General features: G+C 59.4%; 396 protein-coding genes, 13 tRNA genes and 8 pseudogenes (1 of these 417 only partly in view). 264 read left to right on the plus strand and 153 right to left on the minus strand.

The features are described from left to right. From AC05K6_RS00005 to AC05K6_RS00040, 8 genes and pseudogenes are all read right to left on the minus strand, one after another. Window positions 1–949 (minus strand): annotated as a pseudogene (locus AC05K6_RS00005) (hypothetical protein); the annotation flags it as partial. Window positions 950–1,060: 111 nt separating this feature from the next. Next, a complete protein-coding gene (pth, locus tag AC05K6_RS00010; protein WP_448308207.1) occupies window positions 1,061–1,681 on the minus strand; it encodes an aminoacyl-tRNA hydrolase in 621 nt (206 codons plus the stop codon). A 92-nt stretch (window positions 1,682–1,773) separates the two neighbouring features. Further along, a complete protein-coding gene (pth, locus tag AC05K6_RS00015; RefSeq protein WP_293790999.1) occupies window positions 1,774–2,310 on the minus strand; it encodes an aminoacyl-tRNA hydrolase in 537 nt (178 codons plus the stop codon). Between the two features lie 190 nt (window positions 2,311–2,500). Further along, the gene (locus tag AC05K6_RS00020; protein WP_448308132.1) at window positions 2,501–3,151 is read right to left on the minus strand and encodes a 50S ribosomal protein L25/general stress protein Ctc; all 651 of its coding nucleotides are present in this window, start codon (window positions 3,149–3,151) and stop codon (window positions 2,501–2,503) included. 285 nt (window positions 3,152–3,436) lie between these two features. After that, on the minus strand, window positions 3,437–4,408 hold the full coding sequence (locus tag AC05K6_RS00025) for a ribose-phosphate diphosphokinase (protein ID WP_293791001.1): 972 nt from the start codon (window positions 4,406–4,408) through the stop codon (window positions 3,437–3,439). Between the two features lie 111 nt (window positions 4,409–4,519). After that, a complete protein-coding gene (glmU, locus tag AC05K6_RS00030) occupies window positions 4,520–5,983 on the minus strand; it encodes a bifunctional UDP-N-acetylglucosamine diphosphorylase/glucosamine-1-phosphate N-acetyltransferase GlmU (RefSeq protein WP_473963778.1) in 1,464 nt (487 codons plus the stop codon). A 168-nt stretch (window positions 5,984–6,151) separates the two neighbouring features. Next, a complete protein-coding gene (locus AC05K6_RS00035; RefSeq protein ID WP_476727407.1) occupies window positions 6,152–7,546 on the minus strand; it encodes an MFS transporter in 1,395 nt (464 codons plus the stop codon). Window positions 7,547–7,575: 29 nt separating this feature from the next. Continuing rightward, window positions 7,576–7,647: transfer RNA gene (locus tag AC05K6_RS00040), tRNA-Gln, on the minus strand. Between the two features lie 90 nt (window positions 7,648–7,737). Between AC05K6_RS00040 and mfd the strand changes: the two genes are divergently transcribed. Both mfd and AC05K6_RS00050 read left to right on the plus strand, forming a co-directional pair. Next, window positions 7,738–11,475 (plus strand): transcription-repair coupling factor, encoded by a 3,738-nt coding sequence (gene mfd / locus AC05K6_RS00045; protein ID WP_476727408.1) that lies wholly within the window; start codon window positions 7,738–7,740, stop codon window positions 11,473–11,475. A gap of 37 nt (window positions 11,476–11,512) precedes the next feature. Then, entirely contained in the window at window positions 11,513–12,829 is a 1,317-nt protein-coding gene (locus AC05K6_RS00050; RefSeq protein ID WP_476727409.1) for a MazG nucleotide pyrophosphohydrolase domain-containing protein, read from the plus strand. 36 nt (window positions 12,830–12,865) lie between these two features. Here the strand turns inward: AC05K6_RS00050 and AC05K6_RS00055 are convergent, their stop codons facing one another. The 3 genes from AC05K6_RS00055 to AC05K6_RS00065 are packed head-to-tail and all read right to left on the minus strand — an operon-like array spanning window position 12,866 to window position 15,453. Continuing rightward, window positions 12,866–13,726: a metal ABC transporter permease gene (locus AC05K6_RS00055; RefSeq protein ID WP_293791005.1), complete on the minus strand. Its 861-nt coding sequence runs from the start codon at window positions 13,724–13,726 to the stop codon at window positions 12,866–12,868. Continuing rightward, the gene (locus tag AC05K6_RS00060) at window positions 13,723–14,535 is read right to left on the minus strand and encodes a metal ABC transporter ATP-binding protein (RefSeq protein ID WP_293791006.1); all 813 of its coding nucleotides are present in this window, start codon (window positions 14,533–14,535) and stop codon (window positions 13,723–13,725) included. The genes AC05K6_RS00055 and AC05K6_RS00060 overlap by 4 nt, the downstream gene beginning before the upstream one ends. Further along, window positions 14,536–15,453: a metal ABC transporter substrate-binding protein gene (locus AC05K6_RS00065; RefSeq protein WP_293791007.1), complete on the minus strand. Its 918-nt coding sequence runs from the start codon at window positions 15,451–15,453 to the stop codon at window positions 14,536–14,538. It abuts the gene before it with no gap. 122 nt (window positions 15,454–15,575) lie between these two features. On the opposite strand from AC05K6_RS00065, the gene AC05K6_RS00070 reads away from it, so the two are divergent. From AC05K6_RS00070 to AC05K6_RS00120, 11 genes are all read left to right on the plus strand, one after another. Next, a complete protein-coding gene (locus AC05K6_RS00070; protein ID WP_448308135.1) occupies window positions 15,576–16,292 on the plus strand; it encodes a metal-dependent transcriptional regulator in 717 nt (238 codons plus the stop codon). 11 nt (window positions 16,293–16,303) lie between these two features. Continuing rightward, a complete protein-coding gene (locus AC05K6_RS00075; RefSeq protein WP_476727410.1) occupies window positions 16,304–17,176 on the plus strand; it encodes a lytic transglycosylase domain-containing protein in 873 nt (290 codons plus the stop codon). 209 nt (window positions 17,177–17,385) lie between these two features. Next, the gene (gene eno / locus AC05K6_RS00080) at window positions 17,386–18,663 is read left to right on the plus strand and encodes a phosphopyruvate hydratase (protein ID WP_448308137.1); all 1,278 of its coding nucleotides are present in this window, start codon (window positions 17,386–17,388) and stop codon (window positions 18,661–18,663) included. Window positions 18,664–18,753: 90 nt separating this feature from the next. Then, the gene (locus AC05K6_RS00085; protein ID WP_476727411.1) at window positions 18,754–19,485 is read left to right on the plus strand and encodes an FtsB family cell division protein; all 732 of its coding nucleotides are present in this window, start codon (window positions 18,754–18,756) and stop codon (window positions 19,483–19,485) included. Window positions 19,486–19,568: 83 nt separating this feature from the next. Further along, window positions 19,569–20,135 (plus strand): DUF501 domain-containing protein, encoded by a 567-nt coding sequence (locus tag AC05K6_RS00090; RefSeq protein WP_476727412.1) that lies wholly within the window; start codon window positions 19,569–19,571, stop codon window positions 20,133–20,135. A 42-nt stretch (window positions 20,136–20,177) separates the two neighbouring features. Then, window positions 20,178–21,161, plus strand: coding sequence for a Ppx/GppA phosphatase family protein (locus AC05K6_RS00095; protein ID WP_476727413.1), 984 nt, complete (start codon window positions 20,178–20,180; stop codon window positions 21,159–21,161). After that, window positions 21,152–21,225 (plus strand) — tRNA-Leu (locus tag AC05K6_RS00100). Before AC05K6_RS00095 ends, AC05K6_RS00100 begins: the two co-directional genes overlap by 10 nt. A 137-nt stretch (window positions 21,226–21,362) precedes the next feature. Further along, window positions 21,363–22,526 carry an acyl-CoA dehydrogenase family protein gene (locus AC05K6_RS00105; protein WP_448308141.1) on the plus strand — a complete coding sequence of 388 codons (1,164 nt, stop codon included), beginning with the start codon at window positions 21,363–21,365 and terminating at the stop codon, window positions 22,524–22,526. Between the two features lie 209 nt (window positions 22,527–22,735). Continuing rightward, the gene (locus tag AC05K6_RS00110) at window positions 22,736–24,373 is read left to right on the plus strand and encodes a bifunctional ADP-dependent NAD(P)H-hydrate dehydratase/NAD(P)H-hydrate epimerase (RefSeq protein WP_448308142.1); all 1,638 of its coding nucleotides are present in this window, start codon (window positions 22,736–22,738) and stop codon (window positions 24,371–24,373) included. Between the two features lie 80 nt (window positions 24,374–24,453). Next, window positions 24,454–25,152 (plus strand): SDR family oxidoreductase, encoded by a 699-nt coding sequence (locus AC05K6_RS00115; protein WP_476727414.1) that lies wholly within the window; start codon window positions 24,454–24,456, stop codon window positions 25,150–25,152. A 6-nt stretch (window positions 25,153–25,158) separates the two neighbouring features. Beyond that, window positions 25,159–26,217, plus strand: coding sequence for an NAD(P)-binding domain-containing protein (locus AC05K6_RS00120; protein ID WP_476727415.1), 1,059 nt, complete (start codon window positions 25,159–25,161; stop codon window positions 26,215–26,217). A gap of 7 nt (window positions 26,218–26,224) precedes the next feature. Here AC05K6_RS00120 and AC05K6_RS00125 read toward each other — a convergent pair whose 3' ends face one another. Further along, complete coding sequence (locus AC05K6_RS00125; protein WP_448308144.1) at window positions 26,225–27,826, minus strand: succinic semialdehyde dehydrogenase; 1,602 nt, start codon at window positions 27,824–27,826, stop codon at window positions 26,225–26,227. A 206-nt stretch (window positions 27,827–28,032) separates the two neighbouring features. Here AC05K6_RS00125 and AC05K6_RS00130 point away from each other — a divergent pair, with 206 nt between their 5' ends. Beyond that, a complete protein-coding gene (locus AC05K6_RS00130; protein ID WP_476727416.1) occupies window positions 28,033–28,923 on the plus strand; it encodes a Bax inhibitor-1/YccA family protein in 891 nt (296 codons plus the stop codon). Between the two features lie 593 nt (window positions 28,924–29,516). Here the strand turns inward: AC05K6_RS00130 and greA are convergent. Together greA and AC05K6_RS00140 are read right to left on the minus strand one after the other, a co-directional pair. Next, window positions 29,517–30,038, minus strand: coding sequence for a transcription elongation factor GreA (greA, locus tag AC05K6_RS00135; protein ID WP_476727417.1), 522 nt, complete (start codon window positions 30,036–30,038; stop codon window positions 29,517–29,519). A 124-nt stretch (window positions 30,039–30,162) separates the two neighbouring features. Further along, window positions 30,163–30,597: a DUF4307 domain-containing protein gene (locus AC05K6_RS00140; RefSeq protein ID WP_293791020.1), complete on the minus strand. Its 435-nt coding sequence runs from the start codon at window positions 30,595–30,597 to the stop codon at window positions 30,163–30,165. Between the two features lie 109 nt (window positions 30,598–30,706). Here AC05K6_RS00140 and mca point away from each other — a divergent pair, with 109 nt between their 5' ends. The 3 genes from mca to AC05K6_RS00155 all read left to right on the plus strand — a co-directional run bounded on the left by mca (window position 30,707) and on the right by AC05K6_RS00155 (window position 32,934). Then, window positions 30,707–31,606: a mycothiol conjugate amidase Mca gene (gene mca, locus AC05K6_RS00145; RefSeq protein ID WP_476727418.1), complete on the plus strand. Its 900-nt coding sequence runs from the start codon at window positions 30,707–30,709 to the stop codon at window positions 31,604–31,606. Window positions 31,607–31,709: 103 nt separating this feature from the next. Beyond that, the gene (locus tag AC05K6_RS00150; RefSeq protein WP_293791022.1) at window positions 31,710–32,153 is read left to right on the plus strand and encodes a hypothetical protein; all 444 of its coding nucleotides are present in this window, start codon (window positions 31,710–31,712) and stop codon (window positions 32,151–32,153) included. A gap of 10 nt (window positions 32,154–32,163) precedes the next feature. Further along, a complete protein-coding gene (locus AC05K6_RS00155; RefSeq protein ID WP_473964236.1) occupies window positions 32,164–32,934 on the plus strand; it encodes an isoprenyl transferase in 771 nt (256 codons plus the stop codon). Between the two features lie 14 nt (window positions 32,935–32,948). Here AC05K6_RS00155 and coaA read toward each other — a convergent pair whose 3' ends face one another. Continuing rightward, a complete protein-coding gene (coaA, locus tag AC05K6_RS00160; RefSeq protein ID WP_476727419.1) occupies window positions 32,949–33,866 on the minus strand; it encodes a type I pantothenate kinase in 918 nt (305 codons plus the stop codon). Window positions 33,867–34,071: 205 nt separating this feature from the next. On the opposite strand from coaA, the gene glyA reads away from it, so the two are divergent. Together glyA and AC05K6_RS00170 are read left to right on the plus strand one after the other, a co-directional pair. After that, on the plus strand, window positions 34,072–35,382 hold the full coding sequence (glyA, locus tag AC05K6_RS00165) for a serine hydroxymethyltransferase (RefSeq protein ID WP_476727420.1): 1,311 nt from the start codon (window positions 34,072–34,074) through the stop codon (window positions 35,380–35,382). A 36-nt stretch (window positions 35,383–35,418) separates the two neighbouring features. Beyond that, the gene (locus AC05K6_RS00170) at window positions 35,419–36,051 is read left to right on the plus strand and encodes an isochorismatase family protein (RefSeq protein ID WP_476727421.1); all 633 of its coding nucleotides are present in this window, start codon (window positions 35,419–35,421) and stop codon (window positions 36,049–36,051) included. Between the two features lie 26 nt (window positions 36,052–36,077). Here the strand turns inward: AC05K6_RS00170 and AC05K6_RS00175 are convergent, their stop codons facing one another. Further along, the gene (locus AC05K6_RS00175) at window positions 36,078–37,082 is read right to left on the minus strand and encodes an SLAC1 family transporter (protein WP_476727422.1); all 1,005 of its coding nucleotides are present in this window, start codon (window positions 37,080–37,082) and stop codon (window positions 36,078–36,080) included. A gap of 70 nt (window positions 37,083–37,152) precedes the next feature. On the opposite strand from AC05K6_RS00175, the gene AC05K6_RS00180 reads away from it, so the two are divergent. After that, window positions 37,153–38,157, plus strand: a complete 1,005-nt coding sequence (locus AC05K6_RS00180; RefSeq protein ID WP_476727423.1) for a LysR family transcriptional regulator — start codon at window positions 37,153–37,155, stop codon at window positions 38,155–38,157. A 10-nt stretch (window positions 38,158–38,167) separates the two neighbouring features. Then, window positions 38,168–39,046 (plus strand): enoyl-CoA hydratase/isomerase family protein, encoded by an 879-nt coding sequence (locus AC05K6_RS00185; protein WP_476727424.1) that lies wholly within the window; start codon window positions 38,168–38,170, stop codon window positions 39,044–39,046. A gap of 24 nt (window positions 39,047–39,070) precedes the next feature. Here the strand turns inward: AC05K6_RS00185 and AC05K6_RS00190 are convergent, their stop codons facing one another. Both AC05K6_RS00190 and AC05K6_RS00195 read right to left on the minus strand, forming a co-directional pair. After that, the gene (locus AC05K6_RS00190; RefSeq protein WP_293791030.1) at window positions 39,071–40,246 is read right to left on the minus strand and encodes an acyl-CoA dehydrogenase family protein; all 1,176 of its coding nucleotides are present in this window, start codon (window positions 40,244–40,246) and stop codon (window positions 39,071–39,073) included. A 743-nt stretch (window positions 40,247–40,989) separates the two neighbouring features. Further along, complete coding sequence (locus AC05K6_RS00195) at window positions 40,990–41,358, minus strand: DUF5997 family protein (protein WP_476727425.1); 369 nt, start codon at window positions 41,356–41,358, stop codon at window positions 40,990–40,992. Between the two features lie 36 nt (window positions 41,359–41,394). Between AC05K6_RS00195 and AC05K6_RS00200 the strand changes: the two genes are divergently transcribed. From AC05K6_RS00200 to AC05K6_RS00215, 4 genes are all read left to right on the plus strand, one after another. Further along, the gene (locus tag AC05K6_RS00200; protein WP_476727426.1) at window positions 41,395–42,135 is read left to right on the plus strand and encodes a substrate-binding domain-containing protein; all 741 of its coding nucleotides are present in this window, start codon (window positions 41,395–41,397) and stop codon (window positions 42,133–42,135) included. 149 nt (window positions 42,136–42,284) lie between these two features. Beyond that, window positions 42,285–42,935, plus strand: coding sequence for an LGFP repeat-containing protein (locus AC05K6_RS00205; protein ID WP_476727427.1), 651 nt, complete (start codon window positions 42,285–42,287; stop codon window positions 42,933–42,935). A 262-nt stretch (window positions 42,936–43,197) separates the two neighbouring features. Beyond that, complete coding sequence (locus tag AC05K6_RS00210) at window positions 43,198–44,589, plus strand: PhoH family protein (RefSeq protein ID WP_476727428.1); 1,392 nt, start codon at window positions 43,198–43,200, stop codon at window positions 44,587–44,589. 73 nt (window positions 44,590–44,662) lie between these two features. Beyond that, a complete protein-coding gene (locus AC05K6_RS00215) occupies window positions 44,663–45,331 on the plus strand; it encodes an N-acetyltransferase family protein (RefSeq protein WP_476727429.1) in 669 nt (222 codons plus the stop codon). A 51-nt stretch (window positions 45,332–45,382) separates the two neighbouring features. On the opposite strand, the gene AC05K6_RS00220 is transcribed toward AC05K6_RS00215, so the two are convergent. The 4 genes from AC05K6_RS00220 to glpX all read right to left on the minus strand — a co-directional run bounded on the left by AC05K6_RS00220 (window position 45,383) and on the right by glpX (window position 50,709). After that, a complete protein-coding gene (locus AC05K6_RS00220; RefSeq protein ID WP_476727430.1) occupies window positions 45,383–46,972 on the minus strand; it encodes an MDR family MFS transporter in 1,590 nt (529 codons plus the stop codon). Continuing rightward, window positions 46,969–47,694 carry a TetR/AcrR family transcriptional regulator gene (locus tag AC05K6_RS00225; RefSeq protein WP_476727717.1) on the minus strand — a complete coding sequence of 242 codons (726 nt, stop codon included), beginning with the start codon at window positions 47,692–47,694 and terminating at the stop codon, window positions 46,969–46,971. Before AC05K6_RS00225 ends, AC05K6_RS00220 begins: the two co-directional genes overlap by 4 nt. Window positions 47,695–48,097: 403 nt before the next feature. Then, window positions 48,098–49,501, minus strand: a complete 1,404-nt coding sequence (locus tag AC05K6_RS00230) for a class II fumarate hydratase (protein WP_293792326.1) — start codon at window positions 49,499–49,501, stop codon at window positions 48,098–48,100. A gap of 173 nt (window positions 49,502–49,674) precedes the next feature. Further along, on the minus strand, window positions 49,675–50,709 hold the full coding sequence (gene glpX / locus AC05K6_RS00235; RefSeq protein ID WP_293792324.1) for a class II fructose-bisphosphatase: 1,035 nt from the start codon (window positions 50,707–50,709) through the stop codon (window positions 49,675–49,677). A gap of 146 nt (window positions 50,710–50,855) precedes the next feature. Here glpX and AC05K6_RS00240 point away from each other — a divergent pair, with 146 nt between their 5' ends. Then, window positions 50,856–51,455 (plus strand): DUF4245 domain-containing protein, encoded by a 600-nt coding sequence (locus tag AC05K6_RS00240; protein WP_448308163.1) that lies wholly within the window; start codon window positions 50,856–50,858, stop codon window positions 51,453–51,455. A 10-nt stretch (window positions 51,456–51,465) separates the two neighbouring features. Here the strand turns inward: AC05K6_RS00240 and AC05K6_RS00245 are convergent, their stop codons facing one another. Next, window positions 51,466–51,762, minus strand: coding sequence for an exodeoxyribonuclease VII small subunit (locus AC05K6_RS00245; RefSeq protein WP_476727431.1), 297 nt, complete (start codon window positions 51,760–51,762; stop codon window positions 51,466–51,468). Between the two features lie 4 nt (window positions 51,763–51,766). Continuing rightward, the gene (gene xseA / locus AC05K6_RS00250) at window positions 51,767–53,104 is read right to left on the minus strand and encodes an exodeoxyribonuclease VII large subunit (RefSeq protein ID WP_293792321.1); all 1,338 of its coding nucleotides are present in this window, start codon (window positions 53,102–53,104) and stop codon (window positions 51,767–51,769) included. Between the two features lie 109 nt (window positions 53,105–53,213). Here xseA and AC05K6_RS00255 point away from each other — a divergent pair, with 109 nt between their 5' ends. Further along, the gene (locus AC05K6_RS00255) at window positions 53,214–54,200 is read left to right on the plus strand and encodes a 4-hydroxy-3-methylbut-2-enyl diphosphate reductase (protein ID WP_293792328.1); all 987 of its coding nucleotides are present in this window, start codon (window positions 53,214–53,216) and stop codon (window positions 54,198–54,200) included. Between the two features lie 3 nt (window positions 54,201–54,203). On the opposite strand, the gene AC05K6_RS00260 is transcribed toward AC05K6_RS00255, so the two are convergent. The 4 genes from AC05K6_RS00260 to AC05K6_RS00275 all read right to left on the minus strand — a co-directional run bounded on the left by AC05K6_RS00260 (window position 54,204) and on the right by AC05K6_RS00275 (window position 58,864). After that, a complete protein-coding gene (locus AC05K6_RS00260; protein ID WP_476727432.1) occupies window positions 54,204–55,025 on the minus strand; it encodes a DUF6542 domain-containing protein in 822 nt (273 codons plus the stop codon). 27 nt (window positions 55,026–55,052) lie between these two features. Next, window positions 55,053–56,945 carry an AI-2E family transporter gene (locus AC05K6_RS00265; RefSeq protein WP_476727433.1) on the minus strand — a complete coding sequence of 631 codons (1,893 nt, stop codon included), beginning with the start codon at window positions 56,943–56,945 and terminating at the stop codon, window positions 55,053–55,055. Between the two features lie 93 nt (window positions 56,946–57,038). After that, window positions 57,039–57,221 (minus strand): methionine/alanine import NSS transporter subunit MetS, encoded by a 183-nt coding sequence (gene metS / locus AC05K6_RS00270; RefSeq protein WP_448308168.1) that lies wholly within the window; start codon window positions 57,219–57,221, stop codon window positions 57,039–57,041. Further along, entirely contained in the window at window positions 57,221–58,864 is a 1,644-nt protein-coding gene (locus AC05K6_RS00275; protein WP_476727434.1) for a sodium-dependent transporter, read from the minus strand. The genes metS and AC05K6_RS00275 overlap by 1 nt, the downstream gene beginning before the upstream one ends. 285 nt (window positions 58,865–59,149) lie before the next feature. Here AC05K6_RS00275 and ychF point away from each other — a divergent pair, with 285 nt between their 5' ends. From ychF to AC05K6_RS00290, 3 genes are read left to right on the plus strand one after another with little or no spacing between them, the layout of a single operon-like run. After that, complete coding sequence (ychF, locus tag AC05K6_RS00280; protein WP_476727435.1) at window positions 59,150–60,235, plus strand: redox-regulated ATPase YchF; 1,086 nt, start codon at window positions 59,150–59,152, stop codon at window positions 60,233–60,235. 39 nt (window positions 60,236–60,274) lie between these two features. Further along, window positions 60,275–60,556, plus strand: coding sequence for a type II toxin-antitoxin system RelE/ParE family toxin (locus AC05K6_RS00285; protein ID WP_005290974.1), 282 nt, complete (start codon window positions 60,275–60,277; stop codon window positions 60,554–60,556). A 34-nt stretch (window positions 60,557–60,590) separates the two neighbouring features. Further along, a complete protein-coding gene (locus AC05K6_RS00290) occupies window positions 60,591–60,851 on the plus strand; it encodes a HigA family addiction module antitoxin (RefSeq protein WP_040424570.1) in 261 nt (86 codons plus the stop codon). 54 nt (window positions 60,852–60,905) lie between these two features. Here AC05K6_RS00290 and arfB read toward each other — a convergent pair. From arfB to AC05K6_RS00325, 7 genes and pseudogenes are all read right to left on the minus strand, one after another. Then, window positions 60,906–61,350: pseudogene (arfB, locus tag AC05K6_RS00295) on the minus strand (alternative ribosome rescue aminoacyl-tRNA hydrolase ArfB). A 31-nt stretch (window positions 61,351–61,381) separates the two neighbouring features. Beyond that, complete coding sequence (locus AC05K6_RS00300) at window positions 61,382–61,891, minus strand: putative glycolipid-binding domain-containing protein (RefSeq protein ID WP_476727436.1); 510 nt, start codon at window positions 61,889–61,891, stop codon at window positions 61,382–61,384. Window positions 61,892–62,129: 238 nt separating this feature from the next. Then, on the minus strand, window positions 62,130–62,294 hold the full coding sequence (locus AC05K6_RS00305; RefSeq protein WP_476727437.1) for a hypothetical protein: 165 nt from the start codon (window positions 62,292–62,294) through the stop codon (window positions 62,130–62,132). 203 nt (window positions 62,295–62,497) lie between these two features. Then, a complete protein-coding gene (locus tag AC05K6_RS00310) occupies window positions 62,498–64,390 on the minus strand; it encodes a heavy metal translocating P-type ATPase (RefSeq protein ID WP_476727438.1) in 1,893 nt (630 codons plus the stop codon). After that, window positions 64,387–64,746, minus strand: a complete 360-nt coding sequence (gene cmtR, locus AC05K6_RS00315; protein ID WP_012359887.1) for a Cd(II)/Pb(II)-sensing metalloregulatory transcriptional regulator CmtR — start codon at window positions 64,744–64,746, stop codon at window positions 64,387–64,389. Before cmtR ends, AC05K6_RS00310 begins: the two co-directional genes overlap by 4 nt. Window positions 64,747–64,858: 112 nt before the next feature. Then, window positions 64,859–65,596: pseudogene (locus AC05K6_RS00320) on the minus strand (LLM class flavin-dependent oxidoreductase); the annotation flags it as partial. A 359-nt stretch (window positions 65,597–65,955) separates the two neighbouring features. Continuing rightward, window positions 65,956–66,498, minus strand: coding sequence for a DUF488 domain-containing protein (locus AC05K6_RS00325; protein WP_476727439.1), 543 nt, complete (start codon window positions 66,496–66,498; stop codon window positions 65,956–65,958). A gap of 585 nt (window positions 66,499–67,083) precedes the next feature. On the opposite strand from AC05K6_RS00325, the gene AC05K6_RS00330 reads away from it, so the two are divergent. The 4 genes and pseudogenes from AC05K6_RS00330 (at window position 67,084) to AC05K6_RS00345 (ending at window position 72,095) form a co-directional block, all read left to right on the plus strand. Further along, window positions 67,084–68,610 (plus strand): SWIM zinc finger family protein, encoded by a 1,527-nt coding sequence (locus AC05K6_RS00330; protein WP_476727440.1) that lies wholly within the window; start codon window positions 67,084–67,086, stop codon window positions 68,608–68,610. A 15-nt stretch (window positions 68,611–68,625) separates the two neighbouring features. After that, window positions 68,626–70,902 (plus strand): hypothetical protein, encoded by a 2,277-nt coding sequence (locus AC05K6_RS00335; protein WP_476727441.1) that lies wholly within the window; start codon window positions 68,626–68,628, stop codon window positions 70,900–70,902. A gap of 332 nt (window positions 70,903–71,234) precedes the next feature. After that, window positions 71,235–71,488: pseudogene (locus AC05K6_RS00340) on the plus strand (HigA family addiction module antitoxin). A gap of 7 nt (window positions 71,489–71,495) precedes the next feature. After that, window positions 71,496–72,095, plus strand: a complete 600-nt coding sequence (locus AC05K6_RS00345) for a class I SAM-dependent methyltransferase (protein WP_476727442.1) — start codon at window positions 71,496–71,498, stop codon at window positions 72,093–72,095. A 67-nt stretch (window positions 72,096–72,162) separates the two neighbouring features. On the opposite strand, the gene AC05K6_RS00350 is transcribed toward AC05K6_RS00345, so the two are convergent. The 4 genes from AC05K6_RS00350 to AC05K6_RS00365 form a co-directional block, all read right to left on the minus strand. Next, entirely contained in the window at window positions 72,163–72,513 is a 351-nt protein-coding gene (locus AC05K6_RS00350; protein ID WP_476727443.1) for a VOC family protein, read from the minus strand. A 154-nt stretch (window positions 72,514–72,667) separates the two neighbouring features. Next, the gene (locus AC05K6_RS00355) at window positions 72,668–73,441 is read right to left on the minus strand and encodes a class I SAM-dependent methyltransferase (protein WP_476727444.1); all 774 of its coding nucleotides are present in this window, start codon (window positions 73,439–73,441) and stop codon (window positions 72,668–72,670) included. 52 nt (window positions 73,442–73,493) lie between these two features. Further along, complete coding sequence (locus AC05K6_RS00360) at window positions 73,494–74,756, minus strand: FtsX-like permease family protein (RefSeq protein WP_476727445.1); 1,263 nt, start codon at window positions 74,754–74,756, stop codon at window positions 73,494–73,496. After that, window positions 74,740–75,471, minus strand: a complete 732-nt coding sequence (locus tag AC05K6_RS00365) for an ABC transporter ATP-binding protein (protein ID WP_434819692.1) — start codon at window positions 75,469–75,471, stop codon at window positions 74,740–74,742. The genes AC05K6_RS00360 and AC05K6_RS00365 overlap by 17 nt, the downstream gene beginning before the upstream one ends. A gap of 62 nt (window positions 75,472–75,533) precedes the next feature. Between AC05K6_RS00365 and AC05K6_RS00370 the strand changes: the two genes are divergently transcribed. Together AC05K6_RS00370 and AC05K6_RS00375 are read left to right on the plus strand one after the other, a co-directional pair. Next, the gene (locus AC05K6_RS00370) at window positions 75,534–76,703 is read left to right on the plus strand and encodes a sensor histidine kinase (protein ID WP_434819693.1); all 1,170 of its coding nucleotides are present in this window, start codon (window positions 75,534–75,536) and stop codon (window positions 76,701–76,703) included. Window positions 76,704–76,714: 11 nt separating this feature from the next. After that, window positions 76,715–77,365 (plus strand): response regulator transcription factor, encoded by a 651-nt coding sequence (locus tag AC05K6_RS00375; RefSeq protein ID WP_476727446.1) that lies wholly within the window; start codon window positions 76,715–76,717, stop codon window positions 77,363–77,365. Window positions 77,366–77,378: 13 nt separating this feature from the next. Here the strand turns inward: AC05K6_RS00375 and AC05K6_RS00380 are convergent, their stop codons facing one another. From AC05K6_RS00380 to AC05K6_RS00390, 3 genes and pseudogenes are all read right to left on the minus strand, one after another. Further along, window positions 77,379–78,011 carry a hypothetical protein gene (locus tag AC05K6_RS00380; RefSeq protein ID WP_473964137.1) on the minus strand — a complete coding sequence of 211 codons (633 nt, stop codon included), beginning with the start codon at window positions 78,009–78,011 and terminating at the stop codon, window positions 77,379–77,381. A 71-nt stretch (window positions 78,012–78,082) separates the two neighbouring features. Beyond that, the gene (locus tag AC05K6_RS00385; RefSeq protein WP_473964136.1) at window positions 78,083–78,352 is read right to left on the minus strand and encodes a hypothetical protein; all 270 of its coding nucleotides are present in this window, start codon (window positions 78,350–78,352) and stop codon (window positions 78,083–78,085) included. A gap of 302 nt (window positions 78,353–78,654) precedes the next feature. Beyond that, a pseudogene (locus tag AC05K6_RS00390) lies at window positions 78,655–79,173 on the minus strand (ABC transporter ATP-binding protein); the annotation flags it as partial. On the opposite strand from AC05K6_RS00390, the gene AC05K6_RS00395 reads away from it, so the two are divergent. Continuing rightward, window positions 79,172–79,684, plus strand: coding sequence for a recombinase family protein (locus tag AC05K6_RS00395; RefSeq protein WP_434819697.1), 513 nt, complete (start codon window positions 79,172–79,174; stop codon window positions 79,682–79,684). The pseudogene AC05K6_RS00390 and the gene AC05K6_RS00395 sit on opposite strands and share 2 nt — an antisense overlap. Before the next feature lie 205 nt (window positions 79,685–79,889). Here AC05K6_RS00395 and AC05K6_RS00400 read toward each other — a convergent pair whose 3' ends face one another. From AC05K6_RS00400 to AC05K6_RS00415, 4 genes and pseudogenes are all read right to left on the minus strand, one after another. Then, window positions 79,890–80,279, minus strand: a complete 390-nt coding sequence (locus tag AC05K6_RS00400) for a hypothetical protein (protein WP_476727447.1) — start codon at window positions 80,277–80,279, stop codon at window positions 79,890–79,892. Window positions 80,280–80,291: 12 nt separating this feature from the next. Continuing rightward, window positions 80,292–81,836 carry a hypothetical protein gene (locus tag AC05K6_RS00405; RefSeq protein WP_476727448.1) on the minus strand — a complete coding sequence of 515 codons (1,545 nt, stop codon included), beginning with the start codon at window positions 81,834–81,836 and terminating at the stop codon, window positions 80,292–80,294. A gap of 359 nt (window positions 81,837–82,195) precedes the next feature. Continuing rightward, complete coding sequence (locus tag AC05K6_RS00410; RefSeq protein ID WP_434819699.1) at window positions 82,196–82,495, minus strand: hypothetical protein; 300 nt, start codon at window positions 82,493–82,495, stop codon at window positions 82,196–82,198. Between the two features lie 144 nt (window positions 82,496–82,639). Beyond that, window positions 82,640–83,152, minus strand: a pseudogene (locus AC05K6_RS00415) (hypothetical protein). 172 nt (window positions 83,153–83,324) lie between these two features. Between AC05K6_RS00415 and AC05K6_RS00420 the strand changes: the two are divergent. Together AC05K6_RS00420 and AC05K6_RS00425 are read left to right on the plus strand one after the other, a co-directional pair. Then, the gene (locus AC05K6_RS00420) at window positions 83,325–83,564 is read left to right on the plus strand and encodes a type II toxin-antitoxin system Phd/YefM family antitoxin (protein WP_284804622.1); all 240 of its coding nucleotides are present in this window, start codon (window positions 83,325–83,327) and stop codon (window positions 83,562–83,564) included. Beyond that, a complete protein-coding gene (locus AC05K6_RS00425; RefSeq protein WP_473964134.1) occupies window positions 83,561–83,980 on the plus strand; it encodes a PIN domain-containing protein in 420 nt (139 codons plus the stop codon). The genes AC05K6_RS00420 and AC05K6_RS00425 overlap by 4 nt, the downstream gene beginning before the upstream one ends. A gap of 10 nt (window positions 83,981–83,990) precedes the next feature. On the opposite strand, the gene AC05K6_RS00430 is transcribed toward AC05K6_RS00425, so the two are convergent. Both AC05K6_RS00430 and AC05K6_RS00435 read right to left on the minus strand, forming a co-directional pair. Beyond that, on the minus strand, window positions 83,991–84,668 hold the full coding sequence (locus AC05K6_RS00430) for a YoaK family protein (RefSeq protein ID WP_476727449.1): 678 nt from the start codon (window positions 84,666–84,668) through the stop codon (window positions 83,991–83,993). Window positions 84,669–84,705: 37 nt separating this feature from the next. Further along, entirely contained in the window at window positions 84,706–85,482 is a 777-nt protein-coding gene (locus tag AC05K6_RS00435; protein WP_476727450.1) for a MerR family transcriptional regulator, read from the minus strand. 241 nt (window positions 85,483–85,723) lie between these two features. On the opposite strand from AC05K6_RS00435, the gene AC05K6_RS00440 reads away from it, so the two are divergent. The 4 genes from AC05K6_RS00440 to AC05K6_RS00455 all read left to right on the plus strand — a co-directional run bounded on the left by AC05K6_RS00440 (window position 85,724) and on the right by AC05K6_RS00455 (window position 89,592). Then, complete coding sequence (locus AC05K6_RS00440; protein ID WP_476727451.1) at window positions 85,724–86,995, plus strand: metallophosphoesterase family protein; 1,272 nt, start codon at window positions 85,724–85,726, stop codon at window positions 86,993–86,995. Between the two features lie 60 nt (window positions 86,996–87,055). Beyond that, a complete protein-coding gene (locus AC05K6_RS00445; RefSeq protein WP_476727452.1) occupies window positions 87,056–87,559 on the plus strand; it encodes a 2'-5' RNA ligase family protein in 504 nt (167 codons plus the stop codon). Window positions 87,560–87,678: 119 nt separating this feature from the next. Further along, window positions 87,679–88,860, plus strand: coding sequence for an MFS transporter (locus AC05K6_RS00450; RefSeq protein WP_293789632.1), 1,182 nt, complete (start codon window positions 87,679–87,681; stop codon window positions 88,858–88,860). Between the two features lie 75 nt (window positions 88,861–88,935). Beyond that, window positions 88,936–89,592, plus strand: a complete 657-nt coding sequence (locus AC05K6_RS00455) for a hypothetical protein (protein WP_293789634.1) — start codon at window positions 88,936–88,938, stop codon at window positions 89,590–89,592. Here the strand turns inward: AC05K6_RS00455 and AC05K6_RS00460 are convergent. From AC05K6_RS00460 to AC05K6_RS00480, 5 genes are all read right to left on the minus strand, one after another. After that, entirely contained in the window at window positions 89,589–90,464 is an 876-nt protein-coding gene (locus tag AC05K6_RS00460) for a patatin-like phospholipase family protein (protein ID WP_476727453.1), read from the minus strand. The two genes, AC05K6_RS00455 and AC05K6_RS00460, sit on opposite strands and share 4 nt — an antisense overlap. Window positions 90,465–90,515: 51 nt before the next feature. Then, window positions 90,516–91,472: a DUF808 domain-containing protein gene (locus tag AC05K6_RS00465; RefSeq protein WP_476727454.1), complete on the minus strand. Its 957-nt coding sequence runs from the start codon at window positions 91,470–91,472 to the stop codon at window positions 90,516–90,518. Window positions 91,473–91,544: 72 nt separating this feature from the next. Beyond that, on the minus strand, window positions 91,545–92,237 hold the full coding sequence (locus tag AC05K6_RS00470; RefSeq protein ID WP_293789643.1) for an NAD(P)H-binding protein: 693 nt from the start codon (window positions 92,235–92,237) through the stop codon (window positions 91,545–91,547). A gap of 81 nt (window positions 92,238–92,318) precedes the next feature. Then, window positions 92,319–94,076, minus strand: coding sequence for a hypothetical protein (locus tag AC05K6_RS00475; protein ID WP_476727455.1), 1,758 nt, complete (start codon window positions 94,074–94,076; stop codon window positions 92,319–92,321). Between the two features lie 159 nt (window positions 94,077–94,235). Then, window positions 94,236–94,940: a DUF4232 domain-containing protein gene (locus AC05K6_RS00480; RefSeq protein ID WP_476727456.1), complete on the minus strand. Its 705-nt coding sequence runs from the start codon at window positions 94,938–94,940 to the stop codon at window positions 94,236–94,238. 222 nt (window positions 94,941–95,162) lie between these two features. On the opposite strand from AC05K6_RS00480, the gene AC05K6_RS00485 reads away from it, so the two are divergent. Continuing rightward, window positions 95,163–96,332 (plus strand): acyl-CoA dehydrogenase family protein, encoded by a 1,170-nt coding sequence (locus tag AC05K6_RS00485; protein WP_293789650.1) that lies wholly within the window; start codon window positions 95,163–95,165, stop codon window positions 96,330–96,332. Here AC05K6_RS00485 and AC05K6_RS00490 read toward each other — a convergent pair. After that, window positions 96,329–96,898 carry a DUF402 domain-containing protein gene (locus AC05K6_RS00490; RefSeq protein WP_476727457.1) on the minus strand — a complete coding sequence of 190 codons (570 nt, stop codon included), beginning with the start codon at window positions 96,896–96,898 and terminating at the stop codon, window positions 96,329–96,331. The genes AC05K6_RS00485 and AC05K6_RS00490 overlap by 4 nt on opposite strands. 93 nt (window positions 96,899–96,991) lie before the next feature. Then, window positions 96,992–97,678 carry an Rv1157c family protein gene (locus AC05K6_RS00495; RefSeq protein ID WP_476727458.1) on the minus strand — a complete coding sequence of 229 codons (687 nt, stop codon included), beginning with the start codon at window positions 97,676–97,678 and terminating at the stop codon, window positions 96,992–96,994. Window positions 97,679–97,992: 314 nt separating this feature from the next. On the opposite strand from AC05K6_RS00495, the gene typA reads away from it, so the two are divergent. The 7 genes from typA (at window position 97,993) to AC05K6_RS00530 (ending at window position 105,811) form a co-directional block, all read left to right on the plus strand. Then, window positions 97,993–99,909 carry a translational GTPase TypA gene (gene typA, locus AC05K6_RS00500; protein WP_293789656.1) on the plus strand — a complete coding sequence of 639 codons (1,917 nt, stop codon included), beginning with the start codon at window positions 97,993–97,995 and terminating at the stop codon, window positions 99,907–99,909. 107 nt (window positions 99,910–100,016) lie between these two features. Then, the gene (locus tag AC05K6_RS00505; RefSeq protein ID WP_476727459.1) at window positions 100,017–101,762 is read left to right on the plus strand and encodes an ABC transporter family substrate-binding protein; all 1,746 of its coding nucleotides are present in this window, start codon (window positions 100,017–100,019) and stop codon (window positions 101,760–101,762) included. Window positions 101,763–101,765: 3 nt separating this feature from the next. Then, window positions 101,766–102,776, plus strand: a complete 1,011-nt coding sequence (mshB, locus tag AC05K6_RS00510) for an N-acetyl-1-D-myo-inositol-2-amino-2-deoxy-alpha-D-glucopyranoside deacetylase (protein ID WP_473964168.1) — start codon at window positions 101,766–101,768, stop codon at window positions 102,774–102,776. 11 nt (window positions 102,777–102,787) lie between these two features. Next, window positions 102,788–103,258, plus strand: coding sequence for a hypothetical protein (locus tag AC05K6_RS00515; RefSeq protein WP_043015055.1), 471 nt, complete (start codon window positions 102,788–102,790; stop codon window positions 103,256–103,258). Window positions 103,259–103,328: 70 nt separating this feature from the next. Next, complete coding sequence (fdxA, locus tag AC05K6_RS00520; protein WP_043015056.1) at window positions 103,329–103,646, plus strand: ferredoxin; 318 nt, start codon at window positions 103,329–103,331, stop codon at window positions 103,644–103,646. A 74-nt stretch (window positions 103,647–103,720) separates the two neighbouring features. Then, window positions 103,721–104,842 (plus strand): succinyldiaminopimelate transaminase, encoded by a 1,122-nt coding sequence (dapC, locus tag AC05K6_RS00525; RefSeq protein ID WP_476727460.1) that lies wholly within the window; start codon window positions 103,721–103,723, stop codon window positions 104,840–104,842. 93 nt (window positions 104,843–104,935) lie between these two features. Continuing rightward, entirely contained in the window at window positions 104,936–105,811 is an 876-nt protein-coding gene (locus AC05K6_RS00530; protein ID WP_476727461.1) for a pseudouridine synthase, read from the plus strand. Here AC05K6_RS00530 and dapD read toward each other — a convergent pair. After that, window positions 105,808–106,824 carry a 2,3,4,5-tetrahydropyridine-2,6-dicarboxylate N-succinyltransferase gene (gene dapD / locus AC05K6_RS00535; protein ID WP_476727462.1) on the minus strand — a complete coding sequence of 339 codons (1,017 nt, stop codon included), beginning with the start codon at window positions 106,822–106,824 and terminating at the stop codon, window positions 105,808–105,810. The two genes, AC05K6_RS00530 and dapD, sit on opposite strands and share 4 nt — an antisense overlap. Window positions 106,825–106,839: 15 nt before the next feature. Further along, window positions 106,840–108,258 (minus strand): amino acid permease, encoded by a 1,419-nt coding sequence (locus AC05K6_RS00540; RefSeq protein ID WP_473964172.1) that lies wholly within the window; start codon window positions 108,256–108,258, stop codon window positions 106,840–106,842. Window positions 108,259–108,426: 168 nt separating this feature from the next. Between AC05K6_RS00540 and dapE the strand changes: the two genes are divergently transcribed. The 5 genes from dapE to AC05K6_RS00565 all read left to right on the plus strand — a co-directional run bounded on the left by dapE (window position 108,427) and on the right by AC05K6_RS00565 (window position 113,480). Beyond that, window positions 108,427–109,554, plus strand: coding sequence for a succinyl-diaminopimelate desuccinylase (dapE, locus tag AC05K6_RS00545; protein WP_293789677.1), 1,128 nt, complete (start codon window positions 108,427–108,429; stop codon window positions 109,552–109,554). A gap of 180 nt (window positions 109,555–109,734) precedes the next feature. Further along, window positions 109,735–110,589 (plus strand): LOG family protein, encoded by an 855-nt coding sequence (locus tag AC05K6_RS00550; protein ID WP_293789679.1) that lies wholly within the window; start codon window positions 109,735–109,737, stop codon window positions 110,587–110,589. A gap of 66 nt (window positions 110,590–110,655) precedes the next feature. Beyond that, a complete protein-coding gene (locus AC05K6_RS00555; protein WP_293789681.1) occupies window positions 110,656–111,003 on the plus strand; it encodes a DivIVA domain-containing protein in 348 nt (115 codons plus the stop codon). 42 nt (window positions 111,004–111,045) lie between these two features. Next, a complete protein-coding gene (locus AC05K6_RS00560; RefSeq protein ID WP_476727463.1) occupies window positions 111,046–112,485 on the plus strand; it encodes a leucyl aminopeptidase family protein in 1,440 nt (479 codons plus the stop codon). Window positions 112,486–112,604: 119 nt separating this feature from the next. Continuing rightward, window positions 112,605–113,480 carry a methyltransferase domain-containing protein gene (locus AC05K6_RS00565; RefSeq protein ID WP_293789686.1) on the plus strand — a complete coding sequence of 292 codons (876 nt, stop codon included), beginning with the start codon at window positions 112,605–112,607 and terminating at the stop codon, window positions 113,478–113,480. On the opposite strand, the gene AC05K6_RS00570 is transcribed toward AC05K6_RS00565, so the two are convergent. Then, complete coding sequence (locus AC05K6_RS00570; protein ID WP_476727464.1) at window positions 113,477–115,033, minus strand: GH32 C-terminal domain-containing protein; 1,557 nt, start codon at window positions 115,031–115,033, stop codon at window positions 113,477–113,479. The two genes, AC05K6_RS00565 and AC05K6_RS00570, sit on opposite strands and share 4 nt — an antisense overlap. Before the next feature lie 27 nt (window positions 115,034–115,060). Further along, on the minus strand, window positions 115,061–116,245 hold the full coding sequence (glgA, locus tag AC05K6_RS00575) for a glycogen synthase (RefSeq protein ID WP_473964178.1): 1,185 nt from the start codon (window positions 116,243–116,245) through the stop codon (window positions 115,061–115,063). A 144-nt stretch (window positions 116,246–116,389) separates the two neighbouring features. Here glgA and glgC point away from each other — a divergent pair, with 144 nt between their 5' ends. Continuing rightward, window positions 116,390–117,607, plus strand: coding sequence for a glucose-1-phosphate adenylyltransferase (gene glgC / locus AC05K6_RS00580; protein ID WP_293789692.1), 1,218 nt, complete (start codon window positions 116,390–116,392; stop codon window positions 117,605–117,607). A gap of 13 nt (window positions 117,608–117,620) precedes the next feature. Here the strand turns inward: glgC and AC05K6_RS00585 are convergent, their stop codons facing one another. Then, window positions 117,621–118,301, minus strand: a complete 681-nt coding sequence (locus AC05K6_RS00585) for an O-methyltransferase (protein ID WP_293789694.1) — start codon at window positions 118,299–118,301, stop codon at window positions 117,621–117,623. A gap of 198 nt (window positions 118,302–118,499) precedes the next feature. On the opposite strand from AC05K6_RS00585, the gene sigE reads away from it, so the two are divergent. The 3 genes from sigE (at window position 118,500) to tatB (ending at window position 120,136) form a co-directional block, all read left to right on the plus strand. Next, window positions 118,500–119,090, plus strand: coding sequence for an RNA polymerase sigma factor SigE (gene sigE, locus AC05K6_RS00590; protein WP_293790324.1), 591 nt, complete (start codon window positions 118,500–118,502; stop codon window positions 119,088–119,090). 86 nt (window positions 119,091–119,176) lie between these two features. Then, window positions 119,177–119,545 carry an anti-sigma factor family protein gene (locus AC05K6_RS00595; RefSeq protein ID WP_293789696.1) on the plus strand — a complete coding sequence of 123 codons (369 nt, stop codon included), beginning with the start codon at window positions 119,177–119,179 and terminating at the stop codon, window positions 119,543–119,545. 36 nt (window positions 119,546–119,581) lie between these two features. After that, window positions 119,582–120,136: a Sec-independent protein translocase subunit TatB gene (tatB, locus tag AC05K6_RS00600; protein ID WP_476727465.1), complete on the plus strand. Its 555-nt coding sequence runs from the start codon at window positions 119,582–119,584 to the stop codon at window positions 120,134–120,136. A gap of 13 nt (window positions 120,137–120,149) precedes the next feature. Here tatB and AC05K6_RS00605 read toward each other — a convergent pair whose 3' ends face one another. Genes AC05K6_RS00605 through AC05K6_RS00615 form a run of 3 tightly spaced genes read right to left on the minus strand, consistent with a single transcriptional unit; the run spans window position 120,150 to window position 123,198 of the window. Then, complete coding sequence (locus AC05K6_RS00605) at window positions 120,150–121,280, minus strand: Mrp/NBP35 family ATP-binding protein (RefSeq protein WP_473964180.1); 1,131 nt, start codon at window positions 121,278–121,280, stop codon at window positions 120,150–120,152. Window positions 121,281–121,329: 49 nt separating this feature from the next. Further along, on the minus strand, window positions 121,330–121,866 hold the full coding sequence (locus AC05K6_RS00610) for a DUF1003 domain-containing protein (protein WP_476727466.1): 537 nt from the start codon (window positions 121,864–121,866) through the stop codon (window positions 121,330–121,332). A 6-nt stretch (window positions 121,867–121,872) separates the two neighbouring features. After that, window positions 121,873–123,198 (minus strand): magnesium transporter MgtE N-terminal domain-containing protein, encoded by a 1,326-nt coding sequence (locus AC05K6_RS00615; RefSeq protein WP_293789705.1) that lies wholly within the window; start codon window positions 123,196–123,198, stop codon window positions 121,873–121,875. Window positions 123,199–123,429: 231 nt separating this feature from the next. Here AC05K6_RS00615 and AC05K6_RS00620 point away from each other — a divergent pair, with 231 nt between their 5' ends. Next, window positions 123,430–123,912, plus strand: a complete 483-nt coding sequence (locus AC05K6_RS00620) for a hypothetical protein (RefSeq protein ID WP_293789707.1) — start codon at window positions 123,430–123,432, stop codon at window positions 123,910–123,912. A gap of 85 nt (window positions 123,913–123,997) precedes the next feature. On the opposite strand, the gene AC05K6_RS00625 is transcribed toward AC05K6_RS00620, so the two are convergent. The 3 genes from AC05K6_RS00625 to AC05K6_RS00635 form a co-directional block, all read right to left on the minus strand. Next, the gene (locus AC05K6_RS00625; protein ID WP_476727467.1) at window positions 123,998–127,693 is read right to left on the minus strand and encodes a multifunctional oxoglutarate decarboxylase/oxoglutarate dehydrogenase thiamine pyrophosphate-binding subunit/dihydrolipoyllysine-residue succinyltransferase subunit; all 3,696 of its coding nucleotides are present in this window, start codon (window positions 127,691–127,693) and stop codon (window positions 123,998–124,000) included. 53 nt (window positions 127,694–127,746) lie between these two features. Beyond that, complete coding sequence (locus AC05K6_RS00630; protein ID WP_476727468.1) at window positions 127,747–131,220, minus strand: ABC transporter transmembrane domain-containing protein; 3,474 nt, start codon at window positions 131,218–131,220, stop codon at window positions 127,747–127,749. Window positions 131,221–131,289: 69 nt separating this feature from the next. Continuing rightward, a complete protein-coding gene (locus AC05K6_RS00635; RefSeq protein ID WP_476727469.1) occupies window positions 131,290–132,057 on the minus strand; it encodes a hypothetical protein in 768 nt (255 codons plus the stop codon). Window positions 132,058–132,200: 143 nt separating this feature from the next. Between AC05K6_RS00635 and AC05K6_RS00640 the strand changes: the two genes are divergently transcribed. Both AC05K6_RS00640 and AC05K6_RS00645 read left to right on the plus strand, forming a co-directional pair. Then, entirely contained in the window at window positions 132,201–133,715 is a 1,515-nt protein-coding gene (locus tag AC05K6_RS00640) for a carboxylesterase/lipase family protein (protein WP_476727470.1), read from the plus strand. A 126-nt stretch (window positions 133,716–133,841) separates the two neighbouring features. Next, window positions 133,842–134,720 carry a hypothetical protein gene (locus tag AC05K6_RS00645; RefSeq protein WP_476727471.1) on the plus strand — a complete coding sequence of 293 codons (879 nt, stop codon included), beginning with the start codon at window positions 133,842–133,844 and terminating at the stop codon, window positions 134,718–134,720. Between the two features lie 13 nt (window positions 134,721–134,733). Here AC05K6_RS00645 and AC05K6_RS00650 read toward each other — a convergent pair whose 3' ends face one another. After that, complete coding sequence (locus AC05K6_RS00650; protein ID WP_476727472.1) at window positions 134,734–135,222, minus strand: hypothetical protein; 489 nt, start codon at window positions 135,220–135,222, stop codon at window positions 134,734–134,736. A gap of 142 nt (window positions 135,223–135,364) precedes the next feature. Here AC05K6_RS00650 and AC05K6_RS00655 point away from each other — a divergent pair, with 142 nt between their 5' ends. Together AC05K6_RS00655 and AC05K6_RS00660 are read left to right on the plus strand one after the other, a co-directional pair. After that, on the plus strand, window positions 135,365–136,879 hold the full coding sequence (locus AC05K6_RS00655) for an FAD-dependent oxidoreductase (RefSeq protein WP_476727473.1): 1,515 nt from the start codon (window positions 135,365–135,367) through the stop codon (window positions 136,877–136,879). Between the two features lie 110 nt (window positions 136,880–136,989). Continuing rightward, window positions 136,990–139,143, plus strand: coding sequence for a DEAD/DEAH box helicase (locus AC05K6_RS00660; RefSeq protein WP_476727474.1), 2,154 nt, complete (start codon window positions 136,990–136,992; stop codon window positions 139,141–139,143). Between the two features lie 287 nt (window positions 139,144–139,430). On the opposite strand, the gene AC05K6_RS00665 is transcribed toward AC05K6_RS00660, so the two are convergent. From AC05K6_RS00665 to putP, 3 genes are all read right to left on the minus strand, one after another. Beyond that, entirely contained in the window at window positions 139,431–139,916 is a 486-nt protein-coding gene (locus AC05K6_RS00665; protein WP_473963688.1) for a hypothetical protein, read from the minus strand. Between the two features lie 92 nt (window positions 139,917–140,008). Beyond that, window positions 140,009–140,584, minus strand: a complete 576-nt coding sequence (locus AC05K6_RS00670; protein WP_476727475.1) for an HNH endonuclease family protein — start codon at window positions 140,582–140,584, stop codon at window positions 140,009–140,011. A 155-nt stretch (window positions 140,585–140,739) separates the two neighbouring features. Further along, window positions 140,740–142,320, minus strand: a complete 1,581-nt coding sequence (putP, locus tag AC05K6_RS00675) for a sodium/proline symporter PutP (RefSeq protein ID WP_476727476.1) — start codon at window positions 142,318–142,320, stop codon at window positions 140,740–140,742. Between the two features lie 173 nt (window positions 142,321–142,493). Here putP and AC05K6_RS00680 point away from each other — a divergent pair, with 173 nt between their 5' ends. From AC05K6_RS00680 to AC05K6_RS00695, 4 genes are all read left to right on the plus strand, one after another. Beyond that, window positions 142,494–145,610 (plus strand): DEAD/DEAH box helicase, encoded by a 3,117-nt coding sequence (locus tag AC05K6_RS00680; RefSeq protein ID WP_476727477.1) that lies wholly within the window; start codon window positions 142,494–142,496, stop codon window positions 145,608–145,610. A 157-nt stretch (window positions 145,611–145,767) separates the two neighbouring features. Next, the gene (locus tag AC05K6_RS00685) at window positions 145,768–146,646 is read left to right on the plus strand and encodes an SWIM zinc finger family protein (RefSeq protein ID WP_476727478.1); all 879 of its coding nucleotides are present in this window, start codon (window positions 145,768–145,770) and stop codon (window positions 146,644–146,646) included. 8 nt (window positions 146,647–146,654) lie between these two features. Next, the gene (locus tag AC05K6_RS00690; RefSeq protein WP_476727479.1) at window positions 146,655–147,923 is read left to right on the plus strand and encodes a metallophosphoesterase family protein; all 1,269 of its coding nucleotides are present in this window, start codon (window positions 146,655–146,657) and stop codon (window positions 147,921–147,923) included. 22 nt (window positions 147,924–147,945) lie between these two features. Continuing rightward, a complete protein-coding gene (locus AC05K6_RS00695; protein ID WP_476727480.1) occupies window positions 147,946–150,723 on the plus strand; it encodes an ATP-binding protein in 2,778 nt (925 codons plus the stop codon). A gap of 5 nt (window positions 150,724–150,728) precedes the next feature. Here the strand turns inward: AC05K6_RS00695 and AC05K6_RS00700 are convergent, their stop codons facing one another. Further along, window positions 150,729–150,953 carry a hypothetical protein gene (locus tag AC05K6_RS00700; protein WP_476727481.1) on the minus strand — a complete coding sequence of 75 codons (225 nt, stop codon included), beginning with the start codon at window positions 150,951–150,953 and terminating at the stop codon, window positions 150,729–150,731. A gap of 461 nt (window positions 150,954–151,414) precedes the next feature. Then, window positions 151,415–151,487 (minus strand) — tRNA-Arg (locus tag AC05K6_RS00705). A gap of 128 nt (window positions 151,488–151,615) precedes the next feature. Between AC05K6_RS00705 and argS the strand changes: the two genes are divergently transcribed. The 5 genes from argS (at window position 151,616) to thrB (ending at window position 158,433) form a co-directional block, all read left to right on the plus strand. After that, on the plus strand, window positions 151,616–153,286 hold the full coding sequence (gene argS, locus AC05K6_RS00710) for an arginine--tRNA ligase (protein WP_476727482.1): 1,671 nt from the start codon (window positions 151,616–151,618) through the stop codon (window positions 153,284–153,286). 131 nt (window positions 153,287–153,417) lie between these two features. Next, window positions 153,418–154,833, plus strand: coding sequence for a diaminopimelate decarboxylase (gene lysA / locus AC05K6_RS00715; protein WP_476727718.1), 1,416 nt, complete (start codon window positions 153,418–153,420; stop codon window positions 154,831–154,833). A gap of 123 nt (window positions 154,834–154,956) precedes the next feature. Further along, complete coding sequence (locus tag AC05K6_RS00720; RefSeq protein ID WP_476727483.1) at window positions 154,957–156,282, plus strand: homoserine dehydrogenase; 1,326 nt, start codon at window positions 154,957–154,959, stop codon at window positions 156,280–156,282. A 151-nt stretch (window positions 156,283–156,433) separates the two neighbouring features. Beyond that, entirely contained in the window at window positions 156,434–157,507 is a 1,074-nt protein-coding gene (thrC, locus tag AC05K6_RS00725; protein WP_448307500.1) for a threonine synthase, read from the plus strand. Next, window positions 157,507–158,433: a homoserine kinase gene (gene thrB, locus AC05K6_RS00730; protein ID WP_293789754.1), complete on the plus strand. Its 927-nt coding sequence runs from the start codon at window positions 157,507–157,509 to the stop codon at window positions 158,431–158,433. The genes thrC and thrB overlap by 1 nt, the downstream gene beginning before the upstream one ends. Here the strand turns inward: thrB and AC05K6_RS00735 are convergent. Both AC05K6_RS00735 and AC05K6_RS00740 read right to left on the minus strand, forming a co-directional pair. After that, a complete protein-coding gene (locus AC05K6_RS00735) occupies window positions 158,430–159,113 on the minus strand; it encodes a DedA family protein (RefSeq protein WP_476727484.1) in 684 nt (227 codons plus the stop codon). The genes thrB and AC05K6_RS00735 overlap by 4 nt on opposite strands. Before the next feature lie 66 nt (window positions 159,114–159,179). Next, window positions 159,180–160,850 carry a long-chain fatty-acid--CoA ligase gene (locus AC05K6_RS00740; protein ID WP_476727485.1) on the minus strand — a complete coding sequence of 557 codons (1,671 nt, stop codon included), beginning with the start codon at window positions 160,848–160,850 and terminating at the stop codon, window positions 159,180–159,182. Window positions 160,851–161,137: 287 nt separating this feature from the next. Between AC05K6_RS00740 and rho the strand changes: the two genes are divergently transcribed. The 17 genes from rho (at window position 161,138) to AC05K6_RS00825 (ending at window position 177,239) form a co-directional block, all read left to right on the plus strand. Then, window positions 161,138–162,898 carry a transcription termination factor Rho gene (rho, locus tag AC05K6_RS00745; protein ID WP_476727486.1) on the plus strand — a complete coding sequence of 587 codons (1,761 nt, stop codon included), beginning with the start codon at window positions 161,138–161,140 and terminating at the stop codon, window positions 162,896–162,898. Window positions 162,899–162,901: 3 nt separating this feature from the next. Further along, window positions 162,902–163,978, plus strand: coding sequence for a peptide chain release factor 1 (gene prfA / locus AC05K6_RS00750; protein ID WP_293789765.1), 1,077 nt, complete (start codon window positions 162,902–162,904; stop codon window positions 163,976–163,978). A 25-nt stretch (window positions 163,979–164,003) separates the two neighbouring features. Further along, on the plus strand, window positions 164,004–164,918 hold the full coding sequence (locus AC05K6_RS00755; protein ID WP_476727487.1) for a N5-glutamine methyltransferase family protein: 915 nt from the start codon (window positions 164,004–164,006) through the stop codon (window positions 164,916–164,918). A 55-nt stretch (window positions 164,919–164,973) separates the two neighbouring features. Further along, window positions 164,974–165,633, plus strand: a complete 660-nt coding sequence (locus AC05K6_RS00760) for an L-threonylcarbamoyladenylate synthase (protein ID WP_293789771.1) — start codon at window positions 164,974–164,976, stop codon at window positions 165,631–165,633. Then, window positions 165,633–166,805, plus strand: a complete 1,173-nt coding sequence (locus AC05K6_RS00765) for an MraY family glycosyltransferase (protein WP_476727488.1) — start codon at window positions 165,633–165,635, stop codon at window positions 166,803–166,805. Before AC05K6_RS00760 ends, AC05K6_RS00765 begins: the two co-directional genes overlap by 1 nt. Before the next feature lie 5 nt (window positions 166,806–166,810). Continuing rightward, complete coding sequence (locus AC05K6_RS00770) at window positions 166,811–167,317, plus strand: hypothetical protein (RefSeq protein WP_476727489.1); 507 nt, start codon at window positions 166,811–166,813, stop codon at window positions 167,315–167,317. A gap of 358 nt (window positions 167,318–167,675) precedes the next feature. Next, on the plus strand, window positions 167,676–168,476 hold the full coding sequence (gene atpB, locus AC05K6_RS00775) for a F0F1 ATP synthase subunit A (RefSeq protein WP_293789779.1): 801 nt from the start codon (window positions 167,676–167,678) through the stop codon (window positions 168,474–168,476). 93 nt (window positions 168,477–168,569) lie between these two features. Then, entirely contained in the window at window positions 168,570–168,812 is a 243-nt protein-coding gene (locus AC05K6_RS00780; RefSeq protein ID WP_005292984.1) for an ATP synthase F0 subunit C, read from the plus strand. A gap of 69 nt (window positions 168,813–168,881) precedes the next feature. Next, a complete protein-coding gene (locus AC05K6_RS00785; protein WP_005292982.1) occupies window positions 168,882–169,442 on the plus strand; it encodes a F0F1 ATP synthase subunit B in 561 nt (186 codons plus the stop codon). A 5-nt stretch (window positions 169,443–169,447) separates the two neighbouring features. Then, window positions 169,448–170,266, plus strand: a complete 819-nt coding sequence (locus AC05K6_RS00790) for a F0F1 ATP synthase subunit delta (RefSeq protein ID WP_293789793.1) — start codon at window positions 169,448–169,450, stop codon at window positions 170,264–170,266. Between the two features lie 92 nt (window positions 170,267–170,358). After that, entirely contained in the window at window positions 170,359–171,996 is a 1,638-nt protein-coding gene (gene atpA, locus AC05K6_RS00795; protein WP_434819986.1) for a F0F1 ATP synthase subunit alpha, read from the plus strand. Between the two features lie 66 nt (window positions 171,997–172,062). After that, window positions 172,063–173,043, plus strand: a complete 981-nt coding sequence (locus tag AC05K6_RS00800) for a F0F1 ATP synthase subunit gamma (protein ID WP_434819959.1) — start codon at window positions 172,063–172,065, stop codon at window positions 173,041–173,043. Between the two features lie 2 nt (window positions 173,044–173,045). Continuing rightward, complete coding sequence (gene atpD / locus AC05K6_RS00805; RefSeq protein WP_293789799.1) at window positions 173,046–174,491, plus strand: F0F1 ATP synthase subunit beta; 1,446 nt, start codon at window positions 173,046–173,048, stop codon at window positions 174,489–174,491. 12 nt (window positions 174,492–174,503) lie between these two features. After that, a complete protein-coding gene (locus AC05K6_RS00810) occupies window positions 174,504–174,878 on the plus strand; it encodes a F0F1 ATP synthase subunit epsilon (RefSeq protein ID WP_293789802.1) in 375 nt (124 codons plus the stop codon). 101 nt (window positions 174,879–174,979) lie between these two features. Then, window positions 174,980–175,399 carry a DUF2550 domain-containing protein gene (locus AC05K6_RS00815; RefSeq protein WP_293789804.1) on the plus strand — a complete coding sequence of 140 codons (420 nt, stop codon included), beginning with the start codon at window positions 174,980–174,982 and terminating at the stop codon, window positions 175,397–175,399. A gap of 59 nt (window positions 175,400–175,458) precedes the next feature. Continuing rightward, on the plus strand, window positions 175,459–176,184 hold the full coding sequence (gene nucS / locus AC05K6_RS00820; RefSeq protein WP_448307507.1) for an endonuclease NucS: 726 nt from the start codon (window positions 175,459–175,461) through the stop codon (window positions 176,182–176,184). A gap of 44 nt (window positions 176,185–176,228) precedes the next feature. Beyond that, window positions 176,229–177,239 carry a tetratricopeptide repeat protein gene (locus AC05K6_RS00825; RefSeq protein ID WP_476727490.1) on the plus strand — a complete coding sequence of 337 codons (1,011 nt, stop codon included), beginning with the start codon at window positions 176,229–176,231 and terminating at the stop codon, window positions 177,237–177,239. Window positions 177,240–177,288: 49 nt separating this feature from the next. Here the strand turns inward: AC05K6_RS00825 and glgB are convergent, their stop codons facing one another. Next, on the minus strand, window positions 177,289–179,424 hold the full coding sequence (glgB, locus tag AC05K6_RS00830; protein ID WP_476727491.1) for a 1,4-alpha-glucan branching protein GlgB: 2,136 nt from the start codon (window positions 179,422–179,424) through the stop codon (window positions 177,289–177,291). Window positions 179,425–179,435: 11 nt separating this feature from the next. Then, window positions 179,436–181,460, minus strand: coding sequence for an alpha-1,4-glucan--maltose-1-phosphate maltosyltransferase (locus tag AC05K6_RS00835; protein ID WP_476727492.1), 2,025 nt, complete (start codon window positions 181,458–181,460; stop codon window positions 179,436–179,438). Between the two features lie 51 nt (window positions 181,461–181,511). Between AC05K6_RS00835 and AC05K6_RS00840 the strand changes: the two genes are divergently transcribed. The 5 genes from AC05K6_RS00840 to AC05K6_RS00860 all read left to right on the plus strand — a co-directional run bounded on the left by AC05K6_RS00840 (window position 181,512) and on the right by AC05K6_RS00860 (window position 186,399). Beyond that, window positions 181,512–182,435 (plus strand): ABC transporter ATP-binding protein, encoded by a 924-nt coding sequence (locus AC05K6_RS00840; protein ID WP_476727719.1) that lies wholly within the window; start codon window positions 181,512–181,514, stop codon window positions 182,433–182,435. 10 nt (window positions 182,436–182,445) lie between these two features. After that, complete coding sequence (locus tag AC05K6_RS00845) at window positions 182,446–183,357, plus strand: NUDIX hydrolase (protein WP_448307511.1); 912 nt, start codon at window positions 182,446–182,448, stop codon at window positions 183,355–183,357. A 13-nt stretch (window positions 183,358–183,370) separates the two neighbouring features. Then, window positions 183,371–184,543, plus strand: a complete 1,173-nt coding sequence (locus AC05K6_RS00850) for a THUMP-like domain-containing protein (protein ID WP_476727493.1) — start codon at window positions 183,371–183,373, stop codon at window positions 184,541–184,543. A 92-nt stretch (window positions 184,544–184,635) separates the two neighbouring features. Beyond that, entirely contained in the window at window positions 184,636–185,424 is a 789-nt protein-coding gene (locus AC05K6_RS00855) for an electron transfer flavoprotein subunit beta/FixA family protein (protein ID WP_293789825.1), read from the plus strand. A gap of 21 nt (window positions 185,425–185,445) precedes the next feature. Beyond that, on the plus strand, window positions 185,446–186,399 hold the full coding sequence (locus AC05K6_RS00860; protein WP_448307513.1) for an electron transfer flavoprotein subunit alpha/FixB family protein: 954 nt from the start codon (window positions 185,446–185,448) through the stop codon (window positions 186,397–186,399). Window positions 186,400–186,511: 112 nt separating this feature from the next. Here AC05K6_RS00860 and AC05K6_RS00865 read toward each other — a convergent pair whose 3' ends face one another. Further along, window positions 186,512–187,666, minus strand: coding sequence for an ATP-binding protein (locus AC05K6_RS00865; RefSeq protein ID WP_476727494.1), 1,155 nt, complete (start codon window positions 187,664–187,666; stop codon window positions 186,512–186,514). Between the two features lie 176 nt (window positions 187,667–187,842). On the opposite strand from AC05K6_RS00865, the gene AC05K6_RS00870 reads away from it, so the two are divergent. The 3 genes from AC05K6_RS00870 to AC05K6_RS00880 are packed head-to-tail and all read left to right on the plus strand — an operon-like array spanning window position 187,843 to window position 191,325. Continuing rightward, window positions 187,843–189,051: a cysteine desulfurase family protein gene (locus tag AC05K6_RS00870; RefSeq protein WP_448307515.1), complete on the plus strand. Its 1,209-nt coding sequence runs from the start codon at window positions 187,843–187,845 to the stop codon at window positions 189,049–189,051. 43 nt (window positions 189,052–189,094) lie between these two features. Then, entirely contained in the window at window positions 189,095–190,288 is a 1,194-nt protein-coding gene (mnmA, locus tag AC05K6_RS00875; RefSeq protein WP_476727495.1) for a tRNA 2-thiouridine(34) synthase MnmA, read from the plus strand. Between the two features lie 8 nt (window positions 190,289–190,296). Next, window positions 190,297–191,325, plus strand: a complete 1,029-nt coding sequence (locus tag AC05K6_RS00880; protein ID WP_476727496.1) for a uroporphyrinogen decarboxylase/cobalamine-independent methonine synthase family protein — start codon at window positions 190,297–190,299, stop codon at window positions 191,323–191,325. 48 nt (window positions 191,326–191,373) lie between these two features. Here the strand turns inward: AC05K6_RS00880 and AC05K6_RS00885 are convergent, their stop codons facing one another. Next, window positions 191,374–192,288, minus strand: coding sequence for a LysR family transcriptional regulator (locus tag AC05K6_RS00885; RefSeq protein ID WP_293789837.1), 915 nt, complete (start codon window positions 192,286–192,288; stop codon window positions 191,374–191,376). 16 nt (window positions 192,289–192,304) lie between these two features. Between AC05K6_RS00885 and AC05K6_RS00890 the strand changes: the two genes are divergently transcribed. The 3 genes from AC05K6_RS00890 (at window position 192,305) to AC05K6_RS00900 (ending at window position 194,969) form a co-directional block, all read left to right on the plus strand. After that, window positions 192,305–193,246 (plus strand): EamA family transporter, encoded by a 942-nt coding sequence (locus tag AC05K6_RS00890; RefSeq protein ID WP_448307603.1) that lies wholly within the window; start codon window positions 192,305–192,307, stop codon window positions 193,244–193,246. Further along, window positions 193,243–193,896, plus strand: a complete 654-nt coding sequence (locus AC05K6_RS00895) for an NAD(P)-dependent oxidoreductase (RefSeq protein WP_296215146.1) — start codon at window positions 193,243–193,245, stop codon at window positions 193,894–193,896. The genes AC05K6_RS00890 and AC05K6_RS00895 overlap by 4 nt, the downstream gene beginning before the upstream one ends. A gap of 86 nt (window positions 193,897–193,982) precedes the next feature. Next, on the plus strand, window positions 193,983–194,969 hold the full coding sequence (locus AC05K6_RS00900) for an IS481 family transposase (protein ID WP_476727497.1): 987 nt from the start codon (window positions 193,983–193,985) through the stop codon (window positions 194,967–194,969). Here the strand turns inward: AC05K6_RS00900 and AC05K6_RS00905 are convergent. From AC05K6_RS00905 to AC05K6_RS00915, 3 genes are all read right to left on the minus strand, one after another. Next, a complete protein-coding gene (locus AC05K6_RS00905; RefSeq protein WP_476727498.1) occupies window positions 194,966–195,808 on the minus strand; it encodes an aldo/keto reductase in 843 nt (280 codons plus the stop codon). The two genes, AC05K6_RS00900 and AC05K6_RS00905, sit on opposite strands and share 4 nt — an antisense overlap. Before the next feature lie 65 nt (window positions 195,809–195,873). After that, complete coding sequence (gene ligA, locus AC05K6_RS00910; protein ID WP_476727499.1) at window positions 195,874–197,931, minus strand: NAD-dependent DNA ligase LigA; 2,058 nt, start codon at window positions 197,929–197,931, stop codon at window positions 195,874–195,876. A 25-nt stretch (window positions 197,932–197,956) separates the two neighbouring features. Next, the gene (locus AC05K6_RS00915) at window positions 197,957–199,912 is read right to left on the minus strand and encodes a vWA domain-containing protein (RefSeq protein ID WP_476727500.1); all 1,956 of its coding nucleotides are present in this window, start codon (window positions 199,910–199,912) and stop codon (window positions 197,957–197,959) included. 276 nt (window positions 199,913–200,188) lie between these two features. On the opposite strand from AC05K6_RS00915, the gene AC05K6_RS00920 reads away from it, so the two are divergent. Beyond that, window positions 200,189–200,863 carry an exonuclease domain-containing protein gene (locus tag AC05K6_RS00920; RefSeq protein ID WP_476727501.1) on the plus strand — a complete coding sequence of 225 codons (675 nt, stop codon included), beginning with the start codon at window positions 200,189–200,191 and terminating at the stop codon, window positions 200,861–200,863. A gap of 36 nt (window positions 200,864–200,899) precedes the next feature. Here the strand turns inward: AC05K6_RS00920 and AC05K6_RS00925 are convergent, their stop codons facing one another. Beyond that, window positions 200,900–202,237 (minus strand): hypothetical protein, encoded by a 1,338-nt coding sequence (locus AC05K6_RS00925; protein WP_293789851.1) that lies wholly within the window; start codon window positions 202,235–202,237, stop codon window positions 200,900–200,902. Between the two features lie 563 nt (window positions 202,238–202,800). On the opposite strand from AC05K6_RS00925, the gene AC05K6_RS00930 reads away from it, so the two are divergent. Then, window positions 202,801–204,318 carry a cation:dicarboxylate symporter family transporter gene (locus tag AC05K6_RS00930; RefSeq protein ID WP_473963666.1) on the plus strand — a complete coding sequence of 506 codons (1,518 nt, stop codon included), beginning with the start codon at window positions 202,801–202,803 and terminating at the stop codon, window positions 204,316–204,318. A gap of 90 nt (window positions 204,319–204,408) precedes the next feature. Continuing rightward, window positions 204,409–205,980 carry a threonine ammonia-lyase, biosynthetic gene (gene ilvA / locus AC05K6_RS00935; protein WP_476727502.1) on the plus strand — a complete coding sequence of 524 codons (1,572 nt, stop codon included), beginning with the start codon at window positions 204,409–204,411 and terminating at the stop codon, window positions 205,978–205,980. Window positions 205,981–206,026: 46 nt separating this feature from the next. Here the strand turns inward: ilvA and AC05K6_RS00940 are convergent, their stop codons facing one another. Beyond that, window positions 206,027–206,695 carry an ACT domain-containing protein gene (locus AC05K6_RS00940; RefSeq protein ID WP_293789855.1) on the minus strand — a complete coding sequence of 223 codons (669 nt, stop codon included), beginning with the start codon at window positions 206,693–206,695 and terminating at the stop codon, window positions 206,027–206,029. Window positions 206,696–206,758: 63 nt separating this feature from the next. Between AC05K6_RS00940 and gatC the strand changes: the two genes are divergently transcribed. From gatC to AC05K6_RS00980, 8 genes are all read left to right on the plus strand, one after another. Beyond that, window positions 206,759–207,064 carry an Asp-tRNA(Asn)/Glu-tRNA(Gln) amidotransferase subunit GatC gene (gene gatC, locus AC05K6_RS00945; protein ID WP_293789857.1) on the plus strand — a complete coding sequence of 102 codons (306 nt, stop codon included), beginning with the start codon at window positions 206,759–206,761 and terminating at the stop codon, window positions 207,062–207,064. Window positions 207,065–207,139: 75 nt separating this feature from the next. After that, window positions 207,140–208,642 (plus strand): Asp-tRNA(Asn)/Glu-tRNA(Gln) amidotransferase subunit GatA, encoded by a 1,503-nt coding sequence (gene gatA / locus AC05K6_RS00950; RefSeq protein WP_476727503.1) that lies wholly within the window; start codon window positions 207,140–207,142, stop codon window positions 208,640–208,642. A 135-nt stretch (window positions 208,643–208,777) separates the two neighbouring features. Continuing rightward, window positions 208,778–209,461, plus strand: coding sequence for an NUDIX domain-containing protein (locus AC05K6_RS00955; protein ID WP_476727504.1), 684 nt, complete (start codon window positions 208,778–208,780; stop codon window positions 209,459–209,461). Then, complete coding sequence (locus AC05K6_RS00960) at window positions 209,462–210,898, plus strand: DHA2 family efflux MFS transporter permease subunit (RefSeq protein ID WP_476727505.1); 1,437 nt, start codon at window positions 209,462–209,464, stop codon at window positions 210,896–210,898. Between the two features lie 66 nt (window positions 210,899–210,964). Beyond that, window positions 210,965–211,993 (plus strand): ATP-dependent 6-phosphofructokinase, encoded by a 1,029-nt coding sequence (locus tag AC05K6_RS00965; protein WP_293789865.1) that lies wholly within the window; start codon window positions 210,965–210,967, stop codon window positions 211,991–211,993. A 166-nt stretch (window positions 211,994–212,159) separates the two neighbouring features. Then, window positions 212,160–213,227: an HNH endonuclease signature motif containing protein gene (locus AC05K6_RS00970; protein ID WP_476727506.1), complete on the plus strand. Its 1,068-nt coding sequence runs from the start codon at window positions 212,160–212,162 to the stop codon at window positions 213,225–213,227. A gap of 46 nt (window positions 213,228–213,273) precedes the next feature. Continuing rightward, window positions 213,274–214,791, plus strand: coding sequence for an Asp-tRNA(Asn)/Glu-tRNA(Gln) amidotransferase subunit GatB (gene gatB / locus AC05K6_RS00975; protein WP_293789869.1), 1,518 nt, complete (start codon window positions 213,274–213,276; stop codon window positions 214,789–214,791). A gap of 95 nt (window positions 214,792–214,886) precedes the next feature. Then, window positions 214,887–216,143 (plus strand): DoxX family protein, encoded by a 1,257-nt coding sequence (locus AC05K6_RS00980; RefSeq protein ID WP_476727507.1) that lies wholly within the window; start codon window positions 214,887–214,889, stop codon window positions 216,141–216,143. A 26-nt stretch (window positions 216,144–216,169) separates the two neighbouring features. Here AC05K6_RS00980 and AC05K6_RS00985 read toward each other — a convergent pair whose 3' ends face one another. The 4 genes from AC05K6_RS00985 to AC05K6_RS01000 form a co-directional block, all read right to left on the minus strand. Then, complete coding sequence (locus tag AC05K6_RS00985; RefSeq protein ID WP_476727720.1) at window positions 216,170–218,623, minus strand: ATP-binding cassette domain-containing protein; 2,454 nt, start codon at window positions 218,621–218,623, stop codon at window positions 216,170–216,172. 105 nt (window positions 218,624–218,728) lie between these two features. Then, window positions 218,729–220,576, minus strand: coding sequence for a dihydroxy-acid dehydratase (gene ilvD / locus AC05K6_RS00990; protein WP_476727508.1), 1,848 nt, complete (start codon window positions 220,574–220,576; stop codon window positions 218,729–218,731). A 95-nt stretch (window positions 220,577–220,671) separates the two neighbouring features. Beyond that, window positions 220,672–221,253, minus strand: a complete 582-nt coding sequence (locus AC05K6_RS00995) for a PH domain-containing protein (protein ID WP_476727509.1) — start codon at window positions 221,251–221,253, stop codon at window positions 220,672–220,674. A 13-nt stretch (window positions 221,254–221,266) separates the two neighbouring features. Continuing rightward, window positions 221,267–223,033 carry a mechanosensitive ion channel family protein gene (locus AC05K6_RS01000; RefSeq protein WP_476727510.1) on the minus strand — a complete coding sequence of 589 codons (1,767 nt, stop codon included), beginning with the start codon at window positions 223,031–223,033 and terminating at the stop codon, window positions 221,267–221,269. A 512-nt stretch (window positions 223,034–223,545) separates the two neighbouring features. Between AC05K6_RS01000 and AC05K6_RS01005 the strand changes: the two genes are divergently transcribed. The 11 genes and pseudogenes from AC05K6_RS01005 (at window position 223,546) to serA (ending at window position 234,997) form a co-directional block, all read left to right on the plus strand. Continuing rightward, a complete protein-coding gene (locus tag AC05K6_RS01005) occupies window positions 223,546–225,408 on the plus strand; it encodes an acetolactate synthase large subunit (RefSeq protein WP_476727511.1) in 1,863 nt (620 codons plus the stop codon). Continuing rightward, complete coding sequence (gene ilvN / locus AC05K6_RS01010) at window positions 225,408–225,926, plus strand: acetolactate synthase small subunit (RefSeq protein WP_293789880.1); 519 nt, start codon at window positions 225,408–225,410, stop codon at window positions 225,924–225,926. Before AC05K6_RS01005 ends, ilvN begins: the two co-directional genes overlap by 1 nt. A 156-nt stretch (window positions 225,927–226,082) precedes the next feature. After that, window positions 226,083–227,099, plus strand: coding sequence for a ketol-acid reductoisomerase (gene ilvC, locus AC05K6_RS01015; protein WP_476727512.1), 1,017 nt, complete (start codon window positions 226,083–226,085; stop codon window positions 227,097–227,099). Window positions 227,100–227,196: 97 nt separating this feature from the next. After that, the gene (locus AC05K6_RS01020; protein ID WP_293789884.1) at window positions 227,197–228,162 is read left to right on the plus strand and encodes a cation diffusion facilitator family transporter; all 966 of its coding nucleotides are present in this window, start codon (window positions 227,197–227,199) and stop codon (window positions 228,160–228,162) included. Between the two features lie 88 nt (window positions 228,163–228,250). Beyond that, complete coding sequence (locus AC05K6_RS01025; protein WP_434819051.1) at window positions 228,251–229,144, plus strand: ABC transporter substrate-binding protein; 894 nt, start codon at window positions 228,251–228,253, stop codon at window positions 229,142–229,144. 126 nt (window positions 229,145–229,270) lie between these two features. Next, entirely contained in the window at window positions 229,271–230,182 is a 912-nt protein-coding gene (locus AC05K6_RS01030) for a FecCD family ABC transporter permease (RefSeq protein ID WP_476727721.1), read from the plus strand. Next, window positions 230,179–231,255 carry an iron ABC transporter permease gene (locus tag AC05K6_RS01035; protein WP_476727513.1) on the plus strand — a complete coding sequence of 359 codons (1,077 nt, stop codon included), beginning with the start codon at window positions 230,179–230,181 and terminating at the stop codon, window positions 231,253–231,255. Before AC05K6_RS01030 ends, AC05K6_RS01035 begins: the two co-directional genes overlap by 4 nt. Next, complete coding sequence (locus AC05K6_RS01040) at window positions 231,255–232,034, plus strand: ABC transporter ATP-binding protein (RefSeq protein WP_293789888.1); 780 nt, start codon at window positions 231,255–231,257, stop codon at window positions 232,032–232,034. Before AC05K6_RS01035 ends, AC05K6_RS01040 begins: the two co-directional genes overlap by 1 nt. 54 nt (window positions 232,035–232,088) lie before the next feature. Next, window positions 232,089–232,788 (plus strand): annotated as a pseudogene (locus AC05K6_RS01045) (GTP-binding protein); the annotation flags it as partial. Window positions 232,789–233,009: 221 nt separating this feature from the next. Then, window positions 233,010–233,309: a CobW C-terminal domain-containing protein gene (locus AC05K6_RS01050; RefSeq protein ID WP_476727722.1), complete on the plus strand. Its 300-nt coding sequence runs from the start codon at window positions 233,010–233,012 to the stop codon at window positions 233,307–233,309. A 98-nt stretch (window positions 233,310–233,407) separates the two neighbouring features. Further along, on the plus strand, window positions 233,408–234,997 hold the full coding sequence (gene serA, locus AC05K6_RS01055; protein ID WP_476727514.1) for a phosphoglycerate dehydrogenase: 1,590 nt from the start codon (window positions 233,408–233,410) through the stop codon (window positions 234,995–234,997). An 80-nt stretch (window positions 234,998–235,077) separates the two neighbouring features. Here serA and AC05K6_RS01060 read toward each other — a convergent pair whose 3' ends face one another. Further along, complete coding sequence (locus tag AC05K6_RS01060; protein WP_476727515.1) at window positions 235,078–236,709, minus strand: ABC transporter permease; 1,632 nt, start codon at window positions 236,707–236,709, stop codon at window positions 235,078–235,080. A gap of 5 nt (window positions 236,710–236,714) precedes the next feature. Further along, entirely contained in the window at window positions 236,715–237,596 is an 882-nt protein-coding gene (locus AC05K6_RS01065; RefSeq protein WP_476727516.1) for an ABC transporter ATP-binding protein, read from the minus strand. Between the two features lie 171 nt (window positions 237,597–237,767). Here AC05K6_RS01065 and AC05K6_RS01070 point away from each other — a divergent pair, with 171 nt between their 5' ends. Then, on the plus strand, window positions 237,768–238,784 hold the full coding sequence (locus AC05K6_RS01070) for a 3-isopropylmalate dehydrogenase (RefSeq protein WP_476727517.1): 1,017 nt from the start codon (window positions 237,768–237,770) through the stop codon (window positions 238,782–238,784). 67 nt (window positions 238,785–238,851) lie between these two features. On the opposite strand, the gene AC05K6_RS01075 is transcribed toward AC05K6_RS01070, so the two are convergent. Then, complete coding sequence (locus tag AC05K6_RS01075) at window positions 238,852–240,576, minus strand: alkaline phosphatase D family protein (RefSeq protein WP_476727518.1); 1,725 nt, start codon at window positions 240,574–240,576, stop codon at window positions 238,852–238,854. A gap of 133 nt (window positions 240,577–240,709) precedes the next feature. Here AC05K6_RS01075 and AC05K6_RS01080 point away from each other — a divergent pair, with 133 nt between their 5' ends. Continuing rightward, window positions 240,710–241,522 carry a fumarylacetoacetate hydrolase family protein gene (locus AC05K6_RS01080; protein WP_293789902.1) on the plus strand — a complete coding sequence of 271 codons (813 nt, stop codon included), beginning with the start codon at window positions 240,710–240,712 and terminating at the stop codon, window positions 241,520–241,522. A gap of 24 nt (window positions 241,523–241,546) precedes the next feature. Here the strand turns inward: AC05K6_RS01080 and AC05K6_RS01085 are convergent, their stop codons facing one another. Continuing rightward, window positions 241,547–242,689 carry an isochorismate synthase gene (locus AC05K6_RS01085; RefSeq protein ID WP_476727519.1) on the minus strand — a complete coding sequence of 381 codons (1,143 nt, stop codon included), beginning with the start codon at window positions 242,687–242,689 and terminating at the stop codon, window positions 241,547–241,549. Window positions 242,690–242,851: 162 nt separating this feature from the next. On the opposite strand from AC05K6_RS01085, the gene AC05K6_RS01090 reads away from it, so the two are divergent. From AC05K6_RS01090 to AC05K6_RS01115, 6 genes are all read left to right on the plus strand, one after another. Then, window positions 242,852–243,661 carry a TIM barrel protein gene (locus tag AC05K6_RS01090; protein ID WP_476727520.1) on the plus strand — a complete coding sequence of 270 codons (810 nt, stop codon included), beginning with the start codon at window positions 242,852–242,854 and terminating at the stop codon, window positions 243,659–243,661. A 154-nt stretch (window positions 243,662–243,815) separates the two neighbouring features. Continuing rightward, window positions 243,816–244,838, plus strand: a complete 1,023-nt coding sequence (locus AC05K6_RS01095; protein ID WP_476727521.1) for a CE1 family esterase — start codon at window positions 243,816–243,818, stop codon at window positions 244,836–244,838. A 155-nt stretch (window positions 244,839–244,993) separates the two neighbouring features. After that, the gene (locus AC05K6_RS01100) at window positions 244,994–246,049 is read left to right on the plus strand and encodes a CE1 family esterase (protein WP_476727522.1); all 1,056 of its coding nucleotides are present in this window, start codon (window positions 244,994–244,996) and stop codon (window positions 246,047–246,049) included. Window positions 246,050–246,222: 173 nt separating this feature from the next. After that, the gene (gltX, locus tag AC05K6_RS01105) at window positions 246,223–247,725 is read left to right on the plus strand and encodes a glutamate--tRNA ligase (protein WP_476727523.1); all 1,503 of its coding nucleotides are present in this window, start codon (window positions 246,223–246,225) and stop codon (window positions 247,723–247,725) included. A 239-nt stretch (window positions 247,726–247,964) separates the two neighbouring features. Beyond that, window positions 247,965–248,036: transfer RNA gene (locus tag AC05K6_RS01110), tRNA-Gln, on the plus strand. A gap of 1 nt (window position 248,037) precedes the next feature. Further along, a tRNA-Glu gene (locus AC05K6_RS01115) sits at window positions 248,038–248,110 on the plus strand. 281 nt (window positions 248,111–248,391) lie between these two features. Here AC05K6_RS01115 and AC05K6_RS01120 read toward each other — a convergent pair. The 10 genes from AC05K6_RS01120 to AC05K6_RS01165 all read right to left on the minus strand — a co-directional run bounded on the left by AC05K6_RS01120 (window position 248,392) and on the right by AC05K6_RS01165 (window position 263,633). After that, on the minus strand, window positions 248,392–248,985 hold the full coding sequence (locus tag AC05K6_RS01120) for a Type 1 glutamine amidotransferase-like domain-containing protein (protein WP_476727524.1): 594 nt from the start codon (window positions 248,983–248,985) through the stop codon (window positions 248,392–248,394). 43 nt (window positions 248,986–249,028) lie between these two features. Beyond that, window positions 249,029–251,572, minus strand: coding sequence for an esterase-like activity of phytase family protein (locus AC05K6_RS01125; RefSeq protein WP_476727525.1), 2,544 nt, complete (start codon window positions 251,570–251,572; stop codon window positions 249,029–249,031). Between the two features lie 104 nt (window positions 251,573–251,676). Beyond that, complete coding sequence (locus tag AC05K6_RS01130; RefSeq protein WP_296215818.1) at window positions 251,677–252,369, minus strand: response regulator; 693 nt, start codon at window positions 252,367–252,369, stop codon at window positions 251,677–251,679. Next, the gene (locus AC05K6_RS01135; RefSeq protein WP_476727526.1) at window positions 252,366–255,047 is read right to left on the minus strand and encodes a sensor histidine kinase; all 2,682 of its coding nucleotides are present in this window, start codon (window positions 255,045–255,047) and stop codon (window positions 252,366–252,368) included. The genes AC05K6_RS01130 and AC05K6_RS01135 overlap by 4 nt, the downstream gene beginning before the upstream one ends. Before the next feature lie 126 nt (window positions 255,048–255,173). Continuing rightward, entirely contained in the window at window positions 255,174–255,767 is a 594-nt protein-coding gene (gene kdpC / locus AC05K6_RS01140; RefSeq protein WP_293789922.1) for a K(+)-transporting ATPase subunit C, read from the minus strand. A 52-nt stretch (window positions 255,768–255,819) separates the two neighbouring features. Next, on the minus strand, window positions 255,820–258,033 hold the full coding sequence (gene kdpB / locus AC05K6_RS01145) for a potassium-transporting ATPase subunit KdpB (RefSeq protein ID WP_476727527.1): 2,214 nt from the start codon (window positions 258,031–258,033) through the stop codon (window positions 255,820–255,822). Beyond that, entirely contained in the window at window positions 258,030–259,682 is a 1,653-nt protein-coding gene (gene kdpA, locus AC05K6_RS01150; RefSeq protein ID WP_476727528.1) for a potassium-transporting ATPase subunit KdpA, read from the minus strand. Before kdpA ends, kdpB begins: the two co-directional genes overlap by 4 nt. Next, window positions 259,679–259,771 carry a K(+)-transporting ATPase subunit F gene (gene kdpF / locus AC05K6_RS01155; protein ID WP_034992682.1) on the minus strand — a complete coding sequence of 31 codons (93 nt, stop codon included), beginning with the start codon at window positions 259,769–259,771 and terminating at the stop codon, window positions 259,679–259,681. The genes kdpA and kdpF overlap by 4 nt, the downstream gene beginning before the upstream one ends. 196 nt (window positions 259,772–259,967) lie before the next feature. Continuing rightward, the gene (malP, locus tag AC05K6_RS01160) at window positions 259,968–262,349 is read right to left on the minus strand and encodes a maltodextrin phosphorylase MalP (RefSeq protein ID WP_476727529.1); all 2,382 of its coding nucleotides are present in this window, start codon (window positions 262,347–262,349) and stop codon (window positions 259,968–259,970) included. A 57-nt stretch (window positions 262,350–262,406) separates the two neighbouring features. Continuing rightward, entirely contained in the window at window positions 262,407–263,633 is a 1,227-nt protein-coding gene (locus AC05K6_RS01165) for a YihY/virulence factor BrkB family protein (protein ID WP_476727530.1), read from the minus strand. A gap of 110 nt (window positions 263,634–263,743) precedes the next feature. Between AC05K6_RS01165 and AC05K6_RS01170 the strand changes: the two genes are divergently transcribed. Further along, window positions 263,744–263,816: transfer RNA gene (locus AC05K6_RS01170), tRNA-Glu, on the plus strand. Window positions 263,817–263,957: 141 nt separating this feature from the next. Further along, window positions 263,958–265,487 carry a peptide MFS transporter gene (locus tag AC05K6_RS01175; protein WP_476727531.1) on the plus strand — a complete coding sequence of 510 codons (1,530 nt, stop codon included), beginning with the start codon at window positions 263,958–263,960 and terminating at the stop codon, window positions 265,485–265,487. A gap of 23 nt (window positions 265,488–265,510) precedes the next feature. Here the strand turns inward: AC05K6_RS01175 and AC05K6_RS01180 are convergent, their stop codons facing one another. Genes AC05K6_RS01180 through AC05K6_RS01190 form a run of 3 tightly spaced genes read right to left on the minus strand, consistent with a single transcriptional unit; the run spans window position 265,511 to window position 269,117 of the window. Next, a complete protein-coding gene (locus tag AC05K6_RS01180; protein ID WP_476727532.1) occupies window positions 265,511–266,602 on the minus strand; it encodes a M24 family metallopeptidase in 1,092 nt (363 codons plus the stop codon). Further along, the gene (locus tag AC05K6_RS01185; RefSeq protein WP_476727533.1) at window positions 266,595–268,427 is read right to left on the minus strand and encodes a DUF2075 domain-containing protein; all 1,833 of its coding nucleotides are present in this window, start codon (window positions 268,425–268,427) and stop codon (window positions 266,595–266,597) included. Before AC05K6_RS01185 ends, AC05K6_RS01180 begins: the two co-directional genes overlap by 8 nt. Before the next feature lie 9 nt (window positions 268,428–268,436). Next, entirely contained in the window at window positions 268,437–269,117 is a 681-nt protein-coding gene (locus AC05K6_RS01190) for a DUF1707 SHOCT-like domain-containing protein (RefSeq protein WP_476727534.1), read from the minus strand. A gap of 123 nt (window positions 269,118–269,240) precedes the next feature. On the opposite strand from AC05K6_RS01190, the gene AC05K6_RS01195 reads away from it, so the two are divergent. Continuing rightward, window positions 269,241–269,507, plus strand: coding sequence for a hypothetical protein (locus tag AC05K6_RS01195; RefSeq protein ID WP_476727535.1), 267 nt, complete (start codon window positions 269,241–269,243; stop codon window positions 269,505–269,507). A gap of 7 nt (window positions 269,508–269,514) precedes the next feature. Here AC05K6_RS01195 and AC05K6_RS01200 read toward each other — a convergent pair whose 3' ends face one another. Both AC05K6_RS01200 and AC05K6_RS01205 read right to left on the minus strand, forming a co-directional pair. Further along, window positions 269,515–269,952, minus strand: coding sequence for a carboxymuconolactone decarboxylase family protein (locus tag AC05K6_RS01200; RefSeq protein WP_476727536.1), 438 nt, complete (start codon window positions 269,950–269,952; stop codon window positions 269,515–269,517). Window positions 269,953–270,020: 68 nt separating this feature from the next. Continuing rightward, window positions 270,021–270,755, minus strand: a complete 735-nt coding sequence (locus tag AC05K6_RS01205; protein ID WP_476727537.1) for an IclR family transcriptional regulator — start codon at window positions 270,753–270,755, stop codon at window positions 270,021–270,023. Window positions 270,756–270,813: 58 nt separating this feature from the next. Here AC05K6_RS01205 and leuC point away from each other — a divergent pair, with 58 nt between their 5' ends. Both leuC and leuD read left to right on the plus strand, forming a co-directional pair. Next, window positions 270,814–272,235 carry a 3-isopropylmalate dehydratase large subunit gene (leuC, locus tag AC05K6_RS01210; RefSeq protein ID WP_476727538.1) on the plus strand — a complete coding sequence of 474 codons (1,422 nt, stop codon included), beginning with the start codon at window positions 270,814–270,816 and terminating at the stop codon, window positions 272,233–272,235. A gap of 105 nt (window positions 272,236–272,340) precedes the next feature. Next, complete coding sequence (gene leuD / locus AC05K6_RS01215; RefSeq protein ID WP_293789949.1) at window positions 272,341–272,937, plus strand: 3-isopropylmalate dehydratase small subunit; 597 nt, start codon at window positions 272,341–272,343, stop codon at window positions 272,935–272,937. Between the two features lie 3 nt (window positions 272,938–272,940). On the opposite strand, the gene AC05K6_RS01220 is transcribed toward leuD, so the two are convergent. Then, window positions 272,941–273,969 (minus strand): NUDIX hydrolase, encoded by a 1,029-nt coding sequence (locus AC05K6_RS01220; RefSeq protein ID WP_476727539.1) that lies wholly within the window; start codon window positions 273,967–273,969, stop codon window positions 272,941–272,943. Window positions 273,970–274,073: 104 nt separating this feature from the next. Here AC05K6_RS01220 and AC05K6_RS01225 point away from each other — a divergent pair, with 104 nt between their 5' ends. Both AC05K6_RS01225 and AC05K6_RS01230 read left to right on the plus strand, forming a co-directional pair. Beyond that, window positions 274,074–275,078, plus strand: coding sequence for an NAD(P)H-dependent glycerol-3-phosphate dehydrogenase (locus tag AC05K6_RS01225; protein WP_476727540.1), 1,005 nt, complete (start codon window positions 274,074–274,076; stop codon window positions 275,076–275,078). Between the two features lie 81 nt (window positions 275,079–275,159). After that, window positions 275,160–276,263, plus strand: coding sequence for a D-alanine--D-alanine ligase family protein (locus tag AC05K6_RS01230; RefSeq protein ID WP_476727541.1), 1,104 nt, complete (start codon window positions 275,160–275,162; stop codon window positions 276,261–276,263). A 225-nt stretch (window positions 276,264–276,488) separates the two neighbouring features. Here AC05K6_RS01230 and AC05K6_RS01235 read toward each other — a convergent pair whose 3' ends face one another. After that, on the minus strand, window positions 276,489–277,601 hold the full coding sequence (locus AC05K6_RS01235; RefSeq protein WP_476727542.1) for a DUF3515 domain-containing protein: 1,113 nt from the start codon (window positions 277,599–277,601) through the stop codon (window positions 276,489–276,491). 93 nt (window positions 277,602–277,694) lie between these two features. Between AC05K6_RS01235 and AC05K6_RS01240 the strand changes: the two genes are divergently transcribed. Both AC05K6_RS01240 and AC05K6_RS01245 read left to right on the plus strand, forming a co-directional pair. Then, window positions 277,695–278,693: a thiamine-phosphate kinase gene (locus AC05K6_RS01240; protein ID WP_408925558.1), complete on the plus strand. Its 999-nt coding sequence runs from the start codon at window positions 277,695–277,697 to the stop codon at window positions 278,691–278,693. Window positions 278,694–278,702: 9 nt separating this feature from the next. Continuing rightward, window positions 278,703–279,401 (plus strand): uracil-DNA glycosylase, encoded by a 699-nt coding sequence (locus AC05K6_RS01245; RefSeq protein ID WP_408925559.1) that lies wholly within the window; start codon window positions 278,703–278,705, stop codon window positions 279,399–279,401. On the opposite strand, the gene AC05K6_RS01250 is transcribed toward AC05K6_RS01245, so the two are convergent. Continuing rightward, entirely contained in the window at window positions 279,398–279,865 is a 468-nt protein-coding gene (locus tag AC05K6_RS01250) for a MarR family winged helix-turn-helix transcriptional regulator (protein ID WP_408925560.1), read from the minus strand. The two genes, AC05K6_RS01245 and AC05K6_RS01250, sit on opposite strands and share 4 nt — an antisense overlap. Window positions 279,866–279,878: 13 nt before the next feature. On the opposite strand from AC05K6_RS01250, the gene AC05K6_RS01255 reads away from it, so the two are divergent. The 15 genes and pseudogenes from AC05K6_RS01255 (at window position 279,879) to lysX (ending at window position 302,067) form a co-directional block, all read left to right on the plus strand. Further along, window positions 279,879–280,379, plus strand: coding sequence for a VOC family protein (locus AC05K6_RS01255; RefSeq protein WP_448307573.1), 501 nt, complete (start codon window positions 279,879–279,881; stop codon window positions 280,377–280,379). A 252-nt stretch (window positions 280,380–280,631) separates the two neighbouring features. Beyond that, window positions 280,632–281,845: pseudogene (locus tag AC05K6_RS01260) on the plus strand (IS110 family RNA-guided transposase). Between the two features lie 234 nt (window positions 281,846–282,079). Next, a complete protein-coding gene (locus AC05K6_RS01265; protein ID WP_448307574.1) occupies window positions 282,080–283,615 on the plus strand; it encodes a DAK2 domain-containing protein in 1,536 nt (511 codons plus the stop codon). 3 nt (window positions 283,616–283,618) lie between these two features. Next, window positions 283,619–285,784, plus strand: a complete 2,166-nt coding sequence (locus tag AC05K6_RS01270) for an ATP-dependent DNA helicase RecG (RefSeq protein ID WP_476727543.1) — start codon at window positions 283,619–283,621, stop codon at window positions 285,782–285,784. Between the two features lie 26 nt (window positions 285,785–285,810). Continuing rightward, complete coding sequence (locus tag AC05K6_RS01275) at window positions 285,811–286,044, plus strand: acyl-CoA carboxylase biotin carboxyl carrier protein subunit (protein ID WP_293789967.1); 234 nt, start codon at window positions 285,811–285,813, stop codon at window positions 286,042–286,044. A 19-nt stretch (window positions 286,045–286,063) separates the two neighbouring features. Beyond that, window positions 286,064–286,633: an RsmD family RNA methyltransferase gene (locus AC05K6_RS01280; protein ID WP_476727544.1), complete on the plus strand. Its 570-nt coding sequence runs from the start codon at window positions 286,064–286,066 to the stop codon at window positions 286,631–286,633. Window positions 286,634–286,643: 10 nt separating this feature from the next. Then, on the plus strand, window positions 286,644–287,129 hold the full coding sequence (gene coaD / locus AC05K6_RS01285) for a pantetheine-phosphate adenylyltransferase (protein ID WP_476727545.1): 486 nt from the start codon (window positions 286,644–286,646) through the stop codon (window positions 287,127–287,129). Between the two features lie 59 nt (window positions 287,130–287,188). Continuing rightward, window positions 287,189–287,923: a DivIVA domain-containing protein gene (locus tag AC05K6_RS01290; RefSeq protein WP_293789973.1), complete on the plus strand. Its 735-nt coding sequence runs from the start codon at window positions 287,189–287,191 to the stop codon at window positions 287,921–287,923. A gap of 18 nt (window positions 287,924–287,941) precedes the next feature. After that, on the plus strand, window positions 287,942–288,481 hold the full coding sequence (locus AC05K6_RS01295) for a YceD family protein (RefSeq protein WP_476727546.1): 540 nt from the start codon (window positions 287,942–287,944) through the stop codon (window positions 288,479–288,481). Window positions 288,482–288,509: 28 nt separating this feature from the next. After that, window positions 288,510–289,244 (plus strand): ribonuclease III, encoded by a 735-nt coding sequence (rnc, locus tag AC05K6_RS01300; RefSeq protein WP_476727547.1) that lies wholly within the window; start codon window positions 288,510–288,512, stop codon window positions 289,242–289,244. Next, on the plus strand, window positions 289,237–290,100 hold the full coding sequence (gene mutM, locus AC05K6_RS01305) for a bifunctional DNA-formamidopyrimidine glycosylase/DNA-(apurinic or apyrimidinic site) lyase (RefSeq protein WP_476727548.1): 864 nt from the start codon (window positions 289,237–289,239) through the stop codon (window positions 290,098–290,100). The genes rnc and mutM overlap by 8 nt, the downstream gene beginning before the upstream one ends. A gap of 99 nt (window positions 290,101–290,199) precedes the next feature. Beyond that, window positions 290,200–291,675 carry an alanine/glycine:cation symporter family protein gene (locus tag AC05K6_RS01310; RefSeq protein ID WP_476727549.1) on the plus strand — a complete coding sequence of 492 codons (1,476 nt, stop codon included), beginning with the start codon at window positions 290,200–290,202 and terminating at the stop codon, window positions 291,673–291,675. 20 nt (window positions 291,676–291,695) lie between these two features. Further along, window positions 291,696–295,184: a chromosome segregation protein SMC gene (smc, locus tag AC05K6_RS01315; protein WP_476727550.1), complete on the plus strand. Its 3,489-nt coding sequence runs from the start codon at window positions 291,696–291,698 to the stop codon at window positions 295,182–295,184. Between the two features lie 21 nt (window positions 295,185–295,205). Then, on the plus strand, window positions 295,206–298,793 hold the full coding sequence (locus AC05K6_RS01320) for a hypothetical protein (RefSeq protein ID WP_476727551.1): 3,588 nt from the start codon (window positions 295,206–295,208) through the stop codon (window positions 298,791–298,793). 22 nt (window positions 298,794–298,815) lie between these two features. Then, on the plus strand, window positions 298,816–302,067 hold the full coding sequence (gene lysX, locus AC05K6_RS01325; protein ID WP_476727552.1) for a bifunctional lysylphosphatidylglycerol synthetase/lysine--tRNA ligase LysX: 3,252 nt from the start codon (window positions 298,816–298,818) through the stop codon (window positions 302,065–302,067). Here lysX and AC05K6_RS01330 read toward each other — a convergent pair. After that, window positions 302,036–303,331, minus strand: a complete 1,296-nt coding sequence (locus AC05K6_RS01330) for an alpha/beta hydrolase (protein WP_476727553.1) — start codon at window positions 303,329–303,331, stop codon at window positions 302,036–302,038. The two genes, lysX and AC05K6_RS01330, sit on opposite strands and share 32 nt — an antisense overlap. A 79-nt stretch (window positions 303,332–303,410) precedes the next feature. Here AC05K6_RS01330 and ftsY point away from each other — a divergent pair, with 79 nt between their 5' ends. From ftsY to trmD, 7 genes are all read left to right on the plus strand, one after another. Further along, complete coding sequence (gene ftsY / locus AC05K6_RS01335; protein WP_476727554.1) at window positions 303,411–304,850, plus strand: signal recognition particle-docking protein FtsY; 1,440 nt, start codon at window positions 303,411–303,413, stop codon at window positions 304,848–304,850. Window positions 304,851–304,994: 144 nt separating this feature from the next. Continuing rightward, window positions 304,995–306,584, plus strand: a complete 1,590-nt coding sequence (ffh, locus tag AC05K6_RS01340) for a signal recognition particle protein (RefSeq protein ID WP_476727555.1) — start codon at window positions 304,995–304,997, stop codon at window positions 306,582–306,584. A 49-nt stretch (window positions 306,585–306,633) separates the two neighbouring features. Beyond that, window positions 306,634–310,746: a hypothetical protein gene (locus AC05K6_RS01345; RefSeq protein ID WP_476727556.1), complete on the plus strand. Its 4,113-nt coding sequence runs from the start codon at window positions 306,634–306,636 to the stop codon at window positions 310,744–310,746. Window positions 310,747–310,930: 184 nt separating this feature from the next. After that, on the plus strand, window positions 310,931–311,452 hold the full coding sequence (gene rpsP, locus AC05K6_RS01350; protein ID WP_293789998.1) for a 30S ribosomal protein S16: 522 nt from the start codon (window positions 310,931–310,933) through the stop codon (window positions 311,450–311,452). Window positions 311,453–311,684: 232 nt separating this feature from the next. After that, on the plus strand, window positions 311,685–313,028 hold the full coding sequence (gene gdhA, locus AC05K6_RS01355) for an NADP-specific glutamate dehydrogenase (protein WP_293790001.1): 1,344 nt from the start codon (window positions 311,685–311,687) through the stop codon (window positions 313,026–313,028). A 3-nt stretch (window positions 313,029–313,031) separates the two neighbouring features. Next, complete coding sequence (gene rimM, locus AC05K6_RS01360; protein WP_293790004.1) at window positions 313,032–313,595, plus strand: ribosome maturation factor RimM; 564 nt, start codon at window positions 313,032–313,034, stop codon at window positions 313,593–313,595. A gap of 2 nt (window positions 313,596–313,597) precedes the next feature. Further along, a complete protein-coding gene (trmD, locus tag AC05K6_RS01365; protein WP_473963171.1) occupies window positions 313,598–314,446 on the plus strand; it encodes a tRNA (guanosine(37)-N1)-methyltransferase TrmD in 849 nt (282 codons plus the stop codon). A gap of 6 nt (window positions 314,447–314,452) precedes the next feature. Here trmD and betA read toward each other — a convergent pair whose 3' ends face one another. Beyond that, entirely contained in the window at window positions 314,453–316,237 is a 1,785-nt protein-coding gene (betA, locus tag AC05K6_RS01370; RefSeq protein ID WP_473963172.1) for a choline dehydrogenase, read from the minus strand. Window positions 316,238–316,468: 231 nt separating this feature from the next. Here betA and betT point away from each other — a divergent pair, with 231 nt between their 5' ends. From betT to AC05K6_RS01425, 11 genes are all read left to right on the plus strand, one after another. Then, window positions 316,469–318,706, plus strand: a complete 2,238-nt coding sequence (gene betT / locus AC05K6_RS01375; RefSeq protein WP_476727557.1) for a choline BCCT transporter BetT — start codon at window positions 316,469–316,471, stop codon at window positions 318,704–318,706. A gap of 48 nt (window positions 318,707–318,754) precedes the next feature. Next, entirely contained in the window at window positions 318,755–320,326 is a 1,572-nt protein-coding gene (locus AC05K6_RS01380; RefSeq protein ID WP_448307592.1) for an aldehyde dehydrogenase family protein, read from the plus strand. A 91-nt stretch (window positions 320,327–320,417) separates the two neighbouring features. Continuing rightward, window positions 320,418–322,649, plus strand: coding sequence for a Tex family protein (locus AC05K6_RS01385; RefSeq protein WP_476727558.1), 2,232 nt, complete (start codon window positions 320,418–320,420; stop codon window positions 322,647–322,649). 113 nt (window positions 322,650–322,762) lie between these two features. Beyond that, window positions 322,763–323,104 carry a 50S ribosomal protein L19 gene (gene rplS, locus AC05K6_RS01390; RefSeq protein WP_293790022.1) on the plus strand — a complete coding sequence of 114 codons (342 nt, stop codon included), beginning with the start codon at window positions 322,763–322,765 and terminating at the stop codon, window positions 323,102–323,104. 85 nt (window positions 323,105–323,189) lie between these two features. Continuing rightward, window positions 323,190–324,056, plus strand: coding sequence for a signal peptidase I (gene lepB, locus AC05K6_RS01395; RefSeq protein ID WP_448307594.1), 867 nt, complete (start codon window positions 323,190–323,192; stop codon window positions 324,054–324,056). Between the two features lie 6 nt (window positions 324,057–324,062). Continuing rightward, window positions 324,063–324,689, plus strand: coding sequence for a ribonuclease HII (locus AC05K6_RS01400; RefSeq protein ID WP_473963175.1), 627 nt, complete (start codon window positions 324,063–324,065; stop codon window positions 324,687–324,689). Window positions 324,690–324,693: 4 nt separating this feature from the next. After that, entirely contained in the window at window positions 324,694–324,999 is a 306-nt protein-coding gene (locus AC05K6_RS01405) for a DUF2469 domain-containing protein (protein ID WP_005295294.1), read from the plus strand. A gap of 191 nt (window positions 325,000–325,190) precedes the next feature. Continuing rightward, on the plus strand, window positions 325,191–325,553 hold the full coding sequence (locus tag AC05K6_RS01410; protein ID WP_473963176.1) for a YraN family protein: 363 nt from the start codon (window positions 325,191–325,193) through the stop codon (window positions 325,551–325,553). A gap of 3 nt (window positions 325,554–325,556) precedes the next feature. Further along, window positions 325,557–327,086, plus strand: a complete 1,530-nt coding sequence (locus tag AC05K6_RS01415; RefSeq protein WP_448307596.1) for a YifB family Mg chelatase-like AAA ATPase — start codon at window positions 325,557–325,559, stop codon at window positions 327,084–327,086. Between the two features lie 3 nt (window positions 327,087–327,089). Next, on the plus strand, window positions 327,090–328,280 hold the full coding sequence (gene dprA / locus AC05K6_RS01420) for a DNA-processing protein DprA (RefSeq protein WP_476727559.1): 1,191 nt from the start codon (window positions 327,090–327,092) through the stop codon (window positions 328,278–328,280). 17 nt (window positions 328,281–328,297) lie between these two features. Further along, on the plus strand, window positions 328,298–329,206 hold the full coding sequence (locus AC05K6_RS01425; protein WP_476727560.1) for a tyrosine recombinase XerC: 909 nt from the start codon (window positions 328,298–328,300) through the stop codon (window positions 329,204–329,206). On the opposite strand, the gene AC05K6_RS01430 is transcribed toward AC05K6_RS01425, so the two are convergent. Continuing rightward, complete coding sequence (locus tag AC05K6_RS01430) at window positions 329,181–329,735, minus strand: peptidoglycan DD-metalloendopeptidase family protein (RefSeq protein ID WP_476727561.1); 555 nt, start codon at window positions 329,733–329,735, stop codon at window positions 329,181–329,183. The genes AC05K6_RS01425 and AC05K6_RS01430 overlap by 26 nt on opposite strands. Window positions 329,736–330,204: 469 nt before the next feature. Between AC05K6_RS01430 and rpsB the strand changes: the two genes are divergently transcribed. The 5 genes from rpsB to AC05K6_RS01455 all read left to right on the plus strand — a co-directional run bounded on the left by rpsB (window position 330,205) and on the right by AC05K6_RS01455 (window position 334,387). Continuing rightward, window positions 330,205–330,999 carry a 30S ribosomal protein S2 gene (rpsB, locus tag AC05K6_RS01435; protein WP_293790048.1) on the plus strand — a complete coding sequence of 265 codons (795 nt, stop codon included), beginning with the start codon at window positions 330,205–330,207 and terminating at the stop codon, window positions 330,997–330,999. A gap of 170 nt (window positions 331,000–331,169) precedes the next feature. Then, window positions 331,170–331,988 (plus strand): translation elongation factor Ts, encoded by an 819-nt coding sequence (tsf, locus tag AC05K6_RS01440; protein WP_293790051.1) that lies wholly within the window; start codon window positions 331,170–331,172, stop codon window positions 331,986–331,988. A 179-nt stretch (window positions 331,989–332,167) separates the two neighbouring features. Further along, window positions 332,168–332,869 (plus strand): UMP kinase, encoded by a 702-nt coding sequence (gene pyrH, locus AC05K6_RS01445; RefSeq protein ID WP_448308286.1) that lies wholly within the window; start codon window positions 332,168–332,170, stop codon window positions 332,867–332,869. 60 nt (window positions 332,870–332,929) lie between these two features. Then, complete coding sequence (gene frr / locus AC05K6_RS01450) at window positions 332,930–333,487, plus strand: ribosome recycling factor (RefSeq protein WP_293790054.1); 558 nt, start codon at window positions 332,930–332,932, stop codon at window positions 333,485–333,487. A 45-nt stretch (window positions 333,488–333,532) separates the two neighbouring features. Continuing rightward, on the plus strand, window positions 333,533–334,387 hold the full coding sequence (locus AC05K6_RS01455; protein ID WP_293790354.1) for a phosphatidate cytidylyltransferase: 855 nt from the start codon (window positions 333,533–333,535) through the stop codon (window positions 334,385–334,387). 15 nt (window positions 334,388–334,402) lie between these two features. Here the strand turns inward: AC05K6_RS01455 and AC05K6_RS01460 are convergent, their stop codons facing one another. Further along, on the minus strand, window positions 334,403–334,786 hold the full coding sequence (locus tag AC05K6_RS01460; RefSeq protein ID WP_476727562.1) for a LapA family protein: 384 nt from the start codon (window positions 334,784–334,786) through the stop codon (window positions 334,403–334,405). 87 nt (window positions 334,787–334,873) lie between these two features. Between AC05K6_RS01460 and rlmN the strand changes: the two genes are divergently transcribed. Beyond that, window positions 334,874–335,971, plus strand: coding sequence for a dual-specificity RNA methyltransferase RlmN (gene rlmN, locus AC05K6_RS01465; RefSeq protein ID WP_476727563.1), 1,098 nt, complete (start codon window positions 334,874–334,876; stop codon window positions 335,969–335,971). A 51-nt stretch (window positions 335,972–336,022) separates the two neighbouring features. Here rlmN and AC05K6_RS01470 read toward each other — a convergent pair whose 3' ends face one another. Continuing rightward, window positions 336,023–336,427, minus strand: coding sequence for a DUF2631 domain-containing protein (locus AC05K6_RS01470; RefSeq protein WP_293790063.1), 405 nt, complete (start codon window positions 336,425–336,427; stop codon window positions 336,023–336,025). 106 nt (window positions 336,428–336,533) lie between these two features. Here AC05K6_RS01470 and dxr point away from each other — a divergent pair, with 106 nt between their 5' ends. From dxr to ispG, 3 genes are all read left to right on the plus strand, one after another. Then, window positions 336,534–337,760, plus strand: a complete 1,227-nt coding sequence (dxr, locus tag AC05K6_RS01475) for a 1-deoxy-D-xylulose-5-phosphate reductoisomerase (protein ID WP_476727564.1) — start codon at window positions 336,534–336,536, stop codon at window positions 337,758–337,760. Continuing rightward, window positions 337,745–338,989: a M50 family metallopeptidase gene (locus AC05K6_RS01480; protein ID WP_476727565.1), complete on the plus strand. Its 1,245-nt coding sequence runs from the start codon at window positions 337,745–337,747 to the stop codon at window positions 338,987–338,989. Before dxr ends, AC05K6_RS01480 begins: the two co-directional genes overlap by 16 nt. A 63-nt stretch (window positions 338,990–339,052) precedes the next feature. Further along, window positions 339,053–340,213, plus strand: coding sequence for a flavodoxin-dependent (E)-4-hydroxy-3-methylbut-2-enyl-diphosphate synthase (gene ispG, locus AC05K6_RS01485; RefSeq protein ID WP_473963184.1), 1,161 nt, complete (start codon window positions 339,053–339,055; stop codon window positions 340,211–340,213). Here the strand turns inward: ispG and AC05K6_RS01490 are convergent. Together AC05K6_RS01490 and AC05K6_RS01495 are read right to left on the minus strand one after the other, a co-directional pair. Next, a complete protein-coding gene (locus AC05K6_RS01490) occupies window positions 340,206–340,928 on the minus strand; it encodes an ABC transporter ATP-binding protein (RefSeq protein WP_473963185.1) in 723 nt (240 codons plus the stop codon). The two genes, ispG and AC05K6_RS01490, sit on opposite strands and share 8 nt — an antisense overlap. Then, window positions 340,925–341,806, minus strand: coding sequence for an FtsX-like permease family protein (locus AC05K6_RS01495; protein WP_476727566.1), 882 nt, complete (start codon window positions 341,804–341,806; stop codon window positions 340,925–340,927). The genes AC05K6_RS01490 and AC05K6_RS01495 overlap by 4 nt, the downstream gene beginning before the upstream one ends. 154 nt (window positions 341,807–341,960) lie before the next feature. On the opposite strand from AC05K6_RS01495, the gene AC05K6_RS01500 reads away from it, so the two are divergent. Genes AC05K6_RS01500 through AC05K6_RS01520 form a run of 5 tightly spaced genes read left to right on the plus strand, consistent with a single transcriptional unit; the run spans window position 341,961 to window position 347,053 of the window. Next, window positions 341,961–343,043 carry a sensor histidine kinase gene (locus AC05K6_RS01500; RefSeq protein ID WP_476727567.1) on the plus strand — a complete coding sequence of 361 codons (1,083 nt, stop codon included), beginning with the start codon at window positions 341,961–341,963 and terminating at the stop codon, window positions 343,041–343,043. 9 nt (window positions 343,044–343,052) lie between these two features. Further along, the gene (locus tag AC05K6_RS01505) at window positions 343,053–343,703 is read left to right on the plus strand and encodes a response regulator (protein ID WP_448308221.1); all 651 of its coding nucleotides are present in this window, start codon (window positions 343,053–343,055) and stop codon (window positions 343,701–343,703) included. 20 nt (window positions 343,704–343,723) lie between these two features. Beyond that, window positions 343,724–345,595, plus strand: coding sequence for a penicillin-binding transpeptidase domain-containing protein (locus tag AC05K6_RS01510; protein WP_476727568.1), 1,872 nt, complete (start codon window positions 343,724–343,726; stop codon window positions 345,593–345,595). A gap of 11 nt (window positions 345,596–345,606) precedes the next feature. Next, a complete protein-coding gene (gene map / locus AC05K6_RS01515) occupies window positions 345,607–346,476 on the plus strand; it encodes a type I methionyl aminopeptidase (protein ID WP_448308223.1) in 870 nt (289 codons plus the stop codon). Window positions 346,477–346,501: 25 nt separating this feature from the next. Then, complete coding sequence (locus AC05K6_RS01520; protein ID WP_476727569.1) at window positions 346,502–347,053, plus strand: carboxymuconolactone decarboxylase family protein; 552 nt, start codon at window positions 346,502–346,504, stop codon at window positions 347,051–347,053. Here AC05K6_RS01520 and AC05K6_RS01525 read toward each other — a convergent pair. Beyond that, the gene (locus AC05K6_RS01525) at window positions 347,050–348,201 is read right to left on the minus strand and encodes an HNH endonuclease signature motif containing protein (RefSeq protein ID WP_476727570.1); all 1,152 of its coding nucleotides are present in this window, start codon (window positions 348,199–348,201) and stop codon (window positions 347,050–347,052) included. The two genes, AC05K6_RS01520 and AC05K6_RS01525, sit on opposite strands and share 4 nt — an antisense overlap. A gap of 216 nt (window positions 348,202–348,417) precedes the next feature. Between AC05K6_RS01525 and AC05K6_RS01530 the strand changes: the two genes are divergently transcribed. After that, window positions 348,418–348,789, plus strand: coding sequence for a GntR family transcriptional regulator (locus tag AC05K6_RS01530; protein WP_293790095.1), 372 nt, complete (start codon window positions 348,418–348,420; stop codon window positions 348,787–348,789). 10 nt (window positions 348,790–348,799) lie between these two features. After that, window positions 348,800–349,879, plus strand: coding sequence for a DUF5808 domain-containing protein (locus AC05K6_RS01535; RefSeq protein ID WP_476727571.1), 1,080 nt, complete (start codon window positions 348,800–348,802; stop codon window positions 349,877–349,879). Here AC05K6_RS01535 and AC05K6_RS01540 read toward each other — a convergent pair. Genes AC05K6_RS01540 through AC05K6_RS01550 form a run of 3 tightly spaced genes read right to left on the minus strand, consistent with a single transcriptional unit; the run spans window position 349,871 to window position 353,115 of the window. After that, the gene (locus AC05K6_RS01540) at window positions 349,871–350,692 is read right to left on the minus strand and encodes an SDR family oxidoreductase (RefSeq protein ID WP_476727572.1); all 822 of its coding nucleotides are present in this window, start codon (window positions 350,690–350,692) and stop codon (window positions 349,871–349,873) included. The two genes, AC05K6_RS01535 and AC05K6_RS01540, sit on opposite strands and share 9 nt — an antisense overlap. A gap of 16 nt (window positions 350,693–350,708) precedes the next feature. Beyond that, complete coding sequence (gene mtr / locus AC05K6_RS01545; RefSeq protein WP_476727573.1) at window positions 350,709–352,079, minus strand: mycothione reductase; 1,371 nt, start codon at window positions 352,077–352,079, stop codon at window positions 350,709–350,711. Beyond that, complete coding sequence (locus AC05K6_RS01550) at window positions 352,072–353,115, minus strand: alpha/beta hydrolase (RefSeq protein ID WP_476727574.1); 1,044 nt, start codon at window positions 353,113–353,115, stop codon at window positions 352,072–352,074. Before AC05K6_RS01550 ends, mtr begins: the two co-directional genes overlap by 8 nt. A 117-nt stretch (window positions 353,116–353,232) precedes the next feature. On the opposite strand from AC05K6_RS01550, the gene mqo reads away from it, so the two are divergent. Further along, window positions 353,233–354,705 carry a malate dehydrogenase (quinone) gene (mqo, locus tag AC05K6_RS01555; protein ID WP_293790108.1) on the plus strand — a complete coding sequence of 491 codons (1,473 nt, stop codon included), beginning with the start codon at window positions 353,233–353,235 and terminating at the stop codon, window positions 354,703–354,705. Here the strand turns inward: mqo and AC05K6_RS01560 are convergent. Continuing rightward, entirely contained in the window at window positions 354,702–356,069 is a 1,368-nt protein-coding gene (locus AC05K6_RS01560) for a protein adenylyltransferase SelO family protein (RefSeq protein WP_476727575.1), read from the minus strand. The two genes, mqo and AC05K6_RS01560, sit on opposite strands and share 4 nt — an antisense overlap. Between AC05K6_RS01560 and cobA the strand changes: the two genes are divergently transcribed. After that, window positions 356,053–356,784, plus strand: coding sequence for a uroporphyrinogen-III C-methyltransferase (gene cobA / locus AC05K6_RS01565; RefSeq protein ID WP_448308230.1), 732 nt, complete (start codon window positions 356,053–356,055; stop codon window positions 356,782–356,784). The genes AC05K6_RS01560 and cobA overlap by 17 nt on opposite strands. Here the strand turns inward: cobA and yaaA are convergent. Then, window positions 356,781–357,506 (minus strand): peroxide stress protein YaaA, encoded by a 726-nt coding sequence (yaaA, locus tag AC05K6_RS01570; RefSeq protein ID WP_476727576.1) that lies wholly within the window; start codon window positions 357,504–357,506, stop codon window positions 356,781–356,783. The two genes, cobA and yaaA, sit on opposite strands and share 4 nt — an antisense overlap. A 68-nt stretch (window positions 357,507–357,574) precedes the next feature. Between yaaA and AC05K6_RS01575 the strand changes: the two genes are divergently transcribed. Then, on the plus strand, window positions 357,575–359,356 hold the full coding sequence (locus tag AC05K6_RS01575) for a proline--tRNA ligase (protein ID WP_476727577.1): 1,782 nt from the start codon (window positions 357,575–357,577) through the stop codon (window positions 359,354–359,356). Here AC05K6_RS01575 and AC05K6_RS01580 read toward each other — a convergent pair. Next, on the minus strand, window positions 359,331–360,254 hold the full coding sequence (locus AC05K6_RS01580; protein WP_476727578.1) for a twin-arginine translocation signal domain-containing protein: 924 nt from the start codon (window positions 360,252–360,254) through the stop codon (window positions 359,331–359,333). The genes AC05K6_RS01575 and AC05K6_RS01580 overlap by 26 nt on opposite strands. A gap of 48 nt (window positions 360,255–360,302) precedes the next feature. Between AC05K6_RS01580 and rimP the strand changes: the two genes are divergently transcribed. The 8 genes from rimP (at window position 360,303) to AC05K6_RS01620 (ending at window position 368,543) form a co-directional block, all read left to right on the plus strand. Next, the gene (gene rimP, locus AC05K6_RS01585; protein ID WP_476727579.1) at window positions 360,303–360,872 is read left to right on the plus strand and encodes a ribosome maturation factor RimP; all 570 of its coding nucleotides are present in this window, start codon (window positions 360,303–360,305) and stop codon (window positions 360,870–360,872) included. 9 nt (window positions 360,873–360,881) lie between these two features. Next, the gene (nusA, locus tag AC05K6_RS01590; protein WP_293790127.1) at window positions 360,882–361,895 is read left to right on the plus strand and encodes a transcription termination factor NusA; all 1,014 of its coding nucleotides are present in this window, start codon (window positions 360,882–360,884) and stop codon (window positions 361,893–361,895) included. Between the two features lie 33 nt (window positions 361,896–361,928). Continuing rightward, on the plus strand, window positions 361,929–362,240 hold the full coding sequence (locus AC05K6_RS01595) for a YlxR family protein (RefSeq protein WP_448308235.1): 312 nt from the start codon (window positions 361,929–361,931) through the stop codon (window positions 362,238–362,240). Window positions 362,241–362,433: 193 nt separating this feature from the next. Next, on the plus strand, window positions 362,434–365,154 hold the full coding sequence (infB, locus tag AC05K6_RS01600; RefSeq protein ID WP_476727580.1) for a translation initiation factor IF-2: 2,721 nt from the start codon (window positions 362,434–362,436) through the stop codon (window positions 365,152–365,154). 27 nt (window positions 365,155–365,181) lie between these two features. After that, window positions 365,182–365,607: a 30S ribosome-binding factor RbfA gene (gene rbfA, locus AC05K6_RS01605; RefSeq protein WP_293790135.1), complete on the plus strand. Its 426-nt coding sequence runs from the start codon at window positions 365,182–365,184 to the stop codon at window positions 365,605–365,607. Next, a complete protein-coding gene (locus AC05K6_RS01610) occupies window positions 365,604–366,920 on the plus strand; it encodes an MATE family efflux transporter (RefSeq protein WP_476727581.1) in 1,317 nt (438 codons plus the stop codon). The genes rbfA and AC05K6_RS01610 overlap by 4 nt, the downstream gene beginning before the upstream one ends. Before the next feature lie 49 nt (window positions 366,921–366,969). Continuing rightward, window positions 366,970–367,791: a metallophosphoesterase family protein gene (locus AC05K6_RS01615; protein ID WP_473963205.1), complete on the plus strand. Its 822-nt coding sequence runs from the start codon at window positions 366,970–366,972 to the stop codon at window positions 367,789–367,791. Between the two features lie 20 nt (window positions 367,792–367,811). Next, complete coding sequence (locus tag AC05K6_RS01620) at window positions 367,812–368,543, plus strand: 4'-phosphopantetheinyl transferase family protein (protein WP_476727582.1); 732 nt, start codon at window positions 367,812–367,814, stop codon at window positions 368,541–368,543. On the opposite strand, the gene truB is transcribed toward AC05K6_RS01620, so the two are convergent. Next, window positions 368,540–369,466: a tRNA pseudouridine(55) synthase TruB gene (gene truB / locus AC05K6_RS01625; RefSeq protein WP_476727583.1), complete on the minus strand. Its 927-nt coding sequence runs from the start codon at window positions 369,464–369,466 to the stop codon at window positions 368,540–368,542. The two genes, AC05K6_RS01620 and truB, sit on opposite strands and share 4 nt — an antisense overlap. 30 nt (window positions 369,467–369,496) lie before the next feature. Here truB and AC05K6_RS01630 point away from each other — a divergent pair, with 30 nt between their 5' ends. From AC05K6_RS01630 to AC05K6_RS01695, 14 genes are all read left to right on the plus strand, one after another. Further along, window positions 369,497–370,477 (plus strand): bifunctional riboflavin kinase/FAD synthetase, encoded by a 981-nt coding sequence (locus tag AC05K6_RS01630; RefSeq protein ID WP_476727584.1) that lies wholly within the window; start codon window positions 369,497–369,499, stop codon window positions 370,475–370,477. Window positions 370,478–370,624: 147 nt separating this feature from the next. Then, entirely contained in the window at window positions 370,625–370,894 is a 270-nt protein-coding gene (rpsO, locus tag AC05K6_RS01635; RefSeq protein WP_005295163.1) for a 30S ribosomal protein S15, read from the plus strand. Between the two features lie 232 nt (window positions 370,895–371,126). After that, window positions 371,127–373,421 (plus strand): polyribonucleotide nucleotidyltransferase, encoded by a 2,295-nt coding sequence (locus tag AC05K6_RS01640; protein WP_476727585.1) that lies wholly within the window; start codon window positions 371,127–371,129, stop codon window positions 373,419–373,421. Between the two features lie 31 nt (window positions 373,422–373,452). Further along, a complete protein-coding gene (dapB, locus tag AC05K6_RS01645; protein ID WP_448308243.1) occupies window positions 373,453–374,214 on the plus strand; it encodes a 4-hydroxy-tetrahydrodipicolinate reductase in 762 nt (253 codons plus the stop codon). A gap of 3 nt (window positions 374,215–374,217) precedes the next feature. Continuing rightward, window positions 374,218–374,970, plus strand: coding sequence for an FAD-dependent thymidylate synthase (gene thyX, locus AC05K6_RS01650; protein WP_293790158.1), 753 nt, complete (start codon window positions 374,218–374,220; stop codon window positions 374,968–374,970). Window positions 374,971–375,052: 82 nt separating this feature from the next. Then, window positions 375,053–375,955 (plus strand): 4-hydroxy-tetrahydrodipicolinate synthase, encoded by a 903-nt coding sequence (dapA, locus tag AC05K6_RS01655; protein WP_293790161.1) that lies wholly within the window; start codon window positions 375,053–375,055, stop codon window positions 375,953–375,955. Window positions 375,956–375,962: 7 nt separating this feature from the next. Continuing rightward, window positions 375,963–378,077 (plus strand): ribonuclease J, encoded by a 2,115-nt coding sequence (locus AC05K6_RS01660; protein ID WP_293790164.1) that lies wholly within the window; start codon window positions 375,963–375,965, stop codon window positions 378,075–378,077. 22 nt (window positions 378,078–378,099) lie between these two features. Next, window positions 378,100–378,747, plus strand: a complete 648-nt coding sequence (locus AC05K6_RS01665; RefSeq protein WP_293790167.1) for a TIGR03085 family metal-binding protein — start codon at window positions 378,100–378,102, stop codon at window positions 378,745–378,747. Window positions 378,748–378,816: 69 nt separating this feature from the next. Next, window positions 378,817–381,885 carry an FtsK/SpoIIIE family DNA translocase gene (locus AC05K6_RS01670; protein ID WP_476727586.1) on the plus strand — a complete coding sequence of 1,023 codons (3,069 nt, stop codon included), beginning with the start codon at window positions 378,817–378,819 and terminating at the stop codon, window positions 381,883–381,885. A gap of 177 nt (window positions 381,886–382,062) precedes the next feature. Beyond that, window positions 382,063–383,079 carry a TerC family protein gene (locus tag AC05K6_RS01675; protein WP_476727587.1) on the plus strand — a complete coding sequence of 339 codons (1,017 nt, stop codon included), beginning with the start codon at window positions 382,063–382,065 and terminating at the stop codon, window positions 383,077–383,079. A 6-nt stretch (window positions 383,080–383,085) separates the two neighbouring features. After that, entirely contained in the window at window positions 383,086–383,688 is a 603-nt protein-coding gene (pgsA, locus tag AC05K6_RS01680) for a CDP-diacylglycerol--glycerol-3-phosphate 3-phosphatidyltransferase (RefSeq protein WP_293790174.1), read from the plus strand. Further along, window positions 383,689–384,204: a CinA family protein gene (locus tag AC05K6_RS01685; protein WP_476727588.1), complete on the plus strand. Its 516-nt coding sequence runs from the start codon at window positions 383,689–383,691 to the stop codon at window positions 384,202–384,204. A 58-nt stretch (window positions 384,205–384,262) separates the two neighbouring features. Further along, on the plus strand, window positions 384,263–384,610 hold the full coding sequence (locus AC05K6_RS01690; RefSeq protein WP_448308288.1) for a helix-turn-helix domain-containing protein: 348 nt from the start codon (window positions 384,263–384,265) through the stop codon (window positions 384,608–384,610). Between the two features lie 89 nt (window positions 384,611–384,699). After that, on the plus strand, window positions 384,700–385,521 hold the full coding sequence (locus tag AC05K6_RS01695; RefSeq protein ID WP_293790180.1) for a PspA/IM30 family protein: 822 nt from the start codon (window positions 384,700–384,702) through the stop codon (window positions 385,519–385,521). On the opposite strand, the gene AC05K6_RS01700 is transcribed toward AC05K6_RS01695, so the two are convergent. From AC05K6_RS01700 to AC05K6_RS01710, 3 genes are read right to left on the minus strand one after another with little or no spacing between them, the layout of a single operon-like run. Continuing rightward, entirely contained in the window at window positions 385,518–386,144 is a 627-nt protein-coding gene (locus AC05K6_RS01700; protein ID WP_293790183.1) for a CbiQ family ECF transporter T component, read from the minus strand. The genes AC05K6_RS01695 and AC05K6_RS01700 overlap by 4 nt on opposite strands. An 11-nt stretch (window positions 386,145–386,155) precedes the next feature. Then, complete coding sequence (locus AC05K6_RS01705) at window positions 386,156–386,851, minus strand: energy-coupling factor ABC transporter ATP-binding protein (protein ID WP_473963214.1); 696 nt, start codon at window positions 386,849–386,851, stop codon at window positions 386,156–386,158. A 1-nt stretch (window position 386,852) separates the two neighbouring features. Beyond that, a complete protein-coding gene (locus tag AC05K6_RS01710) occupies window positions 386,853–387,443 on the minus strand; it encodes a biotin transporter BioY (protein ID WP_293790189.1) in 591 nt (196 codons plus the stop codon). A gap of 74 nt (window positions 387,444–387,517) precedes the next feature. Between AC05K6_RS01710 and AC05K6_RS01715 the strand changes: the two genes are divergently transcribed. From AC05K6_RS01715 to AC05K6_RS01735, 5 genes are all read left to right on the plus strand, one after another. Then, window positions 387,518–387,724, plus strand: a complete 207-nt coding sequence (locus AC05K6_RS01715) for a DUF3046 domain-containing protein (RefSeq protein WP_293790192.1) — start codon at window positions 387,518–387,520, stop codon at window positions 387,722–387,724. Between the two features lie 266 nt (window positions 387,725–387,990). Next, window positions 387,991–389,118 (plus strand): recombinase RecA, encoded by a 1,128-nt coding sequence (gene recA, locus AC05K6_RS01720; protein WP_473963215.1) that lies wholly within the window; start codon window positions 387,991–387,993, stop codon window positions 389,116–389,118. After that, complete coding sequence (gene recX / locus AC05K6_RS01725; RefSeq protein WP_476727589.1) at window positions 389,102–389,698, plus strand: recombination regulator RecX; 597 nt, start codon at window positions 389,102–389,104, stop codon at window positions 389,696–389,698. Before recA ends, recX begins: the two co-directional genes overlap by 17 nt. Before the next feature lie 67 nt (window positions 389,699–389,765). Then, window positions 389,766–391,292 (plus strand): tRNA (N6-isopentenyl adenosine(37)-C2)-methylthiotransferase MiaB, encoded by a 1,527-nt coding sequence (gene miaB / locus AC05K6_RS01730; RefSeq protein WP_448308252.1) that lies wholly within the window; start codon window positions 389,766–389,768, stop codon window positions 391,290–391,292. Then, entirely contained in the window at window positions 391,285–391,995 is a 711-nt protein-coding gene (locus tag AC05K6_RS01735) for an Rv2732c family membrane protein (RefSeq protein ID WP_473963216.1), read from the plus strand. Before miaB ends, AC05K6_RS01735 begins: the two co-directional genes overlap by 8 nt. Here AC05K6_RS01735 and AC05K6_RS01740 read toward each other — a convergent pair. After that, window positions 391,992–393,311: a DUF349 domain-containing protein gene (locus AC05K6_RS01740; RefSeq protein ID WP_476727590.1), complete on the minus strand. Its 1,320-nt coding sequence runs from the start codon at window positions 393,309–393,311 to the stop codon at window positions 391,992–391,994. The two genes, AC05K6_RS01735 and AC05K6_RS01740, sit on opposite strands and share 4 nt — an antisense overlap. A 96-nt stretch (window positions 393,312–393,407) precedes the next feature. On the opposite strand from AC05K6_RS01740, the gene miaA reads away from it, so the two are divergent. Together miaA and dapF are read left to right on the plus strand one after the other, a co-directional pair. Beyond that, window positions 393,408–394,334, plus strand: coding sequence for a tRNA (adenosine(37)-N6)-dimethylallyltransferase MiaA (gene miaA / locus AC05K6_RS01745; RefSeq protein ID WP_476727591.1), 927 nt, complete (start codon window positions 393,408–393,410; stop codon window positions 394,332–394,334). A 15-nt stretch (window positions 394,335–394,349) separates the two neighbouring features. Beyond that, complete coding sequence (gene dapF, locus AC05K6_RS01750; RefSeq protein ID WP_476727592.1) at window positions 394,350–395,216, plus strand: diaminopimelate epimerase; 867 nt, start codon at window positions 394,350–394,352, stop codon at window positions 395,214–395,216. A 7-nt stretch (window positions 395,217–395,223) separates the two neighbouring features. On the opposite strand, the gene AC05K6_RS01755 is transcribed toward dapF, so the two are convergent. Beyond that, on the minus strand, window positions 395,224–396,003 hold the full coding sequence (locus AC05K6_RS01755; protein ID WP_476727593.1) for a hypothetical protein: 780 nt from the start codon (window positions 396,001–396,003) through the stop codon (window positions 395,224–395,226). Between the two features lie 68 nt (window positions 396,004–396,071). Between AC05K6_RS01755 and hflX the strand changes: the two genes are divergently transcribed. Continuing rightward, window positions 396,072–397,517 (plus strand): GTPase HflX, encoded by a 1,446-nt coding sequence (hflX, locus tag AC05K6_RS01760; RefSeq protein WP_473963221.1) that lies wholly within the window; start codon window positions 396,072–396,074, stop codon window positions 397,515–397,517. Here the strand turns inward: hflX and AC05K6_RS01765 are convergent. Further along, on the minus strand, window positions 397,514–398,314 hold the full coding sequence (locus AC05K6_RS01765) for a DeoR/GlpR family DNA-binding transcription regulator (RefSeq protein WP_293790222.1): 801 nt from the start codon (window positions 398,312–398,314) through the stop codon (window positions 397,514–397,516). The two genes, hflX and AC05K6_RS01765, sit on opposite strands and share 4 nt — an antisense overlap. A 60-nt stretch (window positions 398,315–398,374) precedes the next feature. Further along, window positions 398,375–399,160, minus strand: coding sequence for a transcriptional repressor LexA (gene lexA / locus AC05K6_RS01770; RefSeq protein ID WP_293790225.1), 786 nt, complete (start codon window positions 399,158–399,160; stop codon window positions 398,375–398,377). A gap of 713 nt (window positions 399,161–399,873) precedes the next feature. Here lexA and nrdR point away from each other — a divergent pair. Next, on the plus strand, window positions 399,874–400,365 hold the full coding sequence (nrdR, locus tag AC05K6_RS01775; RefSeq protein WP_473963224.1) for a transcriptional regulator NrdR: 492 nt from the start codon (window positions 399,874–399,876) through the stop codon (window positions 400,363–400,365). On the opposite strand, the gene hrpA is transcribed toward nrdR, so the two are convergent. Next, complete coding sequence (gene hrpA / locus AC05K6_RS01780) at window positions 400,362–404,297, minus strand: ATP-dependent RNA helicase HrpA (RefSeq protein ID WP_476727594.1); 3,936 nt, start codon at window positions 404,295–404,297, stop codon at window positions 400,362–400,364. The genes nrdR and hrpA overlap by 4 nt on opposite strands. 260 nt (window positions 404,298–404,557) lie before the next feature. Between hrpA and AC05K6_RS01785 the strand changes: the two genes are divergently transcribed. Together AC05K6_RS01785 and AC05K6_RS01790 are read left to right on the plus strand one after the other, a co-directional pair. Continuing rightward, the gene (locus AC05K6_RS01785; RefSeq protein ID WP_476727595.1) at window positions 404,558–406,636 is read left to right on the plus strand and encodes a neutral/alkaline non-lysosomal ceramidase N-terminal domain-containing protein; all 2,079 of its coding nucleotides are present in this window, start codon (window positions 404,558–404,560) and stop codon (window positions 406,634–406,636) included. 71 nt (window positions 406,637–406,707) lie between these two features. Further along, a complete protein-coding gene (locus AC05K6_RS01790; protein ID WP_476727596.1) occupies window positions 406,708–407,670 on the plus strand; it encodes a hydrogen peroxide-inducible genes activator in 963 nt (320 codons plus the stop codon). Window positions 407,671–407,680: 10 nt separating this feature from the next. Here the strand turns inward: AC05K6_RS01790 and AC05K6_RS01795 are convergent, their stop codons facing one another. After that, the gene (locus AC05K6_RS01795) at window positions 407,681–410,239 is read right to left on the minus strand and encodes a DEAD/DEAH box helicase (protein ID WP_476727597.1); all 2,559 of its coding nucleotides are present in this window, start codon (window positions 410,237–410,239) and stop codon (window positions 407,681–407,683) included. 6 nt (window positions 410,240–410,245) lie between these two features. Further along, complete coding sequence (locus AC05K6_RS01800; RefSeq protein WP_293790243.1) at window positions 410,246–411,319, minus strand: PAC2 family protein; 1,074 nt, start codon at window positions 411,317–411,319, stop codon at window positions 410,246–410,248. 208 nt (window positions 411,320–411,527) lie between these two features. Here AC05K6_RS01800 and AC05K6_RS01805 point away from each other — a divergent pair, with 208 nt between their 5' ends. Then, window positions 411,528–412,985, plus strand: coding sequence for a DUF4192 domain-containing protein (locus AC05K6_RS01805; RefSeq protein WP_476727598.1), 1,458 nt, complete (start codon window positions 411,528–411,530; stop codon window positions 412,983–412,985). Here AC05K6_RS01805 and galE read toward each other — a convergent pair. From galE to AC05K6_RS01835, 6 genes are all read right to left on the minus strand, one after another. Then, complete coding sequence (gene galE / locus AC05K6_RS01810) at window positions 412,942–413,976, minus strand: UDP-glucose 4-epimerase GalE (RefSeq protein ID WP_293790249.1); 1,035 nt, start codon at window positions 413,974–413,976, stop codon at window positions 412,942–412,944. The two genes, AC05K6_RS01805 and galE, sit on opposite strands and share 44 nt — an antisense overlap. Before the next feature lie 14 nt (window positions 413,977–413,990). Continuing rightward, window positions 413,991–414,713: a metal-dependent transcriptional regulator gene (locus AC05K6_RS01815; protein WP_293790252.1), complete on the minus strand. Its 723-nt coding sequence runs from the start codon at window positions 414,711–414,713 to the stop codon at window positions 413,991–413,993. Window positions 414,714–414,822: 109 nt separating this feature from the next. Next, window positions 414,823–415,857 carry a sigma-70 family RNA polymerase sigma factor gene (locus AC05K6_RS01820; RefSeq protein ID WP_293790254.1) on the minus strand — a complete coding sequence of 345 codons (1,035 nt, stop codon included), beginning with the start codon at window positions 415,855–415,857 and terminating at the stop codon, window positions 414,823–414,825. 231 nt (window positions 415,858–416,088) lie between these two features. Further along, entirely contained in the window at window positions 416,089–416,541 is a 453-nt protein-coding gene (gene dtd / locus AC05K6_RS01825) for a D-aminoacyl-tRNA deacylase (protein WP_448308268.1), read from the minus strand. A gap of 65 nt (window positions 416,542–416,606) precedes the next feature. After that, window positions 416,607–418,241 carry a DUF7782 domain-containing protein gene (locus tag AC05K6_RS01830; protein ID WP_476727599.1) on the minus strand — a complete coding sequence of 545 codons (1,635 nt, stop codon included), beginning with the start codon at window positions 418,239–418,241 and terminating at the stop codon, window positions 416,607–416,609. A gap of 12 nt (window positions 418,242–418,253) precedes the next feature. Then, window positions 418,254–418,724: a DUF3099 domain-containing protein gene (locus tag AC05K6_RS01835; RefSeq protein WP_476727600.1), complete on the minus strand. Its 471-nt coding sequence runs from the start codon at window positions 418,722–418,724 to the stop codon at window positions 418,254–418,256. Window positions 418,725–418,783: 59 nt separating this feature from the next. On the opposite strand from AC05K6_RS01835, the gene AC05K6_RS01840 reads away from it, so the two are divergent. From AC05K6_RS01840 to AC05K6_RS01850, 3 genes are all read left to right on the plus strand, one after another. Further along, the gene (locus tag AC05K6_RS01840; protein WP_005295046.1) at window positions 418,784–419,026 is read left to right on the plus strand and encodes a DUF3039 domain-containing protein; all 243 of its coding nucleotides are present in this window, start codon (window positions 418,784–418,786) and stop codon (window positions 419,024–419,026) included. Next, window positions 419,023–420,741 carry a DEAD/DEAH box helicase gene (locus AC05K6_RS01845; RefSeq protein ID WP_473963235.1) on the plus strand — a complete coding sequence of 573 codons (1,719 nt, stop codon included), beginning with the start codon at window positions 419,023–419,025 and terminating at the stop codon, window positions 420,739–420,741. The genes AC05K6_RS01840 and AC05K6_RS01845 overlap by 4 nt, the downstream gene beginning before the upstream one ends. A 92-nt stretch (window positions 420,742–420,833) precedes the next feature. Next, the gene (locus AC05K6_RS01850; protein ID WP_448308272.1) at window positions 420,834–421,208 is read left to right on the plus strand and encodes a DUF308 domain-containing protein; all 375 of its coding nucleotides are present in this window, start codon (window positions 420,834–420,836) and stop codon (window positions 421,206–421,208) included. Between the two features lie 42 nt (window positions 421,209–421,250). Here the strand turns inward: AC05K6_RS01850 and AC05K6_RS01855 are convergent, their stop codons facing one another. Together AC05K6_RS01855 and ppgK are read right to left on the minus strand one after the other, a co-directional pair. Further along, on the minus strand, window positions 421,251–422,957 hold the full coding sequence (locus tag AC05K6_RS01855; RefSeq protein WP_476727601.1) for an RNA polymerase sigma factor: 1,707 nt from the start codon (window positions 422,955–422,957) through the stop codon (window positions 421,251–421,253). A 191-nt stretch (window positions 422,958–423,148) separates the two neighbouring features. Then, window positions 423,149–423,922, minus strand: a complete 774-nt coding sequence (gene ppgK / locus AC05K6_RS01860; RefSeq protein ID WP_476727602.1) for a polyphosphate--glucose phosphotransferase — start codon at window positions 423,920–423,922, stop codon at window positions 423,149–423,151. A 62-nt stretch (window positions 423,923–423,984) separates the two neighbouring features. Between ppgK and AC05K6_RS01865 the strand changes: the two genes are divergently transcribed. Continuing rightward, window positions 423,985–425,004, plus strand: a complete 1,020-nt coding sequence (locus AC05K6_RS01865) for an inositol monophosphatase family protein (protein WP_293790278.1) — start codon at window positions 423,985–423,987, stop codon at window positions 425,002–425,004. 178 nt (window positions 425,005–425,182) lie between these two features. Further along, entirely contained in the window at window positions 425,183–425,482 is a 300-nt protein-coding gene (locus tag AC05K6_RS01870; RefSeq protein ID WP_293790281.1) for a DUF4193 domain-containing protein, read from the plus strand. A gap of 60 nt (window positions 425,483–425,542) precedes the next feature. On the opposite strand, the gene AC05K6_RS01875 is transcribed toward AC05K6_RS01870, so the two are convergent. Next, window positions 425,543–426,028, minus strand: coding sequence for a DUF3093 domain-containing protein (locus AC05K6_RS01875; protein ID WP_293790283.1), 486 nt, complete (start codon window positions 426,026–426,028; stop codon window positions 425,543–425,545). Window positions 426,029–426,134: 106 nt separating this feature from the next. Here AC05K6_RS01875 and dut point away from each other — a divergent pair, with 106 nt between their 5' ends. The 5 genes from dut to dxs all read left to right on the plus strand — a co-directional run bounded on the left by dut (window position 426,135) and on the right by dxs (window position 431,514). Next, window positions 426,135–426,626, plus strand: coding sequence for a dUTP diphosphatase (gene dut / locus AC05K6_RS01880; RefSeq protein WP_473963238.1), 492 nt, complete (start codon window positions 426,135–426,137; stop codon window positions 426,624–426,626). A 76-nt stretch (window positions 426,627–426,702) separates the two neighbouring features. Then, window positions 426,703–427,437: a DUF3710 domain-containing protein gene (locus AC05K6_RS01885; protein ID WP_476727603.1), complete on the plus strand. Its 735-nt coding sequence runs from the start codon at window positions 426,703–426,705 to the stop codon at window positions 427,435–427,437. A 3-nt stretch (window positions 427,438–427,440) separates the two neighbouring features. Next, on the plus strand, window positions 427,441–428,136 hold the full coding sequence (locus tag AC05K6_RS01890) for a DUF3159 domain-containing protein (protein ID WP_476727604.1): 696 nt from the start codon (window positions 427,441–427,443) through the stop codon (window positions 428,134–428,136). Then, window positions 428,123–429,466: a class I SAM-dependent RNA methyltransferase gene (locus AC05K6_RS01895; RefSeq protein ID WP_476727605.1), complete on the plus strand. Its 1,344-nt coding sequence runs from the start codon at window positions 428,123–428,125 to the stop codon at window positions 429,464–429,466. Before AC05K6_RS01890 ends, AC05K6_RS01895 begins: the two co-directional genes overlap by 14 nt. A gap of 137 nt (window positions 429,467–429,603) precedes the next feature. Further along, complete coding sequence (dxs, locus tag AC05K6_RS01900) at window positions 429,604–431,514, plus strand: 1-deoxy-D-xylulose-5-phosphate synthase (RefSeq protein ID WP_293790295.1); 1,911 nt, start codon at window positions 429,604–429,606, stop codon at window positions 431,512–431,514. Here dxs and AC05K6_RS01905 read toward each other — a convergent pair. Both AC05K6_RS01905 and AC05K6_RS01910 read right to left on the minus strand, forming a co-directional pair. Further along, window positions 431,496–432,785 carry a ribonuclease D gene (locus AC05K6_RS01905; protein ID WP_476727606.1) on the minus strand — a complete coding sequence of 430 codons (1,290 nt, stop codon included), beginning with the start codon at window positions 432,783–432,785 and terminating at the stop codon, window positions 431,496–431,498. The two genes, dxs and AC05K6_RS01905, sit on opposite strands and share 19 nt — an antisense overlap. Before the next feature lie 57 nt (window positions 432,786–432,842). After that, on the minus strand, window positions 432,843–433,469 hold the full coding sequence (locus tag AC05K6_RS01910; protein WP_293790300.1) for a DUF3000 domain-containing protein: 627 nt from the start codon (window positions 433,467–433,469) through the stop codon (window positions 432,843–432,845). 129 nt (window positions 433,470–433,598) lie between these two features. Between AC05K6_RS01910 and hemE the strand changes: the two genes are divergently transcribed. From hemE to hemQ, 3 genes are all read left to right on the plus strand, one after another. Next, complete coding sequence (gene hemE, locus AC05K6_RS01915; RefSeq protein ID WP_476727607.1) at window positions 433,599–434,756, plus strand: uroporphyrinogen decarboxylase; 1,158 nt, start codon at window positions 433,599–433,601, stop codon at window positions 434,754–434,756. Continuing rightward, the gene (gene hemG, locus AC05K6_RS01920) at window positions 434,753–436,207 is read left to right on the plus strand and encodes a protoporphyrinogen oxidase (RefSeq protein ID WP_448308282.1); all 1,455 of its coding nucleotides are present in this window, start codon (window positions 434,753–434,755) and stop codon (window positions 436,205–436,207) included. The genes hemE and hemG overlap by 4 nt, the downstream gene beginning before the upstream one ends. A 124-nt stretch (window positions 436,208–436,331) precedes the next feature. Beyond that, complete coding sequence (gene hemQ, locus AC05K6_RS01925; protein ID WP_448308283.1) at window positions 436,332–437,048, plus strand: hydrogen peroxide-dependent heme synthase; 717 nt, start codon at window positions 436,332–436,334, stop codon at window positions 437,046–437,048. An 81-nt stretch (window positions 437,049–437,129) separates the two neighbouring features. On the opposite strand, the gene msrB is transcribed toward hemQ, so the two are convergent. The 8 genes from msrB to AC05K6_RS01965 all read right to left on the minus strand — a co-directional run bounded on the left by msrB (window position 437,130) and on the right by AC05K6_RS01965 (window position 439,578). Then, entirely contained in the window at window positions 437,130–437,555 is a 426-nt protein-coding gene (gene msrB / locus AC05K6_RS01930; protein WP_448308284.1) for a peptide-methionine (R)-S-oxide reductase MsrB, read from the minus strand. After that, a complete protein-coding gene (locus tag AC05K6_RS01935; protein WP_476727608.1) occupies window positions 437,548–438,855 on the minus strand; it encodes a glycosyltransferase family 87 protein in 1,308 nt (435 codons plus the stop codon). Before AC05K6_RS01935 ends, msrB begins: the two co-directional genes overlap by 8 nt. A gap of 95 nt (window positions 438,856–438,950) precedes the next feature. Further along, window positions 438,951–439,026, minus strand: a tRNA-Gly gene (locus AC05K6_RS01940). Between the two features lie 36 nt (window positions 439,027–439,062). Next, window positions 439,063–439,134 (minus strand) — tRNA-Val (locus AC05K6_RS01945). A 28-nt stretch (window positions 439,135–439,162) separates the two neighbouring features. Continuing rightward, window positions 439,163–439,237 (minus strand) — tRNA-Cys (locus tag AC05K6_RS01950). Between the two features lie 43 nt (window positions 439,238–439,280). Continuing rightward, window positions 439,281–439,356 (minus strand) — tRNA-Gly (locus AC05K6_RS01955). A gap of 36 nt (window positions 439,357–439,392) precedes the next feature. Beyond that, window positions 439,393–439,464, minus strand: a tRNA-Val gene (locus AC05K6_RS01960). Window positions 439,465–439,502: 38 nt separating this feature from the next. After that, window positions 439,503–439,578: transfer RNA gene (locus AC05K6_RS01965), tRNA-Gly, on the minus strand. Between the two features lie 253 nt (window positions 439,579–439,831). On the opposite strand from AC05K6_RS01965, the gene AC05K6_RS01970 reads away from it, so the two are divergent. The 24 genes from AC05K6_RS01970 to AC05K6_RS02085 form a co-directional block, all read left to right on the plus strand. Further along, window positions 439,832–439,906: transfer RNA gene (locus AC05K6_RS01970), tRNA-Val, on the plus strand. 178 nt (window positions 439,907–440,084) lie between these two features. Then, window positions 440,085–440,678 (plus strand): copper resistance CopC family protein, encoded by a 594-nt coding sequence (locus AC05K6_RS01975; protein ID WP_476727609.1) that lies wholly within the window; start codon window positions 440,085–440,087, stop codon window positions 440,676–440,678. 51 nt (window positions 440,679–440,729) lie between these two features. Continuing rightward, complete coding sequence (locus AC05K6_RS01980; protein WP_476727610.1) at window positions 440,730–441,053, plus strand: hypothetical protein; 324 nt, start codon at window positions 440,730–440,732, stop codon at window positions 441,051–441,053. A 91-nt stretch (window positions 441,054–441,144) separates the two neighbouring features. Beyond that, the gene (locus AC05K6_RS01985) at window positions 441,145–441,798 is read left to right on the plus strand and encodes a copper chaperone PCu(A)C (protein WP_476727611.1); all 654 of its coding nucleotides are present in this window, start codon (window positions 441,145–441,147) and stop codon (window positions 441,796–441,798) included. 80 nt (window positions 441,799–441,878) lie between these two features. Further along, window positions 441,879–443,072 (plus strand): Dyp-type peroxidase, encoded by a 1,194-nt coding sequence (locus AC05K6_RS01990; protein ID WP_476727612.1) that lies wholly within the window; start codon window positions 441,879–441,881, stop codon window positions 443,070–443,072. A gap of 164 nt (window positions 443,073–443,236) precedes the next feature. Next, the gene (gene thrS / locus AC05K6_RS01995) at window positions 443,237–445,240 is read left to right on the plus strand and encodes a threonine--tRNA ligase (RefSeq protein ID WP_293791568.1); all 2,004 of its coding nucleotides are present in this window, start codon (window positions 443,237–443,239) and stop codon (window positions 445,238–445,240) included. A gap of 14 nt (window positions 445,241–445,254) precedes the next feature. Further along, entirely contained in the window at window positions 445,255–445,806 is a 552-nt protein-coding gene (locus AC05K6_RS02000; protein ID WP_476727613.1) for an HIT family protein, read from the plus strand. Window positions 445,807–445,841: 35 nt separating this feature from the next. Then, the gene (pgsA, locus tag AC05K6_RS02005; RefSeq protein WP_293791559.1) at window positions 445,842–446,510 is read left to right on the plus strand and encodes a phosphatidylinositol phosphate synthase; all 669 of its coding nucleotides are present in this window, start codon (window positions 445,842–445,844) and stop codon (window positions 446,508–446,510) included. Continuing rightward, window positions 446,507–447,466, plus strand: a complete 960-nt coding sequence (locus tag AC05K6_RS02010) for a phosphatidylinositol mannoside acyltransferase (protein ID WP_476727614.1) — start codon at window positions 446,507–446,509, stop codon at window positions 447,464–447,466. The genes pgsA (AC05K6_RS02005) and AC05K6_RS02010 overlap by 4 nt, the downstream gene beginning before the upstream one ends. Then, window positions 447,463–448,626 carry a glycosyltransferase family 4 protein gene (locus AC05K6_RS02015; RefSeq protein ID WP_293791557.1) on the plus strand — a complete coding sequence of 388 codons (1,164 nt, stop codon included), beginning with the start codon at window positions 447,463–447,465 and terminating at the stop codon, window positions 448,624–448,626. The genes AC05K6_RS02010 and AC05K6_RS02015 overlap by 4 nt, the downstream gene beginning before the upstream one ends. Then, window positions 448,623–449,195 (plus strand): hypothetical protein, encoded by a 573-nt coding sequence (locus tag AC05K6_RS02020; protein WP_476727615.1) that lies wholly within the window; start codon window positions 448,623–448,625, stop codon window positions 449,193–449,195. The genes AC05K6_RS02015 and AC05K6_RS02020 overlap by 4 nt, the downstream gene beginning before the upstream one ends. A gap of 85 nt (window positions 449,196–449,280) precedes the next feature. Then, window positions 449,281–450,183: a pyridoxal 5'-phosphate synthase lyase subunit PdxS gene (pdxS, locus tag AC05K6_RS02025; RefSeq protein ID WP_293791554.1), complete on the plus strand. Its 903-nt coding sequence runs from the start codon at window positions 449,281–449,283 to the stop codon at window positions 450,181–450,183. Continuing rightward, window positions 450,183–451,046 (plus strand): acyl-CoA thioesterase, encoded by an 864-nt coding sequence (locus AC05K6_RS02030; RefSeq protein WP_293791553.1) that lies wholly within the window; start codon window positions 450,183–450,185, stop codon window positions 451,044–451,046. The genes pdxS and AC05K6_RS02030 overlap by 1 nt, the downstream gene beginning before the upstream one ends. A 4-nt stretch (window positions 451,047–451,050) precedes the next feature. Further along, a complete protein-coding gene (gene pdxT, locus AC05K6_RS02035) occupies window positions 451,051–451,641 on the plus strand; it encodes a pyridoxal 5'-phosphate synthase glutaminase subunit PdxT (protein WP_476727616.1) in 591 nt (196 codons plus the stop codon). A gap of 116 nt (window positions 451,642–451,757) precedes the next feature. Then, window positions 451,758–452,510 carry a YebC/PmpR family DNA-binding transcriptional regulator gene (locus AC05K6_RS02040; protein ID WP_476727617.1) on the plus strand — a complete coding sequence of 251 codons (753 nt, stop codon included), beginning with the start codon at window positions 451,758–451,760 and terminating at the stop codon, window positions 452,508–452,510. Between the two features lie 33 nt (window positions 452,511–452,543). Continuing rightward, window positions 452,544–453,107, plus strand: coding sequence for a crossover junction endodeoxyribonuclease RuvC (gene ruvC, locus AC05K6_RS02045; protein WP_476727618.1), 564 nt, complete (start codon window positions 452,544–452,546; stop codon window positions 453,105–453,107). After that, window positions 453,104–453,739 carry a Holliday junction branch migration protein RuvA gene (ruvA, locus tag AC05K6_RS02050; protein ID WP_293791549.1) on the plus strand — a complete coding sequence of 212 codons (636 nt, stop codon included), beginning with the start codon at window positions 453,104–453,106 and terminating at the stop codon, window positions 453,737–453,739. Before ruvC ends, ruvA begins: the two co-directional genes overlap by 4 nt. Window positions 453,740–453,790: 51 nt before the next feature. Beyond that, complete coding sequence (ruvB, locus tag AC05K6_RS02055; RefSeq protein WP_476727619.1) at window positions 453,791–454,909, plus strand: Holliday junction branch migration DNA helicase RuvB; 1,119 nt, start codon at window positions 453,791–453,793, stop codon at window positions 454,907–454,909. A 35-nt stretch (window positions 454,910–454,944) separates the two neighbouring features. Next, a complete protein-coding gene (gene yajC / locus AC05K6_RS02060) occupies window positions 454,945–455,283 on the plus strand; it encodes a preprotein translocase subunit YajC (RefSeq protein WP_293791547.1) in 339 nt (112 codons plus the stop codon). A gap of 153 nt (window positions 455,284–455,436) precedes the next feature. Next, window positions 455,437–457,395: a protein translocase subunit SecD gene (gene secD, locus AC05K6_RS02065; protein WP_293791546.1), complete on the plus strand. Its 1,959-nt coding sequence runs from the start codon at window positions 455,437–455,439 to the stop codon at window positions 457,393–457,395. Continuing rightward, window positions 457,396–458,757 carry a protein translocase subunit SecF gene (secF, locus tag AC05K6_RS02070; protein ID WP_293791545.1) on the plus strand — a complete coding sequence of 454 codons (1,362 nt, stop codon included), beginning with the start codon at window positions 457,396–457,398 and terminating at the stop codon, window positions 458,755–458,757. It begins immediately after the preceding gene. Window positions 458,758–458,805: 48 nt separating this feature from the next. Then, entirely contained in the window at window positions 458,806–460,506 is a 1,701-nt protein-coding gene (locus AC05K6_RS02075; RefSeq protein ID WP_476727620.1) for an ABC transporter substrate-binding protein, read from the plus strand. 28 nt (window positions 460,507–460,534) lie between these two features. Continuing rightward, window positions 460,535–461,116 (plus strand): adenine phosphoribosyltransferase, encoded by a 582-nt coding sequence (locus AC05K6_RS02080; protein ID WP_476727621.1) that lies wholly within the window; start codon window positions 460,535–460,537, stop codon window positions 461,114–461,116. Between the two features lie 94 nt (window positions 461,117–461,210). Beyond that, window positions 461,211–461,373: the 5' end (the start) of a RelA/SpoT family protein gene (locus tag AC05K6_RS02085; RefSeq protein ID WP_476727622.1), read on the plus strand. It continues 2,105 nt past the right edge of the window; the window shows 163 of its 2,268 coding nt (coding positions 1–163); its start codon is at window positions 461,211–461,213; its stop codon lies off the right edge, out of view.

Below are 461,373 nucleotides of genomic sequence, written 5' to 3' on the forward strand. Positions count from 1 at the left end.
GTTGAGCAGCCTTTTGCGTTGGCTTTGGCTCAGCCTTTGGTGCTACTGCCTTTGTAGCAGGCTTAGCTGCTGGCTTTGGTGCAGCGTTTGCTACTGGTTTTGTTGCAGGCTTGGTTTCCGGTTTCGGTGCTGGCTTTTCAACAGCCTTTGGCGCAGGCTTTGCTGCTGGCTTTTGTCCCGTCTTGGGTAGCGTCTTGTGCTCCGGCTTTGGCGAAGGCGCTGCGGGCTTTTGTGCTGCCTTGGGTGGGGTTGGCTTCGGCGCGGGCTGTTGAGCAGCCTTTTGCGTTGGCTTTGGCTCAGCCTTTGGTGCTACTGCCTTTGTAGCAGGCTTAGCTGCTGGCTTTGGTGCAGCGTTTGCTACTGGTTTTGTTGCAGGCTTGGTTTCCGGTTTCGGGGCAGGCTTTTTAGCAGCCTCTTGACTTGGTTTTGCCACAGCCTTTGGGGCGGTCTTAGACGTGGATTTTGGGGCCTGTTTAGGCGCCGTTTTCTTCTGTGTCGTGGACGGTGCAGATCCGGGAGCTGGAGGCGCACCAGCGCTCGAGCTGATCTTGATCGCCGTACTATTTTCCGCAGCGACAGTCTTCTTCGCTGGAGTCTTTACGTCGCTGGCTAAGTCTCCGGGCTTAGGAGTTTGCCCGGACTTTGGATCCTGGGGCTTCTTCCGCGTAGGCGGCGCCTTGGGTGCAGCTTGCTTAGGCGCGGCGGGCGCAGCTTGCTTGGGTGCAGACTGCTTTGTTTTGTCGGGCGCAGCTTGCTTAGACGCAGCGGGCACCTCCGGCTTGGGTGCAGACTGCTTGGGTGCAGCCGGAGCAGGCGCTGGCTTTGCCGTCTGGGAGCGGTTGGGCGCAGAGGAACTAGAGGTTGGTTGTTTCTTCTGGTCGGGAGCAGAGTTCGTCGATTCTGCCCGCTTGTTTCGTATAGCGCGCAGTAGTCCAAAAACCTGCTTCACTAGCATCTCCCAAAAGCAAAAGTCGAGTGCATGAATTCACTAATACTAACGCCATGTCTCTCCGAAACGGACAAGAGTTCTCGTGTCGGCGAGCTGACTATGTCGTTACAGCTATGTGCGCTTCCGAGTGTGGATATCGTTTCGCGCAATGTCTGTGCCATTGTTCACGATGAGTGTCACTGCGTCTACCGAATCGCCAAGCGTGTTCTCGATCCATCCTGAATCGGAGTCGAAATCAGAGTCCTCGAAAGGGGCGAGAACGAAATCGATTACGGAAGTGCCCTTTGGCGGCCGACCGATGCCCATACGCACCCGCACGTACGCTTGAGTACCCAATTCAGCGGTCATTGAACGCAAGCCGTTGTGACCGCCCTCGCCACCCTTATCCTTGATGCGTACTTGGCCCTTGGCGATGTCAAGCTCGTCGTGACAAACGATCACCCGCTCCGCAGGAACGTTTAGCGCAGAAGCCAGGGGGCCGACTGCTTCACCGGAATTGTTCATAAACGTCGTGGATCGGACCAGCAGCACGGGAGTTTCTTCAACCCGGATTGTGGCAACCTTAGCTTTTTCGCCCACTACCGGCAGCCACTCCGCACCGTACTTTTCAACCAGTCGATCAATAGGCCAGTACCCGATGTTGTGCCGAGTCTCGGCATACTTCGCACCGGGATTTCCGAGGCCGATAACGATCCACTCTGGGGAGAATTCCTGCAGATCAGCTAAAGAAATCTTCTTGTCCCGCGAGGAGCTAGGGGCATCGTTAGTCGCGCCCTTACGGAAGAGAGAAAACAAAGATTGAAGGAAAGACACAGCTACTAGTTTTACACCTCTAGGTTGCGTTCAATTGCGTCAGCTGCGTCAGCGCACATGATCGCCACATCCGCAGCCTCTGACTTCGGGAAGGGCTTCAGTACATACGCAGCCGGATCCATCCTGCCCGGCGGTCGACCGATGCCACACGACAAGCGCCAGTAGTCCTTCGTACCCAGTGACTTCGTAATCGACTTCAAGCCGTTATGTCCCTTATCGCCACCGGATTGGCGCAGCTTTACTTCCCCTGGATCGCCTTCCAGATCGTCGTAGGCAACGATGATGTTCTCCGCGGGGATCTTAAAGAATGCCGCTAGTTGTTGCACCGGCCCGCCCGACACATTCATATAAGTCCGTGGTTGTGCCAGCACTACCTTGCGCCCAGAGATCGTCACTTCGGCGATATCCGTGTTCGTTTTCTTATGGGTGCTCAGGCGCGCCGCTGGCATTTGCCGATCCAGCAGCTCATCGATGACCATTCGCCCTACATTGTGGCGGGTTGTTGAGTACTTGCTACCGGGGTTGCCCAGCCCGACGATTAGCCACATGTCGCTGTTGGTGTGTTGCTTTGTTTTTGGTGACGCCACCTGTTTCCCGACCTCTCTTAAACTCACTGACGGTCATTGTACTGTCCAGTCCTGGCAAGAAACTGAGCCTAAAGGTGGCGTCAATAGAAAACGAGCCACACCGTGCAGCGCGTGCACATGGTGTGGCTCGATTCTGATGCAGGGGAGTGGTTTACTCCTCGGACTCGCCCTCTTCGGCCTTCTCCTCGGAAGCCTCCGCAGCCTCGCCCTCGGCACCCTCGGCGCCCTCTTCGTCAGTGTCCTCCGGCAGTTCCTCTTCCTCCGGCTCAACAACGTTGATGATCAAGGTGTCCTCTTCGGAAACCAGGGAAGCGTTACCCGGCATCTGCAGGTCGCCTGCCACGATCTGGTCGCCGATCTGCTTGCCCTCAACATCCACGGAGATTTCTTCCGGAATGTTCAGAACGTCAGCCAGGATGGTAATAACGTCAGCCTCCTGGGTAACCAGGGCGCCCGGAGCAGCTTCGCCGGTGAAGACAACCGGCACGTCGACCTCAACCTTCTCGCCGCGCTTAACGTTCAGCAGGTCAGCGTGGTCAACGTCCAGGGTCAGCACGTTCTGATCCACAGCCTTGATCATGACCAGGTGATCCTGGCCTTCAATCTCAAGCTCCAGAACAGCGTTGACACCCTCGTTACGCAGGATGGCCTGGAACTCCAGGATGTCGACGTGGACGTGCATCGGGTCCAGGCCGTTGCCGTAAACAACAGCGGGGACGCGGAAGTCGCGACGCAGACGACGGCTAGCGCCCTTACCAAACTCGGTACGCAGCTCGCCCTTCAGACGGGTGATATCAGCCATGATGTTCTCCTTCTAGTAATGCGCTCCAGATGTACTCGTTTGTACACTGTCGTGCTTAATGCGTTTCAACCGCGGACACAAAAAATGCCGCGATATCTCGCGGCGTGTATGCATCCCACAATTGATTGGTTGCGTACCCGCCGGGAGAGGGGGACGTCAAACAAAAGAAGGGGAGTGTGCTTTTCGCGCCGATAACGGCCAGATTCTATATAAGAATCCAGCCCTCGCCGAGATTCGGGAAAATTTTAGCACACCCCCGACGGGGGTTTAAAACTGTTTGCAGAGTTACTCAAACAAGGTGGTCACAGATCCATTCTCGAAGATCTCGTGAATGGTCTTAGCTACCAGCGGAGCGATCGACAGCACCGTCAGGTTGTCCCAGCCCTCGGTGGACTGCGGCAGAGTATCGGTGGTGATGATCTCGCGGGCGCCACAGTTGCTGAGGCGCTCTCGAGCTGGGTCGCTAAACACACCGTGGGTGGTGGCGATGATTACGTCGCCAGCGCCCGCCTCACGCAGCACACCGACGGCGCCCGCGATAGTTCCGCCGGTATCAATCATGTCATCCAGCAGCACACAGGTGCGGCCCTTCACGTCACCGACTACGCGGTTGGCGGTGACCTTGTTGGCCACATCTATGTCGCGAGTCTTGTGGATGAAAGCCAGCGGTGCGTCGCCCAGAACGTTGGCCCATTTCTCGGCAACCTTAACGCGACCAGCGTCGGGGGAAACCACGCAGATGTTGTCTAGGTTGTAGTTCTTCTTCACGTGATCGGTAAGGATCGGCATGGCGTGCATGTGATCGACCGGGCCGTCGAAGAAGCCCTGAATCTGGTCGGTGTGCAGGTCGACGGAGACGATGCGATCCGCGCCGGCGGCCTTCAGCAGGTCGGCGACCAGGCGGGCGGAGATCGGCTCGCGTCCGCGGTGCTTCTTGTCCTGACGGGCGTAGGGGTAGAAAGGCAGGATCGCGGTGATGCGCTTAGCGGAGCCGCGCTTCAGTGCGTCGATCATGATCAGCTGTTCCATCAGCCAGTTGTTCAGCGGCTGCGGATGCGACTGCAGTACGAAGGCATCGGAACCGCGGACGGACTCTTCGAAGCGGACGAAGATCTCGCCATTGGCGAAGTCGCGGGCGGTGGTCGGAGTGACCTCGATGCCCAGTTCACGGGCAACAGCCTCCCCCAATTCCGGATGAGCCCTGCCGCTAAACAGCATCAGGTTCTTTTGATTGTCGATCCAGTGGGTGGTGGACACTTGTGCTTTAACCTTCCGGTCGAAGAGCTGGACTATTCATCTTTTTAATAGGGCGTTCCCCATTTTAGGGCGCGCCCAAAGGTAACAACAAAACTGGCGCAGAGGAGCGCGCTACTGCTGGTCTGCCTGTGGGGTAGAGGTCGGTGAGCCGCCCTCGGCTACTCGCTTGGCGGCAGCTTCACCGGCTGCAGCGGCGGCAGTTCCGGGGCGTTTCTTAGCGACCCAGCCTTCGACGTTACGCTGCTTGCCGCCGGAGACAGCCAACGCTCCCGGCGGAACGTCTTCCCTGATGACGGTACCGGCACCAGAGTAAGCGCCGTCGCCCACGACTACTGGTGCGATAAACATGGAATCGGAGCCCGTGCGCACATGAGAGCCGACGGTGGTGTGGTGCTTGTTTACACCGTCGTAGTTGACGAAGACGCTGGACGCGCCGATGTTGGAGTACTCGCCGACCGTCGCATCGCCGATGTAGGTAAGGTGTGGCACCTTGGAACCTCGGCCGATGTTGGCCTTTTTCGCCTCGACGAAGCCTCCAAGCTTGCCTTCCTCACCCAGCACCGTGCCTGGTCGAATGTAGGTGAATGGCCCGACTTCAGCGCGCGGGCCAATGGTGGAATCAGAGCCGTGAGTGCGTATCACCCGTGCACCTTCGCCAACCTCGACGTTCTCCAGGGTGGTGTCGGGGCCGATCTGCGCATTATCCGCGATGGTCGTGGTACCGAGCAGCTGAGTGCCGGGCAGGATCGTTACGTCGCTGCCGATCTGGACATCCACGTCGATCCAGGTAGATGCCGGGTCGACGATTGTCGCTCCGCCACGCATGGCTGTGGTGACGGTGCGGCGGTTGAGCTCCGCTCCTGCAGCCGCTAGCTGTACACGGTCGTTGACGCCCGCCAGTTCCGCTGCGTCGGCGGCGATGTGGGCGCGCACGGGGTGACCCGCGCTGCGAGCGATGCTCAGTACATCCGTCAGGTACAACTCGCCCTGCGCGTTATCCGTGTTCAATTGCGCAAGACCATCACGCAGGATCGCCGCGTCAAAAGCGAAGACACCGGAGTTAACCTCATTGATCGCCTTTTGCTCTTCCGTCGCGTCCTTTTCCTCAACAATGGCGGTCACCATGCCGTCATTGGTGCGCAGGATGCGTCCATAGCCCGTGGGGTTGTCCTGGTGGACAGAAAGCACGGTCACGCTTGCGCCATTGTGGGTTGCGGAAAGCTCCTGCAGAGTTTCTGGGGAAAGGAGCGGGACGTCAGCATTGGTCACTACGACAGTGCCTTCGAATCCCTGCAATGCCTCCATTGCGCACTGGACGGCGTGCCCAGTACCCTTTTGCTCTTCCTGCACGGCGGTGTCAATGGTACGGCCGAGCTGCTCGGATATCTCCGCCACGGCGGGACCGACCTGCTCGCGACCGTGGCCGATCACTGCCACGATGCGTTCCGGGTTAATACCCGCTGCGGCGTGCAGGCTATGTGAAAGCAGGGTGCGCCCGCCAATGGAGTGCAGGGTCTTCTGCGTCGCGGACTTCATCCGCGTACCGGCTCCGGCAGCGAGCACGATCACTGCCACGGGCTGGCTTTGAGCCTTCGGGTGAGCTTCGGGGTTTTGTGCAGCATCAGTCACGTTGTTGGCATTCCTTACTTTCCCTGACTTATTTTCCCTGACTTTTGGTCAAAAGCGATATCCAGCATAGCGCCGTGTACTCGCTGCGTTGGGCAGGTCTCCCTCTCGGGCAAGTTAAGAAACGTTTTCTTTGCCCACCGAGACTTCCGGCAGGGTGTGGGACAGTCCCGCTCCCAGCAAACCGAACAACGCCAATGCGCCGAGAGCGACCTCGGGGGAGACCATTGCTAACGCACTGGTCAACGCACCCACGATCAGCAACAGCACACCCATCAACGTGTTCGCCACCGACACATACCGAGTACGCTGCGTTCCCTCCGCCATATCCACAATGTAAGTGGAGCGAGCGACCCTAATCGCAGCGTGGGCAAGCGAAATAATGAAAAACGCGATGGGGAGCCACCACACCAGGGCGGTGGTCCACGTGTGGGCGTCACTAATAGAGGAGGCATAGCCCAGAGCAACGGTGATGATCAGAACAACCGTTGCCAGCAGTGCGGCGCCACTGAGGGTGTTGCGTGAGCTGACATCGGAAAGCCATCCTGAAACCCTGCCTGCGAGCAGCGAGGCCACGCCAGCGGCGATGACGAAGGTACCCAAGCCAGTAAATATAGCGCTGGCCATTGAAGATTCCTCGGCTACGGACTGCTGGTTGGCCATCGTTACCAGGAACGTGGGCGACAGTGCCGAGGCGAGCAGCAGCGAACGAAGCAACACGAAGCGGCGGAAGTCCCCATCGCTGCGCACAAGATCTACGATGTCGGCGAATACGTCGCGCAGGTAACTGGTGCCCTGTGGAAGGTCTTTTTGTTCTTGTTTGGTGACGCCCTCACGGATTCCCTTGAAAAGCCATGCACTGGCCAACCAGGCCACAGCGGCGGTGGCAAAAAGAACGGCGAAGAGGGTAGGGGTGAGCTCCCCTCGGGCGGCCTGGATGGCCACACCTACAAAGATGGCCACGGCGCCGGACAGCGTAGTGGCAAAACCCGTGAGTCGGCCGCGGAACCCCTTCGGAACGGTGCGTCCAGCAATGTCCTTACTGGTTAGCGATACCAGGGAACGACAGGTTGAAAGCAGCGCCAGGGCTCCGAGAATAATCAGTCCGGCCAGCAGCCCATCGGTAAGTAGAGCCGCTGCGACCATGATCGCGCACGCTAAAGCTTGGCCGAGCGTACCGATCTGCATGAAGCCCAGGCGCGAGGTCTTAGTTTGCAGCCACGGGCGGAACAGGGCTTGGGGCAGCATGGAGCCCGACTCACGGATCGGCACCAACAGTGGAATGATCCACGCGGGAGCTGCGACGATGGATAGGAACCACGGCAGGATTGTTTTGGCCGACACGATCTGATCGCCAATGTTTTGGGTGCCGAAGCCCAGGGAATAACGACCTGCGTTTTCCTCGACATGCTTGAGATCGCTCTCTGGCGGGGTGCCGATGAATTTTGTGGTGAATGTGTGCCAAAAAGAGTTGGATTCAGCGCCGTGCGCTGGAGTGGCGTTGCCGGACATGGGTTGCCCTACCCTTCGCATTAAAAAAGCTCTCCCACCAGGACTCGAACCTAGAATGACGGTACCAAAAACCGTAGTGTTGCCAATTACACCATGGGAGAGTGGCACATAATAATGTGCAGCAGACACATTACAGTATGGCGAACCGGGCGCATAAACCGCAGGGTGGGCTGGAAGATAAACTGATGGCCATGAGTCAGACATCCACGTCGCAAGCCGAGTCCAATCAGCCGTCGAAAATGGCGCCCAGCCTGGCGGGGCTACTCAAAGCCACCGCTCAGGATGGAAAGTTGCGCGGGATGATGACGCATCTGGGGGAGCGGTCTCTGCATATGCAGGCTCCCGAAGGAGCCTGGCCGTTCATCGTTGGAACCTTGGCGCAACGTGCTCCATTGCTGGTGGTGACGGCGACGGGCCGCCAGGCTCAGGATCTCACCACGGTATTGCGGTACATGCTGGGCGATGGCGTCGAGCACTTCCCGTCCTGGGAGACCTTGCCACACGAGAAACTCTCCCCGGCGGTAGAGACCGTGGCAACCCGCATGCGGGTGCTACGGCGCCTTCAGCAAGGGGATGCAAATCTCAAGGTGGTGGTCACGCCGACACGAGCGGCAGTGCAGCCTGTGCAGTCCAATCTGGGCGACGTCATCCCGGTGCGGCTGAAGGTGGGAGAGGAAATCGACTTCGAGGCATTGACTCACCGCCTGCAGGAGCTTGGATATACGCACGTTGATGTCGTGGGCAAGCGGGGTCACTTCGCTATCCGCGGCGGCATTGTGGATATTTTCCCCGCGACCGAGGAAATGCCTGTACGCGTGGATTTCTGGGGCGATGAGATCACTGAGGTGCGCGCTTTTAGCGTCGGCGACCAGCGCACCATCCCCGGGGTAGAGCCAGACGAGGTGATGGTCTACGCCTGCCGGGAGTTGATCGTGACGGACGAGGTGGCGTCGAAGGCAAAGAACCTGGCTCAAGAACATGCCGGCAACGCAGAGCTGGCCGAGATTCTCGATAAGATCAGCCAGAAAATACAGGTGCAGGGCATGGAATCGCTGATTCCGGTGCTACACACAGCAGATCTGGTGGCGCTGCCGGAACTCATGCCAGAGGAGACGCACACGCTGGTGCTGGCTCCCGCTGCTGTCGAACGGCGCGCTCACGATCTGCGCGAAACCGGCCAGCAGTTCCTCGAAGCCAGCTGGGATGTCGCCGCGATGGGTGGTTCCGCTCCGATGGAGGGCGTGGCCTACCTGTCGGTGGCTGCGGTGCAGAAGGTGCAGCAGAAGCTGCGACGGCCGTGGTGGACCCTTTCTACGCCCGGAATGGCTGATTTTGAAGCAGATACCGACGCCGACGCCAACACCTCCGACGTCCTCGAACTCGACTACGCCCCGGCGCCCCGACCGCACGGAGAAATGGAAGCGATCGGTGCGTTAATGAGCGATATTCGGAAGCGGGTGGAATCTGGCGGTCGTGTGGCCTTTGCCGCACCGACCCCGGCCGTTGCGGCCCGTATGCTGCGACGGTTCCAAGAGGCCGGTATTGCAGCGGAGGCCATCGGCGTGGATCTGAGCGGCAGTCGGGGACTGGGGAGGATTAAGAAGTCGAAGCACACGACTGCCGATGAACCCGCTCCGCACCAGGTGTGTATCTATCATGCGGTTGCTTTTGAGGGTTTGGTGTTTCCTTTCGCTGGGGATGATAAGCGCTCCAGCTTGTTGTTCTTTACTGAAACGGATCTAACCGGTAACCGTGTGGACGCGAAAGCCACGGGCAAACGCAAGCCGGCGAAGAAGCGCAACAGGGTGGATCCGCTGGCCTTGGAGCCAGGCGACTTGGTGGTGCATGACTCCCATGGCATCGGCAAGTTTGTGAAGATGACGGAACGCACGGTGGGCAAGGGGTCGGATGCCTCCCGCCGTGAATACCTGGTTTTGGAGTATGCGCCCAGCAAGCGTGGTGGCCCTGGGGATCAGCTGTATGTGCCGATGGATCAGCTGGATATGCTCTCGCGTTATGTCGGTGGTGAGAAGCCGGCGCTGTCCAAAATGGGCGGAGCTGATTGGAAAAACACCAAGCGCAAGGCACGCGGCGCGGTGCGGGAGATTGCCGGCGAGCTGGTGCAGTTGTATGCCAGCCGCCAGGCCGCGCCGGGCTATGCGTTCGCAGCGGATACTCCGTGGCAGCGCGAGATGGAGGATGCCTTCCCCTACACGGAAACCGAGGATCAGTACAACGCCATTGAGGCCGTGAAAGCGGACATGGAAAAGCCAGTGCCGATGGATCGCGTGATTGTCGGCGATGTGGGCTATGGAAAAACGGAAGTTGCAGTGCGTGCAGCATTCAAAGCCGTGCAATCCGGCAAACAGGTGGCGGTTCTCGTGCCGACGACTTTGCTTGCGCAACAGCACTTCAATACTTTTAGCGAACGCATGCAGGACTTCCCCACGACCATTAGGGAACTGTCGCGCTTTACCACTCCGGCGGAATCCAAAAAGGTCATTGCCGGCATGGCCGATGGCACGGTGGATATTGTGATCGGTACCCATCGCCTGCTGCAGACGGGGGTCCACTGGAAGAACCTTGGGCTGATCATCGTGGATGAGGAGCAGCGCTTCGGTGTGGAGCACAAGGAGCACATCAAGTCTCTGCGCACTCACGTGGACGTACTTACTATGTCCGCCACCCCGATTCCTCGCACCCTGGAGATGTCGATGGCGGGTATCCGCGAAATGTCGACAATCCTTACTCCACCGGAGGATCGCCATCCGGTGCTGACGTATGTCGGTGCACAGGAAGACAAGCATGTGGCAGCTGCCATCCGCCGCGAGCTTCTGCGCGATGGCCAGGTGTTCTACGTGCATAACAAGGTGCGCACTATCGAGCAGACCGCTGCCGATATTCGCCGCCTGGTGCCGGAAGCTCGCGTGGTGGTTGCGCACGGTCAGATGAGCGAGGAGCAGCTTGAGACCACGGTCAAGGGCTTCTGGGACCGCGAATTCGACGTGCTGGTGTGTACCACCATCGTGGAAACGGGTCTGGACATTGCCAACGCAAACACCCTGATCGTCGAGAATGCGCATCACATGGGTCTTTCGCAGCTGCACCAGCTGCGTGGTCGTGTGGGTCGTTCCCACGAGCGCGGATACGCCTACTTCCTATACCCACGCGGTGAGGTACTCACTGAGACCTCTTACGACCGGCTAGCCACCATCGCCCAGAACAACGACCTCGGAGCGGGCATGGCGGTTGCCATGAAGGATCTGGAAATGCGCGGCGCCGGTAATGTGCTGGGCGCCGAGCAATCCGGTCACATCGCAGGGGTGGGCTTCGACCTTTACGTTCGCCTTGTGGGCGAAGCAGTGGAAGCGTTCCGAGCCATGGCCGATGGCAAGCCTGTTGACGGTCGTGAGGAGGAGAAGAAGGAGATCCGCATCGATCTGCCTATTGATGCGCATATCCCGGCCGAATACGTCGCTTCGGAGCGCCTTCGCCTGGAGGCCTACCGCAAGTTCGCGGAAGTGCAGGACGAGGAACAGATCGAGAAGGTCCTGGAGGAACTCAACGACCGCTATGGCGAGCCCCCGCAACAGATTCAAATGCTTGCGGTGCTTTCCCGTCTGCGGTTGCTGTGCCGAGACCTGCAGGTCACGGAAGTTGTAGCGACCGGCTCGAAGATCAGCTTCAGCCCGATTGAGTTGCAGGATTCCACCCAGGTGCGGCTGAAGCGCCTGTTCCCGGCGGCAAACTATCGGGCGACGACCAAGATTGTGCTGATCCCGGCGCCGAAGCGCGGTCAGGGGATGCGTGCGGTTCCGTTGCGCGATACCGAGCTGGTGCAGTGGTGTGCCGATGCGCTGACGCAATTGGCTGGTATTCCGATCCGCAGTATGTCCGGAGCGGCGGGCACGACCACTAGCAAGGACTAAAGCACGTCTTGAGCGGTGACACGCTAGAATAACCGCCATGTCAGTCGTATTGCTCGATCCCCGTTTCCCCGCGATGATTCCCGTGGACGCCGTCGATCTGCTCCGCGGCGATGTGTGTTACACGGAGGAGGTACCTATCCGCGTCCGCTGGGTCATCGCGGATTTGGGTGGCCACACGGTCGACGACTCCGAGATTCTCGTCACGACGGATCTGGACAATGAGACTGTTATTAGCCGCATTGAGGCTGGCGAAGAGCTCGTCACCGCGCCGAGTCTGAAGGTGCATTTGGAGCCTGCACGTGAGTTGGAGGCTGGTTCTTCTACCGCTGTTTCTGATGACGCCACCGCGGGGGAAAATGAGCACGAGATTACCCACTCGGGCGATGGAGTAGTGGACGGTGAAATCGTCGGAACCGATGAGCACACCGCTGCCGTCGCTGGTTTGCGTCGCACGACCCGTACAGAGGTTCCGGCCTCTGTGATGGATGAGATTGAGGATGCGGTTGCACTGATGGCGCGGGCGCTGCGCCAGGGGGAGTGGGAGCAGTCGATGACCCACACTAGCTTGGTGAAATACCTGCGGGAGGAGACCGAGGAATTGGCCCGCACCATCGCGTTGATGGAGCAGTGGGAGGCCGCAACCAATCCACGGGCGGGCGCAAAGGACCACGCTAAGGACGGCGCAAAGAACAACGCCCAGGACGGCACAGAAAAGAACGCAGAAAAGGGCGCACGTCCCGAGTGGCTTGAGCAGGATCTGTGTTCTGAGCTTTCCGATGTGTTGCTGCAGGTGCTCTTCCACGCTGAAATTGCTAACCGCCGAGGCTCCTTCGACATTGGGCATGTGGCGGGCGCTTTCTCTGCGAAATTGCGCTCTCGCGCGCCTTACCTTTTTGAAGAGGTAGAGCGTCAAGTGCCACGCCAGGAGCAGGATCGCCTGTGGGAGGCGGGCAAAAAGGAAGAGGAAGCTCAACGAGTTAGGGACTTCGGCGAGGATTACCTGCGTTACGCGGAGGCGAAGCAGCAGCCCGCTCGTCCTGAATCACACCCGGAACCCCACCGGGCACCCCACAATGCACCGCATGCAGCACCCCGCCCTGCCACGCGCCAGGAGCCGCATGCGCAGCAATTCCCCGCCGTGCACGGTGCCACCGGTACGAGTGCGCTATCGGCTGCGGAGGCCGTCATTGCCGAGGCTCGGAAACTGGGAATTCCGGATAAGGACATCCCGACTGATATTCGCTACCCGATGGTCGGCCTGGAGCTCGATAGTCCCGGCGAGGCAGAGCGTCGCTTGAATGACGCAGTTGCTGCCTTCCGCGAGAAGTTGCGCACCCAGCGGCCAGAAGCCTAGGAACGGGATTCCTAAGCAGTGGGGGGCAAAAGGCATTTAGTGGCGCGCCAGCATTGCCCGCACCAGCCCCTCACGCGGGGCGAACAAGTACGTCAGAGCGAAAATCGCCGATTGCACTAACACGATGGTGCCGCCGGCGGAGACATTCAAATTGAAGCTCAGCACAATGCCCGCGACACAGCTGACCCAGGCGACCAGCGGGGCAATCAGCAGCATACGGCGAAAACGGCGCGTCCACAGGTAAGCCGTCGCACCTGGGGTAATTAGCATCGCGACCACCAAAATCACGCCGACGGCTTGAGCGCTGGCGACCACCACACACGCGAGGCAAGCCAGCAGCGCCCAGCGAATGGCCTTCGTGTTGAAGCCCATGGTTCTGGAGTGCTCGGCGTCAAAAGCCCACAGGGTGAAGGTGCGCGCATTGGCGAGAAGCACGACACAGGCGATACCGCCGATAGTCAGAATCTGCCACAACGAGGACTGCGTGATGCCCAGCAGGTTGCCGAACAGGATTTCCTGAAGGTGCGTGCCGCTCGGGGTGACAGAGAGCAGCACCAAGCCGAGCGCGAAGAAGGTGGTGAAGATAATGCCGATGGAGGTGTCCTCCCGCAGTGTGGTTCGCTCTTTTACCGAGCCTACCAGTCCTACCGCGATCAGTGCCGCCACCATAGCCCCAACGGCGAAGGGCACGCCGGCGATATAGGCCAGCACCACGCCGGGTAGGACGGCGTGTGAAACTGCATCTCCCAAAAGAGACCAGCCGACGAGGATCAGCCAGCAGCTGAGTAAGCCTGCGACGATAGCCATCACACTGGCGGCAAGCAGCGCACGATGGACGAAGCTATAGCTAAAAGGCACAAGGATGGGATCGAGGAAAGTGCCGGAGAGAGCGCTCATGAGTGTGCCTCCTTGTCCGCGATCAGCGGCGTATCGGTGCTAAAAGTGCGAGTGAGGTTTTCCGCCGTCAGCACATCATGCAGCGCACCCTCGGCCACGATGCGTCGGTTGAGCATCGCCACGTTGTCGCATAGTTCCGGGAGTCGGTCGAGGTCATGTGTGGAGATCAAAAGCGCGGTGCCGTCTCCGGCGAGCTCGTGCAATAGTGCGGTGATCTGCGACTGTGACTGTGTATCGACCCCTGCAAAAGGTTCGTCGAGCAGCATAATCTTTGCCTCTTGGGCAATGCCGCGCGCCACGAAGACGCGTTTGCGTTGCCCGCCTGAAAGCGCCCCGACGGGACGGTCCTGCAGCTCCGTTAGCCCGGTCTGTCGCAGTGCTTCATCAACGATGCGTTCGTTGTTCTTCTTTTCTTGACGCCAACTCTTCAGTCCCCATAGTGGCGAGCCCTGCGGCAGGAGCCCCACCTTCGACCGTGCCTGGCGCCTTCCGCTGGCGACGATTTCGCGGACACTGATGGGGAAATTCCAGTCCACGTGATCGTGCTGAGGAACATAGGCCACAGCCCCACGTGCGCCGCTGGCGCCAACTGTGATGCGTCCTGACGATGGCTGCACCAACCCCATGATGGCCTTGAAAAGCGTGGACTTGCCAGCGCCATTCATGCCAATGAGTGCCGTGATCTGCCCGAACTCGAGGCGGAGGTTCACGCCGGTTAGCGCATCGACAGAACCGTAGTTAACGTGCACATCATCGACGACAAGAGCCGGGCTTGTAGAGGGTATGTCTGAAGACTGCGGTGGTGTCATTTACTTCTTGGTGTCCTTACCGGTGAGCCCGCTGACGATGGTGCGGGCGTCATAAGAAAGAAGATCGAGATAGGTCGGTACAGGGCCGTCGGTTTCGGAGAGGGAGTCAACGTAGAGCGTACCGCCGTCGCGTGCGCCAGAGTCACGCATCACCTGCTCTTTCGGGCCGGCTTCAACGGTGGATTCGCAGAACACGGCGGGGACATGGTTGTCCTTGACGAACTTGGTGGCCTGGGTGATCTGCTGTGGGGTGATCTCGCCTTCAGTGTTGACTGGCCAGATGTAGCCCTCCTTCATGCCTGCGTCGTGGGTGAGGTAGCTAAAGGCGCCCTCGCAAGTCATGAGCGCGCGTTGGCTACGAGGGAGTTTCTTTAGGCCGGTGTGCAATTCGGTCTGCACGTCGTCGAGCTTATCCTTGTATTTATCGCCGTTGTCCTCGTATGTTTGCGCGTTATCCGGGCGCAGATCGCTGAGGGCCTTGACGATGTTGTCGACATAGGTTTTGGCAATTGATGGGCTCATCCACGCGTGGGGGTTGGGCTGGTCAGTGCCCTTGATGTTGATAGGGGTGATGCCATCGCTTGCTGTAACGCGCTTGGCTTTGCTGTCGGCGGTCAGCTTATCCAGCCAATGTTCGAGGCCCAGGCCGTTGTTGATGATGAGTTCTGCGTTAGAGGCGGCGGCGATATCTGTGGGGGAGGGGTCGTAACCGTGGACTTCCGCGCCGGGCTGGGTTAGTGACCGCACTGTGAGGGTATCGCCGGCGATGTTGGCGGTGATGTCCTGCAAAATGGTGAAAGTAGTGAGAACCTCGGCCTTTTCGGCGCCGCCGGTGCCGTTGCTATTGCAGGCTGTCGTGCCAGCTATTGAAAGCGCACTGATACAGAGGGCTGCGACCATCCGCTTAGTGGTATTCATTTTCACTGTATAACTCTTTCTGTTAGTGAGGGGTGTAAAGTTCAACGCGTTGAACAATACAGTGTAGTCTAATCCATCCCCAGGAGTTCATAAAACCCCCTTACCCCCGTAAACTGAACTGTATGCATGTCACAGACCTTCCCGAGAGGTCCCAGGACTACCTGAAGAAGATCTTTGATCTACAGGAATGGTCCGGCAGCGGGGTTTCCCTCTCCGTTTTGGCCTCTCACATGGAACAACGCCCCTCCACGGCGTCGGAGGCCATTAAGCGCCTCGTCGCGCAGGGGCTCGTTGAGCACGCCCCCTATGGCGACATTGAACTCAGCGACGCCGGGCGCACCATCGCACTGGCCATGGTGCGTCGCCACCGATTGATCGAAACTTTCCTCTGCACCCATCTGGGATATGGGCTGGATGAAGTGCATGACGAAGCTGAGGTCCTGGAACATGCAGTGTCCGAGACCTTTGTTGAACGCATCGCCAACCTGCTCAATAACCCCACCCGAGACCCACACGGTGACCCCATTCCGGACGAGGGTGGCCGTATTCCCGCGAGTTCGGCCTTCCTGCTTTCTGACGCCCACACGGGTCAATACCTCGTAGTCGACCGAATCAGCGACAGGGACGCCGCGCTGGTGCGCTATCTCACCCAGCATGGAGTTCTCCCCGGAGTACACGTCACCGTGGGGGAGCGCGTCTTTGCTGACATGGCTGAGCTTCAAATAGCCGAGTCGGAAACACGGGTTCAATTGCCAGCTAGTAGCCTAAGCGCAGTGTTAGTAAGTGCGGCTCCGGCTAAGAAGAAACAAACTAAGTCGAGCGGACGCACCAAGAAATAGGAAGGACCTTCATGGCGTCGAACCGCTATCGCCGTCCCCAAAGGATCGAACCCAGGGATCTGACATGGGACGACGAGGCAGCAACCTCAAGCCGCCCCAATCGAGGGTTGCTGGGAGGCTGCGGATTCTTCGTCGTGGTTATCGCACTATTGGCGATCATTGGACTGGTTGGCTACCTCGTCGCGGGATTCGTGACGAGCAACAATAACGCGGAATCCGACCGCCAACCGGTGCCCACGGATGTGCCGCCAAAGGCAGCGAGTCCGGCCCCGGATATAGACGGAGACGATTTCGACAGCGCTTATCAGCGGCTACTGGATTGGGCCAAGCCCAAGTCCGAGGAACTAAACATTCCTCTGCCCGCGCTTATTGCCTACGGAAATGCAGAGGCAATCGCTCGCGCAGAGCACCCCACCTGCAATCTTTCCTGGAACACTCTGGCCGGACTCGGATACGTAGAAACCCGCCATGGAACGTACGACGGTGACCGCTTCGGGGCGTCAAAGCTAAACGATGATGGCATTGCCGAGCCGGACATCATTGGGCCGAAGCTCGATGGGCGACAGTTCGCCAAGGTGGAAGATACCGATGGTGGACGACTAGATGGAGATCGCGAGTACGACCGCGCGCTGGGGCCGATGCAGTTCATCCCTGAATCCTGGAAGACCTATGGGGTGGATGCTGACAAGGATGGAAAGAAAAACCCCCAGAGTGTGTTTGACGCAGCTGCTGCCGCAAGCGCCTTGTTGTGCCGTGAACAGCGCGACCTTGGTACTAAGTCCGGCTGGACTAACGCAATCAAGGGCTACAACCTTTCCGACGAGTACGTGATGCAGGTGCGCGATGCAGCGGCAAACTACGCGCTCGGACAGTCGCCTATGTAAAACCATCCCCCTTTAGGGAGGGGGAGTTTTCCCTCGGTTCTTCCGGGCGACGGCGAAAATTTTATGGCGGTGTCACAATGGGAGTAGACCGTTGCACTAGGTGCCGATCAGATGAATGCCTAGGCCACGGTGGAGACCTTTTTAGCTGTTAACCGAGAACAGATAATCAACAGTTGGCACTCGATGCCACATGCCAAGGAGGCAGACACATGGCCCTGATCCTCAACATTGATGCCCGTGAAATCATGGATTCCCGCGGTAACCCGACCGTAGAGGTTGACGTAGTACTGGACGACGGTTCCTTCGGCCGTGCGGCCGTACCTTCCGGCGCCTCCACCGGTGTGCACGAGGCACACGAGCTGCGCGATGGTGGCGACCGCTACCAGGGCAAGGGTGTTTTGAACGCCGTCAAGAACGTTATCGACGAGATCGACGAAGAGCTGATGGGCGTTGAGGCTGACGACCAGCGCGTCGTTGACCAGCTGATGAAGGATCTGGACGGCACCGAGAACAAGTCCAAGCTGGGCGCCAATGCGATCCTGGGTGTATCCATGGCTGTGGCTCACGCAGCTGCAGAGACCGCCGATCTGCCACTGTTCCGCTACGTCGGTGGCCCGAACGCTCACGTTCTGCCGGTGCCGATGATGAACATCCTCAACGGCGGTGCACACGCAGACTCCGGCGTTGATGTCCAGGAGTTCATGATCGCCCCGATCGGTGCCGAGAGCTTCTCCGAGGCACTGCGTGCCGGCGCAGAGGTTTACCACACCCTGAAGAAGGTTATTAAGGAAAAGGGGCTGTCCACCGGCCTGGGTGACGAGGGCGGCTTCGCCCCTTCCGTCGATTCCACTAAGGCTGCCCTGGACCTGATTGTCGAGGCAATCGAAAAGGCTGGCTTTAAGGTCGGCGAGGACGTGGCACTGGCTCTGGACGTCGCTTCCTCCGAGTTCTACAAGGACGGCAAGTACCACTTCGAGGGCGGCGAGCACACCGCCGAGGAGATGGCTAAGGTTTACGAGGAGCTCATCGAGTCCTACCCGATCGTCTCCATCGAGGATCCACTGCAGGAGGACGACTGGGAGGGCTACACTGCCCTGACCGCCAAGATCGGTGACAAGGTGCAGATCGTTGGCGATGACTTCTTTGTCACCAACCCGCAGCGCCTGGCCAAGGGCATCGAGGAGAAGGCCGCCAACGCCCTGTTGGTGAAGGTTAACCAGATCGGCACTCTGACCGAAACCTTCGAGGCCGTCGAGCTGGCTCACCGCAACGGCTACCGCACCATGATGTCCCACCGCTCCGGTGAGACCGAGGACACCACCATTGCCGACTTGGCTGTCGCTCTGAACTGCGGCCAGATCAAGACCGGTGCTCCGGCTCGTTCCGAGCGCGTTGCAAAGTACAACCGACTGCTGCGCATCGAGGAGATCCTGGGCGACGCTGCCGTATACGCAGGCCGCTCTGCCTTCCCGCGCTTCAAGAAGTAAACGCATAACAGATCAGTAGCCCACGGCCACCCGCGTAGGTGGCCGTGGGCTACTCGCATTTCAGCTTCGCTTCGCTAGACTCTGTAGACCATGAGCAAATCGACCAAGGGCGAACCGGCAAAGGAGCCGGAGGAGAAGCCGCGCGCAGACGTGGCGTCCGAAAACAACGGGCAGGAAAAAGACCGCCCCGCGTCCGCCCGCCTGCCTCGCGCACGGTCGATCGAGAGACGAGAAAAGCGACGGCAGCGCGCACAGACCGCGCCGAAGCGCATGGCCCGATCCTTTGTGGAGGTGCCGAAGAACATGAGCCCCGCGACGTGGCTCGTGTCGCTGCTTTTGCTGATCTTCCTGGCGGTTTCGATTACGAATCCGCTGCGTAACTATTTTGAACAACGCGCTGAGCTGGCGCAGCTCAACACGAAGATTGCGGGGCAGGAGAAGGAAAAAGCCGAATTGACCAGCGAGCTCAATCGCTACCGCGATGAGGATTACATCAAGGAGCAGGCTCGCACCCGCCTGGGACTGATTGAACCGGGAGAGTCGGCATTCCGCATCATTTCCCCGAAGATCCAGGCTGACAAGCTGGGCACCGAAGTGGAAGACGAGAAGAACGGTGACGAGGGGAACCGCGATTGGTACCAGCAGTTGTGGGACTCCATCTCTACTCCGGAGGAAATCTTGGAGGAACAGAACGACCCGGAGAATGAGGATCACAAGCTGCCGACAGTGCCGGAGGAAAAGACGGACGCGCCGGCGCCCGAGCAAGCCTCTGAAGGCGCCCCGGCTCCGGCGCAGGAACAAGCACCCGCGCCAGCTAACTAGTACTCGCAAGTTTCCTTTAAACAAAACGTCAAACAAAACGTCCACAAGTAAAACGCCCACCAAAAAAACCAGAAAGTCTAAAGATGACCAATGCCCGCCAGCCCGGCCCACCGACCGACGAAGACCTTGAGGTAATGCGCCAGCAGCTTGGCCGTCCGCTACGTGGTGTGGTGGAGGTCAGCTACTACACGCCTGACGGTGTGCCCGCAGTGGTGAAAACGCAGCCCAAGTTGCCTGATGGTACGCCTTTCCCCACTCTCTACTACCTGACTGACCCGCGCCTGACCGCGGAAGCCTCGCGCCTAGAGGTGACGGGCGTCATGAAGTCAATGCAAGCCCGATTGAGCGAGGACGAGGATCTAGCTGCGGACTACCGAGCAGCACACGAGCACTACCTGGCTGAACGCAACAAAATGGAAGACCTGGGTACCGACTTCTCTGGCGGGGGAATGCCAGATCGCGTGAAGTGCCTGCACGTCCTTATCGCCTATGCGCTGGCAGAAGGGCCGGATCGGGTACGCCTAGGAACCGAAGCTGTGGCGCTGGCAATCGAAAATAACCCAAAGCTTGAAGGTACGGCGCTGCCTAAGGACTGGCCGACCTCCGCCGCTCTGGGTACGTCAATGCAGACCGCGAGCGTTGAGAAATAGCCCTAAAAGGGGATCTAGCGCACTGGGGTAGCCTGGGGAACTATGAGTGCTCCCCACAATGAGGTTTCCAATCCCCGCTTTGCCGCCATTGACTGCGGCACAAACTCCATCCGTTTGCTGATCAGCGAGCGGACTCCAGATGGTCAGATTAACGAGCTGAACAGGGATAACATCATCGTTCGCTTGGGGCAGGGGGTAGATGCCACCGGGCGTTTTGCAGACGAGGCGCTGCAGCGCGTGGATGATGCACTGCAAATCTATGCCGACCGGATGGTCGACTACGGGGTGGTCGACGTGATGATGGGCGCGACCTCCGCTACCCGCGACGCGGCGAACCGTGAAGAATTCTTCGACATCACCCGCCGCCATTTGGGGCGCGTGCGCGAAGGCGCGGTGGCAAAGGTTATTTCTGGCGAACAAGAGGCTGAGCTCAGTTTCCGGGGAGCCGTCACCGACCTGCCGGGTGCTGCAGAGCGCACCGTGTGCGTAATTGATCTAGGTGGCGGATCTACGGAGTTCGTTGTTCATGGCCCAGGCCGCGAGCCGCAGGCTTTCTCAGCGAACATGGGCTGTGTGCGGTTGACGGAACGCTTCCTGCACGATCAACCGCCAACGCAGCAGCAGATCGACGATGCCCGTTCCTTCGTCGAGGAGTTGATGGAGCAGGTTCGCTCGCATGTGGATCTGCGCGCAGTCGATCAGGTTGTCGGGGTGGCGGGTACGATGACGACCCTCACCGCTCTTACTCTGGGGCTTTCGGAGTATGAGCCCGAGCGCATTCACATGGCCACCTTGCCGCTAGAGGACTTTCGCGCAACAGCACGTACGTTGCTGGGATTGACGCCCCAGCAGCGTTGCGAGTACGGGCCTATGCACCCGGGGCGTGCGGACGTCATCGGTGGTGGTTCAATTGTGGTGGATGCCTTCACAAGCCGGTTCCTAGATTGGGGGCTTAGTGAGATCACGATCAGCGAGAAGGATATATTAGACGGGATGCTGGCTGAGGTCATGGCACGCCCCCTATAGCCCAATTGGCAGAGGCAGCGGACTTAAAATCCGTTCAGTGTCGGTTCGAGTCCGACTGGGGGGACTTTTTGTTGCGCTTTTCCTGCCCATTTTCAAAAACCGAGGAAGCTGGTAGGCAGTCTGCTGTAGCGTTACTCCCCGAAAGTATTTGTCGGCAAAATAACATGTCGGCGCTTCTCTACCAACGAGGGAGCCTTGGCCATGATTCTGGATAACTACCGCGCCACTTGGGAAACTGAAGAAACTGACGCCCTACGCCTGCATGCCCGCGAGTTTATCGCTCGTGAGGTGACCCCCAACGAGCTGAAGTGGGAAGAAAACCATCAGGTAGAGCGTGAGTTCTGGAATAAGGCAGGCGACGCTGGACTGCTGTGTGCGTCCATTCCCGAAGAATATGGTGGCGGAGGCGGCACCTTCGCACACGAAGCCGTCATCCAACAGGAGCTGGGGCTTGCCGGGGATTCCGCCTGGCACAACGGTGTGCACTCCGTGATTGTGGCTCATTACATATACCAGCTTGGTACTGAGGAGCAGCGTAAGCGGTGGCTACCGGGGATGGCTAGTGGTGAGCTCGTCGGCGCTATTGCCATGACAGAGCCGGGCACGGGCTCGGATCTGCAGAGCATTAAGACCAAGGCGGAGCTCGATGGTGATGAATGGGTAATTAATGGTTCCAAGACCTTTATCACTAATGGCACTCACTGCGATGTTGTGGTGATTGTTGCCCGAACCAACGACCAGCCAGGTGGCAAGGGGTTGTCTCTTATAGTCGCAGAGACAAAGGATCTTGAAGGCTTCGAGCGGGGACGGGTGTTGGACAAGATCGGCCAGCGAGGCCAGGACACCCGAGAACTTTTCTTTACTGATATGCGCGTGCCGAAGGATAATCTGCTCGGCGGCATCGAGGGCAAAGGCTTCATCCAACTGATGCAGCAGCTGCCTCAGGAGCGCTTGATTCTCGCAATTGCAGGGGCGTCGGCATGTGAAGGGGCAGTGCGCCAAACCATCAAATACGTCAATGAGCGCGAAGCGTTTGGCCGACCAATTCTCGGATTCCAAAATACTCAGTTCGTGCTGGCCGAGTGCGCGAGTGAGACGCTGGCGGCGAAGACCCTGACTGATCACTGTACGGCTCTGCACATCGAGGGCAAGCTGACGACAGCCCAGGCCTCTGCAGCCAAATACCTGGCCTCGGATCTGCAGAGTTCTGTGGCGGACCGTTGCCTGCAGCTTTTCGGTGGCTATGGATTTATGCGGGAATACCCAATCTCGCGGATGTACACGGACGCCCGCGTGCAGCGGATCTACGGCGGCACCAACGAAATCATGAAGCTGCTGATTGCCCGCGAGTTTAAGCAGGATTAGTCCTGGAGGGGAATGGTCTTTTGGAAGCTTAGAATTACTCCTGAAGATCAAGGCACCACTCCAGGAGGTAGCGAATGGCGCTCGGGTCAAAAGAGACCTAAAGGAATCCCGCGCCGCAGCGCTGGAAGCCTATGAGTTGATGCGGGCGCAGAGGGGTAGGTCAGGATAAGTCCGGGTGGCGAGGCGTGGACGTCCCTATCATGGGCAGCATGCGCACTCTTTATTCCGTCGAGGACATCCGTTCCGCCGAGACTGCTCTATTCGCTCGCCAGCAGCGAGCAGACGAGCTGATGCAGTCCGCCGCGCACGCCGTAGCCACCGTGACTCAGAACATGCTGGCGACGCAGGAGGATCCCGTGCTTTTGCTGGTTGGTCCCGGAGGCAACGGAGGCGACGCACTATACGCCGGTGCGGTGCTTGCCATGCAGGGGAAAAGGGTGGAGGCATACGCCATAGCGGGAACAGATAATGTTCACGAACGCGCCTCCCAGACCTTCACAGCAGCAGGCGGAAGCTTCGTGGCGCTGGGCGAGGACAAGGCTACGACGACGAATGAACCGTCGGCAGAATCCTGCCGCTACGGTGTAATCGTCGACGGAATGTTTGGCCTTGGTGGGCGGGGCGAAATCCCTGATGAGGTCGACGAGGTTCTCCGTGCAGCCAAGGTATTGGCCATCGACATTCCAAGTGGCGTGGTCGCTGACACGGGTAAAGCACCCGGCAAGCACGTCCGCGCCGACGTGACCATCACTTTTGGCGGGCTACGCCGAGCCCATGGTCTCAGCGCTGCATGCGGAACGGTGCTCTGCGAGGATATTGGTCTGGACGATGGCTCCCTGCTCTCTGCTGAGCTGGCCAAGTTGGAAGGCACTACTGCTTTGTGGCACACACCGGTCGAACTACTTGCTCACCACAATCAGCCTCTCCAGCAAATGGCCTGCACCCCGCAGCCATTGCCCGGCACTCTACCTGGCGAACCAGGTGCCACAGATGACAAGTACTCAGGCGGAGTCGTCGGAATCTGCGCAGGTAGTAAAGACTATTTGGGCGCGGGTGTGTTGGCCACCCTCGCGGCGGTTAACACCACCAGTTCGATGGTGCGCTACATCGGCGAGCACCCCGAATACGTCCTGGCCACCACCCCAGAAGTGATCGTGCACCCTACTGTCCGCGACGCTGGACAGGTGCAAGCACGCATGGTCGGTTCGGGTCGAGGCACGGACCGCGACGCTCGCCAGGAGCTCCTCGCGGTCCTCGATATGGTGCAGCCTTTGGTTCTTGACGCCGACGCGATCACCGTCTTGGCGAAGAACCCGGATGTGCTGGACGTTCTTCGTGCCCGCAACGCCCCTGTCTTGCTCACCCCGCATGACGGTGAATTCGACCGGTTAGCAAAGGCAGCTGGTTTGCCTTTGGAATCGCCAGACCGGATCACCTCTACTGAACGTCTGGCCCGAGAACTGAACTGCACAGTGTTACTGAAGGGACGCTTCACCATCATCGCCAACCCACAGCGAGCCTTGGTTGTGGATACTGCGTCGTCATGGGCGGCCACCCCTGGATCCGGCGATGTGCTGGCCGGAATCCTCGGTGCGCTGATTGCACGCGATGCCGGCAGACGCGCCCGCGACGGTGGATATGCCGAGGCAGGGCAAGCCGAGTTTGAGACGCACGAGGCGGATTATGTGGTCGATACAGCTGCGGTCGGTGTCGCGGTGCACGCTGCGGCGTCATATATATCTGCCCTTACACCCTATGGTCTGGCGCCGACCTCCGCGCTGAAGATCGCGCAGCACATCCCTCACGCGACAGCATGGTTGAGGTCGGTTGTCGGCGGGCAAGGGTAGGACTAGTACAGACAGTAAATGCATGGAGAAAACAAATGCATAGGAAATCGCCTGTGGACAAAGGAAGGACGAAGCGAAACATGGATCGCAAGATTGCACTTATTACCGGCGGAACCCGAGGCATTGGTCTCGCGATTGCACACCAGCTGCAGGACGATCACCACCTGATTATCGGCGGTAGCTCAGACAAGGCACATGAGGTCGCACAGCAATTTCCTAGCGCGCAGGGATTTGTGGCGGATCTTGGCGATACTGATGCCATCGGCGCCGCGGTGGCCGACCTGGGGCTAGATAGCCTTGACGTATTGCTGCATTCCGCCGGTGTAGTGGCCCATGACCCAGTAACAGAAACCACGCCTCAGCAGTGGAAACATGCTTTCGACATTAATCTTTTCGCTGTTGCGGAACTCACCCGGCGCCTGCTTGGCGCGCTGCACACTGCTCACGGCATTGTGGTGACGATCAACTCTGGTGCGGGCTATCGATCCAGCGCCGGGTTTGGCCCATATGCCACGACGAAATTCGCGCTGCGCGCCTACACCGATGCTCTGCGAGAGGAACAGCGAGGCAAAATCCGTGTGAGCTCTATTCACCCCGGCAAGGTCGATTCCGACATGCAGCGTGAGATTCAAGCCCACCGCGGTGTCGCCGAGGGAGACTACGACGAAACGCAGTTCATGCGCCCCGAATCCGTGGCCAAAGCCGTGCGCCTGGCCGTTGATGCGACTGAAGATGCGATGGTTGAGTCGCTGACGATTCGCCCTGCTAACGGGCGCTAACCACGCATGGATACTCACGTTCTAGACTGCGCCATTGTCGGCGGTGGACAAGCGGCTCTGGCTACTGCGTTTTATCTTCGCCGGGAGGAGCGCCGCGGCCGCCGAACTGTAGATTTCGCAGTGTTCGACGAGCAACCCCAGCCAGGCGGTGCCTGGCAGCACATGTGGCCGGCGATGAGGCTTTTTTCCGCCACAACTTTCTCGAACCTGCCTGGCATGCCAATGCCGGGATATGAAGGTTTCCCGCCACCCGACCATGTGGTTTCCTACCTGCGCGAATACGAGCAGCGCTACAACTTGCCCGTGATCCGCCCAGCCCACATCGAGCGCGTGAACTTCGATGAGCTAACCGGCCTATTTCACCTGCACGGCCACTACGGCGGGACAGCGCGGACATGGCGTGCACGGACAGTGGTGGCGGCAACGGGCACGTGGTCGGCTCCGTTCGTGCCCTACTATCCGGGCACTTTCAAGGGCACACAGTGGCACACGGCCACTTATCCTGGTCCGGAGCGCTTCGCCGGCACTTCCGTAGCCGTCGTTGGTGCGGCTAATTCCGGTGCGCAGATTGCGGCCGATCTACTTGAGTTCGACGGCGAACAAGGAGGCCGGGGTAACGTCACCTGGTACGTCCGCCATGCACCCCGCTGGATGCCCGATGATATCGACGGTGCCGAGCTCTTTCGTCGCAACCGCGAGCGCTATCATGCCATTTCCGCTGGCCACACCGACCCTGGTGCGGATTCATCCTTGGGGGATATCGTTATGCTCCCCGCCGTCCGCCGTACGCGCGACGCAGGCCTACTACGCGCCACACCGATGTTCGACAACCTCGACGACGTTTCCGCCGATCACCTTATCTGGTGTACCGGCTTCCGCCCGGCCCTCGGCCCTTTCCGCGGGTTGCTTTCCTTTGCTGGTGACGCCCCCTCGCCCCAACCTCCCGGACTATTCCTCGTGGGCTATGGCGATTGGGTGGGACCAGGTTCTGCCACCATCACGGGCGTGGGCGTATACGCAAAACGGGTAGCCGCCGAGGTTGTGGCGACCACCCGTGGGCAATAGGGGCTAGCTACGGCAGTAGACGGAAGGTCTTGCCCGTCTTCAGCAGGTTCAGCATGACCGTGGAGAAGGTCTTGCGGCTCATGGATTCTGGGCCACGGAAGTACATGAAACGCTGTGAGGTGACGTTCTGCGTTGCCGTGTACTTCTGCAGCCCTTCCGCACCGTGGCGGTGGGACATACCAGATTCCTTCATGCCACCCATTGGGTTATCAATGGCCGCCCAGCTGGAGGTGTAGCCATCATTGAGTGCAACAGAGCCGGACTCAATCTTCGGGCCGATCTGCCAGGCGGTCTCATCAGCCGCGAAAACAGAAGCATTCAGGCCATAATCCGTGTCATTGGCTTGTTCAATTGCGTCGTACAGGTCTTCCACCGGCTCGATGTACACCACAGGGCCGAACACTTCTTCGGTGCGCAGCAGCGCATCCTCCGGTACGTCCGTCAGGACGGTCGGCTCGTAGAAGTATGGCCCCAAGTCCGGACGCTTGCGGCCACCGCACACAATGTTGGCGCCCTTTGCCCGGGCATCCTCAACATACTTCTCGACGGTCGACAGCTGGTCAGCGGAAGCCAGGGATCCCATCTGGGTCTCCCATTCAAACCCGGATCCAATGCTCATCGCCTGCACGCGCGAAGTAAAGGCGCCGACGAAATCTTCGTAGGACGCCCGCTCCACATAAATGCGTTCGATGGAAACGCAGAGCTGTCCGGAGTTGGAGAAACAAGCATCCACCGCGCCGCGCGCTGCGTAGCTGATGTCCGCGTCGTTGGCGATGATCAGCGGGTTCTTGCCACCCAGCTCGGCAGAGTAGCCGACCAGACGTCGACCCACCTGCTCGCCCAGGATCTTGCCCGTCGCGGTGGAGCCGGTGAACATCAAAAAGTCGCACTGGTCTGCGATAGCACTACCAACCACACGGCCTGAGCCAGTAACCAACTGCACCAGGTCGCGCGGCAGCCCGGCGTCGAAAAGCAGCTTAAAGATCAAAAGCGCGGTGAACGGTGTAGCGGAGTCGGGCTTGGCAACTACGGCGTTGCCGGCGATAAGTGCGGGAATCGCGTCGCCGATGCCCAGGGAGAGCGGGTAATTCCACGGGCTAATTTGGCCGACGACGCCGAGGGGGTGACGGTACTCAATCGACTTCGCCATGATCGACATCGCGGAAGCACGCTTGCGGGGCTTCATGAACTTCTCGACGTTGTTGGCGTAGTAGCGGGCGTTGTTGGCAACGTCCATGACCTCGTCGAACGAGCTAGCGCGGTTCTTGCCAGTTTCCAGCTGCACCATGTCACAGAGGAGGTCTGAGTTCTTCAGCACAAGATCATGGAAGCGGCGGAAGATGCGCTTACGCTCTGCAAAGGGGACATGAACCCACGACTGCTGGGCACGGCGGGCGAAACGGAAAGCTTCGGTGACATCTTCGGCAGAGCCGCTGGCGACCCAGCCGATGGTCTCACCCAGGAAAGGGGCTTCGATGTCGAGACGCTTGCCGTCGTAATCATTATCGAGGTTATGCAGGCGGGCATTGGTGGTGAGGTTACGCAGCTCTACTTCTAGATCAGCAGGAAGAGCGGCTACGGAAAGACGCTTGTAATTGGTTCGTTTCATGTTTGGGAGACTACCTAAAAGGCTGGGGAAGTGTGTTCGTTCTAAAAGTTTTTTAAGCAAACAAAGGTTGTAAATTGATGTGTGTTGGGAACATTTGAGGAGGCTTAGACGTTGGTAGGATGTACGCGAAAGGGTGGAAGTGCACTGGTCGGTTGATTGGTGGCTTCCAACTTCCACAATGACCAGCAGAAAATGGAGAGTAAGGAATGAAAAGCTCGAACCCGTTCATGGGGTCGCTGGCCAAGAACCAAGGCCGGCACCCCTTTGCTCAGCAAGGAAACCAGGGCGGTTACGGCCCGCAGCAGGGGATGAACCCCTACGCAACCTCCGCCCACAGTGGCGTACAGACCGCAGCTATGGGCTATGGCATGCAGGATGCTGCCAACTACGGTCAGGCCGGGACTGCCGACCGTCCGATGACTGTCGACGATGTTGTCACCAAAACCGGCATCACCCTGGCAGTGATCGTCGCACTTGCAGTGGTGAACTTCATCATTGGACTCAGCAGCCCGGACCTGGCAATGATGCTCACTTTCGTTGGCATGATCGGTGGCCTGATTGCTGTTCTGATTTCGGCTTTCGGCAAGAAGTACGATTCTGCTCCCGTTACTCTGACCTACGCGGCTTTTGAGGGCTTGTTCGTCGGTGGCTTTACCTTCTTGCTTTCCGGTGCTGCGGTCGGTGATTCTGACGCCGGCATGTTGATCGCCCAGGCGGTATTGGGCACCATTGGCGTGTTCATCGGCATGCTGTTTGTTTATAAGACGGGCGCTATTCGCGTAACGCCGAAGTTCACTCGTTTCATGGTAGGGGCAATGATCGGCGTGCTGGTTTTGGCGCTGGGCAACCTGGTGTTTGCGCTGGTCACGGGATCTGCAGGTATTCTGCGCGACGGTGGCCCGATCGCCATTGTCTTCTCCCTGGTCTGCATTGGTATTGCAGCGATGAGCTTCCTGCTGGACTTTGACCAGGCTGATCGCATGGTACGCGCTGGTGTTCCATCCAAGATGGCTTGGGGCGTGGCAATGGGTCTGGCTGTGACCCTGGTCTGGCTCTACACCGAGATCCTGCGCCTGCTCTCTTACTTAAGGGACTAGCAGGAAAGGTTAGTGCTAGTGCCTTGAGGTTCAGGCGCCTTGCATAATGGGGCGCCGGCAATGAGGTACCGACAACGGGGCGCCGAGCGTTAGTTGTCTAGGGAGCCTCCGGATTTTCCCGGGGGCTCCCTTTTGCTGTCCTGTGCCGACTGCTGCTTCCGCTGACCTGCTTGTGGACTGTGGCTGCGGCTTTCTGCTGGCTTGCTTGCGGGCTGTTGCTTCCGCTGGAATTGCTCATCAGCCGGTGGCTGTGGCATTTGCAAGGGGTGTGGTCGGTGGGGAATGTCGCTAGATCGGGAAAGTGAAAAAGTTTTCGTCTGGTGCGAATTTTGAGCATCTCTCTGACCTGTGGGTTCGTCGGAATGGGAATTGATATCAATAACAGATTCCCGATCTAGCGACATTTCGCAGCAAAAACCGGCTTGGGAGGACGGGGCAGACCCTTTCCAGAGGCTAGGAGACCCCAGATCGTCCCCTGGAACAAGAAAAAGGGCGCCCGCAGGCGCCCTTTTCATTCCTGGTTTACAAAAACATCGCCAGCCGCAGCAAATGTTATTGCCGCACCACAGCCAGCAACCATCGCCAGGCGGAAATTACTGCTCCTCGCGGGGAACGTCCAGGTCGGGGTCGTAAGGCTCAGCGGAAACGATCGTCACAGAGACGGTATCCCCGGCGGGGGTCTGGTACTCGCGGGTCTCGCCGACCTTAGCGCCGACAATGGCCGCGCCCAGCGGTGCATCGGTGGAGTAAGTCTCCAAATCAGGGTTGGAGGACTCCAGGCCACGGGTGCCGATCAGGAAGGTCTCCTTATCGTCCTCGTCACCGTCGTAGTAGACGTGGATCACGGAACCAACCAGTGCCACGCCGGACTCCTGCGGAGCCTCACCGATAGTGGCGCTATCCAGCAGCTCCTCCAGGTAGGTGATGCGTGCTTCCTCCTGCCCCTGCTGCTCGCGAGCCGCGTGGTAGCCACCGTTCTCCTTCAAGTCGCCTTCTTCACGGCGCTCGTTAATCTCAGCGGCCAGCACCGGACGGTTCTCCTTCAGAGCCGTCAGCTCCGCGTTCAGTCGGTCGTAAGATTCCTGAGTCAGCCAGCGAGTCTGGTTCTCGGCCATTGGGTTCTCCCGTCTTCGTTGAAGGTTCACGCGGTCTCCCACGTGGGCGTCAATAGATTAATCAATAGGCGTGCAAAGTCTAGCATTTAGCGTAGGAGCCGGAGACAGACTGCCAAGGTAGGCGCTAGTTTTGCGGATTTAGGTGAGGGGCAAGCGTGCTGGAGCAACCATAGGCAGTGGCCGCGTAGCCTCGTTCGCGGGTCGGAATGTCAACCTTGAATCGCTGCACGCTCTCGCCACCGGCGGGGATGACGAACTCACGGCGCCCGACTTCGTTTTTGTCATAATCCAGAGCTGTGACGATGCAATAGGCAGCCTTCTGGGGATCCTTGCGAGTCACGTCGATGCTCATTGTCATGCGCTCATCCGAAACGATCTCGCCACCGGATTCCTGGGCCGTTACGTCCGCATCCGACGTGCGCAAGTATTGATTCACCGCGTAGGTCAGCGCCGCGGCCAGCATGACCGCCAGGATCACCACAACGATTTTCCCGGAGAATTTCTGGTTGCGTGTTTCGCCGTAACGCTCTTCTTGGATGCTGTTCTTCGCCGCGTTCATGATGTCTCTAGTCTAGCCCACCCCTTTCTTTATGACGCCTTCATCCCCAGCCCACTCCAGGCGGCGATTTTATTGGGTAGGGGAGGGATGAATAGTAGATTGTGAAATCGTGAGTAATACGACATCTTCCGCCGCCGATTCGCGATACCGTCTGCTGGCTATCCATGCGCACCCGGACGATGAGTCCAGCAAGGGTGCGGCGACCATGGCACGTTATGTCGACGAAGGCCACCGGGTGAAGGTGCTGACCTGCACCGGCGGCGAGCGGGGGGACATTCTGAACCCGGAGATGCAGTCCGTGGCAGAACAGGGCATCGGCGAGATGATCGAGGTGCGCCGTGAGGAGATGGCCCAAGCCGCAAGCATTCTGGGAGTAGAGCACGAATGGCTGGGCTATGAGGATTCCGGCCTGCCGGAGGGGGATCCGAAGCCACCTCTGCCGGAGGGGTGCTTTGCGCTGCAGGATACGGAGGAAGTCACGAAGGATGTCGTGCGAGTGATCCGCGAGTTCCGCCCGCACGTGATCATCACGTACGACGAGCACGGGGGATACCCGCACCCGGATCACATCAAGGTACACGCGGTATCCATGCGCGCTTGGGAGGCTGCCGGTGATCCAGATTTCCACCCGGAGCTGGGGGAACCTTGGGAGCCTAAAAAGCTCTACTACACCCACGGCTTTATTCGCGAACGCTTCGAGGATCTAGCAACCGCACTGTATGAACAGGGCGTGCAGCTGCCCGAGAATGTCGTCCAGCACTTGCAGTTGTGGAAGCAACTGCCGGATATTCTGTCCCGGGTGACGACTCGTGTAAATGTTGCCGATTGGTTTGAGCGTCGCGACGATGCTCTTCGAGCTCACCGTACCCAGATCGATCCGAAGGGAGCGTTCTTCTTGGCAGATACAGAGCTGCAGCAGAAGATCTGGCCCACCGAGGAGTTCGAGCTGGCGCAGTCGCGCGTGCACAGCGAGATCCCGGAGACGGATCTGTTCGCAGGCTTGGACTAGTATCGACGCCGCCCGCTGAACTAGTTCTAGCTGCTCAGGTTTTCCCACACGCAGCCGACAAACTACAGTTGATGGCCAAAGAGGACTTAAGGAGTTTCCAGCGATGAACACCGCCAGCACTGCCACGTGGATCTTGGCCCAGGCAGAGCGCACTGGCCCAAAGGGTGCGGAGTTTGGCAAGGCTGCACCCATCGGCCTGTTCGTAATCCTCATTTTGCTTCTGGTCGTGTTGCTCATTGGCTTCGCTATGAACAAGCGCATCCGTCGCCTTGAGCGCCGTCAGGCCTTTGCTGAGGCACGTGGTATTAGCCTCTTCGACACGGAGAAGCTGGAAGCAGCGATGAAGGCTGAGGGCTTTGACGAGACTGCTAGCAAGCGATCCATGTTCGCCCGCACCGAGGTGCCACAGACCGACGATCGTTTCTTGCCCTCCTCCGGCACACTCACGGGGCCGGCTGCTATTGATGCTGAACGGGCGCGAGCTAAGGGCGTCGAAAACGCTGAGAAAGCCGAGAAGGCAGACCGCGAAGAACCGCCGAAGCAGTAAGATCAAGATTGTGAATCGTATCCCCCAACTGCTCTACCCGGCATATGAGGCGAGCTTAGCGCGTTCGCTGCGTGAAAAGCCTATGCCGAAGCACGTTGCCATCATGGCCGATGGCAATCGGCGCTGGGCGCGTGAGAATGGGTTCACGGATGTTTCGCATGGTCACCGCGTGGGGGCGAAGAAGATCGCGGAGATGTGCGGCTGGTGCGATGAGCTGGGAATTGAGACCGTAACCGTCTACTTGCTCAGCACCGAGAATTTGAAGCGCTCTGCGGAGGAGCTCTCGCTGTTGTGCAGCATCATCGGCGATGTTGCGGAAGAACTGGCGGATTCCGACGCCGGATTCCAGCTAAGGACCGTTGGCCACCTTGAACTTTTGCCGGAGCAGCTGCGCGTTCGTTTAGAGGAAAACCAGGCCAAGACGAAGGATCACACAGGTGTGCGTGTGAACGTGGCGGTGGGTTATGGAGGCCGCCAGGAGATCGTGGACGCTGTGCAGACCCTGGTGGCTGAACTGGCTGAGCAGGGAACCGCGCCGGAGGATATGGCAGAGGCCATTACGGCGGAGGCGTTGGGCAACCACATGTATACCTCTGGTCAGCCGGATCCGGATCTGGTGATTCGGACGTCAGGGGAGCAGCGATTGTCGGGGTTCCTCTTGTGGCAGTCGGCTTACTCCGAGATTTGGTTTACGGATACGTATTGGCCGGCCTTTAGGCGCGTAGATTTCCTACGTGCGTTGCGTGATTACTCGCAGCGGCATCGTCGCTTTGGGCTGTAGAGGATTTCTGGAGCCTAGATTTTCCGCATGCGCACCTTTTGCACTAGGTGATCGGGTCCCTTGCGAAGAACCAAGGAGGCGCGCACACGGGTGGGCAGAATGTTCTCCATCAGGTTGGGAAGGTTCACGGTCTGCCAGATCTCGCGGGCGACAAGGGTGGCTTCTTCATCGCTGAGGTCGGCGAAGTGGTGGAAGTGAGCCTCCGGATCCTTAAATGCGGTGTTCTTGAGGCGTAGGAAGCGGTCGATATACCAGTCTTCGATGTCCTCACGCCGGGCGTCGACGTAGACGGAGAAGTCAAAGAGGTCGGACACCATAAGGGTGGGGCCAGTCTGCAAGACATTCAATCCCTCGACGATAAGAATATCCGGGCGATCGACCGTGATCGCTTCGTCGGGGATTCTGTCGTAGGCCTCGTGTGAGTACACGGGCGCCTCGACCTTCTGGGTGCCGGATTTCACCTTGGTGACAAAGCTCAGCAATTCGGCCTGGTCATAGGATTCCGGGAAGCCCTTTCGGTGCATGAGTCTGCGACGTTCCAGCTCGGCGGTGGGCAGCAGGAAGCCGTCGGTGGTAACGAGATCCACCCGCGGGTTTGTTTCCCAGCGTTGCAGTAGAACCTGCAGCACGCGGGCAGTGGTGGATTTGCCGACGGCTACGGAACCACACACACCAATGATGTAGGGGATTGGTGGCAAAGGCTCGCCCAGGAAGGTTTCGGTGGCGGCGTTCAGCCGACGGTGTGCCTCAACGCGCAGGAAAATGAGGCGCGAAAGTGGCAGATAGACCTCGGAGACCTCTTCCAGGTCAATTTCGTCACCGATGCCGCGGAGTTGTTCCAGTTCATCTTCGGTGAGGACCTGGGGCATCGATTTTCTAAGCGTGCGCCACTGAGTACGGTCCAGCTCAATGTAAGGGCTGGGGGAATTCATAGCCCCATTGTGCCCCGAAAAAGGGGCAAGGTGAAATTGAAAGGGGGAAAGGAAGTATTGGAGAGTTCGAGCCGGTGAGCTGGGTTGCCTGGGGTGGTGCCCTAACCACTCGCTATGATGGTGGGGCAGATAAGCAAAAGTTCTATCTTTCGCCTTATTTCATTTCGTCCACATTTTCATCCACAAATGGAAGGCCCTCGTCGACGTGACTTCTCCGCAGAATTCGTCCACACAGAACTCCTTACAGCACAACACTCCTCTGGCGGAGCTGGATCCGCAGGTTGCGGAGGCTATCGCGGGTGAGCTGCGACGTCAGCGCACCACGCTGGAGATGATCGCCTCGGAGAACTTTGTTCCGCGTGCCGTATTGCAGGCACAGGGTTCGGTTCTGACTAACAAGTACGCCGAGGGCTACCCGGGGCGCCGCTACTACGGCGGTTGCGAGCACGTGGATATCATCGAGGATCTGGCTCGAGAGCGCGCTAAGCAGGTCTTTGGCGCGGAATTTGCCAATGTGCAGCCGCACGCCGGTGCACAGGCCAATGCCGCTGTGCTGATGTCGCTGGCTAATCCGGGTGACAAGATCATGGGTCTGTCCCTGGCACATGGCGGTCACCTGACGCACGGCATGCACCTGAACTTCTCGGGCAAGCTCTACGAGGTTGCCGCCTACGAGGTCGACCCGGAGACCTTCCGTCTGGATATGGACAAGATCCGCGAGCAGGCTCTCGCTGAGAAGCCACAGGTACTGATCGCCGGCTGGTCCGCATACCCACGCCACCAGGATTTCGCAGCGTTCAAGTCCATCGCGGAAGAGGTCGGTGCGAAGCTGTGGGTGGACATGGCGCACTTCGCTGGTCTGGTAGCGGCAGACCTGCACCCGTCGCCGGTTCCGCACGCCGACGTGGTTTCCACCACGGTGCACAAGACGCTGGGTGGCCCACGTTCCGGCATGATCTTGGCTAAGCAGGAGTACGCCAAGAAGCTGAACTCTTCTGTCTTCCCGGGCCAGCAGGGTGGCCCGCTGATGCACGCTGTTGCTGCGAAGGCTGTGGCCATGAAGGTTGCGCAAACCGATGAGTTCCGTGACCGCCAGAAGCGCACTCTGGAAGGCGCAAAGATCCTGGCTGAGCGTCTGAACGCACAGGATACGAAGGACGCTGGAGTGCAGGTTCTCACGGGTGGCACTGACGTGCACCTGGTGCTGGTGGATCTGCGCAACTCTCAGCTGGATGGCCAGCAGGGTGAGGATCTGCTGCACGAGGTTGGCATCACCGTTAACCGCAACGCTGTGCCTTTCGATCCACGTCCGCCGATGGTCACCTCCGGCCTGCGCATCGGTACCTCCGCCCTGGCGTCCCGTGGGCTCGATACGGAGGCCTTCACCGAGGTTGCCGATGTCATCGGTACCGCTCTGGCCGGTAACGCGGACGTTGCGGCTTTGCGTGCCCGTGTGGACAAGATCGCCGAGGATTTTCCGCTCTATGATGGGCTGGAAGACTGGAAGCTGGTCTAAGTAGCCCAGCGGCTTTAAGAGTAGGGGTTTAGCACTATGGGCAGCACGCAGGCGAAGGATGCAATCATCGTCGTTGACGTCCAAAACGACTTCGTCGATGGTTCCCTGGGAACTGACCGTGGCCTAGAAGTGGCGCGCGGGATCAACACCTGGCTGGGCGGCCTGGCGCACGCCGAGGGGGAGGAATCGGAAGCCGGCGTCGGCTCCCCGGCTGCCGCCCGCCCGCTCATCGTCGGCACAAAGGATTGGCACATCAAGCCCGAAGGCCACTTTGCGCCAGAGGGGGAGGAGCCGGATTACAAGGACACTTGGCCGGTTCACTGTGTAGCCGACACCCACGGCGCGCAGGTCTGTGCCGAGCTGGACCCTGAACTGGTGGACGTCTGGTTCCACAAGGGCGAATACACCGCCGCTTATTCCGGCTTCGAGGGCCATCTTGCGGGTGAGGAACAAACACTTCAGCAGTGGCTAAACTCCCACGAGGTCGAGAACGTGACGATCGTGGGCATCGCCACCGACTTCTGTGTCCGTGCCACGGCGCTGGATGCTTTGAATGCTGGGTTCCACGTGTGCGTCATCGAGCAACTGTGCTCGGCGGTGACTGAGCAGGGCGGCAAGTCCGCTATTCAGGAGCTGGAAGACGCAGGCGCGGAGATTATCCGCGACTAGGCCATCTCCCACGCAATGCTTTCGTGCTAGCCGGCAATTACGATGTCCGGTCGCCGCGATAGTTTGTGAGCCCCGAGTGCTGCCCAAACGACGTGGAGCAGAAGTAAAGCCAGTAGGGCGGCGCTGAGGGTGTCCATCCATCCCAGATCCCACACCAGAAGCGTGGAATTTATGGATTTCTCGGCCAGGGTATGGGTTCCAAGACAGCACGTACCCACGGGGAAAGTGCTGGCCCACCAGGTGGGGTTATAAGGCATGGGGGCACTGCCCAGGGCTGTTCCCCAGTGCTTGACTATGGCGTAGCCGGCGAGGGGAATGCCAACGCTCAGTATTACTAAGCCGTAGACCGTGGCACGGAAGTGCCACTGGTCACCCGCAAGCAACTGTGCGGCCACGGTGGACTGGCCGACGAGTCCCAGCGGAATCCACGCGGTGGTGGCGAACTGGGCGGGGATGATCGGGAAGGTGCGCGCGTAGACGAAGGCAAATGTCGGTACTGCCGTCACCCAGGCCAGGGCAAAGCATGCGACCCCGATTCCGTGCACAGTTGAGCCCCACTCACCCACATGGGGTGCCAGCTGAGCCGAGGCAGTAGCGGCAACCATAGGCGCTACTAGGGGCAGCCCCCAGGTAAAGGCGGGAGCTGGGCGGCTAACAAAGAGATAGCGGAAGAACTTCACGCACGTGATCGCGCCAAGGACGGTCCCGACGGCCCAGCAGAAGGTGTGAACTGACCAGCTGCTGAAGATGAGGGAGTAGGCACTTCCCAAGGCGAGGATGCCCATGGAAGCCATTCCCCATGCCGGCATGGCGCTCGAGTGGAAACCCGGGTTGCGATGTCTAAGGAACCCCACGGTGAGAGCCAAAGCGAGGAGTGTCGCCACGCCAAGCATTAGCTCGGCAGGGAGGTGCCCCAGCGTTGAGCTCAGGTGAATGTCAATGAGTGACGCCGTGATGCCCAGCCCCATCACCGCTCCGGCCCAACCGGGGCCTAGGGGCGGTAGGTCGGGCTTGCTGTGCTTCGTACTCATATTCTCGAGGCTAGGCAGTGCTCGGCAGTAGCGGGAGAGTGTATGTGCTGGACAGGGTTACAATGAATGCATGTACCCCCAAAGGAATCTTGATAACGAAGGGGATTCTTTCCCTGCTCAACGTGGCTTTGTTCCTGACGCCCTCACAGTAGATTCCGTCCTCGCTGTCGCTCGGTATGGAGGCATGAACCGGGCCGCAGAGCATCTGAACGTCTCGCAACAGACTGTCAGTATGCGCATTGCCAAGTTGGAAAAACACCTAGATGCGCGCATCTTCTGGCGCGGAGCCGCAGGGAGTTCCACCACGGAGGTAGGCCGCCAGGTCGTCCGCGTACTGGAGAGCCTAGAAGAAGCGCTCGACGAATGCGCTCGTGGCCTTGAAGAAGCACTGGGAGAAGGCGTTGTCGAAGAGGTTAAACTCGTGGCCTCGAACACCGTGGCGGAATTGGATTACCCACGTTGGGCAGCGAAGTATTTGCGCACCAGCCCACAGACTCATCTGCATATGCGGCAACTCAATAGCCAAGAGGCGCAGCGCCAGGTTGTCCAGGGCCAGGCGGAACTGGCGGTAGTAGAGGGAAACTGGGTCTCACACGAACTGCACCAGCGGGTGCTGGGGCACGATGAACTGGTGGTTGTCGCACCTGCAGAACACCCCTGGGCGCAGGCCAACGATCATGGTCATTCGGACACTAAGCCGGGGAAAACGGCGTCAAGAGAAAAAATAGTGACGAAAAACGAGTTGAAGTCCACGCCTTTGGTGCTACGCGAACCGGGAAGCGGCACCAGGGAAGTGGTGGAGGCAGTGTTGGGCGAGCTCGCTCCACCGGCGGGGGAATTTGGTTCCCTGGGGGCTCAACGTACGGCAATCGGTGCGATCGGGGCGCCAGGGGTGATCGCGCGAAGAGCCGTAGCGTCGCAACTAGCTACTGGGCAGTACGTGGAGGTTCCGGTGGCCGGAGTCAAGTTCGACCGGCCGCTGCGAGTGGTGTGGAGCTCGAAGAACCGCCTCTCCGAGCCGGCCCTCCGTTTCCTGAGCTTCCTTGCGAGCCAAGCTGACGGGCAGATGGCCTAGAGTTTGTTCTATGACTCAGGACACTCCAAACTCTGCTAACTCTGTTAACACTGCGAACACCGCTAACTCTCCAAGCACTGCCGCTGCGTCGACGACGGCGGGCGACATCGTGCAGGTCTCCACAGTTGGAGCCGTACGCTACATCACCATCAACCGCCCGGAGGCATACAACTCGCTGGATAAGGCGCTGCGGCTTGCGCTGATCGATGCATTCCGGGAGGCGCGAAAGGATTCGGAACAACTCGGCTCCGCCGTGCGCGCTGTGGTTCTGCGCGCCAACGGTAAGGCATTTTGTTCCGGACAGGATCTGCAGGAACAGCTGCAGGATACGCAAAACCGCACGGGGATGGAAAAAGTGGTGGAGGAGTACAACCCGATGGTCGAGCAGCTCACCGGCATCACCGTGCCGACCATTGCCGTGCTACAGGGACCAGCGGCAGGAGTTGGTTGGGGGTTTGTGATGGCCTGCGACTTCCGCGTGATGTCAACGGCTGCGTCGTTTAAAGGTGCGTTCACTGGTGTGGGACTAGCCGCGGACTCCGGACTGTCGAAGACACTGGTGGATTGTGTAGGGAGGGCGAAAGCCCTGCAGTTGCTGCTTCTGGATCGAAAAGTTCCCGCTGACGAGGCTTATGGGCTAGGACTGGTCGAGAACCTGGTGAAGCCAGAAGAGCTAGAGGCCACGGCAGAGAAGTTGGCGGTATCTTTCGCCAATGGGCCGACGGCGGCCTATAAGGAGATGAAGGCGCTGGTTAAGAATGCCGCGGCTATCAGTGAGGCAGCGGCGGCTGAGGCCGACGCGCAGTTGCGTCTGTTTAACACCGCTGACCATAGCGAAGCGGTGGCTGCTTTCGTAGGAAAGCGACCACCGCAGTTTAAGGGGGAGTAGGGCTAGAGCCCTACTTTTAGAGCCCTACTTCTCGCCCTTGGCCAGGCGGCGAGAGATGATCTCGATCATGATCTCGTTCGGGCCGCCGTAGATCGGCTGTACGCGGGAGTCCAGGTAGTGCGTGGAGATCGGGTACTCCAGCATGAAGCCGTAACCGCCGTGCAGCTGCAGTGCCTCGTTGACGACCTCAATCTGCAGCTCAGTGGTCTGGTACTTGGCCATTGCACCGGTGACCTCGTCCAGGGTGCCGTTGACCTTCTCCATGATGCAGGCATCAACGAAGGACTGGGAGGTCTGAATGTTGGTAGCCATCTTGGCCAGCTCCCAGCGGTATGCCTGGTGGTCGATCAGGCGCTGACCGAAGGTCTTGCGATCCTGAGAGTGCTTGTACACCAGATCGAATGCGCGGCGGGAGGTAGCGATGGAGCCGACGGCGATGGACAGGCGCTCCTGAGCCAGGTTGGTGCGCAGGTAGCCGAATGCAGCGCCCTCTTCGCCCAGCAGGTTCTCCTTCGGAACGCGGGTGTCCTCGAAGGACAGCTCAGCGGTGTCCTGGGACTTCAGGCCGACCTTCTTCAGCGGACCGGTCTTGGTGTAGCCCTCCATGCCGTCCTCGACGATCAGCATGGAAACGCCGGCGCGACCCTTCTCCGGGTTGGTCACAACGACCAGCAGGGTGAAGTCAGCCTGGACACCGTTGGAGATGAAGGTCTTGGCGCCGTTGACGATGTAGTCGCCGTTCTCGTCCTTCTTTGCGAAGGTACGGATGCCAGCCAGGTCAGCACCTGCGCCCGGCTCGGTCATAGCCAGAGCAGCGATCTTCTCACCAGCACAGAGCGGCTTCAGGAAGCGCTCCTTCTGCTCGTCGTTACCAAAGCGCTGCAGGTAGGGGATGACCAGGTCGTTGATGGTCTGGATGCCCACGATGACGGAGCCGGAGTCAGCCTTGGCCAGCTCCTCGGTCAGTACAGCGTTGAAGCGGTAGTCGTTCTCCATTCCACCGCCGCCGAACTCCTCCGGAGCCATCATGCCCAGCAGGCCCTGCTGGCCGGCCTTCTGGTACATCTCACGGTCGCAGTAGCCCTGCTCGTGCCAGCGGTCGACGTTCGGGGCGATCTCGGCCTTCACGAAGTCCGCGCAGGCCTCGCGGAACATGTTGTGCTCTTCTTCGAAAATGTTGCGTGGCAGGAAGTTCTTCATGGGTTCCTTTCAAAACCAAGACGTTGGTTGCTTGAATACTGAACCGGTTGAGACGTTGAGACTCTGTACGTCTCTGTATGTCTCTTGTGCACTCGTCATGCGTTCGGCCAGATTCTTAAACATCAGCGTCGGCTATAGAGAGTTATTGTGTTGCAGCTCGATAGCAAGCCCGCATTGTGACGTGCATCTCTGCGTTGCTTATGAGAATAGCATCTTCTTGTTCGAGAAGTACAAGAAAACCCCTCGATGTCGGGCGAAGGTACACCGACGAAATCCTCGCATGTGGGAATCTTTCCCCCCAAGGGGGAGGGTGAGTTGATTTCGTGCCACATAAGAGCAGGTCAACTATTTAATCAATATTTTTGTTGTTTAAATATTGACAACCGAAGTGAGGGTTGGCTAACCTCATGGATGTGTCGCAGGCTAGTCACCTGAGGCGCACTGCAGTTGTGGAATATGTTGCAGTACTAAGGAAGGTTCACATCGCTGGAGCGTTGAACATGCGTTGCGGGTTTCTCTCTTCTCCCTGCATACTCATGTGCTCTAGTCGTGGCTTCTTATGAAGTGCTGCGGTTGTTTATCCGGCTACTTCACGGCAGTCAGCTTCGTCACCTGGCAACCGTTTACCGGAACTGGCTTTTCGGTGGCTCGTCACCATCGGAACCAACTTTTTGCCGCAAGGCAAAAAGAAAGGGCGAGGAAGGGTCCGAACTATCGGGCTCATCCTCGCCTTTTTCTTTATCTCATTCAGCCTCGTTGTCCTCGCGCTCACTAGCCAACTTATGTCTTGCTTCTCGCAGCCAATCCGGCTGATTCTCAAGCAGTGCCTTGATATCGGCGGTGGTCAGAGGCTTGTCCATCTCATTGTTCTTCAAGGACGTGATGCTGATCCCCAGCTTGCGTGCCACCTCTGGACGCGGGTGCGGTCCCTCGCGACGCAACGCCTGCAGCCAGGCGGGAGGATTCTTTTGCAGCTCAACGAACTGCTCATGTGTAAGTGCGGAATCTTGGAACTCCTGCGGGGTTGCAGGAAGATAAATGCCCAACTTCTTGGCGGCAGTGGCGGGCTTCATGGGCGGGCCGGATCTGTAACTCGGGTTCGCATCAGTCATGACCATCATTCTAATGAAGCCCCTATTATTAGTCCCATGCCAGATGTTCCCGCTTCACAGAAGCAGCAGTCCGCCCGTCGCGTCTCTCAACCGAAGCGTCAGGCGCGTCACCTAAAGGTTGTTTTCAGTACTGGAGTGCAGCCCGATAAATGGTTTGGCCGATTCGACGAGCGCGTACCGGGCTGGAAGATCGCTAGTGCGGGAACTGAGGATCCATTGGCTTATATACGCTCTCACCAGGCAGATGTGGCTTTGGTGCGTTTGCCCGCCGCTGGCTATGAACGCCCTGCGGACATGCATGAGGTGGCTTTGTATGAGGAACAGGTAGGTGTTGCAGCGCCCAAGGAGCATCCCGTCAAGCTCATGGACGCTATCGACTACCAAGAGCTCACTGATGAAAAGCTGATGTACATTACTCCGTCGACAGGCTGGGACGATGTCGCTGCTCTTCGTGAAGCCCTCCAAGTGGTGGCTGCCAACGTGGGCATTGCTGTCGCGCCGCGCCCATTGTTGCGTGCTCTCAACCAGCGCGGTGTAGTGCACCGAGATCTTTTTGGAATTGACGCCACCACGTGTCCCCGCACTCGCGTGGCTCTCATGTGGCTGACCGAATCCGACAGTGACGTCATTCAGGACTTCGTAGGGATATGTAAAGGGCGCACTGCGGGCAGTTCTCGACAGACTGCTGTTAGGGGGAGAAGTGGCGTCAATAAAAAGGCTGCTAAAGGCAGTAAAACGGGAAAGAAGAAAAGGCAGAAGAGGCGCTCTGGAGCTTAGCGTAAAAATAAAGAATTCGTTGCAGTTGGGTTAAGTTATTGAACGACAGCTGCGTTAGGGGGAGCTTCCTATTAAAAATAGATCGGTAGGTCTTTTACATAAAGTAAAGATGAAAAGTCGGTTAAGCCGATAGAAAGGTAAAAAAAAGAATGAACTCTAACAAGCGTTTCCGTCGTTCCGCAGTCGCGTTGGCCGCCGGTGCATCCCTGGTTTTCGGTGTCTCTGCCTGCTCCGAGGAGGACAAGGACAAGGCTACCGACGCTGCTAACTCCGCAACCGACAAGGCAGGCGACGCTGCCGGCTCCGCTTCCGAAAAGGCTGGCGACAAGGCTGACGAAGCTAAGGACAAGATGTCCAGCTCTGAGGAATCCGAGGGTGCAGACGCTGAGGGCTCCGATGCCGAGGGTGCCGGTGCTGAGGGGGAGACCGTGAAGGTCAAGACCGCTAACGGTGAAGAGGTTGAACTCCCCAAGGATGTGAAGACCGCCTGGGACAACGAAGGTGGCGAGACCGGCGCTTTCGGCAAGTTGACCGAGTTTAAGGACGGCGAGAAGGGCTCCCTGGCCACCTTCGAGAAGGGATGGATCGCAAACTCGGAGGAGAACGGCGCAGTCCCGCTGATCGGCAAGATCGGCGAGACTTGGGCAAACGGTGGTGGCCTGGACAATGAAATCGGCCTGCCGACCGCTCCGGAGCAGGGCGATGCGGCTTCCGGCTGGACCCAGTCCTTCCAGAACGGCACTATTAAGTGGGCCAAAGACGCTTCCGGCAAGTTCGCGGAGACCATCGAGAAGCGCTAAACACATAAGTTCTAACCTTCAAGTAGAACTTGATAACCCCAGGTGAGGGGCACGAGATGCCTCAAACCCTGGGGCTTTTTTGTGTTTACCTAGAGTTCATCTGACAACAATGTAATTTCCATGCAGCGAGCATAGCGTCGGTGGTGTCCGAAGCAAGTAACAACTACCCACCTCATCCGTTTCCCGGATGTAAAGCGTAGCTTTTGCAACGCGGAATGTCCGGGTTGATTAACTCATGATCCCTGCAAGGAGCGCCATCTCCATGACTTCCGCCACGCCCACCGATCAAGCTCACCAGACTTTTCACGCCGATCAGGCTCTCAACGCTCACTCCGACGCAGAGCTTGGCCTGCGCACCTATGTTCTCGACACCTCGGTGCTGCTATCTGATCCTTGGGCACTCATCAAGTTTGCGGAGCACCGCATCATCCTCCCCGTCGTCGTCATCAGCGAGCTGGAGGGTAAGCGCCACCACCCCGAGCTCGGATGGTTTGCTCGCCAAGCCCTGCGCATGCTCGAAGATTTCCGCCAGGAACATGGCCGCTTGGATATGCCCAGCATCATCAACGACGAAGGCGGCACGATCCAAGTAGAGCTGAATCACGTTGATCAGTCCGTTCTTCCCACTGGTCTGCGCGGGGAGCAAAACGATCACCGCATTCTCGCGTGTGCTTTGAACCTGCGGGCAGAAGGGCACAGCGTAACGTTAGTTACGAAGGATGTCCCGCTGCGTGTGAAGGCCGGCGCGGTGGGCTTGGACGCCGACGAGTATCACGCTCAAGACGTTGTGCTGACTGGTTACAACGGCATGGCTCGCGCTGAGGTTCCATCCGGAATCATTGACGAGCTTTATGACGTCGGAGAAGCCGACATCTCCGGTGCCCTCACCGTAGATGGCGACGAGGTGGACGAGCTGCCGATCCACTGCGGTCTGCAGCTTACTGCTGGTAGCCAATCGGTGCTTGCACGCTCGCTGGGCGATGGCATGGTGCGCCAAGTGCCCACTGACCTGGAAGCCTTTGGCATTCGTGGTCGCAGTGCTCAACAGCGCGTAGCTCTGGATCTACTGCTCGATAACGAGGTTGGCATTGTGAGCCTTGGCGGATCCGCGGGTACAGGCAAATCTGCTCTCGCGCTGTGCGCCGGCCTGGAAGCAGTTTTGGAACGCGGCGAGCATAAGCGAATCGTTGTGTTCCGGCCGCTGTACGCGGTGGGTGGCCAGGATCTCGGTTACCTGCCAGGCAGTGAGACCGAGAAGATGAACCCCTGGGCGCAGGCGGTCTACGACACCCTGGAGGGCGTAGTAAGCGATAACGTGCTGGAGGAAATCGACGCTCGCGGCCTGCTAGAGGTTCTTCCGCTCACGCACATCCGCGGACGAAGCTTGAACGATAGCTTCGTCATCGTTGATGAAGCACAGTCCTTGGAACGCAACGTGCTATTGACTGTCCTCTCGCGTCTGGGCCGCAATTCCCGAGTGGTGCTTACTCACGATGTTGCACAACGCGATAACCTGCGCGTTGGCCGACACGACGGCATCCAGGCGGTTATCGAGAAGCTGAAGAATAATCCGCTGTTTGCGCACGTTACTCTCACCCGTTCCGAGCGCTCTGCGATTGCTGAACTAGTCACAAACCTCTTGGAGAAAGGCTAGTTCGCTGACAGCTGCCGGCTGTTAGCTGGCTGTGAGTGGCGAAACCAGTGGAACGTGAGGCAGAATTTCTTCCATGACTTCCGCGAATACCGCAGGGACCCCTTCACAGAACAGCGCCACTAGGAGCGCTGAGGGTAGTGCCAAGCAAGCAGTCTTTATCCGCCTCATGGTGGAGAAAGACTACCCCCAGGTTCAGAACATTCTGCAGACCGGGATGGACACAGGCGAGGCAACGTTTGAAGAAAACGCGCCGGAAGACTGGGAGACCTTTATGCGTCACCGTCTGCCTGAGCTTTCGTTTGTCGCCATTGACACAGATTCCGCAGCCGCCGCGGCCGCAGGCCTAGGCGAGGATGAGGAAAAGGTTCTGGGCTGGATCACCGCCACCTCCGCCAGCCACCGAGACGTCTTTGATGGAGTGCTGGAAGACTCCATCTACGTTCACAAGGACGCTGCGGGCAAGGGCGTGGCCGGCAATCTATTGGATCGGTTGCTCAAAGACGCAGCTGACCAGGGGCACTGGGCAATGCACTCCAGCATTTTTCCGGAGAACGAAGGATCAGTGCGCCTGCACCTTTCCCGCGGCTTCGAAAAGGTGGGAATCTTCCACTGCATGTCCCACATGAACTACGGCCCTAAACAAGGCACCTGGCGCCACAATATGGTGATGGAGAAGATCCTGGAGGGCGGCCCGGCATGGGAGTACTACCAGGAAAACCTGGAGCACAGCGAAGACGCCTAACCAGGGAAGGAGATTTGGCCTTCCCCGTAGCCGGGACTAACTTCTCCCGAGCTACTCGATGGTTTCCTTGAGATTGTCCTGGCGCACCAATACAAGAATCAAAGCAGCCACCACGGCCACCGGAGCCATTGCTCCGAGCACGGGAACGAGGGCGTCGTTATACGACGTAGTGATCGCCTCGTGCAGTGGGCCGGGCAGTGTATCGACGATCTCCGGAGTCAACCGCGAGCTACCGCCACCCTGAAGCTTTTCCGCAAACGGAAGCCCTTGCGGCCCCATCTCCTTTATCGCGCCAGGCACGCGCTGTCCCATCAAATCCGCTACACGGTGGGTAAACAGTGAACCAATGATGGCAGAGCCAGCCGTGCCGCCAATTTGGCGGAAGAAGTTATTCGAGGCCGTTGCCGTACCCACCATCGTGATTGGGAACGAGTTCTGGACAATCAGCACCAGGATCTGCATGGTAAGACCCAAGCCAACGCCCATGAGCGCTAGCACCAGGCCTAGGTGTACGAGGGAATCGTGGGCGTCAAAAAGCCCCATAAGGCCCACGGCAGTGGCAGCAACGCACAAACCTACAACGGGGAACCACTTGTAGCGACCAGTCCGGGACACGTACTGACCGGAACCGGTAGCAGTGATGATCATGCCCGCCATCATGGGGATCATCATCAAACCGGCCTTGGTGGGTGTCATGCCGTGAACCATCTGAATGTACGTCGGCATATAAGCCAGCACGCCGAACATGACCACGCCCGTGATCGTGCCCGCCAAGGTGGTGACCACGAAGTTGCGGACGGTGAATAGTTGCATGGGGATCAGCGGATCGCTTGCTTTGCGTTCTGTCACTACGAAGAGAGCGGCCAGCACTACGGAGGCGATGCCGAGGCCAATGATGACTGGGCTGGACCATGCATAATCGCGGCCGCCCCACGTGAGCAGCAGAATCAGGCAGCTCGTAGCGCCGGCCATGAGAACAGTGCCGATCACATCGAGATTTGCGCCCTTGCCACGCTTCGGCAGCTTCAGATTGAAGCCCACCATGAGCAGGGTCGCGATCGCCAGTGGAACGTTAAACCAGAGAGCCCAACGCCAGCCTGGGCCATCGGTGAAGAAGCCACCCAGGAGTGGTCCCAGCACCGAGCTCAGGCCGAATACGCCGCCCATGATTCCCATGTAGCGGCCGCGCTCCCGGGCCGAAACCACGTCGGCGATGATCGCCTGCGACCCGATCATCAAGCCACCCGCACCGAGGCCCTGTACGCCGCGGGCGGCGATCATCATGTCCATGCTCTGCGCTAGCGCTCCAATTACGGAGCCGGCCAGGAAGAGGGAAACAGCCACTAGGTACAGCGGTTTGCGGCCCATCTGGTCGCCTAGCTTGCCGTATACCGGCATACCGATGGTCATGGTGAGCAGGAAGATGGTGATGACCCAGCTCATTTTGTTCGCGCCGCCAAGCTCACCGACGAGGGTGGGCAGAGCGGTGGAGAAGATCATTTGCCCCAGCGAGGACATCAGCATGCCGAGCATTAGGCAGCTGAATATGAGTGGCACATTGTTGTTGTTTTTGAGGCGCTCTTTTTCTGCGGTCTCGAGCCGTGCCTTGGCAGCTGCGGCTTGTTTTCGGGTATCGCTCATAGGCGGTTCTCCTTTTGAGTTGTTTCTGCGATGTCGGTTGAGGGTTCGATGGCGGAGAAGATTTTCTGCAGTCCTGCCAGGGGAATGTCGAAGTCTTTTGTGCTGCTTAGCGTTCTTCCGTTGCGCGTTGCCGAAGTGGCAGCGGCCCATTGAACGGTGGTTGCAGCTGTGACGATGAGGTGTGCTTCCTCCATTGCTTCCAGGTCTGAAAGGCGATTGCCCGGGTGCTTGTCGAGGTTCCGGCATACAGCTTCAGCGAGGTCGCTGCGAAGCTTTTCGTAGCAGGCGATTTTCGCGAGTGCAAGGTTGGGGAATCTCTCAAGTATTTGGGATCGACGCCACCTTATCGACTCCGCTAATTCCGGATCGAGGTTGGCATTGTCCGACTTCCGAGCCTCTTCCAGGCGCTTCTGGGTTAGCATCTCGTAGAGGTGCTGGGGGAGGCTGCCCTGGTTGGGGGAGAAGTTCACTATTTCTGCGAAGTCTTCTTCAGTGAGAAGAGGAGGTTGCTTGCCGACCGCAACGTGCTCCTTTGAAGAAAAATAGTTGAAGAAAGTGCGGCGGCTGATGTCAGCAGCGATGCAGATTTCCTCCAGGGTGACTCCATCAAAGGAGCGGTCGAGGAAGAGCTGGGTAGCTTTGTCCTCAATCCGCAGCCTGGTCTCCAGGCGCTTGCGCTCGCGCAACCCCATGTTTGCGGGGGCTGAGCTATTTGAATTCATCACTTGCCCAAAAGTACACCGAGTGCAAAGTTATAGCCAGTGCAAAATGTGTGTGATTGTGCATCCATATTGCGGTGGTGTGGGGTGGTTCACGTTGGGTGTAGGGAAGGGGGATGGGGGGAATGTCGTTAAATCGGGAATCTGTTAAAGGGATCCGTTTGCATTAGCGCAAAAGGCCATTTCAGAGCGTTTTGTGTGGAGGGTACCTGCGGTGAGGCTGTCGCAGATTCCCGATCTAGCGACATTTCATCTCTCGCCGAGAGAACGGGTCCCAGGGCAGAGAAAAACCCGCTGGCGCCCCTCCGTAGACGGCAGTTAGCGTCTGGAGGGAAACCAGCGGGTGATCTAGTAAACTGACCCGCCCATCAGGCGGGGTCAGTCAGTCGCGCCAGCCTAAATTGGCCTACTTGTCGCGGTCGGTGTTTGCCATTGCCAGGACGTCGAGGCGCTTATCCAGCTCCTCCTCGGTCAGCTTCTCGCCGTCGACAAAGCCCAGGTCGATGACCGTCTGGCGGATGGTCTTGCCTTCCTTCAGAGCAGTCTTAGCAACCTTTGCCGCAGCCTCGTAGCCAATGGCAGAGTTCAGCGGGGTAACGATGGACGGGGAGGACTCAGCCAGAGTGCGCATACGCTCCTCGTTCGGCTCGATGCCGTCGACCAGCTTCTCTGCGAAGACGCGGGCGGTGTTAGCCAGCAGCTTCGCAGACTCCAGCACGTTGCGGGCCATCATCGGGATGAACACGTTCAACTCGAATGCACCCTGAGAACCGCCGAAGGCCACAGCAGCGTCGTTACCGATAACCTGTGCCGCAACCTGGGTAGCGGTCTCACACAGAACAGGGTTGACCTTGCCCGGCATGATGGAGGAGCCCGGCTGCAGATCGGGCAGGTGGATTTCGCCCAGGCCAGTCAGCGGGCCGGAGCCCATCCAGCGGATGTCGTTGGCGATCTTGTTCAGGGAAACGGCGATGGTGCGCATAGCGCCGGAGAACTCCACGAGGCCATCGCGGTTAGCCTGTGCCTCAAAGTGGTTCTCTGCCTCACGCAGCTCCTTTACGCCGGTCAGCTTGACCAGCTCAGCGGTCACATTTGCGCCGAAGTCAGCTGGAGTGTTCAGGCCGGTGCCTACTGCCGTACCGCCGATCGGCAGCTCGCCCAGGCGGGGAAGCGTAGCCTCAACGCGCTCGATGCCAGCAGCGATCTGACGTGCGTAGCCAGAGAACTCCTGGCCCAGCGTCACCGGAACTGCATCCATCAGGTGGGTACGGCCGGACTTCACAACCTTTTCCCACTCCTTGGCCTTCTTAGCCAGGGATTCCTGCAGGACCTTAAGACCCGGAATCAGGTCAGTTACTGCAGCCTGGGTAGCGGCAACGTGGGTGGCGGTTGGGAAGGTGTCGTTGGAAGACTGACCCATGTTCACGTGGTCATTCGGGTGGATCTCCACGCCGTTGTTCTTGGCGATGGAGGCGATGACCTCGTTGGTGTTCATGTTGGAAGACGTGCCGGAACCGGTCTGGAAAACATCGATCGGGAACTCAGCGTCGTGCTTGCCCTCAGCGATCTCCTTGGCAGCGGAGATGATGGCATCCGCCTGCTCATCGGTCAGCAGACCGCGATCCTTGTTTACCTGCGCACAAGCAGCCTTCAGCAGACCCATGGCACGGATCTGTGCGGATTCCAGCGGGCGATCGGAGATCGGGAAGTTCTCCACTGCACGCTGCGTCTGTGCACGCCACAGAGCCTTGGCGGGAACCTTAACCTCGCCCATCGTGTCGTGCTCAATGCGGAATTCTTGCTCGGTCATTCTTTCATCACCTTTATCTCGATTGCTTTATGACGCTTCCCGCTGTGAACTCGTCGACGTTCAAGCAGCAGGAACGTAAAGAAGCGGATTAGTCTTCGTGTCCCGCACGGACACTGCCCAACTTACCTAAAAGGATGTCGGACGGTTGAGGCGTGCGGGCGTCAATAAAAGGGCTAGTTACGGGTGTAATCCAGCACGGAGTAGGACTGCAGTTTCGCCAGCTGGTGCTGTGACTCGATGAAGCGGATTGTGCCGGAACGAGAACGCATAACCAGGGAACGGGTGGTAGCGGAGTTCTGGTGGTAGGAAACGCCACGCACCATGTCGCCGTTGGTTACACCGGTAGCTACGAAGTAGCAGTGCTCGGAGTTCACCAAGTCGTTGGTGGTCAGCACACGATCCAGGTCGTGGCCAGCGTCCAGAGCCTTTTGGCGCTCGGCTTCGTCCTTTGGCCACAGCTTGCCCTGGATCTCGCCACCCATGCACTTCATCGCTGCTGCGGCGATAACCCCCTCCGGAGTGCCGCCGATGCCCATCATGATGTCCACGGAATTCGTCGTATTATCCTGCGCGGTAGCCACGGCGCCGGCGACATCGCCATCACCGATGAGTCGAACCTTTGCGCCGGCCTCGCGGATTTCGCGAATGAGATCCTCGTGGCGCGGGCGATCCAAGACGACAACGGTGATGTCACCCGGAACGGTGCCCTTGGCCTTTGCCACTGCCTTGATGTTGTCGGCGACTGGAGCGTCAATGTCGACCTTGCCGACAGCCTCCGGGCCGACAGCGATCTTCTTCATGTAGAACACCGCAGAAGGGTCGTACATGGAGCCACGCTCGGCCGCGGCGATGACGGAGATGGCGTTCGGGCGACCCTCTGCCATCAGAGTGGTGCCATCCACCGGGTCGACGGCGATATCCACCGCCGGGCCATTACCGGTACCGACATGCTCGCCGTTGAACAGCATCGGGGCTTCGTCCTTCTCGCCCTCGCCAATGACCACCACACCGTCCATCTCTACGGAGTTGATCATCTGACGCATGGCGTCCACAGCGGCGCCGTCACCGGATTCCTTTTGCCCACGTCCGACCCACTTGCCGGAGGCCAGAGCAGCAGCCTCGGTCACGCGGACAAGCTCCATTGCCAGATTGCGATCTGGAGCATCTGGATTGGGGGAGACAGCAGGGGTGTGCGCTTCAGTCGACATGATCTTCCAGCTCTTTTCTATTGCTGATAGGTAATAGGTTCTATTCCACTTCCATTGTGCCCTATTTCCCACGGGCGATGCCTTTAGCAGTATCGGCCAGCCCTACCCAGGGTTAATTTGCCTAGTCGAGCAGAGGCAGTGCGATAATGGCGGACGTGCAGATTCAAAAACCCCGCGCATTTCAATCCGCCAAGGACATCGTGCTGTCCCTGGTGGTGTTGTTGGTCGCCATGTTCTTGACGGTCGGGTTCACGGGCCTGTGCTCCTTTGATCCGGGTGAGGCGGATCGGTCGGGTCCGGTGCAGGAGGTCGATGCTGATGCGGTGCTGAAGATGGATGCTCGTACGTTTGACTTCCCCATCCGCAACCCGGAAATGCCGGAAGGGTGGGTGCCCAATTCCGCTCGTCGTGTGATGGTCAACGGCGAACCGTCGAGCTTGGTTGGATGGGTCGTCAACGGAGAGAACTACATTTCTCTGACGCAGACCGGTGCCGACTTCAAGGCGGCAAGCCAGCCTGATGATTCGGTGCGGGAAGAGACCAATACCGAAACCACTGGAGACGTTGAGTGGCATGTCTTCACCGGTGAGGATGCGCGCCCATTGTGGGTTGCCGACCTGGGGGATGTGCGTTTGGTGATCGAGGCTATGGCTTCTGCTGAACAGACGCGCACCGCTGCAGAAAAGATTGCCGCGACCGACCCGATCGATGTCGGCGAAGCGGCGCAACCTTCAAAGGCTAAGTAGTCCTCTTCTGCTATTCCTCGCCGTTCGGCGCCACCTGCTCGGTTCCAGATGCTCCGGCGCTTCGAGCTTCGCGCTGTTGCAGTGCCTTTTCGATGCGCTGTGATGCGCCGTTGAGATAATCCTCGCAGTACGCTGCCAGCTCCTCGCCGCGCTCCCAGTAGTTCAGCGATTCGTCCAGGCTCATCTGTCCTAGCTCGAGGATCTTCACCACTTCCACCAGCTCGTCCCGCGCTTGCTCGTAGCTGAGTTGATCGAGCGGGCGAAACTTCTGTTGTTCGGTGTTCCCGGTGCCGTTGTTGTCTGCCATTGTCTTAAGCCTCTTCTGTGTTCGTATCTGCGTTGGTATCTGCGCGGTTGTTGTGGTCGTTGTTGTCACTGTCGCTGCGGTCGCGAGTCTTTTTTATGACGCCACCCGGTGCGGCTTGCACGCCCATCGCTGCGGCCGTGATGGATCCATCGGGAACCCGGATCCGCAGTTGTGAGCCGGGAGCAACCTGATCCACCGTGGTCACGACCTGCGCGCCCGATTTATCCCGTGGAATAACTTGCACGATTGAATAGCCACGGGCAAGAGTCTGCGATGGTCCCAGTGCATTAACCTGAGCCTTCAACGACTCGATGGAGCTCCGCAAGGAACGGACGTGCACCCCGAGTGCTCGGTCCTTTCGCTGCAGTGCTTCTGCGATGATCTCTCTTTGCCGGGTGACCGGCAGACTTGGATCCGCCATGACTGGTCTGGTGCGGATCTGCGCTAACCCACGCCTCTCGTGAGCCACCCAGTTGCGCAGCGCGCCCGCACCACGTTCACGTGCTTCGCCGATAATCCGCAGTTCCTGCACGACGTCCGGTACTACCGTCTTCGCTGCGTCAGTGGGAGTGGCCGCACGGACATCGGCAACATAGTCCAATAGCGGGTTGTCCGGTTCGTGGCCGATTGCGGAGACTACCGGCGTGCGCATTCGGGACACTGCGCGCACCAAAGGCTCCTCGGAAAATGGCAGAAGATCCTCTACAGAACCTCCACCGCGGGCGACGATGATCACGTCCACAGCCTGATCGCGTTCTAGCTCTTGGAGGGCATCAACTACTTGCGGAACCGTCTTGGGGCCTTGCACTGCCGTGTTGATAACCCGAAAGCGCACGGCGGGCCATCGTCGCTTAGCAACCTCCATCACGTCCCGTTCCGCTGCCGAACCACGCCCAGTGATGAGCCCGACAGTTGTGGGCAAGAAGGGGAGCGGAGCCTTCAGCCGGGGGTCGAAGAGACCCTCGGCGAACATTGCCTTCTTCAACTGTTCTATTTGAGCCAATAACTGGCCAATTCCCACCTGGCGAATATCCGTCACCCAGAGGGAAAAACTGCCACGTTTCGAATAAAACGAGGGCTTGCCGTGGACAATGATCCGGTCACCGTCCTTGACCGGAGTAGCCAAATTTTTCAGCGCGCTGGTCTCGACGGTCAAAGACACGGAGGCTTCGACGTTCACATCGCGCAGAGTGATATACGAAAAACGCCACGTGCTCTTCATGTTCACCTGGGTGACTTGGCCTTCGACCCAGATGAACCCAAGTTTCTGAATCCAGTTCTTTACTTGGTCGTTCAACTGCCCGACAGCCCAAGGGGACTCCGCAGAATTTGGAACGCTCATGGTTAAGTATTCTAAAAGACGGTGCGGACACCCTGGGCGCCTACGCCACATTGATGGTGAATGGTCTGACCCCGTCACGTGGTTTAACCGGCTTCGCTCTTCCATTACGATGGGGCACATGACTACCCCAACTACAGAGCCAAGTACCGATACTAAGAAGGTTTTCCTCGCTGCTCCGCGTGGCTATTGCGCAGGAGTTGACCGAGCAGTCGAGTCGGTGGAAAAGGCTTTGGAAAAGCATGGTGCGCCTCTGTACGTGCGCAAAGAAATCGTGCACAACAAGCATGTCGTGAAGACTTTCGAGGAACGCGGTGTGATCTTTGTGGATGAGACCACGGAGATTCCTCGCGGCTCCAACGTGGTTTTCTCTGCTCACGGCGTGTCGCCTGCTGTGCACAAGGAAGCCCGTCAGCTCGAGCTCAAGACTTTTGACGCCACGTGTCCGCTTGTCACAAAGGTCCACCACGAGGTCACGCGGTTTGCAAAGCAGGGCTACCAGATCATCCTCATCGGCCACCACGGGCACGAGGAGGTCGAAGGTACAGCGGGTGAAGCCCCAGATGTTGTACACCTCGTCGACGGCGAGGATGATGTCAACGCGCTGGAGTTCCCAGAGGGCACCAAGTTGGTTTGGCTGTCTCAAACGACGCTCAGCGTGGACGAGACCATGTCCACAGTGAAACTGCTCCGCGAAAAGTTCCCGGATATCCAGGATCCGCCGTCTGATGACATCTGCTACGCCACACAGAACCGCCAGGTAGCAGTGAAGGCGATTGCGCCGAAGGTGGAGCTCATGATCGTGGTTGGCTCCCAGAACTCTTCGAACTCCAAGCGACTGGTGGAGGTCGCTCTGCAGCACGGCGCAGAGAATGCGCACCTGGTGGATTACGCGGAGCAAGTTGATCCGGCATGGCTCGAGGGCGTTACGAACGTCGGCGTAACCTCAGGCGCTTCGGTGCCGGAGATTCTGGTTCGAGGGGTATTGGATCTTCTGGCGGACAAGGGCTTCGGTGAGGTCGAGGAGGTCACCACCGCGACGGAGGATCTGATCTTCTCCCTGCCTCGCGAGCTGCGCCCGCCGCGTACGCAGAAGTAGTTCTTAGTCGCGCTCGTCGTCTAGGTAGCGCTTGGGGGACAGTCGTCGCTCCGGGAGGGGAACCCGGCGGCGCTGTGCGTTATCTCGCAGTTCAGCCGAGCTGCGCGTCACGCGGGTAGCTTGACGGGGAGATGCCTCACGGCGGGAATATGCGACCCTGTCTGAACTCTTGACAGGTTCGGAACGCGAGGCGGCGTCGTCATCATAAAGAGACTCCCTACGCGCCCGGCTACGTTCCTTCGCGCGACCGTAGGCTTCGATGTTGCTGCGGTCAGATTCGCTGCGGCGGCGACGCTGCATCTCTAGCCTGGCGGCCTTGCGAGTGAGGGATTCGCGGTAGCTCCACCAGCGGAACACTGCGATTCCCACCGCAATGAGGAAAGGGATCAGCAACCATAGAAAGTGCTCGATGGCGGGGTAAATCGAGGTAATGACCTTTGTTTTCCTGCTGGCTATGGTCGCCGCCCCAGAGCTAAACCAGCCGATGACGAGTGATCCAAACAAGTAATACAGCGGGAATGAGGCCACAGTAAGGAATAGGCCGCGCGGTTCGACGAAGATCGTGGAGACGATCATTGCGATCACGAAGAGAACGAAGAAACTGGTGGGGATTGTGGTGTCACCCTTGGCTAGTACCAGTCCAGTGAAAATCACCGCCAGCATCACAAGCACCGGAGCCCAAACGGGGAACCAATGCGAGGGGGAATCCTCGTGCGCTATTTCAGCGTGGCCACGACTACGGCCGAGGCGCTGTGCAGAGCGACTTTCGCTGCGCTGCGTGGCGCTCGTGCGGTTACTGCTTGTAGTTCGGCTGCTTTCGGTCACGGGGTAATGCTACTTCTTTGGTTTGCTCTACTTGTTATTGCCACGGAGGGAGTTCAGGATTGACTGCACCTTCCCGCGGATCTGCGACTTTGCGTCGTGAAAGGAAGACGCCCCTTCGTGTTCAGCGCCTGCCGTTTCCGTGGAAACGCCACCATCAGTCGCTGCGGAGCTCATGTCCTGGGTGGCGGTTTGGGTAGCACGGGGAGCCTGAGCGGACTGACCGTTTTGGGCAGTGTCGCCGTGACGAGGCTCATTTAGCTGATTTGCTTCGGACTTCTTGGAGTTGGTGAGCATCATTGCCTTACGCAGCTCCTGCCAGCGCTGAGCTGCACGTTCCGACTGTTCTCCGGTGAGTGAACCTGCGGTGGTGGCGAACTCGATATCCCTAGAGGTCTTTTCGCCTGTGGCGAGGTCTGTTAGATCACCCATGTAGCGCAGAATGACCGCAATCATGGCGGCAGTGGGTACTGCCAGGAATGCACCAATGATGCCAAACAGAGTGGAGCCCAGGGTAACGGACAGCAGAATGATGACAGGGTGGACGTTCATCGCACGGGACTGCAGCACTGGCTGCAGGATGTTGCCTTCCAGCTGCTGCACGGCGATAACGAGCAGCAGCGCCATCACAGCGGTATTGAAATCCACAGCCACCAGTGCGATGAGGACCGACAGGGCGCCGGCGACGAATGCACCCACCATCGGGATGAAGCCACCGAAGAAGGTCAGGATCGCAAGCGGACCGGCTAGTGGCACGTTGAGGAGCACCAGGCCCAGGCCAATAAAGATCGCGTCGATGGCAGACACGATGGCCTGCGTGCGGATGAAGCCACCCAGAGTGTTCCAGCAACGGGTCAGAACCTCGGTGAGGTGCCAGCCGACACGGCGACCCGTCACGCGGCGCAACATCGGCAGGAAGTTCTCGCCATCCTTCAGGAAGAAGAACGTCAGAACCAGCATGACGAACATGGTCACCAGTAGGGAAGCGGTTTCAGTGCCGAAGGCCGCAAGGCTGGTGGCGATGTCGCCGGACTTGTTTTGCAGCCAGTCGGTAATCTGCTGCACGCCGTCGTTGAACTGGCTTTCCTGCAGGTTCATAGGCGGTCCCTGGAGCCAGTCCTGGATACGGCCGATACCGTCGCTAGCTTGGTTGACGATCGTTTTGCCCTGATCCACCGCGCTCGGGGCGATGGCCGCAAAAGTCCCGATGATTAGGGCGAAGAAGCCCAGAATGGCTATTAATACAGCCAGGCTGTTGGGAACTTTGGCCTTGCGCAATACACGCACGACCGGCCAGAGAACCGTACAGACAATAACCGACAGGCACACCGGAAGAATGCCCGCCCACAGCTTGCCGAAAACTTGGAAACCTAGGTAAAGCGCTGCGGCAATAATGATGAAGCGCAGGCACCAGCCCGCAAACCAACGACCCGTGGTGCCGATTACCTCGGCGCGGTCGCGCAGCTCAGGGTTGAGATCCTCGTCGATGGAAGATTTCTTGTTCTTCTTCTCGGACTTCTTCTTCACCTTGGCCGCATGTGACTGCACGCCGGGGCGCTCGTCGGTCTCGGTCTCTCCGTCTGGCTCATTATCCTCCGCGAGTGGCTTTTCATTGCCCGTGGTAGCGCGGGCGGAACTGCGTTCCTGTACGAATGCCTCGCCTTTTTCCTCAACGGTGGGAGCCGTCTCCGCGCGCTTGGCCTCAATCACTTCCGCCTCCGGAGATTCGGGACTGATTGTAGGGCGCTTTGCGGCTTCTGGTTCGTCTGCAAAAGAGCCGGAGCCTAAGCGTGCTTCATCTTTATCGTCGCCAGGGATCGGAATGTTCTCGGTATCCATCCGCTGTGAACCCGCGATAAAGTCTGCGAAGTCACGGCCGTCCTTGCCAAGAAAGGGCCTGTCGTGGGGGTTCTGGGAGTTCATTCTCCCTATTCTGCCTCACGACGGCCCGAAACGGGAGTTAGAAATGCCCTCCCGGAGCATGTTGATGTGACTGTGCTTGATTATTGGGTTTGATTATTGGCTGACACCGGTGGCGGTGTGAGCGGCCAGAAGCGAATCATTGTCCGTGCCAGGTGCGTCGCCTAGCTCACCAGTGGAGTTGTCGTCAGTCTTGGCTAGCATCAAGATAGCGGCGATGAGTCCGCCCCAGATCACCAGAATAAACAACACCATGAGGAGTATTGCGGGGCCGGTCATTAGAGTTCATTCCCTTCGGTCGGGGTGGAGGTAGGCGTCGTCGCCGAGGATGTGGCAGCGCCAGTGGACAGAGGGTTTGGTACGCCGCGCGGGCGGCCATTAGGTGGTACGCCGTAGTCGCTGCTAGGCAGTCCGTCGAGGATCTGGTTGCCGCGGAACGGGATGAAGGTCCACAGCACCGCCCCGAAGGCAATGAGGATGAGTGCCAGCCAGCCGTAGGCGAAAATGGTGCTCGATTCATAGCCTTCGTATCCCTCGGAGAGTAGGGTGCGGATCTCCTCAACCAGGAAGAACAACAGCACTGCAGGGGTGATAATGAACACGCAAGCCTGCCAGACAATACCGAGTCGCAGCTCGGATACAGCGTTGAGGTGCTGTGCGATTTCGTTGCGACGCCCCTGAATCCAGCCGATGGTCAAGACGGCGGCCACGGCGCAGATAACGATGCCCAGGTTATTCGTGAACTTATCCATGATGTCCAGCGTGATGAGGCCAGAAGTCGTCGAGAACAGCAGGCAGGATACAACGGCCATGATGCTTCCGACGCTGATCGATGCGATCTCGCGGGACAGGTTCAACTTGTCCTTCACTGCCGAGATCACAACTTCCATGATGGAGATCAGAGACGTGATGCCAGCTAGGAAAAGAGAACCGAAGAACAGGATTCCGAACAAGGAACCCATTGGCATCTGGTTGATGATGGTGGGGAATGCGACGAAGGCCAATCCGATACCGCCCGACACCGTCTCGTCTACTGCGGTGCCGGACTGTGCGGCCATGAAGCCCAGGGTTGCGAACACGCCGATTCCGGCCAGCACCTCGAAGGAGGAGTTAGCAAAAGCCGTAACCATGCCGGTGCCGGTAAGATTCGTGCGGGGCTTCAGGTAGGAAGCGTAGGTAATCATGATGCCGAAGCCGATCGACAGGGAGAAGAAGATCTGGCCGTAGGCGGCGATCCAGACCGAGGTGTCCGTCAGGACGCTCCAGTCAGGTGAGAAGAAGGCATCCAGGCCATCGGTAGCGCCCTCCAAGAAAAGGCTGCGTACTACCATCACTACGAACAGGATGATCAGTACCGGGACGAAGAACATCGTGATTCGGCCGATGCCCTCGTTAATGCCACGAGCGAGGGTGAAAATGCACACTACCCACACACCAATCATGACCAGCAAGATTGGTACAACGAAGTCACCGGTCCAGGCGGAGGAATCGTCGAGCTTAAGGAACTCTTCCTGGAAGTACGTTTCGGCGTTGTCGCCCCACGCCTTGGAAATGGAGTTCCAGGTGTAGATTCCGGCCCAGGCGATAATGGCGGCGTAATACACTGCGATGAAGAAGTTGACGCCTACCTTAAGCCAGCCAATAGGTTCAGCGAACTTGCCGGTACGGCGGAACGTAAGGGGAGTGGAACCGCGGAAGCGGTGCCCCATTGCGAGGTCGAACCAGAGTAGCGGAATACCAGCGCTGAGGAGAGCGACCATGTAGGGGATGAGGAACGCGCCACCGCCGTTTTCATAGGCGGCGTAGGGAAAACGCCAGATATTTCCCAGGCCGACTGCGGAGCCGATGGCGGCCATGAGGAAGACGAGTCGGGAGTTGAATGTTTCCCGTCGCTGACGGGGGTTGGCTTGAGACGTTGTCATTGCGAGGCAACTTTCTTGCAGGCATCTCGGGGTGTGAAGGGGGAGACGAGACTTTAGGGGTGGCAAAGCCTCAAGTTTTTCTAAGGTGCATTTACTATACGACCGTGCAAGAGGGCTAATAGTGGGTTTTCACAATTTTTTCCTGAGTTTGATTACTTACGGGGTGGGGGTGTTGGGGCTGCGGAGATTTGAAAGGACTTCAAAAACGGTTCAGGTGGCGAGCTGTGGGCGTCAATAGAAAGGGTGCGTTGTTGGCAGCAACGGCCGGGCGATAGGATGGGGCACGTGACTCTTACTCTAGGAATCGTCGGCCTGCCCAACGTGGGCAAGTCCACGCTGTTTAACGCCCTGACCCGCAACGATGTTCTGGCTGCGAACTACCCGTTCGCGACTATCGAGCCCAACGTGGGGCTGGTGGAGCTGCCGGACCCGCGCCTGACGCGCCTGGCTGAGATCTTCGAATCCGAGCGCATCCTGCCTGCGACCGTCTCCTTCGTGGACATCGCCGGCATTGTGAAGGGCGCCTCCGACGGTGAGGGCATGGGCAACGCCTTCTTGGCGAACATCCGCGAGGCGGATGCGATTTGCCAGGTAGTACGCGCGTTTTCCGATGACAACGTGATCCACGTAGATGGCCGCGTGGATCCCGCCGCCGACATTTCCGTTATTGAAACGGAGCTGATCCTGGCCGACCTGCAGACGGTGGAGAAGGCTCTGCCGCGCCTGGAGAAGGAAGCGCGGAAGAACAAGGATCTGGCTGAACAGGTCGAGGGGGCTAAGAAGGCACAGGCGATCCTAGAGGATAGCCGGACGTTGTCGAACGCCGCGGCGCAGGGGGAGATCGACCTGGCTACCGTGCGCGATTTGCACTTCCTGACGGCCAAGCCGTTTTTGTACGTGTTTAATTCTGACGAGTCTGTGCTGACCGATGACGCCAAGAAGGCGGAGCTGCGCGAGCTGGTGGCCCCGGCGGACTGCGTGTTCCTGGATGCCGCGACGGAGGCGGACCTGCTGGAGCTGGACGACGAGGAGGCGGCTGAACTGCTGGAATCCGTCGGGCAGACCGAACCGGGGTTGCAGACGCTGGCAAAGGCTGGCTTCGCGACGCTTGGCCTGCAGACCTACCTGACTGCTGGGCCGAAGGAGGCTCGCGCGTGGACGATCCACCAGGGTGACACTGCACCGCAGGCTGCGGGTGTGATCCACACGGACTTCGAGAAGGGCTTCATTAAGGCCGAGATCGTGGCCTTCGAGGATCTGGACGAGCTCGGTTCCATGGCGGAAGCCCGCGCCCACGGCAAGGTGCGCCAGGAAGGCAAGGACTACGTGATGGCCGACGGCGACGTGGTGGAGTTCAAGTTTAACGTCTAACGTTATTGACGCTTCGCGTTATGGGGGATAGGGTGAAGCATGATCCAGTCGTTCGCTGACAAGGACACTGAGCGTCTGTGGAACCGAGAGCGGGTTCGCTCGATCGATTCCCGCATTCACTCAGTAGCGCTGCGCAAGCTTCGCCAGCTTGGGTACGCGCAGACTCTTGATGAGTTACGGATTCCCCCGGGAAACCGGCTCGAGGCGTTGAAAGGTGATCGGCGGGGTCAGTTCAGTATTCGAATCAACGACCAGTGGCGGATCTGTTTTCGGTGGTCCGCCGCGGGGCCAGAGGAGGTTGAGATCGTTGACTACCACTGACAAGCTCCCTCCGGTTCACCCCGGTGAGATCCTCATGGAGGACTTTCTCAAGGAAATGGGGATCACCCAGCATAAGCTCGCCGTCTCCATCGGCGTTCCGCCCCGCCGGATCAACGAAATTGTTCACGGTAAGCGCGCTGTAACCGCTGACACGGCCCTTCGTCTAGCGAAGTTTTTCGAGATGAGCCCCCAGTTCTGGCTCGGGTTGCAGACCCAGTACGACCTGGATGTGGCAGAAGACAAAATCCTCGCCGAGATCGAGCGGATTCAGCCGGTTCACGCTGTCTCGGCGTAGCGGTTACCCGAACCAGGTCCGTCAGCGTGAGGATATGCACGCGGATGGTTCGAACTAGGGAATTTGGGGCCGCCGTCGCGTGGACTTGAGTTCCGAGCGCCGCTTTTTTCACTTCGAGACGGCGCCGCACCGAGCCGCGCGTCGGCTTCGTTTTCCGCCGCGGGGGAGGCGGTGGGGCGAGCGCCTCACGCAATAGGGAGGCCATGCGCTCTCGCGCCTCGGCGCGGTTACGGACCTGCGAGCGCTGCGTCGACGCGCTCACGGTGAGCACAGTGCCGTCCAGGCGGTGTTCGAGGTTGTGGAGGGCGCGGCGGCGTTGGGCGTCGGAAAGCGATGCGCACGCCGCGATGTCGATGGAGAGCTGCACCTTGCTGTCGGTGGTGTTGACGCCCTGGCCGCCGGGGCCCGACGCCTTCGCAAACCGCTCCGTCAGGTCGGCGGCGACGATGGCCAGACCCCCGGGGATCCCTGGGCCAGGCGCGATGGTCAGGTCGTTCATACCGCCCAGCTTAGTTAGAGTTGTTTCCGGATCAGACCCGCCGTGCGAGATCAGGGTAGTGTACGACCACTCCGTCACCGTCGACCTCCAACTCGACGTCGACTCCCCGTGTTCCGCTTCCGTATCGGACAGTTTCAGCATCGACGGAGCTGTAGTACTGGTCTGATGCGATCACCTGGAGGGACGGTATATCAATCCAAGCCATGATCAGCTGCGTTTTCGGAACCTGAGTCTCAAGCAGCGTCAAGCGACGAATAGGCATTGTGTTGGTGAGAGGGCACAGACCGAGATCGCAATCGAGTGCGGCTTTCAGGTCGGCTGACTGGACGATACCGGGGGAGGGCAGATCTTCAGGCTGGGCGCCCTCTTCATTGTTTTCCGCCGACCACACGCCTTGCTCGGACCTAAACAGCTCGAGGCTTCGCCCCCATCCGTCGCCTTCAACGTTCACCGACACACGTTCGGTCACCCAGTTCTCCGCGGTGCGCAGCTCCCACGTGGCCTCGTATCCATCGCCGTATTGCACTCCGGAAGCGGTCAAGCCGGCTCTTAAAAAATGAACTGCGGCCTCGTGCCGGATGAGGGGAGTCTCGACATGCTCCCACTTATACGTGCGCTCTATGGTGAGGATTTTACCACGCTTGATGGTGCGAAAAGGCAGGTAGCTTTCGACTGAAACTCGGTGGAGTTCAAGTTCAACGTGTAACGCGAGCAGCCGCCGCCGGATTCTCGGTGGCGATTCCGGCCCGAACCTCGGGGACATTGTCGCGCTTCCTCATTTACGTGAGCTCCGCGACTCCGGCCAGCTCGCCGCTACCCCCATCTTCGATAGCTTGAGCGAGCTCGACCACGACCATCTGATCTTGTGCACTGGTTTCCGTCCGGCCCTCAGTCCATTCCGCCACCTCATGCGCGGCCGCGAAACCGCGATGACGAATCTGCATCTGGTCGGTTACGGCAACTGGACCGGCGACGCCTCGGCAACACTGATGGGTGGGAGCCCTTTGCCAAACACACTGCCCAGGTAGTCGCGGACCGTGTCGATGAAGCTCGGCATCAAAAGTTTTGAGGCGACGCTTGGTCCCTGAGCAGCTCGATCCTTCCAAGATCCGCGCTGGAGAGCCAGCGCGCTGGGCGAAGGTGTGTCTCAGCGCTTCGCTCGTGCGGCCCGCAGGCCGTTCAAGATGACAATGACTTCAGCGACCTCGTGAACCAATACGACAGCGGCCAGTCCCAGCACGCCGCTGATCGCCAGTGGCATCAACACGATGATGATGGCCAGAGACAGCACGATGTTTTGGTTGATGATCCTGCTGCCTCGGCGGGCGTGCTGCAGCGCCTGCGGGATCAGCCGGAAATCGTGGCCAGTGAAGGCGACGTCAGCGGATTCGATCGCGGCGTCAGAGCCGGTTGCTCCCATCGCAATGCCCACCGTTGCGCCCGCCAGTGCCGGGGCGTCGTTGATGCCGTCGCCGATCATCGCCGTCGGCGTCTTGGAGGAGAGTTCGGCGACGATGCTTGCCTTGTCCTCCGGTCGCAGCTCGGCGCGCACGTCGTCGATTCCGGCGATTTCAGCCAGCGCCCGGGCGGTGCGGGTGTTGTCACCGGTGAGCATGCTCACTTCCACGTCGTTGTCGTGCAGGGTCTGCACGGCTTGGGGTACCTCGGGCCGCAGTTCGTCGCGGACCCCGATCGCCCCGGCGAGGGCGTCATCGACGGTGACTAGGACGCAGGTCTGGCCCTCGGACTCCATGCGCTCAACGTCTGCCTTTAGTGGCCCGGCGTCGATCCACCGGGGGCTGCCCACCAGCACCTGTCGACCTTCGACGGTGCCGCCGATGCCATGCCCGGCCTCTTCGCTGATGTCCAAGGCAGCGGGCGCTTCGGGCCCCGCTGCCGCGATCGCCGCGGCGAGGGGGTGCGTCGATTGCTGCTCAACCGCCGCCGCGAAGGAGAGCACCTGCGCCCGATCGAATCCGTCTGCCGGGACCACGTCGGTAACCTCAGGCTGGTTGCGGGTAAGGGTTCCGGTCTTGTCCACCGCCAGGTGACGGATTCCACCGAGCCGCTCGAACGCCGCGCCGGACTTGATGACCACGCCGAACTGGCTGGCCGCGCCGATGGCGGCCACGACCGTCAGCGGCACGGAGATTGCCAGCGCACACGGGGATGCTGCGACCAGGACCACCAACGCGCGGGTGATCCACGTCTCGGGGTCGCCCAGCAGCGAGCCGATCACGCCGACCAGCACCGCGAGGATCATCACACCGGGCACGAGGGGTTGGGCAATCCGGTCGGCGATCCGGGCGCGGTCGCCCTTTTCCGCCTGCGCCTGCTCGACCAGGTCCACGAGTGTGGTCAGCGAATTGTCCGTTCCAGCTGCGGTCGTCTCGACCTCCAGCGAACCGGCGGAGTTGATTGCTCCCGCGGGCACTTCGTCGCCGGGCGCAACCTCCTCCGGAATGGATTCTCCGGTGATCGCTGAGGTGTCAAGGCTGGAGCGCCCAGACCGAATGATGCCGTCCGTGGCGATTCGCTCTCCGGGGCGCACGAGCATCAGCTCGCCAGCCACGAGGTCCTTCGCTGCGACCTCGACCGCCGTACCGTCGCGCAGCACCGTCGCGGTCTGCGGCACCAATTTCAACAGTGCCCGCAGTCCGCCCTGGGCTCGGTCCATCGCCTTGTCTTCCAGTGCCTCGGCGATCGAGTACAGGAACGCTAACGCCGCGGCCTCCCCGACGTAACCGAGGATCACCGCGCCGACCGCGCTGATCGTCATCAGCAAACCAATGCCGAGCTTGCGCTTCGTGGCAAGGTTCCGGATAGCGCCGGGCGCGAACGTATACGCCCCTAGCAGCAGGCCGACCCAGAACAGTACTGTCGCGGGTGTCTCTAGCCCGGACCAGCCCAGTGCCAGTCCTATGCAGAGGGCTACGCCGGAGAAGATCGGCAGTAGCAACTCGGGGTCCTTCCACCAGGGCCGATCGAGATCTTCGATCTCCGTGGCTGGTTCGTGTTCGCATCCACATGCTGAACTCATGCGTCCGCTCCTTTTCCGTCGCAGCCGGGCACCGAGCACTCAGGGTCGATGCACGGGGCGTTTTCGTCGACAGCCAACGTCGCGTTCACTAGCGCGTTGAGCGCTGTCGCGAGGTGCGGATCGGCGATTTCGTAGCGTGTCTTGCGGCCCTCCGGCTCGGCGACGACGATGCCGCAGTCACGCAAGCAGGTCAGGTGGTTCGAGACGTTCGAGCGGGTCAGGTCCAGGTCGCGCGAAAGCACGGCCGGGTAGCTCGGGCCGTCGAGTAGGGTGATTAGGATTCTGGAGCGCGTCGGATCCGCCATGGCCCGGCCGAGCCGGTTCATGACGTCGAGGCGTGAAGCAATAGTCAGCATATGCTGAATCATACAGCAGTTACTGAACTATTCAACACGCACTGAACTGACGTTGAAACGAAGAGCTTGCGACCTGCAGGAATTAGTCGATGGGATAGCCGGTAACTGGGCCTTCGTGATTCGGCTTCTTCCACGCGGCGCGGTAGCGGCTGATCTGATCCGCCTGGATTTCGCCCAGGGTCTCGGCGGTGGTCTCGGAGACCAGGGTGGAGGACATCAGGTTGAGCCCGTCCTTGGCGGTTTGCTCGGCAGAAGCGTGGGTGCCGGAGCCGTAGAAAATGTGCTTACGCAGCTCGGGCACCATGGGGAAGATCGGCAGGGCGGAGCCGGGCTGGAACATGTTGGGGTATTGCCGATCCAGCGGTGCGGCGGTGGCGAATCCGTTGCCGTCCACTGCAGCCATGAACGCCTCGAGGTGGGCTTGTGCCACGTCCGCGCCGTTGGGCGCTTCGCCCTTGTAGCCGAGGGCCTCCCAGCCGCGGTCAGCCACCTCGGGGGCGCCGCGCGAGACGCCAAGGGCCACGCGGCCACCGGAAATTTGGTACAGCGACGCGGCCTCTTCGGCGAGGTAGAGCGGGTTTTCGAGGTAGAGCGGGTTTTCATAGTGCATGTCGATGACACCGGTGCCTACCTCGATGTGTTTGGTGGTGGCCGCGACAGCACCCAGCAGCGGCATCGGGGCAGAGGCCTGCGGCACGAAGTGGTGGACACGGAAGGACGCGTTGTTCACGCCGATTTCGTCCGCAGCCTGGGCGATCTCCAGATGAGTCTTGGCGATCTTTTCCGCAGATGGCCCACGCTGGCCACCGAAGGCGTAATGCCCGAAGCTTAAGAATCCAAACGCTTTCATTGGATAACACTCCTTTTCATGGTGTTAACGAGAGAGTAACTTTGCAACGAGATACCGTGGACTTCAAGCTCAACGTCTAGGGTCGTGGCAAGACGGTAGATCGCTTTTTCGATTCGACGCTTTTGGGGCACTACCGGGGTTCCCAGTGGTCTTCTTAGATTGAGCGGTTCAGATTTCCTAACCTAAAGCTCGTTTGAGCGTGCTATCCGCTGGTGTGCCCCCGATACTGCTGCTCATAAGGTGGCGGGCACCCAAGAACACAAGGCGTAGGTCGCGCCTTAGGTCAGGTCGAGGAGGATGCCGTGGCTGACTGAGTCGTAGTCCGAGTTTCTGCACCCCCCTGGCCTCTGGTGTACGCGCTAGCCCCGCTCGGGGTAGCGCACGAGGAGATCGTTGCCGATGACTGCGCCGTCGTTGAGCGTTGCCTCGCTCACCTTCGCCTCGGCTGCACCCAGGCCCATAATGTGGCCAACCTCGTCACCGTGGGCGATGAGGTGGTCGGCGATGATACGCCGGTGGCAGCGCCACCACACCGCCTCTGCACACATGATCGCGGTGGGGGTTTCGGCGGCGTTCGCCCGTAGCTGCGAGATCGCGTCCGAGAACTCCTCGCCCAGCGCATGGTCGGCGTAATTGTGGAAGCTGCGGTTACGCCAGTTGCCGTTAACCTCAAACGGCACCGAGTGGGACACGTTGCGTCGCCCGGTGAGGCCCTCGCTTCTGCTGTAAGTGATGCCACATGTGGGAAGGCGTTCGGTAAGGTGGTCGCTGTTGAACCACGGGTACTTCCTGGACCCGGGCAGCTTGCGCACATCCACGATGGATTCCACACCGGCAGCCTTGATCATTTCAGCGAACTCCTCGAACTCGAGGTTGGAGTGCCCCACGGTGAAAATGCGCATGTCATCAATGCTACGCGCCAAGCGGTTACACCCACATCGGCGTCCAGATATCGTGCACCGGCAGGTGCTCGGACCGGTAGAATGGGGGAGCAGGCAGGATGTTCAATGCATTCGCGCCCGCCTTTGCGTGGCATAAATCCTAATTACGGCCGAGCGTTCCGCGGACCGTTCGGTTAAGTTTCAACGGATCGTTTGGGCGACATCGGAAGCCTGAATTAACCGTATGTGGGGCGAATCCTATGTATGTCTTGTTAAAGGGCGCTGCTGCACGAGGAGCGGGGGCTGAGGCTACCGGGTGTGCACTCTATCTTTGCTGCACATAGCGGAGTGTGGTGGTTTTAGCTGCTATTCACGAATGAGAAGGTGACTTTGCAACGACACGTAGTGGACTTCAAGTTCAACGTGTAGCTAGTTGGGCTTGGTGACCTTAACGGGACTTGCTCTCTATGCCTGATGCCGGTCAGAGCCCGGTAACCGGGTGCACAGGATTCAGAGTAGGAGACGCAAACTGAGGTGCTAACAATCGAGCGTCTCACACGCATAGGTGCCTAGCAGCGGAAGGCTCCTGGCCTATAGGGTTGATGTATGCGATCCGATGTTGCATCAGAGATTAGTTATGAGCAGTTTGCCTCAGTCTCCGCAGTGGACGAGGACAGAATGCACCTAGGACTTGCCCCAGCACTCACACCAGAGGGGCTCGTGTCGGAACCGAGATTTTTCCACGGTTTTCTCACCCAGCCACAGGTCTACGCCCAGGCGCTGCTTACCCTCGCGGAGATTACCCGCACCCGGTACTACCAGTACACACCGTCGAATTTGCGTGATCCTGTTTTCACCGCTCACGGTGACTGCCTTCGCGCTGAAGTGTTTTCTGCCTGCAACGGCGTAACTGCCCGTCTCGACTTGGACGCCTCCGCGGTGGACGGTGGGGAGATCGGTTACGGCACCACTAACGTCGACCTTGGTGCGGCGATGATGGTCGCACTCGGGCAAATCCGCAACACGGATCTTATGCATTTGGATGTCGGGGGGAACACAGTGAAGGTATCGACACTCTCGACCACCGAAACAGAGCGGAAGGTTGAGATGCCAGCGCGCTGGATCCCGGCGCTCGGCAATGCCGTCACCATGCACCGGAACTTCTACTTGCTCTCCGCCTACGATGCGGCCACTGCCCGTCGCATCCTTGCACAGCTGCCGAACACCTACCGCTCTGTTCACGATGCACATTGGGTCCAGTTCAACGGCCGAATTCCGCGTGTGTTGGATCACCCTGTCGCCGGTGCCGTCCGCATCCCGGGGGCGCACCGTCTCGTGGCGGCCCGCAGATTGCTCGTACACCTGAGGGGTATGGAGATTTATGGAGACGAGGACGGAGGCCGCGGTGTCGTCGTCGAATTCCTGCTGCCGGGCGGACGACTTTCTATGGGCTTGACAGAGAAGACCTGGCGCGGGTTCTCAGGAGAGGGTGCGCTGCTCGTAAACCTCACCGCCCCGCGCTCCGCAGAAAATGCAGACCTGCTCTCGGCTTTGCTTGGGTTTGAATCAAGAATCGATGTGCCTCGCCTCGCTCGCTCCGCCAACCTCTCGGAACAGAGGGTGCTGGAAGCGCTTGCGGTGCTCGCCGCGGAAGGCAGAGTCGGCTGGGACCTTGCCAAGCAGTCGTACTTCCATCGAGAGCTGCCGCATGACCCGTCGCGAATAGAAAAAGATCACCCGCGGTTGCGCTCGGCCCGTTCGCTGGCCCGCCGCGGGGCAGTAGTCACTCTGGGGGAGGGGCGGTTCTGGGTTTTGGCTTCGGATCAGGAGGGGCACGCGGAGGGAACGACGGCGTTACCACCCAACTTTTGGCCCCCTGAACTGGGAGACGACGGCTCGGGTTCACCGGAACCGGGGGCCCTTGGCTACGAGCTTCAGCTGCGTGATCCTGGTGAGGATACATGCGCATGCACGTGGATCGCACGAGAGGGCACGCAACGTGGCCCATGCAAGCACATCCTGGCGGCTCGGCTGGTGAGCGGTCGGCTGGATCTGCCAGAGCGCGGAGCCAACGCGGTCGCCTCGAAGCAGAAGGGGAACAACACCGCTGGGCTGGGTGCCTTCGAAGAGTGACAGGAGGGGTCATTAATGAGTCAGAATCGGATTACAGAAGAGAAGGCGCAGCGTATCCGCGCGGAGATCGGAGCAAAACACGCCACGGACCTAGCCATTGTTGTGGAACTGTTCCATGACCTCGGTTTCGACACCGTGGCTCCTGCGGAGTTTGCCACACATCCATTGCGAGAAACCGACTCCGAGATCGCGCCTCGTATTACCGCTGCCCGAAAAGCCCTAAAGTCGGGCAAGGCAAAAGCAGCAGGCGAGTTTGCCGAGATTGAGGGTAGCGACCCTGTGGAATGGGTGGTGGTCAGACCAGGTACAGCCGCGCGGCTCGCCCTGGCACTGGATGCCGCCCGCCCCGGATTGCTCGCCCTAGGGTTGAATTTCCGCCATATCGGCCGGAAGTCTTCCGCAATGCGCAGCACACCGGATACTGGCGCTGAACAGCTGGAGCGCCTTCACCTCTTCGCTATCCGTCTCGGAGTCAGCCCCTACCAGGCCGTGCAATTGCTGTACCCGCGCGCCCGACCGCGCTGGTTCGACGCTCCAGCCTTGCATGGTTTGGCCAAGGCCTACGAAACTCCAACACAGGGGCTGCCCTACGCCGAACATGTTTCCAGCGTATTCGACGCTCGGGTCGCTGCGGACTGTCTGGTGCCGTTTGGATCCGATTACGCAGAGGCCTTCATTAGGGAGAACGACCAGACATTCGGCAACGCCGATGAGATCGGCATCCATCTAACCAACCTCTTGGAGCTTGACCCGCCGGCTACCCTGCACCGACCTTGGGCCCACCTGATAACCTGCGCGGAACGCGGTAGTACGTTACTGCGCGAGCTCGGAGCCCAGCGCCCGCTATCTTGGCTCACAGCTGGTGGCCGACCCTACGAAGGGTTGGATCCCTACTTGGCACTCATTGACGCAGAGGTCGTGGATCGAGCCGCGGCACTGGACATGTTTGTCCAGGGCCTCGAGCACACGACCCGCCCCGGAGTTCTGAAGCGAGTGGCCGAACAGATTTCAGAGGCCGAACAGAGCCTGCCACAGTCTGTTCTAGATCCGGCGCTTGTGGCCCGTCGTGCAGGCACGCTGGTGGCTGTTGTCGGCAGGAATCAGCCGAATATGGCCCGCGAACTTGGCACTAGATTGATCCGGTGGATGCCGGAGGAGGAGCTGCCGAATCTCTTGGCCACACTCGCTGCTGTTAAGGCACGTAACGTACGCACGGCGGTGTTGATGGCCGGATTCGACCGTGAGGATGTTCCATCGACGGAGGTGATCCCAGCATTAGAGCAAGCCTTCGCAGACCTAGTGGCCGCAGACGGGGATCCTCGTTTCGTTAAAGTGGTGCAGAGTCTTCGTGAGATATGGGTGGCCGAGGAGTCCGACACTACATCCGAAGACTTGGAGTCCTTAGCTTCCGAGGCTTACGCGACGGACGCAGCGATTCGCTCCTCACGTAGTGCCGAGCTGGCGGCTGCGCGTGCGGCTCGCGGTGAAAACCTAACGCTGAAGGACCACGAGTTCACTGAGGTATGGCGTGTACCGAACACAGCTTACGAGCTTCGGGAGGAACACGGTGTCCGCCTCGTCCTGAGGCACCATCCAAAGAAAAGAAATGACATGAGTTTTGGGCGCTTCCACTTTTGGGTGCTGGAGCGCACGCCGACGGCAGAACGGGACATTGTTCGCGAATTCGAACGCGCGAACAGCGAAAAGTACCGTGGTATGAAGAATCCACTCGACGTAGTACGCGGTCCTTTGTCGCCGTCGGAGATCGCGGCGCTCCTCGTCGACTTTCTCGCCTTCGCAAAGGCGAAGAAGGACTCAAGCGACGCCCCCATTGACGTCTTCCGCGCACACTTTCCGGGTCGAGAATGGCATCGATTGCTTTGGCACTTAGGTTGGGATGACCGTGCGATCGAAACGACTTTGCGACGGCTCGACTTCGCGGAGGGTACCTCACCGCAACCGTTGCTGTCGCTGATCGAACGGAACCCAAGGTCCCTGGGCGTGTTGTGGCCGTTGTGGCCGGTGTTGCTGGATCGGGCTGTTGTCGAGGCTGGCGAAGGCCCCTTGCCGCGTTGGACGGCCGCCGTAATGTCACAAATGCTCGACGGCGCCGGTCACCTCGCCGAGGCGGTTCGGCGGCGCCTAGTCTCGCCTGACCGGGCTATAGGCACAGGTCTGCGTCAGGTCGCTGCCCGCAAAGGCCGGGCAGTCACGCTTGTGCGTGCGCGTGAAATCCTCGAGCTGTTGAACTCATCTGCGACTGAAACGAACGCAGACCGGAAGATGTCTTGAAAATCGTCTCCTTTGGGGACAAGGACACTGAGTGCTTATTTCGACGGCAGCGTCCGAAACGTTTTGATTCTCGACTGCGCCTGCGGGCGTTGAACAAACTTCTGGTGCTGAATGCTGCAACTGAATTGGTCGAACTCAAAGTGGCGCCTAGTAACCAACTGGGAAAAACTCAGTGGCGACCGAGCAGGGCAGCGCAGTGTCAGAATTAGCAGCCAATGGCGCATTTGCTTCATCTGGGCCATTGCTGGGCCATGTGACGCGGAGATTGTCGACTGTCACTAGGAAGCGGAATGACAAGTTTTTACCCTCCGATTCATCCCGGGGAAATCCTTATGGAGGAATTCCTGGAACCAGTGGGTATTTCTCAGCATAAACTCGCAGTGTCTATCGGCGTTCCGCCTCGACGCATCAACGAGATTGTGCATGGCAAGCGCCGTATCACTGCGGACACTGCCTTGCGTCTCGGCCGTTTTTTGGCATGACGGCGCAGTTCTGGATCAACCTGCAGTCGCACTATGACTATGATGTAGAGAGTGAAACGATTGCTGATCAGCTTGAGTTGATCAAGCCGCACCAGGTTGCGTAAATCAGGAATGGAGAAGTTCATTCAGGACGGTTGGAACCATAATCGGCACTATCATAATCTGATTCTTGAGCAGTGCCAGCCGACAATGAATAGCGCCCTCGACGTGGGATGCGGTGAAGGTCTTTTGGCACAAGTATTGAGTGCCCGTGGTTTGACCGTGACAGGGATTGATGCCAATGATGATGTGCTAGCCACTGCGCGTCGGCGTGAGTGTGGAGTCAGATGGGTGCAAGGGGATGTGTTGACCCATGACTTTGGAGAACGGCAGTTTAATTTTGTTACTGCAGTAGCAACGGTTCATCACTTGCCGGAATTTGAAGCGGCCCTGGCCCGGCTGCGCAGTCTAGTTTCCCCGGGTGGCACGTTGGTAATCCTCGGTTTAGCCAGAAGTACGAACGCAGTCGACTTTGTCTACGATGTTGTCGGAGCAGTTCAGCACCGGTTCTATGCAAAGCTCCGTGATCACGTAGAAGATTCAGCACCCAAAAAGTTCGAGTTTCCCTTGACTTATCGGCAAGTTCGAACACAGGCACGCTCATGCTTGCCGGGGTGCTCTTTCCGGCGGCTCCCGTTGTTTCGCTACCTATTGGTGTGGAATCACTCCTGAGCGCGAGTAGAACGTTGCGCATGTTAACTACCAACGGGATTCGGTGGAGTTCAAACTCAACGTCTGGCTAGGCTTCGGGGCTGCCCACGCAAAACTCGTTGCCCTCCGGATCCTGCATTATGGTCCAAACCAGGCCTGGCGCCTCGTGGGAGCTAAGTTCGATAGCGCCCAAACTCTTAAGACGCTCCACAAGGAGTTCGCGGTCAACCCCACCGCCGTCGATATGTATGCGATTCTTGCCAGGCGTGGGATCTGAAACGCGCTGAAAACCTAACGCTGGGGTGGAATCGATCAAAACGAAGTCCCCATAATCTGCGGCGATCTCGCAGTTAGTTGCCGCCGACCAAAACTTGGCTAGCTTGGAAGGATCGTGGCAGTCGAAGGTGACCTGGCGGATAGCGAAAGCTGGGTTACGCATAATCCGCAGCGTACCTGTGTTTCGTTGTTTCCGCTTGTTATCTACAAGCGAGTAAGAAACCCTGCAACGACACTCCATCGAGTTCAAGTTCAACGTGTAGCTAAGCCGTATTTTCTGCAATTTTCCGGCGATCTCTCTGCAAGAATCCCGGCGATCAGCGACGGCGTGCTGTGATGAGCACGTAGCCGGTCGTGGAGTTGACGCGTCCGGACGTGTCGGCATGGGCTTCGAGGTGATCGCGCAATGCAGTCCACAACGCTTCTCGGTGAGAGCCGATGCATTCGGCCATCCATGCATGCGTTGGACTGCCTTCGCGGTATAGCCGCATACCGTCCTCAACGCTGTCGAAGGACCATTCCAGCTCGCGGTGCTCGATGTGGATGCTTTCGAACCAATGCGACAGACGCTCGTGTGCCACCTCGTCAATGCCCCAGGCCATGTGCGGTGGGGTCTGCTTGGAGGAACCTGGATTGACCGTCTCCATCATTGCGTCTGTCATTGTGGCGAGGAAACCCTTTTGATTCCAGGCGGTCATCACAAGCTCGCCGCCCGGACGCAAAATGCGAGCCCATTCTGTCGTTCCGGGAGTTGGATCGCAGAACATTGAGCCAAAAGTACTCGTGACGGCGTCAACGGACGAGTCATCCAAGCCGGTGGCTTCGCCCAGTGCGTCTATCCACGTGGCGTTTGGCGCGTTGCGCTGCCCGATCGCGCGGATTCGGGCGGTCGGCTCGATAGCGGTCACGGTGTAGCCTTCGGCGACGAGCGCTGCGACGCCATCGCCGTGCCCCGATCCGATGTCGACAACCGTTGCAGGGGTGGGCAAGCGCCGGGCCAATTCCGCGGCGACCAGTTTAGAGATCGGTCGTAGGCGTGCAGCTGTCGGGGCGTAATCGCTGGCGGACCAGACATCGCTGGGGGAACTCATGTTGCTCACCTTATATGAAAAGCGTTTTCTTTTGTCATGAAGCTGGTTTGGTTCACTCGATAGTGCGGCTGAACGTTAGTCGACGGCGGACGCATGCACCGGGCAAAGCGTCATCGACTGCTGTCCGGATTGTTGCTACCGCCAACTTGACACTACATAGAGCCAAAAACATTGCAGCGAAGGTGCTGGCAAAGGCTGTCCACCAAATCCCATGGAAAGAAACAAAGCCGGTGAGGTGGTCATTTACTATGCCAACGGTCAGAACCGTGAACACCAAAACCACCATTGCAGCCGTTCCGGTGAGTGCAAATGCTTCGCCTATTTGAATTAGAATCCAGGACCTACTGGGCGCGCCTGCAAGGCGAAGCCCATGGATATCCCTTTTGATTCGGGCATGCATAATGAGCGAAGTCATTACGGCGCCAACGATACTGGGGGCAAGGACTGGACCAAGGACAACCACAAAAACTTGCCATGCCGACATTGAGCTCCCAGGCTCTGCGTCCTTGATTAATCGAAGCCCTGAACCCACACTGATGATGAGGCCTCCGAACAATACCCATGGAACGATATGAGGCGAGGAGAAGTTACGTCGGACGCGAACGTTGGCTCCTGCAATGCCGAGTACACGTGTCCACTGGTCAAGAAGAGGCAGCAGCCAGGGCAATAGTAGCGGTATGAGGACTGACATTCCCATCGCCCAGGCGAGTACATCTTCTGTTTTCTCGATGCAGGCGCCTCCAATACTGCATCCGGTAATAGCGACCGTAGCAACCGCGCTTCGGACTGTGATCCACAACGGGTGAGAGTCGGTTTGTGGTCGAAAAATCTGTTTTAGCGGTAGCAGTGCGCCAGCTATAGCGGCCCCACCACAAACAAGTACGACCCACATCACCACAGAGGCATCAACCGATAGGTCAGGCATGGGGATACCATCACCACGAAGGGCCTCGACTGCTGGGCTCAGCGCTGGGCGAATGAGTTGTGCCCCGATTAAAGAGGTAGTAGCACTAACTACGGCAACTTGGCCGAGTATTAGGAGGTTGATCATCCACCCAGGCATGCCGACCATGCGCCAACTCTGATAAATCGGTTGGTGTTCTTCGATGGTCAAACGCATCTGACTAAACGTGACTAGAACGATGGCACAGATTGACATTCCAAGGATCGTTCCGCCAAGGGGAATTGCGTCTTTGCCATCTGCGGAGATCATCGAAATTGCCAGACTGCAGCTAGCGGAGGAAACGAGCATCGTGATTGAAATCGCCAGCCATGACAACCAATTCGACTTTAGGTCTTTAAGCCAAACAATCATGAGTTTTGCTCCCAGGAGTGGCCAGAGGTTCTTTAGCGAGATCAATTACGCGGTCCGCATATGCGGCTGCTCTTTGGGAGTGCGTAACCATTACCACTGTCGATCCTGATTGAGTTGCCGTTTTGAGATGCCTTAACACCACATCAGCAGTTTGATCGTCGAGAGCTCCCGTGGGCTCGTCAGCAAAGATGAATGGAACGTTAGCAAGCAACGCACGAGCTACGGCTACACGCTGCTGTTGACCTCCGGAGAGTTGATTTGGCAGATAGTTTTCAAATCCTTTGAGTCCCAATGAATTAAAGACTGTCTTGACTTGAGCCATGGAGCAGCGGCGCCCACTAAACCTGGCGGTAAGCATCGCATTGCGCCTTGCCGTGAGGGATTCCAGCAGGTTGTAATCCTGGAAGACGAAGGCGCGCTCTGTACGGTCCGGAGCATTCACTGTGCCTGATGAAGGCTTGTCTAAGCCGGATAGAATTTTGAGCAGTGTTGTTTTGCCGCTTCCAGATGGGCCCATTATGGCGACAAATTCACCAGCTTTAATGCTCAATTCGAGACCGTCTAGCACCTTGTGCTTACCGAATCGCTTCGTAAGGTTATGAGCTTGGAGCGCTTGCGGAGAGACTGGTGAGCTAGCTGATGCGGTGGTGGCATGACTGCTTGTTCTTGATTTCTGCATACTCTCATCCGACCAGCCACACAGTATGGAAGCCATGGAGCCAACTACCTACATAACGGTAGAGCTGGCTCTACCGTTTTTCTCAAAGGCGACCACTAATGTTGACATCGATGAAGACGTTGAAGAGTTTGGGTTGGAGTGCAGTGCTCGCGCTCCTTTTCGTACCTGGATTCGTTATCTCGTTGCTGATGCTGCCTTGGATTCCCCTTGTTGCACGTGGGGCAGATATTGTCTGCAGGCGTGGAGCGTTGTGGATGGGCGTAGAAGTCCCGTACCGCAAAGCGAGCCACTGGTTCGACTGGCCACAGTTCTTTCATCTGGTGATGCAACTTGTGCTTGCTGCAGCTGCCTTCTTTACATGGGTTTCTTTGGGCTTCTTTGCAGGAGTACTAATTGCCATCCCATTCCTACCTGTCGGCGAGCTTTCTCTGGGCGAATGGTCCACCTCAAATCCAATTCTTATTTTCGTGGTTTCTTGGGGTTTGGGCGCCATTGCTATTGGTCTTTTGATGATTTTCTCGCGACTGCTTTCCGCGGCGTCAATAGCTGTAGTTCGGTTTGCGCTGTCTCCTAGCGATAAGGAACTCGCTGCTTCTCGTGCCACTCTTATCGACGCTTTTTCTGGCGAACGCCGTCGCATCGAGCGTGAACTCCATGACGGGCCACAACAATATTTGACAGCGCTAAAACTCAACCTCGCTACAGCAAAATTGCATTACAAGAATCAGGCTTCCTCTGAAGTTATGGAGATAGCATTGGAGGATGCAGAACACAATGCCTCCCAGGCGCTACGCGCGTTACGTGCGACTGTGCGAGGAATCGCCCCGCAGGTGCTCTTTGACAGAGGGCTGGTTGCAGCCCTTGAAGAGCTAATCGCACACGCAGGGGTCGACGCTGTTTTGCAGGTCGAAGGTAGCTCTCCGGAGTTGGACGAAACAATGGCGCTACTGGCCTACCACTGCGTTGCCGAAGCTTTGACGAATGCAACGAAACACGGCGAAGCTCAGCACGTTGACGTGAAGGTCGCTTTTTCGAATCGGCTACGGGTATCTATTACAGATGATGGGGTGGGCTGTATTGAAACCCCTTCTAAGGATTTACGCCACTTGGGCGGTACGGGTATCGCAGGTTTGCGTGAGCGTGCTGCTGCACTTGGTGGAACGGTGAAACTCCAGAACATTAAGGATGGTGAAAGCTCGCTTGAAAATGATTCTGGTGCGCGGTTGATTCTTGAACTGCCTCTGTCGGAATCCCCCAAATCAACCTAGTGGAGAATAGATTGAAGATCTTGCTTGCAGAAGACTCTGCATTGCTTCGTGCCGGGCTAGAACAATTACTAATGGCGCTAGGGCATGAAGTCGTGACGGTGGTCGATGCGTCAGAATTGCGAAATGCCACGATGGCGAGTGATGAAAATGGGCAGAAATACGATGTGATTATCACCGATGTACGTATGCCTCCCACCATGACTGATGATGGTCTGCGCGCGGTATATGATCTGCGCAAACGGTATCCTTCCCAACCAGTTATGGTGCTAAGCCAATATGTTGCGGCGAGCTACCTCGATCGGCTGTTGGAGCACGGCGGCTTTGGCTATCTTTTGAAGGAACGCGTCTCTGACGTGGACGAATTCGTTCACTCTCTTAACGAGGTTGCTCGGGGAGGAACCGTCGTCGATCCAGAGGTTGTATCTGCCCTACTTTCGGCGCGACGAACCGGCCTGGCTGCGTTAACTCCTCGGGAAAAGGAAGTCCTTGCTTTAATGGCTCGTGGTCTGAGCAACTCGGAGATCATGGATGAATTGGTGCTGACCGCAGGAGCAGTGAGCAAGCACGTTGCCAGCGTCTTTATGAAGCTTGGGTTTGCACCCGAGGATGCTAATCGCCGTGTAAAGGCAGTGCTTGCTTGGTTGCGACATACGGAGCGATGAAGGCTAACGCCAACTAGTCGAGGATCTCCGGTTTATAGTCCGAGTTCTTGACCGTCACCGCCGTCGGGGGAGCGGATGGGTCCGTCGCGAAGGTCATGTTGTCCCGGTGCGCGATGACGCGGATTTTGTGCCCGACCATGGAGTCCCAGTTCATTTCGTTTGGCATACTGCTGCTACCAACGATGGCCCATTCGGGAGTTTGGGTGCCAATACCCGCTCCCAGTTTCGCCGTCACGGGCTTCTTCGGATCGAGTTTGATCGCGTAGTAGTCCACGCTATCGTCCACGATGTCCGCCACTCGTGCGAAGTCCTCCGGTGGGGTCATGTCGCTGAAGCGCACCTTCATCAGCTTGCCCTCTAAGGCTGTTTCATTCGGGGCAAGCTCGACCTTATCGGGCTTCGGAGTGCTGGGCGCTGAGGGGTTGGGGCGCTTTTTCGCTCTGTTGCCAGTGTTATCTGTGTTGCCAGAGGCCTCATCATTTTGCCCTTCTTCCGAGGTGCCTTCTTGTCCTGCGGCGGAAGTTTCGCCGGACTCCTTCGAATGCTGAGCAGCGCTCGGCTCAGGCGGAGTCTCGTTATCCGAACAAGCTGCAAGCGAGAGGGCCGTCAACGCGGCAACGGAGAGTGCAACAAGGCGATTTCGCATGAGGTTAAGCGTACAACGTCGCCAGCGTTTGTCCCTACAGAACTAAGTAATTAGGCGCTCGTGGCGACGGGCTAACCCGTCACAATGGCGCGCGCCATGCGATGCAGTGTTGCCGTTGCTTGTTCGAGGTCTTCGGGGGTTTTTGCCATTTCTGACGCCCTCACCACCGCCGCATTCAGTAATCCGATGTCAATGGAGGAAACACCGGGGCAGAAGCTATCCACGATCTCCTTAAAACCAGCGTGCGATTTCTGTACCTTTTCCTCGGCAAACGCTTCCGGGAAGAGCTGGGCGGCGGCCATCAGAGGGCCGTAGGAACCGTGAACGAAAAGATCGAGCATCGCCTCCACGTAGGCGCAGAAGCGCTCTTCGGGCGCTGGCGGGGCGGGCTAGGCCAACCTCGGCGGCCACCTCTGCCAGGGAGGGAACCTTGCCGCCGCCAGCAACGATCAGCCGCTCGGCGGCCTCCAGCACTGCGCGGTGCTGGACCGCGCGGTGCTCGGCTACTGTCGTCTCCGTGATCTTCGGCATAGTGCCCTAGTTTACTACCCGCTTTTCGGCCTGCGTAGCTGCCTATTTGGATGTCTAGTTACCCAGTTGCCTAGTTGTCTTATGCCTAGTTGGAGGTAGGGCTCAAGCGCCCATCGACCAGCAACACCTGTGGGGCGCCGACGAGAGCTCGGGCGATGCCCACCCGCTGACGTTCGCCACCCGACAGACTTCCTGGGCGGTGCTTAGCTCGGGGCGTCATACCAGCCTTCTCCAAAAGCTCCGCACCAGAGTAACGACCGTGTTTACCCATGACGCGCGCGGCGAGCTCCAGTTGTTCCTCGGCGGTGAGGGCGCCGGGCAGGCTGCCGGAGGATTGGAAGACGAAGCCGATGTAGTCCCGGCGAATGCGGGCTAGTTCCTTGTCATCGTATTTGGTGATGTCTTCGTCGCCGACTTTGACGCTGCCAGAGGCTGGGTTGGTCAGCGCTCCAGCAACGGCCAGCAGTGTGGACTTACCGGAACCGGAAGGGCCGACGACGGCGACGAACTCTCCGGGCTCGACGGTCAGGTTCACCTTGTCCAACGCGGTGATCTGGGAATCACCGTCGGTGTACCCCAAGCGAACACTTTGTGAATGACAAGATTTCCTGTTGGCTAGGGTTGGCTCCATGACTAACGGAACAGAACCGTCACTGCCTCTAGAGATCACGGAACAGTTGGGTGTGATCTCGGGGCAAAAGGTGGGTTATGCCCGGGTGAGCTCGAAGGATCAGAATCTTGATCGCCAGATTGAGCAACTCAAGGCGGAGAAGGTCTTCACCTATTACACAGATAGGGCTAGTGGTGGTTCACGAAAGCGGCCTAGTCTTGATGAAGCGATGCGGTATGTCCGTGCGGGGGATCAGCTTGTGGTCGCGTCGATGGATCGGTGCGCGCGGTCCTTAACGGATCTGTATGCCATTGTTGACGAGTTAGTCAGCAAAGAGGTGTCGGTGGAGTTCCTCAAGGAGGGACAGATCTACTCGAAGGACTCCACCCCGATCGCCAAGCTGATGCTCGGGCTGCTGGGTTCGGTGGCGGAATTTGAACGCTCAATCATTAGGGAGCGTCAAGCCGAGGGGATTGCTCGAGCGAGGGGTGTACAAAGGTCGTGCCCGCGCGCTTACTGCGGAGCAGGTTGATCAGGCGCATGCATGGGTGGATGCTGGTGTACCGAAAGCGGAAGTCGCACGACGTTTTGAAGGTAGGGCGAACAACGCTGTATAGCTGCTTTGGCAAGCCAACGCGAACTACGGATTTGGCTTAAGGAGACCATGGTCAGGTCGATCATATCGATAGCGGACTTGGATAATCTGACCTATTATAGCAGTAGTCAAACAGTATGGATTATCTTAATAGAGAGATCAAATAGAACCTAACGACCATGGAGAACCCTGCCAACAGGAGGACTTCGCTGACTAAAAATATGAGACCTCCGCCAATGTTAGGGCTATTGTCTGCCATGCTTTTAACAAGTACGACAGCCACCGCTCCAGCGGCAATGATCGCCCACCCTGTAGCGATTTTATTTGGGGCAATTACCGCAAGAAAAATGCCCAAAAGGGCAGAAATTGCCGAGATTATTACAAGAGATTGATTGAAGGAATCAAAAAACTGGCTCTCCGTACCGTAAGATGGGTCATAAAAAGGCATTATGATCCATCTTGATAAGCCAAACAAGGACAGAGAAATAAGAATAAGTTCAATGATCGGCAAGAAAAGAATGCGCTTTATCAAATTAATTATTCCTTAAAAATCATGAGGAGCATTCTTTACGACTTGATAGTAAACCTGGGCTACATTTCCGCACCGATACCTATCTACACTGTATTGTGAGTATACGCCTTCGCAGGTTAGCAATAGCTGCGAGTGGAACCTTTCATCACAAAATGATTGGGTCCTTTCTCCTCGAGAAACTGCCTGGTAGCACATATCATGAATAGCGCAAGGTCCTCTGAAATCTGCATTCTTTACTCCTCCAGAGTATTCATCAGGGCTAGATGTGCAGTAGTCGTTTAGATTTCCTCTATGCCAGTCATATACATAGTAGCTAGGGACTGGAATGATTGTCACTACCTCTTTTCCGCCCACTACACGAGAATCTCTAGTTTCTGCATTGGCGACAAGGTCATTTCGTGCGCCTATCTCCACATTCCCCCCACTAGCCAACTCAGGATAAAGAGCAACTAGTTTATCGTTAAGTAGCTTCTCTCCCACTCGTGTAGTGGCGGTGTTTCCTAGGTACACACTTAGATCCAGTCGACTTTTTGAGAAGTTTTGAACAACATTTCCTTTACTGTCCAAAAATTGTTCGGAAGTAGGGTATCCATAGATACCTTGCTCACGTCCGCTCGCTTCCCAGATCAACTGCTGTGCTCCCACAACGCTATGTGCTCCATATTGTGGGTGCCAGTAGATCTTCCCGCGGGTGAAGTTATGGAACCGTCCGATGCCGTCAGGGGTTTTTGTTTCATCACCTGTGGGGTAGCCAAGCGGGCCTTTTTCTGCCCCGGTTTGCACCCACTTGTCGTAGATCGCCCCGTGGATTGTGGCCAGTCCTGCCAATGAGCCGTAGATGTGGCCGTGCTCGAAGGATTGCTTACGCCCGATACTGCCAGACAGGCCAAATTCGTCAGTGGTGGGGTAACCTAGCGGTCCACGTTCCCATCCGATACGTGCCCAAGCGACAGAGAAGTGCGTGGTGATCGAATGAGCACCGGTATTAGGGTGCCAGTAGATGAATCCGTTGACGAACTCGTTGCGGCGCCCCACGCCATCGGGAACCTTCAGTTCGTCGGATTTTGGCCAGGTTAGGAAGCTTTGTGGTCCGCCGAGGGAGTCGTACTTTTCGCGGATCTTTCCGCAGACCTTGAACGGGCTGGGCCAGTACGTTCGGCACGTATCGACAACGGCAAAAGTCTGGATCCCAGAGCGTGCCTGTGTGGCCTGTTCTTTAGCTTCTTGGACCTCGGCGCGGTTGGCCTGTTCTTTGGTGAAACCACCAGGGATTTCTTCTTTATCGGAACGCATCTGTCCTGGGATGACTTTGCTTTTGGGGTTGGTGGTGGGGTGCCAGTTTTTGCCCGCTTGGTTATCGACGTTGTTGTCGTCGAAGCCTGGTTCTGCCGGTTCGAGATCTTCGCGCCCGGGTGCGACGTAATCGGCGTTGTTGTCGGCTGGTGTGCTGGCGGCTGCTGGTGGTTGTGTGGGCTGAGCTTGCACGGTGGGGGTGAAGCCGATGCCGAGGGTGAGGGCGAATAGGAGAGTGGTGATAGTGCGAGATGGTTTGGCCATGATGGGTCATCTTTCGCTGTGGTGAATGGTTAGAAATGAACTTAGCGCGAGATAGTTCCTTTGGGAATGAAAAATGGTTGAATAGTTGGGAAATCTTGTAAATATGCAGGAAGATTCCTGAAATTATTCTGCATGGCTGTTTGTCGACAGTCTATTCAGCGCTATATCTGTTCTTCTTATATATGGAATAGGCGAGCGGCCGGGAGAGGGGATGCGATGCGACGTGCCGTGAAAGAGATGCGAACTCCCCGGACTTTCCTCATATCCCGAGCCAGGCATACTCGGAGGCAATCGACGTGTGGCATTGTTCACCCCGATAGCCACGTATCCGGCAGCAGCCTCAAGTACTGCCCCCGCTTTCAAGCGGCGTCCGGTTTTCCCTTCCCTATCATCTGCACTACGTGTTCAGTGCCCAAGTCGATCAGTGCCGACAGATTATTAATCGCACTCGGGTTCGCGGAACGGAAGGCCTGCACGCGGTTCCTGACGCCTTTGCCAGGTGTAGCGGAGTCGTATTGGGCCTGGATTGAGAACACAGCATCGATAAGGGCTGTGCTGATCTCCTGGGGGTAACCACCGCGGTAGGCGGTGAAGTTTGATTCGGGGATGTGGCGGGTTGCGGCAATGACAGCGTCAAGCTGGGCCGAAGTTATGGTCATGCCTGTGAGATCTCCGTATCAGTGGTATTTGGTACGCCTACGTGGGCTGCATTGATCCCTAAAGCGAAGTAGTACTGTAGGTCACCGTGACGTCTTTAAGTTCCAGGGTCGGAACGTGCGGGGCGGGAAGATGCGAGGCGGGGCTCATCGGTTCTCTCCTAGGGCTGCAAGTGGGTTGGTGCGGGTGACGCGGACGACGGCAATCAACGCGCCGATCAGGCTAGATACGAAGAGGATCGCGCTGCCGCTGAGGACGGATCCGAGTTCGGTGGCGTAGGGCATGGCCGTGGTTTCCAGGAAGCTTTCGAGGCCGACGGCGATGAGTGCACCGACGATGACGGAGATTTCCTTGTACGCCTACGGGCTTATCTCTTCGCCCTTACATGCGCCAGCGTGGATTTCCTGCCAGACGTCGAGGGGCAGGTAGGCTGCGTCGACGTTGACGATGTAGCGGGTGAAAGCGGAGTCCGTCTGGGGGCCATCGGCGAAAGCGATGACGTCACTATCCATTGCCTTCAGGCCGGAAACACCGTCGTTAACCAATCCGGCTGTGAGGCCGGAGATGATGACGACCAGCAAGGACATGAGCGCCAACACGACGCTCATGAGAAGAAAGCGGGTGCGCGCAAAAAGCATTTCGCGCAAGGCTAGAAACATGATGAAAATCCCTGGGGTTGAGGTTGGGGGAGGTGAGCGGTTCATCAGTCGCTACACAGACTTGAGCAACAATGTGTTGCAAAGATAAAAACAGGGCGTTTCTAACAGCGGGTATTGAAAGTACCGTTGGTTAGTTAGAATGTAGGTACGTTGCTACAAAAGGAGGGTTCTCATGACTAGCGTGAGTGCGCGTGAGTTCAATCAGGATGTGAGTTACGCGAAAAGGAAGGCCAGTGAGGGGCCCGTTGTTATTACTGATCGGGGTGAGCCGGCCTTCGTATTGCTTTCCATTGATGACTACAGGAAGATCTCCGGCTCGAATGAAGGCTGGGCTTCGCGGTTGCAAATGGAAGAGGACATTGACCTCGAGGACGTAAGGATGGACTTCGAACCGCGGGTGCCCGAGCTATGAACTACCTGCTCGATACGAATGTGGTCAGCGAACTCCGGAAGCCGCCCGGGAAAGTAAATCCCAGGGTGTTTGAGTGGGTTAATGCGCAGATCTTGCACAGCCAATATCTCTCTGCGATCACTATCTATGAGCTGAAGTTAGGTATCTCCCGAAAGAATCACACCGATCCTGTGCAGGGGCAGCGGCTGCAGAAGTGGTTCACTCAGGATTTACTTCCGCTGTTCGAAGGTCGGGTTCTTCCTTTTGATGAGCGAGTGGCTATAGAGGCGGCCAATTTGAATGTTCCGGATCCCCGGCCCCAGGCTGATCTATTAATTGCTGCCACCGCGCGTGTGCATGGGCTGACAATCGTGACTCGAAATCAGAAGGATTTTGAGCCGATGGGTGTGCAATATTTGAACCCCTGGGAGCTCTAGCGCTCCAGTCCTAAACCGCGAGCCCACGGTTGCGCCGCCATTGGCGGTACACCAGCGCAGTCACGGTTCCCGCATACAGCATGCCCGTCACCACCAGTACCGCGTGCAGACCCGCCTGAACATACATCCAGCCGCCCAGCAGTGCCCCGCAAGCCAGCGCCACCCACAGCGCGAAGTAGCGTATCCAGTCGATGTGTGGCCCACCGAACAAAGCGGCCACGAATCGCTGCGACATCTTCACCAGCGTGCCGGTCATATATGTCAGCGAGATGCTTACCTCGCCATCGCGTTCGAACGTAGAGTTCATCGCACCCACGGTGAACGACAGACTGTACACCGCCAGCTGCTCGTGCCCCGTTAGTACCATCACCGATGCGAGAGTGGAGGTTGCACAAATAAACAACAGGATCGCCTCACGAGTGCGCGTGCGTGGCAAGTGCCGATGTCCCAGTTGGCTGATCAGAGCCCCAATTCCCACGCCGACCAAGAACAGCACCATCACGCCGCCCGCTGTCGCAGCAACCTCCCATTTCCCCGCGTTTACTGCCGCCGTCAGGCGCGTGGTGTTACCCGACATAAACGAAAGGAAGTACCCTCCCAAGTACAAAAACCCCAGCGTATCGACAAAGCCCGCGATAGAGGATAGATAGATCGCCAGTGCATGTTCGCCGATACGGTAGCCCTTCATGGCGCAATCGTAGCAATACCGATGCGTCCTCCGTGGACTAGTCGTCCCAGCTAGGGTTCGTGATTCCCTCTTGCTGTGCGCGGTATTCCACCAGGGACAGCAGGTATTCCTGAGCACCTTGGTAGGCATCGGCGAATCGCTCATCGCTGACGTACATCCGAGCCAGAATCAGCTGGCGCGACGTAGTGACGTCATACCACTGGTTGATCGTTGCGCGGTGCTGCTCAACCAGAGCCTGTGCCTTGTCGCTTTCGGGTGCGACGCCCGCATCTCGGGCGGCAACAAGTTCAGCCACGAAGCGGTCGTGGTCGTCCTTGATTTCCTGAAAATCTTCATCGCCCAGCGAATTCAGCTTCTCTTGAGCCTGCTGGTACTCGGGAGTGTCCCCCCAACGCTCGCGTGCTTCCTCCTGATAGGCAGGCATGTCTTCGCCGAAGTACTTCTTGATCCTGTTCATTTGTTCCATGGTGTATCCTTCCACCTTCGTTGTATCTATTAGGTCACTGACCGCACGCAATTGGCTCTTCACCTGGTCGAGCTTTTGTGTCAGCGCCGCTCGGTGGGCTCGGAGTGCACGATCCAGCGCTGCCTCGGAAGGGGTATCGATCAGGTCGGGAATGTCCGCCAGTTTGAAGCCCATGTTCCGGTACAGCACGATGGCCGCACCAATGCGCAGATCATCTTCGGTGTAGAGCCGGTAGTCGCCCAGTGTGCGCCACTGCGGGGTGAGAAGCCCGATGGAATCCCAGTGGCGCAGGGCTTTGGGCGTCACTCCCAAGAAATCTGCTGCATCGCCAATCGTGTATTCGGTCATGGGAAAGATCCTTCCGGTTGTCGCAGGGGCAAGGTCAAGCCGAGAGTGGAAAGGGGGGCGGCGACTGCGTGGTGAGATTGTTATGAATTCATCTTCAGGCAACCTCGCGCTTACCTATTGGCGATAACTTGTGGGAGTTCAATTCTCGCAGAAAAGGAGCACATCTATCGTGTCTACAAACTCGTCCAACAATTCGCCTAGCAACTCGCAGCAGCCGGAAAACCAGAAAGCGCCCAATAAAATGAGCGTAAACCGCCGTAACTTCCTGGCCGGGACGGGAGCGTTGGGCGTCACCGCGGCATTGGCGCCGGCAGCACAGGCGCAGGCGTGGAGTTCGTCGGCTGGCTCGCTGGCCGGTTCCAGCTTTGGTCCAGGCCGCGGAAACGGCAGCAACGGTAACGACGGCAGCGACAGTAGCGGTGGCGACAACAATGGCACCGGAGCAGACATGCCGCTGAAGTTCAATGGCAACGGCAAGTTCAAGATCGTGCAGTTCAACGACACCCAGGATGACCATCTAACGGACCGCCGCACCATTGAATTCATGGGCAAAGTCCTCGACCAGGAAAAACCGGACTTCGCGCTGATCAACGGTGATGTGATTTCGTCTGGGCCGAAGACCACCGAGCAGGCTTTCCAGGCCGTTAATAATGTGGTGCTGCCGATGGAGTCCCGCAAAATCCCGTGGGCCATTACTTTCGGCAATCACGACGAAGACTCCATGGAAGACGGCACCCAGGCCGACGAGATCGCACTGCTGAACTTTGTCCGCAAGTACAAGTACAACCTCAACGTTGCCGACGATCCGATTCATGGCGAATCCAACGTATCGCTGCTGGTTCAGAGCAACGCGAATCCGAACCCAGCATTTGCCATCTGGCTACTGGATTCCGGCAACTACATCGGCGAGGAGCTTGCGGGGCAGGAGACCAAGGAGATTCCGGGCTATGACTACATCCATAGTGACCAGATCCAGTGGTACCGCGATACCTCCCGTAGCTACGAAGAGCGTTTCGGCAAGAAAATCCCGGGCCTGATGTATTTCCACATTCCCACCTATGAGCACCGCGATATGTGGTTCGGCGGCCCCTACAATAACGACCCCATCAAGCACGGCCAGGCGAAGAAGCGCCATGGCATCGAAGGGGTAAAGAACGAGGATGTCTACGTCGGTGCCTTCAATCCTGGCATCTACTCCGCCGTCCGCGAGCGCGGCGACGTGCTGGGTATCTACTGCGGCCATGACCACATCAATTCATTCAACGGCAACTACTTCGGTGTAGAGCTGGGCTACTGCCCAGGCACCGGGTTCGGACCCTATGGTCTGCATGACGGCACCTGGGACATGCACACCTTGCGAGGTGCCCGTGTGTTCGAGCTGGACGAGGCCGACGAGCGTGTCTACAAGTCGACCCGCTTGGTTTTTGCCAAGGAGTTGGGCTTGGATATGAATCCGAAAAAACAGCCGCTGGACAAGCCTGCGGACCTGCCCGAGTACGTGTCCATTAAGTAGCTCTTCTCGTGGGCGAAAGCGCTCTCGGTGCACTGGTCATGGCCAGATAGGATGGGGACAATGTCCGTCAATTCACCTGAAAACATCCTTCTAAATCTGCCCGACGAGCAGTGCGCCATCATCCGCGGCGTCTTCGACGAACTCGCCAATCGTGGATTCCCTCTACAACGGCAGACTCCACACATCACAGTCACGTTCTCCCCGAACATGGCCCCGCATGTTGTGGAACGTGCCCGCGAAATCCTGCCTGGCGCCGTCCCCTCCGAGCTTGAACGTAGGGGAGTGGTCGTCTTCGGCACAGGCAAGAAGCAAACCGTTGCGTGGCTATTGGAAGCCACCGATGAGCTGGAAAATGCCGCCCGCGAGCTGAGCGCGCTCAACCCTGACGGACGAGGCCCACGCTGGGTGCCGCATCTAACGGTGGGGCTACGGCTGCCGAGGGATGTTGTTCCTTCTTATATTGACGCCCTGTCTCAGATCACCCCGCGGGAGCTCAAGTCGATCACTGCAGCTGAGGCAGCATATTGGAGACCAAGTGTGGGTGAACGGGTGCTACTTGCCTAAAACAAGGTGGGAGGCAGTCGCCCGAAGGGCTGCAGATGTTTGATAATCTGCCTTTCGTAAAAACACAGCTGAACTAATAGGAGCCATAGGGCGCAGCTAAGTCTACAAGTTAAAAGAGGGTGTTTCTCACGTCCACGTCAGCAAAAGAGCCGGTTGTAACACCGGCTTTTGTCTTTGCATGGTTGGTGAACTTTGCACAGTTCATGATCTTCTACGTTCTGGTTACGACCATGGCAGGGTATGCAGTCAAGGAATTTGCGGCCAACAACGCAAGCGCAGGCCTGGCCTCCAGTGCCTTCGTCATCGGCGCGACAGGCGCGCGTGTGTTTTCGGGATTTCTCGTCGACGCGGTGGGACGTCGACGTGTTCTGTTTACCTCCCTGGTTCTGGTGATCCTAACCTGCGCGTTCTACATTCCGGCACACTCGCTGGGGCTGCTGATTGCGGTGCGTGTCATCCACGGCATTGGCTACGCTTTCGCCAGCACCGCTGTGATGGCCGTTGCCCAGTCTGTGATTCCGAGTGCGCGCCGGGCGGAGGGCACGGGCTACTTTGCTCTAGGCACCACCTTGGCCACTGCTATTGGCCCGGCACTGGGTCTGTGGTTGGTAGGGTCGGTTGGCTACTCCACCATGTTCAAGGTCGTAATTGGGATGTCCGTTGTGGCGTTCCTGCTGTCGCTATTGGTTCGTTCGCCAGAGCCTAAGGACGGAGCTCATCATCACCGCCCCAGCTTCAACCTGTCGGCGATCGTGCATCCCAAGGTTGCCCCCATCGGTTTCTTCATGCTGCTAGTCGGTATTTGCTACGCCGGAGTGATCACCTACCTGAACAGCTTCTCCGAAGGAAACGATCTGGTCACCGGTGCCCAATACTTCTTCCTTGCCTATGCCCTGGTTACGTTGGTCATGCGTTTCGTTTTGGGCAAAGTGCAGGATGAAAAGGGCGACAATATCGTCGTCTATCTGGGATTGGTGACCTTCGCGATTGCTTTGGTGGTGCTGGCATCGTCTACACAGGATTGGATGGTCATCCTGGCCGGTGCTCTCACTGGCCTGGGCTATGGTTCGCTGATGCCAGCCGCACAGGCGATTGCTGTTAAGGCGGTGGAGCCGCACCAGATGGGCGCGGGTATTTCCACGCTTTTCTTGCTCCTGGATGTGGGTGTCGGCTTTGGTCCTATCCTGTTAGGCATGATTGTTTCTTCCACCAGCTACCAGGCCATGTATGCAATGTTGGCCGGGCTGGTCGTCGTGAGCGGCGCCGTGTACTTCCTTGTTCACGGTCGCAAGGTTGGCTAAAGTTCGCTAGAGTTCCAACCTTCTCCGCACACCAATTGAGGTATCGCGGAGAGCCCTCGAAAGGATCTTTGTCGCATGCTGCACGCCGTGAGTTTCGCGTTGGCTGATTCCGTCAACGTCCTATTAATCGGCGTGCTTTTCGCTATTGCAGTCATGCATCCGCAGCCGCGGCGTTACAGCCCTATTGCTGCCGTGCTGGTGGCGGGGGACTGGTGTGGCGTACTCCTGCTGTCTTTGTTGACGCTCCTGCTCTTTAATGGCATTGAGGATGTCGTGCAGACGGCTTTGGCGTCGCCGATTTTTGGCCTGGTGCTTATTGCAATCGGTCTTCTTAGTGCCTTTTTGACGCTACGAGGCGGCGACCCGAGCCCTATGATCAACCGTCTGGCTAAGCCCCTCCGTAGGGCATCGCTAAGTACCTTTCTTTCAGGCATGGTGCTGGGACTGGTGCAGTCCGCAACGTCGGCGCCGTTTTTCGCTGGCCTAGCCTATCTAAGCACGGTGGAGATCAGCACTTTCGCGAAATATCTGACGGTGGTTCTTTACGCCACGCTCGCACTCAGCCTGCCTGCGCTCTCTGCAATCGCACTGGGCATGGTTTTAAGGAAACCGAATAGTGGTTTGGCGAAGTTTATCGACGGGCTGCGCCATCGCAAGGAGCAGATGGTGGCGCTGGCAGGCTATGTGGTGGCAGCGATGTTGATTGTGTTGGGGCTGTTGAGCTTCCTCTAGGCCTCGCCGAGGAACTCCATCCACCTATCCCACTCGCGCTTGGTCTGCTCCATCCCGTCCTGCCAAGACTTTTCTAGCCGATCCAGACGGCGCTCAGTATTGCTGACCTGCATCTTTTCTGGATAAAAAACCAAAGCCTGCCCTTTTGATTCCAGCTCTGCGATCTTGTCGGAAGCTAGATTGTACTTCGGCGGACGATCAATCATTGCCTGGGCGACGGCGGGACGCTTGCGCAAAAGCGCGCGCACCAGCTGCGGGCTGCGAAGCGCGGGGCGAACGTATCCCTTGGGCTTGGTACGCAGAACCAGGAACTTCTCAAACCCATCTTCGATGGCAACGTCGAGGATCAGGCCACCGGACTCTCCAAGGGCACCATCGACATAATCCACGCCATCGATTGTCGGCACGGGCATAAGCCCCGGCAGCGTGGAGCTGGCTCGCACCTTGCGCATGAGGTCGGGGAGATCCTTGATGTCCTCGCGTCGCCAGTACACCGTCTCGCCGTTATCGGCACGGGTAGCTCCGATGCACATCTGGGAGGAGGAACGTTGGAAGGTTTCCCAATCGAAGGGGAGGTCGTTGCCTGGTGCGCCGGCAGTTTCATAAATGTACTCCGCATTGAAGTAGCCACTGCCCCGCAGGAGAGACTTAAACCCTCCAGACTTCGGGTGACCGCCGAATTCAACAAAGGACTCGCGGGCACGCTTCCGATCCCTGGATAGGAAGTTCACGGTGTGGGAGGCTCCGGCACTGATACCCCCGACCCAGCCGAACTCAATATTGTGTTCTAGCAGCTGGTCGATACAGGCCGCCGTGTAACTATTTCGCATCCCCCCGCCTTCGAGGACGAGGGCTACTTCCTTGGCGGACATGTCAGAGCCTCCTAGTATTTTTGGCTTTAAATACCTTTGTCGTGCGCCGGCCTATCGGGAACGCAGTTTCTTCACCCCAGCGACCACCGCCACGATAATTGCGCCGATGATCAGTCCGAAAATCAGGCTAAAGCCGGTCTCGGTAAACCAAGTTACTGCGCCACCGAGGTGTTCGACGCGCTCCACCACATGGTGAACCGTTTCATAGGGCCAGTGCAGGCCGAGTTCGTCTAGACCTACGAGCAAAATGTGCCCGCCGACCCACAACATAGCCAAAGTGCCAATGATGCCAATGGCGGTGAGCAGTTTCGGCATGCCCTGGACAAGCAGACGGCCGAATTTTTTCGTCCCCTCGCTTGCACCCTCCTTGCTCATCAACGCCAATCCCATGTCATCGATCTTGATGAGTAGACCGACAAGACCATAGACCGCAAAAGTGATGAGCAGGGCAACGATAATCAGAACCAGCGTGCGGTTCAGCAAGGGCTGGTCAGCAACCTCGTTGAGCGAAATCACCATAATCTCTGCGGACAGGATGAGGTCGGTGAATACCGCGCCACGGACCAACGCATCCTCTGATTGGGCTGCGTTGTCTGCGGTGTCTGCGTCTTCTGGGTTCTCTGTATCCGCTGTGTCTTCTTCATGCCCACCCAGACCAAGCTTATGGAGGACCTTCTCCGCGCCTTCATAGGACAGGTAGAAGCCACCGAGCATGAGGAGGGGAGTAAGGGCGCCAGGCAGCAACCAACTGAGCAAGAGGATGATCGGCAGGATGATAACCAGTTTGTTGACCAGGCTGCCCTTGGTGATCTTCCAAATGATGGGCAACTCACGCGCCGGGGTTACACCGGCAACGAACTTCGGGGTGACTGCGGCGTCATCAATAACAACCCCGGCTGCCTTCGTAGAAGTGCGTCCCGCCATAGCAGCGACGTCATCCGTCGTGGCCGCGGCCTTCTTGGCGATAAGAGCAATATCGTCTAACAGAGCCGCAAGGCCAGCTGCCATGGTGAAATCTCTTTCCTTTCAGAGCCGAGCAGTGAACGGGTGTGCTCGGCTATTTTTCGGCAAAAGCCCCGCTTAGTTCCCTGCGTGTGCGCCGAGAGCCTCATCGATGGGGGTATCGCCGTTATTAAATTCAATAAAGTGGCCGGCCAGCTCCGGGCGATCGACAACCTGCGCAATGACGGTTGCGACATCAGCACGAGAGACCTGGCTGGACTTCAGTGCATCGCCGTCGTTGGCGGTTCCATCCGCCTTAGGCGCACGAGTCTCGATTTTACCGGTCGGTTCCTCCAACGTCAGGGCAGACGGCCCGACGAGCGTCCATTGGGCTGCCGAATCACGCAGGTGATCGTCCGCGGCTGCCTTCGCCTCACAATAGGTGAACATGGAGTGATCCTCCGGCACACCGTGGTCGGCGCGGGAGTTGAAGTAGCTGACCATGATGTAGCGCTTTGAACCTGCCGCGTCGATGGAGCGGATTGCGGCGTCCCGGTCGACGCGCAGGGTGCGTGCATCGTCGCCACCGCCGACGCCCGCGGACCAGATGATGACATCCTGATCGGCGAAGAGCTTTTCGAAGCCGGCAACGTCTAGTTGCTCGATGTCCTGTACGACGGCTTTCGCGCCGGTAGCCTCCACATCTGCTACGTGATCGGGGTTGCGCACTACGGAGGTGACAGTGTGGCCGGCCTTGACGATCTGGGGCGACGCCTTCAATGCCACCTTGCCGTGGCCTCCGAGGATCATCACATTCTGAGCGTTAGACATTCTTGCAGTCCTCCTTTTGTGTTTGCTTCTTCGCTAGCCGTAAAACGGCTCCAGTTGCTTTCAACGGGATAGGACGGAGCTCTATTCCGCGCTGCGCTTTTCCGCCAGCGGGCCGATGCCTCCAGCACCAATACATACGAAGTCGTCTTCTCCGCCCCGACTGTGGCGATCCGCCACCTCTGCACGTACAAGCAGGATTCCGCCACCGCCCGAAACTCGTACCCAGCGGGGCTTGAGTTGTGTGTCCACCTGGGCTTGGGTGGCACGCTGTTCGGTTTGTTCGGCATCCTCCAGACCGTTGGGGGTGGTGATCGTCAATGTCATGTCGGTAGTTGCCGTCGCATTGAGCTGCCAGGTCCAGTCACCGAAAGGCAGGGATTTATCCAGCAAGATAGCGCGGGATTGCCCTGCGCGGATACGTACTCCACACTCGGGTTCTTTCCCAGGATCGCTTGTTGCCGACGCCACCACTTCCGCAGCTACCAGTTTTCCGGATTCGTCGATTATCTGTGGTTCGTGGTCTAACTGGGTGACAGCCGGCTGGCCAGTCAGGGTGGAAACTCGGTCATATGGATTCACTACAGGGGTGAGAATATCCAGTGGCACTGGTTGTTCCATGAGCTGCGGTGGCTCACCCGCCCCATCCAGCTTGGTGGCAGCGCGCAGGTTGGCTAGGTAATCCGCGGTCCGATCATTGTCCCAAGCGCGAACCCAGGTGAAGGTCGAAACAAGACTGATGCTGAAAGCAACGAGGATCACGCCTACCCCTACCCAGAGGCGTTGTCTCGTCCCCGTGTTGGTGGAGCGGCCGGTGGGGACGTGGGGGCGTCCAAAAGAAAGTGCACAACAACCGATTGCCAGTACGGCGAAGGTAAACCAGTCAGCGAAGTAGTGCATAGAGCACAACAGCAGGCCAGAGGTTCCGGTGCTGTTGCGTGCTCGGCTGAGCAGGGCATAGATGATGGCGAGGTATGCCAGGATCGTCAGCAGCCCCAAGCAGCGACGGCGAGTATCGCGACGTAGCCACAATGCGACGCTGAGGGCGATGAGTACCGCGCTGGTGATGCCCCACCACGGCGGAGCCGTGGCAAACGCGCTAGACGGGGACCAACGATCCCAAGACAATGGTCCTCCGAGCATTCCGGGCAGCACGGTGGTGAGGAGGCTATTGGGAAGCGCCGACCAGAGCGTCTGACGCGCCGGGGTTTCAGCAGGTAGTGGGGAAAGGGTTAGGAAGAGCAGCGACCAAGCGATGAAAAGTGCACCCGGGGCTGCGAAGAAGCGAAGCAGGTCGCGCCGGGGTAGGCCAGCTAGCAACGCTAGGGCGATCGCTGCAGGAACGATGGTGAGCGCTTTTTCCGTAAAGAGCAGTGCTAAAAGCAGTACGACGGTGGCAGCGAAGCTATAGGCGAAACTCCGATGGGCGGCAAACAAGCACAGGAGGAATCCAGCCATGCCGATCTGCCAGGCCAGGGCGTTGATGCCGGCGGACCACCATCCGGCGGCGTCCATGAGAAAAGGGCTGAAAAGTAGGGCGGCGTAGAGTCCTACGGTCGTGATGCTGCGACCGGTAAGACGGATACAGAACACAGCCCACAGTGCCGCAGCAAGGGCGCTAAAGAGCAACAAAAGCGAGGCCGGGAGCAGCCAGTTCAGTGGCGCTAGGTGATGGGCTAGTACTTGAATAAGTGCCGACGCGGGCATGAGGTGACCGTCGTAGTTAGTGAAGTAATCACCGAAGGATCCGCCGTCGAACGTGGCTGGGATGAGGAAGTCGTCCCAATAGAACGTGCGCTGGCTGAGTTGGAGAGCACGGACGACAAGCGAAACAACGGCCAACGCGCCTAACAGTGCAGTGAACTTGCGGTCGCGTGGCCGAGAGGACCGGGACGTGAAGGAGCGGGACGGGGGAGGGGTGGAAGGTGTGGTGTGCACAGTGTGTGGAGTGAGATGTGGGTGTGAGATATCGGTGAGTAATGAAGCCGTTTGCTAATGCAGCTAGTTTTGATCGCCCGCTTGGTTGTCTAGGCTGACGGGCTGCACGGAGAGGTACTCTACGTCGCCGGAGCAGCCTTCCAGCCCCTTCATGGGCACATATGCTGCCTTGGTTTGCTCCGGAGGATACACGCGGAGGCCATCTGCCTTTTGTGCCTTGCAGTCCTTAGGGTCAAGGGCGCCGGTCTGTGTGATTTTTACGCCAGCAATGGCGGATGTACCGGGATCGAGCTTTACAGTCTCGCTAGGAGCGCCCTTTTCACGTTGGGCGGGCTTACCTAGCTGGGTGCCATTGTGGTTGGTGACCATTGACACACCGGGGAAGCCACGCATCGAACAGGGTTCAGTGGAGGTGTTTTTAAACACCACATTCACGAGGGTAGAACCAGCTGCACCTTGTGAGTCTGCAGTAGTGATTTCCAGATCGTTGGTGGCGCACATGCCACCCTTGCCGACGGAGCCGTCGTCGGTCTTGCTGGCGGTGCTGCCAGTGCTGTTGGCTTTCTGATCCGCAAGGGTTTGAGCGGAGTTGTCGTTTGCGCTCTGGCTTTGAGTAGATGCGGCCTCGGAGGGGGTGGTGTCCTCGTCCTCGCAGGCTCCCAAAGTCAGTGCAGTACCGGCAAGTAGCAAGGCGGCAGCACCGGTGGTAAAAGCAGCCCGCGGGCTGCGAGTATGGAACGTGACCGGGCGACGGCGTAGGCTCTTCATATTTATCACTGTAAAGGGCTGGTGCGTATGTGGCCAATGAGGCTGCCCATTTTGTTATCGAAAGGTGAGGGGACGGTGATGTTGCAGCATTCAAAGGCCGATGCGCCGGCGTTAAAATCCATATGGAATTATCGCTTTCAAATCACCGACGCGCCGGAGCGCATTACACTCGGTGGGAAAGAACGTTCTCAACTTCACTGCTAGAGAGGCGAAGAATTAACCATGGGCTTCAACCCTGATTTCGAACCATTCCGTCTACCGGACGAGTACATTGCTCTGCGCGAGGCAATCCGTGATCTCGCTGAGCAGCAGATTGCACCGTATGCCAAGGACGTAGACGAAGAGGAACGCTTCCCACAGGAAGCGCTGGATGCCCTGAACGCCGCTGGTTTCAACGCCATCCACGTACCGGAGGAGTACGGCGGCCAGGGTGGCGACTCCCTCGCAGCCGTTATCGTCATCGAAGAAGTAGCACGCGTTTGTGCGTCCTCCTCCCTGATCCCGGCCGTGAACAAGCTGGGAACCATGGGGCTGATCCTCCAGGGCTCTGAAGAGCTGAAGAAGGAGGTTTTGCCGGATATCGCTAACGGTGCAATGGCTTCTTACGCTCTTACGGAGCGCGAGGCTGGTTCTGACGCCGCAGCGATGAAGACCCGCGCTGTCCGCGAAGGTGACGAGTGGGTAATCAACGGCTCCAAGTGCTTTATCACCAATGGTGGTAAGTCCACGTGGTACACCGTCATGGCTGTAACTGATCCGGAGGCTGGTGCACGCGGCATTTCTGCATTCATGGTGCACAAGGATGACCCGGGCTTCAGTGTTTCCGGTTACGAGCACAAGCTGGGCATTAAGGGGTCTCCAACGGCAGAACTACTGTTTGAGAACTGCCGCGTTCCAGCTTCCCGCATGATCGGCGAGGAAGGTACCGGTTTCAAGACCGCCCTGCAGACCCTGGACCACACCCGCCCGACCATCGGCGCGCAGGCTCTGGGTATCGCACAGGGTGCGTTCGACCAGGCAGTGGCTTATGTGAAGGAGCGTAAGCAGTTCGGCAAGGCAATCGCCGACTTCCAGAACACCCAGTTCATGCTGGCAGACATGAAGATGAAGATTGACGCTGCCCGTCTGATGATTTACACCGCCGCTTCCAATGCCGAGCGCGGTGTAGCCGAGGACGGCGCCAAGCTGGGTCTCATGGCTGCAGGCTCCAAGGCTTTTGCCTCTGACGTTGCCATGCAAGTCACTGTCGACGCCGTTCAGCTGCTCGGTGGCTACGGCTTCACTCGCGACTTCCCGCTGGAGCGCATGATGCGCGATGCGAAGATCACCCAGATCTACGAAGGCACCAACCAGATCTGCCGCATGGTGATGGGCCGCCAGATCTTGGGTTAGGAACGCCGGCTCTCGTTCCAGTTCACACCCTGGGTCGCAAGCCAATCGGCCACGCAGCCGTGTTTGTGTAGCCCATCAAGCAGGCGCTGGGTGGAATCTAATGCCCGGCGTGCCTCTTCGGCGGAGATATAACCCGCCAGGAGCGCTTCACCTAACTCGTCCAGGTCCAAGACCTGGACTTTTTCGTGCGTAGATGCCCCGGGGGTGTGCGTCACCACATCGACGTAAAGGTCGCGGGTGTGCCAGGTTGCTGGGGCGGTGGCGTCATTAATGTCAATAAAGGCGATGTCGATGTAGAGGTCCTGCGTCGGCTCGATGCCGTCGAAGAAATGAAACTTGTTGAGGCGAATATCGAGATGGGGGACAAGCCACGACTCGAGGTAGTGGAATCGTGGGTGGCCGGGGGTGGGGCGGCGCATGTAGAGCACCGGGTGGGGTGTTGTCGTGGAAGATTGCGCGGTAGATAGCTCGTAGGCATCGACGGAACGTTCGTATCCCTTTGGGTCGATGTTGATCCTCCGGGCGATGTCGAAGGTCTCTTGCTTAACTTTGTGTAGATCAGCCATGGCTTTGAAAAGGGCGTTATGGGGATATTAAAAAAGCCGCGCGGAGGGCGCGGCCATAAGGGGTGGGAACCCAGATTGTCTAGCTCGAAGCTCTTAGACGTGCAGCAGCGCTGCGGTCGGCAGGAAGCTGCAGTTGGAGTTGCCGGACTCCTTCTCGTGGGTGGTCACGCCACCTTCCAGCAGGGCGATGACGGTGCCGCGACCGGTCTTGGCAACACCGTTGACGGTGGCTGGTCCCTTCGGGTTGATACCGGTGTAGCGCAGTGGGGTGCGGCCCATCTTGCCAGTGTTGATGTTGATCCAGTGGACGTTCATAGCAGCAGTCTGCTTCTTTGCCACGGTCCCGGTGCCCATAGCGGTGAAGACGAAGTTGACTTCACCGGCGCCGATGCCCGGGAGTGGAAGCTTAGCGGGGCCGGGGACGCCCATGGCGGTGCCGACGGCCTTGTTCTTACCGCCGATGCACTTGCCCGAAACGGTCGGCCAGCCGAACTGGGTAAACGCAGGAGCGTTCTTAGGAACGTCAACGCCCGGCTTGCCGTCACCGCGGAAGAAGCCGACCAGCTTCTTGAGGGAAGCCTTCACATTCGGTGGCAGCTGTGGGTTGTTGGCGAAAGCCTCGATTTGATTCAGGACGTGGGGCGCGGGGCGGCCCAGGTGATCGATGGAGCCCTGTACCTGGGCGCCAGCGGTTGCGGGAGCCACCACGGTCGGGACTGCCAGTGCGCAGGCAGTGGTCAGTGCAGCAGCGGCACGGGTCAAGCGTCGAGAGAAAGCCACGGTGAACCTTTCGGGGTCTAAATCTGTTGTGTCTAGTGCGGTTTAGACAGGGATACCAACAACAATAGTCACACGAGTAACATTTGTCACGTGAGTAACATGGGTAACTAATGGTGGGGGCCAGTAGAAACCTTTTGTAAACAATAACACCGCCCAAGGGGCATTTCTCGCGGTTTTGGGAAAAACTTCTTTGCGTCCTATGCGTTATTCTAGGAAGCCAAAGGAGTAGGCTGTGAAGGGTTACCCTGGCCCCTGTCTCAGGAGCGCCTACTTCGTACATCAAACCTGACCCCAAAAAAGGAAAGTTCGGATCTGTGTCTTTGACTGAATTCCGTAATGTCGCCATCGTCGCGCACGTCGACCACGGCAAAACCACACTCGTGGACGCAATGCTGCACCAGTCCGGTGCCTTCTCTTCGCACGGCGAAGTAGAAGAGCGCGTGATGGACTCTGGCGACCTGGAAAAGGAAAAGGGCATTACGATCCTGGCGAAGAACACCGCCATTCACCGCAAGGGCCTGGGTAAAGACGGCAGCGACCTGATCATTAACGTGATCGACACCCCCGGCCACGCCGATTTCGGCGGTGAAGTCGAGCGCGCCCTGTCCATGGTCGACGGTGTGGTTTTGCTTGTTGACGCCTCTGAGGGTCCGCTTCCGCAGACCCGTTTCGTGCTGGGCAAGGCTCTGGCCGCAAAAATGCCGGTGATTATCTGTGTGAACAAGACCGACCGCCCGGATGCTCGTATTGATGAGGTCGTTGAGGAATCCCAGGATCTGCTCCTGGAACTGGCGTCTACTCTGGAGGACGAGGAAGCGGCAGAAGCTGCGGAACAGCTATTGGACCTGCCGGTTCTATACACCTCCGGTCGCGAGGGCAAGGCCTCTACCGAAAACCCTGGCAACGGCAACGTTCCGGACTCCGAGGATCTGCAGCCGCTATTCGACGTTCTCTACGATGTTTTGCCAGAGCCGTCCGCTGACGTTGACGGCCCACTGCAGGCACACGTTACTAACCTGGACTCCTCTTCCTTCCTCGGACGCATTGGCCTGGTTCGTATTCACTCCGGCCGCTTGCGCAAGGGGCAGCAGGTTGCCTGGATCCACTACGACGAGGATGGCAATGAGCACGTCAAGACTGCCAAGGTTGCAGAGCTGCTGCGCACGGAGGGCGTGACGCGCGTACCGGCTGAAGAGATGATCGCCGGCGACATTGCCGCTATCTCCGGTATCGAGGACATCATGATCGGCGATACGCTCGCCGACCCGGAGAACCCAGTCGCCCTGCCGCGCATTACCGTTGACGAGCCCGCGATCTCCATGACGATCGGTGTGAACACTTCCCCGATGGCAGGCCGTGGCGGTGGCGACAAGCTAACCGCCCGTATGGTCAAGGCTCGCCTGGATCAGGAGCTGATCGGTAACGTTTCCCTGCGCGTCCTGCCCACGGAGCGTCCGGATGCCTGGGAGGTACAGGGACGTGGCGAGATGGCCTTGTCCGTGCTCGTGGAGACCATGCGTCGCGAAGGTTTCGAGCTGACCGTCGGTAAGCCGCAGGTGGTTACCCGCACCATCGACGGCACCGTTCACGAGCCTTTCGAGAATCTGGTCATCGACGTTCCCGAAGAGCACCTGGGTGCTGTCACCCAGCTGTTGGCCGCCCGTAAGGGTCGCATGGAGTCGATGGACAACACCGGCACCGGCTGGGTTCGCATGAAGTTCGTTGTTCCAGCCCGCGGCCTGATTGGTTTCCGTACCGTATTCATGACCGAAACTCGCGGCACCGGTATCGCCAACAGCTACTCCGCTGGTTACGAGCCATGGGCAGGCGAAATCAAGGGACGCGCCTCCGGCTCCTTGGTTGCCGACCGCTCCGGCCAGATCACCGCCTACGCGCTGATCCAGCTGGCCGACCGCGGTACCTTCTTCGTCGAACCGGGCGCGGAAGCCTACGAGGGCATGGTCGTCGGCGCGAATAACCGCGACGAGGACATGGACATCAACATCACCAAGGAAAAGAAGCTGACGAACATGCGTTCGGCGACAGCTGACGCAACGGTGACCTTGGCAAAGGCTCGTACTCTGACTCTGGAAGAGGCCATGGAGTTCTGTGGTTTCGACGAGTGCGTCGAGGTCACCCCGGAGGTCGTTCGCGTGCGTAAGGTAATCCTCAACGCGACCGAGCGCGCCCGCGCCCGTTCCCGCGAAAAGCAGCGCAACAACAACTCCTAATCAGGCTCTTGTACCCGCTCTTTTCCTCTTTCTTTTCGTCCTCCTCCTCGTCTTTTACATCGAGGGGGAGTCGTCGTGCTGCGTCGCGTCGACGAGGTATGTGGGGTGTGACGCCCACTGTTGCAACCGCGCTAACTTCCGCGACCCTCACACTGTCGCTGGTAGCCTGCCAAGCTAATCCCGGCGAGGCACCGACGGTTGATGATCCGTCGTCGTCGACCAAGACTCAGCAGCCCCAGCCGGTGGATGAAAGCCTGCGCGAGATTGCGGTTGGAGTGGACCGCTTCACTAGCAACCTCAACCCGCATCTGGTTGGGAACCGGAACCCGGTGGTTGCCGCAGTGGCGGATCTAACCCTGCCTAGCGTGTACACCTTTGGATCGCTGGGGGAGAATCTCAACAATGATTTGATTCGCGAGATTACTCCGAACGATGAATCGCACCCCACAGAGGTCACCTACACCCTCCAGCCAGAGGCACAGTGGTCAGATGGCACGCCAATCACGGTTTCTGACTTCCAATACCTCCACGAGGCGATCATGAATGAACCTCTTGCAGAGGCGAAGGGCTTATACCAGCACGTCACTTCCATCGAGCCGGGGAAAAAAGAAAAGAGCTTCAAGGTCACTTTCGATCAACCTTTGACCGCCTGGAAGCGACTCTTTACCCATCTTCTCCCGAGCCATATCTACCGCGCGGAGGGGCGCAGTTTCGCCACAATGATGGACGGAGGCTCCGTCGCGTCGGCGGGGCAGTACTCCGTGAAATCCGTGGATGAAGGACGCGGCCTGCTGGAGCTGCAACGGAATGACCGCTACTGGGGCGCGAAGGCGGCGAAGACTGACATCATTCGTTTCACTGCGGTTCCGGACGAATCAACGGGTGTGCAGATGATGCGCACCCAGCAGTTGCAGTTGTACATGGCGCACAAGTCGGCGACGACTGAACTTGCCTTGGACCAGCTTCCCTTCACTCGAGTTCGTAATACGTCCCGTGGAGTACAGCTAAACCTGCAGCTCAATCAAACCAGTCCGATCTTTTCCGACCGAGAAACCCGACGTCGAGTGTTGGGGGCTATAAAGCCAGAGAAGATCGCTCAGATCATTTCAGGCGATCCGAAGATTGAAGCTCCCCCGTGGAATGTCGCCCCAAAGACTTCAGATAAACAACCGCCGAACATGGTTTCTGATAAGCGTCCCAACGGCATCGTTATCGGTGCGGTTACCGACGACCAGGTGGCGGTGGATGCCGCCCGTTCGGTGGTGGATCAACTGCTGCATTTGGGGATCCCCGCCACCGTGCGCACTGCAAAGGCAGCAGAAACACTGGGATCCGAGGTGGAGAACGGAATAGTCGATGGTGTGGTGACATGGCAGCGCAGCCCCCAGGCCGTATCCGACTATCTGGTGCAATACGGTTGTATTAAGCCACTAGACCAGGATGATTCCAGCACACCGCCCAGCGACACCGGCGCGTCAGACCCAGCTGAACGTGAAGAGGGTGGCAGCGAGGGGGCGTCGTCTCCACACAGAGCCACAGGCGGCAACCTGAGTGGTACCTGCGATCGTGACCTGCAAGAACGCCTTGTAAAGCTGAGCGAGGGGCGAGGTGAACTGTCGCTGGAGCGCACTCAACTGGACGATCGGATTGCCGAGATGTCGACTGTGCTCCCGATTATGTCTGACCGCTATACGGTAGTGGCTTCCGATCGGCTCGAAGGACCGACAGCAGGGCTAGAGGATTGGCCTTTAGACGACAGCAGCTCACTGCTAATCTCGGCCCCGCAATGGACCTTAAAGCCCATCGAGGAAGTCAATCGCAACGCCGCCGAAAATGCCCTTGAGGAGAATTAGCTCGTGACTCGTACTCCCGCATCCACGCAGAAAATCACCGTGATGGCGGTACACGCACACCCCGACGACGAAACTCTGTGGACGGGGCTGGCGCTGGCGAAGGCACGGCGGCTTGGACATGATGTGGCCGTCGTGACCTGTACCCTCGGCGAAGAAGGCGAGGTGATTGGGGAGAAGTACCAAGCCCTCGTCGACGCCCAGCAGAATGAAAACGGAACGGGAATGCTCGGAGGCTACCGCATCGCTGAGCTGCAGCGTGCCTTGACCGCGTTGGGGATTGAGCATGGCCCGAACCTTCTGGGTGGATGCGGAGCATGGCGAGATTCCGGAATGGAAGGCAGCGAGTCGATCCGCCGCCCGCGGGCGTTCGCACGTGTGCCGGAGGGCGCAAGCTCACCTTCCGATGCTGCCTTCGAAGCCCAGGTGGAACAGCTGATCGAGCAGATTCAGCACATTCGCCCCGACGTGATTTTGACCTACGCCGCCGATGGCGGATACGGCCACCCCGACCACAAGCGAGCACACCAGATTGTGCACGCAGCGGTACAACGGATGAGCCAAAACTCGAGCGACTGTGTTCCGAACCAGGTTCTCTGGTGTGTCACAGAAGAAGAGAAGTTCGCGGAGGGAATGCAGGGCCTAGAGGGTGACCCGGCGATGGTACCGGAGGGATGGCGTCTCCCCACAGCGGGGGAGATCGCCTCCGTTCCCTCTTCAAAGGTCGATCTGGTGGTACACGGCACTCCAGCAGACGTCGCCAGCAAGCAGGCCGCCATGCGCGCACACGCCACCCAGATTTGGGTAGCCGATGGCTCGTCCTCAGATGTTAACGACCAGACGCGGACCTCGAACCCACCGGCCGCTACAGCCACCACGCTGTTCTGCCTGTCCAACCTTATTGCGCAGCCACTGCTCAATAGCGAGAGCTATCGCGTGGGCTGGACGCGCCCCGGCACGCCAACGGATTTCTTCGCACAAGCACTAGGCGAAGAGGTCACTGCGGATGGACAGTAGGATAGATCGACGTGAACGCTAAGAAAAGCACGACCTCAAGCCTGAAAGACGAGCCGAACTGGGGCCACCCCACTAAAGCCCAAGCACGTCAGGATACAACGCGTGCCGAGCGTATCTCCGGAATAGTATGGCTCTCCATTGGCGCCCTGTTTGGGCTGTTCATCAGCGTTCTCTACATCGGTTCGCGCATTACGGTGGGGGACATGCTGGTGCCGTTGCCGTGGACGATCTTGTTTGCGTTGTTCTTCAACCGTGCGGTGACGAAGACCGCCCTTTTGTGGACGGATAACAAACTGATCGCCGGGATTCCCGCGCTTGTCTGGCTAGCCGGTTACCTGCTGGCGGTCATGTGGCCGGAGCTGCCTTTCGGCGAGGCGACGTTAATGCCACAGACCGTGTGGTCTATGCTGCTGCTTGTAGTCGGTATGGCAGCGGCTGCATGGCCGCTTCGCCCTCAGTTTTCTCTGGAACCGCTGAAGTGACAGAATAGAAGCCTAAAAGAGCTCTTGTGAGAGTATGACGAACTTTCCAGAAAGGGTAGGTAATTAGACGATGACCTACACGATCGCGCAGCCCTGTGTAGACGTGATGGATCGCGCTTGCGTAGAAGAGTGCCCCGTTGACTGCATCTACGAGGGCAAGCGTTCCCTGTACATTCACCCCGACGAGTGCGTCGACTGTGGCGCCTGCGAGCCGGTGTGCCCGGTTGAAGCCATCTTCTACGAAGACGATGTGCCAGACGAGTGGGAAGAGTACAACGATGCGAACGCCGCGTTCTTCGACGATCTGGGTTCCCCAGGCGGTGCCGCCAAGCTGGGGCCGCAGGACTTCGACGCGGAGCTGATCGCCGCTCTGCCGCCGCAGGCCTAGGCTTTTTCTTTGTGACGCCCACATTTCCACCGGGTAGCGCCGGGCGTAAGAGACATGCGGTATAGAGTACAAGCATGACCTTCAAGCGCACCCCAGTAGCCGACCGACTGCCCGACTTCCCCTGGGACTCACTTGCTGAGGCTAAGGCCAAGGCTTCGAGCCATCCCGATGGAATCGTGGATTTGTCGGTCGGCACTCCTGTCGATCCGGTTTCTCCGGCCATCCAGTTGGCGCTGACCGAATCCGCGGCGGAACCTGGTTATCCGCAAACAAAGGGCACACCCGCCCTGCGCGCTGCCATCGTGGGGGCGATGGAGCGCCGCTTCCACGTTGCTGGCTTGGACGCCGACACCAATGTGCTACCCGTCATCGGCACCAAGGAGGCCATCGCCTGGATGCCGACCCTTCTGGGCATTGGCGCAGGTCACACGGTAGTGATCCCAGAGTTGGCTTACCCGACCTACGAGGTATCCGCCCGCCTGGCTGGGGCGGAGGTGCTGCGCAGTGACTCTCTGTTGAAGCTGGGGCCGCAGACTCCAGCGTTGATCTATCTGAACTCTCCGGCCAATCCGCACGGTCAGGTGCTGGGCGCGGATCACCTGCGCAAGTTTGTAGAATTCGCCCGCCAGCGCGGCACCATCATCGTTTCCGATGAGTGCTACTTGGGGCTGGGGTGGGGCGAGGAGCGACCTTTGTCGATTCTGGATCCGGAGGTCTGTGGCGGTGACTTTACCAATCTCATCGCCGTGCATTCGCTGTCCAAGACCTCTAACTTGGCTTCCTATCGGGCGGGTTGGTTGGCTGGCGATGGCGAGCTTATCCAGGAGTTGCTGGGAATCCGCCGCCACGCAGGATTGATGAACCCCGGACCGATCCAGTCCGCCATGGTTGCTGCTTTGGAAGAGGATGGCCACGAGCTGCTGCAAAAGGAGCTTTACAAAAACCGCCGGGAGCTTCTGCGCGCAGCCCTGATCGAGGCCGGGTACGACATTGAGCACTCGGACGGTGGCCTGTACCTGTGGGCAACCCAGGGACGCGATGGCCGGGAGACTGTCGCGGAGCTAGCGGACAAGGGCATTTTGGTGGCGCCCGGCGATTTCTACGGCCCGAAGGGCAAGAACTTCGTCCGTGTAGGCCTGACCGCCACCGATGAAAGGATTGAGGCCGCCGCTCGTCGCTTAACCAGCGACGCGTAAACGCCAAGCTAGTTTGTAAGGGGGCTGTCTGCCATTCCCGCCCTGCAACGCTGGCGCCCGCCGCCACGCCATGGCGTACCCGCAGTAAAGAAGATGCTGCGAGGCCATGTGCCCGACGATGGACGCACATACTTCGTCGCCGCAGCCGGAGATTCGCCTTTTGAGCCGGGCACCCTCTTGGCCCCGGGGCTGAGGCTCCCCGTTGCGACGCCCGCATGGGTGTATCCCGACTTCCCAGAAGAGCCTGCCGAGCTTTTGGCTGCGGAGATACCAATTTTGTATTCCGGGCCGGATGCTGTGGTGGTAGACAAACCCCCTGGGCTGCCGTCTACGCCTAATGGTCGCCTGTTGCGCGCTACCGTGCAGTCTCTTTTGCGCGTGCGTATGGACGAGCCCGAGTTGGTGGCTGCTCACCGCTTGGATCGTGATACGCGTGGCCTGCTGGTGCTGTCCCGGAACCCGGCCACTCGCGGGTTCTTGCAGTCCCAGTTCCAGCGCCGGGAGGTATCAAAGACTTATCAGGCGTTGGCCGCGGATACTCCCTACGTCGATGCCCGGTGGCGTGAGCTGCGTCTGCCGATGCTCAAAATCAAAGACGATCCGCAGGTTCGCGTTGTGGACGCTGCCGGAGCACGGGCCACAGTGACTCGCATTCGGAAGTTGGCTACCCGCGCAGCAGGTGTGGCCGTCTATGAGCTGCAGCCGCTCACCGGCCATACTCATCAGCTGCGGGTGGTGATGAATCACCTCGGCGTGCCAATTCATGGTGATGACACTTACCCGCATTATTGTCCCGGGGCGGGTTCGTTGCACTTGCGCGCGGTCGCCATAGAACTGGCGCTGGTGGCGTCGACATACAACGGTACGAACGGCACGGCCAACTCGGGGCATTGCGAAACAAAAAGCAGGCAGCGCATCGAAATTGAGCGCTGCCTGCAGGATCCTTGGTCGCAGTGGGAGAGTTGCTAGTTGGCGTGGAGTGCCTCGTTGAGTTCCACGGTCGAGGCGTTAGCAACGGCCTCCACCGCACCGGAAACGGAATTGCGGCGGAAGAGGATACCGCTGGCGCCGGAAAGTTCGGCTGCCTTTACGGTTTCGCCTTCCTGCTTGCCCAGCTGGGACGCAACCTCGCCGGTCAGAGTGACCTTGGTGCCAAAGGTGACATAAAGCCCAGCCTCAACGGTGACGTCGTCTCCCAGTGAGATACCCACGCCGGAGTTAGCGCCCAGCAGGCAACGCTGACCGATGGAGATAACCTGCTTGCCACCACCGGAAAGGGTGCCCATGATAGAGGCTCCACCGCCGATATCGGAACCGTCACCGACTACTACGCCACCGGAGATACGGCCCTCGACCATGGAGGAGCCCAGAGTGCCGGCGTTGAAGTTGACGAAGCCTTCGTGCATGACGGTCGTTCCCTCCGCCAGGTGAGCGCCTAGGCGTACCCGGTCGGCATCGCCGATACGCACACCGGTGGGAACCACGTAGTCGACCATGCGCGGGAACTTATCCACGCTGTAGACCGTCACCGGGCCACGCTCAGCCTGCAGGCGGGCGCGAACGGACTCGAAACCGGGGACAGCGCAGGGGCCGTGGTTAGTCCACACAACATTGCTGAGCAGTCCAAACAGGCCATCTAGGTTGCAGCCATGCGGCTGGATCTTGCGGCCGGAGATGAGGTGTAGGCGCAGGTACGCGTCGTGCGCATCAACGGCTGGGGCGTCCAGATCGGTAATGGTGGTGGTCACCGCTATACGGCGGGTTCCGCGGATCTCGTCCGTGCCGGCCAACTGGGCTAGGGGACGGAAAACCTCGGGGGCGGAGCTGGTGGCGTCATCAAGATCGAGCAATTGCGTGCCAGCGGTGGCCGCAGCTTCGGCCTCAGCGTTTGCATTGCCCAGGTCGAACTCGAAGAACCAGGTGTCTAGCACATCGCCAGAATCGGTCAGAGTGGCAAATCCATATCCATAAGCAGCAGTCATGGTTGTCGATCCTACCTAAGCCTGTGCACCGCTGTTTGGGGTGTGTGGTGCTGTTCGTACTTGAGTCTTCTGCAGCACAAAACCAATCACGCTGAGCACTGCGAAGGCGATGGTGACGGTGAGAACCTGCAGGCGAGCACTGTCATCGAAGAGCATCAGGATGGTCAAAGCAATGAGCGCGACGAACGTCAACCAGGGAAGAACAGGGTATCCCCACATCCGTACGCTCAGGCTGCCGTCGCGCTCGAACACCGGACGCAACTTGATCTGAGCCAGCACAATAACCATCCAAATGACTAGCAGCGTTCCGCCGACGGCATTAAACAGGATGTTAATGAGATCCTTGGGGCCCCAGACCTGCAGCGCGACGGAAACGAAGGCGAAAAAGAGCGAGCACCAGACGGCGCGGTAAGGCACCTTCTGGTCATTCGTCTTGCCGAACCAACGCGGGACATTGCGCTGCTGGGAGAAGCTGTACATCAGGCGACTGGTGGCGTAGATCTGCGCATTGAAGGCGGACAGCAGAGCCAAGACGATGACGCCCTCCATGATCTCCACAATGCCGGGGATCTGTGCCAGAGCCAGGATGCGGGTGAACGGCGACTCTTCGGCGGACTCCGCCTCGCCGAGGGTGTCGAAGGGCAACAGAGCTGAGATGAGAAATACACTGCCCAGGTAGAAGATGGAGATACGCCAGATGACTGCCCGCACGGCGGCGGCGATGGAGTTTGCTGGATCCTTGGACTCGGCAGCGGCGATAGTGACGATCTCGATGCCTCCGAAGGCGAAAGCCACTGCCAGTAGGCCGACTGCCATACCCGAGATGCCGTTGGGGGCGAAGTCTGAGAAGTTGCTCAACCCGGGGGATTCGTAGTCGGGGAAAAAGCCCAGCAGCAGGCCGGTTCCGATGATAAGGAAGAGGATGATCACGGCGACCTTGATAAACGCGAACCAGTACTCAAACTCGCCGAAGCCTCGCACACCAGCCAGGTTCACGATCGTAAAGAGGACCACACATATGAGTCCGGGGATCCAGCCCTCTACACCAAACCAGGAGCCCATGATTGCGCCGGCACCGGTAATCTCGGCGCCCATCACCATGATGAGCATGAACCAGTACAACCAGCCGAGTGCGAAGCCATTCCAGCGGCCAAATGCCATCTGACCATAAGTAGCGAATGTACCGGAGGCCGGGCGGGCGGCGGCGAGTTCGCCAAGCATCTGCATGACAGCGATGACCACAACGCCGGCGACGATGTAGGACAGCAGCACGGACGGACCCGCCGCCTGAATGCCCACACCGGTGCCGAGGAACAGGCCTGCACCGATGGCGGAGCCAAGACCCATCATCGTGAGGTGGCGGGTTTCTAGGCTGTGGCCAAGCTGGTTTGAAGCGCCTTGATCGGCACCTGAATCGGATTCTCGAGACTTCATACCGAAATTAGAACACACCGGTCTGTAGCACAGGCCAGCATGGGCATATTTAACCCCGTTCACCTCCAATTAGCCCATGGGGAAGTACAGGTGATTGCGCTGGTTTTGCCCTGGGGTCAACAAGCAGCCGGCACGGGTTTTTCGAGGGGTAGTCTAGGATCGCAACCAATGAATACTGCAGAAACTTCCATAGACCTGTCCGCCGGCGCGGTGGCTCTCACACGCCAACTCGTCGATATCTACAGCGAGTCGCACCATGAACGGGAGATCGCCGACGCGGTCGAACCCGCACTCCGTGCCATCGAAAACGTGGAGGTTACGCGCCGAGGTAATACCCTCGTCGCGCGTACCCACCGCGACCTGCCGTTCCGCGTGGTACTCGCAGGTCACCTGGACACGGTTCCCCCGGCGGATAACTTGCCTTCGCGGCTTGGACCAGACCCGGAAACGGGCGAGGAAACCATCTTTGGCCTTGGCTCTGTAGATATGAAGTCCGGTGCAGCTTGTTATGCTCATGCCTTTGCGACTCTGGCGAACTCCGCAGAACTCGCCTGTGACCTGACCCTGGTGTTGTACGAAGGTGAAGAAGTGGCCACCAAATACAACGGTCTCAACCATCTTGTACAGTCCGACCCCGATCTACTGGCGGGCGATCTAGCCCTGCTCGGCGAGCCCTCCGGCGGAATCATCGAGGCAGGCTGTCAGGGAACCTTGCGTGTGAAGGTCACCGCCTTGGGAGCCCGCGCACACTCCGCACGCAGCTGGCTTGGCCATAACGCGCTGCATGAGTTGGCGCGGGTGCTCGTGCGTGTGGCGGACTACGAACCGCAGGATGTGGAGATCGATGGCCTGGTCTATAAAGAAGGGCTCAACGCTGTCATCGCCGAGTCCGGCGTGGCCACCAACACCATTCCCGACGAGGCCTGGGCTTTTATCAACTTCCGTTATGCCCCGCACCGCAGTGTTGACGAGGCGTTGGAGCATCTATACGAGGTGCTCCAGGTAGGCACGCCCGATGCACCGGTCGAGGATTTTTCTGTGGAATTGGATGACGCCGCAGCCGCGGCTGCTCCGGGCCTCCATCAACCTTTCGCGGCGAAATTGGTGGAGGCAACCGGAGGACGTGTGCGCCCAAAGTACGGATGGACCGACGTGGCCAGGTTCACGGAGTTGGGGATTCCAGCCGTGAATTTCGGGCCCGGCGACCCGGGGTTGTGCCACACGAAGGATGAGCGCTGCCCAGTGGCTCAGATCGAGGACGTGAGCCGGGAACTTATACAGTTCCTTTCCAACTAAATCCGTCGCGCCCACTCCCTTCTGGTTAGGGCACTGGGGGGGGAGACTGAGCTGGGTGGATGCGGGGTGGCGTCATTTAGAACGAGCGCGAGGGGGCACCAAGCAGTAGCGTGAAAAGCGCACAGAGAAAAAGAACAAAAAGACCGACAACTCAACAACACACCGAAAGCAATCCCACGCATGAACTCGAGCGACAATAACGGCGATTTCCGGCTTCGCGGCCCCGTCCTGCTGCGCGGAAAGCGGCACAACGAGAAGCAGAAATCAACGACGGACCAACGACTGCTGGCGCAACAGACCAATATCGATTGGCTGCATACGGATCCGTGGCGAGTGATGCGAATCCAATCCGAGTTCGTTGATGGTTTCGGTGCGCTGGCAAAGATCCCCAAGGCGATCACGGTGTTCGGGTCGGCACGCGTAAAGCCTGGCCACGCGTACTACGAAAAGGGTCGCGAACTCGGGCGACTGATCCATGAGGCCGGCTATGCGACGATCACTGGTGGAGGCCCCGGCCTGATGGAGGCCCCCAACCGCGGAGCACAGGAGTCCGGCGGATTGTCCATTGGACTTGGCATTGAGCTTCCCATGGAGCAGAGCCTGAACCGGTGGGTGGATCTGGGGCTGAACTTCCGCTACTTCTTCGTACGCAAGACCATGTTCCTTAAGTATTCACAGGCATTTGTGTGTCTACCGGGCGGTTACGGCACCTTGGATGAGCTCTTTGAAGCACTGGTCATGGTGCAGACCGAAAAGATCCGGAAGTTCCCGATTATTCTGATCGGCAAGGAATTCTGGGGTGGGCTCGTCGAATGGATCACCACCCGTCTGGTGGACGAGGGCATGATCTCGCCGGAGGACGTGGATCTGTTCCACGTCACTGACGATCCTGCCGAGGCCGTGCAGATTTGCGTCGATGCTCACGCCGACGCTGTAGAGAAGCTGAAGCGCCGCCAGGAGGAGCTGGCTGCGGAGCAGGATCGTATCTCCGAGCAGCTGGATCGTTTCGATTGTGAAGGAAAGCGCGGTAAGTAGCGAGGTATTCGAATAAAAGCCTCACTAAGCGCCAGCAGAAAGTGAAGAGACGGTACATTTGAAGACATGTTTTGGTTGTTGTCTCTCGTCGGAGCATTCCTTGTAGGCGCGCTCTTGGTCTATTTGCTCGGCACGGTCTTTGGCCGTGGAGAGGCATTGCCTCCCGTGGCTGCAGGAGAAGCAAAGAAGCAACACTGGCGGGATCTCGAGAGCAAGCCCTTGACCGCCGAGGGCATTCGCGACACCGGCTTTTCGCTGGAAATTCGTGGCTACAATCAAGCTGAAGTCGACTTCTATATCGATCGCCTCGCCGGGCGTATCGAAGAGCTTGAGCAGCAGGTTGGTGCGCAGCATACAGATCAAGACGAAGCCACCGTCGATAACCCCGCAGAACCCCGCGAACAGGAGCGTTAAACAATGGCACCGATTCCGAATATCCCCCAAAGAGTGACCAATGTGACGATCGGCCCGCGCGCAGAGGGATCCGAAATTATCGAAGCGCAGGTGAAGGTGGCCGCCGGTTCCTCCGCGCCGGGTGAGGTCGAGCTTGATTCCACCGGCCAGTGGGTTGTAAGGGTGCCTGCCGACCCGACCCGTCCTTTCGACCTCAGCGATGGACGTGAGTTCCTGGAGGACGGATGGCGCGGAGCAGGCGCAAAGCTGGTGCGCCGTATTGGCAAGGTCGTAGATGGCCACCCTGTGCGGGCGAAGAAGCACATTGTGCAGGTACACCTTCCAGAGGAGTTCACTCCCGACAACGTCCGTTCCTTGGTGATCGGCCTAATTGTTGGCAACCACAGCTTTGTTACCACCAATAAGCGTAAGCCCGCCCGAGTGCGCGACGTACACCTAGTACTGCCGCAGGATTTTGAATCTTCCGGATTCGACACTGCGGATTATGTAGCTGCTGTGAAGGAAGGCAAGGCCCTGGGCAAGGCAACCTGCTTGTCGCGAGATCTGGCCAATGCCCCGGCCAACGTGAAGTCCCCGGAATGGCTCGCAACCCAGGCCAAGAAGGCGGTATCGGACATTGAAGGCGTCAAGGTTCGCCTGCGCGATGCCGCATGGCTGAAGGATAAGGGCTTTGGCGGAGTACTGGCCGTCGGCAAGGGATCCTCCCGTCCGCCGATGTTGATCGAGTTGGTGTGGGATCCGGAGAAGGTCGACTTGCGCCGTCGTCGCCGCACCGTCGTGCTGGTTGGTAAGGGCGTGACCTTCGATACCGGTGGAATTAGCGTAAAGCCCGCTGCGGGAATGGATACCATGCGCACCGATATGACGGGCGGAGCCAGTGTCATTGCCGCGTTCCGCGCCCTGGCGGAGCAAAAGGTACCGCGAAAGATCGTGGCGCTGATTCCGACGGCGGAAAACATGATCGATGGAAATTCCTACCGCCCGGGCGATGTGGTGGAACACTATGGTGGCCTGACCTCCGAGGTGACGAACACCGACGCAGAGGGTCGCATGATTTTGGCCGATGCGATCAGTTATGGCGCGAAGAAATACAAGCCGGTAGCCGTGGTGACCGTCGCAACGCTGACGGGTGCAGCAAAGGTGGCCTTGGGGCTGCGCACCGGTGCGGTATTCGCCGACAACTGGGGTGCAGGCGTCAAACTTGCTCGTCGTGGTGCGACAGTAGGGGAGCACTGGTGGCCAATGCCGATGCAGGATTACTTGGAGGAGAACGTGAACTCCAAGATCGCAGATGTGCGTCAAACTCCCAAGGGGCCGGGTGCGACCACCGCGGCTATGTTCCTGCGTCGCTTTACCCGGGGTGTGCCGCTGATTCACCTGGACATTGCTGGACCCGGTCGCGCAGAATCTGCCTACGATGAGGTCACACCTGTAGGTACCGGTTTCGGCGCGCGCACTCTGGTGCAGTGGCTGATCCACTAACCCTTTGTTGAAATCGCTGCCCGATATATGTTTCGAGCTGTAGACGGTCTACCATAGGGTGGTCGTTTATTAGCTCCCCACAGCGTGCTTTGTAAGAGAAATCAGGAAGGAATCTGTTCGTGCTTGCAGATGTCATTGACCTCCTCGCCGATCCCGTAGACGGTTCCCGCTTGAGCGCTGGCGACGAAGAGTGGCGCACTCTAGTCTCTGAGTCCGGCCACAGCTACGACGTTGCAAGGCAGGGGTATGTGACCCTCGCGGGCGGCTCCGGACTGCGCTACTCCGGTGACGATGCGTCGATGATCGACGCCCGCGAAACCTTCCTGTCTGGCGGCCACTTCGCACCTTTCGTCGAGGCTGTGACCGCAAATGTTGAAAACGTTCTGGACGATGGCAATGTTGCCGCTGAGCACGCACCTTCCATCGTGGAGATCGGTGCCGGTACCGGCTACTACCTCGCCCACACGCTGGACACGGTCGAGCGTTCCCGCGGGGTGGGAATCGACGTTTCGACTGCTGCGGCTAAGCGGCTGGCCTCGTCGCATTCACGGGTAGGCGCCGTCGTCGCTGACGCCTGGTCGCGCCTGCCAATTCTTTCGGAAAGTGTTGACGCCATCATGGTTGTCTTCGCACCGCGTAATGCGGCAGAGTTCGCCCGTATCCTTACGCCGGAGGGACAGGTTGTAGTCCTCACCGCGGAGGTCGGCCACCTAGGTGAACTGCGTGAGCCGCTGGGCATTTTGGACGTTGAGGAGGGCAAGGTTGAGCGGATGATCAGCCAGGCTTCCGGTCACTTGGTTCCGGTAGGGGAGTCCGAGCATATCGAGTTCCCGATGGTTCTCGATCAGGCTTCCATCGCAGCACAGATCGGCATGAGCCCCTCGGCGCGTCACATCCACCCGGACGTTTTGAAGGAACGCATCGAAGCTCTGCCAGAGACCATGGAAGTTACCGCCCGTGCAGCGATTACACGCTTGGCAAAAGCCACCCGCTAGTCTTCTTCGTCGAAGATTCCTTCGGACACATCGCGATCTGCGATGAGAGCTTCTGCCATGTAGTGTTCCTGTTCTTCCGGGGTGGTCAGTCCTGCCTGCATGCGCATCAAATGGCGCCCCGCCGTTTGCATGGAGGAAATAACCTTCGCCCCGCCAGTGGCGCGTACGTCAATATCGGAAATCTGCGAGTGTGCCGGGATGGCGCTGGTCAAGGTGACAGCACCGCCGTCAGCGAATACTTCGCATACGGGGCCATCGAGAAATACCGTCAATGTATCCGAGTCCGCATCCTTTAGCGGAGCGGTGCGGGTGTCCACACCCAAGCGGGTAACGGAGACAGCGTCTTTGGTATAGCTGATAGTGGCAATCACCTGGCCGGAGTCATCAGTGACGTCGACGTCCACGCGACCTTCCTCGGCATCAAGCTGGGCCGACCAGATGAATGCGTAGTCCGAGAAAGTACGTACCGCCGTGGGCGCACCGACAACATCTTGGAAGAGCTCGCCGTTCACCAGCGTGAGATAACGCGGCGCGGAGAGACAATTTGCCCATTGTCCATCCAAGGACGGGTGAGCGCCGACCAGGCCAAACATCACCGGGGTGGTGTGGTCGATGACGCGCGGGCGGGTGAAGTCGTGTCCAAAGTCGATGACGGTATAGGGACTGATAACGCTAAACGAGGTGCCACTGAGGTTGCCAACCACGTAACCGGCAACCTCATCGGACTCTCCGGCACCGCCGGGGAAGGTGACGAAGAGGATATCGCGACGGGCGGAAGAGTCGGCGTCCACCATAGAAACAATGCGCGGGGCGAACGGGCGGCCGGGGCGCAAACCTGCCTCGCTCGGCAACTCGATTGGCCCCAGGACGCGCCAGTGCTGGCGGTCTGCGGAACGTAGAACAACAATCTGCGCGTCCTTGTCACCGGTCAACGAAAGAGCGACCATGAGCCAGCCTTCGTCGGGGAAAGCGGGATCCTCATGACGAATCACGCTGGGGGTCACCAGATTTTCTACAGGGAACGCCGAATCGTCGATGTCGATTGGGCCCAGGCGACGCACATGGGGATCCGGCAGGCTGGGATCGTCCGACACCTCAGTGGCCTCGAGCAGGTTCGGGATCTGCGCACGTTCAATGGTGAACGTACGTGGGCCGCGCTGGCCATGGGGAATCTCCGCGGCCAGAGCTTGCTCCACAGTGGCCTCGGAGGTGGCATGGGTGACGACGAAAAACAATTCGGCACCATGGTCGATAGGCACGGCGGCTCCGGCGAGCATATCGATTTCGGTGCCGTGGGAAGCAGCTTCCGCGCTGGCACTCTGTTCGCTTAGTCCCTGGTTCGGGACGATGACATCGTCACAGATGTCCCAGTCATAAGTTGCCTCAGAGGCTACCTGATGCGCCCAACGAGAGCCTTCGGAAGACCGCGGGCGGAACTGGTGGAACACATGCAGGGCGTTACCTGAGAACACGGCGCCTGCGGGTGCTTCCAGCACCCCCGTTTCTGCGGTGACGTGCAGTTCCGGGCGGTGCTTATGGGAGGAAGAATGCATGCCACCATTCATACCAGCGGATTGAATTTAAAGCAGGGACCTGTATACGTCGACGGTTTGCTCGGCGATTGTCGCCCAACTGAAGGTCGTCACGGCGCGCTGGCGCCCAGCCTCACCGAAGCTGCGTACCTTATCTCGATCTGCGACGAGAGCGTTTGTAGCATCGGCCAGGCCACGCTCAAAAGTCTCCGTATCGTTCTCGTCATAGTGGACTAGGGTTCCCGTCTCGCCGTCGACGACAACCTCCGGAATACCGCCAACGTCGGAGGCCACAACGGCGGTTCCACATGCCATGGCCTCTAGGTTCACAATGCCCAGTGGCTCGTAGATGGAAGGGCACAAAAACGCATCGGAGGCCGAGAGGATCTCCTGCAGATTCGGCTTTTCCATCATTTCCTTCACCCAGTACACGCCGTCGCGCTCAGCCTGCAGCTTTTCAACCAGTGCAGTGACCTCGGCTTCGATTTCCGGGGTATCAGGCGCGCCCGCGCACAGCACAACCTGGATCTCCGGATCGAGGTGCGCTACGGCCTTCAGCAGGTGAGGGACGCCCTTTTGACGCGTAATGCGTCCGACAAAGGAGACGATGGGGCGGTTGGGGTCGACGCCTAGTTCCGTGAGTACGGAACGGTTGCCAGCCTCCACTGCCGCTTCGAAGGTCGGGCGAGGCTGCCAAAGCTCGGAATCAATTCCATTCAGCACCACGTGGATGCGGTCTGGGTCGATAGCTGGGTAGGCGTCGAGGATGGATTCCTTCATCTTGGCAGACACGGCGATGACCGCATCTGCGTTTTCCATCGCATTCTTTTCCGACCAAGAGGAAACATCGTAACCGCCACCAAGTTGTTCGCGTTTCCACGGGCGATGTGGCTCCAGTGAGTGAGCCGTTGCCACGTGGGGAATACCGTGCAGAAGTCCACCAACGTGGCCGCCCAGTCCCGTGTACCAGGTGTGGGAGTGGACGACCTCGGCGTCGCCCAAAGAATCAGCCATACGCAAACCGGTGGAAAGAGTCTTGAGCGAACCATTGGCCTCAGCGAGCTCTGGGTCAACTCCGTGAACGTAGACATCCTGCTCTGTGCGTGGCCCACCCATGCAGTGCACATCGACGTGTTCGAGCTTCCGCATGTAACGAACCAACTCGGTGACGTGCACGCCGGCACCACCGTAAATCTCTGGGGGATATTCCTTTGTCAGCATGGCGATACGCATGCTTCCAGACTAACCGGGCTAGGCGCTGTGTGTCCTGGTAAGAACGTCGACGATCATCCGGTTTAACGCATTAGGGGGCACCGTTCCATATCAGATTGCCTGCTTGACAAGCAAAACTATTCCGAGGTCGCTAGGTTGGAAAGTGTGAAGAGCAGATCAAATGTCCTGTCCATTGTCCTTGCCGGTGGCGAGGGAAAGCGCTTGTATCCTTTCACCGCCGATCGCGCTAAGCCTGCCGTACCGTTCGGCGGCAACTATCGCCTGATCGACTTCGTGCTGTCTAACCTGGTCAACGCCGGTTACTACAAAATCTGTGTGCTGACCCAGTACAAGTCCCACTCCCTCGACCGCCACATCTCCCAGTCCTGGCAACTGTCCGGCCTGACAGGCCAGTACATCACTCCTGTTCCGGCTCAACAGCGCCTGGGTAAGCGTTGGTTCACCGGTTCTGCAGATGCCATTCTGCAGTCCCTAAACCTGGTGTACGACGAGCAGCCGGATTACATCATCGTTTTCGGTGCGGATCACGTCTACCGCATGGATCCGGAGCAGATGGTGCAGGAACACATCGCCAGTGGCGCCGGTGTGACGGTCGCTGGCCTACGTGTGCCACGCCACGAAGCTACCGCGTTCGGTGTGATCCAGGCGAGCGATGACAACAAGATCGAGCAGTTCCTCGAAAAGCCTGCCGAACCGCCGAGCGTTCCGGATGACCCAGAGGTTGCCTTTGCCTCCATGGGTAATTACGTGTTCACCGCACAGACCTTGATCGACGCGCTGAAGGAAGACTCCGAAGACGAGAACTCCAACCACGATATGGGCGGTGACATTATCCCGCGCCTGGTGGACCGTGGCGAGGCCTATGTATACGACTTCTCCAACAACTACGTTCCAGGAGAGACCGAGCGTGACAAGGGTTACTGGCGTGATGTCGGAACCGTTGATGCGTTCTACGAGGCGCACATGGATCTCATCAGCGTGCACCCGGTGTTTAACCTGTACAACCAGCAGTGGCCCATCCACACGGCTGAGACGGGCAACCTGCCGCCGGCGAAATTCGTCAAGGGCGGTATTGCTCAGTCTTCGATGGTCTCCGCGGGCTGCATCATCTCCGCGGGCACGGTGCGAAACTCCGTGCTGAGTGAGAACGTCGTCGTGGAGGAAGGTGCCTCTGTGGAAGGCTGCGTGATCATGCCAGGTGTGCGCATCGGTCGCGGTGCAGTGGTGCGTCACGCCATCCTGGACAAGAACGTTCAGGTTTCGGCTGGGGAGATTATCGGCGTGGATCGCGCCCGCGATCAGGATCGCTTTACGATCTCCAAGGGGGGCGTGGTCTGCATTGGCAAGAACGTAGTCGTCTAACAGACCTGCGTTCTTAGCTGATCTTCGTGATCAGCGTCGCACCCGCGCCCAAAGGAAGGCGAGAGACCTTGGCGTTTTCCAGCTCGCGGAAGAACTGATCTGCTTCGCGAGCCCGGGTGGTCTGGCGGTCGGTGCGGTTTTCATCACCCACCAGGCCGTCCATCAAAGAATCCAGAAGTACGAGGACACCACCAGTGCGAAGTGCCGGGAGCGTGGATTCCACAATCGCGGTGAACTCCTCTGTCGCGGCCTCTGCGACCGCCATGTCGTAACTATCGTTGGCTAGACGGCGGATTACATCCAGCGGAGCGCTGGGCAAGAAACGGAAGGTATTGGGGCGCTGACCGGCATTGGCGAAAGCCTGCTTGGCCAACTGTTGGTGTTGTACCTCCGGCTCGATGCACGTCAGGTGTCCTTCGGTCTGTGCGGCGTTAAGACCCTTGAAAAGGTGCAGGCCAATTACGCCACTGGCTGGCGAAACGATAATGCCGGTGGGGGTGTGTCCCTGGGCAGCGGCGTTGGCGCCTGCGCGGGTGGCGATGAATTCCAAAAACTCAGCAGTCATCGCATCGGGGGTGAGCAGACCAAACTCCTGTGCCGCCTCGACAGCGGTGGTGGTCACCTCGTCCGGCTCGCTGGTCGCCCGAACGTACTCACGGATGGCCTCAATGGGGGAAGATGATGCAGCATTCACGCTTCACGACGATAGGTCAGGAAAGCGTCAATGTTGTGCTTGTTCTCGGCATGTCAGGCGCCGGCGTCAAAAATAGAAAAGCAAGTGAACAAGAGTGACCCGAGTGACGAACTTTCGTTCCACCCCCACAGGGGGTAAAATCCTCACAGGAAACTGCCAGGCGTGCAGCACAAGATTTTGAGGACAATCAGCCACAATATGGGCATGAACGCAGATCAAACCCCCGCCCCACGAACCACAGCAGTGTTCGATGCAGGTACCGGCGAACTTCCGGGCTGGGGGGAATTGGTCGCCGAGCACGCAGACAGCGTCTACCGGCTGGCTTATCACCTCGCAGGAAACCAACAGGACGCAGAAGACCTCACGCAGGATACGTTCATGCGAGTCTTTCGCAGCCTCAAGACCTACCAGCCGGGAACCTTTGAAGGATGGCTGCACCGCATCACCACTAACTTATTCCTGGATATGGTGCGCCGGCGTGCGAAGATTCGCATGGAAGCGCTGCCCGAGGATTATGACCGCATCGAGGGCGGCATTGACGACCCCGAAGCCACCTTTGAACTGAACAATCTGGATCCTGCGCTGGTAAAGGCGCTGGATCAGCTAGCGCCGGAGTACCGCGTAGCCGTCGTGCTCTGTGACGGGCTGGGGATGAGCTACGACGAAATCTCCCAGACCCTTGGCGTGAAGATGGGAACCGTGCGCTCCCGCATCCACCGCGCCCGCGCGCAACTTCGCGGTAACCTGGAACGTAACCATGGCGAACTGGTCTACACCGGCCAGGCCTAAAGGCTGAGCGACTAGTGTCGGTCTGAGACGTTTGGAACGGCGCTAAAGAAACAGACACCGTTGAAGTGGAAAGGCAGGTAAAGCACGTGACATCTTTCGTTGAAAACCTCACGGGGGAACTGTCCGTCGACCACCTGTCCACCGAGGCCATCGCTGCGCTTGTTGACGGGGAACTTTCCCGCCGTGCGGAACACCGAGCGAAAATCCACCTCGTCCACTGTGAAACGTGCAGGGCGGAGGTGCGTGCCCAGCGAAGTGCGTCCAACCGAATGCGCGAGCACACTTCGGACGTACACACCCCGGGCGGATTGATGGAAAAATTACAGCGCATTCCGGAAGAGTGCCGCGAGGATGATGCGCCGCATCGTTTCTCCGTGGATGGCTGTCGCCGCCCCGAAACGTTGGTTGATCGGCTGGATCTTTTGCTGCGTAAAATGCAGTTCCGCGGCAAGTAAAGTGAAATGCCCTGCAGTTTGAGTTAGGTTAGACAGGTGTTTTCCAATGTAGGTTGGGGCGAAGTCCTCGTACTTTTGATCGTCGCGTTGTTCCTCATTGGCCCGGAGCGATTGCCGGGTCTTATCAAGGAGGTTCGCGCGGTCTTGCTGGCGGTACGCAAGGCAGTATCGCAGGCAAAGGATCAACTAGACGGTGAGCTGGGGGAGGACTTTCGCGAGTTCTCCAAGCCTTTGCAGGAGCTGAACTCTGTACGCCAAATGGGTGCGAAGGGGTTCATAACCAAGACTTTGCTGGATGACGATGATAGCTTCCTGACCTCCTTCAACGAGACGAAGCAGGACGTCAAAGACACCGTCGATACGGTGCGCAAGCCAAATCTGCGTGAGACCCTGAAGTCTGGAAATAAGCCAGGTCAACCCGCCCCGGCTAGCGGCAGTGCTGATAACGATGGCGTGAGCGTGTCACAGCAGTCCGCGGCGGGGGATTCCCGTTCTTCCCAATTGGACGATCCTGTGGCCAATGCTGCCCAGCAGCTGACTGGCAATGAAAAGCCCTCCGCACCCAGCAACGGGTGGGAGGACGTAACGTAGCCTGGCGCTCGGCCTATTTCTTTGTGACGCCGAGGTTCAGTGATTTACCGGCCAGCGAGCTACGACGCACAGCCAGCTGATCGGCGATTCCTCCGAATGCGATCGTGGCCGGAGAGTTCGGCTCCGAAAGCACAATGGGGTTACCGAGGTCGCCACCGATGCGCAGGTTAGGATCCAGTGGAATTTGCCCCATCAGGGGTACCTTCGCCCCGGTGATCTGGGACAGGCGATCCGCAACGAACTGGCCGCCTCCGGAGCCAAAGACCTCCATGCGAGTGCCATCCGGCATATCCATCCAGCTCATGTTCTCGATCACGCCACCAATTCGCTGGCGAGTTTGCTGAGAGATGGAGCCCGCACGCTCTGCAACCTCGGCTGCTGCAGCCTGCGGGGTGGTGACGATCAACAATTCGGCGTTTGGCACAAGCTGCGCCACGGAGATCGCCACGTCGCCGGTTCCCGGCGGCAGGTCCAACAGCAGAATGTCTAGGTCGCCCCAGAACACGTCTGCCAGGAACTGTTGGATAGCGCGGTGCAACATTGGGCCACGCCACACAACCGGCGAGTTGTCTCCAATAAAGTGACCAATGGAGATCAACTTCACGCCGTGTGCTTGCAGCGGCATGATCATCTCGTCCACCTGGTGCGGCTTGTCGGTGGAGCCCATCAAGCCGGGCACGGAGTGGCCATAAATATCGGCATCGATCACGCCGACCTTCAGCCCTCGCTTTTGCAGAGCAACGGCAAGGTTAACGGTGACGCTGGATTTGCCCACACCACCCTTGCCGGAGGCTACGGCGAAGACGCGGGTGGTCGAGTCGGACTGGGCAAAAGGAATCACCGGATCTGCCGCGTCACCACGAACCATCTGGCGAATGTTGCGACGCTGTTCATCGCTCATAACGTCAGTGGTAACCGTGACGTTCTCCACACCGTCGACGGAAGCCACGGCCTCGCGGGTCTTTTCCGTCAGGTGGTTTTTCATCGGGCAGCCGGCGATCGTCAGGTAGATCTCCACCGCGACATCACTTCCGTTGATGTCGATGGACTTCACCATGCCGAGATCCGTGATCGTGCGGTTTAGTTCAGGGTCCTCTACGCGGGATAGCGCGCTGCGTACAGCGGATTCAGTGACTTGGGACATGATGGGATTAAGTCTATCGAACGACCGGCGAGACGCTAATTCCGGGCGGTTAATCGTCGCGCGCGTCGCCGCGAGCTTCCTCGTCTCGGCGGGTGTCGTCGATCTTGTCGTCAATGCGTTGCAGAATGTCGTGCAGCTCCTCGAGCTCACGGCGGAGATAATCACGGGTAACCGTCTCACCCACGGCAATGCGCACGCTGGCGACCTCACGGGCTAGGAATTCCGTATCGGCCTTGGTTTCAGCGGCACGGCGGCGATCCTCATCCAGGCTGACGCGGTCGCGGTCGTCCTGGCGGTTCTGTGCCAACAGGATCAGGGGCGCGGCGTAGGCGGCCTGGGTAGAGAAAGCGAGGTTGAGCAAGATGAATGGGTATGGATCCCAGTTCCACCACATGCCGCCCAGGTTCAGCAGGATCCAGGCGACAACGATGATCGTCTGATAAAAGAGGTACTTGCCGGTGCCCAGGAAGCGAGCAATCTTCTCAGCTACGCGACCGACACCGTCCCCGTCGAGATTGAACTTCTTTTTCTGACGGGTGGCGTCGGTCGGAGTATCCAGATCCACGCGGGAGAAATTACGTGCCATATATGCCTAGACCTCCTTCAATTCCGAGGCTGCTTGGGATACCGGGGTAGACGGGGTTGCTGAAATGGCTGGAGATTCCACGCGCCAGTCTTCTTCGCGCCAATCCTCAGGCAACATGTGATCCAGCAGGTCATCCACGCTGACAGCGCCAAGGAGATGCTGATCGTGATCCAGCACCGGGCCACACACCAGGTTGTAGGTGGCAAAGTAGCGCGCCGCCGTTTCCTGGTTGTCATCTGCGAACAGCGCGGGTAACTCCAGATCTAAGATTCCACTGACAAGGGAGGACGGTGGTTCGCGGAGAAGCTTCTGTAGATGCACACAGCCTAGGTATTTGCCCGTCGGGGTCGCCTGGGGAGGTCGTACGACGAAGATCATGGAGGATAGGGACGTCGGCAGCTCTGGATTTCGCGCGTGGGCGAGAGCTTCTGCGACGGTGGCCTGGGGCGTCAAAATGATCGGTTCGGGCGTCATCAGTGCACCCACAGTTTCCGGCGAGAAATTCATGAGTCGCCGGACGGGCTCGGATTCCTCCGGATCCATCAGCTCCAGCAGCACGTCGGAAGTATCCCCCGGGAGTTCGGCCAGAATGTCGGCGGCATCGTCCGGATCCATTTCCTCCAGCACGTCGGCGGCACGCTCAATATTGAGATGCTCGAGGATTGCCGTTTGGTCGTCGTCGGGCATCTCCGCCAACACGTCCGCAAGGCGTTCGTCGTCGAGTTCTGCGGCGATTTTATTACGCCGAGCGTCATCCATGTCCACCAGGGCATTCGCCACGTCGGCGTTGCGCATCTGCTTGAAGGAGGCGATGAGCTCCGCATCCTGGTTGACCACACCCGTGCCAGAGGCGTGGAGTCCCTGGATGTGCTCGATCGGGATAATGTTAATGGACGTTTTACGCCCCAGACGGCTGCGCTGGGTGACCGCTAAGTTACGGATCTTCCATTCACGACGCCGACTACGGCTCAGCTCGACATCGGTAATCTCCACAACCTTCCCGTGAAGTTCCTCGTGCTCTGGATCGTCTGTGTGCACCTTTGAGCCGACGAGATCCTCGAAGATGGTGAGCTCGGCAGAGCGGGACTTAAAGGGGCGAAGGTTTACGGAACTGGAAGAAGTCGTGATGTCCGTCGCGGTGATCGCCGCAATGCGCAGCATGGGGAGGAAAATCTTGCGCTTATTCGCGATCTCCACCACGAGACCAAGTGCAGTCGCATTATCGCCGTGAATGGTGATGACAACATCGCGGACGCGGCCGACGGATTCGCCGTCTGGTCCCAGCACCACTAGGCCGGCCAATCGTCCTGCATACACGCGACTTGTACTCATGTTTACTTAGGGTACTTGATCGCCTCCACAAGGTAGAATGTGGCGAGTTGTATAGCTGCACGAAATGCAAAGGGACAAAATAAGATGCGAACGTTGGGGCGGCGAGACGTGGCGTCCATAATTGCGGCAATAACTTGCCTCGCTTCCTGTGGTGGCCTGACTGCTTGTGCTGAAGAAACCCCGGAGCCTTTTTTAGTGGGGATGCCCGAGCGAGCGGTGGGAAATTCGCCGATGCCCGAAAGGTACGCTGATGCTTTTGCTCGCTATCTGGTGCGGGAGCTCGATGATTTTGGGCGCAAGACCGAGCGCAAACCCATTCCCGCCGATCGTCGCATTCGACAGGTGAGATCTGGTGAAATCACCGTTTCCTACGGCTGTACGGGGGAGCTGCTGGAGCACTTAGATCGTAATCGAGCCATGGAGCTGCGACGCGAATACAAAAAGCAAAAGCAAAGCGCGCAGGCTGAGCTTTCGGAAGGCGCGACGGAAACTAAGAGTGCGGAAGAATGGAATAGCCTCGTCTACGATGAACTGCTCAGCGCATTGCCATCAGAGGTCGGGGCGACGCTGCCGGGACAGGCCACGCCGTGCCCAGGGGACTCATTGCCGCAAAATGCAGTCGTGATCTATTCGAAACACATTGCCGGTCGCAAAGTACGGGCGCAGCTCAATCACGTGGCAACAGCAACAACTATGGAGATGCTCGGAGGCTAAGCCGGAGGTTAAATAAGTAACAAAAAGCCCGCCGCTGTACTGCGGCGGGTTTTTCTAGCTAGCGCGGAAAAGTGCGGAAGAGAGCTTACTTGAAAGCCTCGTCCAGCAGCTGCTTCTGCTCCAGCTGGTGCACCTTCGCAACACCGGTAGCGGTGGAGGACTGTGCACGGCGGGAAACGCGCTTCATCTGCAGACCCGGGATGTGCTCCGGCAGCTGCAGAGCCAGGAACGGCCACGGACCCTGGTTGGCCGGCTCATCCTGTACCCAACGCACCTCGGCGTTCGGGTAATTGGCCAGCGCATCCTTGATGCGATTGAACGGAATCGGGTGCAGCATCTCCACACGGACGATGGCGACATCGTCGCGACCATCAGCCTGGCGCTTCTTCTCCAGATCCCAGTAGATCTTGCCCGAGCACATCAGAACGGTCTTGATATTTTCGTTCTTTCCATTTTGGTTCGGGTCGTCGATGACGGACTGGAACTTCTTAACCTCAGTGAAGTCCTCCACGGCGGAGACTGCCATCTTGTTGCGCAGCATCGACTTCGGGCTGAAGACAACCAGCGGACGCTTCAGGGAACCCAGTGCGTGGCGACGCAGCAGGTGGAAGTAGTTGGCCGGGGTGGAAGGCTGAGCAATGGTCCAGGAGCCCTCTGCGGACATCTGCAGGAAACGCTCGATACGTGCGGAGGAGTGGTCCGGGCCCTGACCCTCGTAGCCGTGCGGCAGCAGCAGAACCAGGGAGGAAATCTGGCCCCACTTAGCCTCACCGGAGGAAACGTACTCATCGAGAATGGTCTGGGCGCCGTTGGCGAAGTCGCCGAACTGTGCCTCCCAAGCCACCAGAGCATCCGGGTTGCCGACGGAGTAGCCGTACTCAAAGCCCATGCCCGCGTACTCGGTCAGGGCGGAGTTGTAGGCCTCGAAGCCACCGCCCTTGCCGGACTCGCGAGCCAGCTCTTCCAGCGGGCTGTAGCGGTCGTGGTCGGTGTGGTCGAACAGGATGGCGTGGCGCTGGGTGAAGGTACCGCGAAGGGTATCCTCACCGACCAGACGCACCAGCTTGCCGCCGTCAACCAGGGAGCCGAAAGCCAGCAGTTCGGCGAAGCCCCAGTCGATGTTGCCGTTACGGGACATTTCCTTGCGACGCTTGATCACCGGCTTCACACGCGGGTGCGGGGTGATGTGATCCGGCACGTCTGCAAATAGGTCTCCGATGTGCTCAATGAGCTCGCGATCCACGGAGGTATCTAGGCCATGCGGAAGATCCTGGGAACCAGTGATGCCACCCTGTTCCTTCGGCTTGGTGCCCTTCTCAGCTTCGCGTACCTGAGTGAATACGGTCTCTAGCTGATCGTGGAAGTCGCGCTGTACGCGCTCGATGTCCTCTTCGGTCAGGTCGCCGCGCCCCAGCAGGGTTTCGGTGTACTGATCGCGGGAAGACTTGGTCTCACCGATCAGCTTGTACATCAGCGGCTGGGTCATCGAAGGATCATCAGCCTCGTTGTGGCCGCGACGGCGGTAGGTCACCAGATCGATAAAGACGTCCTTGCCGAAGCGGTTGCGGTAATCAACGGCCAGCTGTGCAACCCAAACGACAGCCTCAGGGTCGTCGCCATTGACGTGGAAGACCGGGCAGTCGAAGCCCTTGGCCAGGTCCGTGGCGTAGTGGGTGGAACGGCCAGCGTCCGGAGTGGTGGTAAAGCCGATCTGGTTGTTCACCACAATGTGAACGGTACCGCCAACCTCGTAGGCTTCGAGGCGAGCTAGGTTGATGGTTTCCTGCACGATGCCCAGGCCGGTAAATGCGGCGTCGCCGTGCAGCAGCAGCGGCATGACGGTGTGCTTCTCGTGCAGTTGATCCTGCTTAGCGCGGGCGATGCCCTCCATGACCGGGTTAACGGCTTCCAGGTGGGAGGGGTTAGCTGCCAGGTAGACGTCGATGTCGTTGTCGCCGAACATCTGGTGGTAGTGGCCCTGCTGACCCAGGTGGTACTTCACATCGCCGGAACCGCCGGCGGCAGCTGGGTCGATGTTGCCCTCGAACTCGGTGAAGATCTGGGCATAAGGCTTGCCCACAATGTTGGCCAGAACATTCAGGCGACCACGGTGCGGCATGCCGATGACGACCTCGTCCAGGGCTGCGTCTGCAGCACGGTCGATAGCGGCATCCATCATCGGGATCAGGGTCTCGGCGCCCTCCAGGGAGAAGCGCTTCTGGCCGACGTACTTGGTTTGCAGGAAGTTCTCGAACGCCTCGGCGGAGTTCAGCTTCTGCAGAATGTACTTCTGCTGTGCTGGGGTGAACTCGGCCTGGCCAGCCTCGATACGATCCTGCAGCCAGTTGCGCTCTTCGGCGTCGAGAATGTGGGTGTACTCCGTGCCGACCTTCAGTGTGTAGGCCTTGCGCAGGGTGGAGAGCACCTCACGTAGGGTCATAGTCTCGCGACCGGCGAAGCCACCGACGTGGAAGGTGCGGTCGAAGTCCCACAGGGTCAGGCCGTGGGATTCGATGTTCAGGTCGGAGTGGTCCGGAATCGGCAGTCCCGGCTGGGTCCACTGCAGCGGGTTGATGTCTGCGATCAGGTGACCGCGGGAGCGGTAGGCCTCGATCAGCTGCATCACGCGGGTGGACTTGTCTACGCCGATATTTGGCAGATCCTGGCTCCAACGAGTAGGAGCGTAAGGCACGCGCATGGCGTGGAAGATCTCATCCCAGAACTCGTCGTTGATCAGCAGACGGCTCATGGTGCGCAGGAACTCGCCGGACTCTGCACCCTGGATGATGCGGTGGTCGTAGGTAGAGGTGATGGTCACCAGCTTGCCGATGCCCATTTCGCCCAGGCGATCCTCGGAGGCGCCGGCGAACTCGGCGGGGTAGTCCATGGAGCCCACGCCGATGATGGCGCCCTGCCCCTTGGTCAGGCGCGGCACGGAGTGGCGGGTGCCGATGCCACCGGGGTTGGTCAGGGAGATGGTCACACCAGTGAAGTCATCCATCGTCAGCTTGCCTTCGCGGCCACGGTGAACGACGTCCTCGTACTTTTCGACAAATTCGCCGAAGGTCATGTTCTCGGCTTCCTTGATGGCGGCGACCACCAGGGAGCGCTGGCCGTTCTTGCCAACCATGTCGATTGCGAGGCCGAGGTTGATGTGCTCCGGAGTGACGAGGGTCGGCTTGCCGTCGACCAGCTCGTAGGAGTTGTTCATGTCCGGGTGAGCCTTTACGGCCTGTACCAGGGCATAACCAATGATGTGAGTGAAGCTGATCTTGCCGCTACCGCGGGCTCGCAGGGTCTCGTTGACCATGGCGCGGTTTTCGAACATCAGCTTCGCCGGCATATCGCGTACGGACGTCGCGGTCGGAATCTCCAGGGAGATGTCCATGTTCTTAACTACGGCCTTGGCGGCACCCTTAATGGTGGTCTTGCCCGGCTCTGGAGCTTCCATCGGCTGCTTCGGAGCCGGCGGTGCAGTGCGCTTCGGGGTGGGCTTGACGTTGCTGTCCTGGTTCTGGGACGCAGATCCCTTCGGCTGCTTGCCACCTGCCGTCGTATCCCGAGTGGGGGTGACGGTGTTCTTGGTAGCGCCCTGGCTGCCCGTGGTCTTCTGTGCTCCGTTGCCCGCCGTAGCCTGGGTGTTGCCCGGCGCGTTTACGGGGGAGGAATTATTTTCAAAGTAATCGCGCCATTCAGCGTCGACAGACTTTGGGTCTTCCTTATACTGCTGGTACATCAAATCGACCAGCCATTCGTTTTGACCGAAATTTGCACTGCTCACAGCAGGTCCTCGCCTCTTTCCTTTATGGCTTTAAGTCTCGTCGTTCCACCCTACTACAAACCGGTTGTCGGCCTTGGCGCGGCATTCCACAAATCGGCATATGCTCCGCCTTTTTGTAGTAGCTTGTTATGCTCTCCAATTTCGACAATGCGGCCCTGATCCATCACCACGATGGTGTCGGCCCTTGCTGCGGTGCGGAGGCGGTGCGCGACGATAAGTGCGGTGCGGTCGCGGGTAACGCGGTTGATCGATTCGACAATCTGGGCTTCCTCGTCGTCATTGATGTTTGCCGTCGCTTCGTCGAGCAGCATAATCGACGGCCGGATGTACTCCGCCCGAGCAAGCGCGATCATATGTTTTTGTCCTGCCGAAAGGGTATGGGTGCCGGGTGAAATGGCAGCGTCGAGCCCACCGGGGATCGTTTGCAGGATCTTCTCTCCACCAATGCGTTCGACAGCGGTCCGTGCTCTTTGTTTGCGTAGTGCAGGATCGCAGTCATCATTTTTGTCGACATTCTTGTCGCCGTAGGCGATGTTTTCGGCCACTGTGCCCTCGAAGAGCTGTGGTTCCTGTGGCACGGTGCCAATGCAGCTCCGCCATCCACGCACGTTGAAGTCCCGAATGTCCGTATTATCCGCGCGGATCGTCCCCTCCGTCGGATCCATGAACCTATTGATGAGCCGCAGCAGCGTAGTTTTCCCCGCACCCGTCGCACCGACCACAGCCGTGGTGCCGCGGAAGGTGTGGGTGATGTCTAGGGTGGGCTCGCCCTCGCCGTACTTATATACGACGCCCTCACACTGAATTGCTGGCCCTTTCACAAACGCCGGATCTTTTGCGTCCGCGGAAACGGTAAGGGCTGGGCGTTCGTTGAGAAGTTCGCGGATGCGCGAGACGCTGACGCTTGCCTGTTGGAATTGGTCGAATACCTGGGAGAGCTGCTGAATCGGTCCAAAGAGCATCGTCAGGTAGAGGCTGAACGCCACCAGGGCGCCTTCTGTGGTCTGCTCGCTAGCGATCAGTGAGGTTCCTGCGCTGAGAACCGCGGCTTGGGCGAGTTGGGTGAGAAGGTTGATGCCAGGGAAATACAAACTCACAGCGGTCTGTGACTGGGTACGCAGTCGAAGGTACTTACGGGATTCTGCCTCGAGACGGCTTTGAAGGGCCGTCCCGTAGCTGAAGGCCTGGCCGGTGGGAAGGCCCATAAGGGTCTCCTGGAAGGTCGCGTTCACCTGACTGATCTGGCTTCTGGCTCGGGTATACAAGCGACGGGAGATCATCCGGAAGATGATCGTTGCCACCACAATGACAGGAAGGAAAAGCGCGACGATCCCTGCCAGGGTCAGATCAGTGGAAATCAGCATGCCGATGATGCCCAACGCCAACGTTGCCGACACGATCGTTTGGGAGAGACCTGATTGTAGGAAATTCGAAAGGGAGTCGATATCGGTCGTGAGGCGCGTCATGATCCTGCCACTGGACTGGCGGTGGAACCACAGTAGATCCATCCCAGTGATGTGGCGGAAGAGTCGGTTGCGCAGGGCGAAGATCAGCCTTTCGCCCGTGAGAGTGGTGAGCAAAGTATTGGCAATGCTGGCTACCCATGACAGTGCAACCACCGCCAATGCACACAGGCAGGTGAGCAGCAGGGAATTCATGTCATTGTTCGCGACACCGTGATCGATGGCGTGGCGAATAAAAGAAGGGAGCGCGATGTCAGCTGCCGAGGACAGCAGCAATGTGACAACCACTGCAGCGACGAGCCCCGGCACCATCGCAAACAGAGTGCGCAGCCGGAATCTCCCGGCCTCGTCCTGGATCTCAGCAATACGTGGGGTGTCCACTGTGTAGGTGGAGGGATCCGCACCTGCCTCGAGTGAAGAAAAAGCCACGTTCGCCGTAGAAGCAGTCGTCGACACAGCCTCGACGGGCTGCACAGTCTGATCTGGCTGTGCAGTGGGCAGGGTGATGATCTGTTCCGGATTCCGGAAACCACCATCGGCTCGGTGGCTGATGTAGATCACGGTAGGCCGGAAAATGCTGGCGCGCAGATTAGCCAAAATCTGCGCCTCGGTGGCCTGGTCTATGGCCGAGGTGGCATCGTCAAAGATGATGGAATGAGGTTCGCGAAGTAGCGCGCGGGCGATGGCGATGCGCTGTCTTTGCCCGCCGGATAGTGTGATTCCCCGTTCTCCGACGACGGTATCCAGACCACCAACCTCGCGGATGAATGCATCGGCACAGGCTAGGCGAGCTGCATCCCAGACCTCCTCATCCGTGGCTGAGTAGCCGAGCAGAATATTCTCTCGGATCGTTCCCGAATAGAGGAATGCCTCGTCCATGATTAGCGCGGGGCGATCGGATTCCTGCACATCCAGCAACGGAACTGAACCTGTTCTCCCGGAGAATGTGACCTCAATATTCCCCGCATCGGCAGTACTCAAACCCGCCAAAGCGTGTGCCAGACGGGTCTTTCCTGAGGCCACAGGCCCCTCCACGATAACGGTGCTGGACGGTGAAATATTCAGGTTGATCGGGGGCTGCCCGGCGGTGACGGGGACACTGCCCACAAACCCCATTGGTTCCCGAATGGCAGTCGTGCCGATGGGACGCGGCGGGGCGTCAATAATTTCAAAGATACGATCGGCACACGGTTGGGTGACGTGAACGTTCACGAGCATCCCCGCCGCCATGCGGGCGAGTCGGGCAAGCATCGTGATGAAAGTTGATACCGTGAGGAAATCGCCTACGCTGATTGCTCCGCGCATGGCCAGCCAACCACCGAGCCCGATTGCCGCTACCAAAGCGACGTTCGGCAGAGCAGACAGCGCAGGCTGAAAGATAGCGCTGAGCCTGCCCACCCGCATATTAATGCCGTACTGCCGTGCAGATTCCCACCTATAGCGCGCGACCTCACGTGGCTCCTGGGCGAAACTCTTCACTACCTGCACACCCGACACAGTGCGATCAACCTGCTCCGCAATAACCGCAGCTTGTCGCTGCGACGCCAGAGAAGGCCCATAAAGGCGCGTGCGTGAGGCATAAGCAACGGCGAAAAGGAGTGGGATCTGTACCGCCACGATGCCAGCAATTGACGGGGAAATCCACAGTATGATGGCGAAAATCAGCACCAACTCCAGCATGCTCGCCGCCATCATCGGCAGCATCGCTAGAGTGCCCTGCACCTTCGTGAGATCCGAAATCGTGCGCGAAATGACCTGCCCCGTGCCGAAGGAGCGCGCCGCTTGGGCATCCACGGACTGGATTGCCTCAAACATCCGGATACGCAGACTGTGCTGGGTGCGCACGCTAAAAGTCCCAGAGAGGAAACGGCGCAGAGCTTGCGCCACGAATCGCGCACAAGCGACAGCCACCAGCAGGCCAATCGCGCGAGTGTTGCCATCCACAGAAGCGCCTGCGAGTAACGGCAGAAGCAGTTCTATGGCCGGCAACGACACCGAGAACACGACCACGGCAGTAAACAGCCCAGGGTGGTGAGGGGCGGATTCTCGGATGACTCTGAACACGCCGATGATTTTAACGCGGGCTCGGGACAGCACCCTAGTGCAGAAGTGCTGAAGTCAGGGAAGAGTTAGCTAGAAAATCTCGTCTGCCTCGCGAATAAAAACATGAACGTTGTCGATCATCTGTTCTGCGATCTTGCGGTTAGCCTTCGCGCCCAGGTAGGCACCGACGCCGAACGGTAGAACCTTCTTAAACATCGCTCCGCCGAAGCGCTTGCGTACCTGGCGGAAGGCAAAGCGTCCTAGGACGTTGTTCGCTTGCTTCAACTCAACAGAGCTGCTGGTGCGCAGTTTGCGCGCACCGCGCAGATTATTGGCTGCCTTTAGGGATCCGAAGGTTCTGTCCTCGGCCAGTGCTTGCACCAGTTCCTTTGCCGTGGCGCCGGAGATCGCCAGGTACACAACAGCGCGGCGAGTCTCCTCCTTGGAGATGTCGATGCCGTTTAGTTCTGCGGAGGCCAGGGCATATAGTGCACAAACTTCGACGAGCAGTGCGGATTCCGCAGCGATTCCTGCCAGTGAAAGCAACGTACCGACTCCCGGTACGGCCGCTACGCCACCGGTGCCCGCTCCCGAACCCGTGGCGAGGTTCTTAAAGTGCGCGTCGAGGACTTCCTGACGGTGTTGAAGCGTGGCGTCACCATGCTTCTTTTCGATCTTGGCCACATACGACCGAATGAGCGGCTCTTGTACCGCAACCGTGCGATCGATCGCACCGAAAAAACGGCGCGCGATAGGGCCGGAGGGGTAAGGCGCCTGCCGAGCCTGGTGAAGGAGCTCTGACGTGGCGGTGGCTTCGTCGCGGTGACCGCTGGACTTGCCGAAATTGAAAATTCCCATGGCACCCAAGACTAGGGGAAAAATTCTCTGCTGGTTGAACTCCAATGGTTGAAAGGGAACCGGCATAGGAACCCGCATAGGATGGTGGGAAACCTTTTTTAAGGACAACAAAAGACAGCAGGGCAGACAAATGGCAACGGAAGATGACGACTAAAAACGACGTGCGGGTAGAAACCACCGGTGGAACCGTCCACGGCGTAAAGGTCGATGGGGTGCGGACCTGGAGAGGTATTCCCTTCGGTGTCGCAGAACGTTGGGCAGCGCCACAACCCGTGCGCTGGCAGGGGGAATGGTCTGCACACGAGTATGGAAACGTTGCGCCGCAGACGGGCTACAACTGGAAAGACGAGGTTGTAGGCGACGAGGACTGCCTGAACATGGACATCGTTCGGCCAGACACGAGCGACACGCTGCCGGTCGTCGTGTTCCTACACGGCGGTGGGTTCTTCGCAGGGGCTTCCCACACCGCGGTGCTGCGCGGGCATAACTTCGCTAAGGAATTGGACGTAGTTTATGTTGCATTGAACTTCCGGCTCGGTGCGTTGGGGTACGTGGACATGAGCTCCCTGGACGTGCCCGATGCTGCGACTTGCGAGGCTAATCCGGCAACCCGCGACCAGATTTTGGCGCTGCAGTGGGTGCAAACAAACATTGCGGCTTTTGGTGGCGATCCCAAAAACGTAGTGCTGATGGGAGAATCCGCTGGCGGTACGTCCGCAGCAGCTCTCATGGCAATTCCTGCTGCACGAGGGCTATTCCATCGGGTAATTTTGCAATCCGCTCCGGTGATGAGTGTGCACACAAACGCACAGTCGAACCTGTGGGCGCGCAAATTGGCGCAGTATTCCGGGTTGGTGCCACGCACTACCTCGATCGCTGAGCTACGCACATTGGCCTTTGCTGATGTGGTGCGCGCCGGGCAGCAGATGCTGTGGAAGGGGCGCGGGCTGCGAGAGCTCAATGCCGCATTCGGTATCGCCATTGATGGTGAGCTCTTGGTACGGCACCCTTTGGACATTTTTGAGCAAGCTGAACAGCAACAGCTTCCGCTACTGGTTGGAACGAATAACGATGAGTTGTCTGCCGCCCAGATCCTGTTCTTTTCAAAATCCGCGCGGCTGCGAGCCGCTCGGACGATGCTACGTGCACACGACCCTGCTTTAGCTGCGGAAATTGAAGCGGCTTATGGCGACGTAGGGCGACGCGGTGTTTTCGCGCAGATGCTTACTGACGCTGTGTTCTGGGCGCAGTCCGTTCGCCTTGCGGAGCTACACCACAGCGCTGGTGCGCCGGTGTGGATGTATCGCTTTGACTATGCGCCGGCAATGCTGCGGCGTTTGGGGGTTGGGGCGATGCATTCGATGGAACTATCGGCTCTTTTTGGTGACGCAAAGTCTTCGAAAGCCAGTTTCGTGCTGGGCGATGAGATGGCCGTGGTTTCAGCGCATATGCAAAGGGCTTGGAAGAAGTTTATTTGGGATGCAGATCCCGGGTGGGAACCTTATTCGTTGGAGTGCCGTGCAACCCAAGTATTTGAGCGGGAGATGCGGATGGAGGAGGACCCGCGGGCACAGTTCCGCCGAGTGTGGGAGAAATTCGATATGCGGGGGTGGGATGGCGACGAGAGTTCAGTGGCCATGCCGCGCCCGGGGCGCTAGGGGAGTGCGCACAGGTCACGCGGTAGAGCGGATCGGGTTACTATGGTGCCCAAGTCACGGAATGCACGTGTCGCTCTGGGCTAAAACACCTCTCAAACACCTCTAAAACACTAGGAGACGTTGGCTGTGGGTTTCTACGAGGATATTGCTAAAGCGCTGGATACTGAGGGCATAGAGTCGCGAGTAAATGACGGAATGTTGTTCGTGCCCATCGCCCCGGAACTGGAAATTCAGTTCCAGCAGATTGAGCAAACCGGCACGACGGCGGGGATTGACTCGGCGAATGTGTTTATGGCTAAGGGGGAGTTGGACGAGGAAGCGGGCATCGAGGAGTTCGAAGCTAGCCTTGTTGGCGTGGTGTTTTCTGTCGAGGCGGCGGTTGCGGTAGTCGCGCAGTATATTGCGACCGACCAGTGCATTACCGTGCTGCACGACCTTCTTGAGGGGACAGATGATCGGATCTCTGACCTGGAGTTTGAGCAGGATCTAATCGAACCAATGATGGTTCGTGCGGAAGTGGGCAATGGATCTCTGATCACGGTGCTATTGGGTTCCGGTACTGATGAGCCAGAGGCAACAGTCTCTTTTGTGACCTTCGGTGAGGATTACGACGAACTGGTTGATCAGGCGGTTGCGGAGCTGGAAGGCGATGAAAGCCTGACTGATTTCGAGCGTGAAGTCATGTACCGAAACGTGTTGGAAGATGCCGCTGAGATGACCCAGGAAGTCCTTGAACTGGGAACGTTCAAGGACTTCGATCAGCTATTCGATGCGTTGGCAGTGGCGCAGGTACAGGCAACTGAGTGGGAGGAACTGCTGGTTCCTTTCGACGACGAGATCGGAATGCGCCCCCTTTTCGAGGCGGACGACGAGGATTTCGCTGAGGACTTCCCTGAAGACCTCGAAGACGAGCTGGACGACGACTTCGATGATGACTACTTCGAAGACGACGAAGAAGACGAAGACACTGTCGCTGAAGAGGACGACGCTGAAGAAAAGCGTTAAAGGGTGAGTGCCGTTAGGCAGCTCGTGGGGTAGAGCCTTCCTTTGAAAGCAGATCCCGCTGAGTCATCAACCCATGCCACGTCAAGCTAACTTGCGCTTGATTGTGGCGATCACGGGTCTCCTGCGGATCTTCCCGCACGATCCATGCTCGGCCGAGCGTGAGCTCCAGTAGCCGAGTTGATTCGCTAGTCATCCACTTCGGACATTCCACGGAGACCGTGACCAGGAACAGATCCTCTCCTTCTGGCGGCTGCTGCTGACTCAGTCGGCGCCACATCAACGGCGACATTCTGCGCCGTGAAACATGGACCAGCGCAGTGGAGCCACCCGCTCGCAACGCAAAGCGGGGAGCGCGCCAACCAGGTGTAATGCGGATGAGACTGCGCGGATGCCGCAGCATTCCGCGAGCTTCGTTGGCGGCTCTATGAGGTTCGCTCAGGTTGAAGCGCCGAATATTGGAGGTGTTCATGGGGGCGCGCTGAGTGGTGATACGGGACTTCATGTTGACTCACTTCCTTGTAGTCGGGGACGGGTAGTGGGGGGACATTCGTGATGGATACCCGTCAGCGGTGGTCTTTGTTCATGGGTGCACTTTAGGTAGTGAGGTGGACAGGGTGGCGTCACCTAGAACAAGAATAGAACACATGTACCAAACTAGGAAGGTGTGGCACGCGATAGTCCGCGACGTTTTGTGCGATAGCATGGGCGAAGAATTAGCTGGCAACAGCGATAAAGAAACGACGGTTTTCGGGAGCAGCGACATGGCGGAGGCGACACACAGCGCACCGGGTAGCGTGGCGATCGTAGGCGGTGGGCTGGCTGGGCTAGCGGCTGCACGAACCCTGCATAAGGGTGGCGTGAAATGCACTGTCTTCGAGGCCAGTGATCGGCTCGGTGGGCGTGTACGTTCCGAAAAGATTGACGGGATAACCGTTGACCACGGCCTGCAAACCCTCAATTCTTGGTACCCCTCAATAAAAGAGATTCTGCAGCCGGGAGAGTACTCATCCTTGGGGATCCGCAATTTTCAACCGGCTATTCAAACTCTGACTGAGGACGGATTGGCCCTGATCTGCGATCCCATCCGCGCTCCCCACCTGATCCCCAGCCTGATGCGCTCCAATGTGCGTAGTGCGCTATCATTCCGCGACCTTGTGGCGCTGCGTCGATGGCTGAAGTCTGAGCTTTCGCATCGCTCCAGTCTGGAACTTAGAAAGATCAAACAGCGCCACATCGATGAAGATGTAAAAGTTTGTGAGTCCCTTGACCAGCGAGGCGTGCACCGACGCACTCGGTGTGTGGCGATTGATCCGCTGCTGCGGGCATTCCTCTTTGACCCCGAGGGTGAGTCCTCTGCAATCTTCGCTAAATGGATGATCGGCACGATGCTGCGAGGCAACCTAGCCGTATTGGAAAATGGGATGGGGGATCTGGCGACAACACTGGCCCGAGTGCCTAATGCGGATTTCCGCCTTAACTCGCCGGTGACAAGCATCGAAGAAACTGGCGATGGGGTGCTGATCACGGTCGGGGAATCCGCAGAAGATGGCACAAATGGGGCAGGGGGCAACCACCCTGCGACCTCCCGTACAGTGACTGATCGAGAGGCAACCGAGCACTTTCCCCATGTGATCGTCGCCGTCGATCCACGGCACGAAACTGCATTGTTGGGGTCGCCGAAGGTGCCCACCACCAGCGTGTCTTCTTGGTGGTTTATTTCCGAAGAACCCGTGATCGCCGAAGGACTAATGACTGTCGACGGCACGCGTAAGACACCCATTACCTCCGCTACGGAAGTTACAGCAGTTGCACCCGGTTATGCGCCGGGACAGCACTTGGTGGCCTGCAATCATGTGCATCCACAGGGCGGAAATCCCTCGCAGGTGCCGTCGGTTGCAGAAGTGCAGCGCGGTTTGGGTTCGCTATTCGGCGTCGATTCCTCCAGTTGGGAGCTAGTTGCCGAACAATCGTTTATCGACGCCATTCCGCTGATCAGACCAAAAGGTTTGCAACGCATAGGTAAGAATTTGGGCGACCGCGAGCTCCAGGGAAGTCGCATTGCTTTGGCGGGCGCTCAGCATGCCACGCCGAGCATCGACGGCGTATTGCGCAGCGGCCAGCGAGCTGCAAATTTCGTACTTTCCAAGCTAACGGAATAAGTACCGCGGGAGTGCTGCAGAACTGTGGGAAGACCTGCGATAAAGGCCAGGGGAGTGACTGTGCGCAGTGAATCGCTTTATCGCTCAAGTGGGCGTAGGCTTGGACAGCGATGAGTGATACTGAAAACGTCACCGGCGACGTAAACCAGCCGGTAAATGACGAGCGGGTATCTCAGAATGAACTGCAGGGTGGCATCTCGGAGAATCCTTCCCAGGATTCTGCCGTGGATAATCAAAAGCCACAAGAGCCACAAGGTGCGACTGATAAAGCAGTGGAGTCTGAGAACGCTGAAGTGAAAGTTCCAGAGGACAACCAAGAGCAGCAGCGCTCTTTCAACGGGCTGGGATTGCCCGATAACGTACTAGCTGCAGTCAAGAAGGTCGGCTTCGAAGTACCTTCCCCAATTCAGGCAGAAACGATTCCAGTGCTGATGGAAGGCCACGACGTGGTTGGCCTTGCGCAGACCGGCACCGGAAAGACCGCGGCATTCGCGCTGCCGATTCTGTCGCGCATTGACGTGTCGAAGCGTCATCCCCAGGCTCTAGTGCTGGCACCGACCCGCGAGCTTGCTCTGCAGGTCGCAGAGAGTTTCCAGTCTTTTGCTGAGCACCTGGGTGGTATTCACGTGCTGCCGATTTACGGTGGGCAAGCTTATGGAGTGCAGCTTTCTGGTCTGCGACGCGGTGCGCACATTGTGGTGGGCACCCCGGGTCGTGTGATTGATCACTTGGAGAAGGGCAGCTTGGATATTTCCGAGCTCCGCTTCATGGTGCTTGATGAGGCAGACGAGATGCTGAACATGGGCTTCCAGGAGGATGTTGAGCGCATCCTGGAAGATACCCCCAGCGAAAAGCAGGTGGCTTTGTTCTCCGCGACGATGCCTTCTGGCATCCGCCGTCTGTCGAAGCAGTACCTGAATGATCCGCAGGAAATCACGGTGAAGGCCGCCCAGCGGACGAGTGAAAACATCGAGCAGGATTACCTGTTGGTTAGCCACCGGGACAAGCTGGACGCGCTGACCCGGATTCTCGAAGTCACTGAGTTCGAGGCCATGATCATGTTCGTGCGCACCAAGAACGAGACCGAGGAGCTGGCCGAGCGTTTGCGTGCTCGCGGCTTTAACGCTGCGGCAATTAATGGTGATATTCCGCAGAATCTGCGCGAGCGCACTGTGGATCAGCTGAAGGACGGTCGTCTGGATATTCTCGTAGCGACGGACGTTGCTGCTCGTGGCCTGGACGTCGACCGCATCACACACGTGTTCAACTACGACATTCCGCACGACACGGAATCCTACGTGCACCGCATTGGCCGTACGGGACGTGCAGGCCGTAAGGGCCGCGCAATTTTGTTTGTGACGCCCCGTGAGCGTCGTTTGTTGAAGGCCATCGAACGGGCAACGAAGTCTCGGTTGAATGAGATTGAGCTGCCGACTGTGGACGCGGTGAATGAGGCTCGCAAGGAGAAGTTCCGCGATAGCCTGACTGAGTCGCTGGCCGACCCACAGATCAGTATTTTCCGTGATCTGGTGAAGGAATACTCGGAGTCTAACGAGGTGGAGTTGGCGGATATTGCCGCTGCTTTGGCTGCCCAGCTGCAGGATGGTGAGGACTTCTTAATGAAGGAGAAGCCGAAGGAGGAGCGTCCGCGTCGCCGTCGCGACGATCGCTACGGTGACGATTCCCGTAGCGGAGGCGGAGCATATAAGCCTTTCGATGAGCGCTTTAATAAGGATGCTCCGCGCATTAAGGATCGCAATGGTAAGGAGCTTGCTGTATACCGCCTGTCGGTGGGGCACCGGCAGCGTGTTCGCCCCGGTGCGATCGTTGGTGCACTGGCAAATGAGGGCGGCATGAGTTCCCGCGACTTCGGTCGAATTAGCATTTTTGCCGAGCACTCCCTGGTGGAGTTGCCGGCGGATCTACCGATGGAAGTGTTCCACGCACTGGACCAAACCCGCGTCTCTGGCCAGCTGATCAATATTGAGCCGGATCCCGGTGCTCCGACTGGTCGTCCGGGGAGCCACAAGCGTCAGCATCGCAATGACTTCGGCGATCGCGGTGGACGTGGCGGCCACCGTGGTGACCGTGATGATCGCGGTGGACGTGGAGGCCGTAATCGCAGGAATGATTGGAACGACCGAAACGAGCGGAACGGCCGTGGTGACCACCGTGGCAATGGCGGTCGTGGACGTAATGACCGTGATGATCGCGGCGGACGCGGTTTCAAGGGAGAGCGCGGCCACCGCGGCGGACGCCGCTAAGGCGGAGGTTGTAGCGTCAGGGCATCGGGGGTGTCCGGGGGCCGGGGCAGAAATGTCGTTATATCGTGAATCTGCCGAGCCTCTCGCGAAGAAGAGAATTTTGGCGACGCTCTGACCTGGACGTTTTCCGTAATGGGAATTATTGCTTTTAACAGATTCCTGATCCAGCGACATCGACGCGCGATTCGTGTCTGCGCAGTCTGTCTACAGCGCCGGATAGCTATACAAAAATCCCGCGCAGGTTGCCTGAAAGGCATCTGCGCGGGATTTTTTGAAACCCTTGGGGTTTAGAAGAACATCAGGATCGCTGTGATTAGCCACAGCAGGTTGAAGATGCCGGCGAACATAGCAGCCTGTCCTGGGATCTTAGAGGCGTCTGCCTTAGTTGCCTTGGCAGTCTCAGCCTCGGAGGCAGGGGCGTCGCCAGCCTCCACGGCGTTCAAGACCACCAAACCCTGGCGCTGGCGGGGGATAACCAGGGTAATCAGCACACCCCAGGCGATAATGGCCAAAAGTAGGGCGAAGTGCAGTGCATGGTTCTTCATCGCACCATCGACAGTGAAGAATGCGACCAAGCCCAGCACCGGGACCAGCAAGGAAACAAAGCCATAAGAGCGGGTGATGCGGTGCACCAGGCGCAGCGCGCCGACGGCCGCGGGATCACCGGATTGTGCCTTGCGGAACTGGGGCGCGTACATGGAGGAAGCAATCGCTACGGGGCCGATCAGCAGGATCGCTGTCAGAACGTGAAGTGCAACAATAAGGGTAGACATGCCTCCTACTCTGGCAGATTGATTGGTGACTTGTCACTTTGACGGGCCTTTTGAAAGTGCCTTAGCCTAAAATCTTTGTTCGCTGATGTGGACTACAAGTCACAGGCATCTCGGGCGGCTTGCAAATCCGCCACAGTCATCGCAAGACCGTATTCACCGATCACCCGAACAAAGCGTGCGCAGTAGCCACACTGATTCACCGGAGGCAGCCATTCACTCAAGGTCGAGTCTGACTTCTCCCGGTTGACCTCGGAAGCTGTGAGTACCAGGTTGCGCAACGTATCGTTCGCAAATTCTCGGCGACGTGCGTCCGGCCATGCATAAGCGCCCAGATCCCATGCAGCAGCCAGCGGAACGATATGGTCGACATCGACGTTATGGCGGTTCATCGTGCGGTGCGTATAGGGATCGACGCCCCCTTGCTCCATTGCCCTGTCTCTTCCGCGAGTACTCGCACACCCTCCAGTAGAGCCCCCGAATGCTTGCACCAGCAACAGGTGCCGCGTATCGCAAGTGCCAAGTTCGGTGACCTGCATCCCCCAGCCATCGCCGAAGCGATCGCGAGAATATCCCAGTACCCGCGGTCGGGCGGGGATCTGGTGAATGTGTTGTAGGTACTCTGCGACGGTGCGCTGATCCTGCGGGCGGGGAGAATGTGGCGTCACCACCCAATAAACCCCAAATAGCAGTACAACCAGAAATAAGCAGTAGGAGGTGAAAGGGGAAGGGTGGAGGGAGTAAAAGAAAAAGCGCCGCATGCAGCTTTATACTGCAGCGACGCTAGAAAGGTTCGCCCCTATTTTGGGCGGTTAGCCTGCGAAGGCTACTTGGCGGCAACCTCTGCGGCTTCCTCGAAGTCGATATCCTTCTTGGCAGCAACCTTGGACAGCTTGATTGCTTGGTCGAAGGTATCGGTGATTTCCTTGGACGGAGCCTTGGTCATCAGGGTTACGGCGACCATGACGATCACGTTCAGGATAACGCCCGGAATCATCTCGTACAGGTCGAATGGCTTGTCGATGACGCCGAACTGTGGCAGGCCACCCCAGAGGAAGGCGACGATTGCACCAGTGACCAGGCCAGCGGCTGCACCTGCGGCGTTCAGGCGACGCCAGAACAGTGCACCCAGGATGACCGGGCCGAAGGAAGCGCCGAAGCCAGCCCAGGCGAACTCGACGAGACCCAAAATTCCGGAGTCCGGGCTCAGTGCAATCAATGCAGCCAGCAGGGCAACAACCAGCACGGCGATGCGGGAGAGGTTCTTCAGGGACTGGTCGGAGGCGTTCTTGTTGATAAGGCCGTTGTAGATGTCCTCGATCAGAGCGGAGGACACAACCAGCAGCTGGGAGGAAATTGTGGACATGATCGCGGCCAGCACGGCGGTCAGGATCAGGCCTGCGAGCAGTGGGTGGAACAGGATGCGACCCATGTCCAGGAAGATCGTCTCGAAGTTCTCCTGGTCAGTGATTGCGATGGAAGGATCCATGCCGAAGAAAGCCGGGCCGATGATGGCAACCATGACGGTGCCGACCAGGCAGAGGAACATCCAGCCAACGCCGTAACGCATACCTGCGCGAGCATCGGACGGGCCACGCAGTGCCATGAAGCGCACGATGATGTGTGGCTGGCCGAAGTAGCCCAGGCCCCATGCCAGGTTGGAGATGATGGTGACGAAGGATACGCCGGTGAACAGGGAGAACCAGTCGGGGTTGGGTTCGATGGACTCGAGACCATATGCGTTCTCAAGCTGGTAAGTCCAGATAGCGCCCGGGTCATCCATGTGCAGCAGCGCCATAACGGGCACCAGCAGCAGAGAGACGAACATGATGCAGCCCTGGACGGTATCAGTGAAGGACACAGCCAGGAAGCCGCCGACGAAGGTGTAGCCAACGGTGACGGCGGCGATGATGATCATGCCGGTCAAGTAGTCGCCCTCAAAGGTGGACTCGAAGTAGCGGCCACCGGCAACCATGCCGGAGGACACGTAGAAGGTGAAGAACACCAGGATGATGATGCCCGCAGCGATACGCAGGAAGTGGCTGCGATCGTGGAAGCGGTTCTCCAAGAAGGAGGGGATAGTGATCGAGTTATTCGCCACTTCCGTGTAGGAGCGCAGGCGAGGTGCGGTAATGATCCAGTTGACCGCAGCGCCGACGAGGAGGCCGATGGCCATCCACATCTCGGAGAATCCGAGCATGTACAGCGCGCCAGGCAGGCCCATAAGGAGCCAGCCGGACATGTCGGAGGCGCCAGCGGACAAGGCGGCAACGAAGGGGTGTAGGTTTCGTCCGCCGAGCATGTAGTCCTCGTACTCGTCGGTCTGGTTGAAACTATAAAGTCCAATCAGCAGCATGACGATCAGATAGATCACCATGGCTATGACAAACCATGTTTGGTCAGCCACGAACAGTCATCTCCTCAAGTTGAATGTATAAGTTCTATACGTCAGCTTTCGGGCTCTCTGTGCTCCGAAGTGTAGAAGGCGCGCGCAAGTGTGACGCGCACAACTCGACATCCACGTTAGCGAACGTAGTCGCGCTTCGAGGGGTGTCCGGCGTACATGGTAAAACTTCCAGCATGGGATTCACGCATCAAATGCACGTAGTTGCACCAACTTCGGGCGGGCTGTGGTTGTGGGTGGAGCGTGTCGAGGGGCATGGGGTGGTAATGGATATTGACGAGCTGGAAACAGGGGATCTACCAGCGGTTTGTATGGATATTCTGGGGATGCATCCCTGGCGTAATAGGGGAGGAATCTGGCTTTCTACGCCACGGGGAAGGGTGAAGGAATTGCCGGTACCCGCGGTAGCTTTGACCCCCGAAGAATCGGTTGCTCTGATGGGGCAGTTATGTGAATATGCGCATAAAAATACAATCGAAGAAACTGCCTCTAAGGTCGGGCTGATTGATGGGTTTGCCCCGGAGCTTAAATTCCTTATGAACCTCTGTGCTTTCGTTGAAGAAGCAGTACTTGCCGGGCGTGTGATGATGCGCATGGAACGCGTAGACGATCAGTGGTTCCCGCGCTGGACTCTTTCGCCCGCCGGCGATCACATGCGCGTGTTGCAGCAGTTCCGCGAACGCGTGCCCGGGGTGTTGACGCGCAACGGGGGAGAAGATGTGGTGGAGCGCCTGGCCGATGAGTTCGCCCACTGGATTGCCGTGGCACATTTGCGCCGCGAGCCCATGGAGTTCACGTCGGATTTCGTGCGCGCCCTCGCTACGGGAACGGCAACTCGAAGAGGCGGAGCCAGCACCGTAGCCAGCCTGGGACAGTGGCGGCGGGAGGCGGAGGCGGAGGCTGGACAGTTGCTGTTCTTGTTGTCGACCCCCTCCGAAGTGGAACAAACCGACGAGCAAAAGGGTGCGGGTGAGGACGATGCGACCATAGCACCGTTGTGGTGGTTGCAAATAGCCCATTCGATGAATGGTGGCCCTGCTGAGCCAATCAACCCTGCCACTGTGGGCGAAGAGTTAAAGGTAAGGATCATCCGCGGTCTCAATCGTGCCGGAGATGTATGGCCGGATTTCGAACCGCATTTGCGCAGTCTCCTGGCATGGCTCAACATGGGCGCGAATCCGCAGGGGCGGAGATGGTGGCGTCCAGAAGAGCTGCCGAGCGAACAGCCGACCTTGGGGACGAGTCTGGAGATCTCCGAGCTGGCAAGCTTCCTGGATCACGGGGCGGCGGCGCTGCGTAAGGCTGGGTTCGGGGTGATGATTCCACGCGGGTGGGGCAAGGCGCGACCGCGGGTCAAGGCTAAAGCCACGCCGGTTGGCCAGGGGCCGGGTGCTGGCAAGCTAGGCATGGATCAGCTGATGAACTTCTCGTGGGAGGTCAGCCTGGGTAACGCTGATGGCGCTGACGGTGCCGGCGAGGGACTCGACGAGGTGACGCGCCAAGAGCTGCTGAACGCGGCTGAGGCGATTGTGCGCATCAACGGCGAGTACGTATTCCTAGATCAGGAATCCCTCTTGGCTGCGCGCAAGTGGTTTGCGCAGGTTACGAAACAGCAGGATAAGAAGGAAAAAACTGTTGGGGATGTCACTGTGCGCGTGCGCGACATCCTGGAAGCCGATCTGCTGAGCGCCGCTGAGATAGTGGATGCTGACCACGAGTTTCGCGTGGAAGCCGACGGATGGGTCGCAAGGCTGCTGGACGGAGAAGCGCAGTTGGATCCGCCTGAGCCCGTAGATGTGCCTGCCGCTGTACAGACAACACTGCGCGACCATCAACGACGGGGCTTGAACTGGTTGGCTTGGATGCACCGCCACCGCATCGGCGCGATTCTGGCCGATGATATGGGCTTGGGAAAGACTCTGCAGGTGCTGGCACTACTGGCATGGGAGCGCGAGGCTGGCGATTGTGAAGGCCCCACCTTAGTCGTGGCACCCACCACAGTTGTGGAAGCCTGGCGTGCGGAGGCTGCATTGCATGTGCCGGATCTGGAGGTCTTAGTCGATCACGGTTCGGGGTTGTTGGACGATAAAGAATTTGGTGACGCCACAATCCAAGGGCAGGAAAGCGGAATGAAGCGACCGGATCTGGTGGTGACAACTTACGGTCGAGTGGCGCGCAATACCGCCCGATACCAGCAGGTTCAGTGGGGCAGGGTGGTAGCCGACGAGGCACAATCGATCAAGAACCCGGCGACAAAACAGTCCCGGGCAGTGCGCTCCCTGCCAGCGGCCACACATATTGCGCTAACGGGTACACCGGTGGAGAACCGGTTGAGTGATCTGTACGCGATCATGGATTTCGCAAATCCCGGAATCTTCGGATCCGCAGCGGCATTTCAAAATCGCCTGGCTATACCCATCGAGCGCTATGGAGATGACGAAGCGAAGCGCAGGCTACGAGGCTTGGTTCAGCCGTTTATCTTGCGTCGGTTGAAGGACGATGCGGCGATTGGGCTGGATTTGCCGGAGAAGCAAGACATTGTGGAGCGCGTTCCCCTTTCCAGGGAGCAGGCTGCGCTATACGAGTCGTTCATTAAGGATATGGAGATGCGCCTGCAGCTACCCGGTGGCAAACGGCGCGCGAATATCCTGGGGGCGCTGGTGAAGATCAAACAGATTTGTAACCATCCGGCACACTACGCAGGCGACGGGTCGGGGATCCTGGCCGAGGGGAAACATCGCTCGGCGAAGATCGAGCGCATCTTTGAAATCACCGACAATGCCCTAGAAGAAGGCAAAAAGGTGCTGATGTTTACGCAGTTCCCGACGTTTGGAAAGATGCTAGCACCAGAGCTGGAGGCCACCTTTGGTGTGGAGGTACCCGTGCTGCACGGCGGGCTGTCGCGCACACAGCGCACGCGGATGGTTCACGATTTCCAGAGTGCGGACGGACCGCCGATTATGATCCTTTCGGTGCGGGCAGGCGGCACCGGCATCACGCTGACCGAGGCGTCGGTGGTGATCCATATCGATCGCTGGTGGAACCCAGCCGTTGAGGATCAGGCCACCGACCGTGCCTACCGAATTGGACAGAACAAGTCCGTGGAGGTTTATAAGCTCGTGGTACAGGGCACCATCGACGAGAGAATCCACGACATTATTATGAGCAAACGCGAGCTGGCGGGCGATATCGTCGGCGCAGGCGAGGGCTGGATCGCCAATCTTGGCGATGCCGAGCTGAGTGAACTCCTTCAGCTGCGCGAGTCCACCCAGCTGGAGGAAAACGATGGTTAGCAAACCACCGAGAAGGCGCTCACGCACAGACGCGACATGGGGCGAAAATGTGGTGCTCGCCGATTTTGGGGCTAGACGACGACAGGAAATGGACCGGCTGCGGGATGCCCATGGCACGCATATACGTGGGGAAGATAGCTGGGCAAGCTCGCAGTTAATGGAGGCCGTATCGAAAGCTACGGACTCGGGGCGCTTGGCGCGTGGCCGGGAATACTTCCGGGGCGGCAAGGTACTGAGCGTGGAGTTTGCCGAGAACGTGGTTGCCGGCCTTGTTGACGGTTCTCAGCTGGAGCCTTTTGAAACTTCGATTCACCTGCGCAAACTCACGGATCGGCAGCGTGACTTTGTATACGATGAGATGCTTTCCGATAGCTCGCATATTCGTTCCATCCTGGGCGGTGGCGCGCCGGGTATGGATGTGGCTTCAGTGCTATTGCATCCCGGGCATGTCAATCGGGTGAGCTGTACGTGCCCGGATAAGTCCGCGATCTGCAAGCATGTGGTGGCATTGGCTTATTCTGCTGCGGAGCGACTGGAAAAGGACCCCAGTATTCTGCTGCGATGGCGGGGGCTGAATGCGCAGGAGCTGCTGCGCCCGGTACAGGGCTGGAGCAACGGGGGTGTGGGGGCGTCGCCACGAAAGCAGCCTCAGGCGCGCAATGCCGGAACGGTGCGGGAACAACAGTCAGAACAGGTGGACTCGGCAGAGTTTTGGGGCACCGCGGCAGAGCCGGTCGATTGGGAGCCGTTGAGTTGGGAATCCGGGTTGGAACAGGGGGACCAGAAGGCGCTGAATGAGGCTATGCGTTCGGTCGCGTGGCATGCGGTGGATCAGCTCAAAGCGACGCATGAGCTGGAAGTTTGTTTTGAAACCCTCGAGAAATCCGAACCTATGTTCTATTATAAAACTAGGTTGTCCGACACAGTTGATAGAACTACGGGCGAGACAAGCGACAGGGCGACGGATCACGCAGCGGAACGAGCAAACGGCGAAATAGATCGCGATAAAAGCGACGAGATCGGGAAGAACAGGTAGCGGAAGATATGGCACAACCAATGACGGCAATGTCCGCGCACCGGGCGCGGATTATGCACACGTCGGACTGGCAACTGGGGATGCAGAGGCATTACTTAAGTGCTGAGGCGCAGTCGCGTTTTGATGAATCGCGGCTATCTACGATTGAGAAGCTGCTAGAGCTCGCACGGGAAAAGGGATGCGACGCAGTAGTGGTAGCAGGCGATGTTTTTGACAATAACTTGCTGAAACCAGAAATCTACGGTCGAGCCATCGACGTGTTGAAAGGCTCAGCGGTACCCGTTTTTCTACTGCCAGGTAACCACGATCCGCTGGACGCGGCGAGCGTGTACCACAGGGAAGAATTCGACGAGTTGACGAACGTTTTCGTCCTCAAGGACACGCAGCCAATTGCGGTGCCGAACTCCGATGGAGCCCGCGAGGGGAGTGCGACCTTAGAAATCGTGGGAGCGCCGCTGCGGGGGAAAAGCGCAGAACAGGATCTGGTTGCAGCCGCTCTGAGCGGGCTAGAGCCGATAGAGGGGGCAGGTATTCGAGTATTGGTCGGGCATGGTGGGGTGAGCTCTTTTGGTGAAAAAGACGATCTCGACTGCATCGACGTGGACAATGCAGCCCAGGCCTGCCGTGATCGCAAAGTGGATTATGTGGCGCTAGGAGATACGCACTCGACGATGCCGCTAGATGCAGACGGCACCCAGGCACGAGTGTGGTACTCCGGTGCGCACGAGGCCACGGCTTTCGTTGATGAGGACGGCCGAGGTGAATCGAACTCTGGCAACGTGCTGGTGGTGGACATTGCAGTGGATCCGGCGCGCCCCGAGCAGCAGGCACAGGTGCAGGTTGAAGAGATTCCGGTGGGAGGGTGGACGTTGAGGGCTGTGGCCGCGACAGTGAACTCAACGGAGGATATTGATGAATTCCTGGGGCGGTTGGAAGCTATCGAGGCCAAGCGCACCACCGTTATCAAATACTCGCTGGAGGGGATGCTATCCGTTCACGATGCTGCTTACTTGGATGAACGAGTAGCCAAACTTAAGCCGACCTTCGCAGCTCTATATGAACGCGATCGGTTAATGGATGTGCACGTTATTCCCGATGAGGATGAGCTATCTGAAGGGCTGCTGGGTCAGGGCTTTATTGGTGAGGCAGCACATGAACTCAAGGCAATAGCCGAAATCAAGAGTAAGGATCCAGAGCAGGTGCGGAAATCCCAGTGTGCACAGGATGCACTGCGCTTGCTGGTGCGGCTGGCCAAGCACGCGGAGAAGGGCAACTAGGGGAGAGGAACGGTTTAGGAAGATGACAACTTCTAACCAGGCCAGCTTTGTCTTGGAAAGCCTGGAAGTCTACAACTTTGCAGGTATCAGCTCTGCCCATTTCACTCCTAAAGCGACGGGAGTGACCGTTGTTTACGGCAGTAACGAGGCCGGCAAATCCAGTTTGATGAATGCCTTTGGGTTGCTGCTTTCCGATTGGAAGGTTTCGACAGGTTCCAGGAAGGTTAGTGTCTTTTTCCCCGTAGGTGGAGGCTCAAAACCGAAAATCACCGCCCGCATGCGCCTTGGCGAGTACCAGGTGGAGTACACCAAGGACTTCGAGAAAAAGAAAACGAAGCTGGATGTGCTGCGTCCTTCCGTACGTAACTACGACGGTGTCGCTGCGATGGAAAAGTTCAACGCGCTACTAAACGAGAACATAGATTCTGCGCTGCGCGAGGCGCTGTTCGTCAGTCAGGGCGAACGCTTGGATGCCCTAGATTTCACTGCAATTCCCGCCCTTTCTTCAGCTCTTCGAACTGCCGGTGATCGCGCTGTGGGGGAAGGGAGTGAGGCTCATGACGCCACAGTAGGCGCCGTTGGTGGCATCCGTGAAGACGATCAGGGAGCAGCAGAGAGACTGGTTCGCCTGATCGACGAAGAGGACAGGAAGTTACGGGATCGGCGAAGCAACCGAAACTCCAGGGGAGAACTGGCGAAGGCCGAGGCGGAACTTGCTAGTGCGGAAGAAGCTCTGGCAACTGCGGAGAGTGATTACAACAACGCTCAAGGGACAATTCGCAACATTGAATCCCTGCAGACCCAGCGGGCGGAGGCGGAGGCCGACCTACCGGATGCACAGAAGGAGTACGACGAGTGCGTCCAGCGGCTGGAAGCCGCGAAGAAGGTTGCGGAGACTCTCCGCACCTTGGAAAACGAGTTGGATCTGAAACACGATCAGGTCGGGCGTTGGGACGACGCCTTCGAAGCTCGGGAAAATCTGAAGTCAGCGCTGGAGAAGCAGGAGCAGTCACTGAAGACGGCGACCGAGGAACTTGGCGGCGTCCAAAAGAAAGCCGACGAACAACAGGCTGAGCGCAATGAAGCCCAGAAGGCCTTCGATAGTGCCCATGTTGCCTATGCATTGGCGGATAAGCGTGCCAAGCTGGCTGCTGCGCTGAAGAAAGAAGCGGAGGTGCAGGAGCAGCTGGATGGCGCTGCAGAGGAACGCGATGATGCCATCGAGCTGGACTCCAAGGTCACGGAGCTGGCACAGAAGGTAGATCGCGACCCCGCAACGCCCAAGGCGGAGCAGAGGATTCGTGAAGCGATCTCGGATCTAGAAGCACAGATCAAGATTCGCGATGTCGGAGCGACTGCCGTGCACATTACCGGGCCGATCGGAGGCACGGTCGTGGATGATGGGGTGGAAAGGGTACTGGGGGACGGTGGTCTGGAAAAGAAAGTCACCACCGAATGGACGGTGGGGCTGGGTGAATACCAAGTATGTGTGACTCCAGCGCAGGATTCCAGCAACCTCGACTTGAAGGTCACCGAGGCGCTACAGAAGGTCAATGCGGAGCTTTCATCAGTTGGGCGCGAGCACATCGATCTGGAGGACTCCCGCGCTGAAGTTTTGGAGGAATTCGGACGCGCTGTGCGAGCACGTAACGAGGAGGAGGAGAACCTGCGTGACCTGCGAGCCAGTCTCAAGGCCACTCTTGGCAAGCGCTCGATGTCTGACCTCAACAGTCTGGTAAGTAGCCTTACTGCCGAACTGGAAGACCTACGGAAGAGCTGCGGTAGCTTGCGAAGTGACGCCAATGCGGAGCCTGATGGGACTATCGACGATGCGGAAGCCACCGCTGCCTTGGAGGTAGCGACCCGGGATCGCGATGCGGCCAGTGAGCGGCTACTTTCACTGCAAAACAGTGACGCAATCGAGCGGAAAATCCAACATGAGGCGAAGGTTGAGAGCCTGCAGCAGCAGTTGGATGCGACATCGAAGAATCTGGAGGCGGCTCGTCAACGTCACTCCGATGAAGACCTACGCACGAAACGAACGCAGGCAATTGCGGCCGTGGAAGTGGCGCGCTCGGAATTGGAATCAAAGCGCCGAGAAGTGGGAGAGCTTGGGGACGTTACGGATGCGCAGGCAAGCCTCGACGGGGCACAAAGCCGGCTGAATATGCTCAGTCAGCAAATGCAGGAATGCTGTGTGAATATCGCTGCAATGAATGCGAAGCTTGGACAGGCTCGGGGCTCTGCAGATACGAAGGAGCGAGCAGAAACGGAGGTGAAGCGCCTTAAGGGTGTGGTTACTAGATTGCGCAGGCAAGCGGATGCTGCGGAGCTGTTGCACGAGGTGGTTCAGGCATCGCGGAAGCGGATGCAGGAGAAGTACTCCGAGCCTTATCGAAAGGCTCTGAATAAGCTTTCTGGGATGGTCTTCGGCAGCGATGTGGATCTGGATGTGGACGAGAAGTTCCAAGTTTCAAGCCGCGCAATCGGCAGTGTGCGTCTGGACAAAGAACAGCTCTCTGGAGGTGCACAGGAGCAGGTGGAGATTCTGCAGCTCCTCGCGATTGCCCGGCTGGTGGGTCACGATGGCAGCGGTGTGCCGATCTTCCTGGACGACGTTCTGGGGTTCAGCGATACTGATCGGTCGAAGAGTATGAACAAGGTGCTCGGTGCGCTGGGTAGGGACAATCAGATCATCGTGCTGACTTGTGACGAGGATCGATTCTCGCGGATTCCAAACGTGAATTTTCAGAGTATCGAGAGCGTAAAGAACTCAGGATCGGGAGCTTCTGAAGCTTAATTCTCTCAGTAGCCTTCCTCGTACCCGTAGTCGTAGTCCTGTGCGTCGCTATAGCCATCGTTGTAGCCCTCGTAATAGGAATCGCCTGGGGCGGGAGCCGGCTCGGCGGGACGAGCGGCCATCATTTTGTTGGCACAGGTCTGAGTCCAACCTGACGTCCCATCGGTAAAGAATGTTGTGCCAGTTTCGTGAAGTGAGGGATCGCCACAGGATGCGATTGTCTTGTTCATTACTGAAGGGGCAGCCTGACCTGGAGCTTCAGTGTGCCCAATGACAGCCTCACCGTTCGTGGTCGTCTTTTGCTGTGGACCGCCCGGAGTGGGGGTGGGGGATTTAGCTTCTGAGCTCTTCGTTTTGGACGTACTTGTCGTGGTTTCTGGGGACGCAGTTACGGTAGTGGTCTGCACATCCCCTGAGTCATCCCCGCCGGAACCACAACCACACAGGGCAAGGACGGATGTTAAAACCAGAGCGAAAGTACTCGCGCGGCGCATGGTCGATCTCCTTGAGAAATAAAAAGAATTTTCTTAAGAATACCCAGCATGCGGATCATCGTGGCCATATCCTCGCCGGAGTTAAAGCCATGACGCTGCCCCGGTTAAAGCGGAAAACGTAACTTCCTCCACTAGGGCAATCCAAAAGCAAAAGCCTCGGAACAAAATCAAAAGCGATGTCCCGAGGCTTTACAACGTGCCCTCGGCGAGATTCGAACTCACGACCCCTGGTACCGGAAACCAGTGCTCTATCCCCTGAGCTACGAAGGCGTCGTATTGGCGGTTCACTTTAAGTTCACGTCAATACGGGTTGAAAGTCTAGCACTGCAATAGGGCAGTAGTTTAATCACCTCCACCACTGCGTGAGCGGCTCGACTCCACTGCTAGTGTTTAATGCTGTGACTCCTGCTGAATTGTCTGAACTGATTACCGAAACTGCCCGCACGACCCTGGATGCCCACGGCCTGGATTCTTCCGTGGTGCCGGAAGGCGCTACCGTGGAACGCCCACGCAACCCGGAGCACGGCGACTACGCAACGAACATCGCTATGCAGGTCGCCAAAAAGGCCGGTACGAACCCTCGTGAGCTCGGTACCTGGCTCGCGGAATCCCTCGCCGGCCACGACGGTATCGACGAGGCCACCGTTGCAGGCCCAGGCTTTATCAACATTCGCCTGGCCGCTGCTGCACAAGGCAAGATTGTCGAGCAGATCCTCGCTAGCGGTGCAGATTTCGGCCACGGCGATGAGTTCGCCGGAACCGCCATCAACCTTGAATTCGTCTCTGCAAACCCAACTGGCCCCATCCACCTGGGTGGCACACGTTGGGCCGCCGTGGGCGATGCGCTGGGACGAGTGCTGACCGCCCGCGGCGCGAAAGTTACCCGCGAGTACTACTTCAACGACCACGGCGCACAGATCGACCGTTTTGCCCGCTCTCTGCTGGCTGCTGCGAAGGGCGAACCTACCCCGGAAGACGGCTACGGCGGCGACTACATTCAGGACATTGCCTCGCAGATCGTGGAAAAAACCCCCGACTGGCAGCAGCTCAGCGCAGACGATGCACAGGAGCTATTCCGCTCCCAGGGCGTGGACCTGATGTTTGCCCATATCAAGCGCACCCTGGCGGAGTTCGGTACGGAGTTCGACGTGTACTTCCACGAAAACTCCCTGTTCGAGTCCGGTGCCGTCGAAGCGGCGATCCAGAAGATCAAGGACAACGGCAACCTTTATGAAGCCGACGGTGCCTGGTGGCTGCGCTCCACCAACTTCGGCGACGACAAGGACCGCGTGGTCATCAAGTCCGACGGCAATGCGGCCTACATCGCCGGTGACATCGCTTACGTGGCCGACAAGTTCGACCGTGGCCATAATCTATGCATCTACATGCTCGGCGCCGACCACCACGGATACATCGCCCGTCTCCGCGCAGCAGCTGCAGCCATGGGCTACGACCCGGAGCAGGTCGAGGTGCTCATCGGTCAGCTGGTAAACCTCGTCAAGGATGGCAAGGCAGTGCGTATGTCGAAGCGCGCTGGCACGGTCATCACCCTGGACGACCTTGTTGAGGCCATCGGCGTGGATGCTGCCCGCTATGCGCTGATCCGTAGCTCCGTCGATTCCTCTTTGGATATCGATATGGATCTGTGGGCTTCGCAGTCCAACGACAACCCGGTGTTCTACGTCCAGTATGCACACGCTCGCTTGTGCTCCCTGGGACGCAAGGCAGCGGATCTCGGCGTCACCCGTGAAGGCGCCGATCTAGCCCTACTAACGCATGACCGCGAGGGCGACCTCATCCGTACCTTGGGTGAGTTCCCGGCCGTCGTGAAGACCGCTGCGGAGCTGCGCGAACCCCACCGTGTGGCCCGCTACGCGGAGGCGCTGGCCGGAGCATTCCACCGCTTCTACGACGCTTGCCAGATCTTGCCGAAACCCAGCGACGACGAGCAGACCGTTGCAGAGAACAAGGCGTTGTTCGCCGCTCGCCTCTCCCTGGCCTCTGCGGCTCGCCAGACTCTCGCCAACGCGCTGGAGCTGCTCGGTGTGTCTGCCCCGGAGCGCATGTAGACCAGAGCGCACTGAGGACGGCTGCCTCCTTTTTGACGCCCTCACGTCAGCACCCAACACACACTCAACTCACCTAGGAGAATCCTTTGGATCCGGAGACTCACCTGAACTCCACACGACTGCGCCGTCGCATCGCCAACACCGCGGAGTTCAACGCGATCCCAGCGCACGTCTACCCGCAGACCCTTCGCCGCGAGACGGCGGGGGAGCGGGCAGGCGAGGTCACCATCGGTGGCGTGCCGATTACCGATATCGCGGAAACCTTCGGTACTCCGGCTTTCGTGATGGACGAGGAAGACTTCCGCACCCGCTGTCGCCGCTTGGCCAAGGCATTCGGCGGAGGGCGCTTCGTCCACTACGCGTCCAAGGCGTTCCTGTCGAAGATGGTCGCCCGCTGGGTGATGGATGAGGGGCTGTCCCTCGACGTCGCCTCTTTAGGCGAGCTCCAGGTGGCACTGGCTGCGGGCTTCCCAGCTGAACGCATCACTGTCCACGGCAACAACAAGTCCCCGGAGTTTCTGCGACTTGCGGTTTCCGAAGGTGCGGAGCTGATCGTCGTAGACTCGCTACAAGAAATCGAGTCCTTGTCCGCCGTTGCAGGCGAACTGGGCAAGGCCCAGGACGTACTAGTACGCGTAACTCCGGGTGTGCACGTCGATACCCACGAGTTCATCGCCACTAGTCACGAGGATCAGAAGTTCGGGTTCTCTCTTGCCTCCGGCGCGGCTCACCATGCGGCCATGGCCTGCCATACCGCCGACGGCGTGCGCCTGCGCGGCCTGCACTGCCATGTAGGCTCTCAGGTTTTTGAAGCCGCTGGTTTCGCTCTGGCCGCCGAGCGCCTTTTGGGGCTGTGGAAGCAGCTTTTGGATTCCATTAAGACCTTGCACGACGATCATGCTGTCGACCCGTCGCGCGGTGTGGGGGTCGTGGGGTCGGACGCCCCAACGGTGCTGGATACCCTTGATCTCGGTGGTGGCTACGGTATCGCCTATATGCCGGATCATGAGGCTCTCGACGTTGAAGAGGTGGCGTCCGAGCTTAAGAGCAAGGTGCGCGAAGCGGCGAAGTCGGCCGGTGTGCCCGAACCGACCCTTAACGTGGAGCCGGGACGCGCGATCGCCGGACCGTCGATGATTACCCTTTACCGCGTGGGTACGGTGAAGGATGTTGAGGTGGCGGACGGGATTTCCCGTCGTTATATCTCCGTCGACGGTGGCATGAGCGATAACATCCGTCCGGCCCTGTACCAGGCCGAATATGATTGCCGCGTGGCGAACCGGGAGGTCGCGGGGGAGTTGTTGCCGACGCGTATCGTGGGCTCTCACTGTGAATCCGGTGATGTGTTGGTCAATGACGCTTTGGTGCCAGAGGACGTGCGCCCCGGTGACCTGCTGATGATCGGTGCAACGGGAGCTTATTGTTATGCGATGGCCTCCCGCTACAACATGATGACCCGGCCCCCGGTGGTACGGGTTGCAGACGGTGAAGCGCGTTTGATGATTCGTCGCGAAACCATTGATGACGTGCTGTCTTTGGAGGAGTAGACCCCCTCTAAGAGAGGTAAAATAGGGGTAATGGACAGCTTTGTCTAGTCGCGCGGTAGATTGGTGCGATAACCTAAGGAAAATTACCGACAGAACTCGACTGAGACCCCACAAAGGAGCGACATGACCGAGCAGAAATTCAAGCCAGGCAAGGGAATTGGCGAGACCGTTGGTGTGGCTCTGCTGGGCATGGGCACCGTCGGCGCCGAGGTACTACGTCTCTTGGAGGAGCGCGCTGATGAGTTCGCCGAACGCATTGGTGGAAAGCTGGAAGTACGTGGCATCGCTGTCAGCGACCTAGCCAAGCCGCGCCCGGGTGTAGATCCGGAAAAGCTAACCGATGATGCACTCTCCCTCGTTGACCGTGAGGACATCGATCTCGTCATCGAGGTAATCGGCGGCATTGAATATCCGCGCAAGGTAGTGCTAGCAGCGCTGCGCGCTGGTAAGTCCGTGGTCACCGCAAACAAAGCTCTCATCGCCGCTCACGCCGATGAGCTCTCTGCCGCCGCAGACGAGTCCGGTGTGGATCTGTTCTTTGAAGCTGCCGTCGCCGCGGCCATCCCGGTGGTCGGCCCGCTGCGCCGCTCCCTGGCTGGCGACAAGGTTAACCAGGTCATGGGCATCGTCAACGGCACCACCAACTTCATCTTGGACGCAATGTACAGCCGCGGCGCCAGCTACGACGAGATGCTGGCGGAAGCCACGGAGCTGGGATATGCAGAAGCCGACCCGACTGCGGATGTCGACGGCTTCGATGCCGCCAGCAAGGCCGCTATCCTGGCTTCCCTGGCGTTCCACACCCGCGTCTCCGGTGAGGACGTGCATACGGAAGGTATCCGCAACATCACCGTTGCCGACATCGAAGCCGCAAAGGCTGCGAACTCCACCATCAAACTACTCGCCATCTGTGAGCGCCTCGTGGACGATCAAAACCAGGAATCTGTTTCCGCGCGCGTGTACCCCGCGCTTATCCCCATTTCGCACCCACTGTCCAGCGTTGCTGAATCCTACAACGCAGTCTTCGTCGAGGCCGAGTCCGCTGGACGACTGATGTTCTACGGCAACGGTGCCGGCGGTGGTCCGACTGCCTCGGCTGTATTGGGTGACGTTGTGGCCGTGGCCCGCAACATCGTGCTCGGTGGTCGTGGCCCAGGGGAGTCCACCTATGCCTCCCTGCCCATCGCTGATTTCGGTGAAGTTCGCACCCGTTACCACGTTGATATGCAGGTCGATGATCGTCTGGGTGTGCTGGCTGAGGTGGCCTCCGTGTTCTCGGACAAGGGCGTATCGCTGAAGACGGTGCGTCAAGAAGGGCTCAACGATGGTGCGCGCCTCGTTGTGATCACCCACAGCGCAAAGGAGCGCGACCTGGAGGAGACCGTTGCCAAGCTGAAGAAACTGGAGGCGGTCAAGGCCATCGATTCTGTTATTCGCATGGAAGGCTAACCACAAGTCTGAAGCGCTAGCCCCTAGCGCTAACCCCAAACGCAGTGTCAAAAACCAAAGGTGTGCTTACGCACGCCTTTGTGGCACTACAGTGGCAATAAAGTAGAGCTTCTAAAAGTAGCAACAACTGGGAAGAGACGACAGGGAACTCATGACTAACAAGGTTCTGAACCATTGGACCGGCCTGATCAACATGTATCGCGATCGGATGCCTTTCGCGAAGGACTGGGAGCCGGTGACCCTCAACGAAGGCGGCACCCCGCTACTGCGGGCGAACCACCTGTCGGAACTGACCGGCTGTGAAGTGTACCTGAAGATCGAAGGTGCCAACCCAACGGGTTCTTTCAAGGATCGTGGCATGACCGTTGCCGTGACCGATGCTTATCACAAGGGGCAGAAGGTCCTGATGTGCGCCTCGACAGGCAACACTTCCGCCTCCGCAGCCGCATACGCTGCCCGCGCTGGCCTCAAGTCCGCCGTGCTGATCCCCGAGGGCAAGATTGCCCAGGGCAAGCTGGCACAGGCCGTGATGCACGGCGCGCAGATCATCCAGATCCGCGGCAACTTCGATGATTGCCTGGAGCTAGTTCGCAAGACGACCACCGAGTTCCCAGAGATCGCTCTGGTCAACTCTGTGAACCCGATGCGCATCGAGGGACAGAAGACCGCCTCGTTTGAAATCGTCGATTGCCTTGGTGACGCCCCCGATGTCCACTTCCTGCCGGTCGGCAACGCGGGCAACATCACCGCATATTGGAAGGGCTACACCGAGTATGCCGAGGACGGCGTTTCCACCCAACGCCCCGTGATGAAGGGCGTGCAGGCCGCAGGAGCCGCCCCGCTGGTGAAGGGCGAGCCAGTGCTGGAGCCGGAGACGATCGCAACCGCGATCCGCATCGGTAACCCGGCTTCCTGGCAGCAAGCAGTGGCAGCCAAGGAAGAATCGGGCGGTGATTTCCGCGCTCAGACCGATGAGCAGATTCTCGAGGCATATCGCCTGATCGCAGGCCGTGAGGGCATTTTCGTTGAGCCGGCTTCCGCTTCGTCCGTAGCGGGACTGTTGGACGCACATGCCAATGGTGAATTGACTGCTGGCCAGCGCATCGTGTGTACCGTCACCGGCCATGGCCTGAAGGATCCGACGACTGCTCTGTCCCAGATGCCGGATCCCACCGTCACCGACGTAGATCCGCATGCCGTTGCAGATGCGCTGGGGCTGAAGTAATGGGCGTCGAAATCCCAGTTGGCCGCAAGGCCACCGTTAAGGTTCCCGCCTCAACCGCGAATCTGGGGCCAGGCTTTGACACGCTGGGCTTAGCTCTTGGACTATACGACTATGTGACCGCCGAGGTCATTGAGTCCGGCCTGGTCGTTGAGGTTACCGGCGAAGGCGAAGGTGAGGTGCCTTTAGATGAGCGCCACCTGGTCGTTCGTGCGCTCAGGGCGGCTTTGAAGGAAGCGGACGTAACGGTTCCGGGGCTACGTGTGAGCTGCACTAACTCCATCCCACAGTCTCGCGGCTTGGGCTCCTCGGCCGCTGCCGCGACTGCTGGTGTGGCCGCAGCCAACGGTTTGGCTGGCTTTACCCTGGACGACAAAGCACAGGTGCAGATCGCTTCGACTTTTGAAGGGCACCCCGATAACGCGGGTGCTTCCGTGCTGGGTGCCGGTGTCGTCTCGTGGACGAATACTCCCATTGACGGGGTTTCTGCGCCGGAGTATCACGCCCGCCGAATCGACGTACACCCGGATATCAAGGCCACTGCGTTCATCCCGGATTTCCATGCGTCGACGGAGGCGATTCGTCGTGTCCTGCCGTCCGATATCAGCCACGTGGATGCTCGCTTCAATGTTTCTCGCACTGCAGTTATGACGGTCGCGCTGCGCGACGATCCGGAATTGCTGTGGGAGGGCACCCGTGACCGTATGCATCAGACGTACCGCGCCGAAGTGCTACCAGTGACCGCAGAGTGGGTGAACCGCCTGCGAAACCTGGGGTACCCGGCATTTCTTTCCGGTGCAGGCCCGACGATTCTGGTGCTCAGTACCGAGCGGGTGGATAACGCACTTGTGGAGGAAGCCCGGGGGCGTGGAATGAAGGTTCTAGAGCTAGATGTCGCTGGCCCAGTTGAGGTGGACGTTACCGGCTAGTCATTAGCCGGCGCCGGGGCGAGGGCAGCCTGCTTCTTGTCGCTACGGCTCTTTTGCACGACGCCAAACAGCGCCGGAACGATGGAGAACGCAACGATACCGAGGAAGATGGCCTCAATGTTGTTGCGCACGAACTCCACGCCGCCAAGCAGGGATCCCAGGTAGACGATGCCGCTGGCCCACAGCACACCGCCGATGATGTTGAAGACAATGAACGTCCGGTAGCGCATGCCCGACATTCCGGCCACCAACGGGGCATAGGTTCGCACAAAGGGGACAAAGCGGCACAGGATGATTGTGATCGAACCGTACTTGGCGAAGAATTCCTCGGAGCGGTGTAGGTGCTCCTGCTTAAAGAAGCGTCCATCCTTGCGCTTGCGAAGTGCAGGGTGGAAGCGGTGGCCGATCCAATAGCCCACCTGATCACCCAAAATGGCTGCAATTGGGGTGATAAGCAGCACCTGCCAAAGTGGTGCAAAACCATCGGGCTGGCTGGCCAGCAACCCAGCGGTGAAAAGCAGGGAATCGCCCGGCAGGAATGGGAAAAACAAGCCGGATTCGATGAAGATAGTCACAAAAATAGCGGGCAGGATTGCCGCGCCGAAGGGGCCAGAACCCGATAGCAAGTGCATCGGGTCGAGCCACTGTGGCCCTAGAGCCATCACAGTTACATCGGTCATGCAAAGAGACGCTACTCTATTTTTATCTGCAATAGTTAAAGGCGAGCTGTGAAGTTCGTGCTCCGCCTAAATCGTGATGACGTCGAACTTCCCTTCGCGGAAGTGGCGGCGCAAATCTTTTTTGTCGAACTTATCCACGCTGGTTTTATCGATGTGCTCAACAAAGGTCCAGTTCTCCGGCACCATCCAACCTGGAACACGTTGTCGCAGTTCGTCGGCTAGCTCTTGAGCAGTGTCAACGCTCCAGGGGGTGCCGTCGGCCAGTACCACCACCGCCAGCGGACGCTGCCCCCACTTTTCGGAGGGGATGCCAATGATCGCCGCCTCGATTACAGCGGCCGGTTCCATGAGGTAGGTTTCGAGTGCCGCAGAGTAGATCCACTCACCGCCGGAACGGATGATGTCGGTTTTGCGGTCGTGGATCGTCAGGTAACCATCCTTGTTTACCGTGGCGATGTCTCCGGTGCGGAGCCAGCCATCGGGAGTGAAACGCGGGCTATCGTCCTCATAGTAGGATCCCGTCACGGTGTTGCCACGCACCTGTAGCTCGCCGGAGTTACGGTCATGGGCTTCGAGCTCGTTGCCGTCATCGTCGACGATGCGATAGCGCATACCTGCATGGAAGCGACCCTGGCTTTCGCGATATTTGGCACGTGCGGCGCCGGCTACGCCTGCCGGAGGGTGGGCGACCGTGCCCACAGGGCCTGTTTCGGTCATGCCCCAGGCGTGGACGATGTCCACACCGAAGCGTTCCTCCCATGCGTCGATGAGAGCCGGGGGAACCTGCGACCCACCGACGTAGATCTCCTGCAGACTCATCTTCTTCGGCTGGTGTTTGGTGTAGTGCACCAGCAGGCCAGTCCAAACGGCGGGGGAACCGTGTGCCTGGCGTGGCATCGCGTCTTCAACAACGTGCGCGATGTGCTCCGGGTCGGCACGATGGCCGGTAAACACAATGGGGGCGCCTGCCATAAACGCAGCCAGCGGCACACCCCAGCTGAGCACATGGTAGATCGGTACGCCGCACAGGAAGCTGGTGCCGTTGCGGATACTGAAGCTATCGGCGGCGCGAAGTTGCATCGAATGCAGCCACAGTGCTCGGTGGGAGTACACCACACCTTTCGGCGGACCTTCAGTGCCGGTGGAGAAGCAGATCGCTGCGGGGTCGGTCTCTTCGATAGCTGGCCAGTCGAAGTCGGCGCTGCGTCCGTCCAAGGTGGCTTCCAGATTGAGGACGCGCAGATAGCGTTCGTTGCTCAGCCCCAGTTCCTCCACGAGTTGCTGCACTGTAGTGGTTGGGGCTTGGTTGGCGCCGATGACAAGTACAGCTTCCACACAAGGGCAGTCTGCGAGGAGGGGCACGATCTGTTCGCTGCAAGTGACGTCGATCACCAGGACGCGTGGAGCGGATTTATTGATGATGCTGGTGATCTGGCTGCCCATAAGATGCCGGTTAATGGGGCTAAAAACCGCTCCCATAGACGCGACCGACAGCATGATCTCAAGATGTTCGGTGCAATTGGGCAGGACGGTTCCCACACGTTCGCCTTGCTGGATGCCAAATTCGTCACGGAACATGTTGGCCATGGCAGCGGCGCGGATGCCGATATGCAGGAAGCTGGTTTGTTCCGCAGTTTCATCAAAATACGTGGTCACAGTCGTATTTCGGTGAACGCTGGCGCCGTACTCCAGAATCCTGGCTACGGAAAGCGGGATCTCCTGCATTGTCGACTTCATGCGTTTCAGCCTAGCCGTTAGGTGCAGGGCGTGGGGGAGGTGCTATTGTAAGCAACGGAAGCCGGATGCGAGGCTCGTTTTCTCCACTTTCTTTCTTTACGACGCCACCCCGCGCTACACCCGCCGCCAGTCACATCTTGGGACTTTGAGGTGGCAATCTTTCTAGAAGATTCCCGCAATCTTTGGGTTAAATTTAAAACTGTTGTCGAACACGCATGTCTGGCCGATCCTGGGGCTTCGCAGGCTTTTGAAGGGTTATGGAAGGCACCAGACGTGAAAGGACTTTTGTGAGCCTGTCCGATATTTTGGCTCGTGGCCAAGCCAATGGCCTCGCCTCGTTGAAGTTGCCGGAGCTGCGCCAGGTCGCGGCGGCACAGGGGCTGAAGGGTACCTCTGGTCTCCGCAAGGGCGATCTCATTGCCGCTATTGAATCCGCTGGCAGCGGTGGGGGAGCTGCGTCAGCATCTCGACCGACGAAGGTGCGCGAGCCCAAGGAAGAGCCGGTTGTGGAGGCGTCGGAGGGGCGTCACAAAGAAGACAACCAGGCCAACGAGAACGCCGAAGAGAAAACTAAGCAGAACGATCAGCAAAGTGATCAGCAGGGTTCGGAGCAGCGCGAAGCTCGTTCCCGCGACCGTGACGGTGGGCGCGACGGCAGCCGTGTCGGTGGGCGCGACGGAGGCCGTGAGGACAATCGCGGAAATCGCCGTAATCGCCGTAATCGCCGTAATCGCCGCAACCGTGGGCGGGATAACAACCGCAACGGTGATAACCGAGATAACCGGGATAACCGTGATAACCGTGATAACCGTGATAACGGTGGCGACGGTAACGGCAATAACAATGGGAACGGCGGCAACAACCGTGAGCAGAAGCCGGAAGAGCTGACGCCGGTCGCCGGCATCCTCGATTTCGTTGATGCTAATACCGCCTTTATCCGCACCACCGGCTACCACGCAGGCTCGACCGACGTGTACGTGCCGATTAACACGGTGCGTAAGTACGGAATGCGCCACGGTGATGCGATTACCGGCACTATTCGTCCGAAGAACAACAACAATAACGGTGGCGGCCGCGGTCGAAACCGTCAGAAGTACACGCCGATCTACCAGGTTGAGACCGTTAACGGACTCACCCCGGAGCAGGCGGCGGCACGCCCGCACTTCGCGAAGCTCACCCCGCTGTATCCGAACCAGCGACTGCGCTTGGAGACCGACCCGAAGATCCTGACGACTCGCGTGATTGACCTGATCATGCCGATCGGTAAGGGCCAGCGTGCATTGATCGTGTCCCCGCCGAAGGCTGGTAAGACGACGATCCTGCAGGACATCGCGAACGCGATCTCTACAAACAACCCTGAGTGCTACCTGATGGTTGTGCTGGTCGATGAGCGTCCCGAGGAAGTCACGGACATGCAGCGATCGGTCAAGGGCGAGGTCATCGCCTCGACGTTCGACCGCCCGCCGGGAGAGCACACCAACGTTGCGGAGCTAGCTGTTGAGCGCGCAAAGCGTCTCGTCGAGCAGGGCAAGGACGTTGTTCTTTTGCTGGATTCCATCACCCGTTTGGGTCGTGCGTACAATAACTCCTCGCCAGCTTCCGGACGCATCCTGTCCGGTGGTGTGGATTCCAATGCACTGTACCCACCGAAGCGCTTCCTGGGAGCGGCTCGAAACATCGAAAACGGCGGTTCCCTGACCATCATTGCCACGGCAATGGTGGAGACCGGCTCTGCTGGCGACACGGTGATCTTCGAGGAATTCAAGGGCACCGGCAATGCCGAGCTAAAGCTGGACCGCAAGATCGCCGAGCGTCGAGTTTTCCCGGCTGTGGATGTCAACCCGTCGGGTACCCGCAAGGACCAGTTGCTGCTCAGCCCGGAGGAGGCGCGCATTATGCACAAGCTGCGCCGCATTCTTTCGGCGCTGGATCCGCAGGCAGCCATCGACCTGCTGATCAAGCAGCTGCGTAAGAACAAGACCAACCGGGAGTTCATGCTGCAGGTTGCTAGCTCCGCGCCTCTGGCGGGCGAGGACGAGGAGGATTAAACCATGAGCCAATCACCATCAGTCATCGATGACATCCTGGCTGAGTACCAGGGGCTAGAGATGCAGCTGGGCGACCCCGAGCTGCACAACGATCCGGCGGCAGCGCGCAAGGTGGGCAAGCGTTTCTCCGAGCTGCAGCCGATCATCCAGACGCACCAAAAGCTCGAACAGGCACGAGAAGATCACGAAGCAGCCTCCGAGATGGCCTCCGAGGATAAGGAGTTCGCGGAGGAAGCTAAGCGCCTGGAACAGGAAATCGGACAGCTGGAGGAACAGCTGACCGACCTGCTGGCGCCGCGTGACCCACACGATGGCGACGACATCGTCATGGAAATCAAGTCCGGTGCCGGCGGCGAAGAGGCCGCACTCTTCGCCGGTGAGCTTGCGCGTATGTACCAGCGCTACGCAGAGCGCCATGGCTTTAGCACCGAGATTCTTGGACTCAATGAGACCGACCTGGGCGGTGTGAAGGATATGACCTTGTCGATCCGCTCCAAGCAGCCGTCCCGCGACGGTGCCTGGTCCGAGTTCAAGTTCGAAGGCGGCGTGCACCGCGTGCAGCGTATCCCCGTCACAGAATCGCAGGGTCGCATTCAGACCTCCGCTGCGGGCGTGTTGGTATACCCGGAGCCCGACGAGGTCGAGGACGTGGAGATCGACGAGAAGGACATCCGCGTAGACGTCTACCGCTCCTCCGGTAAGGGCGGCCAGGGTGTGAACACCACGGACTCCGCCGTGCGTATCACCCACTTGCCGACCAATATTGTGGTGACCTGTCAGAAGGAACGCTCTCAGATCCAGAACCGCGCTCGTGCGATGCAGGTGCTTGCTGCGCGTCTGCAGCAGATGAGGGAAGAAGAAGCTGAGGCAGAGGCAGCTGAGGGTCGCGCTGCACAGATCCGCACTATGGATCGTTCCGAGCGCATCCGCACCTACAACTTCCCAGAGTCGCGCGTGTCCGATCACCGGATTGGCTACAAAGCCAACAACCTGGACGCCGTTTTGGGCGGAGACCTGGAAGCACTGTTTGCGGCTTTGAAGGAAGCCGACCGCGCACGCCGCCTCGAGGCGGAAGACTAGCTTCCGTCCTCAACACAGGTAGCTTGTGAATATCAACCTTGTGAATATCAACGAGGCAATCCGCGAGGCCACCGCGCAGCTCCACGCCGCGGGGATCGATTCTGCCGTGGTCGACGCGCGCCTGTTGATGCGCTATCTGCTGGCCGAGCCCGCTACGGACAATAGCCCCCGCGCCGCAGTGGATCCGGGTGCCCTCTTCCTCCGCTCCGATGAACCAGCACCCGCCGCCTATGCGGGCTGGGTTGCTCGTCGCGCCTCCCGCGAGCCCTTGCAACACATCGTCGGCTCCGCTCCCTTTTGCGGGGTGGATCTTTTTGCCGAGCCGGGCTGCTTTATCCCCCGCCCCGAAACCGAGCTGCTAGCCGAATGGGCCGCGCACTCCCTTGCGAACCACCCCGCGCCGCGCGTGGTTGATCTTTGCTGCGGGCCTGGCACACTGGGGCTTGGGGCTTCTTTTCTTTATGACGCCCCTATCTCCCTTTTGGGCGTAGATATCTCGGATCGCGCTCTGCGCTTGGCTGAAAAGAATGCACGGTTGATCCCGCAGGTAAACGCTACTTTCGTTAAAGCAGATCTGGCGGCCGACGATCCCGAGGCGTTTGCAAAAGCCTGTGAGCTCGGGCGGGGTCCCAACGCACCTGCCGATGTTGTGGTGTGCAATCCGCCCTATGTGCCGGAATCTACACACGTCACTCCAGAAGTCGCTGCCGATCCGCACGCAGCCGTGTTCTCCGGACCAGACGGGCTGGACCTCATGCCCCGGGTGCTGTTGTGGGCTGAGGCGCTGGGACGGCGAGGTGGTGGCGTCGGCATCGAACACGATGACTCCAACGGCGAACAAGTAGCAGAGATGATGCAGCGCCGTGGGTGGCAAGAAGTTACTCAACACCGCGACTTGGCAGGTCGGCCACGCTTCGTAACCGCCCTGCTGCCGCAATAGTTCGGACGATGGGGCTAAGGTAGAGCACGTAATTCATAAGCAAGAAAGGGCTGCAATGTCGAGAACCGTAGACGCTACCGATCCGCAGAACCGAGAGGCCGCGATCGAAACCGCGGCGAATGCGGTCAAGGGTGGGCGGCTGGTCGTATTGCCGACCGACACTGTGTACGGAATTGGCTGCGACGCTTTCGACAACGAGGCTGTATCCGCACTCCTGCGAGCCAAAGGACGCGGCCCCGACATGCCAGTTCCCGTGCTGGTGCCCAGCTGGACCACCATCGAGGGGCTCGTGCGCGAATACACCTATAACATGCGCAAGCTGGTGGAGGCCTTCTGGCCGGGCGGGCTATCCATGGTTGTGCACCAGGCTCCGAGCCTGCCGTGGAACCTGGGCGACACACGCGGCACAGTCATGTTGCGCATGCCCAACCAGCCGATCGCGCTTGAACTATTGGAGCGAACTGGCCCCATGGCCGTCTCCAGTGCCAATATTTCGGGTCAGCCACCGGCTACGAATGTGCAGATGGCGGAAGATCAGCTGGGTGCGGACGTGACCACCTACATCGACGGTGGGGAAGCGCACCACGGTGTGGCATCTACTATTGTGGATCTTTCCTCTGGCCGACCGCGTATTCTGCGCGAAGGAGCTGCCACCACCGAGCGCGTAGCAGAGGTGCTGGGGATGAGCAGTATGGAGCTGCGGGGAGAGATTTAATGCAATTGCTCGCCCAGCCGGCCATCGGCGCAGGAATTCCCCTGCGCGAGTTGGTGCTGGTGCTTCTCGTTGCCTGCACAGTTACTTACTTAGTAACCGGTGCAGTGCGGTCGTTGATCTTGCGATATGGACGCATGGCCGCCCCGCGCCAGCGTGATGTGCACACAGTCCCCATGCCCCGGTTAGGTGGTGTGGCGATGTTTACGGGCCTGGTTGTGGCAGTGATTGTGGCCAATCAGCTACCTGCGTTGACGCGCGGATTTCCACCCGTGACACCCGATATGACGGCGGTGTTGATGGCCGCATTTGTGATCGTTGTGGTTGGTGTGGTCGATGACCTCTATGACATCTCTTGGGTCTTGAAGCTGGGCGGACAAATCGTGGGTGCCGTGGTGATGAGCTTGATGGGGCTCAGTTGGTACCTGTTCTACGTGCCCTTTGGCGACGGCACCACGCTGATTCTGGATCAAGTGCAGTCTACGATTCTGACGGCACTGTTGACCGTGACAATTGTGAACGCGATGAACTTCGTCGATGGGCTGGACGGATTAGCCGCCGGACTGGGAGCAATTGCAGCGGGAACTATTCTGATTTACTCGTTGACCATTCTGCATGACCAGAGTGGCACAGTGGCGGCATACCCACCGGCGATTATTTCTGCGGCGTTAGTCGGTATCTGCATGGGCTTTTTGCCACACAATTTCTCACCCGCTCGCATTTTTATGGGAGATAGCGGTGCAATGTTGATTGGTTTGTTGCTGTCCGCGGCCTGCACTTCCGCATCTGGGCGGATCAACGCTGCGCTCTATGGACCCGCGGATATGATGGCGCTACTCTCACCCATGATTGTGGTGCTGGCAGCACTATCCATTCCATTGCTGGACTTGGTAATGGCGGTGGTGCGCCGCGTGTCGAAGGGCAAGAGTCCTTTCTCCCCGGACAAGAAGCACCTACACCATCGACTCCTTAGTATTGGCCACACTCAAAAGCGTGTGGTGTTGGTTTTGTACACCTGGGTTGGGGTAGTGGCATTCGGTGCCGTGGGGTTGACCGTTCTACCTCTGCCTGTCATGGCGATTTCTTTTAGCCTGCTGGTGATTATCGCCATTTCGGCAACGGTCGTTCCACTGCGGCGAGCAAATCGGAAGTCAAACACTGCTCAGGTAAGCTAATCGCCATGAGTGATGCGACTGAGAACACTGGGAACGCTGGGAACACTGGGGACGCTGGGGACGCTGGGCACAATGGTGCCAAAGAGCTACCCGAACTAAATGATGTATCCCAAGTGGAAGACCACGTCGCGCCGCTGAAAGCTGCGATGCGTGCTGGAGTGCTGGTTCTCCTGGCGCTGGGTGTGGTGTCCCTCCTGGTGTGGGGGCTGATTAGCGGTACAGCCGGCTTGTGGGGAGCCGGCATCGGTTGGTTGGTCGGCGGCGGGTTTATGCTGATGACCGTTGTAATTGTGTTGGTGAGTTCCAATACGTCGCCCTCTGCCACGATGGGGTTGATCTTGGGAAGCTGGTTGGTTAAGGCCGCGGCACTGCTGGGAATCCTGTTCTTCCTTAAAGACAAGACTTTCTACGACACGCCAGCACTGGCCGTGACCGTTATGCTCAGTATGATTGCCGTGCTAGTCATTGAGACGTTGGCAGTCACCCGCACTCAAAAGCTGTACATTAGCTAGGGGGTAGGGCGCTCAATGCGCCCCTTCAGCTAAAAAGCTGGAGAGGGGGAGTGTGGAGTAGGCCGCAAATGATTCTTGCTCCAAAAACGTTGAAAAGCACGACCAAGTGGGGGGACCCGCGCTGCGTTTCACTTAGCGATTCGCGAAGCAATACTGATATTGTCTTAGCGGGCCTTTTATTGGCACACGTATGTGTGAACAGTAGATACGGCACCGGCTGATTCTGTAGGGACGTGCGACGGAGTCCCTTAATTATCGGCCTAACTCTTCGAAAAGAGACCTCCATCGCACCGCAGTGATTCCATGCAATCTTGCGGCCCAATCACGGGAGAGAACGCTGAGCGTAACAACCTTGGCCATGAAGGGCGAATTCCACCCGCCTTCATTGGAGCACGAATTCTTCCCGGGGCAAGTGGATAGCAACCACCTGTGGTTCAGTGAGTTTGCCGGTGGAGCGTTCGCGCTCGACCGCCTCATGGTCATCCGTATTGTGATGATTCTGCTGGTTTCTGCATTCTTCTTCTTTGCAATGCGGAAGCCGAAGCTGATTCCGAGTGGCGTTCAGAACGTTGCTGAGCTCTTCTTGGACTTCGTTCGAATTCACATCGCGGAGGATATCTTGGGCAAGAAGGAAGGGCGCCGGTTCCTGCCGATCATCGCCTCTATCTTCTTCACCGTTCTTGCCGTCAACATGTCGACGATCATCCCGTTCATGAATGTTTCAGCCAGCGCTCGCGTGGGTCTACCCCTGGTGCTGGCTGTTGTCGCATACATTGCCTTCATCTACGCGGGTGTGAAGCGCTACGGCTTCGGCAAGTACGTCAAGTCCTCGCTGATCATTCCTGGTTTGCCGACATGGCTCCACTTCATCGTGGCGCCGATTGAGGCATTCTCCACATTCGTCCTCCGTCCGGTAACGCTGACCATTCGTCTTATGGCGAATATGCTGGCTGGACACATCATCCTCGTCATGCTGTTCACTGCTACGAACTTCTTCTTCTGGCAGATGAGCGGCTGGAGCTTGGTTGCTGGCGGCACGATCCTCTTCGCGATCGCCTTCACCCTGTTCGAGCTCATGGTGATCTTCCTGCAGGCATACATCTTTGCCCTGCTGACCGCCGTGTATATCGAGCTGTCCCTCCATGCGGACGAGCACTAATTCGCCCCTTTTTAAGTACTAAAATGACCAGGCCGGACAACAAAAACAGAAAAGCTGCAACCGGCCGGTTCTCAGAAAGGTAATGGAAACCAAATGAACGACATCTTCCTCATCGCGCAGGACACCACCACCAAGTTCCAGGGCTTCGGCACCATCGGCTACGGCCTGGCTGCTATCGGCTCCGCTATCGGTGTGGGCAACGTTGCAGGTAAGACCGCAGAGGCTATGGCTCGCCAGCCTGAGATGGCCGGCCAGCTGCGCACCACCATGTTCCTGGGTATCGCTTTCGCCGAGGCACTGGCTCTGATCGGCTTCGTCGCCGGCTTCCTGTTCTAATTTCAGTGCGATTGGCCGCTCGTTAAGAGCACTTTCTAACCACCGCACCAGAATCGAAAGCTGGAGACTATGACGAACACCTTTTTGTTAGCAGCTGAGAAGCTGCCAATGGAGGAGTCGGTTAACCCGCTCATTCCTCCGCTGTACGACATCGTCTGGTCCATCATTCCTTTTGCAGTCATCCTGTTTGTCTTCTGGAAGTTCGTTCTTCCGAAGTTCCAGGAAGTGCTGAATCAGCGCGAGGATCAGATCGAGGGCGGCATTCGGCGTGCCGAGTCCGCTCAGGCAGAAGCTAAGGCTGCCTTGGAGAAGTACAACGCTCAGCTCGCTGAGGCACGCACTGAGGCTGCACAGATTCGTGATGACGCCCGTTCTCAGGGCCAGAAGATCATCGCGGACATGAAGGCTCAGGCAACCGAAGAGTCCAACCGTATCGTCGAGTCGGGCCACAAGCAGCTCGAAGCACAGCGTTCCGCCGTTGTTACCGACCTGCGCAAGGAGATGGGTGAGAACTCCATCAACTTGGCTGAGCGCCTGCTGGGCGAGCAGCTGTCGGACGACGTAAAGCGCTCGGGCACCATCGATAACTTCCTCGCCGGACTGGACAACGTCGGCGCATCCGGGAAGTGATCGGTATGCACGCAGCGAGCCGAGAGGCAATTGAGCGCCTCGAGAAGACCCTGGATCAGGGTCTGAACGAGACCTCCGACAAAGTGGGCACCGGTGTAACCACCGGCACCGAGCTGTTCGATGTTGTTGAACTGCTCGACAGTGACCGCGGCCTGCGTGTCGCGCTGATCGACCCGGCGAGGGATGCCAACACCCGCGTCGAGCTGGCCAAGCGCCTGCTCGGTGGAAAGGTATCCGCCTCGACGGAAGAAATCGTGTCTGCTGCTGTATCCCAGTCGTGGTCCAACACCCGTGACCTGCGCGACGGACTTGTGAAGCTGGGCCGCCTGGCCCTGCTGCGCGCCGCCGACGCCCAGGGACAACAGGATCGCGTTGAAGACGAACTGTTCCAGCTGGCTCGAATCATCGAGCGTGAGCCGGAGCTAGAGCTGAAGCTGGCCGACCGTGCTGCATCTTCGGATGCACGCCGGGATCTGCTGGCTAAGGTCCTGTACGGAAAGGTCACCTCCACGACGGAGGCTCTGGCACTGCAGGCGATCGGTCGCCTCCGCCAGCGTCCAGTCGAGGAGCTTGACTCGTTGACTGAGGAGGTAGCTGCTTTGGAAGGACGCACCGTTGCGCGTGTCCGCTCTGCAGCTGCCCTGGGTGAACAGCAGAAGTCGACTCTGTCGGACAAGCTGGAAAAGATTTACGGTCGCAAGATTGCGGTCCACTCCGAGGTTGATACCAGCCTCCTCGGCGGTGCCGTAATCCGCGTCGGTCACGAAGTTATCGACGGCAGCACTGCAGGACAGCTGCGGCGCCTGCGCCAGTCGATTGCTTAAGGGCGTCATAAAGAAGCGCTCCTTAGAAGTAACCGACACCGACCCAAGCAAGAGAATTAATGCTGGAAGACGAAACCGAGAGCAGGAAGAACATGGCGGAGCTGACGATCTCCTCCGATGAGATCCGTAGCGCGATTGCGAACTACACCTCGAGCTACTCCCCGGAGGCCTCCCGTGAGGAGGTCGGCGTGGTCACGGCGGCTGCAGACGGTATTGCCCAGGTAAGCGGCATGCCTTCTGTGATGGCTAACGAGCTACTCGAGTTCCCAGGCGGCGTTATTGGCGTTGCACAGAACCTCGACACCGACACCGTCGGCGTCGTAATCCTGGGTAACTTCGAGTCCCTCAAGGAGGGCGACGAGGTCAAGAGGACCGGCGAGGTCCTGTCCATCCCGGTCGGGGAGAAGTTCCTCGGCCGCGTTATCAACCCACTGGGTCAGGCCATCGACGGCCTGGGCGACATTGAGTCCGAGGAAGAACGCGCCCTCGAACTCCAGGCGCCCTCCGTTCTGATGCGTCAGCCCGTCGAGGAGCCGATGCAGACCGGCATCAAGGCTATCGACGCAATGACCCCGATTGGCCGTGGTCAGCGCCAGCTGATCATTGGTGACCGCAAGACCGGTAAGACCTCGGTCTGCATCGATACCATCCTGAACCAGCGCGACAACTGGGCATCCGGCGACCCGAAGAAGCAGGTTCGCTGCATCTACGTTGCCATCGGTCAGAAGGGCTCTACGATCGCTTCGATCCGTAAGACCCTGGAAGACCACGGCGCGCTGGAGTACACCACCATCGTGGCAGCACCGGCATCCGACTCCGCCGGCTTTAAGTGGCTGGCACCGTTCACCGGTGCAGCTCTGGGCCAGCACTGGATGTACCAGGGCAAGCACGTCCTGGTTATCTACGATGATCTGACCAAGCAGGCTGAGGCCTACCGTGCGATCTCCCTGCTACTGCGTCGCCCGCCGGGCCGCGAGGCATACCCCGGTGACGTTTTCTACCTGCACTCTCGTCTGCTGGAGCGTGCAGCGAAGCTCAACGACGAGCTGGGCGGCGGTTCGCTGACGGCACTGCCGATCATTGAGACGAAGGCAAACGACGTATCTGCCTTCATTCCGACCAACGTCATTTCCATTACCGACGGTCAGGTCTTCCTGGAGTCCGATCTGTTCAACCAGGGGGTCCGACCGGCTATTAACGTTGGTGTGTCCGTCTCCCGTGTGGGTGGTGCCGCACAAACCAAGGGCATGAAGAAGGTGTCCGGTTCCCTGCGTCTGGATCTGGCCGCTTACCGCGACCTGGAGGCCTTCGCGGCCTTCGCATCCGACCTGGACCCTGCTTCCAAGGCACAGCTGGAGCGCGGTAAGCGCCTGGTTGAGCTGCTGAAGCAGAAGGAGACTCAGCCGCAGTCCGTCGAGGATCAGATGGTTTCCATCTACCTGGCTGGCGAGGGCGAGTTCGACGACGTTCCGGTTGAGGACGTCCGTCGTTTCGAGTCCGAGCTGCTGGAGAACCTGCACGCTTCCCACGGTGGCGTGTTCGAGCAGATCAAGGGTGGCACCCCGTTCAACGACGAGTCGAAGGCCGAACTGGCCGGTGCCGTCCGCGACTTCAAGCAGGGCTTCCAGACCACCGACGGCACCCCCGTCATCAACGAGCCTGAGGCTCGCCCGCTCGGCGACGATGAGGTCTCGAAGTCTCAGATCACTGTCTCCCGCAAAGCAAAGTAACCGCGGAAGGTAAGTGAGCACAGTGACCACCAAGAACATTAATGAAACAGAAGGGAGGCGATAGTTATGGCTAGTCTTCGCGAGCTGAGGACACGCATCAAGTCCGTGAACTCAACGAAGAAGATCACGAAGGCCCAGGAGCTCATCGCCACCTCGAGGATCACCAAGGCTCAGGCGCGCGTTGAAGAGGCAGAGCCTTACGCGGAGGAAATCACCCGCGTCGTTCAGCGTCTGGCATCCGCAAGCTCCCTGGATCACAAGATCCTGCAGGAGCCTGTCGGGGCTTCCCGTGCCGCGATCCTCGTGGTTTCAAGTGACCGTGGCATGTGCGGTGGCTACAACAACAACGTCTTCAAGAAGACTGCAGAGCTGCGCAAGCGTCTGGAGAACGAAGGCAAGGACGTTGTTCTGTACGTCTCTGGTAACAAGGGCATCTCCTACTACAACTTCCGCGGTGAGGACATCGCAGGCGCCTGGTCGGGCTACTCCCAGGATCCCGACTACGCAGCCACCCACGATGTTCGTCGCCACCTGATTGACGGCTTCGTCGCCGGTTCCGAGGGAACCGCTAAGTGGCGTGAGGGCCTCAATGTGGAAGAAGGACAGGGCATTCAGGGATTCGACGAGGTGCACATTGTGTACACCCGTTTCGTTTCCATGCTGAGCCAGACCCCAGAGGCACACCGACTGTTGCCGATCGAGACTGTGGTTGAGGAAGAAAAGCTGGAACTCGGCGAGGACTTGGTCTCCGACAAGGCCGACCATGTCGCTGCCGACTACGACTTTGAACCCGACCCAGACACCCTGTTGAAGGCTTTGCTGCCGCAGTATGTCTCCCGAGGCATCTTCGCAGCAATGCTGGAGTCTGCGGCGTCGGAATCCGCAGCGCGTCGTACCGCGATGAGCGCCGCAACCGACAACGCGACCGACCTGGTCAAGCAGCTCTCGCGAGTGGCTAACCAGGCTCGTCAGGCCCAGATTACCCAGGAAATTACAGAGATCGTCGGTGGCGCATCCGCGCTCGCCGATAGCGGAGAAAGTGATTAAGTATGACTACAGCAAACAAGATTCAGCAGCCCGCTGAATCGGCTGTTGCGGGCCGCGTCGTGCGAGTTATCGGCCCGGTCGTCGACGTGGAGTTTCCGCGTGGCCAGCAGCCAGCACTGTTCAACGCCCTGACCGTCGAGGTTGACCTCGAGGCAGTGGCAAAGACCATCACCCTGGAGGTCGCACAGCACCTCGGGGACAACCTCGTTCGCGCCGTGTCCATGGCCCCGACCGACGGTCTGATCCGTGGCGCCGCGGTTACCGACACCGGTAAGCCGATTTCCGTGCCCGTCGGTGACGTCGTCAAGGGCCACGTCTTCAACGCGCTGGGCGACTGCCTGGACGAGCCAGGTCTGGGCCGCGACGGCGAGCAGTGGGGCATCCACCGCGAGCCGCCGGCATTCGACCAGCTCGAGGGTAAGACCGAGATCCTGGAGACCGGTATTAAGGTCATCGACCTGCTGACCCCGTACGTCAAGGGCGGCAAGATCGGCCTATTCGGTGGTGCAGGTGTGGGTAAGACGGTGCTCATCCAGGAGATGATTACCCGTATTGCTCGCGAGTTCTCCGGTACCTCCGTGTTCGCAGGCGTTGGTGAGCGTACCCGTGAGGGCACCGACCTCTTCCTGGAAATGGAAGAGATGGGCGTGCTGCAGGATACCGCGCTTGTGTTCGGCCAGATGGACGAGCCGCCGGGAGTCCGTATGCGCGTGGCTCTGTCCGGTCTGACCATGGCGGAGTACTTCCGCGATGTACAGAACCAGGACGTGCTGCTGTTCATCGACAACATCTTCCGTTTCACCCAGGCCGGCTCTGAGGTATCGACCCTGCTGGGTCGTATGCCTTCCGCCGTGGGCTACCAGCCCACCCTGGCTGACGAGATGGGTGTGCTGCAGGAGCGTATTACCTCGACCAAGGGTCGTTCCATTACCTCCCTGCAGGCCGTGTACGTGCCGGCCGATGACTACACCGACCCGGCACCGGCTACGACCTTCGCCCACCTGGATGCGACCACCGAGCTGGATCGTTCCATCGCCTCGAAGGGTATTTACCCTGCTGTGAACCCGCTGACCTCTACCTCTCGTATCCTCGAGCCGGGTATCGTCGGCGAGCGTCACTACGAGGTTGCTCAGCGCGTGATCCACATCCTGCAGAAGAACAAGGAACTGCAGGACATCATCGCCATCCTGGGTATGGACGAGCTCTCGGAAGAGGACAAGATCACCGTTCAGCGCGCACGTCGCCTGGAGCGCTTCCTGGGTCAGAACTTCTTCGTTGCGGAGAAGTTCACCGGCCTGCCGGGCTCCTACGTGCCACTGAAGGACACGATCGATGCCTTCGAGCGCATCTGCGATGGCGAATTCGACGCTTACCCGGAGCAGGCCTTCAACGGTCTGGGTGGTCTCGACGATGTCGAGGCTGCTTACAAGAAGATGACCGAAAAGTAAGGGGTTAAGCACATGGCTGAGATTGCCGCACAACTGGTTTCCGTGGAACGTCCGCTGTGGGTTGGTACCGCAACGTCCGTTACCGCGCAGACCACTGAGGGCGAGATCGGCGTGCTCCCTGGTCACGAGCCTCTGCTCGGCCAGCTGGTCGAGAACGGCGTCGTCACCATTCGGACTAACACCGGTGAGAAGCTGGTCGCTGCGGTGCAGGGCGGTTTCCTGTCCGTATCTTCCGAGAAGATCACCATTCTGGCGGATTCTGCGACGTGGGCCAACGAGGTCAACGTTGCGGACGCCGAGGCTCGCGCACAGTCCGCTGAGACTGAGCACGAGAAGGCCGTTGCCGAGTCCGAGCTGCGCGCTGCGAAGCGTATGACCGCTAACTAGTTTTAGCCCATACGTCCCTTTTTAAGCGGGCTCCACTCTATTTCTTAGGGTGGAGCCCGCTTTGCTTTTCGAAACTTCCTTCAGGGCTGTAAGTTAAATATATGGCGTGGTTGTGGTACTTAATCCTGGCGTTGGTGGCGCTCGTCATCGTTGCTATCGTGTGGCGATTTTTCGCTTTACGTTCCCAGGGCTATCCCGTGGTTTTGCGGCGCCTGCCTAACTCCGATGGCAGGCACTGGCGCCACGGGATTTTGAAGTATTCTGGCCTTTCCGCCCAATTCTATAAACTGCGCAGCCTCCGCCCTGCCTCCGATGTTGTGCTAACGCGCCTGGGCACTCATATCGTTTCTCGCCGCGAGATAACGCAGCGCGAGTCGGCTTTCCTGGAGGATCACGTTCACATTGTAGAGGTCTCTCACCGGGGCAGGCATTGGGAAATTGCCTTGGACAGTTCGGGTGATACCGCGCTCGTAGCATGGCTGGAGTCGGCTCCGTCGGAGCGCCGTATACCCCGCCATTAGTACAGCACTTCCGCGCCTTACTGGTTGGCCCGCGCGACCGTAGCGTAGGCTGAACAACCATGCGCTTAGTCATTGCCCGCTGCTGTGTCGATTATGTCGGCCGTCTTGAGGCCCATCTGCCACCCGCTGATCGCTTGATCCTGGTCAAAGCCGATGGTTCGGTTTCCATCCACGCGGACGATCGAGCTTACAAGCCCCTCAACTGGATGATGCCGCCCTGCACCTTGGAGGCCGTCGATGCTTCTTCTTTCGAGGGTGGTGACGCCCCCACCGAATATTCGGAGTTAGACAATGAGGGGGTCGAACAGTTGTGGATCGTAGCGAATCCAAAGGGAGAGCAGCTGCGAATCCAGATCTTCGAAATCTATTCAGATACCGAGCATGATCTGGGGGAGGATCCTGGCCTGGTAAAGGACGGTGTGGAAGCCCACCTGCAGGAATTGTTGGCCGAGCAGATCGAGATTCTGGGGGAGGGGTACACACTAGTGCGCCGCGAATATCCAACTGCCATCGGCCCGGTAGACATTTTGTCCAAGGACTCCACCGGGGCGACAGTCGCGGTGGAGATTAAACGCCGCGGCGGCATCGACGGCGTGGAGCAGCTGACGCGCTATGTGGAGCTACTGAACCGCGATGAGCTGCTGGCACCGGTGTCAGGCGTGTTAGCAGCGCAGGAGATCAAACCACAGGCGCGCACTCTGGCAGAGGATCGGGGATTCCGGTGCGTTACGCTGGACTACGAAGCAATGCGAGGAACCGATTCCTCGGAGTTCAGGCTCTTCTAAAACATTAAGAAGCTAGCAGAAGCAGAAGAAAGGATCTTTCTAAGGTGACGAATCCTTCCAATACTCCTCCGTCTCGGTTCGTTGCGGGTGCGGTGGATCTCGGTGCGGTGAAGCAGCAGGCGGAGCAACGCGCGCAAGCCCAAGCGGCACAGGCTCAGCGCGCTCAGGCTGGGCAGGGAGCACCGGGCACCCAGGGAGCTGCAGCCGGTGGTGTTGCCACCTTCGTATCTACGATCACTCCAGAAAATTTCGAGCTTGACCTGGTCGTGCGTTCGACTCAGGTGCCGGTGATCGCGCTGCTGGGCTCCGCTCGCTCGGAGGCCTCGGAGCAGATGCGCCAGGATTTCACCCAGATGGTGGAATCCCAGCAGGCACCAACGAAGTGGCTTTTCCGCTACGTGGATGTGGATGCCACCCCGGAAGTCGCGCAGGCCTTTGGCGTGCAGGCGATCCCCACTGTGATCGCTTTGGCAGCAGGTCGCCCTTTGACCAACTTTGAAGGCGGTCAGCCGGCAGCTCAGCTCAAGGGCTGGGTCGATGCTGTTGTACAGGCAGTGGACGGCAAGCTCCGCGGGCTGGCCGCGGAGGAGGATCCAGCTCATGGCGCTGCCGGTGCAGAGGGCGCAGATGGTGTTGGCGGCGCAGGAGACACCGATCCCAACGCCGGCGACCCGCGACTTCAGGCTGCCGCCGAGAAGCTGGAACAGGAAGACTACGCGGGTGCTGTGGCGGAGTATGACGCGATTCTTGCAGCGCCAGGACAGGCCGATGAGGAGACTGTGGCAGAAGCTCGGGCGGCACGCGCGAATGCGCTGCTTATGCAGCGCCTTGCCGACGGGGGAGACGAGTTTGCGGAATCCGACCGCCTATTGCTGGCCGGCGATAAACCTCAGGCTTTCGATTTGCTGATTGAACAGTTGCGACCTTCTGCCGAGGGAAGCGAGGAAAACAAAAAGCAGGCGAAGACTCGCCTGCTTGAGCTGTTCAGCCTATTCGACCCGGCAGACCCCGAGGTTATCGCGGGGCGCACCCGCATGGCCTCGGCACTGTTCTAAGCGCTTTCGCCTCTTTGACCCCGCTGGAGCCATACGACCCCGGCGGGGTCTAGCCCTCTAGGACGAACCAGCGCGCGCTGTGCGCCGGGATCTGCAGTACGGCAGAGGCATCCATGCCGTGCGAACCCGTTGGCTCGATGTGCAGATCACCACTGACACGCCCAGCACCCTCGTACTGCACGTCGTCGGTATTGAGCACCTCGCGCCATGTTCCGGCCTGCGGCAGGCCGATGCGGTAGTCCTCCTGCGTGATGCCCGAGAAGTTAATCACACACGCCAGCTCACGTCCGTGGTGGCGTCGAATAAAAGAGAGAACATTGTTCGACGAGTCATCGCTGGCGATCCATTGGAAGCCCTCGGGGGAGTGATCCTGGCCGAGTGCAGGCTCGGAGTGATAAAGCTCGTTGAGCTGGCTGGTCAGGGCGCTAATGCCACGGTGGAACTCGCCCTCCCATCCCTCTAGGTTCTGCCAATCGAGACCGCGGGATTCGTTCCACTCCTCGGTCTGACCCCATTCCTGACCCTGGAACAATAGCTTCTTGCCGGGGTGAGCCCACATAAAGGCCAGGTAACTCCGCACCATTGCGGCCCTGTCCCACGCAGAACCTGCAGGCATACGCGACCACAGCGTGCCCTTGCCGTGCACAACCTCATCGTGGCTGATCGGTAACACGTACTTCTCGGAGTACGCATAGACCATAGAGAACGTGATCTCGTTGTGGTGGTAGCTGCGGTAGGCCGGATCGCGCTGGATGTATTCGAGGCTGTCGTGCATCCAACCCATGTTCCATTTCAGGCTAAAGCCCAGCCCGCCCTCGCTGGTGGGGGCGGTCACGCCCGGCCAGGAGGTCGACTCTTCTGCAATGGTCAGCGAGCCCGGGCATTCGCGGTGCACCGTGGCATTCATTTCCTGCAGGAACCGGACGGCATCCAGGTTCTCCCGCCCTCCGTGCTCGTTGGGTAGCCAGTCATCGCGGGAGTAGTCCAGGTAGAGCATGGAAGCCACAGCATCCACGCGAAGACCGTCGATGTGGAATTCCTTGCACCAATACAGTGCATTGGCTACGAGGAAGTTGCGGACTTCGTTGCGTCCAAAGTCGAAGACGTACGTTCCCCAGTCCGGCTGCTCTCCACGGCGGGGATCCGGGTGCTCGTAGCAGGCCTCACCGTCGAAGCGCCCCAGGGCCCAACCGTCCTTAGGGAAGTGCCCGGGAACCCAGTCCATGATGACGCCGATGCCCGCGCGGTGAAGGGAATCGATCAGCAGGCGCAGATCGTCCGGAGTTCCATAGCGGTTATTCGGCGCGTAGTAGCCGGTGACCTGGTAACCCCACGAGGGCTCGAACGGGTGCTCGGAGACGCCCATGAGCTCCACGTGGGTGTAGCCCATCTTCTTGACATACTCCACGAGCTCCACGGCCAGCTGCTGGTAGCTCAATCCCTTGCGCCAGCTACCGAGGTGCATCTCGTAGATACTCATCGTCTCGTCAACGCCTACGGCGGCGCGGTGAGCCAACCATTCGTCGTCGCTCCACTGGAACTCGCTATCCGCGACAACAATCGAGGCGGTCGCAGGGGCAGGTTCGGCTAGGCGTGCCATGGGATCGGCCTTATCCAAACGCACGCCGTCGCCGGTGGTGATGGAGAACTTGTAGCGGGTGCCGGCCCCGATACCGGGGATCCACAGCTCCCAAATGCCACTGCTGCCCAGTGCACGCAAGGGGTGCTGGTTAGCATTCCAACCGTTGAAATCGCCGATCACGGACACGCCTGCCGCATGCGGAGCCCATACGGAGAAGGCCACACCACCGTCGACTAGATGCGCGCCGAGAACCTTCCACAGTTCCTCATGGCGGCCTTCGCCGATGAGGTAGCGATCCAAGTCGCCAACGGTTGGCAGATGGCTGTAGGGATCTTCCAGGGTGGTGGTGCCCCCACCCATCCACGTGACCTCGAAGATGTAGGTGTCAACGAAATAGTCCACGGTTGCGGTGAATAGCGCCGGGTATTCGTCGGCTGGCGTCATCGGAAGGAGATCACCACCGTTGATACGGACGGCGACGGACTCCGCCCCGCACTGGACCGTGCGGATTGTGGTGGTGTCGTCGCCGTTATCGTGCGCCCCTAGGACGTCGTGAGGGGCGTGGTGCCTGCGTTCTGCGAGCCGGTGGTAATCGTGGTTCATACCCGCCAATTCTACCTGCGGGGATCGTATTCTTCCTGACCTCGCATGCAGACCCGCTCGCGCTCACCCTCACCAAGGGTGGGCAGTGTGAAGATGTGCGCAACCTGGAAATCTGGATCCAAGCGCACATAGTTGTTGGCGCCCCATGCGTAGGTCTGGTTCGTCGGCAGGTCAGTCACCTCGAAGTGTGCATCGTGCGGGGCGCCCAGGCCGAGCGCCTCGGTATCGAGGTTCACCGAACCCTCGACGATCTGATTCGGGTTCAGGTTCACCACGACCAGCACCGTATTGCCAGTTACCCCGTCGACCTTCGAATAAGCCAGAAGGTCGTCGCTGGTTGTCTCGTGGAGGCGCAGGGTGCGTTGTTGCTGTAGCGCCGGGTTTTCTCGACGCCACTTGTTCAGATCCCGGATCCATTCAGAGCAATTGTCCGCCGTATAGTCGCGCGGGCGTAGCTCGTATTTCTCGGAATCTAGGTACTCCTCCGAACCGGCGTGCACCGGGGTGGATTCGTAGATCTCGAAGCCGGAGTACACACCCCACAGCGGAGACATCGTGGCAGCCAGCGCAGCGCGAATGGCGAACATGGCTTTGCCACCGGTCTGCAGGGACTCGTGCAGAATGTCCGGGGTATTGACGAAGAGATTCGGGCGGAAAACATCGGCGTAGTTCGCGATATCTCCCGCGAACTCCTCCAGTTCTGCCTTTGTGGTTTTCCACGTGAAGTAGCTGTAGGACTGAGTAAATCCAGCCTTCGCCAGGCCATAGAGGCGCGGCGGGCGGGTGAATGCCTCGGAGAGGAAGACTACATCCGGGTCGGTGGCGTGGATCTCCGCGATCAGCCACTCCCAGAAGTTCGCGGGTTTGGTGTGGGGGTTATCCACGCGGAAGATCCGCACGCCGCGGCCAATCCACAGGCGTACGACCCGCAGCACCTCGTGGTACAGGCCCTCCGGATCGTTGTCGAAGTTCAGCGGGTAGATGTCCTGGTACTTCTTCGGCGGGTTCTCGGCATAGGCGATGGTGCCATCTGGCAATACGGTGAACCACTCAGGATGCTGCTGCGCCCATGGATGGTCGGGGGCACATTGCAAAGCCAGATCCAGCGCGACCTTCAGGCCGAGGTCGCTGGCCGCGGCGACGAAAGCCTCAAAGTCCTCGACAGTGCCCAGGCGTGGGTGAACAGCCTCGTGGCCGCCGTCCTTAGAACCGATCGCCCACGGAGAGCCAACGTCCTCCGGGGTAGGGGTCAGCGTGTTGTTCTTGCCCTTTCGGTTGATTTCCCCGATCGGGTGGATCGGTGGCAGATAGACTACGTCGAATCCCATGTCCGCGATGCGAGGAAGATCCGCTGCGGCGGTGGCGAAGGTCCCGTGTACCGGGTTGCCCTCGGCATCCCAGCCGCCGGTGGAACGCGGGAACATCTCATACCAGGAACCCACACCAGCGGTCTTTTCCTCCACCAGTACGTGGAACTCCGGACCGCGCGTCAGCAGGTCGCGTAGTGGGCGCTTGTCCAGTGCCTCTTTGATCTCCGGAGAGAGTGCAGTGGCCAAGCGCTCGTCAATGCTCAGTGATTCATCGCGCAGCTGGCCAGGTACGGAGGAAACCAGCTCGCGGTGCTTGCGGGACGCCTTTTCCGACGCCCGCTCGAACAGCCGCGCGCCGATCTCGAAATCGTTGGCCAAGGCATGGGCATCCTGGCCTGCAGCTACCTTCTTGGTGATCGCGTTGAACCAGGTCGCGGCTGGATCCGACCAGGCGTCAACACGAAAGGTCCACATACCCGGCACATCCGGAACGAACACAGCGTGGCGACGGTCGACGTCCTCGGGGTCGGGAGTCATTGTGATCTTCGCACGCCCGCCCTCGGCGCCGGCAGGGCGGCGAACGACGAGCGTGGCGGAGATGGCGTCATGTCCCTCACGCCAGACGCTGGCGCTGACCGGGAACACCTGGCCGACAATGGCCTTGGCGGGGGTGGCTCCGTGGGAAATGACGGGGGAGATGCAGTCGATGCCGAGGCGGCCGGTCATGGTGGAAACTCCTTACACATGGCGTTTGTTGTGGCGTTACACCGTAAGCCTATGTTGTTGGCACACTTCGCGCGGATCTTGAGGCACCATGGGGGAGTGAGCGACAACGTGACGAACCTGATTTCTGCCCCAGCTACCGCCCAGGTCGACGAGGACGACCTGATTGTTAACATGCGCGGCGTATCCGTTGTGCGCGATGGCCGAGCCATTCTGGCGCCCATGGATTGGCAGGTGGAGCTGGACGAACGCTGGATTATCGTCGGCCCTAACGGGGCAGGCAAGACCACTTTGATGCGTCTGGCTTCGGCACAGATGTTTCCGACCACCGGCACCGTAAAGCTGGTTGGTGAGCAGGTGGGTAAAGTCGACCTGCGCGAGCTGCGCACTGCCATCGGTATGAGCTCCTCGGCATTGGCACAACGCGTGCCGGGTGAGGAGAAGGTCGCGGATATCGTCATCTCCGCCGGCTACGACGTACTCGGCCGCTGGCGCGAGGCTTATGACGAGTTGGACTATGACCGCGCTATCGAGATTTTGGAAAGCATCGGCGCCTATCACCTCGCCGAGCAAACCTGGTCCACGCTGAGTGAAGGTGAGCGCAAGCGCGTGCTCATTGCCCGGGCATTGATGAACGATCCGGAACTGCTGCTGCTGGACGAACCAGGTGCCGGCCTGGATCTGGGCGGTCGGGAGGATCTGGTGGCGCTTTTATCCGAACTAGCGGCGGACGCGGATTCCCCGGCAATCGTGATGATCACTCACCATGTGGAGGAAATCCCGCCGGGATTTACCCACGCGCTGCTGTTGGACGAGGGGGAAGTCGTCGCCCAGGGCATCCTGGAGGACGTGATGACCAGCGAGAACTTGACCCGCACCTTCCATCAACCCATTGAGGTCAAGTACGAACAAGGTCGCTGGTTTGCCCGCCGCAGTCGCCAACGCCGCGGCAGCCACCGCTTCCGGGAAGATCGGTAGACTCTGATTCATGTTGGAAAACCGTTTGGGTCCAGTGCAGCCACGCCACGCGTCAACGGTGATTCTGTTGCGCGATACGTTGTCAGGGATCGAGGTGTACGTCCAGGAACGTGCCTCGACCATGAAATTCTGCGCCGAGATGACGGTTTTCCCAGGCGGGGGCGTGGATTCCCGTGACATGCCAGGTGACGTAGACGGCGATGGTCACGAATCTCCAGCGATTAACTGGCAAGGTGCGGAGGTCAAGTGGTGGGCTAAGCGCCTGCAGAAGCCGGAATCCATGGCTCGCGCCCTCGTCTGTGCTGCAGTGCGCGAAACCTTCGAAGAGTCCGGCACTCTGCTGGCGACGCACCGCGATGGTTCCCCTGTGGTTGACACCACCCCATTTCAGGCGGAGCGCAAGCTGCTGGAGAACCACCAGCTGAGTTTCTCGGACTTCATGAGCAACAATAACCTTGTTCTCCGCTCCGACCTTTTACGCCCCTGGGCGAACTGGGTTACCCCGGTTGAGCAGCCCATTCGCTATGACACGGCCTTCTTTGTCGCTGCCATGCCGGAGGGACAGCAGACTCGCGATGACACTCCTGAGGCCACGTCTACGGGTTGGTTCCGCCCCTCCACGCTGTTGGACGGCTGGCGCTCCCGCAAAATTTCCCTGATGCCCCCGACATGGGCGCAGCTGAAATTGCTGGATACCTTCCGGACTGTCGAGGAAGTATTGGACTTCTCCTCGAATCTTTCCGTCGACCCCGTACTGGCTGAGCCTGTCGATGAGCCCTACATGGCCGAGTACTACCTGATGGAGCAGCAGATGTACGGCGCGCCCGCCCGCCAATTCGCACCGGGTATGAAGTTCGCCGTGGATCCTGCCGAGCTTCCCGCTAACCCCTTCGCTAGCCGCCCGGACTCCTACGAGCAGTAGGCTTCGCACAACTATGGCCTTTACTGCATCTGAACTGGACTTTTTACTTGCCGACTCTGCCGCTGGCTCGCTCTTTATTAATGACGCCACCACGTATCAGCTGACCAAGAGATCCCTCGTGCAGGACCTTTCCCACCTGCGCAAGACATATGGTGAGCACGCCCGCGCCCTCGTCGAACTCGTGCAGGCTCGCCGTGCCGACAAGCTGCCGCAAAGCTGGTTGATGGATAGTGAATCCACTCAGCAGGCCACCCCGCCCGTAGTGGCCGCGTGGCGCGCAGAGGTCTTGAAGAACGCCGGGGTGGGCAATGCCGTGGATGTCACTTGCAGTATCGGCACCGAGTTGCAAGCGCTTGCCCAAGCCGGGTTGCAGGTACTGGGTGGAGATCTGGACCACCAACGCCTCCGCATGGCTCGCTTCAATGTGCCAGAGGTTCCCGTGGTGCGAATGGATGCACTACGCCCAGCTTGTACGAGAGCCGTGACCTCCGGTGTAGTCGTAGCCGACCCGGCCCGACGCAATTCTTCGGGACGGGTGACGAAGTTGGAAGACCTACAGCCACCGCTGCCGGAGCTCACGGAGCGGTACGAAAATTTAGTGGTCAAATGCGCGCCCGGAATTGACTACTCTGAGTTCGACGGCCATGTGGAGGTCGTGTCAGTCGATGGAGGAGTAAAGGAAACGTGCCTTTATACTCCCGGCATAGTCGGGCGGGGACGCCGCGCGGTGGTGATGCGGGCGTCAACAGTTAAAGAGACAATTAGCTGTGACGAGCCTGAAACGGATTGTGTGAGTGGGGTGGGGCGCTACATTGTGGATCCCGATGGAGCCATAGTGCGCGCCGGGTTGGTGCGGCATTATGCTGCGCGGCACGGTCTATGGCAGCTTGACCCACATATCGCTTATCTCAGCGGGGATCATGTGCCTGCCGGGGAGCGCGGTTTTGAGGTTCTAGAGGAAGTTCCGCTGAAGAAGGCCCGCACTGCATTGGTGGGGCTGGGGGCAAAGAATGTGGAGATTCTTGTGCGGGGTGTGGACGTGGATCCGGATGAGCTGCGCAAGAAATGGAAGCTGAAAAAGGGGAGTAATGAAATGTATTCCGTCATCGTGACGCGACTGGGGGAGGGTGCCGCCGCGAAGGCTATGGCCTATGTGTGTCGCCCGTGTCAGGGGGCGCGGGGGTAGTTCTAAAACAATATAGGAAAGTTGTGGCGGTGATCACCTAGTGGTAGGTACTATGGTGCCAAATCACAATACCCAAGCAGGAAGGTCAACGAATGTCGAACATCGTTGTTCTGGTTAAGCAGGTGCCGGACACCTACTCCGAGCGCAAGCTCACCGACGATGACTTCACCCTCGACCGCGACAGCGCAGACGCTGTCCTGGACGAAATCAACGAAAACGCTGTTGAGGCTGCGCTGCAGCTGAAGGAAGCTGACAGCTCCCGCAACGTCATCGTCCTGTCTGTCGGCCCGGAGCGCGCAACCGAGGCGCTGCGTAAGGCTCTGTCCCTGGGCTGCGACGAGGCCAAGCTGGTTGTCGACGACAACCTGGCCGGCTCCGATGCACTGGGCACGGCATGGACCCTGTCCAACGCTCTGAACCAGATCGAGGACATCGAGCTGATCATCACCGGTAACGCCTCCACCGATGGCGGCGCTGGCTCCGTTCCGGGTCTGCTGGCTGAGTACCGCCAGATCCCGGCTCTGACTCACATGGAGGAGCTAAACGTAGAGGGTGGCAAGGTCACCGGTAAGCGCGTTACCGAAGAGGGCGTTTTCGGTCTGGAGGCTCCGACCCCGGCCATCGTCTCTGTGACTGAGAAGTCCAACACCCCGCGCTTCGCTGCCTTCAAGGGCATCATGGCTGCTAAGAAGAAGACCATCGAAGAGCTGTCTTTGGAAGAGATCGGCGTGGACGCTGCAAACGTTGGTCTGGCAAACGCCACCACCTCCGTTTCTGCTTCCACCCCGAAGCCGCCGAAGTCGGCTGGTGAGATCATCAACGACGAGGGCGACGGCGGCAAGAAGCTGGTCGAGTTCCTGGTCAAGGAAAAGCTGGTTTAAGGGAAGTAGGGATTTAAGGACATGACCAACGTACTAGTACTGGTTGAGCACGGTGAGGGTCAGCTGAAGAACTCCACCGTCGAGCTGATCACCGCTGCACGCGTGTTCGGCACCGTCGGCGCCGTCGTCGTGGGCGCTCCCGGAACCACCGAGAAGCTGCAGGGCGCACTGGCTGAGGCTGGCGCAGAGAACATCTACGCCGCTGAGTCCGATCAGGCAGAGTCGCTGCTGATCACCCCTGAGGTTGACGCACTGTCCGGCCTGGCAGCCCAGCTGCAGGTTCCGGTTCTTGTTTCCGCTACCGCTACCGGCAACGAGGTTGCTGGCCGCGTCGGCGCTCGCGTCGCTTCCGGTGTTCTGTACAACACCAACAACATCACCGCGGAGAAGACCGCTGAAATCAGCATCTTCGGTGGCGCTTACACCGTTACCGCTTCCGCCGCTGGCGCATCCCCGGTCTTCACCCTGGCTCCGGGCTCCCTGGATCCGGAGCCGCAGGCTGCCGCTGGCAACGTCCAGCAGGTAGAGCTGCCGGGCGCTGGCCCGACCGCTGTCACCATCACCTCCTTCGCTCCGGCAGAGCAGGGTGACCGCCCGGACCTGACCGAGGCCAACATCGTGGTCTCTGGTGGTCGTGGCGTGGGTGGCCCGGAGGGCTTCGCCGACGTTGTCGAGCCACTGGCCGACGTCATGGGCGCTGCTGTTGGTGCTTCCCGTGCAGCTGTGGACGCCGACTACTACCCGGGCAAGTTCCAGGTCGGCCAGACCGGTGTTACCGTCTCCCCGAACCTGTACATCGCACTGGGTATCTCCGGCGCTATCCAGCACAAGGCTGGTATGCAGACCTCCAAGACCATCGTTGCTGTGAACAAGGACGAAGAGGCTTCCATCTTCGAAATCGCAGACTTCGGTGTTGTGGGCGATCTGTTCAATGTTGCCCCGCAGGCTACCGAGGAGCTGAAGAACCGCAAGTAGTTCTTCGCCCTAGGCGTTGAAAGCCGCCCCCGGCGGCTGCCTCAAACCGGCGCCCTTCCGCCAAGCTTTCACGCTGGCGGGGAGGGCGCCGGTTTTTTGTTTGTCGTGCAGGCTAAATGTCCTGCTGCCGGATGTAGTCCTGCATATATGGCAGCGTGAAGCGTACGAGCCCAAAGCCGGCCGGTTCAATGAGATCGCGGGTAATGAGCCGGCTGCGCCAAGTGGAAAGTCCCCGCGGTTCCACGCCGAGGCGGGAGGCGATGTCGCCGGTCTTGACGCCCCTTTCGTCGGCACAAATCGCAGCCATCGCGCGGAGGAAGTTCATTTCGCCCTCCGGCAGGCGGCTCAGCGCGGGTCGGTGCACGTGGCTGGTCATGCGGTCGATCGCCCGCTGGGAGGCAGTTTCCACGTGTGCGGCCTCGATGGTGTTTGACCCGTCGATTCCCGCGGCAGCCCACGACAGTGCGCCCACCACCTGAATGAGGTAGGGGTATCCGCGGCAAATGTCAGTGGCGCGGCCTAGGGCGTCATCACTAAAAGGGCGACCAGAGTCCGCAGCGGTGATGGCGAGAGTCTTGGAAACCTCCTCGGTCGGCACAGCGTGGAGATCCACGCGGAAGGCGCGGCGCAAGAACGTGGTGCCCTCGTGCTGCAGCAGGGTGTCCACGCCGTGGGGGAGCCCCGCGCAGACGAAGGCGATATCGCGCTCGTCACGCATGAGGTCCTGGACTGCCGTGGCTAGGCGGTGGAGCTGGTCGAGGTCGGCGGACTGCAACTCGTCGAGGGTGATGAGGATGCCAGCGCCCGTGATGGCGCCGGAGAGCTCGCGTAGACGGGTGATGAGTGTGGGCACACTGCGGAGCTCCTCGGCTCGCGAGTGAACCTCCGTGCGAAAGCTGCCTACGCCGGTGAGGGAGGCGCCGGAGAGTTTGCGCTCTGGGGGTTGCTCGATGTTGGCGATAGCGGTGGGGATGGTTGTCTCGACCAACTCGGAGATCATGTCGCTGTTGGGGTAGGCGCGCAAGATGATCCAGCCTTGTGTGCGGGCTTTGTCCTCGATCTCGTTGAGTAGCACTGTCTTGCCCACGCCACGCAGACCGCTGGCCAGGATTGTGCGATGCGGGGAGCCGGGCCCTTCGGCTAGGCTGAGTTCGAAATCCTGTAGCAGCTCCGCCCTGCCTGCCAAGTAATATGGCGATGTGCCGAAACTGGGGCGGAAGGGGTTGCGCTGGCTGGGTGTGGGCGTCTGATGTGGGTGCTCGGACATGCCTCATAGCATAGCGCCACCCTGGTGGATTATGTTAGATCCGTTAGATCTTGGCGGTCTTGTTAGAAGTGTTAGATCCCGGTTTAATTGTTAGATCTTTGAAGTGAAAGAAAAACCAGGATCTAGCTCCCATGACCCTGAAGCATCCGAATTCGAGAAACAAGTAGGGTAGGGGCGTGAACGAGACAAACCACGCAGCGAGCGCGCAAGGGCGCCTGTATGTGGACAACGCAGCATCCCAGGCCTTGCGCCCCGAAGCGCAGGAGGCGATGGAGCGAGCCGCAAGTCTGCTGAACCCTGCAGGCCAGTACAAGACCGGCCGCGAAGCCCGCCGCAGCCTTGAGGAAGCCCGCGAACAGATCGCAGAACTCCTCGGCGCGGATGCAGCAGAGGTAATCTTCACCGGCTCCGGCACGGAGGCGGATAATATCGCCATCCAAGGGCTCGCGTTTGGCTCAAAGGCTCATCGGGGTGCGCACGTTATCGCCAGCTCCGACATCGAGCACCCCGCCGTAGTCGAGTCCGTCGACTGGCTTACCATGGGGCCGCTCGATCTGAGCTTTGACCGTGCCGTTCTTCCTGTGGACGCCACCGGTCGCGTCCGCGCCGAAGAGTGGATAGCCGGTCTAGAAGGCGGCGCGGACACACCTAGCGACCTGGCGCTGTTGACTTGCATGTGGGCCAACAATGAAACCGGCGCGATCCAGCCGGTGCAACAACTGGCGGAGTTCGCCCGGGAGCACAACGTTCCCTTCCACACCGACGCAGTGCAGGCAATCGGCCACCTGCCAGTCGACTTTCATGCCCTCGGTGCCACCACACTGGCCGCAAGCGCCCACAAGTTCGGCGGCCCAAAGAACACCGGTTTGCTGCTTGCCCGCCGAGATGCGGACATCCTGAGCCCCGTGCGTGGAGGCGGACAGGAGCGAAAGCTCCGTTCCGGCACTGTGAACGTCCAGGGTGCGGTGGGATGTGCGGCCGCGCTGGCGTCATCAATAAAGGAACTAGACCAAGCAACCGCCAGAATGCGCATCGCGCGCGAGACGCTCCGGGCGGCGGCGCAGGAGATCGACGGAGTACGGATCTGGACGCCTGAGGACGGCGCGCTGCCCGGGCACCTGCACATGAGCTTCCCTGGCGCCGAGGGCGACTCGCTGATCATGCTTTTGGACGCCGCCGGGGTGGACGCCTCGACGGGCTCGGCATGCAGCGCCGGGGTGAACCGCGCCAGCCACGTGCTCACTGCCATGGGAGTTCCCGTAGATGTGGCCCGAGGCGCGCTGCGACTCACCATCGGTGCGGACATCGCCGATGAGCAAGTCGAATACCTGGCAGGAATCTTGCCGCGCGTGGTCGAACAGGCGCGTGCCGCTGGAATGGCCTAACCGGAATGGCCTAATCCACCGGAACGCGAGTAGGGTGCCACTCATGCGAGTAGTAGCAGCAATGAGTGGCGGTGTAGATTCCGCCGTGGCAGCGTCCCGAGCGCTCGAAGCCGGGCACGAAGTGATCGGTGTGCACCTGGCGCTTTCCCAATCTCCGGAGGCCGTGCGGGCCGGTTCGCGCGGATGCTGCTCCCTGGAAGATTCCGCGGATGCGCGTCGCGTGGCAGACAAACTGGGGATTCCGTTCTACGTGTGGGACTTCTCCGACCGCTTCAAGGCGGACGTGATCGACGACTTCGTAGATTCCTACGCTATTGGCGAAACCCCGAACCCGTGCCTGCGCTGTAACGAGAAGATCAAGTTTGAGGCACTGCTGGATCGCTCCATCGCACTGGGCTTCGATGCCGTGGTAACCGGCCACTATGCCCGCTTGCACGATGGCGTGATGCGCCGCGGAGTGGATCCCAACAAAGACCAGTCCTACGTCCTAGGCGTGCTGACCGACGAGCAATTAGCGCATTGCATGTTCCCGGTTGGAGACACAATTAAGCCGGAGATCCGCGAGGAGGCGAAAAGCCATGGCTTCGGCGTGGCCTCCAAGCCAGATTCCCACGACATCTGCTTCATCCCCGACGGGCAAACGCAGGCCTACTTGGGCAAAAAGATCGGCCTGCGGCCGGGGCTAATGAAGGATCAGGACGGTTCCACCGTCGCCGAACACGAGGGCGTATACGGATTCACCATCGGCCAGCGCAAGGGGCTGGGGCTGCCACGCGAAGGTCTGGATGGAAAGCCGCGCTATGTAACGGATATTGACGCCGCCACGGGCACCGTAACCGTCGGTCAGCGTGACGACCTACGCATCGGCGGGATCACGGCAGATCGTCTGAAGCGCCTGGACCCTTCCGTACACGGTCGCGAGTTTGAGTGCGAGGTGCAGGTTCGTGCGCATGGAGGGGTAGTGCCCGCCACCGCACGACTGGTCGACGACCCGGAGGGGATCACGCCGGCAGGGCGCGTCAAGAAGGACGGCGAGAGCCCATGGCGCCTGGAGCTAGAACTGCATGAGCCACTGCAGGGCGTGGCGCGCGGGCAGGCGGCAGTGGTCTACCAGCCGGATGCAGATGGTGACATCCTATTGGGCAGCGGCACCATTCGTGCCACCACGCCGTGGAGCAGCGCAGGTGCGGCGGATACAGCTCCTGTTGAGTCTGCAGCGCCTGCAGCAGAGGCGTAGCGCGAACTATGGCAGATGACGCAACACAACCCGAGCCCATGGGGCGCCTGGGTTGGTGGGAAAACACCGTCACGGACCACGCGGATCTGCGCGCCGCCGCCCAATCCGCACTCACCCGCACGTGCGACGTGGATGAGGATACGGGCGTGCCGCCCACCCTGTCGCTTCCGCGGTGCGGACGGGCAGGGGATCTCACGGCGCTGTCTGCCAGCTTTGCTCAGCTGCCGATTCGCGCGAACCCGCGCGGCTGGGAGCTGACTGCCCACCCTAGCCTCGAGTCTCGCCGCATGGACGGCTGGGTGCGGGAGGCCTCGGACATTGCCGAGGAGTTGCTTGCGGGGAAAACCGAGCGGCTGATGCTGCACGTCACTGGTCCGTGGACGTTTGGCGCGGATGTGGAGTTCCACGGCCATCCAGTGCTGCGCGACCGCCCGGCGTTTAAAGACTGCGCGTTGCACCTGGGTTTTGGCGCAGAGCAGATCACCCGCGCACTGTCGGCCACGCTTGGCTGCGAGGTGATTGTTGCCCTGCACGAGCCGCGCGTCTGCGAAGTCATGGGTGGCTTGCCCGGAGCCACGCGTTTCGAGACCATTCCCGCCGTCGACCGCGAGTTCATCTATGGAGTGTGGCAGCGCTTCCAACAGCAGGTTGGGTGCCCCGTGGTGCTGGACACGGACTCTTTTATCGACGACGCCCTCTCGCACGCGCCCGGCTTCCACCGCATCGTGGTACCGGCGGATCAGTTGCTTACGACTGGGGGAAAGGATCTGGTCGGCGGGATGCTCGGGCGTGGTCAGGGGATCGGTTGGGCAGTGTCGCCGACGGGCACGCCGGGGACTGGCTCGGATGCGGCAGAGGAAGCCGCCGGGGCGATCGCCCGTGCCGTGTTGCGTCAGTGGGAGCAATGGACACTTCCCGCCGATCAACTGCCGAATTTGGTGGACATTGTGGTGCCCGAGGGGAAGCGTACAGCGGCGCAGGCCTCCGTGGCCGCCGCCCGCGCCCGCCACGCAGCGGCATTGCTCTGGCGTAACTGATGCCGCGCTAGATGTACGGACCGGAGACGTTGATCGATGGGACCGGCATCAGCCGACCATGTGCAGGGCGATTGATTCCTTGACCTGTTCGATGAACGCCCGAGACGCGGGGCTCGGATTGAAAGAGCCCCACGCGACGTACTCGGCCCGGCAGGGGCCATCGGCCACGGGAACTGCTCGCAGCGCTGGGTTAGCCGGCACACATTCGACGGGCAGCAGGCAGACGCCCAACCCACGTTCGACGAGGGCGAGCATGAACTCGGTCGACATCGCCTCGAAGCCCACGCGGCGCTGAAGGCCTGCGGCAGCGAATGCCCGATCGCCTTGGAGTCTGCCTGGTGACCCGGCCGGGAAGTCGATGAACGTCTCGTCGACCAAGTCAGCCAGGGCCAGGGTACCCGTGTGCGCTAGCCGGTGTTGTGACGCCATGACGGCGACGAGACGCCCTCGGGCGATCTCGTGCGCGGTGAGTCCGGACGCTGGGGCGACGTCGGCGTCCACGCCGAGAAAGGCCACGTCGAGTCTTCCGCTGCCGAGGTCGCGCATGAACTCATTGCTTCCCCCGCCCCGCACGGTGAGATCCACGTGGGGATGGCTGGCGTGGAAGGCCGCGATGATGTCGGGCACGCTGACGGCTGTGACCGTCGGGATGACACCTACCGATAGGCTTCCGCGGACCTGGCCCACGGCCTCGGCAGCGACCGCCACGGCACGGTCGGCGGCTGCGAGGCTGGCGCGTGCTTCCGTGAGGAAGGCTTCGCCGGCGGCGGTCAGCTCCACCCGACGGGATGAGCGCACGAACAGTGCCGTGCCGAGTTCCTGTTCGAGGGCCTTGATCTGGTGGCTCAGTGCTGATTGCACGACGAAGCAGCGTTCTGCTGCTCGCGTGAAGTTGCGCTCCTCGGCGATCGCCACGACGTACCTGAGCTGTTGGAGTTCCACTAAACCATGATTGTAGGTCATTGTTTGGGTGAGAACAATGTGTTGGACTCAACGCTGGTGGGCGACTGACAATGGATCTGTGAACACTTCTTCCCATGGGGCCCGCAGTTCGTTGCTGTGGACCTGTCTGACGGCGCTGGCTCCCGCTACGTGGGGGACAACGTACATCGTGACCACCCACCTCCTCCCAGCCGGACACCCCTTGTTCGCCGCGTTCATGAGGACGCTGCCGGCAGGGATCATCGCGGTGGGCCTGTCGAGGAAGCTGCCGCGCGGCTCGTGGTGGTGGAAGAGCTTCGTGTTGGGCGGTCTGAACATGGCCGCGTTCTTCCCCCTGCTGTTCTTGTCGGCGCAGCGTCTTCCGGGCGGGGTCGCGGCCACGCTGGGTGCGGTGCAGCCCATCATCGTTGTCCTGCTGGCCGTGGCTGTCCTCCACGAGCAACTCTCCGGCTGGCGCCTGGGGTGGGGTGTCGTGGGTGTCGTGGGGGTGGCTCTCGTGGTCCTTGGGCCGAGCGCCGCCCTGGACCCGGTGGGTGTGGCTGCAGGACTCGGTGGCACAGGGGCCATGGCCACGGGCGTGGTTCTGACCAAGAAGTGGAAGCTCCCCCAAGGTGTCTCGCCCATCGCATTGGCCGGTTGGCAGCTGACGGCCGCCGGCCTTCTGCTGGCGATCCCGGCGCTGCTGGTGGAGGGGCCACCGGCAGTGATTTCCGGTCGTGGCTGGCTTGGGTACGCCTGGCTCGGCCTGGTCGGGGCACTGGTCTCTTACAGCCTCTGGTTCACCGGCATCCGACGCCTGCCCGTCACGTCCACAGCCCTCCTGGGGCTTCTCTCGCCGTTGGTCGCCGCTCTGCTCGGCGTCCTGATCGCGCACGAACACCTCGGAGCCGAGCAGTACCTCGGCTTCGCGATCGCCCTGGCCGCCATGGTCTGTGGCCAGCTTCCCGCACCCACCCATCGTCGAAAGGACAATTCATGAACATCACGGTTCTCGGAGCTACCGGCATGGCCGGCGCAGCGATCGCGCAGGAGGCCACACGCCGCGGCCACCACGTCACTGCCGTATCGCGGAACCCACAGGAGACCAACGACCCGCATACCACCGTCACTCGTCTCGATCTGACAGACCTCGAGGCACCCCTGCAGCCCGTCCTGAACGACGCAGACGCCGTCGTGCTCGCCGTGCGCATGGCCCCCGGCGACGAAAGCCGTGTGGCTCCGCTGACCAGCCGTGTCCTCGACCACGCCGCCGTCGCGGGGGTCCGGGTCTTGGTCGTGGGAGGAGCAGCGCCCTTGCGTTCACCTCACGATCGAGAGTTGCTCGTCCTGGACGACCCCGCCTTCGTGCCGACCCAGTGGCGTGACGTCGCGTTGGCCAGCCTCGACCAGTTCAACGCGTGTACCGAACATCCGAACCAGAACTGGATCTACCTGAGTCCGTCGGCAGTCTTCGAGCCCGGACAGGGAACCGGCGCCTATCGCCGTAGCGGTGACACGCTCCTCATCAACCACGATGGCACGTCGCGGATCACCCCTGCGGACCTGGCCCTAGCGGTGCTCGACGAGCTCGAGCAGCCCAGCGCCGTACATCACTTCACCGTCATCGAGCTGGCAAAGGGTCTGGCTTAGGGCCAGCGGTCCACAGAGGAATCCACGCTAACAACCGTGAGGGGGTCGAGCTATCGGCCCCCTCCGTCTATTCCAAGGGGACGCTCTTGCTCCACGCCAACGCAGCACTGACCCCGCGCCACCGCTTGATCGTCGGCCAGCTCGTGGTCGACCAGGGCTGGCCGATCAGCGAGGTCGCCGCCCGGTTCCAGGTTTCCTGGCCCACTGTGAAGCGCTGGGCCGACCGCTATCGCGCCGGCCAGTCGATGCAGGACCGCTCGTCACGGCCGCATCACTCGCCGAACAAGACCAACGCGAAGACGACGAAGCGCTGCATCCAGCTCCGTCTCCGTCTTCGAGAAGGACCCGTGCAGCTCGCTTGCCGGCTGAGGATCGCTCCGTCGACGGTTCACCGGATCCTCGTCGACGCGCACCTGAACCGGCTTTCGCATGTCGACCGGGCAACCGGGGAGCCGGTCCGCCGCTACGAGCACGACCAACCCGGGGCGATGCTGCACGTCGACGTGAAGAAGCTCGGCAACATCCCGGACGGCGGCGGCTGGCGCTACGTCGGCCGCCAGCAGGGCGAGAAGAACCGCGCCGCCACCCCGGGCAAGCCCAAGAACAAGTACAGCGACCCGTTGATGGGCAAGGCCTACGTCCACACCGTCATCGACGGCCATTCCCGCGTCGCCTACGCCGAGATCCACGACGACGAAACCGCCCTCACCGCCACCGCGGTCCTCGTTCGGGCCGTCGAGTGGTTCAACGCACGCGGGGTGACCGTTGAGCGGGTCCTGTCCGACAACGGCGGCGCGTACCGCTCACACCTGTGGCGAGACACCTGCCACGAGCTCGGCATCCGGCACAAGCGCACCAGGCCCTATCGGCCGCAGACCAACGGGAAGATCGAACGCTTCCACCGCACCCTGGCCGACGGCTGGGCCTACGCCCGCTGCTACACCAGCGAGACCGAACGCCGCGGAGAACTCGACGGCTGGCTGCACTACTACAACCACCACCGGCCCCACACCGCTTGCGGGAACCAGCCGCCCTTCTCACGCTTGACCAACGTACCCGGTCAGTACAGCTAGAACTCTTCGTAGACTGCCGGATCCTGGTTCTTCCGGCGCCCATCAGGACGTCCCAGCGCGGTAATGGCCTCGATCTCCTCATCACTAAGGGAGATGTCCAACGAGTCGAGGTTCTCGCGTTGCCGATCCGCCGAGGAGGCTTTCGGGATTGCCAACACCCCGCGGCCACGGTGCCAGGCCAAAACGACCTGTCCGGGAGTTGCGGAGTGGGCGTCCGCAATATCGGCAATGACTGGCTCCTCCAAGACCGCGCCGCGCAGCAGTGGCGACCAGGCCTGCGTGACTATACCCAGCTCGCGGTGTACCGCAACGGCCTCGGCCTGCGGGAAGTGCGGGTGTAGTTCGATCTGGTTGACCACCGGGTATTCACCCGTGGCCGCGTGCACGGCCTCCAAGTGTTCGGGCAGGAAATTGCACACGCCGACGTGCCGGATAAGCCCGCGTTCGCGCAGCTCCAGCAGCGTTTCAAAGGCCTCGACGTAGTGCCCCTGGCGCGGGTTCGGCCAGTGGATCAGGTGCAGGTCGATGCGGTCTAGCCCCAAGCGAAACAGGGATTCCTCGACAGCGGCGACAGCGTCGTCATGCCGCTGGTAACGTCCAGGCAGCTTGGAGGTGACGATCACATCGTCGCGGGAGATAGCGGGCGCGGAGGCATCGGCGCCGGTCGCTGCGCGGATGCCCGCGCCAACTGCGCCTTCGTTCTCATAATTGTAGGCCGTGTCGATCAATCGATAGCCTGTGCGGATGCCCGCTGCCACGGAGTCCGCGCCGGCCTGGCCCTGCATCTTGTACGTACCCAGCCCGATTTCTGGAAGGGATAGTGCTGACTTCTTAGTCATCGTTTCCTCACTTTCAACTCTGTACACTCAACTCTTTTGATGCCCCGCTGATAGCTGATGGCCTGTTAGCTGTCCGCGTTACCCGGAGCGCCGCTGTCCAGAAGCTTCTTGAAACCATCCTCGTCCAGCACTGGTACCCCCAGATCCTGCGCCTTCGTCAGCTTCGAGCCGGCCTTTTCGCCCGCAACCAGGAAGTCAGTCTTCTTTGACACGCTGCCCGCCGCCTTGCCGCCGCGTGCCTCGATGGCCTCCTTCGCCGCCGTGCGATCGAAATCCTCCAGCGATCCGGTGACCACGATCGTCAGACCCTCCAGGAGCGCCGCATTCACGCCTTCGGCTGCGCCGGACGCATCCGCGGCCTCCTGGTGCATCCGCACACCCGCGGCGGCCCAGCGCTCCACAATGCGCTGGTGCCAATCCACGGAGAACCACGCGGAAATGGATTCAGCGATCGTCTCACCAACCCCGTCGATCCCGGCCATGTCCTCCACCGTGGCTGTGGAAATATCCTCCACGGAAGCGAACTGCTTAGCCAGCGCCTTGGCTGCGGTGGGGCCGACGTGCCGGATCGACAGCGCGACCAGCACCCGCCATAGATCTGCCTCCTTCGCGGCCTGAAGCTTCTCCAACAAAGTCTCGCCGGACTTATTCAACTTCCCGGCTTTCGTTGCATAGGAACTGGTCTTTTCCAGATCCTCCGGGCTCAAGTCGAACAGCTCCGACTCATCCGCCAGCACGCCGGAGTGGATCAGATCGTAGGCGCCCTTTTCCCCCAAAGCGTCGATATCAAACGCCTTGCGGGACGCCAGATACGTCAGCCGCGTATGCAACTGGCCAGGGCAGTATTGAGTGTTAGGGCAGCGCCAGTCGGCGTCACCTACCTTCGAGGGAGCCAACCGCGTGCCGCACTCGGGGCAGAACGTTGAGAACAGGAAAGGTCGCTCTGTACCCGTGCGCTTGTCCTCGACTGGGCCCAGCACCTCCGGGATGACTTCGCCGGCCTTGCGGATGGTGATGGTATCGCCGAGCATCACGCCCTTGCGGTGCGCTTCCGTCGGATTGTGCAGCGTAGCCATTGAGACCGTGGAGCCTGCAACGTACTTCGGCGCCATGACGGCATATGGCGTCGCGCGCCCTGTGCGGCCAATGCCAACGCGGATGTTATGCAAAGTGGTCATGGCCTCTTCTGGCGGGTATTTGTAGGCGATCGCCCACCGCGGGGCACGGCTGGTGTGGCCCAGTTCCAACTGCTCATCCAGGGAATCGACCTTGACGACCAACCCATCCATTTCGTGCGCCGCATCGTGCCGGTGGTTGCCCCAATACTCAACTTGCTGCTGGACCTCCTTAGCGGAGTGGACCTGCTTGGTATAAGGGCTCACCGGCAGCCCCCACGCAGCGATCGCGCGGTATGCATCGTGCTGTGAAGCAGGGGAGAAGCCTTCGCGTGCACCGATCCCGTGGCAGATCAACTTCAGGGGACGCTTGGCCGTGTCCGCGGAATTCTTCTGCCGCATGGCACCGGCGGCGGCATTACGGGGATTCGCGAACATCTTCAGGCCCTCGGCCTGGCGCTGTGCGTTCATCGTGGCGAAGTCCTCGACGTCGATGAACACCTCGCCGCGAATCTCTACCAGTTCGGGGACGGGGAATTCATCGGTGCCGTGGAGAGTGTCCGGGATATCGTCGAGGGTGCGTGCATTGTGAGTGATGTCCTCGCCCGTCGTACCATCGCCGCGGGTCAGCGCAAGCTCCAGCTTGCCCTTGATATACAGCAGATTTATCGACGCCCCGTCGATCTTCAACTCCGTCAGGTATGTCTTCGCGGGCGTGCGATCCAACCAGCCGGCGAGTTGCTCAGTGTCGAAAACATTGTCCAAGCTGAGCATCGGCTCGCGGTGGTTTACGTTTCGAAACGGGCTGCTGGTGGGTGGCGCCGGAGCGACCTCTTCGGTCGGGGACGGCCCGGTGACGACTTCAGGATGCGCCTGCTCCAGGTCTTTGAGTTCCTGCAGCAGGGCGTCGAAGTCCGCGTCCGAGATTTCCGGATCGCCGTAGTAGTAGAGCTGCCGGTGGTGGCGCACCTGGTCAGCGAGTTCTTGCCAGCGGGAATGAGTACTCACCCCCGCTAGTCTACTTGCGGAATATTTACTTGCGGCGGACGGCGGTGAAGTAGACCGCCACGGCAGCGATCAGGATGATCGCCAGGATTGCCAGGCCGACGTACAGCACGGTGTTGCTCTGCGAGGTGTTCTCGATGTCCTTCGCCTGTGCGTCGGACTTGTCCTCGTTACCGGCGTTGGCGCTTTCGACGCTTTCGCCACCGTTGTCGTTGTTTTCCTCGTTGCCGGCGGGCTCGAGGGTTGGTTCCGGTCCGGGCTCTAGGGGTTGACGCCATTCCGGTCCATCGACCTTGTCGCCTTCCAGGGCGGTGGACAGGCGGAACTCGATGTCCTTATCCTGCTTTCCGTTGTCGCTGTACCCCTCAAGGGTGACCATCACGTACCACTGGCCCGCATCCGAGGCTTCCTGATGGCTCACGTTTTCTTCGCGGTTGCGGTAGAAGACATAAGGCGTGGCTACGGCTCGTGCGGTGGTGGGGACATCTTTATCGAGCGTCTGCGTGGTCTCCTCCGATGTAACTTTTCGGCGGGGAGATGCCACGTAGATGTCTCCATTGCGGGAATCATCGGTCTGCTTCTTATCGAATTCCACTTCTGCGATGGGGCGCTGGCCCCAGTCGACGTTCATGCGATAGAACTTTGTTTCGCCTGGTACTAGGGTGTCGGATACAGTGCCCGGGGTGATTTCGGTGGCCTGGTTGTAGGACAGGCCGCCGGGGGTAGACTTCGGGTCAGTGTGTGGCACCTTGACCTTGTCCTTGTCGTCGCCCTCCGGGGTTTCGCGATCATTTTCCGGACCTGCCTCGGCGCCGTCGACCTGGGGCGGGAAACCAACCATGATCTCGACGGGCAGATCCCGATCAATGCCGGTGCCGGAATGGTTGAGTTTCACGCGATACTTCGTCGGATCACATCCGTCCTCCGGAGTGATGGTTACAGTTTCCGCCTCCGGTGGACCCGGCCAACTAGAGCCACTGTAGTAGCCAGAACCGCTGTCACTACAGGTTTCGTTCTTGTACTCGACGTCCACGTCGTAATAGATGTGGTCGCCACCCTCGAAGCCAATGGGCACCAGGTTTGCGGTGACCTGAGCTGTCTTTCCCTCCGGGATGCTCAGGCTGAACCACTTATCATCGCCGTCCTCGTTGCTGTCGCGTGCGGTGGGCAGGGTGCTTTGGTAGAGGCCTTCGCCTAGGTAGAAACCAGAGGTAGCGTCGTCGGATAGCTGGACGGGTGTGCCTGCGGACTCATATTCTCCGGCGACGCGTTGCGCGACGTCGCTGAGTGCTTCTTGGAGTGCATCCGTGTCGTCGGCAGAGGAATAGGTGCCGCCGGAGACCTCGGAGATACATTCGAGTTCCTTTTGCGCTTTGTTGTCGACTTTGAAGCCGACCGTGTGGATGGCTAGGTCGATGCCATCGCCAGCGATGTCTTTCGCTACTTCGCAGACTGGTGGTGGGGCACAAGTGTCGATGCCATCAGAGACGAGGATGATGTTGCGTGTTCCAGAGTCTCCGAGTTCGGCGGCTGCCTTCTTGATGGCGTTGCCGATGGGGGTGTAGCCCTTTGGAGCGAGTTCGTTGATCTTGCCTTCCAGATCCTCGGGCTTGTTCTTGCCTAGGGGCGCCAGGGTGGTGATGTCTTTGCAGCCCTTTTCGCGGTTGTCAGGAGCGTTGGATTCCTTGGAGCCGTAGGCGATGACGGTGGTTTCGGCTTTGTCGGCCAGAGTTTTCACCGTGTCGTTGGCAGCCTTCTTGGCTGCGTCCATGCGGGTTTCACCGTTGCCAGCATCTTTTTCGGCCATGGAGTCTGAGGCGTCGAGAACGACAGCGACCTTGCCATCGCCGTCGCCACCAGCGTTGCCGGAGTTTTCATTGTCTTCGGCGTTCGCGTTGACTGCGAGGATCGGCAGCAGCGCCATGATAGTGAGGAAAGCGAGCACCGCCGCAGCAAGCCGTCCTGTACCAGGCCTTTGTTTCACTTTTATCTGGTGAGCAGATTTAACTTCGTGCACGGGGAATCAGCGCCTTTCTGGTTTGGATATGCCGTTTAGTTGCTGGCTTAGCCTGAGAGAGTTTTTCCTTACGAGGGTGTGACGCTTCACGGCAACGCAATGTTCCCGATGCGTGGAAAGTTCCTGTGAGAAAGCTCCCAATCTGGGTAGAAATCTTAGGGAACATCGATAGATTCCGCAGGAAAAGGATTCTTTCCTTCGGGTGTTCAGGGGGTGTCCGGCGCTCGTTATAAAGTGGTCGACATGACTGCACCGCATTTTGATCCGGCACACATGTTGAGCTTTGACTTGGAAACCACCGGCGTAGATCCAAAGACAGCCCGCATCGTTACCAGCGCCCTGGTGACGATCAAAGGCAAGGAAAGAAAAGACCTAGAGATGCTGGCTGATCCGGGCGTGGAGATTCCGCAGCAGGCTTCTGATGTGCATGGCATCACTACCGAATACGCCCGTGAGCACGGCGAAGACCACGGTGAAGTGCTGGCAAAAACCATTGAAAGAATTCGGGAGGCATGGCGCGCCGGAGCCACATTGATCGTCTACAACGCCGCCTACGACCTCAGTGTGTTGCGGGCATTGGAGCCCAGCTTTACCGTCGACGGGCCAGTGTTCGACCCCTATGTTGTTGATAGGGCGAAGGACCAGTATCGCAAAGGCAAGCGCACCTTAGAGAGTGTGTGCGAACACTACGGTGTGAGTTTGGATAACGCTCACGAGGCGACGGCGGATGCGGTGGCCGCCGCCCGCGTGGCGTGGATGTTGGCACGGAAATACCCCGAGCTGACACAAATGGCAGCAGATGAACTGATGCTCTCCCAGGCCACCTGGTTCTACGAGTCCCAGAAGGGGCTGCAGGAATGGTTCCAGAAGAAGGGCAGGGACGTGCCCGTCAACACCGCCTGGCCACTAGCGGAGTAGTGCCACCGGCGGCATGTCGCTACTGGCGGAAGATTGCTACTGGCGGCGAACGGCGGTGAAGTAGACCGCCACAGCAGCGATCAGGATGATTGCCAGGATTCCGAGGCCAACGTACAGCACGGCGTTGCTCTGGGAACTGTTCTCGTTTCCGGAGCTGGCGTTATTGGCACTTTCGCCGCTATTGCTGTTGTTTTCGTTGCTTGTGGGCTCGAGGGTTGGCGCCGGACCGGGCTTTAGGGGTTGACGCCATTCCGGTCCATCGACCTTGTCGCCTTCCAGAGCGGTGGACAGGCGGAACTCGATTTCCTCGGACTGCATGCCGTTATCACTGCTTCCATCAAGCGAGACCATCACGTACCACTGGCCAGCTTCCTTGGCATCGCCTTGGGATGAGCTTCCTTCGCCATTGCGAAAGAAGACATAGGGCGTGCCTACTGCGCGGGCGGTAACTGGAAGATCCTCATCCAGTGATTCCGAAGACGAATATGACGTTTGAACACGTCGTGGAGAAGCGACGAAGATTTTTCCACTGCGGGAATCATCGGTCTGCTTCTTATCGAATTCCACCTCTGCGATGGGGCGCTGGCCCCAGTCGACGTTCATGCGGTAGAACTTTGTTTCGCCTGGAACCAGGGTGTCAGAAACGGTGCCTGGGGTGATCTCAGTCGCCTTGTCATAAGACAGGCCACCAGGGGTCGACTTCGGGTCGGTGTGTGGCACCTTGACCTTGTCCTTGTCATCGCCGTCCGGGGTTTCTCGGTCGTTTTCCGGACCGGCTTCGGCACCGTCGACTAGAGGTGGGAAGCCGACGACAATTTCCACCGGGAGTTCGCCGTCAAAGCTGCTACCCGCAGAACTGATATTCACACGGTATTTCGTCGGGTCGCAGTCTTCCTCCGGGACGATTGTTATAGCTTCCGCCTCTGGTGGATCGGGCCAGCTACTTGTAGAGGAAGAACCACTGACTTTGTCGCTGCAAGAGTCGTTTTTATATCCCACCCGGGTGCCGTATGAGGCCGAATCGTCCTTAGCGGATCCCAGGGGGACAGCATTGACGGAGATCACAGCTTTCCTCCCTTGAGGGATGCTGACGTTGAACCACTTATCGTCGCTATCATCTCCGCTGTTGCTGGAACCGGGCAAGGTGCTTTGGTACAAACCCTCGCCTAGGTAAAAAGCGTCGGTGGCATCGTCGGATAGCTGGACGGGTGTACCTGCAGCTTCATAAACTCCGGCGACTCTGCTTTCGTCGTCGGCGTTCGCGTTAACGGCGAAGATCGGCAGCAGAGCAATGCCGGTGAGAAACGCGAACACTGCAGCAGCGAATCGCCAGGTTTGTGGAAGCTGATGGGTCTTTGCTTGAGGAGCCCGCACGAGGAACTAGCGCCTTTCTGGGTTTGTTGGTGTTCTATAGGGATGGGATGAAGCGTGGCCACGCAATGTTCCCAACGCGAAAAAGTTCTCCACTGCAAAGAATCAATGCTGCAAAGAAACAATGCTGTGGAGAATCAATGCTAGGGAGAACACTAGGGAACGATTCACCTTTTCGCAGGAATAAGCTTCTGCTTCGTACCCTCAGGGGGTACTGCTCGCTATAAAGCGGCTGACTTAGCTGCGCTGCACTGTGGTGCTGCACAGTGCTCCAGCAGCTCCAGCAGCTCCAGCAACCATTTATTCGGACTTCCTTCTAAGAAAAGGCAGGTCAACACTGTCCGCCCGCTGGACGAAAATCCTCGGGGAAACCTATCGCTTTCTCTATTTGTTTCTTATCTTGGTGAAGTAGCACAATAAAGGTGTTGAGGTTAACTCCTGCGTGGTTTTTGTGACGCCCACACGGCTCCCACCGAGCCCCATGGCTGTTGCGGACTGACAAGGGGGAAAGATCAGCACTTTCAAGAGTCCATCTCATAGACATCGAAATGGGGCACTAGGGATCCATGAACGACAAGCACAATCCCCAGGGCGCAGACCACAATGCGGATCACGAAAACGCGCAGCAGCATGACGTTGATCACCACGTCACCGAGCAAAAGGCGCAGGAAGTAAAAGCTTCGTTGGGGGCTGCGGTAGCTAGCTCCCCGCAGATCGCGGAGCCGAAGAAAGAGAAGAAAGACAACACACACTGGCTATACATCGGCGTGATCGTCGCCGTGATCGCCGGCATCATTTTCGGCCTCGTGGCACCCGATGTCGCAAAGGGGTTCAAAGAGCTCGGAACCACCTACGTCACGCTGATCAAAATGATCATCCCGCCGGTGATCTTCTGCACGATCGTGCTGGGAATTGGCTCGGTGAGGTCTGCGGCGTCAGTAGGCAAAGCAGGAAGCATGGCACTGGCCTACTTCATCACGATGTCCACCTTCGCCCTCGCAGTAGGCCTAGTCGTGGGAAACCTGCTGCAGCCGGGCGAAGGGCTGAACATTGGAAATACCGGTGGCTTCGACGCCAAAAAAGGGCAAGAGACCGGGTTCGTGCAAAGCATCATTCCTGAAACCTTCTTCAGCGCCTTCACCTCAGGCAAGATTCTGCAGGTACTGCTAATCGCCCTGTTGGTCGGCTTCGCAACGCAATCCATGGGCAAGGCCGGCGAGCCGATCCTGGGCTTCGTGGCCGCTCTGCAGAAGCTGGTCTTCAAGATCCTGTCCTGGATCCTGTGGCTGGCCCCGATCGGCGCGTTTGGTGCGATGGCTGGCGTAGTCGGCGGCACTGGTATTAAGGCAGTGCTGCAGCTCGGTATCTTGATCCTAGGCTTCTACATCACCTGCATCATCTTCATCTTCGTGATTCTGGGAACCATCTTGCGAGTCTTCACTGGCTTCAATATTTTCAAGCTGGTGAAGTACCTGGGGCGCGAGTACCTGCTTATCTTCGCTACCAGCTCCTCTGAGTCCGCGCTGCCGAACCTGATGCGCAAGATGGAACACGTCGGCGTGGACAAGTCCACGGTCGGAATCGTCGTGCCGACGGGCTATTCCTTCAACCTGGACGGCACCGCGATTTACCTGACCATGTCAGCCATCTTTATTTCGGACGCCATGAACGTGCACCTGAGCATGGGGGATCAGATCAGCTTGCTGATCTTCATGATCATCGCCTCCAAGGGTGCCGCGGGTGTATCCGGCGCGGGTATCGCAACCCTGGCTGTCGGTCTGCAATCGCACCGTCCGGAGCTGTTGGACGGCGTGGACATCATCGCTGGCATCGACCGCTTCATGTCTGAGGCCCGCGCCCTGACCAACTTCTCCGGTAACGCAGTGGCCACTCTGCTGGTTGGCAAGTGGACTCACACCGTGGATAAGGAACAGGTCAAGCGCGTGCTCAACGGCGAGGATCCATATGTTGGAACCGCAGATGACCATGATGTCGACCTGAAGTACCCGTCGGTGAAGAACCCAGCTACGGATCACCTGCAGCCGACCCCGCAGGTAAACCTGGACGACTACCGTCAGCAGTAACTGCAGTCGTGCAAATCCGTCTGCCGCAGAGGTGCGGTGGACGGGCACTGCCGTGTAAGGGGGATCACCGGCAGGACTATACTGAAGCGCATGTCACATGAAGCTGCACAAGCCCCCGCTGCCACGGAATCTACTGCCACCGGCGCGGACTATCTGAAGAAAATCGTTTCCGCACCCGTGTATCGCGTGGCCAAAAACACCCCGCTTGAGTACATGGACACGCTGTCGAAGCGCAGTGGGAACGAAATTCTGGTCAAGCGCGAAGACTTGCAGCCCGTGCATAGCTTCAAGATCCGCGGTGCATTCAACCGCATGGCACAGCTCACGGAAGAAGAGCGCCGCCGCGGAGTCGTCGCCGCCTCCGCCGGAAACCATGCACAGGGCGTGGCACTATCCGGCACGGAACTGGGAATCCGCACTGTCATTGTGATGCCGGAGGTCACCCCCAGCATCAAAATCGACGCAGTGCGCAGCTTCGGTGGGGAAGTACTGTTACACGGCGCTAACTTCGACGAAGCCAAGGCCAAGGCCATGGAACTGTCCGACCAGGAGGGCATGGTCTGGGTCGCCCCGTTCGACGACGAGGCGGTCATCTCCGGGCAAGGGACCGCTGGCCTCGAAATCTTCCAATCCCGACCGGACGTTGACCGCGTGTTCGTACAGGTCGGCGGCGGTGGTTTGGCAGCGGGCGTAGCCGTGCTTCTCAAAGAACTGAACCCCAGAATTCAGGTCATCGGAGTTGAGCCGGAGGAATCCGCCTGCCTCACCCAAGCCCTCGCAGCAGACCAACCCGTTGCCCTCGACCACGTCAGCCTCTTCGCCGAAGGCGTAGCCGTCAAACAAATCGGCGCAGAGACATTCCGCCTCTGCCGCGACTACCTCGATGACGTGATCACCGTAAGCTCCGACGAGATCAGTGCTGCCATCAAGGACATCTTCGACGACACGCGAGCCATCGCCGAACCCGCCGGCGCCGTCGCACTGGCGGGGCTGAAGCGCTATGTTGCTACCCACAAAATTCAAGAGGAAACCCTGGCTCACGTCCTCTCCGGTGCGAATGTGAACTTCCACTCCCTGCGCTATGTCTCCGAGCGTGCGGAAATCGGTGAGGGTGGCGAGGGCATCTTCGGCGTGACAATTCCCGAGCGCGAAGGTGCGTTCCTCGAGTTCTGCAAGATCCTCGGCCAGCGTTCCGTCACAGAGTTCAGCTACCGAGTCGGCCAGCGTGGTGGGGAAGAACCAGCCCGAATCTTTGTGGGCGTCAAACTGAAAAACGGCGAGGAGGAGCGCAAGGGCATCGCCGTGGATCTCAGCAGCGCAGGTTATGGAGTGGTCGACCTCTCCGACGATGACGTCGCCAAGGAACACGTGCGCTACATGATCGGAGGCACACCCGGTCAGCGCGTTGACGAGACCGCGTATAGTTTTGAATTCCCCGAGCACCCCGGCGCACTACTGCGCTTCCTGGAAGTGCTGGGAACCCGTTGGAATATCACCGGCTTCCACTACCGCAGTTTCGGCATGGACTACGGTCGCGTGCTGGCGGCGTTTGAGGACGTATCCGGCGATATCGAGTTCCAAGCACACCTGCAGCAGCTGGGATACCACGCGACCGATGTGACGGATAGCCCGGCGTATAACTTCTTTATCCGCAGCCAATAGTGCCGGCGGGCTGCCGGCGGGCACAGTGGCTAACTAAAGACAGTGGCTAACTAAAGAACGCCCCAAAGATAGCGCCGAGCTGCCGCAGATGTTCCACCTCGCTAAGCAGAAAGTCCGGCCCGCCCGGGCGGCCGACTATGAGCAGTAAGTCAGTTCCCTTGATTGGCGTTCCCGCCAACGCGGACTCCATCACAACCCAGTTCTCGGGAATCCAATCCTCGCGCTCTGGGTTCAACACGCGGGCCTCGGTTAGTGGCGGGTGGTCGAGTTCCAGCCCGTTATCCTCCGGGGCAGCGGAGGAGGCAGCTACCCGGTGCGTTCGTGGCGACGTATCCAACACCAGCGCCCAGCCCGCCGTCATGGAGCGCGGCAGATCCTGCATCATGATCTCTAGCGCTTCTTGTAGTTGACGCCGCTTTTCCGCCACTCCAGACAGCATCTGAATCTGGCCACGTCGGTCGATCTTGCCGGAAAAAGGTCTGATCGAATCGACATAGAAGCCATCGAGCTCCTGTGTGGCGGTGATGAGACTATCCGGCAAATGTCCCGAAGGGATGGAAACGACAATGTCGTCGATGACGGAGTCCGGATCATCCTCCGCTGGTCCGACGATATCCACGCCGCGAATATCGCCGCCGACAGTCCCCAGTGCCATGGCTAGCAAGCCAAGGGATCCGGGGGAATCAGGCATACGGACACGCATGAGGAAAGACATGGAACCGATACTAGCGCCACCTGAAGTCCACGGGGGCAGGTTGGCTTGGCTAGAGTAGAACCCATGTCTGAGATTTCGCGCGAAGATGTTGCCCACCTGGCCCGCCTGGCTCGCCTGGACCTAGGGGAACAGGAGTTGGATGAATACGCAGCTCAGATCGATGGAATCGTCGATCACGTTGCAGCGATCAGGAAGGTGGACACCGAAGGCGTTGAGCCATTGAGCCACCCCACCCAAAACGTTGACGGCGACGTTGCCGTCATGCGTGAAGACGTGGTCGTTCCGAGCCTTACGCCCGAGCAGGCACTCGACCAGGCTCCGAAGCAGAGCGAGCAGCGCTTCGAGGTGCCGCAGATCCTCGCGGACTAGCCACAACGCCAACAGATCGTTTAGAACCCGTTAGAACAACGAACGTTAGAGAAATAAGGAACTGTAGGAACACTCATGGCTGAGAACAAGTACATCGTCGGTTCCCGGGATGACTCGGACTTCACCACCTGGACCGCCGCGGAATTGGCGGAAAAGATTCACGCGCGCGAGATCAGCTCCCAGGAGGTTACCCAGGCTCACCTGGACCGCATCGGTGAGATTGACGGGGAAATCAACGCGTTCCTGCACGTTGGTCCCGACGAGGCTATCGCCGCAGCCGCGAATGTCGACGAGGCGCTGGCCGCAGGCGATCAGCCGACCAGCAAGCTGGCGGGCGTGCCGCTGGCGCTGAAGGACGTGTTCACCACCATGGACGCGCCGACCACCTGTGCATCGAAGATGCTCGAGGGCTACATGAGCCCCTATGACGCGACCGTCACCATGCGCCTGCGCGCAGCGGGTATCCCGATCCTGGGCAAGACCAACATGGACGAGTTCGCCATGGGCTCCTCCACGGAAAACTCCGCATACGGTCCGACCAAGAACCCCTACGACCTGGAGCGCACTCCGGGCGGCTCCGGTGGTGGCTCGTCCGCAGCTCTGGCTGCAGGCATGGCTCCACTAGCTATCGGCACGGACACCGGTGGTTCGATCCGCCAACCCGCCGCACTGACCAACACCGTGGGCGTGAAGCCCACCTATGGCACCGTTTCCCGCTATGGCCTGGTGGCTTGCGCTTCCTCTCTGGATCAGGGCGGCCCGACGGCGCGTACGGTACTGGACACCGCGCTGCTGCACGAGGTTATTGCAGGGCATGACGCCAACGACTCCACCTCCTCCACCCACGCCGTCGCACCGGTCGTCGAGGCCGCAAAGCAGGGCGCTTCCGGAGACCTCAACGGGGTGAAGCTCGGTGTAGTTAAGCAGTTCGAGCGAGCTGAAGCTTTCCAGCCCGGCGTGCTGGAGGCATACCACGCCAACTTGGAACAGTTGAAGTCTCAGGGCGCTGAACTGGTGGAAGTTGATTGCCCGAACTTCGACCATGCCATGAACGCCTACTACCTGATCCTGCCTTGTGAGGTCAGCTCCAACCTGGCTCGTTTCGACGGCATGCGCTACGGCCAGCGCCGGGGAGACGACGGTACCCGCTCCGCCGACCAGGTGATGAGCCTGACCCGCGCCGAGGGCTTCGGCTCCGAGGTGAAGCGCCGCATCATGCTGGGAACCTACGCCCTGTCCGTTGGCTACTACGACGCGTACTACCTGCAGGCGCAGCGCGTACGTAACCTGATCTCTCAGGACTTCGCCAAGGCCTATGAGCAGGTCGACGCTATCGTCGCACCGGTTACCCCGTCCACCGCATTCAAGCTGGGGGAGAAGGTCGACGATCCGTTGGCAATGTACATGTTTGACCTGTTTACCCTGCCGCTGAACCTGGCGGGCGTATGCGGCATGTCCGTGCCCGGTGGCTTTGCAAGCGATTCCGGCCTGCCGACCGGTCTGCAGATCATGGGCCCGGCACATGGCGACGACCGTCTGTACCGCGTCGGCGCCGCTTTCGAAGCCGGCCGCGCCTAAGCGTGCCTAAGCACGCCGAAACTGGCCATTGACTGGTGGCTAGCCGTCTAGCTTTCGGCCAGCTTTCAACTAGCTTTTAGCTAGCTTTTTGGCGGGGCGGGATCCGCCCATAGCCGCACGCGTATGGTGGGAGTCATGGGTAAGCTTCCCGAACTTTACACAGGCGATGGTTTCGTCGAACACCCCGACGGCTCCCGCCGCTGGGGTGTGCTCGGCGCCGCGGGGCTGTTTCTCGTCACTGACGACCGCCACGTTCTGATGCAGCACCGCGCCAAGTGGACGAACCGTGGCGGAACCTGGGCTCTGCCCGGGGGAGCGATCGACGTCGGCGAGTCACCCACCGACGGCGCCCTACGAGAAACGTGGGAAGAAACAGGCGTGGGGGCGTCAGCAGTAAAAGTCCACCAAGAAATCGTGACCTCGACCGTGCCTGTCAAGAAGGCGTACTGCCGCCTTCCAGTTCGCGAAGAAGAACGGCACCTCTTTGCGGGAATTGAAAAGATCATCGAGCGCAACGGGGATCCCCGCCAAGCCCTGCAGGACTTTCCGGTTCGGCATCCTAGCCTCGACACCGACCTGGAGGCTCATGGCATCTTCGGACTCGGAGGCACGTTCTGGTGGGAGTACGTCAACCCGGAGATCACTGAGTGGACGTACACCACTGTCCTAGCCACCTGCGCCGAGCACCTGGAACTTCATCCGACCGCCGAATCGCTGGAGCTGCTGTGGCAACCCATTGACCGGTTGGAGGAGCTGCCGCTCATGCCGGAGTTTCAAGCAAGTTTGTCTGCTTTGAGGGCGGCAGTAGACTCACTGTAAGTGAACGCACAGCAGCTCCCACCCACACACCGCACTCGCTCTGCAGAAGAAACCTATCCTGCACTGCCTCTGCCGCTGCCACAGGCGTGGCGCGCCCTCGTGGCGTTGTGCATCGGCTTTTTCATGATCCTGCTGGACCAGACGATCGTGGCCGTCGCCACGCCAGCATTCCAAGCAGACCTGCATGCCGACTACGGGCAGGTGCTGTGGGTCACCAGCGCTTATCTGTTGACCTTCGCAGTGCCCCTGATGGTCACAGGCCGGCTAGGCGATCGCTTTGGACCAAAGAACCTATATATAGCGGGCATGACGATCTTCACCCTCTCGTCATTGGCCTGCGGCCTGGCGGGCAGCATCGAAATGCTGATTGCCGCCCGCGCCGTGCAGGGCATCGGCGGGTCACTTTTGACACCGCAGACCATGAGCGTGATCAACCGCATCTTCCCGCGCGACAAGCGCGGGGCCGCATTAGGTATCTGGGGTGCGACGGCAGGAATTTCCACGCTCGCCGGGCCGCTGCTCGGCGGCTTCATCACGGAGTACGCCACGTGGCACTGGGTGTTCTTTATCAATGTGCCGATTGGCGTGCTGTCCGTAGTAATGGTTGCCCGGTGGGTGCCGCGCTTCCGGCCGACGCGCGACCGCATTAATGTGCCGTCGATCCTGCTTTCCATGGTGGCGATGACGATGGTGATCTACGGCATCCAGGAAGGCGACCCCGCCGGCTGGGCTCCGTGGATTTGGGCGCTGCTGGTCGGCGGCGTGGCGATGATGATCGCCTTTGTCTGGCTGCAATCCCGCCTGTCCGCGGGCAGCGCGTTGGTACCCATCGCGCTGTTTACCCGTCGCCATTTTGCCTTCGGTAACGCTTCGATTTTCACTATGGGGTTCACCATCGCCGGCATGATGGTTCCGGTGATGTTGTTCCTGCAGGAAGTCCATCGCTTCGGTCCAATGAAAGCCTCCTTCGTTGTAACTCCCATGGCCATCATCGCGGGGGCGATGGCGCCATTCGTCGGCAGGCTTGTTGACCGCTACGATCCCCGGCGTTTCGCCGTGTTGGGGTTCTGCTTGATGGCCATTGGAGTGGCCGCGCTGGCGCTGTCCATGCGACCCGAGCGCCCGCTGTGGATGATCATCGGATCATTCGTGATCCTGGGCTTTGGCAATGCTTTTGTCTGGGCGCCGAACTCCACCGCCACACTGCGAGACCTGCCGCCGCAGTTCGCCGGCGCGGGCTCCGGAATGTACAACGCCACCAGGCAACTCGGTGCAGTCACCGGTGCAGCGGTAATCGCCGCGGTCGTGCAAGCACGCGTTAGCGTAGTCGGCCCCCAAGCCTTCGGAGAATCACTGCTACCCGCGGTAGTCATGCTCATCCTCGGCGCACTGGCTTCCAGCATGGCTCGGCAAGAGGCGAGCCACGGAGACGAGTAGGCGTCCATAGGCGTACATTCCCTTGCCGTCCGGCAGATCCGACGCCATATCGCTAAACTTTGAAGCATGCGTATTGCGACCTTGACCAGTGGTGGAGACTGCCCAGGATTGAACGCCGTCATCCGAGGCATTGTGCGTACGGCGGCAGGGGAAGGCCATACCGTCGTTGGCTTTGAAGACGGCTGGCAGGGACTGTTGGAAGATCGTCGTGTGCAGTTGTACGACGACGACTTCATCGATCGTATTCTGCGCCGCGGAGGCACCATCTTGGGTACCGGTCGCCTGCACCCGAAAGACTTTATGGCAGGCATCGACCGCGTGAAGGCTAATCTCGCTGACGCGGGCATCGACGCTCTGATCCCCATCGGTGGCGAGGGAACCCTAAAGGGTGCGCGCTTCCTGCATGACAACGGAGTCCCGGTGATCGGCGTGCCGAAAACCATTGACAACGATGTCAACGGCACGGATTACACCTTTGGTTTTGACACTGCCGTCGCCGTCGCGACCGACGCCATTGATCGCCTGCACACTACCGCTGAATCACACGATCGCGTGATGATCGTGGAGGTCATGGGCCGCCACGTTGGCTGGATTGCGTTGCACGCGGGCATGGCCGGCGGTGCGCACGAGATCCTCATTCCGGAGTTTCCATTCGACATTGATGACGTCTGCCGTCGCATGGCACGCCGCTTCCAGCTGGGGGAGAAGTACGGCATCATCGTTGTCGCCGAGGGAGCGCTGCCGAAGGAAGGCACCCTGGAGGTTGCGGAGCGTGAAGTGGATCAGTTCGGCCACGAGAAGTTCCAGAACATGTCGGCATTGATTGCCAAGGAGATCGAGAACCGGTTGGATACCGACGTGCGTTCCACCGTCCTCGGACACATCCAGCGCGGCGGTACGCCCACTGCGTTCGACCGCGTACTGGCAACGCGTTTTGCCGTGAACGCCACCAAGGCTGCAATCAACGGCGATTTCGGCAAGGTCGTGGCGCTTAAGGGCGGCGACATTGATCTGATTGACTTTGAAGAAGCCGTCGGAACGTTGAAGGAAGTTCCCGAGAAGCGCTACGAGACGGCACGTTCCCTGTTCGGGTAGTGACACACCGCGCCATCCACTAGAGCGGACGGCAAGGCATAGGAGTCGGGCGCCTGTCAAGGGAGAATTGTTTTCCCTGTGGAAAACCGTTTTTTCGGTGAGAGTTATCCACAGGGAGTTTCTTGCGGCGGGGCGAGAAAAGGCGCGATGTTTTAGCGTTGGCGCTATGGAAAAACTGCGGCAGCTCGGGGAGCTTCAGCGCCAAGTGGCAGCGGCCCAGCGCCACGGCGCTGATCTGCTGAGCGAAGCCTTTGGCGTTCCTGCCGAGCAGCTGCCCTTGGAAAAAGAACTCGCTAGGAGAGTGGCGCGGGCGGCGGAGCACTTCTCCGGGCCGGCGTATTCGCGTTACAAGAAGCGCGCGCTGGAAGCTGCGCGCCGCAATCGTCACAGCCTGGACGTGCTGATGCTCATTGCCGAGCGGGCGCGCACATTGGGTATCAAACATCGCTACGTCTTCACGGAGCAACTGTGCAACACAGCCGGAGACCTGACGGCGATCTCTCGCCGCGCCACACAGCTTCGACGCCGCATGCAAGGGCCACGAGTGCCAGACGATGGCGGACGTCGCATCCTCCACGGAACGAAGACCACCATCCAGTTCACCGGACCGGCACACGAAATGTCGGAGATCTGGGAGTCTGCACGCCTAGACCCATTGGCATGGTTAACCGAGAATCGAACCATTCAGCGCAGCACGCTGACCACCAATGTTGTCGTCGGACTAGACGAATACATGCAGGTGCTTAGCGGTCAGGGCGATGAAGTGGAATTACGTGCGACCAATGGAGCAGTCCTCACCGGAGCGGAATACGTCGCCCGACGCCTCGCAGAAGCCAGCGGGGTAGAGCCGCATGCCGTTGAAGTGAGCGCCGCCGAGTTGGGCGGCGTTGAATTGAGGAATGGGGATTACATAACTCTGATATCGGCGGAGCAAGGACCGGTGAACCTATATCGGGTGAGGCGGTTGGCGTCACAAAAGCAGCGCCGAATGCTGGAAGCCGAAACGACGCAATGTGCCTGGCCGGGGTGTGGGCGTCCTGCGAGTGAATGCCAAGTACACCACCTTCAGGAATTTGCACGAGGAGGGGAAACGAACCCCGAGAACATGTCGCTTTTATGCCCGTACCACAACGGAGTAAATGGACAGCCAAACCGAGGGAGGATGGCGCGGGTAAGCGGACGCGTCACCTGGTTGCCACCCGGGCGGGCAGCGCCCAAGGACGCCCAGCGGTAGCGACCCCAACGACACACAGCAGCGGGGACGTATTAAGATGGCTGGCATGACTGCGCCTGTCTACGATTACTCCGATGATGTGATGGACTTCGACGAAGTGCTGGAGCGCTTCGACCCGGTAATGGGCATGGAAGTCCACGTCGAACTCGCAACGAAGACGAAGATGTTCTCCACCTCTTCCGCAGAGTTCGGCGATGCACCTAACAGCAACGTTGACCCGTGCAGCCTTGGCCTGCCGGGTGCGCTGCCGGTAGTGAACAAGCTGGGCGTGGAATGGGCAATCAAGATTGGCCTGGCACTGAACTGCAAGATTGCTCCGAAGTCTCGCTTCGCGCGGAAGAACTACTTCTACCCGGACCAGCCGAAGAACTACCAGATTTCCCAGTATGACGAGCCGATCGCCTACGACGGGTACCTGGATGTTGTCCTGGAAGACGGATCCGAATGGCGCGTGGAGATTGAACGCGCTCACATGGAGGAGGACACCGGCAAGCTGACGCACCTCGGCGGTGCCGACGGTCGCATCCATGGCGCAACCGCCTCCCTCGTAGACTGCAACCGCGCCGGAGTGCCGCTGATTGAGATCGTGACCAAGCCGATCGAAGGCGCCGGCGAACGCGCTCCCGAGGTTGCGAAGGCATACGTCTCTGCGCTGCGCGATCTCGTGAAGGCCCTGGGTGTCTCCGATGCGCGCATGGATCAGGGCTCCATGCGCGTCGACTCGAACCTGTCGCTGCGTCCCGTGGGAACCACTGAATATGGCACGCGCACCGAGACGAAGAACATCAACTCCCTGAAGTCCGTTGAGCAGGCAGTGCGCTTTGAAATGCAGCGTCAGGCAGCATGCCTTGTCAACGACGTGGAGATCGTGCAGGAAACCCGCCACTACCAGGAAACCGACGGAACCACCTCCAAGGGGCGCCCGAAGGAGACCATGGCGGATTATCGTTACTTCAACGACCCGGATCTACCACCCGTACTGGCGCCCGCCGAATGGGTGGAGGAGATTCGCTCCACCTTGCCGGAAATGCCGTGGATTCGCCGTGCCCGCATTCAAAAGGAATGGGGACTGAAGGACGAAGAGATGCGAGACCTGGTCAACGCCGGTGCCCTCGATCTCGTCATCGACACCGTCGAAGCGGGAGCCAAGCCCGATGAGGCGCGTTCCTGGTGGGTCTCCTACCTCGCAGGAAAGGCAAACGAACAGGGCGTGGAACTGTCTGCGCTAGACATCACGCCAGCCCAGGTGGCGCGGGTGGCGTCATTGGTAAATGAGGGCAAGCTGACCACCAAGCTTGCGCGCCAGGCCGTGGACGGCGTACTAGCCGGTGAAGGCGACGTCGATGAGGTCGTAAACGCTCGTGGTTTGGAAGTTGTCCGCGATGACGGCGCCATCGAAGCTGCCGTCGATGAGGCACTTGCTGCCAACCCCGACATCGTGGAGAAATACCGCGCAGGCAACAAGAAGGTCACTGGTGCGATTGTCGGCGCCGTAATGAAAGCCACCAAGGGCAAGGCTGACCCTGCTCAGGTGAACCAACTTATTGCCAAGAAGCTCAGCTAAAAGGGCAGCAAAAGCGGGCTGCTGCTATTTAAGCGTCCGAGACATGCCGAGTGACCTCCCCCACAAGCCCTAAAGGTCGGAATAGTCTGGGTGGCGTGAATAACAACGCGAAGCCAAACAACCCTAGGCCCACTAGTCCAGATGACGATCTGGCGGATGACATGCACAATGACATCGACGTGCCGGTCTACCGTCGTGAAGCGAATGAGCCCGCCGCTGAGGAGCCTGCTGCAGACGAGCCCTCAGCCGGTTCGACGAAAATTGAGAAGCCGAGCGAAGTTGAGGACGAACCCGGAGCTGAGGCTGCGCCAGCTCCAGAATCAGCCGCGGAAGGTAAGCCTAAACCCGCGAAGCGGGATATCTACGCCTTGGCTGGTCGCGCCCGGCCCCAGCGAATTGAGAGCAGGGCAGCGGAACCTGCTCCCGCTGAGTCTAAGGATTCTGACGTAGATCTGACTAACCTTGACGCTCCCACCAAATCCACCGCAGCCGGCACAGCTGGCGCGGCAAGCGCCACTGGCGCCGCTAGTACGACTGCGGAGGATCGCTGGGACAAGATCGATGATTCCGACGTTGCGCAGTATCCAGATTCGGGAGCTAGCAACCAGTCCTTGCCTGAGGAGAAGCGCCCACTAGAGGCCGGCGTCGCACCCGAGGAAACGGAGAGATCCGCAGTTGCTGCGCCTGAGACCGCAGCTGCTCCAGAGAGCACTACTGCGCCTGAGACTGTTGTGGCGCCCGCAGCCGTTGGGGCACCGGCAGCGGCTGGAGCGCAGAACACCGCAGAGACAGGTGACACTGTGGGGACGCCCACGGAAGACGCTTCTGCAACCGCGAAGCGCGGAACCACAAGCTTTGGCCTCTTCGTGCTGCGGGCAGCGTTAGGCGCATACCTGCTAGTTCGTGGACTGCAGACGCTATTCTCCTTCGGCGGAGACCCCGGCGTGGATGTCTTCCAGACCCAGCTGGAGAACTACAACTTCGCGGACATCCTGGCTATCGGCATCCCAGTAGCGCAGGTTGTAGCCGGTGGACTGCTGCTGCTTGGTCTACTCACACCGTTCGGTGCGGCGATGGCCACAGTGGTTGCAGGTTTCATGGCGTTCCACAACCTCAACAACTTCCAAGGATCCCTCTGGCCATATGGAATGAGCCCTTATATCCAGCTATGGGTCGTTCTGACAGTGGTTTCGATCAGCCTTATTTTCGTCGGCCCTGGCCGTATCAGTCTTGATCGCAGCCGAGGATGGGCAACTCGTCCACTAGCCTCGGCGTGGATCTTCTTCGTGGTTGCAGTGGCGGCGACTGCTGGTCTCTGGCTCGCAGTCGGCGGAGGTAACCCGTTCAACTAGGGAACGTTCTTCTGTCGTCGTAGCATTCAACTGCGCTCGGCCAGTATCCGCCCCGTCGCGGTGTCCGTTTGGGCCACTGCGGCGGGGCTTCCATCTGCCACAACTTGCCCTCCGCGCGTGCCTGCACCTGGTCCCATTTCAATCACTCGGTCTGCCTGGGCGACAACGCGCATGTCGTGTTCCACAATCACCACCGTGTTCCCGTTGTCGACTAAGCGCTGCATCTCTGCCACCAGGAGGTCTACGTCCGCGGGGTGCAATCCAGTGGTCGGTTCGTCCATGAGATACACGGTGTGCCCACGCTGCGCACGCTGCAGCTCGGTCGCCAGCTTGATCCGTTGAGCTTCGCCACCGGATAGCTCCGTCGCCGGCTGGCCGAGCCGCAAATAATCCAAACCCACAGCAGATAGCGCTTGCAAAGCGCGAGCGATCGGCTCTTCGTTCGCGAAAACGTCTTTGGCTTCGGCGACCGTCAGCCCCAGTACATCCGCGATCGTCCTCCCGTTCCACGTCACTTCGAGTGTCTCCGCGTTGTATCGTGCACCGTGGCAGTCTGGACAAGGAGCATAGCTGCCGGGCAGGAAGACCAACTCGATCTCGATCTGCCCTTCGCCGCTGCAAGTCGGGCACCTCCCTTGGATGACATTGTAGGAGAATCGGGAGACGGTCCACCCGCGCTGCTTCGCCTCGCGGGTCTGGGAGAACAATTTCCGAACGCGGTCGAATAGCCCGGTATAGGTTGCAAGGCAAGAGCGAGGAGTCCTGCCGATGGGCTTCTGAGAGATTTGTACTAGCCGGTCGACACTATGGCTTTCACCGCCGCTGTTCTTCTCCTTCGATTCCACGTCTCCATCGTTCACGGCTGTCTTGACTTGTTCGCGTAGAGTACTGGCGAGAACCTGGAGGAGGGTGGATTTGCCGGAACCGGATACGCCCGTGAAAGCGGTGAACGTGCCGAGGCCGATAGTTACGGTGAGATTGTCCAGGGTGCGCTGGTTGATGTCCCGGAGTACCAGCGCCCCGGAAGGGGTGCGAGCCTTAGAGTCGCTGGTCAGCTCCAAAGGCCCGGCGGAGAGTGCTCGTCCGGTGGGGCAATCCATCTCGGCCAGTCCGCGCTGTCCCGTTGTAGGACTGACGGGGCCGGAGTAGAGCACCTCGCCGCCGAGTTCGCCCGCGCCAGGACCGACGTCGACAACCCAGTCGGCTTCTGCAACTAGGTGCATATCGTGCTCGACGAGAAGGACACTGTTGCCCGCGTCCAGGAACCTGCGGATAAGTTTCGACACTGCGCGACGTTCTTCGGGGTGCAGCCCCGCAGAGGGCTCATCCAGTACATAGGCCACGCCGAAGAGTCCCGAGCGCAATTGAGACGCCAATCGGAGTCGCTGCAGCTCGCCCGCTGACAGCGTCGCCGTCGCTCGATCCAGGCTGAGATGTCCGATCCCCAAATCCACCACCGACTGTAATGTGGGAATTGCCTGATCCAGCAGGATCCTCTCGGCTTCAGCGGCTGCGCCGTTGGGGGATTCGGATGTGTTTGGGAGGTCGGCTCGACGCTCTATGAAATGCTCTACCACCTCCTCTAAAGGAAGTGCTCCGAGGCTATCGATGGGGTAGTCGAGATAGTTAACGGAAAGCGCCTCGGTATTTAGCCGACGCCCTTTGCATGTGCCGCAGCGTGACGAGCGCATAAACGATAGCACCCGCCGGCGCGTGGAATCGGATCCTGTTTCGGCCAATGTCTTCCGCAGATAGGAGGCCACCGAACGCCAGGTTCCTTCATATGTTCGCTGAATCTGATCCGCCCCGCGATGTGGATGGATTGTTACGACGGGGCGCTCATCGGTGAAGAGAATCCAATCTCGGTCGGAACGCGGAATGTCACGCCAGGGAATATCCATCGGGAATCCAAGTTCCGCCACGATATCGTGGAAGTTCTTACCCAACCAGGCACCCGGCCAGGCTGCGATGGCGCCCTCGTCGATGCTGAGCGACGGATCCGGAACCATCGATTCCTCCGTCGGCTCATGCACCACTCCAGTGCCTTGGCACTCCGGACACATACCGACCGTGGTATTAGGAGAGAAGCAATCAGAATCCAGCCGGCCACGGCGCTTCCGCAACGTCGACGGATACTCCCCGCATCGGGAGTACAGCAGACGGATCGTATTCGACAGGTTCGATACCGTTCCTACCGTCGAGCGCGCCCCTCCCGCGGATGCGCCTTGTTGTAAAGCGACCGTCGGTGGTAGCCCCTCCACGGAACCGACCCGCGGGTCCACGGCTCCACCGATCAACCTCCGTGCGAACGGTGCGACCGACTCCAGATACCGGCGTTGTGCCTCCCCATGCAGCGTTCCAAACGCAAGTGAAGATTTCCCCGATCCAGAAACACCCGTCACTGCCACAAGCGCATTGCGCGGAAGCTCAACGTTCTGATGTTTGAGATTTCGCAGATGCGCGTCGCGGACGCGGATCATGCCATCCGTGCTGCCACCATCTGTTGTGTTGTGTGCGGGGGACTGGGAGGTGGAATTTTGCATGCTTGCCAGTCTACGGACGGTGCAATGGCTGCCGGCAGGGCACTACCTGACTTCGCGGACGGCTCCGCGGTCTGCGGAAGTTGCCATGGCGGCATACGCGCGCAGTGCCTTGGTGACCTTTCGCTGGCGGGTGGTGGGGGTCCAGGGCTTGTCGGAGGCCTCCATCTCGGCACGGCGCTGCTCGATCTCAGCATCGGAGATGTTCAACTCGAGGCGACGTTCGTGGACGTCGATCGTGATGGGATCGCCATCGCGGACCAGACCGATCAGTCCGCCGTGCGCAGCCTCGGGGGAGATGTGGCCGACGGACAGGCCAGACGTACCACCGGAGAAGCGTCCGTCGGTGATCAGTGCACATTCCTTGCCCAGGCCAGCGCCCTTGAGGAACGCAGTCGGGTGCAGCATCTCTTGCATTCCCGGCCCACCGGCAGGCCCCTCATAGCGGACGACTACCACGTGTCCGGGCTTGACCTTCTTGTCCAGGATCACACGTACGGCTTCTTCTTGAGATTCAACAACCAGCGCGGTGCCTTCAAAGTGCCAGATTGACGGGTCAACACCCGCGGACTTGATCACAGCACCGTCTTCGGCGAGGTTGCCGCGCAGGATAACCAATCCGCCGTCCGTGGTGTATGCGTGCTCTACATCGCGGATGACGCCACCTTCTGCGTCGGTATCCAGGCTGGACCAACGGTTCTCTGTGCTGAATGGCTCGGTAGTGCGGACCCCACCGGGGGCAGCATGGAACAACTCGATGGCTTCTTCTGTGGCGGCGCCAGAGCGGATATCCCAGGCCAGCAGCCACTCCTTCAGCGTGGCGGAGTGGACGGAGTGGACGCCTTCGTTCAGTTTGCCGGCGCGATAGAGCTCGCCCAGAATGGCGGGGATTCCGCCTCCGCGGTGGACGTCCTCCATGTGGTAATCGGAGTTCGGGGAAACTTTCGACAGGCAGGGAACCTCGCGGGAAAGCTGGTCGATGGAGTGGAGGTCGAAATCAACCTCGCCCTCCTGGGCAGCTGCCAAGATGTGCAGCACAGTGTTCGAAGATCCGCCCATTGCCATGTCCAGTGCCATGGCGTTTTCAAACGCTTCGCGAGTCGCAATGTTGCGCGGCAGGACGGAGGCGTCACCTTCGCCGTAGTAGCGGCGGCAGAGTTCGACGATGGTCGTGCCAGCCTTGGTGAACAGGTCACGGCGCTTGGCGTGGGTAGCCAGTGTGGAACCATTGCCCGGTAGCGAAAGCCCCAGTGCCTCGGTCAGGCAGTTCATCGAGTTGGCAGTGAACATGCCGGAGCAGGATCCACACGTCGGACAGGCGGCTGACTCAACTTCCAACAGAGACTGCGCATCAACCTCGTCAGAAGCAGAGGCCGAGATGGCGGTAATGAGGTCCGTCGGAGCTTGCACGACGCCATCGACAGCCACCGCCTTGCCTGCTTCCATCGGCCCACCGGAAACGAAAACCACCGGGATGTTCAGACGCATGGCAGCGTTCAGCATGCCGGGTGTGATCTTGTCGCAGTTGGAGATGCAAACTAACGCATCGGCTGCGTGGCCGTTGACCATGTACTCCACGGCATCAGAAATCACTTCGCGGCTTGGCAGCGAATAGAGCATGCCCGCGTGCCCCATGGCAATGCCATCGTCTACGGCAATGGTGTTGAACTCGCGGGGCACACCGCCTGCCTCGCGGATGGCGTCGGCGACGATTTCGCCAACGTCTTTCAGGTGCACGTGCCCCGGGACAAATTGTGTATAAGAGTTCGCGATGGCGATGATGGGCTTCTCGAAGTCCTTGTCTGTCATGCCTGTGGCACGCCATAGGGCGCGAGCGCCTGCGGCGTTACGGCCTTGGGTGGTGACGGTGGATCTCAAGGGGATGGCATTCATGCTGTTCTCGGTTCTCGTCTTCGTCGTTGAAGGTCTGTTCTGTTTTTAGCAGTTTTCGACTGGCCACCGTGCGCAACTGCTGATTTTGGTTTGCGCTATTCGCTAGTTTCAGTGTTGCGCTCGGCGTTTCCCCGCTCGGCGTTTCCTTGCTTGGAGCTGCCTTCCGGTACTTCAGCTTCTGTTTCCACTCCCGCTTCGCGGCGGCGCTGCTTTTCGTACTCCTTGTACTCGTCCTTGTCCATGAGAACGGCGTATCCGTCCTTGTTGACCACCTGAACCTTGTCCTCCGTCGCTTCGCGTGCTGGGGTGACAGGGTCGGGGATACGTCCGCCACTTACCTTGTGTAGGTCGATAAGGGAGTTGAAAGTAATGCCGGGAAGCCAGAAGCTATTTTCCTGCTTGTCCACTGTGTAGGCGCGTCCGGCTCGGTTAAAGCGCAGCGCCCGGAAGTCTTCCCACTGCATGGTTTTGCCTGCGCGGAAGAGGTAGCGCGTGGTGATGGCTTTGTCGGTGACGGTGGTGCGCACTCGCAAAGTCCACAGAATAAACACTAGCGGCACCAGTGGAACCCAGAAAAACCAGGCGACCTTATAGCCCGTGAAAAGTAGGCAGATCAGGAACATGACGATCCCGCCGAGGATGTGTTCACGGCTGGGGTGGAAAACCTTCGAGCTCATGTATGTCATTTAATCAGCCGCGGGCGGTGTCGGTCGCATTGGGCTCGTTCTGCGCATTAGGGTTTTGCGTTGCGCTTTGCCCGCCATTAGCAGGTGCACTCGTGCGCGCCTGTCCGTTTTGTCTATTGGGATTACCAGCGGATGTTTCGGCGGTGCTTCCGGAGGAGCCGCCGTCTACACTTTGACTGTTTCCGCCTGCTTCGGAGTTGTTTTCGTTGGCATTGCCGTCTGTCACATTGCGGTCTGTCACGCTGCTGTCCGCGACATTTCCGTCCGTGGCATTGCTTTCTGTTGCGTTATCGGCGGTTGCGCTCTCGCCCGTTGCATCGGAGTCGGACGTCTCATTTGCCTTTGGATCCACTGTCGATTCGCTCTTGGGTTGGCGATCGCGCCAATAATCCGGGGAAAGCCATCCGGTGTCGCCACCCTCCGGGTTGGACGACGCCAAGGCCAACCCGCCGACCAGAAGCAGGGCCAAGATCAGACCCGTCGTTGATGGGCGGGTACGGCCTCCGATGCTCATTAGCCTCTTGAACTTCGACTGGTACTCGGTGTTGCGCCAAATGCCCTCGAAGTCGGCCGACTCTTCGTCGCCTGTCTTATCATCGGTTGCCTCGGCGGCAATGTCCGCATCATGTGCGCTGCCTTTAGCGGCTGTATCAGCGACTGTTCCGTCCGAGGTGACCTGGCCAGCGTGTGCGCCTCGCGTACGGCCAAGGGTACCGTCGCTATCAAGCGGCTTGACTCCCGGACCGTCGTCCTTCGAAGCGGGATGAAGCGGGTTATTAACTGTGGATTGAGTAGATCCTTGCTCTGCCTTAGCCGCGTCGCTTGCGGCGGCGTGGGAGTGCTGAGCGGGCAAGACTTCCGTTGGAGCCAGCGCGTGCTCTGCCGCTACGGCCTTACGGGGGTCGGTGGAGGGAGCTTCAGCACCGCCGAGGAACGCCCGTGGCATGTCGTAGCGATCCCAGAACACGTTGACCAGCGCCGACCGCAGAACACGTTCCACTGCCCATTGGCGCGCTGGGTTCACAACGACCATCACACGAAAGTTCACCTGCCACGGCTGCCCAGCAGCGGTGGGGGCGACAATATCCGTGGCGGGCAAAACTTCTAATTCGCCCGTCACGTCGTCGGCAATCGATTCGTCTTCCAAAGCGCGACCTGCAGTCGTTTCGACGCGTTGCGTTAGCTTCGACATGGACTCACCCGGCTGCAGAGGAACGGCCAGGTCGACCACCGCGCGCGACCAGTCTTGGGAGTAATTGGTAATTACACCGGCTGAGCCGTTGGGAATGGTTACGACCTCGCCGGAAGCCGTGCGAACCTTTGTGGCACGCAATGTCAGCCCGACGACGGTGCCGGAAATGTTGCTGGATGTTCCGTCGAAGGCGACGAAGTCGCCCACACCGAATTGACGCTCGGAGATGATGAAGAAGCCTGCGAGGAAATCGCCAATCACGTTCTGTGCACCGAAACCAATAGCAGCCGACACCACCGTTGCTGGCAGTGCGGCGCCCATTGCGGGTACGCCGAGATTGGTTAGCCCGAGCATGATGATTGCGAAATACGCAATTGCCTGCAATACGTAGACCAGTGCGCCGACGAGAGCTAGGCGCGACTTGGTGGCCTCTTCGCCCTCGTCAAATCGACTGCTAACAATGCGAATCGCCAAACGACCCAAGCGCGGGATCAAAATTGCGATAATTATTAATGCGCTCAAAGGAATGCCGTGAACGACTAGCCATTCCCAGAGTTGGAAAGCATAGAACTTCAACATGGTATTCCACCGTAGTCAGGGAACCTGTTGGGAAGCTGGCAGTCGTCGGCAAAAGGCCGGTTTTTGGCTTGAGATCGGCCGGCCGCGTGGCGCCGGGAAACACAGGTCGGGGGCGGTTTAAGAGTGTTCAATATATGAGATCCGGGCGCCATACTTTGAGAAACATGTGGTCAAACGCTTGACTGTCTTGCTGGAAAGCGCTATATTTAGAGCCATGAAATCCACGCAACTAGTACGAGTACTCATTATCGAGGGGCGCCACTAGCTTCCTCGTCGAGCTCGACACGGCGCCCCCGACAACCGACTCACAGGGTCGGCTGCTTGGGGGCTTTTGTTGTTTGTTGTGTGGAGGACATACATCCAAACCGAACAAGCGATTCCACACCGAAGATTTTCGGCTTTTCGCTTCCTAGAGGCGGTAGGCGACCCAGAGTTGCGCCAACCGTTCCGGGAGCTAAGGGCAAAGAATTGAAGGCAGGACGGACTCAAGGACTCAAGGAGCGAAGGAAAACGTGACACACACATCACGCTCGCAACCCAGCCCCGCCACCTTGGCGAAGCACCCCCGCGGCAAGCAGCCGGAGCGAATTAACGGCGCACAGGCCGTGGTGCGCTCGCTAGAAGAGCTAGGCGCCGACGTAGTATTCGGCCTGCCTGGCGGCGCCGTGCTGCCGCTCTACGAGGCTCTTTACGACTCCGAAAAGCTGAACCACATCCTCGTTCGCCACGAGCAGGGTGCTGGCCACGCTGCCACCGGCTACGCGCAGGCTACCGGCCGGGTGGGCGTGTGCATCGCAACGTCCGGACCGGGTGCGACGAACCTGGTGACCCCCATCGCTGACGCCAACATGGACTCTGTTCCCCTGGTTGCGATCACTGGCCAGGTGGGTAAGGGGCTGCTGGGTACTGACGCCTTCCAGGAGGCAGACATTCGCGGCGTCACCATGCCGATCACCAAGCACAACTTCATGGTGACTCGCCCGGAGGACATCCCCGGCGCCATCGCGGAGGCCTTCCATGTAGCCTCCACTGGCCGCCCGGGTGCGGTGTTGGTGGATATCCCAAAGGATGTGCAGAATGCAGAATTAGCTTTCAGCTGGCCACCGACGTATGAGCTGCCTGGCTACCGGCCAGTCACCAGCCCGCACCCGCGGCAGATCGAGGAAGCTGTGCGGATGATCAGCGCTGCAAAGCGCCCGACGCTGTACATCGGCGGTGGCGTCATTAAGGCAGAGGCTCACGCGGAGCTGCTGGAATTTGCAGAGGCGAACGACATCCCAGTCGTCACGACTCTTATGGCACTGGGTAGCTTCCCGGCCTCGCACTCGCTGTACATGGGCATGCCGGGCATGCACGGAAGTGTTCCGGCGGTGGCAGCGCTGCAGCGTTCCGACCTGCTGATCACCATCGGCGCCCGCTTCGACGATCGCGTCACCGGTCACGTGGAGAGTTTCGCGCCCGATGCGAAAGTCATCCACGCCGACATCGACCCGGCAGAGATCGGCAAGATCCGCGAAGCTAATGTCCCGATTGTCGGAGACGCTAGGGAAGTACTTGCAGCTCTCCATCAGGCGATGCGTAACTTGGACCTGAAGAAGCCCGCTACCGCGGGCTGGCTGAACTACCTGCGCAAGCTGAAGCAGGACTTCCCCCGCGGCTATGATGAGCAGCCCAATGGCAAGCTCGCTCCGCAGTATGTTATCGAAACGCTGTCGAAGACCGTCGGGCCGGAAGCTATTTATGTTGCCGGCGTGGGGCAGCACCAGATGTGGGCTGCGCAGTTCGTCGACTACGAGAATCCTCGCACCTGGCTGAACTCCGGTGGTCTCGGCACAATGGGCTACTCCGTGCCCGCGGCCATGGGTGCGAAGGCCGGCAAGCCAGATACCTCCGTTTGGGCCATCGACGGTGATGGCTGCTTCCAGATGACCAACCAAGAGCTCGTTACCTGCGCGGTGGAGAAACTGCCCATCAAGGTTGCTCTTATAAACAACGGAAACCTCGGCATGGTGCGTCAGTGGCAGACGCTGTTCTACGACCAGCACTACTCCCACACCAACCTGAAGCCGGGGGAGACGTACCTGCCGGACTTCCTCATGCTGGCGGAGTCTATGGGCTGCGCGGCATTCCGCGTCACGAAGCCAGAAGACGTGGAGCCGACCATCCGTAAGGCGGAGGAAATCAACGACCGCCCGGTCGTCATCGACTTCATCGTTGGCGAGGACGCGCAGGTGTGGCCAATGGTCGCCGCCGGCACGTCCAACGAAGAAATCCAGTACGCACGCAACCTGCGACCGTTGTTCGACGAGGAATCCTCGGCGGCGGAAGAGCCCGCGGAGATCCACGAGATCACCCAGGAAGGTGAGGAAGACTAATGAGCACGAGTAAGGAACAGGTCCACACTCTGTCCGTCCTGTGTGAGGATGTTGACGGTATCGTCTCGCGAATCTCCGGCATGTTCACCCGCCGTGCGTTCAGCATCATCTCGATCAGCTCGGGGCGCACGGAAGTGGAGGGCATCAACCGCATCACCATCATTGTCGAAGGTGAGGATCATGTGGTCGAGCAGATCACGAAGCAACTGAACAAGCTGATCCCCGTCATTAAGGTCACCCGTCATGATCCGGAGGCAATCGTCTCCCGCGGCTTGATGATGGTGAAGGTTTCCGCAGATAACTCGAACCGCACCCAGGTTGTGGAGTCCGCCAAGCTATTCCGTGCCCATGTCGTGGACGTCGGCCCGGAGTCGGTCATCATTGAGTGCACCGGTACGCCGTCGAAGTTGCGGGCTTTGCTGGATGTTCTGGAACCGTTCGGCATTCGCGAGTTGGTTGAAGCCTCACCGACTGCGATTAGCCGTGGCCCTCGTGCCATGTATCCGGCGAATCTTTAGGTTCTTTGGTGACGCCTTCAGCTTGCAGCCGGGTGGGCGTCACTACCTACGAAAGAGGGCAAGAAGCCAACAGAGTTCACTATGTGGACGCAAAAGTCTCACTAAATGAAATAAAGTCTGCTATAAATGTAGATAGTCAACGAAAGGATGCTCCCCATGGCAATTGATGTTTTGTACGACGACGACGCTGATCTGTCGATCATCCAGGGTCGCAAGGTAGCCATCATCGGCTACGGCTCCCAGGGTCACGCACACGCGCAGAACCTGCGTGAGTCTGGCGTGGAGGTTGTTATCGGCCTACGTGAGGGCTCCAAGTCCCGTGCAAAGGCGGAAGAGGCTGGCTTCACTGTGAAGACCAACGCAGAGGCTGCAAAGTGGGCCGACGTGATCATGCTGCTGGCTCCGGACACCTCCCAGGCGAAGATCTTCACCGAGGACATCGAGCCGAACCTGAACGACGGTGATGCACTGTTCTTCGGGCACGGCCTGAATATTCACTTCAAGCTGATCGAACCGGCTGAGAACATCATCATCGGTATGGTTGCGCCGAAGGGTCCGGGCCACCTGGTTCGCCGCCAGTTCGTCGACGGCAAGGGCGTTCCGTGCCTGATCGCCGTTGAGCAGGACCCGAAGAACAACGGCCGCGACCTGGCGCTGTCCTACGCTGCTGCTATCGGCGGTGCGCGCGCCGGCGTGATCCCAACGACCTTCGAGGCTGAGACCGTTACCGACCTGTTCGGTGAGCAGGCCGTTCTGTGTGGTGGCACCGAAGAACTGATCAAGACCGGTTTCGAAGTTCTGGTCGAGGCTGGCTACGAGCCGGAGATGGCCTACTTCGAGTGCCTGCACGAGATGAAGCTGATCGTGGATCTGATGTTCGAGGGCGGCATCGGCAACATGAACTACTCCGTGTCTGACACGGCAGAGTTCGGTGGCTACCTGTCTGGCCCGCGTGTGATCGACGCGGACACCAAGAAGCGCATGAAGGACATTCTGTCCGACATTCAGGACGGAACTTTCACTAAGCGCCTGGTTGCCAACGTTGAGGGCGGCAACAAGGAGCTGGAGGAGCTGCGTGCTTCCTACAATGATCACCAGATCGAGCAGACTGGCGCTAAGCTTCGCGACCTGATGAGCTGGGTTAAGGTCGACGCTCGCGCCGAGACTGCGTAGAACAGCCTGTCCAAAGAGGATTCCCTAAAAGCTGCGCGCTCCCAGTCCCCATTTTCAATAAGTTGTCAATAAGGTTGAAGTTGCTTAAAGTGAGGGCATGAACGCTCCAACAAGTGCAGCTCAACAACAACCACAGAACCGTGGTGGTGTCGATGAACACCGCCACGGTTCTGCGCATTCGCACTATGTTCCGACGAATTCTCCGCTGCGCGCTTTGCTTATCGTTCTCGGAGTCACTGGCACAGTCTTCTTTGCAGAGTTGATTGGTGGCCTGATTACCGGCTCCGTCGCGCTGCTCGCCGATGCTATGCACATGCTGTCGGACGCTGCCGGGCTGATTATTGCCGTCGTAGCCATTTTCATCGGCCGTCGAGCTGCTACAGTGCAGGCGACATTCGGCTATCGACGGGTAGAAGTGGTCGCCGCACTCGTTAATGCGGTGACTGTGTTGGGGATTTCAATCTGGATTGTGGTTGAGGCGTTCCAGCGGCTCCACCAGCCGGTTGAGATTATGGCCGGTCCGATGATGATTATCGCCGTGATCGGTCTTCTGGCCAACGCGATCTCCGCGTGGGTTTTGAATCGCCAACGGGATCACTCTGTCAATGTGCAAGGTGCATTCCTGCATGTGTTGGCGGACATGTTGGGATCCGTCGCGGTGCTTGTGGCTGGCGGTGTGATTATCGTGACCGGCTGGCAATATGCCGACGTTATTGCTTCGCTGGTAATCGCTGCGCTGGTACTGCCGCGGGCTTGGCAGCTGATGATGCAGGCCCTACGCATTTTGCTCGAGCAAGCTCCTCCGGGGTATCAACCCGCTGAGATCGACGCTTTGCTGCGGCAGGTCGACAACGTGCTGGACGTGCACGACCTGCACTTGTGGTCGCTGGATGGCACAAGCGCTCTAGCCTCAGTGCACCTTGTGGTTCCGGACGGCTGTGACCCAGCTTCGGTGCTGTGCGCGGCACAGCAGGAATTACAGGAGTGGGGGATTGCGCACGCCACCATTCAGGTGGAGCGTGCCGCACACGCAGGCCATGAGGGGCCGCAAAATGTCTGCTAAGGGCTCGGAAAACTGTTCACAATAGCGGCAAGTCTAGGATATAGGCTTACCTTGTTTAGGTAACCCTAAATCGGGTAGTGTCTGGGGAATGATGAATTCTCGAAAATCCCTGCGCGGCTCCCTCCGACGCGCCCTTGCCCTCATAGTCGCGACGATTCTAGGAGCCACAACTTTGGTTGCATGCGGTTCCGGTGGCACCAACGATAACGGCGCAAAAGATGGCGAGTTGCGGGTCGTTGCTCTGGACTGGCGCTATGAGGAAATCCTCGAGGCTCTGGGCGTAAAACCGGTAGGAATTGTCGAGATCGGCAAGTCATCCGGGCCGAAAACCCTGGAGGGCAAGCTCGAGGGTATCGAATCGGTCGGCCAGGCTAAGCAGCCAAACCTGGAGGTTATTCAGTCTCTTGAGCCCGATTTGATCCTCGCTAGCCCAACGCGTCAGGAATCGATCATGCCCCAGCTGGAGGAAATTGCGGAGACAAAGTCCTACAGCGACGCCAGCTACACCGACGTCCTTGATGCCATGGATGACATCGCAATAAAGCTGGGCAAAGAAGACAAGGCAAAGGAGATCCGCGAGCGTATTGAAGGCAAAGTCTCAGAGGCAAAGAAGCTCGTTAAGCCGGACACTCGTGCTGCACTGGTTGGATGGTCGAAGGGCACTCTCTATGCGTGGATCAAGGATTCCTTCGCAGGATCCCTTCTTTCTGACGCCGGCTACGTCTACGGCTACGACGGTTCCCGCACCGCGATCGAATCCAAGACTGACGTTGCTGAAATGACAGGCGATAAGCTCCCGGCGATGAAGCTGGATCGAATGTACTTGTACAACGACATTGAAGGCTTTAAGTCCAGCCCATACAAGGACGTGGTCAAGGACATCGTGGACGTGGAGCAGGACACGTGGTCCCGATCTCGAGGCCCACTGGCCGCAGAAGCAATGCTGGATCAGATCATCGAAACGGAAAACGCTCGTAAATAAACGCACCTTCGAGCGTCAGCGACCGAGGGAAGTGAAGTGCAAAGAGAGCTACAACCACGCCGTACAACGCAGTGGATCCTGCTGGCGCTGGGGTTGGCCGTTATTCTCGCGACGTGGGTTTGGCGCATGAACAGTGTGGAAGTGCCTCCGAACGCGCCAGAACTGGCAGGGGAGGTGCACGCCGTCATGCGCGACCGGCTTTTGGCGGCGACAGTGATCGGCCTGGCCTTGGGTGCCGCGGGTGTGTTGCTGCGCACCGCTACTCGCAATCCACTAGCGGATCCGGAAATCACAGGCGTGAACGCTGGGGCTGCGTTTGGCGCGGTTCTGTGCACGACGATAACGGGATCGGTGTCCGGCGCCGCGGTGCTGCCGGGTGCACTGTGTGGCGCGGCGCTAGGAGCGCTGATAACGGTGGGCATTGGAATGCGTGTAACAGTAGGAGATCCGACCGGTGCTCAGTCGGTACAGAGGATGATTCTGCTGGGCATAGCTGTTTCTGCACTATTCTCAGCATGCACTGCGATCACTTTGGTGATCGATGAGGCCCAGCTTTCGACTGTCCTGTCGTGGCTTTCGGGCCGCTTGGGTGGGGTGCGTTTCGGGGACTCAATACCCAGCATGATTGCTGTTGCGGTGGTGTTGCCTCTCGCGATTGCTGTTGGTCGGGGGCTAGATACTCTCTTTGCTGGTGACGCCCTTTCGTCCTCCGTCGGAGCTAACCCCCACCGGCTACGAATATTTGCGGTCGTGGGTGCCGTGCTTCTGATCGCTCCGGCGGTTGCAGCTGCCGGACCGATCGGTTTTCTTGGCCTGATGGCAGCGGTTGTGGCGCATCGGGCGGCAGGTCCGCGACACCGGGCGGGGCTGGTAATTGCTCCCGTGGTGGGTGCAGCGGTTCTGTTGGTGGCGGATTCCGTGGCGCAGGCGCTGTGGGCTCCCGCGGAGACTCCGGTGGGCGTGGTAACTGCCATTGCCGGTGTGCCACTGCTGTTATGGGGGATTAATCGACTTCAACCGGGCGGTGCGCGCCGATGAACGACAGGAGGAATAGCAGGTTGAATCGCACGCTAATCTCTCGGCGTGGCTCCGGCTTCAAGGCGACTCGCGTTGTAGCGGTGTACATAGCTCTCCTGGGTCTGCTGGCGTTTGCAATAGTCTTGGGGCTCAGCGTCGGGGCTGTTATGAAGCCTCCAGCGGACACGATCCACGACCTTTTCACGGGCGGGAAACTTATTTGGCGCTATCGCATGCCCCGCGTGCTTGTAGGTATCCTCGCTGGCGCGGCCATGGCTGTCTCCGGTGCGCTATTACAGCTTGCATTGCGTAATCCGCTGGCAGCGCCGGATACTGTGGGCGTCACCGCGGGTGGCGGTCTTGCCGCCGTAGCGGCTCTGTTAAGTGTCGGAGCATTGCCGGCGCAGGCGCTTACTCCAGTGGCGTTCGTTGGTGCACTGGTAGGTGCAGGCCTGGTGTTACTGCTTGCCGGGCGGGGAGCAACTGATCCGGTACGGCTCACTCTCACAGGAGTGGCGGTCTCTGTTGGTTTGGGCGCGCTTACTCAGCTGCTACTGGTGAAAGCTGCCCCGGAAGCCGGTGCGGCAATGACATGGCTCAAAGGCTCGCTTTACGCCCGCACTCTCGCAGATGTGCAAGTCGTAGGGCCCGTGGTGCTGGTGGTCATCGCAGTAGCAGTCGTGCTCTCTAGGCATCTGGACATGCTGAACCTGGACTCTTCGGCAATGGCAGGAGTAGGCGTTAACGAGCGCACATGGCGTACGGTGACAGTGTTGTTTGCGATTCTGCTGGGGGCTGCCGCGGTAGCCGCGGCGGGGGTACTGGGGTTTGCAGGATTGATCGTTCCGCATGCTGCGCGCTTGCTTGTCGGCGGGGTGGGAAGGCGAGTGTTGCCTGTATCCGCTTTGGCAGGTGCGGGACTTGTCGTTCTGTGTGACGCTCTCGGCCGCTGGGTATTCGCTCCCACCGAAATCCCTGTGGGGGCGTTGATCTCCATTGTCGGCGCCCCATATTTCATTTATCTCTTGTTACGTATGTCGCGAAGTCCAGCGGGCGCTTCCGCAATGCCCACCACGGATGAAAGGAGTTCCTGATGAGCGAGACTGCCTTGCGTACTGAAAATATCACGGTGGGTTACGGTGGCCCCGATGTCTTGAAAGATGTTTCCCTCCAGGTTCCGGAGGGGAAGATTACCGCCCTTATTGGCCCGAACGGCTGCGGAAAATCTACGCTGCTGCGAGCGTTGGGGCGTCAACAACCAATCGCAAAGGGGCAGGTCTACCTTGGTGATCGCACTATCCAAGAGATGAGCGCCCGAGAGTTTGCCCGGCATGTATCCTTCCTGCCGCAGCAACCCATTACTCCTGAAGGAGTGAGCGTCCGGGAGGTTATTGCTTATGGTCGATACCCATACACCGGTGCTTTTGCCTCGTTGAAGGCGGAGGATCACCGCGCGGTAGAGGAAGCGGCAGAGCGTGCTGGGGTTACCGCTCTCCTTGATGTACCAGCAACGGATCTGTCGGGTGGGCAACGCCAACGTGTATGGGTGGCGATGACGGTGGCCCAGCAAACTCCCGTGCTGCTCCTCGACGAGCCGACGACCTATTTGGACCCCGCGCACCAGATTGCAATTCTGGACTTGGTACGGGATCTCAATGCCGCCGGCCGGACTGTCGTGATGGTTGTGCACGACATGACGCACGCGGCTCGCTTCGCTGATTCCATCGTCGCTATGTACGACGGCAAGGTACTCGCGGCGGGGGAGACGGAAGAAGTTATGTCTGCAGGGCTCGTTGAAAAACTCTTTGGGATTTCCTGTTTGGAAGTGCGGGATCCGGAAACGGGTCGAGTGTTGCCAATCCCGTATCGTTAACCGCGACACACCCCTAATGAAAACGGATTCCAATAACGTGTAGTATCCCTACGCATGAGACACCTGCATAGCCATATTCACGATCACCCGACCGCAAGCGACCCAGAGGTGAGCAGCACACCGGTTACGGTTCTGTCCGGATTCCTCGGCTCAGGTAAAACCACACTGCTGAACGACCTGCTGGCCAATCGCGGGGGTCGCCGGATTGCGGTGATCGTCAACGATTTCTCGGAAATCAACATCGACGCCGCCCTGATCGCTGGCGAAGGTCATCTGACCCGCGGCGAGGACCGCTTCGTCGAACTCACCAACGGCTGCATTTGCTGCACACTTCGTGAGGATCTGGTGGAATCCGTAGGCACACTCGCACGCAGCGGTGACTTCGACCATATAGTCATCGAATCCACCGGCATCTCTGAACCCATGCCCGTCGCAGCGACCTTCGAATGGCGTTGGGAGGACGGCACTCGTCTTGCAGACGTTGCGCCGATCGACACAATGGTCACTCTTGTCGACGCCGCCCAGTTCCTGCAGCAAATAGGGCAGAAGAAGCTGCTCACAGAGGCGGATTTGCAGGCGACTGAGGAAGATGAGCGGACGATTGCGGATCTATTGGTCGATCAGGTCGAGTTCGCGGACATTATCTACGTCACCAAGGCGGACCTAGTTAGCGAGGAACACTATCGCGCTACCGTCGCCCTGTTGCGCAGGATGAACCCGCGGGCGCGTATCGAAAAGCTCATTCACGGCCGTATCGTCACCGCTGGATTGCTGGGCGGGAACGGGACCCCTGGTGGCTTGTCAGGCAGCGCGGCTGAGGTGACGGATACTGCGGACGGCGCCGGGCGGTCGGCCGTCGACGATATCCTCGGCGCGCATCTCTACGACGAGGCCACAGCCCGCGCCTACGAGGGCTACCTCGACGAGCTTGAAAACCCCCACACCCCAGAAACTGAGGAATACGGCATCAGTTCCGTGGTCTTCCGCGGGGATCGCCCCTTCGATCGGGGTAGGTTGATCGAGGCTCTTCGCTCCACGACCGGATTGGTGCGCTCCAAGGGCTACTGCTGGATTGCCGACCGTCCCGAGCTAGCCCAGGTCTGGCATCAAGCTGGTCCCGACCTGCGGATTCAGCCCGCCGGTGGATGGCGGCGGGTCGGGCTTACCCCCTCCAGCGAAGTGGTGCTTATCGGCGTCAATTTTGATGCAGACAGAGCAGTACAGCGTTTCCGGAAGGCAATGCTGAGTGACGCAGAGGTAAAGGATATGCTGTAAGGGTCGCACGTCACATTTGGATGGCGTGGTCCCTTCCCGCGTCGGCGCGGTCGTTTCGGCGCGGGCGAGGCAACGCACGCACCTCAGGAGAAACATTCGTGAGTAACAACCGTCCGGTAGTCCTCATCGCCGATAAGCTGTCCCAGTCCACCGTCGACGCCCTTGGTGATTCCGTCGAGGTTCGCTGGGTCGATGGCCCGAACCGCCCAGAACTGCTAAAGGCAGTCGCAGACGCAGACGCGCTGCTGGTCCGCTCCGCAACCACCGTTGACGCCGAGGTGCTCGAGGCAGCGCCGAAGCTGCAGATCGTCGGCCGTGCAGGCGTGGGCCTGGACAACGTCGACATCGAGACCGCTACCTCCCGTGGCGTGATGGTTGCCAACGCTCCGACCTCCAACATCCACTCCGCCTGCGAGCACGCCATCAGCCTGCTGCTATCCACCGCCCGTCAGATCCCGGCGGCGGACAAGACCCTGCGCGACGGAGAGTGGAAGCGCTCCTCCTTCAAGGGCGTGGAGATTCTGGGCAAGACCATCGGCATCGTCGGTTTCGGCCACATTGGCCAGCTGTTTGCGCAGCGCCTGGCCGCCTTCGAGACCGAAATCATCGCCTACGACCCGTACGCGAACCCCGCCCGCGCCGCACAGCTGGGCGTGGAGCTGGTGGAGCTGGAAGAGCTGATGGGCCGCTCCGACTTCGTGACGATCCACCTGCCGAAGACCAAGGAAACCGCGGGTATGTTCAACGCGGACCTGCTGGCTAAGTCCAAGAAGGGGCAGATCATCATCAACGCCGCCCGTGGCGGCCTGGTGGACGAGGCCGCCCTGGCAGAGGCCATCAAGTCCGGCCACATCCGCGGCGCCGGCTTCGACGTATACGCTTCTGAGCCTTGCACCGACTCTCCGCTGTTCGAGCTGGAAGAAGTCGTTGTTACGCCGCACCTGGGCGCTTCCACTGTAGAGGCTCAGGACCGCGCCGGCACCGACGTTGCCGCATCCGTCTTGAAGGCTCTGTCCGGCGACTTCGTGCCTGACGCTGTGAATGTTTCCGGTGGCAAGGTCTCCGAAGAGGTTGCCCTGTGGCTGAACCTGGCCACCAACCTGGGTCGCGTGGCCGGCGAGCTGCTGAACGGCGCTCCGAGCACCGTGACTGTCACCGCCCGAGGTGAGCTGTCCACCGAGTCCGTTGACGCACTGGGCCTGGCTGCTCTGCGTGGCGTGTTCTCCGGCGTGATCGACGAGCAGGTCACCTTTGTTAACGCTCCGCAGATCGCCGAAGAGCGCGGCGTGGAGCTGGATGTACAGACCCACGACGAGTCCGTCAGCCACCGCTCCGTCCTGGAAGTTAAGGTTGTCGGCACCGATGGCGCTACCGCCTCCGTCGCAGGTGCGCTGACCGGCCTGCAGCACGTGGAGAAGATCGTTCGCATCAACGACCGCGGCCTGGATCTGCGCGCCACAGGCACCAACCTATTCCTGGTTTACCCGGACCAGCCGGGTGCGCTGGGCAAGGTCGGTACGCTGCTGGGCGGCAAGGGCATCAACATCGACGCCGCCGCACTGTCCCCGACCAACGATGAGTCGCAGGCTACGCTGGTTCTGCGTGTCGCCCAGGATCTGGATCAAGAGCTGGTCGACGAGGTCAAGGCAGAGCTGAGCGCCTCCAACGCGTTCGTGCTGAACTTCTAATGGTTTAAGCGATAGTTGTTATCGCGTCAGGCCGGGCAGGATCTGCCCGGCCTTTTCTATTGACGCCCCACGCCGCGCAGCTACAGGTAGTGCTGTACCTTCTGCGCGATGTCCGGCCAGTGTAGATCGAGCTGACGGGAGGCGCGGCGGTTTAAGATCCAGGCGACGCCGATGATGATGACCCCGTGGAGCAGTACGCCTGCCCAGCTCAGAAGTGGGATGTCGGCAATGCTGTCGCTGTTGCCAGCGGAGGTCTCCAGTGGGATGAGCGTTAGAAGCGCACCCGGCAGGATGGATAGGCTCAAGGTCAGCATGATCACGAATGCGGAGATGATAGCGCTGGAACCACCGTTACGCTGCTTAAAGGCGTTGGTTCCCGGTGCAGTGGTCTGGGAGGGGAAGTAGGCGGCGCTGAAGTTCGCCATGGCGGAGGCGATAAAGACGGTCCCCAGCGTCAAGGCGCTGGCTAGAAGCCAGGCGGCGCTGAAGCTCTTGAAAGCTCCCGCGGCGATGCAAATAATCAGCCATATTGGGAGCAATACCGTCACGGTGGAAAGGGTGCGGCTGGTGACGATCTGCTTGCCGCGCACACCGGCGACCATGTGCACCCAGTTGGACGGCCCGTCCATGCCCAGGGAGTTGCCCGCCACCTGTTGGGGGCCAAGGGATACAAAGAACATCGCGAACCACAGCATCCAGCCACTGTCGCTATTGGTCATTCCCATCAGCATGTAAAAAGCGCAGAAGACGACCACGAACGTCAGGCTCATCACGAAGCGGTTATCGCGGCGCCAATAGCGAATCTCGCGGGAGTACAGTGCGCCAACGGGGGATGCGGGGACTCGCGGCAGTAGTAGGCTGTCTCCCTTCGCTGCCCGGGTGGCATGCTGAGGAGGGAGGGGATTGTTCAGGTCGTGCTTGACGGCCACGCGCAGCACAACAGTGACTGCAAGGATTGAAACGAGGCAGATCACACCCTTGGCGATGCCCGTATTGACGCCACCATTTCCGATGTCGGTCAAGTCAGCGGCAGCGCCAGCGGCGGCGGCGAAGGGAGTCCAGGACATGATCGTGGAGCTGGTCTCCACGGCGGCGGTGGGATCCGAGCCATCGGAAAGCAACTGTGGAGAGAGATACAGCGCCAAAAAGCCGAAAGTGACGACGAAACCGGCGACATTGCCCCAGAGTTCGCTGAACTTGGTGGCAATGCTGCTGAGCGCAGCAGCGAGAGCTTCTCCCGCCAGGAGGGTGAATACTAGTTGGAGTACGCACCCGAGGATCCACAGCGCACCGGCGCCGGGGGAAGCCATCTTCGCAAAGGCAAGGTAACCGAGCACAGACATGATGATCGTGTTGACCAGCGAGATCGCGGCGCGGGAGTTGAGGAACATTGCCGTGACCATGCCTGGCAGGAGGTCACGGTCGGATAGTGGCAACGAGCTAAACATGCGTGGATCTAGCATGCGTTCCTCGCTGGGAAAGATGGCTGATAGCGCGAGGTAGAGCACGCTGCCGAGCCCCATCGTCAGCACGAACATGGCCGGGTTGCCGTCGGACACGAGGATTCCGTAGCTGGTAAAGGCCAGACCAACACAGCCCATCACTGCGAAAATGGTGATGGCTACGGACGAAATGATCATCTGGATATTGCCTGTAAAGGCGTGTGCCCAGAGTGTGCAGTGGAGTTTGAGAAGGGTCTTGGTTTTCGACACTGGTCCTACCCTTCGTGGTGGTGGGCGGGCAGGTCGTGTCCGCTGTGCCCGGCTTGTCCACCGCGCAGCCAGCCGAAGGATTGCGTATCCAGCTGCTTGCCGCCCACGGCCTCCACGAAACGTTCGGAGAGGGACTTGCCCGCGCGCACCTGCTCGGTGGTACCGGCGGCAACGACGGTGCCCTGGTTGATGATTGCCACATGGTCGCAGAGTCCCTCGACCAGCTCCATCACGTGCGAGCTCATGATGACCGTGCCGCCCGCGCCGACATAGCGTCGCAGGATAGTGCGGATGACTTCGCCGGAAACGGGATCCACGGCCTCAAAAGGTTCGTCGAGGATGAGCACCTCCGGGCTGTGCAAAAGGGCACCGGCCAGCAGGATTTTCTTCTTCATGCCCGCGGAGTAGTCGGCGATGTACTTCTTTCCGGCATCCTCTAGATCGAGTGCCTGCAGCAGGTCTGCAATGCGCTGCTGCAGTTCGTCGCCGGGGATGTCGCGGAGGTACCCCAGATACTCGAGGTATTCCTTGCCGCTGAGGCGCTCGAAAACGGGAAGGCCGTCCACTAGCAGACCGTAACTACGCTTTGCCGCCAGTACTTCCTCTTCGGGTTGGGTGTTCTCGAGGTCGCTCCACAATGGGTGGCCGGCGATCCAGGAATTACCGCCATCGGGGCGAATAATGCCCGTAGCTGCGAGGATGGCGGTGGTTTTACCGGCGCCGTTAGGGCCGACAATTCCGTAGAAGCTGCCCTTTGGCACGGTGAGGCTGAGATTATTTACTGCCACCTTGCCAGGGAAGTTCTTATATAGATTGCGGATGACCAGCGCTGCGTCGCTGACCTCCGGATTTGTAGTTGTATGTGAGGGATATGGCTCGTAGGTCATGTCTTTCACACTAACAGCGGCGTCTGTTTACAGGTGTTAAGGAATGTTTTTATTGCCTCGGGTGCGTAAGCGCCTTGGATGTAATCCGTTTTTAGGTTGTTAGGCAAGTGCTGTCCGGGTGTCGTGCTATGGTCTTAATTGACCAGATAGTGAGACAAAGGAGTTCATATAATGAAACTCGCAGTGATTGCCGGCGATGGCATCGGCACCGAAGTAACCGCCGAGGCCCTGAAGGTTCTGCACGCTCTGCGTGACGACGTGGAGACCACCGAATACGACCTCGGAGCCCGCCGCTACCTGCGCAATGGTGAACTCCTGACCGACGCAGATCTGGAATCCCTGCGCGAACACGACACGATCCTGCTGGGGGCCATCGGGGATCCCCGCACCGTACCCGCTGGAGTGCTGGAGCGAGGTTTGCTGCTGCCACTGCGCTTCAAGCTGGACCACGCGGTGAACCTCCGACCGTCCAAGCTGTATCCCGGATCTTCCAGCCCGCTGGCAAACCCGGGTGACATTGACTTCGTCGTCGTGCGAGAGGGAACCGAAGGCCTCTACTGCGGTAACGGCGGCACACTGCGCGAGGGCACTGACCACGAGGTGGCGTCCGAAGTATCCCAAAACACCTACTTCGGTGTGGAGCGCGTGGTGCGTGATGCTTTCGAGCGCGCACAGAGCCGACGCAAGAAGCTGACATGGGTGCACAAGACGAATGTGCTGGTGAATGCCGGTGGCCTGTGGCAGCGCGCGATCGAGACAGTGGGGCAGGAGTACCCCGAAGTTCAGGTGGATTACAACCACATCGATGCCGCGACGATCTACATGGTCACCAAACCACAGGAATACGACGTCATTGTGACGGACAACCTCTTTGGAGACACCCTCACCGACCTGGCGGGCGCAGTCACCGGCGGCATCGGCCTGGCAGCCTCGGGCAACATCGACCCCTCGCGAAAGAACCCCTCCATGTTCGAGCCGGTCCACGGCTCCGCACCGGACATCGCGGGCCAGGGGATTGCGGACCCCTGCGCGGCGATCCTGTCCGTCGCGCTCATGCTGCGCCATTTGGGCGATGATGCCAAAGCGGAAGCCATTGAGGCCGCGGTTCTGGCGGAGGCAAGCTCACGCGACGGCGGCCCCGTCAAGACTGCGGAGGTTGGCGACCGCGTTGTCGCAAACCTGAAATAGGCAAAAACAGCCAGCCCGGTACTTAGGCCGGGCGGGTGCGCCGTGGTTTGCCGTCCTGCGCTGTGCTCTACTGTGCGCGCAGCGTCTTCGACCACAACTCCTTGCCACGGGTGGTGAACAGCCGGACGGTGAGATCCTTCGAACCACCGTCGATATCCACCTCTCCGAAGTGCTGGAAATCATCCAGTGGCGAGGAGTTTTGCTTATCCTTCGCCGGTGCGTGCACGTACACAACCTCCGGGCCGAAGGTGCCGTCCATGTCGTTCGGGCCGAATCCGCCGGCGTTCAACGGGCCAGAGACGAACTCCCAGAACGGTGCGAAATCCTGGAAGTCCGCGCGATCCGGCGAGTAGTGGTGCGCAGCGGTGTAGTGCACGTCGGCGGTGAGCCACACAACATTGCGCACATCCTTGATGCCACTGAGGACGCGACCGATCTCCGCCTCGCGACCCACAGCCTTGCCACCCGCGCCATTTGATACGCCCTCCTGGTCATCCCCATCCGGCACGACGATGCCCAGCGGAAGGTCATTGGCGATGATCTTCCACGTAGCGGTGGAATTCTTAACTCCGTCGATCAGCCACTTTTCCTGCTTCGGCCCCAGAATGTGCCCCGGCTTGGTGGCAGACGTTCCGGCATCCGGGTTGCGATCCTTGTAGCTGCGCATATCCAGTACGAAGATATCCAGCAGCGAGCCGTAGGAAATCTTGCGGTAAACGCGGCCATCCACCGCCATCTTCCGATCCAGTGGCTGCCATTCATGGAAGGCCTGGAAGCCGCGCTGTGCCAGCAGATTTACATCTTTGACCTGGTACTTGTCGTCTTCCAGGATCTCGCCTGGGTACCAGTTGTTCGTCGTCTCGTGGTCATCCCACTGCACCAGCTGTGCGACCTTGGAGTTGAACAGCTTGTAGTTCTCGTCCATCAGGTTATAAGCGTGCTGGCCGCGGAACTCCTCCAGAGTTTCGGCCACCTTGTTTTTATACGGGCTGGTGAGGTTCTTAAACACGCGACCGTCGTCCAGTTTGTGGTTCGCTTCGATCGGGCCATCGGCGTAGACCGTATCGCCGGAGTGAATAAACAGATCCGGGTTGCGATCCGCCATTGTCTTCCAGCAGTACATGCCACCGATGTCCGGGTTGATGCCGTAGCCCTGACCCGCCACATCGCCGGACCAGTGCAGGCGAATGTTCTTGTGCGCCTTTTTAGCGCCCGGGGCGGTACTCGGTGCGGTGGTGAAGCTGCCGATGACCGGCACGGAGCGCATGGAGGTCTCCTGATCCTCCATGGTCACGCGGTAGTGGATCTTCTTACCCGGCTCCAACCCGACCAAGCGGAGGCGGCCGGTTCCATCCGTTTCTGGGGTAAGAACGCTGTTGCTGCGGAAGGTTTTGGTCTTGTGCCGTGGAAACGCCGGATCTGTCGAGGTTTCGATGATCATCCGCGCCGGTCGATCGACACGGGACCACACGAGACCGCCGTCGGGGCGTACATCGCCGGTTGCGACGCCATGTGTCATCACCGGACGGGAGCGACGAAGTCCCACCGATCCCACTGCGCCGCTGGAGCCCACCGATGATCCGGCTGTGGAACCGGCCATGCTTCCGGCTTGCGAACCAAGAGCCTGCGCGACTCCGGTGCCGAGCAGGATGGCACCAGTGGTACCGGCTCCCGCTAGGAATGCACGGCGGGTGGTGAGGGAAGCAGAGTGTAGGAAAGCAGAGTGTGTGGAAGGCGTGTGCGAGGGGGAATCGAAATTGGAGGATTGAGGATTATTTCTGTGAGAAGTCATAACGGCCAAATTAACGATTCAATCTGTCGTAGCCGTGACGCAGAAACGAACTCACGGTTAATAGGTGAATAGTGGGCACAAGAGGAGGGGCGAAACGAGAGAGCCCAGGCCAGGTGGAGTAGGGTATGAAAACATGCGAATTGCTCGAATTGCACACCCCGAGGGCATGGCGTTTGCGATCGTCGAAGGGGGGCAGCCGGATGGAACCGGCGCCACCTGCCGCGAGATCGCCGGCCACCCGTTCGGCCAGCCAGAATTCACCGGAAAGTCGTGGCCCATCGAAGAGGTCCGGCTACTGGCTCCGATCCTGCCATCGAAAATCGTTGCCGTCGGGCGAAACTACGCTGACCACGTCAAGGAAGTCTTCGAGAAGAGTGCGGAACACCTGCCGCCGACCATCTTCCTCAAGCCGCCGACAGCCGTCGTGGGGCCGGAGGCTCCAATCCGCATTCCGGAATGGGCCACGCGCGTGGAGTTCGAAGGCGAACTGGCGATCGTCATTGGCCGCCCGTGCAAGGACGCCAACCGAAACAATTGGAAAGACGTAGTGCTGGGCTTCACCATCGTTAACGATGTTTCATCCCGCGACCTGCAGTTCCAGGATGGTCAGTGGGCTCGCGCAAAGGGTCTCGATTCTTTCTGCCCGCTGGGTCCATGGATCGAGACTGCGGTAGACAGCATCGACATTGATAACCAGCCGATCAAGGCACACCTCACGCACGATGGCAAGACGGAAACCAAGCAGGATTCCAACTCCAACCAGATGATCAAGTCCATCCCGGAGATCGTTGAGTGGGTCTCGTCTGCCTTTACGCTGCTGCCGGGCGATGTGATTTGCACTGGCTCGCCCGCCGGTACCGCTGAGATGGTTCCAGGCGACCGCATTGAGGTGGAAATCCCGGGGCTGGGCAAACTGGCTAACCCGGTGCAGGCTTACGGCAAATAAGCCCGCGAAACTTCCGGCTTCGCGCTAGATCTTCCGCAGCGCTGCAGGCACGTTAAGTGCCCGCAGCGCTGTTTGCAGCTTCGCGGACGTTTCCTCCGCCTCCATGGCGGGGATTGAATCCACGACAATTCCGCCGCCAGCCCAGGCACGTGCAGTGTTGTCCTCCACGATGGCACAGCGGATAGAGACCATAAACTCCCCATCGCCGCTGGAATCGCACCAGCCAACCGCACCGGAGTAGAACTCGCGTGGGGACTTCTCCTGCGCAATAACCCCCAATGCATCATCGGTTGGTGTGCCACCGATGGCCGGGGTGGGGTGCAGCATCAGCGCCAAATCCAATGCGGAATACTCGTCATCCCGCAGGGTGCCCGTGATCTGGGTTCCCAGGTGGATCATCTCGTTAGTCTCATGGATTTCGGGAGTATCCGGGATGTCCAGCTTTTCGCACAATGGTTCCAACACACGGCGATAATGCTCCACCACAAAGCGGTGCTCGCGTAAATCCTTGGTGGAATTCGCGAGTTCGCGCGCTGTGGCGTCATCAACAGAGAAGTTTCCGGTGCGCGGCGCGGAACCGGCCATGGGGAAGGCCCGGACTTCTTGGCCTTCGCGGCGGATTAGCATCTCCGGGGAACTGCCGACGAACATCGCGCCCTGGTACTCGTCACGGCCGGTGGCAGAAAGATCCACGGCGAAGCCATCACGGTAAGCGGACAAGTCGATTAGCCGGGCTGCAATAAGCAGCGGGTCGACAGTCTCAGCGAAGGTGATATCCACGGCACGGGCAAGGACTACCTTCTCCAACCGCGACTGCTGGATTGTGGCGACGGCGGCGGCGACCATCGCAGTGTGTTCCTCTGTGGTGGTCTGTGGCTCCACGGATTCCACGGTGAGGTGGCGGGCGGCATCCTTGCCGCGAAAGAACGCGGGTGGCTCTAGCGGGCCTTCGGCACGGGTGACGGTCTCCGGTTCCATGAGCGCTGCACGGAGGGAAGTGTCGAAGGGGAAGGCGCCCACAATCAAGTCTGCATCCTTGTTTCGGAGCGCTGTGGATGCTTCAAAAGGATCCGGGAAGGTCGCTTTACGCCCCTGGGTGCGGATACTGCGATCTGGTCGGGAAAGCAGGAAATCCGGGGCGGTTGCCGGTCGCTGCTCGTGGGTCATGGCTGCCATTTTACTGCTTGTGGTTTTGGCAGGCCGCCTCGGTATGGGGTCGGCGCTACGGGGTGGAGGGGTAAGTTTGTCGTTGCATGTGGAGCACCGTGGGGTGCCAGCAGTGCTTTTGTGAATTCTGGATTGGACCACTCGCATGAAATGATGGTGCTTATGAATACAGAATCAAGTGCACAGTCGACATCGGATGCACAGTCTGTCGAGTTTGCCACGGCAATGAACTACTCTCTTGGGGCACACAGCGGTGCCGAGGCTCTTGAGGCTGTCGCGAATTCTCCCTTCGACAAGGTGGAACTGTGGTGGCCATGGGATACGCCGCACCCTTCTGAGCAGCAGATGCGCCAGCTCGTGGAAGCGTTAGCCAAGGGGCGCCAGGAGGATCCGCGCCAGCTTGTCGCTTTGAACCTGTGGGCCGGTGACCTGGCCGCCGGCGATCGGGGAGTGCTGCACTTAGTCGGTTCGGAGGATCCTGAAGATGAGGGTGACTCCGCTATTACCGAGGAGCTTATCGAGCACCTCAATGTGATTGAGTATCTGCACCGTCTCACAGGTGTGCGTCGTTTTAATGTGCTTGTGGGGCGTGGCGGACGCGTGTTGCAACGCCGTCAGGTGCGGGCCTTCGCGGCGGTGGCGAAGCGCCTGGCTAGATTCGGTGGTATCGCGCTTATCGAGCCGCTTAGTGGAATTGAGAACTATCCTGTCACCAGTATTAAGGAGGCAGCGCCCCTCGTTGCTGCAGGTGGTCGCCTGCTTCTCGACGCCTACCACCTGGCCGCCAACGGTGAGGACTGGACTTGGCTTGCCGACCGTGGGCCGGGGTATGAATTGTGGCCGGAGCATATTCAAATCGCGGACTTCCCAGGTCGCGGTGTGCCGGGGAATGGGGATACCCCGCTAGGCGAGTGGGTCAATGCGCTGCGCGAAGCTGGCTATGAGGGTGAGGTCGTCCTCGAGCACGTTTAGTGCGCAGCAAGGCTGTGTGTAGTGGGAACCTGATGAAGTTATAAGAGAATCGGCGTGTCACGAGAGTGATGGAGAGCTCATTGCCTCTACTGTTACTCTTGTGACTCATGTGACTTTTGTTAAAAATGTGAAAACTGTGCGGTTTGTTGTGCTCGTGGCCGTTTCCATCGCAATGGCCGTGACGATGCTTGCTGCCATGCTTGTCGGGGGAGGGAGTGTGGCGCAGGCTCAGCCGGCGCCAGCTCCCAAACCTGCTCCTGTGCCCGCTCCGGCACCAGCGCCTAAGCCCGCGCCAGCTCCGGCTCCCAAGCCTGCGCCCGCTCCTGCACCGGCTCCCAAGCCTGCACCTGCACCGGCGGGAAAGAAGGCGTCCGCAATAGAAAAGGCGCAACCGGGGCGACCAGAGAATATTGAGTTCACCCGTCCTGACGGTAGTGTCCGCAGTGCGATCGTGAGCGTTACCTCGAACTATGACCCGGCCAAACCTGTTCCGGTGCTCTTTGGTTTTGGAGGGCGCGACGATACGCCGGAGAATTATCGCAACTACTCGCGGTTCTCGAACACGGGAGCGGCTAATGAGGCGATTGTCGTGTACCCACGCGGGGTAAACAATGCCTGGGAAGGTGCACCCTACGCCACGACGAAGCGCGGTCAGGATGTGGATTTTGTACGGCAGATCGTCCATGAACTGGGTACGAAATTCAATATCGACCGCAATCGCATCTACGCTGCGGGCATGTCCAACGGTGGTGGGTTCGTGATGAACTTGGCTTGCCAGGCGCCCGACCTTGTTGCGGGTGCGGTGAGCGTGTCTGGAGCTTTCTATAACCCGGTGAACGAGGGGTGTGCGCCAGGGTCTGTGCCGACGTTCATGATTCATGGGCAGCAGGATGAGCTAACCCACTACGACGGTGGGATGCTGCACAATGCTCCGTATCTTCCTGCGCCAAGGCTGATTCACTCGCGTGCGATGCGCAATGGGTGCGCTCCGCAGCCGGTAGTGGAGCAGAAGCCCAGCAATGTTACCCAGTTTGGTTACCCTGGCTGCCGGGATGAAGCTGTCTTCTGGCGCATTAATGACCAGGGGCACAACTGGCACTTTGCGCCAGATGTTGCAAACGAGGCGTGGAACTTCCTTGCGCGTCAGAATAAGGCGTTGCCGCGAGCCGCTGGCTAGGGGGATTGGTACCCCCGAAACGCCTCACATGGGTCACACAAGTAGTCAACTTTCGAGTTGTTTAACATGGGGCACACCCACCTTAAGTGTTTTGTAAGTAAAACCTTCTGATTCTTCGGATCAACGTGTATATTTGAACGGTGCTTTTCAACTACATGCGTTCGAGCCTGACGAGCTCCGCAACAACCCACAGTAAAACCCGCTCAACTGCAGCGACCCACGGTGGATCCGGCTCATTCAATCCAGCTCCCCGTCGCTCCAGTCGCTTCCGCAAGGCCACTCTCTCCCTGGCGGTAGCCCTTGGCCTCGGCATGGGCACCTTTGCAGGTCCAGCTTTGGACACAGTTGCCGGTACGGAAACTGCAACGCCCCAGGCTAGTGCCGCCCCGAACCTCATCAGCAGACTTTCTGCCGGCTTCAGCGACCTCGCAAGCTCGCTCTCCCCACGTCCGGCGAATAAATACCAGACCTTCAATGTCAAGGGAAAGACCCGCACCGCGATCGTCGACGTCCCTGCAAACTCGGCGAACCGTAAGAAGCCAATCCTGTTCATGTTCGGCGGCCTTGGTGTCAACGCTGCTGCAACCAAGAGGATGTCTCGCCTGAATGCCACCGCGGGCAAAAACGCGATCATCGTTCACCCGCAGGGAATCGACAACGCCTGGGAGGGTGCGCCGTACTCCAAGACCCGCCGCGGCGAAGACGTTGCCTTCGTTCGCGAGATGGTGCGCTCCTTGTCTAAGCGCTACAACGTTGACACTCATCGCGTGTACGCAGCCGGCATGTCCAATGGCGGCGGTATGGCAATGAACTTGGCCTGCCAGGCTCCCGATCTGGTCGCCGGTGTCGTATCTGTTTCTGGTGCTTACTATGACGCCACCATGAACCACTGCTCGGGGCGGAATGTACCGACCATGCTGATCCACGGCGCACACGATGACGTGGTCCGCTACGGCGGGGGTGTTCGCCACGGCATGCACTACTACGGTGCTCGCTCTGCCTTCGACAACGCGGCACGCCGTAACTCCTGCAACATGCGTACGCTCCATGGGGTGCGCGCTCACGCATTGACCGCTGGATTCACCTACGACGGCTGCCGTGCCTTCACCGTACTGTGGCGTGCAAACGCCGGTGGCCACAACTGGAATGCTTATTCCCCGGACGCTCCAAAGGCTGCATGGAACTTCCTTTCCCGCCAGCGTCACCTCTAGGCTTCAAGCCCTCTAGGCCTGTAGCTCCTTAATGGATCCGCACCCAGTGTGTGGCTGAACCCCCGCCTAACCCGCGGGGGGGTTCTTTATACCGCCAGCAGATTCAGTTCCCTTCGCACCCGGCGCCCAAGCGAACGCGAAGCGCTGAAAGCGAAAAGGTACAGTTAAAGACCATGAGTGAAGTTAGCGAAGTTCGCGTTCGATTCTGCCCGTCACCGACTGGTACCCCGCACGTCGGCATGGTCCGCACGGCACTGTTCAACTGGGCTTATGCCCGCCACACCGGCGGCAAGCTCATCTTCCGCATCGAGGACACCGATGCGAAGCGAGACTCCGAAGAGTCCTACCAGGCCATCATCGACTCCCTGAAGTGGCTGAACCTCGGCTGGGATGAGGGGATCGAGGTTGGCGGCCCGCACGAGCCTTACCGCCAGTCCCAGCGCATGGACATCTACGCCGATGTTCTAGAAAAGCTAAAGGAATCTGGCGACGTCTACCCGGCCTACTCCACTAATGAGGAGGTTCAAGCTCGCCACAAGGCCGCAGGTCGCGACCCGCAGCTGGGATACGATAACTTCGACCGCGACCTCACGGAAGAGCAGATCGCGCAGTTCCAGGCCGAAGGCCGCGAGCCGGTGTGGCGCCTGCGGATGCCCGATGATCGTATCTACGAGTGGCATGACCTGGTCCGCGGCGATATGAGCGTCGACGGCAAGACCGTCCCGGACTTTGTGGTTGCCCGCTCGAATGGCCAGCCGCTGTACACGCTTGTGAACCCGGTGGATGATGCGCTGATGGAAATCACGCACGTCCTGCGAGGTGAAGATCTGCTGCCGTCCACGCCGCGACAGATCGCACTGTACGAGGCTCTGGTACGAGTTGGCGTCGCTAAACAAGTACCTACATTCGGCCACCTGCCGTTCGTGATGGGCGAGGGCAACAAGAAGCTTTCGAAGCGCGACCCGGAGTCGAACCTGTTTAACCACCGCGACAACGGCATCATCCCGGAGGGCATGCTGAATTACCTGTCGCTGCTCGGCTGGTCGCTGTCTGCGGATGAGGATATCTTCACGATGCAGCAGCTCATCGACAACTTCGACGTGGCGGACGTGAAGCCCAACCCGGCGCGCTTCGACCAGAAGAAGCTGGAGGCCATCAACGCTGACCATATTCGCCTGTTGGAGCTCGGCGACTTCACCCAGCGCCTGCGCGCCTATCTGGAGGAGCACAAGGACTTCCCGGCGGATTATCCTGCGGACAAGTTTGCGTTCGCCGCGGAGCTGGTGCAGACGCGCATCAAGACTCTTTCGGACGCCGACGGTCTGCTGCGCTTCCTCATTACTTCCGACGCCGACTTGTCCCTGGATGAGAAGGCCGCGAAGAAGAACCTGAAGGAGGACGCGGTGGAGGTTCTCGAGGTTGCTATCGCGCAGCTGGAGGCCATCGCGGACGGGGAGTTTAAGACTGATGTCATTGAGAAGGCTCTGCAGTCGAAGTTGATCGAGGAGATGGAGCTGAAGCCGCGTAAGGCCTACGGTGCCCTGCGTGTGGCCATCAGTGGCGCGGCTGTGTCTCCGCCGCTATTCGAGTCCATGGAGCTTTTGGGTAAGGAGTCCACGCTGGCGCGCCTGCGCTCCGCCCGCGAACAGACCCCGTTTGTGCCCGCGCAGCAGTAGGTGGTTCCCGCGGGGCGGGGACGTAGCTGGCTGAAGCTGGGAGCGGGTGGGCTGTCGCCAGAAGGGGTCTGTTGCCGCCGAAACGCGGTCGGCCATTGTCAGAAAAGTTGCTCTGAACAGCTGATTTGCTTGTAATTCACTGTTCTGGTTATAGTATTCCTCGTTGCGAACGAGGTTCGCTGCGTTAAATGCTCTGCGTTCAAAGGGTGTGTGACGTGCGAGTTTTGTTCGACGAACGATGGCCTATGGTGTAATTGGCAACACTACGGTTTCTGGTACCGTCATTCTAGGTTCGAGTCCTGGTAGGCCAGCGCCCCGTTCGTCTAGCGGCCTAGGACGCCGGCCTCTCACGCCGGTAACACGGGTTCAAATCCCGTACGGGGTACAAAATGGGACGCCCTCGGAGAAATCCGAGGGCGTTTTTGCGTTCGCCGGGAGAGGGGCTGTGGAGGATGCGGGGGATGGGGTGTGGCCAGGGGGCTGGAGCGAGTGTAAAGACTTCCCGCGGCGGGCGAAATGTCCAAAATTCTATATCTTAGAATATAACTATTCTATTCCTGCAGGTCACAGCGTCGCGAAAAAAGCTTCAGGTATGCTACTTTCATTAACTCGATAATTTTGGACAACGGCAGGGGACCGGGCAGGATTCGCCCGGTAATCGAGCCACTAAATCAGCATTGCCCCGCGGCTACTTACATGCAGCGCTTGCCCATCCCGGAGGAGCACAAGCTTCCAATCCTTGCCATACTTTTCCACTGTTTGGCTGATGACCTCAATGGGATATGGGCCAGTCGTGCCCTGTGCATGGGGGACAACGACAAATTCAGTGAGATTGAGGCCAGAATAGTCCGTGAGATGCGGAGCCACAGACGGGTCGTCCATTACCGATGCCGGTTCGATGGATGGCCCAGCAATAATCGCCCCTGCTGAACTGCCCGCATAGCGTTTCCCGTTCCTCACTGCGTTGATAAGCAGCTCGTCAGCCCCGGAGGATTTTAGTCCGTGGAGCAGACGAAAACTTTCACCTCCGGCTACGTAGATACAATCCGCAGCGTCCAATGCATCGCGGAAAGCCGAGGGTTCAGTCTCGGCTACCGTGATGGGAACCACCGTGTCGGCGACGTCCCTGATGGCATTGAGTTCTTCCTGTGCGAACGGAGCCTGCCTCATCTCGGAAGCGGCATCGTCTATGTACAGAACCTTGCCGGACAAGAAGTCGCCAATGTTGGGGTGCAGAAATGAAGCGAGTAGAAGATCCATAATCTCCAGGTTACGGCCTTACACGGCGCCGAGTCCCGCTTCGCTACTTCAGCTTGCGCAGGCGCAGGAAGACGGTCTCGCCGGTGGCATCCTCCAGCGCGTCGTTATCCGTCACCGCGTACATCTGGCCATCCGCCGCGATGGTGAAGCCCTCCAGCTTCTCCTGCGTCCAGCCATTGGTGGCGCGCAGCTTCGGCAGCACGTCCACGGCCAGCTCCTTCTTCACCATCGGCAGCGTGCCACCATTCGCGCCCTGAGCCTCGCCTGTGCCCGCGCCCTCGCCGCCCTCGGGCAGCGTCACCTTCATCACGCGCTTGATCTTCGCATCCGGGCCGTTCAGCTTGTCGCGCTCGATCACCAGCAGGTGCTTGTCATCCAGCGCGGTGATCTCCGACAGACCCATCCAGTCGCCCTTGCCAGCGGGCTTCTCCAGCTCGTAGCCGAACCACTGCCACGTCTTGGTCTTCGTGTCGTACTTGCCGATGCGCGTGGTGTTCTCGCCCTCTGCCGCCTCGAGCTTCTTCGCCTCCGGATCCTTCCACAGCGGTCGCTGCACGGCGACGAAGAGCTGTTCCACGCCGTTGGCGTCCTTGGTGGAAGTGACGCCCTCTAGTCCCCACTTGCCGATGTGCTCAGCAACGTCGGCAGGCAGTTCGATGGTAGAGGTGATGTTGAGGTCCTTATCGGTGTGGAATAGGCGGTTATCCTTGCCCTTCTTGCCCTCGGACGCCAACCAGAAGCCACCGTCGGCAGCAACCGAAATGCCCTCAATGTCCAGATCCTCGGCGGGGGCGCCGTCACGCTTGATGGCACGGCGCTCGGTAATCACGGCGGGCTGCTTGGAGGTGTCGATGGTGTACACCCAGCCGTTGGCGAATGCGGAATCGGAGGCTGCGTACAGGCGGTTGGCGTCCTTCGGATCGGCGGCCAGAGCACCCAGTGCGCCCCAGCCGATGGGCGCGTCGCCTTCATCGGCGGACACAATAGAGGGCTGAGATTCCTTGCCATCCAGACGGTACAGCGTCACTGCGCTGCGCACACCATTCTCCGGCTCGTCCACCTCACTGGATACAGCGAGCATGTTGCGCTCCGGGATTGGCAGGATGCCCTCGGGACCGTTGGTGGTGAACAGCATCTGCACGAACTGCGGGTTCGCCGGATCGTTGACGTTGTACACGGTAACGAAGTTGGAGCGTTCGGAGCCGACGAACGCATAAGTGGTGCCATTCATCTTGGCCGTGGCGATACCTTCGATCTCCACGCCCTTCTTCTTGGCGCGCTTGTTGTTGTGCAGGCCGTGGCGGATGGCCAGGTTCTCCACGGAGTTTCCGGCATCCCAGGTGATCTTGCCGTTCGCGTCGAAGACGGTCCAGCCGCGGGTGCCGCCCTTCCAATCGCCCTCGTTGGCCGTGGCCACGTGGTTATCGTCGATCCACGCGATGGCATCCGGCTCGCGCGGAGTCTCTGGCAGGGTATCGGTGGGGTTGATGATCTTGTCGGACTGCGTGTCCACACCCTTAACCTCGGCGCTACCCGCGCTGAACACGTTAGTGATGCGGTTGGTCTGAAGGTCGATGATGGCCACACCGTTGTTTTCTTGCAATGTGACGGCTAGCTGGTTCTTGCCGTTGATGCTGACGTACTCCGGTTCCAGATCCTCCGGGGTATCCAGCCCGGCCTTCTTCACGATGTCCAGCAGCTGGCCACTTTCGTCCTCGAAGCGGATCGGGGTGGCCTTCCAATCCTTTGGCTCGCCGGAAAGATCAATGGTCTGCACAAAGCCAGTAGGAAGCTGCGGCAGGTTGCCGTCATTGAGCTCTTCATTGCGCTGGTTCTCCATGGCAATAGCAGCCTTGGGCTTGCCGGATGCGCCAGCGGGGGAGATAGCGATGGAGTCAGGCTGCCCCTTCAAATCGATGGAGGAAACACGGGTGCGGTCGGAGACTCGCACGATGTCTACGCGTCCCTTCGGATTGGCGAAGTCGCCTCCCGTCTCGTCGATGACCACCAGCAGGTAGTCGCCGTACACAGCTACGGAGGTCGGCTCGTCCTTGGCATGGCCCTGCGCCTTGAGGTCCAGGGTGCCGAGACCCTGTGGCGCGTTCGGGTTGCTGATGTCAATGAATCCGATGCGCTGCGCCAGCGCGTCGGTGTGGATCAGCGTCTTGCCGTCCTTCGACACAGTGGAGATCTCGGCAACGGTCGGTGTGGACTTGTCTTCGCCGTCAGGGCGGTTTTCGTACACAGGGAAAGTCGCGGTGCGCTCGAAAGTGGACTGTGCGTCCGGGGTGCCTGGGTTACCTGGGTTGCCCGGCTGCAAGGAGCCAGCAAGGCCGCTGGAACCGGGTGCGCTGGAACCAGGTAGGGATGAGCCGACAGTAGACCCCGCAGAAGATCCAGCCGAGGAGCCGAAGCTGGAGGATCCCAGGGTAGAGCCGACCACGGTCTGCGAGCCGACCGTCGCGTTAGCTGCGGGAACCGCGCTGAAGGGAACTACCGCCAGAGCCAGCGAGATACCTGCGATCTTTCGCTTACCAGCCGAGTTAAAAGACTTCTTGCCGTTGGACTTAACGCTGTTGAGTTGCATGGAGCGCCTTACACCTATCTGTTCTTATAAATTACGAATAACCGAACAGATTTTTCCACGTAGTTTTTGCCGCAGGTTTAAGACAACATGGCGTTCAGGTGAACTCACAGCACCAAGCGGTAGCCGATTCCCGTCTCGGTCGTAAAGTACTGCGGGTTCGCCGGGTCGGCCTCCAACTTCTGCCGCAGCTGGGAGATGTAAACCCGTAGGTAGTTCGTCTCTTTCTTGTACGCCTGACCCCACACGGCCTGCAGCAACTCCACCTTCGTAACCAACGTCCCGCGGCGACGGATCATGTGTTCGGCAATGCCCCATTCGCGCGGGGTGAGGTGCACGTCCTCACCGTCCACTGTGACGCGCTTTTCAGGCAGATCAAACTTCACCCGCCCGTCGGAGGTCTCAACCACCGGCTCCTCGGGGATGCTCTCGCCGGGCGCCCTGCGCAACGCCGCCCGCAGGCGTGCCAGCAACTCGCCGACGGAAAAAGGTTTGGTCACGTAGTCGTCCGCCCCCTCGTCGAGCGCGTTGATCTTGCCCGATTCGTCGTGGCGCGCGGACACCACCAGCACCGGAATATCCGTCCAATTCCGCAGCGAGCGCAGGACCTCCAGGCCACTCAGGTCCGGCAACCCGAGGTCTAGCAGCACTGCCTGCGGGTGCCACTTCGAGGCCTTTTGAATCGCCGCCGTCGCGGTCGTGGCTACCTGTACGTCGTAGCCACGCGCCCGCAGGGTGACGAGCACCGCGTTTGCCAGGGCGACGTCGTCTTCTACCATCAAAATTTTCTCGCCGCTCATGGGGCTAGCTGTTCTCCTTCTTCTTTCTTTGTGACGCCAGGCGCCTCCCCGTCCTCCAGGGCTCCCGTTGCCTTCGGCAGGGATAGAACCAGTGTGGCGCCTCCACCTGGGGTTTCTCGGGCTTCAAGTGTTCCGTTCATGGCTTCGGCAAACCCGCGCGCAACTGCCAGGCCAAGCCCAAGGCCATTGGTGTTGGCAGTTTCATCGCCTAGGCGCTGGAATGGGGTGAAAATGTCGTTTAAGTGTTCCGAAGGGAATCCCGGACCGTGGTCGATAATGGCCAACTGCACAGTGCCATCAGCGTCAGCGGTTCCAGCGGTGCCACCAGCGCCAGCGGTCTCCTCAGCGCGCAGTTCAATGCGAGAGTGGGGAGCGTAGGTGCGGGCATTAATCACAATGTTTGCAATGATGCGCTGCACCAAACCTGCATCGCCCAAAACCGGCGGGACTGAGGCGTCGATAAAAGAGTCGATGTGCTGCGTGGCCTCCGGCAGTTCGGCGCGGACGGCCTCGACCACATTGGTGTAGAGCACCGGGGAATTGTGCACGGCGACGGCATTGGAGTTCACACGGCTCATATCCAGCAGGTTGCCGATGACGGTTTCCAATCGGTCGGTACTGGTCTCGATGGTGTCCAGCAGTAGAGCGCGGGAATCATCATCCAGCTGCATGTCATCCATGTTCAGAGCACTGACCGCGGCTTTGATACCGGCCAGCGGAGTGCGCAGGTCGTGCGAGACGGCCGTAAGCAGCGCGGTGCCCACCCGGTTGCCGGCCTCCAAAGCGGCGGTGGCTCGGCGCATTGCGTCGATCTGCTCACGGTCAATGATGGCGGTGATACGGGCGCCGTGCGCCTCGATCATCGCACTTTCGGCAGGGGAGAGATCGCGGCCACCGAGCACGAAGCGCATGCCATCGCCCGCGCCAACATGAGCCGGAGCCTTCTTGCTATTCCACGGTTCACCGATACCACCGGGGTCGGTGGTCTCCATCGTGAACCACTTCTTGCGCTCCTTCGAATATTGCTGCAGATCCACGCGGCGCAGATTAAAGGTCTCGCGCAGGCGCTCCAGCAGGCTGCGGATATCGTCGCCCTCGTCCAGAGCACCGCGGGCCAAATCGGAGAGCACCACGGCCTGCCCCAGGCGCCGATTGGCGATGGCGCGCCGCCTTTCCGCAATATCTACCACCACGGCCACAGCCGCGGAGATCACAAAGAACAGGATAATCTGCACCACGTTGGCAGGTTCCGTGACAGTGAGCGTGTGGAAGGGGTGGGTAAAGAACCAGTTCGCCATCACCGAGCCGATGATCACCGCCACGATCGCCGGACCGAACCCGCCAGCCAGAGCGGCGAACACCGCAATGGTCAGGTAGCCCAGCAGGATGGACCCCAAGGCACCGTCTTCACGGTCGAAGGGCAGCATGGCGAAAGTCAGCAGCACAGGCCCTGCTATCGCTAACAGCCAACCGAGTAGTCGGCGCGCCGGGCTGAGCTGCTTCGAGGTATCCAGACCCGACTTGCGCGCCCGCGACAGGCTAAAGAGCCTGGGCTTTTTGGCATCGGCAGACTTGGTAGACGCGCTGGACGTGGACACGATATGCACATCGATACGCCCAGAACCGTCGATGATCTTGTGGCTGGTCGAGCTGAACAGGCGACTCATCCGCGTGCCCAGGCCAATCACCAACTGCGAGGCATTGACCGTGCGGGCGAACTCCAGCAGCGTATCCGCCACGTCATCGCCCTCAATCACCCTCCACTGGCCGTCGAGGGATTCGGTGAGCTCCTGCAACCGCCGCAGCCGCTGGGGCAGATCAGCCCCGAGCGCTTCGTCTGCGCCGGAGACATAAACCACCAGCATTTCGCGACCTGCCACGCGCCCGGTGATGCGTGCCCCGCGGCGGATCAGCGCCTCGGAAACCTCATCGCCCTGTACAGCCACCACCACGCGCTCGCGAGTGGGCCAGTTTTCCTTGATCTTCTTGTCTTCGCGGTACTTCTCCAGTCCCTCATCGACCTTGTCCGCCAGCCACAGCAGACTCAGTTCGCGGAGCGCCGTGAGGTTACCGACCCGGAAGTAGTTATTCAGCGCAGTTTCCGCCTGCTGTTGGCGGTAGACCTCACCGCGGGCGAGGCGGATACGCAGCGCGTCGGGGGAGAGGTCCACCAGCTCGATCTCGTCGGCGTCACGAAGCACCTGATCCGGCACCGTCTCAAGCTGGCGCGTACCGGTGACGGCAGAGACCACGTCGTTGAGCGACTCCAGATGCTGGATGTTCATGGTGGAGATGACGTCGATGCCGGCATCCAGCAGCGCGTACACATCGTGCCAGCGCTTTGCCGTTTCGGCAGTGCGGCTACTGTCCGCGGCTTGCTCACCCACCACGGTGTGCGCCAGCTCGTCGACAAGGATGATCTCCGGGTGTGCTTCCAGCGCCGCTTCAAGGTCCAGTTCCGAGTAATTGCCACCCCGGTGCGGAACCGTTTTGCGGGGCAACGTCGGCAGTCCCTCAGTGAGCTTACGGGTACGTTCGCGCCCGTGGTCCTCCACGATGCCAACCAGTACGTCGCGCCCGCGGTCATACAGGTCGTGCGCTTCGTTGAGCATGGCACACGTCTTGCCCACGCCAGGGGCGAAGCCGAGGTAGACCTTCAGCGTGCCACGCTTTGTCATCGTTGCTTGTGCTCCTTGCTTTCTTGCTGCACCCTGTTCGCGGTGCATATGTGGGTGACGCCACGTCTCCCAGCGTTAATTACTTTTTACACCGCCAGGCAGACCACGCTGGGACTTTTCCCAGCGCTACTGCTCGCTGAGTGCCTTGTTGAGCTTCACCACATTAACCGGTGCTCCGTCGGCGCTTCCGGTGTAGTTGCCCTCGGTAGCGTCATTGACAAGCTGTTCTACCTTCTGCTGGTCCAGGCCGCGTTCCTTCGCTACGCGCGGAGTCTGTAGCTTGGCGTAGGCAGTGGAGATGTGCGGGTCTAGGCCAGAACCGGAAGAGGTCACGGCGTCCACCGGAACATCCTCAGGCGAGACTCCTTCGCGCTGGGCGATTTCGTCTCGCTTTTCAGCGATAGCCTCCTGGTACTCCTTGCTATAGGGGGAGAGGTTGGTCGCGGAGGACGCCATGGCGTCATAACCATTGTCTCCCGCAGCAGAAGGGCGCGGGAAGAAGAAGCCCGGCTTGGTGACTTCCTGAGCGATCAGGGTGGAACCGGCGGGCTGGCCTGACGCATTGGTGATCATCGAACCGTCCGCCTTGGCGGGCATAATCCGCCCCACACCCACCATGAACGCAGGGTAAACGATGCCCAGGATCAGCGTGAGCAGGAAGAAAATGCGCACTGTTGTAGAGGCCAGACGCAGGCCATTGCTAGATGTTGCGCGTGCCATGGGATTACTGTGTTTCCTTTCAACAGGGGCCGGCAAAAGCAGACCCGCAGGGTTAGAGTCCGAAGACTCCGCAGATAATCAGGTCGATGATCTTGATGCCGATGAACGGCACGATCACACCACCGAGGCCGAAGATGGTCAGGTTTCGCGAGAGCAGGGAGGCTGCGGAACCCGCGCGATACTTCACGCCCTTCAAGGCCAGCGGGATCAGCGCGATAATCACCAGCGCGTTGAAGATCACGGCGGACAGGATCGCGGACTCGGGGGAGTGCAGACGCATGACGTTCAGCGCGGACAGGCCGGGGAAGGCAACCACAAACATCGCCGGGATGATGGCGAAGTATTTCGCAATATCGTTGGCGATACTGAAGGTGGTCAGCGCACCACGGGTAATCAGCAGCTGCTTGCCGATGGCCACCACGTCGATCAGTTTCGTCGGGTCAGAATCCAGATCCACCATGTTGCCGGCCTCCTTGGCGGCGGTGGTGCCGGTGTTCATGGCCACGCCCACGTCGGCTTGAGCCAGGGCAGGAGCGTCGTTAGTGCCGTCGCCGGTCATAGCTACTAGGCGACCTTTAGCTTGTTCCTTGCGGATCAGCTCTAGTTTCTGCTCCGGGGTGGCTTCCGCCAGCACGTCGTCCACACCGGCCTCGGCAGCGATGGCCTTCGCGGTCAGCGCATTATCGCCGGTGACCATGACGGTGCGAATGCCCATCTTGCGTAGCTGCTCGAAGCGCTCGGTCATGCCGGGCTTTACTACGTCTTTCAGGTGAATGACGCCCAAAACTCGGCCGGTGAGGTCTTCACCCTGGGAACCAAGGGCGATTTCGGCGACAACCAGCGCGGTGCCACCACTGTTGGAGATGTCGTTGACGACGTCGGTGATGGAAGGCGGGACGTCACCGCCCAGGTTGGTGACGAGCTTGGCAACCTCGGACGCAGCACCCTTAACGATCCTGCGGCTCGTGGCATTGCTGCGGGCGGACCATTCCGTGTGCTCCCCAGCGCCAGCGGGTAGCTGAATGCCACTCATGCGGGTCTGAGCGGTGAAGGGGATGAACTCGGCCTCGCGGAAGGTTTCTTCGGGAATGACAAATCCAGATTGCTTCTCGGCGAGCTGCACGATGGAGCGGCCTTCTGGAGTTTCGTCGGCCAGCGAGGACAACTGGCAGGCGTAGACGAGCTCTTTCTGGTCGATGCCTTCCATGGCGACGAACTCGCTGGCCTGGCGGTCACCGATGGTGATGGTGCCGGTCTTATCCAACAGCAGGGTGGCAACGTCACCTGCTGCCTCGACGGCTCGGCCGGACATGGCCAGCACATTGTGCTGCACCAGGCGGTCCATACCTGCGATGCCGATGGCGGATAGCAGCGCACCGATGGTGGTGGGGATGAGGCAGACAAGCAGGGCAACCAGCACCACCGGGGACTGTTCTGCGCCGTTGAAAGCAGCCATAGGAGCAAGCGCCAGAACCACGATCATGAAGATGATGGTCAGCACGATCAGCAGGGTGCCCAGAGCCAATTCGTTCGGAGTCTTCTTGCGCTCTGCGCCTTCGACGAGGCCGATCATGCGATCCATAAAGGACTCGCCCGGCTTGCTGGTGACGCGGATAGCGATGGCATCGGAGAGCACGCGGGTACCACCGGTCACGGCGGAGCGGTCACCGCCGGATTCCCGGATAACGGGTGCGGATTCGCCGGTAACAGCGGACTCGTCGACGCTGGCGGCGCCCATGATGACGTCGCCGTCGGCAGGGATCACGTTACCTGCGTTCACCAGAACAATATCGCCCGGCAAGAGGGACTCGCTGGAGACCTCTTCGCTGACGTCTTTAATGCCTGCGCCGGAGTCCTCGAGTGCGCGAGCCAGATGGGGGTCGTTGACGTCGGAACCGCCGAACTTAAGTGCATTGGATTGGGTGCGAGTGGAACGAAGGGCGTCCGCCTGTGCCTTACCGCGGCCTTCGGCAACGGCTTCGGCGAGGGTGGCGAACAACACGGTCAGCCACAGCCACACTGTGATTGACCAGGTAAACAGTGAGGGGTGCGCGATCGCCAAAATGAGGGTGAAAAGCGCGCCGACTTCTACCAGGAACATCACTGGAGTCTTGTACAGCAGGCGCGGGTCCATCTTCTTCAGCGCCAGCGGCAGAGCCTGCTTTAGCTGGGCTGCGGAGAACGCACCTTCGTTCTTCTTGTTGTGCTTGGCTGGAGCCGAGGCACGCTTCGCGGTGGAGCGGGAAGGGGCATTGAGGGTTGTCATGACAGGGCCTCCGTCAACGGGCCGAGAACCAGGGTGGGCAGGAAGGTCAGGGCACCAACGATGATGGCGATGCCGACCATCACTCCCACGAACTGCGGGCGGTGGGTGGGTAGGGTACCGGCGTTTTCAGCAGCCGGCTTTTGCTTAGCGAAATCTCCTGCCAAGGCCAGAGCCATCACGATCGGCAGGAAGCGTCCCAGCAACATGCACAGACCCAGGGTGATGTTGAACCACGGGGTATCGGCACCGAAGCCGGCGAATGCGGAACCGTTGTTGTTGGAGGCCGATGTGTAGGCGTACACAATGTCGCTAAAGCCGTGCGGTCCATCGGCAGAAATCGACTCGCGGGTGTCTGGCAGCATGGCGGAAATACCTACGCCTGCCAGCACCAACGTTGGCATAACCAGGATGTACAGGCTCACCTTGGTGATCTCGGAAACGCCGATGCGCTTGCCCAGATACTCCGGGGTACGGCCAACCATCAGGCCGGCGACGAACACGCTGAGCAGGGCGATCATGAGCATGCCGTAGAGGCCGGTGCCCACGCCGCCGGGGGAGATCTCGCCCAGCATCATGTCCAGGATCAGCATGCCGCCCGCGAGTGGGTGGTAACTCGAGTGGAAGGAGTCCACCGCGCCCGTGGACGTCATCGTGGTGGTGACCGCGAAGAAGGAGGAAGGCAGCACGCCCAGGCGGTATTCCTTACCTTCCATACCGCCACCCTGGAATGCGGCCAGGGAGGTCTCGCTGGACATCACGACTGCCAGGGAGGAGAAGTACAGCACAGCCATGGCTGCGAGAACGGCCCAGCCCTGACGAGTGTCGTTCACCATCTTGCCGAAGGTGCGGGTCAGGCTAACCGGGATCACCAGGATGAGGAAGATCTCCAGCATGTTGGTCCATGCATTCGGGTTCTCGAACGGGTGAGCGGAGTTGGCGTTGAAGTAGCCGCCACCGTTGGTGCCCAGCTCCTTAATGACCTCCTGCGATGCCACTGCACCGCCCGGGATGGTCTGCTGGCCACCCGTAATCGTCTCGACGGTGGTCGGGGCGTGGAAGTTCTGGATCGCACCCTGAGAGATCAGCAGGATCGCACCGATGATTGCCATCGGCAGCAGGATGCGGAACACAGCACGGGTCAGATCCACCCAGAAGTTGCCGATCTGGCCGTTGCCCATGCGGTTGGCCAGGCCACGGATCAGTGCGATGGCCACGGTAATGCCTACCGCGGCGGAAACGAAGTTCTGTACAGCCAGGCCAGCCATCTGGGTGAGGATGGTCATGGCTTCCTCACCGGAGTAAGACTGCCAGTTGGTGTTAGTCGTGAAGGAAACAGCGGTGTTCCACGCCTGATCCCAGTGCACGGGTTCCTTACCGTGGTTCAGGGGAAGCCACTGCTGCACGCGCTGCAACAGGTAGACGAACACGACGCTGATAGCGGAAAACGCCAGCAGGCTTGCACAGTAGCGAGTCCACTTCTGCTGGCCGTCGGGGTTTACACCGATGAGTCGGTAGAAGCCACGCTCGAAGCCATTGTGCTTCTTAGCAGTGAACGTGGTGGCCATGTAGTTGCCCAGCGGCACATAGAACGCTGCGAGGGCAATAATGACCGTGATGACAGGGATCCACCCTGTGATGCTGCCACTCATGAGAACTTCTCCGGGTTCAACAGGGCAACCAAAAGGTAGATGATGGCAAGGATCCCCAGGACCCCACCGACGATCAGTTCCCAGCTCATAGCTTATCCACCGCCTTCAAGGCGGCACCCATTGCGCCGAACAGCGCGCAGGTTACTGCAACCATTACAAAGTCAAAAAGCATGGGAATATAACAACACTGTTGTCACCCCATGCTTATGACTCTTTACGCTTTCTTAACGCCCCTCCTTAACACCGCCTTTTGACGCCCCGACCTGCGCCGGTGCCGGCGGATGATTATTCGCCAGCGATTGGCGTAGGTTGCAGCTTCCAGACCTCAGTGGCGTAGTCACGGATCGTCCGGTCAGAGGAGAACCGTCCCGATTCGCAGATATTCACCCATGCCTTTTGTGCCCAACCCTGTGGGTTCGCAGCGTAGTCAGCGGCCATGCGGTCGCGAACATCGCGGTAGTCTGCGAAGTCGCCCAGCACGTAATAGGTATCGGATGCGTCCTCGCCGAAGCCGTGGATCAGCGACTGCTTCAGATCGTAGAACCATCCCGTGTAGTCATCGTGCAGGGTGCCGTTATCCAGCGCATCGAGGGTGCGTTTCAGCCCCGGCACGGACTCGTAGAGCTCATAGGGCTTGTATTCGGCGCGCAGCTCCGGCAGCTCCTCTTCGCGGGCGCCGAAGATGTAGGCGTTTTCTTCACCGACCGAGTCCACGATCTCCACGTTCGCGCCGTCCATGGTGCCCAGCGTCAGCGCACCGTTCATCATGAACTTCATATTGGAGGTGCCGGAGGCTTCCTTACCCGCCGTAGAAATCTGCTCCGACACATCGGAGGCCGGCAGGATGTGCTCGGCGGGGGAGACATTGTAGTTCTCGACGAACACGATCTTGAGCAGCGGGGAGACCACCGGGTCGTTGTTTACTAGATCCGCGATCGCGTTGATGAGCTTGATGATCGCCTTCGCCCGCGTATAACCCGGCGCGGCCTTCGCGCCGAAGATCACCGTGCGCGGCGGCAGGTCGCGCTGGTGATCCTCCTTGATACGGAAGTACAGATCCAGCACGTACAGCGCGTTGAGGAGCTGGCGCTTGTATTCGTGCAGGCGCTTGATCTGTACATCGAAGATGGAGTTCGGGTCGACGACCACGCCCTGGCGCTCGGCGATCCACTCGGCGAAGTCGTGCTTGTTGGCAGCCTTGATCTCGCGGAGCTCCTGCATGACCGCCGGGTCGGAGGAGTAGCTGCGCAATTCCTTGAGCTTGTCGAGGTCGGTGACCCAGGCGTCACTACCCGAAAGGCGAGTAAGCAGCGCAGACAGGCGCGGGTTAATCATCCGCAGCCAGCGACGCGGTGTTACACCATTGGTCTTGTTGTTGAACTTCTCAGGCCACAGCGCAAACCAATCGCCGAGGGTTTCGCGCTTGATGATCTCCGTGTGGAGTGCGGCCACGCCGTTGATGGAGTACGCGGCGTAGCAGGCGATCCACGCCATGTGCACCACACCGTGTTGGATGGGGGCCATTCTTTGGATGGTGACGCTATCCATTCCCTCCGCCGAGCGCTCGATGCGGAAGCGACGGTCGATCTCGGCGATGATCTCCCACACACGCCAGAACAGCTGTTGGAAGATCTGCTGATCCCACTGCTCCAGAGCCTCGGTGAGGACGGTGTGGTTGGTGTAGGCGAAGGTGTTGGAAACGATCTCCCAGGATTCCTCCCAGCCCATGCCGTGCTCGTCCATCAGCAGACGCATGAGCTCCGGAATGGCCAGCACCGGGTGAGTGTCGTTGAGCTGCACGGAGTGGAAATCTGCGAAGTTCTTCAGGTCACCGTGCTGAGCCAGGTGGCTGCGAATCATCGCCTGCAGGGAGGCAGAGGTGAAGAAGTACTGCTGGCGCACGCGCAGCTTCTTGCCCTCGTAGGTGGTGTCGTTCGGGTACAGCACGCGGCAGATATCGCTGACGCGTTCGCGCTCGATGATGGCGTCGGTAAAACGCTGGGAATTGAAAGCGTCGTAATCGAACTCTTCCCACGGTTCAGACTTCCACAAGCGCAGGGTGCCGACGTTGCGAGTCCCGTAGCCGGTGATGGGCATGTCATAGGGAATCGCGCGGACCTTCATATCATCGAAGTGCACGACCAACTGGTCGGAGGCACGGCGGATGGTGAAGGGATACTCCTCCTCGCGCCATGGATCCGGGCGCTCCACCTGGAAGCCATTGTCGAAGGACTGACGGAATAGTCCGTAGCGGTAGAGGATGCCGTAGCCGGTGACGGGGTAGTCCTGAGTGACGGCGGAATCCAGGAAACAGGCCGCCAGGCGACCCAAGCCACCGTTTCCTAGGGCTGCGTCGTTTTCTACCTCCAGCACGTCAGCCAGTTCGTGGCCCAGCTCACGGGTAGCGGCCTGTGCCTCCTCGACGAGACCGAGGTTGGTGAGGTTATTTAACAGCGCGCGACCCATCAGGAACTCGGCGGAGAAATAGTGCTGCTGGCGGGTTGCAGCATAGGCAGAGCGGGTGCGCTCCCAATCGTCGGCGATGCGCTCCTGGATGCTGCGGGAGAGTCCCGTCCAGAACTTGCGGGTGGATGCTTGCTGGGGCGGTGTACCTGCGGCAGCGCGGACGTGGCCGCCAATGGCAGTGGAGTTTAGTTCGTGGCTCATAGGTACTGATTCTATGGTGCCGGAGGGGAACTCGCTGGTCGGGAATAGGGCAGGGGGCTAGTGCTCCAGGAACCTCCGCGCATCTTGCCGAAGCGAGTCCTGCAGCCGGTTGAACCCATCCACCGATTCGTCCGATGTCGGGGGAGCCTGGATAATCTCGCTGGAATCTAGCCCAGCTTGCAGCTCACGGGCGCGCGTGATCTCCGCATCCAGCTTCAACCCCATCAGCAGCAGGGTATTGGCCACGATCAACCCTAGGAACCCTGCGATGAGGCCGCCCAAAGCGCCATACATGCCGAAGTGCAGAAAGCCATTCAGGTACAGCTTTACGACCAGCGCCACCAGGATGATTCCAACAAAGGCGAACACCGAGCCGACTGTGAGCCAGCGGAAGCGCCCATAGCTCACGTTCGGCGCCACGTGGTAGAGCGCGGCGATGAGGAAGGTCGACAGTATGGCGATCACCGGCCACCGAAGGTAGCCCCAGATCGGAAGGAAGTCCTGGACAATAAAACGCTCCAGCCACTTCAGGTGCAGGGGTTCGGCAAAGCGGTCGAAAAGTGGCGTCAATAGGTCACCGCGGAAGAAGAAAGCCACCGCAACAAGTACGAGTCCCAGAACCAGAAGAAACGTCAGGCCCCACATGGCCAGCCATGTGCGCACGATATTGCGGCCCTCTCGCCGTCCGTAGAGGCCGTTGGCACTGCGCGAAAATGCGCGGACATAGGCCGAGGAGGAGAACAGGGCGATAATCACACTCACCGTCAGTGTGACAACTGATTGTTGGGTGGAACCGATAATGACGTCCACGATTGTGCGCGCGTTGTCGGCGAAAGTTTCGGGGACGTTCTCGTCGATGAATTGGTCGGTGAGGTCAGTAACCTGTTTGCGGTTCTGATCCAGCACCAGGGTGGTGATGGAGTAGAACGCGGTGAGAGTCGGGATCGCCGTCAGCAACGTAAAGAAGCTCAAGACCGCACCCCGATCCATCATGGCGCGGAAGAAAAACTCGAAGTACAGGCGCTTGGCGATAAGCGGCCATGCCTTCGGGCCGACAAACCGGTTCTTGCTGGTGACCTTTTCGCGGTACTCCGCACGGCTCAGCGCCACGATGCCCTCGCCGCCTTCGGCGCTGACGATGCGTCGCGGGGTGTGTTTCTTTTCCCGCACCTTCTTAATGACGCCACCCGCGCCCCCAGTATCCTCTGCGCCCTGCGCAATCGCGCGTGGGGCATCGCCGAGCGCGTGGGCAGGGGAGTTCGAAGGCGTGGTTGAAGAGTGCATCAACGAACAAACTAGCAGGTACGAGCAGGGATTAGGTGGATTGGCACTGCGTTGTGTAGAGTTCTCCCTGCTGCTTGAAGAAGCACGCGTGCCAGTTTTGTGGCACACGCGCCCCGTTCGTCTAGCGGCCTAGGACGCCGGCCTCTCACGCCGGTAACACGGGTTCAAATCCCGTACGGGGTACAACATTTTAGCACGGCTTACGGGTCGTGCTTTTTCCTTTTGTGGGACGGTGGGCGGTAAAACCGTTTTCGCGCAGCAATCTTCCCCAAATTTTTTGCCGATGGCTTCGTTAATCCGCAATCGGTGTGATGGAATTAACGAATGACTTCTCAAGCAAACCCGGAGGATTCTCCCGCACCAGACGGAGCCTCCACAGCAACCGCGCATTCTTCTAGCGCGCACCAGAACGAACGGACGTTCTTCGGCCACCCCTTCGGTCTAGCAAACCTCTCGGGCGTGGAGATGTGGGAGCGCTTCAGCTTCTACGGCCTCCAGGCGCTGCTGGCGTACTACCTGTACTACACCGTTGCTGACGGTGGCCTGGGGATGGAAAAGTCCACCGCCCTCTCTATCGTCGGTGCCTACGGTGGCTTGGTGTACCTGACCGGCGTGGCGGGCGCCTGGGTGGCCGACCGTATCCTCTCCGCGGAACGCACGCTGTTCTACTCCGCAGTGCTAGTGATGTTGGGCCACATCAGCTTGGCGCTATTGCCGGGCTATGTCGGCGTCACCCTCGGCCTGGTGTTCATCGCCGTTGGCTCCGGTGCTCTCAAGACGACCTCCCAGGTGGTCCTCGGTTCTCTGTACTCGCACGATGATCCCCGTCGCGACGGCGGTTTCTCTATCTACTACATGGGCGTGAACATCGGTGGCCTGCTCGGCCCGCTGATCACCAACGCGCTGTGGGGCTGGAAGGGCTTCCACTGGGGCTTCGGTGTCGCCGCCGTGATGATGGCCATCGGCTTGATCCAGTACACCGCTCTGCGAAAGCAGACCATCCGCGATGCGGGCCACGATGTAGTGAACCCGCTGCCGCACAAGAAGTACCTCCCGGTCTTCCTCGGTGCTGTTGTAGCGGTGGCTGCTTTCGTTCTGCTGTTCGTCACGGGCGTGCTGAAGGTAGCGCAGCTGTCCAACATTGCGGCTCTGCTCGCCGCGGTTATCGCCATTGTCCTGTGGATTCAGATGTACCGTTCCCCTCTGACCACGGATATTGAACGTTCCCGCCTCGTTGGTTTTGTCCCTATGTTCGTGGCATCCGTCGCGTTCTGGTCGCTGTTCCAGCAGCAGTTCACCGTGATTGCGCTGTACTCCGACGAGCGCCTGAACCGCAACCTGTTCGGCATCGAGGTTCCTCCGGGCATGGTGCAGTCCATCAACCCGCTGTTCATTATTTTGTTCGCCGCTGTGTTCGGCGCTTTGTGGACGAAGCTGGGGGACAAGCAGCCTTCCTACGCAGTGAAGTTCTCCATGGCCCTTGGCCTGATTGGCGTGGCGCTGCTGCTGTTCATCCCGTTTGCCGGTGGTGGCGCGAACTCCACGCCGATGTGGGTGATGGTGCTGATTCTGTTCCTGTTCACCATGGGCGAGCTGATGCTGAGCCCGGTGGGTAACTCCATGGCCACCCGTTTGGCGCCGAAGGCGTTCCCCACCCGTATGTTCGGCCTGTGGCAGCTATCTATCAGCCTGGGTACTGCTCTTTCGGGCAGCCTGGCGGGCTTCTACAACCCGGACGACGCCTCCGCGGAGCGCACCTACTTCCTCGCGATGTTCGCGGTCATGATTGCCCTCGGCGCGCTCATCTTCCTGGCGCGGAAGTGGATCGTTAAGAAGTTCGTGGACGTCCACTAACTTCCAACTAGGTTTTCCCCCTCTCACCCCACGCGCACTAGCTCGTGGGGTGTTTTGTTGATGGGCTCTACGTTTTTGGACGCCACAATCACAATGTCTTCGATGCGTGCGCCCCACTTACCGGGGATGTAGATGCCCGGTTCGATGGAGAAGGCCATGCCCTCCTCGATTACGAAGTCGTTGCCGGCGATGATGTACGGCTCTTCGTGGCAGGATAGGCCGATTCCGTGGCCGGTGCGGTGGATGTAGTACTCGCCGTAGCCGGCCTCGTCGATAATGTCGCGGACGACCTTGTCCACCTCGCCGGCGGTGACACCCGGCTTGGCGAACTCCAGCCCGGCTTCCTGGGCGCGCTGCAGGACGTCATAAATCTCCTGCTGCTCGTCCGTGGGCTCGCCGACTACATAGGTACGGGTGCAGTCGGAGTGGTAGCCGCTGGCCAGGGTGCCGCCGATGTCGACAACCACCACGTCGCCATCTTCGATGACGCGATCGGAATGGTCGTGGTGCGGATCAGCGCCGTGGGGGCCGGAGCCGACGATGATGAAGTCCACCACCTCGTGCTCTTCGAGGATGAGGCGTTCCAGCTGCTTCGCAACGTCGTTCTCAGTCACGCCTGCGCGTAGCAGGTTCGGGACCTGGCGGTGGACTTCGTCGATGGCAGCACTGGCGCGGCGTAGCTCGGAAAGTTCTTCGGCATCCTTGCGGATGAATGCCTGGGCGAGCACCTGGGTGGCGTTGACAGTGGAGATGCCGCGGGACTGCAGTTCCAGCAGATGATCGGCGGTCATGGCAGCGCTGACAGCGTAGGAACCTTCGGAGATATGGCCGTAGGGGTCTTCGCCGTCGTTCCACCCGATGATCTCGATGCCGAGCTTGCCGGCGACGGACTTCTTCAAGTCAGCGACGTCCACGCCGGGGACGATGATGCGGGTGGCGTCATTAGTAAGAACCAGAGCCGTGAACCGCTCGTGGGTGCTGATCTTCGACGAGATCAGGTACTCCATGTCGGGGCCGGGCGTGGCGATGACGCCGTCCAGGCCGGCTTGCGCGGCGATATCGCGGACGGTGGCGAGGCGCTTGCTAAACGTTTCGACTGGGAAAAATTCACTCATGGCACCCAGGGTACGCGCCTGGGGTGAGTCTCTGAGCCTTCAACAGGGCTTCGCGAAGCTCGTCGTCGCAGGCGTAGACAAAGAGGCCATGAACACCTCGAGTCATCAGCACATATAACTGATTCCATAGGAGTGTATCTGAGAAAATTCCTTTGCCGGAGCCATCGCTCAACGTTCGCCTATTCGTTGCTGCTCGGAAGTAACTCTCATCTGGAGAAATTACAATCTGTCCATCTCGTAGCTTCACCGAGGGGCCAATGATCACTCCTACGTAATTCAGGTCGAAGCCCTGAATGGTGTATACCGAGCCAACTTCGTTAATCGTTTGAGGCTGTTCTGCCCAAGAAAGATTCTTTTTCTTCACCTTGGCATCAACCGTGATTTCTCTATTCCAAGGCATAGAGAAGTCACCTATGGTTACGCTCCATAAACCAGTACCATCGGGCTTCTTTTTAGAATGGTATGGCCAGTCGTAAGTTGCGACCATTCTGCTTAAGCCGCGATCGGTCTTGGATGCTTTTCTGACGATTGCATCTCGCATATCCTTCACATCTGTGAAAAAGCGAACATGGTAACCCTCACGATCTCGATAATTGGTGTCTAGCGAGAGGTTAGAAATCGTACGGTTCTCGAAAAAGGATTTGAACCAGTTGAGAGTTTCCTGGGAGGCAGACATACGCATTTGATTCTTCAGAAGAATCTTTGAGTACCTATCTTCCGGGACAAGTTCGTGAGGTTCTTTCTCCCACCATTGATTAGCCTGCAGAACCTGACGTGCATCATAGACTGCGATGGTTACCTTTGCGCGTTCGATGATATCTAGTAGTTGGTGATCGCCTCGGTAGCTTTGCTTACCTTGAGTCCACAACAGGTGTGCTTCGTCGATCAGTGCCAGGTCAATCTTTTCGTCAGGAGAGTGTTGCTCGATAAACCTCGTCGGTTTTAAAACGGTTTCGTTGGCTTTCGAGTGGAGTCCTAGCTTTTCAGCAATTTGAGTGTAGACATTCACCTGTTCGTCGTGGTTAACAATCAGATAGCAATTTAGTTGGCGTTCCTCACCAGATTTGGTGATGACCGGGTTTTGCATAATGTCGTAGAAAAGACTACTAAGCAGCACGGTTTTTCCGGCTCCTGCCTCACCTTCGACCATGACAAGATTGCCACGAGAGCCTGTGTGAATCTTGTCGTAGAGAACCTCCATGATTTCACGCTTGGCCTTGATCTGTTCTTCGGTCAAGCTGTGGAAAGGAGAGGCCTTGTAAAGAGCGGAGTCGTAAATCTTCTCCAGTTCCGGAAACAAATTTTGATCAACAGTCTGTAGCTGTCCCCAAATTTCATGGAATACCTCGTCAAAGCGCTCTTTAGTGTAATAGTCCAGCTGGTCATTACTTCGCCGGTTCTCGAGCTTTTTTACAGATTCGACGCTCGAGAGCATCAGCATTAGACGATTCTCCACGTCGAGTGTCAATGATTTATTGAAAAGTTCATGCCCGAGAATGATGAGGCTACTATTTTTAGAATCCTTGAGCTTTGTCCAGTCAGCATCATCCTTGCGTGTATTTTTAAGATGCGACGTGGTGCGTTGGATAATATCTGTGGTTTCACCTACATATGCGGTATAAGGTTTCGCATGTGTCTTTTCTTCATTCTTGATGACATATACGACCGGAAAATTGTAAAGAAGGTCATCGTCGGTTTTGATCTTTTGATCTCGATAAGCTGCTAAATGGTCATTTTCTTCACGATAGGCCTTTAGCTGCTGAACGCCTGCCTCGCTGAAACGGATTTCTTGGTAGGTTGCTCTTGTTCCGGGCTGCTTTCGCATATTTTGCTCCTAACCCCGCACAACCTTCACGGTCACACCGCCGAAGACCGAAAGTCCACGGATCTTTAGCAGGGGAGCGTTCGCAGGCAGACTGCCGGGGTGGATCGCGCCGCTTTCCACGATCAGCTCTGAACCGCCGAAAATGCCCAGGTTGCCCATATCCACGCGCACGCCCTCCGGCACCACAACGTCCACACCACCAAAGGTGGAGTTCAGCCACAGCGTGGTCACGGGATCGCTAAATCTGCAGTGGCGGAGGTCAAAATCAGTCCCGCCGAACACAGTGAAGTTCCAGTGGTTCTTCGGCAACACCCCTGCAGACTTTTCTGTTCCACCGAAAATAGTAAGGCTGAAGCCCGTCTCGGACCCCTCGCCAGTCACGATGTTCTGCGCCTGCGCAAGCACAAGCTCACGGTGGCGTTGGGCGTCCGAACTCTCGCCAGTTTCGGCGACGTCACCGGTCGCGCGGCGCTCAACCGCACCCGCCCCAAAGAGCACCGCTGCAGGCTCGTCCACCAAATCATCCAGAAGATCCACCAACTCGCTACGCTGGATCGCAGCATGCGCCTTGCCCGAGCGCTCGTCGAACTCCGAGATGCTCAGCTGCCCATTGGCCATCGCTTCGGACAGCGCCCCCACAGTGGCAGAACGCTCCTGGTCAGTGCAGCGCTTGTCCTTATAATCGCTCATAGATTCACCCTACGTCAGGAGGCTCCCATTCTCTCCCCATATCGCGTAAACCTGGACTGGCTCTGGGGCACCCCGCCCGGCAACGACGGCACGCCCGCCACGGTTCGCGCCGTTCTTTTTGGTGTGGACGCCCACACGTCAGCCGAAGCCTGGCTCCGTACCCTATCGGCGGATGAAGACGGCCGGCGTGGTGAGGGCGGCTGGGGTGCCGAGCTCGCCAACGCTGGCGCGACGGATGAATCGGCGATGGTGGACATCACCTCCGCGGGCGAGGATGTCGCCGATGGCATCGAGGACGGCACGGAGAACCTCTACAACTTCCTGGCCTCCCGTGCCGACGAGCTGGATTCCGAGCTGACGGTGGAGTGGCGGGAGCTGCCGCGTACCTAGCGCACGGCTAGTTGTCGTCTCCCTCCAGCGGGCCGAGCTCCGCCACCAGCACCTCCTGGGCAACCTTCATGGCCGACAGTGCCGCCGGGGCTCCGCAGTAGCCCGAGGCATGGATGATCGCCTCCGTGATCTCCGTGCGAGTCAGACCATTTTCCAACGCACCGCGGACGTGCCCGCGCAACTCCTCAGTCGCGCGCAATGCCACCAGCATGCCGATGTTCAACAGGCTGCGGTCGCGGCGGGCCAGGCCGTCGCGCGTCCACACAGAACCCCAGACGGTTTCGGTGACATGCTTCTGCAGTGCCTCGCCATCAGAGCCCGCGTTACGTTCCAGGGCGACATCGACGAAGGCATCACCCATGACCTCCCGGCGGACTTGAATGCCTGCGTCGTAGCGCTTGTCGTTTGTGGCCGGGTTTGTTCTTGCGGAATCGTCTCTGGTCATGGCGTCAGTTTCTCCTTCAATGTGCGGGCGAGCGTGTTGTACAAAAATTTTTTGCTGGCAGCCAATGGCTACTTTCGCAGTAGGTCCTCCAGCAGTCGGGCGGCTTCCTTGAGATCCGCGCCGAATTTCTCAGCCGGGTGTTCGCCCATGCGGGCCACGGGGCCAGAGATGGAAAGGCAGGCAATCACCGTTCGGTTTTGCGCGTCCGCCCCGAAGACCGGCACAGAGGCCGAAGCGAGGGAGGGGTCGCGCTCGGCGGAGGATTCCGCAATGCCATCGGCAGCGATCTGCTCTAGATCCTTGCGGGAGTAGGCGGCATGGGGGAGCACCTGATTCTGGAATGCCTCCGGCGCATAGGCAACCAACAGCTTGGCTGCAGAGCCCGCGTTCAACGTCATCCGGTGGCCCACCGGAACCGTGTCCCGCAGACCTGTGGCGGGTTCGGCGTTGGCGATGCACACGCGTTCCATTCCGGAAAGGCGATATAGCTGCACGGACTCGCCAGTCTTTGCCATGAGGTCGGGGAGGATGAACTCTGCGGCGGCCTCCAGACGGGAAGAGGTAGACGGCGCCATCTCGGCCAAGGCTGGACCAGTGACCCACGCACCGTCCACCCCGCGCTCGATCAATCTGTGTTTCTCTAACGCGACGGCGATGCGATGCGCCGTGGCGCGCGGCAGGCCGGTGATGGCGCACAGGTCGGAAAGATTGCGAGGTTCTGCTGCGATGACCGATAGGATGAAGATCGCTCGGTCCAAAACTTGAATACCGCTAGTTGCGGGAATTTCCGTATTGTGTCCCATGATTTGATACTATACATTCCATCCAGTGGAACTGTATAGCGGACACAGAGGAGAGACCGTGACGAACCAACCCTTAACCCTCGCGGAAAAAGTCTGGCGCGACCACGTCGTCGAAGCCGGAGAAAATGGCGGCCCCGACCTGCTGTACATCGACCTGCACCTGGTACACGAGGTTACCTCCCCTCAGGCATTCGACGGCCTGCGACAGGCCGGGCGCAAAGTCCGCCGACCAGATCTGACCATCGCCACGGAGGACCACAACGTTCCCACCGTTGGCGTGAAGACGGGTCAACTGACCGAGATTCAGGAACCCACCAGCCGCCTGCAGGTCTCCACCCTGCGCGACAATGCCGAAGAGTTTGGCATCCGTCTGCACTCCATGGGCGACATTGAACAGGGCATCGTCCACACCGTTGGCCCACAGCTGGGCCTGACCCAGCCCGGCATGACGGTGGTCTGCGGCGACTCGCACACCTCCACCCACGGCGCCTTCGGCTCCATCGCCATGGGCATCGGCACCAGCGAGGTCGAGCACGTGCTGGCCACCCAAACCCTGCCACTGAAGCCCTTCAAGACCTTGGCCATCGAGGTTTCCGGCGAACTGCAGCCAGGCGTGACCTCCAAGGACCTGATTCTGGCCATCATTGCCAAGATCGGCACCGGTGGCGGCCAGGGGCACATCATCGAATACCGCGGCGAGGCTATCGAAAAGCTGTCCATGGAAGCCCGCATGACCATGTGCAACATGTCCATCGAGGCCGGCGCCCGCGCGGGCATGATCGCCCCCGACCAGGTGACTTTCGACTACCTCGAAGACCGCCCACACGCACCACAGGGCGCGGACTGGGACGCAGCCGTGGAGTACTGGAAGTCCCTGCGCACTGACGACGACGCAGAATTCGACACAGTCGTCCACATCGACGGCTCCGCGCTGACCCCCTTCGTCACCTGGGGCACCAACCCCGGCCAGGGCCTGCCGCTGGCGGAGGCAATCCCACAGCTGGAGGACTTCACCAACGACAACGACCGCCTCGCCGCCGAGCGCGCCATGGAGTACATGGACCTCAAGCCAGGCACCCCGCTGCGCGACATCAAGATCGACACGGTCTTCCTCGGCTCCTGCACCAACTCCCGCATCGAAGACCTGCGCGCCGCCGCGGAAGTCATCAAAGGCCGCACAGTTGCCGACGGCACGCGCATGATCGTTGTGCCTTCCTCCACGCGGGTGAAGATGCAAGGAGAGGATGAAGGCCTCGACCAGATCTTTATCGACGCCGGGGCGGAGTGGCGCACCGCAGGTTGTTCCATGTGCCTTGGAATGAACCCCGACCAACTTGCCCCCGGCGAGCGCTCGGCCTCCACGTCCAACCGAAACTTCGAAGGCCGCCAGGGTAAGGGCGGGCGCACACACCTGGTCTCCCCGCCAGTCGCCGCCGCCACCGCTGTGACGGGCCACCTCGCAGGCCCAGCGGATCTGTAAAACGACCGCTAGATACCCGCACAAGACCTGCCCAAAAATTTTTTCGAGCCTCCCCGCCAGCGACCTAGACAGCAGGTGGGGGAGCAGAAAGCAGAGAAGAGCACCATGGAAAAGTTCAACACTCACACTGGCGTGGCGGCCCCCCTGAACCGCTCGAACGTCGACACCGACCAGATCATCCCCGCCGTCTACCTGAAGCGCGTGACCCGCACCGGCTTCGAGGACGGCCTGTTCGCCGGCTGGCGCAAGGATCCAGAGTTTATTCTGAACCAGGAGCCCTACAAGAACGCCTCCATCCTGGTGGCAGGCCCCGACTTCGGCACTGGCTCCTCCCGCGAGCACGCCGTCTGGGCGCTGATGGATTACGGTTTCCGCGTGGTTCTTTCCTCCCGCTTCGCCGATATCTTCCGCGGTAACTCGGGCAAGGCGGGTCTGTTGGCCGCGCAGATGGAGCAGTCAGACATTGAACTGATTTGGAAGCTGCTGGAACAGCAGCCAGGGGCGGAAATCGCCGTGAACTTGGAAGACCGCACCGTCACCCTCGGCACCCACACCTTCGGCTTCGACGTGGACGATTACACCCGCTGGCGCCTTATGGAAGGCCTGGATGACATCGGCCTGACCCTGCGCAACGAAGAGGCCATCGAGGCTTTCGAATCCCAGCGCGCCAGCTTCAAGCCACGCACCCTGCCCGCCAGCTAGCGCTTACTTCACAGCCAACGGGCTGGCCAAGTAGTCCAGCCCCAGCAACTTATCGCCGACGAAGTGCAGTACCCACGTGCTGGACTTCTTCACCCGCATATCCTCAATCTCCACGCCGTGCTCGCCCGCCACGCGGGCCAGCACACCCGGGATCACCGTCCCCTGGCCAACAACCATCGACACAGGCGCGGTCGTGGCGGCGTGGAACGCATCCACCGCTGCATCCGAATCGGCAGCCCAACCGGCATCGCCCAGGTTGGCGTCAGAAGTAACATCCAGCCCCAAGTCCTCAGCAATAGGCGCAGCCGTGTGCTCACAACGCACCGGCACGGCAGAGGAAATCGCCTCCGGGCGGTAACCCGACAACCCGGAAACCAGCAGCTCCGCCTGGCGACGGCCCTTCTTGCTCAAAGGACGCAGATCATCGTCACCAGCCCACCCTTCACGCGCATGCGCCTTCGCATGGCGGACATATAGCACTCGACGATCGCAGCCCAACTGCAGCAGACCCATAGCCGCATCCACGACCTTCAGATCCGCCTCATAGCTCAGCAGCTCCTTCGCGTCGGCGGGGGAAACCCAACGCAGCTCATCGGACTCATCATTGGCCTCGAACTCACCGGAAAGGTGCTGGGCAGTCCAGTAATAAACCACCTTCGTGCGGGAACCCACAGGGTAGTGGACATAGCCCAACAGCCAGCCCAAACGCACCTCAAAGCCAGTCTCCTCCAAAATCTCGCGCATGGCGGTACCCGGCAGATTCTCACCCGGATCAACCTTGCCCTTCGGCAAAGACCAGTCGTCGTAGCGAGGACGGTGAATCAGCGCGATCTCCACGTCCGTGGACTCGGGGGCGGAAGGAGTGGAGTCCGCGGCGTCACCGGAAAAGCGCCAAATAACCGCGCCGGCGGCGAAGGTGGGGCGAGCGAACTCTTCGCTGGGACGGGATCCGATGCGGGTCACATGCCCCTGATCGTGCCGCGACATGGCCAGGGACGTAGAAAGATCGCCAGTTCCTGTGTGAGTGATCACTTTTAAAGGGATCCCTTTCGATAGACTATTGCCGACAATCGTATAACGAACCCAAAAATTATTTCGAACTGAAGCCACAGCAGACGGGAAGGCAACAAAGCGACATGGTGCAAGTAGCGGTGATGGGTGCGGGATCCTGGGGCACGACTGTTGCCAAGGTTTTTGCCGACGCCGGCAACGAAGTCCGTCTCTGGGCACGGCGCGACGAAGTCGCAGATGACGTGCGCGACAACCACCGCAACAGTGCATACCTGGGAGACATTGTGCTGCCCGACGCGCTGACCGGCACCAGTGACCCCGCCGAAGCTCTAGACGGCGCGGAGATCGTGGTGCTGGGCGTGCCCTCACAGTCACTGCGCGGGAACCTGCAGAAATGGAAAGAGCAGGATCTCATCGGCGCGGATACCTCCCTGGTGAGCCTGGCCAAAGGCATCGAGCACTCCAGCGGGCTGCGCATGAGCCAGCTGGTCTCCGAGGTAGCGGACGTGCCCAGCGAACGCGTGGCTGTGCTGACCGGCCCGAACCTGGCGCGCGAAGTTGCCGAACAACAACCCGCTGCGACCGTAGTGGCATGTTCGGATATGGACCGCGCGAAGTTGATCCAGGCCGCCGTGGCGGCGCCGTACTTCCGCCCGTACACCAACACGGACGTCATCGGCTGCGAAATTGCCGGCACGTGCAAGAACGTCATCGCTCTGGCGGCGGGCATTGCCGCTGGTATGGGATTCGGCGATAACACCGCCGCCACCGTGATCACCCGCGGCCTGGCGGAGACCACCCGTTTAGCGTTGGAGGTCGGCGCCGACGCGCGCACGCTCAGCGGTCTGGCGGGCATGGGGGACCTGGTGGCCACGTGTACGTCTAAGCTCTCGCGCAACCGCAGCTTCGGCGAGCGACTCGGCAAGGGCGAAAGCCTGGAAGAGGCCGCCAAAGCCACCAAGGGACAAGTCGCTGAAGGTGTGGTCAGTAGTCAGTCCGTGTTCGAGCTGGCGGGGAAGGTCGGCGTGGAAATGCCGATCACCGAAGCCGTGGTGGGAGTGTGCCACGAAGGTGCAGACGTGCAGCAGGTGATGATGGGGTTGCTCGGCCGCAGTCGGAAGGCCGAGTAAGCCACAGGCAGACTGGCAGTCGGGTCGAAGTGGCGGGGCGGTGGGAATGCGGCGTCAGAAAAACAGCTAAGGTAAAACACCGTGAGTAACCAAGCCAAGAAGCACGCACGTACCACTGTCGCCGTACTGTACGGAGGGCAGTCGACTGAGCACTCCGTCTCCTGCATTAGTGCAGGCGCGGTGATCGACCACCTGGATCCGGAGATTTACGAGGTCCTGCCGGTAGGGATCACTGAGGCGGGCGCGTGGGTGCCGGGGACGACCGATACTTCCCGGCTGCGAGCCAATGGGCGCGAGATGCCACGTGTAGAGGATTCCGGCGTACACGTGCAGCTGACATTCGGTGGGGCTGGCTCGGCTGCCGCGGGGGAGATGCGCTACGTGACCGGCCCGCAGGCTGGCGAGGTATTTGCGAACGTAGATGTGGTGTTCCCGGTACTGCACGGCCAGAATGGCGAAGACGGAACCGTGCAGGGCGTGCTGGATCTGGCGGGCGTGCGGTACGTCGGCAATGGCGTGCTAGCTTCCGCTGCGGGCATGGATAAGGACTTCACCAAGCGGCTGGCACGCGAAGCTGGGATTCCGGTGGGCGAGGAGCTGATTCTATCCCAGCCCCGCGATCTGGCCGCTGAAGAAAAGCAGCGGCTCGGGCTGCCGGTGTTTGTGAAGCCGGCGCGCGGCGGGTCGAGCATTGGCATTTCTAAGGTGGATAGCTGGGAAGAACTAGACCCAGCTATTGACCTGGCCTTTTCCCATGACAACAAGGTGATTGTGGAGGCGATGATTCACGGAGCCGAGGTCGAGTGCGGTGTGCTGCAGTATGCGGATGGTTCGATCGTCTCGTCGGTTCCTGCCATGCTGAACGGCACCGAGGATGGCGCCGAAGGGTTCTATGGTTTTGACGCCAAGTATGTCGATTCGACCGTCTCCGCCACCATCCCGGCGCCGCTACCTGCGGACGTTGTGACGGAGGTGCGCAAACTGGCGATTCGCACGTTCAATGCGTTGGGGTGTGATGGCATCGCGCGCGTGGACTTCTTTGCCACGGAGAACGGGCCCGTGCTGAACGAAATCAACACCATGCCTGGATTTACGCCGATCTCGATGTATCCGAAGATGTTCGCGGCTGAGGGGATCAGCTTCGGCGACCTGGTCAGCGCGCTGATTGCCCGGGCGCTGGCTTAGGCCAGGGGAACCTTGTGGCGGGCTCCTTTTAACCTGCTCACGAGTTCCGAATGTCGCTAGATCGGGAATCTGTTACTGGTAATGGTTGTCCATAAAATAAAAGCCCAGTTCAGGGGTTTGCGGTTTGGTGGGCTACTTATCGGCGCGTGGGCACTTTCCCGTTTTAGCGACATCCCCCTGGGGCACCCACTCCTGAGGGGCCGGTGTCGCTGAAAGGGAAAGAGGTTAGCGCGACTGAGCAGAGCTCCCAGCCTTCTCCGTATTCTTCAGGGATGTAGAGATCGCACTTGAAACGGAAGAGATCACCTCGTTGCCAGCAGATTGCGGCATGGCTAGGCCGATGACCTGCTCGTGGCCCAGGGCAAACCAACGCCCCATAGTCGACCCGCGGGAAAGAGATGGATCAGAGAACCAGGGAACTTTGTTTACCTGCGTTAACTGTGCACCAGGCGCATAGGACTTAGGCATAGCCAGACCACAGCGAATCACCACAGGTTCTTGCTCCTCGGCGAGATAGGTAGCCGATCCGCTGGGAGCCTTATCCAACACAGACCGGTCTACTCCATCGGGAAGGAGATCAGGCTTCACCAGGTCAGTACCCTGCTTGTCCTGGTCAGCGCTCTTTTCCGATCCTCCAGCGGATCTGTGGACCAAACGCCAGTCGCCCAGTGCCTCCGGCAGAGATCCCAGGAACTTATGGCATGCAGGGGACTCGGTCGCGCCACCGGAAGTGGAACCGTCAGCCTCGCCGGAAGTGGAACCGCCAGCCACCGCAGCATCGGATAGTGGGTAGGGGGCGGGCTTTGCTGGAGAGTTGGCGTCATAAACAGAGGAAAGAGCAGACCCCACCGCACCGAGGGCATCGCCGACATCCGCCGACGCAGTCACCGCAACCGCAGGCGAACCGCCGACCGCGTACCACGTCCGCAGGTCAGACCCAGGAGTAGCATCCGAGACGGCGGTCCAGCGCGTATCGCCTTCCGACACCACGGGCGACAACTCCGAGTACTGGTCGGGCACGTTCACCCCACAGCGCACAGAAAGCTCCGAACCCGAAGAATCGCGGTACGCCGCCGTGCCGTCCGGCCTAGGATCCCGCACCTCAACGGCACGGAAGCGATCCATCTTCTCCGGCAACCCAGCCACGAAATCGGAGCAGACCTGCGACGACGCCTCCGGCGCATCCACCGGCCCCAGCGCCACAGGCGCGTACACCTTCCGATCCACCGTGATCTTCGCAGCGGTGATCACCGCAATAATCAGCACCACGGCAAGCACCGTCGACAGAATGATCAGGTACCGCGGGGTGGAGACGGGGGAGGAGGCTTCGTCACTCATAGCGCACCATCTTAATTAGACTAAGCGCGGGAACCCAAGCATTGGAACCAAACATTGGAACCCAAGCATCACCGCAACCACGGAAAGGTCCGCATGCGTACTCAACTCACTGTCGCCGAGGCAGGCGAGGCCGCTACCATCGCGGCGATCCGCAACGCCGCGCCGAGTTCTCTTAATGGCGATGACGCCGCAGTGTTGGAGCCAACAGGCACAAATTCACGTCATGTGTGCTCGACGGACATCCTCGTGCAGGGCCGACACTTCACCTTCGACTACTCAACTCCGTGGGAGGTCGGGGTGAAAGCTGTGACACAGAACTTCGCGGACATTCAGGCGATGGGAGCACGCCCCACCGCGATCCTAATGGCGATCGCCACGCCAGGGGATTTGCCGCTGCAGACGGTGGCGGATATCGCGCGCGGCATCGACGAGGGGGCTTCGCCGTGGGCCGCGGAACTTGTCGGTGGAGACGTTGTGACCAGCAAGGATTTGGTGATCTCCATCACCGCCTTGGGTGAGATTTCCGGGCCTGCCGCGGCTCTGACTTTGGACGGCGCGGGCGTGGGGCAGCGGATTATCGCCAGTGGGCCAATCGGCTACAGCGCGGCGGGCCTGGCGATCCTGCGCCACTACGGCTCGCGCAAGGCGATCCCGGCAAACGATCCGATCCTCAACGAACTGGCAGATTGGCACTGTGCTCCGCGTCTGGAGCCAGGCCGCGGATCCGTCGCCCGCGCTACGGGTGCGAGCGCCATGACGGATAATTCCGATGGCTTGATCGTGGACCTGTGTGCCATCGCGGAGCGCTCCGGGGTGTGCCTGGACCTGGACGGGGCGGCGCTGGTACCCGATGAGAAGCTGCGGCATGCAGCTCAGATGACTGGCAAGAATCCTCTGGAGTGGATTTACACCGGCGGTGAGGACCATACTCTCCTTGGAACTACGGACGCCCGCATGCCCAGTGGCTACCGCCGCATCGGGACTGTTCGCAGCCTCTCGGATGAGGTTGGGGAGGACTCGCCTGGCGGGGTGGACTACGTGCTGGTCGACGGCGGCCGCCCGCCGTTTTCATCTGGCTGGCAGTCGGTGTAAGGAGCAGGCATGAATTCCGTACGAGAACAAGCGCACCAGCTGATCGAGCGCATCCACCCGGCGTGGTACCTGCCGGGGCTGCAGTCGGTGCTGGAGGGTGCGCTGGCTGAGGGGCAGCTGGTGGCCCAGCAGGTGCAGGCGGGACAACGAGCGCAGGTCCTGCCCGCGCCCGAAAAAATTTTGCGGGCTTTCGAGTCCGACCCTACCCAGGTGAAAGTGCTGATCGTTGGGCAGGATCCGTACCCCACGCCCGGACATTCCGTGGGGCTGGCGTTCTCTGCGGAGCTGCCCGCGGGCGAGCCACTGCCGAAGTCGCTGAAGAATATCTACACCGAGTACACAGACGACCTCGGCCTGCCAGCCCCTTCCAACGGGGATCTTTCCCCGTGGGCCGACCGTGGGGTGCTGCTGCTTAACCGCGTGCTCACTGTGCAGGCGGGCAATGCCGGTAGCCACCGCGGTCGCGGCTGGGAGGCCATCACCGAGGCCGCTGTCCGCCAGGTTGCCGCCAACCCGCACTTCGCCGCCATCCTGTGGGGCAAGCAGGCCCAGCAGCTCGCTCCGCTGATCGGCGCGGAGCGCTGCGTGATGTCCCCGCATCCCTCGCCGCTGTCCGCCTATCGAGGCTTCTTTGGTTCGCGTCCCTTCAGCAGGGCAAATGCGATCCTCCAGGCTTCCGGCGGCGCGCCCGTCGACTGGCGGCTCTAGCGACGATGGCCGGGTCCGTTCGCTTCTTTGTCGGATTGTGCGGCCTCGAGTTTTCCGAGGAGTTCTTCCAAGTTGGTCAACTCTCTATGGGTGAGTCCCTGGAAAAATGAGTCACGTCCTTGACGTAGGGCAGGCTGAACATCGTCCCACCACTGCTGGCCAGCGGGTGTCAAACAGAGGAGTCGTGATCTCGCATCGGCGGGGTTTGATCGAGCTTGAACCCACCCCACCGCCGTGAGCTTTTTGATTGTGGCGCCGATGTTTCGCGGGTCAACGGCTGTAACCATTGCTACGTCGTTTTGCGTTCGTTCGCCTTCCGCGATCGCCGCCATGGCTGTGAACTGCGCGGTGGTAATTCCCTGCTCTGTGAGGAGAGCTGCCCATGCTCTCTCGGCGCGGCGTCCAAGTGTGGCCAACAGGAAACTAGCGCCTTGGCGGTACTTGACTTTGCTCGAATTATTCATATTTTATGTATACATGACTTCGTTGAAAATCCCGACTGGACACAACACAGTAAATCCCTTCGCTATCGTCCCCGACTCCGTGAGCTTCATCCACTTCGTGGAAACAGTTTTCGATGGTCGAGAAGCAGCGCATGTTCGCACGCCGGATCGAGATGGTTCGATCATCCATGCGGAAGTAATGGTTGGAGATGCCACAATCATGCTTTGTGATCGAAAGCAAGATTGGCCGTTCACGCCAGCCCTCCTGCAGGTCTACGTTCCTGACGCCCAGGCGTGCCTTGATAGGGCTGTAAAGGAAGGAGGCCGCGTCGTCACTCCAACTAGCGATTTCTACGGTGGCTATCGTCTCGCAAGACTTCTTGATCCGTGGCAAAACCTCTGGTGGCTCTACGAGCCGACGGCTCAACCGCAAAACCAGGACGAGCGCGACAGTGACACCGAGTGGCACGATAGCGAGCCGAGTGCCGTCTACAGCACTCTCATGGAGACTATGTGCTCTCTGGGTGAACGATAAACAAGTCAACCCGTTACCTTGTGAGTGTCCCTGATAATGGGGATAGTCGCTGGTCCCGGTATGGCTTACCTGCCCTGTAGTTTCCATAATCCGGGGGGTGTTGCCGCCGGGTTCCAGGACTTTCGATGACAGCTGATAGGGACACGGCCAGTTTCAAACTAGGTCTCTTTGTAACGTGGGTGCTTGCAACGAAGGTCATGACACCAGCGACTGGAACAACGCCATACCCATCTCGTTTTCTAGGAGCTCATCATGTCTCCGGAGCATTCCATCGACATATTCCTTGGTCTAGACGTCGGCAAATCTGAACACCACGCCTGCGCCTTAGACCGTGATGGCAACAAGATTTTCGACAAACCGTTGCCTCAACTCGAATCCGAACTAGCAGGCGTTTTTCACCAGCTACAAAAGCTTGGCACCGTACTCGTAATCGTCGACCAACCCAACACCATCGGCGCACTACCGATTGCTGTAGCCCGGGACTGCAGTTGCGAAGTCGGATACCTGCCAGGTCTTGCGATGCGCAAAGCTGCAGATCTCTATCCCGGACGTGCAAAAACAGACAAACGCGACGCATTCATCATCGCCGACACCGCCCGCACAATGCCCCACACGCTACGTGCCGTCGACCGCAATGATGAGGTACTCTCCGCCCTAAAGATGCTGTCCGGCTTCGATGATGACATCGCCCGCGATTGCACTCGCACTGTCAATCGGCTTCGCAGTATCCTCACCCAGATCTACCCCAGCCTGGAACGAGTTTTTACTGGTAGCACCCTGACTCGCACGCCGATCCTGGAATTATTGATCCATTACAAGGGACCGCAGGGGCTAAAAAGAGCCGGATACCAACGAGTGTTGAACTGGATGATCAAGCACACACGTAAAGACCCCACCCCGCTGGTAGACGACATTTTTGCAGCGCTGAAAGCTCAAACAGTCACCGTGCCTGGAAGCGATGCCGCCGAGTTAGTAATTCCTCAACTGGCTGCAAACATCAAGGCCCTCAAAGAGCAACGAAACACCATTGCTGAGCAGGTTGAAGAGATGCTCGCTGATTTCCCTCTTTGTGAGGTCTTGGATCGAGTATGCCCGGAGTCGGCATCAAGACCGCAGCGCAGATCCTCCTTACGATCGGTGATGGCTCCGACTTCGATAGTGCTGGCCACTTAGCTGCTTATGCTGGAATAGCACCCGTGACTAGACGATCCGGTTCGTCGATCAGAGGTGAGTTCCCAGCACGGTCAGGCAATAAACGACTGAAAAACGCCTTGTTCTACTCCGCATTCGCGGTTATCCGCAGCCACGAACCGTCACGGCGGTATTACGAACGCAAACGCGCTGAAGGAAAACGCCACAACGCAGCAGTCATCTGCCTGGCACGACGCCGATGCAATGTCATCTACGCGATGCTGAAAAACAAGGAGTTCTTCCGCGAAATCCCGCCACGCCCCGTCGCCGCATAAAGCCCAAAGACGAAGCCGACCAGCACACCCTGGCCGGCTCCTAGGCACGCCTAAGAAACTACTCCCAAGACTGTACTCGCCAACATCGGCCCGACACTTGACAAAAACATAGGGACACCCCCCACCTGGATTCGCGTTGGATGCGGGAGATCTACATCACTGGCACGGAAGGAATAACGCGCCACGATCCCGTAAACCGCCCTGCTGTCCGGCTGGTTCGCTAGGGTAGTGGGAGTGAAATCCAGGAAGGCAGAGGCGCAACCGGTGGCAGAAGCACAACCGGCCAATCAGGCGCCCGCTCAGCTCGACGCGCGCATTGTCGCCCAGTGGGCTCGCCTTTCGGCCAGCCGGCTGCGCGAGCAGAGCCAGGCAATCAACGCCCTGAACGTCTTCCCAATCCCGGATTCCGATACTGGCTCCAACATGGCGCACACCATGACCACCGCAGTTTCGGCGGTCGATGCGCTGGAGGAAGGCGCAAGCCTCCCCGAGGTCACCATCGCCCTGGCCACCGGCGCGGTTCGTGGCGCCCGTGGAAACTCCGGCCTGGTGCTCAGTCAGGTATTGCGCGCGCTCGCCGAAGCAGCTTCGCAGGGGCACATCGATGGTCCCGCCGTGGCGGACACCCTTTCGCAGTCGGTGGGTTTCGTCTGCACTGCAATCTCCACGCCCGTCGAGGGCACCGTCATCAGCGTGCTCGATGCCGCCGCCACCGCCGCGCACGAAGCCGAGCCGAACCTCGCCGACGTCGCCACCCGCGCCCTCCACGCCGCCGAGGAAGCCCTGGCCAACACACCCAACCAGCTGCCCGTTCTCGCCGAAGCTGGTGTCGTGGACGCGGGCGGCCAAGGCCTCGTGGTGATCCTGCAGGCCCTGGTCGATGTTCTGGACGGGGCGGGTCTCGTTGATGACGCCCCCACGCCAGACCACGACCGAACCCAGCAAGAAGTCGAAGTGATGTTCTTCTTCGAAGGGAATCTGGCCGCCCTGCGGGAGCTGCTGGAGGCTCATGGCAATTCGGTGATCGTAGGACCCCTGGGGCCAGAGTCCGGCACCGCGCACGTGCACACCAACCGAGCCGGCGAAGTCATCGAGAAGGCCTTCTCCCTGGGAACTGTCACCGACTTGCGCATCGAGGTTCTGCCGGCCGACGGGGAACCCAGCCACCCCGGAATTCAGGGCACGCCTGTTCCGACGACCGGTGAGCCTAAGGCGGAAGACCAGGGGCCGTTCATCGTGGCGCTCACGCCCACCGGCGGGGTCGCGCGACTTTTCGAGGCTGCGGGGGCAGTGGCGGTGGCGTCACCAAACAATAAAACCCTGGGCGAAGCAGTGCAGGGGCTGGGCGCAGGGCCGATAGCCGTGCTGACCAACGGACAGGATGTCGCCGCCCTACAAGGTTTGGACGGGGCGCGGGAAGTCGACATTATCGACACGAAATCGCTGGTTGGTGGGTTAGCGGCACTAGCGGTGAACGACCCCACCGTGGACTGGGACGATAACGTCGAAGAAATGATCGACGCGGTCGAAGCTCAGCGTTTCGCCACCTGCCCGCCCGACACGATGGTCGATACCCTCAGCGCCATGCTGGCCGACGGTGGCGAGCTGGTGACCCTGCTGTGGAGCGACCCGGCAACCAACCAAGCTGCCGTCGATGGGCTGAAAGCCACCTTCGCCGAGCTATACCCGGACGTGCAGATCGACGATCACCACATCGAGCTACAAGGCAACGACCACGACCCGTGCCTGGTGCAGATCGGAGTGGAGTAGCCCATGCTGGGATGGCAGGACTCGCGCCCGCTGTCGGTTGCGATCTCCAACGACCGCGCGAAGCGGCTAGCCGATAAACCTGGCATCAAAACCATCGCCGACGCGGTCCTAAACTTCCCCGTCACCTACGCACGCCTCGGCTCACCTCAAGGGCTGGACGAGTTGCGAGTAGGGGAGAAGTACACCTGCGCTGGGGAGATCCTCAGCGTGGAGGAAAAGGACAACCACTCCGGGCGTGGGCCGCGGAAATACCTGGCCTTTACCTTTACCGACGGCAGCAGGCATTTCCGCTCTGCACTATTTGGGAACGTGGCCTACCACCGCAGCCGCATAAAAAATGGTTCGATGCTGCTCCTACACGGCAAGCTCTCCGAGTTCAATGGACAGTGGGAGCTGAAAAACCCCAGCTATGTCTCCATCCTCCCCGCAATGGATGCCGAATTCGGCATGTTTGGGCCGCTGAAGACCATCGTGGATGTCATGGGCTCCGAAACCGCTGCGCAGGAGCTCTTGGCCAAGCCGTGGATGCCGGGCTACAAGCGCCGCCCCGGTACGTCCACCGCAGAGATGCTGGGGGTGATGGATCACGTGCTGCGGGTGATGGACGAACCCGGCGAATTCCTGCCGCTGCCACGACGTAACCCCGGCGCGCCTGCCTGGCCCGTCGACGGAAAGGGGCGCCCGCTGATTAGCTTCGCGGATGCGCTCCGGCAGATTCACCAACCCAGTGAGGCCGGCCCCGCACCGGCCCGGAGAAGGTTGAAATTCAACGAGGCGCTGGAACTGCAGCTGGTCATGGCTCTACGGCGCAATGACGCCACCAAGCGCACCGGCATGGCGCTCGCGCCGGGCGAGAACGTGAAAAAGCTGATTGCAGGGCTGCCATTTGACCTCAGTGCGGGACAGAAAATGGCGCTGGAGGATATCGGCTCCCGCCTTGGCGGAACCACCCCGGCAAACCTGCTACTGCACGGAGAGGTCGGTTCCGGCAAGACAATGGTGGCGCTGATCAGCATGCTGTGGGCGGTGGATTCCGGCTATCAGTGCGCCTTCGTTGCCCCGACGGAAATTCTGGCCGTGCAGCATGCCCGCAACCTGGTGAAGATGCTGGAGAACACCGATGTGCGAGTATCCGTGTTGGTTGGCTCCCAGAAGCAGGCCGATAAACAACGCACTTTGCTGGACCTGGTTTCGGGGCAAACGGACATTGTGGTCGGTACCCATGCGGTGATTCAGGACTCCGTGGAGTTCTATCGGCTTGGCATGGTCGTGGTGGATGAGCAGCACCGCTTCGGCGTGCAGCAGCGCAACAAACTGCGGGAATCAGCGCCGGTGGATGCGACTCCACACATGATGGTGATGACCGCGACTCCGATCCCGCGGTCGGTGGGTATGACGATGTTCGGCGATCTGACTCCCATTACCTTGGTGGGCAAACCCGGTGGTCGGGGTGATATTGAAACCGTAGTGGTGCCCGCTGACAAAGCGCGTTGGGTGCGTCGCTCCTGGGAGCGCATGGGGGAGGAAATCCAAGCCGGAGGGCAGGCCTATGTAGTGGCACCCCGAATCGATGGTCCCGCTGGCGTGGAACAGTGGTGCGAGCGCATCGCTACGCAAGAGCTGCCTGGCTGCAGCGTGGCAATGCTGCACGGCAAAATGGACGCGGCCGACAAGGACGAGGTCATGCAGGACTTCGCTGCCGGGAAGATCGACGTTCTGGTTGCTACCACAGTCATTGAAGTCGGCGTGGACGTGCCCAATGCCTCCATGATGATGATTCTGGAGGCCGAGAACTTCGGCTTCTCCCAACTCCACCAGCTACGCGGGCGAATCGGCCGTGGACGGCGGGATTCGCTGTGTTTGCTGCACACCACCGCCGCACCGGATAGTCCTTCCTTCCATCGCCTGCAGGTGGTGGCCGACAGTAATGATGGATTCCGCCTTGCCGAAGAGGACCTCAAGATGCGCACCGAGGGGGATATCCTCGGCCAGGATCAGTCGGGACGCTCGGCGCGGAGGGCGCGTCTGCTAGACCTCAGCACCGACGGCGAGGTGATTGAGTCGGCCCGCGACTACGCCGAAGCATTGGTGGCTTACGACGAACAATTAGCGCGCTCCTTGGTGGTGGACATCGAGATCGACGATCAGGACTTCATCGAAAGGAACTAGTCACCCCAATTGCTAGACTCTGGGGCATGGAAATCTGTGCCCCATTTGCGGGAGTCGTGCACTTCCTCGTCGCCGACGGTGATGCCGTCGCCACGGGTGATGTTTTGTGCACGGTGGAATCGCTAAAGCTGGAAGCGCCCGTCCTCGCGCCGGGGCCTGGCGTGGTGCGCAGAAGCAACTCGCAGGACTATGTGGACGTGCACGGCGGGGACGTCCTGTTAAGGGTTGAAGCGCCAGAAGACACAGCAGTAAGCAAATAGGCAGGTTGAACGCAAAGCAATGACACGCATCATCTCTGGAACGGCTCGCGGACGCAGCATCAAGGTTCCTCCGGCGGGCACGCGCCCCACCTCCGACCGCGCCCGCGAAGGCCTGTTTTCCTCCCTGCAGGTTCGCTTCGGCTTTGTTGATGAAGTAGTGCTGGATCTTTTCGCCGGTTCCGGTGCCCTCGGTTTGGAGGCTGCCAGCCGTGGAGCCAAGGAGGTCACGCTGGTGGATAGTAGCGCCGCGGCGGTCAAGGTGATCAAGGACAATGCGCACGTCGTGCCTGAGGCGAAGCTGCAGGTAGTGGAGGCGAAGGCGTCATCCTTCCTAGCCGCAGCACCGCGCAATCACTACACCATGGTGCTGGCCGACCCGCCCTACGAGCTCGCCGATGAGGCCGTCGCCGAGATGGTGGAGGCTCTCATTCCGGTTCTTACTAAGGACGCCGTGGTGGTGGTCGAACGCAATAGTGCCTCACCAGAGACCGCGTGGCCGGAGGGTTTTGAGCCGACTGGGCAGAAGTTGAAGAAGCGTACCTATGGCATTGCCCGCTTCGACATGGCGATTTGGCGGGGCGAGGGTTAGGTTAGGTGCCATGCGAGTAGTTTGCCCTGGATCTTTCGACCCCATCACGCTGGGCCACCTGGATATCTTCACCCGTGCTGCGGCCAACTGGGAAGAGGTCGTTGTTCTGGTGACATATAACCCGAACAAGAACGGCCTGTTCACCGCTGAAGAGCGTATCGAGTTGATCGAAAAATCGATCGCCGCTATCCCGAACGGCCCGCGGAACATCACTGTGGATACCTGGGACAAATTGCTGGTGGATTACCTAAAGGAAAACAATATTCAGGCGATGGTCAAGGGGCTGCGCAGCTCCCTGGATTACGAGTACGAGCTGCCGATGGCGCAGATGAACCAGCGCCTTTCTGGGGCGGAGACGTACTTTCTGCTGACCTCCCCGGAGTATGGGTATGTTTCGTCCACCTTGTGCAAGGAAGTGGCGAAGTACGGCGGTGATGTTTCCGGTCTGCTGCCCGAGCCGGTGGTTTCTGCGGTGGAGGAGAAGTTCCGCGGCTAACGCACGCAAAGCCGTGTCTAAACCTGTACTTGAGGTCAAGTGATGGCACAGTGGAGGCCATGTACAAGACATTCCAGGGTATGGATGACCTACAGCAAATGGTGGAGCAGGCCTATGGCGTGCCCATGACCTCTAACTGCATGGTTCCGCGCCGCGAGGTGCTGGACATTCTCGACGAAATGCGCAACGCAATCCCCATCGAAATGGATGATGCGCAGGACGTCCTCGACCACCGCGATGACATCATCGCCGACGCCCGCGACCAAGCCGATGCGACTATCGCCGACGCCAACTCCGAAGCTAATGCCATCGTCCAGGACTCCCAGGATCAGGCTGATCAGATTCTCAACGACGCCCAGACACGCGCTACCAACACCGTCGCGCAGGCTGAGGATCAGGCAGATCGCCTTGTTAGCGATGCCCGTCGCGAGTATGACCAGGTAACCAGCCGTGCCGCCGACGAGGCCGAGCGCCTGGTCAGCGAAGGTAACGCCAGCTACCAACGCTCCGTCGACGAAGGCCTGGCCGAGCAGCGTCGCTTGGTTTCCGAGTCGGAAGTCGTGCGCAATGCACAGGCCGAAGCCAAGCGCATCATTGAATCCGCCCACGCGGACTCCGACCGCCTGCGCACCGAATGCGACCGCTACGTCGATTCCACCCTGGCAGACTTCGAGGAGACCCTCACCACCACACTGCGCACCGTCAATCGTGACCGCTCCGCCTTGCGCAAGGGCGCCGGCGCCTCCGGTTATCAGAACGACGGCGACCCCCATGGTTACCGTCAACAGCTTTAGACGGGTAGAAATAGGGGTATGAGTAACCCCTTCGTTCTTGCAGTCGGCGACATCCCAACTGGACTCAGCGAGCCGGTCGACGCCCAGGGGGCGTCACCAGTACCGTGGGGCGGCAACATGCTGGGCGTAGCCGAGGGTGCGCCCGTCGAAGTTCATGGAACCCTGGCGAACTTGGGCGAGGCGATTATGGCCACCTTGCAGGTAAGCGGTGAAGCTACGGGCACGTGCTCCCGTTGCCTGCAGAAGCTTTCCACCACCCTGGAATATTCCATCAGCGATGTGTTCGGCCTTACCCCGGACTTCATCACCACCGACGACAGCTCCGATGATGAGGACGAGGTCGACGAGCCGCTGCTAGTGCACGACAATGCCATCGATATCTCTCAGCTGGTGATCGACGAAGCTGGCTTAAATGCACCCTTTAGCCCCGTGTGCACGGACTTTGGCGCCGAATGCCGTGAGGATACCCCGGCACCGGATGGCATCAGCGAGGAAGCTGAGGAAGAGGATCGTCCGGACCCGCGCTGGGCCGGGCTGGAAAAATTCAAGAACCTCTAAAGCATCGAGAAAGGCAATCTAAAACCACATGGCTCGTAAACGCCGACTAACCGGCGAAGCCGCCCTCAACGCCGCCTACGGCAAGTCCGACCACACCCCGCTGCTTGCAGCCTGGGGTGTAGATCTTCCGGATGACCTTTTGTGCCTGGCGCTGACGCACCGTTCCTTCGCCAACGAAAACGGTAACCTGCCCAACAATGAGCGTCTGGAATTCTTGGGCGATGCCGTGCTTGGCCTGGCCGTTGCGGAGCAGCTGTACCGTCAGTTCCCCGATCGCTCGGAATCCGACATCTCCAAGATGCGCTCCGGAGTGGTCAACATGTACGCCTTGGCCGGTGTGGCCCGCCGCCTGGGAATGGGTGAGTACATCCTGCTCGGACGAGGCGAAATGCTGACCGGAGGAAAGGACAAGCACTCCATTTTGGCGGACTCCGTAGAGTCCATGCTCGGCGCGATCTACCTGCACCACGGCTTCGAAGTCGCCCGCGCCACAGTGCTGCGTATTTTCTCCGACATGATTACCGAGGCCCCCACGACTGGCCTGAACATGGACTGGAAGACCGTGCTGCTGGAGAAGCTCTCCGACATGAAGCTGCCCCTGCCCACCTACGAGGTGCGTGGCGAAGGCCCGGAGCACGACAAGACCTTCTTCGCCACCGTCACCATCGACGACCTGGTTGCCCACGGCGAAGGCCACACCAAGAAGGTCGCCGAGCACGCCGCCGCCAAGCAGGCCGTGCAGAAGCTTAAAGAGCGTGCCTGAGCTACCCGAGGTTGAGGTCGTCCGCCGCGGCCTCGAAGAGCACCTCGTCGACCGTCGCTTTACCGACGTCGAGGTCTGTCACCCGCGCGCCGTTCGCTCCGGCGACCCGGATGTGCTTGTTTCTTTTCTTCGTGACGCCACCTGTACCGCCGTTCACCGCCGCGGAAAATTTTTGTGGCTGGATTTTGGCCAAGATCTCCTCGTACAAGTGCACCTGGGCATGAGCGGCCAGATGCTCGTGGCCGAGCCCGGCCAGGTGCAGTCCCCGCATGTGCGCATCCGGGCTGGCCTATCCGATGGGCGCGAACTGTGCTTCGTGGATCAGCGCACTTTCGGCGAGTGGCGGCTGGAAAAGGCCGTGCCGGATCCGTGGGGAGTGGGAGTCGAGGGGGCGTCCAAAAAATTTTTACCCCACAACGTCCGCCACATCGCCGCAGATCCTTTGGAACCTGCGTTCGATGCCGCGCTGGCGGTGGAACGGATGAAGGCCAAACGCGCGGCTATTAAGACGGTGTTGCTTAACCAAGAGGTCGTCTCGGGAATCGGCAATATCTACGCGGACGAGGCGCTGTTTCTGGCTGGAGTGCGGCCCCGACGCAGTGCCGCGCTGCTTAGCCGACCGACACTGCACCGCATTCTCAATGCAGCAGCAGAAGTGATGGAACGTGCCCTTGAACAGGGCGGAACCAGCTTTGATGCGCTGTATGTGAACGTTAACGGTGCGTCGGGGTACTTTTCGCGCTCATTGAATGTCTATGGCCGCGGCGGTAAACCGTGCAGGAAGTGTGGGGCGCCGATCAAGCGCGTGGTCGTCGGTGGGCGTTCCACACACTATTGTGCGGCATGTCAGACCTAGGGGACTGGCGAAACTTAGAACTTCCTGAACTGCGGTGATGGGTGGAAAAGTAGGCGCGTGCATTTATTTTTGGCACTCGTTTCAGGTAAATTTCTCGCCATGGAAACAATTGAAAATTTCGTGGCGAATACGCTCAACGAAAATGTGTGGAAGATCATCCCCGTCTTCCTCCTCGCAGCCGGCGCGTACTTCGGCATCCGCACTCTGGTAGTGCAAATCCGCATGGTTCCGGACATGTTCCGCTCAGTCAAGGAACCGGCGGTGGGCAAGAGTGGAGAGAACATCTCTGCTTTCCAGGCATTCAGTATCTCTGCGGCGTCTCGCGTGGGTACAGGCAATGTGGTGGGTGTGGCCATCGCGATCACCCTCGGCGGACCGGGTGCAGTGTTCTGGATGTGGATAGTCGCCCTGGTCGGCGGCGCAACCGCTTTTGTTGAGGCCACTTTGGCTCAGCTGTGGAAGTCCCGCGACAAGGAGGGGTATGTCGGTGGCCCGGCGTACTACATGACGAAGGGGCTGGGAGCGAAGCCGCTGGCGCTGATCTTCGGCATCGCCATCACCATCACCTACGGCTTTGTGTACAACGCGGTGCAGACCAACTCCATCGCAGAGGCCGCGGGCTCCTCGCTGCACTCCCTCAACCCGAGTATCGCCGCTGACGCTACCTGGCTCAAGGTGACCGTTGGCCTGGTGGTTGCAGCACTGACCGCCATGGTGATCTTCGGTGGTGTGAAGCGTATCGCCAACGCCACCCAGGTGATCGTTCCGCTGATGGCTACTGCTTACATTCTGCTGGGTGTGGTGGTGCTGTCCATGAATATCACTGAGGTTCCGGGCATGTTCGGAACGATCGTCGAGCACGCGTTGGGCATCAAGGAGATCGCCGGTGCCACCCTGGGGGCGGCCTTCATGAACGGCATGCGTCGTGGTCTGTTCTCCAATGAGGCCGGCCAGGGCTCCGCCCCGAATGCAGCCGCCACCGCAGCGGTATCGCACCCGGTCAAGCAAGGCCTGGTGCAGACCCTGGGCGTATATTTCGACACTCTGGTGGTTTGTACCATCACGGCCTTCATCATTCTGCTGTCCAACCCGGCCTATGGCGAGGGCGTGCAGACGGCCAACTTGACCCAGAGTGCACTGTCCGCCGAGGTAGGCGAGTGGGGTACTCACTTCATCACGATCATTCTGTTCTTCCTGGCGTTTTCCTCTGTGCTGGGCAACTACTACCTTGCCCAGGCCAACGTGGAGTACTTCACCAAGTCCAAGGCGAAGCTGAATACCTTCCGTGTGCTTGTTGTCCTCTGTGTCTTCGGCGGTGCCATCGGCACGGTGCCGCTGGTGTGGTCCTTGGCTGACACTTTTGCGGCCACGATGGTCCTGATTAACCTCTGCGCAATCGTTCCGCTGGGTGGTGTGGCCATTAAGCTACTGCGCGACTTCTCGCAGCAGAAGGCGGCAGGCCTGGATCCGATCTTCCACCGCGACAGCCTGCCGGAGCTTAAGAACGTCGAGTGCTGGGATGGCACGGACCCGGAGTGCCAGCGCGCCGAGGCTCATAACGGAGCAACCGCCTAGCGCTCTGATAGCATCAAGCAATGCACTTAAAGTCGTTGACGCTCAAAGGATTCAAGTCCTTCGCGTCCGCGACGACCCTGAAACTAGAGCCAGGCATTTGCGCCGTGGTGGGGCCAAATGGCTCCGGAAAATCCAATGTCGTGGATGCCTTGGCATGGGTCATGGGGGAGCAGGGGGCGAAGACCCTGCGCGGCGGGAAGATGGAAGACGTCATCTTCGCTGGAACGGGGGACCGCAAACCACTGGGGCGCGCGGAAGTCACGCTGACTATCGACAACTCCGATGGCAAGCTGCCTATCGAATATTCGGAGGTCTCAATCACCCGTCGCATGTTCCGCGACGGGGCCTCGGAGTATGAGATCAACGGAGCTAAAGCCCGTTTGATGGACATCCAGGAGCTACTCAGCGATTCCGGTATCGGCCGAGAAATGCACGTGATTGTCGGACAAGGCCGACTATCGCAGATCCTAGAATCCCGCCCTGAAGAGCGCCGTGCCTTCATCGAGGAGGCCGCGGGTGTGCTGAAGCATCGGCGTCGAAAAGAAAAGGCGCAGCGCAAGCTCGTTAACATGCAGGCCAACCTCGACCGCCTGCACGACCTGACCGATGAGCTGCGCAAACAGCTCGGGCCACTCGCGCGGCAGGCAGAGGCCGCACAGAAGGCCTCCGCAGTGCAGGCCACCATCCGCAGTACGCGCGTGCAGCTGGCCGCGCATAACGTCAAGCAGCTATCAGAGGAACTCAACGATTCCACGCGCCGCAGTGAGCTACTGGCCGAACAGCGCGCCGAAGTACAGGCGGAGCTGGAGGAACACAGCGAAACACTCGCCGTGACGGAAGAGGAACTACGCACAGCCCTGGAGGAAGCCGAGGCGGCGAAAAACCTCTGGTACCGGCTGTCCGCAGTGCAGGAGAAGAACTCCGCCACCTTGCGCATCGCCACCGACCGTGCGGAACAGGCACAGGTCGCCGAATGGTCCGGCCCGGACCCGCAAGAGCTGCTGGAACGCGCCGAGCGCGCCGCCGAAGAACAGGCGGAGCTTGAAGAGAACGTCGAGATCGCGGCCGAAAAACTGGAAACCATCGCCGAACAGGTCGCCGAAGCCGAGGAAGCAGCCCGCGCTGCCGAGCAAGAACACTTTGCACAAGTCCGCGCCATCGCCGATCGACGCGAGGGCGTGGTTCGCCTGCTGGCTCAGCACGAGGCCGCCGCTACTCAGCGCGACAACGCCGCCGCGGAGGTCGAGCGACTGCAGGATAGCGCCGCCGAGCAACAGGAAACTCTCGACGGGTTGCTAGAAGACATCACGGAAGCCGAGGAAGCTCTGCGCGAAACCGAGGCCTCCGGGGGCGACCTGGAGGAAACCCGCACCCAGGCCGACCGCGAGGCCGCCGGAGCAGAAGAGCGTGCCGAACAACTCCGCGCCGAGCAGCTCCAACTAGAGCGCGACATCGCCACCGCCGAGGCCACCATTGCCGCCTGGCAGGACCGACTGACCCCCACTGACGGTGCTGCGGTGGTCGTCCGCGCCGCCGACAAGGCGGGCATTGCCACCCGCCGCCTAGCCGAGCAGCTGCATATTCGCGACGGATGGGGCGCCGCCGCGGCCGCAGTGTTGGGCGATGCGGCGAGCTCGGGAATTGTTGCCCCTCTTTCTGACGCCCTCATCTCCGCTCTCACCGATGCCCGTGAAGGTCGCGCGGTGCTGTTGGACCCGACGGCTCCGGAAGGGGATGCGAGCGCGACGTTCCGCCTGGATACGGACGTTTCTGCGGGTAAGTGGCTGCTGGACTTGATGGACGTGCCCGCCGACTTGCTGCGCCCCCTGACCGCCCTGCTGGTGGACGTTGTGGCCGTGGACAGTGCGGCGGAAGTCAGGAAGGTCGTGGCCGCGGACCCGCGCCTGCGAGCCGTGACGAAGGACGGTTCCGTCTACGGCGCCGGCTGGGTCGCCAGCGGCTCCGGCGGCACGACCCCTGTCGAGTTGGCCGATAGAATCGCGGCGGAAACAGAGGGCGTCACCAAGAAAAAGAAGGAACTAGACGACCTGCAGGCAGCGCTGTCTGGCGCACTCGATGCGGCAAGTGATTTACGTACTGCCGCGGCTGCGGCGCGCGCGGCGGAGCAGGAACACCGGGCTCTGCGCGACGCGGCAGCCAAGCGCCTGGGCACGCTGCAAAAGCAGGGCGACGCGGCACAGAGGCAACTCGAGCGCAGTACCGCCGAACAGCAATCGGCCGAGCAGCGCTTGGCGAAGGCCACCGAGGAACTCGACGAGCTGGCCGACCGCGTGGCGCGCGTGGACGACGAGGAACACACCACCGAACCCTCGTCGGCTGAGCGCGATGCCGCCGCATTGCATCTATCGCAGGTCAAGGCAATGGAAATGGAGGCGCGCTTAGCACAGCGCACGGCGGAGGAGCGCGCCCAGTCCACTCGCGGCAAGGCTGAGAACCTACGGCGGCAAGCCCGGGCGGAAGAGGCCGCGCGCAAGCACCACCAACAGCAACAAGCACGCCGTGCCGCCGCGCGCGAAATGGCCACTTGCGTGCGTGAGCAGGCGCAGCGAATCGCTGACCGAATCAGCGACGCACTGGCCACCGCCGAGACCAACCGCTCGCACACCGAGCAAGCGCACAAGCAGTGGCAGACCACGATGGCACAGCAGCGCGACAAGGTCTCTGCCCTGACCGCGCAGCTGGGGCGAATGAACGACAACGCGCACACCGCCGAGCTGGCGCGCACTCAGGCGCAGGTGAAGATCGAGCAAGCCGTGGCGGGTGCAATGGAGCAGCTGGGGCTTACCGCCGAGCAGCTACTGGCCGAAGAACTGCCGGAAGATTTCGACGCGACCGCCACCAAGGCCGAGCTAAAGAAGGCGGAGAAGGCGCTGAACTCGCTGGGCAAGGTGAACCCCCTGGCGCTAGAGGAGTTCAAGGCATTGGAGGAACGCTACAACTTCCTCGCCCAGCAGCTAGATGACGTCGAGCGTGCCCGCAACGATCTGCACGAGGTGATCGCAGATGTCGATGCGACCATTCTGCAACTGTTCACCGAAGCATGGAACGACGTTGAGGTGGCCTTCCCGCAGGTATTCAGCACCCTGTTCCCGGGTGGCGCAGGCCGGTTGGTGCTGACCGACCCGGATGACATGCTGACTACCGGCATCGCGGTCGAGGCTCGGCCGCCGGGCAAGAAGGTCAAGCGACTATCGCTTCTCTCTGGCGGTGAGAAGTCTCTGACGGCACTGGCGATGTTGGTGGCCATCTTCAAGGCGCGTCCGAGCCCGTTCTATGTGATGGATGAGGTCGAGGCCGCCCTGGATGACGTGAACTTGCGCCGTTTGATCGCGCTGTTCGAGGAGCTGCGGAAGGATTCGCAGCTGATTGTCATTACCCACCAAAAGCCCACCATGGATGTGGCGAATGTTCTCTATGGCGTGACCATGCGCGGCGACGGTGTGACCAGGGTGATTTCGCAGAGGATGGCTCCCGAGAAGACCGGCTGAGCCCTCGCGTAGGATGGTCGCGTGAGTTCCAGTGAGAAGATTCCAGCCAGTCCAATCTCCGACCTACAAGATTCCCTCTTGCCATGGGCCTCGTCTACCGAGGCGGCTCTCGCCGGGAAGCTGGCGGAGGTCGAACTCTTCGTAGAACTGGATATCGACGGCGACGAGCTGGAGCGACTGAGTCGCTTCTTTGGCACGTTTATCGCCCGCCAGGTCGCTGCTGGTTCCACCGAAGAGGCTTTGCTGCAGGCATGTCCCGCGCTGACGATTGCCACGTTGCTGTCTCGCGCCGCGCGGTTCAATGAGGTCTCGGAGCTGCCCGCGGAGTACTGGTACGGCCTTGGTTTGGAGCCGACGCCCACACGTACCCAACTGATTGAGGGACGCTTCGCGGAGCTGCTTTCCGCCGCCGGGCTGGATCCGATGGATGCCGTATCCGGAGGGCCAGATGGCGAACTCGGACGTTTGTTCGCTCACGTTGGCATCGCCTCGGACTGGGTGCCCGAGTTGATCGAGCTGGTGGAAAATCGACGGGCGGAAGGCACCGATGCAACCCCTTCCCGCATCGCCGAGGGGATCGTCGCTGAGTTGGCCGACGAACCCCGCCAAGTTGGTCCACTGTGCGCTACGCTGCCTCAGACCGCAGAGAAACTGATCGCTCCGATCGTGGAGATCGTCTCCCATGCCGCCACTCACCCCGATACTTGGGAATACACCCTCCCGCCGGTGGAGCTACCGGCACTCATCCAGGAGGATGTAATTGAGGAGCTGCGGGAAAGGCCGGTAGGCACGCAGGATCGGCGTCATAGCGTGGGAGTGGCGCACCGCGAAGATCAGCCGCGCCTACAGCTAGACACACTTCGACAGCGCGTTGTGCTGCGACTTCCCGCACAGTCCCTGGAAACCGGGGGACAGGTACACACTGAGGTGCGTTGGCGAGTCGACTTCGATGGTGTGCCAGCGGCGTTCCGCACGATGCACGCCGACAATGCCGGGAGGGCGGTTTCCGAGATCCTGGATATTCCCGTCCGCCAGCCGCTGCGCAAGGTGAGCGTTCGCAACGCCAACGACGGCCAGCACTGGCAGCTGCCGCTGGTCGATACCGAAGATCCAGTACTGGTATTCACCATTCGCGGCGCGGACCTGACAGGGCGCGTGTCCCTGCACCACCAACAGGTCTATGTAGTCGTGCCCGCCGAGACCACGGCGGTGGATCCGGTGACCGGGGCGGACATCCCGGTATTGGAAGAACAACCCATGAAGAGTTGGAGCGGCTGGGTTATTCGCCTGCTGGACCTCAGCGAATGCCTGAGCCTGCACATCGCTAAGCCCGGTGAACATAGCCCCTCCATGGCTGGAGTGCGTGCGGTGGATCCGCGCCAGCGCGCCCAGTTCGTGGAGCCCGATGACGTGGTCGGTGGCGTGGAGACCACTAGCGGTAAGGTCATCCACTCCGAAAGCCTGCAGGTAGAGTTCCCACCGACAATTTCCGGTGCGGAGGAGATCTGGTACCTGTCGGTATCGTCTTATGCGGGACCAGGCGAAACCGGCGAGGCGGTGTCTGAGGAAGAACCGCTGGAAGTGCCAGCGGAAGGCGGCGTATTCGACGTCTTCGACCCCGAGGCGTGGGATAGCCCTTGGGTGGGCGAGTACCTGGTGCGTCTGCGTGGCCCCCGCAACGAATCCTTCCGTCACGAATACGCCCTGGTGGAGGGGCTTTCCCTGGAGATGGAGTTCGGCGGCCCCAGCACCCAAACCCGCCTGCCCATGGCTGGAGGCTTAAGCCCTGTGACAGTGCGCTTGATGCCAGGGGAAAAGTCCTTCGAGAAAATTTCGCCGCAGAAACTCGGCCCCACGGATCGCTTTAGCACGACCGTCGTGGAGACCGAGGCTGGCGATGCGTTACCCGTCATCGTCAAGCCTTCCCGACTGCGCTACCAACTGACGATGCGGGGCGAAGCCCCGATGTGGCGCACCGATCCCATTGAAATCTCCGCCCGTGCGATCGACACCCAAACCCGGTTCCGCGTGCGCCCCGGGTTGCGCCCAGGCATGGGTTCGAAGGCGGAAAACCTGGCTCTCATGGGGGACGCACGCGTAGTGATCCGCAACCACCACGGCGCGCCGGTGCGCACCCTGAAACTACAAACCATCGACGAGGTGACCTGGTTAGTAGACCTCGCCAGTGCAGAAGCCTCCCTAGCCACGATGGCTTCTGGATCCATCGAACTGGAGTTTGTCGAAGACCGTCGCGTGAGTGTGCGTTTGGCGCGCATCGTGCCTGCCTTCGACTACACCGCCGACGTCGATGGCTCCACGCTGCGTATTCTGAGTGATTCCGAGGACGTGCCTGTGCAATTCGGCGCCCCAGGTGCTGGAGCTTGGGTGTGGCCAAACACCGCCCCCTGGCAAGCGGCATCCTTCGTGGAACTGACTGCCGCCCCCAAGGGGAGCGCGGCCATCGCACACGGCGAGCTTCCCGCAGATCTAGTGGGCGCAGGTCCTTTGAGCGTGCAGCTATTCGGCCGGGATCGCTTTAACTACCTTCGCGCACCCGTCGCCGCCGGCCCGCACAGTGCAGTTGCCGAGGCCGAGGGCTACTACGGTGCTGGCGCCGAAGGCAGTGGACTAGATGGCGAAACTGATCCGTGGGTGCAGCTCTCTGCCTTCCTGGCGGGGGAGTCCGACCAGCTTCCCTGCGACGCAGCCACCTTGTCCACACTGTGGGACGTACAGGCCGGCTGGCTGCGCGGACGCTTCGACGTGCTGGATAAGCTGCGTACGGCGCTGACGAATAATCCCCGCGAGTCCGTCCACGCCATGTCCCAATCCCTCGTGTCCGCGGCGGATCGTCCCGCCCAGTTCATCCTGTCCGGGCTAGTTCACTCCACCCTGGTGGGAGCCGACGTAGAACGCTCGAACACCCCGTGGATCGCAGCCCTTGAGGTTTTAGGCGACCTATCGCTGGTGGATACCGAGGGGGCGTCAGAAGAGAAAGAACAAGACAAGCGCCTAAAAGAAGAGCTTAAGAAGATCGCCGGGCAACCTGTAGTGCAAACGGTGGATACCGGCCGCGATGTGTCCCTGGATACAGCCTGCATCGACAACACGACCGTACAGATCGCGCACATGGATCCCGCGCAGCAAAAGGCCGTGCTGGATATGTTCTTCGGTAAGGCCGGTGTGGTGCCTGGAGCTTTGAGTGAAGAAAATAGTCGCCTGATCGCTGTGTTTGAGACTTTCAATAAGCGGCAGGAGCTCTCCGAGCTGCTGGGTGACCCGGAGCTCATGAAGACCGCCGTAACCCTGCTGCGTAAGGTCAAGGCAGCCAACCGCCAGCTGTACTTGTCTGCACGCGTGCGCTTCGACAAACTCGACGGAGTAGATACCGACAACCCGGAAAACCGTTGGGCATTGGCTCCCGTGATTTCCATGGTGTTCGCTCTGGCTACGCGCATGTACGCACACAAGAAGATGTCCAGCCTCGGCAAGCTGCTCAGTGCCTACCCCGGGTGGGCCGCCATGGCGCGCTTGGTTCCGGACCTGGTAACCGGAGATATTGTGATGGCAGATGCGATGGTTCGCGGCGTGTTTGGCCCAACCGTATAGGTGGAAGTGCATAATTCGTTGAGTGAATGTTTATCGCAGAAACGCTCAATGGAGAAGCGATAGAACACAGGTTGACGCAGCAACCCCGGAGTTCTTCCCGCGTTTTATCGGCACCATCCTGTGCGCCTATGCCCTGATAGCACTGGTGCTCAGCATATCCACAGCAGCGCGCGTGCACGTCCGCCACCTGCTGGTGGTGATGGACAACGTCTTTCTCCCCGTACCGGTGCCCTCCGTCGCATGGTCCGCCGCACTATTGGTGCTGGGAGTCGGGCTATACAAAGCAAAGCGCGCTGCCTGGATGGTGACGGTTGCCGCGCTGCTGGTCCTCAACGTTAGTAACGTCATCCTCCTGTGCCTGCCGCAGTACTTCGACGAAGGCCCACAGTGGGCGCACTCGCTGTTTATTACCGGCATGGGCGTGCAGCTCCTGCTGCTGCTTTTGATGCTGCGGCAGCGCAGGGACTTCTACACTCACACCGTGAAGGGAGCAATCCTCACTGCGTTTCTGGTGTGGCTCGGAGGCACTGTTGCGGTTTTCCTTATTGCCCTGGTGTTGGTGCACTTCTTCCACGGCGACCTAGCACCGGAATGGAGCGCACTGTGGGCTTTGAACCACTCCGCCGGTTTCTCCCTGTTCAACCACACCTACGTAGTCGGGCATCCGCCGAAGTTCGTGAGCTTCCTCGTTTCCGCCCTCGCGGCACTGGTGTTGCTAGTGGCTGGGCTGCTGTTGCTGCGTTCGCACCGCGACGAGTTCGGTATTAGCGCCGAGGATGAAAAAGCCATACGCGCCCTCATTCGACGCTTCAACGCCAACGACTCCCTTGCATACTTCGCCACCCGGCGCGATAAGTCAGTTGTGTATGAGCCTAAAGGCCGGGCAGCGGTGACGTACCGCATCGAGGCTGGCGTCTGCTTGGCGTCAGCCGACCCGATTGGCGATCCCAGGTACTGGGATGAGGCAATCGTCGCCTGGTTGGAACGCGCACGGTCATTTGGATGGGTGCCCGCTGTGATGGGGGCGTCCGAACCAGGAACCAGAGCCTACGAAAGACACGGGCTGAGCTCGATCCACCTGGGGGACGAGGCCGTCATCGATACACAGCACTTCCACCTATCCGAACTGCGTGAGGTTCGGCAAGCGCGGGCGCACGCGCACAAGGCTGGGGTGCGCGTGCGGATTCGCCGCCACGGCGAGCTCAGCACCGAAGAGATGCAGCACGTCGAAGAACTTGCCGACAAATGGCGCGACACCACCGACGAACGTGGTTTCTCTATGGCGCTGGGAAGGTTAGGCGATCCGCAGGATAAAGACTGCCTGTTGGCCGAGGCGCTGGTGGGCGAAGAAACAGTGGCGGTGCTCTCGTTCATCCCGTGGGGTCTAAGCGGTGCCTCGCTGGACCTTATGCGCCGCAGTCCTAAGGCACCGAATGGCACGGTCGAGGCAATGATCGTCGCGTTGTGTACAGAGGCGAACCTGCAGAAGCTCTCTCTTAACTTTGCTGTTTTCCGTGAGCTGTTCGCCAGCGAAGATGCCGTGGCCGTGGGGCCGATTCGCAGGCAAGCGCGTCGGGCGCTGTCGTATTTGTCGAAGTGGTGGCAGATGGAAACGCTGTACCGCTCTAACCAGAAGTACAAGCCCGTCTGGATTCCACGTTATGTGTGTTATCCGGATTCGCTGTCGATGGCGCGCGTCGGTTTCGCCTCCGGCATTGCCGAGGGCTTCGTGCCGACGGTGGGTGCACTCTTTGGCCGCGATGAAGGGACACACCGTGAGCAGACGGCCACCGGCCAACCGGAGGCTGCCCAGGCGTTGAACTACGTGGAGCAGCTCACGGATGCCAATAAAAAGTCCGCCAGTGAGCAAACTGCGGTGCGTATCAGGAAGGCCATGGCGTTGCGGGTGGCAGGCGCGGAGCCGTGGCCTGTCGCGGAGCGGGCCGATGATGGTTCTGCCCTTGCCCTTACCCGGTGTGTCGAGGTTGCCGAAGGTAGTGACGCCACCGGTGCCGGGGAATTGCGGGTGGCAGGAAGGATCGTGGCGAAGCGCGACTTCGGTGCGCTGACATTTATCGACCTACGTGATGCGTCGGGGAAGTGCCAGATCATTGTGGAGGCGCCGGAGGAGACACTCAGCGCACGTGTCCGGGCACTGGATCTAGGTGACCTGATTGCGGCGACGGGTACTCGCGGGCAGTCGCGTTCCGGTGAGCCTTCGCTGCTGGTGCGCAGTATCGACATTGAGGCAAAGGGGCTGCACCCCTTGCAGCGCCGGGGCGCTGGCATTGTGGAGGTCAATGAGCGTCTGCGTGCTCGCAGCGTGGTGAATGCCGCGATCCGCAGTACCTTGGATGGGCTGGGTTTTGTGGAGGTGGAAACGCCGATCCTGCAGCGTGTCCACGGTGGTGCCAATGCGCGGCCTTTTAAGACTCGTAGTAATGCGGCCAACCAGGATCTTTATCTGCGCATTGCACCGGAGTTGTATTTGAAGCGGTTGCTGACCCAGGGGGCGGAGAGGGTATACGAGCTGGGGCGCGTGTTCCGTAACGAAGGGGTGGATGCAACGCACAACCCGGAGTTCACCACGGTGGAGGCGTATGAGGCGCACGGTGACTATGAGACGATGCGGGTGGTGGCCCAGCGGATCATCCAAGCCGCCGCGACTGCCTACCGGGGCGAGCCAGTGGTGATGGATCCGCAGGGCAATGTGGTGAGTATCGCTGGGGACTTCCCAGTGAAGACTGTCTACGGGGCTATTAGCGAAAAAGTCGGCCAGATTGTCACCCCGGATACTGAGTTCGAGACGCTGTTGGAGCTCTGTGCGGCCCATGACATTGCCACCCAACCGGGGTGGGATGCAGGCGAGATTGTGCAGGAAATCTATGAACAGTTGGTGGAGTGCACAACCACTACGCCGACGTTTTACACGGATTTTCCGACGAGTGTATCCCCATTGACTCGCCAGCACCGCAGCCAGCCTGGCGTGGCCGAGCGCTGGGATTTGGTGGCCTGGGGAGTGGAACTTGGCACAGCGTATTCGGAGCTCACCGACCCGCTGGAACAACGCGATCGCCTGGAAGCTCAGTCATTGAAGGCAGCAGGTGGCGACCCGGAGGCGATGGAAGTCGATGAGGCCTTCCTGGATGCTCTAGAAAACGGCATGCCACCAACTGGTGGCCTGGGTCTGGGCGTGGACCGGCTTATCATGCTGCTGACCGGCCGCCCGATCCGCGGAGTGCTTAGCTTTCCAGCCCACCCCGGCGGACAATAAACGGAAAGGCTAGTTTGAGGCCGGATCGCCAGGTCTTGAAGTTATGCCCGCCATCGACCTCGCTGTAGCTCACTTTCATTCCCGCGTTCACTGCCACTTTGTGAAGGTGCTTGAGGTCGCTGGTGGCCTCCGAGTCGGCGCGCCCGGCAATAAACATGCCCGCGGTGCGCGGGTACTTGCGTTTCTTCATGAGGTCTTCGGGGTTGTGCGCCTTGAACTTCACTTCCGATCCACCGAAGAAGTCCTGCACAGTGGAGTCGTGTCCGATCCCGTCGTCGGGAGTCCGCTCGCCGGAGATGTCGACGAAACTGCCGTAGACATCCGGGTGGTTTGTTATGACCTGCAATGAGCAGGTTCCCCCGTAGGAAAGCCCACCGAGGGTCCAGGTGTGCTGGTCGGGGTTGGGGGAGAGGTTCTGTTGGATCCAGTGGGGCAGATCCACCGTCAGGTAGGTTTGCACTTTGCCCTTGTTCGAGTCGGTGCACACTGGATTTTCCCATGTTCCACCCGTCGCATCGGCAGAAATGATGATCGGTGCCACACCACCGTGCTGTTGGTGGTATTTGCGGGCGACGGTGTTGGCGTCACCGGTGTCGAACCATTGGTCGGGATCTCCTGGAATGCCCGCCAGCAGCACGAGCACAGGCAGTTGCGGCCGCGGGGAGCTGAACCAGGCCGGTGGCAGGTACACGCGCATGTCGCGTGCGTGAAACTGAGATTTTTCCTTCGGCGCCGAGACGTTGAGCATGCTGCCCTCCGTAGGGAGGTTGTCATGCCGTGCCTTGAGCCATTCCTTCAGCGGGATTGACTGCGCTTTCGGGAGTTCGTCCACGCTATTAAAGGTTCGCAGCTCGACTGGGTCTACCTCTCCGACGTCTGGATAGAGTTCATAGGACTGATTTGCCACTGCCGCGCCGCCGACGGCGAGTACCGCGACGAGCAATAGCGTCCAGATCTTTTTTATTGACGCCTTTACGCACCATGCGGCCATGTTTCCAGCAAGGATGATGGCGGCTGCGCCTAGCACGAGGCGTATTCCTATTTCTGACCACGGAGTGGTGGTGCCCCACAGTAACGCCGCGAGGCCGCCACAGGTCAGAACTACGGTCACGATAATGGACCAGATAATTGCCCTCTTGCGACGTCCCGGGGGATCGTCGGGAAGCGAAAAGTGAAGCGCAATGAGGGTACTGAGAATCAGGAACCAAGTGATTACTTCCGGCCAGGTTCCGGTGAGGGGGATGCTGCGAACATACTCAGGCACGAAGTCACATCTTAGACCGAAAGCGGAAAAACAAGATATGAGTCGGCATCGATGCTGAAGTTCTGATTCACTGGAGGCTATGAATACTGTTGTGATGTGGGTCCTTATTGGACTTTTGGTTCTTGCCATTATCGTGGCGATTCTCGTTGTTCTGGGGCTACGCCGGAAGAAGGCGAAGCAGGTCTCCTTTGAAAAGAAGGAGGAGATCGAGCAGAAGAAGCCAAGCAGCGGCGATTACAAGGCGCAGGGTGGCTTCAACTTCACCGCTGGTGGTGGGGAAGCCAAGCCGCCGGAGAAGCAGCCGGAGTTGCGGCCTGACCAGGAGCTGAAGCAGTCGGCACCAACTCCGGAACCAACCCCCGAACCGGAACCAACCCCAGAACCTGAGCCAACCCCAGAACCGGAAGCTCCGAAGTCGGTGCCCACCCCGGCACCTGTGGCAGAACCTGAGCCAACTGAAGAGCCGGAGCCTACTAAGGAACCAGAACCCACTGAGGAACCAGTAGAAACGCCCGAGCCGGAACCGGTGCCAGAACCGAAGCCGGTGGAAGAAACCACACCAGAAGAACCCGCACCAGCGGAGCAGCGCGAGGAGATCGCCCCAGTGCAGGGGCGCCTGGGCAAGCTGCGTGGCCGCATGTCCAAGTCCCAGAACGTCATCGGTCGTGGCGTGCTGGGTATCTTGAGCGCCGGTGACCTAGACGAAGACGCATGGGAGGAAATTGAAGACACCCTCCTTATGGCCGACTTAGGTACCCCGACGACCATGAAGGTTGTTGACGACCTCCGCGAGCGCATCGCAATCAATGGCGTATCCAGCGAGCAGGAAGCTCGCGCCATGCTCCGTGAAGCGCTCATTGATGCCTGTAAGCCGGACATGGATCGCTCCATTAAGGCCATGCCCTACGACGGCAAACCAGCTGTGATCATGGTGGTGGGCGTCAACGGAACTGGCAAGACCACCACCACAGGCAAGCTGTCGCGCGTGCTCATTGGCATGGGACACAAGGTGCTTCTGGGCGCGGCCGATACGTTCCGTGCGGCTGCAGCTGATCAGCTAGAGACGTGGGGGCGTCGAGTTGGGGCAGAAACAGTCCGTGGCGCCGAGGGCGCAGACCCCGCATCCGTGGCCTTCGACGCAGTGGCGAAGGGCATCGACGCGGGCGTAGACGTCGTACTTGTCGATACCGCAGGTCGTCTGCACACCAGCGTTGGCCTGATGGATCAACTGGGCAAGGTCAAGCGCGTTGTGGAAAAGAAGGCCAAGGTCGACGAGGTACTGCTGGTGCTGGATGCAACTGTCGGCCAGAACGGCCTCATGCAGGCACGCACGTTCCGCGAGGTTGTGGACATCTCCGGCGTGGTTCTCACCAAGCTCGACGGCACTGCCAAGGGCGGCATTGTCTTCCAGGTGCAGGAAGAGCTCGGCGTGCCCGTGAAGATGGTGGGTCTCGGCGAGGGCGCGGACGACCTTGCCCCCTTCGAAGTGGAAAGCTTCGTGGACGCACTCTTGGGCTAGAACCTTGGGCATCGCCTCCGGCGCTGCCGCGGGTTTGGTCTCGACGGGTAACATGGCCGGCTGAATGTGACTGTTCCGTTGGCCTCTGGCTAAGCTGGGAGAGTTAAAAGCCACCTTTCGATACCTACAAGGGAGCACTCACTAGTGTTTGAGTCTTTGTCAGACCGCTTGCAATCTGTCATGAAGGGCCTTCGTGGCAAGGGCAAGTTGTCCGAGGCTGATATCAATGCCACCGCTCGCGAGATCCGCCTTGCGCTGTTGGAGGCAGACGTATCCCTACCGGTGGTGCGTGCCTTTATTAAGCGCATTAAGGAACGCGCCGCGGGGGCAGAGGTATCCGAGGCTCTCAACCCCGCCCAGCAGGTCATCAAGATCGTCAACGAGGAGCTCAAGGAGATCCTAGGCGGCGAAACCCGTCGCTTGAACCTGGCCAAGCACCCGCCGACAGTCATTATGCTGGCGGGTCTGCAGGGCGCTGGTAAGACGACCCTGGCCGGTAAGCTAGCTCTGCACCTAGCCAAGCAGGGCCACACTCCGATGCTTGTGGCTTGTGACCTGCAGCGTCCAGGTGCGGTGCAGCAGCTGCAGATCGTCGGTGAGCGCGCCGGAGTAAAGACTTTCGCCCCGGATCCGGGAACCAGCTTGGATTCTCACGAGCACGAGATGGGCACCAGCCACGGCGATCCCGTCGACGTTGCCCAGCGCGGTATCGAAGAGGCTTATCGCAGCCAGCACGACATCGTCATCATCGATACCGCGGGTCGCTTGGGCATTGACGAGGAGCTCATGCGCCAGGCGCGCAATATTCGCGATGCGGTGGAGCCCGACGAGGTGCTCTTTGTTATTGACGCCATGATCGGCCAGGATGCCGTTACGACGGCCGAGGCATTCCGCGACGGCGTGGACTTCACGGGTGTCGTCCTGACGAAGCTGGACGGTGACGCCCGCGGTGGTGCCGCCCTGTCTATCCGCGAGGTCACCGGCAAGCCGATCCTGTTCGCCTCCACCGGCGAGAAGCAGGAAGACTTCGACGTCTTCCACCCGGACCGCATGGCCAACCGCATCCTCGGCATGGGTGACGTGCTCACCCTGATTGAGCAGGCCGAGCAGGTATTGGACGCCGAAAAGGCCGAAGACTCTGCCATGCGCATGGCCTCCGGCGACCTGACGCTCGAGGACTTCCTCGAGCAAATGTTGATGATCCGCAAGATGGGTCCCTTGGGCAACATCCTGAAGATGATGCCCGGTGGCTCCCAGATGTCGAAGATGGCCGACATGGTGGATGAAAAGGAACTGGACCGCATCCAGGCCATCATCCGCGGCATGACCCCGGCCGAGCGCCAGGACCCGAAGATCCTGAACGCCTCCCGCCGTAAGCGCATCGCCAACGGTTCTGGCGTGAGCGTTTCCGACGTGAACAAGCTGGTGGAGCGCTTCTTTGAGGCCAAGAAGATGATGGGCAAAATGGCTGGCCAGTTCGGCATGGGCGGCCGGTCTGCAACCAAGAAGCAAAAGGTGCACCGCAAGGGCAAAAAGGGCAAGAACGCCAAAAAGAAGAAGCAGAACATGCGCAAGGGCATGGGCGGCGGAATGCCTGGAATGCCGGGAATGGGTGGAATGCCGGGTATGGGTGGCGGCATGCCCAGCATGAAGGATCTGGAAAAGATGCAGGAGCAGCTGCCCCCAGGCTTCGAGGGGATCGATCTGTCGAAGATGAACTTCCCCAAGAAGTAGCGGTTCATTAGCCCGGTGGGATATCGCCTAAGTCGGTAACTTGGGCTACATGGAATTTGAGCTTCATTTCATCCGGCCCCCTTCGCGCATCGCCAACAACCACGAAGTTCAGGCGGCGTTGTTGCAGGACGCAGATCTCGAGGAACTGCGACGCACGCCGGATCCAGCAATGAAGCACTTTGCCCAGGATTTGGGGGACATCCTGGAAGCAGACTTCCCAGCCCGCCGGGTGATCAGCGCCACCGTAGATACCGAACATCCATTCGCGGTACACGACATTCGACTCGCAGCGGTTAAGCACCGCGTAAATGCCTATGTGGGTACCAGAGATCTTCTCGTCGACGCCAGCGGTATCAACGGTGCAATTGCTCCAGAGTTTTATCTGACGAACTCCCTGGGCACGGTGTGGACTCAGATCAGCGAGCACACCGTGGATCGTGCTTTCGCAGATGCGTTGCGTGCCAGCACCACCGAGGGGGTATGGGTGAGAGTCACCAGTTATGAGCCCCGCCCCGATGAATTCGGGCATTCGATGCGTTTTCACCTGCTGGAAAACGGCGAGATCGAAGTGGTATGGGCAAAAACCAGCAGTGAGCTTGTTGATGTGCAATGGCGTCGGGCTGGCGGGTATGTGGATGCGCGCGCGATGCTCCTCGCCTTCGCGGATCGCTGCCCGACAATTCTCCAGCATTACTGGTCGGTTCCTTCGCAGCGATTGAGGAGTGTGCTGAGACCTGAACTATGTATTGCGACATGCGACCTTAAGCAGCGCATGCAATACAGACTGCGACGGCTCGGGGCATTCCGCGATCTTCCCGAAAAATCCATGCTGTGTCTTCATGACCAGCCCGAGTTTTCGCTGGAGCTGGGAAGAGCCCCTGAAGGAAAATGGCGTGCGGCTCTGAAACGGTCTACGTCAGGTGGCTTGGAAAAGACCTTTGATAACTCCGAAACTTTGTTGGAGATCGCGGAGGCCTATACCCGCAATGAGCGAGGCATGTTCCTTGACTACTTTCCAGAGACCGCCGAGATACCTGAACCGCCGATGCACACTGTGAGTGCGGTGGTTCTTCCAGAACGTGATGAGCCGTGGACCAACTCCTCAGTCTGCAGAATCCATGAGTTTGCGATGAGCCGTAGCTTTCAAGCTGTCGGCTCCGTGGAGAGTTTTCTGCAGGAGATAATGCGGGACTTTGCTTCGTGGTTTGAAGTCATCGACCCAGAAACTGCAGAGCGTGGGCAGATCATGATGAAGGTTCCACAAGAGGAATCGGCTCGTACCTTCGACCTTCTGACGGCCGTCGCCATGCGGCACGGTGTTTCTCTGGTTGTTGATGGGAATTGGGTATTGCTCAATCCGTCCGGACGGCGCGGTGAAGGGGAGTGGCGAAGTACAGCAGAACTTTTCGGGTCGAGCCAGTGCCGAAACCGGTGGGAAATCGCCACACTGCAGGCGATGGAAGAAGCAATGACACTGAGCTACTCGGATTGGCAACTGCGGCTAACCTACACATCCGAAGAACACCCTGGGTGTCGGCAAATTCTCATTGTTGAGCCGGACAGCCAGATTCTCGACAACTTCAGCATTAAGGCCTATACATCCGAGATTGTAGAGGAAGGGCGTTTTCATGGCTGGTCTTTGAAGGAAGCTAAAGAGCTGTCGCAAGGACAAGTCCTCGACCTTTTCGAGCAGGTAACGAAGCAACCGCTAGAGCTTGACGAGTTCATTGACTGGGACATACATTCCGGGGATATAAGGAGTGCTAGTAACCTTCCATTCGAGATCAGCACCCCGACCCTGAACCACCCCATCCGCTTGGATGACCGAAAGTTCTCTCAGTCGCTTAAAGAGTTTGCGTCTAATGACCCAGGCGGCTGGATCGAGATAACGGATGTGCGCACTCCCGGAGACTTCCTAAGGATCGAGCATGCCGATAACCCCGGCTGGGTCATGACGACATGGGGTTACAACAACGGCGAAACCGAACGCGGCGCTGTCTACGCCAGCGATGTCGACGAGACCACCCAGATCTACAAGGAGTTCGTCGGCGATCACTGGACAATGCTGGAAAAGAGGAAAATTCGGGTAGAGCCTAGGAGGGCACAAACCCCGCTTTTTGTCTATCTCCCCAAGCCCCAGACACACAAAAATCACCACGAGCTTGTCCAAGAGTTCAATGCCAACGATCAAATGGATCTGCGTGTTCCGCCATCAGAGATGGAGGACATTTGCCGAGATCTCGAAGAGCTCTTTAAACAGAAGTTTGTGTCACAGCTACGAGTAGAGGTTCCGGTAGATCCGCTTGATACGGAACGTATCCGAGGCATCTGCAAAATCGCATTGAAGCACCATGCGCTTGTATTCGATGCCGATGGAGGACTACTTGCTAATGGTGTCGGCTCCGACATTCAGGTCGGAAGTGGAGCAAGATTAACGAACTCGCTCGGCAGTTACTGGCGTGAGGTCTCGCCAAGAACCTTGGACATAGCTTTTGAAGATGCCCTGCGGAGCCCCCATCTGAATGACGCATGGCTGAGAGTTGAAATCGGGCGGAGTTTCTTCCGTCCTAGTCAAGCGTTGTCCGCCCAGCTCCAGCACGACGGCAGTTGGTTGCTAAAGTGGCAGTTTGCGAAGCCCGTCCTTGGCGACCCTAAAAAGAACCTCGAGCTTCGTGCCCGGAACTTTGACGAAGCACAAGAGCTGTTGCTCGCATTCGCGGATCGCAGCCCATACCTCGGTCAGCTCCCTTGGCGTGAGGACGAAGCAGTAGGCGCGATGGAGAAAGTAACTCTAGAAAAGCGACAGGCTTTGCCGCTTCGCCGCTTCGACGCCGTGATCGAACTTCCGCGGGGAACCATGATGCCACTGCAGGATAAGCCTGGGGAGCGCTTGACATTCGGCCAAACCCATCAGGGTCAATGGCTCGCCACATTGAGCCGGGACAACGGTTTTGCTGCGACTCGAACATTCACTAGTGGACAGGAAACAGTCGAGTTTGCCCGTTGGTACGTGGCTGCCGATGCAGCCGCAGTGAATAGTGCCTTCCAGGCATTCGTGCCGTCCATGGAGGAGCGTTTTGCTCCACAAGGCGTGGCTGAGGTGAGCCTCTTGGTGCTACCGGAACGCGAAGCACCCTGGGCAGATTCGACCGTTCTGCACTTTCAGAGGTGGCTAGCGCAGAACAATCATTTAACGTCCGGCGACATGGAGGCATTTGTCTATGCCCTGCAGGCAGAGCGGTCTGACAGCGTGCGATTCTCAGGGCCGCAGGGCGCCGCTTTAGAGTCGTTTGCCGTGACGCGCGTGTGGGTGGAGCGGGCGGTGTTTGTCGGAACCTTTGCCACGATTCTGCACCTTGCAATGAAGTACGGGATATCCGTCGTTCTTAACGGCAGGCATGTCTTCTTGAATCATGCTCGAACCGGGACAGATTCCTTGGAATACAGCATGATGATGAAATCGAACCATAGCTCCGTTACCCAGATTTGGGTACAACCATCGGGCGCGGCGTTCGCGGAATCAGTAAGGAACCTGGCACTCGACGAAGTGGTGGAGGTGAGCAAGCACATCCAAATGGCGGCAGGAACGCCAGCTGTAGAGGCCAACGCCGCGCTTCAAGAATTTGCACTTACCGTGAAGAAAAGTAGAAAAGGGTACCGGCTGACTTATGAGGTGCCGGGTGGAATGAACTACGCGGTGAATGGTCTGACGGATGGAGAGACTTGTGCGGCCTTTGAGATCTTTATCCAAGCGCCGTCGGCACTTCTAGGCTCTGTGAAATGGCATGGCTTTGGCCAATCCCCGGTACCGTGGCAGGGGAACACGCGTTTCGAAATGCAGTCGAACCTCTTCGAGCCTGTTCCCCTTGGTCCAGAGAACCTTCACGTTCTGCGGGCTGTGAAGCTGCGAAAGAACGGCGATTTTATCCAGGTGCTCGATTCGCAGGTAGAGGGCGATTACATTCGAGTTTACAACGACGGTGGAAGGTTTCGTACCAGCTTTATTGTCGGATGGGGCCACGATTTCGGACAGATCGAAAACTTTCAGCGGAAGACCAAGAGCCTCGACGAAGCACTGAGACTGGTCGAGCACTATGTCGCTGGAGATCGCCGGGAGTTTATCGCACTCGGCTGGAAGAAGCAGACAGTAAAGGGGCACTAGACGGATTTGGTTCCAGTCGGTAACCGCTACTACACTTATCCGGGTTGTCTGTGTAACACCGTCCCCGACCACGGTCGGCCGGTGGTCACGCGCAGCAAAAATACCAAGGGTTGAACCGGCTCCGTTGACATTGACGGAGTGTCTGAACTGCCCAGTGACCAACTAGAAGAAAAGGAGCCATCACATGGCCGTCAAGATTAAGCTGCAGCGCCTGGGTAAGATCCGTACCCCGGAGTACCGCGTCGTTGTTCAGGATTCCCGCACCAAGCGTTCCGGCAAGGTTATTGAGAACCTGGGCATCTACCAGCCGACCCAGGAGCCTTCCCTGATCCGCATCGACTCCGAGCGTGCACAGTACTGGCTGGGCGTTGGTGCTCAGCCGACCGAGCCTGTTCTGGCTCTGTTGAAGGTCACCGGTGATTGGCAGAAGTTCAAGGGCATCGAGGGTGCAGAGGGCACCCTGAAGGTGGCCGAGGAGAAGAAGTCCAAGCTGGATCTATTCAACGAGGCTCTGGCTGAGGCTGCCGATGGCCCGACCGCAGAGGCTATCACCGAGAAGAAGCGCAAGGCTAAGGAAGAAGCAGAGGCCAAGGCTGCTGCCGAGGCTGCCGCTGCTGAAGAGGCTGCTGCTAAGGAAGCTGAGGAGGCCGAGAAGGCTGAGGCTGCTGACTCCGAGGGCGAAGCTGAGGCTGAGTCCGCAGAGTAAAAGCGCAGGCGATTCTGCCGCCAATCGCTTTTTCACCCCAGGTATGAGCATTCATTGCTCGCCTGGGGTTTTCTCTTGGGCTTTTCTTTGATCTTGGCCGAAGGTAGTGCCCCCATAACTACCGCTTGAATGTGTTGTCGGTCATGGGGAGTAGACTCAATGACTGTCATCACAGAAACGGCTGCAAGCCCGGATGTGGAGTTTTCGCTAGAGGCAAAGAAGGCATCCCTCAATGAACGTCGAAGAAACCGTCAGTGGTTACTACCAGCAGATCATCCAGCGCAACGCTGGTGAACCCGAATTTCACCAGGCTGTCGCCGAGGTGCTGGACAGCCTGACGTATGTGCTGAAGAAGGACGACCACTACGCTGACTACGCGCTGATTGAGCGCATGTGCGAGCCAGAGCGCCAGGTCATCTTCCGCGTGCCGTGGATCACCGACGAGGGTGAAGTTCGCGTCAACCGCGGCTTCCGCGTGCAGTTTAACTCCGTGCTGGGGCCCTACAAGGGCGGCCTGCGGTTTCACCCGTCTGTAAACCTGGGCATCATCAAGTTCCTGGGATTCGAGCAAATCTTTAAGAACTCCCTCACCGGACTGCCCATCGGTGGCGGCAAGGGCGGTTCCGACTTCGACCCGAAGGGAAAGTCGAACCGCGAGATCATGTCGTTCTGCCAGTCCTTTATGACGGAGTTGCACAATCATATCGGCGAAGAAGTGGACGTTCCTGCCGGCGATATCGGCGTGGGCGGCCGGGAAATCGGCTACCTGTTTGGCCAATACCGTCGCATGACGAACCGTCACGAGTCCGGCGTACTCACCGGCAAGGGGCTGACTTGGGGTGGATCCCTCGTGCGTACTGAAGCTACCGGCTTCGGCACCGTGTACTTCACTCAGGAGATGATGGGTGCCCACGGTGATCGCTTCGACGGTGCGAAGGTGATTGTTTCCGGTTCCGGTAATGTTGCGATCTACGCAGCTCAGAAGGCTCAGGAGCTTGGTGCGACCGTCGTGGCTATGTCCGATTCCTCTGGATATGTATTCACCCCGGAGGGCGTGGACATCGAGCTGCTGAAGGACGTGAAGGAGGTTCGTCGCGCCCGCTTGTCCGATTACGCCAAGGAGACCGATGGCGTGACCTACCACGCTGGCGGCAATATCTGGGAGGTCGAGGCAGACGTAGCCCTACCATGTGCCACCCAGAATGAGCTGGACGGTGAAGCCGCAAAGATATTGGCGGACAACGGCTGCCGCTATGTTGCCGAGGGCGCAAATATGCCCTGCACTCCGGAAGCCATTGAGGTATTCCGCAAGCGCAAGATCTTCTTTGCCCCGGGCAAGGCAGCCAACGCTGGTGGTGTCGCAACCTCCGCACTGGAGATGCAGCAGAATGCCTCCCGCGATTCCTGGAGTTTCGACTACACGGATAAGCGACTGCGCGACATCATGCGCGGCATCTTCAAGTCCTGCGACATCACAGCCAAGGAATACGACAAGGAAGACGACTACATCATCGGCGCTAACATTGCCGGCTTCCGTAAGGTGGCAGACGCTATGCTCGCCCAGGGCGTCATCTAGCCAATGGAGCTGCAGATCGGTCGGGTAATTAAACCCCATGGAGTGCGTGGAGAGGTCGTTGTCGATCCCACGACGGACACACCGGCTCAGCGTTTCGCCACCGGCGAGGTCCTCACAGGTAAGCAGGCGGGTAAAGAGCTGAAGCTCACCGTGCGAACCTATCGCCCTCACCAGGGGCGCCTCCTGGTCACGTTCGAGGAGATCACTGACCGCACCACCGCCGAATCGCTACGCGGCGTACGCTTCTTTGCCGCTCCGATCCACGACGAGGATGATGACGGTTTCTACGACCACGAACTCGAGGGGTTGACCGCCTATCTTCTCGCGCCCGGCACGGATGCCGAAGGAGAAGAGATCGAGCTCGGGGATCTGGTCGGCGAGGTCGTCGGCGTCGAGCACACCCCAGCCGGGCAGTTGCTCGCTATTCTTATTGACGCCGAATCCCAGCTGCCCACAGCTGGAAAGCAAGTGCTCGTACCCTTCCGGCATGAGATCGTCCCGGTGGTGGATCTGGAAGAAGAAGTAATCGTACTGACCCCGCCAGAGGGGCTTTTGGAGCTGAGTTAGCTTTGCGCCTGGATGTTGTAACGATCTTCCCTGAGTACCTCGAACCTCTGCGCCATGCTCTGCTGGGCAAGGCCATCGAGCAGGGAATCTTAAGCGTCGGCGTGCACAACCTGCGGGCCTGGACCAACGACGTACACCAGTCGGTGGACTCCACCCCCTGCGGCGGTGGCCCGGGCATGGTGATGAAGCCCGAGGTGTGGGGGCCAGCACTTGATGATGTGGCGGCGGGAACCGGTCCGGCAGCTGCCACAGCCGACCTGGAAACCTCCGCGGAACACAAACGCAACCTGCTGTCCGCAACCCCCGAGATCGATGCTGAGGTGGCAAGCGGGGGAAAAGGTGGCGTCACAAAACCGCTGCTTATCGTGCCCACACCGGCAGGGCGACCGTTTACCCAAGACATGGCTGAACGGTGGAGTAGGGAAGAGCATGTCGTGTTTGCCTGCGGCCGCTATGAGGGCATTGACCAGCGCGTAGTGGAGGATGCACAGAACCGCTATCGCGTGGAGGAAGTCAGCATCGGTGACTATGTACTGATTGGCGGCGAGGTAGCGGTGCTCGTCATGGCGGAAGCCATGGTGAGGCTGATCCCTGGCGTGTTGGGTAACCAAGCTAGCCACCAGGAGGATTCCTTCCAAGATGGTCTCTTAGAAGGGCCTAGCTACACGCGTCCCAGGCAGTGGCGTGGTCTGGACGTGCCCGACGTATTGTTTAGCGGCAACCATGCCAAGATCGCCCAATGGCGCCGGGAGCAATCCCTCGCCAGGACCAAAAAAATACGCCCTGACTTGCTGGGTAGCGTGGAGCTATCCGAAGCAGACCGGGCGTACCTTGACGGCCTAGAAGGCTAAACGCTCCTAGTGGTCAGCGCCGGGGATGGCGTTGACGTGGTCGCGAACCTTCTCGCCTTCCGCGTACAGCGGCATGTCCTGCTTGGCGCGGTAGAAGGGAGCGTCGATCGGATCCAGTGGCTTTTCACCCTTGATCAGGTCGGCAGCCTTTTCCGCCAACATGACGACAGGAGCGTAGATGTTGCCGTTGGTAATGATCGGCATGACCGATGCATCGGCAATGTACAGGCCGTCAACGCCGTGCACCTGCATGGTCTCCGGGTCGACAACGGCCATCTCGTCGTCTGCCGGGCCCATCTTGGCGGTACAGGAGGGGTGCAGGGCAGTCTCTGCGTCATTGCGAACCCACTCCAGGATCTCCTCATCGGTCTGCACAGCAGCGCCGGGGGAGATCTCGCCGTCGGTGAACTCCTTCATTGCCGGGGTATCAAGCAGCTTGCGGGAGGTACGCACTGCCTCGACCCACTCGCGGCGATCTTGCTCGGTGGCCAGGTAGTTAAACAGGATCTCCGGCTTTTCCTTCGGGTCATTGGACTTGATGTGTACGTGCCCCAGGGTATCGGAGTACATCGGGCCGACGTGGAACTGGAAGCCGTGCTCGCCTTCCGGCTGGGAGCCGTCGTAGCGGATCGCCATCGGCAGGAAGTGGAACATCAGATTCGGGTAGGCCTCGTCGTCGTTGGAGCGGGCGAAGCCACCGGCCTCGAAGTGGGAGGAAGCAACCGGGCCACGGCGGGTCAGCAGCCACTGCAGACCGATGAACGGGCGGTTGATCATCTTGTAGTAGGGCTGGGAGCTGACCGGCTGGGTGCAGTTGTACTGCACGTAGACCTCGAGGTGGTCCTGCAGGTTGTTACCCACACCGGGCAGGTGCTTCTTGACCTCGACGCCTGCCTTCTCCAGCACTGCGCGGTCGCCGATGCCGGATAGCTCAAGTAGCTGCGGGGTGTTGAAGGCGCCGCCGCAAAGGATGACCTTGTCGGCGAAGACACGGTGGGTCTGACCCTTCCACTGGTATTCCACGCCCACGGCCTTGCCGTTTTCAATGATTACTTGGGTGGTGAATGCGCGGGTGCGCACGTCGAGGTTCTTGCGGTTCATTACCGGGTGCAGGTACGCACGAGCCGCGGAGAGGCGCTTGCCCTCGAAGATGTTGCGGTCGAAGGGTGCGAAGCCCTCCTGTCGGTAGCCATTTACATCGTTGGTCAGGTTGTAGCCGGCTTCCTGGACGGACTTAAAGAAGGCCTGGAATAGTGGGCTGGTTGCCGGGCCACGGGTCAGCTTCAGCGGACCGTTGTGGCCACGACGTGGGTCATCAGGGTCAGCGGCCAGCGCGGTTTCCATCTTGTTGAAGTAGGGCAGGACGTGGCTCCAGCCCCAGTTGGACATGCCTGGCAGGTTGCCCCACTTTTCGTAATCCATCGGGTTGCCGCGCTGGAAGATCATGCCGTTGATGGAGGAGGAGCCACCCAGCACCTTGCCGCGGGCGTGGTAGATACGGCGACCGTTCATCTCTGGCTCCGGCTCGGACTCGTACTCCCAGTCGTAGTGCTTGTCGCCGATAGGGAAGGAGAATGCGGCGGGCATATGGATGAACAGATCCCACAGGGAGTCGGGGCGTCCGGCCTCTAGAACCATGACGTCCTTGGTGGAGTCTTCGGAAAGTCGGTTGGCCAAAACCGAACCTGCGGATCCGCCGCCGACGATGACAATATCGCGACGACGATCTTCGACGACCTGGCCTTCGGTGTCGTTCTTCTTACCTGGAATCAGCTTGTCGATGAAGCCCATCTATTCACTTACCTCCTAGTTAAATGACTGAACAAAATCTAGTATGCCAGTTTCTTAATAGGATTTCTAGGCAGCAGGTAAAGCCTAATTTTGGCACACCTCGCTAGTGAGGTGAGAATGGCACCTATATGAGGGGTTCGGCTGGCATATTAGAAATAGCTGTGTAGTCTAGAAAATTGTATTTCTTAGAAAATGAACTCCCTTTGGCGGGAAGTAATCGAGGAGAATTACATGACCAATTCCGACAACGACTCCCGGCCCGAATCGACTGACGGTGCCACAAGCACCGGGCCGCCTGCACAAAACGACCTCAAAGCCCGGCGCATCGTGGGAAGGAAGAAGGCCTCCGGTCCGCGTGTCATTGTCGGCTCTTTTGATGTTAATGACCGCGATAGCTATTCGCCCGGTGAAGTAACGCCCCCTAAGACCAATTGGCCTGTGTTCATCATCTCCGCCTTGGGCATCCTCGCAGTTGCGCTCTATGCCTTCGTGGGGCGGGAGCAAGCCAAGGACACTTTGGCGTCGGTGACTGGCTGGATCTCCACCAACCTCGGCTGGTTTTACATCGTCACCGCAACAGTCGCTGTGATCTTCGTCCTCGTGGTCGCCTTTTCCAAGTCCGGTTCGATCCGCCTTGGGCCAGACCACTCTCGCCCGCAATTCCGCCTATTCTCCTGGTCGGCGATGCTCTTCGCCGCTGGTATCGGTGTAGACCTGATGTTTTTCGCCGTAGCCGAGCCTGTCACTCAGTACATGGCTCCGCCCGTCGGCGATGGACAAACCCGGGAAGCTGCCGAGCAAGCCGTCGTGTGGGCTCTCTTCCACTACGGCATCACCGGTTGGGCTCTCTACGCCCTGATGGGCATGGCCTTCGGCTACTACGCCTACCGCCTGAACATGCCTCTAGCTATCCGTAGCGCCCTGTACCCGTTGATCGGCAAGCGCATCCACGGTCCCATCGGAGGTGCGGTGGACATTGCCGCAGTTCTGGGCACCGTCTTCGGCATCGCCGCCTCTCTCGGTATCGGCGTGGTGCAGCTGACCTATGGCCTGCACCTCATCTTCGGCTGGGACGAAGGTGTCGTCGTACAATCCGGCCTGATCATTTTCGCCGTCGGCGTGGCCACTCTCTCTGCGGTCTCTGGCGTGGACAAGGGCATCAAGCGACTGAGCGAAATCAATGTGTTGCTCGCCATTGGCTTGGTCGTTTACGTCACGGTGACCGGCCAGACTGCCTTCCTTCTTGACGCCCTCGTCATGAATATCGGTGACTATGTCTCGTCATTCCCAGGCATGACCATGGACACGTTTGCTTTCTCCGAGGATCCGGAATCCACCAAGGCCTGGATGGGCGCCTGGACCCTGTTCTTCTGGGCCTGGTGGGTGGCATGGGCTCCCTTTGTCGGTCTATTCCTGGCCCGCATCTCCCGTGGCCGCACCCTGCGACAGTTCGTCGTCGGCGTGCTGACCATTCCCTTCCTATTCATCCTGCTGTGGATGAGCCTGTTTGGTAATACCGCTTTGCGTCGCGTTATCAGCGGAGATATGGACTTCGCCAACAACACGATGGAGTATCCGGAACAAGGTTTCTATGCCTTGCTGCAGGACATGGGTGGCGGCACGGTACTGATCGTTCTCTCCACACTGATCGGCCTGCTGCTGTACATCACCTCTGCCGACTCCGGCGCTCTAGTGACCGCCAACTTCACCTCCAAGATCGAAGATTCCCGCCAGGACGGGGCGAAGTGGTCCCGCATTTTCTGGGCTGTATTGGTCGGTGTACTGACGCTTGTCATGTTGCAAGTTAATGGCGTCGAAACAGTGCAGTACGCAACCATCGTGATGGGGCTTCCGTTCACCATCGTGATCTACCTCATCATGCTTGGACTATGGCGCTCGCTGCGCCTGGAGAGCTACGCGACAGAAGCCCGCAGCGTTTCCCTGCACAGCGCCATGTCCGGCCGCTCGAGTGGATCTGGGGACAATCAGTCTTGGCGCAAGCGCCTCTCGCGAGCCTCCACGTGGCCCAGCGCTTCCAAGGCCAATGAATATCTGGTCAACGTCGCCCAGCCCGCTTTGGCATCCGTCGCCCGCGAACTGAATGACAAGGGAATCGAGACTACGCTGGTGGCTGCCGAAGTGCCCAACCTGCCGGTAAACCAGCTGGATCTCACCCTGCACCTGGGCGAAGAACAAGATTTCCGCTACCAGATCTACCCAATGGAACATCCGGTGCCGAGCTTTACTCGCAGCACTAGCAATGGGGAGAACTACTACCGCTTGGAGGTCTTCGATAACACGGGCTCCCTCGGCTACGACATTTACGGCTACACGACCGAGCAATTGATCGATAACGTCCTGGATCTCTACGAGCGTCACCTAGAGTTCCTGCACATGCAGCGCGACTTGCCAGGTACCTCGGACATGTCCGACGGTGCCGACCCCGTGCGTGCCTGGACCGAAGACTAAAACCTTTCACTCGACTGTAAGAACAATCGGAAAGCGAGAACCTCAAATATGAACGCTGCACTCTTCGACCCGACTACCTGCGATCTGCTGGCCGGGGTACACCACAATGAAGGCGCCCCCGCTTCGCTGTTTATCAACGGCAAGTGGGTGCCAGCCAACAACGGTGAGACCCGCACCATCATCAACCCCGCTGATAACACCACGGTAGGAGTGGTCTCCGAGGCCTCCGACGAAGATACGAACAAGGCCATCGCTGCCGCCCGCGCTGCCTTCGATTCCGGTGTATGGGCGGATGTTCCCGCTGTCGAGCGTGGCAAGTTGCTGCTGAAGGTCGCTGAGAAGATCCGCGAGAACAAAGATGACTTCGCCCGTGCAGAAGCAGCCGACACCGGCAAGCGCCTGGCCGAAGCAGAGATCGACATGGATGACATTGCCAACTCTTTTGAGTTCTTTGGCACTCTCGTCCAGCACCAGGCGGGTCGTGTGGTCGATCCGGGTGATGCGAATGTTCGCTCTCGTATCGACGCCGAACCCGTCGGCGTGTGCGGCCTGATCACTCCGTGGAACTATCCACTGCTGCAGGTGGCCTGGAAGGTTGCACCGGCATTGGCGGCGGGTAACTCCTTTGTGCTGAAGCAGGCGGAACTGACGCCACACACCGCGATGATGCTGATGACAGTTCTGAATCAGGTGGGACTGCCCGCAGGCGTGGCGAACCTGATCACCGGCGCGGGCGCCAATTGCGGCAACCCCCTCTCGCAAAGCCCGGACGTGGACATGGTCAGCTTCACCGGTGGCCTTGTTACCGGCAAGCTAATCGCCCGGAATGCGGCGGAGACCGTCAAGCGCGTGGCTTTGGAGCTGGGCGGCAAGAACCCGAATGTCATTTTTGCCGACTCAGACTTCGACGCGGCAGTGGATAACGCGCTCAACGGTGCATTCGTGCACTCGGGCCAGGTGTGCTCCGCGGGTTCTCGCATCGTGGTGGAGGAGTCCATCCACGACGAATTCGTCAAGGCACTCGTGGCCAAGGCTGAGCAGATCAAGATCGGTGGCCCGCTGGATGAGGCTGCCGAGACCGGCGCCTTGATTTCTGCCGACCACCGGGACAAGGTCGCCGCTTACGTCGATCATGCACGTGAGCAGGGCGCCAACATTCTCTGCGGTGGCCGGATCCCGACTGCTGAGGACAACGAGGGTAGCCACGCGACGGGCAACACCGACCTGACCAAGGGCGTGTTCTACCTGCCGACGATCATTGATGGCTGCACTCAGGAGATGGACTGCGTTCACGATGAAGCCTTCGGCCCCACCGTGACCATCGAGACCTTCACCACTGAGGACGAGGCCGTCGCCATTGCCAATGACACGGAGTACGGCCTGGCTGGCGCCGTGTGGACCACGGATGGCGGAAAGGCTGAACGGGTCGCGCGCAAGCTGCGTCACGGTACCATTTGGATTAATGATTTCCACCCCTACCTGCCCCAGGCAGAGTGGGGCGGAATGAAGCAGTCCGGCAATGGCCGAGAACTTGGCCCCACCGGACTGGCCGAGTACCAAGAGCACAAGCACGTTTACACGAATATCGCCCCTGCGGTAACGGGGTGGTTTAAAGGATAGGGTCTGCAGCCGGAGCTGACTGAGTTCACCAACGACGCCCCGGAGTGGGGCGAGGACTTCGGCAAGCAGTAGCCCCTCTAGAATGTGGGGAATGACCGATAGCATCGCTAGCAGCATTGCCCACGAACTTGGGGCGGAAGTTTCTCGCGTCCAAGCGACCATCGATTTGCTCGACGGTGGGGCGACCGTGCCTTTCATCGCCCGCTACCGTAAGGAAATCACCGGTGGCATGGATGATGGCCAGTTGCGCCAGCTTGAGCAGCGCCTCGATTACCTGCGCGAGCTGGCCGCGCGCAAGGAAACAGTTCTGAAGAGCATTGACGAGCAGGGCAAGCTGACCGATGAGCTGCGGCAAAAAATTTTGGAAGTGGACACGAAAGCAAGACTCGAGGACCTCTACCTGCCGTTCAAGAAGTCCCGTCGCACCAAGGCCGCCATCGCGCGGGAGGCGGGGCTTGGGGAACTGGTCGAAAAGCTCCTCACCGGCGGTAGTCCCGAACTGGCGGAAAGCTATGTTCAAGAAGGTTTTGATGACACCGCCGCAGTGATGGCGGGCGCCAGAGCCATCGTGGTTGAGGACATTTCCACCGACGCCGATGTGGTGGGGGAGATTCGCGAGGAGTACTTCCGCCGGGGCCGCGCTGAATCCGCGGTCATCGAGGGCAAGGAGGAGGAAGGCCAGAAGTACCGCGATTACTTTGAGTTCAACGAGCCTTTCGGGGATTTGCCAAGCCACCGCGTGCTAGCACTGCTGCGCGGCGAAAACGAGGGCGTGCTGCGTGTTAACTTCGCCCCGGGGGAGAGCGACGAGTTCTACCAGGGAATCATCGCTGACCGCACTGGGTTGGGGGCGCAGGGGGACGCGGCGGATAAGTTCCGTGCAGAGTGTGTTCGCTTCGGCTGGCGCACCAAGCTGGCCGTGAGCTCTGCGGTGGATGCGCGGATGCGCCTTAAGGAAAAAGCAGACGAAGCGGCAGTCAATGTTTTTTCCAAGAACCTGAAGGATCTGCTCTTGGCGGCACCTGCTGGCCACCGCGCGACCTTAGGGCTCGATCCGGGCTATCGCAATGGAGTGAAATGCGCCGTCGTGGACAGCACCGGCAAGGTTTTAGATACGGTTGTGGTCTATCCACACTCCGGACAGTGGGATAAAGCTCGCACCATTTTGAGCGCCCTCGTGAACAAGCACGGCGTGGAACTGCTAGCCGTGGGCAATGGCACTGCCAGCCGCGAAACCGAGAAATTGGCAAAGGAAATTGCCGGGCTGGCCGAGGGAACGAAGCCCCAGACGGTCGTCATCTCCGAAGCCGGCGCATCGGTGTACTCCGCCTCAGAGGTGGCCGCACAGGAGTTCCCCGATATGGATGTCTCCCTCCGTGGGGCTGTCTCCATCGCTCGACGTCTGCAGGATCCCTTGGCGGAATTGGTGAAGATCGACCCGAAGTCGATCGGTGTCGGGCAGTACCAGCACGATGTGAACCAGGCTCTGCTGGCCGCCGGGTTGGATAGCGTGGTGGAGGATGCAGTGAACTCCGTGGGTGTGGATGTCAACCTTGCCAGCGCCCCGTTGCTCAGCCGAGTCGCAGGTGTTACGCCCACATTGGCCGAAAATATTGTGGCCTACAGGGACGAATACGGGGCGTTTAAGTCCCGCAAGGAGTTGCTGAAGGTTCCCCGTCTGGGGCCGAAGGCTTTCGAGCAGGCCGCGGGCTTCCTCCGCATCAATGGTGCGGCTGATCCGCTGGATGGGTCGGCAGTCCACCCAGAGGCTTATCCATTGGTTCGGCGCATTGTTGAATCCACGGGCGTGCAGGTGCCACAGCTTGTGGGCAACACCGCCGTGCTAGGCAAACTGCGCGCCAAAGACTTCGCCGATGACACATTCGGAATTCCCACAATCACGGACGTTTTAGCGGAATTGGACAAGCCCGGGCGCGATCCACGCCCGACGTTTAAGACCGCCACGCTGGCCGAAGGGATTGAGACCATCAAGGATCTACGCCCCGGCATGGTGCTGGAAGGCACCGTGACGAATGTTGCCGCCTTCGGTGCATTCGTGGATGTCGGCGTCCACCAGGATGGCCTTGTCCACGTCTCCGCAATGAGCAATCAATTCGTCAAGGATCCACACGACGTGGTGAGCTCTGGCGAGGTTGTAAAGGTGCGCGTGGTCGACGTGGATGTGCCCCGCAACCGCATCGGGCTTTCCCTACGCTTGCAGGATGAGCCAAAGGCCAGCGGCAAGCAGGGCAGAAAGAAGCGCCAGCCACAGGGCAGCATGGCCGCTGCACTAAAAAACGCCGGATTTGGTAAACGCCGCTGATCGATGGCATACTACTCAAGTTAATTTCTGTTGTGGGTACGAACCCGTAGGCGCGTGGAACAAGCGAAAAGCCGCGAGGATCCTCTATCCAGACGAGCAAAAGGATTTTATCCATGCACATTCTTGACAAGGTTGACGCAGCTCAGCTGCGCGATGACATTCCTGATTTCCGCCCTGGCGACACCCTGGACGTTCACGTCAAGGTTATCGAGGGCAGCAAGTCCCGTCTGCAGGTTTTCCGCGGCGTTGTAATCCGTCGTCAGAACTCCGGCATCCGCGAGACCTTCACCATCCGTAAGATCTCCTTCGGCATTGGTGTGGAGCGTACCTTCCCGGTTCACTCCCCGAACATCGACCACATCGACGTTCTGTCCCGCGGTAAGGTTCGCCGTGCGAAGCTGTACTACCTGCGCGAGCGTCGCGGCAAGGCAGCCCGCATCAAGGAGCGCCGCTAGTACTTACCCTCTAAGTGCTAACTACCCAGCCACAGTTTCGTGGCTGGGTTTTTTGCTTTTCCTGCCACTGGTATCCTGGCTATTTGTGACTCATCGACAGGAACCGAACGATCCCCAGCAGCTCCCTGGCCAGCCGGGCGAGTACCCCACCCAGCGCCCAGCCCCGGAAGACGCCAATGGTGAACCGAAGGCCGCTGCGCAGCCGGAGGATGGGGCGTCACCTAACAAAAAGAAGAAAGAGAAGCAGAAGAAGACCTACCCATGGTGGGTCGAAATGCCGATCATCATCCTGGTGACGATGCTAGTGCTAGGAGCGTTCAACAACTTCGTTGGCCGCATGTACTTGATTCCTTCCGAGTCGATGGAACCCACTCTCCACGGCTGTCAGGGATGTACGCCCGACCGCATCTTCGTCAACAAACTGGCTTATCGTGGCAACAAGATGCCCGATCCGGGCGACGTAATTGTCTTCGTGGGCACCGAGTCGTGGAATGAAGAATACACTTCCCGTCGCAGTTCCAATGGTGTCGTGCGTGGCCTGCAGAACCTCGGCGCCACCATCGGCATTGTCGCTCCCGATGAAAATACCCTGGTCAAGCGCGTAATTGCCACCGGTGGGCAGACGGTGCAGTGCCAGGAGGGCGACCCGGGAATCATGGTCAACGGTAAGAAGGTCGATGATTCTTACACGATGGATCCGCCCGTCAACCCGATCGACCCCACCATGGGATCTAAGGAATGCCAGGGTAACTACTTCGGCCCGGTTACCGTGCCAGACGATGCCGTCTGGGTCATGGGCGATAACCGCACCAACTCCCTGGATTCTCGCGCGCACATGGGGGATGAGCACCAGGGCACCATCCCGGTGGAAAACATCGTCGGCGAGGTCGAGTCCATTCTGTTGCCAGTTAACCGTATCGGTGGCGTGGACTCCCTGCCGATCCAGGGCTAAAGCTCCTTGGAACGCGAGTTAGAAGCCGCGGGGCTGGGGCCCGTAGCGGGGGTGGACGAGGCCGGTCGTGGCGCCTGCTGCGGGCCGATCTCCATTGCGGCGTGCATCCTCCCCGCTGATTTAGACGGTGCGGGGCTGGAGCGGCTCACCGATTCGAAGAAGCTGACTGAGAAGACCCGCGAGCTCCTCTTTGAGGTCATCAAGGATGTCGCCGTGGCGTATTCGATTATCCACATCAGCGCCGCGGATATCGACAGTTTTGGTATTCAGCACGCCAATGTTTCCGGCATGCGTCGCGCAGTCGCGGCATTGGACGTTCAGCCGGGGTATGTGTTGACCGACGCGGTCAAGGTGCCGGGACTTCCTATGCCACACCTGCCAGTGATCAAAGGCGACCAGATGGCGAAATGCATTAGTGCGGCAAGCGTGCTGGCAAAGGTTTCCAGGGATCGAGTGTTGCGAACCCTCGACGAAGAGTTCCCGGGGTATGGTTTGGCTAGTCACAAGGGCTATGGCACCAAGGCACACATGAACGCGGTGAGTCTGCATGGTGGCACCCCTTATCACCGCTACAGTTACAAGAACGTGGCCGCTGCGCATCGGCAGTGGCTAGAGGGAAAGGATCGAGGGTAAGTCCGTGAGCGCTGAGGAACTAGACGACTACGAAGCTAACGTCGAATTGTCGATGTACCGCGAGTACCGCGACGTGGTCAGCCAGTTTTCCTATGTGGTGGAGACCGAGCGCCGCTTCTACCTGGCCAACGCCGTCGAGCTGATTCCCCGTAACTCCGGCGGCGAGGTGTACTACGAAGTCCGCATGTCCGATGCCTGGGTGTGGGATATGTACCGGCCTGCCCGCTTTGTCCGTTATGTTCGCGTCATTACCTACAAGGACGTCAACATCGAGGAACTCGACAAGCCCGAGCTGCAACTGCCAGACTAACCAGTAACTTTCCCTTCTTATTCACAGCCCAGAGGTTATCCACAGACCCCTGGGCTTTTGCTTTTCCCTTCTTGTTTGGCGACGCCCCCTCGCGTGGATAATGCTCCACACTTGTGAACCAGGTGCTGGCCGTGAAAGAGCCGGTGCCGATCGAAAAGGTAGGGGACGCGAGGAAGTGAGGGGAAGCGACAGTGCCAACGGTGAACAAGCGGCGGGTGGGTAACGCAGGGGAAAACCTAGCCGCGGAGTATCTGCAGCGGGCGGGATATGAGGTACTGCAACGCAATTTCCATACTCGTTACGGGGAGTTGGATATAGTTGCACGCACGCCTGAGGGCGATCTCGCCTTTATCGAGGTGAAGTATCGCACCTCGGACTCCGATGGGGGCGGAGTGGCAGCAGTCGGTCCGCGGAAGCTGCGGCGGATACGCACCGTGGCTGGCCTGTGGCTGGAACAGAATCGCGAGGGGGTGCGCTTTTCCGGGGGAATGCGCGTGGATGTGATCGACGTTGGTCCGCAGGGCGTGCGGGAGCATGTCCAGGGGGTGTGGTGACCGATGGCCGTAGGGCATGCGCAAGCGCTGGCGTTGGAGGGGACGCGGCGGACGGTTATTACCGTCGAATGTGATGTGAGCAGGGGGCTTCCCGGCATCTCGATTGTGGGTATGGGGGATACCGCGGTGGTGCAGGCGAAGGATCGCATCCGCTCGGCGTTAAAGAACTCGGGCGTGGCGTGGCCGGGGTCGAGGACGGTGATGAGTCTGTCACCAGCTGGGTTGCCGAAGCAGGGGGCGGGATACGACCTGGCGATGGTGTGTGCGATGCTCTCCGCGGTTGCGGAGGACGCAGTGGTGGCTGGCAGATTGTCTGCAACTGTCCTAGTGGGGGAGCTGGGACTCGATGGGCAGATTCGCCCAGTACAAGGGGTGTTTGCTCTCGTATTGGCCGCGGCGATGGAGAGATTTTCCACGGTTGTGGTTCCGGCGGGCAATGAGGCAGAGGCTGCCGCTGCGGCGGAGGCAGCGGAGTCTGCGGTAACGGTGCTGATAGCCCGCAATCTCGCTAGCGTTATCGAGTGGTTAAGAGGCGGAGACTTACCGGAAGCACAACCAGGGCAACAGGTGCCTCCCCGTGAGGTGGGGGATCTGGCGGAGGTGTTGGGACAACCGGCGGCACGCCGGGCAGTGGAGGTTGCTGCGGCAGGCGGACATAACCTGTTGCTTATTGGACCTCCGGGAAGCGGCAAGTCCATGCTGGCCGAGCGGTTGCCAGGAATCTTGCCGCCAATGAGCGATAGCGAGCGCGTGGAGGCTGCCATCGTGCATTCTTTAGCGGGGGTCAAGGGGAATCTTCCGGAGGTGCTTGCTGGCCGAAGGCCTTTCATCGCCCCGCACCATTCTGTGACTCCAGCGGCATTGATTGGTGGAGGACGTGTGCCAGTTCCCGGAGCGGTGAGTCTCGCACACCACGGTGTTCTATTTCTCGATGAGGTCAGTGAGGCGCGCCGGGACTGCCTCGACACTCTGCGCGTGCCCATGGAGCTGCGCCGGGTAGAGCTTGTGCGTGCACAACGGATTTCGACTTTTCCCGCGGATTTCCAGCTGGTATTAGCCGCGAATCCCTGTCCGTGCGGGGCAGAGCTGGCCATTGACTGCACATGTCCTTCCGGAACCCGGCTCAGATATCAGGCGAAGCTTTCCGGCCCGCTTCGCGATCGGGTGGACGTGTTTGCCCGCACTACGGGGCGACCGCAGATAGCGGGGCTTAAAAACTCGTCTGAGTCCACCGCGGTGGTGGCAGAGCGGGTAGCTGCAGCGCGGGATCGTGCGCGTCAGCGATGGGGCACAGCCAGCAACGCCCTGGTACCCGGAAAGGATTTGCGGGAGGTGGGAGTAGATGAAGCCGGTGAGTTGCTGCTCGAGGACATGCTTCGAACAGGCACTATCACCCAGCGGGGCGTTGACCGCACCATCCGTGTGGCGTGGACACTCGCGGATCTGGAGTCTGCACCCGCGCCACATCTGGGGCATATCAGTGACGCGGTGGAACTCTTCGGAGCAGACCAGGAACTAACGGAGGTGGCATAAGCCATGACAACCACTGACAATCTCTATGAGTGGGCCTATCTGCGACGCGTCGTGGAAGCTTCCCGGACTGATGTGCTGGACTTGCTCTGGCCGGATGGATGGGAAAAGGCTGGGGCGTCGCAGGTTAAAGTGGTCGCCGAGGCATTGGCGCGCCGGGGTGGCAGACTGCCCGATGAACTGGCCGACGCGACTTCACAGCGATATGAACAGGATCCATCAAAGGACATTGAGCTGGCTGCTGCGCGCGGCTGGCGACTTGTCACACCCGAGGACGATGAATGGCCGGAGGAACTTAGCGCCAGCTTCATGCGCATGGCCAATTCAGGTGCAGACCATGATTCTTCCGTGCGCGGACAGGCCGCCGCGCCGTTTGCGCTGTGGGTGCGTGGAGATATTCGCCTGGATGTTGCCGTGCGACGCTCCGTCACCGTCGTAGGCACACGCGCGGCGACGCGCTACGGCGAGCAGGTCACGCAGTCTTTCACTGGAGATCTGGCCGATGCGGGTTTTAGCCTGATCTCCGGGGGTGCGGTGGGAATCGATGCACTTGTCCACCGGGCGGCTCTGCAGTCTAAAGCGCCTACGGTGGCGGTGATGGCCTGCGGTTTGGATATTCCTTATCCCAAGGCTCACACAGAGCTATTCGAGCACATCATTGCCGCAGGGGGACTGGTGATCAGTGAGTATCCTCCTGGCACTCCGCCTGCGCGCCACCGTTTCCTTACTCGTAACCGCATCGCCGCAGCACTTGGCCAGGCGACTTTGGTGGTGGAGGCGCCCCTTAGGAGCGGGGCGCTCAACACTTTGAACTGGGCGGAGGCCTTCGTTAAACCAACTTTCGCGGTGCCTGGGCCGGTGACCTCGCATGCGTCATTGGGGTGCCTCGACCGTATTCGCACCTCGCGGGCCACGCTGGCAGTCAGCGCCCGAGACTTGATTGAAGATCTAAGCCCCCTGGGGGAGCAGATGAGTCTGGGGTTTGTCGAAGAAGATCGCTCGTCTCTTCTGAGCTGGGAGCAGACAGCCATTTTTGACGCCGCAGGTTTGCCCTCCGGTCGGGGGAGCGAAGGTCGGCTGTCTCAATTGGTGGAAGCCACCGGTTTGCCAGCTCGTACGGTGATCCGCTGCCTACGCGACTTGGAAGCGATGGGCAGGCTTCGCAGAGAGGCGGACTGCTGGATTAGGGTTGAGTGACCGGCTACATTAGTCACATGAGCAACTCCCGTCCCGTCGGCAACAAGGCATCGTTGAGTGCTGCACTGGACGATTATGAACAGCACCTCCGCCATGTGGTGGGGCGCAGCGAGAACACCATTCGCGCGTATCGCCGAGACCTTGATAACGCCCTGGAGGGGCTGGAGCGGATCGAGGAGTTTGATCTCGACCGAGCTCGTGATGTTCTCGGCTGGGCGGTAGACAGCGGGGCAAGTCGAGCAAGCCTTTCCCGTCTCGCCTCCAGCATGCGGGGCTTTGGAGCCTTCCTGGCACACCGTGGGTTCGTTAGCGCTAATCCCGTTGCCGCGCTTAAAGCACCGAAACCGCAGCGAACGCTCCCGCGAGTACTGCGCGCCGACCAGGCCTCCGAGCTGCTCGACGGGCTGCGCGCCGAGCCGGAAGATGCCACACCTACCGGCATTCGCGACTGGGCCATGGTCGAGCTCCTCTACGCCACGGGTATCCGTGTATCTGAGCTGACAGGGTGTGATGTCGACGACCTTGACTTTTCCAACAACCTCCTGCGTGTCACGGGTAAGGGAAAAAAGACGCGGGTCGTTCCTTTCGGAGCCACAGTGGTGTCAGCGCTGGAGCAGTGGCTATCCGTGCGCAAAGAAATGGCAAAAGAAACTTCGGCGCTCTTTGTCGGAGTGCGCGGCAAGCGCATCGACCCCCGTCAGGTTCGCAATGTGGTGAACAGGGTCACTCAGGCAGGACCCGGTCCGAAACTTTCCCCCCACGGTCTGCGACATTCTGCAGCCACTGCAATCCTTGAAGGCGGAGCTGATCTGCGCGTCGTCCAAGAACTGTTGGGGCATGCGAATATGTCCACCACGCAGATTTACACCCACGTAGGTACCGAACGTTTGAAGGCTGTTTTTAACCAGGCACATCCCAGAGCCTGACGCGCACACTGCCGAGCAGCGTCATCGGGTCTATATACTTTCGCTCCTTGCCCTCAATACGCGCGCCCCACGACAGTCCTGGTGATGTACGGGCATAGTCCGGCAGGGCTGTGGCATCCGCAAGCACGCCGATGGGCTCACCCCGGTGTACCTGTTGTCCTGCTTTTACCCGAGCCAGCACCGGTTCATACGTCGTGCGGATACCGTCCGAGTGGCTAATGGAAACCACAGGAGTGCCTGCCACCACGCCGGCAAAGGCTACAATGCCGCCCCGGCTCGCCACGATGACCTGCCCGGGAGTTGCCTGGAGATCCACACCCCGGTGCCCGGGCTTCCACGCCTGATCGGGTATGTCCGCAGCACGGAGTACCGTCGCATCCTTGGAAGTGGGTAGACGATGAGAACGCACAATCTGGGTGGAATGCTCCGGAAATGAAGCACTGGGGACGGCAGGAGACAGGGGAGCGGCATACAACAGGGAAACCGTTGCAAAAGCGCTGTACAGGACACGTGAGAACCAAGGGGTCATGGTTATAGATGATGTGTGGGGGCGTCACCAAAAAGAAAGAGTAAGCGAACGAGTTTGTGGATAAGTCAAAGTTGTCCACAGATTGCGTGCGACGCGCGGTGTAGTGGACTTGTTTTAGCTGCGTGAAAGGGGGTAGTGTTGCAAGCGCAGTATGTCCGGATTCGTCTCTGCACCGCTCAAGGAAGTGCAAGTGGTTTCGCGAAGACCGCGGGGTGAAGCAAGGCTACTGACTACGCGTAGATAATTCGCACCCCACACAATGGCTCACCAGCACGGTCCCGTAAGCGGGCGAACATGGCGAGCCACAGCTACATCGGGGAATATCTGCCAGGATGGTGCATAAGCCACCCACGTACAGTGAGTGTCGAGTGCATCGTGAAGAAAACCGTCAAACCCTAAACTTTGAAAGCGAGGAAGGGGCGGCGCCGGCCACATGGTCGGCTAGAAGAAGATACGCCCCTGTAACACCATGGCTGTTGTTACTATGCGCGAGCTGCTGGACGCTGGTGTCCACTTCGGTCACCAGACCCGTCGTTGGAACCCGAAGATGAAGCGCTTCATCTTCACCGACCGCAACGGCATCTACATCATCGACCTGCAGCAGACCCTGACCTACATCGACGAGGCATACGAGTTCGTCAAGGAGACCGTTGCCCACGGCGGCAACATCCTGTACGTCGGCACCAAGAAGCAGGCTCAGGAGGCCGTTGCTAACGAGGCAGAGCGCGTGGGCATGCCTTATGTCAACCACCGCTGGCTCGGCGGTATGCTCACCAACTTCCAGACTGTTGCTAAGCGTCTGCACCGCCTCAAGGAGCTGCAGGCAATGGACGCAGCTGAGGACGGCTACAAGGGCCGCACCAAGAAGGAAGTTCTGATGCTGACCCGCGAGCGCAACAAGCTGGAGCGCGTTCTGGGCGGTATCGCGGACATGACCAAGACCCCGTCCGCACTGTGGATCGTCGACACCAACAAGGAGCACATCGCTGTCTCCGAGGCACAGAAGCTGAACATCCCGGTTGTTGCCATCCTGGACACCAACTGCGACCCGGACGTTGTCGACTACCCGATCCCGGGCAACGACGATGCAATCCGTTCCGCAACTTTGCTGACCAGCATCATCTCCTCCGCTGTTGAGGCTGGCCGCCAGGCTCGCGCTGAGCGCCAGGAGGCTGCTGCTAAGGAAGCTGCTGGCGACGCCGAGAAGGCGCCGGCCGAGGCTACCGAGGCAGAGGCTGAGAAGACCGAGTCTTCCGAGGCATAGGCTGCTTTTGGCCAGCGAATAGCGCCCACCCCCGTATGGGACACAGTTTTAGACCCGTGTCCGACGGGCGTGGGCGTTACTTGTAACCTAGGCTGGAAAACAGGACTGATTTTAAAAACTGTTATTTCAGCCACTATGAAACACTTCCACCAGAAGGAGGATCGCCCCACATGGCGAACTACACCGCTGCAGACGTAAAGAAGCTCCGCGAGATCACCGGCGCCGGCATGATGGACTGCAAGAAGGCCCTGGAAGAAGCCGCAGGCGACTTCGACAAGGCCATCGAGATCCTGCGCATCAAGGGTGCTAAGGACGTCGGCAAGCGCGCAGAGCGCTCCGCTTCCGAGGGTCTGATTGCCGTTTCCGGCAACACCATGATCGAGGTTAACGCTGAGACCGACTTCGTCGCTAAGAACTCCGAGTTCATCGAGTTCGCCGACAAGGTCGCGGCTGCCGCTGCAGAGGCTAAGGCTAACTCCCGCGAAGAGCTCGAGGCAGTCGAGGTTGATGGCCAGAAGGCAATCGACGCCCTGCAGCAGCTGTCCGCAAAGATCGGCGAGAAGCTGGAGCTGAAGCGCGCCACCACCATCGAGGGTGACAAGGTTGCCGTCTACATGCACCACCGTTCCGCAGACCTGCCGCCGGCAGTCGGCGTACTGGTCTCCTACGAGGGCGATGACGAGGGCGCAGCTAAGGCTGCCGCTATGCAGGTTGCCGCTCTGAAGGCTAAGTTCCTGAGCAACGACGAAGTTCCGGCCGAGACCGTCGCCAAGGAGCGCGAGATCGCTGAGGCTACCGCTCGCGAGGAGGGCAAGCCGGAGAAGGCTCTGCCGAACATCATCGAGGGTCGCCTGAAGGGCTACTTCAAGGACGTTTGCCTGCTGGATCAGCCGTCTGTCACCGAGTCCAAGAAGTCTGTTAAGCAGGTTATGGACGAGGCTGGCGTGACCCTGAAGGGCTTCAAGCGCTTCGAGGTTGGCCAGGCTTAAATAGCCACCAGGCTTAGCTACAAAAGTCCCCGCACCGATAGGGTGCCGGGGACTTTTTCTGTTGTAGAGGTGGGGTAAACTGGCCACCAGTTTGAACCACGTCGAAAAATCGAAACTGTCGAAACTAAGGAGCAACTACGGTGACTACAGCCGAAAACCGTGAAGGCTACAAGCGCGTCATGCTGAAGCTGGGAGGTGAGATGTTCGGCGGTGGCAAGGTCGGCATCGATCCCGATGTTGTGCAGAATGTCGCGCGTCAGATCGCCGAGGTCTCCAAGTCCGGCGTGGAAGTAGCGGTGGTAATCGGCGGTGGCAACTTCTTCCGTGGCGCTGAATTGCAGCAGCGGGGCCTGGATCGTTCCCGCTCCGATTACATGGGCATGCTCGGCACGGTCATGAACTGCCTGGCTCTGCAGGATTTCCTGGAGCAAGAAGGCGTGGACTGCCGCGTACAGACCGCTATCCAGATGACGCAGGTGGCGGAGCCGTACCTCCCGTTGCGCGCATCTCGTCACCTGGAGAAGGGGCGTGTTGTTATCTTCGGTGCAGGTATGGGTATGCCGTACTTCTCCACTGACACCACCGCTGCTCAGCGTGCCTTGGAGATCGGTTGTGAGGTGCTGCTTATGGCCAAGGCTGTCGACGGCGTATACAGCGACGATCCGCGCACGAACCCGGATGCGGAGTTGTTCCACGAGATCACTCCGTGGGAGGTTATCGAAAAGAGCCTAAAGGTTGCCGACGCCACCGCGTTCTCCCTTTGCATGGACAACAAGATGCCGATTCTGGTGTTCAATCTACTGACCGAGGGCAATATTGCCCGTGCCGTCGCCGGCGAGCGCATCGGCACCCTCGTCGACAGCAATGTCAGCGCAAACTAGTGCCAACACGATCCCGACACCTCAACACTTTCCCCACCATAGGCTGGTAAATTCTTAAACATGATTGACGATATTCTGCTTGAGTCCGAAGAGCGCATGACCAGCTCTGTGGAGCACGCCCGCGAAGACCTGACGACCATTCGTACCGGTCGCGCGAACCCGTCTATGTTCAACGGCGTGGTAGCTGAGTACTACGGGGTTCCCACCCCGATCACCCAGATGGCTACCATTAGTGTGCCGGAGCCGCGCATGCTGCTGATCAAGCCCTACGAGCAGTCCACCATGGGAGAGATCGAGAACGCTATCCGCAACTCCGACTTGGGCGTCAACCCCACCAACGATGGCCAGGTGCTGCGTGTGACCATTCCGCAGCTTACCGAGGAGCGTCGTAAGGACATGGTCAAGATGGCTAAGTCCAAGGGCGAGGATGCAAAGATCGCCATCCGTAATATCCGCCGCAAGGGCATGGAACAGCTGGGGAAGATCCAGAAGGACGGCGAGGCCGGCGAAGACGAGGTTCGCGCAGCCGAGAAGGATCTGGAAAAGATCACCCACAGCTACGTAGAGCGCGTCGACGAGCTGGTTGAGGCCAAGGAAAAGGAACTGCTGGAGGTTTAGCTCTCCTGCACTCTTTTGTGCCCGCGCAAGAAAGGCTCTGTACCCATCTCTGCTCGCCCGAAACCAAAGAACGGTCCCGGCCGTGACCTCAAGCAGGCTATAGCCGTTGGAGTTTTTCTAGGGGCCATTGCCATCGCGGGGCTGTTCACGCCCTTTGCGTGGTACCCCCTGGTCGCCCTTGCCATGTCGCTGGCCGTCTACGAAGTATGGCGACGTCTGTACGAGGGCGGGTATGTACTGAACCTTCCTGTGCTCTTCCTAGGCGCACAGGTGATCGTGTGGCTATCCTGGCCTTTCGGACCAACGGGAGCCCTGGCGGGCTTTGTTATCAGTGTGCTGATGGTAATGGTCACGCGTCTTTTCCACTATGGGCGCTCCTCACCACCGCATAACTACCTGCGGGATACCGCGGTCGGCATTTTCGTTCTGACCTGGATCCCGCTGTTCGGCAGCTTCGCCGCGATGCTCTCGAGAATGCAGCGCGATCACATTGACGGTTGGGCTTTCATTGTCACATTCATGCTGTGCGTTGTCGGCTCCGACGTGGGTGGATATATCGCTGGTGTGCTCTTCGGATCCCACCCAATGGCGCCTGCCGTCAGTCCGAAGAAGTCCTGGGAGGGCTTCGTCGGTTCGCTTATTCTATCCACCGCCATTGGCGTGGCGTGTGTGACCTTGCTTCTTTCCGGCCCGTTCTGGATCGGCTTGTTACTCGGGCCCGGCCTTGCCTGCTGCGCCACGCTCGGTGACCTCGTGGAGTCGCAGTTCAAGCGCGATCTCGGCATCAAGGACATGTCAGGAATGCTGCCGGGACATGGTGGCCTCATGGATCGCCTGGATGGCATGCTGCCATCGGCGATGATCACCTGGGTCGTGCTGAATATGCTCAGCGGTGTGTAGAAGGCGGAAGTGTAGTTACTCCCGAACCTGCTTTCGTAGCTGTACGATGCGCACGCCTCCAACCAGCGCCATAATCAGTGCTCCGATGATCGCTGCGATCAGCATTCCCACGCCAATTGGGAAGGTCATCGTCCATGCAAAGAGCTGCAGTTCGGCGGATTCTTGATTCTGGAGGATGAAAACGAGCAACACAATCAGCAGCAGCACACCGACGATCAATCCGACCCACGTGGTGCCCGCCAGGGACTTCTTAACCTCGCGATGCTCTGGCTTTTGTACCGGTGCTGGAGTTGGTGTTGGGGTCGGTGCCGACGTTGGTCGTTGTACCGGTTCTGGCGTCTTTTCTGGTGACGCCGACTGCGGTGTCGGCTCGGGCTGCTGATTTAGGTTCTCGTTCATACCCACCATTCAACGGCAAAAGCACCCTGGGTTCAGATTTCGGCGATGTGAGGGTTACCCCCGGCCCGTGCAATAATGGGGCGCATAATGGCTACACCAGTGAAACTTCAGTTTGCAGCACCCAAAAGGGGAATGCCGCCGGCGCATATGGCGGATTTTGATTCGGAGACCTTGCAGCAGAAGGTCCAGGAGCTCGGTTTGCCGAAGTTCCGGGCAGATCAGATTCGGCGTCAATACTTCGGCCGCCTGCAAGGCGACCCGATGAAGATGACGGATCTGCCCGAGGCGAAGCGCGCAGCGGTGAAGGAGGCGCTGTTCCCAGAGCTCATGCAGCCCATCCGCAACATGGAGGCCGACGACGGGGAGACGCGGAAGACCTTGTGGCGCTTGCACGATGGCACGATGCTGGAAAGCGTTCTCATGCGCTACCCGGATCGGGCGACGTTGTGCATTTCCTCTCAGGCCGGCTGCGGTATGGCCTGTCCCTTCTGTGCGACGGGGCAGGGCGGACTGGACCGTAACCTATCCATCGGTGAAATGGTGGAACAGGCTCGCGCAGCCGCTGAGGTAATGCAAGGCGAGGGCGGGCGCCTCTCCAATATTGTTTTTATGGGTATGGGTGAGCCGCTGGCGAACTATAAGCGCGTGGTCGAGACTATCCACAAGATCTCCGCTCCAGCTCCGGATGGCTTTGGCATTTCCCAGCGCAACATCACTGTCTCGACGGTGGGGCTGGCCCCGGCAATTCGCAAATTGGCGGACGAGCAGATGAAGGTTCGTCTGGCGGTTTCGCTCCACACTCCGGACGACGAGCTGCGCGATGAACTCGTTCCCGTCAACAACCGTTGGTCGGTGGAGGAGGTACTGGATGCTGCCCGTTATTACGCCGACACCTCCGGGCGCCGCGTTTCCATCGAGTACGCCTTGATCCGCGATATGAATGATCAGCCTTGGCGCGCCGACCTACTGGGCAAGAAATTGCGTGGGGCGCTGGGCACGAAGGTGCATGTGAACGTTATTCCACTGAACCCAACTCCAGGCTCGAAGTGGGATGCCTCGCCAAAGGAAAGGCAGGATGAGTTCGTCCGCCGTGTGGAGGCTCAAGGTGTGCCCTGTACGGTGCGTGACACCAAGGGGCAGGAAATTGCCGCTGCCTGTGGCCAGCTAGCGGCAGAGGAACGGTAAAAAACTGCGCAGGCTGTTGGGAGCCTGCGCAGTGTAAGGGGGGAGCTAAAACTAGCGGGTTACCGATGCCGGATCGATGTTCTGTGCACGCAGCTCATCGTCGGACAGGTTGGAGTATGCGCCCGTGAGGTTCAGCTGGTCAGCGGACCATACCGGCTCTACGTGCCCCTCGGGCTTGTTGCGAGCGGTCACAGTCTTGCGGGGCTTGCCCAAAGACGGACGAGCAGCCCACAGACCCACACCGAGAAAGACCACAACTGCCAGGGCGATCAGCCAGATGTTTTCCACATTGCCCTTGTGGTTGCCGAACAGCATGCCCAGCAAGAACAGGCCGCCGATAACACCGGCGGTGATGATTCCGCGACGCGGAAGCTCGCTCCAGCCCCAAGCCGCAGACGGAACGTCCGCGGTGGATACGCCGTTGTAAACTTCAGCTTCCTTAGAGTGGTGCGCCACCGTTTCCTCCTGAAGGTCAAAAAAATCTATCTCTCGTATTTTGACACATCGCGCCCGGTTTTTCCCTATCCGGACGTGTGCGTGCCCAGGAAAGTACCCAATTTAGGTGTGGAGGCGGGGCGTCCAGAAGAAAAGAAATAGAATAGGCCGCGTGAAAAAGCGAGTAATAGTCCTTGGCAGCACCGGTTCCATCGGCACACAGGCACTAGAGGTCATAGCGGATAACCCGGAGCGATTCGAGCTTGTAGGCATCTCCGCACACGGCTCCAAACCCGACGTGTTGGCGCAGCAGGTGCGCGAGTTTGGCCTGGACCTGCAATGCGTTGCTGTGGCCTCGGCGCGCACGGCGGATTGGTTGGACGGGGAATTCGGCAGCCGTTGCATCCGCGGGAAGGACTCCGCCCGCATGCTGGTCGAGGAAATCGGCCCGACGCTGGGGGAGAGCGACGTCATCCTTAATGCCCTCGTCGGCTCTTTGGGGCTTGACGCCACGTTGGCGACACTCGGCACGCAGGCCAAACTCGCCCTTGCTAACAAAGAATCGCTCGTCGCTGGCGGCCAGCTCGTGTTGAAAGCCGCGGACTCGGATCAGTTGATTCCCGTGGATTCTGAACACTCTGCAATGGCTCAGTGCCTCCGTTCAGGGCGGGTAGATGAAGTGGACTCCCTAGTTCTGACAGCTTCCGGCGGCCCGTTCCGTGGCTATACGCGTGCGCAGTTGGAGGACGTCACTCCGCTGCAGGCCGCCAACCATCCCACCTGGTCTATGGGGCAAATGAATACTCTGAACTCGGCCACCATGGTGAACAAGGGCCTGGAGCTCATTGAAGCAAGCCTGCTGTTCGGTATTCCCGCGGAAAAGATCGAAGTGACCGTTCACCCGCAGTCGATCGTGCACTCCATGGTTACTTTCATCGATGGTGCGACCATCGCTCAGGCCTCCCCACCATCGATGAAGCTGCCGATCTCGCTAGCTCTCGGCTGGCCGGATCGAATTGCCGACGCCCAACCCAAGCTGGACTTTTCCGGTGCCACCGACTGGCACTTCGAGCCCTTGGACGATGATGTCTTCCCGGCCGTGATGTTGGCGCGCCAGGCAGTCACTTCCGGCGGCACCATGCCTGCGGTCTATAATGCAGCGAACGAGGAAGCTGCTGTCGAGTTCCTAAACGGCAGGCTTAGCTTCCCCCGCATCGTGGATACGGTCGCAGCAACCATGGAGGCCTGCCAGCACCTGTCCGCCGAACCCAATGACTTGGAGGATGTGCTGGCCGCGGAGCGCGAAGCTCGGGCGAAGGCACACGAAAGGATGGCCACGTGGCTTTCGGACTAGGGGTACTTCTCTTCGCTCTAGGCATTGCCCTTTCCATCGCCCTGCACGAGGCAGGGCACCTTATCGCCGCCCGTATGTCCGGCATGCGGGTGAGGCGCTACTTCATCGGCTTTGGCCCGACGCTCTTTAGCTTCCGCAAGGGACACACTGAGTACGGGCTGAAAGCCATACCCCTCGGCGGCTTTTGTGACATCGCCGGCATGACGAAGCTGGATGAAATGACCGACGAGGAGCGCCCGTACGCCATGTACGACAAACCGGCGCACCGTCGCATCTTCGTGATGCTCGGCGGCATCATCATGAACATCCTTCTGGCACTGGGAATTCTCTATGGAGTGGCTCTGGCCTGGGGACTGCCGGATCGCAGTGTGGTCTTCACCCCCACCGTCGAATCCACCCAGTGCGCCCCGGCAAAGCAAAATGCGGACGGCACATTGCAGAAGTGTACGGGTGACGGTCCGGCGGCGGAGTCGGGCGTCAAGACCGGCGATACATTCCTTTCCGTCAACGGCGAAGAGACAGAAGATTTCCAAGCCTTCACCAAGGCCATTGCTACCGAGGCCGAGCGCGCAAGCGACGACGGCAAGAAGGTCGGGGATCGCATTACCGTCCCCGCAGTCGTCGATCGCGGTGGTCAGCACAAGAATTTGGATCTCCAGATTCAACTTGTTGAGCGAGTAAACTCCGCGGGCAACACCATGACCTCAGGTGCTGTCGGCATTCGGGCGAAGCGTCCACAGCTCGTGATGAATCACTACAATCCCGCCAGCGCAGTCGGCGGAACCCTGGCCTTTACCGGGGGAATGGTCAATGACACTTTCCACGGACTCATTGAGCTGCCACAGCGCGTGCCCGGCGTGGTCGAATCCATCTTCGGTGGCCACCGTGCCGATGATTCTCCCATGAGTGTGGTGGGTGCTTCTCGCGTTGGTGGAGAGTTGGTGCAGTACCAGCAGTGGATGAGCTTCCTTTTGACCTTGGCGAGCCTGAATCTCTTCCTCGCCGCCTTTAACCTGGTGCCGCTGCCCCCGCTGGACGGCGGTCATATTGCCGTAGTGATCTACGAAAAGATTCGGGATTTCTTCCGCCGTTTGCGCGGTAAGCAGCCGGGTGGTCCTGCTGACTACACCAAGCTCATGCCCCTGACCTATGCGGCCACAGCGGTTTTGTTGGTATTCGGCATCATTGTCATCATCGCCGATGTAGTGAACCCAATCCGGATCTTCTAGATTCTCGCGGTAGAATCGGAAGGCAGTTTAACGGCATTCACGACTGAAAGGTTGTCTTCGTTCATGTCTGGTATTTCCCTGGGTATCCCCGACGGTCCGCCTCCGGTTTTGGCGCCGCGCCGCAAGACGCGCCAACTGATGGTCGGCGGGGTAGGGGTCGGCAGCGATCACCCTATCTCGGTGCAGTCGATGACCACGACGAAGACGCACGACGTCAACGCAACACTGCAGCAGATCGCTCAGCTGACCGCTTCCGGTTGCGATATTGTTCGCGTGGCGTGCCCGAAGACCGTCGACGCTGAGGCTCTGCCCGCTATTGCTAAGAAGTCCCCGATCCCGGTGATTGCGGATATTCACTTCCAGCCGAAGTACATCTTCAGCGCTATCGACGCTGGTTGTGCTGCGGTGCGCGTGAACCCGGGCAATATCAAGGAATTTGACGGTCGAGTTAAGGAAGTTGCCAAGGCTGCTGGGGACGCTGGCATTCCGATTCGCATTGGCGTTAACGCCGGCTCGCTGGACAAGCGCATCATGGAAAAGTACGGAAAGGCCACGCCCGAGGCTCTTGTGGAGTCTGCACTGTGGGAGGCCAGCCTGTTTGAGGAGCACGGTTTCGGCGATATCGCGATTTCCGTCAAGCACAACGACCCGGTCGTGATGGTGGAGGCCTACCGCCAGCTTGCCGCTAAGTCGGATTACCCGCTGCACTTGGGAGTCACGGAAGCAGGCCCGGCTTTCCAAGGAACTATCAAGTCCTCCGTGGCTTTCGGTGCGCTGCTGGCCGAGGGTATCGGCGATACGATCCGCGTGTCTCTCTCCGCCGACCCTGTGGAGGAGATCAAGGTGGGCGACCAGATCCTGCAGTCGCTCAACCTGCGCCCCCGCAAACTGGAGATCGTGTCCTGCCCGTCCTGTGGCCGCGCCCAGGTGGATGTGTACAAGTTGGCCGACGAGGTCACTGCGGGCCTCGAGGGCATGGAGTTCCCGCTGCGTGTGGCCGTTATGGGCTGCGTCGTGAATGGCCCGGGCGAGGCCCGTGACGCCGACCTGGGCGTGGCCTCCGGCAACGGTAAGGGACAAATTTTCGTCAAGGGCGAGGTCATTAAGACCGTGCCCGAGGATCAGATTGTGGAAACCCTCATCGAGGAAGCTATGCGCATCGCCGATGAGGAGGGCCTTGAGGCTGTCGAAGGCCAGAAGGCCGATGTACGAGTGACTAAATAGTCGCTATTTCTACCTCGCGGACCTTGCCGTCGACTAGCTCGATGCGGCGGTTCAGCGTGGCCAGCTGCTCCCGATCGTGGGAGACATAGAGCACAGGCGTGTTTCGCTCGCGCGCCAGATCCACGATCAATTCGGTGACTCGCTGTGCATTGGTGGTATCCAGGGCCGCGGTCGGCTCATCAACCAGCAGCAGGGAGGGGTCATTCATTAGCGCGCGAGCCAGGTTTACACGAGCTTGCTGGCCGCCGGAAAGCTCGGAGACTTTCGCATCCTCGCGCCCTTCCAGGCCCACTTCCTTCAGCAAACGCTCGGCCTTTTCTTCCTGTTGACGCCACCTTTTCCCGCTGATACCGAATGGCTTATCCAGACGGTTCATCACCATGAGCTGTTCCTTAGCCGTCAGCGACGGCAGCAGGTTTGGCTGCTGGAACACGATGCCGAGGTGGCGACGACGGATTTCCGCAGCCTGGCGCCCCGCGACGGTGCCAAGTTCCAAAGTGGTTTCACCATGCAGAACGGCGGAGCCGGAGGTAGCGGTTTCCAGGCAGCCGATAATGGACAGCAGGGTAGATTTACCGGAGCCGGAGGGACCGGTGATGCCTACGACCTCACCGGGGTCAACGTTGAAAGAAACGTCCGTGAGTAGGTTGCGCTTTGTGGTGCCGTCGGTGATCTCGAGGGAGATGTTCTTTACTTCAAGTGCTGGGAAGATCATGAGTTCATTGCCTTTCGCGGATCGACCTTCATTACGGGGATGATCGATAGGCCGGCACCGAGCAGACCCGCAAGCAGCAGGATGGCGGCCGGAATAAGAGTGGTGTTAACGGAGACATCCATGGGGATTCCCTCCAAGAACCCACCGACACCGACGGTGAGCAGGGTGCCCGCGGAAATGCCGACGATAAGGACGACCAATGCTTGGCCGACGGCGTCGGTCAGGATGCTGGAGCGGGTACCACCAAGGGCGACGGTGATCGCTACGCCGCGTAGGCGCTGCATTGTCCACACCGTGAAGAATGCGCCGAGCACCAGTGCGGAGATGACGTAGAGCAGTACGATCATCAGATTTAGGGAGGACTGCTCGCCCTTGTAGGATGCGCTGGCGTTCAGCGCCTCCTTGCCCTTCAACATGACCGTGCCGGTGATTGGCTCCGCGTCGCTGGAGACCACGCCAAAGGTGGAGCTGCCGGGCAGTTTTTCTACCTCTTCGGTGCTCATCCAGTGGATGGGCTGGTGCTCTAGGTAAAGCTCTTCGCTGGGCTTGTTGCCGTTATCGGACATGGCGATGAATGACTGACCATCTGAATCTTTCGAGCGGGCCATAGTGACGACCTCGCCGTCGTGGCTTTCAACCTCGCGGGCTTGGGCGTCACTAAGTGAACCAGTGCTGAGGGAAACAGTGCCGCCAGCATCGTTGAGCACGAGCTGTTGGTTGCTACCGACCTTGTACTCCAGTGCAGAGGCGGATTGGAAGCTCAGACCTGCGGACAGGGAGCTCAGCAGAGTGACCATAGCGGTGATCAGCAAAACGGTGGTGATGATGAGCGCCGTCTTGCCGCGGGAACCGCGCAGTTCGCGTATCCCTTGGAACATGAATCCCCGGGTTGGGGTTAACGACTTATTGCTTAACATGCTTCTAATTCTGCGCGGGCAATAAGAAAAGCACATCGGGCAAAGTAGTAGTCCTCGACTCATACTTTAGGTGGAGGCGGGCTACACCCTGCGCTCGCTAAACTTAGAAGCGATTATGATTCACCAAGCTAAATCGAACAAGGTCGTAGCGCTGAATCGTGCGTGGTCCTACCTGGGGGTGGGCATACACCTGCTGATGGCGCTGCTGATGACCGTGACCGTCATTAGGGACGGCTGGTCGTGGAATGCCGCTGCCCTGTGCTTCATCTATGTGATGGGTCTGTGGCTGCGCCCCACTTGGCTGTGGCTGACTTTGGTTATCGCCACTTGGGCGTGCCTACTACTAGTTGCTCCGAGCGCGGCATTTATGGCGTTTGCGCTGTTCTTCCTATGCGTTGGTGTGCTACCAATGTGGCCAGCAATCGTCTGCAATGTAGTGGTGACGTTCCTGTCTATCTACCAGAGTGGCGAGGCCCTGGGGCCTATCGTTGCCTCAGTGGTGGCCACTGTCGTTGGCCTGGGCTTTAAGGAATTGCGCGACGAGGCCAGTGCCCGGGAGGCTGCGAGCCGACATGCCGGGGAGATGGGTGAGCGCACGCGCCTGGCAGGGGAGATCCACGATACGGTCGCACAAGGCCTAAGCTCCATTCACATGATTCTGCAGGCCGTAGAAAAGCGGGTGGAAGATCCGGAGATCCTGGAAGATCTTCGCCTCGCCCGCACAACTGCCGAGGACAACCTGGCGGAAACTCGGCGCATTATCGCAGCCCTGCAGCCCGGCCCGCTGGTCGGCGGTGACCTGCCTATCGCATTGGCTCGAGTGTGCTCCGGTACGCCGATGGGGGAATCCCTAAGCTTTGAGGTCGAGGGGGCGCCCTACGATCTGGATGAAAAGGCTGAACAGGAGCTGACGCGTATTACGCAATCGCTGGTTTCCAATGTGGTGAAGCACTCCGAGGCCACGCAGGCGCGAGTGACCTTGACCTACCAGGAGGATCTGCTGAGCCTGGATGTTGTCGACAATGGTCGTGGCATGGATGAGGAGCAGGTTCGCAAGATCGCCGCTGAAAAGCTGAGCCTCTCGCCGGTAGGTCTAGCTGGTGTACGCCGCCGCGCTAACCTCATCGGTGCGACCATGCATGTAGAAAGCGCGCCCGACGCCGGCTGCGGCGTGTCTATCCAAATGCCGATCCGTTAGGAGTAGAGGATGCCAGGAAATCTTCGCGTTCTGATCTGCGATGATCACCCGGTTGTTCGCGCTGGGATCGAGGCTATGCTGCGGGGAGCGAGCGATGTGGAGATCATCGGCTCTGTCGGTGAACCCGAGCAAGCCGTCGCAATTGCTGCCGCAGAGCAGCCCGATGTTGTGCTGATGGATCTGCGTTTTGGCGAAGGCCCCGGCAGTGAGGGCGCCGAGTCCGGGGGAGTGTGGGCAACCCGTGCAATCCGCAAGAATAGACCTGCCCCGCAGGTGTTGATTCTGACCAACTACTCCACGGACAGTGACGTGCTCGGCGCTATTTCCGCTGGCGCAGTTGGTTACCTCCTTAAGGACTGTGCCCCAGAAGAACTGGCCGAGGGCATCCGCCAGGCCGCTGGCGGACAAACAGTGATGAACAATAACATCATCGGCAAGCTTCGGGGTCGCCTGGCCAATCCCTTTGAGTCCCTGACGAACCGCGAGCAGGAGGTCCTTACGCTTGCTAGCCAAGGCCTGTCCAACCGCGCAATTGCGAAGAGCTTGATCCTCACCGAGGCAACGGTGAAGTCCCACATGGCGCATGTTTTCTCCAAACTCAACGTAAAAAATAGGACAGCTGCGGTTGCTGTGGCGAGGGAGCGCGGAATTATCGATTAGCCCTGTTAATCTCTGGGGCTATGCGCACCACCTCTTGGACTCCTCGCCGCGCCATCACCGCCGCCGTCACGACGGCTGGGCTCGCTCTGGGCGTTGCTGCCTGCACCCCGAAACCCGATGTTGCTGATGACGCCGCACAGGCCTTCCTAGCGGCTCTTTCCAATCCCGGCGAGGCCTCCACCGCGGGAGGGGAAACCGATAACCCCGACAAGGCCACGCAAGCTATCTCACAGGCGTGGTCGTCTCTGCAGGCCGAAGGCCTGCAGACCGAACTGAAGGGCGTCAACACCCAGGACAATCAGGCAACCGCACAGTACGAACTGCGCTGGGACCTGCCCGGCGGACGTAAGTTCGCCTATGAGTCCTCCATGACTCTTACTCGCACGGGGAACGATTGGTTCGTACGCTGGCAGCCGGCGGTTCTCCACCCGGAGCTGGGTGCGAACCAACACCTGGAGCTGCGTAGCGTGCCGGCGAAAGTGGCAAATGTCGTAGGGTCCGATGGTGCGGTGCTGTTGGAACCTGGTACGCAGTACCGCATTCTTGTCGACAAGGACAAGGTAGCCGATGTTCTCGGAACTATGCGGCGCATTGCCGGCGAGCTCGACGCTTTGCGTGGTGCCGATAAGTCGGTTCCGAGTATCGACCCAGTGAAGAAGGCCGACGAGGCCGAAGACGTAGATGGTGAGTACTCGGTACTGACGGTCAATCAGGCCCAAGGTAAGCGTTTGGAAGGTGCCCTTGGTGGCGTTGAGGGCGTGCGGATGAACGAAGAGCCTTCCCTGGTGCGCCCGGATCCGTCCTTTGCGCCGGACATCATGGCCCGCGTGCGCAGCGTTGTTGAAGAAGACCTGCAGGGAGAAAATGGCTGGAAGGTAGTTGCTGCTACCAGCGAGGGGAATGAAGTTGCGAAGGTCGGGGGAGAGGACCCGAAGGCTTCTCCAAGCGTGCACGTCTCTCTGTCGCGCAAGGTGCAGGAGGCAGCGCAGAAGGCAGTGGATACTCGCGCCGATTCGAAGACGATGATGGTTGTCATGCGTCCTTCCACTGGCGAGGTGTTGGCCGTCGCGCAGTCGGAGAAGGCCGACGAAGATGGAAACGTCGCCCTCATGGGACAGTATCCTCCGGGTTCGACGTTCAAGATGCTCACGGCCTATGCGGGTCTGCAGAAGCAGGGCCTGACCCCGGATTCCATTGTCGGCTGCCCCGGCACTCAGGATATTGGCGGGCGTATCGTGACGAACTACAACAGTTTCTCTCTGGGAAGCACGCCACTGGAAAATGCTTTCGCTAAATCGTGCAACACTACCTTCGCGGATATCTCTACCAAGCTGAAGCCTGGCGAACTGAAGGACGTTGCCTCGCAGTTTGGCCTGGGAGCCGATTACGACATTGAGGGGCTAGATACCATCACCGGTTCCGTGCCCGAGGGCGAAAAGATGCTCGACCGTACTGAGGCGGGGTATGGCCAGGGTCTCGACCTGGCCAGCCCGTTTGGTATGGCCATGGTGGCCTCCAGCGTGTCTGCGGGGCGGGCTCCGACCCCTTATCTGATCAGTGGCGAGAACCATCACACGAAGGCTCAGAACGAAGAAGCCAAGAAGGATGCTACAAAGAAGCTGGATCCCAAGGTCATTGAACAGCTGCGGCGGATGATGCGCGCCGTGGTCACGAACGGCTCTGGATCTGGCGTAGCCGATGCCGGCGAGGTGTACGCCAAGACCGGTGAGGCGGAAATCAACGGGGGTTCGCACAGTTGGCTTGCCGGTTATCGCGGTGACCTGGCTTTCGCCACTCTGGTTGTGCTGGGCGGCGGGTCCGAACATGCCACGGCGGTAACGTCCAACTTCTTCAAGAACCTCGACGGGTCAGGAGCCAAGCGCCCGGAGTAGAATGGTGCGACATGACTCGAGCACCATTGACCCCTGGAAAGCCCACCCCCATCCGCACCGTGCCGGCCAATATTGAGCGCCCGGAGTACGCATGGAAGGACAGCGTTCAAGAAAACATTGGTGAGCCGTGGGTGCAGACGCCCGAGACGATCGAAAAGATGCGTGAAGCTAGCCGCATCGCCGCCGACGCACTGCACGCCGCCGGGGCTGCCGTCGCCCCCGGTGTGACCACCGACGAGATCGATCGCGTGGCGCACGAATACATGTGCGACCACGGCGCGTACCCCTCCACCCTCGGCTACCGGCACTTCCCGAAGTCCTGCTGCGTGAGCCTCAACGAGATTATCTGCCACGGCATTCCCGACAGCACCGTCATCCAGGACGGCGATATCGTCAACATCGACGTCACCGCCTACAAGAACGGCGTGCACGGCGATACCAACGCGACCTTCCTAGCCGGTGACGTCTCCGAAGAGCACCGCCTGCTGGTCGAACGCACCGAAAAGGCCATGTGGCGCGGCATTAAGGCCGTCAAGCCGGGCCGCCAGATCAACATCATCGGCCGCGTGATCGAGAGCTACGCCAAGCGCTTCGGCTACAACGTCGTGGAGGACTTCACCGGCCACGGCGTTGGTCCGACCTTCCACAACGGCCTTGTTGTGCTGCACTACGACCGCCCAACCATGTACACCGACCTGCTGGAACCGGGCATGACCCTGACAATCGAGCCGATGATCAACCTCGGCGGCCTTGACTACGAAGTCTGGGACGACGACTGGACCGTCCAGACCAAGGACCGCCAGTGGACCGCGCAGTTCGAGCACACGCTGCTGGTCACCGAAGATGGCTACGAAGTTCTCACGATCCCCAGCGAGTCCTAAGTCGACCGACTAACCTCCCAGAAGTATGGGAGACAAAACTATACCGCTGGGGCCCGGCCCTGTACCGCGTAGGCAGCACCTGCGCCGCCTCGGCCCGTTCGGTGCCTTCGCCACGCGCATCGGGGCCCGCGTAACCAAGAAGAAGAACCTCGGAGTGTTCGCCACCATCGGCCGCGCCCCGCGGTTGTTCTTTTTCTGGCTGCTCTACGGCGGCTCGATGATGCCCTTCGGTTACCTCTCGCGCGTCGAAACCGAAATGATCATCCTCCGCGTCGCCTACCTGCGCGGCAGCGCCTACGAAGCCGACCAGCACCGTGCCCTCGCGGCGAGGGTTGGGGTTAAGGATATTGACGCCCTATTCCAACCCGACCACGGCTTCACCGGCCGTCACGGCACCTTGCTGGACGCCGCTGAGCAGCTAGTCCGCGACCGTGGACTGACCGCCGACATGGCCCGGCGCGTGCGGGATCTGCTGAGCGAGCGGGAGCAGGTTGCGTTCGTCATGCTAGTCACCAACTACGACGGTCTGGCTACGGCGCTGGACGTCATGGGAGTCCCAGTCGACGAGCCGCGCTAGGCTGCCCGTCGACGATTCTCCGCTCGCTGGGCGAAGGTTTCCCGGCCCAGTGGCCCGTTGGGAGCCGTCATCACCGTGTGCCCGTCGCCGTGGCTCGTCCAGGTCTCGTTGCCGTCGGGATGGATGGTGACGTCCCAGGAGCCAGTCGTCTTCGCGTTGTGGTGCTTGGCGCACAGGCAATGCAGGTTTGACGTCGCCGTTGGCCCTCCTGCCTGCGGGTTTTCGTGGTCGTAGCGCTGCACGTGGTCCAGCTGGCACTTGTGTGCGGGCACCGAACATCCCGGGAAGCGGCAGGTTCCGTCGCGGCCCTCCACGCTGGCCCGCACCAGAGGTGTGGGGGAGTAGCCCTCGTTGCTCGCCGTACCGGGGAACTGGACGTGCGTAACGCGGTCCTTCCATCTCTGCGTGGCCTTTGAGCTGACCCAGCCACCCGCGGCCCAGATCTGGGCATCCGGCTGATCCGTACTTTGATACAGGTTTAGCGTGATGTCTGCCGTGGTCTGCCTGCGCACCAGGCGCATCAGGGCTTCGGCGCGGGAACAGGAGTTGTTCTTCACCACGTTGTTGAGTGTCCGTTGAAGCTCTAGCCCTTCGAGCTTGGGTAGCGTCAAGAAGAAAACAGTGGTGGTATCCGGGCGATCGTCGATTTCTAGGCGCTTGTTGGAGCCGTCTTCGGTGTCGGCCGAGTCTTCCGGGAGTGCAAGGGGGTCGTACTTGCGAATGATTCTTTCTAGCCGGCTGCGGATCGTGGCCCTGGCTAGCATTGCCTGGTTGGGCACGGTGGGGGAGATCGCTTGAAAAATTTTTTCCTCGAAGATTTCAGGGATGTTCTGGCTGACCGGGCTGAGGCATTCGGCCATGCATCGAAGCAGGTCAAGAGAGTAAGCGCCCGTATTTGCTGCCTCACGGATAGTGGGGAATCGGCGGAACATGTGGCCGATCTCAACCAGAGTGAGTGCCCTGTATTCCGTTAAACCCAAGCGCACTGCGAGGCGTGTGGAAACGTCGATAACACACTCGTCTATCTCGGGAGTGCAGGCCACGGCGAGTTTGACGTGGCCGCGGTTGATTTCGCATGTTGCGGCACTCAATGGATCGCACGGATCGGTGACGCGCCAGCAGGGTGTGGTGGTGGAATGCTCGAACACGGTATTGCCCCTTTTTGCCTGTTCGCAGGTGGTGTGGTGGTGTTGCCAAAAAATTTTTCTTGGCTTGTGTGGGCAGTATATAAACCGCTCCGGACAACCCCTTTGCGTAGAGGAGTAATTAATCGAACAGCGAACTAGAAATTTTTTTGTATTACCCGTAGTAACACAGTGTGTGTTAGTATATGTAATACAGATTCTGAAGGAGGTTTTCGTCCCATGTATCTCATCGTGGAGCCCGACTCGCCTGTGCCGATCGCTCAACAGATCCACGACGGAATCGTGGCGGGGATTATCTCCGGCGAACTGCAAGACGGACAATCCTTGCCTTCAGTGAGGCGGTTGGCGGTGGAATATGGCGTCAATCCCGCAACAGTGAAGAAGGCATACGACCAGCTACAAGAAGACGGGCTAGTGCTCACGGCGGCGCGATCGGGCACCGTGATTACGCGGCCTAAGCGGCCTAGCGCACAGCAGCGCGAACAGCTGCGCGAGGATCTGCGGGCCACGGTGTGGCGGGCGCTCGCGCAAGGCTTCAAGACAGATGACATTTGCGCGACGGCTGACGACCTCGCGGTGAAGTGGGAATAGGAGAACCATCATGATTGCATTCGATCCATTCCTGGCAGGAGTGTTTTGCGTAACAGCGCTGCTTGTGGGGCTGATCCTGGTGTACACGCCAAAGCTGTCGTCGCCGGGCGTACGGTTGGGCGTGCGCGTTCCGGAGACACATTGGGGCGACGATGTTGTGCGGCGACAAGAGGGTACGTTCCTTAAACGGCAGGTTGCAGCGGCTGTGGTTTCTGCGCTGCTGGCGATACCTGCCGCTGTGGTGCCAGTGGTTGGCGCAGTGCTGACCCTCGTGCCGGTGGGTTTCTTTATGTGGAACCTCAACCAGGCTGGGCAGCCAATACGCGAGGCTAAGCAGCGGGAAGGCTGGTTTGACGGCGTGCGCACGGTCGTGGCCGGGGAGATCACGCCGGTAGAGGACACATCTCCGCAGCGTGCATGGGCCTTCACCTGGGCAGCACTGGCTGTGCTTGCTGTCGCGGCCGGGTACGTGGCCGCGCGGTGGGGTGATATTCCGGAGCGCTTCGCCACTCATTTCGGCAGTGGCTTCGAACCAGATAGTTGGGATAACAAGTCTGTGGGTTCGGTGTTCTTCCCGACGTTCTTTGGTGTGGGAATGGTGCTGCTTTTTGCGCTGATTACGGTCGTATTGTTGCGCGTTAGCGTGCCGGCCCGAGCTGATACGTCGCTGCGGGGGAAGGTCTCGCAGAAGATCATTTGGCGTCATACGGCGATGTGGCTGGCGGTGATGAACGTTGCGGGGGCCATCATGCTCGCTAGCCTGCAGGTTGTGACCGTGCTGCACACGGACTGGGTGGCTCCGGCCATAATCGGTTCGCTCGTGCTCGTGTTTGCGGTTTGTCTGGCCATGGTCGTGGCTCTGGCGAGGAAGCAGTCCGCGCTAGCGAACACGAGTGGCGAGGGGCGGGACAACGACGAGCACTACAGGTGGGGCATGTTTTACCACAACCCGGAGGATCCGGCCGTGATGGTCGACAAGCGCTTCGGGGTCGGCATGGACTTCAACTACGCCCACTGGCAGGGCAAGGCGTTCCTCGCTTTTATTGCGCTCGTGTTGCTCGCCTCGATCTCGTTGCCGTTCTTACTTTGACGCCCATCGGAACCCAGCGTTAAGCGCCTTCATCGCGCCTTTGTAAGCCCAGGGGGCGTTGACCTGCGCCCAGCGGGCAATAGGGATGTCGGGGCTGGTGTTGATGAGGTACTTGCCCTTATCTACGCCCTTCAAAATATTTTGTGCAGCCTTGGCTGGGGTGACGGCGTGGCCTTGGAACAATGCCGTCGCTTTCTGGATGCGCTTTTTCGAGCGATCTACGCCGTGGATGTCGATGGTGCGCACCAGGGGAGTGTCCACCGCGCCTGGGGCAACGGCATGCACGTCCACGCCGAACGGAGCCATGTCGAAGCGCAGCACCTCGCACATGCCGAGCACGCCACCCTTAGAAGCAGAATAGGCCGCGTGCCACGGCAGCCCGATGATGCCGGCGGCGGAGGAGACGAACACGAACTTCCGGCGCCCCTCGCCGCGTTCCATGAGCTTCGGCGCGAAGGCTTCCACCATGTGCACAGACCCCATGAGGTTCACGTCGATCACCCGCTGCCACTTCTCGTGTGGCATTTCCCGCACATCACCCCAGATGGCGATGCCCGCCACGTGATGCACCTGGTCAGGCGTTCCGTGGGCGGCAATGATGTCCTCCGCCCAGGCCTTTACAGCATCCACGTCAGTGACGTCGACAGTGCGCTGATCGGCGACGGTGCCGCCACGAGTGGAGATGTCACTGGCGGTGGAGGCGAGTCCTTTCTCGTCGCGGTCGCTGATGGCGACTGCATAGCCCCGTTCTGCCAGTTGCAGTGCTACCTCCCGACCGATTCCCGAGGCGGCTCCAGTGACGACTGCGAACATGGCGAAGGCTCCTTCATTAGTTTTCGAGATCTAACCCCAGCAGGGCGTTCTCGACCAATTCTGTCAGAGCAGGGTGGGGCCAATACTGCTTTTCGGCGAAATCGCGTGCAGTGATGCCAAAGGTCATGGCGGTGACAAAGCTTTGGATCAACGAGCTGGCCTCTGGCCCCATTATGTGTGCGCCGAGGATCTCGCCGGTGGTGCGGTCGGCAATGACCTTGCAGAAACCAGTGGTGTCTTCCATTGCCCAGCCGTAGGCCACGTCGCCGTACTTTTGGATCTTGACGCTAATAGGGCGACCAGTTTCACGCGCTTCGGCCTCGGTCATGCCCACCACGCCGATCTGCGGATGTGTGAACACACCGCTCGGAACCACCTCGTGATTGAACTTCCGCAGGTCGTCGGGGTGTGCGAGATTGTGCGCCACCACGCGAGCCTCGGCGTTGGCCACATGCTTGAGCTCGAAATCATTGCAGGCATCGCCCAGCGCCCACACACCCTCGGCGCTGGTTCGCCCGTTTTCGTCGACCATGATGCGGCCGTTCTCGGTGGTATTGACGCCACCCTTTTCACAATCCAACGTGTCCGAATTATTGACCCGACCCATCGCTACAAGAACCTCCTCGCCAGTGACGATGGTTCCATCGTCCAGGGTGAGAGAGACCTGCCCGTCGGCGGTTTCCTCGGCAGCGGTAATGGTGCGCCCCAGGTGGTTAGTCCACTGGGAGCGTGCCTGAGTTGTAAAGGCCTCGGAGATGTCGGCGTCCAACTTCCGCAACAGCTTGTCCGAGCGATTGATAAGCGTGACTTGGGTGCCGAGGCCAGAAAACATCGCTGCGAACTCGACGGCGACGATGCCACCGCCGACGATGATGAGGGACTTAGGCAGTTCGGCGAGACGCATGATGTCCTCGTTCGTGCGGTAACGCACATTGGCTAGCGCGGGGTGGGGGCGTGGGCGACCACCGGTGGCGAGAACGATATTGGTGCCCGTGATGGTGGGGCCATCGTCGATCTGCAGAGTGCGTGGGCCGACGAAACGGGCAGTGCCTTCGAAGAGGGTAATATTTGGGGTTTCGTTCCCTGCGCGGTACTCCGCACCGGCATGGCTAATGGGATCAATGCGGTCGCCGAAGACGCGCTGCTGGATACCCTTCCAATCGACGTGCTCGAGCGAGCCGGTGAGGCTTAGGCGGGATGCCTCGGAGAAACCGCGGGCGACGTCGGCGGTGTGGACGAACATCTTGGTAGGGATGCAACCGACGTTGATGCAAGTGCCGCCGAAAGTGCCCTTTTCAACGATGGCGATTCTTTGGTGCTCGTTGGCTGGGCTGGGCAAAGAGTTACCAGAGCCCGTGCCAACGATGATGAGGTCAAAATTATCCATGATGGATCTTCCTTTCGTTGAAGACATCCGTGAGCCACTCGTCGGCGGCGGCGAAGGCTCGCGCGCGAACCGGGGGCCGGGAGAGGAAAACATCGTGCAGGGCACCCTCGATGACAATGGTGGTGGAAAGGGATGCGGCATTGGAAGCCTGCTGCCACATCTGGCTGGGCATAAGGATGAGGTCTGCGTTATAGGACTGCCGGGAGAGCTTCTTGGAAAAGTGGTGAGTGTGGCTAGTGAGGATCAGCGTAGGAACGCCGGTGTCACCCTTGCCAGAGTGCAGGCGGCGGATTTCTCGGGCGACGCCGAGTAGCCATTGGATGTACTTGGGGCGGGGTTCTAGAGGCTTGAGACGCAGGTTGTAGTTCCACTCACCGGCCTCGGTGACGTGCAGAGATTTGCCGTAGACCGGGTTGATGCCACCGGGAAGCAGGAGGTTGGGCCTTAGCTTGTTGATGACAGGCAGCACGCGGTTAATGGCGAAGCGGACCACCGGATTGAACTGAAGACCAAACCACGGCGAGTTCAAGACGACGGCGGCGATGGAGTTGTGGAGAGGGGATTTGGCGTCATAAAGGCGATGAGCCCACATCGTCACATCCAACCCGCCGGTCGAGTGCCCGACAGGAACCACCGTGCCGTGGGCGGCGGCCAAGAGCGCAGCAGCGGTAGAGAGATCCTCGTCGTAGAGCGACTGATCGCTGACATGGTGCCATGTCTGGCCTTCGCGCCAGGAGCGGCCGCACTTCCGGAGGTCGATACCGTAGACGGCGAAGCCACGTTCATGGAAATGACGGGCGACGTGATCTTGAAAGAAATAATCCGTCATTCCATGGACAAAAAGCATGGCGGGGCGAGCGAAAAAGGAATCGTCGGCGGCGCCCGGGCAGTAACGCACCAGGGTGCAGCGAATGGGGGATTCGCCATCCGGGTCTGCGCCTAGTTCAAGGAAGCATTGTCCAAAGCCTTCGCCCAGTTCATCGGGCAAAAATGTGAGATCTGCAGCGGATGGTGGAATCGCGGGACTAGTAACCATGCCCTCATGCTAGCGCCACAGGTAGGCGGATATCGTTGAAACCTCGGCCTATAGGCGTAGAGTAAATATGACGCAATAACAGTCTAACTTTGACGCCTCCGAAGGAATGAATACATAGTGGCAAATAAAGATTCTGTGGATGTAGCACTAATTGGTGCAGGTGTTATCTCCACCACGCTGTCCGTCATGCTGAAGCAGCTGCAGCCGGACTGGAGCCAGGTGATCATCGAACGGCTGGACACCCCGGGCGCGGAATCCTCCGACCCGTGGAACAACGCAGGCACCGGGCACTCTGCACTGTGCGAGCTGAACTACACCCCAGAGGTTAATGGGAAGATCGACATTTCCAAGGCCGTTGGTGTGAACGAGAAGTTCCAGGTTTCTCGCCAGTTCTGGAGCTACCTGGTGGAGCAGAATGTGCTGGGCGACCCGTCTGAGTTCATCAACAAGGTGCCGCACGTCTCCTTCGCTCAGGGTATGGATCAGGTCGACTACCTGAAGGCTCGCTACGAGGCGCTGAAGGATCACCCGCTGTTCCCGAACATGCAGTTCAGCGATTCCGATGAAAAGTTTGCCGAGTTCCTGCCGCTGATGGCTAAGGGCCGCGACTTCAACAACCCAGTCGCCATCTCCTGGTTCGATGAGGGTACCGACATTAACTACGGTGCGCTGACTCGCCAGTACCTGGATGCTGTCACCGCCCAGGGCGTGGAGGTGCGCTACGGCAACGAGGTCAAGAACATCTCTCGCGACGGCGAGAAGTGGAAGATCACTTCCAAGAACCTGCACACCGGCGACACGTCTGTGATCACCGCGAACTTCGTCTTCGTCGGCGCGGGCGGCATGGCCCTGCCGCTGCTGCAGAAGGCCGGTATCCCGGAGATCAAGGGTTACGGTGGCTTCCCGGTATCCGGCCAGTGGCTGCGCTGCACCAACCCCGAGCTTGTGGAACAGCACCAGGCGAAGGTCTACGGCAAGGCTTCCGTGGGCGCCCCGCCGATGTCAGTCCCGCACCTGGATACCCGCGTGATCGACGGTAAGAAGGGACTGCTGTTCGGCCCCTACGCAGGGTGGACTCCGAAGTTCCTGAAGAAGGGCAGCTACCTGGATCTGTTCAAGTCCCTGCGTGTGGGCAACATCCCGTCCTACCTGGGTGTGGGCGTGCAGGAGATGGGCCTGACGAAGTACCTCATCGAAGAGGTTCTGAAGGATCAGGCGGCTCGCGTGGAATCCCTGCGCGAGTACATGCCGCAGGCTCGTGCGGAGGATTGGGAGCTGGTTACCGCTGGCCAGCGTGTGCAGGTGATTAAGCCGATCGGTGCGCCGAAGTTCGGCTCCCTGGAGTTCGGTACTGCACTGATTAACTCCAACGACGGCACCATCGCCGGCCTGATGGGCGCATCCCCGGGTGCTTCCATTGCGCCGTCCGCGATGCTGGAGGTTCTGGAGCGCTGCTTCGGCAACCGCATCGCCGACTGGGCACCGAAGTTGAAGGAGATGATTCCTTCCTACGGCACCCGCCTGGCCAAGGACTCCAACCTGTTCAACGAGCAGTGGGATCGTTCCCAGAAGGCTCTGAAGCTGGTCTAAGTACCGCAGTAGGTCGTGAACTCGGCTTCCTCGCGCGGCACTGCCGCATGGAGGCCGAGTTTTTCGTATTTATCGTCCCATTCAAAGGGATTTTGCAGCGCCTCCAGCGCCAGTAGATAGCGGGTCATGTCACCCTTTTCGGCCTGTTCGAGCGCTGCCTGCATGCCGTGATTGCGTGGGAGGTAGATCGGGTTACGAGGATGCGGATCGTACTCCGACCAGCGTTCCGTCCACTCAACGGCGCCGGGAGTGGACTCCAGACCCTGAGGAATAACACCGGGGGTCAACTTCGCCAGCATTGCGTTGTAATCGGGCGCGGCGACCTGCAACAGGTCCAGCAATTGCTCTGCACAATCCGGCGCTCCTAGTGCAGCTGCCATCTGCGCGTCCCACGCCTCGGCATATTGCGGCTGGAAGCGGTAAAGGCGCTCTGTAAAGTTTTTGACGCCCTCATCCACCAGTGGCACCAGCGCCTCAGCTAGGCGTGCGAGGTTCCACATCATGACAGCGGGCTGCTGGCCGTATGCGTAGCGGCGACGGGTATCGATCGAGCTATATACCGTGTCGGTGGCGAAGTAGTCCATGAAAGCGCAGGGACCGAAGTCTATCGTTTCGCCGGAAATCGCGACGTTGTCGGTATTCATCACACCGTGGATAAAGCCGAAGCGCATCCACTGGGCGACGAGTTCGGCTTGGCGGGTGACGGTGGCGTCAAAAAGGTCGAGGGGAGAAGTACCATCCGGAAAGTGGCGGGCAAGTGTGTAGTCGACGAGGCGCTCGGTGACTGTCGGCCCCATCAGGGCGGCGTATTGGAAGGTACCGATACGGATATGGGAGCTGGCGACGCGCACGCCAATGGCACCGGGGTGAAGGCCATTGCGCATGATGGTGCCGCCAGTGGTGAGGACTGCCAGCGAGCGGGCGGTAGGCACACCGAGAGCGTGGAGGGACTCGGCGAAGGCATACTCCTTCAGCGCCGCATCGAGGGGATAATGGCCGTCACCGCCGCGTGAGAAGGGGGTGCGACCAGTTCCTTTGGCATGGATATCCCGGCCGTCTTCGCGCAAGAGAAGTGCACGACCATCTCCCATACGGGGATTGAATTGACCAAATTGATGGCCTGCATAGCCGAGTGCAAAGCACTTCCCCTGGCCAGTAAGGAAATCGATGCCCGCGGGGCTGCGGAGCCACTCTGGATCTAAGCCGAGGTCCTTAGCCAACGGTTCGTTAAGCACCAGTACCTGCGGATCGGGGAAGGACTCACCGACGCAGGGCAGTGCGAGTTCCGGGAATTCTTCAGCGAAGGTATTCATGGTGCTGACCATTGTAGGGGTAGGCTGAGAACTCATGAGTGAGACAGGCAAAGTGGTGCTAATTGGCGGCGGACCAGGGGCGTGGGACCTTATTACGGTGCGCGGCATGCACGCGCTGCAACAAGCCGACGTGATCTTGACCGACCACCTGGGGCCAACCAACGAGCTCGACAAACTCTGCGACGTGGAGGCTAAGGAGGTCATCGACGTCGCCAAGCTGCCCTATGCCAAGCAAGTGAGCCAGGAGAAAACCAACGAACTGCTGGTGGAACATGCGCGGGCAGGTAAGAACGTTGTTCGCCTCAAGGGCGGAGATCCGTTTGTGTTCGGGCGGGGGTTCGAGGAGGTTCAGGCATGCGCGGCCGCGGGGATCGCGTGCGAGGTGATCCCCGGCGTGACCAGTGCAGTGAGCGTTCCCGCTGCTATCGGCGTGCCGGTTACACAGCGCGGAGTGGTCCATGCGTTTACCGTGGTCTCCGGCCATGTGGCGCCGGATAGCCCTCGTAGCCTAGTGGACTGGCGAGCGCTCGCGGCCTCTAAAGCCACACTGTGCGTAATCATGGGCGTGCGCAATGTCGCAGCCATTGCTGCAGAACTCCATGCCGGGGGCTTAAGCGCAGACACCCCGGCAGCTGTGATTCAGGAGGGCACCACGGAACAGCAACGCGGGTTCCGCTGCACACTCGGCACTCTGGCGGAAACCTTCGAGGTTAACCATGTGACCTCCCCGGTGGTGTATGTGATCGGCGAGGTGGCAGGGCTCTAGACCACCAGGGTGAGTTCCGTGGACGTTTCCTCGACGTTAAACCCGGCGGTACGGGCTATGTCGGCGACTTCACTAGGCGAGGAAGCTACGGGGTTCTGAACCAGGGCGCGAGCCAGCAGCCCCTTGTAATGCTTGTTGAAGTGGCTGACGACCTTGCGGCTGCCGTCCGGACGCACAGACTCGACGCGCACAGTGACAGCCGACTTTAGCTTCCCCAGTTGCTGGTACGCCCCGGAGCGCAAATCGACCACCAGGCCGTGTTCCTCCTCCGCGCGTTCGAGCGCCTCGGTAATGGCGGAACCCCAGCGCTTCTTCAACGTGGTTCCCGGCGGCAGCTTGGTGCCTCCGGAGAGTCGGTAGTGGGGGATCGGATCCTCAGCCATCACTAGGCCAAACAGTGCGGAGCCGATAGCTAAATGAGGTGTGGTGGCGTCGCTTAGAGAAGGCGCATCGAGTGCATCGTAGAGCACACCCGTGTACCGGTGTACCGCGGGCATCGTCGGGGCGGTGCGGAGAATCTGATTGGCATCGACTTCACCGCGCAGCTTTTCGGACAGCCCGAGAACCTGCAGGGCAACGTCCGGTTCAGCGGTGCACAGGTCTACCAGATCCTCGGTTAGCTCTTCGCGGATCGGGTTGAGCTCCGGGAAGTGCAGCGGTGCGCCGGCGGGCAGAGTACCACCAGGAGCCTTGGTTTCGGATGGGGGAAGCACAACCAGCATTCCCAAAGACTAGCTAAACCCCCACCGATCGACACAAGTCAAAGGGGGAAAAGGTAAAGTCTTGATTCATGATTACTCGGATGTCACAACTATTCTTGCGGACCCTGCGTGACGACCCCGCAGACGCAGAGGTGCCCAGCCACAAGCTGCTGGTACGCGCGGGATACATCCGCCGCGTTGCCCCCGGCGTGTACTCGTGGTTGCCGCTGGGGCTACGGGTCCTGCGCAACGTTGAAAAAATCGTGCGCGAGGAAATGAATGCCATCGGAGCGCAGGAACTTTCCTTCCCCGCGCTGCTGCCCCGCGAGCCCTACGACACGACCGGACGCTGGGTCGAATACGGCGACGCATTATTCAGGCTAAAGGACCGCAAAGACGCGGATTACCTGCTGGGACCGACGCACGAGGAAATGTTCGCCTCCATCGTGAAGTCTGAGTACAACTCCTACAAGGACTTCCCGGTAATCCTTTACCAGATCCAGACGAAGTACCGTGACGAAGAACGTCCGCGCGCTGGCATCCTGCGCGGCCGTGAGTTCATTATGAAGGATTCTTACTCCTTCAATATGGACGACGAGGGGTTGGAACAGTCCTATCAGCTGCACCGCAAGGCCTACCAAAATATTTTCGATCGTCTGGGTATCGAATATGCGATCTGCTCGGCGACCTCCGGCGCCATGGGCGGATCCGCTTCCGAGGAATTTCTGGCCGTGGCTGCCAACGGTGAGGACACGTTCGTGCGCTCTACTGACAGCGACTATGCCGCGAATGTAGAGGCTGTGGTGACGCAGGTGCCGCCGACTCGCCCGATTGAGGGTCAGCCGGAGGCCAAGGAATACGACACTCCCAATGCCGAAACCATTGAAGCTCTGGTGGAATGGGCCAACGGCGAGGGCGTCACCATTGACGGTCGTGCCGTGGAGGTTGGCGATACTCTGAAGTGCATCGTCGTCAAGGTTAACGATCCGACGCTGGACGAGGAAGGCAACCCGCGTGGTGAATCCCTGGCCGGTGTGCTGGTGCCCGGTAACCGCGAGGTAGATATGAAGCGCCTCGAAGCAGCCATGGAGCCAGCACAGGTTGAGCTGGCCGAGGAGGCGGACTTCAAAAAGAACCCTTTCCTGGTTAAGGGCTACGTAGGACCAAAGGCGCTGGCTGCAAACGGTGTGCGACTGCTGGCCGACCCGCGCGTGGTGGAGGGCACCTCCTGGATTACCGGTGCGGACGCAAAGGATCGCCACATCGTCGGAATGGTAGCGGGGCGCGATTTCACCCCGGATGGTGTCGTCGAGGCGGCAGAAGTCCTGGAAGGCGACCCATCGCCGGATGGAAAGGGTACCTTGACACTGGCCCGTGGCATCGAGATTGGCCACATCTTCCAGCTGGGGCGTAAGTACACCGAGGCCTTTGATGTGAAGATTCTGGACGAGGCAGGCCGCCAGTCAGTACCGACCATGGGCTCCTATGGCGTGGGCGTGTCCCGCCTGGTCGCCGTGATTGCCGAGCAGATGTTGGACGATTCCGGCCTGCGTTGGCCCGCAGCGGTTGCGCCCTTTGATGTGCACGTGGTCATCGCCAACAAGGATGCCGCTGCAGGTGAGGCTGCGGTGGAACTGGTGGAGACCTTGTCGAACGATGGTCTCGAGGTGCTGTTCGACGACCGACCGAAGGTTTCCCCGGGCGTGAAGTTCAAGGACTCCGAACTGCTGGGTATGCCTTTGGTAGTCGTCGTAGGCCGTGGCTTTGCCAATGGCAAGGTGGAACTCCGCAACCGGATGACGGGGGAGACCTTCGAGGTCGACTATCCGGATGCGTTGGCTGAGGTTAAGCGGGCTCTCCGCGGAGAGTAATCTTTCGCGGATCCTTGCCCTGGAGTCGTTCCAGGACAGCCTCGTCGCAGGCAGTCGCCTTGAGCCAGCCAGTGGCGAACTCCACGGCCTGGGGGTTGGTTGCCTGGGCTGATATGCGCCGCAGCTCCACGGAAATGGGCAAGATAGTGGGGTAGAGATACCCCGCCGCGGCTGTCATGTTATCTGCCTTGCCCTGGGTGTATCCGGGCTCCGGTGCGGGGACTTCCGCCCCCAGCTCCTCGAGAACGTCGATGCATTGATCCCGTAGCGTGCGGAGTTCATTGGCGATCTCCTGAATGCTGGCGCTGCCATCGGGGGTGGCGTCCTTCGCGAGAGCTACTCCAGTAGCAAAAATGGCGCCATAAGTGAGCGTCAAGACAGTGCCGAACTCGGCAGCGGCGTCAGAAAACCCATCTGCGATTTCTTTGGAAACGCGCGGGGGATGGGCGTTGGTCTGAGACATCTTCTGATTTGCGGCAACATAGGCTGCGTAAAGACCTGCGACGAGCCCCTTCTGATCACCATCCAGCGCGCGCTCGTAGGCCTCCTTTAAGGAGATACCCTGGTCAGCCTGTGAGCTATCGGTGTCTAAAAATTTTTCCTTGCACTGTTGAGGTGTATTACCGTCCTTGTCTACACCGCACTGTCGAAGCGCTTCTTGCTGTACAAGGTCATACTGCTTGCCGAGGAACTTTGACCATTTCGGGTCTCGCTGTGAGTTCTTGATCGCGGCGGCCAATCGCACAAGCTGTTCGTTGGGCTCTGGCTCTTTGGAAAATGACGCCAACCCGGTTTCACAGGCGGACAGTGTCAACCCCGCCCCAAGAAGTGCGCTGGTGCCGAGGAAACGACGGCGAGAAAGGGGCTGGCGGGCAAAGCGAGAGCTGGTCTTATTCATCAGGACTAGAAGTCTACTAGAAGGTGTTGCCTGCTAGACTCCGTGGTCATGGCATTTCCACACAAAGAGCAGCTGGAGAGCTCGCTGGGCGGGCTGGTTAAAGAATTCGGATTGGTGATCGAGGACATCAAGATCACCAAAGCCGGGGCAAAATCGGCGATCCGCATTGCGGTGGATACTGCCGACCCACGTGAAGAACGCCCGGATCTGGATCAGCTGGAGGAACTCAGCCGGGAGGTGTCGACCCACCTGGATGAGTCGGAAGCGAAAGGCGAGATGAGCTTCGGGCCGGGGTATACCCTGGAGCTATCGACACCTGGCGTCGACTTTCCATTGACAGAACAGCGCCACTGGGTGCGCAACATTGGGCGCCTTGTGCGTACACAGCAGGGACTGCGCCGCATCGCGCAGGTCGATGGCGAAGATGTCATATTGATCACACCTGATAAGAAACAGCCCAGCGTAAGCCGCGTGCGATTCGCAGATGTCGCCGGTGCGGTGGTAGAAGTGGAATTCTCACCAGCTCCGGCAGCAGAAGCCGACCTCGTTGGACTGACGATCGAGGCCTATGGATTGTCGGGTGCGGAAGACCAGCAGGATAGTCCGGCCGAAAACTAGGAGAAACAAGTGAATATTGATATGGCAGCGCTGCGCGCAGTCGAAAAGCAGGAGTCGGTTGATTTCGATGACCTGCTAGAGGGGGTTAAACGGGGTCTGCGCGAGGCATATCGCGCAAACAGCCACTTCACGGGGCCAGTCGACGTGGACATTGATCCTATTAGCGGCGAGGTCACCATCTACCAGGTGGAAAAAGACGAAGATGGCAATGTCACCGGTCGTATCGATGACACCCCGAAGAACTTCGGTCGCGACGGCGCGCTGGCGGTCCGGGAGGCAATTCGCTACCGCATCAACTCCGCTCGCGTACAGAGCCGCTACGACGAATACGCCGAGCTGCGTTACCGTGTGGTCTCCGGAGTGGTCTCTGCTGATGCTCGTGCGAATGAGCGCGGCGTGACCGTCGTGCACCTAGGCACCGAGGCGCGAGGCCAGGACGGGCAGATCTTGCCTGCCGAGCACATCCCCGGCGAGAAGCTGGAGCACGGCATGCGCGTCAAGGCCTTCGTCACGGACGTTATTAACAATGCCAACCGCATGGTGCAGATCAACCTTTCCCGCACCCACCCAGAGCTGGTGAAGGGACTCTTCGCTCTCGAGGTGCCGGAAGTGGCCGATGGTTCCGTGGAAATTGTCTCCGTGGCACGCGAGGCTGGCCACCGCACAAAAATCGCCGTGCGATCCACTGTAAAGGGGCTCAACGCGAAGGGAGCCTGCATTGGGCCTCGCGGACAGCGCGTCTCCAATATTATGCACGAGCTGGGAGGGGAGAAGATCGACATCATCGACTTCTCTGATGATCCGGCAACATTTGTCGGCAATGCTCTGTCCCCATCCAAGATTGTCAGCGTGAAGGTTACCGACCCGGAGATGCAGATCGCCCGCGCCGTTGTTCCGGATTATCAGCTCAGCCTAGCCATTGGTCGGGAAGGGCAGAACGCTCGCCTCGCAGCGCGTCTGACCGGTTGGAAGATCGACATTCGTTCGGAGACCGACGCCGCCGCGGAGGACACACCCAGTTAACCGTTTCCGCGGGCGGCGCGATACACTGGACAGGTGGTATCCCATGAGTGCCCCACAAACAAGCACCTTCCGCTAAGGACGTGCATTGCAACAAAGCAGGTGATGGGAATAGATCACCTGCTCCGTTGCGTTGTACATCAAAGCGCGGAAGGGATTCAGGTCGTGCCTGACCCGGAAAAGAAATTGCCCGGGCGAGGCGCATGGATCACGCCGACTGTGGAGGCATGGGAAATCGCCGTCAAGCGTAGGGCTTTCAGCCGTGCGCTGAGGGTATCCGCCAACGTGGATGCAGACCCTGTACGTGACTACATCGTCACACTGCCAGTAACAGTGGAGAATACGTGACGACCGCGAAAGTGGGCGTCAACGAAAAGGACGAGGAACTTACGTCGACATGAAGAACAACGAACACTGATGAGAACGCGATGAAGCAGCATCAGCGATGAGTATCTACAAGTACGGGAGTCGTACGTAGCCCGGCTGCAGGTGAGCCTGCACGCTTGAGCGCACTACGGCTCCGCAAACATGAAGGAGAGTAGTGGCCGGAAAGCTACGCGTACACGAGTTGGCCAAGGAACTCGGAGTGACGAGCAAGGAATTGCTCGCCACCCTGAAGGAACAGGGCGAGTTCGTTAAGACCGCTTCCTCAACGGTGCAGCCGCCCGTTGTGAAGAAGATGAAGAAGCACTACGGGGTAGAACAGGAGTCCGCTAAGGAGCCTGCTAAGCCCGCAGCAAAGCCAGGCCCGAAGCCGGGGCCGAAGGCAGCATCGAAGCCTGGTGCGAAGCCTGGCCCCAAGCCGGGACCAAAGCCGGTTAAGAGCACCAACCCGGTTGCTAACGCTGGCACCAAGCCCACCTCCACCGTGAAGCCGGGCGAGAAGCCGGCACCCAAGCCCGCTCCAAAGCCGAGCCCAAAGCCGGGGCCGAAGCCCGGTGCCAAGCCAGGACCAAAGCCGGGGGCTAAGCCAGGCCCGAAGCCGGGTGGTCGCGCACCACGCGTGGCCAACAACCCGTTCTCTTCCGGTGAACCTGCTCCGCGTCCGCGCGGTGGACAGGCAGCGCCTGGGGATATGCCGCGTCCGGGTAGCCGACCGGGCAACAAGAAGCCCGGCCCGAAGCCAGGTGCAGGTAAGACCGGTGCAAAGCAGGGCGGCGGTCGTCGTCCGTCGCCGGCCATGATGCCGAGCCACCCGAATCCCGCACAAATGCCGTCGAAGTCGGATAATAGCTTCGGCGGCGGACGTGGTCGTGGTGGACGCCATGGTGGACCGGGCGGCCCCGGTGGCCCTGGTGGTCCGGGAGGCCCGCGCGGTGGACGCGGTGGGCGTCGCGGCGGCACCGCAGGTGCATTCGGCCGTCCAGGCGGTGCCCCGCGTAAGGGACGCAAGTCGAAGCGTCAGAAGCGCAACGAGTACGAGGCAATGCAGGCGCCGAGTGTCGTTGGTGGCGTGAAGCTGCCTAACGGCAAGGGCGCAAAGATTCGCCTTGCACGCGGTGCATCCCTGATGGACTTCGCAGAGAAGATCGACGCAGATGCAGCAGCACTGGTCCAGGCTCTGTTCAACCTGGGCGAAATGGTGACCGCTACCCAGTCGGTCTCAGACGAGACATTGATGCTGCTCGGCGAGGAAATGGATTACAAGGTCGAGGTCGTCTCCCCAGAGGACGAGGACCGCGAGCTGCTGGAATCCTTCGATCTGCAGTTCGGTGAGGACGAAGGCCAGGATGAAGACCTGGCTCAGCGTCCTCCGGTGGTTACCGTCATGGGTCACGTCGACCACGGTAAGACTCGACTGTTGGATACGATTCGCGAGGCGAACGTCGGTGGCGGCGAGGCCGGCGGTATTACCCAGCACATTGGCGCCTACCAGGTCTCCGTGAACATGGAGGGCGAGAATCGCCTGGTCACCTTCCTGGATACCCCGGGTCACGAGGCCTTTACCGCCATGCGTGCTCGCGGCGCGAACTCTACCGATATCGCGATCCTGGTGGTCGCTGCGGATGACGGTGTAATGCCGCAGACCGTAGAGGCGATTAACCACGCCAAGGCCGCTGACATCCCTGTCGTGGTTGCGGTGAACAAGATCGATAAGGAAGGCGCCCAGCCAGACAAGATCCGTGGTCAGCTGACCGAGTACGACCTGATTCCGGAGGAGTACGGCGGCGACACGATGTTCGTGGATATCTCTGCGAAGCAGGGCACCAACATCGACCAGCTGCTGGAGTCTGTTCTGCTGACCGCAGATGCTTCGCTGGATCTGCGCGCAAACCCGGACATGGACGCCCAGGGTGTGGCTATCGAGTCTCACCTGGATCGTGGTCGCGGACCGATCGCTACCATCATCGTGCAGCGCGGTACGCTGCGCGTGGGTGATTCGATTGTCGTTGGTGACGCCCACGGTCGTGTGCGCCGCATGATCGACGAACACGGTCGTGACGTTAGCGAGGCAGGTCCGTCTTGCCCGGTACAGGTTCTGGGTCTGACCAGCGTGTCCGGTGCCGGCGACAACCTGTTGGTTGTTGACGAAGACCGCACCGCTCGCCAGATTGCCGATCGCCGCAATGCACGTCGCCGTAACGCCATGCAGGCCAAGAACCGCAAGCGTGTATCCCTGGAAGATCTGGATGCGGTGTTGAAGGAAACCAACACCCTGAACCTGATCCTGAAGGGCGACAACGCAGGTACGGTCGAGGCCCTGGAAGACGCGCTGCTGAAGATCGAGGTCGACGACGAAGTGGATCTGAACATCATCGACCGCGGTGTCGGTGCGGTGACGGAAACCAACGTCAACCTGGCCGCGGCGTCGGACGCAGTCATCATCGGCTTCAACGTACGCGCTGAGGGTAAGGCTACCGAGGTAGCGAACGCCGAGGGCGTGGATATTCGCTACTACTCGATTATCTACAAGGCAATCGAAGAGGTTGAGGCAGCGCTGAAGGGCATGCTGAAGCCCATCTACGAGGAGCGCGAGATCGGCAAGGCGGAAATCCGCCAGATCTTCAAGGCTTCTTCTGTGGGCCTCATCGCAGGTTGCATGGTGGAAACCGGCAAGGTTCGCCGCAATGCACAGATCCGCCTCATCCGCGACGGCAGTGTCGTGGCGGAGAAGGCGACGATCGAGTCACTGCGCCGCGAAAAGGACGATGTCACCGAGGTCTCCGCAGGTTACGAGTGCGGTATGGTGCTGTCGTACCCGGATATCCAGGTCGACGACATCATCGAGGTCTTCGAGCTGGTCGAGATCCCGCGCACTTAAGGGTGCTCGAGTTACAAGGAGAGGTTCATGGTTGATCACGCACGTGCTGCACGCATGGCCAAGCGCATCCAGCAGATTGTTGCCACGGCTATTGAGCGGCAGATTAAGGATCCGCGCCTGGAGTTCGTGACCATTACGGACGCGCGCCTCACCGGCGACCTCCACGACGCGACGGTGTTCTACACCGTGCGTGGTAAGACCGTGGACGCGGAGCCGGATACCGCTGCGGCGGAGGAGGCCTTGACCAAGGCGAAGGGACAGCTGCGCAAAATCGTTGGCGATCAGCTAAGCGTGCGCTTCACCCCGACCTTGAGCTTTAGCCTGGACACTGTGCCGGAGGCGTCAGCGCACTTTGAGGAGCTGCTGGCCAAAGCGAAGGCTCAGGACGAGGCTCTGCGTGCGCAGTCCGCCGGCGCCCGTCCGGCGGGTGACGAGGATCCGTACAAGTCTTGATTAAACAAGACGCTACTGCCGGCCAGGCCGATGCCCGAAAAATTTTGGGATTGGCCTGGCCGGCCCTCGTTGTTTTGGCGGCCACGCCGCTGTACTTGCTGTTAGATACGGCGGTCGTTGGTCGGCTGGGCGCTACCGACCTTGCCGCATTGGCTGCGGGCGCCACTGTTCTTAGCACTGTTACTACTCAGCTAACCTTCCTTTCGTATGGTACGACGGCTCGCGCTGCGCGTCATTACGGTGCAGGTCGCCGCGCTGCCGCTATCTACGAGGGGTTGCAGGCCACGTGGGTCGCGCTGGCGGTGGGAGCCGTGCTGGCGGTGTTGGTTTTCGCCTTTACTCCGCAGATTATGGGGTTGTTTACTAGTGACGCCGCCGTGGTCTCCGAGGCCACGAAGTGGATGCGAGTGACCTGTGGGTCCATCATCCCGGTGTTGTTCACCATGGCAGGCAATGGCTGGTTGCGCGGGATGTCGAATACTAAGCTGCCACTGTGGTTCACGCTTGCCGGCGTGATACCGATGGCTGTGATCGTCCCACTGTCGGTGCAGCGCTTTGGGTTGGTGGGATCTGCGTATGCGAATGTTCTGGGGGAGAGTATTACCGCGGCGTGCTTCCTCGGTGCTCTGGTCGTGCATTGGCGAGCGGAGGGGGATGGGAAGTCTCTAGCTCCCAATTGGCTGGTGATTCGTTCTCAACTGGCGATGGGGCGTGATCTTATTTTGCGCAGCCTGAGCTTCCAGGCGGCGTTTATCTCTGCGGCTATGGTGGCAGGGCGTATGGGGCCTGCGCCTTTGGGCGCCCACCAGGTGTTGCTTCAGCTGTGGAATTTTCTCACCTTGGTTTTGGACTCCGTCGCAATCGCGGCGCAGGCACTGGTGGGTGCGGCCCTGGGAGCTGGGTCGTTTGCGGCGGCCCGCAAAGTAGGCGTGTCCGTGCTGCGGTTTTCCGTGGCGGCATCGCTGATTCTGGCCGCTGGTTTGGCGGCGGGGGCGCACGTCATCCCGCGCATCTTTACGACGGATGCCGATGTGCTCGCTACCATTGGCGGTCCGTGGTGGCTGCTGGTGCTTTTGGTCTTGGCCGGGGGCGTGGTTTTTGCGCTGGACGGCGTGTTGTTGGGCGCTGCGGATGCGGCATTCCTGCGTACCGCAACGATCATCTCGGTACTAGCGGGTTTCCTCCCTTTAGTGTGGTTTTCCTGGGCGTTTGGCTGGGGTTTGGTCGGCGTGTGGTGGGGCCTTTTTGCCTTCATCGTGATCCGTTTGATGTTCGTCAGCTGGCGCTTTAGTGGCGATAAATGGGATAACTAGTGTTACGCTTGTTAACACTTGTGACTTGAGCTGGAGAGGGGAGTACCCGATGCCCCGCACGCTGTGGGCGGTGAGCGACCTACACGTCCGTGCTCCCGGCAACAAGGACCTGGTACGTGATCTCGTTCGCCCCACGGATCCAGCAGACTGGCTGATCGTCGCCGGCGACATCGCCGAGGATCTGCCGTCCATCGAACGCACTCTCAGTCTGCTTCAAAGTCGGTTTGCACAGGTGATTTACACCCCTGGCAACCATGAGCTGTTCAGTCGCACGAGTGACCGCGTACATGGCCGCGCCAAGTACGATGCCGTCATCGCCACGGCGCAGCGCCTGGGAGTCCTTACACCGGAAGATCCTTTCCCGACATTCGCCGGTCGCACTGTCGCACCCCTGTTCACCCTTTATGACCATTCATGGCGTGATTCTTCTATGACGCCCACTGCAGCGTTGGCCGCAGCTCGCGACAAAGGCATAGTGCTCATGGATGATTTTGCGATTGCCCCTTACGAGGACATCGTGCTCTGGTGCCGCGAGCGACTGCGTTACTCAGTGCGGCGCCTGGCGGCAGTGGAAGGGCCAACAATCCTGGTCAATCACTGGCCTTTGGTGCGCGAGACGATGGTCAACGTAAAGCACAAGGAGATCGGCCTTTGGTCCGGTACACGGCACACACAGGAATGGCCGCAACGCTATGAAGCGGATGTTGTGGTTTATGGGCATTTGCATATTCCGGTAGAGTTTTCGCTCGGCAATGTAACGCACACCGAGGTCTCACTCGGTTACCCGAGAGAGCGGAAGATCACACTTCCGCCCCGCTTGGAAAAGAAACTATGGCCCTATCCGGTAGCCGTAGATAGCAGTTGGCGATAGCAGTTCGAGGAGGTGACAGCATGAGACAGAACGGAACCCTAATTACGGATCTCGACGATGTAGCCGTCGTGGAGAGTTTCGGCGCACAGCAGCCGACCATTCCGCGCGGATTGCTGCCTCGCGGTGCTGCGTGCGCCGAACTGCATAACGAGGCCGGGGATCTAAGCCAGTTCCATGCACTCTCAGCTGAGGAGCAAGAGCTGGTGTGTGGAGCTGTGGATCGTCGCAAGGCTGACTTTGGCGATTCCCGGTGGTGCGCCCACCAAGCCTTGAAGAACTTTATGGATGCCCACCCGCCGATTCTCCGTGGCCCCCGGGGCATGCCGTTGTTCCCCGAGGGCGTAGTCGGTTCGCTCACGCACACAGCGGGCTTCCGCGCTGCGTTGCTGGCACCTGTCCGCCGCTGGGCCTCAGTGGGAATTGACGCGGAAAAGGCGATTCCTCTACCCGAGGGCGTGTTCAACACCATCGCCCGGCCGGGGGAACAACGGCGCATTCGCCGCACAATGCGTGCCAACGATCTTCAGCTTTTGGACACGGTGCTCTTTAGTGCGAAGGAAGCCACCTACAAGGCGTGGTTCCCTCTGACACATCGCTTCTTGGATTTCGACCAGGCCGATATTGATCTGCGCGCCGACGGAACCTTCACCTCGTATCTGCTGGCTCGTCCGGTTCCGGTGCCGTTTATTCAGGGGCGTTGGATCATCCGCAACGGCTTGGTCATCACTGCGGCAGCTGTGCCGGCTAACTAGGCAAGGCCCGCAGGGCGGGCGACGAAGACACTGGCGGCACGCTTTCCTTTCTCCTCAATCAGCGCGATTGCGTGCCCGGATGGGGTGACCGCTGCGGTAACGCCCTTGTTACCCACCGGCTCGAGCCATTTGCCCAGGGAAAGGTCGACGCCTTCGGACTCGCTGATCTCTCGTGTGGCGAAGCAGCGAACCATAGCTTCGTCCAGGTTTAGCGTGAGCGAGGGGTTCGCGTCGAGTTGCTCCAATGTGCGAGCCTCTGAAATGTCGAAAGGCCCCACCGATGTGCGACGCAACATTGTCAGGTGACCGCCCACGCCCAAGGCAGCACCCACGTCCCGTGCAATCGCCCGAATATAGGTACCACTCGAACAGTGCACGGAAATGCTGACGTCGATGCAAGAGGGGGCGTCATTAACAACTACGTCGTGTACCTCCAGCGAGAAGATGGTAACGGGGCGCTCCGGCAAAACGACCTCGTGTCCCTCGCGAACTAATTCATGGGCGCGCTTGCCGTCGATCTTGATGGAGGAGACGGACGTGGGGCGTTGCATGATGTCGCCGATCTGAGTAGCGAAGGCCGTGCGGATCTGCTCCTCGGTAAGAGTCGCCAACTTCTCCGGCGAGGCGGTAAAGGTTATGTCTCCCTGTGCATCGTCGGTGTGCGTTGCCATACCGAGACGCACGGTCGCCTCGTAGCGCTTATCGTGCGCGACGACATGAGCCAAAAACTTTGTTCCTCTTTCGACGCCCACAACTAGCAGCCCCGTGGCCAGGGGATCGAGGGTGCCCGAATGGCCAACCCGGCGCGTACCCATGATCCGGCGGAGCTTGGCCACCATGTCGTGTGAGGTGGGTCCGGAGGGCTTATCGACCAAAACCACGCCGGAGCGGCTCAGGATGGAAGGGGTACTGCGTTGATTCATACTCACAGAGTATCGACTAGCATGCTTGACGTGAGTATCTGGTACGGACTGGACAGAATTCCCGAGCATCTAGCCGCTGGTGGCACCGTCGTGACCATCGGCGTGTTTGACGGTGTGCACCGTGGGCACCAAGAACTAGTAAAGCGCGCCGTTGCGCTGGCACATGAGCGAGGAGTGCCGAGCGTGATGTTCACCTTCGACCCACACCCGACGGTAGTGTTCAGGCCGTCTGCCGTTCCGCCGTTGCTGTCTAGCGTGCGGCGACGCGCCGAATTGGCCCATGAGTACGGTATCGATCATGTGGTCGTCGTCTCGTTCACAAAGGAGATCGCCAGCTGGTCCCCCGAGGAATACGTAAACAAAGTACTGGTCGAGCTTCTGAACGCGAAGGCCGTGGTGGTGGGGGATAACTTTACTTTCGGGCACAAGGCCGCGGGCACTTCAGCAATGCTGCAGGAGCTGGGCGAAGCGCGCGGAATGCGCGTGGACGTTCTGGGGCTCTTGGAGGACGGCGACCATGTGGTGTGCTCTACCTGGATCCGCCAGGCGCTTGCCGAAGGCAACGTGGAGGGGGCGAATGAGGCGCTAGGTCGCAACTTCCGGGTGTCTGGGGAAGTAACTCACGGGGCAGGCCGCGGTGGACGGGCTTTGGGATTCCCTACGGCGAACTTGTACTTTGCCGAGAAATTCGCCCTGCCCGCCGATGGTGTCTACGCAGGCTATGTGACGGTACTGCCTGGTCATGGCATTGCCGCTGGAGCCACCGTGGGCACCATGCCGGTGGGTGAGCGCATGCCCTCCGCGATTTCTGTGGGCACTAACCCCACGTTCGGCCACGAACCGCGCAGCGTCGAGAGCTTTATCCTCGACCACGAAGCTGACCTATATGGTCTCGACATCGCCGTGGAGTTTGTCCACCGCCTGCGGGGGATGGAAACCTACAACTCGTTGGACGAGCTAATCGAGGCCATTGGGCGCGATGTCACCCAGACGCGCAAGGCGCTGGGATAGGCATGTAAGGCTAGGCATTTAAGGCTAGCGTTTTGGGTTAACACTGAACCCCGTGCTAATATCCCCCAGGTTGAGCGACTGTGGTCTGCGGTAGTCGCCACTGTAACTTTTCGCGCGGACTGAAATAACTATCAAGGAGATTCATCCATGGCACTGTCCAAGGAACAGAAGACCGAGACTCTCAAGGAGTTCGGCCTGCACGAGACCGATACCGGCTCCCCGGAGGCTCAGATCGCACTGCTGACCGTTCGTATCCGTCAGCTGACCGAGCACCTGAAGTACCACAAGCACGACCACCACTCCCGCCGCGGCCTGCTGCTGCTGGTTGGTCGTCGTAAGGGCCTGCTGAAGTACCTGGCCGAGAACAACGTTGATCGTTACCGCTCCCTGATCGAGCGCCTGGGTCTGCGCCGCTAAGGCTCACTCCTAGATCACACGCCCGCCACCTCAAAGTCGCTTCTACCGCGACGAGGTGGCGGGCGTTTGTGCTACTTCGTGCTAGTCTTGGTGCCGGTTAAATACTAAAAGCCAATCGAATAGTGAAATAAATCTCCACGGTGGTGGCGTCGGCACCGAAGACCAGACGAAAAGTGAGCCGCCGTGGTGTGCAACGCAAGGTAACGCAGAAAGGCGATTGCGAAACTCCATCATGAGTACGAAGAAGCAGAACATTCAAGCAGAGCTCGTCGACCCGGACGCCGGGGTGTGGGAGGCAGAAGCCACCATCGACAACGGCGATTTCGGTACCCGCACCGTCCGCTTCGAGACCGGGCTGCTGGCCCGCCAGGCAGACGGCGCAGTGACGACGTACCTGGATGAGGACACGATGCTGCTGTCCACCACCGCAGCGTCCCGCCAACCACGCGAGGGAATCGACTTCTTCCCGCTGACTGTCGACGTGGAGGAGCGGATGTACTCCGTCGGCCGCATTCCCGGAAGCTTCTTCCGCCGTGAGGGTCGACCGGGTACGGATGCGATCCTGGCTGCTCGCCTGATCGACCGACCTCTGCGTCCGACCTTCGTACGTGGCCTGCGCAATGAGGTGCAGGTCATCGTCACGGTACTGTCGATGGATCCGCAGGATCGTTATGACGTGCTGGCTATCAATGGCGCGTCGGCCTCCACTCAGCTGTCCGGTTTGCCGGTTTCCGGGCCGGTTGGCGGCGTGCGCATGGCACTGGTTGTGGATGAGGATCATGCAGAAGGTCAGTGGATCGCTTTCCCGACGCGTGAGCAGGAAGAGAAGGCTATCTTCGAGCTGGTTGTCGCCGGCCGCGTCACTGAGCCTGTGAAGCCTTCCCGCGGTCGTGGTCGCGGTCGTGGCAGGAACGCCAATGCCGGTGAGCCGAACGTGGCCGTCATGATGGTAGAGGCTGGCGCGACCGACACGGTTGTCGAGCGCATCGCCGAAGGTGCACCGGCTCCGACCGAAGAAGTCGTGGCGCAGGGTATCGAGGCCGCGAAGCCGTTCATCGCCACGCTGTGCGAGGCACAGGCTGCGCTGGCGAAGGCAGTGGACGCCGAGACGCGTGAGTTTGAACTATTCCCGCCCTATGGCGAGGATGTCTATGCCTCGGTTGAGGCGGAGGCAAAGGACGCACTCGAAGACATCATGGCCATCGCGGATAAGCAGGAGCGCGATGAGGCTCTGGCCGCGAACATGCAGGAAAATGTCGACGAGTTGCTGGCGGAGTTCCCGGAGCGAGAGGCGGAGATTCGAGCCGCTCACAACGAGGTAACCAAGGCAGTGGTTCGCCGCCGCATCCTGGAGGAGGGGTTCCGCATCGATGGCCGCGATAGAACCACGATCCGCGACCTGGGTATCGTCGTGCAGCTCATTCCGCGTGCTCACGGTTCCGCGCTGTTTGAGCGTGGCGAAACCCAGATCCTGGGCGTGACCACGCTGGACATGCTGAAGATGGAGCAGCAGATCGACTCGCTGGGTCCGGAGACTACGAAGCGTTACATCCACCACTACAACTTCCCGCCGTACTCCACTGGTGAGACTGGCCGGGTGGGCTCCCCGAAGCGTCGCGAGATCGGCCACGGTGCTCTGGCGGAGCGCGCATTGACGCCCGTTATCCCCAGCCGTGATGACTTCCCGTACACTATCCGCCAGGTGTCTGAGGCTCTTGGTTCCAACGGTTCGACCTCCATGGGATCCGTGTGTGCCTCTACGCTGAGCCTGTACAACGCGGGTGTGCCGCTGAAGGCTCCGGTGGCAGGCATCGCTATGGGCCTAGTGACGGGCAAGGTCGGTAAGAACGGCAAGGACAAGTACGTCACCCTGACCGATATCCTGGGCGCCGAGGATGCCTTCGGCGATATGGACTTCAAGGTCGCCGGTACGAGCGAGTTCGTGACGGCTCTGCAGCTAGATACGAAGCTGGACGGCATCCCCTCCGACGTGTTGGCGGAGGCTCTGCAACAGGCCCGCACCGCGCGCCTGGAGATCCTGCAGCTGATGAATGAGGCTATCGACGCGCCTGATGACATGAGCGACCTAGCTCCGCACATCTCCAGCATCTCCATCCCCCAGAACAAGATCGGTGAGGTTATCGGCCCGAAGGGTAAGACGATCAACCAAATCACCGAGGAAACTGGTGCGAATATCACCATCGAGGACGATGGCACGGTATTCATCTCCGCTGTCGGCGGCGAGTCTGCACGTCAGGCAGAAGAAAAGATCAATGCGATCGCTAACCCACAGCAGCCGAAGGTCGGCGATCGCTTCTTGGGTACCGTCGTGAAGACCACTGCATTTGGCGCTTTCGTTTCCTTGTTGCCGGGCAAGGACGGTTTGATCCACATCTCCAACCTGGGTGGGGACCGTCGCATCGAGCGCGTCGAAGACGAAGTCTCCGTGGGCGACAAGCTCGAAGTGGAGATCGCGGACATCGACAACCGCGGCAAGATCTCCCTGGTTTTGGTCGAAGAGAACTAGTCGCAAACTAGCAGGAAAGAGTGATTATTTCATGACTCGCATTGGTGTATTGGGCGCTCGAGGCCGCGTGGGCAGTGCCATTGTGGCTGCCGTGGAGGCTGACGAGAACCACGAGCTGGTAGCTGCCATCGACCATGGCGATGACCTCCAGGCGTTGGTGGACAACAAGGCTGAGGTCGTGGTGGACTTCACTGTTCCCGATGCAGTGATGGGCAACCTCGAGTTCTGCATCAAGAACGGCATCCACGCGGTAGTAGGCACCACGGGCTGGACCGAGGAGCGCTTCGACACCGTTCGCGGCTGGCTCCAGGATGCTCCGCAGACTGGTGTGCTGGTTGCCCCGAACTTTGCTATCTCCGCTGTGCTGACTATGAAGTTTGCGGAGATTGCCGCGCCCTTCTTCGAGTCTGCCGAGGTTGTAGAACTGCACCACCCGAACAAGGTGGATGCTCCGTCCGGCACTGCTGTGCACACCGCAGAAGGTATTGCCCGCGCCCGCAAGGCCGCAGGTCTTGCTGAGCAGCCCGACGCCACAACACAGTCCCTCGACGGCGCGCGTGGCGCAGACGTCCAGGGCGTGCCTGTCCACGCTGTACGTATGACCGGCATGGTTGCCCATGAGCAGGTCATCTTCGGCACGAAGGGGCAGACCCTGACCCTCAAGCAGGATTCCTACGACCGTGAGTCTTTCGTACCCGGCATCATGATCGGCGTGGAAAAGATTGGTGCAAACCCTGGCCTGACAATTGGCCTGGAAAAGTTCCTAGGCCTCGACGGCGGTGCAGAGGCCTAGTCCATGGCTACCGTTGCACCCCTACAGATAGATCTGGTTGGCCACACGGCTTTTCACCCTGTGGCAGATCTGGATTGGCACACCGACGCTGAAGACAGCGCGGCCTTAGTCGAGTTTGCAGGAAGAGCCTGCTACGAGACGTGGGATAAGCCCAATCCCCACACAGCCACGAATGCGGCCTATGTGCGACACATCATGGACGTCGGGCACACCACCCTGCTGGAGCATGCCAGTGCATCGATGTACCTGCGGGGAGTTTCGCGTTCCTGCAGCCATGAAATTATGCGCCACCGGCACTTCAGTTTTAGCCAGCTCTCGCAGCGTTATGTGCCCGCGGATGAGGCACGTGTGGTGGTGCCCGAGGCTGTAGCCAACAATGCGGATCTCAAAAAGCTGTTTTTGCAGGCCGCTGATGTGGCATATGACGCCTACAGGGAGATTTTGGACGGCCTCGGCGAGGACTTCGCGGAGGAACCAAACGCCGTACTGCGCACCAAGCAAGCGCGACAGGCGGCCCGAGCGGTGCTGCCGAATTGCGTTGAGACTCGTTTCGTTATGAGTGGTAACTTCCGCAGCTGGCGACACTTCATCGCCATGCGCGCCGCCGAGCACGCCGATCCGGAGATTCGCCGGATTGCGGTGGCATGTCTCCGGCAGCTGCAGGCAGTGGCGCCGAATGTGTTCGAGGATTTTTCGATCACCCAGCTGCACGATGGCGGGGAAATGGCAACGAGCCCTTATGTAGGGGAGTCTTAGCGAATGCAAGACAAGATCCAAAACGCAAGGAAAAGCACCCAAATACGTGAGTTTCTCGCGAAGGAAGGTAGTCTGGGAAGTCATGAGTACAGGTAACGTAGCAACAAGGGGATCCGCGCACTTCGGAACTATCTCTCTTGCGATGGTGACCCCTTTTAAGAAGGACGGCTCCGTCGACTTGGACGCGGGCGTGGCACTAGCTGGCCACTTCGTGGATGAGGGCTGCGATTCTTTGGTCTTGGCCGGTACCACCGGTGAGTCACCCACCACGGGTGCGACCGAGAAGCTTGACCTGCTCAGAGCAGTACGATCCGAGCTCGGCGACCGCGTTAAGCTGATTGCCGGAAGCGGGTCTTATGACACAGCTGTCACCGTAGAAATGTCTCGCGCCTCGCAGGAGGCCGGTGCTGATTCTCTTCTGGTTGTGACTCCTTATTACTCCCGTCCCAGCCAAGAGGGCATTTACCAGCACTTCACGACAGTTGCGGACGCAGTGGATATTCCAGTGTGCGTCTATGACATTCCCTCCCGTTCCGTCGTTCCGGTGGAGCCAGAAACCCTGCACCGACTGGCCGGTCACCCGCAGATCGCAGCTGTGAAGGATGCCAAGGGCGACCTGGCCGCAGCCATGGAGCTCATCGAGAACACTGACCTGGCGTGGTACTCGGGCGATGACCCGCTGAACCTGCCGTGGTTAGCCGCAGGTGCCACCGGCTTCATCTCCGTGATTGGCCATGTGGCAACGCGACAGCTTAAGGAACTAAGGGATGCGTTCGACGCTGGCGATATCGCCACTGCCCGCAGCATTGCAGTGCGACTGCAGCCGCTGCAGAAGGCACAGGCCCGCCTCGGGGGCGTGACATTCGCGAAGGCAGCACTAAAGCTAAAGGGAAAGGACGTGGGTGCACCGCGTCTTCCCATCATCGAACCAACCGCCGCTGAGATGGATCAGCTGGCTCAAGACCTGCAGGCAGCAGGAGTATAGGGAAAATATGACTGAACAACGTTCCCGAGGCCGCAAGGTGACTCGGAAGGCCGCTCCGCCGAGCGCGGAAGCGGAAGCACAATCGGATAACACCGCTGTTTCCAACGCTGAGGCTGCGACCGTTTTCGACGACGGTGGCGTCGCTAAGAACAACGGCGACAACAGCGAAAGCAATGGCGACAACAACGGCGGTAATAACGGCGGCGGTAACAAGAACAACAACCGCAACCGGAACCGTCGCTCCCGTGGCCGGGGCCGTGGTGGAAATGGTGGCAGCGGTAGCAATGGCGGCAATGGCGGAAACGGTGGCAATAATAAGAACCGTGGCCGCGGCGGCCGTGGGGGCGACCGTCGCAAAGGCGCGCTGAAGGCCATGCAGGGTGCTGACTTGACGCAGCGTCTGCCGAAGCCCCCGAAGCAGCCAAAGGGCAGCCTGCGCATTGTTGCGCTGGGCGGTATCTCCGAAATCGGTCGCAACATGACCGTCTTCGAGTACGAGGGTCGCCTGCTGATTATCGACTGTGGTGTGCTCTTCCCGAGCTCCGGCGAGCCTGGCGTGGATCTGATCCTTCCGGACTTTAGCTACCTGGAGGACAAGTGGGATCGCGTGGAAGCGCTGGTCATCACCCACGGCCACGAGGATCACATCGGCGCTATCCCATGGCTGCTGAAGCAGCGTGCTGATATCCCGATCATTGCCTCCCGTTTCACGTGTGCACTGATCGCGGCGAAGACGCAGGAACACCGTCAGCGTCCGAAGCTCATCGAGGTTGATGAGAACTCGCACGAGAGCCGCGGACCATTCGATCTGCGCTTCTTCGCGGTAAACCACTCGATCCCGGACTGTCTGGGTATTGCTCTGAAGACCGGTGCTGGTCTGCTGGTGCAGACCGGCGATATCAAGCTGGATCAGACCCCGCTGGACGGTCGTCCGACCGACCTGCCCGCGCTGTCTCGCTTTGGCGACGAGGGCGTGGATCTGTTCCTGTGCGACTCGACGAACGCGACCACCCCGGGCGTGTCCGGCTCCGAGGCAGATATTGCGCCGACACTGAAGCGCCTGGTGCGTGACGCCAAGCAGCGCGTGATTATCGCCTCCTTTGCCTCTAACGTTTCCCGTGTGCAGTCCGCTGTGGACGCTGCCGTGGCGGCCAACCGCAAGGTTGCCTTCAACGGCCGCTCGATGATCCGCAACATGGAAATTGCCGAGCGCATGGGCTACTTGAACGTGCCGCGCGGCACTATCGTCTCCATGGACGACGCCGCAAGGATGGCTCCCCACAAGGTCGTGCTGATTACGACCGGTACGCAGGGCGAGCCGATGGCGGCTCTGTCCCGCATGGCACGCCGTGAGCACCGTCAGATCACCGTTCGCGATGGCGACCTGATCATCCTGTCTTCGTCCCTGGTTCCGGGTAACGAGGAAGCGGTCTTTGGCGTAATCAACATGCTGTCTCAGATCGGCGCAACCGTCATTACTGGTCGTGACGCTAAGGTGCACACCTCTGGCCACGGCTACTCCGGTGAGCTTCTATTCCTGTATAACGCTGCCCGCCCGCGCAACGCTATGCCCGTACACGGCGAGTGGCGACACCTGCGCGCCAACAAGGAACTGGCTATCAGCACTGGTGTGAACCCGAATAACATTCCACTGGCACAAAACGGTGTGGTCGTGGATCTCCATAATGGTCACGCCAAGGTTGTTGGCCAGATTACCGTCGGTAATCTCTACGTCGACGGCACCCGCATGGGTGACATTGACAGCAGCGTGCTGGAAGACCGCACGACGATGTCCGAGGGTGGCCTGATTTCCATCACCACTGTCATCGACAACCGCACCGGTCGTCCGCTGGAGGCGCCGAGCGTCCAGGCCAAGGGATTCTCCGACGACGCGCGCGACATGCTGAAGGAAATCCAGGAGAAGGTCGACAATGTGATGATCGACCTGGCTGGCGAGGGAGAGAACGATCCCTATCGCATGGCCCAGGCAATCCGCCGTAAGGTGGGCAAGCTCATCTCTGATAAGTGGAACCGCAAGCCGATGATCGTGCCGACCGTCGTCCCGATGAGCTCCGAGATCGTTGAAGAGCTCGAGGAGGAAGAAGCCCGCGAGTCCATCTAGCTTTTCGCTACGCTTGGGTGGCATGGAACCTTATAACGTAAGTACCTCCCAAGCAGAGCGCGAAGCGCTGGCAGATCTTCTACAGCAGTCCGGTCCTGATGCACCTACGTTGTGCGAGGGCTGGACTGCACGTGATTTAGCGGTTCATTTGGTGATCCGCGAGTATCGTCCAGATGCCGCTGCCGGCATGTTCTTTAAAGGGCTGGCGAATCGACTGGATACCGTAAGTCACGACTACGAGTCCAAGCCATTTGCCGAGCTGGTGGAGATGTACCGCAATGGCCCGCCCACGTGGAATCCAATGCGTTTGGCGGACAAATACGCCAACCTGGCAGAGAACTTTATTCACCATGAGGATCTGCGACGTGGGGGAGGGGATAACTCTCCGCGTGATTTGGCAAATTCTGCCCGAGAGAGCCTGTGGAAAGCCGTAAGCAAGATGGCGAAGTTCTGCCTGCGCTCCTCACGCATCCACGTCGTTATAGAGCGAACGGATGGCGCGGAGGCAGCAGTGGTGCGGGCTGGAGCCGATACCCCCGACGAGGTACGGGTGAGCGGTGACGCCGGGGAGCTGTTGCTATGGCTCTATGGCCGCGATTCTGCGGCTAACGTCACGCTCACACCGGGGGACGAGGCTACTGTAGCTCGCATTAAGCGACACATCTTCTAGCGATCTTTTTAGAACAAAGCGCGTGTTGCTCATGTGACTACTGTGATTGCTGCGACTAAAGTGGTGGCCATGTCTGTCACTAGTCGCTCTCGTAGCTCAGCGCCCCGCAGTAGGGGTTCGCACGCCAATCGACCGAGCTCCAGCCGGCGCGGTGGGTTCGAGGACACGCGTGCCGTTTCGCCGGTCAGCTCAGGCTACTCTGGCTTCGGTGACACGGGGGACTTTGAACGCACCGGCAGTGCCTTTGGTGTGGTGGGTCATTCCCTTGGCTCGGCCTTTAGCGGTGCAGCGCGCGGGATTGGCGGCTTGACTCGTCGCCTCGCTTCCCTCGGTAACGCAAGCGACTTTGACACTTTTGACGATGCAGATTTTCTAGAGGAGGCGGAAACGCAGGTGATCTCCAAGCGGGGTGGCCAGCGAGGATCTCGATCGAGTCAAGCGAAAAGGCTTGACAAGCGTCGTGGTGCTCGCGCCAGCGACGACTGGACGCCGGATACTGAGGACGATGGTTTCGACGCCGACTTCAGTGCCGAAGATCCCAACATGAGCAACGAGCCAGCGCGCATTGGAGGTTCCTACGACGGCGCCGCGATTGGAGTGTTCGCGGTAGCTCTGATCCTTGCCGGAACCTTGTGGTTCGGCGTTGGTGGTGCAGTGGGTAATGGAATTGCTGGACTACTGACTTGGATCATTGGCGCGGGTGGATACGTCGTCCCCATCGCCATGGCTTTTGCCGCCTGGGTACTGATGGTGGGCGTCGAAAGAACCCAACGCTCGACGGCTCGTCTGTGGCTGGGGACGGCTCTCATTGTGCTACCGATGCTGGGGTTGATTCACCTCTTTGCCGGACAGCCCACGGACGCTTCGGGCAAATCCGCTGCGGGCGGTCTGGTCGGTCAGGCCATTGGTACGCCGATGGCAGTCGGCTTCAGCACCTACCTCGCTATTCCGTTGCTGCTTCTGGCCATTGTTTATGGTGCGCTGCAGCTCACAGGACTGACCGTAAAGCAGATCTACAACCTGGCTGCTGATTTCCTGGGGGTCGGAAATTGGCGGAGTTCTGGCAATGTCGACAGCTCCGAGGACTATGACTCCTTTGACGAGGATGACCAATACGGTCACGTAGATCACGAGATCACACGCGCGGCACGTCGAACCCCGATGGACAATTACCCGGTTCAGACTAGACAGGATGACGACGACTCGAATGAGACTCTCGTCCTGGATACGCCGAAGAAGCGCAAGCGTAAGCCCCAGCCGAAGAAGCCCGCACCCCAGGTGCAGGATGTTGCGGAGCTACTGGATGACGACGAGGCGGAGGCTCCAGTACCGGCACCCGCGCCAAAGTCTGAGCCCAAACCTCAGCCCAAGAAGGAGCCACAACCCAAGCCACGGGCGAAGAAGGATCCGGTCGCCAATTCTCGCGATTCTGTGCGACAGGCTATTGTCGCTCGTTCCGGCATAGATGCATCGGCCATTCCAGCCTCGACGCCCAAGTCGGAATTGGAAGAGGATGTGCCTGAGGGCGTCGTAAAGAAGGACAGCGACTACGCCTTGCCTTCAACGGACCTGCTGCTCAACGGCGACGCGCCGAAGACCCGCAGCGAAACGAATGATCGGATGATCGAGGCGATCTCCGATGTATTCGAGGAATTTAATGTCGATGCGCAGGTGACTGGCTTTAGCCGTGGACCGACAGTAACGCGCTACGAGGTCGAACTGGGCCCGGGTGTGAAGGTTTCCAAGATCACCAACCTGCAATCCAACCTGGCCTATGCAGTAGCCACTGACAACGTGCGCCTGCTCACCCCTATCCCCGGCAAGTCTGCCGTGGGTATCGAGGTGCCCAACTCCGACCGCGAGATGGTGCGTCTAGGCGACGTGCTGGAAGCACCTAAGGTGATTTCCGACCACGACCCGATGGTCATTGGCCTGGGTAAGGATATCGAGGGCGACTTTGTGGCGCACTCTATTCAGAAGATGCCGCACCTGCTCGTGGCCGGTTCTACGGGCTCCGGTAAGTCGGCGTTTGTGAACTCGATGTTGGTGTCACTGCTGACCCGTGCGACTCCGGACGAGGTTCGCTTGATCCTGGTGGACCCGAAGATGGTGGAGCTGACCCCTTACGAGGGCATTCCGCACCTGATCACGCCCATCATCACCCAGCCGAAGAAGGCCGCCGCGGCCCTTAACTGGCTGGTGGAGGAGATGGAGCAGCGGTACATGGACATGAAGGCCAGCCGCGTGCGCCACATCAAGGACTTCAACCGCAAGGTCAAGTCCGGTGAGATCACGACTCCTTTGGGATCCGAGCGTGAGTACCGTCCGTACCCCTACATCGTGTGCGTGGTGGACGAGCTCGCCGACCTGATGATGACTGCCCCGCGCGAGATCGAAGATTCGATTGTGCGCATTACCCAGAAGGCCCGCGCTGCAGGTATCCACCTGGTGCTCGCAACACAGCGCCCTTCCGTCGACGTGGTCACCGGTTTGATCAAGACGAATGTGCCTTCCCGCTTGGCGTTCGCCACTAGTTCCTCGACGGACTCCCGCGTGATCCTGGACCAGGGTGGTGCCGAGAAGCTGATCGGCATGGGCGATGGTTTGTTCATCCCGCAAGGAGCCGGCAAACCACAGCGCATTCAGGGTGCTTTTGTCACCGATGAGGAAATCAGCGCTGTTGTCGAGGCCGCAAAGACCCAGGCTGAGCCCGACTATAGGGAGGGCGTGACTGAGGACAAGGCCGCAGAGGCGAAGAAGGATATTGACCCGGATATCGGCAACGATCTGGAAGATCTGTTGCAAGCCGTGGAGCTGGTTGTTACCAGTCAATTCGGTTCGACGTCTATGTTGCAGCGTAAGCTGCGCATTGGTTTCGCCAAGGCCGGCCGCCTAATGGACCTCATGGAGACCCGCGGCGTGGTCGGACCCTCTGAAGGCTCCAAGGCTCGCGAGGTGCTGGTGAAGCCGGAAGAGCTTGAGACGATGCTGTGGATGATCAAGGGGGCTAACCCCGAGGATGCGCCTAAGGAGGTCATGGACGCCGAGGCGTCTGCCGCCGTTGAATCCGACGGCGTCGACGACTCAGATTCCGACACTCGCGTGGTCTCTGCGAACCCGCCGAGCGGACTCGTGTAAGGTTATCGACTGTTGGAGGGGAGTACCCTTACGCCAAATTCTTCGGCGCCCTCGACATTGATCGTCAACACGGCAGGTTTCATCCTCCCGGTCATGTCGGCTCGTCACTTCGGTGGAACGGGCAGGGGAGACCTCCGGTCTTTTTAGTGACGCCATTTAACGACCGGAGGATTTTTAATGGAAGTAAATGCTCTTACTTGGATCATCACCATTGCGGTGGTAGCCGGATTCTTTGTCTTCGACTTTTATAGTCACGTCAAGACGCCCCACGAACCATCGATGAAAGAGTCGGCGCTATGGAGCCTTTTCTATATCGCGCTGGCCTGCTTGTTCGGTGGGTTCCTGTGGCTGACTTGGGGTGAACCGGACAATCCACACCAGCACGGCATGGAGTTCTTCGCAGGCTATATCACCGAGAAGGCCTTGAGCGTCGATAACCTCTTCATCTTTGCGCTGATCTTGAGCTCGTTTAAGATCCCCCGCAAGTACCAGCAAAAGGTACTGCTCATCGGCATCGCCCTGGCGCTGATCCTGCGCGGTGTTTTCATCGCCCTCGGTGCAGCGATTATTGAGGCTTGGTCCGATGTGTTCTACCTCTTCGGCTTTTTCCTGCTGTGGACGGCCGCCAAGTTGCTGTGGGATGAGATCTCCGGTGAGGAGGAGCAGGATCCGCAAGACATGATGATTATCAAGGCAGTGCGCAAGTTTATTCATGTCTCGGATCACTACGAGTCGGATCGCCTGTGGTTCAAGGAAAATGGCAAGAAGGTACTGACGCCACTATTCATTGCCCTGGTGGCCGTCGGATTCGTAGACGTGCTGTTTGCACTCGACTCCATCCCTGCCATCTACGGCATTACGAGCGAACCGTACATTGTGTTCACGACTAACGCCCTGGCACTACTGGGATTGCGGCAGCTGTACTTCCTGCTGGATGGCTTGCTGGATCGTCTGGTGTACCTGTCCTACGGTCTATTCATCATTCTGGCCTTCATTGGAACGAAGCTGATTTTGCACGCTCTTCACGAAAACAACTTGCCGTTTATTAACGGCGGCCAGGGGCTGTCGGTTCCTGAGGTTTCCGTGGAAGTATCGCTGCTGACGATTGTGGGCGTGCTGATTGTGACAACAGTGCTGAGCCTTACGGTGGGCAAGAAGGCACAGGAAAACGAAGAGACCTCCGCGGTAGGATAGGTATCTGTGAATACTTCAGCACCGCGATCTTCGTTTGGAACGTTTGTCCATAGCGTGAGTTTGCCGAATGTCCTCACGTGCGTTCGCATTGCTCTGATCCCGGTGTTCCTATGGTTGATTCTGACTTCGGGGGATTGGGAGATCGCCGGGGCAGAAAGCGATCGGGCGCACCGCTGGTGGGCACTGCTGGCTTTTTGCCTGTTGATGTTTACCGACCAGCTGGATGGCTTTCTAGCGCGGCGTTACGAGGTCATCACCGACTTCGGAAAGCTCGCGGATCCAATTGCCGATAAGGCATTGATGATTTCGGCTTTTGTCAGCCTGAATATTCTCGGCGAGCTGCCGTGGTGGGTAACGGCAATTGTTGTTGTACGCGAGTTGGGAATTACCGTCTGGCGAATGGTGTTGGCTCGTCAGGGCAACGTCGTTCCCGCCTCGAAGGGCGGCAAGCTAAAGACCGTGCTGCAGACTCTGGCTGTGTTCCTCTATATCCTCCCATTCGGCGGGGTGGTACAGACCATTGCGATGATCGTTATGGGTGTGGCCGTTGTCCAAACAGTCGTCACTGGTGTGCAGTACATCCTCGACTCACGCAAGGAAAACGCCTAAATGCCCGTGAACCTGGCCGCACAGCATTTGGTCACCGAGTTCACCCGCAGTGGGCGAACCATTGCCACGGCTGAATCCCTCACTGCAGGTCTATGCGCGGCCACTATTGCAGAGGTACCGGGAGCATCAGCGGTTCTGCGAGGTGGCGTCATTGTCTATGCGGCCGACACCAAACACGACCTAGCGGGAGTAAGTGAACAGACTCTCAAAGAGCACGGGCCGGTGGCTGCGGAGACGGCGGCTGAGCTCGCAGAGGGTGTAGCTGGGCGATGCAGTGCCGATGTGGGAGTAGCACTCACAGGAGTGGCCGGGCCGGATCCCCAGGACGGTCACCCGGTGGGCGAGGTGTTCATTGGCATTTTTGATAGCTCGCGGGGCGTGCGGGTGGAGAACCTGTATGCGGAATTCATCCAAAGGCTTGAGACTGGCGAATTCGCCGGATTGGATTCTGTGGAGTTAAGGGCGAAGATTCGCCAGTTCAGCGTAACCCGCGCGTTGGAGTTAGCGAGCGAGTAGACTGGCGGGAACAAATTCGCCGCCAGAGACGTTGGGATGATTGATGAGTCACAATACGATGGTCATGGATACGGTAGCGGTTGAGCGTCCGAGCGAGCGGATGCCGGCGGATGAGCCACTCCTGCGTGAAGCGTTGGGAGCGACGCTGAAGGAATACCGCACAAACAACGGTTTCACCCTGCGGCAATTGGCTGCGTTGGCGAACGTCAGTCCGGGATATCTTTCCGAATTGGAACGCGGACGCAAGGAGGTTTCCTCTGAGCTGCTGGCCAGCGTGTGCCACGCGATGGCGGTATCGGTGGCTTCGGTGATTTTGGAAGCAGCGTCGATGATGGCCCTGGATGCCGCAGCGGCAGAGCTGGCCGCGAACATGGCGACGAGTGCAGGGGAACGGGCACGTACATAGGGCGAGACGACCCCTAAACTTGTTAGAATCATTCGCGTAAAACGAAAATTTTTTAACCCTTAAACCCCTTAAAAGGAGCCAGAACCCCCATGGCTAATCCGTTTGTGAAGGCGTGGAAGTACCTGATGGCACTCTTTGACAACAAGATCGAAGAGAACGCCGATCCGAAGATTCAGATCGAACAGGCCATTGCCGAAGCACAAAAGCAGCACCAGGCTCTTTCCCAACAGGCCGCTGCGGTGATTGGAAACCAGCGTCAGCTCGAGATGAAGCTGAACCGCCAGCTCGAGGAAGTTGAGAAGCTGCAGGCTAACACCAAGCAAGCGCTGAACCTGGCCGATAAGGCTCGCTCGCAGGGCGATGAGCAGAAGGCAACGGAGTACGAGAATGCTGCCGAGGCTTTTGCGGCCCAGCTGGTGACTGCCGAGCAGTCGGTAGAGGATCTGAAGAGCTTGCACGATCAGTCCTTGCAGCAGGCGGCACAGGCCAAGCAGGCGGTTGAGCGTAACTCCATGCAGCTGCAGCAAAAGGCAGCGGAGCGTACCAAGCTGCTGAGCCAGCTGGAGCAGGCCAAGATGCAGGAAAAGGTCGCTGACTCCCTGAAGTCGATGGATGCCGTTGCTGCCAATGGCACCCCGAACCTGGATCAGGTGCGCGAGAAGATTGAGCGCCGTTATGCCAATGCCCTCGGACAGTCCGAACTCGCACAGAACTCCGTTCAGGGACGTATGGCTGAGGTAGAGCGTGCAGGTATCCAGATGGCGGGTCATTCCCGTCTGGAGCAGATTCGCGCGGAGATGAATAGCGGCCAGAAGCAGCCGCAAGCCATTGAACAGGCCCAGCCACAGGCAGGGGCCGTCAGCCAGGACGCTGTCGCCGAACGTATGCGTCAGCTACGCGGCGAGAGCTAGTTACCCACCCCACGGGATTTCAGCGCCTCGCCTAGACGGCGGGCGCGCAAGAGGCTGCGGACTATCACCGGCACGCCGAAGGCCAGCACGGAGCGCGATGCGCCCCGTGCTTTTCTTGCGTCTAACACTTCGTTGACAGTTAGAGCGGTCAAGGGAATGAGGCGGATAGTCAGCGCCATGAGAAGGCTGATAGTTTCCACCGGCAGGCCAATCCGGCCCAATGGGCGAAGTCCTGCTTCCACCGCGTCCATGAGTGCCACGATGGTCGTGGTCAATGTTAGAAGCGTGGCCATCGATACTGCGGAGAGGATCACGACAAAATAGGTCAGCGCTGTGGAGAAGTCACGTTGCCACCACAGCAATAGCGCGAAGGCGACCAGCAGCAGCGACGGTGCAACAAGCTGTCGCAGCACGAGTTTGAAGGGAATCTGCGCCACGAGAAAGCACAGTGCCGTGATGCCCGCGACCACTGTGGCTTGCCATAGCTCGGTAGCCCAGATGGCACTGCCGACCAGGAAAATGAGCAGCAAGAAAATTTTTAAGCCCGGAGGTGTGCGGTGAACCGGGGAGTTCCCAGGGTGATAGACGGATAGTGGCACATGGATGTGCAGTGATTTTGCCATCGGTTGTGCCTCTATCCGCCGAAGCTGGCCACGTAGTCGGCGATAACTTTGTCCGCAGGTCCATCCCCGCGTACCGTACCCTCATCGATCCATAGCACTCGTTCCATGTCCTCCAAAAGTTCCAGATCGTGGGAAACCACAATCAGCTGCTGTGGGAGATTAGCCAGGGTGGCGGCGATCATGCGCCTATTGCCGAGGTCGAGCAGAGTCGTGGGTTCGTCAGCAATCACCAGCTCAGGCTCGACGATTAGTACGGAAGCGAGAGCTAGCAATTGCTTTTCACCGCCGGAGAGAAAGTGTGGCGAGGCATCAGCCAGGTGCTCCAGTCCCATGTCATGCAGCATTGCCTCGACTTTATCGCTTCGCTCGCGGCCGTTCTTGGAGATCGTACGCAGCGAAAACGCGATATCTTCGGCAACCGTCGGCATGATGATCTGGTTGTCGGCGTCGCTAAATACAAAACCGACCTTCTTGCGCACCTGGCGTCCGCGTTTGGTGACATTGAGGCCATCGACGAGAACCTGTCCGGTTGTTGGATCGGCCAGGCCATTAATGAGCCGGACTAGCGTGGATTTTCCGGAACCATTGGAGCCGATAATGCCGATGCGTCGTTCGCTTAATGTCAGGGTGATGTCGTGTAGAACGGTACGTTGACCTGCGGTGCCGTCGAAAGTGACGCCCACCTGGTCAAACTCAATGACGGGCATGTTAGGCCTTGCGCTTGGTCGGCAGCAGGTCGGGGACTGCCTTGGTCACAGCCAGGGCTATGGCGACGGCTAGCGTTACCTTGATTAGGTCTCCGGGGATGAACGGGCCATTGGTAGCGAGCGCGGTGCCGAGGCCGTAATCGAGGCGAACCATGAGGCCGACGGTACCGCAGATGTATTGGATGATCACGCCTACGATGCCAGCAAGGAAGAACACTGTGGCGCGGCCCTTAGAGTTGCGCGGCGCGTATTGGGCAATAAGGCCGATTACGAAGGCGGCGATGACGTAGCCGACGATGTATCCGACAGTGGGGCCGGCGACGGCAGCTGCGGCGGGTTTCCATCCGGCCATGTTGGGAACACCAACGAAGCCGACGGCGATGAACAGGGTGGTGGCCAGGCCGCCGCGCCAGAAGCCGAGAATGAGAGAGGCGAGGACGATGCCCATGTTTTGGAGAACGATAGGCACGCCGGAGATACCGACGGGAAACTGTACGCCACCGAGGACGATGATAAGTGCGGCGAAAACAGCAATGTATGCGAGGTCTACCGCTTTGAATTTTGTAGTTTCGGAGGTTGACATAAATGCCATATTAATCGGGATTGCGTTCAGACTTGAACACTGTTCAAGAAGTGTGGGGGGACGGGGGTGTAGATTGGGGAGCTATGCGCAGAACAGAGTTTGACCGACTAACCGAGGGGGAATTCGGCGATAGCTTCCGCGCTTTTATCGCAGATACCCATGTGCTGAGTTCCCTGGGGGATACGCCCGCAGCGCTAATCGAACAAGGGTATGATCCGCGCGATGTATGGATCGCTTTATGTGAGGACTTCGATGTTCCGGAAGAGCGCCGTTTAGGTGAGGATATCTAGTGTTGCTGGTTGTTTCTTATTGACGCCTACGTTGTGAGTCGCTAGGGCAATTGATTAAACAATCGAACAAAGGTTCGTGTAGGGTGTGTGTCGGAACGATGGTTGTCCGCATGGTCGAGTACAACTATCTATGAACCTTTTCGAAGCACCCTCGGTCTAAGGGGATCGGGGGTGCAAAGAAGATGGTAGCTATCACGCAAGAAGCGCAGGATGCGCAAATAAAACAAGGCAATCTAGACACAGCAGATGTAAGGAGTAGCAACTCTATGCCACCGAAGAAGAAGCAGACTGCCGCGGCGGGGAAGGATCGGTCTAAGGCTCTGGAGCTTGCAATGGCGCAGATCGAAAAGGATTTCGGTAAAGGCGCCATCATGCGTCTGGGCGACGATACCCGCCCGCCAATTCAGGCGATCTCCTCCGGCAATATCGCTATTAATGCGGCTCTGGGTATCGGTGGATTTCCGCGTGGTCGCGTGGTTGAGATCTATGGCCCAGAGTCCTCCGGTAAGACGACCGTGGCGCTGCATGCGATTGCGGAGGCACAGCGTGCAGGCGGCATTGCGGCTTTCGTCGATGCTGAGCATGCGCTCGATCCGGAATATGCTCGCGCTCTAGGTGTAGATACTGACGCGCTGCTGGTATCGCAGCCGGATACTGGCGAACAAGCGCTGGAGATTGCGGATATGCTGATCCGCTCCGGCGCGATCGACATTATTGTTGTGGACTCGGTAGCGGCATTGACGCCCAAGGCGGAGATCGATGGCGAGATGGGCGATTCTCACGTCGGATTGCAGGCTCGCCTTATGAGCCAGGCGCTGCGCAAGATGACCGGTGCGCTATACCAGACAGGCACGACGGCGATCTTTATCAACCAGCTACGCGAGAAGATCGGCGTTATGTTCGGCTCCCCGGAGACCACCACCGGCGGTAAGGCCCTGAAGTTCTACGCTTCCGTACGCTGTGACATTCGCCGGATCCAGGCGCTAAAGGACGGCCAGGACGTAGTGGGTAACCGCACCCGTTTGAAGATCGTGAAGAACAAGGTTTCGCCGCCATTTAAGATTGCAGAGTTCGACATCCTCTACGGTGAGGGTATTTCGCGCGAGGGCTCGATCATTGACCTAGGCGTGGAGACCGGATTGATCAAGAAGTCCGGGTCTTGGTTTACCTATGACGGAGACCAACTGGGCCAGGGCAAGGAGAAGGCCCGTGAGTTCTTGAAGAACAACCCGGATCTTTCGGCCGAGTTGGAAGATCGCATCGCCCGCGAGTTGAAGATCGGCCCGTACGCGAAAATGAAGGACGAGTCGGGCGAAGGTGCTACCGACGAGCAGTTGGATGAAGATAAGCCGATCGAACTGAGCCCGAATTTCGACGATGACGGCGAAGAGTAGCGAGCGCGAACAGAAGATCGATGCCCTACGGCAGGCAATTGCCAACTATTCGCCCAGCGAAGGCGGGGGATTGGTAGATGCCGCGGAAGAGGAAAGACTTGCGCCGATCAAAGCCAAGGCTGTTCGCCTAATAAACCACCGAGCCAGATCTACTGAGGAGCTACGACGTCGACTGCTGGATGCTGACTTCGAGCCTGAGGGCGTAGAGGAGGTCATCCGCCGCTGTACAGAAAGCCGCATGCTCGACGATGCTGCCTTCGCTTGCGAATGGGTGCGCCAGCGGGAGAGAAATCAGAAAAAGTCCGTCGCTGTGCTGCGCCGAGAGCTGCAGCGCAAGGGTATTGCCCCGGCTGTTATCGAGGAAGCGCTGGATCAGGTAGACGATGACTCCCAGGAACAGATCTTGCAGGAACTAGTGACGAAGAAGGCGGCCACCATCAAACACCCGCCCGCAGATCGCAAGGAATACGACAAGGCACTTCGCCGCGTGGTCGGGGTGGCGGCCAGGCGAGGGTTTCCGGAAGGCCTAGCTCTGCAGTTTGCGCGCCGCGCGCTAGATGCCCGAGTGGCGGACCTGTAGCGCGGCGTCGCCAAGCGAGCATCTGCCCTTTCGTAATCGCAGTGATCAAAGGGGTAGGGTAATCCACGTGACTCAGACGATTCAGACGCAAACGAGCCAGCCTCGCACCTACGAAGTGCGCACTTTTGGCTGCCAGATGAACGTCCACGATTCCGAGCGGCTATCCGGACTGCTGGAGGACTCCGGATACGTCCCCGCAGACGAGGGCGCAACGCCGGACGTGGTGGTGTTTAATACCTGCGCCGTCCGCGAAAACGCAGACAAACGGCTCTACGGCACGCTCGGCCAGATGAAAGCCATTAAGGACGAGCATCCGGGGATGCAGATTGCGGTTGGCGGCTGCATGGCGCAAAAGGACAAGCAAACCGTCGTGGAGAAAGCCCCGTGGGTAGACGTAGTATTCGGCACCCATAACCTGGGATCGCTGCCGACCCTGCTGGAGCGTTCCGCGCACAATCACAAGGCAGAGGTCGAGATTTTCGACTCGCTGGAAGAATTCCCCTCTGTGCTGCCCGCTAAGCGCGAGTCCGCTTATGCCGGGTGGGTATCAGTCTCCGTGGGCTGCAACAACACCTGTACTTTCTGCATCGTTCCCTCACTGCGTGGCAAGGAGCAGGATCGCCGTCCGGGGGAGATCCTCGCAGAGGTTAAGGCTCTCGTGGACCAGGGCGTAAGTGAAGTTACACTGCTCGGTCAAAACGTCAATGCTTATGGCGTTAACTTTGCCGACGAGACCCTCGAGCGCGACCGCACCGCATTCTCCAAGCTGCTGCGCGCCTGCGGAGAGATCGAAGGGCTCGAACGCCTACGCTTTACTAGCCCTCACCCAGCCGAGTTCACCGATGATGTCATCGATGCCATGGCCGAGACCCCGGTAGTATGCCCGCAGCTGCACATGCCGCTGCAATCCGGCTCGGACAAGGTGTTGAAGGACATGAAGCGCTCGTACCGATCCAAGAAGTTCCTAGCAATCCTGGATAAAGTGCGCGAACGAATCCCACATGCCGCGATCACCACCGACATCATCGTTGGCTTCCCAGGGGAAACTGAGGAGGACTTCCAGGCCACCATGGACGTGGTTGAAAAGGCGCGGTTCTCCAGTGCATTTACCTTCCAATACTCCCCGCGCCCTGGAACTCCAGCTGCAGAGATGGAGAACCAGGTGCCCAAGGCAGTTGTACAAGACCGCTACGAGCGCCTGCTCGCGCTGCAGGAGCGCATCAGCGAAGAGGAAAACCACAAGCTAATTGGCACTACACAAGAGCTGCTTGTGCAAGCCGATGGACGCAAGAATGACCGCACTCACCGTCGCTCGGGCCGTGCCCGCGATGGTCGACTCGTGCACTTCACCCCTGAGGGTGATATTCGTGCCGGTGACGTTGTGGAAGTCGTTATTAGTGACGCCGCGCCGCACTTCCTCATCGCCGACGGCGGAGTAGCGAACCATAGGCGCACCCGGGCAGGGGATATGACGGAGCTCGGCGAAACTCCGACGACGGCGCCGGTGGGCGTCGGACTAGGAATGCCGAGTCTGAAGAAGCCCGAGCCGACAACAGCGGGCGGATGCAACACAGGAGGATGCGGCTGTGAGTAGCCAAAACGAAAGCTCGAACACACCAGAGCAGGTGGATGAGCTGGCGCAGTACCGCGACGACTTGCGCGGTGCGGAACGTCGGATCGCAGGGCGAGTGGTGTTGGGAAGCTACCTTCCCATGATCATCTTTGGTTTCGTTGTGCCGCTCGTAATGATCTTCCTGCCTCACGCAGGCGAGGCGCGCGGCTTCGACGTGCTTTTTAACACCCCGGTGGCGCAGAATGAGCAGACGGCAATGCCGGAGATTATCTTCTCCTGGCTGCGCCTCACCGCCATACTGCTGACCATCGGCACGATCGTTTCGAAGTCGTGGCTGGTGGCATGGGCTAACTGGGCTTTTGCTGGCGTTGCCTGGTGGTACAACGTGTTTGCGGTGTGGGTACGCCAAACCCAGCCGCCAACTGCATCTGGCGAGGGGCCGGCTGTGCCATTGCTGTTTAGTCTGTTTGGCCTGACGGTACTGTTTATTGCACTATCCGCGGTGGTGTTTCAGAAGAACCCGCTACAGCGAGCTTTGGCAGCAGCTCGCCGCGAGGAAGCTCACAAGGACGAGGAATCTCGTCTTGCACAGCAGCGGCTGCGCATGGGAATTGAAGAACGCGAGGATGCAGTCATCGTGGATGATCGACGCGCCCGCGCGAAGGCCCGCCGCCAGCGCAAGGCCGAACAAGAATCCGCGCGGGAATCTGGGCAGGAAGACTAATCCTCTAAGGCAGCGGCAGCAGTGTCTGCCCACTCCTGCCACTGGGCAGCTTGGCCGCGGAGCTTTTCTGCCTTAGCGGACTTGCCGGCCTTGTCGGCTTCCTCGGCCTCGCGGTTGAACTGGTCGGCCTTCGCCTGGAACTGTGCTACGCGCGCCTGTGCCTCCGGGTCGGTGCGACGCCACTCGGCATCCGCGGCCTCCTCTACGCGCGATTCGAGGGACTTGATCTTGTCCTCAAACTCGCGGACGCGACCGCGGGGAACGTAGCCGATCTGCTCCCACTTCTCCTGTAGTTCGTGGAGAACCTTGCGAGCTTTGTCTAGACCGTGAGCCTGCGGATCGATCTTGGGGGAGTACTCGTCGATGAGCGACTGCTTGGCTTCCGCGTTTGCCTCGAATTCTTTGTCGCGCTCGGCACTGTCGGCCTTACGGGCGGCGAAGAATACGTCCTGAGCCTTGCGGAAACGCTCCCATAGCTGATCGTCGACGTTGCGGGGTGCACGGCCAGCGGCTTTCCACTGGCTCATGAGCTCCCGGAACTTGGCGCTGGTCGCACCCCACTCCGTGGAATCCTGTAGCGCCTCAGCCTGCTCAATGAGTTCTTCCTTCTTCAGCCGTGCTCGCTCGCGATTGCGGTCCAGCTGATCGAAATGCGCCTGGCGATTGCGATTGAATTCGGAGCGAGCCTTGGAGAATCGCTTCCATAGTTCGTCATCGGTGGAGCGCTCGACGCCCTTGATGCCGCGCCATTGCTCAACGATGGCGCGGATGCGCTCACCGCTGCGCTTCCAATTCACAGTGGTCGGATCCGCCGCGGCAATGCTCTCGACCTCAGTGAGCAGCTCTTCTTTTTGCGCCAGGGCGGAATCGCGGCGCTGCTGCTTAGCTTCTGCAACCTGCTGTTCCGCGGTCTCGGTGCGCTGTGAAATTTTTTCCAGGCGTGCATCGAGCGCCGGAATATCCCCGATGACTGCGGCAGTGCTGAGCGACTGCTGCAGGATCTTCGCGTCATGGCGAATGGTCTGAGCCTGTTCCGGGTGGCTTTCCAGACGAGCCTCAAGCATTTTGACCTCGGTGCTGAGGTCATCGTACCGGGCACCGAAGTGCGCCAGCCCCTCCTGCGGAGTGCCTGCCTTATACTCACCAATCTGGCGTTCACCGTTGGCGGTCTTTACCCACGCCACACCATCCTGATCCACGCGGCCGAACTTCGCCGGATCGTTCTTGGGGATTGTGACGCCCCCAGCCGGAGCTCCCTTCGATCCGGGCTTCGGGCCGGGCTTGGGTGCCGGGCGAGAATTCGTGGGCTCAGTCATTGCGGAAACTCCTACCTCAAACCAAAACATGCCAATCGCCTTATGCAAGGCAATGAAGTAATTATTACATCAGCTGCACCGCTACACTATGTTTCTATGAGTTCTTCCGCTCAGATTCGCCCTGTCGCCGTCGTTGGCCCTACCGCGTCCGGTAAGACGGCAATCTCTCTGGAACTGGCCAAGCGGCTGGACGGGGAGGTAGTGAACATCGACTCCATGCAGCTGTACCGGGGCATGGATATCGGCACGGCAAAGGTGCCGGTAGAGCAGCGGCAGGGTATTCCGCACCATCAGCTGGACATATGGCCGGTCACTAAGCCCGCGAGTGTAGCCGAGTACCGGATGGGGGCGATTGCGACGGTGGAAGAAATTTTTTCGCGGGGCAAAACCCCCATCATCGTCGGTGGTTCAATGATGTACGTCCAGGCCCTCGTGGACGAGTGGGACTTCCCGCCGACGGATCCGGCTGTGCGTGAAAAATGGCAGCGCCGGCTGGATGAACGTGGCGTCGCCGCTATGCATCAACACCTCGCGACGATAGATCCCGAGGCGGCCCGCGTTATCGAAGACAACGATCCGCGACGCACAGTCCGCGCCTTGGAGGTCATCGAACTCACAGGTAAACCTTTTGCTGCTTCCCAGCCTCCGAAGAATTCGGTGCCCCGGTGGAACATGCGTCTGCTGGGGTTGAATGCCCCCGCTGAATGGCTTAATCCCCGCATCGAAATGCGAGTGCGCCAGATGTTTGACCACGGGCTGGTGGAAGAGGTTCGCTCGCTGGTCGGCGAGGGGCTGGTCCGCGAGTCCACCGCCGGGCAGGCGATTGGCTATGCCCAGGTATTGGATTACTTCGCGGGTGAACTTACGTACGAGGAGGCAGTCGAGCGCACCATTACTGGCACCCGGCGCTATGCTCGACGGCAGCGTTCTTGGTTCCGCAGAGACAAGCGCATTGTTTGGATTGACGCTGACTCTCCCGATCCTGTCCGCGCCGCAGTGGACGCAATGGGAGTTGACATCTAGGTAGGAGTGTTCTGCATGATCGACTTTATTAAGGCCCACGGTACGGAGAACGACTTTGTTGTCCTGATGGATGAGGCAATCGAGGTGAACCTCACCGAGGATCGTGTGCGACACTTGGCTGATCGCCGCACCGGCATCGGCGGCGATGGCGTGATCCGCATTGGCACCGGTGAGGCGCTGGTAGGTGCCGGTGTGCTGGACCGCCTGCCCGACGGCGTGCACGGCGACGAGTGGTTCATGGACTACCGCAACGCGGATGGCTCGCTGGCGGAGATGTGCGGCAATGGCGTGCGCGCTTTCGCGCACGTGCTGTGCCGACAGGGGAAAGTTACTGTCGGCGAACAGGTCGGCATTGGCACCCGGGCGGGCCGCAAGCTGGTGAAGGTGCACGAGCTGAGTGGAGAAAACCAGGAACACGCGATCGTGAGCGTGGACATGGGCGCCCCGGAAGTGCTGGGTGTTTCTACCGCACAGGTGGGCGACATGAAGGTCGCGGGGCTAAGCGTGGATATGGGCAACCCGCACCTAGCCGCGGTGGTGCCCAACCTCACGGCGCTGGAGCTGCAGAAGCTGCCGATCGACCAGCAGGTGCAGTTCGATCCTGAGTTTTTCCCGGCGGGGGTGAATCTGGAAGTTCTTACGCCTCTAGACGATGCGGGTGCGGTGCACATGCGCGTTCACGAGCGCGGTGTGGGGGAAACTCGCTCGTGTGGAACCGGTACTGTGGCAGCTGCTGTGGCTGCTCTTGCTGATGCCGAACGGGCCACAGGTACAGTCACCGTGCATGTTCCCGGTGGTGACGTGCAGGTGGAGGTCTCCGAGGGCGGCTCCGTGCTCCGCGGTCCCTCGGCGATCGTGGCGTGGGGAACGACTGTGCTTTAACGGCTTTCTAGTGGCCGCCGCAGCCACAGCTGCCGGAGCCGCAGTCGCCGCCGCATCCGGCGGCCTCCACCGTGCTGGCGGTGAACTGTACGGTACCCGACACGATGAGTGGTGCGCCGGACTGCGTGGTTGCCTCGTCGACGGCATCTGCGGGCAATACGACGGTGAACTCGAAGGGGGAGGCCACCGTCGCGGTCCAGAACTTCTGGCCTGTCAGGGCGTTGATTTTCTGAGACCAGCCGGAAGCCTCCACCGCGATCTCCGCCGTGGCGTGCGGGGTGGTGGCAGGGGAGTTGATGTCCTGCAGACCGGTTGATTCCACCACGCCAACCTTCAGCCCTCCGTCCTTGGCGAACTCAGTCGAATTCGCGTACACGTGCACGGAGCTCCCCAAAGCCCCAATGTGGAACTGGTGGTACTCCAACGTGGGGGCGTCCACAAGCAAAGGGCCTTGAGCGATGGTGGCGGTGAGGGAGGCGATTGTGGGTGCCTGCTGCCCAGCGATCTGCAACATCGGACTGTCGTCAACCACATCGAGTACTCCGATGATGTCATTCAGCATCGAGAGGTGAGCAGTGGTGGCAGGCCCGCCGGAGTAGCTGGCGAAGGAGCCGAAGGGCTCGACGGCCAGGACGACCATGCGGGCGCCTGAGGGGTCATCGAACTGCAGAACCTGGCCGCCGCGAACCTCGCCTGATACACCGAGGCTGCCGGAGCCGTAGGCGGCCTCCAGCGCTTCTTGCCACTTCGGGAAATCCATGCCAATGCTGCGAAGTTCAGGAATCATGCAAACCACTCTAGTCCGCTGCACCAAATTTCCTATTTAGTGCCCCTGACAGGTAAAAATAGTCCTTAATGACGGAACAGACCGAACACACTACACACTCCTTCGCCCCTACACCTGACCCCACAGTCGGCGAGCTCGATCTCGAAGCACGCTCTAGCCTGCGGCGGCTTTCCCGCGGCGTAAGCACCTACACCGATGAGCAATCGGACGGCTACGACGTTGAATACCGAAAGCTCAGACTGGAGAAAGTCGTGCTGGTCGGCGTGTGGACCTCTGGCACGATTGCGCAGGTGGAAGCGAACCTGGAGGAGTTGCGCGCACTGGCAGAAACAGCGGGCTCCGAGGTGACGGAGATGCTGTACCAGCGGCGCGACAAGCCGGATTCTGGCACCTATATCGGGCGCGGCAAGGTCGAGGAACTGAAGGCTGTCGTATTGGAGACCGGCGCTGATACCGTCGTCTGCGATGGTGAGTTGAGCCCCGGCCAAATGATCGCGCTGGAAAAGGCGCTCGACGTCAAGGTTATTGACCGCACCATGTTGATCCTCGATATCTTCGCCCAGCACGCGAAGTCCAAAGAGGGCAAGGCACAGGTAGCGCTTGCGCAAATGGAGTACCTCATTACGCGCGTTCGTGGTTGGGGCGGTGCGCTTTCCCGCCAGGCCGGTGGACGCGCTGGCTCCAATGGCGGTGTAGGTCTGCGCGGTCCCGGTGAGACGAAGATCGAAGCCGACCGTCGCCGCCTGCGCTCCGAGATGGCGAAGCTGCGCAAAGAAATTGCTGCAATGAAAACCTCTCGAGAGGTAAAGCGCGAGCGACGCGATGCTTCTGCGATTCCGCAGATCGCGATCGCCGGGTACACCAATGCTGGTAAGTCTTCGCTCATCAACGCATTGACGGGTGCGGGAGTACTGGTAGAAGACGCACTATTTGCCACCCTGGATCCGACCACCAGGCGGGCAAACCTGGCTGATGGTCGGTCCGTGGTTTTTAGCGACACGGTTGGATTCGTGCGTCACCTCCCCACGCAGTTGGTTGAAGCTTTCCGCTCGACCTTGGAGGAGGTTCTGGCAGCCGACGTGGTTTTGCACGTTGTGGATGGTTCCGATCCTTTCCCACTGGAGCAGATCAAGGCTGTGAACACAGTGATCGGCGGGATCGTCGAGGAATCCGGACAGGAGGCGCCACCGGAAATTCTGGTGGTGAACAAGATCGATACCGCGGACCCACTGGTGCTCGCCGAACTACGTCACCGAGTGCCGGATGCCGTCTTTGTGTCGGCGAAAACAGGTGAAGGGATTGCCGAGCTGGAGGCTCAGCTGGAGTTGTTCCTGAATTCCCTGGATTCCCATGTCACGTTGCACGTGCCTTTTGACCGCGGCGATATCGTGGCCAAAGTCCACGAACTGGGAACGGTAATTGCAGAGGACTATGACGCAGAGGGAACGAAACTAGAGGTTCGTTTGCCGAATGTAGTGGCAGGGGAGTTGCAGGAGTTCAGAGCCGCAGACTAGCTGCCAAAGCTGACGTCGATACCGAGATTGCGCAGCTCGGAAACGTAGGGCTGTGGAGCGTCCTCGTCGGTCACGACGGCACTGATGTCCTGGATAGTTGCGAAGCTCACCAGATAGTCCAGGCCAAACTTCGTGGAATCGCACAGAGCGACTACGCGGTCGGAGTTTGCCACCATAGAGCGCTTGATTGCTCCTTCTTGGGCATCGGGAGTGGATAGCCCATGATCGATAGTAAGGGCATTGGTTCCAATGAATGCAACATCGGCATGGAGGACGCCGAGGGCGCGGGTGGCAAGGTCGCCAACGACGGCCTGAGACAGGGCGCGGACGTGCCCACCGATTAGTTGGACATCGCAACGGGGGGATTCCGCCAATGTGGTGGCAATAAAGAAAGAGTTCGTGACGATATTGAGCTTCGGTGCCATCAGCTTGGGATCGTTTGTGGCATTGGCTTCGGCGATGGCCTCGGCAAAGACGCCCGTGGTGGTACCTGCATCGATGAAGATGGTGCTGCCTGTTTCCGGAAGGAGCTTTACTGCAGCTTGGGCGATTGACCGCTTGGCTCCGAGAGATGCCTTTGAACGTGTGGCAAGAGTGGTGAAGTCTGTACGGAAATTCTGCGCCGGAACCGCTCCGCCGTGGATGCGGAAGAGCTCACCGCCGTCAGAGAGAATCGCGAGGTCGCGGCGAATTGTTTCCGCGGTGACGCCGAACTTCTCCGCCAGTTCATTCACAGTAACCCTGCCGTGAATGGCGGTGAGGGAGGCTATTTGACGGCGCCGTTCTGCTGATTCCATAGGCGCTACTTTAGTGCCAAGCGGGTCGGAGACGGCGGCGTCAGAACCAATAGGGGGGAGCTAAATCTTGCGCAGAACCGCTGCGACCTTACCTAGGATGGTTGCTTCCTCGGCAGGGATAGGTTCGAACAGGGGGTTGTGGGGGATAAGCCACAGTCCGTCGGCATCCTTTTGGAACTCCTTTACGGTGGCCTCACCGTCGATCATGGCGGCGACAAAATCGCCGAACTCGGCGACGGCCTGGGAGCGAACCACGACCCAGTCTCCGTTGAAGATGCCGGCATCATGCATAGACTCGCCCACGACCTGCAACAAGAAGAGCTCTCCGCTACCTACCAACTCCTGTGGTAGTGGGAAGTGAGCCTCAACATTTTGCTCTGCAAGGATCGGGGCGCCAGCGGCGATCTGCCCCACAACCGGGACGTAGGTGGCCTCTGGCATGAGCTCTCCCTCGTCGGAAGTCGGGGGCGGAGTAGCTGCTTGCGGCGTGGGTTTAGTCTGGGCCGGGAGTTGCACGCCGTCGAAGGAGCGCACATCAACCGCGCGAGGTCGCTTGCCATCGCGGCGTAGATGTCCGCGCTTCTCCAGCTGGGTGAGATGATAAGAAACCGATGACGTCGAGTGCAGTCCTACAGCATCGGCAATTTCGCGAATACTTGGCGGGTAACCGCGGATGACCGTCGAATCGCGAATGACTTCGAGAATGCGGCGCTGGCGAGTGCTTAGGGCTGGCTTCTTACCGTCCTTCTGAGCTTGCTTCTCCGCACGCTTGTCAGCCTCGGACTTCGGAGGACGCCCAAGCTTAGGGCGAGGGGAAGGGCTTTCGGTGGGTTGGTCGGTGGACACGGTTATACCTCATTCCGGCGGGGTCTCTTTATCGGTATTTCGCGATCTGCATCCACACTACCCGAAATAGAACGCATTTCTAGTATATGTGTTCGAAAAAGTTTAGATTTGTCTAGACATGTTCGAACATGCGTGCTAAATTCTGTGCTGTGTTCGAGATTCGAACAGATGATCTAGAAACCAGAATTTTTGAAGTTCCCTGTCGGGCGTGAATGGTTCACTAGGGCAACAGCCAAGGGAATAAGACGTAGGCGCTAAGAGGCTTTGCTGATTAGCCTTACGTCGCATTGTAAAGGAGTAGCCACATGACCACCTCGATCATCCGTCCCGCAACTACTGTCCAGTCTGCATCGCATGTCCGTGTGCTTCCTGATGATCGGGTTGCGCCACTGCGTAGGCCTCAAGTTCTTAAGCCTAATTGGGAAGTACTGGATTCTAGGGGTAATTCGAACACCTTTAGGTATTCTTCTGCACCTGTTGCGCGTTCGATTCCGCGCCGCAAGATGGATCGCATCTCCGGCGCAAACGAATGCCTGTTCGACAATCAAATGGGATGGGTAGATAGAGTTCGCGCACGAACGGAGCGAATCATTCACTCGCCTGGTGGAACCGCGGTCTCCCTTGGAGTGATGTCCACGCTGCTTGGGTTTGCGCCTCTTCTCATCCCATAGTTCAGCTTCTGCGTCGGGGGAGGGGCGACTAAGCTGAGAAGGGTGTTGTGCCCCTCCTGTAGCTCAGATTCATCCCGCGTTGTTGATTCGCGATCCATTGAGATGGGTGTTTCTATCCGACGTCGTCGCGAATGCAGTCAATGCCAGACCCGCTTCACCACTATTGAAAGGTCTGTTCTGTTGGTAGTGAAGCGCAATGGAGTGACCGAGGAATTCAGTAGAGAAAAAGTTATCAAGGGCGTGCGTCGGGCATGTCAGGGGCGCGACGTCTCCGACGACGCATTAAAGCGTTTGGCGCACGAAGTGGAACAAGCCGTCCGAGTGACTCATGGTTCCCAAGTACCCGCAAACCAGATCGGCCTGGCGATCTTGGATCCACTCCGAACCTTGGACGAAGTGGCTTATCTCCGTTTCGCCTCCGTGTATAAGTCTTTTAATTGTGCCGAAGACTTCGAGCAGGAAATCGAATCGCTGCGTGCCCACCGCCAGTCTCTAGCCCAGCATCCTGAAGAGTCTGAAGGCAACGACAGCTAACGGATCTTCTCCAATTTCTTACGGATACGCTGCAGGGATACCGAATGCGCTGTGCCTAGGTTCTGCGCAAAGAGGCTAACTCGAAACTCCTCGATCATCCAGCGCACCTCCTTGATCTGTGGGGAGGCAGCCCTCGCCGTTGGGAGCCGCTTCTTCGTCTTTTCCAAGAGATCAAAAGCCTCTTGAACCTCTTCGTCCAGATCCTCTTCCTTGTCTGGATCCGTCTTCATCATTTCCAATCGAGCGCGCATGGCCTCCACATAGCGCGGAACATGGCGCATGTGCTCAATGCCATTGCGGGCGATGGCATGCTTGCCCAGGAAGAAATCGAGTTGCTTACGCATATCTTCGATGGCATCTCCCGACCAACCCTTCAATTCCGCTGACATGTCCGCAACGGCCAGCACAGCGGGTGCTAGGGCTACCACGTATTGTCGCACGCGCCCGGGCCCTTGAGAGCGAGCTACACCCACCACCTCTTCGCACTTTTCTGGGTCGCGCACCACAGGCCCCAGCTTCATAAGCATGTCTCGGCAGGCCAGAGCCACCACATCGCTGACTAGCCCATCGACGCCCCCGTCGATCTGCTCCATAGCCACGCGTTGACGTAGCGGCAAGCCCTTAATCATTTGCTTTGGGGACACCGAACAAGCGTTGACCATCATGTTCAGCACGGTCGTAAACTGCTGCCCATCCGCAGCCTGCTTGGTGGGGAAGGCTTTCAATGTCACGCCACTGTGTGAAGCGACGATAGCGGGATAGGTGTGCAGAGTTTGCCCGTCGACCACCGTTTCCACTGTCTCGGGAAGCACCCCGATGCCGTCCACTGTCCATGCCTCGGCGGTAGCCAGCACACCGCTCGACGTGCCGCCACGCTTCTTTTGTCGTTGAGGTGAATGCTGTGCAGCATCGCTGGGAGCTGCAGGCTTCGTCCGAGCTGCCGCCTGAGCAATCGCAGAAGTGACCTGGCCAGAAAGTTTGTTCTGGAGATATTGCAGGTCACGAGACTTCTCGATCACCTTTCCCCGCCGGTCAATGGCGGCAAATTGCATACGCAAGTGCTCCGGGACTCGGTTCCAATCGAAGTCCTGAGCCGTGATGCCCCGGCCTCCTAATTCGCGTAAAGCCTCTGCAAGTGCAAAACCAAACTCGCCGTCGAAGGGAACCATCTTCTTAAGGGCAGCGGCAGCAAAATTGCTGGCTGGCACGACGCTGGTGCGCAGTGGCTTCGGCAAGGAGCGGATCAGTGCGACCGCGAGTTCCTCACGCATACCGGCGACCAGCCAGCGTGTTTCGGGTTCGGAGACATTCGCCAGCAGCGGCAGGGGTACGCGCATGGTTATTCCATCGTCGGGGTCTCCCGGCAAGAACACATAGGATAGCTCGAACTCCAAGCTGCCCTGGCGCCACGCATCAGGGAACTCGTCGGCGGCCTTGGCAGCCTCTTGCGAGTCGATTAGCGCCTCAAGGGTGAAGTCCAACTGGTGTGGATCCTTGTGGCGAGTTTTCTTCCACCAAGAATCGAAATGTCGAGAGGAGACGATCTTCTCGGGCAAGCGGGCGTCATAAAAATCAAAAAGAGTTTGATCGTCGACAACGATATCGCGACGACGAGCCTTATCCTCCAGATCAGTAGCTTCGGCCAGCAGATTTTGGTTGTGGGAGAAGAAGTGGTGGCGAGTCTTCCAATCTCCCTCCACGAGGGCATGGCGGATAAAAAGCTCGCGGGCCAAAGGCCGGTCCACCTTGGAGGCATTAACCATCCTGTCCGCGACAATGGGTAGGCCCAAAAGCAGAACCTTTTCATGCACCATCGCCGCACCCCGCGAGGACGACCACACCGGCTCGGAGTAGTTGTACTTCACCATGTGTGGAGCAATTGATTCGATCCAGCTGGGGTCAATCGGCCCGACTGTGCGGGCAAAGACCTGCGACGTTTCCACCAGCTCCGCGGCCATAAGCCACTGTGGGGGCTTCTTTGACACATGCGAGGAGGGGTGCACGACGAAATGTGAGCCGCGAGTGCCGGTGAACTGTTTGGAATTTCCCTCCCGCATTCCCACGTGGGTGATCAGGCCGGTAAGAACTGCCTGGTGAACCAGATCCTCGTCGATGGCTTCCGGCTCAAAGACGAGCTCGCGCACATGGCGAATATTCGGAATCTTCCAGCCGAGATCTTGCACGACGGAGAGCATTTGGCGCACCAGATCCATCCATTCGCGCACGCGAACATAGTGAATGAACTCGCGCTGGCACAGCTTTCTAAACTTATTGGCCGAGAGATCCTGACGTTGTTCTTGCAGATAATTCCACAGCTTCAACAGGCTAATAAAGTCGGAGTTCGCCTTGAAACGCGCGTGCATTTCGTCGGCCTGTTGCTGCTTTTCCAAAGGTCTTTCGCGCACATCCTGAATCGATAGTGCGGAGATAATGACCGCGATCGTCTCAATGATGTTCTGCGCATGCCCAGCCACCAGCATGCGGGCTAGTCGCGGATCGGTGGGGATACGCGCCATGTCCCGGCCGATGTTTGTTAGCGTTGCTTCCTTTGTTGACGCCAACGCTCCAAGTTCCTGGAGTAGTGCAACACCGTCCCGGATCGACTTATTATCGGGTGCTTGAAGGAATGGGAAGCGTTGAATATCACCCAACCCAAGGGCGGCCATCGACAGGATGACGCTGGAAAGGTGAGTGCGCAGGATTTCCGGATCCGTGAACGCCGGACGAGCCTCGAAATCCTCCTCGGAGTACAAACGAATCGCGATGCCGTCGGCAATTCGACCCGAGCGACCCGAGCGTTGCTTGGCGCTGGCCTGGCTGATGGGCTCCACCGGCAAGCGCTGTACTTTTGTGCGGTGGGAGTAGCGGGAGATACGTGCAAAACCGGTGTCCACCACGTAATGAATACCCGGCACAGTCAGGGAGGTTTCCGCGATATTGGTCGCCAGGACGATGCGGCGGCGCGGGCCGGTACGGAAGACTCGGTGCTGTTCTGCATTCGACAAACGGCCGAACAACGGAAGCACATCCACCTTCCGTGCCCCTGAGGTTCCGGCGAATTCACCTTCTAAGGCTTCAGCAGCATCGCGAATTTCGCGCTCGCCGGAGAAGAAGCAAAGAATGTCGCCGTCGCCGGCGCGCATTAGCTCCTTGCACGCCGCCACGATTCCGTCCAAGGGGTCGGTCTCGACTTCCGTGATTTCGCCTGTCTTCGGGTTTTCGCGCTCGGTGATCAGAGGACGATAGCGAATCTCTACGGGGTAGGTGCGGCCAGAGACTTCGATGATGGGCGCGGGGGAGCCGTCGGCGTCAGCAAAGTGCTTGGCGAAGCTTTCCGGGTCGATCGTGGCCGAGGTGATGATCACCTTTAGATCCGGTCGCTTCGGCAGAAGCTGCTTGAGGTAGCCGAGAAGGAAGTCGATATTGAGGCTGCGCTCGTGTGCCTCGTCCACGATGATTGTGTCGTATTCGCGGAGTAGCCGGTCGCGCTGGATCTCGTTGAGCAACACGCCGTCTGTCATGAGTTTGACCGCGGTGTGCTTGGAAATTGTGTCGTCGAAGCGGATTTTGTAACCGACCAGGGAAGAATCCTCGCCGATTGTCTGGTCGAGTTCCTCGGCGATGCGTTCGGCTACGCTACGAGCCGCAATGCGACGCGGCTGGGTGTGGCCGATGACCTTGGTGCGGCCGCGGCCGATCTCTAGACACATCTTCGGAATCTGCGTGGTCTTACCCGAACCGGTTTCACCGGCGATGATGACCACCTGGTTTTCCTCAATGGCCTTTATGATGTCCGCGCGGCGTTCCGAGACAGGAAGGTCGGGGTAGGTGATCGGCGGGATCGTGCGGACAAACTTCGGACGTCGCTTGCGTGGACGTCGACGGGGGCGCCCCTTATGAGATGAGGAAGTCGGCCCTTTCGCGTCCGTCATTGTTAAAAATCACCCGTCTTGCTTGCCGGAGAAACCTGGAATGCCCATGTTTATATGGCTCGAAAAGGTTGATTTTAGCAGCGAGTGGGGTAGGGGAAGAACTCGATCTTTTGGGGCGCTTGCACCCCCAAAAGAACTTAGATTGAGGTAAATGTTTGCTTAAAGTATGAAAACCATCACATTTTTCCACGGGGCGAGTCTAAAGTTTCGTTCGTCAAAACCATTTATGAACATACGTAGTTTTCAGAAACGAGATACCTATGTGCGAACACGCCCATCACAGCATCACTGATAACTCGCTGAACCCTTTGCAATCCCAACTGAGTCGTCGCAGCTTTTTCCGCGGCATGGCAGCGGTCACCGGCACCGTCGTGTGGGCGTCTGCCGCCACGTCGGGCGCAGGTGCCCAAGAGGGAACAACCTCTAGCGGAGGGGGCTTCCATGTAGGCCGAGGCTTGGCGGACATGACCGGCGAGCCCTGGGGAGCGGGCATGTTTGGATATGCCGTCGATGAGCAAAAAACCGTAGGCATTCAACGCCGCCAATACGCCCGGGCGTTTATTTTTGTCGACGCCGCCCGCGAGAATTCCCGACTCGTGCACGTCACCTGCGATGTTGGGCTGATGTTCCAGTCGATCCACTTGGAAGTGCTGCGCCGTCTGAAGGAAAAATACGGCGATCTCTACAACCAATCCAATGTGCTACTCGCTGCCACTCACACACACGTGGCGCCGGGTGGTACATCGCAGCACCTCATGGTTGATATCACGCACGGTGGATTCCGTCCGAAGACTTTCGAGGCAACGGTCGAGGGCATCGTGACTGCCATCATCCGAGCGCATGATGACATCCAGCCATCAGAAGTGACGGTGGCGGAATCCACGGTCACTGATGCGGGCGTCAATAGATCCAAAACCTCGTGGGACCGCAACCCCGAAGAAGATAAGAATGAACTCCCGAATGGCGTGGATACCCGCAGCGTCACCTTGCACGTCTCGCGCGGTGGACAGCAGGTGGGGTTGATCAACTGGTATTCGCTGCACCCGACGAGCTTTGGGCATAAGTACAAGCACATCGCTGGCGATAACAAGGGATACGCCGCATGGGCCACAGAGGAGGCTCACGGCGTGGTGCACCGTCACCCAGAAGAAGCCCCGTTTGTCGCGGCGTTTGCAAACATGACTCCGGGAGATATCACCCCGAATATGGGTCTGACGCCTAACTCTGGGCCGGGCGCAAGTGAGCGTGAATCCGCGCAGATCCTGGGTGAGCGGATGATGGAGGCCACGAAGACTGATGGCAAGGATTGGTCGGCTGGTGGCATCGATGGACGGATGAGGTGGGTGGACTGTCCCAAACTGGTCGCAAGCTCACGCTTCACCCCGGATGGCAAGGAACACAAGCTCGGTCCGGCAATCTTGGGTGCCGCCTTCGCGGCGTCTTCTCAAGAAGATGGAGGTGGAGTGCCGCTGTTGGGGTTCAACGAGGGAGAACGGGGCGGTAACCCGTGGGTGCGAGACCTCAATAAAGTGTTGGCGACACAGGAAGTTAAGGACATCCACGGTGCTAAAGAGTGCCTATTGCCGATGGGATACATCGACGGGATGATTCAGCAGGTGCATCCATTTGCGATTCACCGTCTCGGTGGGTTCGTTCTAGTTTCGCTGGGATTTGAGCCGACAGTGACTAGCGGCCTGCGAATCAAGCGGACGGTGGCCGCGGCACTAGGCGTGCCTGAGAACACAATTGTCGTGCAGGGCTACACCAACGCTTATGGCCACTACATCACCACTCCGGAGGAGTACGAGGCCCAGAACTACGAGGGTGGGGCGACGATCTTTGGGCACTATCAACTCTCAGCTTTCCAGGATGTCTTTGATGAAATGGCGCGAGCCTTGAAGGAGGGGAAGGAAGTTGAGGTAGGAGAGCCTGCGGGAGATCTCACAGGCTTGATCCCGAATGTGCCCGGAAGTGATGGGTGGATGGATACCCCACCTATGGGGAAGAAATTCGGTGATGTGCTGGAGGCTCCCGCAGAGGTAAAGAGTGGTACGAATGCGCGGGTTATCTTCGTCGGCGCCAATCCCAATAACAACATGCGTCATGGAGAGGGCTATGTCACGATCGAGGATGGAAGTGGCAAGGTAGTGGCAGACGATTCCAGCGAAAACACGCTCATCACTTTCGAGAACAACTTTGGGCAGACCCGCACAACGATCGAGTGGGGTACACAGGACGTTCCGCCGGGGACTTACACCGTCCGCCTACGGGGAGATTCCAAGGCGTTCTTGGGGAACCTATCGCCCTTCGAAGGTACCGCTGAACTGCGCGTAAGCTGATTTATAGTCGCCTATATTTATTTTTCCAGGTGTAATTATGCTTTTCTAAGAATGTCTGTAGAATCGCAGATGTGGTTCAAAGAGAGTATCGCCCGACCGTTGCCCAATTGCGCACCTTTGTGACCATTGCCGAACATGGTCATTTTGGTACCGCAGCCTCCCATTTAGGTATCTCCCAACCTTCCCTTTCCCAAGCGCTCGCTGCGCTCGAGGCAGGTTTGGGAGTGCAGCTTATCGAACGATCCACTCGCAAGGTTATTGTCACCCCAGTGGGGCGAGGACTGCTGCCATTTGCACAAGCCACCCTGGAAAGCCTCGAAACTTTCGTCTCTCACGCACGGGGTGCTCACGGCGGCCTCGTGGGTTCGATGGCAATAGGAATGATCCCGACCGTCGCCCCGTATATCCTGCCGGAGGTTTTACACTCTGTACACGACGTAGCCCCGGAGCTCGAACCGCGCATTGTCGAAGAGAAGTCGCCACTTCTTATTGATGCGTTGCGACAGGGCAAGATCGACGTCGCCGTCCTTGGTATGCCGGGCGAAGGCGGCGGGCTCAACACGGTAGATCTCTACACCGAAGAGTTCGTGCTGGTTGTGCCTGAGGGGCACCCATTGGCCGGTCGCAAGGATTTGGCAGTCGACGAACTCAAGGATGTTGATCTCCTGCTGCTAGACGATGGGCACTGCCTGCGCGACCAGATTCTGGAACTGTGCCGGACGGTGGAAATGGCCAATGATCCGCGCCATTCTGTCACCAGGGCGGCCAGCCTTTCCACCGTAATTCAGCTGGTGTCGGCGGGATTGGGCGCAACCTTGGTACCGCTGTCCGCAGTATCAGTCGAGTGTCAACGGCCGGGCATCGCCCTGGCGACGTTTGCCGGAGGGGCCGTGCGAGCGGGACGCACGATTGGCATGGCGTACCGCTCCAGTTCCACGCGGATCGACGACTATGCGTCGTTGGGGGAGATCGTCGCACAGTCCTTCAATCATGTGGCACAGGAAAGCCGTCGCGTTCTGGAGTCGTACTTCTAGAACCTGCCAGCTAGCCCTGAACGACGGTGAGCTCCGAGAGCCGGATCTCGCCGGCTCCATCCGTTGCAGCAAGGTCTACCACGCCCTCTAGCGCCCAACCATGGTCGCCTTCGGGATCGTCGATGATCTGGCGCACGAACCAACTACCCGACTCGGGGCCTGTGCCGCGCTTGATGAGAATGTATTTATTTGAACGCGCGGCGGCGTCAACACCTATATCGGCATATTCCTCAAAGTAATCGTCCATCGCGGCAGGCCAGTCTGGTGGCGAATCCAGGTATTCGTCCATTTCCGCGAGCTCGCGCTCTTTTTCGAACGCGAAGAGTTCCACGTGGCGGTAGAAGTAGTTACGCACCATACGGGTCAGGGCCTGCGGGTTGGCAGAGAGCAGGTTTGTGTTTACCACGCCGTAGGCATGCTCGGCTACCTGATCCTCGGTCAGCGGGGCATCCGGATCCGACATCTGTACCCACTCATCAATGAGTGAGGAATCCACTTGGCGAATCAACTCGCCCAACCACACGAGGATGTCGTCGAACTCCTCCGAGCGGTAGGAATCGGGCACGGAGTGCTCCAGCGTCCGATATGCATCGGTGAGATAGCGCAGCACCACACCCTCGGAGCGTCCCAGCCCATACGTGGCCACGAAGTCGGAGAAGGTCATTGCCTTTTCCACCATGTCCCGCACAACGGACTTCGGGCTAATCTGAAAATCGCGAGCCCACGGGTTGCCCTCACAGAACGTGTCATAGGCCTGCTCTAGCTCGTCTGCCAGCGGCATAGGCCAGGTGATGTCTTCGACGATGGCCATTCGCTCGGTGTAATCGACGCCCTCAGCCTTCAGCGCCGCAATCTCCTCGCCCCGTTCAGCCTTCTGCTGGGCGATAAGCACCTGTCGGGGGTCTTCCAAAACCGCCTCAAAAGTAGAGATCACGTCAAGCGCGAACGTGTCAGACTCCGGATCCAGTAGTTCCAGAGCTGCCAGGGCGAAGGGAGACAGTGGCTGATTGAGGGCAAAATCGCGGTTGAGGTCGGCGGTCAGGCGGGCATCCTTGCCACTAGGAGTTTGTGCCTTGAATTCTTCAACGACTTCAGCGTTGATAAGCCCCCGGTACAGCTCGATGGTGCGCAAGATGGCCTTGTTCTGTTTAGTGCGCGTGTCGTGATTGGTGCGCAAAAGATGCCGTAGCGCTTCAAAGGTCCACTGGTCACGAGCGATGACATTGAGCAGCATGGAGTTGCTCATGCGGAACTGGCTGGAAAGCTCCTCCGGCTCAGCATGGGTGAGGCGCTCATAGGTGGATTCACTCCACGTTGCCTGCCCCTCGGGGGCAGAGCGTTTGCGTAGCTTCTTGATCTTCTTCGGATCACTACCGGCTCGTTGGCGGAGGCGAAAGTTTTCAATCTCATGCTCGGGAGCCTGTACCACGACAGTCCCCTCCGTGTCATACCCTGCGCGACCCGCACGACCCGCGATTTGATGGAACTCGCGGGATTTCAGCACGCGGTGCTTCACACCGTCGTACTTGGTCAGTCCCGTCATCAGTACGGTACGAATCGGCACATTGATACCTACTCCGAGAGTATCGGTACCACAAATAATTTTTAGAAGCCCCTTCTGCGACAATCGCTCGACGAGGCGACGGTACTTCGGCAGCAAGCCGGCATGGTGCACGCCGATTCCCTTGCGCAGCAGGCGGGAGAGAGTTTTGCCGAAGGCAGAGGTAAAGCGGAAATCACCGATCTCCTCGGCGATAGCAGCCTTGGCTTCGTCATTAACTAGCTTCATGCTGGTCAGAGCCTGGGCGCGCTCGATAGCTTCGCGCTGGGTGAAGTGAACAATGTAAATGGGCGATTTGCCGTCGCTTATTAGCTCCTCCACCGTTTCGTGGACGGGAGTGTAGACATAGTGAAAGTCGAGCGGCACTGGCCGTGTGCTGCCCGTCACCAATGTGGTTTGGCGACCAGTGCGTTCGCTTAGATCATCCTCCAACCACTTGGTGTTGCCCAGGGTGGCGCTCATCAGAAGAAATTGTGCCTTAGGGAGTTCCAAGAGCGGAACCTGCCAGGCCCAGCCACGGTCGGGTTCAGAGTAGTAGTGGAACTCGTCCATCACTACCTGATCAATTTTCGCGTTCGCTCCGTCGCGCAGGGCAATATTGGCAACGATTTCAGCAGTGGCGCAGATGATCGGTGCGCCGCCATTCACTGTGGCGTCACCCGTCATCATGCCCACATTTTCCGGGCCGAAGGTTTGGCACAGATCGAAGAATTTCTCACTGACCAGAGCTTTGATGGGCGCGGTGTAGAAACTGCGCTGCTTGCGAGCCATGGCAATGAAGTGGGCAGCGATGGCCACCATGGACTTACCGGAGCCCGTGGGCGTAGCAAGAATCACGTTGTCTTCAGCCACGAGGGCTGTGGCTGCCTCTTCCTGGGCAGGGTAGAGGGTAATGCCGCGGTCACGCGTCCAACCGAGAAAAGACTCTAGGATCGCGTCATCAATCAGAGATTCCGGTACCTCGTCCAGATCTGGCAACAGTTCCGCGAGTTCGGCAGCAATACCCACTGTGTTTTATTTGTCCTCTTGCTCGGTATCGGTTGGATCGTCGGCATTATCGGAGCCATCTGACATGTTCTGCAAGAATGCCTCGAACTCTGCGCCCAGCTCTTCGCCGGTTGGGATGTCCTGTCCCGGTTGCAGCAGGTTGTTCTCCCGCTTACGACGCATCCGTTCCATCTCGGCATCGTACTGGTGCTCCAATGCACTGACGACGGTAGCGATCTCCTGGGACTCCTCAACCTGGTCTTGCAGCTGGCGCTGTACGCGTTCCAACTCCTTTTCCAGAGCTTTAAGGGGCAGCTCGCGGTCTGCGACTTCGCTGAATGCCTCCAATAGGCGCAAAGTCGCCTCCGGGTAGTCGGAGGCCGCGATGTAGTGCGGCACATGGGCGGTAAAGCCAACCGTTTCGAACCCGTGGCGGTTTAACTTCTTTTCCGTTTCCAAAGCCGCGGCGCCGGGAACGATCATTCGCGAATCCCACGTGTGGTAGTCCTTGATCAGCGAAGATTCCGAGGCATGCGCAGAAATCACCAAACGGCGAGTGTGCGGCACCGTCATCGGCGCCGAGTACAGAGAGGCGACCATGCCGACCTGACCACGCCGGGCGAGATCCACCACAGCGTCGCTAAAGGCTCCCCACTTAAGGTCTGGCTCCAAGCCACTGAGCAGCAGGAAGGGGCGTCCCTGGGTGTCCTTTACCAGGTGTAGATCCAGGCGAATATCATCCGTATCCACAACCTTGGAGTTCTCGATGGTCACACCGGGGCGTCGCGAACGATAATCGATCAACTCATCGACCTTGAACGACGCAACCGGGCTATGCTCCAAGGCAGCCAGGATATGAGAGCTGGCGTTTGAGACAGCTTGTCCGGCATCCGCATAGCCTTGCAATGCCACCAACATTGGCAGCTCCTCAGCCCCCTCAGCACCCTCAGCATCGCTCAACCCCATGGGCTCGTCGGCAATCGAGGGGCGATCGAACTGGATCGGAGCCGGGTACTCCAGCTCGTACATCCGGCCACCTAGCTGCCGCTCACGCCGCTCGCCATTGCCACGATGGTCGTTGTTGTCGAAGTGCTCATGCATAGTTTCGCTCTCCCTTCCGGCGGAACCTGTGTCCAACCAAGCACCGTCTGCCTAGCCTATCAGCCACTTCGGACAAGCCAGGTTGAGACGGCACCATTTCTGGGACCCATATTCACAGTTTCAAGTTATCCACAGACCCCTGGGGCTTCGCCGCACCGTTTGGGACTCGTCGCCGCAAAAAAACTTTGGTTCGGCAACGATCTGTGGCATGAGGAACTCACCAGAACACAACGAAAAGAAACCCCAGTCTATTCCCGCAGATTCCGCACTTAGTGCACCTACTACGCGCCCGCCATCCGTTCATTTGGGAGCGGACAAAGGCAAGCTGATCGCTGCCATTCCCTCCCTTCTTGGATTCCCACCCGTGAACTCGCTGGTCATCATCGGCCTAGTCGCTTCCACCGAGCACACCAGTTCCGCACCGCTGCCCGCGCATCACCGGCGCTTTCGAATCGGTCCGGTCCTACGATGCGACTTGCACCCAGCGGCTATTGACGAGGCAGTGCGGGGGATTACCAAGATTCTTTGCGACGCCCCAGCGGCCGATGCAATCATTCTCACTATCGGCGACATGGATGAAGATCTGCGTGCCTGTGTGGCTTCTGCCGTCAGCCAACTGGAGGATGCATGCGTCGATGTTCAATCGGCCCTAGAAGTCGAAAGCATCACGACGGGAATGCCTTGGATCGACGTATTGGACGGCGAGACGGGCACGGTAGACAGCGTGGAGTCCAATGAGCTGGCCGATATCAGTGCGCTGAGTGGGGCTCGCCGTATGGGTAACCGGGAGGAAATGGAGCGCTGGCTGGATCCTGCCAACCTGAGCGAGCCGGAATGGATGCTCCAGGAACGTGCGGAGGCCACCACAGTCGATCTGATCCAAGTCCTGATTGGTATAGCCGCCGTAGCGGAGGGAACAAGGGTGTTGGAAGAGGAATGTGAAAACGAATACCTCATCGACAGCCTTGCCGCGATTTGCAGTGACGAGTTCCTTCATACGGTCGTTATTGCCTGGTCTTTGGGCACGAACAGCGCCATTCTACGCGAGATGCTTGCCAGTGCTGCGCGTCGAACGACGGGGTCGGTACGTCGACGGGTGATGTTGATCCTGGCACTGGTGGCGTCGGCTAACGACGAAGGAGTCCTGGCGTATCACACACTTACGCGACTGTTGGAGGAACTTGAAGCCGATCTATACACCGAGGATGCATGTGCGCGGCTCGATAGTATCGAGCGTGCTCAGGGGATAGGCACGGAGGATATGGAAGGCACAGAAGATCAGGTTGCGGAGGCAACGCTGGAGGAAATGCTTTCCGATATGGAGAAAATGGATGATTCTGCGGTCGAGCCGCAGCTGAGTGCATTCGATGAGTTCACTGCTGACATTGCGGTTACGGCGTTGGACGCCCATCAAAAAGGAAAGATCAAATTGCTTTTGGCTAAAGCAGTGCAATCCGCCTGCACCGTTATGGCAAATGTGCAGATGGATCTGGATGCCGCAGAAGACCCCACGGAGGAGGACAGGCTTCCAGAGCGAACCTATGTCACAGTCCGGGAATATGCGGGACTCGATATCGCATGGGAGTACGAGCGACTCATGCAGATTGTGGACTGGGACGCAGTTAACGCTGTGCGGAATGCAACCTATCACCCAGTTGTCCGCTAAAGGCCCATGCGTCGGAGATAATGGTGTGCAAATCGGAGCGGGTGGGGTTCCATCCGAGCTCAGACTTAGCCTTCGCCGACGAAGCGATCAGAGTTGCAGGGTCGCCCGCGCGACGTGGCGATTCGATCGCGGGAATTGGGTGGCCGGTGACTTCGCGGCAGGTGTCGATGACTTGACGCACGCTAAAACCATCGCCGGAGCCGAGGTTAAAGATGCGATGCTTGCCCGCAGTGTTCGACGCAGCGGCCAGCAGGTGGGCATCCGCCAGATCTCGAATATGGATGTAATCGCGGACGGCAGTGCCATCGGCAGTGGGGTAGTCAGTGCCGAAAATCGAGATGTGCTCTCGATGACCAAGGGCAACTTGTAGCACCAAGGGAATGAGGTGAGTTTCGACCTTGTGGTTTTCACCAATATTTCCGTGTGCGCCAGCGACGTTGAAGTATCGCAGGGAGGTAGCGGCCAGTCCATAGGCATTGGCGTACGAGGTGATCATGTGATCAATCGCCAGCTTGGAGGCGCCATAGGGGTTTGTCGGTGCCGTCGGCATGTCTTCAGTGATTGGAACCTGCTCTGGTTCGCCGTAGGTCGCAGCAGTGGAGGAGAACACGAGGTTATCTACCCCGTGCTCGCGCATCTGATCCAGGAGGTACAGACTGGTACCTACATTGTGGTGCCAGTAGATATCGGGTTTCTCTACGGACTCGCCGACAAGCGAACGGGCGGCAAAGTGCATGACGGCTGCTACGTCGCGAGCGGCAAAGACATCGGAGATGACATCGCGGATGTCCCCCTCAATAAAGGTCGCGCCTTCTGGTACTGCATAACCATTGCCGGTTGATAGATCGTCCACCACCGTCACGCGGAAACCGTGTTCGAGAAGTACGCTGGCACAGACGCTACCGACATAGCCGGCGCCGCCAGTCACGACGATGTGGGCGGAAGGGGATAGGGCAGAGGAAGATAGATCGATGCTTGTCACAGCCCCCACGCTACCCCACGTCCTTAGTTGAGCTTTTCTACGCGTACGGCGTGGCCAAGCTCCTCCGGAACAACCATGGTGCCGTTGTCGTTGCCGAACTCCAAGCCGTCCTCGGTGGCCACCAGCGTTACGACGCTGCCTGGGCGCATGTCCAACGCGTGGAACTTCGCCATCAGCTTGTGCTCCACCTGCACGATTTCGTTGATACTGAGGATCTTCACCTCGATCGGCTCCGGCGATTCGATATCAGAGGCGCGCTGTGAGGAACCTGTCTGCAGAGAATAAATCTTTTCCTTCAGCTCCGTGCGCTCAGCCTCCGGCACGCTTTCTACCAACTCCTCCAGTCCCGGAATCGGATTGCCAAATGGGGAGGTGGCATATTCGCTGAGTACCTTTACCAGCTGAATCTCAACCTCGTCGCCCATGACGTGTTCCCAGCGACAGGCTTCGTCGTGAACCTTTTCCCAGGGAAGACCGATGACGTCGGTGAGCAAGCGCTCGGCCAGGCGGTGCTTGCGCATGACCGCGGTGGCTAAAGCTCGGCCTTGAGGACTGAGTTTAAGAGAACGATCCTTCTCAACCGTGAGTAGTTCGTCGCGCTCCATACGCGCAACGGTCTGGCTCACCGTCGGGCCGGACTGATCAAGTCTTTCTGCGATGCGGGCGCGGAGCGGCAGAATGCCTTCTTCTTCCAACTCATAAATCGTTCGGAGATACATCTCAGTGGTATCGACGAGATCCCTCACGTGCGCTACGCCCTTTCTTTGTTCATTGACTTGAAACGATTATAGCCCCGTCCGCAAAGGGAGCGGGGCAGAAGCTTAAGTACTGATGCTATTTAGCGATGATGAGTCTCTAAACAGCGTATTCACGCAGCTTGTTGGCTCGGTCACCCTCGCGGAGCTTGGCCATAACCTCACGCTCGATTTGGCGGACGCGTTCGCGGGAAAGCCCGAAGCGGCGACCAATCTGATCCAGCGTGCGCGGCATGCCATCATCCAGGCCATAGCGCAGCTTGATGACGTCCTGCTCGCGCTCCTCCAGGGTGCCCAACACAGCGCGGACATCGGAGTGGCGCAGGGATGCAACCACAGCGGTTTCCGCATCCGTTGCCTCGGAGTCCTCGATAAAGTCGCCCAGCGGGGCTTCTTCGTCGCTACCGACGGGCATATCCAGGCTCACCGGATCGCGGGACTGCTTGAGCAGCATTTCGATCTTCGATTCCTCGATTCCGGATTCCTCAGCCAGCTCCTCGTTCGTCGCTTCGCGCCCAAGCTGCTGGTACATCTCGCGCTTGATACGGGAAAGCTTGTTCACCTGCTCTACCAGGTGGACGGGAAGGCGAATGGTGCGGGATTGGTCGGCCATGCCACGGGTAATGGCTTGGCGAATCCACCAAGTTGCATAGGTGGAGAATTTAAAGCCCTTGGTGTAATCGAACTTTTCCATTGCGCGGATCAAGCCCAGGTTGCCTTCTTGGATCAGGTCCAGCAGAGGCATGCCACGGCCGGTGTAGCGCTTCGCCAGCGATACAACGAGGCGCAGGTTGGCCTCCAGCAGGTGGCTCCGGGCTGCCTTGCCTTCACGTGCCAGTACCTTAAGATCGCGCTTCTTCGCACGGGTCAGCTTCTCTGCGGTGGCTAGAAGGTGCTCCGAGTACAGCCCGACTTCGATTCGCTTGGAGAGTTCTACCTCGTCCTCTGCAGTAAGCAGGGCGGTCTTACCGATGCCGTTGAGGTAGACGCGAACCAGATCTGCCGACGGGTTCTCGTTGTTTCCGCGGCGCCGCCCCTTGTCTTCTTTCTTATCGCTATCGTCGGCCGAATTGCCGGTACCCTCTTGACCGTGGCTGATGCCGTTGTATTCGTCATCAATCATGGAGTTACTCATAGTGCTGGTGTGCCTCCCATGGCTCGATAGCGTTCAAGCGCTTCAAGAATTTTCTCGTTGTGTGCCGAAGCTCTACGGGGTCAACGAATCTCTTGGAAGAATTGTTCCCCACCGAACCTGAAGAAGGAACTTGGTTCACCCCCGCACAGGGGTTAGCTATTTTTCTCTCTGTCGCGACTCTGCAGAGGGGAAGAGCTTTACCTGCAGTTTTTGTTGAACAAGCTCTCGTTCTTAGGTCTCCACAAGCACTGTGAATGGTCCCTCATTGACGCTGGCGACTTCCATCATGGCGCCGAATCGTCCTGTTTCTACAACTATGCCGCGCTCTCGGAGCAATTCTGCAATACGTTCGTACACCGGTTCGGCAGTTTCTCCCGGAGCCGCGTTAACCCACGAGGGACGTCGTCCCTTTTTCGTCTCGCCCATGAGTGTGAACTGACTTACCAACAGAACTTGCCCGTTTACTTCTTCTACGGAGTGATTGCGTGGACTATCCCATGGTTGCCCCGACGCGGGGAGCAAACGCAGTTCCGCAATTTTCCGCGCCATTTTCTCTGCGGCTTCGGGTTCATCGTTTACACCGACTCCCACGAGCGCTAAGAGTGCGGGTCCGGTTACTTCTCCCACCACTTCGTCTGCAACCGACACTGTGGCACTGCTGACGGTGCTAATCACTGCCTTCACTGGTTTTTCCTCATTCGTTTTCCCTTACTGGGTTGTCTTCATTGGTTTTCTCTAACCGCGCTGGCCTACATTTCGCCCTCGTACACCTCGCGCAGGTCTCGCGGCACAATCATCCCGTGCCTCACCAGAGCCACAGCTAGAGGAACAAGCTGATCTACAAGCTCTGCGGCATCCATTCCCAGATCTTCTCCATTAATTGCGTGGTAGAGCTCCGCTACGTCACGCAAGCAAAGTCCGTCCCAGCTAAGACCAGCCAGAATTGCCGCTAATGTCGCATCGATTTCGTGGGTCCAACCCGGCCCATCGGTCCGTGTCAACTGTATTGCTTCTTCGCCGAACCCCTGGTCGGTGGAAGTGGCGGCTTTTTCTAGGATGACGCCGCGTCGCAGTCGGTAGTGCGCATCCGCAATGGCTTCGGCGGCCGGGCGGCCGGGAACCTCCAGCTCCTCGAGCCAGCGGCAGCGTGCGAACCATTCGCCGACCTCTTGTCCCAAGAAGGCTCCATCGGGCAGGGCGTGTTCGAAAGTTTCGACTGTGAGCTCGGTGGCACCATCGATCTTCTCGATATGAATCCACCCGAGCCCGATCTGCGTGACATCGTGGTGATCGAAGAACTCGAGCCATTCTGTCGCCCGCTGCTGACCGCTGTCGCTGCGTGGGTCGATGCTTTCGTCGCGCAACCAGGTGGTGACATAGGTAGCCACATCCACCACATCACGCTGAAGAACCCATGCACGAGCTCCTTCGTCCGGCAACCAGCTCAAGATTCGTTCGGCGGCGGAATCCGCCGTACCTTCGCCGAGTGCCCAGCCGATTAACAGGTGCGCATGCCCTCCCGGTGCTAAGTGTTCAACGGCTTGTTGAACCACCAGCTTGCTGGCTGCGTCCAAGGGCAGACCGGAATCGCGATATACGTGCCCCTCGCGGGCATCGAGGTCGATGGAGGGGCCGATGACGAACGGCGGATTGGAGACGATCACGTCGAAAAGCTCGCTGGCGAAGGGATCAAACCAGGAGCCCTGAACCCACTTGACCTTAGGCGATTCCAATCCTTGCGCAGCGGCGGCAACTTGTGCATAGGCCAGCGCACGGCTGTGAATGTCACTGCCGAAAAGTGTTGCCTCGCTGTTGGCTGCCAATAGCAACGCCAAGACTCCCGACCCAGTACCCAGGTCAAGAACTCGGGCGTTCGCCGACAGGCGGGGAATGGAATTCAGTAGGGATAGGGGTGCGTTTCCTATACCGGGAACGTGTTCCGGTGCGGGGATGCGCGGCTCCAGGGAAGCATCCGGGTCGGAGAGAACCAGCACCTCCGCGTTCCCATGCGCGGGGTGGTGGATCGGGCGGATGTCGAGGTTGAGCTGCAGCGTTTCATGTGAACCTTCTGACGGGATAAGAGCCTGTTCTGCTACAAGCTCGGAGGTGGACTCAGTCCCGACGAGAGATTGGAAGAAGGCGGCGGGCTGGGGGCGTCGTAAATAAACAGCGGCGACGAGCTGTGATGCCATAGAGTCCCGGCTCGTCAGGTGCCATTGAGCGGCTGCGGGAGAGCCGGATTGGGCGGCGGCGATACCTTCGACGCCGAGAGCCTCCATAATCAGCGATGAACCATAGCCTTGCGCGACGAGGGTACGGACGAGGTGCTCGGTGGCAACGCCAGGGGTGCAGAACGGACGGCCGGGCGGGGTAGAGGTGGGCATGTCGGTTCCTTGTTAGTCGGAGTGCTGATCGTTGTCGGTGCTGTCAGGCTGAGTAGGGGTGATGTCGATAACCTGCGGAGTGGATGCCCCGGGAGAATCTGACTCGAGCATCGGGCGAGATGTCTCGCCCGCAAGCGCGGCCCGTTCGGCACGGCGTTGTTCGCGGACGAGAGCAGGTTTGTACACCTTATTTGTGGTCTCATCGACCTGCCCGGTCTCGTTGGCAAGCAACACGGCTACCCACGGTAGCGGGAGGCTAATCAAAGCGATGCACACTGACAATGCTGCGTTGTGGGTAATGAGCATCACTATGGCGGCAAGGGCGAGGAGCGGGATGCGCAGCAGCTGCAGCACGGTGTACACCTTGCGGCGATGGTGCCAGCCTTGCAGAGGGGAGCTTTTTGCATCAGTGATGATCTCCACTTGCGAGGCGCGCTTGGCACGGGATTCACCTCCCATTTTCCTTTTTCGTGCATCAGCCATAGAGCCAACGCTAGTACGCAGCTGGAAAACAGGCAGATTCAGGGGCATGATGGTGAACTGTGAGTAACCCAAGTACGACAACGATTGAGCGCCCAGAAGTCAATACGGACACGACGACGGACGATGATGTTCCGAAGTTCTTCCACTATGTAAAGAAGGATCAGATCGTCGAATCCGCTGTGATGGGCAAGCTTGTCGTGGCTCTCTGTGGGGAGACTTTCCCCGTACGCAAGCAGGCCAAGCCGGGGTCGCCCGTCTGCCCGGATTGTGAGCAGATCTACAAGGGGCTGCGCAAGAAGTGAAGCACCTCCGCCTATGGCAGCAGGAGGCACTGAACAAGTACGTCGAGGCCAGTCCGAAGGACTTCCTGGCCGTGGCGACGCCAGGCGCAGGAAAGACAACCTTCGCCCTGACGATCGCACGGCTGCTCTTGGATACCCGCGCGGTGGATCGCCTCATCATCGTTGTGCCCACCGAGCACCTAAAGGTGCAGTGGGCTCAGTCCGCCGCCGGACAGGGGATTGCGCTCGACGCAGAGTTCACAAACTCCTCGCCATTTAATAATTCCTACGACGGCGTGTGCGTAACCTACGCACAGGTCGGTATGAAGCCGACCAAGCACTACCAGGTGGCCACGGCAAAGAAGACGCTGGTGATTCTGGATGAGATTCACCACGCAGGCGACGCAAAGAGCTGGGGCGATGGTGTGCGCATGGCCTATGAGCACGTCGAACGCCGCCTGGCGCTTACGGGTACGCCTTTCCGTTCTGATGATTCGCAGATCCCCTTCGTACGCTACGAGGCTGTAGACGGTGCTGAGGGAGCACTTGTCTCGTCTGCCGACTACACCTATGGATACGCGGATGCGCTGAAGGATGGTGTGGTTCGCCCGGTGGTCTTCTTGGCGTATTCCGGCCAAGCCCGGTGGCGCAACTCCGCCGGCGAGGAATTTGAGGCTCGCTTGGGCGAACCTCTTAACGCAGAACAAACCGCCAGGGCCTGGCGTACCGCGCTCGACCCGAAGGGCGATTGGATCCCAGCGGTGCTCAATGCCGCACAGACGCGATTGCATCAGTTGCGTGAAACGACACCGGATGCAGGTGGTCTGGTGATCGCAACCGATAAAACGACGGCACGTGCCTACGCGCGCATCCTGGAAAGAATCAGTAACACTCCCGTTACCGTCGTACTGTCCGATGAGGCCGGAGCCTCGGAGCGCATTAAAGAATTCTCCGCCAGTAGCGACGAGTGGATGGTGGCCGTGCGCATGGTGTCTGAGGGCGTGGACGTACCCCGCTTGGCTGTGGGCGTGTACGCCACATCATCCTCCACACCACTGTTCTTTGCACAGGCCATCGGCCGTTTCGTGCGCTCGCGGCGCCCGGGGGAGTCGGCGTCAATCTTCCTCCCCAGTGTGTCTGTCCTCCTCGAGTTGGCCTCGAAGATGGAGCAACAACGCAACCACGTCCTCGGTAAACCCGACCGCCCAAATGAGGGCTGGGATGACGAGCTGTTGCGTCAGGCCAACAAGGAACAGAATGAAGTGGAGGACGACAAGGGGTATGAGTCTGTCGGTGCAGAGGCAGAACTCGACAGTCTGATTTTCGACGGCTCGACTTACGGTACGTCCACATTGAGCGGGTCCGAAGAAGAGCAGGCATACCTTGGCTTACCGGGGCTACTTGACGCCGACCAGATGCGTACGCTCCTGCGTCAAAGGCAAGCCGAGCAATTGGATGCGCGGGCGAAGCAGGAAGAGCAACGCCGTAAGAAGGAACAGCAGGCCACTGCCCCGGAGGGCAGCGGCGCGGATTTGCGCAATAAGCGCGTAGCCAGCGAAGAGATTCCAGCGCTGCGTAAAGAACTGAATGCGCTGGTGTCCATGAAATCAGCGCGGACGGGCAAGCCCCATGGGCAGATTCACAATGATGCGCGGCGGAACTGCGGCGGGCCGGCTACCGCGCTGTGTACAGCGCAACAGCTGCGGGATCGCATTGCCTATTTGAGAGACTGGTAAGCATGGAGCGGTGGGGTAATATACACCGCGACATGAGCATTGGGAGTGCACGTAGCTACAGTGCACACAGGATGAGGGAAGGCGGGCACACCGTGGCTCGAGAAGACTACACCGATCTGGATAAGTCGAACGCAGAGGAAACTGAGCTTCAAAAGGTTGCGCCCCGCAAGGTCAGCGGTTTGAGCATGGCTGCCCTAATCGTCGGAATCCTGGCCATTCCAGCGGCAATGTTCCCCTTGATTGGTCTGGTCGTCGCTGCGATTTCCATCATCGTAGGAATTTTTTCCGTCCTGAATGCGAATCGGAAGGGGACACAGCGTAGCTATGCGATTATTGGATTGGTTCTGGGGGTCGTCGCGATGGCGGTGGCAATTTTCTTCACCCAAGCGGCAATGCAGAGCGTAAAGGGGTGCGAGGATCTGCGCGGCACGGAGTTCCAGGACTGCGTGCAGAAAAACCAAAAATAGCCCGAAGCCTTCTTGGCCTCGGGCTATTCGTTTTCTTGGGGGCTAATCCAGGTAGTCGCGCAGCACCTGAGAGCGCGACGGGTGGCGTAGCTTGGACATCGTCTTCGACTCGATCTGGCGGATGCGTTCACGGGTCACACCATAAACCTGGCCAATCTCGTCTAAGGTGCGGGGCATTCCGTCGGTAAGGCCGAAGCGAAGCTTCACCACGCCAGCCTCGCGCTCCGACAGCGTGTGCAGAACATCTTGCAGCTGATCCTGCAGCAGAGTGAACGAGACCGCATCGACGGCAACGACGGCCTCGGAATCCTCGATAAAGTCGCCCAGCTGGGAATCTCCCTCATCGCCGATCGTCTGATCCAGCGAAATCGGCTCACGGGCGTACTGCTGGATTTCCAGCACCTTGTCGACGGTGATGTCCATCTCGCGTGCGAGCTCCTCCGGGGTGGGCTCGCGTCCTAGATCCTGCAGAAGCTCGCGCTGGATACGTCCCAGCTTGTTGATGACCTCCACCATGTGTACCGGAATGCGGATGGTACGAGCCTGGTCGGCCATTGCGCGGGTGATGGCCTGGCGGATCCACCACGTAGCGTAGGTGGAGAACTTGTAGCCCTTTACATAGTCGAACTTCTCCACCGCACGGATGAGACCCAAGTTGCCTTCCTGAATAAGGTCGAGGAAGGCCATGCCACGTCCGGTATAGCGTTTCGCCAGCGACACCACTAGTCGCAGGTTTGCTTCCAGCAGGTGGTTCTTTGCACGGCGCCCATCGCGCTCGATTTCGCGCAGGTCGCGACGGTTCATAGGGGAAAGCTTCTCGCCCGATTCCTTGATCTCCTGCAGACGATACGCCGCGTACAAGCCCGCCTCAATGCGCTTAGCCAGCGATACCTCCTGCTCAGCGTTGAGCAGTGCGACCTTACCGATTTGCTTGAGATACGCGCGAACGGAGTCTGCAGATGCCGTCAGCTCTGCGTCCTTGCGAGCCTGACGCAACGCTGCGGACTCGTCCTCGTCCCACACGAAGCTACCGTCGTTCTTATCGGTACCGTCTTCGTCGTCGTCCGAGTCATCGTCGTCATCGTCCTCGAGATCATCTTCGAGGTCATCGTCTAGATCATCGTCATCGTCATCGTCGAGGTCATCCAGATCGTCTAGATCATCGAGGTCATCGTCCTCGTCAAGATCATCCAGATCGTCGAGATTGTCCGGTTCGCTGTCGAATTCGTCTGGCTCGTCGGGGGTCTCCTGAGCATTCTGGTCCGCTGAGGTTGCATCGACAGCAGCCTCATCAACCTCAAGCAATTCCTCGGCTGCCTTTGCTGCCTTGGTGCCCCGTTTTGCAGTGGTCTTCTTAGCGCTGGTTTTCTTCGTGGTTTTGCGAGCTGCCTTTTTGGCAGTCTTCTTAGCTGTCTTGCGCGCCGTCTTCTTGGCAGCCTTCTTGGCGGTCTTATTCGCTGCCTTCTTCACCGGGGTGGACGCCTGCTCCTCCGGCTCAGCAGCAGTGTCAGAGACGTTGACGGCATCAACTTGCGTCGGAGTGGCCTTCTTTGCAGCAGTCTTTTTAGCGGCGGTTTTCTTTGCCGCGGTCTTCTTCGCCGTGGTCTTGCGAGCGGTTGCCTTCTTGGCAGTCGCCGACTTCTTTGCCACCTTTCGGGCAGTCTTCTTCGCTGCCGTCTTTTTAGCAACCTTTCGGACAACACCCTGGGCGTTGTCGTCGCTGGTGGTGGTCGAGTCGTTCGCTGCCACTGAAGCCCTTTCGCTCGTATCGCATGGTGCAACAAAATAGCCACATGACGTGGCCACATTCCGAAAAGGAATTGGATCGCACCGGGTTGCGTTAAGCCCGCAACCGTTGGTCTTTGGGGTTAGTCAAACCCTTTACGTGGGAATCGACCGCCCATTATAACTCAAAACGAAATGCGGTGTGGTTTGGGTCCCTAGGGTTTGATGCCGTCGCGCACAGCCATAGCGGCTCCAATGATGCCCGCTTGATTGCGAAGCTTCGCCGGAATGACTTCCTGTTCCACGGTCAAAAGCGGTACCCACTTGTCGGCTTTGCGCGAGATGCCGCCGCCCACGATGTATCGCTGCGGGCTAAATAGGGCGCTGTAGGCATGCAGTACCTCGTCCACGCGTGCCGCCCACTTCTTATAGGACAGCTCTTCGCGATCCTTTGCGGCGGAGCTGGCATACCGCTCCACGTCACCGTTTTCGTCGTGAGGCAGGTGCCCCAGCTCCGAGTTGGGGAATAGATGACCATCGCATAGCAGTGCCGAGCCAATCCCGGTGCCAAAAGTTAGCATCAGAACGGAACCCTGTTTCGCACTCGGATCGCCATACTCAACCTCGGCCAGGCCTGCCGCGTCGGCGTCATTCAACACGGCAATTTCCCGCTCGCCGAGATGGCGCTTGAACAGTTCCTGCATATCAGTGTCAATCCAGGACTTGTCGATATTAGCTGCAGTCCGCGCCTTCTGGTTCTTAACAACCGCGGGGACGGTCACTCCGACAGGACCATCCCACTCGGCCATTTCCATCAGTTTGCGCACTACCTCGGCGACCGCATCCGGGGTCGATGGCTTTGGAGTGAGGATCTTGAAGCGTTCTGTCACCAGCTCGCCCGTTTCAAGGTTAACGACTGCCCCCTTAACTCCGGAGCCGCCGATATCCACGCCAAAACTTAGGTTCTGTGCTGCTTTGTCCTCAGTCATGAACACAACCCTACCTTGACGCTGTCAGGTTTAGCTCGCCGAAAAGTGGCACAGTGGAGGGCATGCAAACCACGGTTAATCCACATGCAGGTAAGACGGCCCAGGCCGTCTCGGAGGTTCTTAACTCCCACTCGGGAAGCTCTGCGCCTCCCAAGCCGGTGCTACTGCGAGTGTTCGATGAGACCTCGACAGCGGGGGAAGACGGGGCGTCACAAAGTAAAGAAAGGTCAACTCCTAAAGACCTGGAGGCCATCGCACTTGTTGTGGGGCGTGAGGCTGCGGGTTTAGTTCGACGCCGCCGTGGCGAACTAGCCGATGATCACGGGCACATTGGCGTGCTGGCGACGAAGACCTCCGAAGTAGATCCGGTAACGGAGGTGGATGAGGCTAGCGAGAGGCTGATTTCCCAACGACTTTTAGAGCACGTGCCGGGGTCGCGGATTCTTGGCGAAGAAGGTGGGTTCAGTGGGGTGTCCGATGAGCTAAGCTCCAGCGATGAAGTGCTGTGGATTGTTGATCCCATCGATGGCACCGTGAACTTCCTCTATGGAGTACCGGCCTATGCAGTCAGTATTGCCGCTGTAATAAACGGTGAACCGGTGGCGGCTGTGGTCGTGGACGTAGCGGCACACGTTGCTTATGCGGCACATGCAGGCGGTGATGCACGGCGCCTAAGCTACGACGACCACGGGAAATTGGCGCAGGTCGAAACTTTGAGGGTCGTGCCTGAAGACAGCGATGAGGCATTGCACAAGGCTCTGGTAGCCACTGGATTTTCGTACGTGGCGGAGGATCGTCGCAGCCAAGCCGAGCGCCTAGTAAGGCTCTTGCCGAAGGTACGGGACATCCGGCGGATCGGGTCGGCAGCATTGGATCTCTGCCGGGTGGCAAGTGGAGAAGTGGACGCATATTTTGAGCATGGTTTGGGGCCCTGGGACCATGCTGCGGGGTGTTTGATTGCCGCCCGCGCGGGGGCAATTTCCGTAGCTCCTGACTATGACGTAATGAAGGAAGAAAAAGCCCTGGTCATGGCTGCGAAGCCGGGGATTGCAGTAGAGCTTGCTCGGCTGCTCGGAGAATAGGTGCGGGGGGAGGTCAAATACCCCAATAGGTAGCCATTGCGCGCGTGAAGGTGACAAGTGGCACGCATGTGCTCTACGATCCGCGACAGCGAGACGTATTTAAGTGATTTTTAGCTAGTGGTTCGGCAGGGGCTGCTGGCTCGAAGCGACTGCACAAGATCGACACGAAGGAACCCATATGGCGACTGACTACGACGCACCACGCCGACGCTCCGAGGACGACATCGAAACCGACTCCCTGGAGGGGCTGAAGGCAGCGGAGAAGGCCGAGCCGGCTGTTTCCGATACGGACGATGGGGAGATCGTCGAGCCTTTTGACGTACCTATGGCGGATCTGTCGGGCGAAGAGCTCTCCGGTTCGGTAATCCCACGCCAGAGCGATGAGTTCACGTGCAGCGTCTGTTTCCTGGTGCAGCACCGCAGCTGCATCGGTGAGACCGTCGGTGACGGCGAGTACATCTGCAAGGATTGCGCATAAGTGGGCTTAATCGAGCCCAGAGGTTAAAAAGACTGTAACGTCTTACAAGGCTTCATTGTCTTAGTAGATTGGGCGACCGAGTTTTTCCAGAACCTCTTGCGGTTCCTTGGTGGAAATGAGCCAGTAGGGGGTGGGGTCGTCCGGATCATTGAGGACGAGCATCGCCATTGTGGGGATCCACCCCTTATGAACAACATAGGCAGCAGGGTCGAGCTGACGACCCATAGCGGCGCGCTTGGCGGTCGGGGGGATTACTAGGCTGCGGCTTACGACGTGAGCGGGGAGCTTTGCCGGCCCCACGTGGAGCCACCGTTCACCAGAACTATCCTCCGTAACTTCTACCTTGGTTCGGGAGAAGTAGATCAACGCCCACACTGCCAATGAGCCGGCGATAGCGAGGGCTACAAACGATGCCCACATCGGTCGGCCCATCTGCGCCTGCCACGAGATGATGGCTACCACTCCGGCGGCAAATAGCCACCAGACGAGGGGGACTCGCTGATGCTCCGTGTACAGCAGCTTTTCCTGCTGAGTGCCCGATGCCAATTCAAAACTCCTGTTTGCGTGTCTGCTTTGAGTGCTGCCTAGCAATTCTAGCCCTTGGCGGTTCGCACATCGTAACTTCGCCCGGGGACTTGTAGTCTTGGTGACCGTGACCCCTAATCAGACAGCAACAAATAACACTGATTCTTTTGGCAATGACGCCCCGCTGCGTATTGTTCGCCTTGACAAGGATCTGCCCTTGCCACGCCGTGCTCACCCAACGGATGCAGGCATTGATCTCTATACCACCACGGACGTGACCATCGCTCCGGGCAATCGAGAATTGGTTGGCACTGGCATCGCCATCGCACTTCCCGTGGGAACCGTGGGGTTAGTACACCCACGCAGCGGATTGGCGCTGAAGAAGGGGCTATCCATTGTGAATGCGCCAGGCACAATTGATGCTGACTATCGCGGAGAAATCAAGGTGTGCTTGATTAACCTGGATCCCGAGCAGCCGATCGAACTGACCCGTGGAGAAAGGATTGCGCAGCTGCTGGTGCAGGAAGTGAGCTTGTGTGAGGTCGAAGAGGTTGCCAGCGTAGAAGAGTTGGGAGCAACCGTCCGGGGAGAATCCGGTTACGGCTCGACTGGCGTGTAGTCCAGCTGGACAGAGCAGTTCAGAAGACATAGCTCAGAAGACATAGGGTAGAAGATAAAAAAGACGGAGTTTGAGGATGTTTGGGCGCAAGAAGAAGAACACAAGCAATACCAATAAGGATGCCCGTGATGCCGCGAAGGCTGCAGCGGAAGTACAGGAGCAGCCGACCGTGGCGAGCCAGGCGAATTCAGCCGACAATGACTTTGGTCCCTTTGATGGGGATACGGTGAATGTCCACGACTTCGACTTCTCCGATTTCGCCAGAGGCTTCCTAAAACTGGGCTCCATGCGGGTTCCAGTACCCCACGGCGGCCATGTGAGTGTGGAAATGGGGCCGGAGGGGCCCCAGATGATCCACCTAGAGGTCGAAGGCGGTCGCTTCACCCCAGTGGCCTTTGCCGCCCCACGTAGCGGCAACCTGTGGGAAGAGTCCGTCGACGAAACCGTAGCGGGCATGACGAAGGATGGGCTCGAAGTCCACCTGGAAGACGGACCGTGGGGGCCGGAGATCTGCGCGGTCGCTGGTGAGGGCCAAATGCGTGTAATCGGTGTGAACGGTCCCCGCTGGATGTTCCGCGTCACTCTTGCGGGAGAGAAATCCCGCGCGGATGAGATTGCCAGGATCGGCCGGGAGATCATCGCTCGCAGCTTTATTTACCGCGGGAACGATCCGATCCCAGCTGGCCAGCCACTGCCTGTGCAGATGCCGCCGGAAATGTATGAGGAACTGCAGGAGCAACTGCAGCGCATGGCCGCCGAACAGAATGGCGTACCGAAAAGCAATCCGCATGCGCCCGTCGAGAACCAGTAGAAAATGGCAGAAGTTAGCAAACAAGCTTCTCAAGGTAAGCCGGATGAGCAAGGTACCTTGCTGGAGCAAATGGGAGGCCTTTCTGGCCTTGTCTCCTCGACCCTTCCCGTATTGGTTCTTGTACCAGTCAATAGCCAATGGGGGTTGACCCCCGCCCTCATCTCGGCTCTCGGAGTCGCGGTACTCATTTTTGTATGGCGGTTGATCCGCAAGGAGAATCTGCAGCCTGCAATTTCCGGATTCCTGGGTGTAGCGCTATGCGCTGCCATCGCGTGGTTCATGGGAGACGCAAAGGGGTATTTCGCCTATGGAATCTGGTACTCCCTGGTGGCAGGCATCGCTTTCGTGATATCTATCTTCGTACGCTGGCCACTTGTGGGTACGATTTGGCGCGGAATTAACGGGGACGACCACCGCTGGCGAACCAACCGACGGGCCGTGCGTGCATTCAACGTGGCCACATTTGCGTGGGCGCTGGTTTTCTTCGCTCGCTTTGGCGTGCAGCAATGGCTCTATGCCGCAGATAAGACTGACGCTTTGGGTTATACCCGAATTGCTATGGGTTGGCCTTTAACACTGGTCGTCGTTGCCGTGACCGTCTGGGCTGTGAAGGCCGCGAATGAGGCCGAGGGGCGCCACTTGGAAAAGCAAGACATCTCTGAAACTGGCGAAGAAGTTGGAGCCGATGAGCGTCACTAACAAAGAAGAAGTAGTGATGGACCTGGCCGGTCCAGCCAACGGCGGCACCGTGATCGGTCGGATGGACGGGCAGGTTGTGTTCGTACGAGGCGCGCTGCCCGGCGAAAAAGAGGTAACAGTAGAGCTGGATCCGGCGCGCAACACTAAAGCGAAGAAGGGCTTCCGCAGCGGGGTGGCAACGAACATCGGCCAGCCTAGCCCTCACCGAGTAGCGCCGTTGTGCCCGGCAGCCAAGGTTGGTGCAGGATGCTGCAACCTGGACTTTGTCAACGCCGCTGGTTCGTTGGATTATAAAAAGCAAGTGGTGATGGATCAGCTGTCGCGCGTAGGAAAAATCAGCGCGGAGGCTCTGGAGAAGATCACTGTGACCGCCGACAGCCTTCATCCTTTCGCAGGCTCTCGTACGCGAGTCCGGCTGGCGGTTGATGGCGAAGGGAAAGTTGGACAGCGTTCCCGGGGGTCCCACAATGTCGTGCCAGTGAACAACGAATGTGCCCAATGGAGCGCGGAGCTGAAGAACGGTCTGGCAGCAGATATTGAGCAGCTCAGGGAAGCGGGTTTGCTCACTCCACACTCGGAGATTGCCGTTGCTGTCGGCGACGATGGCGCGCGGCACATGGTGCAGTTGCAAGGCTCGCCAGCTAATCAGCGAGTGGCGGCCTTTGGAGACGAGGTACCTACGGTTACCCGCACCGTGCATTACGGGGCGGGGCTTGACCGGGAGTTCGATGTGCAATGGGAAAGCCAGGTACAAGACTTCTGGCAGGCTCACAGCGCGGCTCCGCAGTTCTATTCCTCGTGGATTGCGCGGCATATTCCACCGGTAGCGCAAGGAGAGAAGCTGCAGGGGGAGAGGGTTAAGCGAACTGTCGCTTGGGATCTCTACGGCGGCGCGGGCGTGTTCAGTGCTGCGCTTTCTCGAAAGGTCGATCATGTGGTGTGCGTGGACGTCGCGGGTAGCGCCAGCGAGTCGGGTAAGAAAGCACTTGCCACGGCCGGTATCGGCAATGTCGAATTCATTAGTGGCGATGTATCACGGCAAGTGCTGAGCCTGCCGCGGGGTGATGACGTACACGCTGTAGTACTTGACCCTCCGCGCACCGGTGCGGGAACGCAGACCGTATCCGATATCGCGAAGGCTCGACCGCGGCACGTTGTGCACGTAGGGTGCGATCCTGCCACCGCCGCCCGCGATCTTGGGGCGTGGATCCGCAACGGCTATGAGATCAAGGAGTTGTGCGTAGTGGATGCCTTTGGGCTGAACCATCACGTTGAACTTCTTGCACACCTCGTTCCCGTACGTGGGTCACGCCGTGAGCGACGTAGCTGAGAACGCAACGAGCGACGTAGCGGACAACACGCAGGAACGTAACCTCGAAGGGGATTGTTTTAATTCGCTCACGCGCCGTTAGAATGGACTGAAAATACCATTCGGCGCGAGCATAGGACGGAGAAGAGTAGCTTCACATGGGAATTCTCGACAAGGTGTCCTCGCCCGCAGACCTTAAAGGCTTGGACGCGAACCAGCTAGAACAGTTGGCTTCGGAGATCCGCGAGTTTCTTGTCCAAAAGGTCTCCGCCACGGGTGGCCATCTAGGTCCGAACCTGGGTGTGGTGGAGCTGACTATCGCGATGCACCGGGTTTTTGACTCACCGTCGGATCCACTGATCTTTGACACTGGCCACCAGTCCTACGTGCATAAGATCCTCACTGGCCGTCGCGATCTCTTCGATACGCTGCGCCAAAAGGATGGACTGTCTGGCTACCCAGATCGGGCGGAGTCGCCCCACGACTGGACCGAATCCTCTCACGCTTCGGCCTCGTTGTCCTACGCCGATGGCCTGGCTAAGGCCTTCGAACTCACTGGACAGGTTCACCGGCATGTCGTCGCTCTCGTTGGCGATGGTGCTCTGACCGGTGGTATGACGTGGGAGGCGCTGAATAACATCGCAGCAGCCAAGAAGCGCAGCCTGGTGATCGTTGTCAATGACAACGGCCGTTCTTATTCGCCAACCATTGGTGGCCTTGCCGAAAACTTGGCGGCGCTGCGCCTGCAGCCAATGTATGACCGGGTTATGGATACCGGAAAGAACGCGCTGGGGCGCATGGGCTGGGTCGGTGATCGTGCGTTCCAGGTGATTCATGGCTTCAAGGAAGGCGTGAAGCACACCGTCATTCCGCACGAGATGTTCCCCGAACTCGGCTTGAAGTACATCGGTCCGGTGGATGGCCACGACCTAAACCAGGTGGAAAACGCGCTGCGCTATGCCAAGGACTATGGTGGGCCAGTCATTGTCCACACGGTCACTCAAAAGGGCAAGGGCTTCGACCCTGCCGAGCAGGACGAAGCCGACCAGATGCACTCCACCGGCGTGATCGATCCGATCACCGGTGAGTCCATGGCTAAGAAGACCGAGGGTGCGATCAGCTGGACCAAGGTGTTCTCCAACCACTTGATAGACATCGCCAACGAGCGCGAGGACATTGTCGCCATTACCGCCGCGATGGCTGGCCCCACTGGTTTGGCCGATTTCGCGAAGGTTCACCCCAGTCGTACCTATGACGTCGGAATTGCCGAGCAACACGCAGTGACTTCCGCTGCCGGTTTGGCTCTCGGTGGTTTGCACCCGGTGGTCGCGGTCTACTCGACATTTCTTAACCGAGCATTCGACCAGCTCTTGATGGACGTTGCACTGTTGAAGCTGGGTGTAACTCTGGTGCTCGACCGTGCCGGCATTACGGGTTCTGATGGCGCCAGTCACAACGGCATGTGGGATCTTTCCATCACCGGCATCGTCCCTGGTATCCACGTTGCCGCCCCGCGCGATGCGCACACCCTCGAACGTGCACTCGATCGCGCAGTCGCCATCGACGATGCGCCGACGGTGGTGCGCTTTCCCAAGGGTAATGCCCCGGCAGATGTCCCAGCCATCCGCGAGGAAGCTGACTACGATGTGCTCTTTGAGCAGGAGGGGGATGGTTCCGGAAGCGGTGAGACTGCTCGCCGCAAGGTACTCATCGTCTCTTTCGGAGCGTTGACGCAGCAGGCGCTGGGTGCTGCGCAGGCGCTGTGCGACGCCGACTTCTCCGCTACTGTAGTAGACCCGCACTGGGTATTTCCCACCGCAGATAGCCTGCTGGAATTGGCTCGCGGTTATGACTTGGTAGTGACGATCGAGGACAACGGCGTGCACGGTGGTGCTGGCAGCCAGCTACACTACGACCTCTCTCAGGCAGGAATCGATGTGCCGGTTCGAAACCTCGGCGTACCGCAAGAGTTCTTGGCGCACGCTTCGCGTGGTGAGGTTCTAGAAGAGCTCGGCTTGGATGTAGACACGGTCGTAAAGACCGTCGTTGGCTACGCCGAGAAGCTATAGGAGCGGGCAAAGACGTCGGCAACAGCTGGGACAGCTGCGTCGAGGAGAAGCTCCACTTGCCAAGGACGCAGGCCGAGGCCTGCCCACGAGTCGCCTAGGAGTTCTTCCCAACAGGCGATCGGGTCGGCTGCATTGGTGTATTCGCCAGAGTCCTCGAATAACCAGCAAGCCCAGGCTGCCTTGCGTAGATTTTTCCGCGTCGCGATCGTGTCTAGACGGATCTCAAGTGTGTCGGCGAGATCGAGGGCTGAGTTGAGGATCGCATCGGCGTAGGCCGCAGCGCGTGGAAATTCCTCTGGCCATAGTTTATGGTCCGGAATCCGGGGGCCAGAGTACTGCGGAGCACGGTATTGCTCCATTTCGAGGTCGGAGGGGGCGGAGCTGAGGGCGTCAGAAAAAGCTTCGATGAAGTGCTTATGGGTTCGTGAAGGCAGGTGCGCGCGAGAGCGGCGGAGGGACATCTTCAGCTCCCGTAGGGCAGCGGCGCGATCGTCCTCGGCGCCTCCGGCGATAGATATGAGATCGCGACTGCGCAGAATCGATTCGGGGGAAATATCGCGCTGACGAGCGATCTGGTCACGCTTCTCCCACAGGTCGTGGGCGAGTTTGCGGGCGCTCGTCCGACGCACTGAATTCAGGCCTTTGAGACCGGTCCAATCATTGTGTGCAAGGGGTGTGGCGGTTGCCAGAATGTGGGCGCATTCCTGGGTGTACCAGTCGATGCGGCCTGCATCGGCAACGTCGTTCAATGCGGTTTCCAATAGTTCCACAAGCCATTCGACGTCCAGGGCCGCATAGTTCAACATGGCGGGGGACAGTGGACGACGCGACCAGTCGGCGTTTCCTTTGTCCTTTGGAACCACAATGTCGAAGTAATCCTCCAACATTGCAGAGAGGCCGATACGTTTTTTGCCTAGGATCTGGGCTGCGACTTGCGTGTCGTGGATAGCCGGTGGGTTCCAGCCGAGAGCCAGGAGACAAGGCAGATCGGTGTGCGCGGCGTGGAGCACCCACTCAGACTGGTTAACTACTTGCGACAAACGGCGCGTGGCAGAGGGCTCAGCCTCGGGGTCGATGAGGAAGGTTTCTGTACCTCGGCGCCGCAGCTGAATCACAAATGCACGGTCGTCATAGCGAAATGCCGATGCGCGTTCAGTGTCGATGGCGATGGGGCCGGTGCCCGCAGCCAGTGCGCGACCCGCCGCAGCTATGTGCTCTGGGGAGTCCAAGAGCACTGGGGTACCGGCGGCGGGAACGGACACAAAACTCACAGCAACAACGATACGTCAATAGCAATAAGTCGCTGTCCTAACAGGCTGCGCGAGGCTTTAAGAGTCGTTTGCTGCGGCGGCGGTACCAGCGGTCCGGGTGCCAAAGGGCAATGCGGTGACGCCTTCTGGAGGCAGGCCAGCTACATTAGCCAGCACCTCTGCAAAGGCCTTGACATGTCCGGTGAGGTCAGATCCATTAGCGGTCCATGAGGCGCGAAGCTCAAGTTGGAAGGCTCGTGGAGGGCCGCCGATATCGCCGTAGCGGACGGACGCCGTGGAAGTTACCGTGCCACCGAGATCGGTGTATTCACACTCAGGGGAATCGAGCTGCTCCTTGAGCCAATCCCAGGCCACGTCAGGTAGCAATGGGTCAGAGGCGACGGCTGCATCCATGTCGGCTTGGATGTAGGCGACCATGCGCATCTTCTTGCCTTTCCACTGCTCATCGCCTTGCGGGTCATGCAGCAGAATCAGGCGGCCGAAAGCGTCACCGGCGGGGGTGCCGGTACCGTCTTCGGGGTCTTCTTCGGCGGGTAGCACCTCGAGGCCGATGGCGTGGCTGAGGGGTGCGAGGTTGCGGGGCGGGCGGATGTCTCCGACGCTAATGCCGCGACGCACTTGTGCTTCCGACATGGAGCGCACGGCTTCGTGGAAGTACTTTGGAATCTCAGTCTCTTGGCTCACAAGGCCTAAACCTAGCCTTTAAGGTTTGTCCCATTTGTGAGGCGCGCCGACAACGGTTGTGAATGTCTGCCGGCTATTGGTCGCAGGGGTGTCCCCGAGATTCCCGAGCTTTAGTGAGGCGCTGGCATAATGGCACTTATGACGAGTGAGCTTAGCGATTACACCATCCAGCCTGATCTTGCTGCCGCGGAGGCGCGGCGTCGAGCCCACAAGGACGCACCGTTTCTCGCCGCCGCGCGGGGAGAGACCCCGAGCCGTCGTCCGATCTGGATGATGCGTCAAGCCGGACGCTCGCTGCCCGAATACCGTGAGATCCGCAAGAACCATGGAATGTTGGAATCCTGCTTTAACCCTGAGCTGCTGGCAGAAATTACTCTGCAGCCAGTGCGCAGGCACGATGCCGATGCAGCGATTCTGTTTTCCGACATTGTGGTGCCGCTGAAGGCCGCAGGCGTGGATCTAGACATCGTCGCCGGACGCGGGCCAGTCGTGGAACACCCGGTGCGTACCGCGGCGGAAGTTGACGCTTTGCCGATTGTTGAACCCGACCAATTAGAACAAATTGTTGAGGGCATTGGGGGCGTTCTGAACGGTTTGCGAGACGACCAGGTTCTCATTGGTTTCGCGGGTGCGCCTTTTACTTTGGCCTCCTACCTAGTTGAGGGTGGACCGTCCAAGAACCACGAGGTCACGAAGTCTCTTATGCACTCGAACCCCGATGCGTGGCATGCCTTAATGCGCCGATTGACGCCCACTATTATCCGCTTCCTCCAGGCTCAGGCGGAGGCCGGCGTGGATGCTTTGCAGCTCTTCGACTCCTGGGCTGGTTACCTTTCTGCACGTGAGTATCGAGAGTTTGTGCGTCCTTACTCCACCCAGATTTTCGATGCGATGCGCCCCTATGGCATTCCAATGATTCATTTCGGTGTGGGGACGGGGGAGCTGCTGGGGGATATGGCGCTGGCGGGGCCGGATGTCGTAGGCGTGGATTGGCGAGTACCAATGGATTCCGCCGCTACCCGTATCAGCGCTGCATTGCAGGAAGCGGATCCGACCGCGGAACCCGGCAGTCGCGCCAAGGTTCTCCAGGGCAATTTGGACCCGGCGATGTTGTTCGCCGGACCAGAGGTGGTTGCCCGCGAGATCGCCCGCATTTGTGCCGAGGTTGACCGAGCCATCGAACGAGGTCAGGCGCGGGGCCACATCTTTAACCTCGGCCATGGAGTTCTGCCGAATACCGACCCCGATGCCATCACCCGTGCCTTTGAGGAGGTTCACAAGCGATGAAAGCCAATGAGTTTTCCAGCCACTTTGAAAAGCTAGATACGTCCGGATTGGAGGGACTTCGAGTAGCTGTCATCGGCGGCGGCATCGCCGGGCTTTCCGCAGCCTGGGAGTTGCGACGCCAGTTGGGGCCGAACGCGCGAATCTTGCTTACTGAGGCCTACGACCGTCTGGGCGGCAAGCTGAAGACCGTGAATTATGCCAACGGTCCGGTGGATATGGGAGCTGAGGCGTATCTGGGTTTCCGTGGCGACTTTACGGAGCTGATTGAATCCGTGGGCTTGGGAGATCAGTTGTGCGTTCCCTCCGGCCTGCCCAGCGGCTTCTTTGTAGATGGGGCGCTGGTGGACATTCCACGTCGGACGCTAATGGGGATTCCCTCGCGTGGCGAGGATGTGGTGGAGGTAGTCGGTGCCGCCGGCGCTGCGCGCGTCGACGCGGAGCGCAATGGCCAACCGATGACGTGGACGCCGGGACAGGACACCTCTGTGGGGCAGCTTGTGGAGGCCCGTCTAGGCCGCATCGTGGTTGATCGTTTGGTGTCCCCTCTATTGGGCGGGGTGTACTCCTGCAATGCTTTTGACTTGGGTGTGCGCGCTACGTTGCCACAGCTGGCGGAGGAACTCGATAGGCGCGGTAGTGCCGGGGAATCCTTCTTCCTAGTCGACGCCGTCGACTCCATCCTGTCGCAGCGCCCAGCCCCGCAGAAGGAGGCGAATGGGACAAAGCCCAAGCCCGTTTTCCGCAGCCTCAAGGGTGGCTATGCCAGCCTGGTAGACGCGCTCGTGCGTCACGCCGACCCGGAGGTGCTGCGCAACACCGGCGTCGAATCCATTGGCCGAACCCGCAACGGCTATTACATCGACCCGATCGGAGAGTTCGACGCGGTGATCGTTGCCACTCCCGCCCCTACGGCATCGGCGATCCTGCAGTACATGGCGCCCACGGCCGCGGAAGTGTTGGGAGAAATCGATCTTGCCAGCAGCGTTGTCGTTGGCATGCGCATGGCATCTTCCCACGGCATTCCAGAACGCTCCGGTGTGCTGCTGGGCAATGATGCTCCCACTGAGGCAAAGGCTTTCACGTTCTCGTCTCGTAAGTGGCCGCACCTTGCCGAACGCGGGGGAGCCTTCGTTCGCGCAAGTTTCGGCAGCTTCGATAATCCCTGGCACTTAGACGTCGATAACCGTGCACTGCTCAGCTTCGCCGTGGAGGATTTAGAGCGGATTACCGGTGAGCGGAAGAACCCAGAAGAGTATTTCGTCCAGCGATGGTGGGGTGGCCTGCCACGCTACGGAGTGGGATATATGGAGGCTATCTCCCAGGCCTACGACGAGGTATTGGGCATTCGCGGACTGGCGCTGGCTGGCTCCATGCTTAACGGTGTGGGCGTTCCGGCGTCCGCAGCGTCCGGTGTGGAGGCCGCGCGGGAGATTATCCGCGAGATGGCATGACCCCGGCCACGGCCAAACCCTTGAGCCACAGAAGTGGCGTAAATTCGATTTCACATGCGTCTGTCCCGCGTCATGCGGGCAGCGCGCGAGCACATATCAAGAAAGGCTAAAGAGGCTAAACACCATGACTGAACTGAACGCGCAGGAAATCAAGCGTCTCAACGCCGTCGTTCGCTTCGCCACCTACTCGGTCTTCAAGATCGAGCCTGGCGTGCTGGGGGATCGCTCGGAGGTAGCTGCTGATTTTCAGGCATTCATTGATTCCTTTGAGGATGAGGACCTGGTGATCCGCGGCGTCTACGACCTGTCCGCACTGCGCGCCGAGGCTGACGTCATGATTTGGTGGCACGCAGAAAAGATGGAGGATCTGCAGGTTGCCTACCGTCGCTTCCTCAAGGAAACCAAGCTAGGACAGGCTTGCGAGCCGGTGTGGTCCAACACTTGTCTGCACCGCCCGAGCGAATTCAACAAGGCCCACCTGCCGTCCTTCATCATGGGCGAGGAGCCGGGCGATTGGATCTGCGTCTACCCATTCGTCCGCAGCTACGACTGGTACACCATGGAGCGCGCCGAGCGTTCCCGCCTACTGCGCGAGCACGGCAAGGCCGCTCTCGGCTTCGACGAGGTCCGTGCGAACACCGTCCCGGCCTTTGCACTGGGCGACTACGAGTGGATTCTGGCCTTTGAGTCTCCGACATTGGAGCGCATCGTCGAACTAATGCACAAGATGCGCTACACGGAGGCGCGCCACCACGTGCGCGAGGAAATCCCGTTCTTTACGGGACGTCGCATTAATGGCTCCAAGGAAGAGCTGGCAACCTTCGTGGAATCGCTGGCCTAAAGTCCACTGAGAAGAACCCGATAGCCTGTGGCTAGATCGGATCGGCCTAGATTAGCCCAACCTGAACCAGGCTAGCCGGGACTAGTGCGCAGCTGGCTTCAGAGTCAGTGCGATGCTGTTAATGCAGTAGCGCAAATCGGTGGGGGTGGGGTAACCCTCACCTTCAAACACGTGACCTAGGTGGCTTTCGCACCGGGCACACAACACCTCAATGCGACGCATACCCAAGGAGTCGTCGACGCGGGTGATGACCGCGTCCGAGTCCTTTGGATCGAAGAAACTTGGCCAACCGCAGTGCGAGTGAAACTTCTCGGTCGAGCGGAAAAGCTCCGCGCCACAGCCCTTACAGGCATAGATACCTTCGGTTTCGGTATCCGTGTATTCGCCCTTGAAAGGCGCCTCTGTGCTGGCTTGGCGCAGTACTGCAAATTCCTCAGGGGAGAGACGATCGCGCCACTCCTCGTCGGTAAGAGCGCGGAAATCAGTGGTGGGGTTGAGTTCAACCATGAGTCTTTTCTTCTGCTTCCTTCTTGACTGAACCTGTGGCTTTTCTGTTGTGCTTTTTTACCGAGGTGCGGGGGGATCTATCCCGGTAGAAAAGGCCATTGGTGTGTAGATCTCCCAAGGGGTGGACGTTGTGGCGTCGATCCCCAATAAACCAGAGCACCGAAACCACCGCGGCAGTGAAGATCAATAGAGACCAACCAATTGTGCCTCGCGTGTATTCCGCCACGCGTCCGTAGTTCACCCAACGGTCGGAGGACCAGGTATCGAGGCTGAAGAAGAAATAAACGCCTAGCCAGGCCATGGGGCTGTGCATGATGGAGCGGGAACACAGCACGGTGAAAATCATCGGAAGGAGCAGCATGGAGTAGTACATCTGTCCCAGGCCGCTGATAAGGAATACACCGGTAAGCAACACCCCAGCCGTAGTGGTCGCCCACATTACCGGCTCGCGATCGCGGAAGCGCAGCAGCATGGCGACGGCGACGACCACGCAGATAGCGGCGAGAATTCGCCACAACCAGATTGTCCAGTCGGGGAACCCGAAATACACGCCGACGCCGGGAATGGAGGAGTTCGCGAAATCGCGTACGCCACCGAGATAGGGCAGTAGCTTGTCGACGTAATCGCCACCGTTATTGGTCAGAGGGAAAGCAATGACATTGAGAATGATCGGAATTACCACGCCACCTGCAATTGCAGAGAACTGACGCCGCATAAGCGGGATGAACAGTAGGGGCAAGAACTGCGGTTTCACGGTGATGGCCAATCCGATAACTAGCCCAGCCAGCAGACCGCGGTTGTTAAGTAGCAGCCACAGAAAAAGGGATTGTGCCAGAAGTAGTACGCCGTTGATATTGCCGAAGCTCAGGGTGTTGGAGATTGACTCGGTGCTAAAGAGAAAGAAGATGCCTACCGGCAGCACCCAGGAACTCCAGCGGAAATTAAACAACTTCGTGAGCACCATTACCGCCAGCACCGCCGCCACACCATTGGCGAAGACATACAGTGCACGCGCAGCATCGACGTTGGGCACTATCGACAGCGGACTCAGTAGCAACGTAGCCCCGGGGGAGTAGAGGTAGTGCGGATCCGTTGACGAATAGTCCTGATCATAGATGGCCTCGTGAGCACGGAACTTGTACAGAGCCGAGATGACCGTCCCAAAGTCATCAGTTGCCCGCGCATTCCATGGGAGCACAAACACCCGGTGGATAAAAGTCATCACGGCCAAAGGCCAGAAGACCCAGCACAACAGCCGGGAAGTGTCTACGCGGGTGGAGCTTGTTTTTTCGGCGTTCATCGCCGGTAGATTTTAGCCTCGGATACTACACCAAGCTCCCTGCCACGCCGCAGGTAGTAAACGAAAAAAGGGGCTCGAGACCCCTTTTAAAAAAGTGGAGCGGATGACGAGACTCGAACTCGCGACCCTCACCTTGGCAAGGTGATGCGCTACCAACTGCGCTACATCCGCATTGATCAACCACCGTAACAGTACGGCGACTGCTCGTGCGCGATACTGGGATCGAACCAGTGACCTCTTCCGTGTCAGGGAAGCGCTCTCCCGCTGAGCTAAACGCGCCTTTAAAGTTCACTATGTGTAAAGAATGTGGAGGTGGAAACGGGAATCGAACCCGTGTACACGGTTTTGCAGACCGTTGCCTAAGCCACTCAGCCATTCCACCGCGACAAGAAAGAATCTTGCTCGTGGCCCACTTTAGTGAACCGTGGAGCGGATGACGAGACTCGAACTCGCGACCCTCACCTTGGCAAGGTGATGCGCTACCAACTGCGCTACATCCGCATTGATCAACCACCGTAACAGTACGGCGACTGCTCGTGCGCGATACTGGGATCGAACCAGTGACCTCTTCCGTGTCAGGGAAGCGCTCTCCCGCTGAGCTAAACGCGCTAAAACGACAACCCAAGCCGCCTGAAAGGGCTTGAGCGTGGAGCGGATGACGAGACTCGAACTCGCGACCCTCACCTTGGCAAGGTGATGCGCTACCAACTGCGCTACATCCGCATTCACAGTCACTCTGCTTTGCATTCAAGAGCAATGCATCGTTGCTGCGACAACAAACACTAGCCTGTTAGTCTTGCAGTTCACAAATCACCAGGTAGATAAGCCCTCTGGTGGAGGTTTAGGAGGCATACTAGGTGCTCTAGAACTACATAGATGAAATTTACGGCCAAACCGCTTTTGGTCTTGGCGGTTCGCTGGTGGTAACTTTCATTCCCAGCGGTCAGCAAGGTCGCTTAAGGTTACATAGCCTAAAGGTTCCATAGCTCAGTGGAAGAGCATTCCGTTCACACCGGAAAGGTCGCTGGTTCGAACCCAGTTGGGACCACCATGCACACCGCCTAGCGCAATCTCGCTGGGCGGTTTTTGCATTCCTACCCCCAGCATTCGCCCCCACGCGTGCATGCTTGGGAACCTTTGCGACTACTCACACGACTACCTCTCCAGCGATCGAAGCGTGTGCCCGGCAAAAGGGTTTCAGGCTTCGGCGCTAAGGTGTAAGCAGTGTCGTGACAGAAAGGTTCACCGTTTACATGCCTCGCCGTTTTTCTTCTTTTGGACGCCCGCTCGCCCGCGCCCTCGCAGTTTCAGGTGCGGTCGCAGTCGCTTCCGTTGGGGTCAGCTCTCCAGCTTTGGCCCATGATGTGGTGCTGAAGTCGAACCCGGAGGCCAACTCCACGGTTGACCATCTGCCGGAAAAACTCGTTTTGGAGTTTTCTGGCGAACCGCAGGACGGTTTCAACACCCTCGCGTTGTCCCGCGATGGTGAAGTGCTGTTCCGTGGAGAGCCGAAAGCGGATGGTCGCGAGCTGAGCCTGGACGTCCCGCAGGACGTGCAGGCTGAGAAGGAAAACGGGAAGTACATCGTGGGCTACCAGATCACTAGCTCCGATGGTCACTCGACCCGCGGCAGCGTGGAGTTCACTCTCCAGGCTGAAGGTGGCGACAACAATTCCGATACGGGGAGTGAATCAAAGGAGGGGGCACAGGGGGAGCAGTCTCCGAGTGTTCCTTCCTGGTTATTGCCCCTGGGCGGTATCGTCGTAATTGTAGGTGCTTTGGCAATCGCCATCGCACGCTTTCGTGATGTGAAGAAAGACTAGAAATTCTTTGCCTCATGAATAGTTGACGATTACCTGATCAGGAGAATTCCCGTGAAGAAGTTCCGCTCTGTAACCGCCGCCGCACTGGCTCTGACTACTGCCCTTGCACTTTCCGCCTGCACCCCTCCGCATGAGAACGATGGCGGCACGCGCGAGGACACCGCAACCACCGGTCCGGCCACCCCGAGCATTCAGTCCACACAGGAAGCAGCGACGGACTCCAATGAATCTGAGTCCGCTCCGGAGTCTGCTTCTGAGTCTGATCTCCAGACTGAGGAGTCTGAGATGAACGGTATGGCCACCGATTCCGCCGAGGCAACCGCCTCCGGCGCAGCATCCGCGTCGGGTGCTGCCAACCAGCACGCGAACCACTAGGGTTCGCACAACTTGTCCGTCCCGGGGCGTACCCCGGGTCGGGGAGTGATGGTGGCAGGCTCCCAACGCCTTTTTGAACGAAAGGTTCGTTATGTCTCTGACCTCCCTCAACGCTTCCAAGAAGCGCGCTGCATCCATGGTTGCCATCGCACTAAGTGGTGCTTTGGTTCTGTCCGCATGCTCCGATAGCGGGGAAGACAAGAAGGATTCCTCTACAGCGACTTCAGCGGCTGAGTCCTCCGCAGCTAAGGACGGCGCGAGTGAAGCGAGCGACAATCAAGAGTTAAAGATTAGCGATGCTTACGTCACCGCTAAGGGCTCCGAGAAGTCGATGACCGCAGCTTTCGGCACCCTGCACAATGGCAGCGACAAGGACATCTCGATTTCCGAGGTAAAGGGTGACATCGAAGGAGCCGACTATCAACTGCACACCGTCGATAAGGACGGCAAGATGAAGCAGGTCTCCGAGTTCGTTGTTCCAGCTGGCGAGGACAAGGTGCTCGAACCAGGTGGCGACCACATCATGATCATGGAGGTCAAGGAAGAACTCTCCGCCGGTGACTCTCTAAATCTGACCCTCGTGGACAAAGACGGCAAGGAATACAAGCTCGATAACATTCCGGTCCGCGTCCAGCAGTCCACCCACGAGCACTACGACCACAGTGGTGGCGAGAAGGGTGCCGAGAAGAGTGGCGAAATGGACGGCATGCATGATCACGAGCACATGCACGAGCACAACCACTAATCGCCATGTCTGACCCCGTACATTCGCGCTCTATTTCTTTTGATGCTTCGAATCCCGAGCCCACAGCCTCTAAGCCCGCCATGAGCCATAAGCTCTCCCGACGGGGCTTCTTTGCAGGGCTGGGAGTCACCGGCGCTGCATCGGTACTGGCAGCCTGCAACACTACGGATAACTCCAATGCTTCGACTGGAAGTGATTCCGCTGGAGACGAGGCGTCAATAAGAAAGATCACCTTCGACGGCCCGCACCAAGCAGGCATCCAGGAAGATTCCCAGACCCACGCACTGGTTGTGGCCTTCGATCTCAAGAGAGAGGGCTTGCCGAACGGCGGACTTAAGAAAAACTTGAATCGCTTGATGCGGATTTGGACTGGTGATGCCCGCTCAATGACGCAGGGCGAGACCGCTCTGGCAGATCTTGAGCATGAGCTAACCGTCGCCCCGCAGAACCTAACGGTGACAATGGGGTGGGGGCCGAAGCTGATCAAGGATGCAGGCTTGATGGGTGAGGCGCCTTCCTGGGTGAAGAAGAACCTCAACGGGCTTCCCAAATTCAAGGGCGACAGGCTCAATGAGGATTTTGGTGCCGCCGATGTCGTACTGCAGATCTGCGGTGACGACTTAACGGCGGTCAGCCATGCAGCGCGCGTACTTACTCGCGGCGGACGCGATTATGCGACGCCGAAGTGGACCCAGCGCGGATTTGTCGATTCGCCTACCGGCGAAACCCCCCGCAATCTGTTGGGATTCAAGGACGGCACTGCCATCCCCCGAACAGACAAGGAATACGACGAATCCATCTGGGACGACCAGGGCGGCAGCGCCATGGTGGTACGTCGCATTGTCTTCGATATGCCCGCATGGGAGATGCTGGATCGCCAGTCGCGCGAGATCGTCTTTGGGCGCCACGTGGATACCGGCGCACCCCTGGGAGGCAAAGATGAATTCGACCCAGTGGACCTCAACAAGACTGGTGAAGACGGCCTGCCGTTGATTGACGAGCGCAGCCACGTCGGAATCAGTGCCGGTGAGGGGACGCGTATCCGACGTCGCGCCTACAACTGGGACAACGAGATCACCCCTCTGGGCAACAGCGGATTGATTTTCATCTGCTTCCAGGCCGATCCCGACGAAGCTTTTACGCCGCTGCAGAAGCGGTTGGCAGAGAAGGATCGCCTGAATAAGTGGATTACTCACGTGGGATCGGCGGTGTTCTGGGTACTACCTGGCACCCAAAACGGGGCGTACTGGGGCCAGCAGTTCCTAGAGGGGTAGAATCTACGGTCGTTGAGGACTGTCACCAGGTATGTGACCGTCACTGAAAGCCCGAGAAGGAGCGCGATCTACAAGTGAGTACCCCCGCAAACAACCCAGCCGCCGAAGCGAATCAAGCACCCGTTACCTTCCGAGTGCCAGCCGGCACACCCGCCGGCGCCGCAATGCGCGAGCTGGGGTTGCCGAACAAGGGGCCAGAGGCCATTGTCTGTGTCAAGGAAGCTGAGGGGGACAACGCGGGCCAGTTGCGCGACCTTTCGTGGGCTCCGGAGCAGGACATTGAGGTTACTGCCGTTCCAGCCAACACCGACGAGGGGCGAGGGGTCATTCGCCACTCTTGCGCCCACGTTTTGGCGCAGGCTGTGCAAAAGGAGTTCCCTGGTGCCAAGTTAGGTATCGGCCCTGCCATCGACAACGGCTTCTACTACGACTTCCAGGTTCCAGAGCCCTTCACTCCGGAGGATTTGAACAAGCTGGAAAAGACGATGAAGAAGATCATCAAGTCTGGCCAGAAGTTCGAACGTAAGGCATATGGAGATGTCGAGCAGGCCCGTGCCGAATACACGGAAGAGCCTTTTAAGACCGAGCTGATTGCCGATAAGGGCAATGTGGATCCGGATTCCGACGAAGCCGTCGAGGTCGGGTCTGGTGAGCTGACCGCGTACAGCAACGTCAACCCGCGCACCGGCGAGGTTGAGTGGTACGACCTCTGCCGTGGCCCGCACGTGCCCACCACTCGTTACATCCCGGCCTTTGCATTGACGCGTTCCTCCGCTGCCTACTGGCGAGGTGACCAGTCCAAGGCCGGTCTGCAGCGTATTTACGGCACTGCGTGGGAATCGAAGGAAGCGCTGGCCGACTACCAGACGATGATGGCCGAGGCAGAAAAGCGCGATCACCGTCGCCTGGGCCAGGAATTGGATCTATTCAGCTTCCCGGATGAGATCGGATCGGGCTTCCCGGTATTCCACCCAGCTGGCGGAATTGTGCGTCTGGAGATGGAGGAGCACTCCCGAAAGCGCCACATTGCCTCCGGCTATAGCTTCGTTAATACCCCGCACATCACCAAGGGCGACTTGTTTAAGAAGTCCGGCCACTTGGACTTCTACGCCGACGGTATGTTCCCACCCATGCAGCTGGACGGGGAAACCGACGAGGAGGGCAATGTCACCAAGCCGGCGCAGGATTATTACGCCAAGCCGATGAACTGCCCGATGCACAACCTGATCTTTGCCTCACGCGGTCGCTCTTACCGAGAGTTGCCATTGCGTTTGTTCGAGTTCGGCACTGTGTATCGCTACGAAAAGTCCGGCGTGATCCACGGCCTGACTCGCGCTCGTGGATTTACTCAGGATGACGCCCACATCTACTGCACTGAGGATCAGCTAGAGCAAGAGCTGACCACGGTGCTGGAGTTCATCATTTCCCTGCTTCGCGACTACGGCCTGGACGACTTTTACCTAGAGCTATCCACTAAGGACCCGAACAAATTCGTCGGCAGTGATGAGATCTGGGAGCGCTCCACCGAGATCCTGGAGCGTGTGGCCACCAAGTCGGGTCTGGAGCTGGTTCCGGACCCGGCAGGTGCAGCCTTCTACGGCCCGAAGATTTCTGTACAGGCTCGCGACGCCATCGGACGTACCTGGCAGATGTCCACCGTGCAGTTGGACTTCAACCTGCCGGAGCGTTTCAACCTCGAGTACACCGCCCCGGATGGTTCTAAGCAGCGCCCGATCATGATTCACCGTGCCCTCTTCGGTTCCATTGAGCGTTTCTTTGGCGTGCTGCTGGAGCACTACGCAGGTGCTTTCCCGGCCTGGCTCGCCCCACACCAGGTTGTGGGCATTCCCGTCGCGGACGAGTTCAACGAGTATCTCGAGGACTTCTCCGCCGAGCTGCGTGCGAAGGGCATTCGCGCCGAGGTTGATACCTCCGATGATCGCATGCAGAAGAAGATCCGTAACCACACCACCGGCAAGGTTCCTTTCATGTTGCTGGTCGGTGGCCGGGACGTAGAGGCGGGAGCAGTGAGCTTCCGCTTCCTGGACGGCACTCAGGTCAACGGCGTTCCGCGCGATGTTGCGTTGCGCATCATCTCCACCTGGATCAGCGAACGTCGCAACGATCAGCCCAGCGCGGAACTGGTTCAGCCGTTGGCGGAGGCATAAGGAGGAAGGCCGCAGTGGCAGACGCGTACATCGACGAGGGCGCTGGCTCTCAACCGGACCTGCAAGGCGGCTTGGAGCGGCTGTGGGCGCCGTACCGCTCCCAGTACATTGCGAAGACGACACGCTCTGCGGATCCTTTTTCGACGCTGCCCGAGCAGTCGGATGAGGACGCCCTGATCGTCGCCCGTGGTCAGTCGGTGTACTGCGTTTTGAATCTGTACCCCTATAACCCCGGGCACATGCTGGTGGTTCCTTATCGCCAGGTTGCCGACTACACCGAGCTAACGGATGAAGAAACCGCGGAGCTAGCGGAGTTTACGAAAACTGCGCTTAAGGCTCTGCGAGCTGTATCGAAGCCCGATGCAGTGAATGTCGGACTCAATCTGGGCAAAGCTTCCGGCGGCTCAATTCCGACACACCTGCACCAACATATAGTGCCCAGGTGGGTCGGTGATGCTAATTTCATGACAGTCATGACGGGTGCCAAAGTGCTGCCGCAGACGCTGCGGGGGACGCGCGCACTGTTGGCCGAAGCTTGGGAAAGAATCACTCGTTCCGCCGACTAGCGTGTCACGATTTTTAAGGGAGAAAAACTTCAGCGATGCTTAGTGTGCACGGCCGCGGTCCCGCCGCGGTCATCATTGAACCGATCGCCCGGACACTGCACAAGCTGGGGATCTCCCCAAATGCAGTGACAATCTTCGGAACCCTCTTGGCGATTGGTTTCGCACTCTGGCTCATCCCCACGGATCACCACTTCGCGGCCGCGGTACTGATCGGGCTCACCGTCGCCACCGATATGGTGGACGGCACTATGGCGCGCATGCGCGGGGGAGGTACCCGCTTCGGCGCTACCCTTGATGCCACTTGTGACCGTCTCAGCGACGGCGCCATCTTCGGTGCACTGGTGCTGTGGTTTGGCCTGCAGGATCCCACCAACGAGGTCATGATGGCTGTCTGTCTGGTGATCCTCGTTGCCAGCCAAGTCACCAGCTATGTAAAGGCGCGCGCCGAAGCCTCCGGGATCAAGGTTGTTGGCGGCCTCGTTGAGAGGCCGGAACGCCTCATCATCTCGTTGGTGGCCGTGGGCCTCGGCGGGCTAGGGATACCCCATGTATTGGCGTGGGGACTGTGGATCCTAGCTGCCGGCTCGCTGTATACGGTCATCGAGCGTTTGGTTATCGTCGCTCGTTCCGACGCCGCATCTCAGACCATCGCCGCACCCGAGGGAGCCCGGGAATTTCCGTCGGATGGGGGTGGAAACAAGTGAAGGAGAAGCTCACTGCCGCGGCATATATCGCGGGTTGGAAGGTGACCTCCAGGTTGCCGAAGCCATTGGCGAAGGTTTTGTTTGAATGGGGCGCAGACGTGGCGTCCAAAAAAGGCAAGGGGCCAGAACAACTCCGCCGCAACCTCGCCCGCGTCGTCGGACCAGAAAACGTGACGCGCGACCTCGTTCGTCGCTCCATGCGCAGTTATATGCGCTATTGGCGCGAGGCCTTCCAACTGCCTGCGATGGCGGGGCGTGAGTTGGCTGAGGAACTTAACCGCAACTTCGTTCCGGGGTCCCTTGAACTATTGCATGCCAGCGCGCAATCGGGACGCGGGACGGTGATCGCACTGCCACACGCCGGTAACTGGGATATGGCCGGAGTATGGCTGGTCCACCACTATGGCACCTTCACAACTGTGGCAGAACGGCTGAAGCCGGAGAGCCTCTTCGAGGCATTTGTGGAGTACCGGGAATCTCTTGGGTTTAAGATCATTGCGCTGACCGGATCGGCGGTGCCGCCGCTGGAGCAGATGGAGGAAGTCTTGCGCGGCGGTGGGACGGTGTGCCTCATGGGGGAACGGGATCTGACTGGGCGCGGGGTGGAAGTGGAGTTCTTTGGGGAAAAGACCTCCATGCCAGCTGGTGCTGCATTGTTGGCACAGCGCACCGGGGCGAATCTGTTCACTGCTCGAGTTGCCTTCCGCGGGGGCTCGACGGATCCCTCTCCGGTACGGCGCGGTGGCCCCGAAACCTGGGAGCACGAGGTTACACCGGTGGCAGTAGACGGGCAGACTCTGCAGCAGATAGTGCAGGAAATGGCCGATAATTTTGCTCGCGGAATCGCCCAGGATCCGCAGGATTGGCACCTGCTACAGCCACTGTGGTTTGCGGATCTCTCACAGTCTCGGCGACAGCGTCTCGGGTTGGAAGAGTCACCAGGGGAGGACGCATGAGAATCGGGATGGTGTGCCCGTACTCCTTTGACGAACCGGGCGGCGTGCAGATTCACGCCATTGACCTCTGTACTGAGCTGCGGAAGCGCGGCCACGAGGTAAGTCTGATCGGGCCGGGTAAGTCAGCTGATGGATTGCCGGATTTCGTGGAACTGGGCGGTTCCAGTATTCCTATCCGCTATAACGGTTCCGTTGCGCGTTTGAGTTTCGGTCCGCGTACAAAGAAACATCTAAAGCAGTGGATCCGTGACAATCAGTTTGATTTGCTGCACATCCACGAGCCGAATTCGCCGTCTTATTCGATGATGGCTATGGCGGTGGCCGAAGGGCCTATCGTAGCGACGTATCATGCGTCGGCCAGTGAGTCGAAGGTTCTTAAAATGGCTCTGCCGTTTTTGCGCCCGTACCTGGAGCGTATCCACGGTGGCATTGCGGTGTCTGAGGAGGCACGGCGCTGGCAGGTCGAAAACCTGGCTGGCGACCCGGTGCTTATTCCCAATGGGGTGGAAACCAATGTTTACCGCGGCGCACAACCTCTGGCCGGTTTGGATTCGCCGGGGGAGCACCGCCCGCGTCTGATGTTCCTCGGCCGCTTTGAAGAGCCCCGTAAGGGACTGCAGATTTTGCTTGAAGCGATGCCACGCATCGTTGCGGAAGTTCCGCAGGTAGAGCTGATAATCGCAGGTGGTGGAGATATGGATGCCCTGGTGGAGCGTGTGAGGGATTTGGGGCTGTCGGCCACCGTAGGGCTTGGGCCTAGTGACGCCCACGTGCGGGTGCTCGGGCGTGTGAGTGACGCAGACAAAGCCAGTGCGCTCAGCGCCAGCGATGTTTATGTGGCGCCGAACACCGGCGGTGAGAGCTTTGGAATCGTCCTTGTTGAAGGTATGGCAGCCGGAGCCGCGGTGCTTGCCAGCGATATCCCCGCTTTTGAAGCCGTGGGGCAGCACGGTGCTTCCGCGCGCTTATTTAGTAATGGTTCGGCAGCTGATCTGGCAGACAAGGCCGTGGGGTTGCTGCGCGATGACGCCGCCCGGAATTCGTTGGTGGCAGCGGGTTCGACGCGAGCGGTGGATTTCGACTGGCAGACGGTGACCGATCAGGTGGAACAGGTCTATGACACTGTGACCGTCAAAGGCAGAAAGGTGACTTTGGCATGATCACTCTCCCCGTGTGGGTATTTATCGCCTCGCTGGTGCTGATCTTGGTTGTCTGCATCGCTATTTGGGCATCCGGAATGGCTAGCAGGCTGAATCGACTGCACATTCGCACAGACTCGGCTCGCGTCAGCCTGGAGGGCGCGCTGCACTCTCGTTCTAGCGTTATCGCTGCGTTGCAGCCGGAACTGGGGCAAGAAGTAGCAAAGGTGAACCGGGTGGCTCTGCGAGCTACCGATATGGGGGCACGCAGTGAGGTGGAAAACGAACTACTTGGCGTGCTCAAGCAGGAGGTATGGTCCAACCCCAGTTTTCTGGAAGCCTCCGCAAAGGTAGACCTGGCCGCGCGTTTCTACAATGACGCAGTATCTGACACCCTAAGCGTGCGCACTCGTCCTTTGGTGCGTGGACTTCGGTTGGCAGGTCGTGCGCCGCTTCCGGAGTACTACGAGGCATTACTCTCTAGTCCTGCGCCCTCCCAAGGTTCGTCTTCACAAGGCTCTTCACGGGGCTCTTCACAAGACGCTTCTCAGGATTCTCCGAAAGAGACTGGCAGCGGGGAAGACCAATAAGCCAATCCCCAATAGCGGGATCGGGAACTAGACAGGTTAGACTAGAACCGATCTAACACTCTTCAAAGATGGGACATTAAGCATCGTGACTACTAATTCTCCTGTTGCGAACACCGGCACCGCTCGCGTGAAGCGTGGCCTGGCTGACATGCTCAAGGGCGGCGTCATTATGGACGTCGTTACCCCGGAGCAGGCAAAGATCGCCGAGGATGCCGGCGCAACCGCCGTCATGGCGTTGGAGCGCGTGCCCGCCGATATCCGCGCTGAGGGTGGCGTTTCTCGTATGTCCGACCCGGACATGATCGAAGGAATCATTAACGCCGTTTCGATCCCGGTAATGGCTAAAGCACGCATCGGTCACTTCGTCGAGGCACAGGTTCTGCAGTCCCTGGGCGTCGATTTTATCGATGAGTCCGAGGTACTGACCCCCGCCGACTACAAGAACCACATCGACAAGTTCGACTTCGAGGTTCCTTTTGTCTGCGGTGCTACGAACCTGGGCGAGGCTCTGCGTCGCATTAACGAGGGCGCAGCGATGATTCGTTCCAAGGGCGAAGCTGGCACCGGAGACGTGTCCAACGCTGTGACCCACATGCGCACCATCCGCGCGGAGATTAACCGCCTTACCTCCATGGCTGAAGATGAACTGTACGTTGCAGCCAAGGAACTGCAGGCTCCTTATGAGCTGGTTCGCGAGGTCGCCGCAAATGGCAAGCTTCCGGTAGTACTGTTCACCGCTGGCGGCATCGCCACCCCAGCCGACGCAGCGATGATGATGCAGCTAGGCGCAGAGGGCGTATTCGTTGGCTCTGGCATCTTTAAGTCCGGCAACCCGGAGCAGCGTGCTCGCGCTATTGTGCAGGCCACCCAGAACTACGACGACCCGGCAACGATTGCCAAGGTATCTCGTGGCTTGGGTGAGGCTATGGTGGGCATTAATGTCGACGAGATCCCGCAGCCGCACCGACTGGCAGAGCGCGGCTGGTAATGAGCCCGCACCGTCCGAAGATCCTGGATGTCCTGGATCTGGAGCGCATCGACCGCGACATCTTCCGCGGCAGTCCACTGCCGTCGAAGTTGGCACGTACCTATGGTGGACAGGTTGCCGCGCAGGCTCTGGTTGCGGCTACTCGCACAGTGAGTGACGAGTTCAGCGTGCATTCACTGCATGGCTACTTTGTAGGTCCTGGTAATCCCGACGTGCCGACGGTGATGGTGGTTGACCGGGTACGCGACGGTCGCTCTTTTGTCTCCCGCTCTGTCAAGGTGTTGCAGGACGGTAAGGCAATTTTCATTATGCAGGCCAGCTTCCACATCCGGAACGATCATGGTCCGCAGCACTCCGACGAGATGCGGGCAGTGCCAGATCCGGAGTCCATTGTGGTGGATACCGATTCTCTGAGTCGAGTGCAGCGCCTTTTCCGCGACGAGTGGGCTGATTGGGATGTTCGCATCGTTCCTCCGGAAGACTACGAGCACAACAAGTACACGGCTTCCCAGCAGGTGGTGTGGTTCCGTACTAAAACCCGGTTGCCGGATGTGGACACCTTGCACGTGTGCACCCTGGCCTACATGTCGGATATGACGTTGTTGTCCTCGGCGCTGGTACCGCACCGTCCGGCGGAGTTCCAGGAGGCCTCGCTGGATCATGCCATGTGGTTCCTGCGGCCTTTCCGCGCTGATGAGTGGCTGTTGTACGACCAGATTTCCCCGTCCGCACACGGCGGACGAGCACTGACGCACGGAAGAATCTTTAACCAGGAGGGTGACCTTGTGGCTGTGGTGACTCAGGAGGGTTTGACCCGCAGTCTGCGCGAAGGTGCCCAGTCGGTTCCGTTGAAGGAGCAATAGAACATTGATTATTGGCGTGCTAAGCGTTCAGGGCGGCTTCGTTGAGCATATGCGCAGCATTGAACGTTTGGGTCATGAGGCTCGCGCTGTGCGTCGAACCGAACACCTAGAGGGGCTGGATGGTCTTATCCTTCCCGGCGGCGAATCCACCACCATGTCCAAACTGCTAGAGCTCGGTGGAATGCTGGAGCCGCTGCGCGCCGCGATTGCCGACGGCCTGCCGGTGTTCGGTACTTGTGCTGGATTGATTCTTTTGGCCGACCGGGTTCTTGATACTCGTGCTGACGCCCACAGTCTGCACGCAATGGACATCACAGTCAGACGTAACGCATTCGGTCGGCAGGTGGATTCTTTTGAGACGCAGCTGCCGTTCGGAGATATCGACACGCCCGTGGAGGCCGTGTTTATTCGCGCTCCCAAGGTGGAGGAGGTGGGCGATAGTGTCGAGGTTGTGTCCTCCTTGCCAGATGGAACTATTGTCGGGGTACGCCAGGGGCACGTACTGGGATGTAGCTTTCACCCGGAACTTTCCGAGGATGACCGGGTGCACAGCTACTTTGTGCGGATGGTCGAGGAACACCGCGCAGCAGACTAACTGTGGTGGTGCGGTGAGAGGACGTCACCAAAAAATACGATGCGTGTGACAGGGCCGGTGCGGAAGGGGTCTAGTATGGACTCGATAAAGACAAACCCGACTACCGAAAGAGGAACATGTCCGGCCACTCCAAATGGGCAACAACTAAGCACAAGAAGGCTGCCAACGACGCGAAGCGTGGTAAGGAATTTGCCAAGCTGATTAAGAACATCGAAGTGGCGGCTCGCACCGGTGGTGGCGATCCCAGCGCGAACCCAACGCTGCAGGACGCAATCACGAAGGCCAAGAAGTCCTCGGTACCCAACGACAACATTGAGCGTGCCCGTAAGCGTGGTTCCGGTGAAGAGTCCGGTGGCGCGAACTGGGAAACCGTCATGTACGAAGGTTATGGGCCCAATGGTGTAGCGATGCTGATCGAGTGCCTGACTGATAACCGCAACCGCGCTGCAACCGATGTACGTACCGCTATGAATAAAAACGGCGGCAACATGGCCGATGCGGGCTCGGTGTCCTACTTGTTTACGCGCAAGGGTGTGGCCGTGCTCGAAAAGGGCGAGTACAGCGAGGACGATATTCTGATGGCCGTGCTGGATGCCGGGGCGGAAGAGGTTAACGACATTGGCGACAAGTTCGAAGTCGTGTGTGAATCCAGCGATATGAACGCGGTGCGCGACGCGCTAAAGGCAGCAGAAATCGATTACGACTCGGTTGAGCTCGACTTCCGTGCCTCCATGGAGGTTCCGGCGGATGCGTCCACCGCAAAGAAGGTATTTAACCTGATTGATGCTCTGGAAGATTCCGACGATGTACAAAATGTGTTCACCAATATGGATTTGAGCGACGAGGTACTCGCGGAGCTTAACGACTAGTTTTGGAACACCTGTGCTATTCTTGGTGGCACGATGAGTATTCCACACAATTCAGCCTGGGGGAGTCCCGCCGGCGGTCCGACTTCGCTGGCGGGACTGCGGGTTATGGGGATCGACCCTGGGCTGACTCGCTGCGGACTTTCCGTAGTGCAAGCGGGGAAGGGGCGGGCTGTGTATCCCGTAGCTGTGGGGGTGGTCCGCACTCCAGCGGACATGCCGCTGGAGCGGCGCCTGCAGAAGCTTTTTGAGGCGGTAGAACAATGGTTCGACGACTACCAACCACACGTTGTAGCACTAGAGCGCGTGTTTGAACGGTCGAATGTGTCTACGGTGATGAATACTGCCCACGCCTCCGGAGTGTTGATGCTGGCGGCGGCCAAGCGTGGGGTAGAAGTGCACATGTACACACCTAGTGAGGTGAAGAAGTCCATCAGCGGCAATGGGCGGGCGGATAAGGGGCAGATGACGCGCATGATTACCCGCATCCTGGGGCTCAGTGAACCGCCAAAGCCACCGGACGCGGCGGATGCATTGGCACTGGCCGTATGCCACTGCTGGAGGGCACCGTTGAACCATCTAGTAAAGGGGAAACCATGATCGCATCGCTGCGCGGAACCGTCATTGACAAAGGTCTCGATTTTGTAGTCATCGAGTGTGGCGGTGTGGGCTATGAGTGCATGGGCACGGCCACAACCATTGGCGACTTGCCACGCGGTGAGGAGGTGTTTGTGACCACCGCTATGGTGGTGCGCGAGGATTCCCAAACCCTCTACGTGTTTAAAGATCGCGACGAAAAACGTGCCTTTGCTACGTTGCAGTCCGTCTCCGGCGTGGGAGCACGGCTCGCATTGGCCATTTTGTCGGTGATTTCGCCACAGGAACTAGCTTTGGCTGTTTCCAATGGTGACCACAAGACGTTGCAAAAAGCTCCTGGCGTGGGCAAGCGCTTGGCAGAGCGCATGGCGGTGGATCTCAAGGGCAAGGTTGCAGATCTCGGTGAGATTGCCGACGGCATTGCTGCGGGTATTGCCGGGGCTACCGGGGCTGCCGCTGATGTGCAAGCGGTTTCCTTCGGCGTACGTGAGCAGGTCATCGAGGCGCTCACGGGCTTAGGCTTCACCGAATCCAAGGCGCAGAGTACCGTCGAGAACGTATTGGCGCAGTGGCCAGAACAGTCGGCTCCGGATGCCTCCGCACTTCTACGAGCCTCACTGGCAGCTATCAAATAGGCAGCCGGACAAGCTGGACAAGCCCGACAATAGGGAAGGCATCAAAGAATCATGAGCGACATCGAGCGGACAGAATTCAAACTACCGCCAGGTATTGGCATGAGCTCAGCCCCCGGAAATGCATCGGGAACTGCAGCTACCGCACAAGGTGGCTTCGTTCAAAACGCCGATCTGAACCCCCAGGAAACCTCTGGGGACACCGATATCGATACCTCGCTACGACCTAAGTCTTTGGACGAGTTCATCGGTCAGCCGAAGGTGCGCACTCAGCTGGATCTGGTGCTCGGCGGCGCCCGCTCTCGCGGAGTCACACCGGATCACGTGCTGCTGGCTGGACCGCCCGGTCTTGGCAAAACTACGATGGCGATGATTATTGCCCAGGAACTTGGCACCTCCCTGCGCATGACCTCCGGTCCGGCATTGGAACGCGCGGGCGATCTGGCCGCCATGCTTTCTAACCTCATGGAGGGCGATGTTCTCTTTATCGATGAGATCCACCGCATGGCTCGTCCCGCCGAAGAGATGCTGTACATGGCGATGGAGGACTTCCGCATCGACGTGATCGTGGGCAAGGGGCCAGGAGCAACTTCTATTCCCATTGAGATCGCCCCGTTTACCCTGGTCGGCGCAACAACCCGCGCGGGTATGCTGACCGGGCCGCTACGAGATCGGTTCGGCTTCACTGCCCAGATGGAGTTTTACGACGTCGCGGATCTCACCCGTGTTGTCACACGTGCCGCGGGGATCCTCGGCGTTGATATTAACGGTGACGCCGCAGCAGAGATTGCCTCGCGTTCCCGCGGAACGCCGCGAATTGCCAACCGCTTGCTACGCCGAGTGCGCGACTTCGCGGACGTAAATGCGGACGGAAAGATCACCCTGGAGGTGGCGCGAGCTGCCTTGCTGGTGTTCGACGTTGACGAGTCCGGACTGGATAGACTCGACCGAGCCGTCATCGAAGCCCTGGTGAAGGGCCATGGTGGCGGGCCGGTGGGCGTCAACACCCTAGCCCTAGCGGTAGGGGAAGAACCGTCCACGGTCGAAGAAGTGTGCGAACCCTACCTTGTGAGGGCAGGCATGGTGAGCCGTACCCCACGAGGGCGAGTGGCTACTGCGGCGGCATGGCGACACATTGGATTAGAACCGCCGGAGGGCACCATCGGGCTGTAGTCGAACGAGTAGGGCGATATGGCAAGATTGTCACTATGCCAAATGACATTATTCTTATTGTCCTCGTCCTTCTGGTCTTTGTCGGCTTGCCGCTGATTCAGATCCGCAAGCAGAACAAGCGGCTACAGCAGGTTCGTGACTTCCAAGAGCAGCTGGGCCCGGGCATGGTTGTAAAGACGACTTCGGGTTTGCACGGTCGCGTAGCGCACGTGGGGGAGACCACGGTTGATCTGGAGATCGCCAAGGGAGTTGTGACCACCTGGGAAAAGATCTCGATCCTGGAAACCGTGGATGCTGTGGAACCCGGTTCCCAGCAGGAAACTCAATTGACTGACCGCCACGTAGAAAAGTCGGATAACCACACCGACGACTAAGGAAATTCGTGGCAAAAATCCCCCAAGAGTTGGCGCTTTAAGCAGTGTCTGGTGTTTAAAACACCCCTGGCAAGGCGCTAGTATCACGGGGTTAGATGTTTTACTACACCGGCGGCACCCCATGCGCGGCCGGATTGCAGGAGTAATTTAGCGGTGGCAAAGAAGAAAAAGAGAACAGCAGCGCGGAGCGGATTCGCGTGGCCGAAGCGGGCGATTGCCGCGTTTGTGGTGATCGTCCTCATCGTGCTGGGCTTAATCATGTTCACGGGCAATAAGTCTTTCGGCCCCAAGCTGGGCATTGACCTGCAGGGCGGCACCCGCGTGACACTGGTTCCGCAGGGAGGTACGCCCACCCCGGAGCAACTGAATCAAGCGCGAACCATTTTGGAAAACCGTGTGAACGGCATGGGCGTTTCCGGCGCTTCGGTGGTGACCGACGGCAATAACCTAGTCATTACCGTGCCGGGCGAGGATGCGGGTGAAGCCCGCACTTTGGGTAAGACGTCACAGCTGCTGTTCCGCCCGGAGTCCCAGCCAGGTGCACCAACCAAGGACTTCCCGAAGGTTCTGCAGAAGATGGCTAACTCTTGGGTGCAGCAAGGCATCATTAGTGAGGATCTTGCCAACGAGCGCCTGGATCGCATGGTGAAGGCTTTCCCGCAGCTGGGGCTGAAGGATGCACCTAAGAAGATGAAGGTAACGTCCAAGCCCCTGCCGGAACCAAAAGATTCCGTGGAAGAGCAGGAACGCCGCGATAAGCAGGTAGAAATTCTCAAGGCAGACCGCCAGAGCACGGATGGCAACAAGCAGCAGGCCGCCGGATCCCTGATGGACTGCGAGAAAAACGATCCGATGGCAGGCTCCGATGACCCGGCCAAGCCGTTGGTTACGTGTAGTGACCAGGGACCGATGGTTCTGGGGCCGGCGCCGCTACTGAAGGGCGAAACCGACGAGAAGAACGGTGAGCGCCTGACCGGCGAAATGATTGATACGAACTCGCAGATTACTGGCGGCCTGCAGCCGAACTCGGCACAGATGGCCATCACCTTCAAATTCAAGACCGGTGACCAGACCCCGGGTGGCGAGACCTGGTACGCACTTGGTCAGCAGATGATGGGCAAGCGCGTGGCTATTACCCTGGACTCCAAGGTCATCTCCGCACCACAGATCCAGTCGCCAACACCTCCGGGGGAGGTCTCCCAGATCACCGGTAGCTTCTCTGAAAAGGAAGCTCAAGACCTCGCCAACAACCTGCGCTACGGTGCGCTTCCGTTGAGCTTCGTCGGTGAAAACGGCGAGCCAGGTGGTACCACCACTACGATCTCGCCTTCACTGGGTGCGGCATCGCTGAAGGCTGGCGTGATCGCTGGCCTGGTCGGACTAGTGCTCGTGGGGTTGTACGCCCTGGCTTACTACCGCGGCCTGGGCTTTGTCGCAATTCTCTCGCTGATTGCCGCTTTCTCTCTGGTGTACGGATTTATCGTCCTGCTCGGCCGCTGGATCGGCTATAGCCTGGATCTTTCGGGCATCGCTGGTCTGATCATCGGCCTCGGTACCACCGCGGACTCCTTCGTCATCTACTTCGAAAGGATCAAGGACGAGATCCGCAATGGATCGACCTTCCGTTCGGCTGTGCCACGCGCCTGGCAGCGGGCCCGGAGCACCATTGTTACCGGTAATATCGTCTCCCTGATTGCCGCTGTGATCCTGTACTTCCTGGCGATCGGCGATGTTAAGGGCTTCGCATTCACCCTGGGACTGACGACCTTGTTCGACCTCTTGGTCGCATTCCTGTTGACTGCGCCGCTGCTGATCCTGATGTCCCGTCGACGTTTCTTCGCCTCGCCGAAGCTCAATGGCCTCGGTGCCGCCTACCGCGCGGCGGAGCGAAAATACGGCCGCAAGCCGCACGAACACGCTCTCCGTTCCAAAGCCGCAAAGACCTCGAGCAAATCCTCTGAGACTTCCGCTGATGAGGACGCCGAGCAGGACAGTCAGGAAGACACTCGAACAGAGGCTGAAAAGGCCGACGAGACAGACGTAAAGGCGTCACCAGATAAAGACAGCGACGAGAAGGTTACCCCGACCTCCAAGAAGAAGGAGGGGAAGTAAATGAGTAAGGCTGACACCTTGAGCGCTAAAAATGCCCCGGAGCTTTCCGCCACAGAGACCAAACCAGTAGACGCTCCCGATGCAAACGCCGGTGGTTTCTTCGAAAAGCTATACAACGGCAACGGCGGATTCCGTATCGTACAAAACCGCGGGCGCCTCTATGGCGTACTCGTTGCGGTTCTCGTAGCCTGTCTGGTTTCGATTGTGGTGCGCGGCTTCAGCCTGGGCATCGACTTCGAAGGCGGCACGCGCATGACCATGCCACCGGCTGGTGGCGCCACCGAATCCAGCGTGTCCGAAGTTTTTGAACAGGCCACGGGAATTGCCCCGCAGGCTACTCAAACCGTGGGTAGCGGCGACGCTGAATCCATCGAAATCACCTCGGAGCGCCTGTCCGAAGAGCAGATCCGCGAGGCTCGTTCTGCACTGTTCAACGAGTATCACCCGAAGAACAACGCCGGAGAGGTAACCCAGGACGCAATTAGCGATTCCACCGTCTCCGAGTCGTGGGGCGACAGCATTACCAAGAAGATGCTCATTGCACTGGGCGTGTTCTTGCTGGTGGTCTTCCTGTACATTGCCGTGCGCATGGAGCGCGACATGGCGATCTCCGCGATCCTCTGTCTGCTGATTGACCTTACGGTCGTGTCCGGCATTTACGCACTGATCGGCTTCGAAGTATCGCCGGCTACGGTGATCGGCCTGCTGACGATTCTGGCTTACTCGCTATATGACACGGTCGTCGTGTTCGACAAGGTGCAGGAAAATACTTCCGGACTATTCGGCTCGACCCGTGCGACTTATGCCGAGGAAACAAACCTGGCGATCAACCAGACCATTATGCGCTCCATCAATACCTCCATCTTCTCGCTGGTTCCGATCGCCTCTCTGCTGGTCGTAGCTGTGGGAATCATGGGCGTGGGTACGCTAAAGGATCTGGCATTGGTGCAATTCATCGGCGTGATCGCGGGTACGCTTAGCTCGATCTTCTTCGCCGCACCTTTGTTGGTTACCTTCAAGATGCGTCAGAAGAAGTACAAGCAGCACGAGGCTCGCGTGGAGCGCGCTCGTTCCCTTGCAGCGGAGGAAGACGACGCTGTGGTTGCCGAAGAAGCTGGGGAAGCTGAAAGCGCCATGGACAAGGAGAGCGCTCACGATACGGTAGATGATGACGCCGCAGCGGCAACTGCAGTTAGCTCCAGCGAAAGGATCAGTGGTTCTGCCAAGCGTGGGGTTTCCAGCCCGAACGCTCGAATGGAGTCCGCACGTCGCAGCTCGCACAGCGCTGAGGACTCCATGGAGGACTACAAGCGCGAAGCCGGGAACGAGGACGCCGGGCGATCTTGGCGTCCGGGCATGTAGTTAGCACTGACCTCAATCATCCACAACTTGTCTACGGGGAGGCGACCAGTGAACCGCAAACGGCACACAGGCGGGTCGACGAAAGCGACCATGGTGCTGGCTCTATCCGCCGCTCTGGCAGCTGCGGGTCTTGCCGGCTGCGGCAAAGACGCTGGTGTTGCTAACACTCCCGAGCAGTTCGGCTATGTCCTGTCGAGCGACCTGGTCACCTCCAATGCGGGCACAGGTGTTGGCGTGGCAACGGACGCAGCGAAAGTATCCGCCCGTCTATACCCGGGAGCATTCATTTCCGGGCCACGTGGTCAGATTCTGCCCAATGGCGACTTAGTCACTGCAAAGCCTGCGCCGGGCAACCCGCGGCGCGTGGACTACACCATCAATGAGAAAGCGACCTACTCCGATGCTAAGCCGGTAGTTTGCGATGATTTCTTGCTGGCGTACAAGGCCAGTACTCGCCCCGATCTCTTCGGCTCCGATATGCCATTGTTCGGTCAGGTAGAGCAAGTGGAATGTGCCGCAGGGGCAAAGAAGTTTAGCGTGCATTTTGCGGATAAGCGCGGAGAGCGCTACCGCGAACTCTTTGGCCCCGGCACGGTTTTGCCGTCCCATACCGTGGCGAAGAAGGCAGGGGTAGACGATATCGTCACTGCACTTAATTCTTCCGATGAGCAGACCCTCACTGATCTGGGTCGGGCGTGGCAAGACGTCTTCTCTTTCGACAAGACTAACCCGGCCGACGTGCCGACTTCGGGGCCGTACAAGATCAGCGGCAAGGAGGAAAATGGGTCGCTGAAGCTGGAGAAGAACCCCGAGTGGAAGGGCGTGGAGCCCGCCCAGACTCCGTTGTACTTGTGGCCGCGTGATGCGGACGTTAAGAAGCTTGCGGACAATAAACAACTTTCTGTCGTAGATACCGAGCAAGGGGCTGGCGATAAGCCAGGCAAGGTAGCAAGCGACCTAGGGCTGAATAGTGACGATTTCCGCGTCGTTGAAACCAACGCGGAACGCACAGATACACTCCGCCTTTCCGGTTTGGGCGTATTGCAGGATCCCGCGGCTCGTCGCGCATTCAATGCCTGCATCGACCGCAAGGTTTTGGCCGGGGAAGTGGAAAAGGAGACCGGCGCGGCGGTGCAACCCACCGGACTGCGCGTCATCGGACCCGGTCACCCTCTGCGGGGATACCTCAACGACATTAACGATGCAAACACCGCCGTCGACATTGAACAAGCGCGGACGTTGCTGAACGGACAGACCATTCGGATTGGTTTCCTCGATAGCGTTCCGCGGTATAAAAAGATTGTCGACGCCCTGTCTTCTCAGTGTGCCAAGGCGGGCGTAAAGATCGAGGCCGTGCCCCGCAAGTCTGAAAACTATGGGCTACTTGGCGTAGATTACGACGTGGCATTGGATACCCGCTCGGCAATAGGCCGCAATTCCGAGGTGAACTCCACCCAGGCTTCTCCGTTGAAGGGGATCCGCGCCGCGGAAGCAGTTCTTGCCGAGCAAGCCATCACCCTGCCACTAGTGACCGAACCACGCACCATCCTGGCTGAGATTCATGCCGCGAACGTGTTGGACAGCACCTCTGATTCGGGAGTGAGCTGGAATATGGACCGCTGGATCGAATCCGACGAGCCGGTGGCTACTGGCCGGGCTTCTGACCAGCACGATGATGGAGCCGTAGGAACCGAAGCCACGGAACCTGCCAACCCTAGTGAGCACTACGAAACCGAGCAGCACGGCTAAGCGCCACAAGAGAAGAGGACCCGAGAGCTTGACTTCTGCCAAAGAAACAGCCAACGCAACAAGCACCGAACAACCGGAGTCTGCCGCCAAGGCACTCCGCCGTCTCATCAGGATCGTTCCGGACTTCCCCTCGCGCGGAATCGTCTTTGAGGATCTCACTCCAGTACTGGCTGATCCCGCAGCGTTCAAAGCCCTGGTGAAGGATCTGGCAAATCACTGCCGCAACTACGACATTGACCTCATTGGTGGTTTGGATGCGCGCGGTTTCCTCCTCGGCAGCGCCGTCGCTTACGAACTGGGGGTGGGCATTCTAGCAGTTCGAAAAGGCGGTAAACTGCCACCTCCTGTCCACCACGTCGACTACGCTTTGGAGTACGGCACGGCCGCCCTGGAGATCCCCGCCGGTAATGCCATTCCGCTGCAAGGCAAGAATGTGTTCCTCATCGACGACGTTTTGGCCACGGGCGGAACGCTGAGCGCGTCTCGGGAACTGCTGGAAAAAGCAGGGGCGAATGTCTGCGGACTGGGCGTGGTGCTAGAAGTGGCTGCGTTGGACGGCCGCGATCGCCTCAAGGATCTGCCACTTTATGTGGTCGATCACTCTGGCTGACCCGCTCGGCTGCTTTGAGACGTAGGTGGCGTCCACAAAAGACCCACAACTACATAGAACAAGCTAGAGAAACATAGGCAGGATGTAAGCGGTAATGAGCAACGAAAAGGGTTCGCTATGGATGGCGGCCCGCATCGCGCGCAGCCTCACCGGCACCGGGAAACCGAAGATTAATCCGGTTCTGGGGCCACTCATTTCTGTGCACCGACGCTTTCATCCGCGTGCCGATCTGGCTCTGCTCAACCGCGCATATACGA

The organism is Corynebacterium sp. TUM25020 (assembly GCF_056388495.1).

What these genes read in the sequence shown, in the direction of transcription:
- pth (WP_293790999.1), bottom strand. Translation starts at nt 2,310, where the DNA reads ATGTGGCTAATCGTCGGGCTGGGCAACCCCGGTAGCAAGTACTCAACA.
- AC05K6_RS00020 (WP_448308132.1), bottom strand. Translation starts at nt 3,151, where the DNA reads ATGGCTGATATCACCCGTCTGAAGGGCGAGCTGCGTACCGAGTTTGGT.
- AC05K6_RS00035 (WP_476727407.1), bottom strand. Translation starts at nt 7,546, where the DNA reads ATGTCCGGCAACGCCACTCCAGCGCACGGCGCTGAATCCAACTCTTTT.
- mfd (WP_476727408.1), top strand. Translation starts at nt 7,738, where the DNA reads ATGAGTCAGACATCCACGTCGCAAGCCGAGTCCAATCAGCCGTCGAAA.
- AC05K6_RS00050 (WP_476727409.1), top strand. Translation starts at nt 11,513, where the DNA reads ATGTCAGTCGTATTGCTCGATCCCCGTTTCCCCGCGATGATTCCCGTG.
- AC05K6_RS00055 (WP_293791005.1), bottom strand. Translation starts at nt 13,726, where the DNA reads ATGAGCGCTCTCTCCGGCACTTTCCTCGATCCCATCCTTGTGCCTTTT.
- AC05K6_RS00060 (WP_293791006.1), bottom strand. Translation starts at nt 14,535, where the DNA reads ATGACACCACCGCAGTCTTCAGACATACCCTCTACAAGCCCGGCTCTT.
- AC05K6_RS00065 (WP_293791007.1), bottom strand. Translation starts at nt 15,453, where the DNA reads ATGAATACCACTAAGCGGATGGTCGCAGCCCTCTGTATCAGTGCGCTT.
- AC05K6_RS00070 (WP_448308135.1), top strand. Translation starts at nt 15,576, where the DNA reads ATGCATGTCACAGACCTTCCCGAGAGGTCCCAGGACTACCTGAAGAAG.
- AC05K6_RS00075 (WP_476727410.1), top strand. Translation starts at nt 16,304, where the DNA reads ATGGCGTCGAACCGCTATCGCCGTCCCCAAAGGATCGAACCCAGGGAT.
- eno (WP_448308137.1), top strand. Translation starts at nt 17,386, where the DNA reads ATGGCCCTGATCCTCAACATTGATGCCCGTGAAATCATGGATTCCCGC.
- AC05K6_RS00085 (WP_476727411.1), top strand. Translation starts at nt 18,754, where the DNA reads ATGAGCAAATCGACCAAGGGCGAACCGGCAAAGGAGCCGGAGGAGAAG.
- AC05K6_RS00090 (WP_476727412.1), top strand. Translation starts at nt 19,569, where the DNA reads ATGACCAATGCCCGCCAGCCCGGCCCACCGACCGACGAAGACCTTGAG.
- AC05K6_RS00095 (WP_476727413.1), top strand. Translation starts at nt 20,178, where the DNA reads ATGAGTGCTCCCCACAATGAGGTTTCCAATCCCCGCTTTGCCGCCATT.
- AC05K6_RS00105 (WP_448308141.1), top strand. Translation starts at nt 21,363, where the DNA reads ATGATTCTGGATAACTACCGCGCCACTTGGGAAACTGAAGAAACTGAC.
- AC05K6_RS00110 (WP_448308142.1), top strand. Translation starts at nt 22,736, where the DNA reads ATGCGCACTCTTTATTCCGTCGAGGACATCCGTTCCGCCGAGACTGCT.
- AC05K6_RS00115 (WP_476727414.1), top strand. Translation starts at nt 24,454, where the DNA reads ATGGATCGCAAGATTGCACTTATTACCGGCGGAACCCGAGGCATTGGT.
- AC05K6_RS00120 (WP_476727415.1), top strand. Translation starts at nt 25,159, where the DNA reads ATGGATACTCACGTTCTAGACTGCGCCATTGTCGGCGGTGGACAAGCG.
- AC05K6_RS00125 (WP_448308144.1), bottom strand. Translation starts at nt 27,826, where the DNA reads ATGAAACGAACCAATTACAAGCGTCTTTCCGTAGCCGCTCTTCCTGCT.
- AC05K6_RS00130 (WP_476727416.1), top strand. Translation starts at nt 28,033, where the DNA reads ATGAAAAGCTCGAACCCGTTCATGGGGTCGCTGGCCAAGAACCAAGGC.
- greA (WP_476727417.1), bottom strand. Translation starts at nt 30,038, where the DNA reads ATGGCCGAGAACCAGACTCGCTGGCTGACTCAGGAATCTTACGACCGA.
- AC05K6_RS00140 (WP_293791020.1), bottom strand. Translation starts at nt 30,597, where the DNA reads ATGAACGCGGCGAAGAACAGCATCCAAGAAGAGCGTTACGGCGAAACA.
- AC05K6_RS00150 (WP_293791022.1), top strand. Translation starts at nt 31,710, where the DNA reads ATGAACACCGCCAGCACTGCCACGTGGATCTTGGCCCAGGCAGAGCGC.
- coaA (WP_476727419.1), bottom strand. Translation starts at nt 33,866, where the DNA reads ATGAATTCCCCCAGCCCTTACATTGAGCTGGACCGTACTCAGTGGCGC.
- AC05K6_RS00170 (WP_476727421.1), top strand. Translation starts at nt 35,419, where the DNA reads ATGGGCAGCACGCAGGCGAAGGATGCAATCATCGTCGTTGACGTCCAA.
- AC05K6_RS00175 (WP_476727422.1), bottom strand. Translation starts at nt 37,082, where the DNA reads ATGAGTACGAAGCACAGCAAGCCCGACCTACCGCCCCTAGGCCCCGGT.
- AC05K6_RS00180 (WP_476727423.1), top strand. Translation starts at nt 37,153, where the DNA reads ATGTACCCCCAAAGGAATCTTGATAACGAAGGGGATTCTTTCCCTGCT.
- AC05K6_RS00185 (WP_476727424.1), top strand. Translation starts at nt 38,168, where the DNA reads ATGACTCAGGACACTCCAAACTCTGCTAACTCTGTTAACACTGCGAAC.
- AC05K6_RS00190 (WP_293791030.1), bottom strand. Translation starts at nt 40,246, where the DNA reads ATGAAGAACTTCCTGCCACGCAACATTTTCGAAGAAGAGCACAACATG.
- AC05K6_RS00195 (WP_476727425.1), bottom strand. Translation starts at nt 41,358, where the DNA reads ATGACTGATGCGAACCCGAGTTACAGATCCGGCCCGCCCATGAAGCCC.
- AC05K6_RS00200 (WP_476727426.1), top strand. Translation starts at nt 41,395, where the DNA reads ATGCCAGATGTTCCCGCTTCACAGAAGCAGCAGTCCGCCCGTCGCGTC.
- AC05K6_RS00205 (WP_476727427.1), top strand. Translation starts at nt 42,285, where the DNA reads ATGAACTCTAACAAGCGTTTCCGTCGTTCCGCAGTCGCGTTGGCCGCC.
- AC05K6_RS00210 (WP_476727428.1), top strand. Translation starts at nt 43,198, where the DNA reads ATGACTTCCGCCACGCCCACCGATCAAGCTCACCAGACTTTTCACGCC.
- AC05K6_RS00215 (WP_476727429.1), top strand. Translation starts at nt 44,663, where the DNA reads ATGACTTCCGCGAATACCGCAGGGACCCCTTCACAGAACAGCGCCACT.
- AC05K6_RS00220 (WP_476727430.1), bottom strand. Translation starts at nt 46,972, where the DNA reads ATGAGCGATACCCGAAAACAAGCCGCAGCTGCCAAGGCACGGCTCGAG.
- AC05K6_RS00225 (WP_476727717.1), bottom strand. Translation starts at nt 47,694, where the DNA reads ATGAATTCAAATAGCTCAGCCCCCGCAAACATGGGGTTGCGCGAGCGC.
- AC05K6_RS00230 (WP_293792326.1), bottom strand. Translation starts at nt 49,501, where the DNA reads ATGACCGAGCAAGAATTCCGCATTGAGCACGACACGATGGGCGAGGTT.
- glpX (WP_293792324.1), bottom strand. Translation starts at nt 50,709, where the DNA reads ATGTCGACTGAAGCGCACACCCCTGCTGTCTCCCCCAATCCAGATGCT.
- AC05K6_RS00240 (WP_448308163.1), top strand. Translation starts at nt 50,856, where the DNA reads ATGGCGGACGTGCAGATTCAAAAACCCCGCGCATTTCAATCCGCCAAG.
- AC05K6_RS00245 (WP_476727431.1), bottom strand. Translation starts at nt 51,762, where the DNA reads ATGGCAGACAACAACGGCACCGGGAACACCGAACAACAGAAGTTTCGC.
- xseA (WP_293792321.1), bottom strand. Translation starts at nt 53,104, where the DNA reads ATGAGCGTTCCAAATTCTGCGGAGTCCCCTTGGGCTGTCGGGCAGTTG.
- AC05K6_RS00255 (WP_293792328.1), top strand. Translation starts at nt 53,214, where the DNA reads ATGGGGCACATGACTACCCCAACTACAGAGCCAAGTACCGATACTAAG.
- AC05K6_RS00265 (WP_476727433.1), bottom strand. Translation starts at nt 56,945, where the DNA reads ATGAACTCCCAGAACCCCCACGACAGGCCCTTTCTTGGCAAGGACGGC.
- metS (WP_448308168.1), bottom strand. Translation starts at nt 57,221, where the DNA reads ATGACCGGCCCCGCAATACTCCTCATGGTGTTGTTTATTCTGGTGATC.
- AC05K6_RS00275 (WP_476727434.1), bottom strand. Translation starts at nt 58,864, where the DNA reads ATGACAACGTCTCAAGCCAACCCCCGTCAGCGACGGGAAACATTCAAC.
- AC05K6_RS00285 (WP_005290974.1), top strand. Translation starts at nt 60,275, where the DNA reads ATGATCCAGTCGTTCGCTGACAAGGACACTGAGCGTCTGTGGAACCGA.
- AC05K6_RS00290 (WP_040424570.1), top strand. Translation starts at nt 60,591, where the DNA reads ATGGAGGACTTTCTCAAGGAAATGGGGATCACCCAGCATAAGCTCGCC.
- AC05K6_RS00305 (WP_476727437.1), bottom strand. Translation starts at nt 62,294, where the DNA reads ATGCAGATTCGTCATCGCGGTTTCGCGGCCGCGCATGAGGTGGCGGAA.
- AC05K6_RS00310 (WP_476727438.1), bottom strand. Translation starts at nt 64,390, where the DNA reads ATGAGTTCAGCATGTGGATGCGAACACGAACCAGCCACGGAGATCGAA.
- cmtR (WP_012359887.1), bottom strand. Translation starts at nt 64,746, where the DNA reads ATGCTGACTATTGCTTCACGCCTCGACGTCATGAACCGGCTCGGCCGG.
- AC05K6_RS00325 (WP_476727439.1), bottom strand. Translation starts at nt 66,498, where the DNA reads ATGCGCATTTTCACCGTGGGGCACTCCAACCTCGAGTTCGAGGAGTTC.
- AC05K6_RS00330 (WP_476727440.1), top strand. Translation starts at nt 67,084, where the DNA reads ATGCGATCCGATGTTGCATCAGAGATTAGTTATGAGCAGTTTGCCTCA.
- AC05K6_RS00335 (WP_476727441.1), top strand. Translation starts at nt 68,626, where the DNA reads ATGAGTCAGAATCGGATTACAGAAGAGAAGGCGCAGCGTATCCGCGCG.
- AC05K6_RS00345 (WP_476727442.1), top strand. Translation starts at nt 71,496, where the DNA reads ATGGAGAAGTTCATTCAGGACGGTTGGAACCATAATCGGCACTATCAT.
- AC05K6_RS00350 (WP_476727443.1), bottom strand. Translation starts at nt 72,513, where the DNA reads ATGCGTAACCCAGCTTTCGCTATCCGCCAGGTCACCTTCGACTGCCAC.
- AC05K6_RS00355 (WP_476727444.1), bottom strand. Translation starts at nt 73,441, where the DNA reads ATGAGTTCCCCCAGCGATGTCTGGTCCGCCAGCGATTACGCCCCGACA.
- AC05K6_RS00360 (WP_476727445.1), bottom strand. Translation starts at nt 74,756, where the DNA reads ATGATTGTTTGGCTTAAAGACCTAAAGTCGAATTGGTTGTCATGGCTG.
- AC05K6_RS00365 (WP_434819692.1), bottom strand. Translation starts at nt 75,471, where the DNA reads ATGGCTTCCATACTGTGTGGCTGGTCGGATGAGAGTATGCAGAAATCA.
- AC05K6_RS00370 (WP_434819693.1), top strand. Translation starts at nt 75,534, where the DNA reads ATGTTGACATCGATGAAGACGTTGAAGAGTTTGGGTTGGAGTGCAGTG.
- AC05K6_RS00380 (WP_473964137.1), bottom strand. Translation starts at nt 78,011, where the DNA reads ATGCGAAATCGCCTTGTTGCACTCTCCGTTGCCGCGTTGACGGCCCTC.
- AC05K6_RS00385 (WP_473964136.1), bottom strand. Translation starts at nt 78,352, where the DNA reads ATGCTCGATCTTTTCGTTCACGGTTCCTACGGCCCTCTGATGGCCGCC.
- AC05K6_RS00395 (WP_434819697.1), top strand. Translation starts at nt 79,172, where the DNA reads ATGACTAACGGAACAGAACCGTCACTGCCTCTAGAGATCACGGAACAG.
- AC05K6_RS00405 (WP_476727448.1), bottom strand. Translation starts at nt 81,836, where the DNA reads ATGGCCAAACCATCTCGCACTATCACCACTCTCCTATTCGCCCTCACC.
- AC05K6_RS00410 (WP_434819699.1), bottom strand. Translation starts at nt 82,495, where the DNA reads ATGACCATAACTTCGGCCCAGCTTGACGCTGTCATTGCCGCAACCCGC.
- AC05K6_RS00420 (WP_284804622.1), top strand. Translation starts at nt 83,325, where the DNA reads ATGACTAGCGTGAGTGCGCGTGAGTTCAATCAGGATGTGAGTTACGCG.
- AC05K6_RS00425 (WP_473964134.1), top strand. Translation starts at nt 83,561, where the DNA reads ATGAACTACCTGCTCGATACGAATGTGGTCAGCGAACTCCGGAAGCCG.
- AC05K6_RS00430 (WP_476727449.1), bottom strand. Translation starts at nt 84,668, where the DNA reads ATGAAGGGCTACCGTATCGGCGAACATGCACTGGCGATCTATCTATCC.
- AC05K6_RS00435 (WP_476727450.1), bottom strand. Translation starts at nt 85,482, where the DNA reads ATGACCGAATACACGATTGGCGATGCAGCAGATTTCTTGGGAGTGACG.
- AC05K6_RS00440 (WP_476727451.1), top strand. Translation starts at nt 85,724, where the DNA reads ATGAGCGTAAACCGCCGTAACTTCCTGGCCGGGACGGGAGCGTTGGGC.
- AC05K6_RS00445 (WP_476727452.1), top strand. Translation starts at nt 87,056, where the DNA reads ATGTCCGTCAATTCACCTGAAAACATCCTTCTAAATCTGCCCGACGAG.
- AC05K6_RS00455 (WP_293789634.1), top strand. Translation starts at nt 88,936, where the DNA reads ATGCTGCACGCCGTGAGTTTCGCGTTGGCTGATTCCGTCAACGTCCTA.
- AC05K6_RS00460 (WP_476727453.1), bottom strand. Translation starts at nt 90,464, where the DNA reads ATGTCCGCCAAGGAAGTAGCCCTCGTCCTCGAAGGCGGGGGGATGCGA.
- AC05K6_RS00465 (WP_476727454.1), bottom strand. Translation starts at nt 91,472, where the DNA reads ATGGCAGCTGGCCTTGCGGCTCTGTTAGACGATATTGCTCTTATCGCC.
- AC05K6_RS00470 (WP_293789643.1), bottom strand. Translation starts at nt 92,237, where the DNA reads ATGTCTAACGCTCAGAATGTGATGATCCTCGGAGGCCACGGCAAGGTG.
- AC05K6_RS00480 (WP_476727456.1), bottom strand. Translation starts at nt 94,940, where the DNA reads ATGAAGAGCCTACGCCGTCGCCCGGTCACGTTCCATACTCGCAGCCCG.
- AC05K6_RS00485 (WP_293789650.1), top strand. Translation starts at nt 95,163, where the DNA reads ATGGGCTTCAACCCTGATTTCGAACCATTCCGTCTACCGGACGAGTAC.
- AC05K6_RS00490 (WP_476727457.1), bottom strand. Translation starts at nt 96,898, where the DNA reads ATGGCTGATCTACACAAAGTTAAGCAAGAGACCTTCGACATCGCCCGG.
- fdxA (WP_043015056.1), top strand. Translation starts at nt 103,329, where the DNA reads ATGACCTACACGATCGCGCAGCCCTGTGTAGACGTGATGGATCGCGCT.
- dapC (WP_476727460.1), top strand. Translation starts at nt 103,721, where the DNA reads ATGACCTTCAAGCGCACCCCAGTAGCCGACCGACTGCCCGACTTCCCC.
- AC05K6_RS00530 (WP_476727461.1), top strand. Translation starts at nt 104,936, where the DNA reads ATGCTGCGAGGCCATGTGCCCGACGATGGACGCACATACTTCGTCGCC.
- dapD (WP_476727462.1), bottom strand. Translation starts at nt 106,824, where the DNA reads ATGACTGCTGCTTATGGATATGGATTTGCCACTCTGACCGATTCTGGC.
- AC05K6_RS00540 (WP_473964172.1), bottom strand. Translation starts at nt 108,258, where the DNA reads ATGAAGTCTCGAGAATCCGATTCAGGTGCCGATCAAGGCGCTTCAAAC.
- dapE (WP_293789677.1), top strand. Translation starts at nt 108,427, where the DNA reads ATGAATACTGCAGAAACTTCCATAGACCTGTCCGCCGGCGCGGTGGCT.
- AC05K6_RS00550 (WP_293789679.1), top strand. Translation starts at nt 109,735, where the DNA reads ATGAACTCGAGCGACAATAACGGCGATTTCCGGCTTCGCGGCCCCGTC.
- AC05K6_RS00555 (WP_293789681.1), top strand. Translation starts at nt 110,656, where the DNA reads ATGTTTTGGTTGTTGTCTCTCGTCGGAGCATTCCTTGTAGGCGCGCTC.
- AC05K6_RS00570 (WP_476727464.1), bottom strand. Translation starts at nt 115,033, where the DNA reads ATGCATTCTTCCTCCCATAAGCACCGCCCGGAACTGCACGTCACCGCA.
- glgA (WP_473964178.1), bottom strand. Translation starts at nt 116,245, where the DNA reads ATGCGTATCGCCATGCTGACAAAGGAATATCCCCCAGAGATTTACGGT.
- sigE (WP_293790324.1), top strand. Translation starts at nt 118,500, where the DNA reads ATGGGCATGAACGCAGATCAAACCCCCGCCCCACGAACCACAGCAGTG.
- AC05K6_RS00605 (WP_473964180.1), bottom strand. Translation starts at nt 121,280, where the DNA reads ATGTCCCAAGTCACTGAATCCGCTGTACGCAGCGCGCTATCCCGCGTA.
- AC05K6_RS00610 (WP_476727466.1), bottom strand. Translation starts at nt 121,866, where the DNA reads ATGGCACGTAATTTCTCCCGCGTGGATCTGGATACTCCGACCGACGCC.
- AC05K6_RS00615 (WP_293789705.1), bottom strand. Translation starts at nt 123,198, where the DNA reads ATGAGTACAAGTCGCGTGTATGCAGGACGATTGGCCGGCCTAGTGGTG.
- AC05K6_RS00620 (WP_293789707.1), top strand. Translation starts at nt 123,430, where the DNA reads ATGCCCGAAAGGTACGCTGATGCTTTTGCTCGCTATCTGGTGCGGGAG.
- AC05K6_RS00635 (WP_476727469.1), bottom strand. Translation starts at nt 132,057, where the DNA reads ATGGGAATTTTCAATTTCGGCAAGTCCAGCGGTCACCGCGACGAAGCC.
- AC05K6_RS00640 (WP_476727470.1), top strand. Translation starts at nt 132,201, where the DNA reads ATGACGACTAAAAACGACGTGCGGGTAGAAACCACCGGTGGAACCGTC.
- AC05K6_RS00650 (WP_476727472.1), bottom strand. Translation starts at nt 135,222, where the DNA reads ATGAAGTCCCGTATCACCACTCAGCGCGCCCCCATGAACACCTCCAAT.
- AC05K6_RS00655 (WP_476727473.1), top strand. Translation starts at nt 135,365, where the DNA reads ATGTACCAAACTAGGAAGGTGTGGCACGCGATAGTCCGCGACGTTTTG.
- AC05K6_RS00660 (WP_476727474.1), top strand. Translation starts at nt 136,990, where the DNA reads ATGAGTGATACTGAAAACGTCACCGGCGACGTAAACCAGCCGGTAAAT.
- AC05K6_RS00665 (WP_473963688.1), bottom strand. Translation starts at nt 139,916, where the DNA reads ATGTCTACCCTTATTGTTGCACTTCACGTTCTGACAGCGATCCTGCTG.
- AC05K6_RS00680 (WP_476727477.1), top strand. Translation starts at nt 142,494, where the DNA reads ATGGGATTCACGCATCAAATGCACGTAGTTGCACCAACTTCGGGCGGG.
- AC05K6_RS00685 (WP_476727478.1), top strand. Translation starts at nt 145,768, where the DNA reads ATGGAGGCCGTATCGAAAGCTACGGACTCGGGGCGCTTGGCGCGTGGC.
- AC05K6_RS00690 (WP_476727479.1), top strand. Translation starts at nt 146,655, where the DNA reads ATGGCACAACCAATGACGGCAATGTCCGCGCACCGGGCGCGGATTATG.
- AC05K6_RS00695 (WP_476727480.1), top strand. Translation starts at nt 147,946, where the DNA reads ATGACAACTTCTAACCAGGCCAGCTTTGTCTTGGAAAGCCTGGAAGTC.
- AC05K6_RS00700 (WP_476727481.1), bottom strand. Translation starts at nt 150,953, where the DNA reads ATGAACAAGACAATCGCATCCTGTGGCGATCCCTCACTTCACGAAACT.
- AC05K6_RS00720 (WP_476727483.1), top strand. Translation starts at nt 154,957, where the DNA reads ATGACCGAGCAGAAATTCAAGCCAGGCAAGGGAATTGGCGAGACCGTT.
- thrC (WP_448307500.1), top strand. Translation starts at nt 156,434, where the DNA reads ATGACTAACAAGGTTCTGAACCATTGGACCGGCCTGATCAACATGTAT.
- thrB (WP_293789754.1), top strand. Translation starts at nt 157,507, where the DNA reads ATGGGCGTCGAAATCCCAGTTGGCCGCAAGGCCACCGTTAAGGTTCCC.
- AC05K6_RS00735 (WP_476727484.1), bottom strand. Translation starts at nt 159,113, where the DNA reads ATGACCGATGTAACTGTGATGGCTCTAGGGCCACAGTGGCTCGACCCG.
- AC05K6_RS00740 (WP_476727485.1), bottom strand. Translation starts at nt 160,850, where the DNA reads ATGAAGTCGACAATGCAGGAGATCCCGCTTTCCGTAGCCAGGATTCTG.
- prfA (WP_293789765.1), top strand. Translation starts at nt 162,902, where the DNA reads ATGAGCCAATCACCATCAGTCATCGATGACATCCTGGCTGAGTACCAG.
- AC05K6_RS00760 (WP_293789771.1), top strand. Translation starts at nt 164,974, where the DNA reads ATGTCGAGAACCGTAGACGCTACCGATCCGCAGAACCGAGAGGCCGCG.
- AC05K6_RS00765 (WP_476727488.1), top strand. Translation starts at nt 165,633, where the DNA reads ATGCAATTGCTCGCCCAGCCGGCCATCGGCGCAGGAATTCCCCTGCGC.
- AC05K6_RS00770 (WP_476727489.1), top strand. Translation starts at nt 166,811, where the DNA reads ATGAGTGATGCGACTGAGAACACTGGGAACGCTGGGAACACTGGGGAC.
- atpB (WP_293789779.1), top strand. Translation starts at nt 167,676, where the DNA reads ATGAAGGGCGAATTCCACCCGCCTTCATTGGAGCACGAATTCTTCCCG.
- AC05K6_RS00780 (WP_005292984.1), top strand. Translation starts at nt 168,570, where the DNA reads ATGAACGACATCTTCCTCATCGCGCAGGACACCACCACCAAGTTCCAG.
- AC05K6_RS00785 (WP_005292982.1), top strand. Translation starts at nt 168,882, where the DNA reads ATGACGAACACCTTTTTGTTAGCAGCTGAGAAGCTGCCAATGGAGGAG.
- AC05K6_RS00790 (WP_293789793.1), top strand. Translation starts at nt 169,448, where the DNA reads ATGCACGCAGCGAGCCGAGAGGCAATTGAGCGCCTCGAGAAGACCCTG.
- atpA (WP_434819986.1), top strand. Translation starts at nt 170,359, where the DNA reads ATGGCGGAGCTGACGATCTCCTCCGATGAGATCCGTAGCGCGATTGCG.
- AC05K6_RS00800 (WP_434819959.1), top strand. Translation starts at nt 172,063, where the DNA reads ATGGCTAGTCTTCGCGAGCTGAGGACACGCATCAAGTCCGTGAACTCA.
- atpD (WP_293789799.1), top strand. Translation starts at nt 173,046, where the DNA reads ATGACTACAGCAAACAAGATTCAGCAGCCCGCTGAATCGGCTGTTGCG.
- AC05K6_RS00810 (WP_293789802.1), top strand. Translation starts at nt 174,504, where the DNA reads ATGGCTGAGATTGCCGCACAACTGGTTTCCGTGGAACGTCCGCTGTGG.
- AC05K6_RS00815 (WP_293789804.1), top strand. Translation starts at nt 174,980, where the DNA reads ATGGCGTGGTTGTGGTACTTAATCCTGGCGTTGGTGGCGCTCGTCATC.
- nucS (WP_448307507.1), top strand. Translation starts at nt 175,459, where the DNA reads ATGCGCTTAGTCATTGCCCGCTGCTGTGTCGATTATGTCGGCCGTCTT.
- glgB (WP_476727491.1), bottom strand. Translation starts at nt 179,424, where the DNA reads ATGAACCACGATTACCACCGGCTCGCAGAACGCAGGCACCACGCCCCT.
- AC05K6_RS00835 (WP_476727492.1), bottom strand. Translation starts at nt 181,460, where the DNA reads ATGACCGGCCGCCTCGGCATCGACTGCATCTCCCCCGTCATTTCCCAC.
- AC05K6_RS00840 (WP_476727719.1), top strand. Translation starts at nt 181,512, where the DNA reads ATGTTGTTGGCACACTTCGCGCGGATCTTGAGGCACCATGGGGGAGTG.
- AC05K6_RS00845 (WP_448307511.1), top strand. Translation starts at nt 182,446, where the DNA reads ATGTTGGAAAACCGTTTGGGTCCAGTGCAGCCACGCCACGCGTCAACG.
- AC05K6_RS00850 (WP_476727493.1), top strand. Translation starts at nt 183,371, where the DNA reads ATGGCCTTTACTGCATCTGAACTGGACTTTTTACTTGCCGACTCTGCC.
- AC05K6_RS00855 (WP_293789825.1), top strand. Translation starts at nt 184,636, where the DNA reads ATGTCGAACATCGTTGTTCTGGTTAAGCAGGTGCCGGACACCTACTCC.
- AC05K6_RS00860 (WP_448307513.1), top strand. Translation starts at nt 185,446, where the DNA reads ATGACCAACGTACTAGTACTGGTTGAGCACGGTGAGGGTCAGCTGAAG.
- AC05K6_RS00865 (WP_476727494.1), bottom strand. Translation starts at nt 187,666, where the DNA reads ATGTCCGAGCACCCACATCAGACGCCCACACCCAGCCAGCGCAACCCC.
- mnmA (WP_476727495.1), top strand. Translation starts at nt 189,095, where the DNA reads ATGCGAGTAGTAGCAGCAATGAGTGGCGGTGTAGATTCCGCCGTGGCA.
- AC05K6_RS00880 (WP_476727496.1), top strand. Translation starts at nt 190,297, where the DNA reads ATGGCAGATGACGCAACACAACCCGAGCCCATGGGGCGCCTGGGTTGG.
- AC05K6_RS00885 (WP_293789837.1), bottom strand. Translation starts at nt 192,288, where the DNA reads ATGACCTACAATCATGGTTTAGTGGAACTCCAACAGCTCAGGTACGTC.
- AC05K6_RS00890 (WP_448307603.1), top strand. Translation starts at nt 192,305, where the DNA reads ATGTGTTGGACTCAACGCTGGTGGGCGACTGACAATGGATCTGTGAAC.
- AC05K6_RS00895 (WP_296215146.1), top strand. Translation starts at nt 193,243, where the DNA reads ATGAACATCACGGTTCTCGGAGCTACCGGCATGGCCGGCGCAGCGATC.
- AC05K6_RS00905 (WP_476727498.1), bottom strand. Translation starts at nt 195,808, where the DNA reads ATGACTAAGAAGTCAGCACTATCCCTTCCAGAAATCGGGCTGGGTACG.
- AC05K6_RS00920 (WP_476727501.1), top strand. Translation starts at nt 200,189, where the DNA reads ATGACTGCACCGCATTTTGATCCGGCACACATGTTGAGCTTTGACTTG.
- AC05K6_RS00930 (WP_473963666.1), top strand. Translation starts at nt 202,801, where the DNA reads ATGAACGACAAGCACAATCCCCAGGGCGCAGACCACAATGCGGATCAC.
- ilvA (WP_476727502.1), top strand. Translation starts at nt 204,409, where the DNA reads ATGTCACATGAAGCTGCACAAGCCCCCGCTGCCACGGAATCTACTGCC.
- AC05K6_RS00940 (WP_293789855.1), bottom strand. Translation starts at nt 206,695, where the DNA reads ATGTCTTTCCTCATGCGTGTCCGTATGCCTGATTCCCCCGGATCCCTT.
- gatC (WP_293789857.1), top strand. Translation starts at nt 206,759, where the DNA reads ATGTCTGAGATTTCGCGCGAAGATGTTGCCCACCTGGCCCGCCTGGCT.
- gatA (WP_476727503.1), top strand. Translation starts at nt 207,140, where the DNA reads ATGGCTGAGAACAAGTACATCGTCGGTTCCCGGGATGACTCGGACTTC.
- AC05K6_RS00955 (WP_476727504.1), top strand. Translation starts at nt 208,778, where the DNA reads ATGGGTAAGCTTCCCGAACTTTACACAGGCGATGGTTTCGTCGAACAC.
- AC05K6_RS00965 (WP_293789865.1), top strand. Translation starts at nt 210,965, where the DNA reads ATGCGTATTGCGACCTTGACCAGTGGTGGAGACTGCCCAGGATTGAAC.
- AC05K6_RS00970 (WP_476727506.1), top strand. Translation starts at nt 212,160, where the DNA reads ATGGAAAAACTGCGGCAGCTCGGGGAGCTTCAGCGCCAAGTGGCAGCG.
- gatB (WP_293789869.1), top strand. Translation starts at nt 213,274, where the DNA reads ATGACTGCGCCTGTCTACGATTACTCCGATGATGTGATGGACTTCGAC.
- AC05K6_RS00985 (WP_476727720.1), bottom strand. Translation starts at nt 218,623, where the DNA reads ATGATCCGCGTCCGCGACGCGCATCTGCGAAATCTCAAACATCAGAAC.
- ilvD (WP_476727508.1), bottom strand. Translation starts at nt 220,576, where the DNA reads ATGAATGCCATCCCCTTGAGATCCACCGTCACCACCCAAGGCCGTAAC.
- AC05K6_RS00995 (WP_476727509.1), bottom strand. Translation starts at nt 221,253, where the DNA reads ATGAGCTCGAAGGTTTTCCACCCCAGCCGTGAACACATCCTCGGCGGG.
- AC05K6_RS01000 (WP_476727510.1), bottom strand. Translation starts at nt 223,033, where the DNA reads ATGTTGAAGTTCTATGCTTTCCAACTCTGGGAATGGCTAGTCGTTCAC.
- ilvN (WP_293789880.1), top strand. Translation starts at nt 225,408, where the DNA reads ATGAGCACGAGTAAGGAACAGGTCCACACTCTGTCCGTCCTGTGTGAG.
- ilvC (WP_476727512.1), top strand. Translation starts at nt 226,083, where the DNA reads ATGGCAATTGATGTTTTGTACGACGACGACGCTGATCTGTCGATCATC.
- AC05K6_RS01020 (WP_293789884.1), top strand. Translation starts at nt 227,197, where the DNA reads ATGAACGCTCCAACAAGTGCAGCTCAACAACAACCACAGAACCGTGGT.
- AC05K6_RS01025 (WP_434819051.1), top strand. Translation starts at nt 228,251, where the DNA reads ATGATGAATTCTCGAAAATCCCTGCGCGGCTCCCTCCGACGCGCCCTT.
- AC05K6_RS01030 (WP_476727721.1), top strand. Translation starts at nt 229,271, where the DNA reads ATGAACAGTGTGGAAGTGCCTCCGAACGCGCCAGAACTGGCAGGGGAG.
- AC05K6_RS01035 (WP_476727513.1), top strand. Translation starts at nt 230,179, where the DNA reads ATGAACGACAGGAGGAATAGCAGGTTGAATCGCACGCTAATCTCTCGG.
- AC05K6_RS01040 (WP_293789888.1), top strand. Translation starts at nt 231,255, where the DNA reads ATGAGCGAGACTGCCTTGCGTACTGAAAATATCACGGTGGGTTACGGT.
- AC05K6_RS01065 (WP_476727516.1), bottom strand. Translation starts at nt 237,596, where the DNA reads ATGACCTACGAGCCATATCCCTCACATACAACTACAAATCCGGAGGTC.
- AC05K6_RS01070 (WP_476727517.1), top strand. Translation starts at nt 237,768, where the DNA reads ATGAAACTCGCAGTGATTGCCGGCGATGGCATCGGCACCGAAGTAACC.
- AC05K6_RS01075 (WP_476727518.1), bottom strand. Translation starts at nt 240,576, where the DNA reads ATGACTTCTCACAGAAATAATCCTCAATCCTCCAATTTCGATTCCCCC.
- AC05K6_RS01080 (WP_293789902.1), top strand. Translation starts at nt 240,710, where the DNA reads ATGCGAATTGCTCGAATTGCACACCCCGAGGGCATGGCGTTTGCGATC.
- AC05K6_RS01085 (WP_476727519.1), bottom strand. Translation starts at nt 242,689, where the DNA reads ATGACCCACGAGCAGCGACCGGCAACCGCCCCGGATTTCCTGCTTTCC.
- AC05K6_RS01090 (WP_476727520.1), top strand. Translation starts at nt 242,852, where the DNA reads ATGAATACAGAATCAAGTGCACAGTCGACATCGGATGCACAGTCTGTC.
- AC05K6_RS01100 (WP_476727522.1), top strand. Translation starts at nt 244,994, where the DNA reads ATGCGTTCGAGCCTGACGAGCTCCGCAACAACCCACAGTAAAACCCGC.
- gltX (WP_476727523.1), top strand. Translation starts at nt 246,223, where the DNA reads ATGAGTGAAGTTAGCGAAGTTCGCGTTCGATTCTGCCCGTCACCGACT.
- AC05K6_RS01120 (WP_476727524.1), bottom strand. Translation starts at nt 248,985, where the DNA reads ATGGATCTTCTACTCGCTTCATTTCTGCACCCCAACATTGGCGACTTC.
- AC05K6_RS01125 (WP_476727525.1), bottom strand. Translation starts at nt 251,572, where the DNA reads ATGCAACTCAACAGCGTTAAGTCCAACGGCAAGAAGTCTTTTAACTCG.
- AC05K6_RS01130 (WP_296215818.1), bottom strand. Translation starts at nt 252,369, where the DNA reads ATGAGCGGCGAGAAAATTTTGATGGTAGAAGACGACGTCGCCCTGGCA.
- AC05K6_RS01135 (WP_476727526.1), bottom strand. Translation starts at nt 255,047, where the DNA reads ATGACAAAGCGTGGCACGCTGAAGGTCTACCTCGGCTTCGCCCCTGGC.
- kdpC (WP_293789922.1), bottom strand. Translation starts at nt 255,767, where the DNA reads ATGGCACGCGCAACATCTAGCAATGGCCTGCGTCTGGCCTCTACAACA.
- kdpB (WP_476727527.1), bottom strand. Translation starts at nt 258,033, where the DNA reads ATGACAACCCTCAATGCCCCTTCCCGCTCCACCGCGAAGCGTGCCTCG.
- kdpA (WP_476727528.1), bottom strand. Translation starts at nt 259,682, where the DNA reads ATGAGTGGCAGCATCACAGGGTGGATCCCTGTCATCACGGTCATTATT.
- kdpF (WP_034992682.1), bottom strand. Translation starts at nt 259,771, where the DNA reads ATGAGCTGGGAACTGATCGTCGGTGGGGTCCTGGGGATCCTTGCCATC.
- malP (WP_476727529.1), bottom strand. Translation starts at nt 262,349, where the DNA reads ATGAGCCACGAACTAAACTCCACTGCCATTGGCGGCCACGTCCGCGCT.
- AC05K6_RS01165 (WP_476727530.1), bottom strand. Translation starts at nt 263,633, where the DNA reads ATGCACTCTTCAACCACGCCTTCGAACTCCCCTGCCCACGCGCTCGGC.
- AC05K6_RS01175 (WP_476727531.1), top strand. Translation starts at nt 263,958, where the DNA reads ATGACTTCTCAAGCAAACCCGGAGGATTCTCCCGCACCAGACGGAGCC.
- AC05K6_RS01180 (WP_476727532.1), bottom strand. Translation starts at nt 266,602, where the DNA reads ATGAGTGAATTTTTCCCAGTCGAAACGTTTAGCAAGCGCCTCGCCACC.
- AC05K6_RS01185 (WP_476727533.1), bottom strand. Translation starts at nt 268,427, where the DNA reads ATGCGAAAGCAGCCCGGAACAAGAGCAACCTACCAAGAAATCCGTTTC.
- AC05K6_RS01190 (WP_476727534.1), bottom strand. Translation starts at nt 269,117, where the DNA reads ATGAGCGATTATAAGGACAAGCGCTGCACTGACCAGGAGCGTTCTGCC.
- AC05K6_RS01200 (WP_476727536.1), bottom strand. Translation starts at nt 269,952, where the DNA reads ATGACCAGAGACGATTCCGCAAGAACAAACCCGGCCACAAACGACAAG.
- AC05K6_RS01205 (WP_476727537.1), bottom strand. Translation starts at nt 270,755, where the DNA reads ATGGGACACAATACGGAAATTCCCGCAACTAGCGGTATTCAAGTTTTG.
- leuD (WP_293789949.1), top strand. Translation starts at nt 272,341, where the DNA reads ATGGAAAAGTTCAACACTCACACTGGCGTGGCGGCCCCCCTGAACCGC.
- AC05K6_RS01225 (WP_476727540.1), top strand. Translation starts at nt 274,074, where the DNA reads ATGGTGCAAGTAGCGGTGATGGGTGCGGGATCCTGGGGCACGACTGTT.
- AC05K6_RS01235 (WP_476727542.1), bottom strand. Translation starts at nt 277,601, where the DNA reads ATGAGTGACGAAGCCTCCTCCCCCGTCTCCACCCCGCGGTACCTGATC.
- AC05K6_RS01240 (WP_408925558.1), top strand. Translation starts at nt 277,695, where the DNA reads ATGCGTACTCAACTCACTGTCGCCGAGGCAGGCGAGGCCGCTACCATC.
- AC05K6_RS01245 (WP_408925559.1), top strand. Translation starts at nt 278,703, where the DNA reads ATGAATTCCGTACGAGAACAAGCGCACCAGCTGATCGAGCGCATCCAC.
- AC05K6_RS01250 (WP_408925560.1), bottom strand. Translation starts at nt 279,865, where the DNA reads ATGAATAATTCGAGCAAAGTCAAGTACCGCCAAGGCGCTAGTTTCCTG.
- AC05K6_RS01255 (WP_448307573.1), top strand. Translation starts at nt 279,879, where the DNA reads ATGACTTCGTTGAAAATCCCGACTGGACACAACACAGTAAATCCCTTC.
- AC05K6_RS01270 (WP_476727543.1), top strand. Translation starts at nt 283,619, where the DNA reads ATGCTGGGATGGCAGGACTCGCGCCCGCTGTCGGTTGCGATCTCCAAC.
- AC05K6_RS01275 (WP_293789967.1), top strand. Translation starts at nt 285,811, where the DNA reads ATGGAAATCTGTGCCCCATTTGCGGGAGTCGTGCACTTCCTCGTCGCC.
- AC05K6_RS01280 (WP_476727544.1), top strand. Translation starts at nt 286,064, where the DNA reads ATGACACGCATCATCTCTGGAACGGCTCGCGGACGCAGCATCAAGGTT.
- coaD (WP_476727545.1), top strand. Translation starts at nt 286,644, where the DNA reads ATGCGAGTAGTTTGCCCTGGATCTTTCGACCCCATCACGCTGGGCCAC.
- AC05K6_RS01290 (WP_293789973.1), top strand. Translation starts at nt 287,189, where the DNA reads ATGTACAAGACATTCCAGGGTATGGATGACCTACAGCAAATGGTGGAG.
- AC05K6_RS01295 (WP_476727546.1), top strand. Translation starts at nt 287,942, where the DNA reads ATGAGTAACCCCTTCGTTCTTGCAGTCGGCGACATCCCAACTGGACTC.
- rnc (WP_476727547.1), top strand. Translation starts at nt 288,510, where the DNA reads ATGGCTCGTAAACGCCGACTAACCGGCGAAGCCGCCCTCAACGCCGCC.
- AC05K6_RS01310 (WP_476727549.1), top strand. Translation starts at nt 290,200, where the DNA reads ATGGAAACAATTGAAAATTTCGTGGCGAATACGCTCAACGAAAATGTG.
- smc (WP_476727550.1), top strand. Translation starts at nt 291,696, where the DNA reads ATGCACTTAAAGTCGTTGACGCTCAAAGGATTCAAGTCCTTCGCGTCC.
- ftsY (WP_476727554.1), top strand. Translation starts at nt 303,411, where the DNA reads ATGAATACTGTTGTGATGTGGGTCCTTATTGGACTTTTGGTTCTTGCC.
- AC05K6_RS01345 (WP_476727556.1), top strand. Translation starts at nt 306,634, where the DNA reads ATGGAATTTGAGCTTCATTTCATCCGGCCCCCTTCGCGCATCGCCAAC.
- rpsP (WP_293789998.1), top strand. Translation starts at nt 310,931, where the DNA reads ATGGCCGTCAAGATTAAGCTGCAGCGCCTGGGTAAGATCCGTACCCCG.
- gdhA (WP_293790001.1), top strand. Translation starts at nt 311,685, where the DNA reads ATGAACGTCGAAGAAACCGTCAGTGGTTACTACCAGCAGATCATCCAG.
- rimM (WP_293790004.1), top strand. Translation starts at nt 313,032, where the DNA reads ATGGAGCTGCAGATCGGTCGGGTAATTAAACCCCATGGAGTGCGTGGA.
- betA (WP_473963172.1), bottom strand. Translation starts at nt 316,237, where the DNA reads ATGGGCTTCATCGACAAGCTGATTCCAGGTAAGAAGAACGACACCGAA.
- betT (WP_476727557.1), top strand. Translation starts at nt 316,469, where the DNA reads ATGACCAATTCCGACAACGACTCCCGGCCCGAATCGACTGACGGTGCC.
- AC05K6_RS01380 (WP_448307592.1), top strand. Translation starts at nt 318,755, where the DNA reads ATGAACGCTGCACTCTTCGACCCGACTACCTGCGATCTGCTGGCCGGG.
- AC05K6_RS01385 (WP_476727558.1), top strand. Translation starts at nt 320,418, where the DNA reads ATGACCGATAGCATCGCTAGCAGCATTGCCCACGAACTTGGGGCGGAA.
- rplS (WP_293790022.1), top strand. Translation starts at nt 322,763, where the DNA reads ATGCACATTCTTGACAAGGTTGACGCAGCTCAGCTGCGCGATGACATT.
- AC05K6_RS01415 (WP_448307596.1), top strand. Translation starts at nt 325,557, where the DNA reads ATGGCCGTAGGGCATGCGCAAGCGCTGGCGTTGGAGGGGACGCGGCGG.
- dprA (WP_476727559.1), top strand. Translation starts at nt 327,090, where the DNA reads ATGACAACCACTGACAATCTCTATGAGTGGGCCTATCTGCGACGCGTC.
- AC05K6_RS01425 (WP_476727560.1), top strand. Translation starts at nt 328,298, where the DNA reads ATGAGCAACTCCCGTCCCGTCGGCAACAAGGCATCGTTGAGTGCTGCA.
- AC05K6_RS01430 (WP_476727561.1), bottom strand. Translation starts at nt 329,735, where the DNA reads ATGACCCCTTGGTTCTCACGTGTCCTGTACAGCGCTTTTGCAACGGTT.
- rpsB (WP_293790048.1), top strand. Translation starts at nt 330,205, where the DNA reads ATGGCTGTTGTTACTATGCGCGAGCTGCTGGACGCTGGTGTCCACTTC.
- tsf (WP_293790051.1), top strand. Translation starts at nt 331,170, where the DNA reads ATGGCGAACTACACCGCTGCAGACGTAAAGAAGCTCCGCGAGATCACC.
- pyrH (WP_448308286.1), top strand. Translation starts at nt 332,168, where the DNA reads ATGCTGAAGCTGGGAGGTGAGATGTTCGGCGGTGGCAAGGTCGGCATC.
- frr (WP_293790054.1), top strand. Translation starts at nt 332,930, where the DNA reads ATGATTGACGATATTCTGCTTGAGTCCGAAGAGCGCATGACCAGCTCT.
- AC05K6_RS01460 (WP_476727562.1), bottom strand. Translation starts at nt 334,786, where the DNA reads ATGAACGAGAACCTAAATCAGCAGCCCGAGCCGACACCGCAGTCGGCG.
- rlmN (WP_476727563.1), top strand. Translation starts at nt 334,874, where the DNA reads ATGGCTACACCAGTGAAACTTCAGTTTGCAGCACCCAAAAGGGGAATG.
- ispG (WP_473963184.1), top strand. Translation starts at nt 339,053, where the DNA reads ATGTCTGGTATTTCCCTGGGTATCCCCGACGGTCCGCCTCCGGTTTTG.
- AC05K6_RS01490 (WP_473963185.1), bottom strand. Translation starts at nt 340,928, where the DNA reads ATGATCTTCCCAGCACTTGAAGTAAAGAACATCTCCCTCGAGATCACC.
- AC05K6_RS01495 (WP_476727566.1), bottom strand. Translation starts at nt 341,806, where the DNA reads ATGTTCCAAGGGATACGCGAACTGCGCGGTTCCCGCGGCAAGACGGCG.
- AC05K6_RS01500 (WP_476727567.1), top strand. Translation starts at nt 341,961, where the DNA reads ATGATTCACCAAGCTAAATCGAACAAGGTCGTAGCGCTGAATCGTGCG.
- AC05K6_RS01505 (WP_448308221.1), top strand. Translation starts at nt 343,053, where the DNA reads ATGCCAGGAAATCTTCGCGTTCTGATCTGCGATGATCACCCGGTTGTT.
- AC05K6_RS01510 (WP_476727568.1), top strand. Translation starts at nt 343,724, where the DNA reads ATGCGCACCACCTCTTGGACTCCTCGCCGCGCCATCACCGCCGCCGTC.
- map (WP_448308223.1), top strand. Translation starts at nt 345,607, where the DNA reads ATGACTCGAGCACCATTGACCCCTGGAAAGCCCACCCCCATCCGCACC.
- AC05K6_RS01520 (WP_476727569.1), top strand. Translation starts at nt 346,502, where the DNA reads ATGGGAGACAAAACTATACCGCTGGGGCCCGGCCCTGTACCGCGTAGG.
- AC05K6_RS01530 (WP_293790095.1), top strand. Translation starts at nt 348,418, where the DNA reads ATGTATCTCATCGTGGAGCCCGACTCGCCTGTGCCGATCGCTCAACAG.
- AC05K6_RS01535 (WP_476727571.1), top strand. Translation starts at nt 348,800, where the DNA reads ATGATTGCATTCGATCCATTCCTGGCAGGAGTGTTTTGCGTAACAGCG.
- AC05K6_RS01540 (WP_476727572.1), bottom strand. Translation starts at nt 350,692, where the DNA reads ATGTTCGCAGTCGTCACTGGAGCCGCCTCGGGAATCGGTCGGGAGGTA.
- mtr (WP_476727573.1), bottom strand. Translation starts at nt 352,079, where the DNA reads ATGGATAATTTTGACCTCATCATCGTTGGCACGGGCTCTGGTAACTCT.
- AC05K6_RS01550 (WP_476727574.1), bottom strand. Translation starts at nt 353,115, where the DNA reads ATGGTTACTAGTCCCGCGATTCCACCATCCGCTGCAGATCTCACATTT.
- cobA (WP_448308230.1), top strand. Translation starts at nt 356,053, where the DNA reads ATGAGTGAGACAGGCAAAGTGGTGCTAATTGGCGGCGGACCAGGGGCG.
- yaaA (WP_476727576.1), bottom strand. Translation starts at nt 357,506, where the DNA reads ATGCTGGTTGTGCTTCCCCCATCCGAAACCAAGGCTCCTGGTGGTACT.
- AC05K6_RS01575 (WP_476727577.1), top strand. Translation starts at nt 357,575, where the DNA reads ATGATTACTCGGATGTCACAACTATTCTTGCGGACCCTGCGTGACGAC.
- AC05K6_RS01580 (WP_476727578.1), bottom strand. Translation starts at nt 360,254, where the DNA reads ATGAATAAGACCAGCTCTCGCTTTGCCCGCCAGCCCCTTTCTCGCCGT.
- rimP (WP_476727579.1), top strand. Translation starts at nt 360,303, where the DNA reads ATGGCATTTCCACACAAAGAGCAGCTGGAGAGCTCGCTGGGCGGGCTG.
- rbfA (WP_293790135.1), top strand. Translation starts at nt 365,182, where the DNA reads ATGGTTGATCACGCACGTGCTGCACGCATGGCCAAGCGCATCCAGCAG.
- AC05K6_RS01615 (WP_473963205.1), top strand. Translation starts at nt 366,970, where the DNA reads ATGCCCCGCACGCTGTGGGCGGTGAGCGACCTACACGTCCGTGCTCCC.
- AC05K6_RS01620 (WP_476727582.1), top strand. Translation starts at nt 367,812, where the DNA reads ATGAGACAGAACGGAACCCTAATTACGGATCTCGACGATGTAGCCGTC.
- truB (WP_476727583.1), bottom strand. Translation starts at nt 369,466, where the DNA reads ATGAATCAACGCAGTACCCCTTCCATCCTGAGCCGCTCCGGCGTGGTT.
- rpsO (WP_005295163.1), top strand. Translation starts at nt 370,625, where the DNA reads ATGGCACTGTCCAAGGAACAGAAGACCGAGACTCTCAAGGAGTTCGGC.
- AC05K6_RS01640 (WP_476727585.1), top strand. Translation starts at nt 371,127, where the DNA reads ATGAGTACGAAGAAGCAGAACATTCAAGCAGAGCTCGTCGACCCGGAC.
- dapB (WP_448308243.1), top strand. Translation starts at nt 373,453, where the DNA reads ATGACTCGCATTGGTGTATTGGGCGCTCGAGGCCGCGTGGGCAGTGCC.
- thyX (WP_293790158.1), top strand. Translation starts at nt 374,218, where the DNA reads ATGGCTACCGTTGCACCCCTACAGATAGATCTGGTTGGCCACACGGCT.
- dapA (WP_293790161.1), top strand. Translation starts at nt 375,053, where the DNA reads ATGAGTACAGGTAACGTAGCAACAAGGGGATCCGCGCACTTCGGAACT.
- AC05K6_RS01660 (WP_293790164.1), top strand. Translation starts at nt 375,963, where the DNA reads ATGACTGAACAACGTTCCCGAGGCCGCAAGGTGACTCGGAAGGCCGCT.
- AC05K6_RS01665 (WP_293790167.1), top strand. Translation starts at nt 378,100, where the DNA reads ATGGAACCTTATAACGTAAGTACCTCCCAAGCAGAGCGCGAAGCGCTG.
- AC05K6_RS01670 (WP_476727586.1), top strand. Translation starts at nt 378,817, where the DNA reads ATGTCTGTCACTAGTCGCTCTCGTAGCTCAGCGCCCCGCAGTAGGGGT.
- AC05K6_RS01675 (WP_476727587.1), top strand. Translation starts at nt 382,063, where the DNA reads ATGGAAGTAAATGCTCTTACTTGGATCATCACCATTGCGGTGGTAGCC.
- AC05K6_RS01685 (WP_476727588.1), top strand. Translation starts at nt 383,689, where the DNA reads ATGCCCGTGAACCTGGCCGCACAGCATTTGGTCACCGAGTTCACCCGC.
- AC05K6_RS01690 (WP_448308288.1), top strand. Translation starts at nt 384,263, where the DNA reads ATGGTCATGGATACGGTAGCGGTTGAGCGTCCGAGCGAGCGGATGCCG.
- AC05K6_RS01695 (WP_293790180.1), top strand. Translation starts at nt 384,700, where the DNA reads ATGGCTAATCCGTTTGTGAAGGCGTGGAAGTACCTGATGGCACTCTTT.
- AC05K6_RS01700 (WP_293790183.1), bottom strand. Translation starts at nt 386,144, where the DNA reads ATGGCAAAATCACTGCACATCCATGTGCCACTATCCGTCTATCACCCT.
- AC05K6_RS01705 (WP_473963214.1), bottom strand. Translation starts at nt 386,851, where the DNA reads ATGCCCGTCATTGAGTTTGACCAGGTGGGCGTCACTTTCGACGGCACC.
- AC05K6_RS01710 (WP_293790189.1), bottom strand. Translation starts at nt 387,443, where the DNA reads ATGGCATTTATGTCAACCTCCGAAACTACAAAATTCAAAGCGGTAGAC.
- AC05K6_RS01715 (WP_293790192.1), top strand. Translation starts at nt 387,518, where the DNA reads ATGCGCAGAACAGAGTTTGACCGACTAACCGAGGGGGAATTCGGCGAT.
- recA (WP_473963215.1), top strand. Translation starts at nt 387,991, where the DNA reads ATGCCACCGAAGAAGAAGCAGACTGCCGCGGCGGGGAAGGATCGGTCT.
- recX (WP_476727589.1), top strand. Translation starts at nt 389,102, where the DNA reads ATGACGGCGAAGAGTAGCGAGCGCGAACAGAAGATCGATGCCCTACGG.
- AC05K6_RS01740 (WP_476727590.1), bottom strand. Translation starts at nt 393,311, where the DNA reads ATGACTGAGCCCACGAATTCTCGCCCGGCACCCAAGCCCGGCCCGAAG.
- miaA (WP_476727591.1), top strand. Translation starts at nt 393,408, where the DNA reads ATGAGTTCTTCCGCTCAGATTCGCCCTGTCGCCGTCGTTGGCCCTACC.
- dapF (WP_476727592.1), top strand. Translation starts at nt 394,350, where the DNA reads ATGATCGACTTTATTAAGGCCCACGGTACGGAGAACGACTTTGTTGTC.
- AC05K6_RS01755 (WP_476727593.1), bottom strand. Translation starts at nt 396,003, where the DNA reads ATGATTCCTGAACTTCGCAGCATTGGCATGGATTTCCCGAAGTGGCAA.
- hflX (WP_473963221.1), top strand. Translation starts at nt 396,072, where the DNA reads ATGACGGAACAGACCGAACACACTACACACTCCTTCGCCCCTACACCT.
- AC05K6_RS01765 (WP_293790222.1), bottom strand. Translation starts at nt 398,314, where the DNA reads ATGGAATCAGCAGAACGGCGCCGTCAAATAGCCTCCCTCACCGCCATT.
- hrpA (WP_476727594.1), bottom strand. Translation starts at nt 404,297, where the DNA reads ATGACGGACGCGAAAGGGCCGACTTCCTCATCTCATAAGGGGCGCCCC.
- AC05K6_RS01785 (WP_476727595.1), top strand. Translation starts at nt 404,558, where the DNA reads ATGTGCGAACACGCCCATCACAGCATCACTGATAACTCGCTGAACCCT.
- AC05K6_RS01800 (WP_293790243.1), bottom strand. Translation starts at nt 411,319, where the DNA reads ATGCATGAGCACTTCGACAACAACGACCATCGTGGCAATGGCGAGCGG.
- AC05K6_RS01805 (WP_476727598.1), top strand. Translation starts at nt 411,528, where the DNA reads ATGAGGAACTCACCAGAACACAACGAAAAGAAACCCCAGTCTATTCCC.
- AC05K6_RS01820 (WP_293790254.1), bottom strand. Translation starts at nt 415,857, where the DNA reads ATGAGTAACTCCATGATTGATGACGAATACAACGGCATCAGCCACGGT.
- AC05K6_RS01830 (WP_476727599.1), bottom strand. Translation starts at nt 418,241, where the DNA reads ATGCCCACCTCTACCCCGCCCGGCCGTCCGTTCTGCACCCCTGGCGTT.
- AC05K6_RS01835 (WP_476727600.1), bottom strand. Translation starts at nt 418,724, where the DNA reads ATGGCTGATGCACGAAAAAGGAAAATGGGAGGTGAATCCCGTGCCAAG.
- ppgK (WP_476727602.1), bottom strand. Translation starts at nt 423,922, where the DNA reads ATGACTGAGGACAAAGCAGCACAGAACCTAAGTTTTGGCGTGGATATC.
- AC05K6_RS01865 (WP_293790278.1), top strand. Translation starts at nt 423,985, where the DNA reads ATGCAAACCACGGTTAATCCACATGCAGGTAAGACGGCCCAGGCCGTC.
- AC05K6_RS01870 (WP_293790281.1), top strand. Translation starts at nt 425,183, where the DNA reads ATGGCGACTGACTACGACGCACCACGCCGACGCTCCGAGGACGACATC.
- AC05K6_RS01885 (WP_476727603.1), top strand. Translation starts at nt 426,703, where the DNA reads ATGTTTGGGCGCAAGAAGAAGAACACAAGCAATACCAATAAGGATGCC.
- AC05K6_RS01890 (WP_476727604.1), top strand. Translation starts at nt 427,441, where the DNA reads ATGGCAGAAGTTAGCAAACAAGCTTCTCAAGGTAAGCCGGATGAGCAA.
- AC05K6_RS01895 (WP_476727605.1), top strand. Translation starts at nt 428,123, where the DNA reads ATGAGCGTCACTAACAAAGAAGAAGTAGTGATGGACCTGGCCGGTCCA.
- dxs (WP_293790295.1), top strand. Translation starts at nt 429,604, where the DNA reads ATGGGAATTCTCGACAAGGTGTCCTCGCCCGCAGACCTTAAAGGCTTG.
- hemE (WP_476727607.1), top strand. Translation starts at nt 433,599, where the DNA reads ATGGCACTTATGACGAGTGAGCTTAGCGATTACACCATCCAGCCTGAT.
- hemG (WP_448308282.1), top strand. Translation starts at nt 434,753, where the DNA reads ATGAAAGCCAATGAGTTTTCCAGCCACTTTGAAAAGCTAGATACGTCC.
- hemQ (WP_448308283.1), top strand. Translation starts at nt 436,332, where the DNA reads ATGACTGAACTGAACGCGCAGGAAATCAAGCGTCTCAACGCCGTCGTT.
- msrB (WP_448308284.1), bottom strand. Translation starts at nt 437,555, where the DNA reads ATGGTTGAACTCAACCCCACCACTGATTTCCGCGCTCTTACCGACGAG.
- AC05K6_RS01935 (WP_476727608.1), bottom strand. Translation starts at nt 438,855, where the DNA reads ATGAACGCCGAAAAAACAAGCTCCACCCGCGTAGACACTTCCCGGCTG.
- AC05K6_RS01985 (WP_476727611.1), top strand. Translation starts at nt 441,145, where the DNA reads ATGTCTCTGACCTCCCTCAACGCTTCCAAGAAGCGCGCTGCATCCATG.
- AC05K6_RS01990 (WP_476727612.1), top strand. Translation starts at nt 441,879, where the DNA reads ATGAGCCATAAGCTCTCCCGACGGGGCTTCTTTGCAGGGCTGGGAGTC.
- thrS (WP_293791568.1), top strand. Translation starts at nt 443,237, where the DNA reads ATGCGCGAGCTGGGGTTGCCGAACAAGGGGCCAGAGGCCATTGTCTGT.
- pgsA (WP_293791559.1), top strand. Translation starts at nt 445,842, where the DNA reads ATGCTTAGTGTGCACGGCCGCGGTCCCGCCGCGGTCATCATTGAACCG.
- AC05K6_RS02015 (WP_293791557.1), top strand. Translation starts at nt 447,463, where the DNA reads ATGAGAATCGGGATGGTGTGCCCGTACTCCTTTGACGAACCGGGCGGC.
- AC05K6_RS02020 (WP_476727615.1), top strand. Translation starts at nt 448,623, where the DNA reads ATGATCACTCTCCCCGTGTGGGTATTTATCGCCTCGCTGGTGCTGATC.
- AC05K6_RS02030 (WP_293791553.1), top strand. Translation starts at nt 450,183, where the DNA reads ATGAGCCCGCACCGTCCGAAGATCCTGGATGTCCTGGATCTGGAGCGC.
- AC05K6_RS02040 (WP_476727617.1), top strand. Translation starts at nt 451,758, where the DNA reads ATGTCCGGCCACTCCAAATGGGCAACAACTAAGCACAAGAAGGCTGCC.
- ruvC (WP_476727618.1), top strand. Translation starts at nt 452,544, where the DNA reads ATGAGTATTCCACACAATTCAGCCTGGGGGAGTCCCGCCGGCGGTCCG.
- ruvA (WP_293791549.1), top strand. Translation starts at nt 453,104, where the DNA reads ATGATCGCATCGCTGCGCGGAACCGTCATTGACAAAGGTCTCGATTTT.
- ruvB (WP_476727619.1), top strand. Translation starts at nt 453,791, where the DNA reads ATGAGCGACATCGAGCGGACAGAATTCAAACTACCGCCAGGTATTGGC.
- yajC (WP_293791547.1), top strand. Translation starts at nt 454,945, where the DNA reads ATGCCAAATGACATTATTCTTATTGTCCTCGTCCTTCTGGTCTTTGTC.
- secF (WP_293791545.1), top strand. Translation starts at nt 457,396, where the DNA reads ATGAGTAAGGCTGACACCTTGAGCGCTAAAAATGCCCCGGAGCTTTCC.